404 protein-coding genes, 2 tRNA genes, 3 rRNA genes, 1 other RNA gene, 3 pseudogenes, 3 riboswitches and 1 other annotated feature (1 of these 417 only partly in view) are annotated in these 461,373 nt (G+C 33.4%); of the genes and pseudogenes, 74 read left to right on the forward strand and 339 right to left on the reverse strand.

Features of this window, described 5'->3' with window-relative positions; all coding sequences use genetic code 11:
* Positions 1 to 2: 2 nt before the first annotated feature.
* The 3 genes from MN187_RS05460 to MN187_RS05470 form a co-directional block, all read right to left on the reverse strand.
* Positions 3 to 446 carry a GatB/YqeY domain-containing protein gene (locus tag MN187_RS05460; protein ID WP_242093523.1) on the reverse strand — a complete coding sequence of 148 codons (444 nt, stop codon included), beginning with the start codon at positions 444 to 446 and terminating at the stop codon, positions 3 to 5.
* A 23-nt stretch (positions 447 to 469) separates the two neighbouring features.
* Positions 470 to 646 carry a 30S ribosomal protein S21 gene (rpsU, locus tag MN187_RS05465; RefSeq protein WP_071456767.1) on the reverse strand — a complete coding sequence of 59 codons (177 nt, stop codon included), beginning with the start codon at positions 644 to 646 and terminating at the stop codon, positions 470 to 472.
* Between the two features lie 116 nt (positions 647 to 762).
* Positions 763 to 1,158: a Fur family transcriptional regulator gene (locus tag MN187_RS05470; RefSeq protein ID WP_117973181.1), complete on the reverse strand. Its 396-nt coding sequence runs from the start codon at positions 1,156 to 1,158 to the stop codon at positions 763 to 765.
* 125 nt (positions 1,159 to 1,283) lie between these two features.
* On the opposite strand from MN187_RS05470, the gene MN187_RS05475 reads away from it, so the two are divergent.
* Both MN187_RS05475 and MN187_RS05480 read left to right on the forward strand, forming a co-directional pair.
* On the forward strand, positions 1,284 to 2,117 hold the full coding sequence (locus MN187_RS05475; RefSeq protein WP_242093525.1) for a pyruvate, water dikinase regulatory protein: 834 nt from the start codon (positions 1,284 to 1,286) through the stop codon (positions 2,115 to 2,117).
* Between the two features lie 693 nt (positions 2,118 to 2,810).
* Positions 2,811 to 2,960 carry a hypothetical protein gene (locus tag MN187_RS05480; protein ID WP_242093527.1) on the forward strand — a complete coding sequence of 50 codons (150 nt, stop codon included), beginning with the start codon at positions 2,811 to 2,813 and terminating at the stop codon, positions 2,958 to 2,960.
* A gap of 87 nt (positions 2,961 to 3,047) precedes the next feature.
* Here the strand turns inward: MN187_RS05480 and MN187_RS05485 are convergent, their stop codons facing one another.
* The 16 genes from MN187_RS05485 to MN187_RS05560 form a co-directional block, all read right to left on the reverse strand.
* Positions 3,048 to 3,920, reverse strand: coding sequence for an aldose 1-epimerase family protein (locus MN187_RS05485; protein ID WP_242093531.1), 873 nt, complete (start codon positions 3,918 to 3,920; stop codon positions 3,048 to 3,050).
* 10 nt (positions 3,921 to 3,930) lie between these two features.
* Complete coding sequence (codY, locus tag MN187_RS05490) at positions 3,931 to 4,725, reverse strand: GTP-sensing pleiotropic transcriptional regulator CodY (protein WP_117972815.1); 795 nt, start codon at positions 4,723 to 4,725, stop codon at positions 3,931 to 3,933.
* Between the two features lie 21 nt (positions 4,726 to 4,746).
* Entirely contained in the window at positions 4,747 to 6,144 is a 1,398-nt protein-coding gene (hslU, locus tag MN187_RS05495; protein ID WP_242093533.1) for an ATP-dependent protease ATPase subunit HslU, read from the reverse strand.
* 12 nt (positions 6,145 to 6,156) lie between these two features.
* Positions 6,157 to 6,705, reverse strand: a complete 549-nt coding sequence (gene hslV / locus MN187_RS05500; protein ID WP_117972817.1) for an ATP-dependent protease subunit HslV — start codon at positions 6,703 to 6,705, stop codon at positions 6,157 to 6,159.
* Between the two features lie 21 nt (positions 6,706 to 6,726).
* Positions 6,727 to 7,626, reverse strand: a complete 900-nt coding sequence (xerC, locus tag MN187_RS05505; protein ID WP_241699054.1) for a tyrosine recombinase XerC — start codon at positions 7,624 to 7,626, stop codon at positions 6,727 to 6,729.
* Positions 7,627 to 7,756: 130 nt separating this feature from the next.
* Positions 7,757 to 9,073 carry a methylenetetrahydrofolate--tRNA-(uracil(54)-C(5))-methyltransferase (FADH(2)-oxidizing) TrmFO gene (gene trmFO, locus MN187_RS05510; RefSeq protein ID WP_117972819.1) on the reverse strand — a complete coding sequence of 439 codons (1,317 nt, stop codon included), beginning with the start codon at positions 9,071 to 9,073 and terminating at the stop codon, positions 7,757 to 7,759.
* Positions 9,074 to 9,168: 95 nt separating this feature from the next.
* Positions 9,169 to 11,250, reverse strand: a complete 2,082-nt coding sequence (gene topA, locus MN187_RS05515) for a type I DNA topoisomerase (protein ID WP_117972820.1) — start codon at positions 11,248 to 11,250, stop codon at positions 9,169 to 9,171.
* 100 nt (positions 11,251 to 11,350) lie between these two features.
* Positions 11,351 to 12,208: a DNA-processing protein DprA gene (dprA, locus tag MN187_RS05520; RefSeq protein WP_242093535.1), complete on the reverse strand. Its 858-nt coding sequence runs from the start codon at positions 12,206 to 12,208 to the stop codon at positions 11,351 to 11,353.
* A 51-nt stretch (positions 12,209 to 12,259) separates the two neighbouring features.
* Positions 12,260 to 13,027, reverse strand: coding sequence for a ribonuclease HII (gene rnhB / locus MN187_RS05525; RefSeq protein WP_241699057.1), 768 nt, complete (start codon positions 13,025 to 13,027; stop codon positions 12,260 to 12,262).
* Complete coding sequence (gene ylqF, locus MN187_RS05530) at positions 13,020 to 13,871, reverse strand: ribosome biogenesis GTPase YlqF (RefSeq protein ID WP_242093538.1); 852 nt, start codon at positions 13,869 to 13,871, stop codon at positions 13,020 to 13,022. The genes rnhB and ylqF overlap by 8 nt, the downstream gene beginning before the upstream one ends.
* Positions 13,872 to 13,883: 12 nt before the next feature.
* On the reverse strand, positions 13,884 to 14,429 hold the full coding sequence (lepB, locus tag MN187_RS05535) for a signal peptidase I (RefSeq protein ID WP_242093540.1): 546 nt from the start codon (positions 14,427 to 14,429) through the stop codon (positions 13,884 to 13,886).
* A gap of 100 nt (positions 14,430 to 14,529) precedes the next feature.
* On the reverse strand, positions 14,530 to 15,963 hold the full coding sequence (locus tag MN187_RS05540; RefSeq protein ID WP_242093542.1) for a S41 family peptidase: 1,434 nt from the start codon (positions 15,961 to 15,963) through the stop codon (positions 14,530 to 14,532).
* Between the two features lie 18 nt (positions 15,964 to 15,981).
* Positions 15,982 to 16,197, reverse strand: coding sequence for a YozE family protein (locus MN187_RS05545; RefSeq protein ID WP_241699059.1), 216 nt, complete (start codon positions 16,195 to 16,197; stop codon positions 15,982 to 15,984).
* Positions 16,198 to 16,210: 13 nt separating this feature from the next.
* Positions 16,211 to 16,846 carry a YpmS family protein gene (locus MN187_RS05550; RefSeq protein WP_242093545.1) on the reverse strand — a complete coding sequence of 212 codons (636 nt, stop codon included), beginning with the start codon at positions 16,844 to 16,846 and terminating at the stop codon, positions 16,211 to 16,213.
* Positions 16,847 to 16,858: 12 nt separating this feature from the next.
* Positions 16,859 to 17,728 carry an SGNH/GDSL hydrolase family protein gene (locus MN187_RS05555; protein ID WP_242093547.1) on the reverse strand — a complete coding sequence of 290 codons (870 nt, stop codon included), beginning with the start codon at positions 17,726 to 17,728 and terminating at the stop codon, positions 16,859 to 16,861.
* Positions 17,729 to 17,782: 54 nt separating this feature from the next.
* Complete coding sequence (locus MN187_RS05560) at positions 17,783 to 18,625, reverse strand: DegV family protein (RefSeq protein WP_117972828.1); 843 nt, start codon at positions 18,623 to 18,625, stop codon at positions 17,783 to 17,785.
* 117 nt (positions 18,626 to 18,742) lie between these two features.
* Between MN187_RS05560 and trhA the strand changes: the two genes are divergently transcribed.
* Positions 18,743 to 19,387: a PAQR family membrane homeostasis protein TrhA gene (trhA, locus tag MN187_RS05565; RefSeq protein WP_117972829.1), complete on the forward strand. Its 645-nt coding sequence runs from the start codon at positions 18,743 to 18,745 to the stop codon at positions 19,385 to 19,387.
* 36 nt (positions 19,388 to 19,423) lie between these two features.
* Here the strand turns inward: trhA and ccpA are convergent, their stop codons facing one another.
* Together ccpA and trxB are read right to left on the reverse strand one after the other, a co-directional pair.
* Entirely contained in the window at positions 19,424 to 20,425 is a 1,002-nt protein-coding gene (ccpA, locus tag MN187_RS05570; RefSeq protein ID WP_117972830.1) for a catabolite control protein A, read from the reverse strand.
* Between the two features lie 237 nt (positions 20,426 to 20,662).
* Complete coding sequence (gene trxB / locus MN187_RS05575) at positions 20,663 to 21,580, reverse strand: thioredoxin-disulfide reductase (protein WP_117972831.1); 918 nt, start codon at positions 21,578 to 21,580, stop codon at positions 20,663 to 20,665.
* Positions 21,581 to 21,828: 248 nt separating this feature from the next.
* On the opposite strand from trxB, the gene MN187_RS05580 reads away from it, so the two are divergent.
* Positions 21,829 to 22,980 carry an FtsW/RodA/SpoVE family cell cycle protein gene (locus tag MN187_RS05580; RefSeq protein ID WP_117972832.1) on the forward strand — a complete coding sequence of 384 codons (1,152 nt, stop codon included), beginning with the start codon at positions 21,829 to 21,831 and terminating at the stop codon, positions 22,978 to 22,980.
* Positions 22,981 to 23,020: 40 nt separating this feature from the next.
* Here MN187_RS05580 and MN187_RS05585 read toward each other — a convergent pair whose 3' ends face one another.
* The 3 genes from MN187_RS05585 to MN187_RS05595 form a co-directional block, all read right to left on the reverse strand.
* Positions 23,021 to 23,383: a TIGR02328 family protein gene (locus tag MN187_RS05585; RefSeq protein WP_241699062.1), complete on the reverse strand. Its 363-nt coding sequence runs from the start codon at positions 23,381 to 23,383 to the stop codon at positions 23,021 to 23,023.
* Between the two features lie 77 nt (positions 23,384 to 23,460).
* Positions 23,461 to 24,516 (reverse strand): WxLIP family cell surface protein, encoded by a 1,056-nt coding sequence (locus MN187_RS05590; protein ID WP_241699063.1) that lies wholly within the window; start codon positions 24,514 to 24,516, stop codon positions 23,461 to 23,463.
* 75 nt (positions 24,517 to 24,591) lie between these two features.
* Entirely contained in the window at positions 24,592 to 26,919 is a 2,328-nt protein-coding gene (locus MN187_RS05595; protein ID WP_242093549.1) for a WxL domain-containing protein, read from the reverse strand.
* A gap of 320 nt (positions 26,920 to 27,239) precedes the next feature.
* Between MN187_RS05595 and MN187_RS05600 the strand changes: the two genes are divergently transcribed.
* A complete protein-coding gene (locus MN187_RS05600) occupies positions 27,240 to 27,800 on the forward strand; it encodes a GNAT family N-acetyltransferase (RefSeq protein WP_158559411.1) in 561 nt (186 codons plus the stop codon).
* Positions 27,801 to 27,838: 38 nt separating this feature from the next.
* Here MN187_RS05600 and MN187_RS05605 read toward each other — a convergent pair whose 3' ends face one another.
* From MN187_RS05605 to MN187_RS05640, 8 genes are all read right to left on the reverse strand, one after another.
* Positions 27,839 to 30,673, reverse strand: a complete 2,835-nt coding sequence (locus MN187_RS05605; protein WP_242093551.1) for an endo-beta-N-acetylglucosaminidase — start codon at positions 30,671 to 30,673, stop codon at positions 27,839 to 27,841.
* Positions 30,674 to 30,841: 168 nt separating this feature from the next.
* Positions 30,842 to 31,783, reverse strand: coding sequence for a 2-dehydropantoate 2-reductase (locus tag MN187_RS05610; RefSeq protein WP_241699067.1), 942 nt, complete (start codon positions 31,781 to 31,783; stop codon positions 30,842 to 30,844).
* Between the two features lie 410 nt (positions 31,784 to 32,193).
* Positions 32,194 to 33,243 (reverse strand): PTS sugar transporter subunit IIC, encoded by a 1,050-nt coding sequence (locus tag MN187_RS05615; RefSeq protein ID WP_241699068.1) that lies wholly within the window; start codon positions 33,241 to 33,243, stop codon positions 32,194 to 32,196.
* Between the two features lie 414 nt (positions 33,244 to 33,657).
* Positions 33,658 to 35,199, reverse strand: a complete 1,542-nt coding sequence (locus tag MN187_RS05620; RefSeq protein ID WP_241699069.1) for an ABC-F family ATP-binding cassette domain-containing protein — start codon at positions 35,197 to 35,199, stop codon at positions 33,658 to 33,660.
* 140 nt (positions 35,200 to 35,339) lie between these two features.
* Complete coding sequence (locus MN187_RS05625) at positions 35,340 to 35,984, reverse strand: trimeric intracellular cation channel family protein (protein WP_117972845.1); 645 nt, start codon at positions 35,982 to 35,984, stop codon at positions 35,340 to 35,342.
* Between the two features lie 119 nt (positions 35,985 to 36,103).
* Positions 36,104 to 36,394 carry a SemiSWEET family transporter gene (locus tag MN187_RS05630; RefSeq protein WP_117972846.1) on the reverse strand — a complete coding sequence of 97 codons (291 nt, stop codon included), beginning with the start codon at positions 36,392 to 36,394 and terminating at the stop codon, positions 36,104 to 36,106.
* A 118-nt stretch (positions 36,395 to 36,512) separates the two neighbouring features.
* Complete coding sequence (bglA, locus tag MN187_RS05635; protein WP_241699070.1) at positions 36,513 to 37,943, reverse strand: 6-phospho-beta-glucosidase BglA; 1,431 nt, start codon at positions 37,941 to 37,943, stop codon at positions 36,513 to 36,515.
* A gap of 11 nt (positions 37,944 to 37,954) precedes the next feature.
* Positions 37,955 to 39,823, reverse strand: a complete 1,869-nt coding sequence (locus MN187_RS05640) for a beta-glucoside-specific PTS transporter subunit IIABC (protein WP_242093553.1) — start codon at positions 39,821 to 39,823, stop codon at positions 37,955 to 37,957.
* Positions 39,824 to 39,966: 143 nt separating this feature from the next.
* On the opposite strand from MN187_RS05640, the gene MN187_RS05645 reads away from it, so the two are divergent.
* Positions 39,967 to 40,680 (forward strand): GntR family transcriptional regulator, encoded by a 714-nt coding sequence (locus MN187_RS05645; protein WP_241699072.1) that lies wholly within the window; start codon positions 39,967 to 39,969, stop codon positions 40,678 to 40,680.
* Positions 40,681 to 40,702: 22 nt separating this feature from the next.
* Here MN187_RS05645 and MN187_RS05650 read toward each other — a convergent pair whose 3' ends face one another.
* The 3 genes from MN187_RS05650 to MN187_RS05660 form a co-directional block, all read right to left on the reverse strand.
* A complete protein-coding gene (locus tag MN187_RS05650; protein ID WP_241699073.1) occupies positions 40,703 to 41,158 on the reverse strand; it encodes a YaiI/YqxD family protein in 456 nt (151 codons plus the stop codon).
* 22 nt (positions 41,159 to 41,180) lie between these two features.
* On the reverse strand, positions 41,181 to 41,645 hold the full coding sequence (locus MN187_RS05655) for a YehS family protein (protein WP_242093556.1): 465 nt from the start codon (positions 41,643 to 41,645) through the stop codon (positions 41,181 to 41,183).
* 79 nt (positions 41,646 to 41,724) lie between these two features.
* Positions 41,725 to 42,417: a putative ABC transporter permease gene (locus tag MN187_RS05660; RefSeq protein WP_117973187.1), complete on the reverse strand. Its 693-nt coding sequence runs from the start codon at positions 42,415 to 42,417 to the stop codon at positions 41,725 to 41,727.
* Positions 42,418 to 42,552: 135 nt separating this feature from the next.
* Between MN187_RS05660 and MN187_RS05665 the strand changes: the two genes are divergently transcribed.
* From MN187_RS05665 to MN187_RS05675, 3 genes are all read left to right on the forward strand, one after another.
* A complete protein-coding gene (locus MN187_RS05665; protein WP_117972850.1) occupies positions 42,553 to 42,921 on the forward strand; it encodes a YccF domain-containing protein in 369 nt (122 codons plus the stop codon).
* A gap of 292 nt (positions 42,922 to 43,213) precedes the next feature.
* Entirely contained in the window at positions 43,214 to 44,659 is a 1,446-nt protein-coding gene (locus MN187_RS05670; RefSeq protein ID WP_241699074.1) for an amino acid ABC transporter substrate-binding protein/permease, read from the forward strand.
* Positions 44,660 to 45,397 carry an amino acid ABC transporter ATP-binding protein gene (locus MN187_RS05675; RefSeq protein ID WP_117972852.1) on the forward strand — a complete coding sequence of 246 codons (738 nt, stop codon included), beginning with the start codon at positions 44,660 to 44,662 and terminating at the stop codon, positions 45,395 to 45,397.
* Positions 45,398 to 45,446: 49 nt separating this feature from the next.
* On the opposite strand, the gene MN187_RS05680 is transcribed toward MN187_RS05675, so the two are convergent.
* The 14 genes from MN187_RS05680 to MN187_RS05745 form a co-directional block, all read right to left on the reverse strand.
* Entirely contained in the window at positions 45,447 to 47,522 is a 2,076-nt protein-coding gene (locus tag MN187_RS05680; protein WP_117972853.1) for a DNA topoisomerase 3, read from the reverse strand.
* On the reverse strand, positions 47,443 to 47,829 hold the full coding sequence (locus MN187_RS05685) for a DUF1033 family protein (protein ID WP_117972854.1): 387 nt from the start codon (positions 47,827 to 47,829) through the stop codon (positions 47,443 to 47,445). The genes MN187_RS05680 and MN187_RS05685 overlap by 80 nt, the downstream gene beginning before the upstream one ends.
* Before the next feature lie 137 nt (positions 47,830 to 47,966).
* Entirely contained in the window at positions 47,967 to 50,609 is a 2,643-nt protein-coding gene (mgtA, locus tag MN187_RS05690; protein WP_117972855.1) for a magnesium-translocating P-type ATPase, read from the reverse strand.
* Between the two features lie 383 nt (positions 50,610 to 50,992).
* A riboswitch (M-box (ykoK) riboswitch) is annotated at positions 50,993 to 51,165 on the reverse strand.
* Positions 51,166 to 51,220: 55 nt separating this feature from the next.
* Positions 51,221 to 52,348 (reverse strand): tRNA 2-thiouridine(34) synthase MnmA, encoded by a 1,128-nt coding sequence (gene mnmA, locus MN187_RS05695; RefSeq protein WP_242093558.1) that lies wholly within the window; start codon positions 52,346 to 52,348, stop codon positions 51,221 to 51,223.
* A 153-nt stretch (positions 52,349 to 52,501) separates the two neighbouring features.
* Positions 52,502 to 52,843 carry a cysteine desulfurase gene (locus MN187_RS05700; RefSeq protein ID WP_117972856.1) on the reverse strand — a complete coding sequence of 114 codons (342 nt, stop codon included), beginning with the start codon at positions 52,841 to 52,843 and terminating at the stop codon, positions 52,502 to 52,504.
* Between the two features lie 59 nt (positions 52,844 to 52,902).
* Positions 52,903 to 54,051: a cysteine desulfurase family protein gene (locus MN187_RS05705; RefSeq protein WP_242093560.1), complete on the reverse strand. Its 1,149-nt coding sequence runs from the start codon at positions 54,049 to 54,051 to the stop codon at positions 52,903 to 52,905.
* 35 nt (positions 54,052 to 54,086) lie between these two features.
* Positions 54,087 to 55,619: a cardiolipin synthase gene (gene cls, locus MN187_RS05710; protein ID WP_242093562.1), complete on the reverse strand. Its 1,533-nt coding sequence runs from the start codon at positions 55,617 to 55,619 to the stop codon at positions 54,087 to 54,089.
* Positions 55,620 to 55,679: 60 nt separating this feature from the next.
* Positions 55,680 to 56,528, reverse strand: coding sequence for an aldo/keto reductase (locus MN187_RS05715; RefSeq protein ID WP_117972859.1), 849 nt, complete (start codon positions 56,526 to 56,528; stop codon positions 55,680 to 55,682).
* 33 nt (positions 56,529 to 56,561) lie between these two features.
* A complete protein-coding gene (locus MN187_RS05720; RefSeq protein WP_242093564.1) occupies positions 56,562 to 57,977 on the reverse strand; it encodes a DUF1958 domain-containing protein in 1,416 nt (471 codons plus the stop codon).
* Positions 57,978 to 58,096: 119 nt separating this feature from the next.
* Positions 58,097 to 60,523 (reverse strand): phenylalanine--tRNA ligase subunit beta, encoded by a 2,427-nt coding sequence (pheT, locus tag MN187_RS05725; RefSeq protein WP_242093566.1) that lies wholly within the window; start codon positions 60,521 to 60,523, stop codon positions 58,097 to 58,099.
* Positions 60,524 to 60,529: 6 nt separating this feature from the next.
* On the reverse strand, positions 60,530 to 61,576 hold the full coding sequence (gene pheS, locus MN187_RS05730; RefSeq protein ID WP_117972862.1) for a phenylalanine--tRNA ligase subunit alpha: 1,047 nt from the start codon (positions 61,574 to 61,576) through the stop codon (positions 60,530 to 60,532).
* Between the two features lie 302 nt (positions 61,577 to 61,878).
* Complete coding sequence (locus MN187_RS05735; RefSeq protein WP_117972863.1) at positions 61,879 to 62,205, reverse strand: winged helix-turn-helix transcriptional regulator; 327 nt, start codon at positions 62,203 to 62,205, stop codon at positions 61,879 to 61,881.
* An 85-nt stretch (positions 62,206 to 62,290) separates the two neighbouring features.
* On the reverse strand, positions 62,291 to 62,791 hold the full coding sequence (locus tag MN187_RS05740; RefSeq protein WP_117972864.1) for an HD domain-containing protein: 501 nt from the start codon (positions 62,789 to 62,791) through the stop codon (positions 62,291 to 62,293).
* A 116-nt stretch (positions 62,792 to 62,907) separates the two neighbouring features.
* Entirely contained in the window at positions 62,908 to 63,666 is a 759-nt protein-coding gene (locus MN187_RS05745; protein ID WP_117973189.1) for a TrmH family RNA methyltransferase, read from the reverse strand.
* Positions 63,667 to 63,781: 115 nt separating this feature from the next.
* Between MN187_RS05745 and MN187_RS05750 the strand changes: the two genes are divergently transcribed.
* From MN187_RS05750 to MN187_RS05760, 3 genes are all read left to right on the forward strand, one after another.
* Positions 63,782 to 64,057, forward strand: coding sequence for an acylphosphatase (locus MN187_RS05750; RefSeq protein WP_117972865.1), 276 nt, complete (start codon positions 63,782 to 63,784; stop codon positions 64,055 to 64,057).
* Positions 64,058 to 64,149: 92 nt separating this feature from the next.
* The gene (yidC, locus tag MN187_RS05755; protein ID WP_242093568.1) at positions 64,150 to 65,067 is read left to right on the forward strand and encodes a membrane protein insertase YidC; all 918 of its coding nucleotides are present in this window, start codon (positions 64,150 to 64,152) and stop codon (positions 65,065 to 65,067) included.
* Between the two features lie 180 nt (positions 65,068 to 65,247).
* Entirely contained in the window at positions 65,248 to 65,397 is a 150-nt protein-coding gene (locus MN187_RS05760; RefSeq protein ID WP_242093570.1) for a hypothetical protein, read from the forward strand.
* A 165-nt stretch (positions 65,398 to 65,562) separates the two neighbouring features.
* On the opposite strand, the gene MN187_RS05765 is transcribed toward MN187_RS05760, so the two are convergent.
* The 11 genes from MN187_RS05765 to MN187_RS05815 form a co-directional block, all read right to left on the reverse strand.
* Positions 65,563 to 65,781, reverse strand: a complete 219-nt coding sequence (locus MN187_RS05765) for a hypothetical protein (RefSeq protein ID WP_242093572.1) — start codon at positions 65,779 to 65,781, stop codon at positions 65,563 to 65,565.
* 394 nt (positions 65,782 to 66,175) lie between these two features.
* Complete coding sequence (locus MN187_RS05770) at positions 66,176 to 66,931, reverse strand: SAP domain-containing protein (protein ID WP_256463823.1); 756 nt, start codon at positions 66,929 to 66,931, stop codon at positions 66,176 to 66,178.
* Between the two features lie 577 nt (positions 66,932 to 67,508).
* Positions 67,509 to 67,875, reverse strand: a transfer-messenger RNA (tmRNA) gene (ssrA, locus tag MN187_RS05775).
* A 155-nt stretch (positions 67,876 to 68,030) separates the two neighbouring features.
* Positions 68,031 to 68,333 carry an ArsR/SmtB family transcription factor gene (locus MN187_RS05780; RefSeq protein WP_117972868.1) on the reverse strand — a complete coding sequence of 101 codons (303 nt, stop codon included), beginning with the start codon at positions 68,331 to 68,333 and terminating at the stop codon, positions 68,031 to 68,033.
* A gap of 15 nt (positions 68,334 to 68,348) precedes the next feature.
* Complete coding sequence (locus MN187_RS05785; RefSeq protein WP_242093577.1) at positions 68,349 to 70,067, reverse strand: phospho-sugar mutase; 1,719 nt, start codon at positions 70,065 to 70,067, stop codon at positions 68,349 to 68,351.
* 189 nt (positions 70,068 to 70,256) lie between these two features.
* Positions 70,257 to 71,315, reverse strand: a complete 1,059-nt coding sequence (locus MN187_RS05790) for a YdcF family protein (protein WP_233519179.1) — start codon at positions 71,313 to 71,315, stop codon at positions 70,257 to 70,259.
* A gap of 42 nt (positions 71,316 to 71,357) precedes the next feature.
* Entirely contained in the window at positions 71,358 to 72,761 is a 1,404-nt protein-coding gene (locus MN187_RS05795) for an ABC transporter ATP-binding protein (RefSeq protein WP_242093579.1), read from the reverse strand.
* Positions 72,758 to 73,462 (reverse strand): energy-coupling factor transporter transmembrane component T, encoded by a 705-nt coding sequence (locus MN187_RS05800; RefSeq protein ID WP_158559414.1) that lies wholly within the window; start codon positions 73,460 to 73,462, stop codon positions 72,758 to 72,760. Before MN187_RS05800 ends, MN187_RS05795 begins: the two co-directional genes overlap by 4 nt.
* Before the next feature lie 22 nt (positions 73,463 to 73,484).
* The gene (locus tag MN187_RS05805) at positions 73,485 to 74,063 is read right to left on the reverse strand and encodes an MptD family putative ECF transporter S component (protein WP_117972873.1); all 579 of its coding nucleotides are present in this window, start codon (positions 74,061 to 74,063) and stop codon (positions 73,485 to 73,487) included.
* Between the two features lie 285 nt (positions 74,064 to 74,348).
* Positions 74,349 to 74,789: a YtxH domain-containing protein gene (locus MN187_RS05810; RefSeq protein WP_117972874.1), complete on the reverse strand. Its 441-nt coding sequence runs from the start codon at positions 74,787 to 74,789 to the stop codon at positions 74,349 to 74,351.
* 22 nt (positions 74,790 to 74,811) lie between these two features.
* Entirely contained in the window at positions 74,812 to 75,240 is a 429-nt protein-coding gene (locus tag MN187_RS05815) for a DUF948 domain-containing protein (protein WP_117972875.1), read from the reverse strand.
* Between the two features lie 121 nt (positions 75,241 to 75,361).
* Here MN187_RS05815 and MN187_RS05820 point away from each other — a divergent pair, with 121 nt between their 5' ends.
* A complete protein-coding gene (locus MN187_RS05820; RefSeq protein ID WP_158559419.1) occupies positions 75,362 to 76,261 on the forward strand; it encodes a mechanosensitive ion channel family protein in 900 nt (299 codons plus the stop codon).
* 46 nt (positions 76,262 to 76,307) lie between these two features.
* On the opposite strand, the gene MN187_RS05825 is transcribed toward MN187_RS05820, so the two are convergent.
* The 9 genes from MN187_RS05825 to tsaB form a co-directional block, all read right to left on the reverse strand.
* Complete coding sequence (locus MN187_RS05825) at positions 76,308 to 77,441, reverse strand: N-acetyldiaminopimelate deacetylase (RefSeq protein WP_241699082.1); 1,134 nt, start codon at positions 77,439 to 77,441, stop codon at positions 76,308 to 76,310.
* A 15-nt stretch (positions 77,442 to 77,456) separates the two neighbouring features.
* On the reverse strand, positions 77,457 to 77,921 hold the full coding sequence (gene cbpB / locus MN187_RS05830; protein ID WP_117972878.1) for a cyclic-di-AMP-binding protein CbpB: 465 nt from the start codon (positions 77,919 to 77,921) through the stop codon (positions 77,457 to 77,459).
* A 27-nt stretch (positions 77,922 to 77,948) separates the two neighbouring features.
* A complete protein-coding gene (locus tag MN187_RS05835; protein WP_117972879.1) occupies positions 77,949 to 78,467 on the reverse strand; it encodes a metallophosphoesterase in 519 nt (172 codons plus the stop codon).
* Positions 78,464 to 79,825: a ribonuclease PH gene (rph, locus tag MN187_RS05840; RefSeq protein ID WP_117972880.1), complete on the reverse strand. Its 1,362-nt coding sequence runs from the start codon at positions 79,823 to 79,825 to the stop codon at positions 78,464 to 78,466. The genes MN187_RS05835 and rph overlap by 4 nt, the downstream gene beginning before the upstream one ends.
* Before the next feature lie 3 nt (positions 79,826 to 79,828).
* Positions 79,829 to 80,644 (reverse strand): glutamate racemase, encoded by an 816-nt coding sequence (gene racE, locus MN187_RS05845; RefSeq protein WP_117972881.1) that lies wholly within the window; start codon positions 80,642 to 80,644, stop codon positions 79,829 to 79,831.
* 151 nt (positions 80,645 to 80,795) lie between these two features.
* Entirely contained in the window at positions 80,796 to 81,812 is a 1,017-nt protein-coding gene (gene tsaD, locus MN187_RS05850; protein WP_117972882.1) for a tRNA (adenosine(37)-N6)-threonylcarbamoyltransferase complex transferase subunit TsaD, read from the reverse strand.
* A gap of 11 nt (positions 81,813 to 81,823) precedes the next feature.
* A complete protein-coding gene (rimI, locus tag MN187_RS05855) occupies positions 81,824 to 82,252 on the reverse strand; it encodes a ribosomal protein S18-alanine N-acetyltransferase (RefSeq protein WP_117972883.1) in 429 nt (142 codons plus the stop codon).
* A gap of 10 nt (positions 82,253 to 82,262) precedes the next feature.
* The gene (rimI, locus tag MN187_RS05860) at positions 82,263 to 82,721 is read right to left on the reverse strand and encodes a ribosomal protein S18-alanine N-acetyltransferase (protein WP_158559424.1); all 459 of its coding nucleotides are present in this window, start codon (positions 82,719 to 82,721) and stop codon (positions 82,263 to 82,265) included.
* Between the two features lie 18 nt (positions 82,722 to 82,739).
* A complete protein-coding gene (gene tsaB, locus MN187_RS05865) occupies positions 82,740 to 83,465 on the reverse strand; it encodes a tRNA (adenosine(37)-N6)-threonylcarbamoyltransferase complex dimerization subunit type 1 TsaB (protein WP_158559426.1) in 726 nt (241 codons plus the stop codon).
* Between the two features lie 312 nt (positions 83,466 to 83,777).
* On the opposite strand from tsaB, the gene MN187_RS05870 reads away from it, so the two are divergent.
* Positions 83,778 to 83,984: a hypothetical protein gene (locus MN187_RS05870; protein ID WP_117972886.1), complete on the forward strand. Its 207-nt coding sequence runs from the start codon at positions 83,778 to 83,780 to the stop codon at positions 83,982 to 83,984.
* A gap of 78 nt (positions 83,985 to 84,062) precedes the next feature.
* Here the strand turns inward: MN187_RS05870 and MN187_RS05875 are convergent, their stop codons facing one another.
* From MN187_RS05875 to MN187_RS05990, 24 genes are all read right to left on the reverse strand, one after another.
* On the reverse strand, positions 84,063 to 84,473 hold the full coding sequence (locus MN187_RS05875; protein ID WP_117972887.1) for an Ohr family peroxiredoxin: 411 nt from the start codon (positions 84,471 to 84,473) through the stop codon (positions 84,063 to 84,065).
* A 773-nt stretch (positions 84,474 to 85,246) separates the two neighbouring features.
* Positions 85,247 to 85,972, reverse strand: a complete 726-nt coding sequence (locus tag MN187_RS05880; RefSeq protein ID WP_117972888.1) for a CPBP family intramembrane glutamic endopeptidase — start codon at positions 85,970 to 85,972, stop codon at positions 85,247 to 85,249.
* On the reverse strand, positions 85,969 to 87,009 hold the full coding sequence (locus tag MN187_RS05885; RefSeq protein WP_117972889.1) for a hypothetical protein: 1,041 nt from the start codon (positions 87,007 to 87,009) through the stop codon (positions 85,969 to 85,971). Before MN187_RS05885 ends, MN187_RS05880 begins: the two co-directional genes overlap by 4 nt.
* Positions 87,010 to 87,116: 107 nt before the next feature.
* Complete coding sequence (gene nagB / locus MN187_RS05890; protein WP_117972890.1) at positions 87,117 to 87,818, reverse strand: glucosamine-6-phosphate deaminase; 702 nt, start codon at positions 87,816 to 87,818, stop codon at positions 87,117 to 87,119.
* Positions 87,819 to 88,208: 390 nt separating this feature from the next.
* Positions 88,209 to 88,409, reverse strand: a complete 201-nt coding sequence (locus MN187_RS05895) for a hypothetical protein (protein ID WP_117972891.1) — start codon at positions 88,407 to 88,409, stop codon at positions 88,209 to 88,211.
* A 184-nt stretch (positions 88,410 to 88,593) separates the two neighbouring features.
* Complete coding sequence (locus MN187_RS05900) at positions 88,594 to 90,531, reverse strand: cation:proton antiporter (RefSeq protein WP_242093581.1); 1,938 nt, start codon at positions 90,529 to 90,531, stop codon at positions 88,594 to 88,596.
* 522 nt (positions 90,532 to 91,053) lie between these two features.
* Positions 91,054 to 91,389: a metal-sulfur cluster assembly factor gene (locus tag MN187_RS05905; protein WP_117972907.1), complete on the reverse strand. Its 336-nt coding sequence runs from the start codon at positions 91,387 to 91,389 to the stop codon at positions 91,054 to 91,056.
* A gap of 84 nt (positions 91,390 to 91,473) precedes the next feature.
* Positions 91,474 to 92,262: an acetyl-CoA carboxylase carboxyl transferase subunit alpha gene (accA, locus tag MN187_RS05910; protein ID WP_117972908.1), complete on the reverse strand. Its 789-nt coding sequence runs from the start codon at positions 92,260 to 92,262 to the stop codon at positions 91,474 to 91,476.
* The gene (gene accD / locus MN187_RS05915; protein WP_117972909.1) at positions 92,255 to 93,121 is read right to left on the reverse strand and encodes an acetyl-CoA carboxylase, carboxyltransferase subunit beta; all 867 of its coding nucleotides are present in this window, start codon (positions 93,119 to 93,121) and stop codon (positions 92,255 to 92,257) included. Before accD ends, accA begins: the two co-directional genes overlap by 8 nt.
* A 20-nt stretch (positions 93,122 to 93,141) precedes the next feature.
* Complete coding sequence (locus MN187_RS05920; protein ID WP_242093583.1) at positions 93,142 to 94,503, reverse strand: acetyl-CoA carboxylase biotin carboxylase subunit; 1,362 nt, start codon at positions 94,501 to 94,503, stop codon at positions 93,142 to 93,144.
* A gap of 3 nt (positions 94,504 to 94,506) precedes the next feature.
* Positions 94,507 to 94,935 carry a 3-hydroxyacyl-ACP dehydratase FabZ gene (gene fabZ / locus MN187_RS05925; protein ID WP_117972911.1) on the reverse strand — a complete coding sequence of 143 codons (429 nt, stop codon included), beginning with the start codon at positions 94,933 to 94,935 and terminating at the stop codon, positions 94,507 to 94,509.
* Between the two features lie 12 nt (positions 94,936 to 94,947).
* Positions 94,948 to 95,418, reverse strand: a complete 471-nt coding sequence (accB, locus tag MN187_RS05930) for an acetyl-CoA carboxylase biotin carboxyl carrier protein (protein ID WP_242093585.1) — start codon at positions 95,416 to 95,418, stop codon at positions 94,948 to 94,950.
* A gap of 1 nt (position 95,419) precedes the next feature.
* Positions 95,420 to 96,658, reverse strand: a complete 1,239-nt coding sequence (gene fabF / locus MN187_RS05935; RefSeq protein WP_241699090.1) for a beta-ketoacyl-ACP synthase II — start codon at positions 96,656 to 96,658, stop codon at positions 95,420 to 95,422.
* Between the two features lie 10 nt (positions 96,659 to 96,668).
* The gene (gene fabG / locus MN187_RS05940; protein WP_241699091.1) at positions 96,669 to 97,403 is read right to left on the reverse strand and encodes a 3-oxoacyl-[acyl-carrier-protein] reductase; all 735 of its coding nucleotides are present in this window, start codon (positions 97,401 to 97,403) and stop codon (positions 96,669 to 96,671) included.
* Positions 97,404 to 98,348: an ACP S-malonyltransferase gene (gene fabD / locus MN187_RS05945; RefSeq protein ID WP_242093587.1), complete on the reverse strand. Its 945-nt coding sequence runs from the start codon at positions 98,346 to 98,348 to the stop codon at positions 97,404 to 97,406.
* A gap of 3 nt (positions 98,349 to 98,351) precedes the next feature.
* Positions 98,352 to 99,326 (reverse strand): enoyl-[acyl-carrier-protein] reductase FabK, encoded by a 975-nt coding sequence (gene fabK, locus MN187_RS05950; RefSeq protein WP_241699093.1) that lies wholly within the window; start codon positions 99,324 to 99,326, stop codon positions 98,352 to 98,354.
* 67 nt (positions 99,327 to 99,393) lie between these two features.
* A complete protein-coding gene (locus MN187_RS05955) occupies positions 99,394 to 99,639 on the reverse strand; it encodes an acyl carrier protein (RefSeq protein WP_117972917.1) in 246 nt (81 codons plus the stop codon).
* Positions 99,640 to 99,659: 20 nt separating this feature from the next.
* The gene (locus MN187_RS05960) at positions 99,660 to 100,628 is read right to left on the reverse strand and encodes a beta-ketoacyl-ACP synthase III (RefSeq protein ID WP_241699094.1); all 969 of its coding nucleotides are present in this window, start codon (positions 100,626 to 100,628) and stop codon (positions 99,660 to 99,662) included.
* An 18-nt stretch (positions 100,629 to 100,646) separates the two neighbouring features.
* Entirely contained in the window at positions 100,647 to 101,087 is a 441-nt protein-coding gene (gene fabT / locus MN187_RS05965; protein ID WP_117972919.1) for a fatty acid biosynthesis transcriptional regulator FabT, read from the reverse strand.
* A 221-nt stretch (positions 101,088 to 101,308) separates the two neighbouring features.
* The gene (locus tag MN187_RS05970; RefSeq protein ID WP_233519174.1) at positions 101,309 to 102,217 is read right to left on the reverse strand and encodes a YitT family protein; all 909 of its coding nucleotides are present in this window, start codon (positions 102,215 to 102,217) and stop codon (positions 101,309 to 101,311) included.
* Positions 102,218 to 102,246: 29 nt separating this feature from the next.
* Positions 102,247 to 102,993, reverse strand: coding sequence for an NADPH-dependent oxidoreductase (locus tag MN187_RS05975; RefSeq protein ID WP_117972920.1), 747 nt, complete (start codon positions 102,991 to 102,993; stop codon positions 102,247 to 102,249).
* 146 nt (positions 102,994 to 103,139) lie between these two features.
* Positions 103,140 to 105,590, reverse strand: a complete 2,451-nt coding sequence (locus MN187_RS05980; RefSeq protein ID WP_242093589.1) for a 5'-nucleotidase C-terminal domain-containing protein — start codon at positions 105,588 to 105,590, stop codon at positions 103,140 to 103,142.
* Positions 105,591 to 105,862: 272 nt separating this feature from the next.
* Positions 105,863 to 106,831 carry an asparaginase gene (locus MN187_RS05985; protein WP_117972922.1) on the reverse strand — a complete coding sequence of 323 codons (969 nt, stop codon included), beginning with the start codon at positions 106,829 to 106,831 and terminating at the stop codon, positions 105,863 to 105,865.
* An 80-nt stretch (positions 106,832 to 106,911) separates the two neighbouring features.
* Positions 106,912 to 108,075 (reverse strand): MFS transporter, encoded by a 1,164-nt coding sequence (locus tag MN187_RS05990; protein WP_158559432.1) that lies wholly within the window; start codon positions 108,073 to 108,075, stop codon positions 106,912 to 106,914.
* 190 nt (positions 108,076 to 108,265) lie between these two features.
* Between MN187_RS05990 and MN187_RS05995 the strand changes: the two genes are divergently transcribed.
* Positions 108,266 to 109,480, forward strand: coding sequence for an FtsW/RodA/SpoVE family cell cycle protein (locus MN187_RS05995; RefSeq protein WP_117972924.1), 1,215 nt, complete (start codon positions 108,266 to 108,268; stop codon positions 109,478 to 109,480).
* Between the two features lie 21 nt (positions 109,481 to 109,501).
* On the opposite strand, the gene MN187_RS06000 is transcribed toward MN187_RS05995, so the two are convergent.
* From MN187_RS06000 to MN187_RS06085, 18 genes are all read right to left on the reverse strand, one after another.
* Positions 109,502 to 110,947 (reverse strand): amidase family protein, encoded by a 1,446-nt coding sequence (locus MN187_RS06000; RefSeq protein WP_241699099.1) that lies wholly within the window; start codon positions 110,945 to 110,947, stop codon positions 109,502 to 109,504.
* 165 nt (positions 110,948 to 111,112) lie between these two features.
* Positions 111,113 to 112,546 carry a signal recognition particle protein gene (ffh, locus tag MN187_RS06005; RefSeq protein ID WP_117972928.1) on the reverse strand — a complete coding sequence of 478 codons (1,434 nt, stop codon included), beginning with the start codon at positions 112,544 to 112,546 and terminating at the stop codon, positions 111,113 to 111,115.
* Positions 112,547 to 112,558: 12 nt separating this feature from the next.
* Complete coding sequence (locus MN187_RS06010) at positions 112,559 to 112,900, reverse strand: putative DNA-binding protein (RefSeq protein WP_241699100.1); 342 nt, start codon at positions 112,898 to 112,900, stop codon at positions 112,559 to 112,561.
* A 151-nt stretch (positions 112,901 to 113,051) separates the two neighbouring features.
* Positions 113,052 to 113,984 carry a DNA-binding protein WhiA gene (gene whiA, locus MN187_RS06015; protein ID WP_117972930.1) on the reverse strand — a complete coding sequence of 311 codons (933 nt, stop codon included), beginning with the start codon at positions 113,982 to 113,984 and terminating at the stop codon, positions 113,052 to 113,054.
* An 18-nt stretch (positions 113,985 to 114,002) separates the two neighbouring features.
* A complete protein-coding gene (gene mgfK / locus MN187_RS06020) occupies positions 114,003 to 114,995 on the reverse strand; it encodes a gluconeogenesis morphogenetic factor MgfK (protein ID WP_241699101.1) in 993 nt (330 codons plus the stop codon).
* Positions 114,992 to 115,888: an RNase adapter RapZ gene (rapZ, locus tag MN187_RS06025; protein ID WP_117972932.1), complete on the reverse strand. Its 897-nt coding sequence runs from the start codon at positions 115,886 to 115,888 to the stop codon at positions 114,992 to 114,994. Before rapZ ends, mgfK begins: the two co-directional genes overlap by 4 nt.
* Before the next feature lie 114 nt (positions 115,889 to 116,002).
* Positions 116,003 to 116,890, reverse strand: a complete 888-nt coding sequence (ftsX, locus tag MN187_RS06030; RefSeq protein ID WP_117972933.1) for a permease-like cell division protein FtsX — start codon at positions 116,888 to 116,890, stop codon at positions 116,003 to 116,005.
* Positions 116,883 to 117,569: a cell division ATP-binding protein FtsE gene (gene ftsE, locus MN187_RS06035; protein WP_117972934.1), complete on the reverse strand. Its 687-nt coding sequence runs from the start codon at positions 117,567 to 117,569 to the stop codon at positions 116,883 to 116,885. Before ftsE ends, ftsX begins: the two co-directional genes overlap by 8 nt.
* A 133-nt stretch (positions 117,570 to 117,702) precedes the next feature.
* Positions 117,703 to 118,798 (reverse strand): peptide chain release factor 2 gene (gene prfB, locus MN187_RS06040; RefSeq protein WP_117972935.1). Its coding sequence is split into 2 segments (ribosomal slippage): positions 117,703 to 118,725 and positions 118,727 to 118,798, totalling 1,095 coding nucleotides; the frame shifts between segments, so codons are not numbered across the junction.
* 64 nt (positions 118,799 to 118,862) lie between these two features.
* Positions 118,863 to 121,391 carry a preprotein translocase subunit SecA gene (gene secA, locus MN187_RS06045; RefSeq protein WP_241699103.1) on the reverse strand — a complete coding sequence of 843 codons (2,529 nt, stop codon included), beginning with the start codon at positions 121,389 to 121,391 and terminating at the stop codon, positions 118,863 to 118,865.
* Between the two features lie 240 nt (positions 121,392 to 121,631).
* Positions 121,632 to 122,042, reverse strand: a complete 411-nt coding sequence (locus MN187_RS06050) for an ankyrin repeat domain-containing protein (protein ID WP_347247401.1) — start codon at positions 122,040 to 122,042, stop codon at positions 121,632 to 121,634.
* Between the two features lie 85 nt (positions 122,043 to 122,127).
* Complete coding sequence (citG, locus tag MN187_RS06055) at positions 122,128 to 123,528, reverse strand: triphosphoribosyl-dephospho-CoA synthase CitG (protein WP_242093591.1); 1,401 nt, start codon at positions 123,526 to 123,528, stop codon at positions 122,128 to 122,130.
* Positions 123,529 to 123,540: 12 nt separating this feature from the next.
* Positions 123,541 to 125,076, reverse strand: a complete 1,536-nt coding sequence (gene citF / locus MN187_RS06060; RefSeq protein ID WP_117972938.1) for a citrate lyase subunit alpha — start codon at positions 125,074 to 125,076, stop codon at positions 123,541 to 123,543.
* Positions 125,077 to 125,967, reverse strand: coding sequence for a citrate (pro-3S)-lyase subunit beta (citE, locus tag MN187_RS06065; protein ID WP_117972939.1), 891 nt, complete (start codon positions 125,965 to 125,967; stop codon positions 125,077 to 125,079). It abuts the gene before it with no gap.
* Positions 125,967 to 126,263: a citrate lyase acyl carrier protein gene (gene citD, locus MN187_RS06070; protein ID WP_117972940.1), complete on the reverse strand. Its 297-nt coding sequence runs from the start codon at positions 126,261 to 126,263 to the stop codon at positions 125,967 to 125,969. The genes citE and citD overlap by 1 nt, the downstream gene beginning before the upstream one ends.
* Before the next feature lie 17 nt (positions 126,264 to 126,280).
* Positions 126,281 to 127,321: a [citrate (pro-3S)-lyase] ligase gene (gene citC / locus MN187_RS06075; protein WP_117972941.1), complete on the reverse strand. Its 1,041-nt coding sequence runs from the start codon at positions 127,319 to 127,321 to the stop codon at positions 126,281 to 126,283.
* Positions 127,322 to 127,346: 25 nt separating this feature from the next.
* Complete coding sequence (locus MN187_RS06080; RefSeq protein WP_242093593.1) at positions 127,347 to 128,651, reverse strand: 2-hydroxycarboxylate transporter family protein; 1,305 nt, start codon at positions 128,649 to 128,651, stop codon at positions 127,347 to 127,349.
* Between the two features lie 20 nt (positions 128,652 to 128,671).
* Positions 128,672 to 129,808 (reverse strand): NAD(P)-dependent malic enzyme, encoded by a 1,137-nt coding sequence (locus MN187_RS06085; protein ID WP_117972943.1) that lies wholly within the window; start codon positions 129,806 to 129,808, stop codon positions 128,672 to 128,674.
* 212 nt (positions 129,809 to 130,020) lie between these two features.
* Between MN187_RS06085 and MN187_RS06090 the strand changes: the two genes are divergently transcribed.
* The gene (locus MN187_RS06090) at positions 130,021 to 130,962 is read left to right on the forward strand and encodes a sugar-binding domain-containing protein (RefSeq protein WP_117972944.1); all 942 of its coding nucleotides are present in this window, start codon (positions 130,021 to 130,023) and stop codon (positions 130,960 to 130,962) included.
* Positions 130,963 to 131,293: 331 nt separating this feature from the next.
* On the opposite strand, the gene MN187_RS06095 is transcribed toward MN187_RS06090, so the two are convergent.
* The 12 genes from MN187_RS06095 to rpoN all read right to left on the reverse strand — a co-directional run bounded on the left by MN187_RS06095 (position 131,294) and on the right by rpoN (position 143,396).
* Complete coding sequence (locus MN187_RS06095; protein ID WP_242093595.1) at positions 131,294 to 132,241, reverse strand: hypothetical protein; 948 nt, start codon at positions 132,239 to 132,241, stop codon at positions 131,294 to 131,296.
* 230 nt (positions 132,242 to 132,471) lie between these two features.
* Positions 132,472 to 133,131, reverse strand: a complete 660-nt coding sequence (locus MN187_RS06100) for an EcsC family protein (RefSeq protein WP_117972946.1) — start codon at positions 133,129 to 133,131, stop codon at positions 132,472 to 132,474.
* Between the two features lie 108 nt (positions 133,132 to 133,239).
* Positions 133,240 to 133,380 (reverse strand): type I restriction enzyme endonuclease domain-containing protein, encoded by a 141-nt coding sequence (locus tag MN187_RS06105; protein WP_242093597.1) that lies wholly within the window; start codon positions 133,378 to 133,380, stop codon positions 133,240 to 133,242.
* Between the two features lie 53 nt (positions 133,381 to 133,433).
* Positions 133,434 to 134,027 (reverse strand): hypothetical protein, encoded by a 594-nt coding sequence (locus MN187_RS06110; protein WP_242093599.1) that lies wholly within the window; start codon positions 134,025 to 134,027, stop codon positions 133,434 to 133,436.
* A 126-nt stretch (positions 134,028 to 134,153) separates the two neighbouring features.
* A complete protein-coding gene (locus tag MN187_RS06115) occupies positions 134,154 to 134,657 on the reverse strand; it encodes a PDDEXK-like family protein (RefSeq protein WP_242093601.1) in 504 nt (167 codons plus the stop codon).
* A 151-nt stretch (positions 134,658 to 134,808) separates the two neighbouring features.
* Positions 134,809 to 136,110, reverse strand: coding sequence for a surface-displayed alpha-enolase (gene eno, locus MN187_RS06120; RefSeq protein WP_125956685.1), 1,302 nt, complete (start codon positions 136,108 to 136,110; stop codon positions 134,809 to 134,811).
* A 103-nt stretch (positions 136,111 to 136,213) separates the two neighbouring features.
* Positions 136,214 to 137,740 carry a 2,3-bisphosphoglycerate-independent phosphoglycerate mutase gene (gpmI, locus tag MN187_RS06125; protein ID WP_241699137.1) on the reverse strand — a complete coding sequence of 509 codons (1,527 nt, stop codon included), beginning with the start codon at positions 137,738 to 137,740 and terminating at the stop codon, positions 136,214 to 136,216.
* A gap of 1 nt (position 137,741) precedes the next feature.
* On the reverse strand, positions 137,742 to 138,497 hold the full coding sequence (gene tpiA, locus MN187_RS06130; RefSeq protein WP_242093603.1) for a triose-phosphate isomerase: 756 nt from the start codon (positions 138,495 to 138,497) through the stop codon (positions 137,742 to 137,744).
* A gap of 21 nt (positions 138,498 to 138,518) precedes the next feature.
* A complete protein-coding gene (locus MN187_RS06135) occupies positions 138,519 to 139,706 on the reverse strand; it encodes a phosphoglycerate kinase (RefSeq protein WP_241699138.1) in 1,188 nt (395 codons plus the stop codon).
* An 89-nt stretch (positions 139,707 to 139,795) separates the two neighbouring features.
* Positions 139,796 to 140,800, reverse strand: coding sequence for a type I glyceraldehyde-3-phosphate dehydrogenase (gene gap, locus MN187_RS06140; protein WP_079348009.1), 1,005 nt, complete (start codon positions 140,798 to 140,800; stop codon positions 139,796 to 139,798).
* Between the two features lie 42 nt (positions 140,801 to 140,842).
* Entirely contained in the window at positions 140,843 to 141,880 is a 1,038-nt protein-coding gene (locus MN187_RS06145; protein ID WP_117972955.1) for a sugar-binding transcriptional regulator, read from the reverse strand.
* Positions 141,881 to 142,052: 172 nt separating this feature from the next.
* Positions 142,053 to 143,396, reverse strand: a complete 1,344-nt coding sequence (rpoN, locus tag MN187_RS06150) for an RNA polymerase factor sigma-54 (protein WP_242093605.1) — start codon at positions 143,394 to 143,396, stop codon at positions 142,053 to 142,055.
* A gap of 62 nt (positions 143,397 to 143,458) precedes the next feature.
* Between rpoN and MN187_RS06155 the strand changes: the two genes are divergently transcribed.
* The 3 genes from MN187_RS06155 to MN187_RS06165 all read left to right on the forward strand — a co-directional run bounded on the left by MN187_RS06155 (position 143,459) and on the right by MN187_RS06165 (position 144,828).
* Positions 143,459 to 143,530, forward strand: a tRNA-Arg gene (locus MN187_RS06155).
* Between the two features lie 180 nt (positions 143,531 to 143,710).
* Positions 143,711 to 144,304 (forward strand): ATP-dependent Clp endopeptidase proteolytic subunit ClpP, encoded by a 594-nt coding sequence (gene clpP, locus MN187_RS06160; protein ID WP_117972957.1) that lies wholly within the window; start codon positions 143,711 to 143,713, stop codon positions 144,302 to 144,304.
* Positions 144,305 to 144,321: 17 nt separating this feature from the next.
* Complete coding sequence (locus MN187_RS06165; RefSeq protein ID WP_117972958.1) at positions 144,322 to 144,828, forward strand: thioredoxin domain-containing protein; 507 nt, start codon at positions 144,322 to 144,324, stop codon at positions 144,826 to 144,828.
* Between the two features lie 74 nt (positions 144,829 to 144,902).
* Here MN187_RS06165 and MN187_RS06170 read toward each other — a convergent pair whose 3' ends face one another.
* From MN187_RS06170 to dnaX, 20 genes are all read right to left on the reverse strand, one after another.
* Entirely contained in the window at positions 144,903 to 146,423 is a 1,521-nt protein-coding gene (locus MN187_RS06170; protein WP_117972959.1) for a HAMP domain-containing sensor histidine kinase, read from the reverse strand.
* Positions 146,423 to 147,112 (reverse strand): response regulator transcription factor, encoded by a 690-nt coding sequence (locus MN187_RS06175; RefSeq protein ID WP_117972960.1) that lies wholly within the window; start codon positions 147,110 to 147,112, stop codon positions 146,423 to 146,425. Before MN187_RS06175 ends, MN187_RS06170 begins: the two co-directional genes overlap by 1 nt.
* 226 nt (positions 147,113 to 147,338) lie before the next feature.
* Positions 147,339 to 149,114 (reverse strand): ABC transporter ATP-binding protein, encoded by a 1,776-nt coding sequence (locus tag MN187_RS06180; RefSeq protein WP_305853356.1) that lies wholly within the window; start codon positions 149,112 to 149,114, stop codon positions 147,339 to 147,341.
* Complete coding sequence (locus MN187_RS06185; RefSeq protein WP_242093610.1) at positions 149,107 to 150,837, reverse strand: ABC transporter ATP-binding protein; 1,731 nt, start codon at positions 150,835 to 150,837, stop codon at positions 149,107 to 149,109. The genes MN187_RS06180 and MN187_RS06185 overlap by 8 nt, the downstream gene beginning before the upstream one ends.
* A 143-nt stretch (positions 150,838 to 150,980) precedes the next feature.
* Entirely contained in the window at positions 150,981 to 151,958 is a 978-nt protein-coding gene (gene guaC / locus MN187_RS06190) for a GMP reductase (RefSeq protein ID WP_242093612.1), read from the reverse strand.
* A gap of 622 nt (positions 151,959 to 152,580) precedes the next feature.
* On the reverse strand, positions 152,581 to 153,498 hold the full coding sequence (locus tag MN187_RS06195; protein WP_242093614.1) for an aldo/keto reductase: 918 nt from the start codon (positions 153,496 to 153,498) through the stop codon (positions 152,581 to 152,583).
* 12 nt (positions 153,499 to 153,510) lie between these two features.
* Positions 153,511 to 154,137 carry a GntR family transcriptional regulator gene (locus MN187_RS06200; RefSeq protein WP_158559434.1) on the reverse strand — a complete coding sequence of 209 codons (627 nt, stop codon included), beginning with the start codon at positions 154,135 to 154,137 and terminating at the stop codon, positions 153,511 to 153,513.
* On the reverse strand, positions 154,124 to 155,302 hold the full coding sequence (locus MN187_RS06205; RefSeq protein WP_117972967.1) for an ATP-grasp domain-containing protein: 1,179 nt from the start codon (positions 155,300 to 155,302) through the stop codon (positions 154,124 to 154,126). The genes MN187_RS06200 and MN187_RS06205 overlap by 14 nt, the downstream gene beginning before the upstream one ends.
* 186 nt (positions 155,303 to 155,488) lie before the next feature.
* Complete coding sequence (locus MN187_RS06210) at positions 155,489 to 156,061, reverse strand: xanthine phosphoribosyltransferase (RefSeq protein WP_242093616.1); 573 nt, start codon at positions 156,059 to 156,061, stop codon at positions 155,489 to 155,491.
* Positions 156,062 to 156,123: 62 nt separating this feature from the next.
* Positions 156,124 to 156,221, reverse strand: a riboswitch (purine riboswitch).
* Positions 156,206 to 157,870 carry a glucosaminidase domain-containing protein gene (locus tag MN187_RS06215; RefSeq protein ID WP_147590034.1) on the reverse strand — a complete coding sequence of 555 codons (1,665 nt, stop codon included), beginning with the start codon at positions 157,868 to 157,870 and terminating at the stop codon, positions 156,206 to 156,208. Its footprint overlaps the riboswitch before it by 16 nt.
* A gap of 18 nt (positions 157,871 to 157,888) precedes the next feature.
* Positions 157,889 to 159,748 (reverse strand): hypothetical protein, encoded by a 1,860-nt coding sequence (locus MN187_RS06220; protein WP_242093619.1) that lies wholly within the window; start codon positions 159,746 to 159,748, stop codon positions 157,889 to 157,891.
* A gap of 170 nt (positions 159,749 to 159,918) precedes the next feature.
* A complete protein-coding gene (gene rsmI / locus MN187_RS06225) occupies positions 159,919 to 160,785 on the reverse strand; it encodes a 16S rRNA (cytidine(1402)-2'-O)-methyltransferase (RefSeq protein WP_117972970.1) in 867 nt (288 codons plus the stop codon).
* A gap of 45 nt (positions 160,786 to 160,830) precedes the next feature.
* The gene (locus MN187_RS06230; RefSeq protein ID WP_117972971.1) at positions 160,831 to 161,163 is read right to left on the reverse strand and encodes an initiation-control protein YabA; all 333 of its coding nucleotides are present in this window, start codon (positions 161,161 to 161,163) and stop codon (positions 160,831 to 160,833) included.
* A gap of 12 nt (positions 161,164 to 161,175) precedes the next feature.
* Complete coding sequence (locus MN187_RS06235) at positions 161,176 to 161,994, reverse strand: PSP1 domain-containing protein (protein WP_117972972.1); 819 nt, start codon at positions 161,992 to 161,994, stop codon at positions 161,176 to 161,178.
* Positions 161,995 to 162,006: 12 nt separating this feature from the next.
* A complete protein-coding gene (locus MN187_RS06240; protein WP_158559435.1) occupies positions 162,007 to 162,927 on the reverse strand; it encodes a DNA polymerase III delta subunit-related protein in 921 nt (306 codons plus the stop codon).
* 26 nt (positions 162,928 to 162,953) lie between these two features.
* Positions 162,954 to 163,283 (reverse strand): cyclic di-AMP receptor DarA, encoded by a 330-nt coding sequence (darA, locus tag MN187_RS06245; protein WP_117972974.1) that lies wholly within the window; start codon positions 163,281 to 163,283, stop codon positions 162,954 to 162,956.
* 5 nt (positions 163,284 to 163,288) lie between these two features.
* Complete coding sequence (gene tmk / locus MN187_RS06250; protein WP_117972975.1) at positions 163,289 to 163,954, reverse strand: dTMP kinase; 666 nt, start codon at positions 163,952 to 163,954, stop codon at positions 163,289 to 163,291.
* Between the two features lie 17 nt (positions 163,955 to 163,971).
* Positions 163,972 to 164,568: a recombination mediator RecR gene (recR, locus tag MN187_RS06255; RefSeq protein ID WP_117972976.1), complete on the reverse strand. Its 597-nt coding sequence runs from the start codon at positions 164,566 to 164,568 to the stop codon at positions 163,972 to 163,974.
* A 60-nt stretch (positions 164,569 to 164,628) separates the two neighbouring features.
* Positions 164,629 to 164,943: a YbaB/EbfC family nucleoid-associated protein gene (locus tag MN187_RS06260; protein ID WP_241699143.1), complete on the reverse strand. Its 315-nt coding sequence runs from the start codon at positions 164,941 to 164,943 to the stop codon at positions 164,629 to 164,631.
* A 23-nt stretch (positions 164,944 to 164,966) separates the two neighbouring features.
* Positions 164,967 to 166,691: a DNA polymerase III subunit gamma/tau gene (gene dnaX / locus MN187_RS06265; protein ID WP_242093621.1), complete on the reverse strand. Its 1,725-nt coding sequence runs from the start codon at positions 166,689 to 166,691 to the stop codon at positions 164,967 to 164,969.
* A gap of 178 nt (positions 166,692 to 166,869) precedes the next feature.
* Between dnaX and MN187_RS06270 the strand changes: the two genes are divergently transcribed.
* The 4 genes from MN187_RS06270 (at position 166,870) to MN187_RS06285 (ending at position 170,824) form a co-directional block, all read left to right on the forward strand.
* Complete coding sequence (locus MN187_RS06270) at positions 166,870 to 168,090, forward strand: SPFH domain-containing protein (RefSeq protein WP_241699145.1); 1,221 nt, start codon at positions 166,870 to 166,872, stop codon at positions 168,088 to 168,090.
* Positions 168,091 to 168,111: 21 nt separating this feature from the next.
* The gene (locus MN187_RS06275; RefSeq protein ID WP_242093623.1) at positions 168,112 to 169,161 is read left to right on the forward strand and encodes a TFIIB-type zinc ribbon-containing protein; all 1,050 of its coding nucleotides are present in this window, start codon (positions 168,112 to 168,114) and stop codon (positions 169,159 to 169,161) included.
* A gap of 35 nt (positions 169,162 to 169,196) precedes the next feature.
* On the forward strand, positions 169,197 to 169,958 hold the full coding sequence (locus tag MN187_RS06280) for a TPM domain-containing protein (protein WP_158559436.1): 762 nt from the start codon (positions 169,197 to 169,199) through the stop codon (positions 169,956 to 169,958).
* A gap of 104 nt (positions 169,959 to 170,062) precedes the next feature.
* Positions 170,063 to 170,824, forward strand: a complete 762-nt coding sequence (locus MN187_RS06285; RefSeq protein ID WP_241699148.1) for an alpha/beta fold hydrolase — start codon at positions 170,063 to 170,065, stop codon at positions 170,822 to 170,824.
* Here the strand turns inward: MN187_RS06285 and MN187_RS06290 are convergent.
* The 26 genes from MN187_RS06290 to MN187_RS06415 form a co-directional block, all read right to left on the reverse strand.
* Positions 170,821 to 171,813: a nucleoid-associated protein gene (locus MN187_RS06290; protein WP_242093625.1), complete on the reverse strand. Its 993-nt coding sequence runs from the start codon at positions 171,811 to 171,813 to the stop codon at positions 170,821 to 170,823. The genes MN187_RS06285 and MN187_RS06290 overlap by 4 nt on opposite strands.
* Before the next feature lie 35 nt (positions 171,814 to 171,848).
* Positions 171,849 to 172,778, reverse strand: a complete 930-nt coding sequence (galU, locus tag MN187_RS06295) for a UTP--glucose-1-phosphate uridylyltransferase GalU (protein WP_242093627.1) — start codon at positions 172,776 to 172,778, stop codon at positions 171,849 to 171,851.
* Between the two features lie 16 nt (positions 172,779 to 172,794).
* Entirely contained in the window at positions 172,795 to 173,805 is a 1,011-nt protein-coding gene (locus MN187_RS06300; protein WP_242093629.1) for an NAD(P)H-dependent glycerol-3-phosphate dehydrogenase, read from the reverse strand.
* A 103-nt stretch (positions 173,806 to 173,908) separates the two neighbouring features.
* Positions 173,909 to 174,727, reverse strand: a complete 819-nt coding sequence (gene lgt / locus MN187_RS06305; protein WP_117972986.1) for a prolipoprotein diacylglyceryl transferase — start codon at positions 174,725 to 174,727, stop codon at positions 173,909 to 173,911.
* Positions 174,724 to 175,665 carry an HPr(Ser) kinase/phosphatase gene (gene hprK, locus MN187_RS06310; RefSeq protein ID WP_117972987.1) on the reverse strand — a complete coding sequence of 314 codons (942 nt, stop codon included), beginning with the start codon at positions 175,663 to 175,665 and terminating at the stop codon, positions 174,724 to 174,726. The genes lgt and hprK overlap by 4 nt, the downstream gene beginning before the upstream one ends.
* 80 nt (positions 175,666 to 175,745) lie before the next feature.
* Entirely contained in the window at positions 175,746 to 176,222 is a 477-nt protein-coding gene (locus MN187_RS06315; RefSeq protein ID WP_117972988.1) for a threonine/serine exporter family protein, read from the reverse strand.
* A gap of 11 nt (positions 176,223 to 176,233) precedes the next feature.
* On the reverse strand, positions 176,234 to 177,001 hold the full coding sequence (locus tag MN187_RS06320; RefSeq protein WP_242093631.1) for a threonine/serine exporter family protein: 768 nt from the start codon (positions 176,999 to 177,001) through the stop codon (positions 176,234 to 176,236).
* Positions 177,002 to 177,087: 86 nt separating this feature from the next.
* Entirely contained in the window at positions 177,088 to 178,470 is a 1,383-nt protein-coding gene (locus MN187_RS06325) for a M24 family metallopeptidase (protein WP_117972990.1), read from the reverse strand.
* 265 nt (positions 178,471 to 178,735) lie between these two features.
* Complete coding sequence (rplS, locus tag MN187_RS06330) at positions 178,736 to 179,083, reverse strand: 50S ribosomal protein L19 (RefSeq protein ID WP_117972991.1); 348 nt, start codon at positions 179,081 to 179,083, stop codon at positions 178,736 to 178,738.
* A gap of 118 nt (positions 179,084 to 179,201) precedes the next feature.
* Complete coding sequence (gene trmD / locus MN187_RS06335) at positions 179,202 to 179,942, reverse strand: tRNA (guanosine(37)-N1)-methyltransferase TrmD (protein WP_117972992.1); 741 nt, start codon at positions 179,940 to 179,942, stop codon at positions 179,202 to 179,204.
* Positions 179,932 to 180,462: a ribosome maturation factor RimM gene (gene rimM / locus MN187_RS06340; protein ID WP_117972993.1), complete on the reverse strand. Its 531-nt coding sequence runs from the start codon at positions 180,460 to 180,462 to the stop codon at positions 179,932 to 179,934. The genes trmD and rimM overlap by 11 nt, the downstream gene beginning before the upstream one ends.
* A 114-nt stretch (positions 180,463 to 180,576) precedes the next feature.
* A complete protein-coding gene (locus MN187_RS06345; protein ID WP_242093633.1) occupies positions 180,577 to 181,038 on the reverse strand; it encodes a hypothetical protein in 462 nt (153 codons plus the stop codon).
* Between the two features lie 95 nt (positions 181,039 to 181,133).
* Complete coding sequence (locus MN187_RS06350; RefSeq protein ID WP_242093634.1) at positions 181,134 to 183,470, reverse strand: HAD-IC family P-type ATPase; 2,337 nt, start codon at positions 183,468 to 183,470, stop codon at positions 181,134 to 181,136.
* A gap of 129 nt (positions 183,471 to 183,599) precedes the next feature.
* Positions 183,600 to 184,043: a hypothetical protein gene (locus tag MN187_RS06355; protein WP_117972996.1), complete on the reverse strand. Its 444-nt coding sequence runs from the start codon at positions 184,041 to 184,043 to the stop codon at positions 183,600 to 183,602.
* Between the two features lie 176 nt (positions 184,044 to 184,219).
* Entirely contained in the window at positions 184,220 to 186,892 is a 2,673-nt protein-coding gene (locus tag MN187_RS06360; RefSeq protein ID WP_117972997.1) for a cation-translocating P-type ATPase, read from the reverse strand.
* Between the two features lie 242 nt (positions 186,893 to 187,134).
* Positions 187,135 to 189,012: an LTA synthase family protein gene (locus tag MN187_RS06365; RefSeq protein WP_117972998.1), complete on the reverse strand. Its 1,878-nt coding sequence runs from the start codon at positions 189,010 to 189,012 to the stop codon at positions 187,135 to 187,137.
* Positions 189,000 to 189,833, reverse strand: a complete 834-nt coding sequence (gene nadE, locus MN187_RS06370; RefSeq protein ID WP_241699150.1) for an NAD(+) synthase — start codon at positions 189,831 to 189,833, stop codon at positions 189,000 to 189,002. Before nadE ends, MN187_RS06365 begins: the two co-directional genes overlap by 13 nt.
* A 60-nt stretch (positions 189,834 to 189,893) precedes the next feature.
* Positions 189,894 to 190,289 (reverse strand): NUDIX hydrolase, encoded by a 396-nt coding sequence (locus tag MN187_RS06375; protein WP_117973000.1) that lies wholly within the window; start codon positions 190,287 to 190,289, stop codon positions 189,894 to 189,896.
* A gap of 66 nt (positions 190,290 to 190,355) precedes the next feature.
* A complete protein-coding gene (locus MN187_RS06380) occupies positions 190,356 to 190,619 on the reverse strand; it encodes a type B 50S ribosomal protein L31 (protein WP_079347925.1) in 264 nt (87 codons plus the stop codon).
* A gap of 90 nt (positions 190,620 to 190,709) precedes the next feature.
* Complete coding sequence (gene rho, locus MN187_RS06385; RefSeq protein WP_242093635.1) at positions 190,710 to 191,981, reverse strand: transcription termination factor Rho; 1,272 nt, start codon at positions 191,979 to 191,981, stop codon at positions 190,710 to 190,712.
* Between the two features lies 1 nt (position 191,982).
* The gene (gene murA, locus MN187_RS06390; protein WP_117973002.1) at positions 191,983 to 193,260 is read right to left on the reverse strand and encodes a UDP-N-acetylglucosamine 1-carboxyvinyltransferase; all 1,278 of its coding nucleotides are present in this window, start codon (positions 193,258 to 193,260) and stop codon (positions 191,983 to 191,985) included.
* 190 nt (positions 193,261 to 193,450) lie between these two features.
* On the reverse strand, positions 193,451 to 194,317 hold the full coding sequence (locus MN187_RS06395; RefSeq protein WP_117973003.1) for a class II fructose-bisphosphate aldolase: 867 nt from the start codon (positions 194,315 to 194,317) through the stop codon (positions 193,451 to 193,453).
* A 146-nt stretch (positions 194,318 to 194,463) separates the two neighbouring features.
* A complete protein-coding gene (locus tag MN187_RS06400; RefSeq protein ID WP_241699151.1) occupies positions 194,464 to 195,942 on the reverse strand; it encodes an aldehyde dehydrogenase family protein in 1,479 nt (492 codons plus the stop codon).
* A 100-nt stretch (positions 195,943 to 196,042) separates the two neighbouring features.
* Positions 196,043 to 196,384, reverse strand: a complete 342-nt coding sequence (locus tag MN187_RS06405) for a DUF1622 domain-containing protein (protein WP_117973005.1) — start codon at positions 196,382 to 196,384, stop codon at positions 196,043 to 196,045.
* Between the two features lie 57 nt (positions 196,385 to 196,441).
* Complete coding sequence (rpoE, locus tag MN187_RS06410) at positions 196,442 to 197,047, reverse strand: DNA-directed RNA polymerase subunit delta (RefSeq protein ID WP_117973006.1); 606 nt, start codon at positions 197,045 to 197,047, stop codon at positions 196,442 to 196,444.
* Positions 197,048 to 197,122: 75 nt separating this feature from the next.
* Positions 197,123 to 197,569 carry a YwiB family protein gene (locus MN187_RS06415; RefSeq protein ID WP_242093636.1) on the reverse strand — a complete coding sequence of 149 codons (447 nt, stop codon included), beginning with the start codon at positions 197,567 to 197,569 and terminating at the stop codon, positions 197,123 to 197,125.
* A gap of 137 nt (positions 197,570 to 197,706) precedes the next feature.
* On the opposite strand from MN187_RS06415, the gene MN187_RS06420 reads away from it, so the two are divergent.
* Genes MN187_RS06420 through yidA form a run of 3 tightly spaced genes read left to right on the forward strand, consistent with a single transcriptional unit; the run spans position 197,707 to position 200,721 of the window.
* The gene (locus tag MN187_RS06420) at positions 197,707 to 198,561 is read left to right on the forward strand and encodes a lipoate--protein ligase family protein (RefSeq protein ID WP_242093637.1); all 855 of its coding nucleotides are present in this window, start codon (positions 197,707 to 197,709) and stop codon (positions 198,559 to 198,561) included.
* A complete protein-coding gene (locus MN187_RS06425) occupies positions 198,562 to 199,899 on the forward strand; it encodes an HD domain-containing protein (protein ID WP_117973009.1) in 1,338 nt (445 codons plus the stop codon).
* A 3-nt stretch (positions 199,900 to 199,902) separates the two neighbouring features.
* A complete protein-coding gene (gene yidA / locus MN187_RS06430) occupies positions 199,903 to 200,721 on the forward strand; it encodes a sugar-phosphatase (protein ID WP_242093638.1) in 819 nt (272 codons plus the stop codon).
* A gap of 45 nt (positions 200,722 to 200,766) precedes the next feature.
* On the opposite strand, the gene gnd is transcribed toward yidA, so the two are convergent.
* From gnd to rimP, 18 genes and pseudogenes are all read right to left on the reverse strand, one after another.
* Positions 200,767 to 202,194, reverse strand: coding sequence for an NADP-dependent phosphogluconate dehydrogenase (gnd, locus tag MN187_RS06435; protein ID WP_117973011.1), 1,428 nt, complete (start codon positions 202,192 to 202,194; stop codon positions 200,767 to 200,769).
* A 109-nt stretch (positions 202,195 to 202,303) separates the two neighbouring features.
* Entirely contained in the window at positions 202,304 to 203,203 is a 900-nt protein-coding gene (locus MN187_RS06440) for a DMT family transporter (protein ID WP_117973012.1), read from the reverse strand.
* Between the two features lie 88 nt (positions 203,204 to 203,291).
* On the reverse strand, positions 203,292 to 204,224 hold the full coding sequence (locus MN187_RS06445; RefSeq protein ID WP_242093639.1) for a metal ABC transporter substrate-binding protein: 933 nt from the start codon (positions 204,222 to 204,224) through the stop codon (positions 203,292 to 203,294).
* Between the two features lie 131 nt (positions 204,225 to 204,355).
* Entirely contained in the window at positions 204,356 to 205,519 is a 1,164-nt protein-coding gene (dnaJ, locus tag MN187_RS06450; protein ID WP_117973014.1) for a molecular chaperone DnaJ, read from the reverse strand.
* A 142-nt stretch (positions 205,520 to 205,661) separates the two neighbouring features.
* Positions 205,662 to 207,491, reverse strand: coding sequence for a molecular chaperone DnaK (dnaK, locus tag MN187_RS06455; protein ID WP_117973015.1), 1,830 nt, complete (start codon positions 207,489 to 207,491; stop codon positions 205,662 to 205,664).
* 47 nt (positions 207,492 to 207,538) lie between these two features.
* Positions 207,539 to 208,111 carry a nucleotide exchange factor GrpE gene (grpE, locus tag MN187_RS06460; protein ID WP_117973016.1) on the reverse strand — a complete coding sequence of 191 codons (573 nt, stop codon included), beginning with the start codon at positions 208,109 to 208,111 and terminating at the stop codon, positions 207,539 to 207,541.
* A 16-nt stretch (positions 208,112 to 208,127) separates the two neighbouring features.
* Entirely contained in the window at positions 208,128 to 209,174 is a 1,047-nt protein-coding gene (gene hrcA / locus MN187_RS06465) for a heat-inducible transcriptional repressor HrcA (RefSeq protein WP_117973017.1), read from the reverse strand.
* A 289-nt stretch (positions 209,175 to 209,463) separates the two neighbouring features.
* The gene (gene hemW, locus MN187_RS06470; protein ID WP_242093640.1) at positions 209,464 to 210,600 is read right to left on the reverse strand and encodes a radical SAM family heme chaperone HemW; all 1,137 of its coding nucleotides are present in this window, start codon (positions 210,598 to 210,600) and stop codon (positions 209,464 to 209,466) included.
* The gene (locus MN187_RS06475; RefSeq protein WP_117973019.1) at positions 210,597 to 211,550 is read right to left on the reverse strand and encodes a bifunctional riboflavin kinase/FAD synthetase; all 954 of its coding nucleotides are present in this window, start codon (positions 211,548 to 211,550) and stop codon (positions 210,597 to 210,599) included. The genes hemW and MN187_RS06475 overlap by 4 nt, the downstream gene beginning before the upstream one ends.
* Positions 211,551 to 211,563: 13 nt before the next feature.
* A complete protein-coding gene (gene truB, locus MN187_RS06480) occupies positions 211,564 to 212,481 on the reverse strand; it encodes a tRNA pseudouridine(55) synthase TruB (RefSeq protein ID WP_117973020.1) in 918 nt (305 codons plus the stop codon).
* 118 nt (positions 212,482 to 212,599) lie between these two features.
* On the reverse strand, positions 212,600 to 213,565 hold the full coding sequence (locus MN187_RS06485) for a Gfo/Idh/MocA family protein (protein ID WP_158559438.1): 966 nt from the start codon (positions 213,563 to 213,565) through the stop codon (positions 212,600 to 212,602).
* 125 nt (positions 213,566 to 213,690) lie between these two features.
* Positions 213,691 to 214,038, reverse strand: coding sequence for a 30S ribosome-binding factor RbfA (gene rbfA / locus MN187_RS06490; RefSeq protein WP_241699157.1), 348 nt, complete (start codon positions 214,036 to 214,038; stop codon positions 213,691 to 213,693).
* Positions 214,039 to 214,069: 31 nt separating this feature from the next.
* Positions 214,070 to 216,043, reverse strand: a pseudogene (gene infB / locus MN187_RS06495) (translation initiation factor IF-2); the annotation flags it as partial.
* 242 nt (positions 216,044 to 216,285) lie between these two features.
* Positions 216,286 to 216,394: pseudogene (locus MN187_RS10645) on the reverse strand (translation initiation factor IF-2 N-terminal domain-containing protein); the annotation flags it as partial.
* 12 nt (positions 216,395 to 216,406) lie between these two features.
* Complete coding sequence (locus MN187_RS06500; protein ID WP_071456580.1) at positions 216,407 to 216,712, reverse strand: L7Ae/L30e/S12e/Gadd45 family ribosomal protein; 306 nt, start codon at positions 216,710 to 216,712, stop codon at positions 216,407 to 216,409.
* Positions 216,702 to 217,001 (reverse strand): RNase P modulator RnpM, encoded by a 300-nt coding sequence (gene rnpM / locus MN187_RS06505; RefSeq protein ID WP_117973025.1) that lies wholly within the window; start codon positions 216,999 to 217,001, stop codon positions 216,702 to 216,704. The genes MN187_RS06500 and rnpM overlap by 11 nt, the downstream gene beginning before the upstream one ends.
* A 25-nt stretch (positions 217,002 to 217,026) precedes the next feature.
* On the reverse strand, positions 217,027 to 218,241 hold the full coding sequence (gene nusA, locus MN187_RS06510) for a transcription termination factor NusA (protein WP_117973026.1): 1,215 nt from the start codon (positions 218,239 to 218,241) through the stop codon (positions 217,027 to 217,029).
* 20 nt (positions 218,242 to 218,261) lie between these two features.
* Positions 218,262 to 218,735, reverse strand: coding sequence for a ribosome maturation factor RimP (gene rimP / locus MN187_RS06515; RefSeq protein ID WP_241699159.1), 474 nt, complete (start codon positions 218,733 to 218,735; stop codon positions 218,262 to 218,264).
* A gap of 241 nt (positions 218,736 to 218,976) precedes the next feature.
* Here rimP and MN187_RS06520 point away from each other — a divergent pair, with 241 nt between their 5' ends.
* Complete coding sequence (locus MN187_RS06520; protein ID WP_242093642.1) at positions 218,977 to 219,795, forward strand: metallophosphoesterase; 819 nt, start codon at positions 218,977 to 218,979, stop codon at positions 219,793 to 219,795.
* A 72-nt stretch (positions 219,796 to 219,867) separates the two neighbouring features.
* On the opposite strand, the gene MN187_RS06525 is transcribed toward MN187_RS06520, so the two are convergent.
* A complete protein-coding gene (locus tag MN187_RS06525) occupies positions 219,868 to 222,930 on the reverse strand; it encodes a type I restriction endonuclease subunit R (RefSeq protein WP_242093643.1) in 3,063 nt (1,020 codons plus the stop codon).
* Between the two features lie 28 nt (positions 222,931 to 222,958).
* On the opposite strand from MN187_RS06525, the pseudogene MN187_RS06530 reads away from it, so the two are divergent.
* Positions 222,959 to 223,492: pseudogene (locus MN187_RS06530) on the forward strand (restriction endonuclease subunit S); the annotation flags it as partial.
* Here MN187_RS06530 and MN187_RS06535 read toward each other — a convergent pair.
* The 13 genes from MN187_RS06535 to rpsB form a co-directional block, all read right to left on the reverse strand.
* The gene (locus MN187_RS06535; RefSeq protein ID WP_242093644.1) at positions 223,492 to 224,412 is read right to left on the reverse strand and encodes a site-specific integrase; all 921 of its coding nucleotides are present in this window, start codon (positions 224,410 to 224,412) and stop codon (positions 223,492 to 223,494) included. The pseudogene MN187_RS06530 and the gene MN187_RS06535 sit on opposite strands and share 1 nt — an antisense overlap.
* An 89-nt stretch (positions 224,413 to 224,501) precedes the next feature.
* Entirely contained in the window at positions 224,502 to 225,749 is a 1,248-nt protein-coding gene (locus MN187_RS06540) for a restriction endonuclease subunit S (protein WP_242093647.1), read from the reverse strand.
* Positions 225,739 to 227,352, reverse strand: a complete 1,614-nt coding sequence (locus MN187_RS06545) for a type I restriction-modification system subunit M (protein WP_242093649.1) — start codon at positions 227,350 to 227,352, stop codon at positions 225,739 to 225,741. Before MN187_RS06545 ends, MN187_RS06540 begins: the two co-directional genes overlap by 11 nt.
* A 91-nt stretch (positions 227,353 to 227,443) precedes the next feature.
* Positions 227,444 to 228,436, reverse strand: coding sequence for a UDP-glucose 4-epimerase GalE (gene galE, locus MN187_RS06550; RefSeq protein WP_242093651.1), 993 nt, complete (start codon positions 228,434 to 228,436; stop codon positions 227,444 to 227,446).
* A 20-nt stretch (positions 228,437 to 228,456) separates the two neighbouring features.
* The gene (locus tag MN187_RS06555; RefSeq protein ID WP_242093653.1) at positions 228,457 to 232,788 is read right to left on the reverse strand and encodes a PolC-type DNA polymerase III; all 4,332 of its coding nucleotides are present in this window, start codon (positions 232,786 to 232,788) and stop codon (positions 228,457 to 228,459) included.
* 78 nt (positions 232,789 to 232,866) lie between these two features.
* Positions 232,867 to 234,567: a proline--tRNA ligase gene (locus MN187_RS06560; RefSeq protein WP_117973035.1), complete on the reverse strand. Its 1,701-nt coding sequence runs from the start codon at positions 234,565 to 234,567 to the stop codon at positions 232,867 to 232,869.
* A gap of 24 nt (positions 234,568 to 234,591) precedes the next feature.
* Positions 234,592 to 235,872: an RIP metalloprotease RseP gene (gene rseP, locus MN187_RS06565; protein WP_117973036.1), complete on the reverse strand. Its 1,281-nt coding sequence runs from the start codon at positions 235,870 to 235,872 to the stop codon at positions 234,592 to 234,594.
* Positions 235,873 to 235,906: 34 nt separating this feature from the next.
* Entirely contained in the window at positions 235,907 to 236,695 is a 789-nt protein-coding gene (locus MN187_RS06570; protein ID WP_242093655.1) for a phosphatidate cytidylyltransferase, read from the reverse strand.
* Positions 236,692 to 237,495, reverse strand: coding sequence for an undecaprenyl pyrophosphate synthase (gene uppS / locus MN187_RS06575; protein ID WP_242093657.1), 804 nt, complete (start codon positions 237,493 to 237,495; stop codon positions 236,692 to 236,694). The genes MN187_RS06570 and uppS overlap by 4 nt, the downstream gene beginning before the upstream one ends.
* 158 nt (positions 237,496 to 237,653) lie before the next feature.
* Complete coding sequence (frr, locus tag MN187_RS06580) at positions 237,654 to 238,211, reverse strand: ribosome recycling factor (protein WP_117973039.1); 558 nt, start codon at positions 238,209 to 238,211, stop codon at positions 237,654 to 237,656.
* Between the two features lie 3 nt (positions 238,212 to 238,214).
* Entirely contained in the window at positions 238,215 to 238,937 is a 723-nt protein-coding gene (gene pyrH / locus MN187_RS06585; RefSeq protein WP_117973040.1) for a UMP kinase, read from the reverse strand.
* Between the two features lie 118 nt (positions 238,938 to 239,055).
* Positions 239,056 to 239,937: a translation elongation factor Ts gene (gene tsf / locus MN187_RS06590; RefSeq protein WP_117973041.1), complete on the reverse strand. Its 882-nt coding sequence runs from the start codon at positions 239,935 to 239,937 to the stop codon at positions 239,056 to 239,058.
* A 123-nt stretch (positions 239,938 to 240,060) separates the two neighbouring features.
* Positions 240,061 to 240,846 carry a 30S ribosomal protein S2 gene (gene rpsB, locus MN187_RS06595; RefSeq protein WP_117973042.1) on the reverse strand — a complete coding sequence of 262 codons (786 nt, stop codon included), beginning with the start codon at positions 240,844 to 240,846 and terminating at the stop codon, positions 240,061 to 240,063.
* A 275-nt stretch (positions 240,847 to 241,121) separates the two neighbouring features.
* Between rpsB and MN187_RS06600 the strand changes: the two genes are divergently transcribed.
* Complete coding sequence (locus MN187_RS06600) at positions 241,122 to 241,742, forward strand: histidine phosphatase family protein (protein ID WP_117973043.1); 621 nt, start codon at positions 241,122 to 241,124, stop codon at positions 241,740 to 241,742.
* Between the two features lie 74 nt (positions 241,743 to 241,816).
* On the forward strand, positions 241,817 to 242,386 hold the full coding sequence (locus MN187_RS06605) for a DUF308 domain-containing protein (RefSeq protein ID WP_117973044.1): 570 nt from the start codon (positions 241,817 to 241,819) through the stop codon (positions 242,384 to 242,386).
* Positions 242,387 to 242,390: 4 nt separating this feature from the next.
* Here MN187_RS06605 and MN187_RS06610 read toward each other — a convergent pair whose 3' ends face one another.
* Positions 242,391 to 243,725, reverse strand: a complete 1,335-nt coding sequence (locus tag MN187_RS06610; protein ID WP_147340778.1) for a hypothetical protein — start codon at positions 243,723 to 243,725, stop codon at positions 242,391 to 242,393.
* Between the two features lie 130 nt (positions 243,726 to 243,855).
* Here MN187_RS06610 and MN187_RS06615 point away from each other — a divergent pair, with 130 nt between their 5' ends.
* The 6 genes from MN187_RS06615 (at position 243,856) to rpsT (ending at position 249,345) form a co-directional block, all read left to right on the forward strand.
* The gene (locus MN187_RS06615; protein ID WP_117973046.1) at positions 243,856 to 244,485 is read left to right on the forward strand and encodes an MBL fold metallo-hydrolase; all 630 of its coding nucleotides are present in this window, start codon (positions 243,856 to 243,858) and stop codon (positions 244,483 to 244,485) included.
* A gap of 124 nt (positions 244,486 to 244,609) precedes the next feature.
* Positions 244,610 to 245,443: an undecaprenyl-diphosphate phosphatase gene (locus MN187_RS06620; protein ID WP_117973047.1), complete on the forward strand. Its 834-nt coding sequence runs from the start codon at positions 244,610 to 244,612 to the stop codon at positions 245,441 to 245,443.
* A 146-nt stretch (positions 245,444 to 245,589) separates the two neighbouring features.
* Entirely contained in the window at positions 245,590 to 247,503 is a 1,914-nt protein-coding gene (locus MN187_RS06625) for a heavy metal translocating P-type ATPase (protein WP_242093659.1), read from the forward strand.
* A gap of 90 nt (positions 247,504 to 247,593) precedes the next feature.
* Positions 247,594 to 248,136 (forward strand): DUF1836 domain-containing protein, encoded by a 543-nt coding sequence (locus tag MN187_RS06630; protein ID WP_117973049.1) that lies wholly within the window; start codon positions 247,594 to 247,596, stop codon positions 248,134 to 248,136.
* On the forward strand, positions 248,129 to 248,983 hold the full coding sequence (locus MN187_RS06635) for a DegV family protein (protein ID WP_117973050.1): 855 nt from the start codon (positions 248,129 to 248,131) through the stop codon (positions 248,981 to 248,983). The genes MN187_RS06630 and MN187_RS06635 overlap by 8 nt, the downstream gene beginning before the upstream one ends.
* A 107-nt stretch (positions 248,984 to 249,090) precedes the next feature.
* Positions 249,091 to 249,345 (forward strand): 30S ribosomal protein S20, encoded by a 255-nt coding sequence (rpsT, locus tag MN187_RS06640; protein ID WP_117973051.1) that lies wholly within the window; start codon positions 249,091 to 249,093, stop codon positions 249,343 to 249,345.
* Positions 249,346 to 249,396: 51 nt separating this feature from the next.
* Here rpsT and holA read toward each other — a convergent pair whose 3' ends face one another.
* The 14 genes from holA to MN187_RS06710 all read right to left on the reverse strand — a co-directional run bounded on the left by holA (position 249,397) and on the right by MN187_RS06710 (position 263,802).
* The gene (gene holA, locus MN187_RS06645) at positions 249,397 to 250,416 is read right to left on the reverse strand and encodes a DNA polymerase III subunit delta (protein ID WP_117973052.1); all 1,020 of its coding nucleotides are present in this window, start codon (positions 250,414 to 250,416) and stop codon (positions 249,397 to 249,399) included.
* Positions 250,417 to 250,465: 49 nt separating this feature from the next.
* Positions 250,466 to 252,610: a DNA internalization-related competence protein ComEC/Rec2 gene (locus MN187_RS06650; RefSeq protein WP_242093662.1), complete on the reverse strand. Its 2,145-nt coding sequence runs from the start codon at positions 252,608 to 252,610 to the stop codon at positions 250,466 to 250,468.
* A gap of 151 nt (positions 252,611 to 252,761) precedes the next feature.
* Positions 252,762 to 253,238: a ComE operon protein 2 gene (locus MN187_RS06655; protein ID WP_117973054.1), complete on the reverse strand. Its 477-nt coding sequence runs from the start codon at positions 253,236 to 253,238 to the stop codon at positions 252,762 to 252,764.
* 106 nt (positions 253,239 to 253,344) lie between these two features.
* Complete coding sequence (locus tag MN187_RS06660; protein WP_117973055.1) at positions 253,345 to 253,974, reverse strand: helix-hairpin-helix domain-containing protein; 630 nt, start codon at positions 253,972 to 253,974, stop codon at positions 253,345 to 253,347.
* Positions 253,975 to 254,022: 48 nt separating this feature from the next.
* Positions 254,023 to 255,048, reverse strand: coding sequence for a SepM family pheromone-processing serine protease (locus tag MN187_RS06665; RefSeq protein WP_117973056.1), 1,026 nt, complete (start codon positions 255,046 to 255,048; stop codon positions 254,023 to 254,025).
* 16 nt (positions 255,049 to 255,064) lie between these two features.
* A complete protein-coding gene (gene coaD / locus MN187_RS06670) occupies positions 255,065 to 255,553 on the reverse strand; it encodes a pantetheine-phosphate adenylyltransferase (RefSeq protein ID WP_117973057.1) in 489 nt (162 codons plus the stop codon).
* On the reverse strand, positions 255,546 to 256,112 hold the full coding sequence (rsmD, locus tag MN187_RS06675; RefSeq protein WP_117973058.1) for a 16S rRNA (guanine(966)-N(2))-methyltransferase RsmD: 567 nt from the start codon (positions 256,110 to 256,112) through the stop codon (positions 255,546 to 255,548). The genes coaD and rsmD overlap by 8 nt, the downstream gene beginning before the upstream one ends.
* A 67-nt stretch (positions 256,113 to 256,179) precedes the next feature.
* Positions 256,180 to 256,512, reverse strand: coding sequence for a YlbG family protein (locus MN187_RS06680; protein ID WP_117973059.1), 333 nt, complete (start codon positions 256,510 to 256,512; stop codon positions 256,180 to 256,182).
* The gene (locus MN187_RS06685) at positions 256,499 to 256,930 is read right to left on the reverse strand and encodes a YlbF/YmcA family competence regulator (RefSeq protein ID WP_117973060.1); all 432 of its coding nucleotides are present in this window, start codon (positions 256,928 to 256,930) and stop codon (positions 256,499 to 256,501) included. The genes MN187_RS06680 and MN187_RS06685 overlap by 14 nt, the downstream gene beginning before the upstream one ends.
* Positions 256,927 to 258,072 (reverse strand): CAP-associated domain-containing protein, encoded by a 1,146-nt coding sequence (locus MN187_RS06690; RefSeq protein ID WP_117973061.1) that lies wholly within the window; start codon positions 258,070 to 258,072, stop codon positions 256,927 to 256,929. The genes MN187_RS06685 and MN187_RS06690 overlap by 4 nt, the downstream gene beginning before the upstream one ends.
* 25 nt (positions 258,073 to 258,097) lie before the next feature.
* Positions 258,098 to 261,526 (reverse strand): pyruvate carboxylase, encoded by a 3,429-nt coding sequence (locus MN187_RS06695; protein WP_117973062.1) that lies wholly within the window; start codon positions 261,524 to 261,526, stop codon positions 258,098 to 258,100.
* A 23-nt stretch (positions 261,527 to 261,549) separates the two neighbouring features.
* Positions 261,550 to 262,749: an FtsW/RodA/SpoVE family cell cycle protein gene (locus MN187_RS06700; protein ID WP_117973063.1), complete on the reverse strand. Its 1,200-nt coding sequence runs from the start codon at positions 262,747 to 262,749 to the stop codon at positions 261,550 to 261,552.
* Positions 262,750 to 262,772: 23 nt separating this feature from the next.
* Positions 262,773 to 263,060, reverse strand: coding sequence for a DUF1507 family protein (locus MN187_RS06705; protein WP_125956165.1), 288 nt, complete (start codon positions 263,058 to 263,060; stop codon positions 262,773 to 262,775).
* A 130-nt stretch (positions 263,061 to 263,190) separates the two neighbouring features.
* Positions 263,191 to 263,802 carry a superoxide dismutase gene (locus MN187_RS06710; protein ID WP_241699175.1) on the reverse strand — a complete coding sequence of 204 codons (612 nt, stop codon included), beginning with the start codon at positions 263,800 to 263,802 and terminating at the stop codon, positions 263,191 to 263,193.
* Positions 263,803 to 263,974: 172 nt separating this feature from the next.
* Between MN187_RS06710 and MN187_RS06715 the strand changes: the two genes are divergently transcribed.
* Positions 263,975 to 264,772 carry a DUF1189 domain-containing protein gene (locus tag MN187_RS06715; protein ID WP_117973066.1) on the forward strand — a complete coding sequence of 266 codons (798 nt, stop codon included), beginning with the start codon at positions 263,975 to 263,977 and terminating at the stop codon, positions 264,770 to 264,772.
* A 98-nt stretch (positions 264,773 to 264,870) separates the two neighbouring features.
* Here MN187_RS06715 and relB read toward each other — a convergent pair whose 3' ends face one another.
* The 8 genes from relB to mltG all read right to left on the reverse strand — a co-directional run bounded on the left by relB (position 264,871) and on the right by mltG (position 270,761).
* Positions 264,871 to 265,095: a type II toxin-antitoxin system RelB family antitoxin gene (gene relB, locus MN187_RS06720; RefSeq protein WP_117973067.1), complete on the reverse strand. Its 225-nt coding sequence runs from the start codon at positions 265,093 to 265,095 to the stop codon at positions 264,871 to 264,873.
* 113 nt (positions 265,096 to 265,208) lie between these two features.
* Complete coding sequence (locus tag MN187_RS06725) at positions 265,209 to 265,496, reverse strand: HesB/YadR/YfhF family protein (RefSeq protein WP_117973068.1); 288 nt, start codon at positions 265,494 to 265,496, stop codon at positions 265,209 to 265,211.
* A 78-nt stretch (positions 265,497 to 265,574) separates the two neighbouring features.
* Positions 265,575 to 266,237 (reverse strand): potassium channel family protein, encoded by a 663-nt coding sequence (locus MN187_RS06730; RefSeq protein WP_117973069.1) that lies wholly within the window; start codon positions 266,235 to 266,237, stop codon positions 265,575 to 265,577.
* Positions 266,238 to 266,262: 25 nt separating this feature from the next.
* Positions 266,263 to 266,895 (reverse strand): response regulator transcription factor, encoded by a 633-nt coding sequence (locus MN187_RS06735; protein ID WP_117973070.1) that lies wholly within the window; start codon positions 266,893 to 266,895, stop codon positions 266,263 to 266,265.
* Positions 266,888 to 267,964 carry a sensor histidine kinase gene (locus tag MN187_RS06740; protein ID WP_117973071.1) on the reverse strand — a complete coding sequence of 359 codons (1,077 nt, stop codon included), beginning with the start codon at positions 267,962 to 267,964 and terminating at the stop codon, positions 266,888 to 266,890. The genes MN187_RS06735 and MN187_RS06740 overlap by 8 nt, the downstream gene beginning before the upstream one ends.
* The gene (liaF, locus tag MN187_RS06745; RefSeq protein ID WP_117973072.1) at positions 267,961 to 268,692 is read right to left on the reverse strand and encodes a cell wall-active antibiotics response protein LiaF; all 732 of its coding nucleotides are present in this window, start codon (positions 268,690 to 268,692) and stop codon (positions 267,961 to 267,963) included. The genes MN187_RS06740 and liaF overlap by 4 nt, the downstream gene beginning before the upstream one ends.
* 137 nt (positions 268,693 to 268,829) lie before the next feature.
* Positions 268,830 to 269,303, reverse strand: a complete 474-nt coding sequence (greA, locus tag MN187_RS06750; RefSeq protein ID WP_117973073.1) for a transcription elongation factor GreA — start codon at positions 269,301 to 269,303, stop codon at positions 268,830 to 268,832.
* A gap of 171 nt (positions 269,304 to 269,474) precedes the next feature.
* Positions 269,475 to 270,761, reverse strand: a complete 1,287-nt coding sequence (mltG, locus tag MN187_RS06755; protein ID WP_233519177.1) for an endolytic transglycosylase MltG — start codon at positions 270,759 to 270,761, stop codon at positions 269,475 to 269,477.
* Positions 270,762 to 270,931: 170 nt separating this feature from the next.
* Between mltG and MN187_RS06760 the strand changes: the two genes are divergently transcribed.
* Positions 270,932 to 271,264, forward strand: coding sequence for a zinc ribbon domain-containing protein YjdM (locus MN187_RS06760; RefSeq protein WP_117973074.1), 333 nt, complete (start codon positions 270,932 to 270,934; stop codon positions 271,262 to 271,264).
* A 44-nt stretch (positions 271,265 to 271,308) separates the two neighbouring features.
* On the opposite strand, the gene MN187_RS06765 is transcribed toward MN187_RS06760, so the two are convergent.
* A tRNA-Thr gene (locus tag MN187_RS06765) sits at positions 271,309 to 271,381 on the reverse strand.
* 171 nt (positions 271,382 to 271,552) lie between these two features.
* Here MN187_RS06765 and MN187_RS06770 point away from each other — a divergent pair.
* Positions 271,553 to 272,080, forward strand: coding sequence for a P-loop NTPase family protein (locus MN187_RS06770; protein WP_117973075.1), 528 nt, complete (start codon positions 271,553 to 271,555; stop codon positions 272,078 to 272,080).
* Positions 272,081 to 272,104: 24 nt separating this feature from the next.
* On the opposite strand, the gene MN187_RS06775 is transcribed toward MN187_RS06770, so the two are convergent.
* Entirely contained in the window at positions 272,105 to 272,617 is a 513-nt protein-coding gene (locus MN187_RS06775) for an adenine phosphoribosyltransferase (protein ID WP_117973076.1), read from the reverse strand.
* Positions 272,614 to 274,923 carry a single-stranded-DNA-specific exonuclease RecJ gene (recJ, locus tag MN187_RS06780; protein ID WP_147340779.1) on the reverse strand — a complete coding sequence of 770 codons (2,310 nt, stop codon included), beginning with the start codon at positions 274,921 to 274,923 and terminating at the stop codon, positions 272,614 to 272,616. Before recJ ends, MN187_RS06775 begins: the two co-directional genes overlap by 4 nt.
* A gap of 138 nt (positions 274,924 to 275,061) precedes the next feature.
* Here recJ and MN187_RS06785 point away from each other — a divergent pair, with 138 nt between their 5' ends.
* Positions 275,062 to 275,949, forward strand: a complete 888-nt coding sequence (locus tag MN187_RS06785) for a polysaccharide deacetylase family protein (RefSeq protein ID WP_117973077.1) — start codon at positions 275,062 to 275,064, stop codon at positions 275,947 to 275,949.
* Positions 275,950 to 276,089: 140 nt separating this feature from the next.
* Here MN187_RS06785 and MN187_RS06790 read toward each other — a convergent pair whose 3' ends face one another.
* The 14 genes from MN187_RS06790 to glsA form a co-directional block, all read right to left on the reverse strand.
* Positions 276,090 to 276,626 (reverse strand): biotin transporter BioY, encoded by a 537-nt coding sequence (locus tag MN187_RS06790; RefSeq protein ID WP_241699176.1) that lies wholly within the window; start codon positions 276,624 to 276,626, stop codon positions 276,090 to 276,092.
* A 76-nt stretch (positions 276,627 to 276,702) separates the two neighbouring features.
* Entirely contained in the window at positions 276,703 to 277,674 is a 972-nt protein-coding gene (locus tag MN187_RS06795; RefSeq protein WP_241699177.1) for a biotin--[acetyl-CoA-carboxylase] ligase, read from the reverse strand.
* A complete protein-coding gene (locus MN187_RS06800) occupies positions 277,671 to 279,629 on the reverse strand; it encodes an alpha/beta hydrolase family protein (RefSeq protein WP_241699178.1) in 1,959 nt (652 codons plus the stop codon). The genes MN187_RS06795 and MN187_RS06800 overlap by 4 nt, the downstream gene beginning before the upstream one ends.
* Positions 279,630 to 279,735: 106 nt before the next feature.
* Positions 279,736 to 280,446, reverse strand: coding sequence for an aspartate/glutamate racemase family protein (locus MN187_RS06805; RefSeq protein ID WP_117973081.1), 711 nt, complete (start codon positions 280,444 to 280,446; stop codon positions 279,736 to 279,738).
* 11 nt (positions 280,447 to 280,457) lie between these two features.
* Positions 280,458 to 281,699, reverse strand: coding sequence for a carboxylate--amine ligase (locus MN187_RS06810; protein ID WP_370448235.1), 1,242 nt, complete (start codon positions 281,697 to 281,699; stop codon positions 280,458 to 280,460).
* A gap of 20 nt (positions 281,700 to 281,719) precedes the next feature.
* Positions 281,720 to 283,561 (reverse strand): asparagine synthase (glutamine-hydrolyzing), encoded by a 1,842-nt coding sequence (gene asnB, locus MN187_RS06815; RefSeq protein WP_117973083.1) that lies wholly within the window; start codon positions 283,559 to 283,561, stop codon positions 281,720 to 281,722.
* A 209-nt stretch (positions 283,562 to 283,770) separates the two neighbouring features.
* The gene (locus tag MN187_RS06820; RefSeq protein ID WP_242093664.1) at positions 283,771 to 285,279 is read right to left on the reverse strand and encodes an AcpB/EbpR/MafR family transcriptional regulator; all 1,509 of its coding nucleotides are present in this window, start codon (positions 285,277 to 285,279) and stop codon (positions 283,771 to 283,773) included.
* Between the two features lie 51 nt (positions 285,280 to 285,330).
* Entirely contained in the window at positions 285,331 to 286,800 is a 1,470-nt protein-coding gene (locus MN187_RS06825) for a response regulator transcription factor (protein ID WP_242093666.1), read from the reverse strand.
* A complete protein-coding gene (locus tag MN187_RS06830) occupies positions 286,793 to 288,520 on the reverse strand; it encodes a sensor histidine kinase (RefSeq protein WP_117973086.1) in 1,728 nt (575 codons plus the stop codon). Before MN187_RS06830 ends, MN187_RS06825 begins: the two co-directional genes overlap by 8 nt.
* Positions 288,510 to 289,115, reverse strand: a complete 606-nt coding sequence (locus MN187_RS06835; RefSeq protein ID WP_117973087.1) for a YesL family protein — start codon at positions 289,113 to 289,115, stop codon at positions 288,510 to 288,512. Before MN187_RS06835 ends, MN187_RS06830 begins: the two co-directional genes overlap by 11 nt.
* A 107-nt stretch (positions 289,116 to 289,222) precedes the next feature.
* Positions 289,223 to 290,695, reverse strand: a complete 1,473-nt coding sequence (locus MN187_RS06840) for an ABC transporter substrate-binding protein (RefSeq protein ID WP_370448233.1) — start codon at positions 290,693 to 290,695, stop codon at positions 289,223 to 289,225.
* Between the two features lie 20 nt (positions 290,696 to 290,715).
* Entirely contained in the window at positions 290,716 to 291,642 is a 927-nt protein-coding gene (locus tag MN187_RS06845; RefSeq protein WP_117973088.1) for a carbohydrate ABC transporter permease, read from the reverse strand.
* A 15-nt stretch (positions 291,643 to 291,657) separates the two neighbouring features.
* Complete coding sequence (locus MN187_RS06850) at positions 291,658 to 292,599, reverse strand: ABC transporter permease (RefSeq protein WP_117973089.1); 942 nt, start codon at positions 292,597 to 292,599, stop codon at positions 291,658 to 291,660.
* Between the two features lie 165 nt (positions 292,600 to 292,764).
* Positions 292,765 to 293,691, reverse strand: coding sequence for a glutaminase A (gene glsA, locus MN187_RS06855; RefSeq protein ID WP_117973090.1), 927 nt, complete (start codon positions 293,689 to 293,691; stop codon positions 292,765 to 292,767).
* A gap of 222 nt (positions 293,692 to 293,913) precedes the next feature.
* On the opposite strand from glsA, the gene MN187_RS06860 reads away from it, so the two are divergent.
* Positions 293,914 to 295,359 carry an MDR family MFS transporter gene (locus MN187_RS06860; protein ID WP_371821056.1) on the forward strand — a complete coding sequence of 482 codons (1,446 nt, stop codon included), beginning with the start codon at positions 293,914 to 293,916 and terminating at the stop codon, positions 295,357 to 295,359.
* A gap of 288 nt (positions 295,360 to 295,647) precedes the next feature.
* On the opposite strand, the gene tkt is transcribed toward MN187_RS06860, so the two are convergent.
* On the reverse strand, positions 295,648 to 297,648 hold the full coding sequence (gene tkt, locus MN187_RS06865; protein WP_117973092.1) for a transketolase: 2,001 nt from the start codon (positions 297,646 to 297,648) through the stop codon (positions 295,648 to 295,650).
* 97 nt (positions 297,649 to 297,745) lie between these two features.
* Entirely contained in the window at positions 297,746 to 297,988 is a 243-nt protein-coding gene (locus tag MN187_RS06870) for a DUF896 family protein (RefSeq protein WP_117973093.1), read from the reverse strand.
* Between the two features lie 145 nt (positions 297,989 to 298,133).
* Here MN187_RS06870 and lexA point away from each other — a divergent pair, with 145 nt between their 5' ends.
* The 6 genes from lexA (at position 298,134) to MN187_RS06900 (ending at position 303,752) form a co-directional block, all read left to right on the forward strand.
* Positions 298,134 to 298,754, forward strand: coding sequence for a transcriptional repressor LexA (gene lexA / locus MN187_RS06875; RefSeq protein WP_117973094.1), 621 nt, complete (start codon positions 298,134 to 298,136; stop codon positions 298,752 to 298,754).
* Between the two features lie 111 nt (positions 298,755 to 298,865).
* Complete coding sequence (locus tag MN187_RS06880; protein WP_117973095.1) at positions 298,866 to 299,054, forward strand: hypothetical protein; 189 nt, start codon at positions 298,866 to 298,868, stop codon at positions 299,052 to 299,054.
* Positions 299,055 to 299,111: 57 nt separating this feature from the next.
* Positions 299,112 to 300,146 carry a M42 family metallopeptidase gene (locus MN187_RS06885; protein WP_117973096.1) on the forward strand — a complete coding sequence of 345 codons (1,035 nt, stop codon included), beginning with the start codon at positions 299,112 to 299,114 and terminating at the stop codon, positions 300,144 to 300,146.
* A gap of 359 nt (positions 300,147 to 300,505) precedes the next feature.
* Positions 300,506 to 301,126 carry a 50S ribosomal protein L25/general stress protein Ctc gene (locus tag MN187_RS06890; protein ID WP_117973097.1) on the forward strand — a complete coding sequence of 207 codons (621 nt, stop codon included), beginning with the start codon at positions 300,506 to 300,508 and terminating at the stop codon, positions 301,124 to 301,126.
* A 155-nt stretch (positions 301,127 to 301,281) separates the two neighbouring features.
* The gene (locus MN187_RS06895; protein WP_241699182.1) at positions 301,282 to 302,454 is read left to right on the forward strand and encodes a hydroxymethylglutaryl-CoA synthase; all 1,173 of its coding nucleotides are present in this window, start codon (positions 301,282 to 301,284) and stop codon (positions 302,452 to 302,454) included.
* 20 nt (positions 302,455 to 302,474) lie between these two features.
* Positions 302,475 to 303,752, forward strand: a complete 1,278-nt coding sequence (locus tag MN187_RS06900) for a hydroxymethylglutaryl-CoA reductase, degradative (RefSeq protein WP_117973099.1) — start codon at positions 302,475 to 302,477, stop codon at positions 303,750 to 303,752.
* A 37-nt stretch (positions 303,753 to 303,789) separates the two neighbouring features.
* Here the strand turns inward: MN187_RS06900 and MN187_RS06905 are convergent, their stop codons facing one another.
* The 4 genes from MN187_RS06905 to MN187_RS06920 all read right to left on the reverse strand — a co-directional run bounded on the left by MN187_RS06905 (position 303,790) and on the right by MN187_RS06920 (position 309,000).
* The gene (locus MN187_RS06905; protein WP_117973100.1) at positions 303,790 to 305,571 is read right to left on the reverse strand and encodes an oleate hydratase; all 1,782 of its coding nucleotides are present in this window, start codon (positions 305,569 to 305,571) and stop codon (positions 303,790 to 303,792) included.
* A gap of 130 nt (positions 305,572 to 305,701) precedes the next feature.
* On the reverse strand, positions 305,702 to 306,481 hold the full coding sequence (locus tag MN187_RS06910; protein ID WP_241699183.1) for a sulfite exporter TauE/SafE family protein: 780 nt from the start codon (positions 306,479 to 306,481) through the stop codon (positions 305,702 to 305,704).
* Between the two features lie 68 nt (positions 306,482 to 306,549).
* Positions 306,550 to 308,703, reverse strand: coding sequence for a HelD family protein (locus MN187_RS06915; RefSeq protein ID WP_242093670.1), 2,154 nt, complete (start codon positions 308,701 to 308,703; stop codon positions 306,550 to 306,552).
* A 153-nt stretch (positions 308,704 to 308,856) separates the two neighbouring features.
* Positions 308,857 to 309,000, reverse strand: a complete 144-nt coding sequence (locus MN187_RS06920; RefSeq protein WP_158559439.1) for a hypothetical protein — start codon at positions 308,998 to 309,000, stop codon at positions 308,857 to 308,859.
* Positions 309,001 to 309,614: 614 nt separating this feature from the next.
* On the opposite strand from MN187_RS06920, the gene MN187_RS06925 reads away from it, so the two are divergent.
* The 3 genes from MN187_RS06925 to MN187_RS06935 all read left to right on the forward strand — a co-directional run bounded on the left by MN187_RS06925 (position 309,615) and on the right by MN187_RS06935 (position 313,320).
* On the forward strand, positions 309,615 to 310,250 hold the full coding sequence (locus tag MN187_RS06925) for a GntR family transcriptional regulator (RefSeq protein ID WP_241699186.1): 636 nt from the start codon (positions 309,615 to 309,617) through the stop codon (positions 310,248 to 310,250).
* 138 nt (positions 310,251 to 310,388) lie between these two features.
* Positions 310,389 to 311,606, forward strand: coding sequence for a quaternary amine ABC transporter ATP-binding protein (locus tag MN187_RS06930; protein ID WP_117973104.1), 1,218 nt, complete (start codon positions 310,389 to 310,391; stop codon positions 311,604 to 311,606).
* Positions 311,599 to 313,320: an ABC transporter permease/substrate binding protein gene (locus MN187_RS06935; protein WP_242093672.1), complete on the forward strand. Its 1,722-nt coding sequence runs from the start codon at positions 311,599 to 311,601 to the stop codon at positions 313,318 to 313,320. The genes MN187_RS06930 and MN187_RS06935 overlap by 8 nt, the downstream gene beginning before the upstream one ends.
* Before the next feature lie 39 nt (positions 313,321 to 313,359).
* Here MN187_RS06935 and MN187_RS06940 read toward each other — a convergent pair whose 3' ends face one another.
* The 4 genes from MN187_RS06940 to ahpC form a co-directional block, all read right to left on the reverse strand.
* Positions 313,360 to 314,181, reverse strand: a complete 822-nt coding sequence (locus MN187_RS06940) for a DUF1129 domain-containing protein (RefSeq protein WP_117973106.1) — start codon at positions 314,179 to 314,181, stop codon at positions 313,360 to 313,362.
* A 4-nt stretch (positions 314,182 to 314,185) separates the two neighbouring features.
* On the reverse strand, positions 314,186 to 314,506 hold the full coding sequence (locus MN187_RS06945; protein WP_242093674.1) for a PadR family transcriptional regulator: 321 nt from the start codon (positions 314,504 to 314,506) through the stop codon (positions 314,186 to 314,188).
* 122 nt (positions 314,507 to 314,628) lie between these two features.
* A complete protein-coding gene (gene ahpF, locus MN187_RS06950; RefSeq protein WP_242093675.1) occupies positions 314,629 to 316,155 on the reverse strand; it encodes an alkyl hydroperoxide reductase subunit F in 1,527 nt (508 codons plus the stop codon).
* A 10-nt stretch (positions 316,156 to 316,165) separates the two neighbouring features.
* The gene (gene ahpC, locus MN187_RS06955; RefSeq protein WP_242093677.1) at positions 316,166 to 316,729 is read right to left on the reverse strand and encodes an alkyl hydroperoxide reductase subunit C; all 564 of its coding nucleotides are present in this window, start codon (positions 316,727 to 316,729) and stop codon (positions 316,166 to 316,168) included.
* Positions 316,730 to 316,989: 260 nt separating this feature from the next.
* On the opposite strand from ahpC, the gene MN187_RS06960 reads away from it, so the two are divergent.
* Together MN187_RS06960 and MN187_RS06965 are read left to right on the forward strand one after the other, a co-directional pair.
* Positions 316,990 to 317,571, forward strand: a complete 582-nt coding sequence (locus tag MN187_RS06960; RefSeq protein WP_242093679.1) for a beta-phosphoglucomutase — start codon at positions 316,990 to 316,992, stop codon at positions 317,569 to 317,571.
* Positions 317,568 to 318,557, forward strand: a complete 990-nt coding sequence (locus MN187_RS06965) for an aldose epimerase family protein (protein WP_242093681.1) — start codon at positions 317,568 to 317,570, stop codon at positions 318,555 to 318,557. The genes MN187_RS06960 and MN187_RS06965 overlap by 4 nt, the downstream gene beginning before the upstream one ends.
* A gap of 23 nt (positions 318,558 to 318,580) precedes the next feature.
* Here MN187_RS06965 and MN187_RS06970 read toward each other — a convergent pair whose 3' ends face one another.
* Positions 318,581 to 319,441 carry an ROK family protein gene (locus tag MN187_RS06970; RefSeq protein ID WP_242093683.1) on the reverse strand — a complete coding sequence of 287 codons (861 nt, stop codon included), beginning with the start codon at positions 319,439 to 319,441 and terminating at the stop codon, positions 318,581 to 318,583.
* A gap of 9 nt (positions 319,442 to 319,450) precedes the next feature.
* Entirely contained in the window at positions 319,451 to 320,824 is a 1,374-nt protein-coding gene (locus MN187_RS06975) for a glycoside hydrolase family 1 protein (protein ID WP_242093685.1), read from the reverse strand.
* A 349-nt stretch (positions 320,825 to 321,173) separates the two neighbouring features.
* Between MN187_RS06975 and MN187_RS06980 the strand changes: the two genes are divergently transcribed.
* On the forward strand, positions 321,174 to 322,508 hold the full coding sequence (locus MN187_RS06980; protein WP_242093687.1) for an FAD-dependent oxidoreductase: 1,335 nt from the start codon (positions 321,174 to 321,176) through the stop codon (positions 322,506 to 322,508).
* A 68-nt stretch (positions 322,509 to 322,576) separates the two neighbouring features.
* Here the strand turns inward: MN187_RS06980 and MN187_RS06985 are convergent, their stop codons facing one another.
* A complete protein-coding gene (locus tag MN187_RS06985) occupies positions 322,577 to 323,389 on the reverse strand; it encodes a hypothetical protein (protein ID WP_242093689.1) in 813 nt (270 codons plus the stop codon).
* Between the two features lie 498 nt (positions 323,390 to 323,887).
* Here MN187_RS06985 and apf point away from each other — a divergent pair, with 498 nt between their 5' ends.
* A complete protein-coding gene (apf, locus tag MN187_RS06990) occupies positions 323,888 to 324,454 on the forward strand; it encodes an aggregation-promoting factor (RefSeq protein ID WP_242093691.1) in 567 nt (188 codons plus the stop codon).
* Between the two features lie 81 nt (positions 324,455 to 324,535).
* Here apf and MN187_RS06995 read toward each other — a convergent pair whose 3' ends face one another.
* The 15 genes from MN187_RS06995 to MN187_RS07065 all read right to left on the reverse strand — a co-directional run bounded on the left by MN187_RS06995 (position 324,536) and on the right by MN187_RS07065 (position 341,820).
* Positions 324,536 to 326,998, reverse strand: a complete 2,463-nt coding sequence (locus MN187_RS06995) for a heavy metal translocating P-type ATPase (protein WP_117973116.1) — start codon at positions 326,996 to 326,998, stop codon at positions 324,536 to 324,538.
* 9 nt (positions 326,999 to 327,007) lie between these two features.
* Positions 327,008 to 327,448, reverse strand: coding sequence for a CopY/TcrY family copper transport repressor (locus MN187_RS07000; RefSeq protein WP_117973117.1), 441 nt, complete (start codon positions 327,446 to 327,448; stop codon positions 327,008 to 327,010).
* 96 nt (positions 327,449 to 327,544) lie between these two features.
* The gene (locus MN187_RS07005; RefSeq protein ID WP_117973118.1) at positions 327,545 to 329,323 is read right to left on the reverse strand and encodes a sensor histidine kinase; all 1,779 of its coding nucleotides are present in this window, start codon (positions 329,321 to 329,323) and stop codon (positions 327,545 to 327,547) included.
* Positions 329,320 to 330,030, reverse strand: coding sequence for a response regulator transcription factor (locus MN187_RS07010; RefSeq protein WP_117973119.1), 711 nt, complete (start codon positions 330,028 to 330,030; stop codon positions 329,320 to 329,322). The genes MN187_RS07005 and MN187_RS07010 overlap by 4 nt, the downstream gene beginning before the upstream one ends.
* A gap of 99 nt (positions 330,031 to 330,129) precedes the next feature.
* Complete coding sequence (locus tag MN187_RS07015) at positions 330,130 to 331,032, reverse strand: phosphate ABC transporter substrate-binding protein PstS family protein (protein WP_242093693.1); 903 nt, start codon at positions 331,030 to 331,032, stop codon at positions 330,130 to 330,132.
* 226 nt (positions 331,033 to 331,258) lie between these two features.
* A complete protein-coding gene (gene clpX, locus MN187_RS07020; RefSeq protein ID WP_117973121.1) occupies positions 331,259 to 332,512 on the reverse strand; it encodes an ATP-dependent Clp protease ATP-binding subunit ClpX in 1,254 nt (417 codons plus the stop codon).
* A gap of 147 nt (positions 332,513 to 332,659) precedes the next feature.
* Complete coding sequence (gene tig / locus MN187_RS07025; protein ID WP_117973122.1) at positions 332,660 to 333,943, reverse strand: trigger factor; 1,284 nt, start codon at positions 333,941 to 333,943, stop codon at positions 332,660 to 332,662.
* A gap of 108 nt (positions 333,944 to 334,051) precedes the next feature.
* Entirely contained in the window at positions 334,052 to 334,993 is a 942-nt protein-coding gene (locus tag MN187_RS07030) for a hypothetical protein (protein ID WP_117973123.1), read from the reverse strand.
* Between the two features lie 82 nt (positions 334,994 to 335,075).
* Positions 335,076 to 335,309 carry a YkuJ family protein gene (locus MN187_RS07035; RefSeq protein ID WP_117973124.1) on the reverse strand — a complete coding sequence of 78 codons (234 nt, stop codon included), beginning with the start codon at positions 335,307 to 335,309 and terminating at the stop codon, positions 335,076 to 335,078.
* Between the two features lie 89 nt (positions 335,310 to 335,398).
* On the reverse strand, positions 335,399 to 336,265 hold the full coding sequence (locus MN187_RS07040; protein WP_117973125.1) for an NAD(P)-dependent oxidoreductase: 867 nt from the start codon (positions 336,263 to 336,265) through the stop codon (positions 335,399 to 335,401).
* Between the two features lie 131 nt (positions 336,266 to 336,396).
* Positions 336,397 to 337,407: a lysylphosphatidylglycerol synthase transmembrane domain-containing protein gene (locus MN187_RS07045; protein WP_117973126.1), complete on the reverse strand. Its 1,011-nt coding sequence runs from the start codon at positions 337,405 to 337,407 to the stop codon at positions 336,397 to 336,399.
* Between the two features lie 18 nt (positions 337,408 to 337,425).
* Positions 337,426 to 338,631 (reverse strand): glycosyltransferase family 4 protein, encoded by a 1,206-nt coding sequence (locus MN187_RS07050; protein WP_241699191.1) that lies wholly within the window; start codon positions 338,629 to 338,631, stop codon positions 337,426 to 337,428.
* Positions 338,632 to 339,660 (reverse strand): glycosyltransferase family 4 protein, encoded by a 1,029-nt coding sequence (locus MN187_RS07055; RefSeq protein ID WP_117973128.1) that lies wholly within the window; start codon positions 339,658 to 339,660, stop codon positions 338,632 to 338,634.
* A gap of 172 nt (positions 339,661 to 339,832) precedes the next feature.
* Positions 339,833 to 341,554: a phosphoenolpyruvate--protein phosphotransferase gene (gene ptsP / locus MN187_RS07060; RefSeq protein ID WP_241699192.1), complete on the reverse strand. Its 1,722-nt coding sequence runs from the start codon at positions 341,552 to 341,554 to the stop codon at positions 339,833 to 339,835.
* Positions 341,554 to 341,820, reverse strand: a complete 267-nt coding sequence (locus MN187_RS07065) for a phosphocarrier protein HPr (RefSeq protein WP_071456474.1) — start codon at positions 341,818 to 341,820, stop codon at positions 341,554 to 341,556. The genes ptsP and MN187_RS07065 overlap by 1 nt, the downstream gene beginning before the upstream one ends.
* A gap of 428 nt (positions 341,821 to 342,248) precedes the next feature.
* Here MN187_RS07065 and MN187_RS07070 point away from each other — a divergent pair, with 428 nt between their 5' ends.
* On the forward strand, positions 342,249 to 344,411 hold the full coding sequence (locus tag MN187_RS07070; RefSeq protein WP_117973130.1) for an ATP-dependent Clp protease ATP-binding subunit: 2,163 nt from the start codon (positions 342,249 to 342,251) through the stop codon (positions 344,409 to 344,411).
* 117 nt (positions 344,412 to 344,528) lie between these two features.
* On the forward strand, positions 344,529 to 344,837 hold the full coding sequence (locus MN187_RS07075) for a DUF1827 family protein (protein ID WP_071456472.1): 309 nt from the start codon (positions 344,529 to 344,531) through the stop codon (positions 344,835 to 344,837).
* Between the two features lie 53 nt (positions 344,838 to 344,890).
* Here the strand turns inward: MN187_RS07075 and MN187_RS07080 are convergent, their stop codons facing one another.
* The 4 genes from MN187_RS07080 to MN187_RS07095 form a co-directional block, all read right to left on the reverse strand.
* Entirely contained in the window at positions 344,891 to 346,336 is a 1,446-nt protein-coding gene (locus MN187_RS07080) for a hypothetical protein (protein WP_241699193.1), read from the reverse strand.
* Positions 346,333 to 346,881, reverse strand: coding sequence for a sigma-70 family RNA polymerase sigma factor (locus tag MN187_RS07085; protein WP_117973132.1), 549 nt, complete (start codon positions 346,879 to 346,881; stop codon positions 346,333 to 346,335). The genes MN187_RS07080 and MN187_RS07085 overlap by 4 nt, the downstream gene beginning before the upstream one ends.
* Before the next feature lie 102 nt (positions 346,882 to 346,983).
* Positions 346,984 to 348,069, reverse strand: coding sequence for a non-hydrolyzing UDP-N-acetylglucosamine 2-epimerase (gene wecB / locus MN187_RS07090; RefSeq protein ID WP_117973197.1), 1,086 nt, complete (start codon positions 348,067 to 348,069; stop codon positions 346,984 to 346,986).
* 28 nt (positions 348,070 to 348,097) lie between these two features.
* On the reverse strand, positions 348,098 to 348,655 hold the full coding sequence (locus tag MN187_RS07095; protein WP_117973133.1) for a DUF3885 domain-containing protein: 558 nt from the start codon (positions 348,653 to 348,655) through the stop codon (positions 348,098 to 348,100).
* Between the two features lie 119 nt (positions 348,656 to 348,774).
* Positions 348,775 to 348,878: riboswitch (guanidine-I (ykkC/yxkD leader) on the forward strand.
* Positions 348,879 to 348,932: 54 nt separating this feature from the next.
* Here MN187_RS07095 and MN187_RS07100 point away from each other — a divergent pair.
* The 3 genes from MN187_RS07100 to MN187_RS07110 all read left to right on the forward strand — a co-directional run bounded on the left by MN187_RS07100 (position 348,933) and on the right by MN187_RS07110 (position 350,988).
* Positions 348,933 to 349,271, forward strand: coding sequence for a DMT family transporter (locus MN187_RS07100; protein WP_117973134.1), 339 nt, complete (start codon positions 348,933 to 348,935; stop codon positions 349,269 to 349,271).
* Position 349,272: 1 nt separating this feature from the next.
* Entirely contained in the window at positions 349,273 to 349,587 is a 315-nt protein-coding gene (locus tag MN187_RS07105; protein ID WP_242093695.1) for a DMT family transporter, read from the forward strand.
* Positions 349,588 to 349,944: 357 nt separating this feature from the next.
* Positions 349,945 to 350,988, forward strand: a complete 1,044-nt coding sequence (locus MN187_RS07110; RefSeq protein WP_242093697.1) for a YncE family protein — start codon at positions 349,945 to 349,947, stop codon at positions 350,986 to 350,988.
* 50 nt (positions 350,989 to 351,038) lie between these two features.
* Here the strand turns inward: MN187_RS07110 and MN187_RS07115 are convergent, their stop codons facing one another.
* The 7 genes from MN187_RS07115 to MN187_RS07145 all read right to left on the reverse strand — a co-directional run bounded on the left by MN187_RS07115 (position 351,039) and on the right by MN187_RS07145 (position 360,607).
* Complete coding sequence (locus MN187_RS07115) at positions 351,039 to 352,436, reverse strand: hypothetical protein (protein ID WP_242093699.1); 1,398 nt, start codon at positions 352,434 to 352,436, stop codon at positions 351,039 to 351,041.
* Positions 352,423 to 352,962, reverse strand: a complete 540-nt coding sequence (locus tag MN187_RS07120) for a sigma-70 family RNA polymerase sigma factor (protein WP_117973138.1) — start codon at positions 352,960 to 352,962, stop codon at positions 352,423 to 352,425. The genes MN187_RS07115 and MN187_RS07120 overlap by 14 nt, the downstream gene beginning before the upstream one ends.
* 124 nt (positions 352,963 to 353,086) lie before the next feature.
* Positions 353,087 to 354,664, reverse strand: a complete 1,578-nt coding sequence (locus MN187_RS07125) for a peptide chain release factor 3 (RefSeq protein WP_117973139.1) — start codon at positions 354,662 to 354,664, stop codon at positions 353,087 to 353,089.
* Between the two features lie 364 nt (positions 354,665 to 355,028).
* Entirely contained in the window at positions 355,029 to 356,459 is a 1,431-nt protein-coding gene (gene floT, locus MN187_RS07130; protein WP_117973140.1) for a flotillin lipid rafts scaffold protein FloT, read from the reverse strand.
* 19 nt (positions 356,460 to 356,478) lie between these two features.
* Entirely contained in the window at positions 356,479 to 356,997 is a 519-nt protein-coding gene (locus tag MN187_RS07135; protein WP_117973141.1) for an NfeD family membrane protein, read from the reverse strand.
* A gap of 141 nt (positions 356,998 to 357,138) precedes the next feature.
* The gene (locus MN187_RS07140) at positions 357,139 to 359,889 is read right to left on the reverse strand and encodes an ABC transporter permease (RefSeq protein WP_242093701.1); all 2,751 of its coding nucleotides are present in this window, start codon (positions 359,887 to 359,889) and stop codon (positions 357,139 to 357,141) included.
* Positions 359,890 to 359,905: 16 nt separating this feature from the next.
* The gene (locus MN187_RS07145; protein WP_117973143.1) at positions 359,906 to 360,607 is read right to left on the reverse strand and encodes an ABC transporter ATP-binding protein; all 702 of its coding nucleotides are present in this window, start codon (positions 360,605 to 360,607) and stop codon (positions 359,906 to 359,908) included.
* A 139-nt stretch (positions 360,608 to 360,746) separates the two neighbouring features.
* On the opposite strand from MN187_RS07145, the gene MN187_RS07150 reads away from it, so the two are divergent.
* Both MN187_RS07150 and MN187_RS07155 read left to right on the forward strand, forming a co-directional pair.
* On the forward strand, positions 360,747 to 361,421 hold the full coding sequence (locus MN187_RS07150) for a DNA/RNA non-specific endonuclease (protein WP_117973144.1): 675 nt from the start codon (positions 360,747 to 360,749) through the stop codon (positions 361,419 to 361,421).
* A gap of 14 nt (positions 361,422 to 361,435) precedes the next feature.
* Positions 361,436 to 361,816 (forward strand): hypothetical protein, encoded by a 381-nt coding sequence (locus MN187_RS07155; RefSeq protein WP_117973145.1) that lies wholly within the window; start codon positions 361,436 to 361,438, stop codon positions 361,814 to 361,816.
* 629 nt (positions 361,817 to 362,445) lie between these two features.
* Here MN187_RS07155 and MN187_RS07160 read toward each other — a convergent pair.
* Positions 362,446 to 363,537, reverse strand: coding sequence for a M24 family metallopeptidase (locus MN187_RS07160; protein WP_241699197.1), 1,092 nt, complete (start codon positions 363,535 to 363,537; stop codon positions 362,446 to 362,448).
* 62 nt (positions 363,538 to 363,599) lie between these two features.
* Entirely contained in the window at positions 363,600 to 364,751 is a 1,152-nt protein-coding gene (nagA, locus tag MN187_RS07165) for an N-acetylglucosamine-6-phosphate deacetylase (protein WP_241699198.1), read from the reverse strand.
* Between the two features lie 236 nt (positions 364,752 to 364,987).
* Between nagA and MN187_RS07170 the strand changes: the two genes are divergently transcribed.
* A complete protein-coding gene (locus MN187_RS07170) occupies positions 364,988 to 365,161 on the forward strand; it encodes a DUF2187 domain-containing protein (protein WP_117973148.1) in 174 nt (57 codons plus the stop codon).
* Between the two features lie 38 nt (positions 365,162 to 365,199).
* Here the strand turns inward: MN187_RS07170 and MN187_RS07175 are convergent, their stop codons facing one another.
* The 6 genes from MN187_RS07175 to MN187_RS07200 form a co-directional block, all read right to left on the reverse strand.
* A complete protein-coding gene (locus MN187_RS07175) occupies positions 365,200 to 366,417 on the reverse strand; it encodes a pyridoxal phosphate-dependent aminotransferase (RefSeq protein WP_117973149.1) in 1,218 nt (405 codons plus the stop codon).
* 90 nt (positions 366,418 to 366,507) lie between these two features.
* Positions 366,508 to 367,203, reverse strand: coding sequence for an ABC transporter permease (locus tag MN187_RS07180; RefSeq protein ID WP_117973150.1), 696 nt, complete (start codon positions 367,201 to 367,203; stop codon positions 366,508 to 366,510).
* Positions 367,203 to 368,132 carry an osmoprotectant ABC transporter substrate-binding protein gene (locus MN187_RS07185; protein ID WP_117973151.1) on the reverse strand — a complete coding sequence of 310 codons (930 nt, stop codon included), beginning with the start codon at positions 368,130 to 368,132 and terminating at the stop codon, positions 367,203 to 367,205. Before MN187_RS07185 ends, MN187_RS07180 begins: the two co-directional genes overlap by 1 nt.
* Positions 368,132 to 368,767, reverse strand: coding sequence for an ABC transporter permease (locus MN187_RS07190; RefSeq protein WP_117973152.1), 636 nt, complete (start codon positions 368,765 to 368,767; stop codon positions 368,132 to 368,134). The genes MN187_RS07185 and MN187_RS07190 overlap by 1 nt, the downstream gene beginning before the upstream one ends.
* A complete protein-coding gene (locus MN187_RS07195) occupies positions 368,767 to 369,933 on the reverse strand; it encodes a betaine/proline/choline family ABC transporter ATP-binding protein (protein WP_117973153.1) in 1,167 nt (388 codons plus the stop codon). The genes MN187_RS07190 and MN187_RS07195 overlap by 1 nt, the downstream gene beginning before the upstream one ends.
* Before the next feature lie 86 nt (positions 369,934 to 370,019).
* The gene (locus tag MN187_RS07200) at positions 370,020 to 370,751 is read right to left on the reverse strand and encodes an acyl-[acyl-carrier-protein] thioesterase (RefSeq protein WP_117973154.1); all 732 of its coding nucleotides are present in this window, start codon (positions 370,749 to 370,751) and stop codon (positions 370,020 to 370,022) included.
* Positions 370,752 to 370,934: 183 nt separating this feature from the next.
* On the opposite strand from MN187_RS07200, the gene zwf reads away from it, so the two are divergent.
* The gene (gene zwf, locus MN187_RS07205; RefSeq protein ID WP_117973155.1) at positions 370,935 to 372,446 is read left to right on the forward strand and encodes a glucose-6-phosphate dehydrogenase; all 1,512 of its coding nucleotides are present in this window, start codon (positions 370,935 to 370,937) and stop codon (positions 372,444 to 372,446) included.
* A 43-nt stretch (positions 372,447 to 372,489) separates the two neighbouring features.
* Here the strand turns inward: zwf and MN187_RS07210 are convergent, their stop codons facing one another.
* Positions 372,490 to 372,780 carry a hypothetical protein gene (locus MN187_RS07210; RefSeq protein ID WP_117973156.1) on the reverse strand — a complete coding sequence of 97 codons (291 nt, stop codon included), beginning with the start codon at positions 372,778 to 372,780 and terminating at the stop codon, positions 372,490 to 372,492.
* A 149-nt stretch (positions 372,781 to 372,929) separates the two neighbouring features.
* On the opposite strand from MN187_RS07210, the gene MN187_RS07215 reads away from it, so the two are divergent.
* On the forward strand, positions 372,930 to 373,784 hold the full coding sequence (locus MN187_RS07215; protein ID WP_117973157.1) for a LysR family transcriptional regulator: 855 nt from the start codon (positions 372,930 to 372,932) through the stop codon (positions 373,782 to 373,784).
* 258 nt (positions 373,785 to 374,042) lie between these two features.
* Here MN187_RS07215 and MN187_RS07220 read toward each other — a convergent pair whose 3' ends face one another.
* The 7 genes from MN187_RS07220 to MN187_RS07250 all read right to left on the reverse strand — a co-directional run bounded on the left by MN187_RS07220 (position 374,043) and on the right by MN187_RS07250 (position 384,881).
* Positions 374,043 to 375,206: an AI-2E family transporter gene (locus MN187_RS07220; RefSeq protein WP_233519178.1), complete on the reverse strand. Its 1,164-nt coding sequence runs from the start codon at positions 375,204 to 375,206 to the stop codon at positions 374,043 to 374,045.
* Positions 375,207 to 375,217: 11 nt separating this feature from the next.
* Positions 375,218 to 375,571 (reverse strand): PTS glucitol/sorbitol transporter subunit IIA, encoded by a 354-nt coding sequence (locus MN187_RS07225; RefSeq protein WP_117973158.1) that lies wholly within the window; start codon positions 375,569 to 375,571, stop codon positions 375,218 to 375,220.
* A 138-nt stretch (positions 375,572 to 375,709) separates the two neighbouring features.
* Positions 375,710 to 381,046: a S8 family serine peptidase gene (locus MN187_RS07230; RefSeq protein WP_242093703.1), complete on the reverse strand. Its 5,337-nt coding sequence runs from the start codon at positions 381,044 to 381,046 to the stop codon at positions 375,710 to 375,712.
* A gap of 192 nt (positions 381,047 to 381,238) precedes the next feature.
* Positions 381,239 to 382,441: an NADPH-dependent oxidoreductase gene (locus tag MN187_RS07235; RefSeq protein ID WP_117973160.1), complete on the reverse strand. Its 1,203-nt coding sequence runs from the start codon at positions 382,439 to 382,441 to the stop codon at positions 381,239 to 381,241.
* A 12-nt stretch (positions 382,442 to 382,453) separates the two neighbouring features.
* Entirely contained in the window at positions 382,454 to 383,062 is a 609-nt protein-coding gene (locus tag MN187_RS07240) for an NADPH-dependent FMN reductase (protein ID WP_117973161.1), read from the reverse strand.
* A 16-nt stretch (positions 383,063 to 383,078) separates the two neighbouring features.
* On the reverse strand, positions 383,079 to 384,008 hold the full coding sequence (locus MN187_RS07245) for an FAD:protein FMN transferase (RefSeq protein ID WP_071456437.1): 930 nt from the start codon (positions 384,006 to 384,008) through the stop codon (positions 383,079 to 383,081).
* 3 nt (positions 384,009 to 384,011) lie between these two features.
* Positions 384,012 to 384,881, reverse strand: coding sequence for a helix-turn-helix domain-containing protein (locus MN187_RS07250; RefSeq protein WP_117973162.1), 870 nt, complete (start codon positions 384,879 to 384,881; stop codon positions 384,012 to 384,014).
* Between the two features lie 227 nt (positions 384,882 to 385,108).
* Between MN187_RS07250 and MN187_RS07255 the strand changes: the two genes are divergently transcribed.
* Positions 385,109 to 385,498 (forward strand): tautomerase family protein, encoded by a 390-nt coding sequence (locus MN187_RS07255; RefSeq protein ID WP_117973163.1) that lies wholly within the window; start codon positions 385,109 to 385,111, stop codon positions 385,496 to 385,498.
* A 62-nt stretch (positions 385,499 to 385,560) separates the two neighbouring features.
* Here MN187_RS07255 and iolG read toward each other — a convergent pair whose 3' ends face one another.
* The 6 genes from iolG to MN187_RS07285 all read right to left on the reverse strand — a co-directional run bounded on the left by iolG (position 385,561) and on the right by MN187_RS07285 (position 392,889).
* Positions 385,561 to 386,580, reverse strand: coding sequence for an inositol 2-dehydrogenase (iolG, locus tag MN187_RS07260; protein WP_241699202.1), 1,020 nt, complete (start codon positions 386,578 to 386,580; stop codon positions 385,561 to 385,563).
* 149 nt (positions 386,581 to 386,729) lie between these two features.
* Positions 386,730 to 388,082 carry an APC family permease gene (locus MN187_RS07265; RefSeq protein ID WP_241699203.1) on the reverse strand — a complete coding sequence of 451 codons (1,353 nt, stop codon included), beginning with the start codon at positions 388,080 to 388,082 and terminating at the stop codon, positions 386,730 to 386,732.
* A 642-nt stretch (positions 388,083 to 388,724) separates the two neighbouring features.
* Positions 388,725 to 389,567 (reverse strand): amino acid ABC transporter substrate-binding protein, encoded by an 843-nt coding sequence (locus MN187_RS07270; protein WP_241699204.1) that lies wholly within the window; start codon positions 389,565 to 389,567, stop codon positions 388,725 to 388,727.
* A gap of 9 nt (positions 389,568 to 389,576) precedes the next feature.
* Positions 389,577 to 390,212 (reverse strand): amino acid ABC transporter ATP-binding protein, encoded by a 636-nt coding sequence (locus tag MN187_RS07275; protein ID WP_117973167.1) that lies wholly within the window; start codon positions 390,210 to 390,212, stop codon positions 389,577 to 389,579.
* A gap of 12 nt (positions 390,213 to 390,224) precedes the next feature.
* Complete coding sequence (locus tag MN187_RS07280; protein ID WP_117973168.1) at positions 390,225 to 390,866, reverse strand: amino acid ABC transporter permease; 642 nt, start codon at positions 390,864 to 390,866, stop codon at positions 390,225 to 390,227.
* Positions 390,867 to 391,245: 379 nt separating this feature from the next.
* Positions 391,246 to 391,476 (reverse strand) — a binding site (T-box leader).
* A gap of 354 nt (positions 391,477 to 391,830) precedes the next feature.
* Positions 391,831 to 392,889 (reverse strand): DNA/RNA non-specific endonuclease, encoded by a 1,059-nt coding sequence (locus tag MN187_RS07285; protein ID WP_242093706.1) that lies wholly within the window; start codon positions 392,887 to 392,889, stop codon positions 391,831 to 391,833.
* Between the two features lie 173 nt (positions 392,890 to 393,062).
* Here MN187_RS07285 and MN187_RS07290 point away from each other — a divergent pair, with 173 nt between their 5' ends.
* The 3 genes from MN187_RS07290 to MN187_RS07300 are packed head-to-tail and all read left to right on the forward strand — an operon-like array spanning position 393,063 to position 396,053.
* Positions 393,063 to 393,467 carry a DUF2177 family protein gene (locus tag MN187_RS07290; protein WP_242093708.1) on the forward strand — a complete coding sequence of 135 codons (405 nt, stop codon included), beginning with the start codon at positions 393,063 to 393,065 and terminating at the stop codon, positions 393,465 to 393,467.
* A gap of 6 nt (positions 393,468 to 393,473) precedes the next feature.
* Positions 393,474 to 395,276: a DegV family protein gene (locus tag MN187_RS07295; RefSeq protein ID WP_241699207.1), complete on the forward strand. Its 1,803-nt coding sequence runs from the start codon at positions 393,474 to 393,476 to the stop codon at positions 395,274 to 395,276.
* On the forward strand, positions 395,277 to 396,053 hold the full coding sequence (locus tag MN187_RS07300; protein WP_117973172.1) for a DUF1295 domain-containing protein: 777 nt from the start codon (positions 395,277 to 395,279) through the stop codon (positions 396,051 to 396,053). It begins immediately after the preceding gene.
* Between the two features lie 51 nt (positions 396,054 to 396,104).
* On the opposite strand, the gene MN187_RS07305 is transcribed toward MN187_RS07300, so the two are convergent.
* The 5 genes from MN187_RS07305 to MN187_RS07325 all read right to left on the reverse strand — a co-directional run bounded on the left by MN187_RS07305 (position 396,105) and on the right by MN187_RS07325 (position 405,120).
* Complete coding sequence (locus MN187_RS07305; protein ID WP_117973173.1) at positions 396,105 to 398,087, reverse strand: FtsX-like permease family protein; 1,983 nt, start codon at positions 398,085 to 398,087, stop codon at positions 396,105 to 396,107.
* 1 nt (position 398,088) lies between these two features.
* Complete coding sequence (locus tag MN187_RS07310; RefSeq protein WP_117973174.1) at positions 398,089 to 398,847, reverse strand: ABC transporter ATP-binding protein; 759 nt, start codon at positions 398,845 to 398,847, stop codon at positions 398,089 to 398,091.
* Positions 398,848 to 398,954: 107 nt separating this feature from the next.
* Entirely contained in the window at positions 398,955 to 399,950 is a 996-nt protein-coding gene (locus tag MN187_RS07315; protein WP_117973175.1) for a sensor histidine kinase, read from the reverse strand.
* A complete protein-coding gene (locus MN187_RS07320; protein ID WP_117973176.1) occupies positions 399,947 to 400,630 on the reverse strand; it encodes a response regulator transcription factor in 684 nt (227 codons plus the stop codon). The genes MN187_RS07315 and MN187_RS07320 overlap by 4 nt, the downstream gene beginning before the upstream one ends.
* Before the next feature lie 95 nt (positions 400,631 to 400,725).
* Positions 400,726 to 405,120 (reverse strand): MucBP domain-containing protein, encoded by a 4,395-nt coding sequence (locus MN187_RS07325; RefSeq protein WP_242093710.1) that lies wholly within the window; start codon positions 405,118 to 405,120, stop codon positions 400,726 to 400,728.
* 178 nt (positions 405,121 to 405,298) lie between these two features.
* Between MN187_RS07325 and MN187_RS07330 the strand changes: the two genes are divergently transcribed.
* The gene (locus tag MN187_RS07330) at positions 405,299 to 406,813 is read left to right on the forward strand and encodes a helix-turn-helix domain-containing protein (RefSeq protein WP_242093712.1); all 1,515 of its coding nucleotides are present in this window, start codon (positions 405,299 to 405,301) and stop codon (positions 406,811 to 406,813) included.
* Between the two features lie 13 nt (positions 406,814 to 406,826).
* Here MN187_RS07330 and nifJ read toward each other — a convergent pair whose 3' ends face one another.
* The 5 genes from nifJ to MN187_RS07355 form a co-directional block, all read right to left on the reverse strand.
* Positions 406,827 to 410,360, reverse strand: a complete 3,534-nt coding sequence (gene nifJ / locus MN187_RS07335; protein ID WP_242093714.1) for a pyruvate:ferredoxin (flavodoxin) oxidoreductase — start codon at positions 410,358 to 410,360, stop codon at positions 406,827 to 406,829.
* Between the two features lie 58 nt (positions 410,361 to 410,418).
* Positions 410,419 to 410,865: a flavodoxin gene (locus MN187_RS07340; RefSeq protein WP_117974216.1), complete on the reverse strand. Its 447-nt coding sequence runs from the start codon at positions 410,863 to 410,865 to the stop codon at positions 410,419 to 410,421.
* 184 nt (positions 410,866 to 411,049) lie between these two features.
* Positions 411,050 to 411,634, reverse strand: a complete 585-nt coding sequence (gene yihA, locus MN187_RS07345) for a ribosome biogenesis GTP-binding protein YihA/YsxC (protein WP_117974214.1) — start codon at positions 411,632 to 411,634, stop codon at positions 411,050 to 411,052.
* Between the two features lie 4 nt (positions 411,635 to 411,638).
* Entirely contained in the window at positions 411,639 to 412,355 is a 717-nt protein-coding gene (locus tag MN187_RS07350) for an HAD family hydrolase (RefSeq protein WP_117974212.1), read from the reverse strand.
* Positions 412,356 to 412,434: 79 nt separating this feature from the next.
* The gene (locus MN187_RS07355; protein WP_241699211.1) at positions 412,435 to 414,240 is read right to left on the reverse strand and encodes a glycerophosphoryl diester phosphodiesterase membrane domain-containing protein; all 1,806 of its coding nucleotides are present in this window, start codon (positions 414,238 to 414,240) and stop codon (positions 412,435 to 412,437) included.
* 231 nt (positions 414,241 to 414,471) lie between these two features.
* Here MN187_RS07355 and MN187_RS07360 point away from each other — a divergent pair, with 231 nt between their 5' ends.
* Positions 414,472 to 415,137, forward strand: a complete 666-nt coding sequence (locus tag MN187_RS07360; protein ID WP_117974208.1) for a carbonic anhydrase family protein — start codon at positions 414,472 to 414,474, stop codon at positions 415,135 to 415,137.
* Positions 415,138 to 415,161: 24 nt separating this feature from the next.
* Here the strand turns inward: MN187_RS07360 and MN187_RS07365 are convergent, their stop codons facing one another.
* From MN187_RS07365 to MN187_RS07425, 13 genes are all read right to left on the reverse strand, one after another.
* A complete protein-coding gene (locus tag MN187_RS07365) occupies positions 415,162 to 415,773 on the reverse strand; it encodes a lysozyme family protein (RefSeq protein WP_242093717.1) in 612 nt (203 codons plus the stop codon).
* A gap of 599 nt (positions 415,774 to 416,372) precedes the next feature.
* Positions 416,373 to 417,632 (reverse strand): D-alanyl-lipoteichoic acid biosynthesis protein DltD, encoded by a 1,260-nt coding sequence (gene dltD, locus MN187_RS07370; RefSeq protein WP_117974204.1) that lies wholly within the window; start codon positions 417,630 to 417,632, stop codon positions 416,373 to 416,375.
* The gene (gene dltC, locus MN187_RS07375) at positions 417,629 to 417,865 is read right to left on the reverse strand and encodes a D-alanine--poly(phosphoribitol) ligase subunit DltC (RefSeq protein WP_117974202.1); all 237 of its coding nucleotides are present in this window, start codon (positions 417,863 to 417,865) and stop codon (positions 417,629 to 417,631) included. The genes dltD and dltC overlap by 4 nt, the downstream gene beginning before the upstream one ends.
* A gap of 13 nt (positions 417,866 to 417,878) precedes the next feature.
* The gene (gene dltB, locus MN187_RS07380) at positions 417,879 to 419,102 is read right to left on the reverse strand and encodes a D-alanyl-lipoteichoic acid biosynthesis protein DltB (protein WP_117974200.1); all 1,224 of its coding nucleotides are present in this window, start codon (positions 419,100 to 419,102) and stop codon (positions 417,879 to 417,881) included.
* Complete coding sequence (gene dltA, locus MN187_RS07385) at positions 419,102 to 420,613, reverse strand: D-alanine--poly(phosphoribitol) ligase subunit DltA (RefSeq protein ID WP_242093719.1); 1,512 nt, start codon at positions 420,611 to 420,613, stop codon at positions 419,102 to 419,104. The genes dltB and dltA overlap by 1 nt, the downstream gene beginning before the upstream one ends.
* 17 nt (positions 420,614 to 420,630) lie before the next feature.
* Entirely contained in the window at positions 420,631 to 420,786 is a 156-nt protein-coding gene (locus MN187_RS07390) for a teichoic acid D-Ala incorporation-associated protein DltX (RefSeq protein WP_117974196.1), read from the reverse strand.
* 330 nt (positions 420,787 to 421,116) lie between these two features.
* Positions 421,117 to 421,232 (reverse strand): 5S ribosomal RNA (rrf, locus tag MN187_RS07395).
* Between the two features lie 79 nt (positions 421,233 to 421,311).
* A 23S ribosomal RNA gene (locus tag MN187_RS07400) occupies positions 421,312 to 424,223 on the reverse strand.
* Positions 424,224 to 424,448: 225 nt separating this feature from the next.
* A 16S ribosomal RNA gene (locus MN187_RS07405) occupies positions 424,449 to 426,006 on the reverse strand.
* Together the 16S, 23S and 5S rRNA genes form the textbook arrangement of a ribosomal RNA operon.
* A 377-nt stretch (positions 426,007 to 426,383) precedes the next feature.
* Positions 426,384 to 427,505 carry a DNA polymerase IV gene (gene dinB / locus MN187_RS07410; RefSeq protein WP_242093721.1) on the reverse strand — a complete coding sequence of 374 codons (1,122 nt, stop codon included), beginning with the start codon at positions 427,503 to 427,505 and terminating at the stop codon, positions 426,384 to 426,386.
* A 243-nt stretch (positions 427,506 to 427,748) separates the two neighbouring features.
* Positions 427,749 to 428,594, reverse strand: coding sequence for a DUF975 family protein (locus tag MN187_RS07415; RefSeq protein ID WP_117973200.1), 846 nt, complete (start codon positions 428,592 to 428,594; stop codon positions 427,749 to 427,751).
* A 66-nt stretch (positions 428,595 to 428,660) separates the two neighbouring features.
* A complete protein-coding gene (gene addA, locus MN187_RS07420; RefSeq protein ID WP_242093725.1) occupies positions 428,661 to 432,407 on the reverse strand; it encodes a helicase-exonuclease AddAB subunit AddA in 3,747 nt (1,248 codons plus the stop codon).
* On the reverse strand, positions 432,400 to 435,966 hold the full coding sequence (locus MN187_RS07425; RefSeq protein WP_241699398.1) for a PD-(D/E)XK nuclease family protein: 3,567 nt from the start codon (positions 435,964 to 435,966) through the stop codon (positions 432,400 to 432,402). Before MN187_RS07425 ends, addA begins: the two co-directional genes overlap by 8 nt.
* 187 nt (positions 435,967 to 436,153) lie before the next feature.
* On the opposite strand from MN187_RS07425, the gene MN187_RS07430 reads away from it, so the two are divergent.
* A complete protein-coding gene (locus MN187_RS07430; protein ID WP_371821057.1) occupies positions 436,154 to 437,449 on the forward strand; it encodes an APC family permease in 1,296 nt (431 codons plus the stop codon).
* Between the two features lie 122 nt (positions 437,450 to 437,571).
* The gene (locus MN187_RS07435) at positions 437,572 to 439,758 is read left to right on the forward strand and encodes a GH92 family glycosyl hydrolase (protein WP_242093729.1); all 2,187 of its coding nucleotides are present in this window, start codon (positions 437,572 to 437,574) and stop codon (positions 439,756 to 439,758) included.
* Between the two features lie 14 nt (positions 439,759 to 439,772).
* Here the strand turns inward: MN187_RS07435 and MN187_RS07440 are convergent, their stop codons facing one another.
* Positions 439,773 to 441,434 (reverse strand): protein O-GlcNAcase, encoded by a 1,662-nt coding sequence (locus tag MN187_RS07440; protein WP_241699401.1) that lies wholly within the window; start codon positions 441,432 to 441,434, stop codon positions 439,773 to 439,775.
* Between the two features lie 26 nt (positions 441,435 to 441,460).
* Positions 441,461 to 442,516 (reverse strand): GntR family transcriptional regulator, encoded by a 1,056-nt coding sequence (locus tag MN187_RS07445; RefSeq protein WP_241699402.1) that lies wholly within the window; start codon positions 442,514 to 442,516, stop codon positions 441,461 to 441,463.
* Between the two features lie 146 nt (positions 442,517 to 442,662).
* On the opposite strand from MN187_RS07445, the gene MN187_RS07450 reads away from it, so the two are divergent.
* Both MN187_RS07450 and MN187_RS07455 read left to right on the forward strand, forming a co-directional pair.
* Positions 442,663 to 443,964 (forward strand): glycoside hydrolase family 125 protein, encoded by a 1,302-nt coding sequence (locus MN187_RS07450; protein WP_117973207.1) that lies wholly within the window; start codon positions 442,663 to 442,665, stop codon positions 443,962 to 443,964.
* A gap of 17 nt (positions 443,965 to 443,981) precedes the next feature.
* Positions 443,982 to 446,678, forward strand: a complete 2,697-nt coding sequence (locus tag MN187_RS07455; RefSeq protein ID WP_242093731.1) for an alpha-mannosidase — start codon at positions 443,982 to 443,984, stop codon at positions 446,676 to 446,678.
* A gap of 46 nt (positions 446,679 to 446,724) precedes the next feature.
* Here MN187_RS07455 and efaA read toward each other — a convergent pair whose 3' ends face one another.
* The 12 genes from efaA to mgtA (MN187_RS07515) all read right to left on the reverse strand — a co-directional run.
* Positions 446,725 to 447,672 carry an Mn/Fe ABC transporter substrate-binding lipoprotein EfaA gene (efaA, locus tag MN187_RS07460; protein ID WP_304466100.1) on the reverse strand — a complete coding sequence of 316 codons (948 nt, stop codon included), beginning with the start codon at positions 447,670 to 447,672 and terminating at the stop codon, positions 446,725 to 446,727.
* Entirely contained in the window at positions 447,659 to 448,516 is an 858-nt protein-coding gene (locus MN187_RS07465; RefSeq protein ID WP_117973209.1) for a metal ABC transporter permease, read from the reverse strand. The genes efaA and MN187_RS07465 overlap by 14 nt, the downstream gene beginning before the upstream one ends.
* Positions 448,516 to 449,298, reverse strand: a complete 783-nt coding sequence (locus MN187_RS07470; RefSeq protein WP_233519182.1) for a metal ABC transporter ATP-binding protein — start codon at positions 449,296 to 449,298, stop codon at positions 448,516 to 448,518. Before MN187_RS07470 ends, MN187_RS07465 begins: the two co-directional genes overlap by 1 nt.
* 377 nt (positions 449,299 to 449,675) lie before the next feature.
* Positions 449,676 to 450,365 carry a CPBP family intramembrane glutamic endopeptidase gene (locus MN187_RS07475; protein ID WP_071457402.1) on the reverse strand — a complete coding sequence of 230 codons (690 nt, stop codon included), beginning with the start codon at positions 450,363 to 450,365 and terminating at the stop codon, positions 449,676 to 449,678.
* 85 nt (positions 450,366 to 450,450) lie between these two features.
* Positions 450,451 to 451,968, reverse strand: a complete 1,518-nt coding sequence (locus MN187_RS07480) for a DUF1846 domain-containing protein (protein ID WP_117973211.1) — start codon at positions 451,966 to 451,968, stop codon at positions 450,451 to 450,453.
* 276 nt (positions 451,969 to 452,244) lie between these two features.
* Positions 452,245 to 453,843 (reverse strand): CTP synthase, encoded by a 1,599-nt coding sequence (gene pyrG, locus MN187_RS07485; protein ID WP_117973212.1) that lies wholly within the window; start codon positions 453,841 to 453,843, stop codon positions 452,245 to 452,247.
* Positions 453,844 to 454,269: 426 nt separating this feature from the next.
* Complete coding sequence (locus MN187_RS07490) at positions 454,270 to 455,436, reverse strand: SulP family inorganic anion transporter (RefSeq protein WP_117973213.1); 1,167 nt, start codon at positions 455,434 to 455,436, stop codon at positions 454,270 to 454,272.
* A 135-nt stretch (positions 455,437 to 455,571) separates the two neighbouring features.
* The gene (gene lpdA, locus MN187_RS07495; protein ID WP_117973214.1) at positions 455,572 to 456,978 is read right to left on the reverse strand and encodes a dihydrolipoyl dehydrogenase; all 1,407 of its coding nucleotides are present in this window, start codon (positions 456,976 to 456,978) and stop codon (positions 455,572 to 455,574) included.
* Between the two features lie 12 nt (positions 456,979 to 456,990).
* Complete coding sequence (locus MN187_RS07500; protein WP_117973215.1) at positions 456,991 to 458,598, reverse strand: dihydrolipoyllysine-residue acetyltransferase; 1,608 nt, start codon at positions 458,596 to 458,598, stop codon at positions 456,991 to 456,993.
* Positions 458,599 to 458,646: 48 nt separating this feature from the next.
* Positions 458,647 to 459,624 carry an alpha-ketoacid dehydrogenase subunit beta gene (locus tag MN187_RS07505; protein ID WP_242093733.1) on the reverse strand — a complete coding sequence of 326 codons (978 nt, stop codon included), beginning with the start codon at positions 459,622 to 459,624 and terminating at the stop codon, positions 458,647 to 458,649.
* A 3-nt stretch (positions 459,625 to 459,627) separates the two neighbouring features.
* Positions 459,628 to 460,740: a pyruvate dehydrogenase (acetyl-transferring) E1 component subunit alpha gene (gene pdhA, locus MN187_RS07510; protein ID WP_117973217.1), complete on the reverse strand. Its 1,113-nt coding sequence runs from the start codon at positions 460,738 to 460,740 to the stop codon at positions 459,628 to 459,630.
* 439 nt (positions 460,741 to 461,179) lie between these two features.
* Positions 461,180 to 461,373: the 3' portion of a magnesium-translocating P-type ATPase gene (gene mgtA / locus MN187_RS07515; protein ID WP_233519183.1), read on the reverse strand. The gene runs 2,413 nt beyond the window's last position; only the last 194 of its 2,607 coding nucleotides appear in the window; its start codon lies off the right edge, out of view — the gene reads right to left on this strand; it ends in the stop codon at positions 461,180 to 461,182.

A 461,373-nucleotide genomic window follows, 5' to 3' on the forward strand; every position in this document is an offset into this window, starting at 1 on the left:
GACTACGCTAAACTTTCTTTTACTAAAGAGTTAACTTTCTGACCGTCAGCTCTCCCTTTAGTTTTAGGCATAACAGCAGCCATTACTTTTCCGAAATCACTCATTGATGATGCACCTGTTTCATCTATTGCCGATTGAACAATGTGTCGTAATTCATCTTCAGTTAATTGTTCAGGCATATAACGCTCAACGATTTTAATCTCACCAGAAACTTTTTCCGCTAAATCTTGACGATCAGCTTGGTTAAATTCCTGTAACGAATCTTTACGTTGTTTCATCTCTCTAGATAAGACAGTTAATTCTTCATCAGGTGATAATGATTCACCCTTTTTGATTTCCTCATTTTGAATAGAAGATTTCATCATCCGTAAAACAGATAATGTTTCTTTATCTTTTGCTTTCATCGCTACTTTGATATCATTGTTTAACCTATTCAGTAGAGTCATAATATCAGATCCATTCATTAAAACTAGTATTTTTTACGTTTTCTTGCAGCTTCAGACTTTTTCTTGCGTTTAACACTTGGTTTTTCGTAGTATTCACGCTTGCGGTACTCCTGTAAAGTACCAGTTTTTGAAACGGAACGTTTGAAGCGACGAAGAGCGTCATCTAATGATTCGTTTTTACGAACAACAGTTTTTGACATATAAATCCCTCCCTCCAAACTTTTTGGTAACCGTTTTTTATATAAAGTAATCTTAAACAAAAAACTGTTCACAATATATTATAGCTAATTGAGTTTTTCTCGTCAACTACCTATTGTTAATTTTTTAAACATTTCTCGCATTTTCCTAATATTTCAAAACGATGACCTTCAATTAAGCAACCTGGTAGCTGTTCTTGAAACATATCCATTGGACACATATGAATCTCTCGTGTTGCACCACAAGAGGTACAAATAAAATGATGATGATGGTGTTCCCCATGAACATCACAATGGAATCGATATCTTTTTTCACCTTGTAACTCTGTTTCCTCTAAAATATTTAATTCTGCAAAATCTCTTAAATTCCGATAAATCGTATCATAACTAACACCTTGATATTTATTGTTCATAAAGTGAAAGACATCTAACGCTGCAACATAACGATTTTCATTAATTAAAAAAGAAAGTATATCCGAACGTTTTTTTGTATATTTTAAGCCATTGTCTTTCATTGTCGCTATTGCATAATCTAATTCTTTTTCCAAAATCTCTCCCTCTCTTCATAATAATCATCGTTTATGTTATATTATATGCTATAATTTAAATAAAGTAAAAATATTAAGGATGTGAAACCTTTATGACTGACCAACGTATCAGTATTTTTATTATTTCTGATTCAGCCGGCGAAACAGCTTCTAAACTAGCCCAAGCTTCTATGGCACAATATGAAGATGCTCAAATAAAAATCCAAATTGTCAAAAGAGCTTTCATCTATCATGAAAATGAGCTAATACAAGCACTTGAAGAAGCAAAAGCAGTGAATGCTATTGTCTTACATACACTTGTTTCAAAAGATTTAGTTAACATAGCCAACAACTACGGAAAAGAGCATAATCTATTTACCGTAGATATATTATCTGGACTAGTTGATGAGCTATCCAATAGAACGGGATTAGAACCAAGTCGTTTGCCTGGTGCAATGCATTTTTTAAGTAAAAATTACTTCGAGCGAATTAGTGCGATGGAATTTGCCGTTAAATATGATGATGGTAAAAACCCTAAAGGTTTTTTAGAAGCTGATATTCTTCTCCTTGGTGTCTCACGTACGTCAAAAACGCCACTAAGTTTATTTTTAGCCAATAAAAATTTAAAAGTTGCCAACTTACCACTAATACCAGAAGCCCATATCCCACAACAACTTTGGGAAGTTGACCCGAAAAAAATTGTTGGTTTGACAAATAATCCAAAAGTATTAAATCGCATTCGCCGAGAACGAATGAAATCTTATGGCTTAAATCCAGATACTGCTTATTCTGATATTGATAAGATTAAACGTGAGTTAGAATTTGCCAATGATTTATATAAAACACTCGGATGCCTCGTTATCAATGTGGCACAACTTTCTATTGAGGAAACAGCTTCTATCATTTTAAGTGAATTAAATATTGAAGATACTAGTTATTTTGGATAACAAAACAGCTTTACCAAATAGAAATCCGTTAAAGCTACTCGTTTGAGTGGCTTTTTACATAAAACCCAGTATAATAGTAAAAAAGATAACATTTCCATTCTAAAAATGCCATTTTTGGGTACGATGAAAACGTTAAAAAAGGAGATGGCATAATGTAAAAAATATGGTTAATGATTATTCCAGCGTTATTAATTTTAAATAGCTGTAGCACGAAAGAAAAGCACCTAGTAAAAAAACATACAAATTACTACTCAACAAAGTATTACAAAAAACAATAACGAAATAGTCCAACGTGAATCAACACAAAAAGAAGCATCTGAAAAAGAAACCATTGATGATGAAAAAGCTAACGTAGCTAAAATAGAAGATACTATGCAAATCAATCCAAAAGGAATAAAATAATGTGGAAGCGTTCCTATCAACCAAAGAACACTGGATCTTTCAGGATTAACGCAGGATGAATAATATGTTATTATATGGGGAATTAATGATTATTATGGTAATTTATTAGAGAACGGCTCTCTTGACGAGGATAAAGTAAACGAATTAAGATATAAAGCCATGAAAAACTTATACAATAGTGTTTATGCAAAATTAGATATTCTTCCATATGAAGAAGTAACATTGAAAAATGCGAAATCTTATGCTCAGCAGGTGATAGATAAAAACTAGATATCCTTGAGGTTTTATCAATTGATCCTAATATTGATTCAAATGGTACTTTTTAAAGCACCTTATCAAACGAGTCCTGGTACTGATGGAAATGGTTATATCGTTATTACTAAAGATAAGATTGATAGAAGATATACTATTGTTGGTACACAATTATTAGAAGCAACATAACTTGAATAGAATAATATAAGTTTTTAACAATTAAAAACAAAGCAATCACATGTCTTCTTAGATATATGATCGCCTTGTTTTTTTATTTTATTGAATATTTATAGAATAACTTCTGCTAAAAATATCGCCTTTAGACAGTTTATTTATTCCTATTTTATCCTCTATTTTGCCGTTGCTAGAAGTATCATCAGCTATCCCACACCAAGGTTCAATACAAACAAACGGTGCTTCAACCGTATTAGGACTCCAAAAACCAACAAACGGAAACTCTTCATAACTCACTATCACACCATGTGAATGCTTATCAGATAGAATAGAAAAAGTATTTCTTCCCTTTGTTTCTAAAATTTGAGCATCTTCTTTAAATAACTCATGTTTCAATTGAATAGGTGTATTTGTTTGAGCTAATGTCTTACAAGACGTATCAATATATGATCCTTTTAATGGTATTTTTGTTCGAGATTTTAGTGGAGCAAACTGAAGATAATAATCGTTCATTTTTGTCCCTTTGATTAATGGAACATTAAAAGCAGGATGTCCACCAATCGAAAAATACATCTCGTCAGAAAGCGTTGAAACGTCATAACTTATAATCAGTTCATTTTTTGCTAATTTATAACCTATTAACAAACGAAACTCAAATGGGTATTTTTCTAATGTCTTCTGACTGCTTTTTAACTCCAAAATAGCAGAAGAATCATCCTTTTCAATTACATCAAACATCATATCTCTTGCAAATCCATGTTGAGTCATTTTATAGACTTTCCCCTTGTATAGGTACTTATCATTTTTCAATCTACCAACAAACGGAAATAAAATTGGTGCATGACGTCCCCAAAAATGTGAATCCGCTTGCCAAATATATTCAACACACGTTTCTTTTAAAATAAAACTGGATAGCTCAGCACCAAGTTCATTAATCGTTACTTTTGCTGTATCTGATTCTAAATTTAACGTCATGTCAAACCTCCTATACTACCGTTTCTTTATCAAGTAGATCTATTAATTGTTTGTTCGCAATTTTAATAAATGTCCCTTTCATCCCTAGAGACCTAGTTTCAATGACACCTGCTGATTCAAGTTTTCTTAAGGCATTGACAATAACTGAACGCGTAATTCCTATCCTATCAGCAATACTAGATGTTGTTAGAATCCCTTCTTCTCCATCTAGTTCTTCGAATATTGCTTTTATGGCTTTTAATTCACTAAAAGACAACGACTTCAGTGCCATTTGAACCATACTTGTTTCACGCATTTGTTTTTCTATATCGCCAGATTTTTGATAAAGTAGTTGCATACCAACAACCGTTGCACTATATTCTCCTAAGATAAAATCTTCTGTATTGAATTTTTTATTTACACGACCTAAAAGAATTGTACCAAGCCTAGCTCCTGCTCCAAATATTGGAACAAGAGTTGTGTAGGCGTTGGTTAATTCTTTCTTTAATTCAAAAGGAAAAATAGTTAATTCTTCATCAATTGGAATATTTTCAACTGTTTGTTGAATATCTTTTAATAAGGTAGTGTACGAATGAGGAAATTGATGTTTACTAATCATTTTATTAATTCGTTCATTATTAAAATCATGTACCACAGAATATCCTAATAATTCACCATCTTTTGACAAAATATAAGTATTACACTCCATAATATCCGATAATACTTGTGCCATTTGTAAATAAGGTAGTTCTTTTTCTTCTTGAATGGTATTTTCTTTTTGTAATAATTCATTAATCATACGTGTTTTTTGCAATAAATCATCCATACCACCACTCCTAAGCAGTTCTTATAAAATATAACGACTCAAATCTTCATCTTCAGATATTTCACCGAGTTTTTCATTAACATATTGTTCAGTGATGGTAATTTCACCCATTGACATATCAGAAGATTCAAATAATAAATCTTCTAATAATTTTTCTAAAATAGTATGCAAACGTCTGGCTCCAATATTATCTGTTTCACTATTTACGTTATATGCAATATGAGATAAACGTTCAATTGCTTCTTTAGTAAATGTCACATCAATATTTTCAGTTTTAAGTAAGGCGATATATTGTTTGATCAATGCGTTGTTTGGTTCAGTTAAGATGCGGACAAAATCTTCTGCTGTTAAATCATCTAGTTCCACACGAATTGGGAAGCGACCTTGTAATTCAGGTATCAAATCGCTTGGTTTACTTAGGTGAAACGCACCTGATGCGATAAATAAAATATGATCTGTTTCGATTGTACCATATTTCGTATTGACAATAGATCCTTCAACAATTGGTAAAATATCACGTTGAACCCCTTCTCGAGACACTTGACCATTACTTTCAGATTTAGAGGTAATTTTATCAAACTCATCAATGAAAATAATCCCGTTATTTTGCGCAAGTTTAATCGCTTCACTATGAATATCTGCACTATTAACAAGTTTTTCAGATTCTTCATTAATTAAAATTTCACGTGCTTCTTTTACAGTTACCGTACGTTTGATTTTTTTCTTAGGTGTTAATGAATTGAGGGCATCGCCTAAATCAATACCCATTTGTTCTAATCCATTGTTCATGGTTGGCGTTTGTTTTTTCTCTTCCGCTTCAATCGTGATTTCTCTATCTTCAAGTTGACCTTTTTCAAGTTGAGATTGAACTGTTTCACGGCTTACTCTGATAGAATCAGTCACTTCTTCTTTTTCTTCGTCATTGTTTTGTTGGAAACCATTCATCATTTGCATCATCATATCAAATTGGTTCGTTGATTGACGTTTTTCTTTTTTGATACCAGGTACTAATAATTTAACCAATCTATCTTCCGCAGCTTTTTTAGCTTGTGAATATACTTGGCTGTATTGATCTTTTTTCACAATTGCAATACTTGCTTCAACTAAATCACGAACCATTGACTCAACATCACGACCAACGTACCCAACTTCTGTAAATTTCGTTGCCTCAACTTTTACAAATGGTGCATTAACAATTTTAGCAAGTCGTCTTGCGATTTCTGTTTTACCTACACCAGTTGGTCCAATCATTAGCAAGTTTTTAGGCGTGATATCTTGTTGCATAACTTCGTCTAATTGCATACGGCGATAACGATTACGTAATGCCACCGCTACAGATTTTTTTGCTTTATTTTGTCCAATAATATATTGGTCTAATTCTTCTACAATTTGTCTTGGTGTTTTTGTTACTGTACTCATTAACGTCATCTCCTATATTTCTTCTACAATAATGTTGTGGTTTGTGTAAACACAAATATCTCCTGCGACATTTAAAGCTGCTTTAGCAATTTCTCCTGCTGTTAAATCATCGCGACCATCTCGTTTTAGCGCTCTAGCTGCTGCTAAAGCATAATTACCACCAGACCCAATCGCTAAAATACCATCATCTGGTGCAATGACTTCTCCAGTACCTGAAACAACTAGCATTTCTTTATCATTCATTACGATTAGCATCGCTTCTAATTTTTGCATCGCACGATCACTGCGCCACTGCATCGCAAGTTCCACAGCCGCACGCATTAAATTCCCTTTATATTGATTTAATTTTTCTTCAAATTTTCCTTCAAGGTTAAACGCATCTGCCACACTACCGGCAAATCCTACGACCACTTCATCGTTATAGATACGTCTAACTTTTCTGGCAGTCCCTTTCATCACGACTGATTCGCCCATTGTTACTTGGCCATCACCAGCCATTGCAAATTTTCCGTCTTTTTCTACTGCACAAATTGTTGTTGAATGAAATGTTGTATATCCCATAATTTTTTCTCCTATTCTAAATTAAGCTCTCGGATGAAAATTCCGATAATTCTTTTGTAACGCACTGGTCGTCACATGCGTATATATCTGTGTGGAGGATAAACTTGAATGACCCAATAACTCTTGGACCGTTCTCATATCAGCTCCATTATCTAATAAATGTGTGGCAAATGTATGCCTAAAAATGTGTGGATGAATGTTTGTTGTTAAACTACTTTTTTTAATTAGCTTATCCAATATATACTGCACACCTTTTGCCGTTAATACTTGCCCATGATGATTAATAAACAACTTTTCATGAGTACATTGATATTTAGTCATTAATTCTACCCGAGTTGTTGAGATGTAATCAATCAATGCATCCGTGCAAAATGACCCAAAAGGAACATATCGTTGTTTGCCACCTTTTCCATTGATTAATACAATTCCATTATCTATATCTAAATCATTTAATTCAATTGAAACACACTCTGACACACGAATCCCTGTAGCATATAATAATTCTAGTAACGCTCGGTTTCGTCTGTCTAATAGTGACTGACCTGATACCGAATCCAATAAAATAGCCATTTCCTTTTCATATAAAAAAATTGGTAATTTATTATTCTTTTTTTTCATTTGTATATAACTAAATGGATTATCTTTAATCCATTCATTTTTGATTAAAAATTGATAAAAAGAGCGAAGACTCGAAATTTTCCGACTAATCGTATTACGACTGTATTCTTTATCATGAAGATAAGCTAAATATACTCGAGCATCTTGAAATATTATATTTAAATAGTCAGAATTGCCTGTTTCTTCCAAAAATTCAAAAAAATGTGTGACATCATCCTCATAGGCGTATTTTGTTTGTAATGAATAATGTCGCTCATCTATCAAATATCTTAAAAATAACGCTAAGTGATCAATCGAAATCAACCCCTTTCATTACAAATTATAAAATTAATGTAACATACAAATTTTTTTTTTACCAATATATTTATATGTTTTAAGTAATTTATACAAATTTTTAAGCAAACCATAAAAAAATAGCATGTCAAATGACATACTATTTCTCAAATAAAGTTAACGACTCTTTTGTCGCTTCAAGTGCTCTATTAGCAATTTGTGTGTAACGTTCTTTTTTATCACGAATTCTCTCTGGTAACTCTGGGAATAAACCAAAGTTTACATTCATTGGTTGGAAATGTTTACCAGATGTATGTGTGATATAGTGTGCCATACCACCAATCGCTGTTTCTTGTGGTAGTACGATTGGTTCTTTACCTTGGGCAAGTCTTGCAGCATTTCGTCCTGCTAAGATACCACTTGCTGCACTTTCAACATAACCTTCTACACCAGTCATTTGACCAGCAAAGAATAACGTTGGTTTCTTACGTGATTGGTAAGTTGGATCAAGTAATTCAGGTGAATTCATAAACGTATTTCGATGCATCACACCGTATCTTACGATTTCTGCATGTTCTAATCCTGGAATCATTTGAATAATACGTTTTTGTTCACCCCATTTTAAGTGCGTTTGGAATCCAACAATATTATAAAGTGACGCTGCTGCGTTATCTTGTCGAAGTTGAACAACTGCATATGGACGTTTACCTGTTTTTGGATCTTCTAATCCAACTGGTTTCAACGGACCAAATGTCATTGTTTTTTCGCCACGATTTGCCATAACCTCAATTGGCATACATCCTTCAAAAAATTTTTCTTTTTCAAATGATTTTAAAGGCGCTACTTCTGCATTAACAAGCGCTTCTCTAAATGCATAGAACTCTTCTTTTGTCATAGGACAATTAAGATAAGCTGCTTCACCTTTATCATAACGAGATTTTAAATACACTTTATCCATATCAATAGATGATTTTTCTATGATTGGTGCTGCTGCATCATAAAAATATAATCCTTCTGACTCAGTAAACTCTTTGATACTTTCAGCTAAAGGCTCACTTGTTAAAGGACCAGTCGCAATCACTGTAATACCTTCAGTTGGAATTTCAGTAATTTCTTCATGATGAATAGTAATGTTTGGATGATTTGATACTTGTTTTGTTACTTCTTCAGAAAAACTTTCTCTATCAACAGCTAACGCACCACCAGCAGGAACTTGAGTTTTATCTGCAGCTGCAATAATAACTGAACCAAATTGTCTCATCTCTTCTTTTAATAAACCAGCAGCATTTGTAATACCATTTGCTCTTAAGGAGTTCGTACAAACTAATTCAGCAAATTGATCCGTGTGATGTGCTGGAGTTTTTTTTATTTTTCTCATTTCATATAAATCAACTTGAGCTCCTGACTCTGCTGCTTGCCATGCTGCTTCACTTCCAGCTAGTCCTGCCCCAATAACCGTTACTCTATTCTCTGTCATTTAGTTACCTCTTTCTCAGTAATTAAGTAAAGGACAAGAGTGAGTTCTCTTGCCCTCCTATGCATTATACACAATTTATAAAAAGAAACCTATCTTTATTTTTGCACGTCTTCTTGATAGTCACAGTTACTACAAATAATCTGCATACCACCACGAACTTTTTTCTGTACAAGATAGTGATTACACTTAGGACAGTCGCGTCCAATTGGTTTATCCCATGAGGTGAATTCACATTCAGGATATCGATCACATCCATAAAAAATACGATTTTTCTTCGTTTTCTTCTCGATGACATCACCTTTTTTACAGGTTGGACACGTTACACCGATTTTTTTCACAATCGCTTTTGTGTTTCGACAATCAGGGAAATTACTACAAGCATAAAATTTCCCATATTTACCTAATTTAATCACCATTGGCGAGCCACATACTTCACAATCAAATCCTGCTGGTTCATCTTTAATCTGAATTTTTTCCATTTTTTCTTCGGCTGTTGATAATTCTTTTGAAAATGGATGATAGAATCGACTAATAACATCTACCCACTGTTCTTGGTGCTCTGCGATAGCATCCAAATCTTTTTCCATCTCAGCAGTAAAGGTTGTATCAACAATTTGTGGGAAGTACTCACACATAATCGTATTCACAATTTCACCAAGTTCAGTCGGCTCAAAACGTCTAGCATTTAATTTAACGTAATAACGACGTTGAATCGTTTCAAGCGTTGGTGCGTATGTTGATGGACGTCCCACACCTTGCTCTTCCAATGTTTTAACCAGTGTTGCTTCACTGTATCGTGCTGGCGGTTGAGTAAAATGTTGTTTTGGTTCGATATCAACAGATTTAACAACGTCGCCTACCTCTAAATCAGGCAAGATATTATCTTTTTCTTCTTTCCCTTCATCTTTTCCCTCAACATAAACCTTCATAAATCCTGGGAATTTCACTTTAGAACCATTGGCTACAAAAATGACACCATTTTGCGTTAAATCAACACGCATCGTATCCATAACTGCTGGTGACATTAAACTTGCTACCATACGTGACCAGATTAATGAATACAATTTAAACTGGTCTTTATCCAAGTATTCTTTAATTGATTCAGGTGTACGCATCACACTTGATGGACGAATGGCTTCATGTGCGTCTTGCGCGCCTTCTGCTCTTTTCGCTGGCTTTTTCTTGGAATCAAAAAACTCTTGTCCATATGTCTCAACAATAAAATCATATGCTTCACTTTTAGCTGTATCCGACAGTCTTGTTGAGTCTGTTCTCATGTATGTTATTAAACCAACTGTCCCTTGACCTTTACCAAGTTTAATTCCCTCGTAAAGCTGTTGGGCTACCATCATGGTTTTTCTTGTTCTGAAATTTAGTTTACGAGCAGCTTCTTGTTGCAAACTACTTGTTGTAAATGGATTAGCAGGGTTTCTTTTACGTTCTTTTTTCGTCACTTTAACAACATCATAATCACGACCAGTTAATTTTTCCGTGATCTGTTTGACATCGTTCTCATTAGACAACTTCACCTTTTTCCCATCTACTCCATAAAAGTTAGCTGAGAATTTTGCCTTATTTTTTAAGAATGTTCCTAGAATACTCCAATACTCTTCTGGTTTAAATTGTCTAATCTCTTCTTCTCGGTCGATAATCATTTTTAATGCAACCGACTGAACACGACCAGCACTTAATCCTTTTTTAACTTTCTTCCATAATAAAGGACTAATTGAATACCCAACCAGTCTATCTAAAATACGTCTTGCTTGTTGTGCATCGACTAAATCAATATTTATTTTTCTAGGTTCTTTAAACGCCTGTTTTACCGCTTCTTTGGTAATCTCGTTAAACACCACTCGATTATTATCTTCTAAGTCTAGCTCTAATATATGAGCTAAATGCCACGCAATCGCTTCCCCTTCACGGTCCGGATCGGCTGCGAGATAAACTTTTTCAGCTTTTTTGGCGTGTTTTTTTAAATCCCTAATGACAGGGCCTTTTCCTCTAATATTTATATAGTGAGGCTCAAAATTATTTTCAATATCAATACCCATTTTACTTTTAGGCAAGTCTCTAATATGCCCAACGCTTGCTACGACTTTATAGTTTTTACCGAGATATTTCTCGATTGTTTTAGCTTTAGCAGGGGATTCCACAATCACTAAATATTTGTAACTCATGCCCCTCTTCCTCTCTTTTTTTACAATTTATACTTCTATATATACCACTTCGGCAATCGTTTATCATATTAGCTATTGATTTCGTATTTGTCAAGGTTTTCTATAATTCTTCTAAAATATCTGAACTTGATTGAACACAGTTTGCCCCATCTTTAATAAGTAACAAACAACCTTCTGATTCCTTTATCAATGGATTATTTGGAATAGCAAAAACACTTCTTCCTTCTTCTAATGCTAGTTGAGCTGTAATGAACGTACCACTTCTCTTTTTTGCCTCAACCACAAGTGTTCCCAATGAAAGACCTGCGATGATTCGATTTCGTTCTGGAAAGTGATAAGGAAGTGGTGATTCATTAGGCAAATACTCTGTTATCACCAATTGATTTTGATACATATACTCCTGCAAGCGCTGATTTTCTTTAGGGTACACTCGATTTAATCCAAAGCCCAATACCCCAATTGTATTTCCTTGTCTTCGAATGGCTAGTTTATGAGCGAATGTGTCATTTCCTTTCGCTAATCCACTCACAATTGTCAAACACTGCTCTATGAAATCCGGCATCATTTTTTCAATTAGTTCTTTTCCAAATTCTGTTTGCTCTCTAGATCCAATAATAGATAACATTGGTGTACTTAATAATTCTTTTCTACCTTTGTAAAACAAAGCAATGGGTGGATTATAAATTTGTGATAATAAATCAGGATAGTCTTTATCTAAAAAAGTAATCATGCCATATTGTTTTAGAAATAAAGAAAGGTCTTCCTCAGTTATTTTTTGACTGTCATTGAATGATTTCACAAAGATTGGTTGGTATTTTGGTGGGATATTGGCTAATTTGATCATGGTCTCAAAACAATAATCATGTGGGTTATCCAATAAATAAGTTAATATCTTTAGTCGTCCGATATTTCCAATTCCTTTTGTATGCTTTAAACGAAAAACAACTAATTGATGCATAAAAAAACTCCTTTGCGCTATTTTTAACAACATACGCAAAAGAGTGTTATTTTAGTTTATCATGCTTTTGATTGGTTCAAATGATTTTCGATGTATTTTAGTAATGCCTTGTTTGTTTAATTGGTCTAAATGCTCTTTCGTCCCATAACCAGCATTTTTTGCAAATCCGTAACCAGGATACTCTTTATCATAATCCATCATTAGATGATCTCTTGTTACTTTTGCTATAATACTTGCACTAGCAATGGAAATACTATTCGCATCTCCTTTAATAATACTCTCTTGCGGAATATCAAGTGGTAACGACATAGCATCTATCAACAAACAATCTGGCGAGACAGTCAATTGATTGACGGCTTCTATCATGGCTAATTTCGTTGCTTCATATATATTGACAGAATCAATGACCTCTTCATTCATGATTCCTATACCAATTGACACAGCTTGTTCTTGAATTTTATCAAAAAATTCTTCACGCTTTTTTAAAGATAACTGCTTAGAATCATTAATACCAATACCATCAAAATCATCCGGTAATACAACCGCCGCCGCAACTACTGGACCAGCTAAAGGACCACGTCCTACTTCATCAATTCCGACAATAACATTATGTCCTTGTACTCTTGCTTTTTTTTCATAACGAGTCATTGCAATAAAATGTTCTTTTAATGCTTGTTGCTTTTGTAACCTTTTTTTCGTTTGATCAATAATTTTTTGAACTCCTTTGCGCTCATCTTGTTGATATTGAGCAAATAAGTCATCCTTTTCATCGGTAACAAAAGAAAATTTTTCTTTAATGGATTGAATTGTCTCACTCATGAAGCATATCCTCAACTCTATCTAGTGTGTACTTACCCAAACGTCCATCTCGAATTTCTTGAACGATCATAACACTACCTCGCTCATAATCTTCTTGGAATCCTCTTTTTTTAGTAATTAACATTAATTTATCAACTTGATTTAATGTCATGTCTTCATCCGTTAATTTATATCGCTCTTGTAATTGTTCAGGATAAAATTCATTAAAAAATTCTAAGCCATATAATGCTAAATCGTCCATATGTAATAAAGCATCTTTGATGGCACCTGTTAAGGCTAATTTTTTTCCAATCTCTTTATCTTCAAATTTGGGCCACAAAATTCCTGGGGTATCTAACAACTCTAAATCTTTTCCAGTTTTTAACCATTGTTGTCCTTTAGTTACTCCAGGCATATTACCTGTTTTCGCCATATTTTTATTCGCTAAGCGATTTAATAGCGTTGACTTACCAACATTAGGAATCCCAATGCACATCGCGCGAACTGGTCTAGGTTTCATCCCGCGAGCTGCTTGTTTAGCAATTTTTTCTGCTAAAATTTCTTTAACTTTTGGTGTAATTTTATTGATTCCTTTTCCTTGATTCGCATTAATAGCTAAACAATGAATCCCATGAGAAGCAAAATAATCATGCCATCTTTGTGTTTCTTTTACATCCGCTAAATCTGATTTATTCAACAACATCAATCTTGGCTTTTGTTGGATTAACGAATCCAACATAGGATTTCGACTTGAAATAGGCAGCCTTGCATCGACTATCTCTAAAACAATATCCACTAATTTTAACTTTTCTGCAACCTCACGTCTTGCTTTTGCCATATGACCTGGAAACCATTGAATTGTCATACCATTACTCCTTTAGTCTTTAATTATTTTTATATCTTGAATTGGATAATACACTAATCTTGCCTTTCCTATGATTGAATAGGAAGAAATCGTTCCAAAAGAGCGACTATCTTTACTGACACGTCTGTTATCCCCCATAACAAAATACTGATCTTTAGGGATTGTTTTCGTACCGATTAAATCCTTTGAATCAAAATCTGATGTTAACACATATTCATTCTTTTTTTTCTTAATATCTTTTAAAAATGTTTCTTCCACTAATTTATTGTTAATGTATAAACTATCATTTTTATAGACAATGTGATCTCCTGGTAATCCAATAACACGTTTAACATAAGTATTACCATCCGGAGCATGAAACACAATGATATCAAAGCGATTGACTGTAGAAAAGTTTTCAACTACGACAAAATCATGCTCTTTCAACGTAGGAGACATAGAATTTCCTGTCACCTCTAATGGAACAAATATAAACGCTCGCATGATAAAAATAATCACCGTACATAGTACAAACATTTTAATCCAGTGCCACAGTATTTCAACAATCTTTTTCTCCATACGTCACCTACTCTCCAAATACCATGATATAAAAAAATCCTTTAAAATACCACATAAATTCGTTATCTTTCCTGTTTCCTTAAAAAAAGACTAGTTTTCACTAGTCTTTTTTTAACGTTTCAATCGCTTTTTCATATTGAACATCATGATTTTTCCAATACTCAACAATTTGTTTTTCTAACTCTTTAACAGTTTTTTCATCCGCTGTACCTGTTACTTCCAATTTGTTTTTTTCTTGGAAATTTTTTACAGCTTGTTCTGTTTTGTCATTATAAGTGTCGCTATCATCGACATCATAGCCTAATACTTTTAAATACTCATTAATTATTTTCACATTCTCATTGACTGCTCCTAGCTTATAAGTAAGAGTCGTGTCAATTAATTTATGTTGAATATAAGATGGTTTATCCACTTTTATCGTTGGTTCAACCCCTTTTTTATTAATCCATTTTCCACTTGGCGTTAACCATTTTTTGATAGTTAGTTTTATTTCTGCACCGTCATTCATTGGAATAACTGTTTGAACGGTTCCTTTACCAAATGTTTTCGTTCCAACCACATCAATGTTGGCTGAATCAATAAATGCTCCTGCTAATATTTCAGACGCACTGGCACTATTTTCATCCACTAATAAAACAGTTGGCTCAGTAATTTTGTCGCCACCATCAAGTTTTTTACTAGCTTTATGTTCTTCATCATCTTCTAATTTACTTTCAAATTTTACAATCGTTTGACCATCTTTTAAAAAGCGACTACTAATTTTTTCAACTTGATCTAGCATACCACCAGGGTTTCCACGAACATCAAGAACAAATGATTTAGCTCCTTCTTTTCGAAGTTTCGTTATCATTTTATTAAACTCTTCTGATGTAGTTGAACTAAAACTACTAATAGAAATATACCCAATATCTTTATTTTTTTCATCTATTTTTCCAGTAACAGATTCAACCGGAATAACATCTCTTGTAATAGTTACAGGAAACGTTTCCGCTCCACGTTTAATTTCTAATTTAACATCTGTTCCTTTTTCTCCACGAACCAATTTCACTACATCACTCAAGCTTTTCCCTTCAATACTTTTATCATCCACCTTTAAAATAGCATCACCTGTTTGAAGTTTAGCCTTTTCTGCTGGAGAATCTTTAATTGGAGGTTCTGCAACAGTGGGGAGATCATTGGTCATACTCATCACAGCTCCAATTCCTTCAAAATTTCCATTGATATCTTCTTCAAAACCTTTTGCTTCTTCAGCCGTAAAATACGTTGAATACGGATCATCAATCGCTGCTACCATGCCCTTCATAGCTCCTTCATAGAGCTTTTTAGAATCAACATCTTTTATGTAACCTTGTTGGATAAGAGTTGCCAAATCCGCAATATTATCCAAACCATCTTGTGTTGAAGCTGTTTGAACTCTGCCTTTAGATTCATAAATAAAAACAGTTCCCCCAATAGCCAAAATCGCGGTAATGACACTCGTTATAATATATTTGGTCAAAGAAACGGTTTTTTTATTAGTATTATTATCTTTCATATTATGCATACACTTCCTTTATCTAGACGCTTCTTGATACATCACCCATAATTCATCAAATACATCCATATTTGGAACATAGTAAGCATTGGTTTCTAAATAATCAGAAATAGTATGATAATCCGTTTCTTGTTTTGGAAACTGGATGTCATCAAAAATATCTTCTGCTAATTTTGAAATCGCATCTTGTTCTAATTTTCCTCTGTGTCCTTGAATGTAATGATAAAAACTCATAAATGAACTCCTTTTATTTCTTATTATCTGATAAATATAAGTTAAATCTTATTTGATCATTCACTAAATTAATTTGTTCTGCTTTTACACGCATTCCATTGGCTAATTTCATTTGTTTTAAATGAATTGTAATGTACTGTTCATCTGGATTAATTTCAATCCACTTAGGAAAATCAACCGAATGAGAAATATAGCTAATCATTGCAGGTATTGGAACACTTAATGTCCCAACAGTTAAATCCTTTGCCTTTAGTTGGACATCTCCATTAGCTAACACAAACGGCTCAAAATACAAATAGAAATGAGTATCATGTCCCAGTAATGAAAATGTCCCATCAATCAATGCATCTTTATCTAAATGGAATGTATAGTCAACACCTGAGCTATCAAATAAATCTTTAATATAATAATTAATGGCTCGACTAGCTTGATCTTTTGTCATGGAGACTTCCAAAATAGGATCTTTTAAATCAACAGTTGTCTCATTTTTAGAATCATATGTCATTCTTGGTGTACTAATACGATAACCCACTACAATCACTAATGATAAAAGAATTGCGATTAAAGTAATAAAAGCCACTTTCCAAGGATTTTTAAAAAACTGTTTAACGTCTCTTTTCTCTTGATTATTTTTTTCTGTATCACTCATTAAATTCATCTCCTACTTAAGCCATTTATCTTTTGTCGATGCCATTTTAAGTTCAAATGCATTAGCAATAATTTGATACCCTAAATTATTCGGATGAAAGGTATCTTCAGATGAAATCAGATCATTAATCGATGCACTATTACTAGATTTAATGGTTTCTTTTTCCTCATCTGTGTTCGCAATTTCTGGAATACCTTGGTAAATATCATCGTTAATTGGGACAAAATAGGCATTGGATTGTTTTTGAACAAATTCTTGTGAACTTTTATTCCAATAGTCTACTATTTCTTGTAATTCTGTAATATCAGAAAAATTTAAATAAAATGGATTATATATCCCTAACTGATAAATTGGAGCATCAGGATTTAATGCTCTTATTTCAGCATACAGCTTTTCCAATCTATCATAATATTTTTCTTTAGAACTATCCATTTTATTAACAGTCACTTTACTAAATAATTTTGGTTGAAGAGCTTGTAATAAATCATTTCCTCCAACTGTTAGTAGTATAGCATTGGCATTTTTCACAGACTTTTGCATATCTTCATTTTTCTTTAATCGCTTCAATATTTGATCACTTCGATCACCTGATTTACCAAAATTTTCAGCTTGAAATACATCAACTGGATATGTATCAGACAAATCTTTTTGTAATAATGGTAAGTACCCACCAGAATTGGTTGTGTCACCTACCCCTTCAGTCAGTGAATCACCAATAGCACTTAAACGAATCATTTCTATTTTATTTGTCGATGATTTTGTTTCGCCACTCAAATGAATATTATCAGCTTTTGGAATAAAGAATAGACCAATCATGCTACAAATAATAACTATTGCAGTAAAGAATAAAACATATTTCATGTGATATGTGATTTTTTTCATTAAAACCCCTCATTTAAAAAAGCAGACCGTTTAGATCTGCTATCTTTATTTTTTTTAATCTGTGTAAAACATTACGGCAAATGCCCCTTTTCCTGTATGTGTCGCTACAAGAGGAGTCGTGTGCACAATCGGTATGTTTAAATCAGGTAACGCCCCTTTTAAAATAGTTTTCATTTCTTCACAAATTTCGGCACCTGATGCTTCAGACATACCAAGGTAGCCTACTGATAAATGAGCAAGTTTCTTTTCTAACTCTTTAGCCCATTTAATAAATGTTTTATTTCCTCGACCTTTAGTAACCATCTCTAGTTCTCCATTTTTTAACTGCATTAATAACTTCATATTAAAAAAACCAGAAACTGCACCAACTAATTTACCGATTCGACCACCTTTAACAAGGTTTTCTAAAGTAGCAACTCCAATATAGAGTTGAGTATTATTTTTCACATGTTCAACAGCTGAAATAATCTCTTCTACCGTATATTTTTCTTCTTTAGCCATTTTGGCCGCCTGGTAGACTTGGAATCCTAGGCCCTGATCAATATAATCACTATCAATGACTGTCACATTTGATTTTGATAATTGAGCGGCTTGTCTAGCAGTATTAACAGTCCCGCTTAGTTTTTCTGTTAAATGGATTGAAATAATTTTACTACCATCTTCACCTAATTGGTCATATAGTTCTACAAATTCCCCAATGGGTGGTTGACTAGTTTTTGGTAATGTTTTTGAATTAGACATCATCGTCATAAACTCAAAAGGATCTAACTCATTTTGATTGGCATAAATGACACCATCAATCATTATGGATAAACTTATGGTGTGTATATCAATCTGTTTTAGTCTCTCTTCTGGAATAATACAAGATGAGTCTGTCACTATTTTAATTTTTGTCATCATCAAACCTCTTTCAAAACCAACAATATTCATGTACAATTAAATTAATCTTTCTGTTTATTTAGTATAACAGAAAAAAAAATATTTTTCACTAAAAAACGAAAGGACGTATACACCATGCACAATCCAACTTATTCAAAAAAATATCTTATTGTAAATGAAGTCTTTAATGCTGTTACTCATGGTATTGGAACGGGTTTAAGTATTGCCGGTCTGGTGTTACTTATTATTAAAGGGGCCCAATTACATTCGCCTATTCGTGTTGTTTCCTACTCAATATTTGGTGCATCAATGATTCTTTTGTTTTTATTTTCAACCCTATTTCATAGTTTAATTTTCACTAAAGCCAAAAAAGTATTCCAAGTATTTGATCACAGCTCTATTTACTTACTCATTGCAGGTAGCTACACACCATATAGTTTAATTACAATAGGTGGTAAATTAGGATGGACCATGTGTATCATTATTTGGCTATTGGCTATTTCTGGTATTGTATATAAATCAATTTTTCTTCAAAAAAGAGGAAAAGCGGATTATTTTCTCTATATATTGATGGGTTGGTTATGTGTCATTGCGATAAAGCCATTATACGAAGGGCTTGGTTTTAACGGTTTACTTTTATTAGTACTAGGTGGGGTATCTTATACAGCTGGAACTTTTTTCTATAGTAGACAACATTTAAAATATATGCATGTCATTTGGCACTTATTTGTATTAGCTGGGGCAGTCTTTATTTTCTTTTCAGTTTATCTTTATACATAAAAAAAAGTCATTGCTTGAATCAAGCAATGACTTTTTTTATTTTGTTGATTGTTTTTTTATCAATCCATAAGGTAAGACGATATCTTTTTCATCAATTTCTTCTTTATTCATTAGTTTAGTCAACAAACGCATTGATACAGCTCCAATATCATATAATGGTTGCGAAATACTTGTCACACTTGGGCGTGCAATGTCAGAAAATAATGAATTATTACTTGTAATAATTTCAAACTCTTCCGGTACTTTTACACCATTATCAGTTAGACTATTTAACAACCCAACGGCTAACTCATCATCTGCGACAACTGCTGCTGTGGCACCACTATTAATAACACGATCGTACAAAGCAAGACCAGCTTTGTAATTATATTCTGCTTCAAATACTAATCCTTCATTAAAATCTAGATTATTTTCTTTTAGAGCCTCTTTATAACCTTTCAAACGTTGAATACCATTTATAGGATCTAATAAAGAACCTGAAATAAATGCTACTTTTTTATTTCCTGATTTAATCAATTGGTTTGTCGCATCTTTTGTCGCTGCTTCATAATCAATGTTTACTGAACCCACTTGATTATCTGGATCGATTGATCCTGCTAACACAACAGGTGTTTTAGAACGAGAAAACTCCCCTCTAATTTGTTCAGTTAAATGATGTCCCATAAAGATGATACCATCTACTTGTTTGGCAAGTAATGTATTTAATACATTCACTTCTTTTACATCATTTCCATCAGAGTTTGCTAAGATGATATTATATTTATACATTGTTGCCACGTCATCAATTCCTCGAGCTAATGAGGCAAAATAAGCATTACTTACATCTGGAATAATCACTCCAACTGTTGTTGTTTTTTTACTTGCTAACCCTCTTGCCACTGCATTAGGACGATAATCCAATCTTTCGATTACCTCTAATACTTTTTTTCTAGTTGCAGGCTTTACGTTTGGGTTTCCATTAACAACACGTGATACAGTCGCCATAGAAACCGCTGCTTCTCTTGCAACATCATAAATTGTAATAGTCTGTTTTTCCATATTATGTTCTCCTTTAATTCATTGTACTGTCAACTGTAAGTCACACATAGATTATCAGAAAAGCATTGATTTTGCAAGCGTTTTATAGATGTTTTCATGAAAATGTGTGAAATTTACAAAAAAACTATAGGAATATAAACCATTATTTAAAGAAATAAATAACCTTTTAATGCAAAATAAATAAAGATAGTTTTTTGCACCAAAAGGTTTACCTATTATTTTTTAATATGTGTTCTATTAATCATCTAAGCTACTTAAATAATTATAAACTTCTTGTCCCGCGATACTACCGTCTCCAACAGCTGTCGCAATTTGTCTCAAAACAGTTTCTCTAACATCTCCAATTGCGTAAATACCTGGAATGTTAGTTGCCATATGATTGTCTGTTTCAATCCATCCATTAGCATTTGTAATACCTAAATCTTTAACAAAATCAGTCAACGGATCTAATCCAATATAAATAAATACACCATCCGCTAATAAGTCTTCTACTTCACCTGTTTTAGTATCCTCTAATTTAATTGATTGCACACTCATATCATTTCCGTTTATCTCAATTGGAACTTTATTCCACATAAATTCAATTTTTTCATTTTTAAATGCACGATCTTGTAATATTTTTTGCGCTCTTAATTCATCTCTTCTATGAACAATGGTTACTTTACTTGCAAACTGAGTTAAGTACATGCCTTCTTCAATCGCTGAGTCTCCTCCCCCAATCACAACTAAATGACGGTCTCTAAAGAATGCCCCATCACAAACTGCGCAATAAGATACACCACGTCCAGCGTACTCTTCTTCACCAGGGATATTGATTTTACGATGTTCACTTCCTGAAGCAATAATCACCGTTTTTCCTTCATACTCTTCATCATCACACACTACTTTTTTAATAGCACCATGGTCTTCAATACTAACAACATTTCCATAGACATGTTCTGCACCAAAGTTAGTAGAATTTTCATACATTTTAAGTGCTAAATCAGGACCGGAAATAAGATTAAATCCAGGATAATTTTCTACCTCATCTGTATTCATTAGCTGTCCGCCTGGTGCACCTCGTTCGATTACTAATACAGATAAGCCAGAACGAGAAGCATATAAAGCCGACGTCATTCCTCCAGGTCCTGCTCCTATAATAATTACATCATACATAATTAATACCCCCTATAGTTTTCTACTCATACTTTAACCTTTTCTATTTTTATTGTCTATTGATTCGTCTTAACACTTAACATAACAACACTAAACTTTCTAAATTTAAACATAAGTAGGAAAAAAGATTAAAAATTCATTTAATTTCATTATTACTATATACTATTATCAATAAAAGTGGTAGCTTATTACAAGTATGGACTTAAAATTTTTAATTAATATAACTAAATAAAGGATAAGATGACGGCATGAAACGACAAGAATATCAACAACAAAACAATTTTAACTACGCGTTATTATTGCCAATATTTTTAATGCTTATTTTAAGTATTTGGCTACAGTATTGGGTAGCGTATTATGACCAAAATAATCCCACTAAACAAGCATTAAAACAACTGGTGTTTGTTGGACTAGGAACCGTTTTAATGTTTGGGGTAAAATACATCAAACGTGATATCATTTGGAAAGCTGTCCCATGGTTTTATGTGTTCTCACTACTTCTTATGGGTTCCTTGTATTTCTTTTACGACCCTCACATGTATGATTTAACCAACACAAAACGTTGGCTAGACATTTTTGGCTTTCAATTCCAACCATCAGAAATCGCTAAAACAGCTTACATTCTCTTTATATCTAAAGAACTCGTAAAATACAATAAGAGAGTCCCTGAAAAGGATATTCGTACTGATTTGGATATGGTAAAAAAATTAGCCTTGTATTCTCTTCCATTATTCTTTTTAATGTTTGTGCAAAAGGATTTTGGAACAAGTTTAGTTTTCATTTGCGTTCTTGGCGCACTTATTGTGGCATCGGGTATTAACTGGCGAATTGTGGCTGTTCTGGGTGGTATTGCTGCTGTTTTAGGAGGAACACTCATTTTCTTGGTGTTTACTGATTTTGGTCAATCAATACTTTCCTCGCTACATTTTAAAGAATACCAATTAAACCGTATTAGAGCTTGGGTCAATCCTTTTGAGTATGCAACGTCTATTGCTTACCAGCAAGTACAAGGCCTCTTAGCTATTGGTTCTGGTGGATTATTTGGAACTGGAACAACCGGGGTACAAGTTTATGTGCCAGTTAGAGAGTCTGACATGATTTTCACTTTCGTGGGTGAAGCATATGGTTTTGCTGGCGCAACGGCTGTTATTTTACTTTATTTTTATCTGTTCTTCCAAATTTTCTATACTGGCATTAAAAGTAATTCTACCTTTAATATTTATATTTGTGTAGGAATTGTCTTTATGTTGGTTTTCCAAACATTCGAAAACATCGGAGCCTCAATAGGTTTGTTACCATTAACAGGTATTCCTCTTCCCTTCTTAAGTCAAGGAGGAACAGCCTTGGTCTCAACAATGTTAGCTCTTGGTTTAATTTTTGGAATGGATTCTAAAGCATAAAAAAACAATCAAATGCCGTCATGTGCATTTGATTGTTTTTTTATAAATAAATGTCTTTTTCAGCCAAATTATCTAAACATTCTTTTAAGTAGTCATCATGGTGCTCCGGATAAATTGGGGTTTCTATTGGAACTTCTGGTAACTTTGTATAAGCATCAATTGCTTTCCCTCTATACAAAGGATGTTTCCAAAGTGTATCAGGTTTATAACCTCTGTTTTCCATCTCGTTCATAATCAACCAATGGTATTGCACTAATTTATACGGGCTATGATCAAACACATAATTAACAGTTGAATGTGGTTTTCCCCACCCTTTACCTCTTAGCGCACAACACTCTCTATGCTGACCTAGTAGTTGTTGCCTTGGTAACTTAGGTATTAATACTTCATGCCATAATCTCATATTTACTCTCCTATCAGATTATTTTACTGTTGGTATCCTACCATAAAATAACTAAATTTCAAAAAAATTAGTCTAATTTACTTATTTCTTTTCTTTGCAAACAAAAAGTAACTAACAATCCCTAATACTAGAAGGACATTTAAACTAACTGCTAAAACTAACCATTTATTTAATCCAACCGTTTTATCTGTTACTAAATCATCTAATTCATTTAGTTCCTTAGCTTGTTTTTGATCAATGTTTATTGTATCTGTTAATACCCACTCTAATCGTTCCTGATCTTCTTTATTTAATTCTCCTGTCATCCCACTAACCACTGCTTTATAAAAATACTCTCCATCTTCTAATTTCTTACCATTTAAAAAAGTCGGAAACTCAAAAATTGAATTAGGTGCAATCTGCATTTGCTCTTTTTTGTATTCATAATAAGGCTCGTTACTTCCTTTTTTTGTTAACGTACTCTTAATCGTTACTTGATTTAAATAAGCTGAAGATAAGTTTCTAATAGGTGCCGATACGCTTGTTTTAGTATTCAGTTCCATCGCTTTAACTTTCCCTAACTTTAACTCAGGTTGTGTCTCAATACTGGCTGACTGTTGCATCAACAACGCTAGTACATAAGAAAACTTATTATTAACCGTTGTTTGACTAGATAATTGATTCGATTTAACATTCCCCTCTTCTTCAAAAGAGATACCACTAGCTATAACTCCTGGAATATCTTTATTTGGCATGCTCACTTTAACTGACACTATTTTTTCTTCTTTAGGGGATAAAGTAATTATTTTATCTACTGTTATTTGCTTTGATAAATTTATCGGTAACGTCTCGTCAACTTTATTTTTTGTTGGACTATAATCAATCACACCATTGATATTCGTCGTTGCACTCGCAACAGATGTTTTTAAGACCATTTCTTTTTCTGTATGATTTTTCAATTCAACGCTTAATTGTTGCTTATTTCCTGCTTTTAATTGAATATGAAAATACCCACTTTCTTTATCAATCTGATTAGATGGTAATACTGGTGCTACTGAAAATCCAACTTGATTGGCGTATGTTACAATTGAAAACGACATATTTATCAAAACAAATAATACCATTACATAACCAATTTTTCGTACATTTTTCATCTTCATTCTCCTTAATTAATAAACATAAAAATCGACAGACTAGTGTTTTTCTAGTCTATCGACTAACATTTGACCTTATGGTGTTGGAACCATTGATAATTTATAAGTAATATTTGATTGATAAACTGTTTCTTTTGGATTTGCCGTACTTGGAACAGTTAAAATAACAGATGATTGACTAGCATCATTTGCGTTTAATTGACCTATATTATTGTCTTTACTTTGACCATAAGACAATACCCACGTCCCCATTCCTTGACCTTTATTTGCTTTTAAAATAATTTGACTTTGTCCTGGAATTAATTCCATTCCTCCAGATAAAGTAGCATCAGTCGCTTTTAATGGATGCGCTAAATGTTGTGGCATTGTTTTCACATCATAACCATCTTGTAACATATTAGGTGAATTCAATTGACCATTCCCTAATGTTAATTTCGCTCCAGTCAATTCATCATTGGTTGATGATTTAAACTGATTATCTTGTACAATCTGTAATACCCATCCTGATTGTGTTCCGCGTTTATCTGTTACCTGAACATAATTACCACGTAAAGCATCCGTTTCTTTAAATCGTTGAGCAAATGCTCCATAGTTTTTCAACGTTGGCTCAATCGTTGGTTGTCCAAAAGAAAAACTTGACGCATAATCAACCGATAATAATCCACCAGTACCTGGTTTAGTTTCAGTCCCATCAGGATTAAGTGGTGTTTGTGGTTCATTTGGGTTTTCAGGGTCTACTGGTTTTACTGCATCATCTGATTTTTTAAACTGAATTTGCCCAATGACACTATAGTCTAATGTTTTATTCTCCTCTTCTGGTTGAGGTATCGGTGTTTCTGTTGCGCCATTTGAAATAGTGATGCCTTGTGTTAACACATTATTTTTGCCAAGTTTCACTCGGAAATTATACTCTCCTTCAAACTCAACTAAATACTCAACTTCTATACTTGCTGCACCTTTATCATCAGCAGATACAGAGAATTTTTCAGAATATCCTATTTTTTCGCTTAGTGCTTTATCAGCAACTTTTGTTTTCGCCACTTGATTTCCAAGTTCAAATCCATTTTGAGCAGTTGGGGTGTAGACGCCAAATTGATAATCAGATACGACTGAATTTGGTTTTAACCCTTCCATCTTAATAGTTGCTTTATTTATTTTATTTGCTACTGGCTTATCAGTAAAAACAACTGAAGTTGATGGTTGTGCTTGTGCTTTTTCAGCTGAACCAAAACTACCTGGTGCAAATGTTTTAGAATCAAACCATTTATAGTTAGCTTGTGGCGCTGCCCACGGCTCATCTTGAGGTTCAGTTGTCTTTTCTGGTACTTCATAATCATGAATTTTTGTAATACTTGATAGCACAGTACCACTTTCTGTAAATGTTTTATAGGTTTCTTTTTCTGATAACCAGTCAACTAATTGCATCAAAATCTTTTCATCATCAGCTTCTTTAAATCCATCATATGTTTTTTTAGATTTTCCATTTTCTTCTCTTAAATATTTTGGTGATGCATCTTCAACTAAAGATGTGTCACCTAAAAAGGCTGCTTTACCATGATCACGTTTACTAATGGCAACATAAGGTCCTTCTTCAATCCCACCACCATTATAAACTCCTTCATCAACAGCGTGACCCCATTTATTGGCACTTGTTAATCCTTTAGGTGGATAAATCAAACCCTTAGCACGAGTATTATCAGTGATTGCTAAAGTACTTCCAGCATGAAGCCCTATTTTTTTTACGCCTTCTGTAATACCAAATGCATCCTCAATAATCCATTCTTGTGTTTTATTATTAATATTATCAAGTGCATTGTATCTAAAACGAATACCAAATGTGTCACTTAGCCAATCACTACTTTTAACATCTTTCATAGCATCTGAGTTTTTTTCTTCAGTTGTCATGTCTTTTGTCATATCTTGATAAGCACCACGTCGATACCCATTAAACGCTTCGCTTGAATCAATACGGTTTTTATTGCGATCAGCGTTATAATGATCAGCTATATAAAAGACAGCTCCACCTTGGCTAACATAATCAGCTATAGCTTGTTGTTCACCAATTTTGTAAGGAATATTTGCTTCGGGTAAAACAAATACATCATACTCTTCTAAATCTGAGAGCGTAATGGGGGGTGTTTTCCTTAATTCTTTCACAAAATACCCTTTTTCCGATAAAGCGTTTGCAAAATCTGAAAATGCTCCATCTATAACCCAGTCAGCAGCTCCTGCTGTTTGGCCATGTGTGTTATCAAATAATACTTTTTTATTATTATTCGTCACACTTGAAGCGTTAATTTCTGGCGCTTTATCCAGTGCTGTTTCAGCTCCAACTGAAACAGAAAATAGCATTGTGCTCGCCAACACTACCAACAAACGCGAGGTGAACCTAGACTTTCTCATTTTTTTCTCTCCTTTTCTTCATCAGTTATTTTACTGATTAATTAAAGTATAGATTTGAATTGTAAAGTTTATGTAAAAAAAACGTAAACTTTAACAAATAACTCATTTATACCTTAAAAGGTTCGGTTATAAAACGAACATTCTGAATTGATAGCGCTATATACATAATAGTTATTCTATTATTAAAGTATATGTTACTTATATCAGTAAAAAACCTTTAAAAATAACTAATGCTTTTTTATTTAACGTGCTATAAAAATAATATTCATTGTTTTTTATTTTTATGATATACTTTAAAGAAATGTTAGGACGTGATGTGTTTGCTATATTTTAAATTACCTGTCAATTCGACGATTGCTTTAGTTAAACCTGAATGCCATATGGCTGAAGAATTTTTTCTTCTTGTTAGAAAAAATAAAGAACATTTAGAAACATTTCTCGATTTTGTTGCTTTCACTAATGTCGTAAAAGATAGTGAACATTTCATCGCTCGCTCAATTAAGCAAGAAGCTGAACAAAAAGAGGTTGTTTTATTTATTTTGGATAATACAAAAATTATTGGATGTATTGACCTCCACAATATCAATACAACTCATAAAAAGGCTGAAATTGGCTACTGGCTGGATTATGATTACAATGGGAAAAATATCATGACAGAATGTGTCAAATGTCTAACTGACATTGCTTTTAATAACTTAAAATTAAATAAATTGGTTATAGTTGCTGAAGATACTAACATAGCAAGTAACCAAGTAGCTAAAAAATCAGGTTTTCATTTTGATGGAGTGGATAGAGAAGATATTTATAGGCAACATCATTTCGTCAATTTAAACCGATATAGTTTACTAAAATCTGAATATCAAAAAGCAAAAAAAGATTAACCCTTTCATTAAAGGTTAATCTTTTTTTGTGTTTACTCTTACATACCCAAAATATCAATACCATAAATTCTGGCAGCTGAATCGGCACCTTGACTTGGTTTATCAAGTGTAATTCGAACATACTGTGCTTTAACTGGTGCAAAGGTATCTGTTGTTTCAGCAGCAGCATTACTAATAACACGCTTAACTTGTTTGAACTCTTTTCCATCTTCACTCACTTCGATTTTATAAGCTTTTGAGTTCATATCTGGACTTTCTCCACCTGCTTCTGCATGGAACATGTTTACTTGGCTTACTGTTTTAACAGCACCTAAATCAATTGTAATATCATGTGGTGCTGAGCCAACTGCACACCATTTTGTCTCTAAATTACCGTCTAAAACAAATTGTGGGGCTTCACCATCATTGATAAATGATGATGCTTCAACTTGACTGTCTTTTGTCGATAACTTTTCAAGTTCATCTTTGATTTCTTCGCTCACAACAATGAATTTTTCTTGTTCCATCACTGACTCACCAGATTTATTTTTAGCTGTTAATTTAACTTTATAACTTCCTTCTTTCTCAAAGGTTACAACTGGATTTTCTTTAGTACTAGATTTTATGTCACCACCCTCAAATTCCCAAATAAGTTCATCAGCATTATCTGTTGATTGATTAGTAAATGTTACTTCTTTACCTGGTGCAATTAATGTTTGTGATGCTGTAAAGTCGGCTTTTGGCAAACTATTATCAGGCCATTCCAAAACGATTGTTTCTGTCTGTTTTCCTCTTTTACCAAATACATCAACTGGCACAACTTCAAGGGTTGTCTTATTCGATTCTCCTACTCTTTCTAATGCATTGATATAGTGAGTAGTTGATAGTGTTGCACCAATAAAGGAGCGAGACTTATCATCGTTCACTTGATAAATATCATAGTGACTTAGACCATCTGTTTTATCTGATTCCCACGTTAAGCGCACACCAGCAAAATTGCTTTCTTCTTCATCAAATATGGCGTCTTCTATTGTTAACTTTTTAACATCCATCACTGATTTTTCTTCTTTTGGTAACATAGCCAATTCACCCAACTTAAACTCATAATCAGGTGCATCTGATGTTGTTTTCCACTCATAAGAGATATCAGTAATCGTTTTTCCAACTAGTTTATCTGTGTCATAAGTCACTCGTGTCCAATCTTCCTTAATTGCTCCATTTGGACTAAGAACTTGTTTTTTACCATTTTTTAATGTTGCAACCAGATTTAATTCTGTTTCTTCATTGGCTTTAGCCGTTGTAGATATCTTCGTATTTTTATCTATGGTCATATCTGTTCGATATAAATGAATCGTATTGGTGGCATTTTTCTTCATGTTTCCACGATATTTTAGTGAATTCCCTCCGTTATAAGCATCGGCATAGTCAATCGACATGCTCCCTTCATTTCCTTTGCCATGATCAATTTCCCAACGATATGTTGGCATGATATCTTGTAAACTTCGATTGTTCCAATTTCTACTAGAGACTTTTTCCCCATCAATGAAATAATTATAACCATTTCCTAGATTAAAATTCGTTTTAAATGGCACACTAGTAATCGCTGTTTGCTCGATAGAAAATGTCGAAATACCAGGCCATTCGCCCTCTTTTGGTAATACGGCTTGTCTTGGATCTGATTGGGAATTTACCCAAAAAATATTCTCTTTCATTTGGAAATCATCAGGGTTATCTGTTGAAGCGTACGTCCAACTTGGAACATAAAGACCTAACGATGTATAAGGTTTCCCTTTTTCATTCATAAATAAATCCCACTTAACAGGTGTTGAGTAACCATTTTCCTGAACATCAATCCCTGCATAAAGTGAATAAGGATCAATCCCTTCTTTTTGTGCTTTAATATTCGATTCTTTTAATAAATCATCTTTGGCAAATTTTTCCGTATTCCACCAGAAATTTAAAAACATGGAATCAGATAACGGATTCATCTGACTATCAACAAGATACGATTTATTTTCATCTGTTAACGCATTTTGCCAATCCATTTTTCCTTTAGATGTCATCGAATCATACCACATAATATCTAATGTTTCTGGTGCTGTTTCTTTAAATTCTTTGATTAACTCCATCATTAAAGTAGCATGTTCTTTTGTTAAACCATCTTCTGTCGTCTTCTCTGTTTCTTTTCCATCTTTTACATCATCAAAACTAGTCACAAGATTATCTGTTTCTTGATTGATAAACCAGCCATCAAATCCATACGTTTCTGCAACCTCAATCATTTTATCAACTGCAGGAAAATGACCTTTATTATCTTTTTGTAAAAATTCATCTAGCCATTCAATTTTTCCTCCATGCTCTGTTTGTGGGAAAAAGATTGTTCCTAAAACCGGCACGCCATTTTTATGAGAGGCATCAATCACATCTGGACTAGGTGGAACAATAATTCCTTCTCCTGCAGAACCACCCCAATAAACCAACTGATCAATGTATTGCCAATAAGAAAAAACATTGGCATCAAATGTATTAATACCAAACGGGGCGTTACCACTTGTACTGCTATTCATAATCGATAAAGCAACCACTTTCGTTTGTTTATCCTGAATATCATTAGATGGTGTTAATTCTTTTTTATCTACTCGTTTTGCTAACGGAATATTACTGACATTATATTTTGCATCTGAATCTTTAGTAACATCCCACGCTAAAAAATCTTCCGGGAACCAATAAGAAGATTCTGGTTGATTATCCATCCCACGATCTATTTTGCTTGATGGTGTTTCTGAATAGACAAAGTCATTGGCTGATTTACTATTAGAACATCCTGAAACCACTAAACCTGTCGACATTAACATAATAATCATTGATGAGTGTGTCATTCTTTTTTTATGCATTATTTTTCCCCCGAATATTATAATTTTATTCCACTAATATAATAACGCTTACATAAAGAAGTTTTAATGAACAAACTAAATATTTGATTCAACAAACTATATAATATTCAACAAAAAAACACAGTTTAAATTTTATATGTTCACATAAAATTCAAACTGTGATGTTTTTTATTTTGCTCCAACAATTTCTTCTTTGGAATGAATTAATAAAGTTAAAAATTCACAATAAGGTGTTTCTATACCATATTCTTTTCCTTTACGAACAATTGCACCATTGATGTAATCAATTTCTGTTAAACGATTATTAATAACTAAATCTTGATACATTGAAGGATGGTGTAAACCAATTGTCTCTCTATTAAAACAACCATTAATTTGTTCAATAACAGCTTCTTCATCTAAAAAAACATTTTCAACACGAGCAACCGCTAAAAATTCAGAAACAATTTTTTTAATGATTGTATTAGCACTTGATGTATCACCAAAATCTGCCATATTAGAATCTAAAATAGTACAAAGCCCATTCATCGTACCATTTACACATGCTTTTCGATAAATTGACGTTAAAATATCTTGAGATACTCTAGCATTTAGATCTGCATTCGTTAACACGTCAGCTACTTTTTGTGCCACATCTTCTTTACCTTCACCCAAATTTTGTAGATCAATACTTCCGTTACCAAATAAAGTCACTTTACCTGGTCCTTCCATACCAGCTGTCCACATTGTATTTCCAAGCAAAATATTGTCATAATCTACATATTTTTTAATCACATCTTCATGCCCAATACCATTTAACAGGCATAACACGATGGTATCTTTACCTAACATATTATCAAGTGATTGAAGCATGTTATCTAGTTGCATTGCTTTAGTAAATAAAATAACTAAATCAGCTGAAAATTCAACCTCTGACAAGTCATTTTGATTATAAGCTGGGATAAATTCTGTTATTTCTTCTCCATTAAAATTGGCTTTTAATCCATTTTGGTTAATCTCGTCAATGTGTTGTTGCCAACCATCAACTAAAATAACATTTTCTCCTGCTTGTTTTAACATAATACCAAAACGGCTACCCATTGCTCCTGCACCTGCTATTACTATATTCATTTAAACTTCCTCCAACTAAGTATTTACCATTTTTTATAGTACTATTAATATAGAACGTTTACAATATCATCTTTTTGTCTTATGTTTTAAATATTACTTGATAAGACATCCTTTTATCACAATTTTGTAAACAAATCCATATAATATATTGAGTTATCTCCTAATACATTACTGTTAAACCTTTAAAAAGAGCCTACTTTATCCTTATCAACTAACTACATAATGATGCCATCTATATATTAGAAAAAATCATTTTTTTTTAAATATAAACTAGACTTTTTTACATGATGATTGTTTGCAAGTGTTAATCCATAATCTATAAAAAAACGATTCTATCTAATCATTTCTAGTTGAACTTATTGTAATAAAAGTTTTAATACCCCTTAATCCTTCCAAACTATTAAAGGAAACTAACCTTGATAAGCGAACACTATTTTACTGTCATAAAGTTTTAATACTTTTTCAAAAATGAATTTTGACAGAAGTCCTGCTGCAATTGGAACAACAAACCAACATATGATTAATAGAATAATATTTAATCCTGAATCAAGTGAAGCAAGTGGTCCAACTAACCCAACAAGCCCAAAACCAGCTGATTGAGGTATTCCAGAAATATTTAGCAAAGCCACTGGAATAGCAGAAATAATTGCTGTAAATAACACCGGTACTAAAATAATTGGATATTTAAATAAGTTAGGCATCATCATTTTCATCCCACCTAATGCAATGGCTAAAGTTACACCCGATTCATTAGTTTTCCATGAATTAATAACTAATACAATCGTTGTCGCTGCTATTCCCATAGCAGCTGCACCAGCCGATACACCATTTAACCCGATAGCAAGTCCAATCCCTACTGTTGTAATTGGAGAAATAATCAGTGTGGCAAAAGAACAGGCAATTAAAATACTCATCACAATTGGTTGGAAATCAGTAAAATTATTAATTAATTTTCCAATAGCAACTGTAATTTGTGTTACAAATGGATAAGCTATCATACCGATTAAACCGGCACCTACACCTATAACAATTGGCATGGCAATAATTTCAACTGAACCAAATTTACTTCCAATGTATAACATCATCAATACAGCGACCGATGCAGTAATCATAATATTAATAATATCTCCAGTACCTGCACCTACATAAGAGTTGATATCTGTATTAAATTTAATAACACCTGATCCCGCAAAAGCAGCACCTCCAGCAATCATCATTTTTGTTGGAGTTAAACCAAATTGATGAGCAATTAACGCTCCTATGATTAATGGGGTTGCTAATTGAAAAATTAATCCAGCATGAATAATCATTTGTATAATGTCATATTGTGAGAAATATTTTAAAATTGCTCCTAATACCGCGTTTGGAATCAAGGCAATAATTGTACCTTGAGCTGTACCAGCTAAAACCTTATTAAGAAACAGGCGTGGGGTTAATTTTGTTTCTTCTGTTTTTGTCATATCAAAAACTCCTATTAATATTATTTTTATAGTTTGGGAAAAATTTCACTTACTTAAATAAATAATGAGACCTCCTGATTATCTCAAGAAATCTATCTTTATCCATAACGTTTGGTAGGTTAAACTAAACCCAATAACTATTTGATTCAGATGAAAAATTTATTTTAACATCTTTTAAACAAGCCCTAATTTGTTAACCATCCAGAATTCTGTAATCAATTGATAGACATAAGTTTATCATATTCGTAGTTTGAAATCTACTATCTTTTTTATACAATATATTTTGTTTATTAGATATTTTTTGATATTATTGTATCTTTTATTCTTAACTTATATTGACTATTTTAGTTTTCTGCTAAACCGTTTGCTTTTTTGAAAACAAAAAAAGACCTCGATTTCTCGAGGTCTTACGTTTTACATCATTTTTCCTAACGCAACATCATAAACTTGATCTACTAAGTCTTCCAAAAAGTCCATTTCGTGAGAAACAAGTAACACAGTTCCTTCAAATTGATTCAGTGTTTCTTTTAATGCATCTTTGCTTTGTTGATCCAAATGGTTTGTTGGTTCATCAAGTACTAATAAGTTACTCTTAATTAAAGTCAAATGACACAATTTCACTTTACACTGCTCTCCCCCACTAAGTTGGGATAACGGTTTACTCATGTTATCATCATTAATGCCACTTTTAGAAAGAACTCTACGCACTTCTTTATTAGATAGTTTTGGATGAACAACTTGTAACCAATCAATTGCTGACTGGTTTGGGTGTTCCCAATTTAAATCTTGTGAAAAGTAATTAATCTTCACGTCACGACTAATTTCAATCGTTCCCGATAGCTTATCTATCTCACCGATTAACGTTTTTAATAAGGTTGATTTACCAATCCCATTAAATCCTTTAATCGCAATTTTCTCACCCTTATGAAGTCTGAAATTAATGTCTTCTAATAAAGGAAACTCATATCCTACTGATAAATCATTTGTTTCAAGAACTAAATGACTATGACTCATTTCATACGGAAATTCAAATTTACCTGGTTTACCACTTGGTGGCGCAGCTAGTCTATCAATTTTATTTAATTGTTTCTCACGACTTTTGGCCATATTCGAACGACTTCCGGCTTTGTACTTTCTTACATAAGCTTCCAATTTATCAATTTCTTTTTGTTGTTTTTCATAATCTCTTTGATGTTGTTCTGCTTTTGCTTGTTTTTGTTTCATTGCAGCTTCTAGATTACCATTGTATTTCGTCAACGTATGGTAATCAATATCACAAATACATGTCGTTACTTTGTTTAAAAAGTCTCTATCATGAGAAATTACGATATAGGTACTATCTAATTGATTTAAATAATCTGATAGCCAGTCAATATGTGAAACATCTAGGTAGTTTGTCGGCTCATCTAGTAAAAAGACGTCTGCTTTTTCTAGTAATAATTTTGCCAAACTAACTTTCGAACGTTGTCCACCACTTAACTTAGCCACTTCTTTATCTAAACCAATTGCAGTCAATCCTAGTCCATTTGCAACTTGTTCGATTTGTGTTTCTATTGAATAAAAGTCACTGGCTTCAAGTTTTTCTTGTTTTTTCCCAATTGTTTCAAGCAACTCATCATCATACGTTGTGGCATATTCTTCATACATCTCTTGGATGTCATCACTCATTTTATATAAATGACTAAATGCTTGCTTTAAATAATCAAACATTGTGTCACCTTCACTATAGGTTAATTGTTGCTCCAAATAAGAAATCGTGATGTTATTTTGCCAAACAATTCGACCTTCATCAGGCATAATCTCACCCTGAATCATTTTTAATAAAGTTGATTTTCCTGCCCCATTTTTTCCTGTTAAACCAAGATGTTCACCCTTATTTAAACGAAGTGATCCATTTTCATAAAGCATCTTATCTGGTAATTCATACTTTAAGTCATCAATCTCTAAAATACTCACTTTTGACTCTCCTTTTTACTAAAATCATCATAAAAAAAGAAAACAATTGAAAAATCAATCAATTGTTTTCAACTTAACACTTAATGATTCTATATAACGTCTTTAGTCTATATTATCTGTAAAATATATCACGCAACGTTTTATAAGTCAATTTTTAGAGTTGGGTGGCTATTGTCATCATCATGTTTATTAAATTTAGACTTCGGTAAATTCCAATCATATGTTAACCCAACAACTCTTAGTAACACTGTTACCACAATGATAAAAAGATATACTAATGAGTGCGTTGGACGATAAACATAAAGAGCGATTGCTATTAAAATCGACCAGCTACCATATATTTCAGCACATAAGACACTTGGTTTTTTTCCGGCAAGAAGATCTCGTATTAATCCTCCTCCTGTACCTGTCAATAACGCCGCCATAATAACAGGACCTATATGACCATTAATTCCTAATCCATACAAAGCCCCTTGAATACTAAATGCCGCTAGCCCGATTGCATCAGAAATAAGTTCTAACATTTTCATTGATGATAGCCTTTTCGGAAATAAATAAACAATGCCAATTGTTGCAAATGACACATAAAACAGTGTTGTCTGACTCCAAAAAATATCCATTGATAATCCTAAAATCAAATTTCTTAAAGCACCGCCACCAAATGCCGTGACAAATCCTAATACTGCAATCCCTAATAAATCATATTTTTCTTCTATGGCAACAAGTGCTCCAGAAAACGAAAAAGCAATCGTCCCAATGATACTTGTAATCTCTAAAATATCCATTGATCCAACCCCCTGAAACAATATAATACTACTTAAGTCATAAACTCTTCCATATTATAACTATTTCAAGGCAAATTTACGTCAATTTTCAAATTTTTTGGTTTAATAATCGTTTTTTACTACAAAGCAGTTAAAAAAGTAATTATCCCAAAAATGACTCCCGGAAAATTTGCTAGTACAATCGGCCAATCTCGTGGCATTTTTTTAAATCCGTACATCACCCAAAGTGAGCAGTTAATTGCTGCAACTAAGGGTTGAACAGGACTACCTTTATCTCCAGCTAAATTATTACTTATTTGTGGAATGTACGATACATACATTAGAATTGCTGTAATGGTTGCAATCCAACTGATATACTTAATAAATGTGGTTTCAGACTGATTTGTTTTGGCAGATTTATTGTCTCCCATGTTTTTTCCTCCTATACGAAGCTCTTCTTATATAGTAGGATAACACACTTTAAAAAATAGGTTAATTAATAGCTATTAAAAAAACTATTAGCCAGTACAGACTAATAGTTTTATATATTTAAAGCTCTTCTCCATTTGTTTCAATCACTTTTTTATACCAATCAAACGAATCTTTTTTATAACGATTCATCGAACCATTTCCTTCATTATCACGGTCAACATAAATCATTCCGTAGCGTTTTTTCATCTCACCAGTTGTGAAGGATACTAAATCAATAATCCCCCAAGGTGTATAACCCATGATTGCTACGCCATCATAATCAATCGCTGTTTTAATAGCTTCAATATGTTTCACTAAGTAATCAATTCTATTTTGATCGTGAACTTCATTTGTTTCAGTTAGTTCATCAATTGCGCCAAACCCATTCTCTACGATAAATAATGGGATTTGGTAGCGATCATACAAGCGATTCAATCCATAACGCAAGCCTTCAGGATCAATTGCCCATCCCCAATCACTTGTTTCGATATATGGATTTTCTACACTATTTGGTAATCCACCATTCACCACATTACCTAAGTTATCGTTATTCACATCAGCTTTAACAACTGTTGACATATAATAACTTAAACCAACATAATCAACTGTTCCCTTAGCTAATATTTCTAAATCTTCTGGGCGAATATCCAGATTATATCCTTCACGTTCAAATTCTTTCATGGCATAACTTGGATAGTAGCCACGTACATGAACATCAGCAAAAAAGAATCGTTGACGCATCGCTTCTTCAGCTGCCATAATATCAGCTGGATTACATGAATAGGGATAAATTGGAACATGAGAGACCATGCAACCTATTTCAAAATTAGGATTTATTTTTTTACCAGCAATAACTGCTTTAGCACTAGCAACTAATTCGTTATGAGCAACTTGATACATGACTTCTTTCGCATTTTCTCCTTCTTCAACCGTTACACCAGAGTTCGTCCATAAAAAGATAGGGTTATTAGTATCCATTTGGTTATTGATTTCATTAAAAGTCATCCAGTATTTTACTTTATTCTTATAACGCTCAAAACATGTAATCGCAAATTTTTCAAAAAAGTCGATCACTTTACGATTTCTAAACCCGCCATACTCTTTAGCCAAATGCAACGGCATTTCAAAATGAGATAATGTAATAACTGGCTCGATACCATTTTTTAATAACTCGTCAAATAAATCATCATAAAATTGTAACCCAGCTTCATTTGGTGTATCTTCATCTCCATTTGGAAAGATACGTGACCACGCAATGGATGTTCTTAAACACTTTAATCCCATTTCAGCAAACAATGCTACGTCTTCTTTATACCTATTGTAAAAATCAATTGCTTCATGGTTTGGATAGAATTTATCTACCTCAATTGTTTCTGTAATTTCTCTTGGTACACCATGTGCGCCTGCTGTCATAACATCAATAACACTTGGACCTTTTCCATCTTGATTCCATCCGCCTTCGAATTGATGAGCAGCTAATGCGCCACCCCATAAAAAGTTTTTATCCATTTTTATCACCTCTAATTAAATTTTAAAAGACTATCGTTTACATTGACTATATTATTTTCCTCTGTTTGAATAGATTTAAATTCAAAAGAATTCGTAATAATAACTGGCGTAATTAATGAATAACCCGCTTCTTCGATTTCTTCTGCATTAAATTCTAATAACAGGTCACCTTTTTTAACAGATTGACCTTGAACAACATGACATTTAAATGGTTTTCCTTCCAATTTAACTGTATCCAATCCAACATGAACCAATAATTCGATTCCAGTATCGCTCGTTAAACCAATGGCATGTTTTGAATCAATTACCATCGTTACAACACCATCAAATGGGGCATAAACTTTATTATCAGTTGGCTTAACGGCAACTCCAGACCCCATCGCACCGCTAGCAAATACTTCGTCTGGTACATCAGTTAAAGCCATGACTTCTCCAATAATTGGTGTTGGCATATCATAATTAACTATTGACTCTTTTCTCACTTTTCCTTCAATGTCTTCGCTTAACTCTTTATCTGTTTCATTTGTTTCACCAAACCCGAAAATCATTACTAATGCAGCTGAACCAACAAGTGCAATCAGACATCCAATGACGATTCCGATGAATGAAGTTGGAAACTCACTATTAATTCCATTAACAACTGTTAATAAACTTGGTAACCCAGCGTAAGCAAAATAGTATGGATTGAAGAAACTAGCAACTATCGCACCGATTGCTCCAGATATACAGCCAAAAATAAATGGTTTTTTAAATCGAAGTGTTACCCCGTAAATAGCTGGCTCTGTTATACCAAACAAACCAGTAATAAAGGCTGATAACGACACCCCTTTAAGTTCTTTGTTTCTAGTTTTCAAGAACACTCCTAAAACTGCTCCTACTTGTGCTACCACTGCAATGGTTTGAAATGCTTGGAATGAATCTCTTCCATACATATCAAAGTTCGCCATAACAACAGGAGTAATTCCCCAATGAACCCCAAAAATAACAACTATTTGCCAGAATCCACCAATTAATGCACCTGCTAGAGGTGGTGCAACTTGTACTAGACTGTTATAACCATTTGCGATACCGTTTGCAAGGAAAGCTGATGCCGGACCAAATACTAAAATAGTCACAGGAACCATGATAACCATACAAATCAATGGAGTAAGTAATGGCTTAACCACTCCAGGCAATCTTTTTTCTACAAATTTTTCTAAATAAGACAACAACCAAACCATAATAAGTGGCGGTAAAACTGATGATGTATAGACTGTTTCACTTAATGGAATGTTAAAAAATGTTAAATGCTTTCCTGAAGCAATTTCTGATGCCATTGTTGTCCAATCAGGTGACACAAGTGCCATTGATATCGCGACAGCAATATATGTATTTACTTTAAAATGCTTGGATGCCGTAATTGCGATAAAAATAGGCAAGAATGTAAACGGTGCCCAAGAAATGAAACTAAAAACACGATAAGTATCAGTTGATGCAAAGGCCGGGTAAGCTAAATTAATTAAGATAAGTGCTCCTTGCAAAATACCTGCGGCTGCAAGAATATAAACAAATGGTGCAAATACAGCAGACATTGTAGCAATAATACGATTTAGAATACTTCCTTTTGGTTCTTCCTCAGTTGTATCAACATTTACTAATTCAGTAAACGCATCATACACTTCCCCTACGTGTGGACCAATCACTATTTGAAATTGTCCATTATTTATGACGACAGATATAACACCAGGTAGTGTTGAAATTTTTTCTTTTGCATCAGTTGGAATATCTTTTAACACCAATCTTAATCTTGTTGCACAACGTGTAGCATTTGAAATATTATCTTTACCAAGTATTTCAACAATATCTTGTGCCAACTTTGAATAGTCTCTCACTTTACTCATGATTCGCCTTCCTCTCTAAATTTTATATACAAATAATAATTGTGCATGCACAATTTGTCAATACCTATCTTTTTTATTTTTTTGTGATAAAATAAAGAAAACTATCGTAACAAAACTTTAGGGATATAAATGAGGGAATTATTATGATGTTAAAATACGAAAAAATTGCATTATTAATTGAGGAATCAATTGTTGAAAATAACTTAAACCATGGTAGTAGGTTACCAAACTTTAAAGAATTGATAGAGACTTATCACGTCAGTAAAAGTACTATTGTTAAAGCATTGGATTTATTAGAAAAACGAGGAATTATCTACCAAATACAAGGTAGTGGTGTATTTGTTAGGAGAAAAAAAAGAAAAGGTTATATTAATTTCAGTGAAAATCAAGGATTTACAGCTGATTTAGGTGAATTTGATATTACGTCTAAAGTATTAGAACTTAGTGAATTAATTCCACCATTAGAAGTTAGGGAGCATTTAAGTTTAGATGATAAAGAGAATGTCTATTATGTTAAAAGAATACGATATATTAATTCTCAAGTTCTCTGTATAGAAGAATCCTATTACAATAAAGCGATCATCCCTTACTTAAATGTTGAAATAGCAGAGCATTCTATTTTTGATTACTGTAAAACAGCTTTGAAATTGAATATTAGCTTCTCTGATAAATATATCCATGTCATAAAATTAAATAAAGATGAAAGTGACTTATTAGAATTAAATGAGGGGGATCCAGGATTATTAATTGATGAGTTATTTTACTTATCATCTGGAGAGGCTTTTGATTTTTCTAAAACAATCTACCATTATGTTAATTCTCAATTCTTTTTACAAAGTACAAAAATATATTCATAAAATAAAAAATAACCTTAACTTTTTAGCCAAGGTTATTTTTTATCTTAATAATATCCAATATTTTCCCAATAAATATCTCTTTATCTTTTTGGGTAAATGCTTTAGGACCTTTTGTTTTCTTTCCTGCCTTACGCATTTGACTACCTATAAAACGTTGATTAAGTAACGTATCAATCGTGCGTGTTGTATACTCTTGTCCGCTATGATGAAATACTCGCACTGGTTTTGTTAGTAAAAGAGAAGCCAAACCATAATCTTGAGTAATAATAATATCATGATCCTCTACTTCTTTTACGATACGATAATCAGCACTGTCACTTCCTTTATCTACGTAAATAAACTCAATAAAGTCTGGATAAATTTTATTTGTGTAGTGATCAATACTTGTCACGATAACAACAGGAATTTGATACGTTTCTCCTAATTGGATCACTTCATTTTTTACCGGAGACCCATCCCCATCAATGACAAAACGCATAAGTCACCTCCTAAAATAATCATTATCTATAATCAGTCATTAAGCCTTTTAAAAAATGTCTTGTGTAGTTGTCTCCACATACTTTGTAATTTCGATGTCCTTCTTTTCTTAAAAAAGCACTTAATTCACTTTTAGAAACACTTGCCCCTGCCTCATCTAAATAATGAAGCATATCATCAGTTGTAAGAGATAATGCAATTTTTATTTTCTTTAAAAAAACATTATTTGCGTTTCCTTCATGCAATTCATAGACTACCTGGTCATCATCTTTTTTCCCACGCTGTGAAATAATCATGCCATTTAAAAATCTCTCAAACATTTCATCTTCTAACATATTTTCATACAAGTCGTCATCAATTTTATTTAACATTGATAAATACTCTTCTTTTGTAACAGTCACGCCACCTAAAGAAAAAAGCTCGACCATATCATTATCTTTAATATCAAGTGCGTATCTTAAACGCGTTAACCGATCATTGTTATTCATACCATACCTCTTTTTATGTAATAGAACCATTATAACATAGCCAATTCATTTATGAGCAGCAAAAAAAATAGGCCTAACCCTATTTTTTTAATTTTAAATTCGGATAGTTTTTAAGCAAACGATTTAGATTGTGATGTTTTAATTTTAGTGGTTTATTTTTCAAGTCTTGTAAAACTTTCAATCTATTATGGTCTGATTCTTTATTTTCAAATAAGTGTTTTAAACGATATTCTTTAATACCAGCATTTTCCTTATCACTCGTATCAATTGATGAAGCAACTTCTTTTTTGGTAGTCGCTGTAAAAATTAATGTTGAGATAACATCTACCGTAAATAAAACAAATAAAATAATGGGACCAATATTGTTAGTGGCATTTATAAAGTTTGTAATGCCATCTTGTATGACTGGATTAATCACTTTAATTAGGAATAAACATCCCACTCCCCAGAACATTGAGACTGGGACAGCTACTCGTCCTTCAATATTAAAGGGAACATTTTTATAATCCCACAATGACATATTAAATAATTTTTCTAGTAACCAACTTGTTATAAATTCAATAATAGTCACAATCACAACAGAATTAAAATAAAGATTTAAAAGTGTACCTGATTTGTCTGGGACAAGTAATAAAACAGCTGTCACACCAAACCCATAAACAGGACAATATGGGCCTAATAAGAAGCCTCGATATACAAAATGTCGCGCTTTTAACGAACAATAAACACTTTCCCACAGCCATCCTACAATGGAATAGGTTATAAATGTCATAAAGATATTTTCCACTATCATCTCCCCTTTTTGTATACATTATATGTCTATGTTATAATCAATTAACTACATTCTACCATGATGATAGAATAAATGCTTTTATTAATAGAATTTAACATAGAAAGAAGACTTATTATGACATTTTTTGGGAATATTATTTGGTTTATTTTTGGAGGATTTATTGGGGGCTTTTCATGGCTTTTAACCGGTTGTATTTGGTGTATAACCATTATTGGCATCCCTATCGGCCTCCAATGTTTTAAAATAGCTGGACTTTCCTTTTGGCCTTTTGATAAGAAAGTTATCTATATAGGCAGTGGTCTATCCATTGTTGTCGATATCTTTTGGTTACTTATTTCCGGAGTTCCTTTAGCTATGATGCATGCTATAAGTGGCATTCTTCTCTGCATTACTATTATCGGAATTCCTTTTGGTAAACAATCATTTAAATTAGCCAGACTAGCCTTGATGCCTTTTGGTGCACAAGTTGTTTATAAAAGATAACAACTATCTGCTATAACATTTACTCTTAATGATTACTTCTATGAACAACATACCTGCTACATGCAATCCTTGAAGTTGGATTTGCTAAACTACATTAGTTTAGTCGGCTATTAAAATGCCATGAGAATTTAAGTCCAACTGAAAACAAAGAATGATAGTTAAAAAACTAAACCGTTTTTTAATATTTTTGGTAAAAAGCACAAGCTTTATGTTAGATTATCTTACATAAAGCTTGTGTTTTTCTATTTTTTTAAACTATAATGAAAAAAACAGAAAAAAAAGGAGAACCTTCATGAAAAATAAATATTCTTTATTTTCATTCATTGCTTTATTAACTTCAATAATTATCCTAGCTTTCGGAGTTAACGTAAAAGCAGAAGAAAAAACTTATACAATTGGGACTGACTTAACGTTTGCTCCTTTTGAGTATCAAAACTCTAGTGGAACTTACATAGGAATTGATGTTGATTTAATAAATGCTATCGCAAAAGATCAAGGATTTAAAGTAGATTTAAAACCTCTAGGATTTGATAGTGCGGTACAAGCTGTTCAATCGAAACAAGTCGATGGTATGGTAGCTGGTATGAGTATCACAGACGAGAGAAAAAAATCATTTGATTTCTCAGATCCTTATTTTGACAGTGGCATTTCAATGGCTGTTAAAAAAGGAAATACCTCTATCAAACGTTATGATGATTTAAAAGGAAAGACGGTCGCTGCAAAAGTGGGTACTGAAAGTGCTGCTTTCTTAGAAAAAAACCAAAAAAAATATGGCTACACGATTAAAAATTTTGATGATGCTACCGGACTTTATAAATCACTAGAAAACGGTGAAACAGTCGCAATTTTTGATGATTATCCTGTTCTTGGATATGCCATTACAAATGGGCAAGCATTAGAATTAGTTGGCGAAAAAGAAACAGGTAGTGCTTATGGATTCGCTGTTAAAAAAGGACAAAATCAAGAATTATTAGAAAAATTCAATACAGGTTTAAAAAATCTAAAAACGTCTGGTGAGTACGATAAAATTATCAACAAATACATTTCATCAGGTAAAGATACAAGTACTGAAGAAACTGCAGTAGATGAAACAAGTTTTGCTGGCATGATTAAAAATAACTGGAAAAGCTTATTAAACGGATTATGGATGACCATTAAATTAACTTTAATCTCATTTATTTTAGCTTTAATTATTGGGATTATTATTGGATTATTTAGTGTCTCTCCTTCTAAAGCACTCCGAATCATTGCAACAATCTACGTGGATATTATTCGTGGTATCCCATTGATGGTACTAGCTTTCTTTATTTACTTTGGTATGCCAGGTATACTAGGTTTTAATATTCCTGTCTTTTTAGCTGGTATCATTACCTTAACTCTTAACTCCAGTGCTTATCTATCTGAAATTGTCCGAGGAGGTATTAATGCCGTACCTGTCGGTCAAATGGAAGCCTCTCGAAGTCTAGGGCTTTCTTACCACCGTGCAATGCAAAAAATTATCCTACCACAAGCAATTAAAATTATGATTCCATCATTTGTTAATCAATTTGTTATTTCTTTAAAAGATACCACAATTTTATCTGCCATTGGATTAATCGAATTATTACAAGCTGGAAAGATTATCGTAGCAAGGAATTTACAAAGTACAATGGTTTACTTTACTATCGCATTGATTTATTTGATTTTGATTACAGCATTAACAAAATTAGCAAAAGTTTTAGAAAAGAAGGTGAACTAATTGGCTGAAAAAATATTAGTTGAGCATTTAGTAAAAAAATATGATGAACACACTGTATTAAACGATATTAATGTTTCTATCAAAAAAGGCGATGTGGTCTGTATCATTGGCCCATCAGGTTCTGGGAAAAGCACATTTCTTCGTTGCTTAAATCAATTAGAAGAAATTACGAGTGGAAATATTATTGTTGACGGTACAAATCTAACGGATAAAAATACTAATATCAATAAAGTCCGTCAACATATTGGGATGGTTTTCCAACACTTTAATCTTTTTCCTCATTTAACTATTTTAGAAAATATAACATTAGCTCCTGTTGACCTAGGTAAATTATCTAAAGCTGAAGCAAATGAAAAAGCAATTAGTTTACTTGAATCAGTTGGCTTAGCTGATAAAAAAGATAGCTACCCAGATTCTTTATCAGGAGGACAAAAACAGCGTGTCGCCATTGCCAGAGCATTAGCCATGAATCCAGATATTATGCTCTTTGATGAGCCAACCTCAGCACTTGACCCTGAAATGGTAGGAGATGTGCTAAATGTTATGAAAGATTTAGCTGAGCAAGGTATGACAATGGTAATTGTCACTCATGAGATGGGATTTGCTAAAGAAGTGGCAAATCGTGTGATGTTTATTGATGGGGGTAATTTCTTAGAGGATGGTTCACCTGAACAAGTCTTTGAAAATCCTCAACATGACCGTACAAAAGACTTCTTAAATAAAGTATTAAACATATAATAAAAAGGAATGACAGTAAGGTGATAAACCTTGTGTCATTCCTTTTTTATTAGTCTTCTTTCATTGCTGCTTTTAAAGCTGCCGCAAGTGGGCTTTCCATCTCTTCTGCTTGATTATATTTTTTAATCAATTTTCGCTCTTCATGTTTCGAGATTTTTTTCTTACCTTTTGAGCCACTTTGCATTTTTTCTGTGTATTGACAGCCACCGCACTTGAAATATGAACCATTTTTATTTTCTAATATCATCATTTTCTTTTTACATTGCGGGCAACGCTTATTGGATACTTTTGGATCTTTACGTCGTTTGTAATGACAAGTCTCACTGCTACATACATAGATTTTGCCATCTCTTGTATTCTTTTCTTTTAATTGGCTACCACAATCAGGACAAGTTTTATTGGTTAATGAATGATCGACATACTTTTCTTCACTCATTTTAATTTCTTTAACTAAACGAGTGGTTTCTTTTTCAATGTCTTTAATAAAAGATTGATGTTTTAATTGGCCATTCGCTATTTTTTCTAAAGATAGTTCCCATTTTTGTGTTAACTCTGGCGTTACAAGGGATGGATTAACCAACTGTAATAATTGTTTTCCTTTTGCTGTGACGACTAAGCGATGAGTTTGGCGTTCAATTAAATCTGAACTAATTAATTTTTCAATAATTTCGGCACGTGTTGCAGGTGTTCCTAAATTATGTTTTTCCATCTTTCCAAGCAACGTTCCCTCTGATAATGGGTTTGGTGGAGTTGTCAGTTGTTTATTAATCTTATAAACAGCTTTGATTGCCGTTCCTTTTTTAAAGACAACCGATTGTTTGGTTGTTTGTTCAACTTGTTTCCACCCCGTTTCAAGAACACGTTGTTGTTTAAAAACAAAGATTGATTGGTCTACTTTAGCTGTAATCGTTTCAATTGATACTTTATATGGCGGTAAAAATAAGCCTAAGAAACGGTCCACAATCATGCGATAGATTTTCATTTCATCATTATCTAATTTTTCAAGTCGAGCTGATTGTTCAGTTGGAATCAAACCATGATGATCGGTCACTTTTGCATTTTGGAATACGTTTTGCTGTTTTACTACTGCTCCATCTTTAACCAAACGTTTTACTAGTTCTGGTGACATTTGTGTCACTGCAATCAAACGTTCTTTCATCGTTGATTTCATATCAGTCGTTAAATGTTTTGAATCTGTTCTTGGATAAGTAACCACTTTATGAGTTTCATAAAGTCGTTGAATAATCGATAACGTTTTTTTAGCAGAATATTGGTAACGTTGATTTGCTTCACGCTGAATTTCTGTTAAATCATAAGGAAGTGGTGCATACTCTGTTTTTTCATTCACTTGAATCTCTTCAACCATTAACGATTTTCCATCAAATGATGCGACTAAATCTTCTAATGCTTGTCTCTCTTTATACTGTCTAGGATTTTTTAATTGCAAATGTCCTACCACACCATCATATTCAGCATCTAGCGTAAAATAGGTTTCCGGTCTAAATTTCTCAATGACTTCTTCTTGTTGTCTAACCATCGCAAGAGTCGGTGTTTGAACACGTCCTGCTGATAAACTATCTTTGTATTTTACAGTTAACGCTCGTGTCACATTTAACCCAACCAACCAATCAGCCTCGGCACGAGCCACAGCTGAGTAGTATAAATTGTCATACTCTTTACTCGGTCTTAATTGTTTAAATCCTTGTTTAATGGCTTTATCTGTTTGAGAAGAAATCCATAAACGCTTCACTGGCTTTTTGAACTTGACATATTGTAAAATCCAGCGTGCAACTAGCTCTCCTTCTCGTCCTGCATCAGTTGCGATAATGGCTTCAGATACATCTTTGCGATTAGCTAATTGACTAATAGCTTTTAATTGCGGACGTGTTTTAGGTAGTGGTTTTATCCCTACTCGTTCAGGAATCATTGGTAAGGTATTCATGTTCCACTCTGCCCAGTCTTTGTTATAATCTTCAGGCATTTTTAAGCCAAGTAAATGACCTAAAGCCCAAGTTACGATATATCTATCTCCCTCGATATAATTTTTAGTTTTCTTGGTTGCCCCTAGCACTTTGGCTAAATCTCTGGCAACACTTGGTTTTTCTGCTATTACCAGTTGCTTCATCTGAGTCATTATCTCCTAAATCTAATTTTTTGTACTCACTTACCAGCATTAATCCTCTGTATGCTTGTAAATCTTCATCACAGTCTTCACAATATACGTATTCTTCATCGTTCCAAAAAGCGACTAAATAAGGATCTTTGCATTTTACTTCTTCGTAGTCTTGTTTTAATTGATCATATTGTTTCATAAATGCTTTTTCCGCATCATGAAATTTATCAAAAGCCTCTTCTGATTTTATATTTTTTTCCCATTCTTCAAAAAACCACCAAGGTTCATCTTCACTATAAGTCTGAATAACTTGATACATCTACCTGTCCACCCTTCTTTTACACTTTACTTATAGACTATGTGAAAATGTCCAAATTGACAAATCTTACGACTTATCTATTTTATCGTGTTAAAAAAAAAGAAACAAGTTATCACTCGTTTCTTTTTAAATTTCTATTATAATAACTCACCAAAACGGTTTACATAGATTTTTTTAACAATCATTACAAGCATTAGATAAGCAACGATAGTCAGTGCTAAATAAATCCAGTATTGCCCTGGTAATGGCATTAATCCTAAATCTTGACCAAACGCTGTAAATGGTAAGAATGAACCAATTGCAATACCAATAGACGTAATCGTTGTTAAAATAAATGATGCTCTACTTTGAATAAATGGTAATTTTGGTGTTCTTAATGTATGAATAACTAATGTTTGAGACCATAATGATTCAACAAACCAACCGGCATGGAATACAGCAATAAACAATGCTTGTTGTTCAGCTCCTAATGTGTGATATGACCCACCAACCACTGCTGGACAAATGACAAAATACATTAAAGCATACGTTGTAATATCAAACACTGAACTTGTAGGTCCAAGCCACTTCATAAATGACCCAATACGGCTTGCATCCCATTTTTTGGGTTCTTCTAAATAATCTGCATCCATATTATCCCATGGAATTGACATACAAGAAATATCGTAAATTAAATTCAAGAATAACAATTGAATTGGCAACATTGGTAAAAACGGTAAGAAGATACTTGCCACAACAACTGAGAACATATTTCCGAAGTTTGAGCTTGCTGTCATTTTGACATATTTCATAATGTTACCAAACGTTGTACGTCCTGCTAAAATACCTCGTTCTAACACCATTAAGTCTTTTTCTAATAGAATAACATCCGCACTTTCTTTAGCAATATCAACCGCTGTATCTACTGAAATACCCACATCAGCTTCTTTCATAGCAGGTGCATCATTAATACCATCACCCATGAAGCCAACAGTGTGACCTGCATCTCGTAATACTTTTACTAAGCGTGTTTTTTGAGACGGTGTTAATTTAACAAAAATATTGTATTTTTCTGCAATAACTTTTAATTCAACATCATTCATACGAGAAATTTCAGACCCTGTAATTAACTCTTCATCTTCTAATCCGACTTGTTTACACACAGATTTAGTGACTAAAGCATTGTCCCCTGTTAATACTTTAACACCAACACCATGCTCTTTTAATGCTTTTAAAGCGTCTTTCGTTGTTTCTTTTGGTGGATCGAGGAATGCTAAATAGCCAATTAATACCATGTCGCTTTCGTCCTTAACAGAAAACTCACCCACCACACTTGGATTTGTTTTTTGAGCAACCGCAATCACACGTAATCCATCTTCATTTAGTTCATCCACTGTTTTTAAAATAGTTGATTTAATGTCTTCTGTTAAGGGAACCACACTGCCGCGGTAGTCAACATAGCTTGATACGTCAAGCATCTCTTCAACAGCACCTTTAGTAATCATTTGAGTTTTTCCAAACGCATCTTCAATCACAACGCTCATGCGACGACGTTGGAAATCAAATGGAATTTCATCGACTTTTTTATACGCATTGACATTCATGTTTAACTCTTCTTCAGCTGATTCTATAATGGCTTTATCCATTAAGTTTTTTAATCCTGTTTGATAATAACTGTTAAAGAATGCATGTCTTAATACTCTGTCGTCTTCTTTTCCATCAACGTCTAGGTGATACTCTAAAATGATTTTGTCTTGTGTCAAAGTTCCCGTTTTATCTGTACACAATACATCAATTGCCCCAAAGTTTTGAATAGAGTTTAAATTTTTAATGATAGTGCCTTTTTTCGCCATTGTTGACGCACCTTTTACAAGGTTCGTTGTCACAATCATTGGTAACATTTCAGGTGTTAATCCTACTGCAACTGATAAACCAAATAGGAATGCTTCTAACCAATCGCCTTTTGTCAAACCATTAATTAAAAATACTGTTGGAGCCATCACCATCATAAAACGAATTAATAACCAGGATGTCTTTGAAATGCCAACATCAAAACTAGTAATCGTATGTTTTTCGGAAACATCTTTGGCAATTTGACCAAACAGTGTACCATTTCCAACTGCTATGACTAATCCAATGGCACTACCACTCACAACATTACTACCCATAAAGGCAATGTTCTCGTAATCTGTTTCTGTGTCTTTGTTTCTCATAGTAAATGTGTCTTTTTTCTCAACAGGATAACTTTCACCAGTCATAGCAGCTTGTGAGACGAACAAGTCTTTTGTACGAATCAATCTAACGTCTGCTGGTAACATATCTCCAGCTGATAATTTAATAATGTCGCCACACACAATTTCTTCGATAGGTAGTTCAACTTCTTCACCTTTTCTTAAGACAGTTGCTGTCACTTTTACCATATTACTAAGCTTTTCAGCTGCATTATTTGATTTGACTGATTGAATAAGTGTCATAGTTCCACTTAAAACAACCATTGCCACAATGATTAAGACTCCTGTTAAATCTCTTTCATCTGTTGGAACAATCACATAATCTGTAATAAACGAAATAATAGCTAATGCTAATAGTACTGTCGTAAACGGTGTAAAATATGCTTTTAATACTTCTACAATAAATGGTGTTTTCTTTTTATGTGAAATAACATTTTCACCATATTCACCCCTTAATACTTCTGCTTCGTTATTATTTATTCCACTAAGGCTTGTTTTAAATGTTGAAAATAATTTATCAACGCTTGTTTGTGCAAAAAATTTGTAGTTTGCTGCTTCTTTTTTTTCCATTGTAGTAACCTTCTTTCTCACCAATTGTATCCATAAGAAACACCCGACCATAAAAAAGAGTATGCCACTCAAATTTGTATGTATCATGTGTATTCCTCCTTATTATTGGGTCCTTTTGAGAAGTGGTTACAAGCTATCAACTTATCTCTCTGAGGTAGAAACAGATAGACAATAATAAACTTTTTTTATTTCCCACTCTTCATGACCCTTATAACTTCGACCGTGACTACTATCTTCCATGTGTTTCCATCTCCTTTGTTTGCTATTTTTATAAGAATAATAGTTTTAAAAAACAATTACCCCTCCTTTGATTGATTAGAAAACGCAAAAAAACCTTCCGTCCAAAAACTCGACGAAAGGCGTAAAGACACATTAAATAAATTTGTGAGATCCAATCGTTGAGTTTTAGCACTATACAACGTAAAAGTTACCAAGAACTTTAGCTACGTTAAAGAAAACCTTATATCGATCATCTCTGTTATACCCATTGGCGTCTCTCGACATTTTTGGGCAGTAGCCTATGTTTGTATAGGAGCCTCACCTAACTAATCTATTTTTCTTACACACAGAACTATATCGTATTAAAAACATTCTGTCAACACCTTTTTTAATTAAATGTACTGACGTTGTTTATCTTCATAAAATGCCGCATCGATTAATCCGCCACCTAAACATTCCATGCCGTCATAAAAAACAACGGCTTGCCCTGGGGTAATTGCTCTCACTGGTTCATCAAAATAAACAGTTGCTTGTGTTTGATCCTCTGATAATACCACACGGACACCAATATCTTGTTGTCTATATCTAAATTTAGCTGTACAGGTAAACTCTGTTGGTTTTGGTGTATCAATAGTGAAATGAACGTCACTTGCTTCCAGGTGTGTTGAATACAAGTTTTCATGATGAAATCCTTGTCCTACATATAAGGTATTTGTTGATAAGTCTTTTCCCACAACAAACCACGGTTCGCTTGATTCACCTTGACCACCACCGATTCCTAATCCTTGTCTTTGACCAATGGTATAATACATTAAACCAGCATGATCGCCTTTAATATCACCATCTAACGTGATCATTTTTCCAGGTTGCGCTGGTAAATATTTTCCAAGAAATTCTTTAAAATTCTTTTCACCAATAAAACAAACACCTGTTGAATCCTTCTTTTTAGCAGTTGCCAGTCCAGCTTTTTCGGCAATCTCACGAACTTCTTTTTTCTCCATATGTCCAAGTGGAAACATTGTTTTAGATAATTGTTCTTGAGAAAGTTGACTTAAAAAGTACGTTTGATCTTTATTTTGGTCTACCCCACGTAACATGTGAGATGTTCCGTCTTCATCGCGAACCACTTGGGCATAATGACCTGTCGCCACGTAATCAGCACCAAGTTGCATGGCATAATCTAGAAAGGCTTTAAATTTAATTTCTTTGTTACACATGACATCAGGATTTGGTGTTCTTCCACGTTTATATTCAGCTAAAAAGTATTCAAATACACGGTCCCAATATTCTTTTTCAAAATTCACAGAATAATACGGGATACCTATTTGATTCGCTACTTTCGCCACATCTTTATAATCCTCTGTTGCGGTACAGATACCATTTTCATCCGTATCGTCCCAGTTTTTCATAAAGACTCCAACTACATCATAGCCTTGTTCTTTTAGTATTAGGGCAGTTACAGATGAATCCACGCCACCGCTCATACCGACTACTACTTTAATTTGACTGTTATCTGTCAAACTCATCACCATCATTTCTTTTTATAGATTCTGAAAATCTACTACGATTTGAAGGTCGTATTTTTTCAGTTATTATATTATAGCGTTTTTGCTTAATAAAATCATCTCTTTGACACAAAAAAAGAACTGTCACATGACAGTTCTTTTATCATTTTATGCTTTTTCAAGGCAATCAAAAGACATTAAATCTTCCATAATGTAGTAAAATTGCTCTTGTTTATCTTTTTGATCATCCGATTTAAAAATATTAATCGTTTTTAATCCATTAGCAGTTGTTAAAGACATTTTTAAAGTCTTTAAGTCTTTTGCTACAGTAATTTTTAATTTTGGACTTTGTTTAGCTTGTGGTGAAATATCTAATGGTCTCACCAATTGTAAATTTCCTGAAGGTGTTGCTTGGAAACCATAATCTTTAAACGTATAGGCTCTTGCCTTTGGATTTATTTTGTAGAACTGTGGGCACCCTTCTACTGTTGCCTTTTCTAAAAATGACATAATAACCCTCCTAATAAAATTGATACTTTCATTATAATGACTCTGTCTACAAATACCAACTAATTTTTCAACATTGATTGAATCGTCGATACTAAGGTTTGTGCAAATTCAATAATTTGCTCTTCTGTCACCCCATAGCCAAAACTCATTCTGACTGATTCTTTAGCTGCATTACTGTCTTTTGAATAAATGGCTTGAATAATGCGTGACGGTTTTACGTCTCCTGCACTACATGCAGATCCAATTGATATGGCAAAACCAGCTAAGTCTAAACGAGATAACAAAATGTTATTAGGAACATTTTTAAACCAAATGTTTAAAATATGAGGTAATTTATTTTCTGTGTCTCCATTTATCTGATACTCTATATGTTGCTCATCTAATGCCTCTAAAATAAGACGTTCGAATTGTTTATAATGTTCTTTATTTTCAGCTTTTTTCTCTGCTGTAAGAAGTGATACAGCCGTTTTTAGTCCCACTATTCCAGCAAGATTTTCGGTTCCTGCTCGTCTTTTTTCTTCTTGGTCACCACCCTGTATTAAAACAGGCGTTGGTTGACCTGAACGAATATAAGTAAACCCAACCCCTTTAGGTCCATTAATTTTATGAGCAGAAATGGTCAGATAATCAACTAACAACTCATTCACATCTATTATTTCACTACCAAATGCTTGTACTGCATCTGTATGGAATAAAACATTTTCTTCATGAAGTAACTGACCAATTTCTTTAATTGGATTTAACGTTCCAATTTCATTGTTTCCATACATTATTGATACTAATATGGTGTCAGGAGTTAACGCTTCTTTAATTTGTTCTATTGTAACCTTACCAGTGTTGTCTACTGGTAAAAAAGTCACATCAAATCCTTGCTCCATTAATTTTTTTAGTGGGTTCATTACTGCTGAATGCTCAACATTAGTGGTAATGATATGATTCCCTTGATGTTTCATTTGTCTAGCAATATCCAACAACACTGTATTATCACCTTCAGAACCACCACCATTAAAGACGATTTCGCGTGACTGTGCACCAATCGAAGAAGCAACGACATCTCTTGCCATATCTAATTCAAACTCAGCTTGGCGACCAAATTGGTGCACACTAGATGGATTACCAAATGTTGATGACATAATTCGTGTCATTTCTTCAATCACTTCAGGAACCATCGGAGTCGTTGCGGCATGATCTAAATAAACTGCTTGCATATTTTTCACTCTCTCATTTTTCTATCTTTTTGTTATTACAATAACGGGGCAAAAACCGATAAACACGCCTGTAAAACTTTTTTAGGGAATGACACGTTTTTTGCTTCTTCTAATGTAATTAATTGACTTAATTTTTCTGTTTCTAAGTGATCTTGTAGGACATCGTCTACTCCTTTCGTTTTATACATCCACACACCACATTCAAAATGTAAAAATAAACTACGATAATCTAAATTGACTGTGCCGACAGTTGCATACTCTCCATCCACCACACAGGTTTTAGAATGGATAAAACCTGGTGTATATTCATATATTTCTACTCCTGCTTCAATTAGTTGAGCATAGTTTGATTTGGTCACAGCATGGACATACCACTTATCAGGAATATGTGGGGTAATAATCCTCACATCGACACCACCTTTTGCGGCATTACACAGAGCTTCCATCAATAAATTATCAATGACCAAATAAGGAGTAGTAAAATAGACATAATCCGTCGCACGATTGATTAGATTTAAATAGACATTCATTCCAACTGTTTCTCTATCAAATGGAGAATCCACATAAGGTTGATAATATCCTTTTGTTTCCGGTAGTTCATTGGCCTCATAGATTGGAATAAATTCTTCTACTCTACTTTCAGTTGAATTTACAAAATCCCACATAGATAAAAATAACAAAGAAAATCCCCATGCTGCCTCTCCGACAAGTTTGATTGAATTATCTTTCCAATGACCAAAACGCTCAATCGCATTAATGTATTCATCAGCTAAGTTAATCCCACCTGTATAAGCGATTTTTCCATCAATGACAGTTATTTTCCTATGATTACGATTATTGAAAATTGGAGATAATACAGGAATAAATGGATTAAAAACACAACACTTTATGCCTTCTTTTCTTAACTTTTTATCATATCCATGAGGTAATGTAAACAAACATCCAAAATCATCATAAATAAATCGAACATCTACACCTTCTCTTGCTTTTTTTATCATAATATCAAGAATAGTTTGCCACATTTCACCATCATTAACGATAAAAAATTCCATAAAAATGTATTTTTCAGCTTTTTTTAAATCCTCAATCATGGCTTCAAAAGCTTGTTCACCCAATGGATAATATTCACTGGTTGTATGTGTAAACAAAGAAGATTCTCCATATTTACTTAAATAATTAGACTGTATTATAGCATTTTGATTCCCATCTGTTATTTTTGCTTTTGGCACTGTTCGCTCATTGGCAAGTTGTTCTCTTTCTTGAATGACTTCCATTTTCGTTTTTTCTTTTTTACTAAAGCGAACACGTCCAAATACTAAATAAATAACTGTCCCAAAAACAGGAATTAACATAATTGGAATAATCCAAGCAATTTTGTAAGCTGGATTACTTCGACTATTAATAATTTTTATCACAACAAAACTGGAAATTAATAAATAGAACGTATAAAAATAAACAAAATAATTTTGAAATCTAAACACAATCGCAAATAACACACCTAATTGAAGAAGGATTAATAACACAATAATAACAGCTCTGTTTGAGATAACTTTTAATAACTTTTCCATCAATTTCTCCCAATCTACTCATCTTTTTAATGAAGAAAAAGGCTCTTAATAAAGAGCCTTTTAGAAGGTAACTTCATCCGGATTTCTTGCCTGACCAGCTTTTCCTTGTAAAGCATCAATGAGTCCCATCTCAAATTCAGATAGTTCAAAATCAAACAACTCAATATTTTCTTTAATTCGACTAGGAGTGACAGACTTAGGAAGTGGCACAAATCCCTTTTGAAGAGACCAACGTAATACAACTTGTGCTACAGTCTTACCATGCGCTTTAGCGATTTCTTCTAATTCATCTAATTTAAAAATATCACCTGTCCCTAGTGGACTATATGCCTCTAGTAAAATCCCCTTATTTTTACAATAACTAACAATTTCTTGTTGTTGATCACTAGGATTTAAATAAATTTGATTCACCACTGGTTGAAAAGAAGCTATCTCTTCTAACGCCTTCAAATGATGTATCATAAAATTGGAAACGCCGATACTTTTTACTTTTCCAGAGTTGAGAGCTTCTTCCATTGCTTTCCAAGCACCAGCATTCGCTTCTTGCCAATGGTCCCGATAATCAACTGGATTTGGCCAATGAATTAAATATAAATCTAAATAATCAAGACCTAATCTCTCTAAGGACTCATCGATAGCCAGTTTTGCTTTATCGTATGAATGATCTTTGTTCCATAACTTTGTGGTAATAAATAATCTTTCACGTGGAATACCACTTTCTTTAATTGCTTCGCCTACACTTTCTTCGTTACCATAAATCATTGCTGTGTCAATATGACGATAACCCGCTTCTAGTGCAGATTTTACTGCTTGTTTTGCTATTTCACCACTTTCAGCTTGCCACGTACCAAATCCCACTACTGGAATTCTGTTACCATCCTTTAGAGTATAGTAAGTCTGTTCTGTCATCATTACATCCTCCCTTATTTTTTTCAACGAAAATTACCTTCGAGAATAGCGTTTCATTCTCTCTTTAATCCTTTTTCGTCGGTTTCTTTTAATAATATACCATATTATTAAAAATAGTAAAAAAATTAAACTAATAAATCCAATAACTATTTCTTTCCAAAATCGTTTTGCTATCTGCAACCATTCAGATTGCGTTGTTGGGATACTTAATGCTATTGATTCAACAGGTGTATTTTTTAATGCTTTTTTAACAGAATGTTCTTCTTCTTTTTCTTTATAGGACACTTCCACTACTGGAATAGTCGCTGAAATTTTTTCTATCCCATTAACAACAAGTACATTGCCATCATCTAAACTCAATGTATAAGATTCATCTTTTTTCACTGTGTCATATAGCGACTTATCTGTCATAATAACTTTACCATCTATTTCATGTTCACCAGACTCTAAAATAGTTTTGTATTCATAATGACTGAAGCCGTAATTTAACATTGCATTGGCAAAGGGATGGCGTTTGTATTCTCCCGTTTGATCTGCCCAATCTCCCACACCTAACACAATCGCGATAAGACGTAAATCCCCTTTTTGGGCTGTCATATCTATATTAAATCCACCCGAAGGACTCGAACCTGTCTTTAACCCATCTACCCCTTCATAAGAATATTCTAATCCTGGTAGCGAATAATTATACGTGTCAAATGTTTCTTCAAATGGTGTTCCAAGCATTGATGTCACTTTTGGTGAGTTAGTGATAGTTAAAATATCAGGATATTTGGATAGTAAAAAATAAGTAAATGTTGCTAAATCTCTTGCTGTTGTTGTATTAGATGCCTCCACTTCTAAGGTTGATGTATCTACCCATTCTGCTGCATACATCCCTTGAAACGCACTAATTTCTGCCCCTGTTATATTAACTATTTTAGTATTTGTCATACCTAACTCTTTTGCTGTATCATTCATTTTTTGTAACATTAATACCGCATTTGGTTCAACTAAATCAGCTAACATGACCGTCGCGACGTTTGAAGAGGGTACAACTGCCATTTTTAGCAATTCTCTTACTGGATAGGAAGCTCCTAACTGAATCTTATTATTACTTAATTGATAAATTTGAGAAATTGCCACATAGCGCTCGTTGGCTTCAATTGTTGTATCTAGTGTGAGTTGTCCTTCTTCAATTGCTTGATAAACTAAATAAACAACCATCAGCTTCATGATACTTGCTGGATTATGTGGCGTATCAGGATTTTCTCCCCACAAGAATTGTCCTGTATTTGCATCTATCAAAACAGCACCTTTTGGTTTATCTGCTTCATTGACAGTAAAACCCGATTCATTAATTAAATCCATCATGCTTGGCATCTCTTCTGCTGAAACCTGTGTTACAAATAGAAAACTAAAAAAGATCATTCCCACAAATAATCTTTTTAAACACTTTTTTAATACCATCCCAATCTCCTTTAATATATTATCCCATTTATAATACCAAACTTTTATTTGTTTTTCTGTCCTTTTAAATAAAAAAACAATTAGCACATGATTATTATCACATACTAATTGTTTTTATATTATCTGAATTCAATGTTTAACTCATTAACTAACGCTTTTTCTATCTTCTTCATAACAGAAACCACTTCGTCTTCAACTAAAGTTGAGTCGTCATTTTGGAATACAAGAGAGTAAGCAAGAGATTTTTTCCCTTTACCCAATTTTTCTCCTTTGAATAAATCAAACAGATGAATAGATCTTAAGTTTTTACCACCATTTGCTTCAATAACGTCCACAATTTGTTGATATGTCACTGCTTCGTCCACTAACAAGGCGATATCACGTTTAATTGATGGGTATTTACCAACTTCTTTATAAACATTATCTTCTGGAACAAATTCAAATAATTTATCTAAGTCAATTTCAACAACATATGTTTCTTTTAAATCCATATCTTTAGAAAGTTTAGGATGGATTTGTCCAACAAATCCAACGCGAGTTTCACCTACTAAAATATCTGCTGTGCGTCCTGGATGCATCTCTTTTAGTGTTTGATTTGGTTGATAAACCACTTCATTTTCAAGTCCTAAGAAGCTAATTAATGATTCAACAATACCTTTCATTGTATAAAAATCAACTACTTCTTGTGATTCTTTCCAGTCTTTTTTACGAGAAACACCTGTCATCGCCATACCTAAATGAGTTGTTTCTTTAGGTAAATCTGATTTATCATACCAATTAAAGACATGACCTATTTCGTAAAATGCTACACCATTTGCTTTTCTCGCGACATTATAAGAAACATCTTTAAGTAAGCCATTAATTAAACTTTGACGTAAGACTGAATGTTCTTCACTCATTGGAAAATCAAGTTCAACAATGTCTTCTGAATTTTTCGTATCTAGTTTAAATTGAACAGCTGATTCAGGGGACATTAACGCATAGCTAATCGCTTCAGTTAATCCTTTTCCTTCTAATAATGATCTAATATGACGAGTCATTTGTTGTTTAAATGATAATTTACCTGGTAATGAGGCACCACTTGGCAAAGTAGATGGTAAGTTGTCATAGCCGTAAATACGAGCAACTTCTTCAATCAAATCAGCTGGAATCTTAATGTCCCAACGTCTTAATGGGATTGTGACATCAAATGTTTCAGCACTTAATGACACATCAAATCCTAATTGTAAGAAGATTTTTTCTACATCCATTGCTGATAACTCAGTTCCTAATGAACGATTGATTTTCTCTAAGGTGATGGAGATAGTTGGTTCTGTTGGAACACTTGATTCAACAAGAGCTTCACCTGTCACAATCGTACCACCACCAAGTTCAGCGATTAAGTTGGCAGAAAATTCACTAGCTTGACGAATCACAGACCAATTAATTCCACGTTCAAAGCGACGGCTCGATTCACTTGATAAAGCTAGTCTTCTTGCTGTACGACGAACGCGAGTTGGGTTGAAAACAGCTGTTTCTAATGCAATCGTTGTGGTATTATTTGTGATTTCAGTATTTTCTCCACCCATTACACCAGCTAAAGCGATGGCTTTTTTACCATTTGTAATCACTAAATCTTCAGTAGTTAATTCTCTTTCAACTCCGTCTAAGGTTGTCAACTCTTCCTTGTCTGTTGCACGGCGAACGTAGATTTCTTTTGAATCAAGTTTATCATAATCAAACGCATGTTGTGGTTGACCAAATAATAATAAGGTATAGTTTGTTACGTCGACAATATTATTAATCGGGCGAATGCCTTCATTCATCAAACGAGTTTGTAACCACATTGGGCTTTCTTTAATTGTGACATCTTTAATGATTTTCATACCATAAGATGGCACATCTTCTTCATCTTCCAATCTGATTGATACATAACTTTCAACTGGTTCATCTGGATTTTCATTGATTGTCACCGTTGGTAACGTGATATCTTTGTCATAAATCGCGGCTACTTCATAAGCCACCCCTAGCATGCTTAAAGCATCGGCTCTGTTTGGTGTGACAGATAATTCAATAATCGCATCATCCATTTCCAAATATGGGAATACTGGTTGACCTGGTACTGCATCTTCTGGTAAGAAATAAATCCCTTCAGCGTATTCTTTTGGCACCACACTGTCTGAATAACCTAATTCTTGTAATGAACAAATCATACCTAATGACACTTCACCACGCATTTTACCTTTTTTAATTTTGACATTTCCAGTAATACGTGAATTTGGTAAAGCCACAATCACTTTTTTGCCTGCCGTGATATTTGGCGCACCACAAACAATTTGATACAACTCTTCTTCGCCAACATCTACTTGGCAAATTGATAGGTGATCACTATCTGGATGAGGAACACATTCTTTAACGTCTCCAACAACAATTTTTTTCAGTCCTTCTTCAGGGATCGTCACATCTTCTACTTCAATACCTGAACGAGACATTTTATCTGCTAATTGATTTACATCAATATCTTTTACATCAACTAATTCTTGTAACCATTTATATGATACTAGCATTTATCTCTACCCCTTTACCTTAAATTGTTCTAAGAATCTGACGTCATTTTGATAGAAATAACGGATATCATTGACACCATATTTCAACATTGCGACTCTATCAGGTCCTAATCCAAAAGCAAATCCACTGTATTCACTTGAATCAATGCCTGACATTTCAAGAACGCTTGGATGCACAATGCCTGCTCCAAGAATTTCAATCCAACCAGTGTGTTTACATACGTTACAGCCTTTACCACCACATTTGAAACAGCTAATATCCACCTCAACTGATGGCTCTGTAAATGGGAAGTAACTTGGTCTTAGACGGATATGACGATCTTCCCCGAATAATTTTTTAAGTAACACTTCAAGCGTTCCTTTTAAGTCTGCCATTGTGATATGTTTATCAACAACTAATCCTTCAATTTGATGGAATTGATGACTGTGAGTGGCATCATCACTATCACGTCGGTAAACTTTCCCTGGACTAATCATACGAAGTGGTGCTTTTGAAAAATCATGTTTTTCCATCGTACGTGCTTGAATAGGCGAGGTATGCGTACGTAATAACATATCATCTGTAATATAAAATGAATCTTGCATATCACGAGCTGGGTGATCTTTAGGTAAGTTCATTCTCTCAAAGTTGTAGTAATCTTTTTCAACTTCGTAGCCTTCAATAATTTCATAACCTAGACCTAAAAAAACATCTTCAATTTCTTGCATCACTTGCGTTAAGATATGTGGTGTACCAGTACTTGATACTTTACCCGGTAAAGTCACATCAATCGTTTCATTTAATAACGCCTGATTAAGTGCTTCTTCTTCAAGTTCTTGTTTTTTCTCATCTATTTGTGTGGATAATACATCTCTAATTTCATTAGCCAAACTTCCGACAACTGGTCGCTCTTCATTTGATAAATCTTTCATTCCACGAAGTATTTCTGTCATACTTCCTTTTTTTCCCATTACCTCAACCCGTATGTTATTTAAATGGTCTAATGTTTCCACTTGCGCAATCTTTTCAATAAAATCTTTACGTAGTGATTCCAATCTTTCTTTGATTTCCATTTGTTTCATCCTTTCTTAATCCAACAAAAAAGACACCATTCCTTTATGAAAAGGAACGATGTCTCGTGGTACCATCCAATTTTTATGCTAAAAGCATCTTTATTTGTTAACGATGATAATAATCACCGGTTTGATAACCAAACAACTAAGGAAGTGAACTTCGTCTAGATTTTTCACAGTTTGCTTTCAGTCTTTGACAAACCTCCCTGAGCGAGAAAAATACTAAATTACTCGTTTCCGTAAACGTTTTTTACTATATGTCTAAAGTGTACAAGAAATAAAATGGTCCGTCAAGATGATTCTTACATCCATTTTTCTCCCCAGCTTTGAACTTCATTCATAACAGAACGTAACGCTTCTCCTTTTTCAGTTAAAGAATAATCAATGCGTTTTTTCTCTATAGGGTGTTCATCTCGTGTTATAATTCCCTTTTCTTCCAATTCTTTCAATCGCTCAACCAACACTCGGTCACTAACATCTGGTATTTTATTAGCTAACTCAACAAATCGCTGTGTGCCATCCTCTAGTAATACATCAATAATCAAACCATTCCATTTTTTACCTAACATATCAAATGTTTTTTCAAATTTTGGACAAAGTTCAAATTGTCTTTTCTCACAAGAATTCATAAACTGCCTCCTCACCATCAACTATCAATTTTTATACGATATCTTCTAGTATAAAACAATAAGCTGACAAATACTATCTGTCAGCTTACAAATGTACCACTTTAGAATACTCAGCGGCTTTTAATTTTACTTTTTTAAACAATGGTTTAATAACTTCTTCACAGGCACAATATTTATCAACCAGTGTGACAATATAGCTTTCTTTATATTTAGGTGGTGCAATTGTCGCACCAAACATATGCTTAATAATGATATCTTCTTCTAATGGTGAGATATCTGTTAATTTTTTGGCATTTTCTAAAGCAATACGCGGATGAACATAAGCATGTGTGCCTTCGCCCATTTTTTGTTCACGCCAATCATAGAAAAATAAATCATGAAGTAAGCCTGCTCGAGCAGTCGCCCTAACATTTCCACCCCATTTTTTTGCGAGTTTGTAACTCTTATAAGATACTTGAATCGAATGTTCTAAACGGTTTGAGTAATGATGTTGTGTGTATTTTTTTAAACTTTGAACGTCATCTGTATAAATTAAATCTTCAACAAGTTCTAAGTAAGCAGTATCTTCTTGCCAATTTAACGACATTTACTATCACTTTCTTTCTTAAACAATAACTTTATCAATCGTTTCATGATAACAATATATCAGTTATTTTTTAAAAAACATATCAAAAAACATGACTTTAATAAATTTATAATAATTTAAAAGTGAAACATAACAATCCCAGCAGCAACTGCGACATTTAACGACTCTGCTTGGCCTTTCATTGGAATGTACACTTTTTTATCAACTTGTGATAAGACTTCCTGTGACACGCCTTGGCCTTCATTCCCCATAATAATAGCAATTGATTCTGTTAGCTTTAATTCTTTAAAAGACATCGCAGTATCATCTAATGCTGTTGCAACTGTTAAAATATGTCGCATTTTTGCCTGTACTATCCATTTATCTAACGCAACATTAGTCACAATAGATACATGAAATTGACTGCCTTGTAATGCTCGTTGCACTTTTGATTGATAGACATCTACGCATCCTTCACTTAATATAACTTGATCAAAACCAGCTGCATCTGCTGTTCGGATCATCGTTCCCACATTTCCAGGATCTTGCACATGATCTAAAACTAAGATTTTTTCCCCAAATCCTGTTAATTCTTCTGACTTTTTCATAATCGCGATAATTTCTTGTGGTGTTGGTAATTCAGATAGTTGCTTTAATATCCCATCAGTTACAACAACCAATTGTTCCTCTGATACCTTTGATAGAATAGACTTATATTTTAATAATCCATCATCAGTTGTAATCACGCAATCAATCAACCCATTATTTTCTAAAGCTTCCTGAACAGAATGCTCTCCTTCTAAAATATATTGATTGGTTATATCACGATACTTCTTTTTATGTAATTTCTTGGTTTCTTTTACCCATTGATTGGTCAAAGATTCGATTCGCTTCATATCTATATTCATTCCTCTCAATTCTGGATTCATTATATCAGATTTTTTATTTGTTTAACCCCTTTATCATTAAAAATTGTATAATAGAATAAAAAAACACAAAGGAAGTGATTAAATGAAAATTTCTATGATCGTTCATGGTCGAGTTCAAGGTGTCGCGTTTCGTTATATGACAAAGATAGTCGCTGATGAGTTAGGGGTTTATGGAATTGTCCGTAATTTAGATGACGGTGGTGTTTACATCGAGGCGAACGGAGATAAATTAGCTGTTCAACAATTTATTGAAGAAGTAAAAAAATCACCTGCTCCGATGGGAAACGTAACAAACTACTCGATTGATTTTGAGCCAAGTTTTAAAGAGCATCATCAATTTAACGTTGTTTATTCTTAAATTATTTCTATAAAATAATTGAATTATAGCGAAAAATTCGATATAGTAATGCTTGTGTAGATTTATGAAGATTATAGTAAAGGAAGAAATAAATGAAAAATTTAAAACGTTGGATGATTGGTTCTGGACTGTTTGGATTATTAATCTTTTTATCCGGATGTGTAAAGACCGACTCAACAGGTGCTCCTACAGGCGAGGGATTCGTCTATAATGTATTAGTAAAACCCATGAGTCATTTGATTACCTTCTTTGCAGAGAATTGGGGATTAGGATTTGGTTGGTCAATTATCTTATTAACGATGATCGTTCGATTAATCATTTTACCACTTGGTTTAAGCCAAATGAAAAAATCAATGATTCAACAAGAAAAAATGGCAGCGATCAAACCGCATATGGATGTTATTAATGAACGTATGAAAACTGCCACATCACCAGAAGAAAAAATGGCAGCACAACAAGAACTACAACAATTTTATAAAGATAATGATATCAATATTATGGGAGGAATTGGGTGTCTACCCTTATTGATACAAATGCCAATTTTTACAGCACTATTCTTTGCTGCAAAAGTGACCCCTGGTATTTCTGAATCTGTGTTCTTTGGAATAAATTTAGGGAAACCTAGTTTAATTTTAGTGGCATTAGCTGGTATTAGTTACTTTTTACAAAGTTACATCAGTATGATTGGGATGAGTGATGAACAGAGAAAACAAATGCGAATGATGACGTATCTGTCTCCTCTTATGATTATTTTCTTCTCATTCAAAGCTCCTGCTGGTGTGACATTGTATTGGGTTATTGGTGGTATCTTTAGTTGCATCCAATCATTGATTACTAACCTATATCATAAACCAAAAGTAAAAAAAGAAATTGCTGAACATTTTGAAAAAAATCCAGTGAAAGTGGTTAAATCAGCTGTTAAGCCAACACCAAAAAAACAGAATACACCGAAAAATAAGATTACTACAAATAACAGTGGACGTAATCAAGGCAAACAAAATAAAAAATAAGACTAGAACTGATGAAAACTTCCTGTTTTTCATCAGTTTTTTTATACGTTACTCTATTAATGATCTTTTTCTTTAAATTATTAGTTGCAATGATACTTTTTAAATGATATACTTATAAATGGAATTTCGTTATGAACGTTTTAGTTGCCTTTCGTTACGATTAAGAAAGGAGAATGCTATATGACATTCAATAACACTACAATAGAGTACCGTGTAACTTTAGACACTGAGTTAAACTTATTTATCGTTTTTCTAAAAGATGATGAAACTAAAATGGCTACTGGTACTACTATTCAAAACGCAGTACATGAATTACAAAAAATTGCATAAGGAGTAACGACCTAATGGATGACACCAGTTCGTACTGAAGAGCATTTACCTTTTAATAACTATTAATGGTAAATGCTTATTTTATTGCATAAAAAGAGAGACAAATTTTATTTTCTCTATAAAAAAGAAAAAATAAAAACCACTATTCTAAGTGGTTTAACTAACTTAACTTCGACTATACCTATTCTTGTACACATAGGTTTCATCATCTACTGTCATCCCGTCCTCTTCTAGCGTTTTAATCAGAACGAGATGAGTATCCTCAAACCTATCCCTCACAACAACGGTATTTTTTAAAATCAATTCTACTTCACCAATAACATGTTTCTCGTGAACGGTAGGGTAATCAATAATCGAACCTATAGAAATTAATCCTTTAGACAAATTAAATCAATCCCTTCTTCTTTTATTATAGCACACTTTTAAAAAAGGAGTTTTTTATAAAAAAAGAAACCAAAAATAAGACTGCTAAACTCTGACATATCATTGATACATCAAGGTTTAAACAGTCTTATCTTATTATTGGAATGGAGGCGATGGAGTAACTATCCCTAAACCTCTAATTGATATTGATAGTTTTTATTATTATATATTTAAAATATTACACTTTTTTAAATGATTATTAAACATTATAAAATACTAACCGTATTCTATTAGCCTTCATTAACACAAAAAAATTAATATCATATAATGAAAAACAAACTAATATCTATCAAAAATCAAGATAGAACATCATTTAATATTATTCTTTTTACATTGTAAAACCTTTATGAATAATTTATCCTCCAATAGTAGTATATTTTTTGGGTAATTTTTCTATTAGCTTATCTATTTTATTTTGGAATTGTTTCATAGTCCCATACATTAAAATATTATAAAGAGACGTAAATTCTTTCTTGTCTTTATATAATCTTATTTTACTAACATTAGCTATGTAAAAATCGTAAGTTTCCGATAACTCTAATTCTAATTCTTTATTGGTCAGTTGAAGTTTTCTTTGAACATCAATAATTGAAGCTTTTATATAAGAAGTATCGATATTATATTTATGAATATTTATATAATCAGGATCAGAATTTCCCACTCCAGTTAATTCTAAAACTAAAGAAGCTAGTAAGCAATGTAAAGACTGATGTAGATTGTTTTGTGATTCATATATATCGGATTGATAGAGAAGATTACTACAGGCCGCACCATAATTTAACTCTATTAAATTTCCTCTAAAAGTTTTTTCTGAAACAAATATTGCGATTTCCTCATTAGCTTTTCCAGAATTCAGATAAGGTAATACTGTTAGAGGAGTAACTGTAAAATCTTTAGATCCATTTTTGTGTGTCCAAATAATTAGGTCGTATTTATCTACTATTCTTTGCCCTTTTTTAGTTAAATGCCATGATGGAGATAATCGATGAGCATACTCACTTTCAGATATATTATCTATAATTCTTTGTATAAGTTCACTCTTGTTACCAGACATTTTTAAATTATTTAGCTTTAAAATATTTTTTAAATCTATAACTTTTAGAGATATCAAAGATTCAGATGGAGTAGCTGTTCGAATAAAATTATGATGTTTTAATTTAGTAATCGATGTATTTGTATTTATATTATATGTTGCTGCAAAATATTGAGGTGGAAGACTACTTTGTTTTTTATTAGATAGCCACTCAATTAATAAAATTTCTCCAACTTTTAACCCATCTAATAAAAGTGAATCAGGATAATAATTATTTTGATTTATATAATTACTTTCTATATAGGAAGATATATTGTTAATATTTTCCTGTTTATTTTGAGTTTGTGATTCCTTTTTTTTAGAATTTTTTGTATTTCTTTTTTTAGGATTTATATTTTTTTCTTGATTCTAAAAAAGTAAATAAGAAAACTAATAATCATTATGAGTACAGAAATATGGGGTAAAGCTATAGCTAAAATAATCAATAAGATAATAACTACCCAAGTCATAAAATCGCTCCTTTTTAAATAAGAATATCAAAAAAGACACTAGCTTTATAGTGTCTTTTATAAGATTATTTTTAATAAATTCATTATTTCCTTTTTTTACATCATTAGTTTGTTTCATCATTTGAAACAAACTGATCTTACTATCAGAATGGAGGCGGCGGGAGTCGAACCCGCGTCCAAACATATTGCCACTTAAACATCTACGCTCATAGTTATCCTATTTGAGTTTCACTCAAGTCTCTGCCGAATAACAGGCCGTGACTTTCGCTAGTCTGGTAATCTCTTCTAAATTTTACAGACGGAAAAATTTAGCGTATCCCACTCAATTTGAGACCCTTACTTGAGCACATGGGCGATGCCAAGAGGATCTTTACCCGCTGTTTTTAGGCAGCTAAGGCAAAAGTATTGTTTTCGTTTTTAGCAGTTATATTTAACTGTAACGTTTTAACGTAGACGTAACCTACGAAGCGCAATTCAAGCTCAAACTATGCCTGTCGAATCCGTAACGCCCCCTTATTTATTAACTAAGCTAGTATAACATAACTTTACACTGTTTTCAATTATCCAACAACTAAAATTGAATCACTGTATTGAACAAAGAAACACAATGCTAATTGCTACACATAAAAACTAAGCCTTAAAGCAATCGACCTTTAAGACTTATGAATTTAGTCATGATTTATGTGGTTCATATGGTCAAATGTTTGTGATAAGATACTTTTCACGTGCTTATCATCCAAACAATACACCACACTTTTTCCCTCTTTACGTGATTTCACCAAATGATTTTCTCGTAACAATTTTAATTGATGAGAAACAGCAGATTGCTCCATATCTAAAAATTCAGTAATACTACTAACATTCATTTCTTTTTCAGATAGTGCTACAAGAATTTTTAAACGAGTAGAATCTCCGATTGTTTTAAAAAAACGACTTGTTTGTTGAATCGTTTGAGGATTTAATTCTTTCATATCGATAACTCCCCCTTAATCACGATATTTTGCTAGCTCTTCACCAAATCTATCCATTTTATTGTCAACAGCTTCTTGCGTTTCATCGACAGCACCAATATAAAACTTAATTTTTGGTTCCGTTCCAGAAGGTCTAATCGCAATCCAGCTACCATCTTCTAAAAAGAATTTTAGAACATTAGCATTTGGCAAATCTAGCAATTCTATTTTACCATCAGAAAGCATTCTTTTACCAACAGAATAATCTTCCGTGAAGTTTACTTTAATCCCACCAAATGAGGTTGGTAAGTTATTTCGAATGTCTTGCATCAAGCGAGTAATTTCTTTTAATCCTTCCATCCCTGATTTTGTTACTGAAATGGTTTTTTCTTTAAAATAACCAAATTCTTTGTAGATTTCTAATAAAGCATCATATAATGTTTGATTTTTTTCCATGTAGTAAGTCGCCATCTCTGCTAATAAAACCAATGCTTGAATCGCATCTTTATCACGGACAAATGGTTTGACTAAATAACCATAACTTTCTTCAAAACCAAACAGAAATTCATTTGATTGTGTTCTTTGGGCTTCTTTAATTTGTTCCGCAATAAATTTAAAACCAGTCAAAACATTTTTCATTTCAACGTCATATTTTTCACAAATACGTGTTGGTAATTCGCTCGAAACAATTGATTTTAAGACTAGACCGTTCTCAGGTAATTCTTGTTTCTCGTTTTTTTTAGTTAAAATATAATGAACCATTAAACTGGCTAATTGATTTCCAGTCAACACACGATACTCGCCATTTGGCAGTTTTACTGCTGCTCCCAATCGATCCGCATCTGGATCAGTGGCCACTAATAAGTCAGCTGATAATTCTTCACCCAAACGAATAGCATATTCAAAAGCAGATAATTCTTCTGGGTTAGGAGATGTTACAGTAGTAAAATTTGGATCCGCAATCGCTTGCTCTTCTACTAATGAAACATTTGTAAAGCCAATTTGTGATAAGGCACGCTCACCTAGCATTTTGCCTGTCCCATGAAGTGGAGTAAAGACCATATTTAATTTTGAACCGCTTCTATTAATTAATTCATCATCAATGGTAACAGTTAATATGTCTTTCAAATAACTATCGTCTACTTCTTTACCAATTATAGTGATAAAATCGTTTGACTGGCTATCATCAATGATTTCTATTTCAAGTGGATTTGCCACACTACGAACAAATTCAGTCACCTTATCGGCATCTTGTGGTGGCATTTGAGCCCCGTCTTCACCATACACTTTAAATCCATTATAATTGGCAGGATTATGACTGGCAGTAATCATAATTCCAGCTACACAGCCAAAATAACGTACAGCAAATGATAACTCAGGCGTCGGTCTTAAACTCTCAAATACATATGATTTGATGCCGTGACTAGCTAAAGTCTTAGCTGATTCCATCGCAAATTCAGGAGATTGATGTCTTGAATCATACGCAATCGCAACACCTCTTTTTTTTGCGTCTTCACCTAATGTACTAATAAATAATGCTAAACCGTTTGCTGCTTGTCGAACGGTATAAATGTTCATACGATTAATACCAACACCTAATATTCCTCGCATACCAGCTGTACCAAACTCTAGAGGAGCATAAAATGCCTCCTGTAATTCGTTTTCATTTTTCTCTAATTGATTTAAATTATCTTTTAAAGTTGTCTCTAACTCTCTAAATTGTTTCCATGTTGAATATGTTTCTTTCCAATCCATCATGTCACCTCATCATTATTTTCGTATTGTTATTATAGCACTATGTCCCTTGATTTACTAAAGATAAAAAGTCATCTCTTGCAATTTTTTATTTCAATACTCTTCTCTTTAATCAATTAGATGAAAAAGGGTCATCCTTTAGGAGTGATCTTAATACACTGTTCCTAAAAGTGACCTTAATTCAATAGATTAATTCGCTATAAAATATATTATTAACTGTAATAAAAAAATAACAAAGAAAAATCCTATGAAAAGTAGATGTTTTCGTTTTGTCATCACTAAATACCCTACATATTCACGAATAAATGCAGCCGGTAAATAATACAGTTTTGTCTTAGAACCTACACCTCTAGCCTGTACGCCCAAACGTGCTGCTATTTTTCCAGCACGCAATAAATGATAATTATTGGTTGCAATCACAACCTGTTTATCTTTAAAGTCACTAATGCCATCTCTTACCCCAGCAAGTTTTTCAGAGAACTTAATATTTTCCTGCGTATTTGTTGACTGTTCTTCCAAATAAACTGTTTTTACAATGACTGGTAATGAATCCAAATAGTCTTTCATCGCTTGTGCTTCTGATATTTTTTCATCTGAACCTTTACCCCCAGACAAAATAATCGTTGGTTCATGTCCATATTTTCTTTTTTGTCTAACATACAGCGCTATTCCCCGATCAATTCGACTAGCTAATAAAGGGGTCACACGCTCACCATCAATTAATCCAGCACCTAAAATAATGATATAATCTACTTTTTTGGTAATGGGAAAATAATTATATAAAATGGCTGTTGTCCCATACATAATAAACAAAAAAATAAGATAGGATAATGTTACAGTTAAAAAACCTAATAATGTTGTTATAAAAATGTTCCCTGAATAAAACGTAACAAATAATATTAATATCTGAACACCTAATAAACCTAAGGCAACAATCAAAGGGACCAAATTACTAAATGAGCGTCCCTCTCTTTTTAATAAAACTTTTTCGTTCCAAAATAATCCAACAATACTAGAACTTAATCCTAACACACTTAAAAATAAAATAACTAAGATAGCCGGAATTAAAAAGACAAGTGCAATATTTTCATTAACTTTATCCAATAATAGAATAAACGATAGATAGAGCATTCCTGAAGAGATTAAAAAGAAAAAGCCATTCCATAAACTAGTTGGTCTAAAATAATTCCAATATAAAAAACAGACTAGTGGAACTCCAACACAAATGACATAAAAAAATACGGTCATATTTAACAAGATAGACACTCCTTTCCACCATAAAATGGTAAATTAACTCACTATTTTACCATCTTTCATTTGTAAAATATGTGACGCTGTTTTGGTTAAAAATTCATTATCATGACTGATGACTAAAACAAATAAGCCATATGACTGAACTTTTTTCAATAATTGGCTAACAGAAACCATGTGACGATAGTCTAAGCCGCTTGTTGGCTCATCTAATATAATCCATTCTTTACCAGATAAAATAGCACTGGCTATAGCTACACGTTGTTTTTCACCACCAGACAAGTTTTGAGGGTGTAACTGTAATAAAGACCCTAAACTTAATTCCTCAACAACTTCATCAAACAACTCTTTTCTCTTCGATTGCACTAATAATTCTTTTTCTACAGTTTCAAAAAATAATTGCAAATTCACATCTTGCATAACAAGAAAACTACGATTAAGGCGTTCTTTAGCAGATAATGGTACACCATCAATTAAAAACTTGGATCTTTGACAATTATCAGATAACAATCCTGTTAACATTTGAACAAAAGTTGTTTTTCCAGAACCATTCTGACCGATTAATCCCGTGATATGTGACGTATCAAGCGATAAGTCGTCTATGCTAAGGATAGTATTTGAATGCTTATAATGAAAATTAAGATTCATTATATGAAGTTTAGAAGAATGAATTACTTCTTTAGAACAGTTATTTATTAATAATTCACTTGGCTCATTTAACGTACGCAAACCCATCTCTTTCTGAATAGTTGGAAAGAGTGAATAGAAGTCTTCAGAAGGTAAATTATAGCAAACCTTTCCCTTATTTAACACAATATATCTATCTGCTAAATGTGTTAAATAAAACAGACGATGTTCTGCAATAATTAATGTACAACCTTGTTGCTTTAAAATTGATAAATAAGATGATAGTTGTTTGATTGTTGAATAATCAAGATTGCTAGACGGTTCATCAAATAAAAACAAACGATGTGGTAGCATACAAGCTGATGCAAAGGCTATCCGCTGCTTTTGTCCGCCTGAGAGTTCCGTTACTTTTTTTCCTATCAACTCTCTCAAATTGAACAATTCTATAATGTCATCTATACGAGTCTCAATCTGATTAGCAGGTACTCCATAATTCTCCATTGAAAAAGCCAATTCACTAAATACAGAAGTAGTGAAAAACTGCGTTTTAGGGTTTTGAAATACTACCCCTATATCTTTTACATAGTGATTAAAATCTAATGGTGGTAAACTTGTTTCTAATACAGTTGCATCACCGGTTACTTCACCTTCGTACAATTCGGGGATTAAACCATTTAGTAGACTAATAAGCGAGCTTTTCCCACTGCCACTTTCTCCAGTTAATACAACTACTTCACCAGTAGTGATTGATAACTGAATGTCTTTTAACACAGTTTTATCATCTCTTAAGAGGTTAACATGGTCAAAATGAATCATAATATAACACCTCCCTCAATTAATAACAATACCAATAAACTTGCCAGTAGTAAATAGTCTTGAACCTTTAATCTAATCGAGATAACACTCGTATGCTGGCCTTCATATCCCAAACCACGCACAAGTGCTGTAGCAGATAATTCTTGAGCTGTATAATCAACTTGCTTTAAAATTGGAACTAAAAAATATTCCATTGTTTGAATAGGATGTTTAACCACTTGAGAAAAAGATAAATAAATCCCTCTAAATTTCATAGCCTGTCTAATTGATTTAAAATCATGACGTAGTGTCGGAAAAAAACGACAAATGACAATAAAAGGAATAATTAAAAAGTTCGGCATATGCCATTTTTTCATAGCAGCTACCCACTCACCTACAGAGGTATTTTGTGTTGCAAACATTCCTGCGGCAACTGGTGGAAGCAAACTTTTATAGACAACTAAAATAAATGAGATTATAGCGGATAATACTCCTGTAATCTCATGAAAGAACTGTGTTGTGAGAAAAACTAATGCAATATAACTCATAAATATGACCATCGCTTTTTTTATCGAACCACTCAAACACAATAAACAGGTCATAAATACCATAAAAATAAGTTCCATTGATGGATTGGCTCGTGACATTAAGATTAAACTGGCAAAAATAACGGTCACTAATTTACTTCTTGGATCAAATATAATATATCTATTATTTTTCAAAACCAATCCACCTCTAACTTATTTATTTTGCAAAATGTTTATTATAAATAATCTGCCCAATTTTAAGTCCCACAAAACTTGTAATCACGACTAATATCATTGATACAAAAAAACTAGCAGTACTAACTCCCTCAAAAACGCTATTAACATAAGTCATATCTTTTCCTTTAGCTAATAAAGAATCTATATAAGCATCTCTCATAAACCAAAGTGGTAAAATAGGACCAGTCAAACCAAAACTAAAAATAGTATAACTCAACATTATTTTGGGTTTATCTGCTATTTTTGTTTTAGTTTGAACAAAGTCAGCTAACAAAGGAAATAAAAAACTAGGTAAGAACGCTAACGGAAAGTATCCAAAAGCAAAAAAGAAAACAGCCATAACAGACCCAACAATAGTAATTGCACCAAATTTTGGTATTTTATTTACCACAATAAGGTATATTGTGCCAGAAATAAGTGCTGACATGCTCGGAACAAGCAAACTATGAAAAACCGGCACGGTAAAACGCATCAACATCGTGGCAATAAATACTGTAAAAAAATAGACTGTTGCATACACACCTATAGAAATCAAATCTTGAACTTTTAACTTTTTCATAACATAAAAACTCCCTAAAAATTTTTTTAACTTAGTCATTATAACATAGTTAAAAATTATGAGACATTTTTTCACTAAAAAATTCACAGAGCTTTTCTTAAAATAACAAACTATTCCAATCTTTACATGAGATGATTATCATATAATTTATCATTCTTTAAATTAATAATAATCTGTAATTCTTCCATATAATGCTCATATTTTAATAACAAGCCACTAACTTTTTTAATATATAAAACGAAACAAAAAAGCAACGACGAAAGGTTATCATCGTTGCTTTGGCTACTATTTTTGTCTATCATCAATTGCTTCAGTTACATCATATGCAATATCATCAGCACTTAACACAATATCATCTTCTATAATAGGGTTTACAGTGGACTTTAGTTTATCAGAATTAGTTTGAAAACCTTCACTCAACGTTTGTGTTTGATTTTTAAAATTATCTAATAACTCAGAAGAATCATCTTTCAATTGGGAAATCTGTTCTCCTACCCAAGGGTATTCAGCAGTTTTTTCTTTTGCTAACTCTCCTAATTCAACCCCTTTTTCTTGAGCTAAATCAACTAATTCACTTGCTTTACCATCAGATAAGTCATCTAATTGTTCTATTAAATCTTTTCTCAATTTTTTTCCACTGGTTGGTGCTAATAAAAGAGCTGCTGTTGCTGCTGCTACTCCTCCAATAACTGCACCTGCTAAAAAGCCACTTGATTTTTTGGACATGCTATTTCCTCCTAATATTATTCTATTTATTTTTCTTAAACAAGTGAGAAGCTGTTTGTGCTGCCTTTCCCACAACTGTTGCAGTAGCTGCTGTCTTACTTGCTTCCCCTACTTTTGATAATATTGTTTTGCTTGAACTGTTTAATTCTGATACGCTTTCACTTAAATCAGCTACTGCATGAAATAGTGGATCAATTGTTTCTACTTTTTGCGTCACATCAGATAGTAAATCATTTCCAATGACTAATAAATCCTCACTTTGTTTTAACAGTATATCAACATCTTGTGTTAAAACTGTGACAGTTTTGTCCGCCTCATCTAAAATTCCATTAACTTTTTCCATTGATTTGGTTATATTTTTATTTAATTGCAATAAAAAAATGACTAGCACTACTACTAATACTGCAAACGCTACAGCTGCTATTATAGCGGCTACTTCGGTCCCTGTCATATAAAACATCTCCTACCTCTCTTGTAAATTACTAACAATAGAATACCATTATCTACTTGATTTCACAACAATTTATACATTATTATAGTAAGTAATGCTTGATATGAAAGGAGTGTTTATTTTGCAAGAAACAACAACAAGTTCTCAGACACCAGAAGTACTAAATGAGGCTGCAAAAAATGTGAGAGGGATCAATCATTTTTTGAATCAACTTGACTGGAATAAAATAATTGCTTCGGTTATTAATAAGGCTATCTTAATTTTAATCGTTTTACTATTACTGACGATTATTCGTAAAATCTTATTTAAAGTGATTGATAAATCATTTAAGAATAACAATAAAAAGAAAGATAATTTTAGCGAAAATAGAATGCATACGTTAAGAACCTTATCCCGCAATGCAGTACAGTATAGTTTATTTTTCATAGGTATCTATTCATTCTTGACCATTATAGGTGTCCCTGTTGGATCATTAATAGCTGGGGCTGGAATTGCCGGTATCGCTATTGGTCTTGGAGCACAAGGGTTTATTAATGATGTATTAACAGGATTTTTTATTATTTATGAACGTCAATTAGATGTAGGTGATCATGTTGTAATTGATGATATTGAAGGAATTGTCAATGATATTGGACTACGCACTACTCGTATTAAAAGTTTTAATGGGACAATGAACTATATACCTAATCGCCAAATCCTTATTGTTAGTAACTTATCTAGAGGCAATCAATTAGTTGTAGTAGATATCAGAGTTAACCCAACCGATGATATTGATCAAATAATGGCTATTATGAAATCAATTAATGAAGAACAAATTATTAATTTAACCGATATCCGTTCTGAGCCTAACCTTGTTGGATTAGTTGATTTAGGTAATGGTTATTTCGCTATTCGTTCAACTGTTTATGCTATTAGTGGGTCTCAATTTGGAGTCAAAACACAAATGATGACGGCTTACATTGAAGCTTTAACAAAAGCAGGCATAAAACTTCCTTCTACACCGCTTAACCTTAAACTATAACATAGTGATAGAGTCTTCTACTATTAGGTAGGAGACTCTACCATTATTAATCTTGCGATATAAAATAATCAGTCATCAGTGTTACGCCCTTTATTAAAGCAGACTCATGAGGATTAAATGATGGATGGTGTAGTCCATATTGGCTGTCCACTCCAAGCCAAAACATTGTCCCTGGTATTTGCTTTAATAAATAACCAAAATCTTCAGCCGTCATCAATGGAGTGGCTGCTTCAAATAGAATATTTTGTTGTTCATTAAAAAAATCAATTAATTTTTTTGTCGTAAAGTAATTGTTTACAACTGGAACATATCCAAGCTGATCAAAATTAATATCGACTTTACACTGATAGGAAATCTCAATACCTTTTGCAATATCTTTTACACGCTGAACAACTAAATCAGTCATCTCATGTGTCAATGTTCGAATCGTTCCAGTTAAATCAGCTGACCCAGGTAAAACATTGCTCGCAACACCAGCATTGAGTTGCCCAAAGGTAATAACAGCTGATTCCATTGGATTAACATTTCGACTCACAATAGTTTGAATTTGTTGAACAAACGATGACACTGCAACAATCATATCATTTCCTTCATGAGGTAATGCTGCGTGGCTTTCTTTTCCGTAAAAACGAGCACTAAACCCACAATCTCCAGCAAACAATGTTCCCACACACGTTGAAACACTTCCTACTGGTAATGTTGGGCTCACGTGTAATCCATAGATTTCATCAATCATTGCTACATCTAAAAAATGATTATCTGTATATATTTTAGCACCACTTTTATTTTCTTCAGCTGGTTGAAAAAAGAAAACCACATCATTATTTAATTGGGCATTCACCACATTTTTTAATAATCCTAAGGCAATGGTCATATGGAAATCATGACCGCATGCATGCATAACGCCTTCATGTGTTGATTGAAATGCTAAATCAGTGTTTTCTAATATTGGTAATGCATCCATATCTGTACGCCAAGCAATCGTCTTTGATGGGTTTCTCCCCTTAACAATCACTATAATAGCAGTATCTTGTACTTTAATAATCAATCTATCTTGAGGTAATGCATAGATGTTTTCTAGTAAATAGGTCGAAGTTTTTTCTTCTTCCAGGCCAATTTCTGGTATTTGATGTAACTTTCTTCTAATTCGAATCAACTCATCTTCTGAAATACGTTCCATATATGTCCCCCTTACTTATTTCATCATCACGTTATATTCCGTTTCTAATTCATGTGCCAAATGATTAACAGCTTTTAATATTTCTTTTCTCGTAATGATCCCCATAAATTGATTGTCTTTATTCACAACAGGAATAAAATTATTATTAACTAATAAATGAAGTGTTTTTTCTAAATCTATCGGTAATTGTGCAGGTGAAACATTGGTATCCATTACATCAGATACTTTTTTACCAGACAAATTTTGTGGTTCAAAATCTTCTATCCCAAACATTTGATCAACTACTTGGGACAAAGAAACCAAACCTACTAATTGTTCTTCTTTATTTAAAACTGGTACTCGAGAATACCCTATTTTCGTTAAAACAAGTAGAGCATGTTCAAGTGAATTTATTTCATTTAATGTCGCCACATTTTCTGCGGATATTAAAAAATCTGCTTCATTTTCTAACAATAATTTTTTTACGGTCGATCCAATCATATCATTTCCTCCATACACCTTAAATCACTAATCCATTAAAAAGAAATGGGTTAATTCTTTTTGTAATTCATGTCTTTCATTATAATATTCAACTAAATATCCATCTGATTGATGTGTAATGATAGCATATGTCTTTAAATAGCTATACTTACCCCGTGGTTGAGAAATACTACCTGGGTTTAATAACAAAATATCATCGACCATGTCCACAAATAACTGATGTGTATGTCCATATAATACGATGTTTGCCTGTACTTCTTCAGCCTGATAGAGTAATTTATCAAATGTCATATTCACGTTAAATAAGTGCCCATGTGTTAATAAAACTTTATCCTCTGATGTCTCTATAACTTCAACAGTATCGTATTCCTGATAATAGTCACAATTTCCACGCACAACATGAAACGTTGACCAAATATCGTCCTTAGGAGATAATTCCGAGTCCCCACAATGAAAAAAATAATCCACATCATTTAACCATTTTGCTTTTATATCTTCTAAATAAGATACCACACCATGATTATCACTCACAATTAAATATTTCATTTACTTTTCTCTCCTAACCAAGTATCTATTTTTTTATCCAATTCATGTAAAGCCTTTGCTCGATGACTAATCTTGTTTTTTTCATCTGCCGTCATTTCTGCTAAGGTTTTATCTGTTTCTGGAATAATAAATAATGGATCATAACCAAACCCATTATTTCCACGTGGAATACGCCCAATCATACCTGATAATTCGCCTGATACCACCAAACTTTCTTTTCCTGGTTCAGCAAGTACTAGCGTACAATGAAACTGTGCTGTACGTTCATTCATTGGTATATCAGTTAATTCATGTAATAACTTAGCATTATTCGCTGCATCACTTTTTCTCTCCCCTGCATATCTTGCTGAATAAACGCCTGGTTGTCCACCCAACGCATCTACTTTTAAACCAGAATCATCTGCTAAAACCAAGCAATGTAACTCTTTAGCAATCCCTTCTGCTTTTAGTCGAGCATTTTCTTCAAATGTTTTTCCTGTTTCTTCAATATCTGCCATTTCTGGATAATCAAGTAATGTTTTAATCTCGTATCCTCTTGATTTAAATAAGTCAACAAACTCTTTTGCTTTTCCTTCATTTCTTGTCGCAATTAATAAATGATTGTTCAAAACAGGTGCTTCTTGTTTTTTCGCAACATTTCTTAACGCTAACGCATTTTTTTGCAAGCGAATAAGTTCTGTCACGCTTTTTTCAGCATAATCTAATAATTGATTCAACTCTCCTCTTGTAAAGGTTGCCTCTTCACCTGTCCCTTGAATCTCAATTAATTCTAATTTTTCTGTCATCACAACATTACAATCAACTTGAGCTGCTGAATCTTCTTCGTAATCTAAATCTGTGATTACTTCTCCGTAGTGATTTAACCCCACACTAATCGCAGCCAAGTAAGATGTAATTGGATTTTCTGTTAATTCTCCGCTTTCTACTAAAGTGTCTACTGCCATTTTTAAGGCTAAAAATGCACCCGTAATACTAGCTGTTCTAGTACCTCCATCTGCTTGAATCACATCGCAATCAATTACAATCGAGCGTTCACCTAATTTTTTCAAATCAATCACCGAACGTAGTGATCGACCAATCAATCGTTGTATTTCCATTGTACGACCTGTTAGTTTACCCTTGCTACTTTCCCGTCTATTTCGAGTATGCGTTGCTCGTGGTAACATACTATATTCGGCCGTTACCCATCCTGTTCCTGTCTCTCTTAAAAATGGAGGAACAGAGTTTTCTATCGTTGCATTAACAATAACCTTTGTATTTCCAAAACTAACTAAAACTGACCCTTCAGGATAATCTAAATAGTCTAATACAAAAGATACTTTTCTCATTTCATTATTTTTTCGTTTATCATGTCTCATTTTCTAATCTCCCATACGTGTAATATCTACATGTTCTACTATTATGTTTTCTAATGACAACCAATCAGAACTGATTTTTTCAAAGTTTCGAACCGATCCTGTTGTGTAAAATTGGTGATCTTTTAATGTTGTATCTGGTAGGGCTGCTATTTCATAATAATCAAGTAACACACTCACTTCAGTAATTGTTTCAGCTCCTGAATCAATTAATTTAACCTTTTTTCCCATGACATCTTTAATAAATGGTTTTAATAATGGGTAATGAGTACATCCCATTACTAACGTATCGATGTCTGATGTCTTAAAATACTCCAACGTTTCAGCTACAACTTTTTTAGCGATAGTTGATTGATACTCATGACTTTCTACAATAGGAACAAATTTTGGGCAAGCAAGCCCTAATACATTAACATTTAATGACTTACGTTTTATTTCTTTGGTATATTCTTCACTATTTATCGTTCCAACCGTTCCGATGACACCAATACGTCCATTATGCGTTTCTCGTAAAGCAGCTCGAGATCCTGGGACTATTACCCCTACAACAGGAATATCTAATGACTCTTTAATTTCTTCCAAAGCGACAGCAGTTGCAGTATTACATGCAATCACAATCATTTTGACATTCTTTTTTAATAAAAAGTGAACCATATCCCATGTGAATTCCTTAATTTGTTCAACTGGACGTGGTCCATATGGACATCTAGCAGTATCTCCAATGTAATACAGTGTCTCATTTGGTAGTTGTTTTAATGCTTCTCTTACAACTGTTAATCCTCCTACACCAGAATCCAAAAAACCGATTGGCTGATTGTTCATGACGTCTACCTCATTCTTTATATAATTCATCCAACCTCTATTTTCTCTTTATTTCATTGATAATTCAAGTTAAAGCGTTAAATTTTAATGCTTTATTATATCTTGTCTTATTAACGCAAAAGAGTAACAGTTTCCTGTTACTCTTAACAAATTATAGTGTTAAACTTGGTTTAGCATTTAAATGCCAATCAGAAACATGCTGTTTTTGATACTCCACAAATCCAGCTGCTCCAATCATTGCTGCGTTGTCTCCACATAAACTAATTGGTGGCACAACTAGTGTCACATTTGGTAATTCTTTTGCTAATTCAATTTTCAAGGTATCTCTAAGCCCCTTGTTAGCAGCGACACCACCTGCGACAATTAATTGCTTCACATCATACACTTTACAAGCTCTTATAGTTTTATCGACTAAAACATCAATCACACTTTGCTGAAAACTTGCTGCTAAATCAACATCACAAAGTACTTCGTCACGTTGTTTGGCATTGTGCACCAGGTTAATCACTGAACTTTTTAGTCCACTAAAACTAAAATCAAAATTATCTTCTTTTATCATGCCTCTTGGGAAATGATAATTATCCTGACCTTTGTGAGCTAGTTCGTCAATTTCTTTTCCACTAGGATAGGTTAATCCTAATACTCTACCTACTTTATCATAAGCTTCTCCTGCTGCATCATCTCGTGTTTCACCAATGACTTCAAATTCACCATGTTCAGTCATATACACAAGTTCAGTGTGTCCACCACTTACAAGTAATGCCATTAAAGGAAATGTCATCTCTTCCACAAAGCGAGCTGCATAGATGTGACCAGCCATATGATTAACGGGAATAAGTGGTAAATCATTTGCCCATGCAAATGATTTTGCTGCAGTAATCCCAATCAATAAAGACCCTACTAATCCAGGTCCATAAGTTACTGCAACAGCCGACAAATCAGAAACTGTGATATTAGCTTCATCTATAGCTAATGACATACACTGTATAATTTGTTCTACATGATGACGACTAGCGACTTCTGGAACCACTCCACCAAATCGCTTGTGGCTATTTATTTGAGATGCAACAATATTAGATAAAATATCATTGCCATTTTTAACAACAGCAACGCTTGTTTCATCACAACTACTTTCTATTGCAATAATATATATTTCTTTTTTTTCCATTTTTTCACTTCCTAAATCTCTAACTGCATTATTTTCGCATCATCACTTGGGTGTTTGTAATAATTTTTTCGTATTCCTAACTCTTTAAAACCGTGTTTATCATAAAAAGAAATTGCTTCTATATTTTTGACTCTCACTTCTAAAAATAAGTGTGACACTTTTTTCTGTTTTAATCGTTGACACATATCTTTCAACAATTGTGTTGCAATTCCTCGATGTTTATAACTAGGGATAACACCTATCAATAATAATTCAGCTTCATCCAATACTCTTTGACAAATGATGTACCCTATCATTTCATCATCTTCACAATGGTAAATGATTTCAGTATTTGCTTGCATAAGTTGTGATTCAAACTGTGATTCAGTCCATGGGCTGCCATGTTCAAAAATAGTATCACTTACTTTTTTTAACTGCCTAGCCAAATTTTTATTATTCATAACTCACGTCCTAAAGTCTTAAAGACATTTCAATTGCATCTTCATTCGAAGAAATATAATAATTTTCTTTCACACCAATTTGTTTAAATCCAAATACTCGATATACTGAAATGGCTTGATGGTTAGATGCTCTTACTTCTAAACTCATGGTTAAACAATTCATTTTAACTGCTTCTTTTCTTAATTGATGAAGAATCTGCGTTCCAATACCTTGTAATTGGTAATTTTTCAATACAGCAATATTCGTAACATGAGCATCATCACACTCTATCCGAATACCACCAAATCCGACTAATTCATGATTTAATTGTGCTTTGATGTACCGACCATACTTTTTTTTACTTAGTTCCATCCACAAAATAGCCGTACTCCAAGGAGACTCACCATCGTAAACATTTTTTAATAATTGATGAAACGCCATAATGTCAGTTATTTTGGCTATTTGAAATTCCAAATCCGCTTCAATCATAACATCACCCCTCATTGATTAACTTAAACGTTCAACGTAAGACTGTGTTTCAACTTCCCCATACTGTTTTTTTAACCATTCTTCTTCTGCTTCAACTTTTTTCAAATAAGTTGGAACAAAGACATCGATATCTGTTATTTCTTCCATAAGATATTCTAATTCCAACATAACAGCTGGATTAGAAGGTTGAATGATTAACTCGATTTCTGCTTCAAGGGAAAATGTTTCAAATAAACTTTGTAATTTACCAAAATCTTCTCCGATAAAAACAATCGATTCTCCATAACTTAGTAAGATTTTAGTCCACTCTTCAAATGATATATATTGATCTTCAATAACATTCATTAATTTAGAGCCGTCATATTTATAAGCACCTGTATATAAAAAGCCTCGCCTAGCATCCATAAATGGCACAATTAATTTAGTTGTTTGTTGAATATTTTTTGCTAAACAAGCAAGTGAAGATATAGCATATAAAGAGGCATCCAAGCTCCAACTTAATGTTTTAGCTGTTGTCACACCAATTCTTAACCCCGTATAGGAACCTGGCCCTTTTGCCACAATTATTTTAGTGATATCTGTCGGTGCTAACCGACTTTCACGAACACAAAAATCAATCGCTGGCATCAATGTTTCACTATGATTTTTACTTGCTTGACTGTAATAAGACGAGATGAGATTCTGTTCTTCTCCAAGTACGACACCTAGCGCTTTATTTGATGTATCAATACCTAGTACTGTCATAATTATACCAATCCTTTTTCTATTTTTCTGTTTCATTGTAGCATAAAAGACTACCTTCTTGTGTTATTTAGAAATAAAAAAGAAAAAGAGTCTTCTTACTTGTTTTGATAATAAGAAGATTAGATAAGGATTCAACTAACCAAAGCAGTCAAAATGATATGTATCGATTCATTCATATAACTATTAAACTTCCAGTATGATTGATATCTTTTAGGCAACATGATAATACATGTTTTTACATTATAGTTTGGCTTCATAAAAGTTAAATCATTACCTTTAAAATATACAATAAAAATAGAATAGGAGTACTTTATGTTAAATTACTATAAACAATTGGCCAAGAACCATCCATATTGGCATGTCATTTTTATTTTAAGTATCGCTAGTCTAGTTGGAATACTAATTGAGTATTTAATTAATAAAAATTTTATTGGTTCAGGTATATATGCTAGTGTTCTTTTAGGAATAATTGAAATAGCCAGAGTTAAAAAAAAAAGCATCATCACAATTGGTAATTAAACTCTCTCAACATAAAAAAAACCCCTCGATATTAAAAATAATCGAGGGGTTAACACTATATGAAATAACGTCATAATATTACTCTGCAAGTAATGTAATATCAACATTTCCTTTAATTGCCTTTGTATAAGGACAAATGGTTTCAGTTTCCTTTAGATATTTCATTGTATCATCTTTAGATAAACCGTCTATTTTACCAATTAAAGTGACTTCAAGATGTAAACTGTGTTCATCAGGTAAATCACCAAGTAACGTAACTTCTGCTCTAATTTCACGATGATGATCAGCTAACCCATCACGCTTCAAAGGAAATTCTAATGCACCATTAAAACAAGCAGAGATACCTGCTGCAAATAATTCTTCTGGATTAGTATAACCTTCCTTTTTTTGTCCGCTAGTTTTTAAATCTAAAAATCCAGTTATAGATTTACTTTCTCCTTCACGGCCTCCACTATTTACTACAGTTGAAATTGACATTTTTTTTGACATACCTATTCCTCCTATCTATTAATCAATTTTACAAAAAAGTTGTATTATTTTCAAATAATCGAACTGAACTATAGGATAATAATCATCACTATAAATATTGAGATTTACAAACTGATACCTTTTAATTTAATACAATACTATATAACTATATAAAATTTAACTCATTTATACTGTCTATCTCCGTTTATTATCTCTTTTAATTTTATGATTATTATTTTAAAATAAGAATAAAGAAATATTAAAAAACTAACAATTTGAATAACTAATATCACCCCCAAATAATCAGTTGTTTACTATCTGCTCCTAATAAGTTTTGCCACATTATAGTAATAGAAAATAACAAAATACCTACTAAAAGAATATAAAAAGAATGTTTATATTTTTTCATATAATTCTCCTTTTCTAATTGTAATAATATAATGTTTAAATATAACTATATTAATATCGAACATCAATATATTTGGTAACCAATAAAAATAGAAAAATTAAATAAAAGATATGTATAAAGTCATTAATAACTATAAATTACTACTAAATAAAAATAGTATATATGAATGTAAAATAAAATATGCTGAAAAAATAAAAATTATTATAATTTAAATAGAGCTCTTTTTAACATACATATTAATTAATATAAACTAAAATTAGACTATAAATTACCAATAAAGTATCGGAAATTTATAGTCTAAACTTGTTTTTTATTATTATCCCATTTTTCAGAACAATATTGTACCTAATTATATTATCAAGCTTTCTCTTTAATTTAACCTATTTTAAATGGATAAGCCAAATAAGTAAGACAGTAATAGAACAATAGCTCCCATAATATTATTCATAAAGTGTACTAACATAGAATCAATAATTCGACCACGTGAACTATATGCCCAATACATCAAAGCACCTAAAGAGGCATACATCCCGAAAGAAATAATATTTGAAGATAAATGAACGCTGGAGAACACTAGAGAGGTCACAATCATTGGAACCCAGACAGGCATTTTTGGAAACAGTAATGTCGTTGGTAACCCACGAAAAATTAGTTCTTCTAGAATAGGAGCTTTAATAGCTATGGTAATAGTCATAATCAACACATAATAAATCGATTCATCTTGAGAAAATAATGCCGCAATCGCTTCATCATTAGCACTTGAACCAGTTCCATAAAATTGTTGCATTAAACCAGTTCCAACAATAGCTATCACACGTCCTAATAAAAAGATTTTAAACGCACGCCATATGTCTTTTCCTGTAACACTTGTATCAATATCATGTGATTTTTTTTTATAGTATCTCCAAATAAACCATATCACACCAACCAATACAATTAACCAACACATAAACAAAATAAAACTCACACCATTTTGTTTTTTATTAAAAATAGGTTGAAACAGGGTTAACAATACTGAAGGAAACTCACTCACTATCAACATACCTAAAATAATAAAAATACCAATAATAAATAATGCGATTTTTTTACCTATAGAAACTTCTTCTTTCAATACTTAACCTCCAATTCATTGCTTAATATTTCCATTGTACATAACCAATTATCTCGTGATTTTTCAAAAATTTCTTCATTTAATGTAATAATAAATTGGTAGCCTGTATCTATTTTTAATAAATCATAAGTAAAATCTGTACTAAATAATCCTTTTTTTAAAGAAACTGTTAGAGAAAAAATATAACTAAAAATCAGCCATAAATCCTTAGCTTTCTTTACTTGAATAACCAACTCATTATTTTTTAGACTGTTATAAGATAGCAAAGAATCTTTAAAAAATGGCAGAGTTTGATGACAAGTCATTTTTCTATTTTTTTGAGGTCTTCTTCCAATCAAATAACTATGTCCTTTAAATGAATTTTCACTACAATACTGTAATTCATATTGTGGATATAAATCAACGATTCCTGTCATTCTATCCAACAAATAACTATTCATTAATAAATATGTGTGAGCCTCTGTAAAAAATATTCCTTCTTCGATTTCTTTTTTTGTTGGGTTTAATTGATATCCCCAACTGTCATTAGCTAAATTTAACCGAATAAATCGTCTAGTCTTTTTTAAATAATCTGAGTGATGAACAAATACTCCTTCATTACAAAAACAGATGGGACAAATTCCTTCTTCCTCATTATCATAATCTTCATGTGTTTCACCTGTTAGATAACCATTCACTTGATTCAACCAATAAAAATAATTTGTTGCCTCAACTGCAGAGGTTTCAAATTTTTTAGCAAACATAGCATTCACGACAGATGGTGGTGGTGTTAAAATATCCATCAAACTTTGTGATAAAAACTCAATATCTTTATCAGTTTGATAACAATCTGGCTTATTTTTCTTAGCAATTTTTACTAGAGAGTGACACAATTCCTCTGTTGAAAGATTAGAAATTTGATTTCTGGTATCGACTATTTCTCCACACCCAATCATTTCAGCTATCTTATTTTGAAGATAAACTCGATCTAGTCGCATCCAGCCACCGGATTCAATCGCTAAACTAACAAAATCATAAACTACCTGAGAGTCTTTCATAATGATTCTCCTTTATTAAATTGACTAACCAATATTATAAACTATTTTTACAAAAAAAACCTGTTTTTTCAAAGAATTTCCTCTTTAAAAACAACAGATTTTTCTCATTATAATTTACTAGCCGCTTCTTCATCTACAATAATAGTCACATCAGGATGAACTTGTAAAGCACTTGCAGGGACTAATTCAGATACAGGTCCTTTAACCGTTTCATAAATAGCTTGAGCTTTTTTTGGTCCATAAGCTAATAAAATAATTTTATCTGCCATCATAATAGACCCAATTCCCATTGAATACGCTTTTGTTGGAACTTCTGAAATATCAGAAAAATTTCGACTATTTGCTTCAATCGTTGATTCCGTTAGATTAACTTCACTTGTTTTACCATCAAAAGAAGATCCTGGCTCATTAAATCCAATATGTCCATTTTCGCCAATTCCTAAAATTTGAATATCAATTGGATGTGCTTCTAAAATTTCATCATAGCGTTTGCATTCTTCCTTCGCATTTTTTGCCATGCCGTTTGGTAAAAATGTTTCTTTAAATGGTTTTTCATTAAATAAATGTTCTTTCATAAAATAATGATAGCTTTGTGGATTGTCTGCTTTAAGTCCGACATATTCATCCAAGTTAACAGACGTCATATTGCTAAAATCAACATCACTTTCTATCATTTCTTTATATAATGCCTCAGGAGTACTTCCAGTTGCTAAACCTAGCGTTTTAATTCCATTAGCCATTCCATCTTTAATCATATCAAAAGCAACTATTGCACCTTCAAATTGGTCTTTTACTTTAATGATTTTCATAATAAATCCCTCCATCATTGGTATAGTCCAATTATACTCTTATCTGTTTCTTTTTTCAAGAAAGAGTTTTTTTTCCATGATTTAACTAGCTATTGCCCACTAAAGATATACCACCAGCAATCATTTTTTAAGACGCTATTTTTCTTTAAATACTAAATATTAAATGAATATTGTTCATTTATACATACAATAAGTCACAAAGTAAAATAATCAAACAGTCACATTAGACTTTAATCCTTGAAAAATTATCCGAGTTCATCAATTTTTTTTATCTTCTAATCAAATAGTAGTACATATTATTTGATACACCCAATACAACTCGATACTATAATATAAATTAAATGTAAAAAAACATCACCTTACTTTTTAAAAAGTAAGATAATGCCTCTTTTAATAACTATAATGATTCTCACCATCAGCATATTTCATAGCTTGTTTTTGAACTAGCTCAATATATATATCTTCTGCTTCTTCAATACTTGTACAATTAATCGTAATTTTCTTCCCATTTTTTTCCAATCGATCCTGAACTAATTTTAGTGCCACATTTTGATTTAATTTTTTGGATGTTTCTTGATAATCTTTTTTCATTATTTATCAGCCTTTCTTTTATTAATCACGGACAATTAATTATGTATCAAATATATTTTAACTCTTAACTACTGAACAGTTATAATAAAACTATAAAATATTAACGATTAATAAATGAAGAATTAAAAACAATAAAAAAAACAAAATGCTTAATATTAACATTCTGTTTTTTATTTCTATAATTCTAAGCAATAAATTGAATACTACTTTCAATCGCCGATAAATTTTCACGATAAATGGTTAGCTCTTGACGATTCATTTTCCCTTTTTCAAATTCTTTCTGAATGTAATCTCGTTCTAATTGTATCGCGTAATCTAACCACTCATCCAGTGTATCTTCACTCATATCAATGACTGTTTGATCTCTATCCTCGTATCGCGTCAAATAAAAATCGATTAGTTCAGGTGGAAATTCAGTTGTATCTAATTGATTAAGCATTCTTATCACATAATTTCGATTACTTTCTTTTAATTTAATTTTTAACTCTTTTTTTCTATCAAAACTAGTTAAGCGAGTTCCTAAGAATTTCAAATGTGTTCCTATAATATTTTTGTAAAACGAATTTTTACTATACTCAGGTTTATGAGTTAATCGAAATAGGCGTCTATCTAATACTTCTAACCGTCTAAAAACCATTTGTAAACTGACTTCACCAGACTCAACTAATTCTAATGTATCTTTTAATTGCCAAACTAAAACCAATTCCATCAACTCTTTATTTTTTTCACTAAACTCATCATGATTCACTAATGATACAATTCTCTCGTTGTACAGTTGAATCACTTTACGAATCGCTGAAGTATTTTGTTCGGTTTGTTTACGTTTGAGCTGTTCAGTAACGCGACGTAATATTTGAACTTCTATTTCTGTATTGGTTTCAATAGATTCTTCTTTTTTATCTGCTAATAATGGCATAGCAAAATTGGCTAGAAGCAGTGTCACAATAATGACTCCTGCTGCTATACTAATCAATAGTTCACGCTCAATAAATATGTCACCCGTGCTTAATACTGTTGGTAAACTAAGGGCACTGACTAACGTAATTGTCCCACGAACACCTGAGACTGTATAAAGTAATGATTTTTTTATATCGTGTTTTCCTTTAAATCCATCAAAGTTATTACAAACAAGAACACATAAAAAACGAATCCCTAATAATACAGTTGTAACGATTAAAACATAACCTAAAATGGTCCAGTTGTTAATTTGATTGGTTTTCCAAACATAATGAGCTAAATCGGGAAGTTGTGTCCCTAATAACACGAAAACCAAGCCATTTAAGCTAAAACTATAAATAGACCACGTACTTTTTGACAAAATATTAAGTTGAGCCACTTCAGGATTTATTTTTTTGTAATTCCATGAGTAAATTAGCCCCGCACTTACGACCGCTAAAATACCATTCACACCAAGTGTCTCTGCCATTAAAAAAACTATAAATGGTAAAAGCAGTTCAAATAAAATGTATGATACATTATTTTCAATACCAAGTGATTTCATCCAGCGTATAAACCATAAACCTAATAACCCTGATACCACACCAATCAAAACACCACCTAGAGAAATCAAAACGAAACTCACTTCAGCATCAACTAATGAAAATACACCTGTTAAAAGTGCAGCTGAGGCAAATTGAAATGACACAAGACCAGACGCATCATTAATCAAAGACTCCCCTTCTAGTGTATGCAACATTCTATGTGGAATTTTTACTTTTTCTGCTAAAGCACCAACTGCTACCGCGTCTGTAGGGGCTAATGCTGCTGATAAAGCAAAACATGCTGCCCATGGAGCTAGTGGAACAAGTAAGTGGATCACATATCCTAAAATACCTACCGTAATAAATACCAACAAAATAGATAAAGTCAATACTGCTTTTTTTTCTTTCCATAAAGCTTTTTTGTCAACCATCTGACCTTCATTAAATAATAAAGGGGCTAAAAAAACTAACATAAATAATTCCGATTCAAGTTCAAACGAATGAACAAATGATAGTAGAGCTATTCCAAATCCTAACACAACTTGTATTAGGGGGGTCGCAATATTAGGGAAAAATCGACTCATGATATTCGAAATCAATACCATTGATAACATCACTAAAATACCCTCGAATAATTGCATATAACACCTCGCTAATTTTATTCAATTTTAAACATAGTTTTATAGTATGTTTATTATTTGAATATGTCAATTATCTGAAAAAAATTTTAAATATTTAAGGTAATTTTTAATAGAATCATCCATTTTTATATCGTGCCTTATTAAAATATTTTTTTAAATAAACAGTCCTTTTTATAGATATAGAATGCCTATATCAGGTTAATTAAGTTGATATCCTTTAATTTGTTACTAACTACCAATAGTTTTTATAAACACTAAAAAAACAGCAACAACAATCTGCCGATTCCATTTTTCATAGATACTAAAACAATACAATGTCTGAAACATACAAAAAGACCTCCTCACCTTTTAAGTTTAAAAGGCAAGAAAGTCTAGTTGCTCAACAAGTGAGGTATCCATTCCAAATATAAAGATCGGTGGAACGTTTTACTTATTGTCTGTATTTATATAAATTTACTGTTTAAACCCTGTTAAACCCTGTTAAACCCTGTTAAACCCTGTCAAATCCTTGCTATATCAGTCTTATCTTATTCCCAAAGAAATTCTAGCATATCTGCTCATACGATCAGTCGTCCACGCCGGATACCAAACTAGTTTCACTTCTAATTTTTTAATTTCATCTATATCACTTAACGCTTCGTGAATTTGTTCCGTAATAACATCCGCCAGTGGACACCCCATAGTAGTTAAAGTCATTTTAATCTCACAATAACCGTCTTCTTCCAAATTTACTTCATAAAGTAATCCTAAATTAACAATATCTATCCCAAGCTCTGGGTCAATAACTGTCTCAAGAGCAGCAATAATATCTTCTTGTATCGCACTTAATTCTTCATCTGTCCATTTTGACTCACTCATCTTCGTCTTACCCCCTAAATATAAACTCACTTTTATATTAACCGAGAAACGAATGTTTGTAAATGACTTAGATTAATGCCTTTATTAAAATTTTCTAAATCGTTCATAACGTTGATCTTGTAGCTCTGAAGTGGAACATGTTTTATAATAATCAAGTTGCTTTAAGATTTTTTGCTTCAATTGTCCTATTAGTTGAGACTTCGACAACTCACCGATGTCATCTGTTTCTCTTATTATTTTATCAATCACTCCTAATTTCTTTAAATCAGGAGCAGTTAATTTCATTATTTCAGCAGCTTCTGAAGCGCGACTGCTATCTTTCCAAAGGATTGACGCAAATCCTTCAGGTGATAAAATCGAATAAATGCTATTTTCCAACATCCATACATCATTTGCTACAGCTAATGCTAATGCACCACCACTACCTCCTTCGCCTGTTAAAATTGACAGGATAGGCACTTTGAGTTGACTCATTTCATATAAATTTTTGGCAATAGCTTCTCCTTCACCTCTTTCTTCTGCTTCAATTCCACAAAAAGCTCCAGGTGTATTGACTAATGTAATAATAGGACGCTTAAATTTTTCTGCTTGTTTCATTAATCTAAGTGCTTTTCGATACCCTTCAGGTGTTGGTGAGCCAAATTTTGTTTGGACATTTTCCTCTAATGTTTGACCTTTTTGGATTCCGATAACTGTCACAGGTATTTTTTCAATGAGTCCTATACCACCTATAATCGCTTTATCATCGCCATAGTATCGATCTCCGTGACATTCGATAAATCCATCAACTAATCCACCAATTAACTCTCTTGTCGTTATTCTCTGGTTGTCTCGTGCTAATTGAACAATGTCATTAGCTGTTTTTTTAGTCACACACTTCACCACCTTGATGCAAATGTAATAGCTGCGATAAAACAGATTTTATATGTTGTCGTTTCACAATTTTATCGACAAAACCATGTTCTAATAAAAATTCAGCTCGTTGAAAATCATCTGGTAACGTCTGACGAATGGTTTGCTCAATGACACGTCGTCCGGCAAAGCCAATCAATGCTTGCGGCTCTGCTAAAATAATATCTCCTTGCATAGCAAAACTTGCTGTCACACCACCTGTTGTGGGATCTGTGAGAACTGTCATATAAAGTAATCCTTCTTCACTATGCCGTTTGACAGCACCAGATATTTTAGCCATCTGCATGAGAGAAATGATTCCTTCTTGCATGCGTGCACCACCAGACGCTGTAAAGATGATAACGGGTTGTTTATCTTTTGTTGCTTTTTCAAATAAGCGAGTGATTTTTTCTCCAACAATATGGCTCATGCTCCCCATTATAAATCGACTATCCATGACACCAATCATCACTTTTTGTTGATTAATTTGTCCTATTCCTGTCACAACAGCTTCATCTAATCCGGTTTTTTCTTTCGCTTGCTTTAGCTTTTCTTCATAACCAGGAAAGTCAATCTGATTTTTAAAAGGTAAATTTGTATCCATCTCTTCAAATGTTCCCTCATCTAAAATCATATTTAATCGACTATAAACATCTAATCTAAAGCAATAGCCACAATGATGACATGTTCGTTCTTGACCTAATTCTTTTTGATGAAGTGCTTTGGCGCAACTTGGGCATTTTTCCCATATACCATCAGGGACATGAGGTTTGTCACTCGATTTAGTTTCTTTTTTTACAGGAGTGATTCGTATATAATCTCTTTTTTTAAATAATCCCATACTTATCCTCCTTTTGCATGTTACTCACTAGACCAATTTGGCAAAAAAGTCGTTTGTAAAAATGAGGTATCATACTCGCCTTTTACAACAGACGGATGGGTCAATAAATCAATTTGAAACAGCTGATTTGTTGTCACACCTTCTACCACCAATTCTAATAAAGCTCGATTCATTTTGAGTATGGCTTCCTCACGAGTCTTTCCATGTACAATAATTTTCGCAATCATAGAGTCGTAAAATGGTGGAATTGTATAACCTTGATACATCGCACTGTCCACTCTTAAACCTAAACATCCAGAAGGTAAAAATAACGTTGAAACAGTACCAGGCGATGGCGCAAAATTAAATGCTGGATTTTCCGCATTTAGGCGACACTCAATGGCATGACCTGTCAACTGAATATCTTTCTGTTTTAGTAGTAAAGGTTGATTCGCTGCAATTTTTAATTGCCATTTAACAATATCTACTCCTGTAATCATTTCTGTCACAGGGTGTTCTACTTGAATTCGTGTGTTCATTTCCATAAAATAAAACTCATTGTATTCGTCTACTAAAAATTCAATCGTTCCAGCATTTTGATAGTTCACAGCTTTCGCCGCTTTTATCGCTGTTTCACCAATTGCTTGTCTCAATTGATCTGTTAAGGAATGGGCAGGGGCTTCTTCTAAGACTTTTTGATTATTTCTTTGAAGCGAACAATCTCGCTCTCCTAAATGAATCACATGTCCGAAATGATCACCCAATATTTGAACCTCAATGTGTTTTGCTGGATAAATAATTTTTTCAATATACATGTCGCCATTACCAAAAGCTGCTAGGGCTTCTTTTTGGGCAGATGAAAAATGAGTCGCTAACTCCTCTTCACTCATCACTTTACGAATCCCTTTTCCACCACCGCCTGCTGCGGCTTTTAGCATCAGAGGGTAACCAATTTTTTTGGCGATTTTTTTTGCTTCCTCTATTGAGTCTATCACACCATTACTACCGGGTATGACAGGGACTTGTGCTTCAATCATCAGTCTTCTTGCGTTCACTTTATTTCCCATCTCATCAATTGTCTTCGCCTTTGGACCGATAAAAGTAATTTGACATTCTTCGCACATCTCTGCAAATAGGCTATTCTCTGCCAAAAAACCAAATCCAGGATGAATGGCTTGAGCACCTGTTATAACGGCAGCACTTAAAATATTATGCATATTAAGATAAGAATCTGTTGCTTTAGCTGGACCAATGCAAATGGCTTCATCAGCCAACGCCACATGAAGAGCCTCTTTATCCACTTCAGAATAAATAGCAACTGTTTTTATTTCAAGTTCTTGACAAGCACGAATAATACGAACGGCAATTTCTCCACGGTTTGCTATTAGTACTTTTTCAAACATGGTTTAAGCTCCTATAATAAAGGTCATCAATGCTTGACACACCACTTTATCTTCCACTTTTGCCGTTGCTTTTCCTATGCCAATGTTCCCTTTTTGCTTAATGATTTCCATTTCCATGATTAATACATCACCTGGTACAACTTTTTGACGGAATTTTACTTTGTCTATTCCTCCTAAATACCCAGTTTTCCCTTGAAATTCTTCACTTTTTAATAAAGGAATGGATCCAGTTTGTGCTAGTGCTTCTAAAATCAATACGCCAGGCATTACTGGCTCACCAGGAAAATGTCCAGGGAAAAAATGTTCATTGTAGGTCACATTTTTTACTGCTTTGACGTATTTTCCAGGTTCTAGTTCTAATACTCTATCAACCATCATGATTGGGTAACGATTTGGAATAATTTCCATAATTTCTTGTACATTTAATTGCATGTGTTCTTCCTCCTAAGAAATTCTAAATAATGGTTGACCAAATTCAACAATTTGCTCATTCTCCACAAATATTTCTGATATAGTTCCTGATGTATCACTCACGACATCATTCATAATCTTCATGGCTTCAATAATACATAGCGTGTCGCCAACAGATACACTGTCTCCGACTGATACAAAAGATGGTTTTCCAGGTTCACTTGACGTGTAAATGACTCCAACAATTGGCGAGGTGATAATTTTTCCATCTAATGGTTCACTTACTTTATCAATTTGGGGTTCGTTAGCTGAGACTGATTTTGTTTCTTCCATGATATGGCTGACGTCTGCTTTTGATACTTTGGGTAATGTTTGAGGTTCGTTAGGATGATTGATTTCATTTTTACTCAAATAGAGAGATAATCCTTCTATAGTGACATTCATTTCACGAATGCCACTCTGTTCAAATTGACTCACTAATTCTTTAACCGATTCAATACTCACGTTACTCACCTCGCCATTTTTTCATCGCGATAACAGCATTATGCCCACCAAAACCTAGTGAGTTACTTAATGTGTAATTAACAGGTATGTTTCGTTTTTCGTTTGGTACATAGTCTAAATCACACGCTTCATCTGCTTCTTGTAATCCAATAGTTGGTGGGATAGTGTCACTCATTAACGCACCTAAGCAAGCTAACGCTTCAACCGCTCCAGCTGCACCTAATAAATGTCCCACCATACTTTTTGTACTTGATACAGGTGTGGTATAAGCAGATTCTTTCATAGCATATTTTATCGCCATGGTTTCTGCTCCGTCATTTGTTGGTGTACTTGTTCCATGAGCGTTGATGTAACTCACGTCTTCTGGTGTAATACCTGCCTCTTCCATAGCTAACATCATGCATTTCCCAGCTCCAGACCCATCACTACTTGGACTGGTGATATGATTGGCATCACAATTTGATCCATACCCAACTATTTCACCGTATATTTTAGCGCCTCGTTTTTTCGCATGGTCTAATTCTTCCAATACTAAAACAGCACTGCCTTCTCCCATGACAAATCCATTTCTTTCTTTATCAAATGGAATTGATGCTCTTTCTGGGTTATCTGAGTTTGATAAAGCAGTCAATGCCGCAAAACCAGAGATACCTATCTCACAAATGGTTGCCTCTGCTCCTCCAGCTAAAATAACATCAGAATAACCATGTTTGATATTTCTAAATGCCTCACCAATCGCATTTGTTGAAGAAGCACACGCTGTGACGATTGACGTACAAATACCCTTTGCTCCCACTTTTATGGCAATATTTCCTGCTGCCATATTGCTAATTGCCATCGGAACAAATAATGGTGCCACTCGCTTTGGTCCTTTTGTATGCATTCGAATGACTTGATCTTCGATCGTTTTCATCCCACCAATTCCTGAGCTGACGATGACACCAAATCGATCTGCATTAATCTTATCAACATCAATCTTACTATCAGCAACTGCTTGCTTAGCTGCTGAAATACCATAAACAGAAAACATATCCATTCTCTTTGTTTCTTTTTTTTCCATATAAAGAGTTGGATCAAACTCTTTTACTTCGGCTGCAACATGAATACCTGTTTCTGAAGCATCAAATTTCGTAATAGGCGCTATCCCATTTTTTCCGGCTTGACAATTTGTCAAAAATTCTTGTGCGGTGTTTCCAATCGGTGTCACAGCACCAATTCCTGTCACGACTACTCGTTTCATGAGATTCCTCCTAACCATTCATTACCATACCGCCATCAACATTAATCACTTGACCAGTGATGTATGATTGGCTTGCTAAAAATAGAGCGGTGTCTGCAATATCATCTGTTTTACCTAATCTTTTTAATGGAATATGAGATAACGTTGTTTCTTTTATTTTGTCAGACAAGCTATCTGTCATATCTGTTTCGATAAAACCTGGAGCAATGGCATTACACGTGATACCACGAGCTGACAATTCTTTGGCTGTTGATTTTGTTAACCCAATAATGCCTGCTTTACTCGCTGCATAATTTGCTTGTCCAGCGTTACCTATTTCCCCAATGACACTCGACATATTAATAATGGTTCCGAAACGTTGCTTTAACATTAATTTTGACACATGATGAATCGTATTGAATGTTCCTTTTAAGTTAACAGAAATCACTTCATCAAACATCTCTTCTGTCATTCTCATTAATAAAGTGTCTCTTGTTATTCCGGCATTATTAATTAAAACATCCACACGTCCAAACCGACTATGTGCCTCATCAATTAATTTTTTAGCCTCGTCAAATTCTTGTACATCTCCAATCACAACATGTGTTTCCACTTGATAAGATTCGATTTTTCCAATCAGCTCTTGAGGTATTTCTTTTCTTGCATTTAATACAATATTGGCACCTTCTTTTGCAAAACGAATCGCTAGTTGCCTTCCGATCCCTCGTGAACTTCCTGTAATCACAACTGTTTTTCCTTTAAACATCTAGTACCCCCATTTCATCAACTTTTTACCTAGTTGATTCAGTGTTTTTATATTTTCAACATTTTGTACGTTTATCGTACTCTCACTTGCTCGAATAAAATGACTAAGTGTTTTACCTGGTCCTAACTCGATTAAGTTTTCAACTGATTCTTGTTTAAATGTATGAGCGGTTTCTTCCCAATAAACAGGTGTCATCATTTGTTGTTTCAAGTTTTCTTTGATATCAATTGTATTAGATAATACCTTTCCTGTGACATTTGTGATTAAAGGAATACTAGAAGCGGAAAAATTGATCCGTTGCAACGTTTCAAAAAATATCTCTGCTGCCTGTGCCATTAATGGAGTGTGAAACGGACCACTCACATTAAGACGAACAACCTTTTTAGCGCCAGATTCACTTAATTGCTTTTCTGCCTCTGTTACAGCTAACGTATCTCCTGCAATCACAATCTGTTGTGGCATATTATAATTCACAGGTAACACTATGTGGTTTAATTGCGTAATCGACTGACAAATCGTTTCAACTGTTTCTCTATCTAATCCAATCACTGCACTCATGGCTCCTTGACCTTCTTTTACAGCTGATGCCATCAAATCACCTCGTTTGAAAACTAACGCCACCGCATCAGAAAAAGAAAGTGAATGATTTTCTACCAAAGCACTATACTCACCTAAACTAAGACCTGCTACCATAGAAGCTACTATGCCAAATTCTTGTTTAACAACAGCTGACGTGGCACAACTCATCGTTACAATGGCTGGTTGTGTATATTTTGTCATATGTAGCTGATTGTTTTCTTCAAACAATAACTGAGCCATATCAAAGGATAAGACATCACTAGCACACTCAACATGCTCCTTAAATATCGGAAATTCATCATATAATTCTTTTCCCATACCAATATATTGACTACCTTGACCGCTAAACATAAATCCGATTGTCATAAATTACTCCTTATCTAGTATCCATTCAGTGTAACGATTTTTCAAAACATCCTGTGTTTCAGCTATAAGTTCTTGAATAATTTCCTCACACGTTTGATCATCCGTTTTGATCATACCAGCAATTTGTCCTGCCATCATAGAACTATTTTTTATATCCCCATCAATGACTGCTCGTTTTAAAGCTCCCTTACCTAGATCTTCCAATCGATCAAAATCAGGTTGTTCTTTACCACCTTCAACACGTTCTGCTTTTTCAAATGTTTGAGTCAATTTATTTCGAAGGCCTCTAACTGGATGACCAGTTAGCATTCCTGTCACAACGGTATCTATATCTTTTGCTTTAACTACTTTTGTTTTAAAATTATTATGAGCAATAGATTCTTTTGATACTAAAAATCTAGTTCCAAGTTGAACAGCTTGTGCGCCAAGCATTAATGCTGCTGCAACACCTCGTCCATCCCCAATTCCCCCTGCAGCGATAACAGGGATACTAACTGCATCAGCTACTTGCGGAACGAGCGTCATGGTAGTAGATTTTCCAATATGTCCGCCACCTTCCATTCCTTCAACCACAACCGCATCTGCGCCTTCTTTTTCCATGCGTTTGGCTTGTGCCACTGACGCAACAACTGGTATCACGATAATGCCTGCTTCTTTAAAACGTTTCATGTATTTACCTGGTGAACCTGCACCTGTTGTAATCACTTTTACTCGCTCTTCAATCACTAAGTCAACGATGTCTTCAACAAATGGGGACATTAACATGATATTGACCCCAAATGTTTTATCAGTTAGCGTTCTTGCCGCTTGAATTTTTTCTTGAATCACCTCTTTTGGTGCATGACCTGATGCAATCAGTCCTAAACCTCCTGCATTTGACACTGCACTGGCTAACGTTTCTTCCGCCACCCAAGCCATTGCACCTTGAATGACGGGATATTCTATATTTAAAAGTTGACAAATTGTCGATTGTTTCATCGATTCACCTCATTTTTGGTTTTAAAAAAATAGCTATCGGTCAATAACAACCAATGCTATTTATATCTTATTTATTTGCAGCAATTTGTTTGTCAACGAAATTAACTAAATCTTGAACTGTTGTTAATCCTTCATCTGTTTCAATCTTGACATCATATTCTTCAAATGCGTCTTCAATATCATTTAGAATTTGGAATAAATCTAAACTATCTGCATCTAATTCTTCTCTAAAGTTTGTTGTTAATTGTACTTCTTCTTCCTCTTTCCCTAATTGATCCACAATGATTTCCTGAATTTTCTCAAATGTTGTCATAGTTGTTTCCTCCAATAAATTTATAATTTAATTAATAGACTACCCCAAGTAAGACCTGCACCATATCCTGTTAATAGGCACAATGAGTTACCAGATAGTGTCACTATTTTTTTATTCACCACATCATCCAATAAAATAGGGATAGATGCAGCTGACGTGTTACCAAATTGTGCCACGTTAGTTAAAAATTTTTCCTTCTTGATTCCCGTTTTTTTCGAAAGAGCTAAAAGAATACGATAATTGGCTTGATGAGCTAATACAAAATCAATTTCGTTAGATGTCGTATTGTTAGTTTCTAAAATCTGCACCATATTTTTCGAGACATCCCTTAATGCAAAATCAAAAATTTGTTTCCCATTCATTGTCAAATAAGGCTGTCCAGTTACATCACTAAAACGATTTTGTCTTATATGACTATGGCCATATAAAGCACTTGATCTCCTACCGTCTGCTTGGATCAATTCTCCTATAAAACTAGGTGTATCAGAAGTTTTTTCTATTAAAACACCACCTGATCCATCGCCAAACAATACAGCTGTTTGCCTATCTGACCAATCAACTAGCCGACTCATCACATCTGTCCCTATCACAAGAGCACGTTGTATATGTTCTCCTGACAAATAGTTCTTTACCACTGATAAGGCATAAATAAATCCAGAGCAAGCAGCATTAATATCAAAACAAATCGATCGGTGAGCCCCAATACTCTCTTGTACTAAACACGCAACAGACGGTGTTGACATATCAGCTGACATTGTCGCAACGATAATTAAATCAATTGAGTTAGCATCAATATCTTTTACTAATTGTTTTGCTACCTCAATACTTAATGAAGTTGTCGTTTCTTCTACAGCAATACGTCTCTCTTTAATTCCTGTTCGTTGCTCAATCCACTCATCGCTAGTATCTAAAAATATTTCTAGCTCTTTATTCGTGACGTTCTTTTTCGGTAATGCTTTCGCTGTTTTAGTTATCTTAGGATATAGCATCACTTACTCCCTACTTACTTAATAATATTTTTTTAAAAAATGATGCAAGCTACTAAGGCCTTTAACCAATGCTTTTTTTTCTTCCTCAGACATATCCTCTAGCACTGCTTCAACCATTTTTTTATGGAAATGCTGATGGACGCGATAAAATAATCGACCTCTATTTGTTAATTTTAATCGAACAATACGGCGATCACTTTCACTTCTCACACGATCAACATAACCTTTTTTCACCAAATTATTGATTGCAACAGTCAATGTTCCGACGGTTATTGACAATTCTTTTGCTACTTCACCTGTTGTTTTGTTTCCACCCATACCAATGGCTTCTATGGTATGCATTTCTTTAATTGATAAATCAGAAAAATCACTCTTTTTTAGTTCAGTTTCTTCAATGGTTAAAATGTCATTAAATACTTTAACTAATTGTGAATTGACAATCGTAATTTTCTCATCCATATACTTGCCTCTTCCTTTAATTGTTTGATAATCAAAGTATATGGGTAAAAAAAAGAAAAAGCAATGTGAAATAGTTTGATAATCAAATGATTTGATAATCAAAGTATATGGAATGGTTTTATAAAATGCAAGCTTTTTTTTATAAAATTTTTATTTTGGCATTTAATCATTACGTTAAACATTGATATAATAAGGTTTTTAAATATAAAAAAAAGAGAGGTTTATAACCCCTCCACTCTTGATGCTCTAATTTTCTTTTGATCATCTTCGCTCCAAAATTGGCCAACAACTGTTTGAGTTGGAATAATATTAATAAAGGCTTTATCATCTGCATTATAGACGGCCTGTTCTAAATCATATAATTCATAGCGAGTCACAACCATCATAATAACTGAAACATCTTTACGTGAAAATACTCCAGTTCCTGGTAACAAAGTCATCCCACGTACAATTGATTGTTGAACAGAAAAAATAACTTCTTCCGTTCTATTTGTCATAATAAAAGCGGTCACTTTTTGATGACTTGTGTGTATTTTATCTACCACTTGAGTTGTACAAAAAATTGAAATAATAGTATATAACGCTGATTCCCAACTGAATAAGAAACCAGCAGCTGCAATGATAAATAGATTGATAATAAACATCAGTGATCCCACTGTTCTACCGGTTGTCTTTGATAAAACTAAAGAGACAATATCCATCCCACCAGTACTAAATCCATATTTCATCGTAAGTCCAACAGCTAACCCAGACAATACCCCACCAATGATTGCATTCATTAAGGGATTATCTGTCACTTGTACAACAGGAATAACGATGGTCATCACAGATACTGACAAGACAGTTAATAAACTTAGAATGGTAGCCGAACGACCTAATTTTATCCAACCTAAAATAGCAATCGGGATATTTAATATAAAAATCCAAATCCCTGTCCCAATATTTATATTAAATGCCTTAGCTAAAACACCAGAAATTAATTGCGATATCCCGTTTACCCCGACTGAAAAAACATCAGCGGGAATCAAAAACATATTTAAGCCAACAGCTATGGCTAAACCAGCAATAATAATAATTAGCCCTTGCTTAATTGCTTCATTTTTACGATATGCCTCGGTGATATTTCCCAAATCAACTGCCTCCCTTTATTCATCATAAATTAGTCAATCATAAATCCTTGTTTTTCAATATCTGATTTTATTCTCAATCGTTTTTCAGGTTTTCGATTCATCCCTTGTGTAATTTGATGAGTAAATGAGTCAATTCTCTTATTAGCATCTCGCAAATCATAATAATCAGTTACGATATTATCGTATTTTTTTAATTTACCAATATAGTTATCAAACGTTTGATAATTTTCTTCAAAAAACATCATTTCTTTTGGTAAACGTGGTTTCAATTGTGGCTCTTGATCTTTATAACCTATAGCTAACCCCAGAACGGCAAAGGTTAATTCTGGTAATTCCAATAATTCTTTTACTGCCTCATTATCATTTAAAATACTTCCTAAAAAAACAGTACCAAGATCTAAACTTTCAGCAGCTAAATTTACATTTTGCGCAGCTAAAACAGCATCGGTCATTGCAACCATATAACGATCCATATTATGTAGAACAGAGGTCTCTTGATTATTTTCTGTCGCAATTTGTTTATTTCGATATTGATCAGCCACAAAAATAAACACATGACTTGCTTCAGCCACATAAGGTTGATTGCAAATGTTAGCCAACTTTTGTTTCTTTTCTTTTGATGTTAAACACACTATACTATACGACTGCATAAAATTACTTGTTGCGGTATGTCTGGCAACATCAACCAATGTATCAACAATATCTTGTGATAATGTTTTATCCTTAAATTTTCTAATACTCTTATGACGTAATTGTAAATGAATTACTTCATTCATCATTAAAACTCCCTTTCTAGAAAAATTTCATATAACTAATCGTAGTATAACATTGGTTGGTTTAAAAATCATGATGAACAAGTTAGAATTCATAAAATAAAAGCAAGAGATAGTTGGTCCCTTGCTTTTATTAATCATTCATTTATTTAAGATGCTTTATTTTTAAAAACATAAGTAGCTGAAGCCACTGCCGTTAGAATCAGACCAATACTAACAAAATTAAATACTTTTTCACCTGTTTTTGGTAAACTATTTGTTGTTGTTGGTTTATTTTTAGTCGTATTATTAGCAGTTGCTTTAGCTAAATTCTTTATAGCTTTTGTAAGAGCTTCTTCAACTTCTTTTACAGTATCTACCGTTACATCTATCTCTTTTGATTGGGCATCTGTTAATACCTTATTTGCCTCTGTTAGAGCGTTAGTTAATACGTGCCAAGTATTAACTGTATAATCCACTTCTTTTAAACGATCTGTTTCTTTTACTAAAGCTTTTAATGTTTTTATTGATACCAATGCTTCTTTTTGTTTTACTAAGGCACTATTGATTTCTTTTGCTTTTGATTCGTCTTTATCTGTTAATACTTTTTCTGCTTTGACTAACTCTTCACTAAAAGCTATCCAACTCTTTACTGTATAATCAGATTCCGATAATTTTTTACTCTCAGTTATCGTTTTCTCAAGTTCTTCTAAAGGCGTCGCTATAATATCTTCACTAGTTTCACTTGGTATAATACGTGAATAAGGGATTGCTTTTTCATAATCCATAATAGCATATTTTGCAGAACGAATTGGGAGTATTTTTTCACTCTTATCTACACTAATGTCACTTAAAAAATCAGTAAATACTTGATCTAATGATGGTCCTTCTTCACGAGAGCCACCTAACATAGTATAACCATCGCCACCTGCTGCTAAGAAATCATTAGTGGCTAATTTATACATTTTAGATTCATCTAAACGTTCAAATTCTCCTGTTGCTTTATTTTTAATTTTAATTGACCAAACACGTTGTCCAGCTTGATTATCTTCAGGTTTATTACCTGCTCCTTGTTTCGTTGAATCATAATGAATTTTTACAGAGTCTGATACTTGTAAGAATCCACCATTGCGTCCTAAGATAGGCTGTTTTGTTGTTTCATCTATCATAACCTGACCTGTTGATTTATCTTTTTGAACCTCAGAACGTAGGGAATACTCAAACATCTCTTTGATTTCTTTACCTGTCACATCAATTTGAGAAATAGTATTGCCAAAAGGTAGAACTGCTAAAATATCCCCTTTTGTCACTTTTCCTTTATTAATGTTGGTACGAATTCCTCCACCATTAATTACAGCCAAGTCTGTTTGTCCATTTTTAAATCCAGTTTGTCCATAATCATATAGTGAGTCAGCGATAATATTTCCTAAGTTTGTTTCTCTTGTCCGAACATTATCCCCTTGACCTTCAAATTGAACAGGATTATTTTCTAGAACAACTTGATTCATTTCGTCATCAAATTTCTGTTTTGTTTCATCAATTATTTTCTTTATCGTTTCATCTTCTTTAATGTCTTTAAACTCTGATGCTGGTATTAATTCTGCTTTAAAAGTTGGATTTTCACCATTATAACTGATATTAATTAACCCAACGTTATTTAAATAATTTCCAGTTTGTGCTAGTAATACATTCCCATAGGTTTGGCCAGTAGGAAGAGCTGTATGAGAATGACCGTCTAATACCACTATTTTTTCTTTATGATATGTCTCAGATAAATTTTTTGCTAATGTATCACCACGCCACTCTACCGGAGTTGTTTGATCTACTCCAAGATGACTCAAAAAGACAAACACATCTGCCTTACCTTTCAATTGCTCCATCATTTTTTTAGCTACAGGGATTGGATCAGCAAATGTCACATTTTTAACATTATCTGGATGTGTTTTAAACGCTGTCTCTGGTGTTGATAACCCTATCACTGCAAATTTTTTCCCGTCTTTTTCAATCATCTGATAGGGCTTAAATGACTCTTTACCATTTTTTTCAACATTAGCAGATACCATAGGTAAAATCTGTTGATATGCCATGGCTTGATCATAACCAAAATCAAATTCATGATTTCCAACTGCAACAGCATCATAAGGAATATGGCTCATAGCACGTGCCATGTCCATCCCTTTACCAAAATTTGAAATGGCTAATCCTTGCATAGCATCTCCACTATCAAGCATTAATGTTGGATTTTTGCTATCTTTAAATGTTTTTAGCTTAGCTAAACCAATCACTTTTCCATCTTCATACTGCATACGTCCATGCATATCATTTGTATGCATAATACTAAAATTAAAATCTGTTGGTTTATTTTTCTTTTCTTGGCTACTTTCTGAATTGGTTACTGATTCATCAGTAGACAATTCGCTATCATCTGTTTGTTTTTCTTCTTTTGTAGATGTACTTGTTTCTTTTTGATTATTTTCTTGTATTTCTACATTTTCTGTTGTAGTTGTCGTCGTTTCTTGTGTTTCTTCAGCAAACACTGGTATTGCTGGAAAAAGAATACCAAAAACTAACATAAAGCATAACAAACTAATAAATTTTACCGAAACCTTTCCTTTTTCCAATGCCATCTCCTCCATTATAATTAATTCATTTTTACACACTTTATTATAACAAAATTCACAAAATAAGCTATGTTTAATCCAACTATTGAGTTAGTAGTTCATTAATTAATAAATGGACAAATTAAATAATGTTCCATCAAACAAGACAAACAACAAATACATATTCGTTTATAAAACCTAGATAACGCTAGTTATAATAATAATTAAATTGATACCTATCAAATAAAAAAACAGATAGCCAATTCTATCTGTTTTTTATCTTGTCTATTTAATTAAATTTCAGTCATATAATGTCTAAGTTCTTCTTTATTGAGTTTAGCATTTAATGCAACTAATAGACGCAATCGTGCTTTAGGACCAGTAATACCTCTAACAAACATCACGCCCATATTTTTTAATTCTACTCCTCCACCAACATAACTATATATATCTTCTGCTATGCCATTGGCACATCTTGAAACTAGAGCTATAGGAATATTCTTTTGTAAAACTTTTTCCAAACTCGGCAGTACAGCTGGAGGTAAATTTCCAGCACCAAGAGCTTCTATCACAATCCCATCGATGCTTCGTTCTGTTAATAGATCAAATAATGTTCCATCCATACCAGCATAAGCCTTAATAATAGGAATAGTTCCTTCCACTGTTGTAATTGGATAAACTTCTTCTTCGATAACATCCTTTAAAAAAATAGGTTTGTTTTTGGATAAAATACCGATTGGACCAAAAGTTGGAGCACGAAAGGTATCGACACTTGTTGTATGGGTTTTTGTGACAAATCGTGCCTCATGTATTTCATCATTCATCACAACCAACACACCTTTATCACGAGCTGATTCATGGGCAGCTGTAATAATTGCCTGCCTAAAGTTATACAACCCATCTGATCCTATTTCATTACTACTTCTCATTGCTCCTGTTAATACCATTGCTAAATTATTTTTCAATGTCAATTCCAAAAAATAGGCTGTTTCTTCTAACGTATCGGTTCCATGAGTTATCACAACACCCACAAAATTTTCTGATTGGGCTTTTACGATACGCTCTTTTAATAATAACATCTCTTTAGGGGTGATATGTGGTGAGGGTAAATTGAATACCTCTTCAACAACTAAGTCTATGTCTTTTGGTAATGGTAAAAATTTATCACCTAGTGGATGTTTATTGGATAAGCTAACCCCTACACCATCTTCTTGCGTCATGGAAATCGTTCCGCCTGTGTGTAAAACGAGTACTCTTTTCATTTCTTTCACCTCATCATTTTATAAAACCATTATAGACTTATCTTTATCATAAAACGCTAAAGGGGAATAAATTCTCATTTTTAATTCATGAATTTCTCAATTTTATCATGGTTTAGTCGAATCACTAATAGTACTATTAGATAAAATACCACAAAACATAGGAAAGGAAATTTTAAATCTGTTGTATGAAATAGTCCATTTAATAGACTCATCATAACTGGAGATAACAAAACACCTAAATTACAACCAATAAAAATAACCGATGTCGACTGATTAATATCTACGCCTTTAGCAATTTGTTCGATATGGTTAAAAATATAAGGTAAAATCCATGCCACCGGAACGCTTGAAATAAATAATCCGATAAGTAGTAAGATAAACGAATAATCAGATAAATAGACAAATAAATTAAATAAAATATTAATACCTAACGCAACATAAATGACTTTAAAATGAAATAATCGAATAACTCTTTCAAAAAGAAATCCCGCAATAATCCCTAATGCCGGCATAATAGATAGAAATAAACTAGTATTAATCGTCTCACCTTTTAACTCAATTGCTAATGATGGAAATCTGACAGCTACAGCAATTGAATTCATCACCAAACTTGAAGCAAAAATAGCTGTAAAAACAAGTGGCTTGCTTAATGAAAAAGGATTTTTTTTTCTATCTGTTTGTATCTCAACTTCTGGAACATAGTGGTAAAAAAATAACGCGATTGGCAAACTTAAAAAATAGATAAGATAAGCATTGGTCCAATTTATGGTAATAAGTAATCCCGCAACAAACGTTAAAACCATTTGACCAAGCCCTTCGATCGCGTTTCTAATCCCCAACAATTCAGAACGTTTTCTTCCACTATATAATCCATTTATAAAACTGACGGACAACGCATTATACATACCAAATCCAGCTCCTAATAATAGCCGTCCAAGAAATATCATCAGATAATTATTTGAGATAAACTTTGGTAATACTCCGCCTAGACAAACCAGTAGTAATCCAATCACCACTGTTTTTTTCATTCCTATTTTTTTTGAGATACTAGAAGATAATAGAATAAATATTATCACTGTAATACTCGGAATGGTACTAAGTAACTCTGCTTTAACTTGCGTTAATTCAAGCGATTTTTTTATAAATGGTAACGTACCATTTATCGACACCCCACTTGTCAAAATAAATGAAATCGATAAAATTGCCATGGCAGTAAAAGAATTCATTTCAACCTTTTTTTTCATCATACACTCTCCTTAGCTATCAACTCCACTATAATACCATTATTCTAATACTTCAGATAGGGATACTTTAAATTCTTCCTATTCCTTATAAAATTATTATTTTTTGTTAAATCATCTTTTTTTAGCCTTATTTTTTGTTATACTAGTCTAGTATATATAAAAATGTATTCGTAATAAAGGGGATTTCTCCATGAGAAAAAAATTACAATTTATAGATTTTAAAATTTTGATTCCATATATTGTACTAAATATTATTGGTATCATCATGATTTTTAGTGCTAGCTCTTATAAACTCAACCAGCAAGGAAAAAGTATTTTTTCTATTGCAACCAAGCAAGGGATTTTCTTTGTGATTTCGCTAATTTTAATTGCTGTTATTTATAAAACAAAATTAAAGGTTTATCAAACAGATCTTTTTCAAAAAATTATGCTTGGTCTTACATATATTTTACTCGTTGCCACCAGTGTCTTGGGTCTTGGAAAGACAATAAGTGGGGCACAAAGGTGGATTTCTATTGGTAGTTTTAGTTTTCAACCATCAGAATTTGTTATGATTTCAACTATTCTCTATTGTGCGTTTATTTTTTCAAAACGACAGGAAACCATCAATCAAGATTTTTTCAAATCTGTTATGGTCCCGACTGCCATCGTTGGTGGGATGATTTTATTAGTGTTAATTCAACCAAATGTTGGCGGTGCAGCCATTATTTTCTTCTTATTTTCTGTATTAATTCTCTCAAGTGGGATTCCTGCGGGGTATACCTTTCTAAGTTTTGGCGGGCTTGTCGTGTTTATTGGACTAGTTTGGCAAATTGTTATGTTCAATGGGGGGATGCTAATACCTGAGCGTTTTTCCCATGTATATAAACGCTTTTCTGTAATGAGTAATCCGTTCGAGGATAAGTTAAACAATGGTTTCCAATTAGTAAACTCATATTTTGCGATTTACAATGGTGGGTGGTTTGGTAAAGGGTTAGGAAAAAGTATTCAGAAAAAAGGGTTCTTACCAGTTGCTGAAACGGACTTTATTTTTTCTATCACCATGGAAGAACTCGGATTAATCGCCAGTATTATTATTTTAATGATTCTTTTCTATCTAATTCTAAGAATTTTATCCATTGGGATTCGTTCAACTAATGCCTTTAACTCTTTGGCTTGTATTGGAATTAGCACAGCAATTTTACTTCAATCATTTGTTAATCTAGGTGGGATTTTAAGTATTATGCCAATGACTGGTGTGCCATTTCCTTTCATGAGTTACGGAGGATCTAACTTAATGACATTATCCATATTAGTTGGTATTGCTCTTAATATTAGCGCCGATGAAAAACGTCATCAACTATATGAAGGACACGCTTTAGAAATACAACCTTACAAACAAATAAACATGACTAATGAGGTTTAATTCCCTCTTAGTCATGTTTATTTAATGATTATAATACATTGGCAAAACGAATTGCTGATGGTATTCGAATAATTCTGCCACATCAAGGAGTAGTTTATCGTTTCCTTTAGCAGCCATAAATTGAACGCCAATTGGTAACCCATTTTCTGCTACATAGATTGGTAAATTAATCGCAGGTTGACCTGTTAAATTAGCTAACTGCGTGTAGGGTGTCATGTGCAAGCTTTTTTCAAACATCGCATACACTAATTCTGCTAATTCATTTTTAGTCAATTCATGTGCCATCCTCATTGATTGTCGAATTTGATTACTTTGTAAATCTTCTATTATTTTAGGAGCTGTTGTTGTAGCAGATGGTGATAAAAACAAATCATATTCCTCAAATAATTCTTCCATAACTTGTGTAGCTTTATCCCATGCGTAAAAACTTTGAACATAATCTGAGGCAGATAATGTTTCGCCATACTGATATAACGTCCATGTCATTTGTTCCATATCTTCAATAGATAATTCTCGTTGCAAATGTGTTTTGAATGAAGTCATCATGGCAGATGTTTCTCCGCCATTCATTGTATAATAACTTCGAATTAACTCATCTCCATTAACCGGATAGGGAATTTCAACCACATCATGTCCTTCACTCACTAAAAATTTAATAGCTTTCTCAACTGATTGTTTGGCTGCATGTGAGACCTTATTGCCAACTGGTGAGTCATTGCAAACAGCTATTTTTAGTGTTTTTTTCTGTTTATAAAAATTTTGTGGGACTAAAAATGGTGAAATTTGTTGTGTCGGTTTTAATATCTCTAGCATCGCTCTTGCATCTCTGACTGAAACGCCCAACACAAAATTAACAGAAGCACCTTGCCAAGCACGCCACTCATCAGGTCCTGTCACTATATTCCCCCGACTTGGTTTTAGTCCTAATAATCCAGAAAAACTCGCTGGAATTCTAATAGAACCACCACCATCACTTGCGCCTGCTAATGGGATAACACCTGAAGCTATGGCTGAAGCAGCACCACCACTACTACCCCCTGCATGATAATCTTTATTCCAAGCATTTTTTGTTACGCCATAGATTAAAGGATCTGTCACATTTTTAAATCCAAATTCTGGTGCATTGGTTTTACCAAATGGAATGAATCCAGCTTCTTCTATCTGTTTCACGTAATTATCCGTTGATGACGATTGATTACCAGTCATTAACTTAGCTCCAGCAGTATTAAGCCATCCTTTTTTTTGTTGACCAATATTTTTTAATGGAAAAGGTACCCCATAAAATGGGCTTTCTTGATTAGACGTTTTTAAAGACTGTAATAGTTGATGATAGCTTTCTTCATCGAATCCAACGAAACAATTTAATTCACTATGTTTGATAACTTTACTATATGTTTCATTTAATAATTCTTCTACTGATATGTGTTTTTGTTTAATTTCATTTGCCCAAAAGGTCGCATCTTTCATCCGATAAAACTCCTTTTATTTAATAAGATACATAAAGTCTAACTATCTTGTGGCGTTTTTACTATAAAATAAGGTTAAATTATGTTAATTAAACGATTTAATCAATAATAAGAATAAAAAAAAGACAACATTGTTTTATAAAAAAAGGAGGCTCATAGCCTCCTCTTATTTTTTCTTTTTCTTTTTGTTTTTATTTTTCATTTTCTTTTTATTTTTCTTAATCATTCTATTCATAGCCATCTTACCTAATTTACCTTGTACACCACTACCCATCATATTTTCAAGTCCAGCTGGCATGTTTCCTTTAGACATTTGTTGCATCATTTTACGAGATTCATTGAATTGTTTAATCATACGGTTGACTTCAACAACTGAATTACCTGAACCTGCTGCAATACGCCTTCTACGACTTGGATTTAACAATTCTGGATTTTCTCGTTCCTCAGGTGTCATTGAGAAGACAATCGCTTTTTTACGAGCCACATCTTTTGGATCAACTTGTAATTGGTCAAGACCAGGCATGTTATTCATTCCTGGAATCATCTTGATCAAATCTTCTAATGGCCCCATGCCCATTACTTGATCAAGTTGTTCGATAAAATCATTAAAATCAAAATTATTTTCACGCATTTTTTGCGCTAATTCTTCTGCTTTTTCTTCGTCATATTCTTTTTGTGCTTTTTCAATTAAGGTTAACATGTCTCCCATACCAAGAATCCGACTAGACATTCTATCAGGATGGAATACTTCAATATCAGTTAATTTTTCACCAGTACCAATGAATTTGATTGGTTTTCCAGTAATCGCACGAATAGAAAGGGCTGCCCCACCACGAGTATCACCATCAAGTTTTGTTAACACAACCCCTGTCACATCTAGTTGTTCATCAAAACTTTGAGCTACTGTTACCGCATCTTGACCTGTCATCGCATCAACTGTTAGTAGAATATCATTAGGTTGAGCAAAATCTTTAATACGTTTTAACTCATCCATTAAAGTTTCGTCAATATGCAAACGACCTGCCGTATCAATAAACACATAATCATTTTTATTTGCTTTAGCTTGTTCTAACCCCTGGCGAACAATTTCAACTGGATCAACATCTGTTCCCATATCAAAAACTGGAATATCTAGTTGTTGACCAATGACTTTTAATTGATCCACCGCAGCAGGACGATACACGTCGGCTGCAATCAATAATGGTCTAGCTTTCTCATTTTGTTTTAAAAAGTTAGATATCTTACCTGTAAAGGTTGTTTTACCAGCCCCTTGTAAACCGACCATCATGACAATTGTCGGTATCTTAGGTGATTTATTTAACCCAACTGCCTCAGAACCTAATACTTTAGTTAGTTCCTCATCCACTACTTTAACAATTTGTTGGGTTGGATTTAACGATTCCAGAATTTCAACACCGACTGCGCGTTCTCCAACACTTTTGACAAAGCCACGAACGACTTGTAAGTTAACGTCGGCTTCAAGTAAGGCTAGACGAATCTCACGCATCATGTCCTTTACGTCTTCTTCTTTTACCGTCCCTTTTTTCTTTAATTTACTCATCGCTACTTGTAAGCGATCTGTTAAACTTTCAAAAGCCATATTTTTAAACCCCTACTCTTCTTCTATTTCTTGAATTTTATCTAATAAATCATAAATCATTTCTGTTTTTGGATAAGATTCTTTTAGCAATGATTTGATTTCATCAATCATCTCTTGTCGTACCACATAATTTGAATACAAATGTAGTTTTTTTTCATAAGTTTCTAGTAATTTTTCAGTACGTTTTATATTATCATACACAGCTTGACGACTCACATCATATTCCTCAGCTATTTCACCTAAAGAAAAGTCATCTGCATAATAAAGTTCAATATAATTCATTTGTTTTTCTGTTAAAAGAGTTGAATAAAATTCAAATAAAGCATTCATTCGATTTGTTTTTTCAATTTCCATTTTTTCCCTCCTTTAACTTAACTATCTTGGTTATAATTACTTTCACATTATATCATACTTGTATCAAGATATTTAGAGGAAAAATACATAAAAACCTTACCAGCTAAACAAACAACTCTTTTTAACAGATAAGGTAAATAGTTAACATTTTTTACTTTATTTGAGCTAAATTATTAGCAAATTCATTAATTTTTCGGATGCGATGATTAATACCTGATTTTGTTATTGGACCAGAAGGGATCATTTCCCCTAGCTCTTTTAAACTAATTTCTGGATTTTCCAGACGTATTTCTGCGACTTCCCTCAATTTTTCAGGTAATTGCTCCAATCCAACGGTTGCTTTGATTAAACGGATATTCTCAATTTGACGTTTTGCAGCATCTGCCGTTTTATTCATATTGGCATTTTCACAATTCATTAGTCGGTTAACTGAATTACGTAAATCTCGTACAATTCGAACATCTTCAAATTTTAACATAGCATTTGTCGCCCCAACTAACACTAAAAAATCGGCAATTTCTTCTGCACCTTTGAGATAAGTGATAAATCCTGTACGCCTTTCAACCACTCGTCCGTTTAATCCATAAAATTTTAACATGTCACATAGATCAACGCACTGATCTTCATACATTGAATAAATTTCTAAGTGATAACGACTTGTCTCAGGATTATTAACTGAACCACCTGCTAGAAATGCCCCTCGTAAATAAGAACGCATTTTTTGTTCGTTCCCCATGATACTATCTGAAACATGGGGATTAAACATCGCACCATCCATGATTTCTAAATCATTTAATATTTCTTTTGTTCCTTGTTTCAAACGAACGATATAAACATTATTTTTTTTTAATTTCATTTTTCGTCGCACTAACAACTCACTATTTACTTCATAATGATCTTTTAATAGTGTATAGATACGTCTAGCTATTGCAGCATTCTCAGTTTGAACATTTAATACAAATTGTCTATTAGCTAATGTTACAGACCCGTTCATTCGAATTAAAGCTGCCAATTCAGCCTTTGCATGTTCTTTATGAACTTCCAAAGTAGTCAGTTCTTTTTTAACATCCGATGCAAAAGACACTCTAAGCACCCCATTCTTTTAATATTTTACTCCAAAAACCAAACGAAACAGCTCTTCAACTACTTTGGTTCGATCATGGAAAACTCCACCATTTTTTAACTCTAAAAAGTCGGTCGATATCACACGACATCCTTCATCACGTAAGCCTTGAAAATCGTGTTTAACTTGTAATAAATACTCATCATAAACAGCTGGATCAATGTAATTTTCAGGTACTGACTCTGTATTGACCAATACGGTATCAATAAATTGTTTACCTAAATGATGATGCAATACCCGTACATGATCGGCATCAGAAAAATACTCAGTCTCGCCTTTTTGTGTCATAATGTTACAAATATATACTACTTCAGCCTCTGATTTACAAACCGCTTCACCTAGCTCTTTAATCATCAAATTAGGTAAAATACTAGTAAATAAACTACCAGGTCCTAACACAATCATATCTGCATCGCGAATACTTGAAATAACCTTTCTAGCAGGCTTGACTGGTGTGCCATCTATTGAGTTAGTGACATAAACGTAATCAATTTTCTTTCGTTCTTTGGCAATAGTACTTTCACCTGTTGCCTCTGTTCCATCAACAAATTTAGCATGTAATGTCATGGATTGCTCGCTTGCTGGATAAATATGTCCATCCACATGCATAAACTTACTTAATAACTGGATTGCTTCATAAGTACTATTTTTCATTTCAGACATTGCTGCAATAATCAAATTACCAATCGTATGATTAGCTAAGAAGTTATCTTCTTTTTTAAAACGATATTGAAAAATATCTTCATACATTTGTGGCATATCAGATAACGCCACTAAAACATTTCTTAAATCTCCTGGAGGACTCATATTAATACTCTGACGAAGAAGCCCACTACTCCCACCATCATCTGCTACTGTTACAATCGCTGTAATATCAGCACTTTGATCTCTCAAACCATGTAATATGACTGGTAAGCCTGTTCCGCCACCAATCACAACAATTTTAGGCTTCCTTATACGATATGTTTTCATGAACGATTAACTGATTCCTTACGTTTCATCATATCTCTGTGGGTAATATTTGTTTTATAGTCTTCAGAGATTTTTTTTCCTAATCTCTCAGTCAATGCTACTGAACGATGTTGTCCTCCAGTACAACCAATCGCGATAGTCAAACTCATTTTTCCTTCTTTTATATAGCCTGGTAAAATATCTAAAATCAACTCTTCATATTTCTGATAGAACGATTCCGTCATTTCAGAGTTCATAACATAATCATATACTGGCTTGTCTTTTCCATTTAATGGACGCAATTCATCAATATAATGTGGATTAGGTAAAAACCTTACATCCATCACAATATCTGCATCAATTGGTAATCCATATTTAAAACCAAAAGAAACCATTTCGACACGGAAAGTATCTGTATCATGATTTTTAAAATTTTCCATGATTTGTTCTCTTAATTCCCTAGGAGCTAGTTCAGTTGTATCAATCACTAACTGTGCCTCTCCTTTTAATTCTTCAAGCAAAGCTCTTTCTTTCTTAATTCCCTCTGTAACTAGTCCATCCATGGCAAGTGGATGAGCTCGCCTTGTCTCTTTATAACGTGAAACCAATTCTTGATCCGAGGCATCTAAAAACATGACAGTGGTATCCACTAATTTAGTATTTTCTATTTCAATTAGCATACTTTGAATTTCTTCAAAAAATGCACGTGATCTTAAGTCAATAACTAATGCAATTTTAGTGATTTTACCTGACTCTTTAATTAGTTCCCAAAACTTTGGGATTAATGTTGGTGGTAAATTATCAATACAAAAATATCCCATATCTTCAAAACTTTGTACTGCAACTGTCTTACCAGCACCACTCATTCCAGTAATGACGACTAATTGTAAACTATCAATCTGATTTTCAGTCATTTACATCACTCCTTCTCCATACTCTCTGCTCTCAATTATAACATACCTGGTGTATCATCTGTGAAAAAATAGATAAAAAAAAATAAGACAACTGTCTTATTTCTTTTTTATACATTATATTTTTAAGAATCGCCTCATAGACATCACAGAACCTATTGAACCAATCACAACACCTACGACGATGAGTAATGTATTTAATTGCCACATTAAATTACCTGGAGCAATCAAATCATAAGATGCATTAGCAATCATACTCTTTGTAAAAATAACATATACTCTCGGATAAGCAAACGTTACAAGCAAAACAGGTATCACAGATCCCAGTAGACCAATAAATGCTCCTTCTAAGAAGAATGGTCCTTTAATAAAACCATTTTTAGCTCCTACAAGACGCATAATTTGAATCTCACGTTTTCTTGAAATAATCGTGATACGAATTGTGTTAGAAATTAAAAATACTGCTACTCCTAGTAAGAAGACGGCTGCAATGGTCCCCCATAATCTTACATCTTTAGAAATCTTGAATAACTTATCGGAATTTCGTCCACCGTAATCAGCCTTTTGCACACTTGGTAAGTTAGATGCTGCCTTTTGTATATCTGGTATATCCTCTGCGTTAGAAGCTGTTAAAACATAAACATCATACAATGGATTCTCATCTTCACCGAAAAGTTTCCATGTATCCCCCAACTTATCTACTAACTTTTTGTATTCGTTTTGTTTACTAGAAAAAGTAACGTCTTTGACCCCATCAATATCTTTTAACTTTTCACCTAATTCTTTTACTTCCTTTTCAGGTGTTCCAATATCAATGAAAACGGAAACATCCACATTATCTTTTATATCATCTGCAATTTTTGCAACATTTAAAATAACACCTAGAAAAATTCCAACAAGCGTTAATGTCACGGTTACAGCACTAATAGATGCTAAAGTCATCCATCCATTTCTTTTTAAATTCTTCAATGCACTACCTATATGTCTAAAAAAATTACTAATCATCGTAGCCATAATCCCCCTCGTCTTGGTCTCTTGTGATACGGCCATTTTCAATAGCTAATACGCGATGACGAATTTTATTTACAATTGTGCTATTATGTGTGGCCATAACAACCGTTGTTCCTTGATTATTAATTCGCTCTAATAGCTCCATAATTTCCCATGAATTTTCTGGGTCTAAATTTCCTGTTGGTTCATCTGCGATAAGTACTTTTGGTGTGTTCACGATGGCTCTTGCAATTGCCACACGTTGTTGTTCCCCACCTGATAATTCATCAGGAAAAACACGAACTTTATGTTTTAACCCAACTAAATCAAGTACTTCTAGTACACGACGTTTGATTTCACGTGGTTTTTTTCCGATTACTTGCATGGCATAGGCAACATTTTCATACACTGTTTTATGTGCCAAAAGCTTGTAGTCTTGAAATACAATACCTATTTCACGACGTAAATAAGGAACATTACGATTTTTTATCGTTAATAAATCATATCCACAAACATTTAATGTTCCTTTAGTTGCGGCTTCTTCACGGTACATTAATTTGATGAAAGTTGATTTACCTGCCCCACTTGGGCCAACGACATAAACAAACTCACCTTGATTAATTGTAATGGATAAATTACGAATCGCTGTTGTCCCATTGGAGTATTTCTTTGTTACTTTCTTCATCTCTATCATAAGTTTATCTCTCCAACTTGTTATTGTTATTTTGACTAATATATAATAATCAATCCGAATACAGTATAACATGTCTTCTTTAGGATTTGATTACAAATATATATCAATTACTTATTAACTGTCAAATAAAGTATTACAACTTCCATCTTAAATAAGCGTCAATAAAACCATCTAAGTCTCCATCCATTACTGGTTGAGTATTTCCCACTTCGTAATTTGTTCGATGGTCTTTAACCATCGAGTACGGATGAAACACATAAGATCGTATTTGTGAACCCCAGCCTATTTCTAACTGCTCACCTTTAATCGCAGCTGCTTCTTGTTCTTGTTTTTCAATTTCTAATTGATATAACTTTGCTTTTAACATGCTCATCGCTTGCTCTCTATTTTTTAATTGAGAACGCTGAGCCTGACTAGATACCACAAATCCTGTTGGGATATGGGTGATTCTGACAGCTGAGTCTGTTTTATTAATATGCTGACCACCAGCTCCACTAGCACGGAATGTGTCAACTTTAATATCATCTGGTTTGACTTCAATATTAATATCATTTGTTAACTCTGGCATCACATCAACTGAACAAAAGGATGTATGACGTCTCGAGTTGGAATCAAATGGCGAAATACGAACCAATCGATGAACGCCTTTTTCAGACTTCAAATAACCATAGGCATTGTATCCTTTGATTAAAAGTGTGACACTTTTAATCCCTGCTTCATCTCCAGCTTGATAATCAACTGTTTCAACTTGAAATCCCTTTGATTCGGCCCATCTAGTATACATTCTAAGAAGCATACTTCCCCAATCTTGTGACTCTGTTCCACCTGCTCCAGGATGAAGTTCTAAAACTGCATTATTTTGATCATACTCACCATTAAGTAGTTGAGCTAATTCATACTCTTCTACAATTTGAATCGTTTTTACTAACTTTTCTTCTAATTCTTTTTGTGACTCTTCATCACCTTCTTCAGCCATTTCCAGTAAGATTTCTAATTCCTCATAAGCTTCCTCAGTTTTTTTAAAAGTATCATATTGCGATTTTAATTGATTCACTTTATCAATCACTATCTGAGCAGCTTCATTATCATCCCAAAAGCCAGGCGTAGCCATTTCGTATTCACCTTCAGCAATTTGTTCTTCTAGCGACTCTAAGTCAAAGAGACCCCCTAAAATTTGTTATTTTTGTTTCGATTTTACCTAATTCATTTTTTATATCGCTAATTTCCATTAATTATCTCCCTTTCTTTAAATAAGGGAAGCGACTCAGTTAAACTAAGTCGCTTCTTGATTTATTATGATGGTTTACCATGACAATTTTTATATTTCTTGCCACTGCCACATGGACATAAATCATTGCGTCCGATTTTTTCGTCAACACGAATCGGTTGTTTTTTCTCATCATTAGATACTTGTCCTTGCTCTAAAGTTGGCTTAACAGCATCACCTTGAGCCACTTGCTCACGTTGAACGTTTTGTCTGATTTCAGATTTCATGAATAAGCGAGTGACTTCATATTCGATCGCACCAACCATATTATTAAACATATCATATCCTTCAGTTTGATAATCAACCAATGGATTATTTTGTCCATAAGCACGTAATCCAATAGATTCTCTTAATTGATCCATCGCATCAATATGGTCTGTCCATTTTGTATCGACTACTCTTAAGATAACCACTTTTTGGAATTCTAATAACTGTTCTTCACTACTTAAAATTTCTGCTTTTTCATTATAGATAGCTTTTGCTTTGTCATAAATGAATGTTTTCATTTCCTCAGGTGTTTTACCTTCAAAATCAGATAAACTAATGGCATCTTCATGCGTAATAGCTGAACCAACAAAGTCTACTAATCCTTCAAGGTTCCAATCTTTTTTCTCACCTTGAGTATGTCCATCAACATAGCGATCCACAGTTCTCTCAACCATTCCTAATAAAACAGGCTCTAAATCAATATCTGACATGATTACTTCACGACGTTGTTTATAGATAACTTCACGTTGTTCACGCATCACATCATCATATTGTAAGACATTTTTACGTGTATCATAGTTATTTCCTTCGACACGTTTTTGGGCCGATTCAACTTGTCTAGATAACATTTTACTTTGAATGACAGCATCTTCTTCTTCTAACTTCATTCGATCTAAGAACATTTTGATTCTTTCAGAACCAAAACGTTTCATTAAATCATCCTCAAGAGATAGATAGAATTGTGACATACCTGGATCTCCTTGACGACCCGCACGTCCACGTAACTGATTATCAATACGGCGAGACTCATGACGTTCAGTCCCGATAACAGCTAATCCACCGACTTCACGTACACCAGCGCCTAAACGAATATCTGTACCACGACCAGCCATATTTGTTGCAATCGTCACAGCACCTTTTTGTCCAGCATTCATGATAATTTCTGCTTCTTTAAAGTGATTTTTCGCATTTAAAATTTGATGCGGTACTTTTGCCTTATTCAGTAAATCAGATAATAACTCTGAGGTTTCAACGGCAACTGTCCCCACTAATACTGGTTGGCCCTTTTCATGACGCTCTTTAATATCTTTCACTACTGCATGGAACTTACTTGATAGTGTTGGGTATAATAAATCCGCACGATCATCACGAATGATTGGTTTGTTTGTCGGAATTTGAATAACTTGCATGTTATAAATTTCTCTAAACTCTTCTTCTTCTGTTTTCGCTGTACCAGTCATACCAGATAATTTTTTATACATACGGAAATAGTTCTGGAATGTAATATTTGCCATTGTTTTTGTTTCATCTTCAATGTCTACGCCTTCTTTGGCTTCAATCGCTTGATGAAGACCATCTGAATAACGTCGACCATCCATGATACGACCAGTAAATTGATCAACGATTAATACTTTACCTTCTTGAACGACATAGTCAATATCACGTAACATAATATAGTTAGCACGTAATGATTGATCCACATAATGTGTTAAAGACGTATTTTCAATATCATAAAGGTTGTCAACATCAAAATATTTTTCAGCTTTCGTAATACCTTGTTCAGTCAAGCTAATTGTCTTTGACTGAACATCAATTTTATAATCTTCTTCTTCCGTTAATGTTTTGATAAAATTATCAACTCTTGTATAGTAAGCAGTTGATTTTTCAGCTTGACCAGAAATAATCAATGGTGTTCTAGCTTCATCGATTAAAATTGAATCGACCTCATCCACTACAGCAAAATTTAATGGACGTTGAACCATTTGTTCTTTATAGACAACCATGTTATCTCTTAAATAATCAAATCCTAATTCATTATTTGTTGAATAAGTAATATCACATGAGTAAGCTAAACGTTTTTCATCCGAAGATTTTGAATTAATATTTAATCCAACTGTTAGACCCAAAAAGTTATATAACTCACCCATCTCACTTGCATCACGCGTTGATAAGTACTCATTGACGGTTACAACGTGTACCCCTTCACCTGATAACGCATTTAGATAAACCGGCATAGTAGCAGTCAAGGTTTTACCTTCACCAGTTTTCATCTCTGGAATGCCACCTTCATGTAGTACGATTCCACCCATCATTTGCACTTTATATGGAAATAATCCCAGAACGCGTTTAGCTGCTTCTCTCACAACTGCAAATGCTTCAAAAAGTAAATCATCTAATGTTTCACCTTTAGCATAACGTGCTTTAAATTCCTCAGTTTTTTGTTTTAATTCTTCATCTGATAACTCTGACATTTGTGGTGCTAGTTTATCAATTTTATCAGCCATATGCCCTAAGCGTTTTAAATCTTTTTTATCATTTTCGATTAATTGTTTTAAAAAATTAGCCATGAAATTTTTCCTACCCTCTCATCCTTATTATCCTAGAAGTATTGATATCTTACATCATAAGGTCATCTTATACATTCTATCATTTGTTTATGAAAAATAAAACTCTTTAAGAAAAAAAAGGGACGATTAAGGGATATTTCCTATTAGAGATTCTAACTCTAGTACAAAAAGGATGTGAAAAGTTAAGTTTTACCTAACTGTCACGCCTCTTATGTTAATCCCCCATATAATTGGTAGTTACTACGCTGATTGCTTAGCATAATCTTCAGCTGTACGACCTGAATAATCCCTTAGAGATTTAGTCACTCCAACTTTTAGTAATTCAGCCGCAATATCTTGATAAACTTTTGAACCATCTCTTAAAGCAACAGCTTCTATTAAGGCAGTATAGCCAGAATTATTTTGATGATTAATCTCTACCTTTCCATCTTCAATTAATAATTTAACAGTTTCTAAATGCCCTTTTTCAGCAGCTGGATAACAGCATTTCCGCCAAATCGGATTATAACTCTCTTGATTTAGAGTACTATTTTCTAAAATATACGCTAAAATCTCTGTTTTACCTTGAATGTTATCTTGTTTATTAACATCCGCTTCTACATCAACTAACAGTTTTGCTATTTCAACTTGATGATGATGTGTTGCTGTAATTAAGTGTCTTAACCACGTTAAGCCTTATCATCATAATTAATGTCATCTGAAAATAAAAAAGACTACCTATTTTATAGGTAGTCTTTTAAGGTAATTGTTCGATAAAATAAAGACATAACGTCATAATTAATAAATCAGCCGTTCCACCAATGCTTAAATTTCTTTCTTTATACTCACAAATCATATCAAGATATAATTGTCTCCCTAGATTTGACTTTACTCCACCAGCAGCTAGAATATCCGTTGCGCTTTGTCTTGCTTCATCCAATATTTCTACAGTACCTGCCCGTTTTATAAGATTAGTATCTTTAGAATGTTTTAATAAAAACAATAACGTATCAATCATTCGATCATTAATATCGCCCGTTGTTTGATTAACCAAATATGGTAGTGAGTGATTAAATACGATTGAATAACCGCTGCTTGCTTCTCCACGAATGCCTGAAATACCGTAATCTAAAAATAATTTTTCTCCAATTGTCAAATCTTTCGGGTCTTTATTTTCCAATCCATCAAAATCAGCCATCAAATACCTTAACATCTCTTTTATGATTTCTTGAATATCAATTAAATCTAAATTACCAGATTGAGCAAAGGAATATCCTAAAGCAGTTATTAATACACCTAAAGAAAAAATGGCACCTTTATGCGTATTTACTTGTTGAGTCGCTTCATTCATAGACTTTTCTGCTTCTATCCCGATTGGACGTATTTTATTAAATAAACCACTTAATGGTTGATCTTTAGAATAATAAAATCCTTCTTCAAAAAAAGAATCAAAAAATGGAGTTAATACACAACTACTATTTATAAAAGTATAAATAGTCATGTCTTCATGAGCCCCAGAATCAATCGCATCTACCAAGCCAGGCTTCGGGGTACACGTCACTTCATATAATAATGCTTTTTGGGCACATTGAGATACTGCTTTTTTAGTATTAGAAAGATAATAATCAGTGTATAGCGTCACTAACTCACGTTGAATTTCTTTTAGAGTATGTTGTTTACTTCTAGCACAAACCTTAGCTTCATTTTGACAAACAAAACACTTTCTGGGGGAGAGGCTTAATGATTGTCTAGAAATATCCTGAATGTTGCTACCAACTGTAACATAAACATCCAAATCAATCATAGAGCTTAACGAAAAATTATTTTCTAACTTAATACATAATTTTTTTGCATCAATGCCACTCATTTCGATAACAAAGTACCCTTCTGGCCCGGTTGGTAAATCACGATAGGTTTCCGCAAGTAACGTTACACTACTTGCTAATAAATAGTGTTGAAGCATATTACTCGCGGAGTGAAATACCTTATTAATAGCATCATTGGATTTAATTGGTCCGGGTATGTTCATCTTTAAAGAAATTAATGTACTTTTAGGGTGACGCGCTAATAATTTTTGTTGTAAAGCTACACGTTTTTCTCGATTATCTAACGCATCTATTAAAAATATTTCTTGTCCTTTTTCAAATACATTTTTCATTAAGAGTCACACCTATTCTTTTATTTGTTTTACAACATCAATTAGTGTTCCATCACGATATTCAACTAGTGCTACAACACGATCAGTAAATTCTAAATTTTCAGGAATGCCGACAATTTTTTCAGCACGTTGTTGTAATTCTTCAATTGTAAAGACTGGAACTTTAGAATTGGCAAAAATTTCTTTTAAATCTTCACGTTTAGGATTAATAGCAATCCCTACCTCAGTAACTAAAATATCAATGCTATCTCCTGGGGTAATCACCGTTGTTACATCGTTTACAACGGTTGGTATTCTGCCACGAACAAGTGGTGCTGTAATAATTGTTAATTTAGCGTTAGCCGCATCTTGATGACCACCAATTGCTCCTCTTAACACACCATCAGAGCCTGTCATAACATTTACGTTAAACTTTGTATCAATTTCTAGTGCAGATAAAATCACAATATCTAATTGATTGACTACCGCACCTTTATTAAAGGGATCAGCATAAAATGATGCATCAATTTCTTGTTGATTTTCATACTCTGCCATCCCTAAAGCAGCACCTTTATCAAAATCTTGTACATCCAACACTTTTTCAATAAATCCTTCACTTAATAAGTCAACTGTTGGTTTAGTGATACCACCTAAAGCAAAAGAAGCTTTTATATTTTCTTTTTCCATACTTTCTTTTAAGTAACGACTAACAGCTAAAGCCGCACCACCAGTACCTGTTTGGAAAGAAAAGCCATTTTTAAAATAAGGTGATTGTGTAATCACATCATTAGTGAGTTGAGCAATTTTTAATTCCTTAGGATCTTTAGTGAAACGTGTCGCACCGGCCCCAATTTTTTCAGGATTACCAATTTCATCAACCTCCACCACATAGTCAACTTGTGTTTGTGGAATACTGATTGGTGTACATGGATATGGCACTAATGTATCCGTAATCAAGACCACGTTATCCGCATATTTTGCATCGACCATCGCATAACCTAGAGAACCAAAGACTGCTTTTCCATGAATCGCGTTTGCATTTCCGTATTCATCTGCATTTGGTACACCTAAAAAGGCGACATCTATTTTTATTTCACCTTGTTCGACTGCTCTTGCACGACCACCATGTGAACGTAAGATAACTGGATTATCCAATCCACCATGAGAAATAAACTCTCCTAACGATCCACGCATACCACTAGAAGTGATATGTGTAATAACACCTGATTTTATACACTCAACAACCATGTCATTCATTACATTAGTTAAAGAACTAGGCGCTAGAGTTAAGTCTTTAAATCCCATTTCTTTAATAACGGACATCACTTGATTGAAGACGTAATCACCTTCTCTAAAATGATGATGAAATGAAATAGTCATGCCATTTTCTAATCCAACTTTTTCAATGACGTCTTTAATACTATGAACTAATTTTGTATCTTTTTGAGAAACCACTTTGACAGTTGGGGCTTTATAATCAATGTTTTGATGATCAATTACGGTTGTTTCAAAAACAGAATAATCTGTTAAAAATTCATCTGGTATGTCACGGTTCACTTTGTTTTTCATTTAAAACTCTCCTTCATCCAAAAGTCCTGATGCTTTTGCTAGCATAATGACACGTTCAGCACGTTCAACAATTGGTTTATCAATCATTTTACCGTTTAACGAGATAACACCAGACCCTTTTTTCTTCGCTTCTTCAATCGCATAAACCACGTCTTTAGCATGTTTAATTTCTTTTTCAGTCGGTTGATACACACTGTTTACAATAGGAATTTGTCTTGGGTTAATAACTGATTTGCCATCAAAGCCTAATTGATGAATCAATCTCACTTCATTTAATAACCCTTCTTCATTATTAACATCAGAGTACACAGTATCAAACGCGGCAATGCCAGCCGCTCTTGCTGCATGTAAAATCATACTACGAGCAAAAAATAACTCTTTTCCATCTGGATAACGTCTGGTTTTCATATTTGTCACATAATCTTCTGCCCCAATTGCGATACCAATTAGACGATTGCTTGCAACAGCAATAGCCGGTGCATTCAATACCCCTTTAGCTCCTTCAATTGCTGCCATCATTTTAGTTGTTCCCACTGGAATGCCAAAAAAGTTTTCTGCTTCTTCAATGACGTTTTCTACTTCAACAATATCTTCTACGGTTTCTGTTTTAGGAAGTCTAATAACATCTACTCCAGCTTTCACTACAGCAAAAATATCTGCTCGACCAAATTCTGAATGTAAATCATTGATACGAACTACTAATTCAGTATCACCATAATCGACTGTTTGTAACGCTTCAAACACAAGTAATCTTGCAACATCCTTTTCTGTCATAGATACAGCATCTTCTAAGTCAAACATAATCGAATCGGCTCCATAAATCCCGGCATCTTTAATCATGCTAGGATTATTTCCTGGCACAAACATCATTGTTCTTCTTAATCTTTCCATTAGATTAGCGCCTCCCAATTTAGCTCATGATCTTTTTCAATAGCACGTTGAATGGCTGCTTCTGTGCGTGCTTTAATAGTACAATCCAACGCTCCTTTATCAACTGCTTTAACTGTCGCATTTTTTATACCATATTTGTCAAATGTTTCTAAAATAACAGTTTTAATTTGTTTACCAAATTGTTCAATAACTTGACTTTCTAAATCAAGTTCAATGCCATTTTCACCAGTTGATACCATAATTTGAATATCACTAGATTCAAGTGTTCCAGCAATTGCTGTTTTTTTAATATCCATAATTCTCTTCCTTTTCTTTAATTATTATCCAACCGTTTCTGTAATTCGGTTAAATGTTCGCTAATAAAACGATATGTTGTTATGGGGACCAGTTGTCTAATTAACTCTAAGTCTCCAAATCGAATACACTCTCTAACTTTTGTTGCCGAGATAACTTGATGATGATCAATCGCTTTTCTTGGAATAATCTCTACTTCTATTTCTGGTGGCAAATAAGTTAGTAACGCGTTATTATAGCGCTTAGTTATATCAGATAATGGCTCTTCTCCTAAAAATCGTTTGGTAATATGTAAAGTTTTCGCGATATATTCCTTAAACAATAAGGCATCTAACTGTGTTTGATAAGAAATTACCTCTTCTTGATTTTTTAAAAAATAAGAAGGAAAAGTAGCTAAACTAACCATATATTCTCCGCCTTGACATACAATAACGCGTTTCAAGTGTTCAACCCCCTGACACACCAACTGATATCTTTCTTCTGATGTAAACAGCGACTGATTTGCACTTACGACAAAAACATAAACATAGTCACTCTTCTTCAGTGCTTCTTCTACCAGATAAAGATGTCCCTTAGTAAATGGATTGGCATTCATCACTATTGCTGAAATCGTATAATCGCCCTTTACCAAAGGTAGTTGTGATAAAAAGATATTAATCGATTGATCTCCTTTTTCTAAGAAAACTCCATATTCAGTCGTCATGATGTTAGAAAAACCTAAATATTGAAAAGATTTAGCATAATCTAATTTTGTAAAAACCAATACATGAAACACCCCTTGACTAGCTAATACGTTAATAGCATGAGAAACCAACATATTAAACAACTTTCCATTTTCACGATACCTTTCATCAATGACTAAATATTTCAATACATTTGATGCAATAGAAATTGTCGCAATTAATCCTTGATTATCATAAATTCCAAAAGTCTGATCAAGAAGTAAAACATCTTTATCTGTAATAGAAAAGATATCATGGTGATATAACAGACTTTCCCACTGTTGACGTGTCTTTTTATCTTTTAAAAATAGAGTCGTAATTTTTAATGCATCACTCATGATAATCTCTCCTTATACTAACTATCTAAACGAATAAACTCATTAAAAATATGGCGACTGTTACCATCATAGCCCCACCTAAACGTACTGAAACTTGAGCAAATGGCATCAATTCCATACGATCACCCGCTGCTAAAATAGCTAAAGCTCCTGTACCACCTTGTCCACTACAACAAGAAACAGCAATGGCTGTATCAACAGGATACATACCTAACGCTTTTCCAACAAAGTAAGCAGTTAATACGATTGAAAGAACTGTGGCAAAAATGGTAATTAACATAGGAACATGTGTAAAGACTTTAACTAAAGAACCCCAAGGAGTCATTGCAACCCCAACACCAAATAGTAGTGGAGGAGTAATGCCTTTAACAGTAAGAGAGTAAAGTGAATGCCCACCATTTTCAATATCCTTTGGAATCCATCCTAACATTTTAGCAACCATAACAGCGACTAATAATACAATTGGAGCAGGTAAATGAATCACATGATTAACCCAAACACCTAATAGATATAATGTAATAGCAAGAACACCTGTGACTAACATTTTTTCAATATCAACGTCGACTTTTCCACCTTTTAAGTTATCTAAGTGTTCATCATCACCATCAATCAATTGTCCATTACCAGTTAATTCTGGACGTTTTTCACCAAGTTTTTTTAATAATCCAGCAAAAATAACCGCCACTAAACTACCTAACATGACACATGGTAAAATTGAAGCAAAAATATCTGCTTGTTGTGTTGCAATAAGTCCTGCGTATCCAATTGATAAAGGTAATGCTCCCTCACCAACTCCACCAGCCATGATTGGTGCTACTACAAAGAAAAATGCTTCAAACGCTGATAAACCTAGTAACATACCAACTCCTGTTCCAACCAATGCACCAACAATATCACAAATAATCAAGATTAAAATAATTCTAGAACTAGCCTTTAATAATGTCTTACGATTCATTGAACAAATACTACCGACGATTAATAAAGCGATAAAGAAAGATAAAAAGTTATTATTTTTCATAAATGCTGTTACTGTTTCGACAGAAGATTCAGGAAGCCAAGATTTATATACTAAAAAGGATGGCAAGAACGTTACAACTAATACTTTCCCCCCTAATGAGTTTAAAATAGGGATATGCTTTCCAACTTCTTCTAAGATAAAAGAAAATAATGTCATCACACCAATGGCACCCATCATGTCATTTGGCATAATTTTATTCACTGTTAGTAATAAATAAACGACAACTAAAATAAGGTAGATTGGTAATGGGATAAATCCAATTTTTAATTTTGTCACTTTTTCAAAAAAAGGTTGTTGTTGTTTTTCTTCCATTTTTTATTCCTCTTCTCTTTTTAATTAAAAAAATTAACGACAGCTCGTTTAATGGCTGGAACAACTCTTGTTTCAAATACATTTGGAATAAAATAATCCTCAGTTGGATTTTCTACTAAATCAGCTAATGTCTTAGCAACGTGTAATTGTAACTGTTCGTCAACAGATTTAGCTTTCGCTTCTAAAAGTCCTGCAAATAACCCAGGAAAGGCTAATACATTATTCACTTGATTAGGGTAGTCTGAACTTCCAGTCGCAACTAGTTTCGCTCCTCCTTCCTTGGCTTCTTCAGGAGTCACCTCTGGAACAGGGTTAGCTAATGCAAAAATAATCGGATTATCATTCATCGTACGAATCATCTCTTTTGTTAAGAGGTTCCCCGTTGATAACCCAATAAACACATCTTGATCTACAATTGCCTCTGATAAATCACCAGATTCTCTTTTGTTAAATAATGATAATAAGTGCTTCTGATAAGGGTTCAATTGAGCTGATGATTTTGTTAAGATGCCTTCTTTATCCACTAATGTCACATGAGTCACGCCAGCTGCTGCAAGTAACTTAGCTGTTGCAACACCTGATGCCCCAACACCATTTAACACAATCTTTAAATCAGATAATTTTCGGTGACTGGCTTTTGCCGCGTTAATCAGTCCAGCTAATACAACAATGGCTGTTCCTTCTTGATCATCATGATAGACAGGTATATCTAATAGCTCCTTTAACTTGTCTTCTATTTCAAAACATCTTGGAGCTTGAATATCTTCTAAATGTATTCCCGCAAAACTATGAGACATATTTTTAATTGTTTCAACAAATACATCAATTTCTACCTGATCAATTGCCATTGGAATAGCATCAACATTAGCAAACGTTTTATATAAAAGAGATTTACCTTCAACAATGGGCAATCCAGCTTGTGGCCCAACATTTCCAAGACCTAATACAGCAGAACCATCAGAAATGACTGCAACTAACTTTCCACTGATTGTGTATTCTCTAGCCAATTCATTGTGTTTTTCAATGAGTTTACTCAGTTCAGCCACACCTGGCGTATAAGCCTTAGCTAAATCTATGCCGTTTTTTACAGGTAATTCTGATTGTACACTTAAAACACCAATATGTTCATGATGCAATTCTAGAATTTCATTATTCAAAATTCTCAGCTCCTTTTTATATTTTTATAAACACATTATACATTTTATTTTAAAAATTGTAAATAATTATTATAGTTTTTAAAAAATGTAAATAGTTTTGTTTGTTTTTTTAATATTTTCAAAAAAAATAGTCATATACTTTCATTTTTCAGAAAGAATACACTTGAAAAATTTGGTATAATAAAAGAAATAATAAGTCAAGGAGCTTTACTATGGAAAAAAATGATATCAATCAACTCATGATTAATTTAGCAAAAGACTACTATATTGAAGATATTCCCATCACAACTCTGACCAATAAATATGAATTAAGTCGATACAAAATATTAAAATATCTAAATGATGCCAAAGAGCAAGGAATCATTACCATCAACATACAAGCTCCTTATGAGCGAAATTATGAACTAGAGAGATTATTAGGTTCTATGTTTGATACTTCTTTTTTTATCCTCAAAGAAAGTGAAGATCTGACAAACTCCAATTACTATTTTTGGAAATTTTCAGCTGAAATTATCGAAGATTACATCGTCCAAGCAAATGTTGTCTCTCTATCCTGGGGTGATTCCATCTATCAAATTATTGAACAATTTAAACCCGCTATTACCGAAAATTTAGTTTTCACACAATTTGTTGGTGAGATAGGAAAATACCATTCTTTAGCAGGCTCTATGAGATTAGTTCAAAAAGCTGCTTCAAAATTTGAAGCAAATTACTTAACACTCACAGCCCCGCTTTATATCATTAATAACCAAGCAAGAGAACTTCTTGCACTGGAACCTTTACTGCAAAAAACGTTAGTTACGGCAGAAAAATCCGATGTCATTTTAACTGCTGTCGCAACACCTGCTTCTATCACGAGTGTTGATTCATGGAACCAAAATAAACATTTACTTTTTGGTGACTCTTTTAATCAAACATGTGGATTCGCTTATGGTAGACCTTTTGACGGGTACGGAAATATTCTAAATTTAGAAAATGATAAAACATTTGGTCTGTCACTTGAACAAATATTCAAAATACCAAAAAGAGTCTGTGTTAACAATAATAGGTTTAAAACTGGTGCTCTAATTGGCGCATTAAGAGGAAACTTCTTTACCCATATGTTTCTAAATGAGAAAAGTGCGCTTAGTATCCTTGACCAATTAGAACAATAACTACTATGTATTGTGCTATTAATTTTCTTTTGTTGTAAAAAACTTAATTAAAATTCATAAAATATTAAATAATTATTTAATATTTATATTATAACACTTAAATAGATATTTTGTATTTAAAAGTGTTTTTAATTTATAAAAATCTTTCTTTTTAATCTAAATATTATAATAAAGAAATTTATTACGGACAAAAAGCAACAGTTTTTTATAATGACTATAAAAAACTGTTGCTTTTAATATTTATTGATCTATCCATTTTATATACTAAAAAGTTTTAAATTAATTATTGCCATACCTAAAAACTAAAACTTAGCCTTTGTCTGCTAAACATTTATCTTATAAATTCATCACTCACCACACGCCACTCATCTTCCGAGTACGGTGAGCCTTGTTGCAATTTACCATCTTTCGTCACACGGAAAACAGAAGATAATGTTTTATAGGTATGTGCTGGATTCCAAGTATAAAGAGATACTCGAATCATCCCTTCATTATCCGTTTCTGACTGAAGTCCAATATCTTCAAAATTTATTGGCTCAGTAGCTGATGAAGAAAGATAATCTTTCACCCAAGTCTCTGCTTCACTAGTTGTTATTTGTTGAGTTTGCTTAGATATTTTGGGCTTTACTTCAACATTAGTTGTGTCCATATATTTATCTGATATCACTTCCCAACCAGTGACATCACCTTTTCCTAAATAATAACCAGATATTTCTAGTTGTCCATTTTCGTTAACCCTAAACACGCAGTACTTATCCACTTGCTTATTTTCTGGTGGCAACACATCAATGTACACTAGCCGATCCTTTTCATCACTACGTATGGTTAAACGATAATCTTGTAAGTCAGGAAAATTTTCGAAACGTTTTTCCCATACAGCACTTACCCACCGTTTCATCTGATCCATTGTTAAATTCGTTTCATCAAGCATACTCGATTCCGTTGTTGTTTCTATTTTTGTTGAGTCTACTTCTGATGTACTTTGAGACGTTTGTATAGCTGCTACATTAGATGATGGCATTGTTTTTTTAGATTCATTTTTTTTAATACCAATTATCATACCTACAATCATAATTACTAGCAATCCACCAATGAATAATAATCTTTTTTTCCTTTTCTCTGCTTTTTCTAAATCAATAAGCATCTCTTGTAATACTGATTTTATCGTTTCATCCGTTGTATTTGCTATTTCAAATTGAATCATATATTTTTTATTTTTATTATTCTGTTGACTTAACTCTTCCAACAAATGATTTAAGTGCTCTTTACTGTTTACCATGTCATCCTCCAAAACTAAATAATCCTATAAAAAGTATAACATAAAGACAAATTATGTTATTCAAATAATTGTAAAAGTGTTTATTATTTAGTTATTTATTATTAATAAAAGTAAGAGGAAATAATATTCTTATAAAACATAAAAAAGATGATGCAATTAAAAGATTACTCCTAATCGCATGATCTAACAATAAACATCACTATAACCTATTTAAAATAGATTCCTAAAGGTTACTTTTCAAATCCAGATAAATCAATGATATTATCTCCTATAAATACTTTCTTTGCTCGATTAGCAATAGCCTTGGTTGTGACATAATCGATGGTACCACCAACTCCTGCTCCTACTACTGGAACTGCCTTAGTTAAGTTAATAGTTCCTTTTGTTCCGGCTTTTGTAATAAACCGATAGCCTATTTTCTGGTTAATCGCTGTTAATGTTTTCCCTGGTATTTTGTTAATCACATTAAGACTAACTTTATTTGCTACTTGAACGCTACCTTGTTTTAATACATCTGTCATAGCTTTTTTTACCATACAACCATAAACGAATGTCTGAACCTCATCATCATTTAAGTCATATCCTCTTATAATCGCAATTGCTGCAACCATTCGCATTTGAACATACAATACTGACGTAATATTCGCTGGAAGTGTCACTGGCATAGTAATGAACCCACCAAAGCTTGTAACAAATCCATTAAAGGTATTTTTGCTCAATTGATTTTGTATTAATTTATCGATTGCTTTGTCTGTATAGCCATACTTTTTTGTGTAATCTCTAGCTAACTCTTCCACTGGTTTTGAAACTTTTGGGACACCATTCAAGCATTTAGTGTATAAACTATCTAAAATTTGTACTCCTTTATTGGCTTCTTCATTCTTTTCCATGACACACTTCCTTTTCCTATCAGCTCAACCCACTTGCCATTAATTCTGCTTGTTCAACAATTCGTTCAACAGCCATTTTTTGTAAATCGGGTGAATAGCCATATTTTTTTATAACCGTCTGACAGCTAATCGCATCTTTTCACGTGTACTATCTTTGACATTCCAATCAACACTCATATTTTCTTTAATCGTCTTAGTCAATTCATGTGCAATCGCTTTTAACTCATCATCACCAAGTACTTCTTTCAATATCCCCAATATATTTTATTATAAAAAAGATAGATTTTACCACCTCATCCTTCCTAACTATTTTTTAATTCAATATATCTAGATACATCTTTATATATATCATCTAATACCTTACTAATACTTACCTTTAAATCTTTAATTAGGTTATCTCTATTTTCTTCCTCGATAGTTAAATCCTCAATAAATTTTTTACTAACCAATTTTATTTTCCAATTACCAATACTCTTCCATCGCCAATTTGGTTTTAAATTTTCGATTCCTTGTTTTTTAAAAAAATCTTCTAATTCTTTTCTTCTCTCTAAATCTACATCTCCTGTAAAAGCTAATTTAATCTTACCTGATGATTGTTCACTTTTATTATTAATCTCAAATGCGTAAGGTTTATGACAACCCCATCCTCCCGGTTGATCTTCTGGTAATTTAGGAAAAACGTTAGTTAGTTCTTCTAATTCAAAACGAATCAGAGTTTTTCCAGAGAAAGGTGGGTCAAATAATACTTTTCCTTCTTTAGCAAGCTCAGTCAAAGCCTCAACATATAGTTCATTCATTATCGTTAAATTATCAGGTCTATTTTCAAAAATTAAATCTAACGCCTCTTTATGTTCCGAATAAATCCTCTGACAAATTTTTTGTAATTCTTCGTCCATTAATATATCTCTCCTCAACATATCGATATAATCATTGATTATGATATCAACTTTTGATTCGCTTCGTTTTAAAAATTGTCTTCTTTCTAAAATTCTCAATACATCTAAATAAGAAACAATCTTCCATTAATCATTAGATGGTTCAATGCCCTTTGGAGTCAAAAATACAAATATATTCTTATAATCAGGATAGTTTTTCTCTACATAATTTTGATACTTTTTTAATTGGTTTGTTGATTCTGAAGCATCTATTTTATTTTCAATACACACTACTAATTTATTGCTATCTGATACTAACAAAAGGTCAATATTTCCCTTCTCTCTATATATTAACGTATCATTATAATTAGATAATGCCACATCAAAATAAGAAACATCCGTATTCTTTGTCATCCCACTAGTTAAAGATGTTTTCAAAAAATCTTTTATAAAATCGTCAGCATATCCGTGATTTTCTTTTGGATTAAATAAAAAGGATAAAAAATTACTATGTCGTATTTCATTTCTAGATAATTTCAATATACTAAAAATATTAGTGAGATTAATCCACTTATATAATTCATCTTCAATAAAGTCGAGGTCTTCAACTAATGATTGTAACTTTATTTTCATATGACTATGATTTTCCAATTTTTTATCTCCTTTATGATAAGCATATTTAAAACTGTTCCTTTTATTATATATAACTAGTTACACAAAAAAACACCCTCCAGTTTCCTAGAGGGTGCTCTACGTCCGAACAGTTTTAATTCCATTAGAATAAGCTATATTTAATCGTTAATTATTTGTTTTTTAAGTTGTAGAAAGATTTCAAACCTTTGTATTCAGCAACTTCGCCTAATTGGTCTTCAATACGTAATAATTGGTTGTATTTAGCAATACGGTCAGTACGAGAAAGAGAACCAGTTTTGATTTGTCCAGCGTTTGTTGCAACTGCGATGTCAGCAATTGTTGAATCTTCAGTTTCACCAGAACGGTGAGATACAACAGCTGTAAATCCAGCTTCTTTAGCCATTTCGATAGCATCAAATGTTTCTGTTAATGTACCAATTTGGTTAACTTTGATTAAGATTGAGTTACTTACGCCCATTTCAATACCACGAGAAAGGATTTCAGTGTTTGTAACGAATAAATCGTCACCAACTAATTGAACTTTTTCGCCTAAGCGTTCAGTCAATAGTTTCCAACCATCCCAATCGTTTTCATCCATACCATCTTCAATAGTAATGATTGGGTATTTGTTAACTAATTCTTCTAAGTAATCTACTTGTTCAGCAGCAGTACGTTTTGCAGCACCTTCGCCTTCAAATTTAGTATAGTCATATACGCCATTTTCGTAGAATTCTGATGAAGCACAGTCAAATCCAATCATGATGTCTTTTCCTGGTACAAATCCTGCAGCTTTGATTGCTTCTAAGATTGTTTCAACACCGTCTTCAGTTCCTTCAAAACGAGGTGCAAATCCACCTTCATCACCAACAGAAGTTTCTAATCCACGAGATTTTAAGATTTTAGCTAATGCGTGGAATACTTCAGCACCCCAACGTAAAGCTTCTTTAAATGTAGGAGCTCCTACAGGGACAATCATAAATTCTTGGAATGCGATTGGTGCATCAGAGTGAGAACCACCATTAATGATGTTCATCATTGGAGTAGGTAATACTTTAGTATTAAATCCTCCTAAGTAATGGTATAAAGGTACTTCTAAGTAATCAGCTGCAGCGCGAGCACATGCAATTGACACACCTAAAATAGCGTTAGCTCCTAATTTACCTTTGTTTGGAGTTCCATCTAATTCGATCATACGACGGTCAATAGCCATTTGGTCTCTTACGTCATATCCAATTAATTCTTCTGCGATGATGTTATTTACGTTATCAACAGCTTTTAAAACACCTTTACCTAAATAACGAGATTTATCTCCATCACGTAATTCAACAGCTTCGTGTTCACCAGTTGATGCACCAGAAGGCACCATACCGCGACCAAAAGCACCACTTTCTGTGTAAACTTCTACTTCAATAGTTGGGTTACCACGTGAATCTAAGACTTCGCGAGCATAAATATCTGTAATAATTGACATTAACATTTCTCTCCTTTAGGAATATCGTTTTTATAGCTACGGAAGGAATCTTCCATAAACATTGTACCATTTTCACGACTACTTTCAAATAAAAGCACGTGAATTATTTAATTAATGACTCACCTGTCATCTCTTCAGGTTTTTCAATACCTAATAAGTCTAACATTGTAGGAGCCACATCTGCCAAGCGGCCACCATCTCTAAGAGTTACGCCAGCTTTTGTCACAATGACAGGAACTGGAACAGTTGTATGAGCTGTATGTGGGTTTCCTTCTGGTGTTGTCATTGTTTCTGAGTTACCATGGTCAGCAAAAATGATTGCTGCGCCACCTTTAGCGATAATCGCATCTACTACTTTACCTAAACATTCATCCACAGCTTCAATTGCTTTGATTGCTGCTTCTAAAATACCTGAATGACCTACCATATCAGGGTTAGCAAAGTTTAAGATAATCGCATCATGTTTGTCTGCTTTAATATCTGCAAGTAATGCATCTGTGACTTCATAAGCACTCATTTCAGGTTTCAAGTCATATGTTTCAACTTTAGGTGAGTTGATTAAAATACGACTTTCACCTGGAAATTCTTCGTTACGTCCACCATTCATGAAGAATGTTACATGAGGGTATTTTTCAGTTTCAGCAATTCTTAATTGTTTTAAGCCTGCATCTGATAATACTTCCCCTATCACATTTTTCATTTCAATTGGTGGAAATGCTACTTCTGCTACAATGCTTGGATTATATAAAGTCATTGTCACAAATTTAACATTTTCAGGATGATTTTTACGTTCAAAGTGTTTCCACTCTTTATCAGTGAAAGCATTTGATAATTGAATCGCACGATCTGGTCTAAAGTTAAAGAAAATAACAGAGTCATTGTCTTTTACTTGTCCGACTGGTTTGCCGTTTTCTTCAATCACAACTGGCACTAAGAACTCATCATTTACTTTATTGTCATAAGATTCTTGGATAGCTTGTAATGGATCAGTCGCTTTCACGCCGATACCATCAACAATTGCTTCATAAGCTTTTGCTACACGTTCCCAACGTTTATCTCTATCCATTGCATAGAAACGTCCAGAAACTGTCGCAACTTTTCCGTAATCTAATTCTTTCATCACTTTAAGCAATTCTTCCATATAGCCATAAGCTGAAGTTGGTGCTACGTCACGACCATCTAAGAAAGCATGTACGTAAGTTTCTTTTACGCCGCTATCTTTTGCCATTTTTAAAAGGGCATATAAATGGTTTTGATGACTATGAACCCCACCATCAGATAATAGACCAAATAAATGAAGCGCAGAATCATTGTCTAACGCATGTTGAATCCCGTTATTTAGGGCAACATTTGTTTGAAACTCTTTGTCTTCGATTGCTTTGTCGATACGAGTTAAACTTTGATAAACTATACGGCCCGCACCAATATTAGTGTGTCCAACTTCAGAGTTTCCCATTTGACCATCAGGTAATCCTACATCTAAACCAGATGCTTTTAATGTGTTGTGAGGATAGTTATTCCAATAACGATCAAAGTTAGGTGTGTTCGCTTGTGCAACAGCATTACCTGTAACTTCATCACGTTTACCATAACCATCTAATATAATAATTGCTACTGGTGCTTTTTCCATATTAGTTTAATGCCTCCAATAATGCTAAGAATGAATCAGGTTGTAAGCTTGCGCCACCTACAAGTGCGCCGTCAACATTTTCTTTAGCCATGTATTCAGCGATATTTTCAGGTTTAACTGATCCACCATATTGAATACGAACTTTTCCAGCTACGTCATCGGAATAAAGATCTGCCACTGTTTGACGAACAACGCCACAGATATCATCAGCGATTGTTGCATCAGCAGATTTACCAGTTCCAATAGCCCAGATTGGTTCATAAGCAATAACTAAGTTAGATACTTGGTCCGCTGTTAACCCTTCTAATGCTGCTGTAATTTGTCCTTTAATCCATTCAGCAGTTTTACCTGCTTCATAAGTTTCTAAAGATTCACCACAACATACGATTGGCGTCATGTTGTGTGCGATGATTGCTTTTGCTTTTTTATTGATATCTTCGTCTGTTTCGTGGAAATACTCACGACGTTCAGAGTGACCAATAATCACATAGTCAATACCTAAATCTTCTAGAGCTGCTGGAGATGTTTCACCAGTAAATGCTCCATTGTCTTCAAAGTAACAGTTTTGTGCAGCAATTTTTAAATCAGTTCCTTTAGCAATATCAACTAAATCTGTTAAAAATAAAGTTGGTGCGCCAATAACTGAATCCACCACATCGTTACTAGGGATTTTATTTTTTACTGCTTCAGCGAACTCACGAGCTTCTGAAACAGTTTTATTCATTTTCCAGTTTCCTGCAATAATTGGTTTACGCATGTTCTCGACTCCTTATTAGTCTTATTTATCTGAAATAGATTCTACACCTGGTAATTTTTTACCTTCAAGGTATTCAAGTGATGCTCCACCACCTGTTGAGATATGTGTAAATTTATCAGCAAAACCTAATTGGATTGCAGCAGCTGCTGAATCTCCACCACCAATAATAGTAGTAGCATCTTTTAAGTTTGCGATAGCTTCACAGACACCAATTGTCCCTTTAGCAAATGTAGGTAATTCAAAGACTCCCATTGGACCATTCCATACAACTGTTTTAGCACCTTGTAATTCTTTAGTGAATAATTTAATTGTTTTTGGACCAATATCTAATCCTTCTAAGTTATCTGGAATATTATTTTCATGAATTTCAGTTGGCGCATCATTATCGAAGTCTGCTGCACAAACAGTATCCACTGGTAAAATAATTTTTCCAGCTGCTTTTTCAAGTAATTCTTTAGCTAAATCAACTTTATCTGGTTCACAAATTGATTTACCGATATTTTTGCCTTGAGCTTTGTAGAATGTATAAGTCATCCCACCACCAATTAAAATTTTATCAGCTTTCTCAATTAAATTTTCGATAACACCAATTTTATCAGACACTTTTGCTCCACCTAAAATAGCCACAAATGGACGTTTAGGTTCATCAACAGCGCCACCGATAAATTTGATTTCTTTTTCCATTAAGTAACCTGCAGCTGAAGGTAAGTTAGATGCAATACCAACATTTGAAGCATGAGCTCTATGAGCTGTACCAAATGCATCATTTACATAAACATCACCTAAAGAAGCCCAATATTTACCTAATTCTGGATCATTTTTGCTTTCTTTTTTACCATCAATATCTTCAAAGCGAGTGTTTTCAACAACCAACACATCTCCATCTTTCATTTCACTGATAGCTTTTTCAAGTTCAGCTCCACGTGTTTGGGGAACGAAAGAAACTGGTTTGTCTAGTAATTCTGATAGGCGAGCAGCAACTGGTTGTAATGATTTACCTTCTTTATCCTCTTCAGTTTTTACACGACCTAAATGAGAGAAAAGAATTGCTTTTCCACCATGTTCAATAACATAATTAATTGTTGGTAAAGCAGCAATTATACGGTTATCATTTGTAATTTCTCCATCTTTAATAGGGACATTAAAATCAACACGTATTAAGACTTTTTTACCATTTAATTCTAAATCTTCAACTGTTCTTTTTGCCATGCTTGTTGACGCCTCCTTATGAATTAACAAAAAAAGCGAGAAAGCGCGATAGCTTCCCCGCTTCGATAATCTTGATAGGGTGTATTAAATTAAGCTAATGATGCAAAGTATTGTAAAGTACGAACTAATTGAGCAGTGTATGACATTTCGTTATCATACCAAGAAACAGTTTTAACTAATTGTTTGTCGCCAACTGTCATTACTTTAGTTTGAGTTGCATCAAATAATGATCCGTAAGTCATACCAACGATATCAGAAGATACGATTGGGTCGATTGTATAACCGTAAGATTCGTTAGCAGCTTTTTCCATTGCTTCGTTAACTTCTTCAACAGTAACTTGTTTGTCTAAAACTGTTACTAATTCAGTTAAAGAACCAGTTGCAACAGGAACACGTTGAGCAGCTCCGTCTAATTTTCCATTTAATTCTGGAATAACTAAACCAATTGCTTTAGCAGCACCAGTTGTATTAGGTACGATGTTTTCAGCAGCTGCACGGGCACGACGGAAATCACCTTTTGGATGTGGTCCATCTAATGTCATTTGGTCACCAGTGTATGCGTGAATTGTTGTCATTAATCCTTCAACAATACCAAAGTTTTTATTTAAAGCGTCTGCCATTGGAGCAAGACAGTTTGTTGTACATGAAGCTCCAGAAATAACTGTTTCTTTACCAGTTAAGATTTCATGGTTAGTGTTATAAACGATTGTTGGAACGTCATTTCCACCAGGAGCAGAGATAACAACACGTTTAGCACCAGCTTGTAAATGTAATTCTGCTTTTTCTTTAGATGTAAAGAATCCAGTACATTCTAAAACGATGTCTACGCCTAATTCTCCCCATGGTAATTCAGCTGGGTTAGCGTTAGCAGTTACTTTAACTTCTTTTCCGTTTACTTTGAAAAATCCATCATGAACTTCAACGTCACCATTGAAACGTCCTTGAGTTGTATCATATTTTAATAAATGAGCTAACATTTGTGCATCTGTTAAGTCGTTGATTGCTACAACTTCTAATCCTTCAACTTCTTGAATACGGCGGAATGCTAAGCGTCCGATACGTCCAAAACCATTAATACCTACTTTAACTGTCATGTGAGATTTCCTCCTTTAGAAAATCGAAAAAATTTATTTATTTTAAAGAGTCTCCTCTTTTAAAATCTGTTTTGCTGCTCCCTCATCTGTGAGTAACCACGTCTGCTTAGGGGCATTTTTGATGTATGCCTCTATTGCCTTAGCTTTTGTTTTACCACCTGCTACAGCAATAACATACGGTATTTTTTGAAGATCTTTCATTTGAAGACCGATTCGAGGTATTTTATAGACGACCTCTCCGTCTTTATCAAAGAAATACCCGAATGACTCAGCAACAGCTCCATTGTTAGAAAGCATTGCTAAATCACTTGCACTCATATTACGACGTTTTGCCATATGCAGTGCTCGTCCAATACTGTGAATCACAACATTTGATCTAGATATCAACTCTAATACTCGTTGGACGGTAGGCTCGTGAAGTAATAACTCATATGTTTCCGAACTAACTTGCTCTGGAACATACAATACTTTAAACTCACCACCAGTTTGTTCTGCCATTGTGGCACTTATTGAATTAGCTTGAGTTTGAATGGTTTCACCAATTCCTCCTCTTGCTGGAACAAAAATATTATGTCTTTCTGGTGTCTCTAATTTGTACATGCATCGACTAACTGTTGCCATTGTTGTCCCACCCATAACGGCAATAATATTTTCACCATCAGGTAAACGTGTTGAAAGAATATCAGAGATAACCTCGCCAAACTTTTCTAACACTTTGCTTTCAGCATCACTATCGCCAGGCGTAATCAAACACCTCTCAATACCAAGCTTACTTGCTAATTTTTTTTCAAGGACGCGATTGCCCGTTTGCTCTGCCATGACTATTTCTAAATCACTATAAAGACTTAATCCTTTTTCACTAAGCGACATTCCAATTTTAGACACATCAATCAAATTCAATTGTTTTAATACTTCTGTTTCACTTCGAAGTATTCGTTCAGTTAAATTTACCTTTTCAGATAATTTTCTACGTCCAACTGGTTGATTCCAATAAATGTTTCGCATAATACGAAATCGTTGTTCAATCACTTGAATCATGTCAGGAGCAATCTGTTCAATAATATCAAAATCATTGCTCATAGATAATACTCCTCAACTCAAGGGACAATTTCAGTCCAACATAGACTTTTTTTGACCCACGTATTGTATTTTGATAGGGTTGAGTCAAAATAACTTTTATTTTGTCCAACCCTTACACGCTTATAATAACAAGTCTTGGTGAATAATACAAGTCTGATACTCAAACTTTCTCTTAATTATCAAATCTTTTTCGCATAGAAGATGACTGAATTCCTAATTCCTCACGGTATTTAGCGACTGTTCTTCGAGAAATTTGAATATTTTTTTCTTTTAATAAATCAACAATTTTTTGATCAGATAATGGTTTGGCTTTATTTTCTTCTTTAATAATTATTTCAATTAACTGTTTAACATTATTTGTACCAATCACTTCGTTTGAATTTTTTTGTTCTAATCCTGTTGAAAAAAAACTTCTTAGTTCAAATACACCAAAATCTGTTGTTAAATATTTTCCATTAACAGCTCGACTAATAGTTGATTCATGAAGCGATAGTTCCTCTGCCACACTTTTCAACTTCATGGGAGTAAGTGGGTGGTCAGATTCTATAAAGAACGCTGATTGTTTTTTAACAATTTCTTCTCCTACTCGTAAAATTGTATTTCCACGTTGCTCCAATGATTTTTTTAACCATTCAAATTCACTTTTTTTATCATTTAAATATTTTTTGACTTCGTCTCCACCTTGATGAGACATTTTTTCAAAATACGTTGTTTGAAAGCTAATATTTGGCTTTCCTACTTTAGTAGATACAATAGAAATGGAATTATCTGTTCTATCTACTTTGACTTCTAAATCTGGGTAAATAATATTATCTTCGTCTGAATGAAACAGTGATCCTGGATTTGGATGTAATTTTTGAATATAGTCAAAAATTTCTTGAATCGCCACTAATGAAATCCCTAACTTTTTTTCAATCTTTTGCCATTTTCTATTGGCTAATTCATCAAAATATTCTTCCAATACTAAGTAAGCTTGGTTAGGAGCATTGTCATCTCTTTCTATTTGTAACATAAGACATTCTTGTAGATTTCTAGCACCAACACCAGCGGGTTCAAGCATCTGAATAAGTGTCAATGCATCTAGCACTTCTATATAAGTCACTTGCTTTAACTTCATCGCTTCCTCTATTGAAATTGTTAAATACCCATTTGTATCAATAAACTCAACAAGAAATAAACTAAGACTTCTCAACGCTGTATCTCGATAATTCAAATGGATTTGTTCAATCAAATAATGGAACAATGATTGGGTCGTTTCTGGAATCTGATTTATCCAATCCGTTTTTCTATCACTTTTTGACACATCATAATCTTTAGGCACTAAGTATTGATCATCCATCTCGAAAACGGATACATCAATCAGCGGATTCTCTAACATTTTGTCATTTAAAAAAGAAAGTAAGTCTTCTGTACCATACTGCAGTATCTTAATGGATTGTTGTAATTGTTGGGTCATGGCTAATTTTTGAGTCTGAACTTGGCTTTGACCCTGTCTAACATGTTGCGACATTTTCATCAGCTTTTCCTCCTTTTCATCTTGCTATTTATGTTTTTTTTGGTAAACTAATAAAAGTAGATGCGCCCTTAGTGTAGTGGATATCACGCAAGATTCCGGTTCTTGAGACGGGGGTTCGATTCCCTTAGGGCGTGTTACTTTCTTTTTAAAAGAAGTATATCATATTTTATCATACTATTTTGAAGGACGTAGGTCCTTTTTATTTACTTTTTATTCTTTTGACCTTTTTTGACTAAAATGACGCTAAATTCTAGGTAGAATAAAAAGAATATGTTAAAATATGGCTAGTAGCGTTACTATTAGGAGGAATTTATATGAATTTAATACCAACAGTTATCGAACAATCTGCTAGAGGAGAACGTGCCTATGATATTTATTCACGTTTACTTAAAGATCGTATCATTATGTTAAGTGGCCCTATTGACGATAACGTTGCAAATAGTGTCATTGCACAATTATTATTTTTAGATGCCCAAGATCCTGAAAAAGATATTTATCTTTACATCAACTCGCCAGGTGGAAGTGTTTCAGCAGGTCTTGCCATTTATGACACAATGAATTTCGTTAAGTCTGATATTCAAACTATCGTATTAGGTATGGCTGCATCAATGGGAAGTTTCTTATTATCATCTGGAACAAAAGGAAAACGATTTGCTTTACCAAATGCTGAAATTATGATTCATCAGCCGCTTGGAGGAGCACAAGGTCAAGCAACAGAAATTGAAATTGCAGCTCGCCATATTCTGAATACAAGAGAAAGATTAAATAAAATTTTAGCTGAAAATACTGGTCAACCAATTGAAATTATCGAACAAGATACTGATCGAGATAATTTCATGTCAGCTGAAGATGCTAAAAAATATGGCCTCATTGATGAAGTAATGGTAAACAGTGCCGCTTTAAAATAAGGAGATGAATCCTACCTATGACACAAATCGACACATCAAAAGTCACCACTACAAACGGAATAAAGATTGGGCAAAAGGAAGCACCATATACATTAATTGAATTTGTTAATCTTCGTTGTCCATACTGCCGTCAATGGTGGAATGAAAAGTTAGACTTAATAACAGATGAGGTATCTAAACATAATCTTCATTATGTCATCAAACTTTTTAATAAAACATCGCCTAGTCTAATACTGGGTAATGTTATGCATCAGTACGTCCCAATGGATGAACGAGCTCTTGAGATTATTACAAAGATATATGATACTCAAAATGAGTGGGGTCGTTTATATTCTGCTGAAGAGGTAACTCATTTTGCTGAAGAAACTTTAGGACTTGTAAAGCAATCAAATGATGTAGTGTTAGATAGTATTGTAAAAGAAGCAGAACAAGCCTCTATTCGTTTTGTTCCTACTTTAATTATGGGCGATATTGATTTTGACCAAAAGATTTCAAATGATGATTTTTTAGCGTTATTCAATTAAAAAAACGTATCAAGTACGAGTCATCTAACTCTACGCTTGATACGTTTTTTTATTCTATTATATTTTTGATTCAATTAATTAGTCGTTTCTTCTGTCACATAAGGAATAGACACATAAAAAGCTGTTCCTAAATCTACATGGCTTTTTACATTTATCGTACCATGATAATTTTCGATTAATTGTTGTGCAATAGACAGCCCTAATCCATTACCACCAGTATGACGAGCTCTTGCTTTATCTACCCGGTAAAATCGATTAAATACTTTTTCAATCTCCTCTTCTGAAATACCTTCACCAAAATCCTGAATCATCACATCAACCGATTGATAAGACTTCGATGCTGAAATAATCACTTCTTTTCTATCTCTAGAATACTTTACGGCATTGTCCATTAAAATAATTAAAATTTGTTCAAAGTGATTACGATACATTTTAATTTCAACCGAGTGATCTAAATCATCGTCATCTAAATTAAATACAAAATCTGGATATAACATTTGAAAGTTACTAACTGTTGTTTGAATGGTTTCTTTTGCCATACATGTTTCATTTTTATAATGAAAGTCCGATTGTTCTGCACGAGATAAATCAAGCATCTCTTGAACCAAGCTTTTCATACGTGTGATTTCTTGCAACGAGGCACTTAAAGATTCTTCTAACACTTCTGGATCATCTTTTCCCCAACGATTCAATAAATTCATATGCCCTTCAATGACCGCAACAGGCGTTCTCAGCTCATGCGATACATCTTCAACAAACTGTTGCTGTTGGGTAATAAAACGCTCCATACGCTCAATCATGTCGTTAAATGCCATAGCTAAATCATAAATCTCATCATTTGATTTAGGAACAGGCATTCTAAGACCTGTTTTATGAGCTGTTTCAATATTATTTAATGTTTTTACCATTTTTCTTAAAGGACTTGTAAAGTAAGTTGATAAGAGAAAACTCACAATGACACTAACAAGTAATCCACATATACCTATCATAATTAAATTCTGTAATAGTTCTTTTCTAAACTTATAATAAAATCCTAAGTCATAAAAACCTTGTGCGTAACCAATCAGCTTACCAGTTTGATCAGAATGAACTGGTTTTAATAGAACTAATCCAGTCACATACTCATAAGTTTTTATAACCGTTTCTGATTGTGATTCTTTATCAAATGGAACAAAGCGATTTTTTGTTTCAAAAACCAAATCACCCTCAACGTTGTATACTTTTAAATCCATTTCAGGTCTAGATAGTTCTGACATAAAACTATTTAAATTCATCATACTGGATTCTAGTGTATTAACACCATAGTAACTATCTCCCACATATTCGCCAGTTGATTCTTTTAAATAAAAAACAGAGCTATTAAAACTTAGCGATTCTACTCCTCTTGATAAACGAGTGGTAACTTCAGATAACGTTCGATTAAACGTCACCTCTTCTTGTTCGACCATTAATCGTGTACTAATTTGATAAGAGATAATGGCAAAAAGCGTAAACAAAATAGAGATGACCAACGATGTTAGTATCGTCCATTTTAATGTGATAGATTTCCAAGAAAATTTTTGAGGCCAATTCATCTTACTTTTAAATTGATTCATCACGATCTCATTACATACCCAGTTCCACGAACCGTTTGGATATAACTATCTTCTCCTGGAACATCAATTTTATTACGTAAATAACGAATATACACATCAACAACATTTGTTTCAACTTCTATTTCATAGCCCCATACTTTATTTAATAGTACATCTCTAGAAAGCACGACATTAACATTTTCCATCAAAATAAGTAATAACTCATATTCACGTTTAGTTAACTCAATAATTTCATCACCACGGCGAACTACGCGATTTTCCTTTTCAATGGTTAAATTCCGATAAGATAAAGTCGTTTGTTTCGCGACATTTTTATCTCCCTCAATATCAATTCGGCGAAGTAATGCACGTAATCGTGCGAGCAGTTCTTCAATAGCAAACGGTTTTACAATATAATCATCTGCTCCATGGTCTAAACCAGACACACGATCAATCACTGAATCTCTTGCTGTCATCATAATAATAGGCGTATTTTTTACTTGACGAATACGACGACACACCTCTAAACCATTTAATTCAGGTAACATTAAATCAAGTAGAATCGCATCCCACTCTTGTGATAATGCTGCTTCTAAACCAGTACGACCATTATAATGGACCTCTGTCTCATATTTTTCATGCTTTAACTCTAACTCTACAAAACGAGCCAAGTTTTTTTCATCTTCAATAATTAATATTTTATTTGACATAAATACACATGCCTTTCTCATTAAACTAATAGATTTCTTCACAGTCTTAATTATTATAACGATATTTTAATTAAAAATCTATTATAATTATTTCAAAAATTTACTTAAAGTCTTATCTTTACAGGATAGACGGGTCTTATTATAATTTAATTTAACAAAATTAATATGTTAATTGAACTAGAAATCAAATAAAAAAGAGGATTGTCATAGACAACCTCTTTGTTTTTCACTCGAAAACAAATTGATTTTGATATAATTCTGCATAAAATCCTTTTTGAGCTATTAAAGAATCATGTGTACCCGATTCAATGATTTCTCCTTGATTTAATACCACGATAAAATCTGCATCAAGAATTGTCTTTAAGCGATGAGCAATGACAAAACTTGTTCTACCACTAATAATTGTTTCCATTGCTTGTTGAATACGACTTTCTGTCACAGTATCAACATTACTTGTTGCCTCATCTAATATTAATAAATCTGGATTGGTAATAATTGTTCTAGCAATACTGATTAATTGCTTCTGACCAACACTGAAAATACTATTTTCATCACTAACAATTGTATTATATCCATCTTCAAGTGATACAATGAAATCATGAATATTCGCTTGCTTAGCAGCTGAAACAACTTCTTCATCTGTCGCATCTGGCTTTCCAAAAACAATATTTTCACGAATTGTTCCAGAAAAAAGAATAGAATCCTGTAATACAATCCCAATATGAGAACGCAAACTATCTAACGTCACAGCTCTAATATCTCTACCATCAATCGTGATATTACCTGAATTGACATCATAAAATCGATTTAATAAATTCATGACAGTTGTTTTACCAGAACCTGTTGGGCCAACTAAAGCGACCATTTGTCCTTTTTTGGCTTCAATCGAAATATCTTTTAATATAGGTCGATCCTCTTCATAAGAAAAATCAACATGAGACAGCGTGACATTCTTCTCTAATCCTGTTAATTTTTCTACATTTTTATCATCTGGTTCATCTGGTTGAGCAAAGACTTGATTCAATCGTTTCGCTCCTGTAAAAGCTAATTGTAGCATACTAAATTGAGATGATATTTGTGTTAGTGGCATATAAAATTGTTGTGAATACTGGATGAATGTGACAATCAAACCCAAACCTGCTGCTTTTTCAATACTCCCACTATTCACTAACCATCCACCGGCAAAAATAACAATCGCAGTGTTTAATAAAGAAATACCTTGCATCGTTGGAAACAGTAACCCTGAATAAACTTGACCTTTAAAGGTTGCTTCCTTCACTTCATTATTCACTTTTTCAAATCCTTCAATGGTTTCTTCTTCTAGTCCGTTTGTGATAATCACTTTTTGACCAGAAATTTTTTCGTCAATGTAGCCATTCAAACGCCCGATACTTTCTTGTTGAATTCCAACTTTTTTCTCGGCTTGTTTAATAATAACCATCGCAAAAATAATGGCAATAGGAGACATGGCTAGTGTAACCCATGACATTGTCACATTTTCACGAAACATCATAAATGTCACACCAATTAGCATGGATACATTGGTTAATACTTGAATCAACGCTTGGTTCATTGTGTTTGAAATATTATCCAAATCACTCGTAAAACGACTCAATATATCCCCATGCTGATGTGTATCAAAAAAACGAATAGTCATCGTTTGTAGTTTTCTAAATAAGCCAATTCTCATTTTATTTGTAGACTGTCCAGTTACTCGTGACATTAAAATGTTTTGGATAAACATGGAAATAGCATTTAATACATACAATCCAACCAATAACTTGATCACACTAGTAAAAGGTGATTTATCAGCATACCCAACAGATAGGTACGCTCCAGCATACTTGGCTAATTCTTCAATTGCTTTACCGGTATACTGTGGTGCTTTTACTTGCAAGTAAGTCGAGAAAATGATGGCGACAATAATAATAAAAAATTTCACTTTATACACTTTTAGATAATTCCAAAAGAAACTCAATACACTTGGTTTTTCTTTAGTCAATTTCCTCGACCTCCTTTGATTTTTGTGTCTCATAAATTTCTTGGTACACATCACTGGTTTTTAATAACTCTTGATGCGTTCCTTTGGCAACTAGTTTTCCTTCATCTAGCACTAAAATAGTATCAGCTTGCACAACAGATGAAATCTTTTGAGCAATGATAAAAACGGTTGTATCGTTTAACTCATTAGCTAACGCTTCTTTTACGAGTTTTTCACTTTTAGCATCTAGTGCACTGGTGCTGTCGTCTAAAATCAAGACTTTAGGATCACCAATTACTCCTCTAGAAATTGACAAACGTTGTTTCTGACCACCTGAAAAATTTGAGCCTCGTTCTTCCACGCGACTATCAAATCCATCCATTTGTCGTTCAATAAATTCATACGCTTGAGCGATTGACGAAGCACGGTATAACTCTTTTTCATCAGCATTCTTTGCCCCGTGACGAATATTATCTCCTATTGTTCCAGAAAATAAAATAGCACGTTGCAACACAATTGCGATGGATTTTCTTAACTCTTCTTTACTAACGTCTTTAAGATTTGCCCCACCAACATCAATGACACCGTTTGTTGGATCATACATTCTGGCAATCAGTTGTGCGAGTGTTGATTTTCCAGAACCTGTTGCGCCAACAATCCCAACTGACATGCCATTATCCACATGAAACGATACATTTTTTAACGTAGGTGAATCGTCTCCTGCATAAGTAAAGCTTACATCATCAAAAACAACTGACCCTGATTGAATGGGCGTTGATTCATTTTCAGGTAAGTAAGTCAAAGTTGGTTTTGTTTCCAATATGTCGTTTAATCGTTTAATGGATACCATCCCACGACTTGCCATCATCAACATCATTCCACCTATAATGATACTCATCATGATTTGCATTAAATAATTCATAAAGGATACCACGGCACTAATTGCTTCAATATCTGTTTTGGCAATAGTCGCTGTAAAATAAATCGACATAACAATAGCCAAATTTGAAATTAACATAAAACTTGGAATCATAATAGAAAATAAATTTCCAACAGATATCGTGTGTTTGGTTAATTTTTCTGATACAGCTGAAAATTTGCTAATTTGATTTTTTTCTTGTACAAAAGATTTCACTACTCTCATACCTGCTAAGTTTTCCTTAGCTATCCCATTACTTTTTTCAAGATAATGTTGAATTTTAGCAAAATGTCTCCCCATCATACTAAACACAATCATCACTGTTAGCACCACTAACACAACTAATAGTATAATAATCCACCATAATTTTGGTAAAGTCATCATAGCTAAAATAAAACTTCCTATAAACATAATAGGAATTCTAAAGATGCTTTGAAACATCATCATAACGACATTTTGAATTTGGGTAATGTCATTGGTTAAACGAATAACCAAATTACTCGTAGAAAATGTTTCAATATTTTCAAATGAGAACTCTTGTACTTTTTTAAACCCATCTGAACGAATATCAGATGCAACTTCTTGAGAGAGTCTTGCTGAAAAAATCGTATTAAGTATCCCGGCAACTAGACCAAGTAGCGCGACAATAATCAACATTGTTCCAACTTTTTTTAACTCCCCTTGATCTTCAGTCATAATTGAATTCATTATTTTCTGTAATAATTTTGGTTGCCACAATTGCGATGCCACCATGATTACAGTCATAAATAAAGACAATCCGACAAGAGATTTATTTTGTTTTAATTTCGTTATTAAAATCCCCATATTGTCCCTCCTCTTTACTTTCAGAACTTATCATACATCAATAAAAAGATGACAGCTACTATTATGTTTTATTTACTGCCATAAAATAAAAACTACCAAGCCAATTCATTTATGCTTAGTAGTTTTTCTATTTAATAAATAGTTTAGAATATATCACCGTTAAAAATAGAATTCTTAACAATCACATAATCTACTTTGCGAATGGCTTCAACATCTTTTCCACCAGCATAAGAAATAGACGATTGCAAATCTTGCTGCATTTCGTTTAATGTATCTTCTAATTTTCCCTTAAATGGTGTCCAGATTTTTTTGCCTTCAACATTTTTATGTTCACCTTTTTGAAATTCAGAAGCACTTCCGAAATATTCTTTATACAATACGCCATCTTCTTCTTTCATCTCACCCGGTGACTCTTCATGTCCAGCAAATAATGAACCTATCATAACCATAGTTGCTCCAAAGCGAATAGACTTCGCAATATCACCATGTGTTCTAATACCACCATCTGCGATCAATGGTTTTCTAGCAGCTTTACTGCATCGTCTTAATGCTGAAAGTTGCCAACCACCAGTACCAAATCCTGTTTTTAATTTAGTAATACACACTTTGCCAGGTCCAATCCCAACTTTTGTGGCATCAGCTCCAGCATTTTCTAATTCTCTCACTGCTTCAGGCGTTCCAACATTTCCCGCAATGACAAATGTTTCTGGTAATTGTTTCTTTAAGTGTTTAATCATATTAATTACTGAATCAGAATGACCATGCGCAATGTCAATGGTAACATATTCAGGGACTACATTTTCTTCTTTTAATTCATTAACAAAATCATACTCAGCTGCTTTAACCCCTACACTAATTGAGGCAAATAAGTCTTTATCATGCATATCTTTAATAAATTGTTTTCTCGCTTGTTCATTGAAACGATGCATAATATAGAAATATCCATTTGAAGCTAAATATTCAGCAATTGACTCATCAATAATAGTCTGCATATTAGCTGGTACAACTGGCATTTTAAATTGTTTTCCACCCAGAGTGACTGTCGTGTCACATTCCGAACGACTGTTAACAATACACTTGTTTGGCACTAATTGAACGTCTTCATAATCAAAAATCTTCATTTCCATCCTCCTAGAGAGTCAAAATGTGATATTTGGAATAAAAAGACGAATAATTATTTAAAAATAATAATATATCGTTTCTTATTCCTTTGATAATCTACACCATATTTTAAAAAAAAGCAAGAACTTTCATTAAAGTTCTTGCTTTTTATAATATTATTGTTCGTCTTTTATAAATATTACAAATTTTGAGTCTTCATAAATCGAAGCGACATCAAAATCAAAATACCTGTCACTATAACTATAATTAAGTTATTCATGATCAAAACCCCTGTTATAGAAAAATTTTAATACTAATAGGATAAATGACAGCATACTAGAAACAGCAGATTGTATCATTACTAATCCTATGAACAGAAAAAAGTCAAACTATTCTCTTTTAACATGATTGTTGCTGTTGCTATAATGACCAAACTATTAATATAAGAAATAAAACTAGAAATAAACACTCTCCAAAAGAAGAACCAGCCATATTAATTCCTTGATTAATCCCTGTTATGAGTGATTGAATATCGACTACTTGTAATAATTTAAATAAAATTAACGAAAACGAGATGAATATCAACACCAACGTTAACAATACATTCCATAAAAAAATGGCTCCAATTTTTGCAAAAAACTACTATAATAATTCAAAGCCTGATGCTTGATATAATTCATACCATTCTTGACGTGTTAATTCAACACCAGTTGATTGCGATATTTCCTTAATTCTTTCTGGATTCATACTACCAACGATTGTTTGAATATTAGCTGGGTGTCGATTAATCCATGAAGTGGCAATCACAGTTGGTGTCACTTGATAGCGATTAGCAATATTTTGTAAACAGTTATTTAACTCTTTAAAGTCTGGATGATTAATAAATACTCCTTCGAAGTAACCAAACTGATAAGGAGACCAAGCTTGTACAGTTAGTTGTTTTAGTCTCATATAATCTAATACTGAGCCATCACGATTAATGCCTGTTTCATTTTCCATATTAACATTCATATTGGTTGACACCATCCCAGCATGTTGTAAACCAAATTGTAATTGATTAACTATCAATTTATCCGATAATGATTGTTGTAACAATTCTACCGTGCTTGGTGCAAAGTTGCTCACCCCAAAGAAACGGACTTTACCCGATTTTTTTAATTCATAAAAAGCTTCAGAAATCTCATCAGGTTCCATCAACGCATCTGGACGATGTAGTGCTAATACGTCAAGGTAATCTGTCTGTAAACGTTGCAAACTTCCTTCAACTGATGAGATAATGTGCTCTTTTGAAAAATCATAGTACCCTTTTCTAATACCGCATTTTGATTGAAGATAAAATTGGTCTCTTGATACATTTAAGCCCTTGATGACTTCACCAAAAAGACGTTCAGACTCTCCATCACCGTAAATATCTGCATGATCAAAAAAGTTTATTCCAACTTCCATTGATGCTGTTACCACTTCTTTTGCTTTTTCGGTTGATAAACCTGCCATTCTCATACATCCTAGTGCAAGTTGGGACGCCTCGATTGATGACGTTCCAATTTGAATTTTTTTCATAATACAACCTCCTTATATTTGTTGATCGATTAGCTCTAAATTCAAACGATTGATATAAACACGAATTTCTTTTCTAGCTACTTCATAATTTTTTTCTAATAATAACCTTGATAATTTTTTACTTAATTTATGTGTTTCATCATACAAAAAATTAATGGAAACATTGGGAAATTCGACTAATTTTATAGAAGTTATCTGTGTTAAAATAGTCGATTTCATTAACTCATTATTTAAGGGTGATAAAAATTGTTGCCAAAATAAATCATAATAATATTCTTTATTTGATGATGGTTTATTTAATTCTTCCATAGATAAAAATGACTGATCATCGATTAAATATTCTTTAATTTGTAACTGAAACAGATAATGGGAACAAAGCAACTCAATCAATTGGGTTCGTTCCGTAAATTCTTTATTGCTTATTCTTTCTTTTTTTACTATGACACCCCGATTGGCTTCTTTTTTTAAATAGTTTTCATCAATTAATTGATCAATTGCCGATCGAATCGGCGTTCGACTAACTTTTAAATCATTGGCTAAATCTTGCTCAATAATATGATATCCATTCAACCACGTATCAGTTTCAATTTGCTTTTTGACATAATCATAAACTAATTTTTGCGTTTTACCTTTTTTCACTCTGACCATCCTGAATCTCAACAGAATCACTTATCAATCCTGCATATTTTATTTCTTGTAAACTTTCTTGCTTATTAATTGGAAAAACTTGAGCAAAGCCTTCTTGTTGAGTATGTCTAAAACCATCATTAAGAAAAAATTGCCATTTATTTTTCTTTTCCATTAAATTATAGAGCGCTTCTTTTTCTCCCTTATATAACGGTAATAAATAGGTTGGCGCTAATTGCCTCACAGCAGGCAGAGAAAAATTACAAATACTTTTTATATGTAAATCAAATACAGATAAGCTACATGAATGAATCGTCAAAATATCATGTTCTCTTGGAAACGTATAGATATTATTAACATATAAATTGTCTTCATTCGTTAAAAAATAAGACACTTTAACCGTGCCAGATACGCCTAATTCAGAAGCAATTACTTTAGTAATTAATTCCATTTGGTTTACTGTATCCTTCTTTAAATCTTCCCATTCTTCAAACGATTCAATATAAGGTAATTCACCAATGTTTGTCGCTTCTATCCTAATAGGAGGAAATATAGTGTAATATCCCTCGTCATTTAGGCATAGCGTAATTTCCCATTCACTTTGCTTTTCAATATAGGATTCCACAACACAGAGACCCTGTTGAATCAAAGGTACGGTTTGATTAATTTCAAAAGCACTATGAATAATCAAATTATTATCCCAACCATATAATTGACGATTTTCTTGTTTAATAATACAAGGGTACCCTATCCTTTCTGCTGCATCATAAACATCAGAGACGACAACAGCCGATTCATATGGTGTTATATTAATTGAATGACTATCTAAAAATTGCTTTTGTAAATAACGATTTTTAACAATAGAATGAGCATACATATTTTGAGAAAAAAAAGTTTTTTCTGCTAAATATTTATAAGTATTTTTATCTAATGTTTCTGTAATAACCGTTACGACATCAGATACTTCAGCTAATTTCAATAAACTAACTTCATCGTTTATATTACAAACGAAATGTATGTCGGCTGTTTTTCCTGCTATACAATTTTGAGACTCTGATAAAACAGCTACTTTATACCTCATTTTTTTAGCAGACAATACTAATTGATAGGATACAATGCCTCCGCCAATTATACCTATTGTGCTACCAGGTAAAATTCTTTCCGACAAATCTTTCACTACCTTCGCCTTTTCTTTTAAAACACTTTAATAGTATCAATCTATCGGGTATGTGTAAAGGTTAAAACACGAAAAAAAGCAAGGATAGATTGTCATCTATCACTTGCTCTTCCTATTTTATTGACACTCTAATTATTGACTTAAAAACAACTTTTTTTACCTATATCAAATTATACAGTATCTCGATTAATCAATAAACTCGATTTCGTTATTTTTTAGAGAAATCACACGAGCTAATGAATCTACAGTGTAGCCTTGCTCTTCTAATAATTGTCTACCATCTTGAAAAGATTTTTCAATGACAATCGATACAGCTTCAATAGTCGCCCCAGCTTGTTTACATAACTCAATTAATCCTAATGCTGCCTGTCCATTAGCTAGAAAGTCATCAACAACTAATACATTGTCACCTTCTTCAAGATATTTATTAGAAATGGCAATGGTATTTGTCACCTGTTTGGTAAATGAATACACTTCAGATGTTAAAAGCTCATTATTCATTGTTAAACTTTTTTGTTTTCTAGCAAACACAACTGGAAGTCCCATATGTAATCCAATAAATACTGCCGGAGCAATACCTGATGACTCAATGGTTACAATTTTTGTTACACCTTTATCTTTGTAAGTTTGTGCCACATGTTGACCAATTTTATTCATTAAATTTGGATCAATTTGATGAGTTAAAAAGCTATCAACTTTCAAAATATTTTCATCCAAAACTCTACCTTGTTTAACAATTGTTTGTTTTAATAATTCCAATTTTTCTCCTCCAATGATATATAAGATAAAAAACCCCTTTTACATAAGTAAATAAGGGGTTTTTTGTCCTTTTATTTACTCATAGACTGATATTTTCGGTATCAGGTAGAAACGACTTACCATATTAAAGTCATATATAAGTGATTATTTTGTTGTTGTTAGTGATGATAATTTTGTTGGGGCAAAACTTTCTGCTAACTGAGTAACCATATTGATACCTAGTTCATTGACAACATCGACAGACTTAGTTGATTTTTTTTCTTTTTTATCACTATTTTTAGCTACTTTATCATATTGTTTTAAATTATATGTATCAATTAAACCATTTAAACGTTTATGATAACGTCTATCTTCTTTATTTTGTGCAGTTAGGTAAGCTGTTACTTTTCTAGGTGTATCTTTTTTAGAACGCGTCATTTCTTGATAACTCGTTTTATCTTTCTTCAGCTCTGCAACATAATCATCAATAGCCTCATTGTTATCTGAATACACTTTATATTCTTTTAAATCAAGCGTTGTTTTTTTTGTTTCAATATCTGTTTTTAATGTTTCAACTTTAACAGTCTGATTATTAGAATGACCAGTCACTTGATAAATATTATGTTTTTCCATCAATTCATTGTTTCCTGAATTACTTTTAATAATTGCTTCAGCAATTAAAACAGAAGCATATAAATCATTTTTATCTGCTACATCTTCAATTTTAGGAGCAATCTCTTTAATAAAATTTTCTGTTTCTTTTGTTTTATCAATAGTCTCTTTTTTAGCTTTTTTTGAATCATATTGTGTTAAATCATATGCCTCAATTAATCCATTTAATTTTTCATGATATCTCGAATCAGTTGCATATCTTCCAGTTAAATATTTTGTTGCTTCTTGATAGTTAGATGTATTAGATTTCCAAGCTCCTTGATAAAAAGTCGAACGGCCAGATATTCCACCAGACATCAGCATAGCGTAATCTTCCAATGATTCTTTATAACTTGGGTATTTTCTAAATTTAGCATTAATAGTATATAAACCGCCGTCACTATTTTCTTCTAGTGTAGCCATCTCAACAGACTCATTTTTATAAGAGCCTTTAATACCAAATAAATTATGATTTGGAGTCCTAGATAAACTACTATTGCCAGAACCACTTTCGAGTATTGCTTGTGCTATCATAATAGACGCATAAAGATTATTTTTTTGACCAATTTCTCTTGCATCTTCACCTATTTCTTCGATAAACTCCGCAGTTGTTTGGTTTCGTGAATAATTAATAAGTGACTTTTCATTTTTTACATTACTTGCATTGGAAGGTGAGGCGCTACTAGAAATTGCGCTATTTGACGAGCTTGGTTTAGACATTGATGTATTAGAATTTTTATCTGGTCTAGTACTACTATCCTCGTTTCTACTAGAAGAAGCGTCTGTTGTCGAGCTTGATGAGCTCGAGGAACTTGTTTCATTAGTCGATGGTTTTGTCGGTTCTGTTGAACTACTTGTTGATGAATTACTACTACTTTCCTGTGTACTACTTGAACTAGAAGTTTCTTCAGATGACGTACTCGAAGAAGAGTCAGCTGTTGAACCAGATGACTCTTCTATAGTATCTTCAGAATTGCTACTTTCTTTTACATTACTCTTTAGAATATTCTCATTAACATTTAGACTATATAAAGGTTTAGGGGATGAGGATATTTTATCTGATTCTGCAATAGATACGACCTCTAAGATAGGCAAACAAACTGACATAACAGACATACTAACGCCTATAATGGTATTGGCAATAAGTTTTTTAGACAAATTTTTCTTTTCTTTCCTCATTATATTCCCCTCCCCCTATTAAATACGGTCAATATCTCCAATTTTTTCTAATTTTCTTAATAATTCTGAAAAGACGCTTTCAGATTCATATTTAATAGATTCTAACTTACGATAATAATTACGAGCCTCTTGACTAATGGTACTTAATTCAGACTCGGCATCAACTATTCTACGTTTTGCTTCCTGATTAGCTGTTTCAACGATTTCTCTTGCTTTTGATTGAGCTTCTATCATAACTTGAGCTATATCAGATTGATTCATACCAATTTGTTGTTGTGATTTAGCACGTCTTAATTGTTCTTTTGTTTGTCTTAATTCTTCTTGTAACACTTCAATTTCTGGTGAAGACTCAGAGCGTAATTTTTGTACTTCTTCTTCAAGTTCTTGTGCGCGACTTCGCTCACCGCTTAAGTCAGTTAAACTAGCTGTTAAACGTTCTTGCTGTGTTTTCATACCATTAATTTCTTGTTCAAGCTCATCAATAATACGTTGATTTTCACGTAATTCAGCTAACTCTTTTTCTAATTTTTCAGTTTTGCTTAATTGATTTTCAAGATTTTCAGTCATTGTTGTTAACTCCTGTTCCATTTTCTCACGTTTTTCATTAGCTTCTTTAGCCAATATTTTTTCTTCTTCATATTGATTAGTCAGAATATTTTCTAATTCTTTTGATTGTTGGAGTTCATCTTGCAATTCAGTTAATACTCGCTGAATATCTTTTAATTCTAGCAATTCAACCGTTGTTTTATTTAACTCTTCTTCAACCTCTTTTAGACTTGATATTAACTGATTATTTTCTTCAGATAATTCATTAATTTGTTTTTGATGTTCGATTATTTGATTTGCTTTATCTTGTAATTCTTTTTCTAAGTTTTCCACAACTTCTTTATTTACAAAAGAACCCTCTTGGCTCTTAGCTTTTGTTAATTCAGTTTGTAATGATGAAATCGTTTCGTCCATAGTATTAATTTTATTTTTCAATTCCTGAACTTCATCGTCTTTTTCATTTGATTCATTTGCTAATCTTAATACATCTTCTTCTTTTATTTCTAAAAGTGTTGTCATTTCCTCTAATGCTGATTCTTTATTAGATAAGGCTAGCGTCAATTCCTCAATTTTAGTATTTTTAGTCTCAATTTCTTGTGATGCTTGCACCAATTCTTGATCTAATGACGTCATATTACTTGCAAACTGAGTGATTTGATCATCTTTAGTTTGCCTATCAGACTGTAATGATAAGAATTGCTCTTTTAGATTATCTAATTCTAGCGTTAATTGTGTTTTTTCACCGACTAAATTATTATTTTCTTCTTTTATTTTACTGTAATCAGATAAATCACTTTCCAATTGTTGCTGTTCGTTTAATTTTGTCTCTAATTCAACAATTTGGCTTCCTAACAAGTCATTGTATTCTTTTACTTTTTCAGCTTCTTCCAATTCTTGTTCATACGTGTCTTTTTCAAGTAATAGTTGATCTATTTGAGCTTTTAATTGGTCATTTTCATTCTCTAACGCAACCAAATCAACCTGATTAGATGATATACTAGTATTATTATCTGAAATACTAGTATTTTCGCTTTCTACAACTTCTGTTGGTACTGAAAAGTTTTCTTCTTCAAAAGCAGAATTAGTGTAAAACTGATTAGATTCACTATATAAATCATCTATATTATCTGAATTACTATCCTCTAAAACAGGAATACTAGGCTTAACACCCTCATTATCGTCTTCATAGTAATAATAATAGTAATAATCATCATCGTCTTCACTGTCATAAAACAACTCTTCTGTTGTTTGCGGCAAATTTTCTGACTCATAATCTTCTTCATAATCTTTTTCTGGATTATCGTTTTGTCTTCTTAGCCATTTACTAAACAACCAACTTTCACCTCACTATATTTCCCTATCTAATCGTCACAATGTTCTATAAGTAAGCAAAAAGGTAATTATAGAAATTGTACATATACAATGAAATTATATCACACAGTCATTATTATGCAAGATTTTTCGGGGTATGTCTTTTCATGTTAATTCTTTATAAATCTATGTCATTGATGATACTCTTTGTACACTTCTTGTTTTTTTAACCCTCTTATTTTAGCGACTTCTTTAATTGCTTCCTTTACTGTCATGTCTTCTTGTTCAGAGACTAAATTAACATGTTCGGCAATAGACATATCACTATCATAAGATATCGTTTCTTCTTCAACGACATTTTCTATTAGCAAGCAACACTCACCTTTTATAGGATGGTTCGATAGATAATTAATAACTTCTTGAACACTTCCTCTGATATATTCTTCATGTAATTTAGTCAGTTCTCGGCAAAGAACAACTTGTGTTTCTTCTGAAAACACTTGTTCCATTGTTGCCAGTGTTTTTTCTACTCTATAAGGCGATTCATAAAAAATGATAGTCGCATTAACCCCTTTTAATTTTGTTAATTCAGCCACCTGTTCTTTCTTTTTTCGTGGTAAAAAACCATGAAAATAAAACGGTTGTGGGGATAGTCCACTAGCAATAAGAGCGGTCATCCCTGCTGTCGCTCCTGGTATAGATACAACTGATATACCTTCTTTAATACACGCCACAACCAAATCATGTCCTGGATCACTAATAGAAGGCATACCTGCATCACTTACTTGTGCGATATCTTGTCCTTCTTGCAATAACTTGATTAATGTTGGAATTTTATCATGTGAGTTATGCTCATGTAGACTAATTTGCTTTGTTTTTATATCAAAATGATTTAATAATTTTTGAGTGTTTCTTGTATCTTCACTTGCAATGAAAGATACTTCCTGCAACAGCCTTACAGCACGAAACGTCATATCCTCTAAATTACCAATTGGAGTCGGAACTAGATAGAGCTTTCCTTTATCATCTTGTATGGCAAAACTTTTTTGACAATTCATCTTTTCCCTCCTTAAAAAAGCTGGTGGGAGAAACTCCCATCCAGCTTATTTACCATAAATCATACTAGAACAAAAGACACATTCTTCTTGATTTTCACGTCTCGAACCATAAAAATCTTTACAAACATGGAATCCTTGCTCATATAGTTTTTCTAAATTTAATCTTGATTTTGATAATTCCTGTCTTCCGTCGTCTACTATTTCTTGTTTTTCTAATTTATCCAACTTATCATGGAGATGCTGATTTTCTAATTTTAAGTTTAAGTTTTCTTCTACTAAATTATCAACAATCGGTTTCATCTCTTTGACTTGAAATAACATGGTTTCTAATTGACGTTCAACATTGACCAACTCATCATATAATTTCATTTTATCCATGCTATTCTTCCTTTAACCATTTTCTTTTCCACCATTTATCAACTCATCATACTGATATTCAACTGGGGTTTCCCTTGAAACTAATTTTACCTTAATCACTTCATTTAAAAGATTTAATCCAATTACTTTTCCTATACCATCTGGCGTTTGAACTTTCTCACCAAAATCTGGCATCATTTTACGAAGTCTTTCATATTCATCATTTTCGTAGTTCAAACAACACATCAATCGACCACACAATCCAGAAATTTTGGTTGGATTTAATGATAAATTTTGGTCTTTTGCCATTTTAATAGAAACAGGAACAAAATCGCCCAAAAACGTGCTACAACACAAAGGTCTACCACATGGACCAATACCGCCTAATTTTTTTGCCTCATCCCGAACACCAATTTGTTTTAATTCAATTCGTGTTTTAAAAATCGAGGCTAAATCTCGTACCAGCTCGCGAAAATCAATACGCCCATCAGCTGTAAAACTAAACATCATTTTACTTCTATCTAGTGTGTACTCAACATCAACTAATTTCATCTCTAACTGATGTTCACGTATTTTTTTATTAGCCACATCAAAAGCATTTAATGCATCTATTTTATTTTCTTTAACTTGTTCCAATTGCGTCTCATCAGCTAGTTGAATTATCATATTTAAATCGTCAGGTAAATCTTTTTTGGCGACTTGTTTATTAGGTAAAGCAACTTCTGCCACATTTTTTACTTTTTGTGACTCCACTACAACTTTTTGCTTATATGAATACTGTTCACCTTTTTGAGGTAAATAGTAATAAATACGTCCAGATGATTTAAATCTTACACCAACTACTTCTATCACAGTGTATTCCTCCTAATGAGATGTCATAATTCTCAAAGCTAGTTGTTCACATGTATTTTGAAAACTAACATTTGATGCTAGTTTTTGTTTTGCTTGTGTAGCATTCATAATCATTCTAACATAGTCGATACTATTAGAAAACTGTGTATTAATTTGTTTACGCATCTTTATCTTCATCATCGCAACTAACATATCTAATAATTGTCGTTGCTGCATTTTATCTTGTGCTTGTTTTATCAAATATTGTTGAACAAAAAGAAAGGCTCTTGCATCATTTTTTTCAAAATAATCCAACCACTTAGACAATAAATCCCTTGTACTGTTAAACCACTCATCGTTTGCTAATTCAATTGCTTCTTGCATTGAATTAGTCAATTCAACTAACAAATCAACATGAGCTAGTGGCTGATCTAATGTTAATATTTCTTGTTTTAAACGATCTTTTGCCAACTGCTTTAACAGAATTAATTGACATCTTGATTGGATAGTTGGTAATAGTGACATAGCGTTATTCGTCAAGAAAAAAATAGATATTTCTCCATCTGGCTCTTCAATAAACTTTAATAGACTATTAGCAGATTGCACAGTCATTTTTTCAGATTCCAAAACCAATAAGACTTTCCTTCTTGATTCTACCCCACTACTTGTAAAAAATGATTTTATTTGCCTAATTTGATCTACTTTGATTGTCTGTCCATCCGGCTCTATTTTGGCAATATCTGCATGTTCATCCTGCTCGATACGTAAACAAGAACGACACTTTCCACAAGGTATACCATTACTGTCAAGAGACTCACAAAATAACCCCTGACAAAGAAACAAAGCGAAATCTTTTTCTTCTTTAACATCACTACCTTGAATAATATAAGCGTGACTCATTTTTTTATCTTTAAAAACCTGACTAAATTTTTGATATAGTATAGGTTGTGTCATTAATATTTTTTCTTTTATGGCACTCATTAAAAATGATAGAACCCTTCTACTGGTAGAACAAATACAGTGGCTCCCCCAACTTGTATTTCAATAGGATGAGTGGAATGAGCATCCATCGCGATATCTAAAGAAATAGGAGGGGTTATATATTGCTCTCTAGAATGACACACTGATTTAATAATCGATAGGACTTCTTCAACACGTTCATCCTCAATCCCAACAATAAATGTAGTATTTCCGGATTTTAAAAAGCCCCCTGTTGTAGATAATTTTGTTGCACGTATATTTTCTTTATTAAAATGGTTTTGTAAACGTGAGCTATCCTTATCTTGAATAATTGCTAATAATAATTTCATTGTTATCACCCTTTACTTGATTTAATAAACATACTTGAAAAAGTTTCTTTAATTAAATTATAACAAGTATCTACAACGTTTTCTATTGATTGACTTGCATCAATCTTTTTTATTCTATTTGGTTCTAATTCCAGTAAAGTTAAATAGGCTAATCGAACTTGTTCGTGAAAATCCAATGATTCTTTATCTAAGCGGTCCAACTCAGCTTCACTACGTCCCTTGTTGATACGACTTAACCCAACTGATGCTTCAACATCTAGATATAGTGTCAAATCAGGGTAGTTTCCTTCAATAGCAAAGTCATTAATCTGACGAACCTCTTCAACTCCGATACCCCTTGCTGCGCCTTGATAAGCGATAGAACTGTCGATAAATCGATCACAAACAACCAAATGATTTGTTTCTAAAGCTGGTAAAATTTTTTCAACTAAATGTTGTCTTCTAGCGGCTGCATATAATAATGCTTCTGTTCGCTCGTCCATCATTGTATGAGTTGGATTTAAAATAACCTCACGGATTTTTTCAGAAATCGGGATGCCTCCTGGTTCTCTTGTTGTCACTATGTCAACATTTAACTCATGAGACATTTTTTTTATTAATTCTTCTATAACTGTTGATTTTCCAGCACCATCTGGGCCTTCTATCGTAATAAATACTCCATTTCGTGACATTTATTCATTATCCTCCATTACAATTCCGTTCGTCCTTCAACTGCTTTTAACAATGTAATCTCATCTGCATATTCTATATCACTACCAACAGATAATCCATGTGCCAAGCGTGTCACTTTTATTCCTGAAGGCTTAATTAAACGAGACAAATACATAGCCGTTGCTTCACCATCGGTTGTGGCATTCGTTGCAATAATGACTTCTTTTACTTCATTGTTATGTAATCTTTTAATTAAGCTAGCAATGTTTAAATCATCTGGTCCAGTCCCATCCATAGGAGAAAGGACACCATGTAGTACATGATATAGTCCTTTATACTCTCTTACCTTTTCTAAAGACATAACATCTTTGGTTTCTTCTACTACTAAAATCGTTGATTGGTCACGATTTGGATTACGACAAATATCACATGATTTTTCTTCTGTGATATTTCCACATATCTCACAAAAATGCAAATCACGCTTCACACTGATTAATGATTTGGCAAAATCTGTCACATCTTCTTCTTTCATATTGAGTGTGTAAAATGCCAAACGAGTTGCCGTTTTGGCACCGATACCTGGTAATTTCATATAACTATCAATTAATTTTGCAATAGGGGTTGGATACTGCATGCAAAACCCTCCTTTTTCTGTCAAAAAACAGGAAGTCTCCCTCCTGTTTTTCCTTACTTATTATAATCCTGGGATAGCTTTTGCGTATTTACCCATTACTCGTTCCGTTTCAACGTCTATTTTTTCAATGACTTTATTCGTTGCATCAAGTACTAAGTCTTGCACCATATCAGGATCTTCTGGATCTAACACATCTGGGTTAATCTCAATACTGGTCACTTTCTTTTCGCCGGTCATCGTAATTTTTACTAGGCCATTCCCTGCTTCAGCTTCAAAGACTTGTGCATCTAATGTTTCTTTAGCTGCTGCCATCTCTTTTTGCATTTTTTGAACCTGTTTCATCATTCCTTGCATATTTCCCATTCCACGCATCATCATTATCGTCTCCATTTCTATTTTTAATCTTCTATTATTTGAATATATTGTTCTCCAAACATTTTTTTTGCTTCACTGATTAGCACATCTTCCTCAACTTGCTCTACCTTATCCTCACCAGCTTCATATGTCCTATCAGTTTGCAAGATAAACTGTTGTCTTAATTCTTGCCAACTATCTTTTGGTATACTAATCAAACTAGGTGTATACTCAATCAATCGATTTAAACCATTATACACTGCTTGCTGAAGTTCTTCATCATTACTTGCCTTTTGGCACAAAATATCATAATCAAACGCTATGACTAATCCTGTTTCACTCGCTGCTACCGGTTCACATGCTTTTAACATAGCTCGCTGTGTAACAGATAACAATTGAAGTAAATCAACCCAAACGTCTCTGACGTTTACCAGGTGTTCTTTTGTTGCATTTTCTAACACTTGGTAGACTCGTTCAGTTGGTACTTTATAAAGAGGCTGTTTTGCTTTAGATGAACTACTTTTAACTTTTTTTTCTTGTTGAATACTTCCTTTTTCTTGTAATAGCTCCAATTTTTTCTCTAATTGTTGAATTTTTTTGATAAGCTCTTGATAATTTTCGACTTCTATATCAGGCGAAGTAACTGACTGAGTAGACAAATCATCCACCTGTTTTTTTGGTCTTACTGCCATTATTTCTGATAGTTTAATGGTTAATACTTCTAAATAAATGGATGGTTGTGACGTAAACTTCATGTTTTTTTGCATCTCATTCAACTCTTCAATCCATTGATACAACACACGACTATCAATCGCTTCACTCAACGACTTAAATGACTCACTAATAGAAGGCAATTGATTTTCCACTACTCGTGGTGCTTGTTGATACATTAAGATATCTCGGCAATGAATCAACAAATTTTCAACAATCCGGTTACTTTCTTTGCCTTCATTTAGCATGCTATCAACTAACTCTAATGATTTTTGAGTATCAGAGTGAAAACAAGCGAAAAAATAATCATCCATCATTTGACTTGTTAAGCTTCCTGTTACCTCTAAAGCATCTGCCATACTCAATGTTCCATCACTAAATGAAATCAACTGATCTAAAATACTTAACGCATCTCGCATGCCACCTTCTGCAGAGCGAGCGACAATTTTCAACACTTGATCATCAAACGAAATATTTTTTTCTTGCAAAATATAAGCTAAGCGTTGCTCGATATCTCGTGTATTAATCCGTTTAAAATCAAATCGTTGCGTCCTTGAAATAATTGTAGCCGGTATTTTATGCGGTTCAGTTGTTGCTAAAATAAAAATAACATGTTCAGGTGGTTCTTCAAGTGTTTTTAATAAGGCGTTAAATGCTCCTGTTGATAACATATGTACCTCATCAATAATATACACTTTATACGGCACTTGTGTTGGTGCATACTTTACTTTATCTCGTATATCACGAATTTCTTCGACACCATTATTACTTGCAGCATCTATTTCTAATACATCGTTAATTCGACCTTCTGTAATTCCTTTACAATTATCACACTCATTACAAGGTTCACCATTCGTCGAATGTTCACAGTTTATAGCTTTTGCAAAAATTTTAGCGGCACTGGTTTTCCCTGTTCCTCTAGGGCCAGTAAAGAGATAAGCATGTGATACTTTTTGTTGCATAATGGCATGTTTTAACGTTTGTGTGATGATGCCTTGACCAACTAAATCATCGAAAGTTTGTGGTCGCCACTCACGATACAATGCTTGATATGCCACATCAACACTCCTCTCTATTTTCAATCTTCTCTATTATATGTTAAAAGTTCAAAAATTTCTAGCCATGACTCACACAATCAGCTACTATTATAAATCATTCTTTCGCCCGATTGTCGCATATTTTTATCTATGGTAAACTTATCTAAATCGGGTTACAAAAATGAAAGTAGGGATAATAATGGGATTAATAAAAGCTGCAATTAACTCTGTTGGCGGTGGATTAGCCGACCAATGGTTAGAAGTCATTGAACCATATAATTTAAGTGATGACACTGTCATGACAACTGGGGTACCAGTCAGAAAAGATAATAAACGTCAAGGAAATAAAAAAGGTACCGAAGGATTTATTACAGATGGTTCCGTTGTTTATGTTTACCCAAATACTATGATGTTACTAGTTGATGGGGGTAAGATTATCGACTTCACAGCTGAAGAAGGCTATTACACTGTCAACAACGCTAGTGCACCATCTATGTTTACAGGAAACCTAAAAGGAGCCATTGAAGAATCATTTAATCGATTTAAATTTGGTGGTCTACCGCCACAAACACAACAAGTTATTTACATTAATCTACAAGAAATTAAGGGGATTAAGTTTGGTACACCAAGTCCGTTAAATTATTTTGATAATTTCTATAATGCTGAGTTATTTTTACGTGCTCATGGAACCTATTCTGTCAAAGTCGTTGATCCAATTCTATTTTATAAAAATGTCTTACCAAAAAATAAAAACCATGTCACCATCTCAGAAATCAATGACCAATTTTTATCTGAATTTTTATCTGCCTTCCAAACATCCATTAATCAAATGTCTATGATGGGTGAACGGATTTCATACGTTCCATCTAAAGGTATGGAATTAAGTAAATTTATGTCCTCTGCTCTAGATGAAGAATGGACAAATCTTCGCGGAATGGAAATTGTTAGTGTTGGGGTTGCAAGTATTTCTTATACGGATGACTCTCAAGAATTAATTAACATGAGAAATAAAGGTGCCATGCTGTCTGATGCATCAATTCGCGAAGGATTTGTGCAAGGATCCGTTGCACAAGGACTACAGGATGCTGGTAGTAATTCTAATGGTAGCGTTAATGGCTTTATGGGTGTCGGCATGGGAATGAATACGACAGGTGACTATTTAAGCCAAAGCTCTAGAGGAAATCAAGAACAAATACAACAACAAAACAAACAAATACCGGGTGATACTTGGATTTGCCCAAATGACCAGACAGAAAACACTGGCAAATTCTGTTCAGAATGTGGACAATCAAAACCTGCACCACAAACGTCTGGTATTCAAATGAAATGTGCTAACTGTCAAAATGTTGTCACCATCACTAATCAAATGCCAAAATTCTGTCCAGAGTGTGGGGCTCCTTTTCAAGGATTGCCTTTATAAATTTAGAAATGAGGTGATCCAATGTCAGATGTGGTTTCACATAAATGCCCAAATTGCGATGGGCCCTTACTCTTTGACCCTAGCAATCAAACCTTTCATTGTGAATATTGTTTAAGTGTTTTTAATGAAGGGGATTTAGATTCAACAGAACTAAAAGAAGCTGCTGAAAATCTTGACCAAACGAGCCAAGAGAAGTTCAATCTTTATGATTGTCCGTCTTGCGGAGCTGAAATCGTGACCGATGATACGACTGCCGCGACATTTTGCTATTACTGTCATAATCCTGTTGTGTTAAAAGACCGTGTTTCTGGTGAATTTTTACCTAATAATATTTTACCTTTTAAAATTGCCAAAGATGATGCAAAAGAACAATTTTTATCTTGGGCAAAATCCAAAAAATTTATACCAAAAGACTTTTTTGATGAATCCCAAATAGAAAAAATTACCGGCATTTATTTCCCTTATTGGAAAACCGATGCAACCACAAAAGGGCGCGTTGATGCAACAGGAACTAAAATTACTGTCTGGCGCGTTGGCGATACCGAGTACACTCGAACAAGAAAATATAAACTAACGCGTGGAGGAACCATTCATTTTAGAGATTTAATTAAAAATGCCCTTCAAAAAAATACCAAACAACTCATGATTGAATCGGTTCAGCCCTTTCCATTAAATGATGTCACAAATTTTGACTCTAAATATTTATCTGGCTTTCAAGCAGAAAAACGAGATATTGAATTTTCTTCATTAGAACCCTCTCTCATTGGAGAACTTTCTCACTATACTCAGACTATTTTAGAACATGACATGCAAGGATTTACAACTCTATCGACCAATCATCACGAAAGTCACGTATTAAGTCAATCGAATAAATATTTGTTATTACCTGTTTGGGTTGTAACCTATCAGTCTGAGACAAGTGATGAACCATTTTATTATGCGATGAACGGTGTCACTGGAAAAACAAGTGGGAAGTTGCCAATTAATAAACCAAAATTAATCGGGACTTCTGTTGCATTAGGTATTTTAGTGACCACGCTTATCCTAGTTGGGGGGTATTTGCTATTTTAAAAAAATATCACTCACTCATTTTTTTCACTATTATCTTGTTATTTAGTCTATTTAGCTTTTCTATTTGTACAGTAGCAGAAACATCAGAACGAGTATTTGATCAAGCTAATTTATTATCAACTGACGAAAAAAATTCCCTTGAACAAGCTATCAATGAATTCAAAGAAAAAAATCATCAAGATTTTGTTTTTGTCTCAACAGAAAATACTGATGGAAAAACACCGGAAGCATATGCTGATGATTTCTATGATAATAATGATTTTGGACTCGGTGATGATAAAAGTGGCATGCTATTTTTAATTGATATGGAACATCGAAAATTTCATATTTCGACAACAGGAAATATGATAGATATTTTAAATGACAATCGTATCGATCAAATTATAAATAGTAGCACTGAAGATATGAAAGATGATCGCTTTTATGATGCCATTAAATATGTCTTAACTGCTTCAGAAAATTATATTAAAGATGGTCCAGCTGCTAATACACATCGTGTTGCACGAGATAATTCAAAAGCATTCTCAATACTGACAATCATCATTGCCAGTATAGCAGGTATTGGGTCAACTATTGGTTTTTATGTGTATATCTCTAGAAATTATTTGTTAAAAAAAGCGACTTATCATTACCCCTATTATGAAATGAGTTCACTTGATTTAACAGAATCTCATACATCAAAAATATTTGATATTACGACAACTAGACATATTCCAAAACCACCTCCAAGTAATGGGTCCAGTACTCATACCGGAAGTAGCGGAACAAGCCACGGCGGTGGTGGTGGAAGCTTCTAAAAAATTGCTGTAGACAATTTGTTTTTTGTCTATAGCATTTTTTTGAGTTGTAATGATTGCTTTATTTTCAAACAATCGATACCCTTAACTAAAGGAGGAAACTTATGAAATGCTTAATTAAAGAAAGAATGATTCAACATATTCCTGTTTTAGAAGTTGTTCCTGAAACTCATCAATATGATCCACTTCCATGTGTTGTTTTTTATCATGGCTGGCAAACATCAAAAGAATTGGCCTTGACACCTGCTAGAAAAGTAGCTCAGTTAAATCACCGTGTGATTGTTCCGGATGCCATGTTTCATGGAACGAGACGCGTTGAAAATCGATCTGTCATTCCTTCTTTTGCTTTTTGGTCTAGTATCCAACATAACCTTATTGAATTTAATTTAATCAAAGAATATCTTTACAACAAAAAATTTGTTTTAGACAATCAAATTGCTGTTGGTGGCTTTTCAATGGGGGGAATGACGAGTGCCGGACTTCTAACAAAACATCCTGATATTACAGCTGCTGCTATCTTAATGGGTACTCCCAATTATCAAGGTTTTATTGATCGTCTGATTTATTATAGTAAAGAAAAACAACTCACGTTACCTATTGATTTAGAAGATAGTCTCTCTTGGACATCATCCTACGACCTCAATAAACAACCCGAAAAAATAAACAGTCGACCAATCTATTTTTGGCATGGAACAAAAGACGCCAAAATTCCGTATTCTGCTAGCCACGATTTTTATAACTTATACAAACATGAAACTTTTGGTAAACATATGAGATTTGAGACTGGAATAGATGAACCCCATATCTTAACCATCCCTACGATGGAGAACATGGCGAATTTCTTAACGAATCAGTTTCATCATTAGAATTTACTGGTAATCTCCTCAATATTTTTTATCATGACAGAGATGGTTCCATCAGGATTGTTGATGAACTCAACCATATTCGCATCATTAAACACATCGCTTGGAATAGATAGTTCAATTCCATTAGCTAGTTTAAATTTTTGTTTACTGTATTTTTTTTCGTATTTCACAATATTTTCTGGAATATCCTCAGTAAATTTTGTTTTTTCAATTATTTCTCGGTATTCTTCTTTTGCTGAAATATTATCTTTAAATACAACATCAGCTACTTTTTGTGTGTCAATAATACCATCTGATTCAATGCTTTCAAAAATTGCTTGTTGTGCTTGACTCATACTCACGTACTCTTCTTCATTATAGCGTTTAGCAACTTGTTTCACTGCTTTTTTCACAATATTTAACTTTTCACTAACTGTCGGTAGTGGATCAAGTTGCAGCAAACGTTCTGTAAAATAGTAACGCTTTTCCCCTTCAAACATATAACGTTTTTCTATAACTTTAGTAGATAAATCTGCTAAATTAATCATAAAACATTCATCAATTTTTTGTGTGACAGCAGGAAAAACAGTTCGATTTAAAATAATGCTATTTTGCATCACATCATCCACATACGTCACATGATGTGTAAATTGAGGTTTATAATTAAATTTAATCACGACCAAATAATGATCTTCTTCTAAATCTTTAGTCTCTAGAAACAAGACATCCCCACTAGGTGCATCCTCACTAATAGCTAATACATCAAACATCTTTTGAGAAATATCTTGTGTTGCTTTTATAAAATCAGTTTCTATTTCTTGCACAAAAGGAACAATAGCATTATCTCCTGATAGAATGCCATGCTTATACTCTCCTTTATCCAATCGATTTAACACTGTTTCCATATATTGACTCACATAAAAATCACGTAAATCAAGTTCTGCTTGTGAACAAATTAATTGTCCAGAATCTTTATCAATAATGTGTAAAATCGCTTTTATTATTTCCATAGTATTCTCCTTTAAACAAGAAAAAGAGAAGGGAATTATTCCTTCTCAATTTTTTTGCTCTCAGTTTTTTTTGTTGTTATACCTTTTTCTTTTTTGATGTCTTCACTCAAATCTAAAATAAGTTGAGCTAAATCATCTTTGATTTGAGGGTGCTTCAAACCATACTCAATACTTGTTTTCATGTAACCAAATTTATCTCCAACATCATAACGAGTTCCTTTAAAATTATGAGCAAAAACACGTTGTGTTTTATTTAATGTATCAATCGCATCTGTTAATTGAATTTCACCACCAGCACCTGGTTTTTGTTGCTCTAACACATGAAAAATTTCTGGTGTTAACAGATAACGTCCAATGATAGCCATATTACTTGGTGCTTTGTCAACAGGTGGCTTTTCGACAAAGTTTTTTACATTAAATAAGTTTTTTTCTACTTCACCACCAGGATTAATAATACCATATTTAGATACATCGTCTTTAGGTACTTCCATAACTGCAATAGTAGAAGCATGTGTCTCATCATAATCATTGATTAATTGTTTGGTTAATGGGATATTATCTTCCATGATATCATCCCCCAGCATTACAACAAATGGCTCATTGCCAACAAATGATTTTGCCTGTAATACTGCATGACCCAAACCAAGTGGGTGTGATTGCCGAATAAAGTGTAAATTTAATCCAGTTGTCTCTTCAACCAATTCAAGTAATTCTAACTTACCTTTTTCTTTCAAGTTAGTTTCAAGCTCTAAATTAGAATCAAAATGATCTTCAATCGGACGTTTTGCTTTTCCTGTAATAATTAAAATATCTTCAATTCCTGAAGCAAGAGCTTCTTCAACAATAAATTGAATAGTAGGTTTATCAACAATTGGTAACATTTCCTTAGCCATCGCTTTGGTTGCAGGTAAAAAACGCGTTCCTAATCCAGCTGCTGGAATAACAGCTTTCTTCACTTTAGACATATGTATTATTCTCCTTTTATAATTCCTGCTCAGATTTATGTTCTCTAAGCATTATATTTTTTACTGTTGTTGGAACGTCAGTATGGTTATAAATAACGTCATAAATAGCTTCTGTAATAGGCATTTCTATATGTCTTTCTTGAGCTAATTGATAAGCTGCTTTAGTTGTATAAACACCCTCAACAATCATGCCCATATTATTTAGTACATCATCTAATGAATTACCTTTTCCAAGTAAATACCCAGCTCTAAAATTACGTGAGTGTTCACTCGCACATGTTACTGCTAAATCCCCTACGCCACTTAATCCAATAAATGTCAAAGGATCAGCACCCATTGCAACACCTAAACGGCTAATTTCAGCTAATCCACGAGTCATAATCGCTGCTCTAGCATTATCTCCATAACCTAATCCATGTAAAGCTCCAGAACCAAGTGCGATAATATTTTTTAAAGCCGCACCCATTTCTACTCCAACGACATCACTATTAGTATATACTCTAAAATAGTCATTTGAAAATAAACGTTGAACGTACTCAGCAGCATGCATTGAATGTGATGCTGCTGTAATGGTTGTCACGTCTTTGACTGCTACTTCTTCTGCATGGCTAGGACCAGATAATACAACAATCGCTTGTCTATGATTTGGAGAAATTTCCTCTTCAAGTATTTCTGTGATACGCTTATGACTATCCTGTTCTAACCCTTTACTTGCATGAATAATAACCGGTTGATTGTTACATACTTGGTTAAATTGATGTGATACATCACGCATAGCCTTTGTTGGTACAACAAATAACACAGCATCTGCATCTTTCACACATTCCTTTAAATCTGATGTTCCTTTTAACTTACTGGGTAACGTAATTTCTTTCAAATAATGAGCATTAGTATGATGAGTGTTTATTTCATTAATTTGAGTTTCTTTATGTCCCCAAATAATCACATCATGCCCATTTTCAACGAGTACCATCGCTAAAGCAGTACCCCAAGATCCTGCCCCTAAAACAGCAATTTTTTGTTTCATCGAATTAAATTTCTCCTTTTAAAAAAACATTAGTATCTTTATTTTATCATAGGTTACTAAAAGAAGTAAGATGCGAGACGTTTTCCGCCACACATCTTACTTCTTATTTAAGACTATATGATCGATTATAATATGGCAAATTCTTATTTTTACGTCGAATGACAATTAAGATAAGCGCACCAATGAATAATAAAGCTGAAAGAATTTGTGATATTCTTAAACCACCGAAAAACATTAAACTATCTGTTCTCATTCCCTCGATAAAAAAGCGTCCAAATGAATACCATAAAATATACGTCAAGGCAACTTCTCCTCGTTTAAAAAATTGATTTTTTCTTCTTAATAAAATAATCACGATAAATCCAATCAAATTCCACGTGCTTTCATATAAAAAAGTTGGTTGTCTGTATGCACCATCAATGTACATATTCTCAATAATAAAATTAGGCAAATGTAACTTCATTAAAAAAACTTTGGTTGTTATTTCTCCAAATGCTTCATGATTCATAAAATTTCCCCATCGACCAATAGCTTGTGCTAATAAAACGCTCGGAGCTGCGACATCTAAAAACGTCCAAGTATTAATGAAGTGATGACGTGTATAAAGATATAATACTAAGCCACCCGCTATTAATCCACCATAAATAGCAAGTCCACCATTTCGAATAGCAAATATTTCAATTGGATGTTGCGCATAATATTGCCACTCAAATATAACATAGTACAATCTAGCCCCAACAATCGAAATTGGAAGAGCCCAGAGCATCATATCCACGACATCATCTTCTTTAAGTCCTACTCGAACAGCTTCTTTGGTAGCAAGCCATGAAACTAATACAATACCAGACACAATAATAATTGCATACCATTGAATCGCTATACCGAAAATATGAAAAGCTGTCGGATTAATTGTTGCTATCATTTATCAAACTCCTTGCCATTATCTGAATTTTCAGCAATCAATTCTGCTAAATTATTTTCAAATTTTTTCGTTGCATCATATCCCATTGTTTTTGCTCTAAAATTCATTGCTGCAACTTCAATAATTGCCGCAACATTTCGACCAGTAGAAACTGGAATACTAATTTTAGGTACGGGAACATGTGCTAAATCAATTGACTCAGTACCTGAACCTAATCTATCAAATGTATTATCAACACTCCAATCTCTAAGGTGTACAACAAGAGAGATATGAGCATGATTTCTAACGGCACTGGCCCCAAACAAGTTCATTACATCAATAATACCCACTCCACGAATTTCCATCAAATGTTCTAAAATTTTAGGAGATTCTCCAATAACAGTTCGTTCATCTTGACGGTAAATATCCACACGATCATCTGCAATTAAACGATGCCCTTTTTTAATTAATTCTAGACCTGTTTCACTTTTACCAATACCACTGCTACCTTGAATTAATACACCTAAACCATATACTTCTACTAATACACCATGAATAGAAACCCGTTCGGCTAGTTGACTTTCCAAAAAGTTTGAAATCATACCAGATAAACGAGAAGTAGAAATAGTAGATTGTATAATCGGTATTGCTTGTTTGTTTGCCGCCTTAACCAATTCTTGTGGCACGGATAATCCTCTAGCTACAACAAAACAAGGGGTATCATCATTACATAATTTTTTAAAAATAATTGTTTTTTCAGCTACTGTCATCTTTTCAATAAACGTAATTTCTTTCATACCTAATAATTGTATTCTATCATATGGGTAATAATTAAAATAACCAGTCAATTCCAATCCTGGTCGTGAAATTTCGCTGGAAGAAACAGTGCGATTTAAAAAATCATCACCTGAATATACATCCAGATGTAGTTGATTAACAATATCTTTGATTTGAACCATTTTTTCACTTCCTTACTTTAAGTACTCATCTTGTCTATTTTAACACTTAATTTGCTAAGTGACTATCTTTTGATACCGTTTTACTTTTCACTCGATTTATTTTTTTTGATTATAAATGATTCTTCTTCAATTTTTATTTTAGCTGCCAATAAAATTTTAGATACTGCTTCATTAATAATAAAACCAATGGCTATTGCCCCGCCTACTAAACACGCTTGAAAGCCATAATGGAGAGCGACTTCATAATGTTTTTCTGTCAAATTATTAAAGGTCTTAAATAACAGTCCACCTGGTACAATCGGCATAATTCCTGGCATATTAAATACTAGACTGGATACATTTTTCCACTTACTTAGTATGTGAGAAAAAAATACTAAAGCAAGCAATGCTATTAAAGAAGACAAGGCTTCACTAAAAGACAATTTTGTACATACATAATATACAAACCATGTAAACATCCCTGATAACCCACATAGCAAAGTATAATTTTTCTCAATGTTATAAAGAACAGCAATGGCACAACCAGCAATAAAACTAAAAAATAATTTTATAATCATCGAATCACCCCTTATAAAGCACTAGAAAAAATGATAGCAACGGGTAGTCCTAGCATTAAGGCTGTACTAAAAGCATCCATCGATTGAATCATTCCCGTCAAATAATTACCGTCCATCATTGCCCTAATAGCATTAACAAATGTCGTACCAGGTAACAATGGCATAATGCAACTAAATAAAATAGAGTATGGTTCACTCACCACATGTACTTTAACTAGACATACAATAAAAAAGCAAATAATAGTTGAATAAGACAGAATAGAAAAGATATTTATTTTTGTTGTTTCTTTTATTTTTAAATACGACCAATATCCAATAATTCCTAGAAAAAACGTTGTAAAAAAACTCCAGTTTAAGCCGTTCATAATGACATTCATCCCACCACAGACAAGCGCTGCACTAATAATTCGTGTTTTTTCAGGAAAAGAATAGTTTTTTTGATTAATGACTCTTAACTCATTTAAAAAGCTCTGAGTATCCATTTTATTAGCTAAAAAGTCATCTAATACTCGTTCAACTCGCAGTATTTTTTCAAAATTATATCCCGATTTTTCTACGGGAATCATTTTAACCGTATTATCATGTCTATTTATAATGACAAAGCTCGTTTCTGCATTAAAGGTTGATAACTCATTATTTTCTATATTTAAATGACTAATAATCTTATGTATATTGGCATTAATCATATCACTTGTCGCATTACTTTCTTGTAAAATCTTTCCATATAACAAACATACTTGTACAATATCATCAAAATTAGGTTGAGAATCCATCTTCATTTCCTTCTTTCCTAAAATGTATCCCATTTACTATAACGAAAAAAAATTCCTATTATACAGACATAATAGGAATAAAACATGATTTTTTATTTAATTCGTTTTAATGCGTGATGTTTAGCCAAAAAGAAAGGACGATAATAGGCCACAGTATCTGTCATAGGTAAGACATCTTCACTTAATTTTATATTCAGTTGATTTTCAATAAATTTTCTACGAATCATAAATGTTTCATACAAATCAACATAATGTTTTTTTATATCGCGTTGTAAGGTGCTATCTGCTAAAACAATACCACTTTCACAACTTGTTCCTGCATAACCTGCCATCGAGGGTATAATGTCTGTTTGAAACATCATCCCACTTTTTAATACGATATCAGATGTTGGATAGATTGGTGAAGATAACCATTCTTCATCAGCAAATAAATGTCCAGGATTTAAATGCCATCCATACGTTTTTTGTGGCAAAATGTCTTCTATGATACTGTACATCTCATGCCCAGTCATACCAATTTTTATTGTTTCAAGCCATGTGGCAATAGCATTGAAATACGGTTTTGCTAAGACATCTAAATAATCTTCTACTCCTGTTGGTAACTGTTTAGCGGTCGAAACAGCATAGCCTGCACGAGAAGTGAGTCCGCCTTTATATCCTACAGTCATAGATACTGGATCTCCCAAAGTCACTTTTTTATTAGTTGGGTACATATTGGCTTTTTCAAAACGTTCACCGGTTGCAGCAATTGTTACCACACTTCTTGGTTGTCCAAGCTCTTGCATCACGTCCCCAATCTCCATTTCTGAGATACCAACATCAAATGTTTGCAAACCCTTTGACATGCTTTGGCTAGATAGCTGAGCCCAAAATTCATAGTGAGCAATCTCATTACTGTTATTTGTAACTCTTGCTCCATTGTCACTACTAATAAATAATCCCGTTTGATTGGATAGATTTTTTTCATCTACTACTTCTTTTAATCCTTGTATTAAAAAGTTAGGTAAATCAAATAGTTTGTTATTATCACAATAGTGACTAGTGAATAACTTCCAACCTACTACACCAACTTGCATGTTATTTGACAATCCAGCTTCTTTAAAATAATTTGTAATTGGATTGTCATTATCCATTGGTTGATTTGCTAAAGATAAATGAGGCATGTGAATACCCTTAGCTTTAATACGTGATTTAGAAACTTTATTTAAGTTTTCATTTCCTAGTATTAAATAGGCCTCTTTTGTTTTATGTAACACTAACATACCTTCTTCAAAACGTGTCACAAATCCTGTCAAATATTCAAAATTTCCACCATGTTCCAAGTCACAATAAACAACAATAGCATCTAAGTTTTTATCTGACATTCTTTTAATTACTTTATCCAAGCGTTCTCCTATCGTATCATCTGTTAACGGTACAGGTTGAAGCTCTCTATCAACTACTAATTCCTCTACTATATCTAAATCTATATTCATCAATACAATAAACCTCCTATTTTTATTTATCTATTCAATATCATAACATAAGTTAATGACTACTATACATTATAGGATAATGATAGATTAACAAAATTTAGCGATTTATTTATGACAATATCTTGATTTTAAACGTTACAACCAATGCTCATTGAGCTACTATTAGGTTTATTAATTGATAAACTTACTTTCATATCTCTACTTGAATTCAAACAAAAAAAGAACCCTATATTCATAGAGTTCTTTTTTAGTTAATAATGACTCATTAACGACGAATTTCTTTAATTCTTGCTGCTTTACCATGTAATGAACGGATGTAATAAAGTTTCGCACGACGAACTTTACCATAACGAATTACTTCGATTTGAGCAACACGTGGTGTATGAATTGGGAAAGTACGTTCCACACCAACACCATTAGAAATTTTACGTACAGTGTAAGTTTCGCTAATTCCAGCTCCACGGCGTTTGATTACAACACCTTCAAATAACTGGATACGTTCACGAGTACCCTCAACAACTTTAGCATGTACACGTACAGTGTCACCAGGTCTAAAAGCTGGGATATCAGAGCGCAATTGTTCTTTTGTAATTTCTTCTATTAATGGATTCATGTCCACATTCTCCTTATTCTAAACATTCATATGAGTCTTACACAGCGGAATGTTGTGATAGATGAGCCATTTGACTCACTAAATAATAATAGCATAATTACTCTTTTCAGTAAAGAGGCTAAATACTTTTTTCTTCCTTTTTCACTTCTTCTAGTAATCTTTCCATCTCTTTTGTTAACTCAATCGATTCTAACATATCAGGTCGTCTTAAGTAGGTTCTTCTAAGCGATTCTTTTAACTGCCATTCTTCAATTAATTTATGATTTCCATTGGTTAATACGTGAGGAACTTCCATTCCTTCATAATTAGCCGGACGTGTGTATTGTGGATGCTCCAAAAGACCTGTTGAATGAGAATCGGTTTTGGCTGACTGATCATTACCCAAAACTTCTGGTAATAACCTCACTGTTGCATCAATCATCACCATTGCGCCAAGCTCTCCACCTGTTAACACATAATCACCAAGTGACACTTCATCGGTTACTAAAGAACGAATTCTTTCATCATAGCCTTCATAATGACCACAAATAAAAACCAAGTGTTCCTCTTTAGAAAATTCTTCCGCCATCTCTTGATTAAATCGTTTGCCTGCTGGATCAAGTAAAATCACACGAGGTTTAGTTTTTGCGTCTTCTTCAATGAAAGTAAGTGCATCATGGATAGGTTGAACTTTCAACAACATTCCTGCTCCCCCACCATACGGGTAATCATCTACTTGTTGGTGTTTATTTGTCGAAAACTCTCTAAAGTTTCTTACATGAACATCCAGCAACTCTTTAGTGATGGCTTTTCCTAAAATAGATTCAGTTAGCGGACCTTCAAACATTTTTGGAAAAAGAGTTAAAACATCAATTCTCATCGTCAATCAACCCTTCTGGAATATCAACAGTCACTTTCTTCGCATCCACATTTACATTTAAAATAACTGATTCAATATAGGGTAACAAGATATCCTTTTTCCCATGTTCTTTATGTTTGACTACCCACACATCATTGGCTCCTGGAGATAATATTTCTTTTATGGTTCCTAATAGTTCTCCTGTTTCATCTACTACTTCACACCCAATAATTTCATGATAATAAAAAGCATTTTCCTCTAATTGACCGATTTCGTCTTTTTTAACTTTTAAAATGCCGTTACGATACTTCTCAACGTCATTAATATTCGGATGACCCTCAAAACTAACAATATCAAAATTTTTATGTTTTCTGTGAGATTTTATCATTAACTCAACCATGTCTTTTCCATCTTGAAATAGGTACAATATATTCCCTTTTTTATAGCGTTTTTCTGGAAAATCTGTTTGAGAAATTACTCTGACTTCCCCTTTAATTCCTTGTGTATTAACAATTTTTCCAACATTTAAATACTCTGTCACCTTTATTCCCTCATTTCACATATTCATTTTATTATTGTAACATTTTGCTTAAGCCAAAGCGAAACATTTTAAAAAGCATTGGCTAAAAAACTAACCAATGCTCTCTAATCATTTCTATTTATCTAACACTTTGATTGATTCAATCGAATCTCCAGGCACTTGTGGTGGTATTGAAAAAGTTAGAGCTGGTGTTGGGGTCAAAGTGAACTCGATTATTGCCCCATATCTCACTTTATCTTTGTTTTTAGTTTTATCATATAGTTTTTTATCCACATTTAACACTACGCCATTAGAATCAAGAACATCATGAATAGCGTCAGGGTCACATACTATATCAACCGACTCAAATGATAAAATAACCGTATCTTTTTCAATAATCGGATCCATTGTTAACCTTCCTTCAAAGATGGGACGGCTTTTTTGGTTAGATTCCCTAACAGCTGAAGTTGATGAAGAAATTTCACCAGTTCTTTTAGTAGTTTGTCCTGCACTTGCTGTAGTATTCACTCCAGATGAGCAACCAGAGATAACAAATACACTACTAATCAACATACTACTTAAGATTATTTTTTTCATTTTACCCCCCATAACAAACTGATGTCTACAACACAATTTTATATTACATAGTAAATATATCTTTTTTAGTAATAAAGTGTGAAATTTGTGTTAATTTACTTTTTTAATAACTTATGAATGACTTTTCGAATAAGATAAAAAATCGGTACTGACACGCTCATTAATGGTAAATACACAAAAGCTAACTGACTGTTATATATGCTTACCAGTGAGAAAATGTTATCAAAAAATGTAAAAATGAATAAAAACAATACGATTAAAACACTTAAAAGTTCTATAATCTTTTTCGTCAAAGGCTTAGCTATTTCCCTAAGAACAATGAAACCAATAAATCCTGTCAATAAGACTGTTACGGTTGATTTTTGTTCATAAGACCACCCTAATATATTTCCTAACACCTCAATCAATAAAGTCATAATGACGACTGTTAACCCACTAGCTAGTGGTGGTTCAAATACATTTTTCAAAAAAGTTCCCTTGATCGGCTGCGTATTTGGTCTAAGTGCTAAAAAGAAAGAGGGTATTCCCACTGTTAAAGCATTAATTGGACTTAATTGAATAGGTTGAAAAGGATATGCTGAACTGACAAAAATATAAATTGCTGCTAAAAACAATGAATAAACTGTTTTAGTCAAGTACAGAGAAGACACTCGTTGAATATTGTTAATAACTTGTCTTCCCTCTAATACAACATCTATCATGGAATCAAAATTAGAATCTAATAAAACGAAATCAGCAATCCCCTTTGCAGCGTCACTCCCATTTGCCATAACGATGCTACAATCAGCTTGTTTTAACGCTAAAATATCATTCACTCCGTCTCCTGTCATCCCGACAACATGATTTTCTTCCTGAAGTGCTATGACTAGCTTTTTCTTTTGTTCTGGTGAAACTCGCCCAAAAATACGGTGTGTCTTCACAATTTCCGGAATTTTCTCATCTGGTACTTTACTCATATCAATTGATTCTTCATCATGCGATACGCCAGATCGTTTAGCTATCTGTGAGACCGTTTCTGGATGGTCTCCAGATATAATACATATATCCACTTTCTCCTGCTTAAAATAATCAAGCGTCTGAGGTGCTTCTGGTCTAATTTCATCTTCAAGGTAAATAAATCCTAATAATTCTAATTGATCTGGTAATACCTGGGATATCTCAATATCATTACTTTTAGCCACCGCAATAATTCGTAATCCTTTTTCAAAAGCCAATCCCATTTTTTTAGTTTGATCTTCAGAAAAGTCTTCAAATAAATACTCAGGGGCTCCCATAAAATACGTACCGTTTTCTTGAAATGTAATAGCACTCCATTTTCTCGCTGAAGAGAAAGGTATCTGTTTGACCGGCTTAAGTAAATTTTCGTCGCTTTGATTAAAATAGTTCATTAAAGCTAGTCCAGTCGCATTATCTTCATTCAACCCTTTAATCATTGAACCAACTAAAATAGAAAAGGTTTCATCTGTCAAATGAGTTGTGTCCACTGTATCATATTCTACAACTTTTAGTTGTCCGCTTGTTAACGTTCCTGTTTTATCTAAACAAAGAACGTCTACTCTAGCCAATGTTTCTATAGCACCCATTGTTTGTACCAACACTTGCCTACGACTTAATTTGATAACACCAACAGCTAGTGCAACAGTTGTTAATAAAATAAGGCCTTCTGGAATCATCCCCATAATGGCTGCTGTACTGCCTAAAATCGCTTCATTCAACTGAGTTCCACTTGTTAAACTGGTTATCATTAAAATAGCACCGATTGGTATGATTACCATGGTAAGCAAACGGATTAGACGATTCATCAACAGAATTAATTCACTATAAATGCCTTTAGTTTGCTTGGCTTCCATACTAAGTTTGTAGTTATAACTATCTTCTCCAACGTGCGTTGCTTGCATCACCCCACTACCACTGACAATATAACTTCCTGAATAAACAGAAGACCCAATAGTTTTTATGATAGGATCAGATTCACCAGTTAATTGAGACTCATCACATTCCATTCCTTCAGTATCTAAAATAGTTCCATCTACAACAATTTGCTGTCCACGTTTAACTATGATTAAATCATCTTTGACAACCTCATTTTGTGGAATATCAAATATTTGATGATTTCTTATTACCATTACTTTTGATTCACTAAGTAAGCTTAACCGATCAATATTATTTTTCGCTTTGATTTCTTGATAAACGCCAACTAAAGTATTGGATACAATCACACCCAAAAACAGTAAATTTTTATAACTTCCAGTATAGATAATAAAACCAGCTATGACTAAATTAATAAAATTAAATAATGTAAAACTATTCTCAAATAGAATCTGTTTAAATGAACGTGTTGTCTTAGGGATTGCTTGATTTACTTCTCCTCTAGCTATTCTATTTAACACTTCTTCATCTGTCAGTCCTGGATAGGATTTTCTTTTTGACATATCATCCCACTCCTAACACTTGTTATACAATAAGAATACCATTTATTAAAAAAACTGTCTGCTTGAGACACTAAATTTTTCACTATTTAGATATAGTTAAAAAAGAGACGATCTCTCATCTCTTTTTAACTACTTATTCAAAATAATTTGAGTAATACGTTGAATACAGAATGAAATACCATCAGTTGCTGCATCTTGTTTAAGCTCTGACACATCAAATACTTCACTATCAACTCTAGCATTTTCAGCATCAATCGAATCAATCATTTCTTGACAGCCTTCAACATATTCTTTAAATGCTTTTTCCAATTTTTTATGAATTCCTAAAACTCTAACAGGTGCTTTTAGGTGGCTCAAAGTGTTTTCCATTACCCTATATTCTTCTGTGCCTTCAGAAAAACGGCTCTTAATATCTGTTAATTGTTCAACCGTCAAATCTGATAAATTTCCCTCATCAATTGCCGTACGAATAATTTCATATGACGGATTCATTTTTTCTCCCACTTTTTCAGATTCAGTCACAATGGCATTAATTACTTGTAAATATTGCCCTATATTTGGTTTCTTCAACATAATTCCCCTCTTTCAACCATTCTTATTTATTTTACCTTTTTTAAATAAATGTTAAAGGATCAGTTACAATAACTCTACTAGACATTGCAACACATTAATTCAATATTATATAGATACCTTTAGTTTGTCAATAAAAACAAAAAACTATCCAAAAGAGATTGGATAGTTTTAATGTCCTATTTATAAATTGTTTTTCTTTGAACCCATTTGACACATTCTACAATTGGTAGAATAGCAAATGATCCAATAAATACAGCTAACCATTGATGTCCATCTAAATGAGCCACTTTAAACAAATCATTAAATCCAGGTATCACAATTGTAGATGCTAGTAAAACAAATGAAAGTAAAATCGCGTAATTGAAGATTTTATTTCTAAATGCTCCTACTTTAAAGATTGATTCATGAACAGATTTTACGTTAAAGGCATGGATTAATTGAATTAATCCCAGTGTAGCATAAGACATCGTTAACGCATCTGCATGGATAGCATCATAACTTGAGTGAACCGGGTTATTAATGGCATACATGTACACACCAAGTGTCAATCCTGCTTCTAAAATCCCCTGATAAATAATACTACTCATAACACCACCTGAAAAGAAGTCTGAATCTCGACCACGTGGTTTGTGTTTCATAATACCTTTTTCAGCAGGTTCCAATCCTAATGCAATCGCTGGGAATGTATCAGTTACTACGTTTATCCATAATAAGTGGACTGGTAATAATGTATCCCAACCGAGCATTGTCGCAATAAATAAAGTTAAAACTTCCCCTAAGTTTGCAGCAAGTAAGTATTGAACTGTTTTTTGAATGTTTGAAAATACTTTACGTCCTTCTTCAACGGCAACGATAATAGTGGAGAAGTTATCATCAGCTAAGACCATATCACTTGCACCTTTAGATACTTCCGTACCAGTAATACCCATACCTATACCAATATCAGCAGTTTTAAGAGCTGGTGCATCGTTTACTCCGTCTCCAGTCATCGCCACTACTTTTCCATCTTTTTGCCATGCTTTAACAATACGTACTTTATGTTCAGGTGACACTCTAGCGTAAACGGAATATTGTTCAATAGAATTAGCTAGTTGCTCATCTGACATATTATTCAATTCGCCACCAGTAATAACAGCATCATGTTGACCTTCTTTTAAAATACCGAGACGCACAGCGATTGCTTCAGCAGTGTCTTTATGGTCACCAGTAATCATAATTGGACGAATACCAGCTTCTTTGGCAACACGTACAGCTTCAGCTGCTTCTTTACGTTCTGGGTCAATCATCCCGACTAAACCTGAGAAGATTAAATCTGTCTCAACAGTTTCACTTGTTAATTCACTTGGAATCTCATCTACAATTTTATAAGCCATAGCAAGTACACGTAATGCCTGCGTCGCTAATTGTTTATTAGTCTTTAAAATCAAATCTTCTTCTGATTTATCCATTGGTTTAATGTCGCCATTGACGTCATAGTTTGTACAACGTTTCAATAATTCATCAGGCGCACCCTTTACAGCTACAAAGAAACGACCGTCAGGTAATTTATGGAATGTCGACATTAATTTTCTATCAGAATCAAATGGTACTTCGGCTAAACGTGGTTCGTCTTTTAATTTTGATGCAATATCATAACCACGGTCTTCACCATATTTAATTAAAGCAGTTTCTGTTGGGTCACCAATTAATGTGCCATCGTCAGAAATTTTTGTATCATTACAAAATGTCATGATTTTTAATGTGGTATTGTCTAAGGGGATATCTTTTGAATCACGTATTGATTTATTATTTGTAAAGACTTCCTCAACTGTCATTTGGTTTAACGTCAATGTACCAGTTTTATCTGAACAGATAATATCAGTACTACCTAATGTTTCAACAGCTGGTAATTTTCTAACTAACGCATTACGTTTAGCCATTTTTTGTGTTCCTAAAGCTAAAATAATCGTTACAATCGCTGGTAATCCTTCTGGAATCGCAGCAACGGCTAATGATACAGATGTTAATAACATTTCCATCCAATCATGGCCACCACGTAACATCCCAACACCAAACATCACAATACAGATAAAAATAATAGCAATTGATAATACTTTACCTAATTTATTTAGGTTTTCTTTCAATGGTGTATTCGTTTCGTCAGCTTGAGCTAACATGTTAGCAATTTTACCAACTTCGGTGTTCATACCTGTACCAGTTACCACACCAACTCCACGACCATATGTCACATTACTATTCATATAAGCCATATTGATTCGATCACCAATACCAATATCTTCTTTTTCTAACACAACTGCTTCTTTTTCAACGGGGACAGACTCACCAGTTAAGGCTGCTTCTTCAATTTTTAACGACGCTGTTTCAATCAAACGCATATCAGCTGGAATCACATCACCTGCTTCAAGTAACACAATATCACCAGGCACTAAATCTGTACTTTTCACTGTTTTAGTTGTATTATCACGACGTACATTAGCATTTGGTGTGGACATATCTTTCAATGCTTCAATTGCTTCTTCTGCTTTTGACTCTTGGAAAACACCAAATATCGCCATGATGAAAACTACAACAATAATCATAACCGCTTCAACTTGATCCCCCATGAAAAATGAAAGAACAGCTGCTGCTAATAAAATAATAATCATAAAATCTTTGAACTGGTCTAAAAATTTACTAAATAAACTTTTTTTCTTTCCCTCATCCAATTGATTATGACCATACTCCTTAAGGCGTTTTTCCACCTCCGTAGCACTCAACCCATTAGGAGTTGATTGCAATTTTTCTAACACTTGTTTCTCATCTTCAACATAAAATGCATCGTTCAACTGCTTCTTTTTTTGCTCTGACATCTCTTTTCCTCCTTTTATTTGTCGCTATACATAAGTCAAATAAAAAAAGACCTATGTATGCTTAACTACATACATAAGTCTCACTATTTAAGGTAACACCAGAAATGCGTCGTGATTTCGATTGGTGGCATTACCGCAGTATGTAGAACTGCCAGTTACTCCCTTATGAATAATTCCACTTGATTATATCATGAAAATTTTTAACTTACAATTAATTCACTATTTTCTTAAAAAATTCATGATTATGATTCGACATTAAACATTTGTTGACCATATTTTTCACCAGAAACCAAATCATAAACCATTAACTGATAGTCCTCATAGAGCTCTCTTTCTTCTTTAGTAAAAGATACTTCTTTTTCCCATTTTCCATTTACATAATACATTTGTTTTTCAAATGCCGGAAGAATTTTTTGTAACTCCAATAACATGGCATTGAATCCTGTCTGCTCAACAGATGAAAAATCGGTAATCAAGCTAGAAAAATAAAATGGGCTCATCACTTCTTGGTGATGAATCGTTTTATTTAAAGTATCATAAATTAAATACTCTGTTAAATGTGTTGTAAATGGATTATTTTTTTCTACAATATTGTCTGGGTAAATTGACGGTAAATGATCCCCCCAGAAAACCACAATTGTCTGTCTATCTAATTTATTAATGTCCTCAATAAATTGTTTCAATGCGTTTGATGTGTATGAAATATCTAACGCATAATTATCAATTGAGGCGCTAGATGCTAAGTTCGTTAATGTATAAGGTGAATCCGTGTATTTATTATTATATGGCATATGCGTTTGCATTGTCACAAGATGGACAAAAGACGCTTTATCAGATTTCTCCATTACATCTAGCACTTCACTAAACGCTGAGGCATCTGAAATATAACCATTATTTGACAACCTTTCCTTATGAGTCATGGTATTTTCATCTAAAAACCGATTAAATCCAAGAACATTGTAAACATCTTTGCGTTTATACATGGATGTATTGTAAGGATGGATAGCTACTGTTTGATAATCCTGTTGTTTTAAACTCGAGACAATCGATGGAAATTCCGTTTTCTTAGGTAACATCATAGTATATGGTGTCGTCATTTGAGGGTTAAGTAATCCCATTGAAATTCCTGTCAATGCTTCAAATTCGATATTTGCTGTCCCACCACCATAGTTTTGCGACAACATCTCGCCAGAATAAACAGACTGTCGTGCCACACTCCTAAAATCAGTAATAGGACTTTTATTTAATTTAATGCCATCTAACTTTTCAGGATCAGAAAAACTTTCAGACATAATAAATACCACATTAGGTTTTTCCTTGTTTTTCTTTTTAGCGTTATTCTCTTTTGCTTTTGTATCATATTTTTTGACGATTTTGTCGATTGTTTCTTTCGAATAATTTTTTGGTTTATCCATGGCTTCAACTTTTAAATTATATAAAAAGCCACCCATAAAACCTGTATTATAGTAGTTCATTTTTTGACTATATGGAATCCATAGCGCAGTTTTATTGTACTCTTTTCGTAATAGATTGTTTGGTTGGTTAAATAAACTGGCATAAAATAGCCCTGCGATTGAGACAACAAAACATACTAAACGAATGACTTGTTGACGTTTACTTAAACGAATTGAGCGATATAAGGCGTAGACTAGTCCTGCTAATGCTAAAAATATCAGCACTAACGTTAAAATAAAATACGTATTTCCAATGATATCTTTCATCATCGTAAACTCAAAAATCATTTTTAAATCATCTGGGTAGATAGGTTCCATCCTCAATGCCATTTTCTGACTGTTAGCAATACCAAGTAACCCAATACTCGTGATATAAATGATATTTCCCATTAAAAATGACCCACTCAGACTAATAAGAAACATATCTAAAAATAGTAATACAAGCGTTCCTAGTAAAAATTTCTCAACATGCCACTCCAACGCAAACTTCCACGCAAGCGAGAAGCTCCAAGTATTTTGACTTAATTGTAAATAGAAATTACTTAAGTAAACAATGATTAAAGTTAGTAAGATTTTGGTAATTGGACTAGTAAAAATCCTTCTTAGCCATGATTTTTTTTGGGTTTGCTCTACTCGTCTTTGAACCCTTGATTCTATTTTACCCAAAACGTGTCTCCTAACGTAATCGGTAAATGACGTTTATGTTCTGACTTTTGATACCATCTCTCAATTGTTTCTCTATCTTTATCACTAACTTCTTTACCTTCTAAGTAATCATCAATTGCCTCATAAGTCACACCTAAAGCATCTTCATCGGCTATCATTGGTCTATTTTCTTCTAAATCAGCTGTTGGAATTTTCTCATACAATGATTTATCAGCACCCAGTTCTTTTAGCAAGGCTTTTCCTTGTCTTTTGTTTAATCCAAATAAAGGTAAAATATCTGCTGCGCCATCACCAAATTTGGTAAAAAAACCTGTTAGATTTTCAGCGGCATGATCTGTCCCAATTACCGCGCCACTTCTTTGACCGGCCACCGCATATTGCGATACCATTCTTTGACGAGCTTTAATATTTCCTTTATTAAAATCACTCACCACGATATTTGAACCTTCATTTAATTCTTTCACTAAAGCATCCACGCTAGATTTTATATTTATAACTAATGACTCATCTGGTTGAATAAAATGTAATGACTTTTGTGCGTCATCTTCATCTTTTTGCACGCCATAAGGCAAACGAACGGCAATAAATTTATAATCAGTATCACCAGTTTCTTCACGTAATTCACTGATTGCTAGTTGTGCTAGTTTACCTGCTAAAGTAGAGTCTTGTCCGCCGCTAATACCTAAAACATACGTTTTTAAAAATGGGTGCGCTAACATGTAGTCTTTTAAAAAGGCGACACGTATGGCAATTTCTTCCTTAGCTTTTATATATGGCTTAACTTGTAAATTCCTTATAATCAATTGTTGTAACTCTGTCATATCCATCTCTCCTTACATTTAACCCCTATTTTACCATAAAAAAAAATAAATGACATACTATCATTTGTTTACTTTAGTAAATTTTGATAAAAAATTACTAGAAACGTTTTGTCTTAATTTTTCGATAGGTAACCAAAATATAATTTGACTTTGGGTCAATTTGGGTAATACTTCCTGTTCACTTATCTCAGCACGATATAAAAATACTGTTTCGGTTCGTTCAACATGTTGATGAGTTGTTTGCTCAATAATATCGACATATTCAATTGTTTCAAATGATAAACCTAATATATCTTTACCATATCTTTCAATTGCTTCAAGTGTTGTTTCTGCAAATTCAGGTTGGACTTCAAGAAGATGTTTATCACCATCTTTATTAGTGGTAACCAAACAATGATCATTATGTTCAATCCATATTACTATTTTAAACGGTTGATTATTTGTTGAACAATTCATTTCACCAATCCTTTCAATAAAAAAAGACTCCTGATAAAATACCAGAAATCTTTTCGACACTGAAGACTATTCTGCAGCGTTTTCGTCTTTGAGACCATATTTTTTGTTGAAACGATCCACACGTCCGTCTGCTTGTGTAAATTTTTGACGTCCAGTATAGAATGGATGTGAATCTGAAGTGATTTCCACACGAATAACTGGATATGTGTTACCATCTTCCCATTCAATTGTTTCTTCAGATGTTTTAGTTGATCCAGATAAGAATTTGAACCCTGTTTGTGAGTCCATAAATACTACTGGATGATATTCTGGATGAATTCCTTGTTTCATATTTCTCTCTCCTTTGCCCTGATTCATGTGCTGAAACAGAGTTATTATTACAACGATACTATATTAACATGTTCAATGATTTTTAGCAATTCATTTTTTTAAAAAAGAAACGTCTTTAAATGTATCAAAAAAGGTTTCATTATTTTTTGTTTTCTTTAAAAAAGTTAATAATTGATGTGTTGAATTAATCGAGTCACCTTTCATATGACGGCGTAATTTCCATATTTCTTCCAAGTGTTCTGGAGACATAAGCAATTCTTCACGTCTCGTTCCTGATCGTTTAATATCGATTGCCGGAAACACACGGCGTTCTGATAATTCTCTTGATAGATGAAGTTCCATATTACCTGTTCCTTTGAACTCTTCATAAATCACATCATCCATTCGACTTCCTGTATCAACTAAAGCAGTCGCCAGAATAGTTAAGCTTCCGCCTTCTTCAATATTTCGTGCAGCTCCAAAGAAACGTTTTGGTTTATAAAAGGCTGCAGGGTCAATCCCTCCACTAAGTGTTCGTCCGCTTGGTGGAATAACTAAGTTGTATGCTCTGGCCAAACGAGTGATACTGTCCATTAAAATCACCACATCACGTTTATCTTCCACTAAACGTAACGCTCTTTCTAACACAAGTTCAACGACACGAGTATGATTTTCAGGCATCTGGTCAAAGGTAGAGGATACTACTTCACCATCAACACTTCTTTCAATATCAGTTACTTCTTCCGGACGTTCATCAATTAATAAGACAATTAACTCCACATCTGGATAATTTTTTGAAATGCCATTAGCAATCTCTTTTATGACACTCGTTTTACCAGCTTTTGGTGGTGCGACAATTAGACCACGTTGACCAAAACCAACTGGTGCAAATAAATCAATCATTCGTGTTGATAAATCTGTTTTTGTTGTTTCTAATACTAATTTTGTATCAGGATAAAGCGCCGTAAGTGCTGGAAAATGCGGACGTTGTTTGGCATCTTCTGGATTTTTTCCATTAACCGTTTCAACATGCATCAATCCATAATAACGCTCGCTCTCTTTTGGCGGTCTTGCTTTTCCTGATACTTTATCCCCGTTTCGTAATCCAAATCGTCTAATTTGTGATGAGGAAATATAGATATCTTCTTTACTGGGTGTATAATTAATAGGTCGTAAAAAGCCATATCCATCATTTGATATAATATCTAATACACCTTCCACCATAAAAAAGCCTTGTTTTTCTGCTTGTGCACGAATGACAGCCAATGATAATTCTTTTTTATTCATTTGACTATAATAAGGTATCTTAAAATCTTTTGCATAAGCATATATTTCTTTTAGGGTTTTATGTTCTAATTCACCCATTGTTAAATAATCACCCATATTATCCCTCTTTATCCGTGCCTTCTTCCATATGAATATCAGCACCTAGATTTGTTAATTTATCAATGATATTATCGTACCCACGTAAAATATTATCCACATTAGAAATGCGAGTTGTTCCACTTGCCATGATACCAGCAGTTACCAAACAAGCACCTGCACGTAAATCACTCGCCGTAACATCTTCTCCTACAAGTTCTAAATCATCTTGACCATTTAATACAATCATTTTCCCTTCAATACTTGCGTTTGCTCCCATGCGAACTAATTCTGGAATATGATTGACTCGCTGCTCATATATTGTATCTGTCACAATACTTTTTCCATTGGCTTTTAATAATAGTGGGGTAATAGGCTGTTGTAAATCTGTTGCAAATCCTGGATAAGGAACCGTTGTAACGTTGATTGGTTTTAGGTTTTTAGCTGGATGTACTTCAATACTATCTTCTCGAATAGTCATTGGCACACCCATTTCTTCTAATTTTGAGATAAAACTTTCTAAATGCTCATAAATAACATTTTGGACTATAACACCATCACCATGAGCAGCTGCCATTGATAAATAAGTCCCTGCTTCGATACGATCTGGGATGATTGAATGACGACATCCTTTTAATTCTGTCACGCCATCAATCCGAAGTTCATTCGTACCAGCGCCACGAATTTTAGCTCCCATGTTATTTAATAATGTTGCGACATCAATAATTTCAGGCTCTCTTGCGGCATTTTCAATCACTGTTCGACCTTTTGCTTTTACCGCCGCTAACATGACATTAATCGTTGCACCAATTGACACCATATCCATATAAATACGTGTGCCTTCTAACCCATTTGGTGATTTTAAGTAAGTTGCTCCATGTTCAGTTGTTACTTCAGCTCCAAGTGATTCAAACCCTTTGATATGTAAATCGATAGGTCTTGGTCCTAAATAACAGCCACCTGGAAGACCAACAACACCTTCACCAAATTTACCTAGTAACGCTCCCATAAAATAATATGAGGCACGTAAACTATTAATTTTTCCACTTGGCATTGGTATGGATACCATGTTGGTTGGATCAATTATCATAGTATGATTATCAAAAGTTACTTTCACACCCATAATTTCTAAAATTTCTTTTAAAGAGTGCACATCTTTAATATCAGGTACTCCTTCTAAAATAACAGGAGTATCAGCTAAAATAGCAGCAGGAATTAAAGCAACAGCACTATTTTTAGCACCACTAATTGTGACAGTGCCTTTTAATTTTTTTCCACCATTTATAATTAATTTTTTCATTTTGTCTTAATGACCTCACTTTAGTCTTTAAAAAAGCCGCTTAAAATAAGCAGCCAAATAAGTTTCGTTATGCATAATATAGTTGTATTCTATCACACAATATAAATGAAAAAAAGCACTTGGTAAATTTATACGTAAAAAAAGAGCGACTGACAAAGTCAGACACTCTTTTTTCATTCAAGCTTTAAAATTATGCTTTACCGTTTGATCCAAACCATTGGATACGTTCTTTAACTAACTCAGTTACTGCGGTAGTACCTGGAGCTAATAATTTACGAGGGTCAAATCCTTTACCTTCTAAGTCTTTGCCTTCTTCAATGTATTTACGTGTTGCAGCTGCAAATACTTCTTGACATTCAGTATTAACGTTAATTTTTGATACGCCTAAAGAGATTGCTTTTTGGATTTGATCTAATGGAATACCAGAACCACCATGTAATACCATTGGTTTACCATCGATTACTTCAGCAATTTCAGCTAAACGATCAAAGCTCAAACCAGCCCAGTTTTCAGGGTAAGAACCATGAATATTACCAATACCTGCAGCTAAGAAATCAATTCCTGTTTCAGACATTGCTTTACATTCAGCTGGATCTGCTAATTCACCAGAACCGATAATGCCGTCTTCTTCTCCACCAATTGATCCAACTTCACACTCTACAGAAACACCTTTAGCGTGAGCTTTAGCAACAACATCTTTTGCTTTTTCTAAATTTTCTTCAAATGGTAAGTGAGAACCATCAAACATTACAGATGTGTAACCAATTTCGATACATTTTAATGCATCTTCGTATTCACCATGGTCTAAGTGTAATGCTACTGGAACTGTAATTCCCATTGAGTCAATTAAGTCGTTAACTAAATCATAACATACTTGGTAACCACCCATATATTTTGCAGCACCCATAGAAGTTTGAATCATTACTGGAGAATTAGATTCTTGAGCCCCTTGTAGGATAGCTTTAGTCCATTCTAAATTGTTTGTGTTGAATGCACCAACTGCATATTTGCCCTCTTTAGCTTTTTTTAACATTTCTGTTGCTGATACTAATGCCATAATTAAATTCCTCCTATTATGTTATCACTCTATTTGGTATAGGTGATACTTAACTAACACCATCATTTTAACACTCTTTAGTTATTTTTGCTAGTCAAATCACAATCTTTGATGCTATTTTCAGAAAATTTTATTACAGTCCTTTTTTAATAAAGATTGAATCCTGTTTCCTTTGTATCGATGTAAATATTTTTAAATTGACTATAAGCATCAAGGATAGCTTTATGCGTCTCACGTCCAATACCAGATTTTTTGTATCCACCAAAAGGTGCTCCGGCGGGAATTTGATTATATGTATTAACCCATACACGTCCGGTTTCAATTCCTCGACTCACTTTAAGAGCTGTGTTGATGTTTTTAGTCCAAACACCCCCACCTAAACCATATTCAGAATCGTTTGCCATTTTTATCACTTCATCAATTGTTTTAAATTTAATCACTACTGCAACTGGACCAAAGATTTCTTCTTGAGCCACTTCCATATCATTAGTCACATCAGTTAAAAGTGTCGGTGCCACGTAACATCCTTTTCCTAAGTCTCCATCAAGGCGTTTTCCACCTGTTAAAATCGTTGCACCTTCTTTACGCCCTACTTCAACTGCTTCTAAAATTTTATTTACTTGTCCCTCATTCACTTGGGCACCCATTTGGACATTTTCATCCAACGCATCCCCAACGACTACGGCTTCAAATTTTTCTTTTAATTCTGCTACGAATTTATCGTAGATTCCTTCTTGCACGAAAATCCTTGATCCTGCACAGCATACTTGTCCTTGATTAAACAAAATACCAAGTTGTGCTCCCTCAACTGCTTTTTCAAATGGCATATCATCAAAGAAGATATTCGCTGATTTTCCACCCAATTCAAGGGTTGCAGGAATTAATTTATCCGCTGCAGCTTGAGCAACTTTATAACCAACTTCAGTTGATCCGGTAAAGGCTAGTTTATTAAATCCATCATGTTTTAACATATAATCGCCTGATTTAGATCCTTTACCTGTAATTAAATTTAACACACCCTTTGGTAACATTGGACCAATCAACCTAACTAATTCTAATAAGCTTAAAGAAGTGGAAGATGATGGATGAATGACGATAGTATTTCCAGCAGCTAGAGCTGGAGCTAATTTCCACGCTGCCATCAAAATGGGAAAATTCCATGGAATAATTTGTCCAACCACCCCGATTGGTTCTCTTAAGATAAGTGTTAAAGTATCTTTATCTAACGCTTGCGCTGAGCCTTCCTCGCTACGAATGACACCTGCAAAATATCTAAAATGATCGGCACTAAGTGGTACATCCACCGATTTGGTCTCACGAATTGGTTTTCCATTATCAATAGATTCTATATAGGCTAAATGTTCCATATTTTCATCAATAACATCTGCAATTTTTAATAATAAATTACTTCTATCCACAAGTGACCAATCACGCCATTCAGGTAATGCTTGTTGTGCGGCATCAACGGCAGCATCAACGTCGGCATCAACGGCATCAACAAATGAGCCAATTTTTTCTCCATTTACAGGCGAAAAAGTATCTAACATCTCTCCCTTAGCGCCTTTTGTCCACTCTCCATTAATAAATAAATTATATTCTTTGTATATATCTTTAAAAGCTGTCATAACAATTCTCCTTTGATATTTTTTTATTTCGGTATAGTTAAAATTGTATCTGCTTTCATTTTAAAATTCAAGCGTTATGCTTATAAAAAAAAGAGTATCTCTACTCTTCCTCATTATGTGTTTGTTCAATTTCTTTTCCTAAAAAATAAGAGATAGCAGTTCTGATCACGACAATTCCACCTAAGATAACAATATCTTGTGTTGATGGGTTTAAAATAGTTTCAATAATATCTGACGCAATAAGCACTTCTAAACTTAGTAATATATAAGATCCTAAATATAATTTAATTTTATTATTTCTGAAAGATATTTCTTCCCTTGTGCCGCTTCCAAATTCATTTTTAGTAAAATCGATGACGGCTTTTGCCACACCCACTAAGAGAATAATCACTGAAAAAGCATTTAATACAAAAATTATTTTATCTACTACCTCACTAATCATTGCTATCCCTCCTATTCTATAATAAACAAAAAAGAGCATCAAATGACACTCTTTTTATTATAATTCTTCGTCTTCTTCATCATCATTTTCGTATAAATCATCTTCTTCAACGATGGTTAGATCTTCTTCTACACCTTCTGGCACGTCATCATCAACGTCATTGTCAGCACCGATTTCTGATAAATCAGTTGTGTATTCTTTGATTTCTTTTGTTTCATCTTCTTCATCTTCATACAACTCATCATCATCTTCATCATGATCGACTAAGTCCAAATCTTCTGGATCATCATCATTGTAATCAATGGCATCGTCATCCATTGCGATAAAAGCATTTACTTTTTTACGTTTTTTACGACGTGGTGTTTCTTCTTCGTCTTCATCCACACCAGAAACTTCTTCATCAATTGAATCGATTGGATACCAGCTACGCAGGCCCCAACGATTATCTCCTAAAGAAATAAAACTTCCGTCAATATTTAAGTCTGTATAAAATTGTGGCAAGATGTCACGAATTTCACTATCTGCTTTTTCTAAGTAGTTTTGGATTTCATTTACTAAATCACTAAAATCAATAATGTCTCCACGTTGATTTAAAATTGCATGTGCAACTTCAATCATCGACAATTCATTTTTATTTACGCCTTCAAAAGCTTTAATTTCCAACTGACACACGTCCTTTCACAGTCTACTCTCTATCATACAATAACTAGCGTTTCTTTGCAATTTAAAATTTTTATTTCATCTATTCTCCCCACTAAAATTAATCATCAAATGGTATGTCCCTAACTTTTCTTCTCCAGCAAATAAATCATAATCAATTGTTAAATCACCTGATTGTGGATTATCTTTTAGACTAATATGTAAATGATTAGTCATGGTTGAAATACTCATCATGCCATAAGGAGTAGCATATGTTGTTTCCCGCTTTTCCTCATAGGAAAAATTTAATTTCATTTTAACATCACCTGAGCGAATCAATGTTACCGTTTCATCTGGTAAAATTTTTATTGTAACAGGAACAGGTTTATCAATTCCTTCCAGTAATTCTTCGTATCTTAAATAGATGACATCATTAATTACTACCATATTACCTTTGACTTCTACTAAAAATTCTTTCAATTCTTGCTCTTTTGTAACCTCAGTTTTCACCAAAATATTAATTGGTGTTTTTTCTCTTTTTGACACCCATTCCACCTCTTTACTTTTTTATATATTTTGGTCTTTTTTAAAAGGTTTGTCAAACCTTTATCATTGTTCTTAAATCCTTTCCGTTTCACAAAAGAATCGGTATAATAAGGAAAGTATAAAAAGGAGTTGTATATATGTCGTTAAAACAAGCAATTGTTCTGTTTGAACAACATCATCTAACAAATGAAAATAAATATGATCCATTTATCGTAACAGATATTTTGGCTGATTACTCAGGTAAACATGGGATCCCTATCATTCATTTTTGGACGATGACAAATCAACTAATATTAGGAATGCAAGATACTCGTGTCACAGACTTAAGTGATGCCATCTCTTCGGTTAGATCCCATCACTATCATCCTGTTGTACGAAATTCTGGCGGTTTAGCTGTAGTAGCGGATGATGGGATTTTAAACTTTTCAATGATTTTACCACAAGAATTTACTAATCAAACCAGTATTAATCATGGATATGACACAATGAAAGCCATCATTTCAAATGCTTTATCTTCATTCAATGTTACTATAGACTCTTTCGAGGTAGTAAATTCCTACTGTCCTGGTGAATACGATTTAAGTATTAATGAAAAAAAATTTGCCGGTATTGCCCAACGTCGAATAAAAAAAGGCTTAAGCATTATGATTTATATCAGCGTTAATGGTAACCAAGAAAAAAGAGGAAACCTAGTCCAACAATTTTATCAAGCGGGTTTAAAAGACAAATTTGGAAAAGAAACTTTTCCTCCAGTTGATCCAAACTCTATGCGAAATTTATCGGACTTACTACAACAAAAACTGAACGTTGAACAAATGCAAATGCTCATTATTGAAGCCATTAGTCAAAACTGGACAATTGACGATACTGCTCAAGTCAAATTTAACCATTTTTTAACTTCTGATGAATTTAAAGAAAGTTATGACAAGGGCTACCAAAGAATGGAACAGCGAAATGAGAGGATTAATACTATTTTAAAGGAGGTGGATTAATTGATTGAAAAAGTATTTAGAGATCCTATACACCACGATATTAAAGTGGAACACCCAATTATTTTAGAATTAATTAATGCCAAAGAATTCCAACGCCTAAGACGAATCAAGCAACTTGGAACAACATCTCTAACCTTTCACACATCAGAGCATTCTCGTTTTGGTCACTCTTTAGGGGTCTACGAAATTACTCGCCGCATTTGCAACTATTTTAAACGAAATTATGATGTGAAAGAGTACGGGGAGTATGGATGGGATGATTCAGAACGACTTGTTACACTATGTGCGGCATTATTACATGATTTAGGTCACGGACCTTTTTCACATACATTTGAAGCGATTTTTAAAACAAATCATGAACAAGTAACCGTTGATATCATTACCTCAAAAAAAACTGAGATCAATCGTATTTTACGACAAGTGTCAGAAGAATTTCCTGACAAAGTAGCGAGTGTGATTGCTAAAACCTATCCAAATAAACAAGTCGTTCAACTGATTTCTAGTCAAATCGATGCAGATAGGATGGATTATTTATTACGAGACGCCTATTTTACTGGAACAGAATATGGTACATTTGATTTAACACGTATTTTACGCGTCATCAGACCTCATAAAAGTGGGATTGTTTTTAAAATAAGTGGCATGCATGCTGTTGAAGATTACATTGTTAGCCGCTATCAGATGTACATGCAAATTTATTTTCATCCTGTCTCTCGAGGAATGGAAATGGTATTAGATCGTTTATTACAACGAGCTCAAGATTTATACCATGATAATAAATCATATTTTAATAAAACGTCGCCTCTTTTAGTTCCTTTCCTTGCACATGATTTTGATTTAAACGATTATCTTGTGTTAGATGATGGTGTATTAACTACGGCATTTCATTTATGGAGCCATTCAGATGATGCTATTTTAAATGATTTATCTAAACGATTTTTAAATCGTGTTCCATTTAAATCAGCAGCCTTTTCAACTGAGAACTTTATCATGTTACCAGATTTGCAAGATTTAGTTGAAAAAGTTGGTTTTAATCATACCTATTATACTGCCATTAATTCCAGTTTTGATTTACCTTATGATTTTTATAAACCAGAAAAATCACAAAATAAAACACAAATTGAGCTTATATATCCGGATGGTGAACTGATTGAACTATCTAGTGCTAGTGAGTTAGTTAGAGCAATTGCAGGAGAAACTAAAGGAGATCAACGCTTTTATTTCCCTGATGAAATGCTTGCATCCTCTACATTAGACAATTATACTTTATTTGAAGACTCTATTAACACTTTTAACAACTCCATAAAAAATGGAGAAATAATTAAAAAGGACGTGTAATATTTGGGAATTAAAATGGTCACGATTGATATTGACGGCACTTTAGTCAATTCAGAAAGAAAATTAACACCAAAAGTGAAGGAAACAATTAAAAAAGCTTCTGATAGTGGGATTGATATTGTTTTAACAACAGGAAGACCAACTATTGGCGTAATTGATTTAGTAAAAGAACTTGAATTAGAAAATGACCACAGTTTTATTATTACATATAATGGTGGCATGATTCAAAATGCTGGAACAAAAGAAATTATTTTACGTCATTCACTGTCATTAGATGACTATCAAGATGTCGAACTATTATCACGTAAACTAGGCGTTCATTTCCATGTACAAGATGCTGATACAATGTATACAGCTAATCCTGATATTAGTCCCTATACCATTAACGAAGCAGTAATCACAGGTATTCCACTACAATATAAACCGGTAAATGACATGACAAAAGATATCAAACTTGTAAAAGCAATGATGATTGATCATGAAGATATTCTTGATGCAGCAATTAAAAAAATTCCACAAGAATTTCATGAACGCTTTGCCATCGTTAAAAGTGCTCCTTACTATCTAGAGATACTAGATCCTAAAGCAACTAAAGGAGAATCAGTCAAAGAACTGGCTGAGCATCTAAACATTAAACAAGAAGAAGTCATGGCAATTGGTGACAATGAAAATGACTTATCTATGATTGAATATGCAGGTATTGGGGTTGCGATGGGAAATGCTGTAGACAGTGTAAAAAGCATTGCAAACAAAATAACTAAAACAAATGATGAAGATGGTGTAGCATATGCCATTAACGAATGGGTGCTTAACAATAACTAAAAAAATCCAGTTACTAGTTTTCTAGTAACTGGATTTTTCATTTACTTATTTGTTTTCTTCCCCATACCAATCATAATGGAACACGCCATCACGATCTTTACGTTCGTAAGTATGAGCACCAAAGTAATCTCTTTGTGCTTGAATGATGTTAGCAGGTAAATCTTTTGTACGATAAGAATCGTAGTAAGAAATAGCTGATGAGAATGTGGGAACAGGTACACCTGTTTCAACAGCTAAGGCAACAACATCACGAACTGATTGTTGGTATTTTGTTGTGATATCTAAGAAATAATCATCTAAAATAAGATTTTTAATTTCTGGATTTCGTTCATAGGCATCCGTAATTTTTTGTAAGAATTGGGCACGAATAATGCATCCTGCTCTAAAGATTTTCGCTATATTACCATAATTTAGATCCCAACCATATTCTTCACTAGCCATACGCATTTGAGCAAATCCTTGTGCGTAACTCATGATTTTACTAAAGTATAATGCTTGACGAATTTTTTCTACAAATTCTTTTTTATCTCCAGTAAATTCTTTCACTGGTGGTACAGGAATAATCTCACTTGCCGCTACACGCTCAGTTTTTAATGCTGAGATATATCGAGCAAAAACAGATTCTGTAATAAGCGGTAGTGGTGTTCCTAAATCAAGTGCGTTTTGACTTGTCCATTTACCAGTTCCTTTATTACCAGCAGCATCTAAGATAACATCAACAATTGGTTTACCGGTTCCTAAATCATCTTTACGCGTTAAAATATCTGACGTGATTTCGATTAAGTAGCTGTCCAACTCACCTGTATTCCATTCTTTAAAAATGTCAGCAACTTCTTCAACTGATAAACCTAAAACGCGAGTTAAGATGTCATATGATTCAGCAATTAATTGCATGTCTCCATACTCGATTCCATTATGTACCATTTTTACATAGTGACCTGCACCATTTGGTCCAATATACGTCACACATGGCACACCATCTTCTGCTTTTGCTGCAATTTGTTCAAAGATTGGGGCTACTAATTCATACGCTTCTTTTTGTCCACCTGGCATCATAGAAGGCCCTTTTAACGCCCCCTCTTCTCCACCAGATACACCAGTACCGATAAAGTTAATACCAGAAGTTGCTAACGCTTCATTACGACGGATAGTATCTTTGAAGTAAGTATTCCCACCATCGATTAACACATCCCCTTCATCTAAAAATGGTAGTAAACTTTCGATTGTTAAATCAGTCGCTTTACCTGCTTTTACCATTAATAAAATTCGTCTTGGTGTTTCAAGAGAATTAACAAACTCTTCGATAGAATAAGTTGCAACTAAATTTTTATCAGGATACTCTTTGATTACTTCCTCTGTTTTTGATGATGTACGGTTAAAAATAGAAACAGTGTATCCTCTACTTTCTATATTTAACGCTAAGTTTTTACCCATGACTGCCATACCGACAACACCAATTTGTTGTTTAGACATACATCTTCCTCCAATTCTTTTTTCAAAAAATGATACTTTTTTATCTATATTATATCTTGCTAATAATTATAGCTTATTTTACCTAAAATATAAATAGACATGACTTTTCTTATGAGATATCACATCTAGACAAAAGAAAAACAGCAAAAATAATCAATAACATACTGACTATCTCGATAGGTTTTAAAACCAATCCTAAAAATAAAACTGAAAATAAAGCTGAACTTAGTGGTTCAAATGATGTTAATAAACTCGAAAACTGTGGTGGTATATATTCTGTACTTTTAAGTAAACAGATATATGAAAAAACGGTACCAATAATCACTATAACTAAAATCCCTAGTAACACACCAGGTGTAAAAGTAGGTACATCTTGCCAAATCGGTTGATAAACCTGAAAAGACACCCCACCTATTAGCATACCCCATCCTATAATAAGTGTTGTTCCATATTTTGCCATAAGTTTTCTTGGTTGAATAATATAAAAAGCACCTAAAAATGCTGATAATAATCCCCAAAACAACCCATTCGGTGACATAGCTAATTCATTTAGGTTTCCTTTAGTTACTAATAAAAAAGTCCCCAATAATGATAGCACAATACTGACCACACTTGATTTATTTGGTAGCTCTTTCTTTTCGATAATAAAATAAACGACTAATAATATTGGTGATAGATATTGTAATATCGTTGCAGTCGCTGCATTACTAACTTGAATAGCTTTGAAAAAAGAATACTGTAACCCAAGTACTCCCAGTACACTAAAAATAATTAATTGAATTAATTCAGTTTTATTTTTTAGAGGAGATAAGCTATCTTTATTCCCTTTTCCCATTTGATACATTAAAATTAAAAAACCTGCCACAATCATTTTAACGGCTACAAGCCAACTAGCTGATACGTGTTTTGTTGTCATCAAATATTCAGCCACTACTCCAGATGCTCCCCAAAAAACTCCACCTAAAATAGCTAAAATCATACCCTTTAATTTACTACTTCTTTTTTCCATTTTTTCACCTCCCCCTTATCGCTTTATTCTACAGCTTTAAGGCCTATAAAAACAATAAAAACCTAGAAATATTCTAGGTTTCCATCGTTTATTTTATGGTTAATTTTAAGTGTTCTAAATTCGTATACATAACAGACAGATAATCTTCTCCCCCATCCATCTCTTTTTTAGTCAAACTCTCTAACGGATTAAGTTCTGAAAGTGTCGCCCCAGTTGCGCTAGTAATGGTTTCGGCTACTTTTGATGACGCGCTACTTTCTGTATAAATCACTTTAATATTATCTTTTTTGACTAAGTCTTCAATATTTTTTAATTCTTTAGGTGTAGGTTCTTGATCAGGAGAAATGCCAGAAATTGCCACCTGTTTTAATCCATATTGTTTAGCTAAATATGAAAAGGCAGTGTGTTGTGTGACAAATGTTTTTTGAGTGGCATCTTTTGTTGCATCCACGTAAGCTTCATTTAATTTATTTAGTTTCTGTGTAAAGTCAGTTGAATTCTTTTCATAGATATCTTTATTTGGTGTATCAACTTCAACTAAGCCTTTTGTAATCGTCTCTACTTCTTTTTTAGCCAAAACAGGATCTAACCACACATGCGGATCTAATTGATGATCATGTGAGGCTTCTCCTTCATGCTCATGTTCTTCAGTTGCTTCCATCAAGTCAATACCTTGGCTTGCTTCAATCACTTTCACTTTTTTCGTATCAATAGATGCAAGGACATCTCTTACCCATGTTTCCATCTCGTTTGAATTATAAATAAATACATCAGCATTTTGAATTTTTGCCAAATCTTTTGCACTGGGCTCATAATCATGCGGTTCTACACCAGCTTCTGTTAAAACCGTCACCTCTGCTTTGTCTCCCGTAACTTTTTTCGCAAAATCATACATGGGATAAAAAGAGGTTACCACTTGTAGTTTATCTGCTTCTTTTTTATCTTCTTTTACCGTATTACCACATGCAACAAGTAAACTAGTCAAAGCGACACCTAAAATAATTTTCGTTATGCGTTTCATGGTATATCCTCACTTTCGCTCAAATCGTAAACATTACTATCTAATAATATATATTACATGTTTTTTATAGTTATTTCAAGTAAAAATAAAAAAAGTAAAACAAATAAACTGTTTTACTTTTTTCGTCTTACTTATTTTTTCTTTTTCTTATGACCTGAAGAAAAGGCATCTTTCATTTTATCAAAAAAACCTTCTTCTTGTTCAACTACTGCTTTTTCACCATTTAATTCAGCAAATTGACGTAGAAGTTTCTTTTGCTCTTCATTCATTTTAGTTGGTGTATCAACATGAACCGTTACTTGTTGATCGCCATTTCCATTACTACGTAATCTTGGTGCACCTTTTCCTTTAAGTCTAAAGGTTGTACCTGTTTGGGTCCCTGCTGGTATTCTTAACTTCACTCGTCCATGAACAGTTGGGACTTCAATCTCGTCTCCTAGCGCTGCTTGAACAAATGTAATATGGTGATCATAATAGATTTCAGAACCATCTCTTTCAAAGATTGGGCTTTCTTCCACACTAAAGACTACATATAAATCACCATAAGGTCCACCATTATAACCTGCTTCCCCTTGTCCAGATAAACGCATTTGTTGTCCATCTTCAACACCAGCTGGAACAGTCACTTTAACAGAATGAGACTTAATCATACGTCCAGCACCATGACATGTTTCACATTTTTCTTTAATGATTTTACCTGTCCCTTGACACTCATCACATGATTGTTGACTCATCATACGTCCAAGTGGCGTTTGTCTTTCAACATTAATAACACCTGAACCATGACATTTAGGACAGTTTTCTGGATGAGTTCCTGGTTTTGCTCCAGTTCCATGACATGTCGCACATTCGTCTTCACGATTATAACGAATATTTTTTTCTAACCCGAAGATTGCTTCATTAAACGTTAAATCTAATGTATACTGCAAATCAGAACCTTGTCTTGGCGCATTAGGATTACTAGAACGTCCTCCACCGCCAAAGAATGATTCAAAAATATCTTCAAACCCTCCGAAACTACCACCAAAATCTTGGAAACCACCACCGCCAAAACCACCAGCACCAAAGTTTGGATCAGTACTTGCATGGCCATATTGGTCATAAGCTGCACGTTTTTGTGCATCACTTAATACTTCAAATGCTTCAGATACTTCTTTAAACTTCTCTTCTGCATCGGGTTCTTTATTTATGTCTGGATGATATTTTTTGGATAGTTTACGATAGGCTTTTTTTATTTCATCATCTGTTGCTGTTTTAGATACTCCTAAAACCTCATAATAATCTCTTTTGGCCATATATAACTAACCCCCCATTTTTCTAAAACGTCTAAATTCGTTTAAATCATACCACAAATCAGTCAATTTTAGAATGCTTTATCGTAATAATCAAGAGAAAAAGCCAAAAGCACAATGCTTTGGCTTTTTTCTTGACTCATCATTATTTTTCGTCGTCGTTGATTTCTTCAAAGTCTGCATCAACAACATCATCCGCGCCACTTTGTGCTGCTTCTGGATTTTCTTGTGCTTGTTGTGCTGCCGCTTGCTCATATAATTTAACAGTTAAAGCTTGGACAATTTCATTTAATGCATCGCGTTTAGCTTTCATGTCTTCAATGTTATTAGCTTCTACAGCTGCTTTTAATTCATCACGAGCATCTTCCGCTTTTTTCACTTCGTCCGCATCAACTTTTCCTTCTAACTCGCCTAAAGTTTTGTCAACTGAGAATAATAACGCATCGATGTCGTTACGTAAATCAACTTCTTCTTTACGTTCTTTATCTGCTTCAGCATTTGCTTCAGCATCTTTCACCATACGTTCAATTTCTTCATCTGTTAGACCTGAAGATGATTTGATTGTAATAGTTTGTTCTTTTTGAGTACCTAAGTCTTTTGCACTTACGTTAACAATACCATTTTTATCGATATCAAATGATACTTCGATTTGTGGCACACCACGTGGAGCTGCAGGAATATCTGTTAATTGGAATCTTCCTAATGTTTTGTTGTCAGCTGCCATTGGACGTTCACCTTGTAAAACATGGATATCAACGGCTGGTTGGTTGTCTGCTGCTGTAGAGAAGACTTGTGATTTACTTGTTGGGATTGTTGTGTTACGGTCGATTAATTTAGTAAACACGCCACCCATTGTTTCAATACCTAATGATAACGGTGTAACATCAAGTAAGACAACATCTTTAACATCACCAGTGATTACTCCACCTTGGATAGCAGCACCCATTGCGACTACTTCATCAGGGTTAACTGATTTGTTAGGTTCTTTTTTAGTTTCTTTTCTTACAGCTTCAACTACTGCAGGAATACGAGTAGATCCACCAACTAAGATAACTTCATCAATTTCTGAAGTTGAAATACCAGCATCTTTAATTGCTTGACGAACTGGAATTTTAGTTCTTTCAACTAAATCAGATGTTAATTCATCAAATTTCGCACGAGTTAAGTTTAACTCTAAGTGAAGAGGTCCAGCTTCTCCAGCAGTGATGAATGGTAAGCTAATTTGAGTGCTTGTTACACCTGATAAATCTTTTTTCGCTTTTTCAGCAGCATCTTTCAAACGTTGTACTGCCATTTTATCTTTAGACAAATCAATGCCATTTTCTTTTTTGAATTCTTCTACTAAGTAGTCGATGATTTTTTCGTCAAAGTCATCCCCACCTAAGTTGTTGTCACCTGCAGTTGATAATACATCAAATACGCCATCACCTAGTTCAAGGATAGACACGTCAAATGTACCACCACCTAAGTCAAATACTAATACTTTTTCATCACGGTCAGTTTTATCTAAACCATAAGCTAAAGCTGCTGCAGTTGGTTCGTTAACAATACGTTCAACTTCTAAACCAGCGATTTTACCAGCATCTTTTGTTGCTTGACGTTGAGCATCGTTGAAGTAAGCTGGAACAGTAATAACTGCTTTATCAACTTTTTCGCCTAAGTAATCTTCAGCAAATCCTTTGATGTATTGTAAAATCATCGCTGAAACTTCTTGTGGAGTATATGATTTTCCTTCAACTTCTACTTTATATCCAGGTTCACCCATATGACGTTTAATAGAAGAAATTGTATTTGGGTTTGTTACTGCTTGACGTTTTGCTACTTCACCAACTTGGATTTCACCATTTTTAAACGATACAACAGATGGTGTTGTACGGTTACCTTCTGGATTAGTAATAATTTTTGCTTCTCCGCCTTCTAATACAGCTACTGCAGAGTTTGTTGTTCCTAAGTCAATACCAATTATTTTACTCATATTAAAAATCTCCTTTATCTAATTATTTTATTTAAATATCATTTATATTATTGTGTCACGATAACCATTGATGGTCTTAAAATACGATCATGCAATATATAACCTTTTTGTAACACTTGAACAATCACATCTGATTCTTGACCATCTTCAGCGGGAACTGTTTGGACGGCTTGATGTAAATTTGGATCAAATTTTTCACCTTCAGCTTTTATCTCTTCGATACCAGATTCTTTAAAAGCATGTAACATACTTTCTCTCACCATCTCAATTCCTTTTTTCATCGCCTCACCATGCTCATCGCTCACTTCAATTGCTAACGCACGATCTAAGTTATCCAAAGCTGGTAATAACTCTTTTGCTAATTCTTGTGCCCGATATCTAGAAGCTTCCTCACGCTCTTTTTTATGTCGATTGCGCATATTCGCAATTTCTGCTTGAGCTCTTAGGAATTGATCTTCCATCTTATCTAAATCTTCCTGTAATGTTTGTTCTAACGATTCTTCCGTTTCGTTTTCTTCTACCACTTCTTCGGTCTCAACAGCCTCATTTGTTTCAGCTATCGACTCTTCGTCTTTTTTTTCTTCCTCGTTAACTTTATCAACTGATTCGTCTTTCTTCACTTTAGTCAGTCTCCTTTCACTCTCCACTATTTTCCAAATGTCGATAATATGTTTCTAGATGTCTAGATAGCTCATCCGTCAAAACATCCATAACTCCTAACAGTTTCGAATAAGACATGTTAGCAGGTCCTAAAACAGCTACTAATCCTTTGCCTCGTTGAAAAACATCGTACGATCCAGTTACTAAACTCATGTTTTGTAACAATTCATTGTTTAGTTCATCTCCAATTTTAATATCAATTTTTTCATCTTTATCCGATATAAGAAGCTCAGTCAATTTATCTGTATCACTAATTAAGGAATACACTGACTGAAACTCATTTGGGTTTGTAATAGCAGCAGAATTTAATAAATTCATCCCTCCACCCACATAAATTTGTTCATCAAAAGCTTGATTAAACACATCTTCGAATAAGAATAAAATATTACTTGAATTATTAAAATAACGTTGGAGAACTAATGGAATCTCCGTTCGAAGCTTATGGTAAACTGTCAAAAGTGTTTCTCCCAACAATCGATCATTGATGATTCGAATCATTTTTTCGATATCTTCAGTTGACACTGAACTTGGAATTGAGAACACTTGACTTTCAACATATCCTTGATCAATCACAATAATCGCCATTAATTGGCGAGTATTCAACGGAACAATTTGAAACCCAGTTAATCGACGTTCTTTTACCTCTGGCCCTAACGAAAAGGCTGTATAACTTGTTAAATCGGATAAAATATTAGCAGACCACTCAATGATTTCATTTGTGGCGTTAAACTTGCGATTAAACAATCGTTTGATACGTTGAACATCGGTAGAACTAATCTTACTAGGATCCATTAAATGATCCACATAATAACGATATCCTTTCATTGAAGGAATTCTACCGGAAGACGTGTGCATTTTTTGAATAAGACCAAAATCTTCCAATTTCGACAGCTCATTTCGAATGGTTGCTGAACTAACTGTAATCCCGTTATTCATCAAGGTCTTCGATCCAACAGGTTGTCCTGTTTCAGTATAGAGCTGAACTAATAATTGTAAGATGTGTTCTTGTCTCATACTCAACATGCGAATCACCTTCCTTATTAGCACTCATTCACACTAAGTGCTAACTACATTATTAATATAACAAGGATTAATTTTTTTGTCAACTAAAAGCCTCTCCTTTTTAGCACTCTTTGTTATAGAGTGCTAAATCTAACGATACCATATTAATAAAGCTTAATAAACAAAGGATTCATCTATATTATGACAAATCTATAAATGAGTAATCACAAGAATATGTCAATTTATTTTGTCAAAAAAACGAGAATAACAAAAAAACAGCCTAATTTTTTCTCTTTAGACTGTTTCATACTTATTTTTCTAATAAAAATTTCTCAAAAACATCATTTCCTAAAATTAATCCTTTATCCGTTAACGAAATAAAGCCATCTCTTATTTGAATCATTTCTTCCTCTATTAAACGCTCAGCGACACTTCCATAAATAGATTCAAATGTTTGACCAAATTTTTGTTCAAAATTAGGTAGAGAAACACCTTGTTTTTTACGTAATCCTAAAAACATTTCCTCTTCCATTTGATGCTTAATCGTTAAATTTTCTGTTGTAATAGTAGGTAAGTTATTTTGTCTTAAGGGTTCTAAGTAATGTTGGATAGGTCCATGATTTTTATAACGAATATTGCCTAAATAACCACTTGCTCCTGCGCCCAATCCATAATAATGATCATTATTCCAGTAAACCAAGTTATGTTTGCTCTCTTTTCCTACTTCAGCAAAATTACTCACTTCATACTGATGTTTTCCAGCTAACGTCATGCGTTCGATAGCTCGCTCAAACATATCTCCCTCAACATCAATCCCTGGTAAATGCAATCTGCCTTGCCTTGCCCAATTATAAAACATGGTTTTATTTTCTAAAATCAATGAATACATAGAATAATGAGGTAAATCTAGTGCCAAAGCTTTATCCAGCGTGTCTTCAAAACTTTCCATTGTTTGATTTGGTAAAGCATAAATTAAATCAATACTAACATTGGAAAAATCAGCACGTTCTAAAAGAGACATCGTATCAAATACATCTTGTGCTGAATGTTTTCGACCAATTTTTTTTAATAACCTATTATCAAACGTTTGAACTCCCATAGACAATCGATTGACCCCATGTGTTTGAAGAACTTTTATTTTATCCATTGTCAAATCACCTGGATTAGCCTCTACAGTAAATTCATCACTTGGGTTAAACGGTAATAATTCTTTTATACCACTTAATAGACGGTCGAGCTGTTTAGCAGATAAAGACGTTGGTGTACCACCACCAATATAAATGGTTTCAGTTGTATCTGATGGATAAGCTTCTTTTGTTAACTTGATTTCTTTCAACAAAGCCTCAATGTATTCATCAACAGGTTGTCCTTCAATAAATACTTTATTGAAGTCACAATAAAAACAGATATGTTCACAAAAAGGAATATGTATATAGGCTGACGTCATATTAGTCCTCCTCTTGCATCAAAATAATCCCTTGTATTTTGTTCATCTTGTTTTAATTGGGCAATTAGTCCATCCACATTATCAAATTTTTGCTCTCCACGTAAAAAGTGTAGCCATTCAACACTCACTTGTTCACCGTAAATATCATCTGAAAAATCTAGAATATTGACTTCGATGGTCATTGGACGATTGCTCTCAAATGTGATATTGTATCCTATTTGCGCCATACCCATATACCATTTATTTGCTACTTTTATCTTCACAACATATACCCCACCAGTAGGTAATAACGAATATGTTGGCACTTTAATATTAGCAGTTGGATACCCTAATAATCGACCGCGTTTATCTCCGTGTACTACAATACCCGTTGTTTCATAAGCATAGCCCAATAATTTGTTCGCTGCATACATATCACCTATCTTCATGCATTCACGAATAGCTGTTGAACTAACTTTTTCGTCATGTTCACTTAATTTTTCAACTTCAACTACTTCAAATCGACCTTTTGCATAGGTAGGTAAGATACTCATATTGGCAATATCTTTCTTTCCATAGGTATAATCAAATCCTGCTACAACAACTTTAGCATGCAATCCTACCATGTATTCATCGACGAAATCTTGTGGCGAAAGACTGGCAAAAGAAGACGTAAACTCAATGATATATAAATAATCGACACCCAATTGCCTCATTTTTTCTTCTTTCTGCTCAATTGTTGTAATGTATTTCATTTTCTTATAGTTTACTTTTTGGAAAACAACTGCAGGATGATGATTAAATGTCATCACAGCCAATTTTAATCCTTTTTCATTTGCTATAGTCTTAGCTGTTCGGATTACTTCTTGATGGCCTCTATGAACGCCGTCAAAAAAACCTAAAGCTAACACGACATCATCCTTAGGTAAGTCACATGGATCATACGGATGATGAATATTAATAATTTGCATAACATATACTCCTTTAATCGTTTCGAATCACTTTAACTGGCTTAAATAAGCCAGGTTTACTTGGGTGTTTACCATATAAACTAACAAGTTGTTGATTGTAGAATAATGCAATCAACGGTGTGTCATCATATCCCTCAAAAAAAGAATCTGGCATCACTAATCCATTTCTGATTAATTGATACTCATCTGGTGTTAATCGTTTTTTAGGAAACGTCTCGACAGCTCTCTCAAGCGGATAGAATATTTCTGATGATTGATTATCTTCAACAAGTTCTCTTACTCTTTCTAACGTAATGGCTTCTTTCACGTCAAACCCTCCACTTGATAACCTCGTCAAATCTGACATATGTGCCTCATAACCTAATTTTTTTCCTGTATCCACAGCAAGTGTTCTAACATACGTTCCTTTTGCACAATCCACTTCAAATTTCCAAGACTGTGTCTGTGTTTCTTCTGAAAAGATTGGTTGACTGATGCGTTTATAACGATGAATAACTGTTTGTCTAACTGGACGATCAACTGATTCGCCTTTTCTCGCATAATCATATAATCGTCGACCATTCACTTTAACAGCAGAATACATAGGAGGAATTTGTTGAATATCACCTGTGAAAGATAACATAGCTTCATCAATTTCTTTTTCTGTTAAAGGCTTGGTAATAGGACTTTTTGCCACAATTTCCCCACTTGCATCTTCTGTTTCTGTTGAAAATCCAAGGGTTATTTCCCCAACATATAGTTTATTGGATTCTTGCAAATACTCAACAACTTTTGTTGCTTTACCGACACAAATAGGCAATATGCCATCAACATCTGGGTCAAGTGTGCCACTATGTCCAACTTTTTTTGTTTTTAAGATTTTTCTTAACTGGAAAACACAATCATGACTTGTCATGCCACGTGGTTTCCATAGAGGGATAATTCCTTCCATTTGTCTTCTCCTACTCTTTTCATCATTTCCTCAATATTATAGCATACTTAAAGACCTAATTAGGATAAAAGCGATTGTAAACATAAAAAAAGGAGGCCGCCCTCCTTTTAGGTGTCTATTATAATTTCCATCCCCACTCATGTCTCATGGCGTCCATCAACTCAATCACTCGTTGACTGACTTCTCGACAATCAGGAACATGCTCTAAGTCTTTTTCACTAGCCAAATGATTTAACATATCCATCTCATAGGTAAATACATCTTTTCCATCGCCTGCTTCAATGACTTGTGTTGTTCCATCATTATAAAAGATATTGGCTGTTGTCGCTCTTGGAAAATCATTAATCATTAAATAGCCTTCATCACCTGTGACTAAAATTTGTTTTGGTAATCTTCCTCTAAACGATAACATCACACTAGCTAGTTCGTTATTTTTTGTTTTTAATGTAGTCACTGATTTTTCATCAACGCCACTTGGTGCCATGACAACCTCAGAAGAAACTAACTCAATGTCTGTCCCTAATAAATAAACAGCTGCTGATAAGGCATATGGTCCAATATCAAATAATGCCCCACCGCCTTTTTCTAATGAGAAAAATCGATTATTTACATCATATTCTTTACAACTACCAAATGTGATATTCGCCCCACTAATTTTACCTAACACATTTTGTTCTAATAAATGGCTCACTTCATGATACATTGGCATGAAGAATAATGTTACAGCTTCCAGTATAACCACGTGATACTTTTTCGCTAATTCAAATAACTCACGTGCTTGGTCAGCATTTAATACCATCACTTTTTCACATAATACATGTTTACCCTTTTCGATTGCTTTTTTAGCATAGTCATAATGCGTTTGATTTGGTGTTGCAATATAGACACACTCAAGGGTATCATCATTTAAAAACTCATCATAATCTGTGTAGCCATTATGTAATTGATGGGCTTCTTTAAACGTTTCAAGAGATCTTGGGTTACGATTATACACTGAATGGACCGTGTATTTTGACGTATCTACTTGCGTTACAAATTCTGTTGCAATCACACCTGTCCCAACTATTCCGATATTTTTTACCAATCGAATCGCCTCCTAATTAATCTAACCTTAGTGTATCATACTTCATTATTATGCGTTAATCATTCCTATTTTATGAAAAATTAAAAAGACCAGAAGAAATAAATTTTCCTCTAGTCTTTTTTAAATTAATCTTTATGCAATCCTCTTAATAGTTCATCAATATGATTTCCATATTCGACTGACTCATCTCTTGCAAAGGTAATTTCAGGTGTTTTATAGATACTTAATCTATGACCTAATTCACGACGAACTAATCCTGTCGCTTTATCCAATCCTTCTTGCGCTTTTTGCTTATCAGACGCTTTATCACTCAACAAGCTATAAAAAATAGTTGCTTCTTGTAAATCACCAGTTACTTTTACGTCAGTGATACTTACATCTTGTACACGTGGATCACGCACTTTTTTATGTAAAATATCATTCACTTCTTTTAATATTTCTTGAGCGACACGACGATCTCGGTAATTTGCCATATGCTTATCCTCCTCATATAAATGAGCTGAATTATTTTTTCACTTCTTCCATGATGAACCCTTCAATGACATCATCAACTTTTACGTCATTGTAATTTTCAAGAGTGGCACCACATTCAAATCCCATTTTTACCTCTTTTGCATCATCTTTAAATCGTTTCAAACTAGCTAGGTTACCTTCATGGATAACAATACCATCACGAATTAAACGAATACCACAATCACGACGAATGAAGCCTTCTGTTACGTAACATCCTGCAATTGTCCCAACTTTAGACACATTGTAAGTTTCACGAACTTGCATTTGTCCTGTAATTTTTTCAACAAATTCAGGATCAAGCATTCCTTTCATCGCTGTTTCAATTTCTTCGATAACTTTATAGATGATTCTGTGTAAACGAATATCGACTTGTTCTTGTTCTGCTTGTGTACGAGCTTGTGCTGTTGGACGAACATTAAAACCGACGATAATCGCATTACTTGCAGAAGCTAATGTAATATCACTTTCATTAATTGCCCCAACTGCTGAATGGACAATTTTCACACGAACGCCTTCAACATCAATTTTGGTTAAACTAGCAGCTAATGCTTCAGCTGACCCTTGAACGTCCGCTTTGATAATAACGTTAACTTCTTTCATTTCGCCATCTTTCAGACTTTCGAATAAGTTATCTAATGTCACACGTTGACTCACTTGACGTTGTTCTAATAAAGCACGTTTTGCTCTTTCTTCTCCAGCTGCACGAGCTGTTTTTTCGTCTTCGAAGGTTACAAATCTGTCACCAGCTTGTGGTACATCATTTAACCCGGTAATTTCAACTGGTGTTGCTGGTCCAGCTGTTTTATCACGACGACCAATATCGTTTGTCATCACACGCACACGTCCGTGGGTGTTACCAACAACGATTGGGTCTTGAACATGTAGTGTTCCTTGTTGTACTAATAAGGTTACAACAGGTCCTTTACTTTTATCTAAGCGTGCTTCAATAACTGTACCGATTGCACGTTGTGTTGGGTCAGCTTTTAAGTCTTCCACTTCAGAAACAAGTAAAATCATTTCTAATAATTCTTCAATATTATCCCCAAATTTGGCAGAGATTGGAACAAAAATGGTGTCTCCACCCCATGATTCTGGAATCAAGCCATATTCACTTAATTCTTGCATCACGCGATCTGGATTGGCACTTGGTTTATCAATTTTATTGACCGCCACAATAATTGGGACTTCTGCTGCTTTAGCATGGTTAATGGCTTCAACTGTTTGAGGCATGACACCATCATCTGCTGCTACAACCAAAATGGTAATATCTGTGATACTTGCTCCACGAGCACGCATACTAGTAAACGCCGCATGTCCTGGTGTATCTAAGAATGTAATTGGTTTGCCATCAATATCAATTTGGTAGGCACCAATATGTTGTGTAATCCCGCCTGCTTCACCAGATGTTACTTTTGCATTTCTTAATGTATCTAATAAGGTTGTTTTACCATGGTCAACGTGTCCCATAACAGTCACAACAGGAGGACGACTGACTAATTTATCAGGATCAACAACATCTGCTTCAAAGAATTTGTCAATATCAGCCACATCTTCTTGAACTTTTTCTTCCGCTTCAATACCATAATCTGCCGCCAATAATTCAATTGTATCTTTATCTAATGCTTGATTTTGGTTAACCATCACACCTAATAGGAATAATTTTTTAATAATTTCTGCTGGTTCACGGTAAATTTTCTTAGCAATATCTGCTACATTCATGCCTTCAGTGTAAACTAACACTTCTGGTAATTCTTTAAATTTACGTGGTGGTACAGCTGGCTTATTAGATGTTTGCTGTTTGCCTTTTTTATTGTTACGTCGCTTATTATTTTTGTTATAGCGATTGTTTTGGTTTCCTTGATAAGGTCGGTTACCATTGTTATTACGGTTTCCACCTTTATTTTGGTTATTGTTATTACCTGTTGAATTATTGCTTCTATTTGCTTGATTAGATGTATTTCCAGCTGGTTTTTTTGTTCCATTTGCTGAAGATTTTTGGTGATTATTTTGTTTATTCGTTGGTTGTTGTTTGTTTTGATTCTGATTATTCACTCGATTACCCTTACTGTTATCATTATTTTCTAACTTTTTATTAGAATGATTATTTTTTTTAGCTGGTACTTGACCAGTTTTTTTATTATCTTGTCCCTTAGCTTTTGAAGGTGCTAATAGGTGTTTGACTTTGTCAATATCTGAGTCATTTAATGTACTCATATGATTTTTCACATCAACACCTGCGGACTGAGCTTTTTCTACGATATCTTTACTTGGAACATTTAGTTCTTTTGCTAATTCATATACGCGTTTTTTACTCATTCTCTCACCATCCTATTCTGTCATTAGTTCACACATCTTTCGAGAAAATCCGGTGTCACATACCCCGACAATCATACGATTTTTACCAATAGCAGAACTCAGTTCGGCTGAGGTGCATGGCGAAATCAATTTTGTATGATAACTATGACACTTGTCTCTCATTTTTTTTTCGGTATTTTCACTTGCGTCACTTGCTAAAATCACCAAATTTACAGTATTTTTTCTCACTGACTGTAAGGTTGTTTCTTCACCAGTCACAAGTTTACCGGCTTTCATTGCTAAACCTAGGAGATTAAGAAATCGTTGTTTATTTTCCATTTCCGAATAATTCTCTCCTTGCTTTTTGATGTGACACATAGTCTAGCAACTCTTGATAGAAGTCATCTGTTAATGTATCGTTTAATACTCTGTCTAAAATTTTTTGATCCCAACTTTTTTGGACGACATCTGGTTCCATAGATAGATAAGCTCCACGACCTGGCATTTTTCCAGTTGGATCAATCGAAATCTCGCCTTCTTTAGAACGAACAATACGAATCATTTCTTTTTTGGGTTTCATTTCATTTGATACAACACATTTACGCATTGGAATTTTTCTTTGTTTCATCTATTTCGCCTCCCAAAAAGTGGTATTATTCTTCATCTTCTTCAACAGTTACGACAATGTCTTCTGTAGCGTTCTCTGTTGATTCTTCTGATGTAGTTTCTTCTGATATTTCTTCCACAGCTTCATCTAATACATCTTCAACGACTAATTCTTCATTTGCTTCAAGTACTTCTTCAAGTAACTCTTCTTCATTTTCTGCAGCTATTTTTTCCCATTCGGATTCAGGTTTAATATCAATTTTATAGCCAGTTAATTTAGCCGCTAATCTCGCATTTTGTCCACGTTTCCCAATAGCTAATGATAATTGGAAATCTGGCACAACGACTGTACAAGCACGTTGGTTTGGCTCAAAAATAACATCTAATACTTGTGCTGGATTTAGTGCATTTGAGATAAAGACAGCAGGGTCTTCATTCCACTCCACGATATCCATGTTTTCGCCTTTTAATTCATTAACAATGGCTTGAACACGTTGTCCTTTTGGTCCGACACACGTTCCAACTGGATCAATGTCTTTATTAGCAGCTGTCACTGCGACTTTTGCTCTGTCTCCTGCTTCTCTTGCAATACTAATAATCTCTACTTCTCCATCATACACTTCTGGTATCTCTTGTTCAAATAATCGTTTTAATAAATCTGGATGGCTACGACTAACGTAAACTTGTGGACCTTTTGATGTATTTTCTACTTTTGAAATATAAACCTTGATGCGATCGTGTGGTTGATAAACTTCATTTGGGATTTGATCTTGTTTAGATAATACGGCTTCAATTTTACCTAAATTGACATAAATATAGCGATTATCTTGACGTTCCACAATTCCTTGCATAATTTCATTTTCGTAAGCACTAAATTCATTATAAATAATTGAGCGTTCTGCTTCACGTACACGTTGTAAGATAACTTGTTTAGCTGTTTGTGCTGCAATACGGCCAAAGTCTTTTGGGGTTACCTCAAAACGAATCATATCACCAATTTCATAAGCACCATTAATTTTTAACGCTTCTTTCAAGCTAACTTCTAATTGAGAATCCATGACTTCTTCTGTTACTTCTTTAACAGAAAAAATATGCACATCCCCCTTTTTCTCATCAAACTCAACATCTACATTTTGTGCTTGTCCATAGTGACGTTTATACGCTGAAACCATTGCTGCTTCTAGTGCTTCAATGACGATACTTTTTGAAATACCTTTTTCGCGTTCAAGAGCATCTAGTGCTCCTAACATTTCCTTGTTCATGTATTTCCTTAACCTCCATTTTAAAATTGAATAGCCAATCTTGCTTTGGCAATATTTTTTCTATCAAATGTCATTTCTTTTTCTTGCGTTTTAATTTTTACTAATAGGGTGAGCGTCTCTGGGGTTACTTCTTTTAAGAAACCTTGATACTGCTTTTCTCCTTCAACAGCTTGATAAAAAGAGATATTTACATACTCTCCAATAGCATTAACATAATCTTCTTCTTTTTTCAAAGGTCTTTCTGCCCCTGGTGAAGACACCTCTAAGAAATAGGCTTGTGGAATCGGATCTGGATCGATTGTGTCAAGTTTTTCACCTAACGCCTCACTGACTAGTGCACATTCGTTGATATCAATACCGCCATCTTTATCAATAAATACTCTTAGGAACCAATTTTTCCCTTCTTTAACATACTCAATATCTACTAAGTCAAATTGATAGTCTTCCAAGATCGGAGTAACTAAGTCAGTGACTATTTCGACTACATTTGCCAATATTTTCGCCTCCCTATACATTTTCGAGAAATTCATCAAAAAGAGTGAGCGTCAACACGCTCACTCTTTCCACTCATATCACACAATTTCATATTAGCATATTTTTCATAACTATTCAATGTTACTAACTTTTTTTTGAAAATACGGTTAAGATTTTTCTAAGATTTTTATTTTTAATTCTTTATTAAAAAATTTTTGTTAATTTAACTAAAGATATTGATTATTTCAAAGGAGTACTAACATGACTAGAACGAAAAAAATTATTACTGGATTACTAATTGGACTGCCTCTCTTTATCATGGCAGAAGGCATTCGTGAAAACAGACAACTTGATGTTGAATCAATTTTCATCACAAGTAATCGGGTTAATGATAATCCTGTAAAAATTGCGCACTTATCCGACTTACAGTTTCCAAGATTAAGAGTTAGTCAAACACAATTATTAAACGAATTAGAAAAAGAACAACCTGATGTCGTGTTTTTAACTGGTGACACGATTGATCGCACTGAGTCTGTAGAAACAACCGAATTTTTTGATTTTTTAACTACATTAACCTCGCGCTACCAAACTTATGTTATCAATGGTAACCACGAAGAAACAAACCCAGATTATGCTTTATGGAGACAAAAAATCAAAGCCAGTGATGCGGTTTATTTAGAAAATGATGTCACTAATTTAGTCATCAACAATAATGCCTTTAACCTTGTTGGATTAAGTAATCGACACACTTCACTTTCAAGTAAAGATATGGCGAAAATGAATACTAATCAAGAGACGTTAGTTTTAGCGCATCATCCTGAACTATTTGATGAATACATTAACTCTTTTAATAGCCCTCTTGCTATTTTTAGCGGTCATGCTCATGGTGGACAATGGCGTTTACCTAAAACAGATGGTCTTTTATCACCTGATCAAGGGGTGTTACCAAAACTAACAAATGGCTTATACATTAAGAATGACTCAAATCTTATTGTCAGTCGTGGCCTAGCTAACAGCAAATTCCCAATTAGACTAAATAACTATCCACACCTCATTTTTACCACTATTAAACAGGCATAGAAAAAGCGTTGGCACATCATGTACCAACGCTTTTTTCTTAATATAATGTACCATAAAACACATCTCTTCTTTTTAATCACGTTCAAGAGGCAATAATTCTTCCTCCATAACTTGTACTAACTCTTTTTTAAAACTTTTCCAGTACCTTAACTTGCTGACAGGGTTATCGTTAGATTCTTTATACTGCTCATAATTTGATGAATCTCTTAACTCCTGTTCGCCAACTTGTTTTTCTTTTTTAGGATTATAGTTGTTAACGACATATCGCAAATCACCTTCATTAACTGACCATTTTTCAGCAAGCTGAGAGGTTTCATTTAGCTTTTTATCTTGTATTAAACGATTTAATAAGATAGATATATCTTTATCACGATAATGTTCAGGATTTTGACGAATATCTTCCCATAACGTTTTGATTAACGCTGACAGTTTTTGATTAGATTGAGACAATTCTTCCAAATACTTATCAATTTCTTTGGCTGATTTGTCATCTTGTCTCCCTATCAGCTCATACTCATCATCTCCTACCGGAACATATCGTTGAATCAACATCAAAATATAATCATAATTAATATTTTCTGTTTTAACTGACTCTAACTCATAAAAAATATCAATATCAATTTTTCCCCCTGGCTTATCCGAAAATTCTTTCATTTTTTCTAACACATTGTTATATTTACCAGTGTACTCTTCAAATTCTTTTTCCGTAATAGGAAATAAACTGCCCATTTGTTCTTCAGAAAATTCTGTATAGACTTGCGATGAAGCATAGTATTTATCCACTTGTTGAAACGACCTAGCGAATTTTTTTAATTGGACTATACTCGATGAATCAATATCAATTGCATGTGGATTTGGTTCTACCAATTTCAACTCCTCAATTGCCTCAATAAATCGATCTCTCGTTTCTTCCCACGTTGGAGCTAACACCTCATTTTCTCCACCATTTGAATATAAAATCAACGCATTGGTCACCGCTGCTTCAAAGGTTGCTGGATCTTGAAATGTCACAATTTGACCATAACGTTTGTATTTGTCAAATAAACGATTTGTCCGTGAGAATGCTTGAATTAAATTATGTTCTTTCATCGGTGGTCTATCAATAAACAACGTCGATAAACAAGGTGCGTCAAATCCTGTTAGCAACCTATCTACCACAATCACTAAATCAAGCTGTTCGCTTCGTGCTTTATACTGCTCTTTTTTTCGTGCCAATCGGTCATTAACATTTCGATTATATGCACGCATTGTTTCGAGCGTATAGTGTGTGCCATACTCTTCATTATAATCTTCCAATGCTTCTTTCATCTTCTCTTGATTACTTGAAGAAGATGTCTCATTTTCAGAAATAGAATATGTTATAGCCACCTTAGGAAAGTCTGGTAATACTTTTTTAGTTGCCTCTGATACACTCACACTAGATTTTCCAGCCTTTACTTTTTTTATCAAATCATAATATTTTTGTGCCTGTGAGATAGACGTCGTTGTCAAAATAGCATCATATGTCTGACCTGCCCCCAAGTTAAACCCTAATTTTTTGCGAGATTTATTGATAATGGAGTCTATCACTTCTAACATATGTGCCTCATCTAAATACACTTCATTTGGAACGTAATATTCTTTTTCCATCAAACTCATCTCATAGACAGCCAACTCAGATTTTTTATCTGAACTTTCCACAATATCATCCAGCTGTTCTTCTGAAAAAGTGGTCTTGTACTCCACTTGGAATCCTAAAACTGCTTTGTCATGTATTGCTTCTTTTACAGTGTATTTATGTAAACACTCACCGTATTGTTGTTTTGTTGTTCTAGGGAGATTGCCTTGTACCTTTTTTGCATTTTCAACAAAAATAGGAGTACCTGTAAAGCCATACCAAAGAGATTCGATAAAAAAGGTTTCTAATTCTCTTTTTTTCTCTGGACTAACAGCTCGGTGACATTCATCGACAACAAGCGCCAGCTTAAGACGACGTAATGTTTGATATTTTTTATTTTCTGGATTTTCTTCAACTCGATGCATGACATGATTTAATTTTTGTATCGTCGTCACTACCACCGAGCGTTCATCAGATAATAGTTTTGTAATTAACTCAGATACATTGTTAGTCTCATCAATATCTATCACATCATTTTCAGCATATGACGTAAATGACGTGGTTGTTTGTTGGTCCAAATCCACTCTATCCACAATAAATATGGTTTTATCAATAGATGAAATTTGTAATAAATTTCTAGCTACTTTATATGACGTCAAGGTTTTTCCAGAACCTGTTGTATGCCAAACGTAACCTGACTTAGATTCTTTAGACGCTTGTTTAACTGCTTCAATCGCATGAATTTGATACGGACGAAGTAAAATCAATGCTTTTTTATCATTATCAATCACGCTATATTGTGTCACCATTTTATGTGCCATTGGAATCGACAACACATGTTTGGCAAAATCCACATAATTATCCACTGCTTTGTTGTCTTCATCCACCCATTTTGTTAAAAATTGGGCATTAAGTTTAGTATCTTGTGCTGAAGCAATGTAACGTGTATCTGATCCATTTGTGACCACAAACATCTGAACACTAGAAAAAATACCAGTAAATTTGCCTTCTTTCAAATATTTTGAAATTTGACGAAACGCATCCATATAAGCATTATTCTTATTTTTTAATTCAATATGAATCATGGGTAACCCATTAATCAATAACGTGACATCAAATCGTCGATCATTGTCCATGTATTCTTTTTTAGTTGAGACATATTGATTGATGACCTCATAAGATGATATGCCACCTGCGACATCCTCACGATTCAACACACGTAGCCTAATAGTTCCTAACTTAGCATCTTCACGCTGCACCTGAACCTTTGCGACACCATTTTCACCTGACAACCACTTAGCAGCTTCATAAAAATTTGGAAAACTTAACTGATTTTTTATTTGGCGAAATTCTTGTTCTGTTAAAAGTGTTTCACCTAGTACATCTAAATTATTCATTTCTAATTTATCTTTAAAATTATCCCATAAATCATCTTCTGTTTTTAAATCTGGTCGATAAGTCCATTGTGATTCACCGGAAATTAACTGTTCGATTAATTGTTTTTCTAAATCTAACTCTGAAGTAAACTTACCCAACATTTTTTCCCACTTTCTCTCTTTTTACGTAATTTTATTATACATCATTTTCCCTCTTTCTACACACGCTTGGGAACAGCGTAAAGCAAAAGATATATTTAAACCTCTTGTAGAAAAGAATAGAAAAGAATTACCAGTCTTATCTGTTACACAAGATATGGGTGTAGTTTATAGGGAAGATGTTGGCATAGATATAAAATACGATTTGAATACTTTAAATAATTATAAAGTTGTTAAGCCTAATGATTTTATAATTAGCTTAAGATCTTTTCAAGGAGGCTTTGAGCTATCAGATAAACTAGGTATTGTTAGCCCAGCATATACAATTTTTAATGCGTTAGAAGAAAGGAATAATTATTCGCTATTTTGGAAAGTTTTCTTTAAGAGATTTATTTTTATTGAATCTTTAAAAACTGTTACGTTTGGAATTAGAGATGGTAAGTCAATCAGTTTTACTGAATTTGGAGATTTAAAATTAGCTTTTGCTAATTTAGAAGAACAAACCAAAATAGGTAACTTCTTCAAACAACTAGACGATACTATCGCACTTCATCAGCGTAAGGTTTAAAAGTTGGATAAATACCTCATAATTTTATCGTTATCTTGATTTTCTAATTCTTGAATGATATGTAAATAAATTTGTTGAGTTGTTGTCATGTTAGCATGACCTAAACGTCTTGCTACACTCGCAATAGAAACACCTGCAAATAACAATAACGACGCGTGTGTATGCCTTAACCCATGGATAGAGATTACAGGAACATCTGCTTTTTCACATAGTCTTTTTAAACGATGATTAACTGTGGAATTAAAAACACGTCCATTAATAAAAATTGGTTGATGACTAGGCATCCCTTCAACCATCTGAGCAAATTGCATGGTTGTTTTCCAATCTAATTGGATATGACGTTTTGAGGAATGATTTTTTGTTTCTTGAAAGTGTCCATTAGCTTCCTTATAATTCCAAGTTTTAGAAATAGAGAGTGTTTGATAAGCGAAGTTAAAATCACTAGGAGTAACAGCTAATGCTTCTGAAAATCGTAATCCAGTTTTAGCGATTAATAATATTAACCAATCATGATTAAAAACTGTTGGTAAAAATAATTCATCCAATAATTTCTGTAAATCAAACTGACTAATGTATTTTGTTTTCTTCTTTCTGGGAATCTTACCTTTTATGACCACTTTACGAGTTGGATTAGTTGGAATGAGATTTTCGTCCATTGCATCTAGCAACGCCCCTTTTAACTGATGATGAAAATCCATTGTAGTCTGTTTCTCATGTGTTTCAGCATAGTTATTTAAAATCCGCTGATACTCCCTCCTATCAATATTTTTTAACAAAACATCAGGTGCTAATTCTTTTAACCTAGTATAAGACATTTGATACTTTGATAAAGTCACTTCTCTTACTGCCCCAACTTTGTATAAATCTATCCACTCTAAGAAATATTCATGAAACAACAACTCTTTTCTATTACTCATTCTCTTTCCTCCTTAAATAGTTATAAAAAAGCAAAAGTAGACATACGACAAATTTAAAAATTTGTCGTATGTCTACTTTTAACTATTTATTAAACAAACATTTTTTGTAGGAATGCTTTTTTCATTTCTTGTAATTTTTCTAACTCACACTGATGAAGTGCGATAGTGTCGTCTAGTTGCTTGAAGAAGTTTCCGATTTGGGATTGTTCTTCCATATTTTTGGGAAAGGATACGATTGTTTTTTGTAGGTTTCCTTTACTAATTGAGGATACTTTAGACCCTTGCATCAATCTTAAAAGCTGTCTATGATAAACATCAGAGTTAATATAATATCCTAAAAAGAATTCTGCCTTTTTTTCTTTTGATCTTGCAACAATAGTATGCAATCCTGCAACAAGATTTTCATCAGTAATACCACTAACTTCTACAGCTTTTCCTACAGTTTCATCTTCAGCTGCATCTGCAAAAATTAAGTCACCATTTTTTAGTAAATTGGAGTTATATTTTTCTAATTTACCATCAGTAATATATGGGATTTCATCTATCTTAATATTTAGAATAGTAGAATATTTGATTAATATATCACCATAGTGGACACTTTTAACATCACCCTCATCATAGTTTAACAATGCTCTAGACAGTGAGTTTGTGGATACAGGAAAATTAAAACAATCACTAAACTTACGCTGTTCCCAAGCGTCAGTAAAACCTTTAAAACGAATTTCAGGCACTACTTCATCTTTTTTAGGGAACATTTTTTGTAAAAAGCCTTTTTTCTGTTCTTTCAATAAATCTAACTCACGCTGATGAAGTGCGATAGTATCATCTAGTTGTTTGAAGAAGCTACCGATTTTTGTTTGTTCGTCAATACTTTTAGGATATTGGAATACTCTTTGCTCCATGCCACCTTTAGTAACATGAACCATCGTAGTCCCATTAGTTGTTAGTTTTATTCGTTCTTTATCAGTCAATAACCAAGTATACAAATATAATTTATCAATTTCATTTGAAAGAAATTGTAATTTCCAAATATGATAATGATATATTACTCGTTCTTCATTCCAAATTTCTGGTCCAAAGTTTGTTGCCCACAAATATAGCAAATCTCCTTTATCTGCATATTTATTATTATCCAGTTCTAAATCGGAATAATACCACCTATCATTAGTATTAAAATTTCCAACTCGTAATACTCTATATTTTCCGGTATCAAGAAGTTCTTTTTGTTTATAAGCTCTACCATTCAAAAAATTAATAACTTCTCCTAACTTACGCTGTTCCCAAGCGTCAGTAAAATCTTTAAAACGAATCACTGGTGCAAGATGATTAGTTGTCATGGTTATCACCACCACGTGTCAATATGGATTTAAAGGCATCTAATTCATCTTTTGCATCATCAGTGGTCGCAACTAAATCATCTAAAAACGTTGTAAGTACTTGATGAGCTTCTATAATATCTTTTTGAACAGTGGTCAATTCAGTCGCGACATGTTTTAGTAAGATAGGTTCTTCTTCTTCAAACGTATCAACATAGCGTGGAATATTTAAGTTAAAATCATTTTCTGTAATCTCATCAAACGTGGCAAGCTGTGCGTATTTATCCACGTTTTCACGTGCCAAATAAGTTTGAAGAATTTTATCTATGGCATCATTGGTTAACACGTTTTGATTTTTTCCTTTTTCAAAATCTTTTGATGCATCAATAAAGAAGACATCACGATTTTTACGATTTTTCTTCAATACAATAACAGTCGTTGGAATGCTTGTATTAAAGAAAATGTTTGCCGGTAACCCAATCACTGTGTCTATTGCACCATGTTCTAATAAGATTTTACGGATTTTTCCTTCTGCTGCACCACGAAATAGCACACCATGAGGTAACACAATCGCCATCACGCCTGTGTCTTTCAAATGATAATAACCATGTAATAAAAAGGCAAAATCTGCTTTTGATTTAGGAGCTAGTACACCATAGGGAGCAAATCTTGGATCATCTAAAAAGCCTTTATCTGCTGTCCATTTAGCACTGTACGGTGGATTCATTAGTACGGCATCAAAGTTCGTTGGCTCTTCTGTCGGCCAATCCGCATCCAATGTGTCACTATTATGTAAATGCTGATTTGCCACGTCAACACCATGTAAAATCATATTCATACGAGCTAAATTATAGGTGGAGGTTTTTAATTCCTGTCCAAAATAATTGATCGTACCAGGTTCATTCGAAAATTTTTGAACATTTAATAATAAAGAACCTGATCCCATCGCTGCGTCATACACGCTAAATCCTCGTTTATCCTCTTTACCACTTAAGACAATTTGAGTCATTAAGGTAGAAACAGCTTGTGGTGTATAAAACTCCCCAGCTTTTTTTCCTGAATCAGAAGCAAACTGACCAATTAAATACTCATACGCATCTCCAAGCGCATCTCCTTCGTGGGCAATATCTAATGAATCAAGCTCCACCATCACTTCAGAAATGGTTTTATTTTGTTTTTGTGGTGTAGTTCCCAAACGTTTTGAATACAAGTCAATATCTTCAAACAAGTTAACAAACAACTCACTACTTTGCTCGATATTTCTAAACCCTTGAGCCAAATCTTCTAATTGAAATTGTCCCGTATGGATTTTATCCACTAAAGAAGTAAACGTTAAACCTGGTTCTAAGGCATAGGAATACATGTATTTCAATTCAGAAATCAAATCATCTCTTAACTCATCATCTTTAAATGCTTCTTCGTAAATTGCTTGAGCTTCTTTTAGACTGTGAGCAGGTTGTTCCAACAAATCAGCGGCACTATACAACATTCTATCTGATAAATATTTATAAAAAACCAAGCCTAATAAATAGTCCTTATAATCTGCCGCATCCATTTTAGAACGTAGAATATCCGCACTATTCCATAAAGCTTGGTATAACGTTTTTGATTCTTGCTTACTCATTGTGTGTCTCCTTATAAGTTCATCTTTTTTCCTTATTATAGCATAGAAAAAAGCCAAGAACGATGACCGTCCTTGGCTTAACATTTACTCGCTATTTTTCGTATCCATGTGGGTGACTTTGATGCCATTGCCACGCACTGGAAATAATCGTTTCCACATCAGTGTATTGAGGATTCCACCCTAAAATAGTTTTCGCTTTTTCATTTGAAGCCACTAACATTGACGGGTCTCCTGCACGTCTTGGTGCAATCTCAGAAGGAATAGCTTTTCCAGTTACTTTGATGGCTTCAGTCAGCAATTCTTTTACTGAAAACCCATTGCTACTACCAAGATTAATAATTTGGCTTTCATCATGTGTGGATAAATAGTTTAAGGCTAATATATGCGCGTCAACTAAATCTACGACATGCACATAATCACGAATGCATGTGCCATCTGGTGTTGGATAATCATCACCAAAAATCATTAATTTTTCACGTTGATTTAGTGCCACTTGTAAAATGATTGGGAGTAAATGCGTTTCAGGGGTGTGATCTTCACCGATTGACGCATCAAGCATCGCACCTGCCACATTGAAATAACGCAATGATACATATTTAATACCATATGCCTTATCACACCATTTCATCATTTTTTCCATCATCAATTTACTTTCGCCGTAAGGATTTGTTGGATTCGTTGGCGTGTCTTCCGTAATAGGCGTTACATCAGGTTCACCGTAAGTCGCAGCGGTTGAAGAAAAGACAATTTCTTTCACGTCAAATTCATTCATCACCTCAAGTAAGGTTTGCATGCCGTAAACATTATTATTAAAATATTTTAGTGGGTTTTCAACTGATTCGCCAACAAGTGAACTTGCAGCAAAATGAACGACTTGCGAAATATCTTCTTTCTCAAAAACACCTGTTAAAAAATCTTTATCACGAATATCTCCTTCATAAAACGTGGCACGTTCGTCCACTGCTTCTTTATGTCCAGTCAATAAATTATCCACCACAACCACTTCTTTGCCACTATCCAATAACCGTTTTACTGCATGAGAGCCAATGTAACCTGCTCCACCTAAAACTAACACTTTTGACATTTTCATCCTCCTGCTATTTTTTATAACATATCAAACAAGGACAATTGATTTTCATCTGGTAAGTCTTTTAACACACCATTGTCTGTCATGTATTCGATCAATGTTTTAGATACCTTTCCTCTATTAGATAAATCTTCCTTAGATAAAAAGTCTTGTTCTTCACGAGCGGCCACAATTTGTTTTGCTACGTTTAATCCTAAACTTGGAACAGAACGAAATGGCGCAATCAATGTGTCACCATCAATTACAAAGTTTTCTGCATCTGATTTATACAAATCAATCATTTGGAATTTAAAGCCACGCTCTAACATTTCGTTAGCAATCTCCAACACGGTTAATAAGTTTTTCTCTTTAGTTGAGGCATCCATTCCCTTATCAGTGATTTCTTTCATGCGTGCTTTGACCGCGTCTTTTCCTTTTGACATTGCCACAATATCAAAGTCATTAGCACGAACTGAGAAATACGCTGCATAATAAAAAATGGGATGATGCACTTTAAAGTAAGCCACACGTAGCGCCATCAACACATATGCTGCGGCATGGGCTTTAGGGAACATATACTTGATTTTCAAACACGATTCAATGTACCACTCTGGCACATTATTCGCACGCATCTCTACTTGCCATTCATCTGGTATTCCTTTTCCTTTACGGACACTTTCCATTATCTTAAACGCTAAGCCATCTTCTAACCCAGCATGCATTAGATACACCATGATATCATCACGACACCCAATCACATCAGCCAGTGTGGTCGTTCCTTGGCGAATTAATTCTTCCGCATTACCTAACCAAACGTCTGTACCATGTGAGAGGCCAGATATTTGTAGTAACTCGGCAAAAGTAGTTGGTTTTGTTTGTTCTAACATACCACGAACAAATTTTGTCCCAAACTCAGGAATACCAAGTGTACCTGTTTTAGAATAAATTTGATCAGGCTCTACACCTAAAACTTGTGGTCCAGAGAAAATCTTCATGACTTCTGGATCATCAGCCGGAATGGTTTTTGGATCAATTCCAGATAAATCCTGCAACATACGAATCACTGTTGGATCATCGTGTCCAAGTATATCAAGTTTTAACACATTATCATGAATCGAATGGAAATCAAAGTGAGTCGTACGCCACTCAGAATCTTGGTCATCAGCTGGGTATTGGATTGGGGTAAAGTCATACACATCCATATAATCAGGAATCACAATAATTCCCCCTGGATGCTGTCCAGTGGTTCGTTTCACACCTGTTGATCCTTTTGCTAGACGGTCAATTTCAGCGCCACGAAAACTCAAATCATTGTCTCGTTCGTAGCCTTTTACAAACCCATAAGCCGTTTTATCAGCTACTGTACCGATTGTTCCGGCACGGAAAACATAATCTTCCCCAAACAACACTTTCGTATAATTATGTGCTTCTGGTTGGTATGTCCCTGAGAAGTTCAAATCAATATCGGGTACTTTATCACCGTGGAATCCTAAGAACGTCTCAAATGGAATATCGTGTCCGTCTTTTGACAGTTTAGCCCCACATTTAGGACAGTCTTTTTCTGGTAAGTCAAAACCTGAACCATAACTACCATCTTCAAAAAACTCTGAATACTGACATTCAGGACACAAATAATGTGGTGGAAGTGGATTTACTTCTGTAATACCTGTCATGGTTGCGACAAAACTTGACCCAACTGATCCACGAGACCCAACTAAGTAACCATCTTCTAAACTCTTATGAACCAGCTTTTGAGAGATTAAATAAATAACGGAGAACCCATTCCCGTTTATACTTTTTAGCTCTTTTTCAATTCGTTTCTCAACGATTTCTGGCAACTCCTCACCGTAAAGTCGATGTGCTTCATCATAACTTAATTTCGTAATCTCATCTTCTGACCCTTCAATTTTTGGGGTATATAACTCTTGTTTGACAGGTACAACGTCTTCACACATATCCATAATTTTTCGTGTGTTGTCTACCACAATTTCTTTGGCTTTTTCTTCACCTAAAAAACTAAACGCATCCAACATTTCATTCGTTGTTAAAAAGTGTACGTCCGGTAATTCATAGCGATTTAGAGGATTCGCTCCTCCCATCGAATTAATTAAAATTTTACGATAAATAGCGTCTTCTTTATTTAAATAGTGAACATTTCCTGTTGCCACCACTATCTTACCTAAATCGTCCCCAATCGACACCAGATTAGTCATGATGTCTTCTAAGTCCTCATCATTTTTAACGAGTTCTGCTTCAATCAATGGAGCATAAACTTGTTTTGGCATGACTTCGATATAGTCATAAAATTTTGCACGCTTTTTGGCTTCTTCGACACCTTTTTGCATCATCGCTTCAAAAATTTCACCATTACTACATGCTGAACCCACTAACAATCCTTCTCGAAATTCAGATAACTTCGAGCGTGGAATACGTGGTACACGATAAAAATAATTAACATTTGACATCGAGATTAACTTAAATAAATTTTTCAACCCTACCTGTGTTTGGGCGAGAATCGTTGCATGGAATGGACGTGCTCGCTTATACGCATCTCCCTCACCAATATGTTGATTAAACTCATCATGATAATACACACCAAATTCTTCTTGTGCTTTTTTGACAAATATCCAACACAAATGACCGGTTGCTTCCGAGTCATAAATCGCACGGTGATGTTGCTCCAAGTTGATGTTATATTTTTTGGTCAAACGGTTTAAACGATGTGACTTTAATTCAGGATGAAGTAGTCGTGATAGTTCCAGGGTATCAATGACTGGATTAGGAGCTTCTGGCATATCGTATTTTTCATAACTAGTATTCAAGAATCCCATATCAAAACTAGCATTGTGGGCAACTAAAATACTATCACGGCAGAACTCTTCAAATAGCGTTAAGACTTCTTTTTCAGATTTTGACCCCTTTACCATATCATCTGTAATTCCCGTCAGATGAATGGTTGTTTGAGATAATGGATGACCTGGATCGATAAATTGTTCAAAGGTATCAATAATGTTTCCCTTATGCATTTTCACAGCAGCTAACTCGATAATCGTGTCATAAACCGCTGATAGTCCCGTTGTTTCCACGTCAAAGACAACATAAGTCGCATCTGTTAAACTAATATGTTTTGGATTATACGCAATCGGGACACCATCATCGACGATGTTTGCTTCCACACCAAACAACACTTTTACACCATGTTTTTTCCCAGCAAAATAAGCATCTGGATACGCTTGTGCGCCACTATGGTCGGTAATCGCAATTCCTGGCATCCCCCATTTTCCAGCTTGAGCCACTAAATCTGTGGCACTATTGGTCGCATCCATGGTACTCATATTTGTATGAAGATGAAGCTCAACACGTTTTTCCTCTTCAGGGGCTGTATCTTTTCTTAATTCTTTTTTTACCTCAACTAAGTCTTGACAATTCATCACTAAATCACGCATAAACGTGTCTTCCTGGATACTACCTCGTGCTCTTAACCAACTTCCGGTTTTAATTGCTTCAAATAAAGCGACGTCTTTTTCATTATTAGAAAATTTCTTCACAGCAAATGACGATGAATAATCTGTGATTTTGACAATTAATAACTTTCTGCCTGAACGTAATTCTCTAATTTCTTTATCAAACACAAACCCTTCGATAGTCACACGACGTTCTTCTTCAATGATGTCTTCCATACGTGTGATCACCTCATTACTTGGAATCGTTCTTCCAAGTTGAATTGGGCCTTCATGTTCAAGCGTTTCTTGTTTTTTCTTTTGTTGTTGATTTTTTTCAATGGCTGCAGCTGTTTGTTTCATTAATTCTTCTGCTTGCTCTTGTTGCCGTTGTTCAAACGCCTTTTGAATATCTGACTCTTTTGTGTCATCAATTCGAACAACAAATTTAAACTCAGGAAATCCGTAGCGTTTATATAGCTCACTAAGGCGTCCTAAATGTTTTTGACTTAAATATTTTTCGACCCCTTCATTTTCAACCAATAAAATAACCTGCTGGTCTTCAACAAATGGTGGTGTTTGCAACAATGAATTTTTCACAACATTTGTCATCTCTTCATTGGCCTTTAATACGTGATACCAATAATCTGCTAATAAATCATCATTTAAGTCTTTATTTTGGCTCGATACAACCAATGAAGTACGCGCAATATCATTAAAAGCAGTCTCTAAATGAGTAGATAACAACTGATAATGTGACATTGGTAAAATATGATGAAACCCTAAATTAAACTCCCATAGTCGACTTTTTTTATGTACAGTGACTTTTTTCACTTCACCTGTTTCTAAAAGAGGATAGTTGGATAATTGGTCATCTAAAGCAATTTGTTTTATTAATTGAGCATATAATTCTACTGGTGATAAGCTCATGGTCATCCCTACTTTCCTTTTTACATTATACATGAAAAAGGTTCTTAGTAAATAAGACTAAGAACCTTAAAGGTATTGTTACTTATTCAAGATATTTAACGTTGCATACAACTCATCACGACGAATTTCTAACTCATCTTGTGTTTTCTTGATTTTCACTTCAATAATTTCTTCTTCTGCTTTTTTACCAACAGTGATTCTAAATGGGGCACCAACTAAGTCAGCATCTTTAAATTTCACTCCTGGACGTTCTTTTCTATCATCTAGTAACACATCTAAACCATAGCTTTCTAATTCTTTTTCAATATCTAAAGCCAAGTTCCATTGGTGCTCATCTTTTGGATTAATTGGAATGATATGCACATCAAATGGCGCAATTTCAGCTGGCCAGTTGATGCCGTCCTCGTCAGACATTTGTTCGGTAATAGCTGAAAGTAAACGACTCACACCAATACCATAACACCCCATTTGAACGGGAATAGCTTTTCCATTCTCATCTAACACTTCTGCTTTCATTTTTTCAGAATAAAATGTTCCAAGTTTAAAGATATGTCCTAATTCAATACCTCGTGTAAATTGTAATTTTCCACGACCATCAGGAGAAATTTCGCCTTCTTTGACTAATCGTAAATCTAAATATTCTTTTGGTTCAAAGTCACGGCCTGGATTCACATTTTTGATATGATACCCTGTTTTATTTGCCCCAACTACTGTATTAGATAAATCTTGTACATATAAATCAGCTAGTAATTCAACCGTATCAGGTAATCCTACAGGACCTAAAGAACCAAATTCTACTCCTAAGACTTCTTTTACCTCATCATCTGTTGCTGGTTCTAAATTAACAGCGTTTAAATAATTTTTTAATTTTACGTCATTTAATTCATGATCACCACGAAGTAAAATCATCACAGGGTTTCCATCAGCCATATAAAACAAAGATTTCACTGTTTTATCTTCTGAAATAGATAGAAAGTCAGATAATTCTGAAATTGTTCCAACATCTGGGGTTTCAATTTTTTCCATTTCAAGTGGTGTTTCATGAGATTTTTTAGAGGCATAAAAACTAGTCGCCATCTCTAAATTAGCTGCATAATCACTTTCATTTGAATAAACAATCGTATCTTCACCAATCTCAGCAATGGCCATAAATTCTTTTGAATCATTACTTCCCATTGCACCGCCATCACCAATAATAATACGGTAGTTTAAGCCACAACGGTCAAATATTTTTTTATAGGCTTCTTCAAAGTCATTAAAGCCTTCATCTAAACTCTCTGTTGAGGCATGGAAAGAATACGCATCTTTCATAATAAATTCGCGTCCACGTAGTAGACCAAAACGTGGACGTTTTTCCCCACGGTATTTTGATTGAATTTGGTATAGATAAAGTGGTAATTTTTTATAAGAATTCACATCTTTACGAATTAAATCTGTAAATGTTTCTTCATGTGTTGGTCCTAAAAGATACTCTTTATCACCATCTGCAGTAAACGTCATCAAGGCATCGCCATATGTTGCATAACGACCACTTTCTCGCCATAAATCAGCTGGTATAACGGCTGGTAAAAGCATCTCATTAGCATTAATTTTAGCAAATTCTTCTCGCATGATGTTTTCAATTTTTTGAATCACTTTATAAGCAAGTGGTAAATAAATATAATAACCACTTGACACCTGTCTAATGTATCCACCACGAAGTAACACTTTATGACTCATTGCCTCGGCTTCACTTGGTACCTCACGCAAAGTTGGCATAAAAAATTTTGATTGTTTCATTATTATTAAACTCCCCTAATCATATTATTGAATAAAAAATCGTTGAATATCATTCCAAGTAACAGCAACCATTAATACAACTAGAATCACCACTCCAGCCATAGTAATCATCACTTCTTTTTCTTGACTTAATGGTTTACCGCGAACACCTTCATATAAATTCAGCATTAACTTTCCACCATCAAGACCTGGTAATGGAATTAGGTTCATAATTCCTAAATTGACTGATAACATCGCGGTAAAGGATAAGATAGCGATGATGCCACTTTTTGACACAGATTCAGATAGTTTAAAAATCATGACAGGACCACCTAATTTATTAATACTAAATCCAGTAATCAAATCACCCAATGCTTTAAAAATAGTTAATGAATTAGCAATCATTTGTGTCACTCCATATTGGATCTTACCAAAAAATGATAATGGCATGAACTTATTGCTCATCTGAATCCCAATCATTCCAACACTAGGATTTTGTTCACTTTTTTCTGGTACGACTTCAACCGTTCTTTTTTCATTTTTATCATTTTCTAAAACTAAAGACACTTTTTTTCCAGCATTAGAAGAAATTTCTGCTGAAATATCCGTAAATTTTGGTGTGTCATTACTATTTACTTGAATAATTTTATCACCCGGTTTAATGCCTGCTTTATCCGCTACACTATTTTGGATAACTCCACCAATCGCATTTGATGGATCTTCAACATATTTTCCACCTTGCATAAAAGCTACAAGGATAAACAGAACTGCAGCTAAGATGAAATTATTCATGGGTCCTGCAAAATTTGTCATCATTCGACGACCTAAAGAAGCTGATTGAAATTGAACATCACGTGGTGCAATTTGTGTTTCAATACCATCTTCTTCAATAATCGTTGCGTCATGAGATACTGGAAAAATCTTTTCTTCAGATTCATCCCCATTTTCATATCCTTTAATAAATAATTTATCTTCTAAATCATATGCAATCAATTCAATTGGTATACTATTAGGTAATTGTACTTTTTTTGTTGGGTTGATTTTCGTTACAATACCATTTTCATCTATAACAAGTGACAAGTGCATTCCAGGAGATAGTTCTCCCTCCTCTTCACCTTCACCCGCCATTCGAACATACCCACCAATTGGTAGTAAACGGATAGTATACGTTGTTCCGTTATGACGATGATAAAATAATTTTGGTCCCATGCCAATTGAAAACTCACGAACCAATATGCCGCCACGTTTAGCAAAAATAAAATGACCAAACTCGTGAACTAGAACAATCAAACCAAACACAAAAATAAATGTTAAAAATGTTTTCATCAGAACATCCCTTCTACTTATTGTATCAATCTATTTAAAACAATCCGACTAAATGCATCAATGGAAAGACAAATAATAAGCTATCAAACCGATCTAATATGCCACCATGTCCTGGTAAAATATTTCCAGAGTCTTTCACACCATAGTAACGTTTATAAGCTGATTCAACCAAATCACCCAATTGTCCGACAACTGAAAAAATGATAGCTAGTAATAACATCACAAACACATTATAAGTTAATGGCCATATTAAAGTAAAAACAAGTGACACAACCACTGCACATAACATACCACCAAGAGAGCCTTCAACGGTTTTATTTGGGGAAATATCTGGTGCTAATTTTCTTTTACCATATTTTCTACCAATCATGTAAGCCCCAATATCTGTAGACCAAACAATAAATAATGCATACATCAAGACATGTAATCCCGTTTCTCTAGCAGAAATAAAGTTTTGAAAACCAGTCCCCACATATAAACTCACTAATACTGGAAAACCAATAGTATCAAAAGTTAACGCATTTTTAAGAAAAACAGGTAGAACTAATAATGCCATCACGACTAAATAAAACAAGGTGTTACCATTCACTGTTTTAGGTAAAAAATCATACCACGTTGAGCGTGGTAAAATCAACACAACGGAACCAACTATTGCTAAAATCCCCTCTGGTGTTTTAATGTCTAACCCTTTCATCCTAAATAACTCATAAACCGCAATCCCACCTAACATAGCCATCACGACTTGCAGTGGCATTTGTCCAATAACTATTAGTGGAATAAATAAAATTAATGCAACAACTGCTGTAATCACTCTTTGTCTCATTTACTTGCCTCTCCTTCTATTTTCAATCCCCCAAAACGACGTTGACGTTTTTGGTAAGACCCAATGGCCTCTTCTAAGTGGACCAAACTAAACTCTGGCCAATAGGTCTCTGTAAAATATAATTCACTATAAGCAATTTGCCATAATAAAAAATTACTGATTCTCTCTTCCCCACTTGTTCGAATCAATAAATCTGGGTCTTGTAACTCGTTTCCCAAACTTGCTGTCATTAAATAATTAGAAAACATATCCTCATCAACTTCTTCTGTGAAGTTTCCTTGTTTTACTTCATTTAACAAGTCGTTTACTGCTGTTAAGATTTCTGCCCGACTACCATAGTTTAACGCAAAGTTTAATATCATGCCTGTGTTATTTTTTGTTTCCTTAATAGCATTTTCTACTGCTTTTTGCGTGTGTTTTGGTAAATGTTCTGTAAAGCCCATCACATTGACCTTGACATTTTCTTTAATCAACTCTGGTACAAAGACATCAAAGAAATCAACTGGTAATTTCATTAAAAAATCGACTTCATTTGATGGACGCTTCCAATTTTCCGTCGAGAAAGCGTATAATGTTAATACTTTAACTCCTAATTTGCTTGCATAAGTCGTTATTTTTTTAACATTATTCATCCCTTCCTTATGTCCAGCAATACGTGGAAGACGTCTTTTTTGCGCCCACCGTCCATTACCGTCCATTATAATTGCTATATGCTTGGGAATATCTCCATCTTTGGAAAAGTTTATCGTTTTTTCTTCTCCTAATTTTTTCTTCGTTTGCTTTGTAAATATATTAAACATAAAAAAGCCCCCTCAAAAGACTTGAGCATAAACATGCACTCACCTTATTGTAGCAAATGGGACTAGAAAAACCTATAAAAAAAAGGATAATCCTACTTTTTTTAAAAGAAATTATAAAAAAACAAGCCACGAATCTCTTCGTGGCTTTATTTTATTCGTTAAACATCTAAAATTTCTTTTTCTTTTTCACTAACAATGGCTTCAATATTTTTTGCACTAGCATCAGTCAATGATTGAACATCTTTTTCAAATCCACGTAACTCATCTTCAGAAATTTCTTTGTTTTTTTCTAATTTTTTCAATTCATCAATCGCATCACGACGGATATTACGAATAGCAATCTTAGCATTTTCACCTTGTTTGCCCACTTCTTTCGCAATATCTTTACGACGTTCTTCTGTTAATTGAGGGATAACCAAACGAATAACTGTTCCATCATTAGTTGGTGAAATACCAATATCACTTGCTAGAATAGCTTTTTCAATGTTTTCCATTGCAGATTTATCGAAAGGCGTAATCATTAATACACGCGCTTCTGGAATGGTAATAGAAGACAACTGATTTAGTGGTGTTGGTACTCCGTAGTAGTCTACTGTAATACGTTCTAACAAACTAGCGTTAGCACGACCTGCTCTAATTTGCCCTAATTCACGACGTAAACTTTCCTCAGATTTTTTCATCTTTTCTTTTGCATCATTTAAAATAGTTTGACTCATAATTTATTTCCCCCTTACAGTTGTTCCGATTTGTTCACCTAAACAAACTCGTTTAATATTTCCTGGTTCATTCATATTGAAAACTACTAAAGGTATATCATTATCCATACTTAAACTACTTGCTGTTGAATCCATTACTGATAAGCCTTTTGAAATAACTTCCATATGAGTTAATTCTTCAAATTTTGTGGCATTCATATCTAACTTAGGATCTGCAGAGTATACTCCATCCACGTTATTTTTAGCCATTAAAATAACATCTGCACCAATTTCAACTGCTCTAAGTGCTGCTGTAGTATCTGTAGTGAAATATGGATTACCGGTTCCACCAGCAAAAATAACAACACGGCGTTTTTCTAAATGACGAATAGCACGACGTCTGATATACGGCTCAGCAATTTGTCTCATTTCAATTGATGTTTGGACGCGGGTTGGTACACCCAAGTTTTCAAGTGTATCTTGTAGTGCTAGTCCATTCATTACAGTAGCAAGCATTCCCATGTAATCTGCTTGAGAACGTTCCATTCCCATTTCAGCACCAATATTACCGCGCCAAATATTTCCACCACCAACAACTATAGCCACTTCTATTCCAAGATCGTGAATTTCTTTAATTTCTTTCACTAAGCCATTGACAACACTTGGATTAATGCCAAATCCTTTTTCTCCAGCTAATGCTTCGCCACTAACTTTTAATAATACTCTACGATATGTGGGTTCTACCATTTTTATGCCTCCGCTTTTATCCTTTAGTCTTACTATACAAACCACTTTATACAGTAATTTTTTCAAAAAAAAGGAGCGCATATATCATAACAACAATAAATGCGTTCCCGATGATTAACTATTTACCCATTTGACTTGCAACTTCATCAGCAAAGTTTTCTTCACGTTTTTCCATACCTTCTCCAACTTCAAAACGTACGAATTCTTTCACTGTTCCACCTTTAGATGCAACAAATTTTTCAACAGTCATATCTGGATCTTTAACGAATGGTTGGTCTACTAAACAAATTTCAGCTAAGAATTTATTCATACGACCAATAACCATTTTTTCAACGATTTTTTCTGGTTTACCTTCATTTAAAGCTTGCTCTGTTAATACTTTTTTCTCATGATCTAGTTCATCTTGAGATACTTGGTCTTGAGATACGTAACGAGGATTAATAGCTGCAACATGCATTGCAACATCTTTCGCTACGACTTCATCTGTTGTTCCATTAATAACTGTTAATACGGCAATACGTCCACCCATGTGTAAGTATCCACCAAATGCAGCGTTATCGTCTTTTTCTAAGATTTCAAAACGACGGAAGCTGATTTTTTCTCCAATAACTTGAGTTGCTTCAATCACGTCAGACTCAATTGTACCTGTTTCTGTTTTAATTTTTAAAGCTTCTTCCATGTTAGCTGGTTTGTTTTCAGCAACTAATTTAGCAATATTTTTTACTAAGTCTTGGAATTTTTCGTTTTTAGCAACGAAATCTGTTTCAGAGTTAACTTCAACGATAGCAGCTGTATTTCCATTAACGTATACATTTGCTAAACCTTCAGCAGCGATACGATCATTTTTCTTACCAGCTTTTGCCATTCCTTTTTCTCTTAACAAATCGATTGCTTCTTCCATTTTACCTTCAACTTCAACTAACGCACGTTTAGCGTCCATCATACCGACACCAGTACGTTCGCGTAATTCTTTTACCATAGAAGCACTAATTTTACCCATTTATTGTTTCCTCCCAAGTGTTTGTGTATTATTTTAATGAAAAAGCCATCTAAGACAATTGACAAAACCATTGGCTACTTTGTTCACCTTTGCCAGCAGCCCTAGACAGCTTTAATTTATTTATTATTCAGCGTTACTTCCTTCAACCACTTCAACGATTTCTTCGATTGATGGAGCTTCCTCAGAAACAACTTCTTCTGTAAAGACTTCTTCTACAATTTCATCTTCGCCTTGGCGACCTTCGATGAATGCATCAGCCATTTTTCCAGAAATTAATTTAACCGCACGAATTGCATCATCGTTTGATGGGATAACAACATCGATCTCATCTGGATCACAGTTAGTATCAACCATAGCAACGATTGGAATATTTAATTTATGAGCTTCTTGAACGGCAATACGTTCTTTACGTGGGTCAACGATAAACATAACATCAGGAATTCTTGGCATATCAGCGATACCACCTAAGAATTTTTCTAATCTTTCACGTTCTTTCATTAAACCAGCAACTTCTTTTTTAGGTAAGACTTCAAAAACACCGTCTTCTTCCATAGTTGTGATTTGTTTCAAACGTGCAATACGTTTTTGGATTGTATCCCAGTTAGTCAATGTTCCACCTAACCAACGATGGTTAACGTAGAATTGACCTGAACGAATTGCTTCGTCTTTAATCGCTTCTTGAGCTTGTTTTTTAGTTCCTACAAATAAAGCAATTCCGCCTTCTTCAGCGATGTTTCTCATATAGTTATAAGCATCATCTACTAAGCGAACTGTTTTTTGTAAATCAATGATATAAATACCATTTCTTTCTGTGAAGATATATTTCTTCATTTTTGGGTTCCAGCGACGAGTTTGGTGCCCAAAATGTACACCAGCTTCAAGTAACTGTTTCATGCTAATTACTGCCATTTTTTGTTTCCTCCAATGTGGTTTTTATTTTCCCTCTTAACAGCCTCACTTTTCTTGTGGACTTAAAGTATTTAAGCACCTCACAAAAAATCAGCTGAAAATGTGGATTTGATCCTACCTTACAGTAGCACCTTTGTTAGTATATAACAGCCATATAAGAAAATCAAACATTTTTCACTAATTTTTTATATCAGAGACTTTTTATTTTTCTTTTTTACTATACTCTACTTTTCTTGTATACTTAAATTACTATTATATAGGAGGCAATTTACTACATGACAACTTTTTACTGCATGAGACATGGGAAAACTGAATTTAATCAAGCAGGTATTTTTCAAGGGGGGCTGGTTGATTCACCACTGCTTGATGAAGGGATTGAAACAGCCAAAAAAGCTGGAAACTATTTGCAAGATGTGTCTTTTGATCGTGTGATTATCTCTCCTCAAAAACGTGCACAAGATACCGCGAGAGCCTTTTTATCTACTCACTCCTCTAATCCAATAAAAGAAACGGTTGAAGATATACGGGAAATGAAATTTGGTACTTGGGATGGTACCCTTGAAAAAAGCTATGAAGGTCAGACTCAATTTGAGCATTTAAAATATCGCCCTCATCTTTATGATCCAAGTGAATTTGGTGGAGAAGATTTTGAGACACTATTAAATCGAACAAAATCTGTTTTTAAAGAATATGCTACTAAATATCCCAATGACACTATTTTAGTTGTTTCTCATGGATTAACACTTCAAACATTACTTAAGCATTTTCAAGGGTTACCCATTAGTGACATTAGAAACGGTGAACTTTTAGGAAATACAAGTATTTCTATTATTGAAGCAAAAAATGCTGAAGAATTTTCCGTGACACGCTATAATGATTTAACTCATACTCTTTAATCTTTTTATCTACTCAGCTCCTTTATTTCATGTTAAAATGAAAAAGTTCGATTAAATTAAGGAGTGTTATAAAAATGAAGCAATTTAGCAACACACTTTTAAAGTATGCAAAGAAAATAGAGTGGCATTCATTTTTAATGGGTGGATTGATGATGATTTTTGGATTTATTATGGTTTTCCATCTTGATTCACAAATCAAACAGTTTAGTATTATCATGGGACTTGTCGCTATTTTAAAAGGTTTTTTAAACTTCAATTATTATTCGACAAACATTCGATTGGAGCCAAAAGAAACATGGCATATTATTTATCTCATCTCAGGAATTGTCAGTGTCATTGTTGGTCTTTCTATTATCTTTAATTTTTCAGCAACAAATAATGCACTTTGTGTCATTTGTGGTCTTTGGTTTATTTGGGATTATATCCCACAAATTATTTTGAGTGAATTGGAATTTATCAATGAATCACAACTTCTTATCACTTTCAGGATCATACAAGGGATCTCCGTCTTATGCGGTGTTATATTAATATTCCAATCGTTTATTCCATTCATTAATCCTTTAATGTTTGCCATCGTCTATTATTTTCTCTCTGGGGGAATTCTTCTTTGGGAAAATTATCAAATTATAAAAAAAAGAAGCTAATCTTTTATTTTGAAAAGACAGCTTCTTTTTTTTGTCTATTTTTCAATATTATCAAAATAATGGCAAAACAGCCTAATAAGGCATATTTACTCATATCTAATACTGATATAGCATTTGTATCAATTTGTTTAAAAGTATAGCTTCGAAGAATATTATCTAACGATACATTATGTGCATACTTTGTTACGATAAATAACGTTGACATCATAAGTAATTGATGTAAAATGCTCCCAATATTTCCTAAGCGATATTTGGCAATTAACCGAAAATCTCTTGGCAAAACTGGATAATGATAAACCGCTTGATTTAATTGCTGATTATAAATAGAGGTAATCACACTTAAAGTAAACACTCCTACATAAAATAATTCGTGCGTTATCAATAATAAAAAGCCGAACATCAAGCCATAAAAAATAATTTTCTCTTTATTCTGTATTTTTTTTGCCATCATTGGAGAGATAATAATGGAAGTTAAATACAAACTATATATTATCATTAATGAAGATTTTCCATGATTAATCATTTGATACAATGTGCAAAACACTAAAATAAAATTAGTCAACATACCTTTATATAACATCATAGCACTTTCTAGCGGTCTAAATTGACGTTGACGCGTAATTTTTTTATAGTAAATAAAGTAAATAACCAACAGTATAGCCATTATAATCATCAGTGTTAATAAAAAATGACTCACACCTAATTTTTTATCCCCTTTTATGATAAACACACTAAAAAATCCAACAAAAAATAAAACAAGTGTTTCAATAGTTGAATAATTTGGATAAGGAATCGTTTCATCTATTGTATAGGTTGGATAAGTTGATAAAACACTAGCTAACAACAATAAATTTAATCCTAAAAATAAAAAGGTTCCTACTATTGATGCATCAATCAACTTAAACAATATAGTTGAAAAAATAATGGCAAAACCTAATGAATATAATTGGTTGCTTTCTTTATTATTAAAATCATTCAGTGTTCTCTCATGAAACATAACTGTCATATAGCTTGGAAACATTAAACCTGAACAAATACCCAATAACCCTCCAGCAATCCAACCAAACGCAATCGATTGATTCAGCAATAACCCAAACCCACAACCTAAAATACCTAGTCCAATTGCTACAAATAATAAGCGTCGCATAGGCAATGTTTTTAAACGAATTAAAAACAAAATAGTTGATTTAAAGCAATAAAAGAATAGTAAGGGTAATAAATAACGAAATTCATGATTATTTTGTAAAAAAATATGGACCAAAATAAATATTGGAAATAAGTTCATTCCGTTAACCAATACAAAAGGAATAAACTGTAATGATTCAAACTTCTTTTTCACGGTCTCCACCACAGCACCTCTCTTTCCCTACTTAGTTTACAATATTTTTTTCTTCTTAACAAAATTCTTTATACTTTAGAAATATCCTTTTTTTCGTTATAATACATTTATACTCAAAGGAGGAATTCAAGTGCTAACAATTAAACAAATTCCAACAGGTGCAATCCAAGAAAATTGCTACTTAATTTATAATAATCAATCATTACTGATAGTCGATCCAGGTGACGAGGCAAAAAAAATCGAATCTGCCATAGATGAACTCAATGTAAAACCTGAAGCTATTCTTATTACACATGCTCACTATGATCACATTGGTGCGGTAGATGAAATCAGAGATAGATACAATATTCCTGTATATATTAGTCCAATTGAACAATCATGGCTGACTGATCCACAATTAAACTTATCAGGTCTAGCTCGTCATGATGATATGGCTGATGTAACTGCTAGAGAAGCTGAATTTGAATTTAAAAACTATGATACATACACTATTGGTGACATGACATTTAAAGTCGTTCCAACACCTGGACACTCACCAGGTAGTGTTAGCTTTATTTTTGATGATTTTGTTGTTTGTGGTGATGCTCTATTTAGAGGTAGTGTCGGACGAACTGACTTACCTTTTGGCGATTCACAAACCTTGCTTTCTGGTATAAAAGCTGAATTATTTACTCTGCCAGATGAATTCAAAGCCTATTCAGGTCATGGCCCCGTAACAAGTATTGGTCGTGAAAAACGCGAAAATCCATTTTTTAATTAAAGAGCTTTTAACTCCTTAGATAATTAAATTTTTCTAAGGGGTTTTTTTTCGAAAAAAGATTTGGTTTTAAAAAAAGATAATGTATACTTAATTGTGATAAAAAGGAAAAAGGAGACTATTAAGAATGGATTTTTATAATATATTAAAAGTGATCTTTTTAGGGATTGTTGAGGGGATTACAGAATGGCTGCCAATCAGTAGCACTGGTCATTTGATTTTAGTAGACCAATTTTTAAAGCTTGATGCTTCAAATGACTTTAAAGAAATGTTTAATGTCGTCATTCAACTAGGAGCAATTCTCGCCGTAGTGGTTCTTTATTTCAATAAATTAAACCCATTTGCTAGAAATAAATCTGATATTGAAAAAAAAGATACTTGGTCTTTATGGTTCAAAGTAGTGGTTGCATGTATTCCAGCAGGTGTCTTAGGAATTTTGTTTGATGATTTTTTAGAGGAACATTTTCATAAGTTTGTCCCTGTTGCGATGATGTTAATTCTTTATGGTGTACTATTTATTATTGTTGAAAATAGAAATAAAACCATTAAACCAACCACAACAACGCTTAATCAACTAACTTATAAAACTGCCTTCATTATTGGTTTATTCCAAGTGCTGTCATTAATACCTGGAACATCTCGTTCAGGTGCTACTATTATTGGGGCAATAATTATTGGCTGTTCACGTTATGTAGCAGCAGAATTTACTTTCTTTTTAGGAATTCCTGTCATGTTTGGAGCTAGTGGGGTTAAGATTTTGAAGTTCTTATTAAAAGGAAATTCGTTTGGTTCTCCTGAAATCATCTTATTATCAATTGGCACAATTGTTTCATTTGTCGTTTCAATATTAGCGATCAAGTTCTTGATGGGTTACATCAAAAAACATGATTTCAAAGTTTTTGGTTGGTATCGAATTATTTTGGGAACCATCATTCTCATTTACTGGTTAACAACATTATAATCAATAAAAACCGTTTAAGAAGCGATTCATCGCTTCTTTTTTTTATAATCATTCTCATTGATAACGACTATCAATCCCATCTAGATTATAACTATTCTAATCTAGATTTTTTTGTGTTACACTTAGTTCATAAGGAGGTAATACAAATGACTTATATTAAAGAAAACAAACAAATGCTTGCCACAATCGTCTGTGGTACCCTTATGTTATTAGGTTTTATTGTAGACAAAAATCACATGAATTTTGCTCCTATTATTTATATTATCGGAATGATTATCGGTGGATTTTCACAGACAAAAGAAGGAATCGAGGACACAATTGAGAATAAACATTTAAGTGTCGATTTATTAATGGCTCTAGCTGCTATTGGTGCCTGCACAATTCAATTTTATTTTGAAGGAATTATGTTAACATTTATTTTTTCATTAAGTGGTTCATTAGAAGAATACACAACAAGTAAAAGTAAAAAAGAAATTGAAAACCTAATGGCTATTCAGCCGGAAAATGCCTTTTTATTATTAGCTGATAATACAACAAAAGAAGTTCCTGTTGCAGAGCTAAAAATTGGTGATACATTGCTTGTTCCTAAAGGATCAAGTGTCCCAATTGATGGAGAATTATTAAGTGATCACTCTTCCGTTGATGAAGCCGCCATTACAGGCGAATCTATTCCAGTCGAAAAATTACATCATGATGCTTTATTTGCTGGGACAATTAATGTAGGAAATGCTATCTCGATGATAGTAACCAAAGAAGCTAAAGATACCTTGTTTAGTAAAATCATTCAATTAGTTGATGAGGCACAAAACACGCCTTCAAAAACAGCGAGTTTCTTAGATCGATTTGAAAATACCTATGTTAAAGTTGTATTGGTTATTGTCCCACTAATGATTTTCCTTCCTTATTTCGTTTTAGGTTGGACTTGGAATGAGAGTTTCTATCGTGGGATGGTTCTATTAGTTGTCGCCTCTCCTTGCGCTCTTGTTGCCTCAGCTACACCTGCTACTCTAGCTGCTATTTCTAACGGGGCAAAAAATGGCGTTCTTTTTAAAGGTGGCGTCTTTTTAGAATCACTCTCTGATTTAAAAGCTATTACCTTTGATAAAACAGGAACTCTTACAAAAGGAATTCCTGTTGTAACAGATGAAATATTTATTGAAACCCAATGCGATAAAGCCATTTCAGCTTTAGTGACCATTGAAAAAAATTCTACTCATCCTTTAGCCAATGCTATTGTGAGATTCTATCAAGATTCAAAAGTATCTATTAACGATACACTTATTGTAGAAGAAATTACAGGATCAGGTATGCAAGCAACTGAAGAAGACACTTTATGGAAAGTTGGAAACAGTGATTTTGTGACAAATAAACACCTTGATAATAAAACGCTGGAAAAAACATTGCAATTACAGCAAGAAGGAAAGACAGTCATTTATCTATCTAAAAATAATCAAGTAGTGGCGTTCTTTGGATTACTTGACGTACCAAAACCTGAAGCGATTGAATGTGTTAACTATTTTAAAAAAGTTGGTATTACAACTACTATGTTAACAGGTGATCATCACCAAACAGCCAATGCTGTCGCTCAAATAGTTGGCGTGGATCATGTAATAGCTGACTGTCTACCCGAAGATAAAACGATTTTTATTAAAGAACAAAAAGATAAAGTTGGAACCAACGCTATGATTGGTGATGGAATAAATGATGCTCCAGCATTGGCAAATGCAACGATTGGTGTTGCTATGGGGCAAGGAACTGACATTGCTATTGATGTTGCTGATATTGTATTAATGCAAAATGATTTAAATAAATTGGCGATGAGTCACGAAATGTCTCTAAAACTAAAAAAAATTGTGACTGAAAATATCATCTTTTCTATTTCTATGATTGTTTTATTGATTATCTCAAATTTCTTACAAGTCATTAACCTTCCATTAGGTGTTATTGGACATGAAGGGAGTACCATTTTAGTCATATTAAATGGTTTGAGACTGTTAAAACCAATCAAAAAAGAAAAAAAAACTTTCTATACTCAACCCAAAACAAAGACAGCTAACTAAAATCTTGGACAAATTGTCCAAGATTTTTTCATTGTCATTTAGAAAACTTTATGATATAGTTTTAAAAACTAGATAAAGGAGTTTTTAATATTGATTAATTCTATTACGGATGATTTAACAGATTTTTCTCTACCTGTATGGGATGAATTACCAGATATTGATGTTTATATGGACCAATTAGTTACTATTATTGATCGATATTTACAACCTTTATCTGAAAATGGCATACCTTTTAAGCCATTAACCCCCTCAATGGTAAATAATTACGTTAAATTAAAGTTAATCCCTAAACCAATCAAAAAAAGATATAGTCGAAAACATATTGCAAGGATTATTGTAATTACTATTTTAAAACAAGTATTTGATATTCCTTCTATTCAACAAAGCATTGATTTACAAACTGAAAATACTAATTCAAAAGATGCTTACAATTTATTTTGTCAGTATCTTCATGAATCACTTCATGCTTTTTCAACACAGGGAGAAACAATTGTATTTAATAATCCCGAAACAGATATCGCCCCTATACGTTGGGCATGTATTACAATTGTGAGTAAATTATTTACAGAATGCGCCCTCACATCTACGCTAAATATGATAAACAATAAGGAGATGGTATCACAACATGACTGAAAAAATGGCATTATTTGTTGATTCCGGAATGGACTTACCACCAGAAATCGCAGCACTAGATGGTGTATTTATTGTTCCTTTAAGTATTAATTATTCAAATGGGAGCTTCTTGGATAAAATCGATATCACAGCCGCTGAAATTTATGACCGATTAGATCAAGAAATCCCCACAACGTCTCTTCCCTCACTTGAAATTATTGAAAATACTATTCAGCAAATAAAAAATGAAGGATACACACACATATTAGCTGTATCTATTTCTAGTGGCTTAAGTGGGACTCACAATGCATTAAGATTATTATTAAATGGTCATGAAGATATCACCTCTCACATTATTGATACGAAAAGTATTGGTATTGGTGGTGGGATACAAGCTGCTTACTTAAAAGAATTAATTGACAAACACTATTCATTTGATTCTCTTGTTGAAATTGGAGAATTGTTACCTAAAAAAGGTCGGATCTTTTTTAGTATTCCGACTCTTGAATATTTAAAAAAAGGTGGAAGAATTGGTTTAGTTACTTCTATTTTAGGGACAGCTTTAAACCTTAACCCAGTGATTTCATGTAATGATGAAGGGATTTACTATACGGTGACAAAAGCTCGTGGTAGAAAAAAAAGTTTACAAAAAATGATTGACCAATTAGTCGCTTTTGGTGAAAATAGTACAGACTACCGCATAGGCATTGCATATGGAACCTGTCAAGAGGAAGCTGAACTTGTCAAAAAAACAATTGAGGAAAAATTACCACATGCTACAGTTATTTATTTTAATGACGTCAGTCCTGTATTAGGGGTTCACACTGGTCCAGACGTCATTGGTGTCACTATTTTAGATTTAAATTAAGAAACATTGCAATTAATTTATTGCAAACTGATTATGGTTTCTGTATAATGAGAATGTTGATTACATATGATTTATCAATGTAAACTCTATGTCGGAGGTGAAAATAAATGCCAAATATCGAATCTGCTATCAAACGTGCTCGCACTAGCAAGATTGCAAACGAGTCTAACTCTGCAAAATTAAGCAAAATGCGTACTGCTATGAAGAAATTTGAAAAAGCTGTAGAAGAAAATGCTGATAATCAACAAGAATTATTAGTTGCTGCTACACGCGAAATTGATATGGTTAGTGCAAAAGGATTAATCCATCAAAACAAAGCAAACCGTGAAAAATCACGTTTAGCTAAAAAAATCGCAAAATAAAAAAACTTGATTGACTGAATCTTTTGATTTCTAGTCATCAAGTTTTTTCTTTTATTTAAATTGTTTCATTAAAAAGAGTTCAAACAACAAATTAGCATCCATATAACCTGATTTCATCTTATAATCATTTTCGACTAAATAATCAAAAATAGCACCTAGTGTTTTTAAATCAAATTTTTTTGCTTCTTGTAGTGATAGTTTTATTCTATAGGGATGGATTTTCAACACATCAATCATATTACTTTGTTGATAATGCCTTTCTGCCATTATTTTCACTTGTAACAACAAACGAAACTGACTAATTAAAATAGCGTTAATTTTAATAGGGTCTTCTCCTTGTAGTAATAATTCATTATATAAAGCCAATGATTGCTCTTTTTGATTAGCTAAAATATACTTCAGTAAGTCAAAAATACTATGTTCTAGTGACCTTGGGATGAGTTGTTTAACCATCTCTTTGGTTATTTTTTTTGATTCAGTTGCTACCAAAAACAATTTATCTAATTCATTCATCATTTGGCTAAGATTAGCATTCGTCAAATAAATAAATTCTTCAAACGCCTCTTTGCTTATCTCGTAGCCTTCATTTTTTATCGTATCTGAAACATATTGTTGTGCCAAACGATTCGTCATATCCGAAACATCAATCAGTGTTGCTTCTTTTTTTAATTTTTTTACTATTTTCTTACGTTCGTCTAACTTATCATAAGGTGCTAAAAACACTAATATCGTTGATGGGGAAGGCTCATCAAGATAGTCTAATAATGTATTTAAATTATGTTCAACATCTGTCTTTTTCTTTTCACCTGTCAAAAAGTATGGTTCTTGAATGAAGATAATCTTTCTTTCTCCAAAAAAAGGAATCGTTTGTGCTTCTATCATAACGTTATCTAACAAGTCTTGCTTCATATCAAAAGTCATCAAGTTAAAAGATTGCTCTTCTTCTTCCATGCCAGATGCGATTAATTGTTGTTTAAATTGATTAGTAAGATACCGCTCTTTTCCCAATAGGACATAAACAGAATCAAATTTTTTTTCTTTAATTTTTGCGATTTCTTTTTGAAAACTCACTTATTACGACACATCCTTCTTGTCTTCTCTTCACTATTCTAACAGATTTTTATTTTATTGACTTCATTTTCAACATCTCTTTTTTAAAAGGTAACCATTTTTGATAAATCATCCCATCTTCATCTGTCCTAAAAATAGTAATATGATGATTGGTTAAGGTATCCAGTGTTTCTGGTGAAGGATGTTTAAATCGATTATTTTCTCCGACAAGTATTATAGCTTGGTTGGGATCTACTTTTTCTATGAAGTCATGATAACTAGATGTTTTACTACCATGATGCCCAACTTTAATACAGTCTGCCTTTAGGTCATCTTGTTTGTATTGATCCATTAAACGCAATTCTCCTTCTTTTTCTAAGTCACCCATTAATAAAAATGCTTTTTGATGAATCGTAACCTTTAATACAAGCGAATCATTATTTTGACCATCGCCTACACCTAAAGGAGATAATACATCAAATTGTAAATTAGATAGCGTTAATTGATTTTTCTGAGTTACTGGATGAACAGATGATACATTCATTTTCTCTAATTTTCGTTGGAAATTCTCTTGTTCATATGCCCCTGGTGTGGTAATAATCTGTTTAATCGTTACCTCTTCACTTAATCGGTCCATATCACCAAAATGATCTTCATGAGCATGTGTAATAAAAAGAGCATCTAGTTTTGATATCCCCTTACTTTTTAAAAATGGCAGTAAAGTGTAATCAGCATTTCGCTTACTGTTTATTTTTTGCTTCCAAGCCTCTTGCTCAAAAGATAAACTTCCGCCTGTATCAATTAAATAATTCCCTTGATAAAATGGAAGCTGAATAAAAATCGCATCTCCTTGTCCTACATCAACAAAAGCAATTATACCAAAAGGATTGATGTATTTAATACTCAGTATCATAAACGGACTTAGCAAAATAAAGGATACCTGTTTTGCTGATATTTTTTTTACTTTCTCCCAGTAAATTAAACAACCAAATTGGCCAATAATGATAAGAATAAGTAATACTTTAGAAAATGTTCCAGTTGTGACTTGAAACATCGTCCACTTTTGACACCATATAGCAAATAAATGAATCATTCTCACAATACTTTCTATCGAAATGATAATAAAGTTGGGTAAGAATGCTAACATTATGAAACTAATGACTAATAGTGGTAGTAATACTTGGAATAAAATAGGTGTGAATAATAAACTAAATAAACCAGATAAAATATTGAACTCAAAAAAGTAATAGCAAATTAATGGAAGAGAAAAAAACGTTAACAATAATTGAAAAAATATTGTCTGTTGATATTTTTTATAGATGGATATAATTGGTTGGATAAATATAATTAAAAAACTTAAATAATAGCTAAGTACTCCCCCAATAGTCAGTAAAACGGTTGGAAATAAAAACGTATGGATAAATAATGTCACACTCCAACAATCCAGTGAACTCAAATACCACTGATAATGAGTTGAACTCTTTTTTATAATATGTTGCAAACTTGCTCGAATCACTCCAACACTATAACCTGAGAGACCAACGAATAGCAATAAAAATAAACATTCTATGATTGACGTGGCTTCTTTTGTAATGCCTGCTCTTAGTAATACTGATCGTATCATCATCACTAAAAAAGTAACATGTAGACCAGACAAAGCAAATAAGTGCGACAAACTTAATTTATTCCATACCTCTCTATTTTCTCCGTCATTGATTCCTAATAGTAAACTAGTCATGTAAAACGACGTATAAGGTAAAAAAGTTTGATTAATTGACTGATAAGAAGATGCTCGAAAACTTGATATCAACTCAATTGGATGAATAATAGATAGTGATTTTTCTTTAACTTCCACAATATCTTTTAGCTGATAAATTCCAACGACTTGTTGAGAAAATAAATAGTTGCTATAATCAAAACCATTTAAATTGCGTTTTGATTGTGCTGAAACTTTTTCTTGACTGCTCGTTATAACCAATGGGTGATTAACTGATAACAAAGCCTCTTTTTCTTCTTTAGAAGTCAGTTTATATCGTAAAAAATAGCGACGATGATTCTTCTTCGCTTTAGCTTTAACAAAATCACCGTCTACTTGTAATGTGTCAGGCAGTACTGTCCATGTTTCTTTATCTTCATTAATAAATACATCGTGTCTATAAGGGACTGTTAGAAAAAAATAACCATTTGATAAAATAAAGCAAACAATACTCAGCATGAATAGCCTAGAATTGTTTAAACGCCATACATGAACCGTACAAAATAATACTAAAAAAAGCCCTATCCACGATTGATTTAATAAACATAATAGCCATATCACAAATATCATCAAAGGATAAAAAAAATACCCCTTTACAGAGGTATTTTCTTTAATCATTGTCTTCACCAAAAGCAAGTGTGTCAAAATATTCTTGAGATAACGTGACTTTATCAATTGTTGCGCCCGCTTGTTTAATCAATTTCATTGCATAATCATCATTTCGATAATCTTTCAAATAGTGAATCATTTTAATCCCCGCTTGTAAAATCATTTTAGTGCATTGTAAACAGGGAAAGTGTGTCACATAAATTTCTGCCCCATCTGTTTCAACGCCAAATTTTGCGCATTGTAAAATAGCATTCATCTCTGCATGGATGGTTCGTACACAATGTCCATCAACAAGGTAACATCCTTCATCTATGCAATGAACATCTCCCGTTACAGATCCATTATATCCTCCAGCTATTATTCGTCTATCTCGGACAATTGTTGCTCCAACTGATAATCTTGTACATGTGCTACGTAAAGATAACAATAGACTTTGAGCCATAAAGTATTGATCCCAAGGAATTCTTTCTCTTCTCATCTTTAAACCTCTTTTTCTTTAACTTAAGTTTATTGTAATTGATTTTTAATGTTTTAACTAGTTATTTTATTTATTCAACTATAACATCTTCCACTTTTCTATTCTTCTACACTATGATGGATGATTTTAAACTTTCAAAAGTTTTTTCACCAATACCATCAACATTTGTTAAATCTTCTATTGTTTTAAATAACCCTTTTTCTTCACGGTATTTAATAATACTTTCTGCTTTTTTCTCACCAATACCATTTAATGTTTTTAACTCATCTATGGTTGCTGTATTAAGATTAATTAAATCTGACTTACTTGAGTCTTGCTTGTCTTTTCCATTACTTTGTAGCATTGGTATGTCATCTAGTACTTCGCCCTCTTTTGGGATGTAAATAACCATTTGATCACTTACACGCTCAGATAGATTCACCCGTTTATCATCAGCATTAGATAAAAATCCGCCTGCTAATTCCACGACATTCAATACTCTCATATTACCAGTTACTTGATAAATACCTGGATTGATAACCGCACCCTTAATATCTACATACATCTCATCAGTTGATATAACATTTTTTTCAATATTTTCTCTTAGTGTACTATTCGTTGTGATAGTGGTGGACTCCTCAACTATTATCTTATTTGCAGAAAACATTCTTATCAGCACAAAAGCACTCACTATAATCATACTTACAACGCCAAGTACAAGCCATTTTTTATCTTCTAATTTTTTAAAACGATTCATCTTACCTCTCCTTTCATTAATAGATACGAAAAAACACACGTCTTATTCCTAAGGCGTGTGTTTTTCTAAGTAATTTATCGCATCTTGAATCGTTTTAACAGGTACCACTTTTAGTGAAAGATGATTTTTATCCGCTGATTCCTTGGCTAATTCATAATTCGTTTTTCCTTCTGTTTCATTATTCGGGGCGAAAAATATCGTTGCTCCAGCTTTTTCAGCTGCCACTACCTTTTTCTCGATTCCGCCAATATCTCCTACTTTTCCTTTATCGTTAATCGTTCCTGTCCCTGCAATATTTCGTCCTTGTTTTAAATCTTTCTGACTTAACATGCTATAAAGTTCCAAACTAAACATTAATCCCGCTGAAGGACCACTTACACCTTGTGTATTAAATTGAATGTCTTTCTTAGTATCAATAGATGTTTGATCCACAACAGTCACACCAATTCCCGGTCGATTTAATTTTGGTAACTTAATAATTTTTCCATCAGCCACTTCTTCGTGCCCATTTCGCTCATAACCAATAGAAAGAGATTCATCAATTGGCATCTTTTGTAAAGTTTGAATAAAATCATTCGATTGTAGCATTGTCTTTCCATTTAATTTTTGAATTAAATCACCCACTTCTAATTTTTTATAAAAACTAGAATAGTCTGCAACAGATAATACATAAATCCCTTTATATACACGCCTATAAGGAATATCAGCTAATTCCAATGCAATCTGGATGGCTTCATTTTTTGAGTCTTCCATATTATATTCTTGAATACGTTCATACTCAGCTGAATTGGAGTCACCTAATATGTCTTGTTGGGGAATTAGCTCTGCATTACGATCCAATTTACTTAATAAAACCGTTAAAACATTGGCTTTTTGGACTTGAACTGTCGTCATCATAAACGAGCCTTCTTGCGTATCCTTTTTACCATCTACAGTAATAATTTGATTTAATTTATCAGCACTACCTGGCGATTCAATATAATAGGGTAATGGAAAAATTAAAACAAATAAAATCACTAAAACACCTAACACTTTTAGATAAAATGATTTCTTTTTAAAAAGCTCCTTGTTCATGACTATAACCTTCTTATTATTTAAATTTTAATTTGAGTGCGTCATTGACCTTTTCTGGAACAAAATCGGTGATATTTCCTTGAAATTTAGCAATTTCTTTCACCATACTAGAACTGATATGATTATATTCTTCATCAGAAATCAAAAAAATGGTTTCAATGTGAGAAGAAAGATGTTTATTTAAAACGGCAATACTTTTTTCATATTCATAATCTAATTGATTACGAATACCACGTACTAAATAATCTGCCCCTAACTCCTCAGCAATTCGAATAGTTAAGTCATTATCACATAATCTAACTGAAACATTTTCTAACTCTTTTACTTCTTCAGCAATAAAGTTTTGCCTTTCAATTGGAGTAAATAACGTTTTTTTGGTCGTATTAGTAAAGACTCCTACCACTACTTCATCAAATAATCTACTGGCTTTTTTAATAGTATTTAAATGCCCATTGGTTACTGGATCAAAACTCCCCGGAAAAAGAGCAATTCTTTTTTTAATCATCTTTTCCCTCCTTCAACTGATAAATTCTGACTTTTGTCACACCATATTGCTGTTCTCGTTGTAAGACTAATTGACCAATTATATCTGGTAATATAACATGTTTATCCATCTCACAAATGATTTTTGCCTGTTTTTTTAATAAATTTAATGATTGTAAATCCATCATATTTTTTTCTAACTCTTCTTTAGCATAAGGTGGATCTAAAAATACATAGTCACACAGCACGCCTTGTTTAGATAAAAAATGAAGTGCTTTAGATGCATCTAATTTTTTTACAATAAAAGAATCTGGTTGTTTTGTCATTGCTACGTTCTCTTCTATAACTTTTACAGCGGGGAAAAAAATATCAAAACAATACGCTTTGTCCATACCGCGTGAAACACTTTCTACTGCTAGGTTACCACTGCCACTATATAAATCCAAACACACACCACCATCAAAATAAGGTCCAATCATGTTGAAAATTGATCCTTTTATTTTATCAGATGTGGGCCTAGTATTATCCCCTTTTAATGATTGTAATTTTCTTCCCTTAAATTCACCTGCAATCACTCGCATGATATTTCTTCCTCTCTATATAAAACTGGCGATAAAAAAAGTATTTGTCTTATGTCAGACAAATACTTTAATCATCAAATTCTGCTAAGCGAATTTCTGTTTTTTGCTCTTCAAAATCTAACGGTTCATCATGACAATCTTGATTTCCTAATCTATTAGTAAAATTCATATTAATATCTGGTCTAAAAGACTTGTCTACACTTCTAACAAAAAACTGTTTATTTAATTTTTCAATTGTTTCTTCAACAGACTCTTCATCTACATATAAAACCACATATTTCATTTTTTTTGATACATAATAAACATAGCCAAATCGTTTTAGATTTCTTAATTGTTTTAAACTATACACCCAAACGATTAAACCACGTCTTGGCATTAATTCCAATTCATTTGTTAACATGACATGTCCCTCCACATCCTTTTTTAGCAAATTCAAAAAAGGGATTTCCTGCATCAACTTTTATCGTATCAGATATGGTTTGAGCAATATCTAGACTAATATAGTCTAACACATTTTGAACAGTTGTTTCACTTATTTTAAACGTTGCAACTAATTCATTCGTATCTAGTGCCCGTTTGGATTTTCTTAGTGCACGTCTTGTTTCCTTAAAATCAGGGGCATACTTCCCATAAGGTTCTATTTTTTCAAACGCTTCTTTTTTAGTTAAAAAATCTGACACTAAATCAGATACCTCGCTACTTTTATCAATCGCTTGATAGGCATGGAGATAATCTATCACAGTTTGACTATTTAATACATCTTTAGCTAACTGATTAACTTTATCTTCTAAATCAAATAATTCATCATTATAAATCATTTTTTATCACTACTTTCAGTGGTTAGTGAAGTATTTACTGCCTTTTGATTAAATAAGACCAATACTTGATTTTTATTAAAGGCAATTCCTATATACTCATCCTTCGCATCATTAATTTCTTGTTGGTCAAATCGATTAACAAACCAGTTTGACACAATAAATGGCACATCACCCATACTTTGGACGAATAAACCATGTGTTCCTTTGTCAATAGGCTTTCCTAGTTTTAATAGACGTTCTAACTCTTCATCAACTAAAATAAAACTATCACTGGGATTACTTGAATCCACTTTTTCTTGCCATTGGTCTAATCTTTCTTCTTTTTTTATAACTAGTTTGGGATCTGCATTAAACTCTTCTAGAGCTTTTTTGCTTTCTAAAGCTAATTCAGCATCTAACTTATAAGGTTTACGATTGACCCTTTCACGCATAATATTTAAAATCGTAAACATTTGTTCTGTATTTGCTTGATTAAATTGATTCCACTGCTCATCTGTTAACTCAACTGGTTGAAGAAAGACTTCTTCGTTTAATTGATAGGGAATCATTTCCACCAAAGTGCTCTTACTAACATAGCGAACTCCTAATAGTTTTCCTGTATCATAATTAAAATGTAATAAAGCAAACGTCCCGTTATCAAAAGCTATGAGTGGTCGATAATTCATATCGTCTTCTGTGAGCTCTATTTCATATTTTTTATCACGATAGTCAAACTCGAAATTAGGATAAATTGTTGTGATTTCTGATATATCACCTAATGTCATATCCATACTAAAAGGAGAAACGTCAACTTTTGTCCCTAAAACAAACACACTTGATACTTTATCATCTGTCAACTCAACTTGATAATAATCGGTGTTCTTATCTCCATAAACCAACCATTTTTTATCAATACCCACAACCCATTCATTTTTAGGATTAGGCATTTTTTCTTTTAGTTGCTTTTCTGATAACCCGATAATTGTTGCTAATCCCGTAGCATTTAGTTCATTTTGTTGATTAGATTTTGTTTGAGGTTTTACCTCATTAACAACCAATTCCTCTACTGAATTTGGAGATCTTTGTGACAAGACGACTGGTTTCATATAAAAAAATGCCAGCACTATTAAAAACACTAAAATAAATTCTCCTATACGTCGCATCTTGTCACCTCTCCTAAAAGTATTATTAAATCGTTAATTCAACTAATAAATCACCTGCTTGAATGGCTTCCTCATCTGACACCAGGACACGTTTTACAATCCCATTGCGTTTTGCATAAATAGTTGTTTCCATCTTCATAGCTTCAGTAATCATAATAGGATCACCTTTTTGCAAAGAATCTCCTGGTGTTACTAATACCTTTAAGACAGAACCTGGCATTGTTGCGGCAACGTGTGCACCATTTGTTGGCTCAGCCTTTTCTTTTGCCATAACAGTTGATTTGATATTACTATCTTTAATCACAATTTCACGGCGTTGACCATTTAAATTAAAGAATAAGACGCGATTTCCTTCAAGGTTAGGCTCACCGATTTCATCTAATGTGATAATCAATGTTTTTCCTTTTTCAATACGCACTTCAACTGTTTCTCCCACACGCATTCCTTGGAAGAAAGTTGGTGTATCAAGTAATTCCACATCACCATAAGTATTATACATTGTCATATAATCTAGAAATACTTGTGGGTACATGATATAGCTGATTACTTCTTTATCTGTCGGTTCACGGTCAATTTTAGTTGCTAATTCTGTTTTTACTTTATCAAAATCAACGGGTTCTGCTAAACTACCAGGACGAACTTCGATTGACGGACGACCATTTAAAATGGTTTCTTTTAACTTTTTAGGGAAACCGCCAGTTGGTTGACCCAAATCACCTTGGAAGAAACTAATCACTGACTCTGGGAAGTTTAACTCACTACCTCTTTCTTCCACATCTTCTTCAGTCAAATTATTTTGAACCATAAATAGTGCCATATCTCCCACTACTTTTGAAGATGGGGTTACTTTAACAATATCGCCAAATAAATAGTTCACACGTTCATACATTTTTTTGATGTCTTCCCAACGATCACCAAGCCCAACTGCTTTGGCTTGTTGTTGTAAGTTAGAATATTGTCCACCTGGCATTTCATGTTGGTAAACTTCTGTTTGAGGCGCATTAATACCATTGCCAAATGGGGCATAGAAAGCTCGCACATCTTCCCAGTAGTGATTAATTTTTTGAACAGATTCAATATTAATATCTAAATCACGGTCACCATTTTCTAACGCATAATATAAACTACTCATACTTGGTTGACTTGTTGAACCACTCATAGCACTCATCGCCACATCAACAATATCAACGCCTGCTTTAGCGGCTGCAGAATAAGTAATGATTCCATTACCTGCTGTATCATGTGTATGTAAATGAATTGGCACATCAACGGTTGCTTTTAATTCAGAAATCAAATGATACGCCGCTTGCGGTTGTAATAAACCAGCCATGTCTTTAATCGCAATAATATGAGCTCCCATATTTTCTAAATCACGTGCCATTTGTTTGTAATAAGCCATATTGTATTTTGGACGACGAGGATCTAATACATCTCCAGTATAACAAATAGTCGCTTCAGCAATTTTATCGGCATCTCTTACATACTGAATACTTTTTTCCATCTGTGGCAACCAGTTTAGACTATCAAAGATACGGAATACATCAATGCCTTCTCTAGCTGCAACCGTAATAAATTCTTCAATCACATTGTCTGGATAATTTTGATAACCCACAGCATTTGATCCTCTAAATAACATTTGGAACAAAGTATTTGGCATTAACTTACGTAATTTCTTCAATCTCACCCAAGGGTCTTCATTTAAGAAGCGATACGCTACGTCAAACGTTGCCCCACCCCACATTTCAAGTGAAAATAATTCTGGTATAAGTTCACCTGTTTCTTTTGCAATTCGTTTTAAATCATTTGTTCTGACACGTGTTGCAAGTAAACTCTGATGAGCATCTCTAAAAGTGGTGTCTGTCACTAAAACAGACGACTGATTTTTTACCCAATCGACGACAGCATCAGGTCCTTTGGCATCTAAAATCATTTTTGGTGTTTCAATTCGTTTATCTGTTGTTGTAATAATTTCAGGAATTCTAGGAGAAGAATGGTATTTTTTCTCATGTTTTCCAATTCCAGGGAAACCATTGACTGTGACTTCTCCAATATATTTCATTGTTTTATTTCCACGGTCACGCATTTTAGGGAAATTAAATAATTCGTCTGTTGTATCAATAAACGTTGTCGTTGCTTCTCCGCTCGTAAAAACTTCGTGAGATAGTACATTATAAAGAAACGGAATATTGGTTTTAACACCACGAATTCTAAATTCTTTTAGTGCACGTAACATTTTTTGGACAGTTTGCTCAAATGTAATACCATGTGTACAGACTTTAACTAATAATGAATCAAAAAATGGCGTTACCATTGCTCCTGCAAAAGCATTCCCTACGTCTAAACGAATACCATAACCACCTGGGGAACGGTATGTATCAATTTTACCAATATCAGGTAAAAAGTTATTCAATGGGTCTTCTGTTGTAATTCGACATTGAATCGCATATCCGTGAATATGAATATCTTTTTGCTCTGGTAATCCAATTTCTTTATGTAAATCTTTTCCCATCGCAATTTGTAATTGACTAGTCACAATATCAACATCAGTAATTAATTCTGTTATCGTATGTTCTACTTGGACACGTGGGTTCACTTCAATAAAATAGAAGCTATCTTTATCAACTAAAAATTCTACTGTCCCAGCATTAATATAACCAACGTGTGACATTAATTTTACTGCTGATTGACAAATTTCTTCACGTTTTTCATCCGACATAGACACACAAGGTGCAACTTCAACTACTTTTTGATGACGTCGTTGAACAGAGCAGTCACGTTCAAAAAGATGGATAACATTGCCATGTTCATCCCCTAAAATCTGTACTTCAATATGTTTTGGATTCACAATGTATTTTTCAACATAAATTTCATCACTACCAAATGCAGCTTTAGCTTCACTTTTAGCCCGTTCATACCCATCGCGTGCCTCTTCATTATTATGAGCCACACGCATACCACGTCCACCTCCACCTAAAGCGGCTTTAATCATAATTGGGTATCCGAATTCTTCCCCAAATGCGACAACATCATCCACTCCGCTGACAGGGCCATCTGTTCCTGGAATAGAAGAAATCCCTGCTTCTTGAGCTGCTAATTTTGCTTTAATTTTATCTCCAAAAATATCTAAGTGATGTAAACTTGGTCCAATAAATTTGATTCCTTCTTCGTCACAACGTCTAGCAAAATGAATATTTTCAGATAGAAAGCCATATCCCGGATGGATGGCGTCTGCTCCACATTTTTTTGCGATACGAATGATATCTTCTATATCTAAATAAGCATCAATTGGTTTTTTTCCTTTTCCAACTAAGTAAGCCTCATCTGCTTTAAAACGATGAATCGAACGATCATCTTCAGTTGCATATACTGCTACTGTTTTTAAATTTAACTCAGTACACGCTCGAAAAACTCTGATAGCTATTTCCCCGCGGTTAGCTACTAATACTTTCTTCATATTTATATCCCCCACATTTTTTATTAATCATTTAACATTAATAGCAAACGAGTCTCTTCATACTCGTTGCTTTCATATTTTTTACGTTTTTCATCTGCACTAATATTTAATGCAAAACCAACACCAATGGATAAAGTAACTAAACTCGATCCTCCTTGGCTTAAAAAAGGAAACGTCACCCCCGTTAACGGAATCAACCCAGTGACACCTCCCAAATTAACAAATATTTGTATTAGTATCATGCCTGCAACGCCTATACACATTAACGAATTAAAACTATCCGTTGAACGAATGCCAATAGCAAATATCCTTAAAATCAAAAAGAATAATAACACCAATAACATCAACGACAAAATTAACCCTAATTCTTCAACTACAATTGAAAACATAAAATCTGTCTGAGCATTCGTTAAAAAACCTTTTTTTTGAATACTCTTACCAAGACCTAAACCAAACCAACCACCATTATTCAGAGCAAAATATGAATTAATCATCTGATGTCCATCTCCTAATGGATCTTCAAATGGATTAGTAAATGTTTTAAATCGTTTATATACGTACATCATACGTTTTGGAAATAATGCCCCTCCAAATAACGCTATAAATTGAATTAAAAAAGTAGATACAACTACCCCTCCACCAATCGCTACTAGACTATATAAATACGGTATCCCGCTAGCTAAAACCATAATTAATGTAATCAAAATTAAAATAGCTGCTCCTCCAGTATCTGGTTGAATTAATACTAGAAAAATTAATAAACCAATTAACATCATAGGTTTTAGTAAAGCATCTTTAAAATGAGATAAAATTGTATCTTGTCTACGCGACAAAATATAAGCTAAATACCATATGACAATAATTTTTAAAAATTCAACAGGTTGTAATGTGATAGCACCAATCTTCAACCAGCCATCAGCGCCTCCTCCTTTAACACCTAAACTAGTGAATTTCGTCAAAATAAGTAAAGCTCCTATTGTGATAATGGCAGTCATAATAAACTGTTTATTCTGAAATACTTGTGTTTTCATTTTATAAATAAAGAAAATAGCAATTAATCCCACTATAAAAAATCCACCTTGTTTAATTGCTTCTAAAGCTAAACCTTGTGAATTAACAGAGCTTGCACTATATACCATTAATATTCCAACAACTGATAATATCAAATAAGGAACTAAAATGAGATAGTCTAGAAAAAATTTTTTATTTATTTTTTTATGCACCGATTAAACAACCCCCAAATCCTTTAACTCTCTGACTCTTTTACTTCTTGATATACCGTGTTATAGACTCTATTTAACTCTTTTTCTAATTCGATAACCATATCAAGCCCTTCTTGTCTGTCAATTAAACCAATGGATTGAGCGAATTCTACCTGTTTTGAAAAACCAAACATTTGTGTATCAACGACTTCTTCAAAGGCTTTACACTGGGCAATACATTGATGATTTCTTTGATTCGTTAGCAAGTGTTTAATTTTATCAGCTTCATGTTTTAATGCACTTAATACCGATTCTTTAGATAGTTCTAACATACGGACTTGCCCTCCCTTTTATTTTCGTTCATTATACCATATTCTTTTCCTTCATATGTTTAACTTTTACAGGATACATGCAAATTTTCACAAAAAAAAAGGGAAAGCGTTTTGCTCCCCCCTAAACTAATTATTTTTGAACTGCTTTATAACGGTTGTTTACTTCATCCCAGTTAATCACATTGAAAAATGCTTTCACATAGTCAGGTCTAACATTGCTATATTTTTTATAGTAAGCATGTTCCCAAACATCTATCCCTAATAAAGGAGTCTTTCCTTCAGTTAATGGAGAATCTTGGTTTGGAGTTGACATAATTTCTAATTTCCCATTGTTATCAACTAACCAAGCCCAACCTGAACCAAAACGACCAGTGGCAGCTGCTAAAAATTGATCTTTAAAGTTATCATAGCTACCAAATGCACTTTCGATTGCACCTTTAATTGCTCCAGTAGGTTCTCCACCACCATTAGGTCCCATAATTTCCCAGAAGAATGCATGATTTGCGTGTCCGCCACCATTGTTTCTAACAGCCATACGGATATCTTCAGGGACATCGTTTAAATTAGTAATTAATTCTTCAATTGATTGCTCACCCAATTCTGGATGTTTTTCAATTGCTGCATTTAAATTAGTCACATATGTATTGTGATGTTTGTCATGATGTAATGTCATTGTTAATTCATCAATATGTGGTTCTAACGCATCATATGCATATGGTAAGTCTGGTAAAGTATAAGTCATAATAATAAAGCCCCCTAAATTTTTTGATAATTATGAACAATTTCAATATACCATTGAAACAATAGAAAAAGCAAAAAATAAAACCGAAAACTCATAATTTTTGCTTTCTTGTATTCAGTAGATAAAAGCGTTACAATGAATAGTAATTAATTTATATTGCAAAGGAGTAATTATGCGAACATTTGACTTAATTAAGGCTAGTTTTAAACAACCTACTTTGTTATTAGAAGGTCGAAATAAAAAAGGATTTCACGTTTTTTTATATCTATTATTACTAGCTATTGTACTGTCACTTCCTGTTATTTACCAGGCAAGCTTAATCACAAAGACTATTCAAGATGATGGAGAAAAAATCATTCAAAAACTACCTGATTTTTCTATTGAAGATAACACATTAGTGACAAAAGAAAAAACAGATGGCTTTATCTACCAAACAGACTCTATTATTTTCACATTTGATCCCACAGATAAGCGAACAAAAAAAGAAATTGAATCAGATGCAACCGGAAACGTACTCGTTGTTGGATTATTAAAAAAAGAAGTTATCATGATTTTACCTAGAGTCAGTACAACAACAGATATTATGGATAATAACGTTCTTAGTATTCCATATTCAATGTATCAAGCAAATGGATTAAACAAACAAATACTAGAGCAACTTTTTACTAGTAATAGTAGTCAATCAATGTGGTTTAGTGTTATTTTCCTAGTAACTTGGTTTATGGTGTTTTTTAATCTGTTTGTCGATATCGTAATTCTTTCCTTTTTTGCCAATTTATTTACTAAATTTAGGCTGATTGGATTTAGATATAAGGATGTTTTCAAAATCATTGTATATGCTGCCACCTTACCGAGTGTTTTAACAGCTGTTCTTCAGTTCATTTGGCCAAGTGTTTCATTTGGTTCCGTTGGTGTGGCACTAACTTTACTAATCTATTTCAATGCTTTACCAAAACGAATAAAAAAATAGAAAGATGATTGTCTAATCTTTCTATTTATGACATTTAGCCATCAGAAGATTGATGGCTTTTTCTTTTATTTTTATAATAGATGACACGCTTTGTTCTATCAATCAAAACCTAATTCTTTTTTTACTTCATCAAATGTATAGCTAACAGAATGGTTACGATATTCTTCCATTGCTTTATTGTACATTTGACAGTCTAATTCATCTTCTATCTTCTCTAAAACTGATTCTTTAAATAAATCTTCTATATTAATGTCATGACGTATTGAAAATGAACGAATAAGCTGAGCTTCTTCTTTTGATACGTTAATAAAAAAACCAGGCATCTTTTACTCTCCTTTTGATTAACAAAGTGATATAACACATTATGTCTATAATAAAAAAGAGAGAAATAAACTTTCACTCTCTTTTAGAACAATATTGTTCCTAAATGTTTTATCTAGGCATATGTAAAGTTAGGCTCATTTAGTGTATTATCCATACCCACAGTCAGTGTATAATCAGTGAAAAACCAATCATCTGCTTGTTCTACAAAATAAGTGATACCATCAATTACCGTCGTTATTAATGGATTTTCTGGCTCAACTAATTGAATACCAGTTGAAAATCCAACATGAACATTGGTGCTACCACCATATTTACCAAAAAGGCGGACAAAATCCCCGGATTCGATTCCTAGTTCTTCTACAAACCATTTGTGTGCATCATCAGTTACTATAAGTTTCATTTTATCTTCCCCTAACTATTCGGATGTCGCACTTATTGTAACATAAACATTGAGAACCTTTTAACTTCATGCTTATCTCTATTTCATTTTTGCGTCTAGATAGTCGACATCATCATTATGCCCAACGACAAGTAAAACATCTCCTTCTAAAATAACTTGTTCAGCAGGAGGTGAAACAATCAAATCATTTTTTCCCCGACGAATTGCTACAATAGTGACATTGTAATGCTTTCTGAAATTAATTTTTTCGATTGTTTTATTAAAGAATTGTTTATAATTAACACGAATTTCAGCTAAAGAATAGTCATCGGATAACTCGATGAAATCAATCATATTATTTGACGTTAATTTATGCCCCAATCGGAAACCCATATCTCGTTCGGGATGAACAACTAAGTCTGCCCCAACTTTTTCTAATACTCGTCCATGATACTCATTTTGAGCTTTAGCAGTAATATGTGGGACACCCATTTCTTTTGCCATCAATGTCACTAAGATACTTGCTTGAATATCTTCCCCAATTGTCACAATCACATGGTCAAAATTTCTCAAACCTAATGAACGTAACGTTGCTTCATCTTGAGCATTAGCCAAAACGGTATGAGTGGCAATATTCATGTATTCGTTAACACGATCTTCGCAATTATCAATTGCTAATACTTCTTGGTTTGATTCTACTAATTCTCTACACACACTACCACCAAAACGCCCTAATCCGATAACTGCAAATGTTTTTCTCATGTGTTTTGTCTCCTTAATGACTTAATTATTTTACAATGCCATGTTTAAACGCATAAATAGCTGCCTGTGTTCTATCATCTACATCTAGTTTTGATAAGATATTCGATACATGTGTTTTCACTGTCTTTAATGTGATAAATAACTCATCTGCTATTTCTTGGTTACTTTTCCCTTCAGAGATTAATAGTAATATTTCTTTCTCCCTATTAGTTAAATCCTCATGTAAAACATGAGCTTTTGGTTTAGATAACCGCTCCATCATTTTACTAGTTACTTCAGGTTCTAGTACTTTTTCACCGTTATGCGCTGATCTAATGGCATTGGCTATATCTTTAGCTGAAGATGTTTTTAATAAATAACCAGCAGCACCTGCTTCAATCGCTGGATAAACCTTCTCATCATCAATGAAGCTCGTCACAATAATCACTTTTGCTTCTGGCCACTCTGATAAAATTTTTTTTGTAGCTTCAATCCCATCCATTACTTCCATCACTAAATCCATTAAAATTACATCTGGCCTTTTTTCTAATGCTTTTTCATAACCTATCAAACCATTCTCAGCTTCTCCTACCACCTCAATATCTGATTGAATGGATAAATAAGATGACACACCTAAACGAACCATCTCATGATCATCTACTAACAGAACTCTAATCATCACGTTCCTCCTTTAGAATCGGGACTTTAATTTCAATACTTGTTCCTTGTCCTTTAAAACTAACTATCCGACACATCCCTCCCATTCCTTGAACGCGCTCACGAATATTTCGTAAACCATAGCTGCCTACTTTTTCTTTTTTCACATCAAATCCAACGCCATCATCTACCAACCGCAATAAAACCGTTTGATCAATTTTTTTCAAGTAAACCTCTAATAAATTAGCTTTAGCATGACGCAAGGTGTTGGATAAAAGCTCTTGTGTGATTCTAAATAAATTATCTTCTATTGAACTAGGTAAGAATACATTTTCTATTTGCCACTTTAGCTCTATATTAATCTTTGTTTGTAATTCTTTCAATAACATTTCGATTCCTTGTTGCAATGTTTTCTCTTCTAAATTAATTGGCCTTAAATGTAATAATAGCGCGCGCATTTCTGATTGAGATGTATTAATAATTGAAGCAACAACTTGTAATTGAGATTCAACAATGTCTGGAATATCCATTTCTTCAACCACTTCATTTAAAGTTGACAACATCATCGTTGCTGCAAATAACTGTTGACTAACAGAATCATGCAATTCTCTTGCAATTCGTTGTCTTTCAGATTTAATAATATCTTCTTTCGACTCACCATTTACCTGTTTAGGAATGGCACTCATCTCTTGTAGTTCTTTTGACATAGATAACATTTTTGAACGGATATTTTGAACATCTTGCTCCAATTCATCAATCAAACTATCTTCTTGATATTGTTTCCCCTTATTTGAAAAAATACTATGATCATAATTACCAACACTTAAAAAGTGTAATTGTTCCTCAATTTTACCATATGTATGTCGATTAAATAAATATAAAATTGAGAATACAATCCCGCTAACTGCAATGGCTATCAATACAATATATACAATAATAGGCACTTTAAATAGACGAGTCGTGATTAATTCAAGCATCCATTTACGTTGATTATTCGCATAAAAATATGTGTAAAGCGTCACTATTAATACAATGAACGTTAATAAAAACGAATAAAAAAAGATAAGAGGACGACTCTTTTTAGACATCATACACGAATCACCTCTAAATCTCCAAATAGTGTATTGGTAATTATCTTTAAACGTCGTGTAGACTCATCATAGTCTTCACTATATAACTTGAGGGATTCATTATTTAAATGATAGACTTCTTGATCAAAATGAACTGCCCCACGCATACTTGAATGTTCTAACATCACACCTATCCCAGTTGGAACTAAAATACGAGTACGACCAAAACCTTTTCTGATAATAACTACATTGTCTTCTTTAGGTAATAATGTATTTCCCAAATCAATAATCGTATCCCCAATAACGACTGAAAAATTAATATCATCCCACTCATAAGCATCATTTCCAAGACGTTGACTACCAATCCAAGGTCGTTTAAATCGTTTACCTGATCTAACATTATGACTAGTTGTTTGAATCATTTTAATTTGCTTTTTCTTCCAAGGAGCAAAATTAAATAATCTAACTTCTGATATCTCTCCCATTATAAGACCAAAATAAATAATAGCCAATGCTAGAGCTAACCAAATAGCTGGACTACTAAGTAAGGACAACACGATAATAATAATAGAAGCTATCAGTTGAAATTGATTAAAAGAGGTTTTTCTATTTTTCTTTACTACATAAAATAAATTAATTAACGCAAATGTTAAAAAAATAATAGCTGGAACGTTTCCAAGCATCTGATAAAAAGCCCATAATAATAATAATGACTCAATCACAATAAATACTCTCCATGAGCTACGCACAATAAATCGGCTCCTTTTATTTTTCTTTTCATTTATTATAACGTTTCTTAAATAGATCACACAACTTCAAAAGATTGAATCTTCCATCAGACTTAAGTCTTAAATTCAAAAGAAAAAGTTATGCTATAGCATAACTTTTAAGAAATTTTTTGTATTTTAACATCCATGCTTCCACCTGGTGTTTCAATTTTAACAATATCATTTAACTTATGCCCTAATAACGCTTTAGCAATTGGAGAGTCATTTGAAATTTTCCCTTCAAATGGATCTGCTTCTGCACTACCAACAATTGTGTATTCTTCTTCTTCACCATCAGGTAATTCAACAAACGTTATAGTTCTACCCAAAGATACCGTATCTTTATCAGCACTGTTGCTATCAATAATTTGTGCAAAGCGAATCATGTTTTCCAACGTTGTAATACGACCTTCTACAAAGGCTTGTTCATCTTTAGCTGATTCATATTCAGAGTTTTCAGATAAATCACCAAAACTTCTTGCAATCTTGATGCGTTCAACAATCTCTTTACGTTTGACTGTTTTTAGCATTTCTAATTCTTCTTCTAATTTTAATTTACCTTCTAAAGTCACAGGATAGACTTTTTCCATAATACTCTCACTTCTCCTTAACTAATTTATATTAGCTTATTTTCTAATAAAGGAATAGCTTTCCTGATAAATTCGTATCAGAAAAGCTTACCCTATTTAATATACAAAACACAATACCACGTTGTTTGAAAAATGTAAACTCTTTATTTTATGAAACGTTTAATATCATAAAAATTAATTATTTTTGTCATCAATATACTCTTTTTTATTCGCTAAATGTTCATCATATGTTTTAGCGTAGTACACTTTACCCGTTGATACATCAGCTAAGAAATATAGAGCATCCGTTGCTTCTGGATTTAGAACAGATTCAATAGCTTGTTGACTAGGGTTATTAAATGGCCCTGGTCCAGTCCCTTTATTAGTATACAAGTTATATGGTGAATCAACTTGTGTATCTTTTTCAGATAGATGAACTTTATGCTCATCCATCGCATAAAGAATCGATATATCAGATTGAATCGGCATATCGATTGCCAATCGATTTAAAAAGACTTGAGCAATTTTACGTCGGTCATCAGGCGTTACACCTTCTTTTTCAACTAAAGAAGCAAGTGTTAATACTTCTTGTACTGTCATTTTTTTCTCTTTAATTTGGTCATAATATGGAGCTAATACTTGATTCGTTTTATCAACCATTTGCGTTATCATATCTTTAATTGGGACATCTTTATAGTAGTAATAGGTGGCAGGATATAGATACCCTTCCAAACGATACCTGACATCTTTAGCTTCTTTTGCACTAGTTAGGAGATCAGGGTATTTTTTGACTAATTCATTAAAGAAATCCTCATCTTTCATGACATTTAGGAAATCATCTTTAGGCAATTTCGTTTCTTTACTAAATAATTCAGCAATTTGATCAACAGAATATCCTTCAGGAACTGTGATTTTAGCATCTGCTAACGATACTGGCTCATCCGTTCCACCTTCTTCTAGACTATTGGTAATTGCTTCTAATGTCATACTTGGAGACATTTGATAATAACCTGCTTGGAAGTTTGCTTTATTATTCATCTTGACATAATATGAGAAAACCAAACCACTTTTAATGATTTTATTTTTTTCTAATATTTGACCAATTTGCTTGCTACTACTCCCTTGAGGAATCTCCACTTGGACTAATTTTTGATTACTACTATCTAACGGCTTTAGGCTAGATGTAAAATATTGATACGCATAAAATCCAGCAATAGATAATGTCAAAATAAGAACGGCTACAATAATTAGTACAATTTTTTTTACCATGTTATTTTCTTTTTTACGTCCCTTATAGCTTTGTTCTTGCCTTCTACTAGAACTTCTTTCTCTACTACGTTTATAGGTATCATTTGTTGTATGATTGGTTGGTTCTTCTTTTTCTGCATCCTCTGACTGCATTGAGTCAAGAACATAATCCTTCAACTCTTTTCCCGTCTTATGTTCATCTTCACGATTAAAGTCATCATTTTTATCAGTCAAAAAAGGGGCCTCCTTTTATTTAAATTTGCTTCTATCATTATACATGATTATAATAAAAATCCAAATACCTTATTATATTTAAACATGAATCTTTAACTTTTTAAATGCAACTTTCTTTTTTATAACAAATAAGATACAATAAAATAAATGGTCGAAAGGAGGGTAAGACAGTGGAAACATTACCAAATTGCCCAGAATGCCAATCAACTTACACATACGAGGATGGACTAATGTATGTATGTCCTGAATGTGCACATGAATGGTCTAAAGAAGAAGAAAAAATAACAGAGATTGTAAAAAAAGATGCGTTTGGAAATCCGTTAGTAGATGGTGACTCAGTCACAGTTATCAAAGACTTAAAAGTAAAAGGCGCTAGTCAACCAATCAAACAAGGAACTAAAGTTAAAAATATTCGCTTAGTAGAAGGCGATCATGACATTGACTGTAAAGTTGATGGATTTGGACCAATGAAATTAAAATCTGAATTTGTTAAAAAACTATAAAAAATATCACTAGGAAATCATCCTAGTGATATTTCTTCTTTGTAAGCCACCTGTCGGACTTGAACCGACGACCCCCACCTTACCATGGTGGTGCTCTACCAGCTGAGCTAAGGCGGCAATTAAATTACACTCCATATCATACCCATGATACTAAAAATTGTCAACAAACAATTTAATAATATCACCACTTCTTTTATCATTAATTTTTTTATTAGTGTATTTTATTGAAAAAGACCAGCATTTATTGTACGATATGTACAGAAAGATTGACTGGAGAATCAAATTAGAATGAAAATACGAATTATTGGGTATGCAGGTAGCGGTAAAACATCTTTAGCTATTAAGCTTCAAGAAAAGTATCACATACAAGGAATCTCTTTAGATGACTACTTAAAAATAAAAGATAAAAACAAGCGTTACCATCAACTTAATACCCATCTTTCTGAACTACCTAATTGGATTGTAGAAGGCGTTCAAGTTAGTCACTGGACAGACAAAGCGACAAAAGAAGCAGATTTAATTATCATTCTTGATTATCCTATCTATCTGACACAGTATCGTGTTACCAAGAGAGCTTTTACTCAATGTTTTACTAAAAATAAAACATTTACTCAACGAAAAAAAACCATTAAACGTATGTTCAAACTTTATAAATGGAACAACCGTTTCAAAAAACGTCTACCAGATATTAAAAAAAATTTAACTACTGACCACGGTAAATTGTTAATTTTAGAGTCCCCTGAAGATATAAAACGCGTTCACAGAGAATTACGACAATATTTTTACTCTACAAACAAAAAAAACGATAAGAAATAGCTTCCTTATCGTTTTTTTCTATATCTAGAAATCCATTAATGCTAGAATATCATAATCTTCAATTTTTTTTCTACCATTTAACTCATTTAATTCCACTAAGAAAGCACATCCAACTACTTCCCCACCTAATTGCTCCACTAATTCAATTGTGGCTGCAATTGTACCGCCTGTTGCCAATAAATCATCACAAATAATCACTTTTTGACCGGGTTTAATCGCATCTTTATGAAGTGTTAATGTTGCTTCACCATATTCTAAACCATAGTCTACTTCAATCGTTTCACGAGGTAATTTTCCTTTTTTACGAGCTGGTGCAAACCCTATACCTAGTTCATAAGCAACTGGACAACCAATAATAAAACCACGAGCTTCTGGTCCAACAACCATTTCAGCTCCACGTTCTTTAGCATATGTTACAATTTGGTTTGTGGCTTCTTGATAGGCTGCTCCGTCTCCCATTAACGGCGAAATATCTCTAAAGACAACACCTTCTTGAGGGTAATTAGGGATACTAGCAATATAATCTTTTAAATTCATCTGTCTTCCTCCTGTTGCGATATCCAATGACGAATATCTGCTACATTACTATATAAAAATAGTTTTTCCATGTCAATTTTATGTAGGTAGGCTTGATAAACGTCACTTTCTTCTAAAGCTTTAGCACTAGGATTGGCAACTTTACTCATCAAACCATCTTCTATTGTAACAAATCCTAAATCAAAAAACACTTTTATGATAAAAATTAAATGATTTTTAGATATTTGTAGATAATTGGATAGCTCTATTAATTTATAACGCACATCTAGACTTTCTTGCGTTTGAACCAATTTAAACACTTTACTAAACTGTTCTCGTGTTGGAACGCCTGATAAATAATGTTCTGTCGAGACGTTTATCCACAAGTACAAACGATGAATATCACACAATGACACTAAAGATGAAACTACTTCTAAATCATAAGGGCAATCAACAAACACCATCTCTTTAAATTGTTTTAAAATCTCAATATCTTTTTTAGTTTTAACATGATACAAACGGTCTGTCGGTATATTATCTACGGGCGTTTCATCATTAAAAATGACATAAGCAGGATTAATTGATAGCTGATCAAAATCATTGGTTTTGCCACCACGCATATCAAAAATTTGAATGCCAGATACCTGATAATCTTCCATCATTAATTGAGCTTTCCTAAACCCATTCCACTCATTAATGGATAACTTTCCTACTACATCAACCGATTCCCCTGTCACTAGTTCATCTATTGCATCCCCTTTTCCAAATGCAATACAATCAATTTGACTAGTAGTCTGAACTAATTGTCCCTTTAGATGATTGTTATCTGTCCCAATTTTTTTCATTCCATTCACTTGATTTTTTTCAAATAAAAAATGTGGTGATGGGTTACCTGTTCCAAAAGGAGATAACTGAGTTAATTCCTCAATTAGTTCAACTGAAATATCTGAGAGTTCAAGTCTCGCATCAATTGTTAAAATTTCTTTGGTTTCATCCGTTATTAAAGGAGACACAATCTTAATCAAATCATTCTTAATTTCATCTAATTTACCCGACTCAAATGATAGCCCTGCTGCCATATGATGTCCACCAAAAGACACAAATTGCTCTTTTATTTGTGATAAAACTTGAAATAAATCAATGTTAGCAATACTTCTTCCAGATCCTTTTAATAATTGTGTATCATTGTTTTTCGTTAAAACAATGGTTGGTCGTTGTGTTTGTCTGACAATGTGGCTTGCAACAATACCTAATACCCCTTCATGCCACTCTTCTTTATACAAAACATAGATAGGCAACTCTCCCATAGCATCAACCATTTCTAAAGCATCTTTTGTAATATCTTTAACTAAAGCTTGACGTTCAGCATTGGTTTCTTGAATATCTGTTGCAATACTCATTGCCTCTTCATCATCAAATGTTGTCATTAACTCTACAGCTGGCATAGCACTTTTTAATCGTCCCATTGCATTTAATCTAGGGGCAATGCCAAATCCAATCGCTTCTTCATTTGCATTGGCTAAATCTAAGTTCCCAATTTCTGCTAAAGCATGCAAGCCAACTCGCTCAGTTTGTTTTAATATTTTCAATCCGGAACTAACTAATATTCTATTTTCTCCAGTTAAAGAAACTAAATCAGCTACTGTTCCAATTGCCACTAAATCTAAGCTTTCCATAGGAATTTCACCTAAAAGGGCAGTGGCAACTTTAAATGCTACACCAACTCCTGCTAAATCTTTAAATGGATACTCTCCCAACGGATGTCTTGGGTGAATAATTGCATACGCTTCAGGTAATTCAGCTGGCAACTCATGATGATCTGTGACAATCACATCTACTCCTTGCTCTTTTGCAAACATTAACGCTTCATGACCACTCACACCATTATCGACTGTCACAATTAAATTAATTCCTTGATTAATATAATATTGATAGACTTCTATATTAGGTCCATACCCATCAACAAATCGATCTGGTAAATAATACTCTACTTCTCCACCAATCAATTCAATTGCTTCTTTTAACACAGTTGTGCTGGTAATACCATCTGCATCATAATCACCATATATTAAGATTTTTTCGCCTTGTTCGATAGCTTGTTGAATACGACTAACGGCTTTGTCCATATCGTATAACAAAAAAGGGTCATGTGTAGCTGCTAATGTAGGGGTCAAAAAAGATTGTGCTTCTTCTAAAGTTGATACACCACGTTTTACTAATAATTCACTCATAATTGGAGAAAATTTATTTTCTTTAAACACTTCAATAAGTTGTTGTTGTTCTTCAGATAATGATTGCTCTTCCCATTTAAATTGAGATTGTTTCACCCAAACACTTCCATTCTATTTTATCTATTAATTCTGCTTAACTCACCTTAAACAGTTTAACATAGCTCAATTCTTTCAACAAATACTTGCCAATCTAAAGAGTGCTTTGATACTATAGACAAGACAAGGAGGCAACAAATGAAGAAAAAAATACTATGGTTTTTAGTTATCCTATTATCTGTTGAACTTATTATTTTGGGTGTAAAATTATTTCAACCACATAATCAACTAAAGACTGCTAAAACAACCGCATCATCTAGTTTAGTTGATGTAGCAAACCAAGAAACAACTCAGACATCTGAAAAGAAAAAACATTCTGGTGACATTGATACGTCTAATTGGATAACCAGCGATACAACTATTTCTTTTCCAATTTTAATGTATCATAGTTTAACTAAAAGTGATGATGGTAACACCTTGAAACTCCCACCTGAAGAATTTAAACAACATATGGAATGGTTGAAAGAACATGATTATTATACGTTAACTCCTGAAGAGGCCTACGTTGTATTAACAGAAAATAAAAAACCAAAAGAAAATATCGTTTGGGTTACTTTAGATGACGGTTACTTAAATAATTTTACTGAAGGCTTTCCAATATTAGAAGATTTAAAAATGAATGCGACTATTAATTACATTACCTCAAAACTAGATAATCAATATTATTTTCATGAAGACGATATGAAAAAAATGATTGACAGTGGCTTTATTTCAATCGAAAGTCATACTGTAAGCCATTTGGATTTAAACACATTAAGTGATGAACAAATTCATACAGAGCTAGCAGATTCTAAAACTTGGATGGATACTACTCTAAATCAGAATACATCAGTCGTTTGTTATCCAGCTGGTCGATATGATGAACGAGTTGAAAAAGAAGCAGAAAATGTGGGGTATAAATTAGCACTGACTACCGAACCTGGATATGCTAGTAAGAATGATGGCTTATTTGCTTTAAAACGTGTTAGAATTTCTCCCGGATATGACAAAGAAGCCTTTGGAAACTACCTACTATCAGCTCAATAACACAAAAAAGACTGACTAGAAAATGATTTTTTAAATAAAAACACTCAACTAACAAAATAAAAAACCCATGAAATCAACGTTGGAATTAACGGATTTCATGGTTTTTTTTCTATTTTAAGGCTTTCTAGTCAACTTTTTTTCTATACTAATACTTTATTTTTTACTAACGGTCTTAATTTTTGTGATACCAATCCAATGACAATAACTTTTATAATTGTTGTTGGAATAAATGGTAACACTGTTGCTGCAAAAGCCACAGATAAGCTACTTCCCGTTACAAGATGAAACACAATAAAGCCTACTAAAAAATTAATCATCGCTCCTAAAAATAATCCTATATATAGGAACACAATATTCTCACGTTCTGCAAACCAACCTGCAATATATGCCATAATGGGAAAACTTAAAATAAAACCTCCTGTTGGACCAAATACAATAGCAGCTCCTCCAGAAAATCCTGCAAAAACAGGCAAACCAATTAATCCTAACAAAACATATAATATTGTGGACATAGTGCCTGATCTTTTTCCAAGTAATACGCCTGCCAATGGAATAATAAATGTTTGTAACGTCATTGGGACACCATATGGCATTGGAATACTAATTTGTGATAAGACAACTATCACAGCAGTAAATAAAGCAATTTTTGTTAAATCAAATGTTTTAAATTTTGTCATTATTTCTCCCCTTTTCATTTTTTATTATAACAAAAAGAAAAGGTTAGTCAACTAAAAAAATAAAAAAAGGTGACTATTATAGTTTTAACGACACTTCACCAAATCTCAACTCTCTTGTTTCCCCATTAGACAATTTAATCATCAAAGAGCCATTATCTTTAATATCTTCCACTTGAGCAACATAAGAATCTGCTCCTGACACAATGGAAACCAGTTGACCAACTACGATAGATTTTTCACGATACTGTTGCATCATACTTTTTTGCATCATGTTAGAAGCTTGTAAGAAAAATTGATTGATAACGTTAGCAGCAATTTTATTTCTTATCGTATTTTTATTGTTAAACAATGCTGTTGCAACAGATTGAACGTTTTTTGAAAATAGCTCAGATTTAGTTGATACATTAATACCAATACCGACTACAATCCAATCTAAACGTCCAGTTTCTAAATTACTAACCGCCTCTGTTAAGATACCACATACTTTTTTTCCATTTAAAAACAAATCATTAACCCATTTTATACCTATTATTTCACCGGATAATTGTTCTAACACTTCTGAGACAACAACCGCTGAATAGGCTGTCATAAGAGATGGATCAATTTGCGGCATCTCTTCAGGTCTTAGTATGATACTCATATAAATACCTGAATCTTTTGGCGATTCAAATGTTTTCCCATATCTTCCACGCCCCTTTGTTTGTTCGTTTGCAATAATCACTGTCCCATTTGCAGCTCCTGACACAGCTAACTCTTTTGCTAAATTATTGGTTGAATCAATCGACTCATAAACTTGAATTAAACTTGAATCAATCGACTTATCCAAAAATGGTAACATTCCCTGCAGAGACAACTTATCACTTGTTTCTTCTAGTGAATACCCTTTACTTTTTACGGCTTTAATTGGATAGCCTTCTGTTTCTAATTGTTTAACCGCCTTCCAAACAGCATTTCTTGAAACACCTAATGTTTCAGCTAGTTTTTCACCGGAGAAAAACTCTCCCCGATGATTTTCTAACATTGCTAATGTTTTGTCTTTTACACTCATTTTATTGTCTCTCCATTGTTTAAATGCTTATCAAACCATGATGAAATATCTGTCAGACGAGCTAAACGTAAATGAGGTAATCCTCCTCTTGATAAGCCATGACTCGATTTCGGATACACAACCATTTCAGTAGGCACGTTAAAGCGTTTCATCGCTGTATACATCTGCTCACCTTGCTCTTTTGGACAACGTAAATCGTCTTCTCCATGTAAAACAAGTAAAGGTGTTTGCCCATGTTCTACGTAAGCTAATGGTGATAACTTCCACATATCTGAAATATTTGGTAAATCAGTTAATAACTGATATTTTACGAAGAATGCCCCAATATCACTTGTCCCATAAAAACTAATCCAGTTAGAAATAGAACGTTGTGTCACTGCCGCTTGAAATCGTTTAGAATGGCCAACAATCCAGTTTGTCATAAAGCCTCCATAACTTCCACCAGCAACCACTAATTTTTTCTCATCAATTTCAGGATGTTCTGTTAACACAGCATCTAACCCTACCATCAAATCCGTATAGTCTTTATTGCCATAATCTCCTAATATCGCACTAACAAATTCCTGGCCGTAACCTTGTCCACCTCTTGGATTTAACATAATCACGCCATAACCATTTGCCGCATGGTATTGCATTTCATGGAAGAACGTTTCACCATAACATACTTGAGGCCCACCATGAATATATAGAACGGCTGGATGCTGTTTTTCACTTAATACAGGTGGCACATACCATCCCTGAACGGATACATCCTCCTCAGATTCGTACCAAAACTCTTGTGGTGTTGATAATATCATATCTTTTAAAATTAACTCATTTGGATTGTATACTGTTTTTAATGTGACATCTTCTAAAGATAAAGTCGCTAAAACTGATGGCTCTATTAATGTTGAATACGTCACAATCAGTTCACTACCTGTTAAATACGCATCTGTTAGATGATTTTTTTCATCATATATTTTTTTTAAATTACCATCAAAATCACCCTTGTATAACACAATTTTACCATGATGAGTCACGGGGAAAATAAAAGTATCAGAAGTTAAAAAGTCAATATCGACTCCTCTTACTTGTTGTTGGAAATCTCCAACAATAGCGTCACCTACTTCTTCATCTAAGCTTTCAGTTAAACAGGTTAAGAAACCACTTTTCATGTCATAGTGATACAATTTATTTTGGGTAACAAAACCATATTCAAAGGTATTTCCAACTAATAATAAATCTTCTTCAGTAGGATTCATTTTACCATAATAAAAACTTCCTTTAGGCAATGACTCTGTTAAATTCATCAGAGATTTTGTTGATAAATCATATTTATACAATGTACTACCATAATCCCACTCATCTTGTGGTTCTTTATCTCGTCCAAGTAACACATAGCTTTCATCTTTAGAAACATAGGTTAAATTGATTTCATCAGTAGTTTCAAATAGGATGCTTTCTTCTTTCGTTGCTAGCATTATCTTACTTAATTGATACGTCGCGTTCAAGTCTAATAATCCAGCTCCATCTAGTTTATAAATCAATTTATTCCATCTTTTTGGTTGCTCTAAAATCTTTTCTTCTTTCTTTTCATCAGTTGATTTCGTTTGGACAAAATAAATCGCACTACTTGATTCATTCCAAATGTAATCCGAAAAAGAATCTTTTTGCATCAAACTATAGGCACTACCTCCATCTAGTGATTGGATTTTTAAATGAAGTTTTTTGCCAACTTTACTCACATAGCTTAGCCATTTTTTATTTGGTGATATTTTCAACTGACTAATTGAAGTCTCCTCACCACTCCATAATCGACGCTCTTTTGTCTGTTTATCTACACTATAAATACGAGATTCGTATTGATTACTCTCTTTATTAATCGAATGCTCCATAAAAAAGATGATATTTCCCACTGAAATAGGTTGGGATAAACTATTTAGTTCAAATAAACTTTCTTTCGTTATTGTTTTCATAGACTCATTCCTTTCTTTATTAGTCTCATTGTAAATCAACCCTTAAAAATATACTAGTTTTACACAAAAAAAGATGACATCATCCGCAGACAAGGTCATCTTTTTATTATTTTCTATTTTGTAAAGCTAGTGCCACTGTTTCTTCTGCTAAGACATTTTGTGGATCAATGACATGCTCATTCATCTGATTTTCAGCGTCTTCCATCATAGATAATTCTGTACAACCTAACACTATGACATCACAGTTTAGTTCATTAAACATATCATCAAGTATTTCATGATATAAGTCATGATCTAATTGATCTAAGTGTTTAATTTTATCAAAAATTAACGTACTCACTTTATCTTGGATATCTTTTGTTGGATGAACGACGTTGAAACCAGCTTCTTCAATAAAAGGATCATAAATCTTATTTTTTATCGTTCCTTCTGTCCCAATAATCCCGACACGTGCATTTTTTGCATACGCATCACTGACTCTTGAAATAGCCAATTTTGGCATATGAAGAAGTGGTTTGTCTGTTGCTTTTTCTAACTCATCAAAAAAATAATGCGCTGTATTACAGGTTAAAACAAAGAAATCTGGCGATAACTTATCATATGTTTTAATCACATCAAGTAAGTATGGTAATGGATTTTCATTATTTTCTTTATCCATTATATAAGAACTTCTATCAGGAATAGTGGCATAATTAACTAAAACATAATTTAAATAATCTTGGTCTTTTTCGGCTGGTGTTTTATCATTCACCATCTTGACATATAATTCTGTTGCTTTAGTTCCCATACCTCCAATGACGGTAAAGAAATGTTCCATATCATCCCACCTTACTTACCATATTTTTTAAACGCTTTTCGATAATACCTAAACATACGCTGAAGCAATAAATAACGACCTAAACTACGATCTCCATCATAATAGAAAGTATAACCATAGCGTTTATCGGCTATCATCTCTCTAGCAATATCTTTATATTGTGTTTCAGGAACATATTTATCAAAAATATCGATTGGTACATTTAGCCATAGTTGCCCCTTATCATCTGGGATGTTGGCATAAACTGTATCACTATCTTTTAAATCATCATAAATATAATCTCTCACAACCCACTCAGCTAAGTTTAATCCATTAAGCGTTACAAAGAAACTACTTCTTCCTTGTCTTAAATTAATTTCAAAGAATTTAAAGGTATTGTCTTTAATGTCATATTTCAAATCAAAGTTTGCAAAACCTGTGTATTTAATATCTTCTAAAAAGTCTTTTACTTGTTTATAAATCGCTTCATTATAATCAGGCATAATAGCTAAGTAATTGCCAATACCAAGTGGTGTCGGGTCTTCAAGTAATGGATGACCTAAACACATCATTTTTACTTGATGATTTTTGTCAACATAACAATTTAACACACGCATTGGACTTTCATTGCCCTCCACAAATTCTTGTAAGATTAAATTGTCTTTGTATCCAGCTCCATAGATGCCATGAATAACACGATTATATTCTGTCATATTGTCAATAATATAAACTTTTTCCTTAATCGGATCGGTAAAATCATTCCATGACACACTGTTTGCTGGTTTTAACGCAATCGGAAAATCAAAAGGCTGTGTAGCTTCAGAATTTTCCACCATACGACGAGTGATAATTTTCGTTTTTGGATAAGGTAAATCATACTTTTCGCAAATATCATAAAAATCTTGCTTATTAACTAATTGTTTTTCTAACTCTTTATTGATGTATGGGCAAACAAACGTTTCAGATAATTCCTCTAAATGTTTTGAGATAAGTTCTGTATACCAATCTCCCATTCCCATCAAAATAACTGGCACATCAGAATCTTTATACTCTTTTGCGACTTCTCTCATGGTTTCGATAAACGTTGGATCTGTATCAAAACTTGGTACAACTTCGATAGCTAATATTTTCGTATGTTTTGTTGGTGCAATAGAGGCGCTGGCGATTGTCCGGACTGGTTTATTTGTAATGTCATAAAATGAGCGGGCCATCCCATACAGATTCAAATCTCCCCCTAACAACACTGGGATAAAATCTTGTTTTTGAGTCAATATAATCGGTTCCCTTCTTCTAATTAATTTTCAATAAAATAAACTCGGTACCAAACAATAAATGTGTAAATAGTAAATATTTTTTGCATATTTGCTATTCCTTGTTTTTGTTCTTCTAATAAACGATTTAAGTAATCGACATTAAAGAATTCTTTTGCAATATCAGAATTAAATGCGTCTTTTAACATCTCTTGGTATTTATCTTCTTTTAACCATGAAGCAAGTGGTGACGGGAATCCTAATTTTTCACGATTTACAATGCGATCGGGTAATTTAGCTTCAGAAGCTTCACGCCAAGCAATTTTTGTCACACCGTTTTTCATGTCAACACGCGTATCAGTTGGCATACGCTTTGCAATTTCAGCCACTTCTTTATCCACTAAAGGTGTTCTAACCTCTAATGAATTAGCCATACTCATACGGTCTGCTTTATGTAAAATATCATAAGCTAACCATCCATGAATATCAAAATGTTGCATTTTAGTGACATCATCTTTGCTTTTTGCTTCATCAAATAAATCTTTTACATATAACGATGAAGATTTGTTAAAACGCGTATCTTTTAGCAAGTCATTTCTTTCTGCTTCGTTAAACACATAATTCACACGATAATAACGTTCACTGATATCTTGTGCCCCACGAATTAAGAAACGGCGACCATGAAAATGTGGCAAACGTTTCGCTGTTTGAGCGAACAATTGACGCATATTTCGTGTCGTAAACTTTTCATATTTTTTAAATGTTCCTGCTTCTAAATAGGTATTATAGCCACCGAAAAATTCATCGGCTCCTTCTCCAGACAAAGCCACTTTTACATGCTTACTTGTTTCTTTTGATAAGAAATACAATTGAATCGCAGAAGGGTTAGATAAAGGCTCATCCATGTGATACATTGCCTTAGGAATAATACCAAAGAAATCTTCATCATTAATCATGATAGCTGTATTTTTTTGGTCAATTTCTTTTGCAAATTCTTGTGCCCATTCTAATTCACTGATGTTTTTATCGTCAAATCCTAATGAAAATGATTGGATATCTCTATCTTGTGATGCTTCATTTAAAATGTAGCTTGAATCAATCCCACTTGATAAGAAACTTCCCACTTCAACGTCTGCAATCATGTGTTTTTTCACTGATTCGTCTACTGTATCGATAATGTCACGTTTTGCTTCATCCATGGTCATTTTTTGTTCTTCTTCAAATGTGAAGTGATAGTATTCATTCACTTCTAAATCGTTATTTTTAAATTTGAAATAATGACCTGGATTAACTTTATAAACATTTTTGAATAATGTTTCGTCACTTGGAATGTATTCAAAACTTAGATGAATTGGTAATAATTCCTCATTTAATTCTTTAACGAATGATGGGTGATCTAAAAAGGCTTTTATTTCTGATCCCCACATAAAGGTATCCTCATTTTTAAAGTAGTAAAGAGGTTTAATACCAAAGTGATCACGTGCTCCAAAGACTTCACCGTTTTCAGAATCATAAATAACAAACGCGTACATTCCACGAATACGGTCTAATAATCCCTCTTGCCAAGCATCATAGCCATGAATCAATACTTCAGAATCCACTTCTGTTTTAAATTCGTAACCTAATTCTTGTAATTCTTCTCTTAATTCTACGTAATTATATATTTCACCATTAAACGTTAATACTTTTGTATTGGTTTGGTTAGTCATTGGTTGTTGTCCATGATTTAAATCAATAATTGATAGGCGTCTAAATCCCATTGAGATAACGTCATCTTGGTAAAATCCTTCATCATCTGGTCCTCTATGTACAATACGATCCGCCATTTTTTTGATGACTGTTGGATCAATACCTGGTTGGTTCATATATCCGACAAATCCACACATGTTTTCGTCCTCCAATTTTTATAAATAAAACTTTTAATCACAAGTAACTCATGATTCTTCAACTATCAAGTATACTTCAAATTACCTGTAAATTAAAGTATATAATAGATAGTTTCAAATTAAAATAAGATAACCCTACAAATCTCTTAATATTTTATTAAGAATACAACAACAAAGCGATAAAAAAGGCTTTAAGAAACGTATATTTCTTAAAGCCGAATCATGTCACTTTTCTCTTGTACCAAAAGTTGTAATTTTTTTCCAATGTCTATTAAATCACGTTCTTTAATTGGATAATCAAATAATTGGACATGTGGAGAATAGCGATTCATTTCTTCTAAGGTATTTGGAATATTAGTTAAAACCAAATCTATTCGTTTTGTTTCATTAAGTGTCTTGAATACTATATGATAATCATACTTATAACGATGCATAATTCTTTCTTCTATATCTCGTATTACAAAATAGGGTAAATCTGTATCGAGATAAATTGTAATTTCTGCTTCATAATATGTTAATGGCTTAACTGATGAAAAAAGTAAAATATATTTTTGTAACAAAAAGTCTTTCATCAGAAATAAATCATTTCCTGTGTCTTTATATAACTGATGAATCATCTCTAACATCTTACGTTTTAAAACTGGATACCGATCATTTATTTCATTAATAACATAATGACCATCCACGTCAACATGAACTCGTTTAAATAACCGTGAAAACATGTGTGCACAAAAACTGGTAATAAAAAAACGATCTAGTAAATCAGTTGGTATCTTACTAAACGTTTTTTGAAACAATTCCATAAATTGTTGTGTAGCCAAATAAACGTCTGATTGTTGACGTTTATGATAAGACAATATTTCCTCTTTAAAAATGGAAGACTCGTAAAATTTGGTTTTAATTTGTGAGACAACAGCATAAAAATAAACTTCTGACTCAGAATAAATATTAAATTCTTGCATTAAATTTTTCAAAAAGGATAATTTTTCAAGTAAAACATCCATATTAACATAATTTCGCCAATCTTCTTCCATCTCTATAAAATGTTTTTTTCTAAGACGAATTAAATTTGTTGATAGCACGTAAGCTAATTGTTTTCTCTGAATAACAGAAAAAGTTAAGTGATTCGTTTCAGAAAACAAATCAACCGTTTGATACATAATATGCTCATTAATTGTTTCAAATGGCCACTTCATTCCTTTATATAATGTCCACATCATAATATAAATAATTAATCTGATTTGTTTTTCATTGCCAATAATAGCGTATGTTTGTCTAGACAGAGTCAAGTCATACAATTCAAACAAAACTTTAATTTTTTTAAGCGATGATTTAACAGAATTAACGCTAATATAATGGTCTACTACGTATTGATCAATTATTACACCATCTTCTACAATAAGGTGCTTTAAAAGTTGAATGGTCTCGTCCTGCTCAAAAATATAATTCTTTAATTCAATATATCCAGACTCACTCTCTAGATAAATGCCACGATATTTTTCAAAATAAATCATGACATTTTTTGTTGAGTAATCATTAAATGCTACCGTCAATTCACGTATTTGGTGTATATACCTTTGAGCTGTTCTTTCAGTAACATTGATATGTAATCCAATCTCTTTTGTTGTATACCATCGTTTATTTTCAGAAATCAGTTCCAATATAGTTAATAATTGTTGGTTTGTCGAATTTAGTAATCGAAACATTTGCTTTTCCATCAGCTCACCACTTTTCGTGTACTATTTTCTTAATTCTACTTTTATTATGTGTTATTTTTTATATTTTTCTCTAAATTCTTTTGGCGTCATACCATTTAATTTACGAAACATTTTTAAAAAATACGTCATATTATTATACCCAATTTCAAAGGATATCTCATTAATTGTTAAATCAGTATGCAATAACATATCCTGAGCTTTTTCAATACGTAATTGGTTTAACACCTGAGCAAAACTACGTCCGGTTTCTTTTTTAACAAGTTGGCCCAAATAAACTGAATTAACATGAAGTTCTTCAGATAGTCGCTTCAGAGTCAAATCCTTCTTGTACTCTTTATCGATAATATCCATACTCTTTTGAACTAGTTCTGAGTAACGTTGCATATTCTCATCCATACTTTCAGTTAGTTCAAGTAAATAAATCAGCCAATCTTCTAACTCTTTAATATTATGAGATTGCTTTATTTTTTCTAATGTTTCATTATAAATCGCTACACTTAATGAAGGGAAGCGGCGATAAATATCCGTAAATAATAAAAACGTGACATGACGGACGTTATCAGGTAGAAAAGCAAGTTGTCGCATTTGAGAGAATATCCCTTTTAATTTGGTAATCGTCTCATTCATGTCACCAACCATTAATGCTTTATTAAAAGACATAAACTCGAATGTCTCATCATCAAGTAGATTCAACACGTTTGTTGATGAGTTACTCAAAATTTGTTTATTATCATAAAACACAGAAAAAGTCATCATAGCTAACGCCTGTTCATAACTTTCATAAACATTTTCCCACTCCTGTACCAATTCACCCACACTTAATTGATAATCTTCTTCTATTGTCTGATCCATCTGTAATAAAAAAGTTGATAATCCCTTTTTAGAGCCATGATACACAATAATCGTATAAAACGTGTCTTCGTTTTCTTGAATTACACATAATTTTTGTCCCATCGCCAAACTATATTGCCTTATAGTATCCGTATAAACGTCATTGGCACAGATAATAACAGCATACTCATCAAGTTTCTCTACATCAAAATGCTGAATAAAATTATGGTATTCTGATTCATTTAACTCATCATTTAACCATCTAATTAATAGCATTTCGTTATATAAACGTTCTTTTTGTTTTTCTTGTCTATCATGATTTAACTCTTCTTTTATCATCATTACTTTTTCAGTTAGTTCATTTTTGTCCACCGGCTTTAACAAATAGCCTTTAATGCCAAGCTCGAGTCCTTGCTTTACATACATAAATTCTTGATAGCCAGATAAAATCAGTATTTCTGGGGTCATGCCTGTTTCTTTCATGTAACGGATCAAATCAATCCCTGACTTTTCAGGCATATTAACATCTGTAATCACTAAATCAACAGAATGATTCTCCAGATAACAAATCGCATCCTCTGTTCTACGACAAGTAGAAACCACTTCAAATCCTAAGTCATTCCATGGGATGATTTTTTTTAACCCCTCTAAAATCATGTACTCATCATCAACTAACAAAACGCTATACATCCACACTCACATCCTTCGGTTGATAAATAATGATTTGTATTTTAGTTCCCACACCAATTTGTGATTCAATTACTAATTCAACGCCATTTGAAAAGTAGTTTTGCATACGCTGATACACATTCTCCAGTCCAATTGATCCAGATAATAATGTATCACTACCTTCTAGTTTTTCTGTGACTTCTTTTAATTTTTCTGTTGTGATCCCTTTTCCATTATCTTCCACTAAAATTTCAACATAAGAGTCATGTGTCGTTGCTTTGACACTAATAGCATTATCAATACGCGAGTGATCCATTCCATGAATAAAATAATTTTCAATCAAGGGTTGAATCATAAATTTTGGAATCGTAAAATTTTTGAGTGATTCATCAATAATAAAATGATACGCAATACTGTCTGGAAACCGCATTTGGTACAAGTACACGTATTTTTCACAAAAACTTAATTCTGATTCTAAATCAATGGTTTTAGCTTGATCGATATTATTTCGTAACAACGATGAAAAAGCAAAAACAACATCCGCCAACTCCATTTGATCCTTGCTAATTGCATACATGCGAATATATTCTAATGTATTATACATAAAATGAGGATTAATTTGTGACTGTAACGCGCGTAAATGAGCATCACGCTGTTTAACCTCTAAAACATACACATCTTGAATATATTGATTTAAACTCACAATCATATCATTCACCGCATCTGATAAATCACATAATTCCATTTTCATATCTGTTGTATCAATTTGTGCCGATAAATTTCCTTGACTGACTTCTTTAGTAACTGATACAATACTGTTTACTTTTTTAGCATAGTTACTAAAGACCCTTTTTAAACTGACTAATAAAAAAGCAATGACAAATAATCCCACTCCCCATACAGGAATTAGCGAGTGTAATATATCTTTCGTCACGTTTGATTTATCTAAAATAGTTAACACAGTCAAGCCCTTAACTACCTCATCATTAAAGACTGCTTCTTTTTGTAATGTTGTTCTATCCAGGTCACCTGTTTTTTGAAAATTTTCTACTATCTGATTAATTTTTTTATCATTCAGTGATGTTCCATGTTCATACACCACTTGATGCCCAGTATCAAATACAAATGTCTTAACAGCATAATCATTGGCTAAGTCTTTTGATAAAAACATGTCATCAAACGTCACATAAATATGCCCCACCATCTCACGTGTATTTGGTATAGGAATTGGTCGTGATAAAGTGAAGTCCTTTGATATTACCGGTTTCCCTTGTAAAAACACACCATTTGTTTTTCTAGTATCAGCATGTAAATAATCCTCTCTTCCATCCCACACGATGTCGATTGTTTGAATTGATGGAAAACTATAAAACAAATTATTTAACACATTTGGGAAAAAATCATTATTATTCGTTTCACGCCAGTTATCCAATGAATATTCTACGTATTCACTAATGGGTAACGTCATAAATTGATTTAAATTATCAAATTGATTTGGTGTTAACGCAATATCCCATAAAATCCCAGACAACGTTGCATCTTTCACTTGAATAGATGCTGTTAATTCTCTAGAGACTGTATCTAATACTTTTTTGGAATCATCCCTAGTAAAATTAACCGTTAAAATCGTATAACCTATTAAAATAATCCCAATTGACCCTACTAATAGCAAACTATAAATTGTCATTAATTGATTCATTAAAATATTTTTTGAAAATAAACGATGTAATTTAGCTTTCATTTCCCACTAACCTTTTTTCAACAAACTCTCGGTTATGTTTTGTTGCAATATTATTCCATGCTGTCCACAGTGCAAATGTAGCAAAAAGCAATAAACCTTTCATCCCCCAACTAAATCCTAAAATAATAGCAATCCCAATTAATAATTTTAAAAAAGAAGAAAAACTTAAAAAGACACTAATACACGATAATTTAATTAACTGTAATATCGGTAACTCATACTCTGATTCATACACTAATACATATTGATAAGACACGAAAATGAGTAAGCTCATGGTTAATAATAAAAAGTCGATGATTAGCCATAACAACCCCTTAAGCTGGACAGATAGGTATAAATTATAAAATAAAATAGCTAAACAGCCATTGTATAACCAAAATAATTGATTACTCCGAACAAAATGACCTTTAAATGATTCCCACGCTTTATGAAACGTTATTTCTTTGTAATCAAATTCAGATTCAACAAATAAATCATTCATCATTTGAAGTGCTGGACCTACACCAAACACAACTAGTCCACATAAACTAAATAGAACAAATAATAAATTTAATTTAACTATTAACCATACACCTTTAAATCCTTTGTCAATCATCACTTTCACCTCTTCTATTTTTTTATATCATACCATTATTTAATACCTATTCAATGATAATAATGTGAAAAGACTGAAACACTTTTGCTCGTTTCAGTCTTTCTCTATTATTTACTTGTCTTTAAAAAGTCATCCAATTGAGATTGCATTTCTTTTTGTACTTTATCCCATCCTGCCGTTTCCAAATCCTTATTTAATTTCGGTAATGTTTCTTTTGGATCAACTGTTCCGGTATTTAGACTTGCTTTATAACGATTCATGACGTTTGCAATGTTAGTAATTTCAGTTTTTACAGGAGCTGTATTAAAGTTAAATCCTAAGATTGGTGACACTTCTGCATTTTTGATGCTTTCATCACGTTCTTTAATTTTTTCTTCTGGTAATGTATCTTGTGTGTATAAAATCATGTTGTTCCCTGTATTCCAAGCGGCCATATGCATATTTGGTTTATAACCGTCTAATAATTTAATACGATTGTCACCAACTTTTTCCCACGCTTTGCCTTCAACACCCCAAACTAATCCATTTAATAAAGTTGGATCACTGTTTAATAATCCTAAAAATTCGACTGATTTTTCTTTATTTTTAGAAACGTTTGATACAGCAAAGTTTGCCATTTGAGCTTGTGCTGTTGTTTTTAATGGCTTAGTAATTGCTTTTGACACTAATGGATGACCAGCAGCATTACTTAAAATTGTATCACCATAATCCATTGGTCCTTGTGTTTCTTCACGCATAAACCAAGTATTACCTTCTAAAGGATAACCCGTTGTGTTTGTTGATGCATCTGTTGGAATCAATTTGTCTTCATACCATTTATGCATTAATTCTAAGTTAGACACAAAGTCTGGATCGTCATATTGATTAATAATTTTGATACCATCTTTACTATCATTTTTCACAGCAAATGGGTATTCTTTTCCTAATGGGTAATCATAATCTCCTGATAATTGGAATGATTGTCCAATAGCAAATGGCGCTATACTAGGTTCTTTCTCATGAAATTCTTTTAATACTTTTTCAGCATCTGCATATGATTTAATATCATCAATGTTTAAATTGTATTTATCTAAATACTCTTTATTAAATGTTAGAACTTGTTGACCATACACATTCCCATTCACTGGAAAAGCATATAATTTTCCATCAATTGTGTTTCCTTTAATATAAGCTTCATCCAGTTGCTCATAAGCATCTTTAGCATATTTAGGAGCTAATTCAGTTAAATCAGCATAAGCACCTTTTTGCGCATTTGCCACATAATTTGAAGCAAAAGAGATGTCATAGTTTTCGCCTGAAGCAATGATGGTACTCATTTTCTTGTCCCAATCACCCCAACCAATATATTGTAAATCAACTTTTACATTAATGGCTTCTTCAATTTGCTTATTAGCAATTGACATCAACTCATCATAATTTTCTGGTTTATCGCCAATTTGATACATCAATAAAGTGGTGACATCACCATCTTTTCCGCTACTTTTTTTATCATCTGCTTTTTTATCTCCACCACAAGCTGTTAACGCAAGGGTTGCCACAATCGCAGTCGACGCAAATAAAAATTTCTTTACATGTTTCACTAATAATTCCTCCTAAATAGTTATTCTTTTACTCCACCAATTGTTAATCCGCCAACAAAATATTTTTGGAAAAACGGGTAGGTTATTGCTATAGGTAATGTTGAAATCACGACAATCGCCATACGAGCTGACTCGCTTGGTAAGGCTGCTAGACCTCCTGATACTTGAGCACTCATTCCTGCATTTTGTGCTAGATAGTCTAAGTTATTTTGAATCTTCATTAATAAATACTGTAATGGAATTAAGTTGTCATTTTGTATATAAAGTAACGCATTAAACCAGTCATTCCAATACCCAAGGGCTGCAAATAAACTAATCGTTGCAATACCTGGTACTGCAAGTGGTAATACAATACGAACAAAAATCTTTAATTCACTCGCGCCATCAATTCTAGCTGATTCGATAATACTATCTGGAACATTTTTTCTAAAGAAAGTCCGCATAACCAAAATATTAAATGGTCCAAGGGCTAACGGTAAAATCAATGCCCATATCGTATCTTTTAATTGAAGTAAGTTACTCATCACTAAGTAATTTGCCACCATACCAGGTACAAATAACATCGTAATTAAAGCAAACAGTGTAAAAAATCGTTTAAATGGAAAATTATTTCTAGAAATCGCATAAGCGTATAAACTAGTTATGGTAGCATTTACAATTGTTCCCACAACTGTGACGAAAATAGTCACTCCAAATGAGCGTACAATTTTAGCTGACATGTTTCCAGAAAAAATATATTTGTATGCTTCAAATGACCACTCTTTTGGGAAAAAGCTATATCCATTTGCTGTTAATGCCGATTCACCTGTCAGTGAAATAATAATGACAAAAATAAATGGGATTAAACAAGAAATAGCAAATAACGCGATTAAGATACTGAAAAACAAATCCACTTTTGGACTAAAAGCACGTATTTCAACCTTCTTAACTTTCTTTTTTTCTCTCAATATTACTCACCTCCATTAGAATAATGCTGCATCTGGATCTAATTTTCTAACAATTGCATTAGTCCCTAATAATAAGATACTTCCTACAACTGATTGATATAAACTTGCCGCAGCTGACATCCCAATGTCCCCTGTTGCCGTCATACCATTGTAAATATAAGTATCCAGCACAGATGTCACTTGATACAATGCACCAGAATTCATTGGAACAGAATAGAACATTCCAAAGTCTGCTCTAAAGATACCTCCAATGTTTAAAATTAATAACACACTCATCATTGGGATAATTTGTGGAATGGTCACATTTTTGATTTGTTGCCACTTGCTTGCACCGTCCACCATTGCTGCTTCATAATATGTTGGATCAATCCCCATAACTGATGCATAGTAGATAATACTGTTGTATCCCAGACTCTTCCATACATTTAAGATAACAAAAATTAATGGCCACCATTTTGGATCAGCATACCAATTAATTGATGTTTTTCCATTTGATAATAACAAATGATTAATGATACCTTTATCTGGACTTAAGAATGCGTATACAAAATAGGAAATAACTACCCAAGACAAGAAATACGGCAGTAAAGACATCGTATGATAAACTTTTACTGCTCGTTTATTTCTCAACTCACTCATGATAATGGCAAACGCTATAGCAAAAAACAAATTAAATGCTAAAAATACAATATTATAAACCAATGTATTTCTAGTAATTAACCACGCATCACTTGAGGCAAATAAAAATTTGAAATTTTCAAACCCAACCCAAGGACTCTGTTTTAAACTAGCAAAAAAACCATCTGGAGATATTCTAAAATCTTTAAAGGCAACCACATTAGCCATTACTGGAATATAGAAGAAAAAAATAAACCAAATCATGCCTGGTAAAGCCATCAAAATTAAGGCCTTATATCGAACAATGTCAGACCATGTTTTTTTTAATTTATTGCCCATTTGTTTCCCTCCCTCATAACTTATAGATACAGTATAATACTGAGGTCTCATTTTTTTAAGAAACAAATTATAGTTTTATCTAAACAAATTATAGTTTTGTCTCATAAAAACATTTTCAAATTAATTTTTTAACCACTTTGGATACATTAATATGATTTTAGTTTCTTAATCAAAGATATTTATATGTAATTTAGTTACTACGTCTTTTAATAATCTCACCCCTGCCAAACTATTTCCTGACTTATCTAGTGGCGGACTGAATACTCCAATCCCAAATTGATTGGGCGAGACACCCATCAATCCCCCACCAACACCACTCTTACCTGGTATACCAACATGTGCAGAAAACTCACCCGACTCATCATACAATCCAGCAGTTGTCATAACAGATTTAACCAGTGTGGCAGATTCCTCTGAGATAAGTCGCTTATTATCCCATGGTTTAATTCCTTTATTGGCTAAAACACTTGCCATCATGGCGATATTTTCAGTAGTTACATTCAAAGAACACTGCTTAAAATAAACTTCCAATACGCCTTCAACCTCTTTTGAGAGCATATTATTCCCTTTTAAATAATAAGCTAGTGAACGATTAATATCTCCAGTTTTTGCCTCTGACTGATAGATTTCCTCATTTAAAGAAATGGTATTATCATGACAGATTTCTTTAATAAAGCTTAGCAATCTACTATAACAGTCATCAGGAGAACTTCCCTGAATTAACGATGTTGTTTCAATAGCCCCTATATTAACAAAAGGATTAAGTGGGTGTTTATCGTGATTTATTTCCATATTAAGAGGTGAATTAAAAGAAAAACCAGTGGCTTCAGTGTTTATATGGTTTAATACATTAGACAAACCATTGTCCTCAATGGCTAACAATAATGCTGGCACTTTTGAGATACTCTCAATAGCAAATTTAACAGAAGAATCACCTACTGATAACATATCCCTTGTTTTTATATTATACAAAGTTATCCCTAGCTGGTTGGGATTCACTTTTGCTAGAGCTGGGATATAATGAGCGTTTTGACCTTCACTACAATATGATTTATTTTTTATCACCAATTGTTCTAATTCCTTTTGATTCATTATCCATCATCTACTTTCATCCAATTTTGTCATAATATCAGTTTGCCTCACACAAAAGAAAAAATAATGTTATTTTTACAAATCTTCTTAGTTTTTTATCCTACGGCAACTGGTCAACATGACAAAATAAGATATTCTACGAAAAATGACAATAAATCATAAACATTTTCATTAGTTTTTCAAAAAAGTAGCGTAATATCACATTATATGATTTAAGGAGGGATTTTTACGGAACAACCAATTGTCAAACTCAAACATCGTAATATATTAGTCATTACAATTATTATTGGAAGTTTTGGCACTGTTTTAAACCAAATGCTTCTAACAACTGCTTATCCTGATTTAATGCGCCAATTTTCTGTCTCAACCTCAACGATTCAATGGCTGACAACCGGATTTTTATTAGTCAATGGTATAATGATTCCAGTTAGTGCTTATTTTATGAATAATGTTCCCACTAAAAAATTATACATTGGGGCGATTACTCTTTTTTTAATAGGAACCATTATTTGCTTTGTCTCAACTTCTTTTAACCTCTTATTATTTGGTCGAATCATTCAAGCTATGGGAGTTGGTATCTCACTTCCTCTTTTACAAACCATTATGTTAAGCATCTATCCTGAAAATGAGCGTGGTAAAGCACTAGGTATTGCAGGGATTGTTATCGGTCTTGCTCCAGCTATTGGTCCAACGCTTTCTGGTTGGGTTATCGATACTTTCAACTGGCGTTACTTATTTGGCTTACTTATCCCCATCATTCTTTTTGTTATCGTTCTATCTATTATTTTTATGCAGAATGTGCTTCCCTTGCATCCTTCAAAAATAGATATTCCTTCACCTATCCTATCCACTCTTGGTTTTGGTAGTTTACTTTATGGGTTTTCTCTTGTCGGAGATCATGGCTGGACAGATCCTCTTGTTCTTTTATTACTTATTTTAGGGACTGCCCTTGTGGTGATTTTCTGCAAAAGACAACTTAAAATCAGTAACCCTTTTTTGCGTATGGAGGTCTTTAAATCAAAATTATTTATTAATACAACCATTTTAAGTGGTATTGTGAATATGGCTATGGTTGGTGCTGAAATGGTACTCCCTCTCTATATCCAAAATGTTCGCGGGTATAATCCATTTCATTCTGGATTAGTGTTATTTCCAGGTGCTTTAATCTTAGGCATTATGATGCCCATTACTGGTAAATTATTTGATAAGTATGGAGAAAAATATTTATCAATTATTGGAATGAGTTTACTAACAATTGGGACTGCTTGTTTATGTACACTAAATGAAAAAACACCTATGCATTTTATCACCATTATTTACGGCGTCAGAATGCTAGGTGTCAGTATGGTTATGATGCCAATAACCACAGCTGGTATGAATTCACTACCTGATACTCTCATTAGTCATGGTTCCGCTGCAAATAATACAGCAAAACAATTATTCAGCTCTATTGGGACAGCCATCTTAATTAGTTTCCTATCTCAAGCAACCCTAAAAGATATGCCGCATAAATCACTTCTGTTAAGTTCTCCTATTACTTACAAATCAGATGTGTTATCTGCTACTTTACATGGTTACAATATTGCCTTTATCGTCGCAACACTATTTTGTGCAATGGGTCTAGCGCAAGCCATTTTTATGGGCATGAACAAATCTTTGAATAAATAAAATAAAAATCTATGTCAACAAAGTAACATTGACATAGATTTTTATAAATAATGATTAGTTTCATAGTTCTAAAACGTGTATGCATTGAAAGGAACCTTAGTATGTTTTTTGGAAGCATTCAAAACAATATAGCGAGTTAAAATAAGGCTTAGTCCTTAATCAACTTTTGTGGCGCTTTTTTTATTTTTACTATTATACAACACTATCTATTCACACCACTAACTAATTATAAATTATATCATAATAAACAAAAAAACCCGAAAGTTTAAAAACTACCGGGTTTTTTTATTATAAAGAATTAAATGTTTTTACAACATTTTCTACTGTAAATCCGTATTCTTCAATCACTTTATTGCCAGGTGCACTGGCACCAAATCGATCAATGCCCATCGTTTTTCCAGACAAGCCAACATAACGTTCCCAACCAAATGTTGCACCCATTTCGATTGATACACGCTTGCTCACTGATGAAGGTAACACACTTTCTTTATAAGCTGTATCTTGTGCGTCAAATAAAGTAGTCGATGGCATTGAAACGACTGACACATCCACGCCTTCTTTTTCATACAACGCTTTTTGAGCATCCATTGCCAATTTAACTTCTGATCCAGTCGCGATTAAGATTCCGTCTGGTGTGTCACGTTTTGATGGAGATAATACGTATGCTCCACGTCCCACGCCTTCATAGGCTTTTTCTTTTGTTCCTTCAAGAACAGGTAAGTTTTGTCTTGATAAAGCTAAAACAGTTGGTGTCTCCGTTGACGTTGCGGCCAATTTCCATGCAGCTGATACTTCATTGCCATCAGCTGGACGAATTAAGTTTACATTTGGTATCCCACGTAAGCTTGATAACTGTTCGATTGGCTCATGCGTTGGACCATCTTCACCAACCGCAATCGAATCATGTGTTAACACAAATGTGACAGGGGCTTTTTGAATCGCTGATAAACGTAACGCTGGACGTAGGTAATCAACGAATACAAAGAATGTTCCACCATAGACACGTGTTCCACCATGCAAAGCAATCCCATTCATTGCTGCTGCCATACCAAATTCACGAACCCCAAACCAAATATTACGGCCTTCATATTGTCCTGGTTCAAAATCTTTTTCAGCTGCCACCATGGTATTATTTGATGATGATAAATCGGCAGATCCTCCCCAGAATGATGGGATTTCTTTAGATAAGACTTGAATGGCTTCTTTACTTGTCACACGACTTGCCGCACTTTCACCAAGTTCATATGTTGGTAAAACAGATTCCAAATCAACTGTCACGTCACCTTTGAAGGCTTCTTCAAATTGTTTCGCTAGTTCTGGATAAGCAGCTTTATAATCAGCAAATTGTTTTTGCCACTCTGCTTCTGCTTTTTCACCTTTTTCTACCATATCAGCGTGGAAACGTGTTGCGACTTCTTCTGGTACAGTAAATGCTGGGTAATCCCAACCGTAAGATTTTTTAGCAAACGCCACACCTTCAGCTCCAAGTGGTGCACCATGAACTTTGTTTGTCCCTTCGTTTTCAGCACCAAACCCAATCACTGTTTTGACTTCAATCATGGTTGGTTTTGTAGTTTCTTTTTGTGCGGATTCAATAGCATTCGCAATTTCTTCTAAATCATTGCCATCTTTGACTAAAATGTGTTGCCATCCTGATGATTCAACACGACCTTTAACGTCTTCCGTAAATGACTTATCTAATGGTCCGTCTAATGAAATACCATTTGAATCATATAACACAATTAATTTACCAAGTTTTAAATGACCAGCTAAACTGATTGCTTCTTGAGAAATACCTTCCATTAAATCACCATCACCACATAAAGCATACGTGTAATGGTCAACGATATTAAATTGATCTTTGTTATATGTTGCAGCGAGGTGCGCTTCTGCCATCGCAAATCCAACACTCATCGCAATTCCTTGACCTAATGGACCAGTTGTTGCTTCTACCCCATCTGTATGATGAACTTCAGGATGTCCTGGTGTCAAACTATCCCATTGACGGAATTTTTTTAATTCCTCCATTGGTAAGTTATAACCTGACAAATGAAGTAAACTATAAAGCATTGCAGAACCATGTCCTGCCGATAACACAAAACGATCACGGTCTACCCATTGTCTTGATGTTTTAGGATTGACCTTTAAAAATTTTGTCCAAAGAGTATAAGCCATTGGAGCTGCCCCCATGGGTAATCCTGGATGTCCTGAATTTGCTTGTTGAACCATGTCTAAACTAAGGGTACGAATTGCATTCACACCTAGTTGATCAATTTGATCAAATAACATATAACGCCCTCCTATTTAGGTTTTTTTTACCTTTATTGTATTTTACATCTAATAATATTATTTTACAAGCGTTTTTATAGAAATAACACATGCAATTTTATCGATCATGTAATCCTTTTTCTTTTTGGATTTGTTTTAATTTCTCAGGAGTAACATCTGTCCCCTCTTCATCGACTACTTTCATTCCCTCAATGTGATTTCTCATACCTTTTCTAAAACTATGTAAATATTCTTCCCTCAATAATTGTTGTTCTTTTTTTTCAACGTCAGTTAGTCCCTCAGTTGTTTTTGCTTTCTTTGCTAGCTCATTAATTCTTGCTAATTTTTTTTCACTTAACATAAGTCACGACCTCCTTAAAGTACTACCTAAATAGTAGCTTAAAAAAGATAAAAAAACAATTATATATCGTTCAAACGTACGAACATGCGTTTGATTTTAAGAAAAAATTATGTTACACTCAAAAAAAAGGAAATGAGGTATCATCATGTCAACTAAACGTTCTTCTAGGCAATTAGACGTTTTAAAATATATTCATGAACAAGTTGAAAAAAAAGGGTATCCTCCAACTGTAAGAGAAATTGGAACAGCTGTTAACCTTTCATCAACGTCTACTGTTCATGGTCACTTATCACGTTTGGAAAAAAAAGGATTGATTACTCGTGATCCAACTAAGCCCAGAGCAATCGAATTAACAAATGAAGGGTTAAAAATGATTGGCGTTAACTCTCCTTTTATTCCAATGCTTGGTGTTGTAACTGCAGGTGAGCCAATCTTAGCTGTTGAAGAAGCATCAGATTTTTTCCCATTACCTCCTGACTTAAAATATGAACAAAACAGTTTATTCATGTTAACCATTCGTGGAGATAGTATGATAAATGCTGGGATATTTGATGGTGATCATGTCATTGTAAGAAAACAGTCATCTGCTATTAATGGTGAAATTGTTATTGCTATGACAGATGAAAATGAAGCAACATGTAAAAGGTTTTTTAAAGAAAAAAATCATATTAGATTACAACCGGAAAATGATACATTAGAACCAATTATCTTAAACAGTGTCGCTATTTTAGGTAAAGTGGTTGGACTTTATAGAAATCATATTTAATAAAGCATAACACTATGCTTTATTTTTTTCTTTACAAAGGGAACGGATGTTTGTATAATATATTCAAAGATAAGAACATATGTTCTATCAAATAGTTTAAGGAGTGGTTTTATGTTTGCTATCAGAAGATATGCTCTAATTTTAATTGTCTTAATTATTGGTGTTATTTTAGGTAATATGGGATTAGATGTTGCATTAATTATATTGACCCCACTTGTATTATTATGGTTAATGCTTTGGGATGAAAAAAGTTATCGTCGCTCTCAACAAAAACATAACCATCTATCCTATAAAAAATAAGCATTGCTTTTTATGAATGATTCATCTACCCTTAATTAAAAAGAAAGGATGAGTCATTTGTATAAAGATACTATTGAATTAACAAAGGAATTAACCAATATTCCTTCTCCAACGGGAGATACTAAAAAAATTATTGCATTTATTAGTAACCTATTAAATAAATCTGGTTATAAGCCTTGTATTAATAATAAAGGAAGTTTAATAATCACTGTTCCTGGAACAAATCAAGAGAAACAACGATTTATTACTGCTCATATTGACACGTTAGGTGCTATGGTTCGTGCCGTTAAACCAGATGGTAGGTTAAAATTGGACTTAATTGGTGGGTTTCATTTCAATTCAATTGAAGGTGAATACTGCACAATTCATACTCAAAATAACGGAGACTACACAGGTACGATTTTAATGCATCAAACTAGTGTTCACGTTTATAAAGATGCTGGAACAGCTAAACGCGACCAACAAAATATGGAAGTTAGAATTGATGAAAAAGTATTTTCAAAAGATGAAACAGAACAACTTGGTATTCAAGTAGGAGATTTTATTAGTTTTGATCCAAGAACAATTATTACACCATCAGGATATATAAAATCTCGTCATCTAGATGATAAAGTTAGCGCAGCTATTCTAATAAATTTTTTAATCAATCTAAAAGAAACCAAACAAACCTTGCCATACACAACCCATTTCTTCTTTTCAAATAACGAAGAAATCGGTTATGGTGGAAATTCAAATATTGATTCTCAAGTTGTTGAATATGTTGCAGTTGATATGGGAGCTATGGGAGATGATCAACAAACAGATGAACACACCGTATCTATCTGTGTCAAAGATGCTAGTGGTCCTTATCATGTAGACCTTCGAAATCATTTCGTGTCACTGTGCAAGGAGAAAAAAATTCCTTACCAATTAGATATTTATCCTTATTATGGTAGTGATGCATCTGCTGCAATGAAAGCTGGAGCAGATGTTAAACACGGGCTAATTGGAGCAGGTATAGAGTCAAGTCATGCTTATGAAAGAACCCATAAAGATTCTATTGACGCTACTGAACAATTAGTAAGAGAATATTTATTTAGTTCTTTATCATAACAAAAAAACAAACTCATGGAGTTTGTTTTTTTGTTTAAAACTATATCACTTGACCTTTTCTTCTTTTCGTCGTATGGTTAGTTCATAAGCTTATATTATAGTGTGGTTTAAAACCATGATGAGCAGGCAATATATGGATTGCTTAAGTCCTTAGTCACCATATTTAACTTATTAATTAGTATTTAATTATTAAGATTGCCTCAAAAGGTATAATATAATCTTATTGTTCGTTATTGATAAATTTAACACACTTATCAATATCACCTAGATTAATCGATTAGCTCATCACAACGATTACGTCTACATGAACTAAATAACGAACTAATTAAGATGTTATATTCTAAAGGAGGAAATTATTTATGTCAGTAGTGTTAAAAGTAGAAGAAAGAGCAACTAGACCAAGATCTATCCGCAGAAAACTTAGAGAAGAAGGACGTGTACCTGGAGCTGTAAATGGTAACGGTATACAAAATCTATCAATTTCTGTTGATGCCCGTCAACTTGAAAAAGATATTCGTGAAAATGGATTAAATGCTGTTTATGTATTAGAGTTAGACGGTAAAAAAATTAGTACATTATTACATACTTATGAATTAGATACATTCACTAAATCATGGATTCACGTAGAATTCTTAGCAGTAGATATGTCTCAAGAAACTGAAGTAGAAGCTGAATTATCACTTGTTGGAACTTCTAAAGGAGTTAAATCTGGTGGTATTCTAGAACAAAACTTATATAGTGTTATTGTATCAGCTACTCCAGATAAATTACCAGAACGTGTTGAAGTAAACATTGAAGATTTAGAAATTGGAGATTCTTTAGTAGTTGCTGATATTCCTAAACATGATGAGTTTACAATCATTACAGATGCAGAAGAACAAATTTGTGCTGTAGTTGAAATGGCTGCTCCTGTTGAAGATGAAGCTAACGATATCGTTGCAGAACCTGAGTTAGTTAATGCTAAACCTGAAGAAGCTTAATTAAAAAATATACTAAACAGAACTCTTTTTAAGAGTTCTGTTTTTTTATACTTTAAGAGATTACTAAAATCACTGAAGAAGTTCCACTCTTTATCTCTTTCTATGATAGAATACTTATAAATGACTCTTATTCTAAAAGAAAGTAGGTTAAATGTATGGTTGGTATAGATAAAATAAATTTTTACACCCCAAACACATATATTAAATTAGAAGAACTAGCAAATTATCGTGGGGTAGATCCTGATAAATTTACTATAGGCATTGGACAATCAAAAATGTCTGTTCCTCCTATAAGTCAAGATACAGTCAGCATGGCTGCAAATGCCGCCTATCCTCTACTTACAAAAAATGATTTAAATAACATAGATTTAATCGTTGTTGGAACTGAAACAGGTGTCGATGCATCAAAATCAGTTGCTTCATTTATTCATCAACTACTAGACATCCATCCTTTTGCAAAATCAGTTGATTTAAAACAGGCATGCTATGGTGCGACAGCCGGTTTAATGATGGCTGTTGACTTTGTTAAACTGCATCCAGATAAAAAAGCATTAGTAATTGGATCAGATATTTCACGATATGGACTAAATAGTTCTGGCGAAGTCACACAAGGAGCTGGTGCTATTGCAATGATTATCAGCTCTTCACCTAGTATTTTAGAAATTGAGGAAGTATCCGTTTCTATGACAAAAAGTATTTTTGATTTTTGGCGACCAAATTATTCTAAAACAGCCATTGTCGATGGCAAATTCTCAAATGAAGCGTATATTTCTTTTTTCAGTGAGTTATGGGTAGAATATTCTAAACGGACTAATCTATCACTAGAAGATTTTTCTGCTTTTTGTTTCCATTTACCTTATACCAAAATGGGGAAAAAAGCTTTACTACCAGTTTTGGAGAAAGAGGCACCAAAAAACAAAGACTTATTACTAGAAAACTACCAATATAGTACAAACTACTCTCGTGATATCGGAAATATTTACACTGGTTCATTGTATTTAAGTTTTATGTCCTTGATTGAACATGCGTCATCTTCTCTTACCGCAACTGATCGCATTGGTTTCTTTAGTTACGGTAGCGGTGCTGTAGCAGAAATATTTACCGGAAAATTAGTTGATGGTTTTAAAGATTCTTTATTAGCAGCTGAACATGAAAAACTATTAACCAATAGAATGGATTTATCTATCGAAGACTATACGACGATGTTTACCAAAGAATTAAGCATCGATTCAGATGGTAATCATTTGTTTAATCAAGATAAAACAGACAATGGCATCTTTTTCTTTAAAGGTACTGATAATCATCAACGTCTGTACGGTAAAAACTAAATTTCAAGGAGAGTATTTTAGTGACGAATTTATTTAATAAGTTTTATAAGAAAACACGAGATGAAAGACTCTCTATCTTACTTAGTGAGCATTATCTAGACGACAAAGACTATTGCTTGTTTAAAAACAATTCACCTTTAGATAATGACGTGGCTAATTCTCTGATTGAAAATCAATTAACTCAATTTCCACTTCCTTTAGGTGTTGCACTGAATTTTCTGATTGATGGTGAAGAAAAAATCATTCCAATGGTTGTTGAAGAGCCTTCTGTTATAGCTGCTTGTAGCAATGCTGCTAAATTAGCTAGACCCAATGGTTTTAAAACATCTATCGAAACTTATTTGAAACGCGGGCAAATTATCTTAACAGGCGTAACGAATCCAAATGACGCTAAAAAGCTAATTTTGTCACAGGTTGATATAATTAAAGAAGTCGCAGATAACGCTCACCCATCAATCGTAAAACGTGGTGGCGGGTTAAAAGAGATTACTTGCGACATTTTTGAATCTGAAAACGGTGATGATACATTTTTAACTGTGTATTTATTAGTAGATGTCCAAAAAGCTATGGGAGCGAATATTATTAATACGATTCTTGAAGGGGTCACCCCACTTATTGTTGATTTAGTCGGTGGTGAAGCACTGATGTCTATTTTGAGTAACTATAACACCGAATCCCTTGTCACTTCGACTTGCTCGATTCCTTTTGATAAACTTGGAAATCAATCAACTAGTGGGAAAAACATTGCTCAAAGAATTGAAAAAGCCACTCAATATGCCAACCTCGATACATATCGTGCTGTCACTCATAATAAAGGCATCATGAATGGTATTGATTCTGTTGTTATTGCAACAGGAAACGATCCGCGAGCTGTCTCGGCTGCTGCTCATGCATATGCTAGCAAGAACGGTACGTATCAAAGTATGACAGAATGGCACGTGCAAGATGAGTACTTAGTTGGGAAACTGACTTTACCGATGTCAATTGGTAGCGTGGGAGGAGCTATTTCGGTTCTTCCTATGGCACAAGCAAATTTAAATATGATGTCTATATCAACGTCTGAAGAACTTGCTAGAATAATTGTTTCAGTAGGTCTTGCTCAAAACCTTGCCGCACTAAAAGCACTGGTTAGTGATGGTATTCAAAAAGGGCATATGAAATTACATGCAAGCTCTTTAGCTATACAAGTTGGCGCCACTGGGGATGAAATAGAACAAGTCACAGAAAAACTAAGACAGTCTCCCCATATGAATACCCAAACAGCCACAGATATTTTAAACCAATTAAGACAAAAATAAAAAGCAACTCCAGTTTCATTTGAAGTTGCTTTTTCAATTATAATAAATGATTATCTTTTAATAACTCTTCAACAAATGTGCCTTGAATTTTTTTCAGTTCATGTTTTTCAACCTTACTCATTAACCAAGGTACTTTTATTTCAGGGAGAGTTTTCTTATCTGTTAAATAATAAGTTGCACGAAGTAATGTTCGAATATCAAATGCTGATGCGAATACTTCAGGTACGCCTCTATCAACGTCCATTAATTCATACACAGCTTCCATCGCTGTTCTAACAGAATACTCTGTTGTAAACACTGTGTCTCGTTTCGTTTCAGCAAAATTTCCAATGAATGCTAGATTTTTAGAACCATTTGGGACAACTAATGGTCTATCACCATTTGCTCTTGGCATAAAGTAAGACGTAATAAATGGCATATAAGTTGGGATAACATTAACAGAATTTTTAGCTAAATCATCAATCTTATCAACGGGTACCCCGATATGATACAACCATTCTTTCGCTATTTCTTCACCAGTACATGAGGTAATTGGTTTCTTCACATAATTTCCATCTTTGTTTGAACACAATGCGTAAAACCAGATAACTAATTCATCTTTAGGTTGTTTTTTAAAGTGCGGTTGACGATTAATAGTGTAACTTTGACGCCAATTTGAATCTTCAGAATAGACAATCCCACCTGTCACAACACGACCTGAATAAGGATCTCTTTTACTGATATTTTCAAGATATGGTGCTATTTTTTTATCTAATGTTGTAATTGTAGCTGATATAACCCAGCTTTCACTTGGTAAGTTTTCACAGAATTTTTCTGGGTGACCAAATTCATCACATTGTTCAGCTAATTTTTTCCATAGATTCCAACTACCACCAAGATCTTCTGTACTTGGAATTGGCGCTGGTGTTGTTTGTGTACCATAAGTTGAACTTTCAGTGATTGAACCATTTGTTACAAACACTAAATCGTCTTCTTTTAACTCGATTGTTTGTTCTTTACCGTCTACTATTAATTCTAATTTTTCAGCTATTTTTTGATTGTTAGAACAATTCACGATGATATTATCAACTTTTGTATTGTATTGAACTGTCACACCTTGCTCAGTTAAATAGTCAACTAATGGCATCACCAGAGATTCATACTGATTGTATTTTGTGAATTTCAATGCACTAAAATCTGCTAATCCATCAATATGATGCACAAAACGCATTAAGTAGCGACGCATTTCCATTGCTGAATGCCAGTTTTCAAAGGCAAACATTGTACACCAATATTTCCAAAAATTAGAGTCAAAAAATTCTTGTGAAAAGACTTCATCAATTCTTTTATCTTGTAAGTCATCTTCTTTAGTTAAACACAATGAGATAATTTCTTTTAATCCCTTTTCAGTCAATGTAAATTTTCCATCCGTATCTGATTGAATACCTTGACTATGAATCAAGCGACATTCGGATGAGTTGGGGTCTTCTTTATTTAACCAATAAAATTCATCTAATACTGAGGCATTTTCTACCTCTAACGATGGAACTGAACGATATAAATCCCATAAACATTCAAAGTGATTTTCCATCTCACGACCACCACGTATAACAAAACCATAGTGATCTTTATCAATGCCATCAAGAGATCCACCTGGAAGTGGTAACTCTTCTAAAATCGTAATTTTATTACCTGGTAATTGAGCATCTCTGATTAAAAAAGCTGCTGCAGATAATGAGGCTAATCCTGAGCCTACTAAATAAACAGCTGAAATTTTATCTGTTCTTTCTGGTTTCTTTGGTCGAGCAAATGCTTCATAATTTCCATTACTTGTATACATTATCATAACCTCCAGTATTTGTTTCTACTCTTACTAAAGACTATTCTAACGCACACAATCTAAAAAAACATTTTATTTAACGCGTTTAAAATGACAAAAGAGACCATTTGTTCCTCAAAAGTTAAAATTCTTATAAGAATAATTTGTACGCATTATAAAAATTGACAAAAAGAACTCCAATTATCACAAATTGATAAATTGTCGTCACTTTTTCTGACGATACTATTTTACTTAAATAGGCTCCTAAAAAGCCACCAATAATACCAGCTGGAATGATATATATAAGTAAACTTAAATCAAATTGAGAAAATCCGGTACTTACTGAAATCGTGATAACCTTTGATAATTGTGAAAAAAGAATCGTAATAATAGAATATACTGTGGCATCTTTAATGGGTACTTGAAACAGCATCATCAATAGAGCCACATTTAAAGGTCCTCCCCCTATTCCTAGAAAACTAGCAATCGCTCCTAAAAATAACCCACATCCTAGAATAGAAATCGTACTGTTTAACTGGTACCCTCTCCAGTGCTTTTTACTATATGCATATGAAAAGAGTAACGTTGCAACAATCAAGACGATTTGAACCAATGAGACGATCTTTTCAGAAGGCATGATACCAACTAATTTGTCCAATCCAAGACTGCCAAATATACCACCTAAGACAGAACCAAAAGATAGCCATAATGCAAATGACCAATTTATTTTAATCCCATTTTGTGCTTGCCTGATTGTTGAGACGATCGACATACTTAAAACAGCTACAGTTGAGTAAAATGAAATACTTAATACGTCATGAAATCCTAATGTATCAAATAATGGTTTGATGATCACTCCTCCACCCATACCTGATACGGCACCTATACTATTTGCAAAAATAATAATGAAAAAATAAACCCAACCAACCATGTTTTCCCTCCTAAAAAAGACTACTTACCTCCTAGTTTATCGGGTGATAAGTAGTCTGTCTATTAATATTAAAATAAATAAGATAGAAGTGGCGAGATGTTTTTATCGTACGCAATATACAGTCGATTCATAGCACGAGAAAAGGCTGTATATAGTATTTTTTGATCTCTAATGTCATGGTAATGCTCACTTGACGCACCCCAGAGTAGCACATTATCAAATTCAAGACCTTTAGCTAAGTTAATACTTGTCACCTGCACATTCAATGACTCGTCAAACCAACGTTCAAGTAATTCTTTTTCGTCCTCTGTTTTAACAATAATGGTTAATGTTTCGCCGTTCAATTCTGTTAAAATATCCGTTACGATTGTGTTGATATCAGATAACTCGTTATACTGAATCAGCACAGGTTCGTCTCCTTGTGGTCTGATTGGCACAATTGTTGCATTTTTTGATAAAGATAATTCATTAAATGCTTTCGTAATAGCCCCTGTCGAACGATAACTCGTCAATAGTTGATAGGTCGTTAATTCTTTACCATCAGAGGTAAACAATGCTTCAATTGCTTTAAATGGTGTGTTTGTATTAAAAATAGCCTGATTCTCATCCCCCACCATAGTAAAATCACTTTTTGGAAACAACAACAGTAAGAATTGTAACTGTGCTGGAGTGTAGTCTTGTACTTCATCCACTAAGACAAATCGCATATTTGGCATAGTAAGTCGTTCTACGTAATAATGTGTAATCGTCAATATTGCAATAGCTTCATCTAACGTAATAGGAGCCATTTGTCTTTGATATGTGACACCCGAAAATCCTTTAAATAATTCATTAAATAAAATCTCCTGATTTAGCCAACGATAACGATTGATTTGCTGTGTTACTTTTTTATATTTCTTTCTTAAAAGTTGTTCAGCATAACGTGTTAAGCTTTTTTCAGAATCATCTTGGATTAAATGCCCAAAGTATTTTTCTTGTTGCTCTTCTGTTAAAGATGTGACTTGGTCATGGATTTTTTTAGTTCTAGATTGTTTGATTAAACGTTGATTCCAACTACTTAACAAGCGTTGTTTTACTCCTTGTACTCGGTCAACATGCGGACTATTGTTTGGTGTTTCATCAAATAATTGTTTGATATGTTCCTTTGAAATAATCGTTTTATCACGTAGTGTAATATCATCAAACAATTTACTACTATCAAACTCTCGATAAACATTATCTTTTATGTAATGAATAAACTGACCATCTCTTAAGTACTCTGTTTCTTTTGACACGCTCTCTTTAGAAATTCGTTTGAAATAATTTTCTTCTGACTCAATATGTCGACGCATATAACTTTGAGCAAATTGTAACAATGTCATGTTGCGTGGATTTTTTTCTCCTAATGATGGCAATACGTCTGACACATATTGAATAAACGCTTTGTTTGGAGACAGTATCAACACATCATCAGAGGTAATGTCATCTTGCATATTATATAGTAAGTACGCGATTCGTTGCATAATAGCTGATGTTTTCCCACTACCTGCCACTCCATTGACTAACATATAAGGCGTACTTGTGTCACGAATAATCACATTTTGTTCTTTTTGAATTGTCGCTGTGATGTCCCGCATTTTTTTGGTATCATCTTTTGCTAAAGCATCGAGCAATACATCATCTTGAATCGACACCATCGTATCGAAATAAGTAATCAGCTTGTCTTTTTCAATGACAAATTGACGTCGTTCTTCAATGGATGTTTCAATGGCATTTCCTCTCACGTTATATAATGAAGGGCCTATTTCATTATTATAGAATAATTCAGCTATTGGAGAGCGCCAATCATAAATCAAGTTATCATTATTAGCATCTGAAAAACCATGCATCCCAATATAAAAAGACTCTGGCTCTTCTTCATCTAAAAAATCGACTTTAATTTTTCCAAAATATGGATTTTCTAATAATCGATTAACTTTATCTAAAGTGACTTCACCATTTCTAATTTTGATATTATACTGATCAATTTCACGATTTTTCATTTCTATTTGCGAAAAACTATCTAACTTATCAGATATGCCATCTACATTTAGTTTAATGTCTTCTGTAATTTTGCTCATCATCGTTTGACCAGATTGCTTTGTTTCATTTAACCACTCACTAAGTGTTTTCTGTGTTTTCTGCAACTGATGATACGTTGATTTCAAATAATCTTCTTCTTGTTGTCGAATTTTTTCAGACAATGATGTTCATTCCTTTCAACATGGAACTGCATTATTAAAGAATAATCATATCATCATTTTTTTTCTAAGACAAGATAAGAACACTCGTTTAGCGAAATAATCTAAAAGACTGCGGTAAATACTTAAAAAGTATCCCCGCGGTTTACCCTATTTTTATTTATACATATGTAATGGATAAGTAGTAAATTCTACTTCGTTTAATTTTTCTGCTGTGATAAATCCTGCTGGTGCTTGTAATAATGATGGAGTGCGATTCACAACAGTCGCACATGTATGAGCCAAGGATACATGAAACATTGGCGTTAAATCTTAACGCATTAAAAGAACAACAAAAAAATTCAGCAACAAATCAATATCACTGAAATATTTTTAAATAATAACATGATTTACCAAAAAAATAGAGAAATTCAATCTTTTGAATACCAATCATTCCCAACTCGTTACCTATATACGTACACAATTGATGTCAATATCTATGATTTATCGAGCATGTAATATGAAAGATATCTGAGACAGTTCAGTCATGTTGAGTCTATCATCAAACAGATTGATTTACTTCAAGATACTCTTTACTCCAATAATTTTTTCGTTTTTTGTTCGGCTGATTTGAACCATTTATCAAATGTTGTGACTTTAAAATCTAGCGAATTTGTAATTGATTACTATCAGTCTTTCGTTAAAGAAAAAAAGATGTTTCATAGCCTTTAAAGACAAAGTGACTACCTCACACAGACGAATTAATGGTGACTATTTATGTGAAGTTATCAGAAAAATGTCACATACTTCAAAACTAGAGAGAAATATGTTTATTAGAATCCAAATACCAGTTAGTCAATAAAAAACCTTTTTGCATTTTAGTTCTTTTTTTAGTACGATAGCGATAATAAGTAACGTAGAAAGGGTCGAGCAACATGGTCAAACATAAAAAAATTATATTACCTAAGTATCAACAAGTGGCAATTGAAATTGCTGAACGAATTGATACGAATTACTATAAAGTTGGTGACAAAATTCATGCCAGATCAACTTTAGCTAATACTTTTAGTGTATCACCCGAAACAGCCAGAAAAGCTGTCAATATTTTAGTTGATGTTGGTATTATGGAAGTCAAACATGGCAGTGGTGTCATTGTAGCATCAAAAGAAAAAGCAACTTCTTTTTTATCACAATATAAAGATGTCCAAAATATTGAAGAAATCAAACAAGACTTACTAATGAATATTCAACAACAAAAAAAGGAATTGGATGACTTAACTGATTTAGCGAATTTACTTGTTTCTCAAACAAAAAAAATCAATCATGCCAATCCACTTCTTCCATCTGAGCTACTTTTAACAAACGAAGCAAAGTATCTCAATCAAACCATCAAAGACTTAAATATATGGCAAGAAACATCCGCAACAGTTGTCGCTATATTACATGACCAACAGCTTCTCGTATCACCTGGTCCTTACGCAAAAATAACTGCTGGTGACATTTTATATTTCATTGGAGATGAATTTTCAAAACAACGTCTCTCAAATTTTTTTTATCCATCTGAATCCTAGTTATATCAAGCCTTATTATCATTTTATTTTCAGAAAATATGATAATAAGGCTTTTTTATCTTTGACAAAGTGACCATTTCGTTATAACATAGTGTGGTCACTTCGAGTAAAAAAGAAATTATATAAAGGAGTTTTGTAATGACTAAAGTAAAGGTTGAAAATTTGACCAAAATTTTTGGTAAAAAACAACAACAACAGGTTGCTTTACAAATGGTAAAAGAAAAAAAATCCAAAACAGACATTGTCAAAGAAACTGGGGCAACTGTTGGTGTATATGATGTTAATTTCGACGTCAAAGAAGGCGAAATTTTCGTTATCATGGGGCTTTCTGGTAGTGGTAAGTCAACATTAATTCGGCTAATTAATCGAATTATTGAGCCAACTTCTGGTGATATTTATATTGACGGACAAGATATTGCCAAACTTGATAAAGATGAATTAAGAGAAGTAAGACGTCATAAAATGAGTATGGTATTCCAAAATTTCGGCTTATTTCCACATCGTACAATTTTAGAAAATACAGAATATGGTTTAGAAGTTCGTGGTGTTGAAAAAGAAGAACGACAACAACGTGCCGAAAAAGCATTAGAAAATTCTGGTTTACTTACTTTTAAAGATCAATACCCTGATCAATTATCAGGTGGGATGCAACAACGTGTAGGATTAGCACGTGCCTTAGCAAATGATCCAGAAATCTTATTAATGGACGAAGCCTTTTCAGCTCTTGATCCATTAATTCGTCGTGAAATGCAAGATGAGTTAATTGAATTGCAAGATAAAGTGAAAAAAACCATCATCTTTATCACCCATGATTTAAATGAAGCTTTAAGAATTGGTGATAGAATTGCTTTAATGAAAGATGGTCAAATTATGCAAATTGGTACTGGTGAAGAAATCCTAACAAATCCAGCCAATGATTACGTCCGTGAATTCGTTGAAGATGTTGACCGTTCAAAAGTCTTAACGGCACAAAATATCATGGTGCCTGCAATAACAACTAATCTTGATATTGATGGACCAAACGTTGCCCTACAACGTATGAGAAGTGAAGAAGTTAGTATGTTAGTTGCTATAAATAAAAAACGTGAATTACTAGGTACTATTACAGCAGATGCTGCTGCAGAAGCTAGAAAAAACAAACAAACACTACATGATGTCTTAGATAAAAATATTATTACAGTGGAAAAAGATATGCTAATTAGTGATATTTTCCCTCTCATCTATGATTCTCCAACACCACTAGCTGTTGTTGACAATGAAGATAACGATCGCTTGTTAGGTGTTGTGATTCGAGGAAGCGTGATTGAAGCACTAGCTGAAACAACTGATGAAAATGAGGTGATGGATAATGAATAGTATACTAATGAATGCTTTACCAGTTGCAGACTGGGTAGAAAATATCACAGATTGGTTTACAAATACCTTTTCAGGATTATTTGCTTTGATTGAAACTTTAGGGAAACAAATAATGGGGGGCATGACAAATTTATTAATGGCCATTCCACCACTGATTTTTATTATTTTAATGACTGCTCTAGCTTTCTATATTTCAGATAAGAAAAAAGGGCTAACTGTTTTTACAGTCCTTGGTCTATTGTTTATTTTAAACCAAGGTCTCTGGGCTGATTTAATGAATACAGTGACACTAGTTTTAATTTCAAGTGTTCTCTCTATTATTATTGGTGTGCCGCTTGGAATTTTAATGGCTAAAAGTGATAAAGCTCAAGCTATTTTAACTCCTATCTTAGATTTTATGCAGACAATGCCTGGTTTTGTTTACTTAATTCCAGCTGTTGCATTCTTTGGTATTGGGATGGTTCCAGGGGTTTTTGCGTCCGTTATTTTCGCATTACCACCTACTGTTCGTTTTACCAATTTAGGAATTCGCCAAGTCCCAGAAGAATTAGTTGAAGCGGCCGATTCATTTGGTAGTACAGGAAAGCAAAAATTATTTAAATTGGAATTACCTTTAGCAAAAAGTACTATCTTAGCTGGTATTAACCAAACAACAATGCTTGCCCTATCAATGGTAGTTATTGCATCAATGATTGGTGCTCCTGGTTTAGGTCGAGGTGTATTATCAGCCCTACAACGTGCACAAGTTGGTAATGGGTTTGTTAATGGATTAGCTTTAGTTATTTTAGCGATTATCATTGATCGATTCACACAGTATGTCAATAAACCACGTGCTAAAAAAACAAAAGCTACAAATCCTAAGCAGAAAAAAGTAACAATTATTGCAGCTGTTGCAGTTTTAGTTGCTGCCATTGGGTCATCTATGTTCCTAGCTTCAAATAAATCAAGTGATAAAAAAATTAACTTGGCTTATGTTGAATGGGATTCAGAAGTTGCTTCAACACATGTCTTAGCCGAAGTATTAAAACGTCAAGGGTTTGATGTTGAAACAACACCACTAGATAATGCTATTATGTGGGAATCTGTTGCAACAGGAAAAGCTGATGCTAGTGTGTCTGCTTGGTTGCCAAGTACTCACAAAGCTCAAGCTGATCAATATAAAGACAAAATTGATATTCTTGGTCCAAACTTAGAAGGAGCAAAAGTTGGTTTAGTTGTTCCTAGTTATATGGATGTTTCTTCTATTGAAGATTTATCAAACCAAGCTAATAAAACTATTACGGGTATTGAACCTGGCGCTGGAGTCGTAACAGCTGCTAATAATACAATTAAAGCTTATCCAAACTTAAATGATTGGAAAGTTGAAACATCTTCTTCTGGAGCAATGGTTGTTGCTCTTGATAAAGCGATAAAAAATAAAGAACCAATTATTATTACAGGTTGGACTCCTCATTGGATGTTTAGTAAATATGATTTAAAATATTTAGAAGATCCTAAAGAAGCGATGGGCGCTCCTGAACAAATTAACACATTTACTCGTTTAGGGTTGAAAGATGATTCGCCAGAAGCTTATAAAATCCTAAAAAACTTCAACTGGACAACCGAAGATATGGGAACAGTCATGTTAGCTATTAATGAAGGAGAAAGTCCTGAAGTAGCTGCAAAAGAATGGGTCGACAACAACCAAGATAAAGTTGAAAGTTGGTTAAAATAGAACCAAAAAAAGAAACTCGTAAATTTACGAGTTTCTTTTTTATTTGTCTTCTTCTAAAATAGATTTTTGAGAAAATCTTGCAGTTAAAAAACTACCTAATAATATCACTATGATACTTCCTATCATGACAGGCTCTGATTCAAACCATTTTTGTGTCTGTGGCAATCTACTTATTGTAGTAAAAAAAGTAATTCCCCAACCAAAGACTAGGTAACTATAATAGGGTTTATTTTTTCTTCTGATAATAACATACGAAACAACTATCATTGCAATAACTATAACAAAAATTGACAGGTATAAAGGAAGCGGAATAGATAAAAACCTATTTCCTATCATAACCGAACCAATGTAGCCCACTGTTAACAATCCGCCAATAACGAAAGCACCTATATATTCTAGAATTTTTGATTGCTTACTGACTTTAAACGTCATTTTTTCTAAATATTTAAACACACTAAATACTAACAACATGCTAAGTACTCCATTTAATAAAATGGTCAAAATATTTATTGAAGGATTTCTTTGTGTGAGTGTACTAAATAAAGAAAATCCTGAGCTAATTCCAAACACCATATAAAATATGGATAATTTTTTTCTTAAAGGAACTTGTGGCATCTCTTTGAACAACTCATCTAAATAACTTTTCGGTTCTTTACCGAAATAATCTTCAGCTGAAATACCTGATTCTTGTGCATCAAGTAAATCATATAAGATATTTAATAATGCCGTTTCAATAATCTCATCATCGCCAAACAATCCTTTAAATCGTGTATATAGTAATATTTTCTCATAATATTTTTTATTCTCTGGTGTTAATTTATCTCTTAACTCATTATTTTTTTCAATCATTTCCTCTATCATTACCTTATCCCCTTTTTAATATGACATTCACAATGTCACTGAGTTTTTCCCATTGATCATCAAACTCTTCCAAACGGTCTATTCCCTCTTCTGTGAGCGAGTAATACTTACGATTTGGGCCATCTGGCGAGGCTCTTAGTTCACCAGAAATCATATGTTGCTTTTCCAATTTTTGTAATAAAGGATACACTGTCCCCGCACTTAAATCGGCGAACCCAAACTGAATTAATTTTTGAACTAATTCATAACCATATGTTGTCTCATCTTTTAAGATAGATAGTACACACCCTTCAAGAATCCCTTTTAATAATTGAGTTTGTTTCATGTTCTCCTCCACTACTATGTCATACCAACTACTGAATACAATATATCACAATACAACTACTATGTAAAACATAATAGCGTGCAAAAAAAAACTGACCCCATAATCGGAATCAGTTTTTTTAGTTATTGACGAATTAAATAATCAAACGCACCTAAAGCAGCTGTTGCACCACTTCCCATAGAGATAATAATTTGTTTGTACGCACTATTTGTACAATCTCCTGCAGCAAAAATGCCTGGAACATTAGTCATACCATGGCTATCAACTAAGATTTCACCACGATCTGTTGTATCAATTGTGTCTGGCAACCATTCTGTATTGGGTACTAACCCAATCAAAATGAACACACCACTGACATTTAATTCATGTTGGTCTTTCGTATTAACATCTTCATAAACTAATTTTTCAACACTATCACTACCCTCAATTGATTTAGTTGCCGCATTCGTTATTACCGTAACATTGGATAATGAATATAACTTATCTTGTAACACTTTATCGGCTTTTAATTCAGGTAAAAATTCTAGTACATAAACATGTTTTCCCATACCAGCTAAATCAATAGCAGCCTCAATACCAGAATTTCCTCCACCAATAACTGCAATGTCTTTTCCAGCAAAAAGCGGTCCATCACAATGAGGGCAATAGGCAATCCCTTTATTTTTAAATTCTTTTTCACCAGGTACGTTGATGTTTCGCCATCTAGCACCAGTTGAGATAACCAATGATTTTGTTTTTATCACTGCGCCACTTTTCAGAGACACTTCGACAAACTCATTTTTTTGAATATCAGTTGCTCGTTGATTTTTCATAATATCAACATTGTATTGGTTCACATGCTCTTCTATCTGATTCATCAGCTGCGGACCTTCTATATAAGGAGTTCCGATGACATTTTCAATGCCTAGCGTATCCATCACTTGTCCACCAAATGTATCAACTACCATTCCAGTACGGATTCCTTTTCTTGCGGCATAAATGGCGGCAGCTCCACCAGCAGGTCCTCCACCAATCACAAGCACATCATATGGATTTTCTTGATCGATATCACTGATATCAACACTACCAAGAATTTTTTCTAAAATAGTACTTAATTCCATACGTCCACTTGAGAATTCTTCACCATTTAGAAAAACGGTAGGCACAGCCATGACTTTTTTTTCATCAACTTCGTCTTGATACATACCGCCTTCAATCATCGTGTGAGAAATGTTTGGATTAACAATACTCATGATATTTAGTGCTTGAACGACATCTGGACAATTATGGCAAGTTAGGCTCACAAACGTTTCAAATGATAATGGTTGATCTATTTTTTTGATGGTTTTAATGACAGATTCTTCTACTTTAGGTGCTCGCCCACTAACTTGTAATAAAGCCAATATAAAAGAAGGAAATTCATGTCCTAAAGGTAGTCCTGCAAACGTCACACCACTTGTTTGACCGGGTTGGTTGACTTCAAAACTTGGTGTTCTGTTCAGACTACTCTCTACAAGAGTTAGACGTGACGATAATTCACAAACACTAGTCAAAAATTCTCGTACTTTATTAGATGGCTCACTCTCATCTAAACTAGCTTTAAACTCAATATCTGATTCAAGTAATTCTAAATACTGTTTTAATTGTGCTTTTGTTTCATTATCTAACATGTTTTTCTCCTTATATTTTTCCAACTAAATCAAAACTTGGTTTTAATGTTTCACCATTTTCTTTCCATTTAGCAGGACAAACTTCCCCTGGATTTTCACGTACATATTGTGCTGCACGAATTTTATCAACTAAAACACTTGCTTCACGTCCAATACCATCAGCATTGATTTCAATGGTTTGAACCACACCATCAGGATCAATAATAAATGTACCACGTTGTGCGGCCCCTGCTGCTTCATCTAGTACATCAAATTGACGTGAAATAACATGTGAGGGGTCTCCTATCATAATATATTCAATTTTACCAATCGCATCAGATGTATCATGCCATGCTTTGTGCGTAAAGTGTGTGTCTGTTGAACAAGAATAAACCTCTACCCCTAAACTTTTTAACGTTGCGTATTGGTCTTGTAAATCTTCAAGTTCTGTAGGACAAACAAATGTGAAATCAGCTGGATAAAAACACAGAATACTCCATTGTCCTTTAAAATCCTCATTAGAAACAGAAACAAATTCTCCTTTATGGTAAGCTTGTGCTTTAAACTCTTCAACTTCTTTTCCAATTAATGACATAATCATAACCCTCCATTTAATTTTTGATTCTAGATTAACTAAAATCTTATTTATAATGATTATAATCTAAGGGTATATACAAGTCAAATATAACCTAAAATAACTGACTTTAAATATAAAATAATATATATAACACATAAAACATAATTATAGTTAATCTAATTAGGCTTTACTATCCAAGTGACAATTGCCTTTTTTTTCGTTAAAATGACTATTATAATAGTAATTTTTATAACTATATGATAAAGAGGTGCTAACAAGTGTTTTCTACTGTCACACTCGCATTGGATGGTATCATCACAGATACAACACATATGCACTATGAAAGCTTTTTATACGATTTTAATTTTTTTAATATTTTTTTGCCAGATAATCTATCTTATGAGGAACAAATTATTTTTAGAAAAAATGATTGGTTACACTCTCTTTTATCTTTAAATACAGACCAAAAAGAGGACATTATTAAAAAGAAAAATGACTATTACTCAACTTATTTAACTAAACTTAATTTTGAAGACCTTTATCCAGGAATTGACAATTTGTTTAGTGAGATGGAACATTTATCGATTAAAATAAATTGTTATTCAGACAATCCTCTTGCAAAAAACGTTTTAAAACAATTGGGTTTAAATTATGAAACCAACATTCTTACTTTAGATGATTTAAGCAATCAATCTAGTGATATCATGATAGTCGATCATAAAACTGAGTTAAACCATAACCCTTCTCTGCTACTTTTTTTAACACAAGATTACTCTAATAACAAAAGAGTACACTGTATTCAAAATACAGAAGAGATTACAATGGCTTATTTAAAAAAAATTTGGGAGGAACAACGATGAATTATACTATTAAACATGATAAAGCGACGAATATTCATTATGTCACAGTATCCGTAAAAGATCATACTGTAACGTTTGTTGACTTTGGAGCTCGAATTCAAGAATGGATTATTCCTGATAAACAAGGGAAAAAAGAAAATATCCTACTTTCTCCAGATACACCACAAGAAATACTAACTGACACAGCTCAATTTGGAGCACTTGTAGGACCTGTTGCCGGACGAATCAAAAATGGTATATGGAACCATAAACAGTTTGAAAAAAATAATGGAAATCATCATTTACACGGTGGGAGTAATGGTTGGTGGCATCAATTTTGGTTGTTTGATGTTGAAGTAGTAGAAGAGTCAATCACTGTTCATTTTATGTTAAAGGATACCTTAACTGACTATCCTGGACCAATTTATGTCAAAAATTCTTACAAAGTAACAAGTGATTCGATTGAAATGACAACAAGTGTTCATTCAGATAGTCATACTATTATTAATCCAACAAATCATATTTACTTTAATTTAAACGGTCAAGCAAAAAAAGATATTACAAACCATATGCTACAAATCCACTCAGATAAATACTTAGAAACTGACCATGAAAGTATCCCGACGGGAAAACTACTAGAGGTTGATAACAGTGGTTATGATTTTAGAAAACCACGCTTGTTAAGTCACGCTTTGAAAGAACTCTCACATGGTCTTGATGATGCCTTTTTATTACAAGATAATCAACCACAAATTATATTAAGTGAACCAAGTAACGGAAGAAACATTAGCATCTCCTCTGATCGTCAAGCAGTTGTTATTTTTTCCACAACAGGTTTTGAAATGAATCAATCTGTTTCTGGCAAAAAAATGTGTTCTGAATTAGGGATTGCCATTGAAACACAGGAGCTTCCAGATATCGTTAATCACCCAAACTTAGGAAACATTGATTTAGAAAAGCAACAAATTAAAACATGGAAAACAACATACGCGTTTTCTGTTATATAAAAAAACCACTTTATGTGGTTTTTTTATATAGTGTTTAGATAATTTGTCGCAGCGCCAATTAAATTGGCGTCATTTCTAAATTGACAAGCTGCTATTTGCGGCATAATATTTGGTAAATGAACACTTGCTAGCTTATGATACAACCGTTTTTCAAGTTCATCAATCATTTCTTTACGTTCTGAAATACCACCGCCTATAATAATCATTTCTGGATCAATTGCAACCTGTAAATCATAAAGTATTTGTGCAATATTTTCATACATAGTGTCTAATAATGCTAAGACTAATGAGTCTTTCTTCTTTGCTAATTCAAATAATTGTTTTCCATCCACTTTTTCACCAGTTTTTTTATAGTAAGCTTCTGCTACTCGGACTATTGTGCCTGTTTCACTTAATATCTGATTAGTATGATTTTTCATCAATCCGAATTCTCCACCAAATAAATGGGTTCCTTTATACAACGAGCCATTGATAAATATAGCTCCACCTACGCCTGTTCCCAAAACAACAAATAAAGCATTCTCTATATTTTTTCCTACACCTAAACTCATTTCTGCGATGCCTGCACAATTTGCATCGTTTTCAATTCTAACAGGTAGACGAAATGCCTTCTCAAAAATATCAAAAATAGAACAATTATGTAGGTATTTCACTGCACTAATCCCTTCAATCTTTCTTGTACTGGCATTGACAGCACCGGGTGCACTAATAGCAATTCCTTCTATATCAACAGGATAGTGATTTATTACTTTTTTCATATCCATTACTAAATCATCCAATGTTTTAGATGTTATAAATTTAGATTGGTAAGATAATTGATTATTTTCCCATAATCCACATTTTACAGCAGTGCCTCCTATATCAAATACAGCTAAATTTGTCATGTCATCACCTCAAAATCCATTACTTTTTGATAATTCTTTAAACCATAACCCACTTTTCTTCAATGAACGTTTATAATAATTTTCTAAATCAATACGATAAAAACCATAACGATTTTTATAACCATTTAGCCATGACCAACAATCTACAAATGTCCATGTATGGTAACCAAAACAATTGCTACCTTCTTCAATTCCTCGATGTAGGTATTCTAAATGCTCTTTCATAAACTCAATTCGATAATCATCTATTATCATACCAGATTCATCCATGAAACGCTCTTCATCTGCGACTCCCATTCCATTTTCTGATACATACCACGGAATATTACCATAATCGTTTTTCATCATTATAGCCACATCATACATCGCTTCTGGATAAATTTCCCATCCACGATAAGGGTTAACCCTCTTATCAGGCCAATCGTATGGCTCATAAAAATCCGTTGGGAAAATCGCTGGGTGTCGAATTTCTCTAGGGGCTTGAACCCTCATTGGTTGATAATAATTTATCCCGATAAAATCAACAAGGTTAAGAGAAATCATTTTTTTATCATCTGATAAACTATCAGGAGTTAAATCATTTTCTAATAATAAGTCACTTAATTCAGCCGGAATAGTTCCTAATACACATGGATCTAAAAAACTTTTTATTATTAATAAATCTGCTTTTCTTTTTGCTTCTTGATCTTGTTTTCTATCACTTTTAGCATATGTAGGGGTCACGTTTAATATAATACCAATTCTGCCATCATTTCGATTATCTCGAAATGCTTTAACTGCATAAACATGTGCCATCAGTGTATGAAAGCCAACCTGAATCGCTTTTTTAAAATCAACAATAGCTGGGTAGTGATAACCATATAAATACCCACATTCAATATGAACGAGTGGTTCATTGAATGTTACCCAATCACTCACCAAGTCACCAAATAACTCAAAAGCTGTTTTAGCATAAAAATGAAATGCTTCGACTGATTCCCTTGTCTCCCAACCCCCTTTTTCCATTAGCCACCAAGGCATATCAAAATGAAACAAATTAACGATTGGATGAATCCCTTCATCTAACATCGTTTGAAAGTAATCTCGATAAAACTCCACAGCTTCTTGATTAATCTTTTTCCCATCCGGTAACAATCTTGCCCATGATATAGAGGTACGATAAGAATTTAATCCAATCTCTTTCATTCGTTTAATATCATTAATGTATTCCTCATACACATTAGACGTGTTTTCTGGTCCCTCATTTGCATGAAATTTCTCAGGATTTAACTCAAACCATTTATCCCACGTTGTCGCACTTTTTCCATTACCTAATGAATGCCCTTCTGTTTGAGGTGCTGATGCTGCTGACCCCCATAAAAAATTAGCTGGAAATGTTAACATGATACCCACTCCTTATCTCATTATCTTTACTATCCATTATAAAATAAGATATATCTTTTATAAAGAAAAACATCAAAAAAAATATTTGGTATATCATATAACATTGTGAATTTTTTATAAAAAAAGAGAATAGACATCTTTTTTGATACCTGTTCATTCATGTTACATAACTAACTCTATATAACACAAAACACTTGATATTTAATGAGCATAAATTTTATTAATACCCCTTTTTATACTTTGTCATTCACAAGCATAATGTTATACATTGATTTTACTTTCTGTTATATTTTGAACATATCACATATCGATATATTTGTGATAAAAAATACATGTAAGGGTGGATACAATGAAAGTTGTTGTTATAGGATGTACTCATGCAGGGACATCTGCGGTAAAAAGTATTTTAAAAGAATCACCAGAAGCTGAAGTGATTGTCTATGAAAGAAACGATAATGTGTCGTTCCTATCATGTGGAATCGCGCTCTACGTTGGTGGCGTTGTCAAAAACGCGCAAGACTTATTCTACTCAAATCCTGAGGAGCTAGCTTCTCTAGGTGCTACAGTAAACATGGAGCATAATGTGACATCCATCGATACTGAACTTAAACAAGTGACAGCTGTCAACTTGAAAACAAATGAAACAAGCATTACGTCATATGATAAATTAGTGATGACAACAGGATCATGGCCTATTGTTCCTCCTATTCCAGGAATTGAAGCCAATAACATTTTATTATGTAAAAATTATAATCAAGCAAATAAAATCATCGACTCTGCTAAAGATGCCAAAAGAATCGTTGTGGTTGGTGGTGGATATATTGGGATTGAGTTAGTTGAAGCGTTTGTCGAGTCAGGTAAAAACGTAACCTTAATCGATGGTCTTGACCGTATATTAAATAAATATTTAGACAAACCATTTACAGATAAACTAGAACAAGAGTTATTGAACCAAGGAGTCACACTAGCTTTAGGAGAAAATGTGGCACACTTTGAATCCGATGAGCACTCTAATGTGAAAAAAGTACATACGGCTTCTAAATCATTTGAAGCTGACATGGTGATTCTGTGTGTTGGATTTAAACCTTCGACAGAATTATTAGGTGACAAAGTGGATAAATTACCTAATGGTGCGATTAAAGTGAATGAGTATATGCAAACAAGTCAACCTGATATTTTTGCTGCAGGCGATAGTGCAATTGTTCACTATAACCCAACACAATCAGATAACTATATTCCTTTAGCAACAAACGCCGTTAGACAAGGCTTATTAGTTGGAAAAAATATTAAAAAACCAACTCTAGCTTATCGTGGGACTCAAGGAACGTCTGGATTATACTTATTTGGTTGGAAAATAGGATCAACCGGTTTAACCATAGAAAATGCATTAGCTCAAGGAATTAATGCTGATATGGCATATTTAGAAGATAACTACCGTCCAGAATTTATGCCTACAACGGAAAAAGTTATGATGCAATTGGTTTTTGACAAGGATACAAAACGCATATTAGGCGGTCAATTAATGTCGAAATATGATATCACTCAGTCAGCAAATACATTGTCTTTAGCCATTCAAAATAAAATGACTGTTGAAGATTTAGCTCTATCCGACTTCTTCTTCCAACCTCATTTTGATCGTCCGTGGAACTATTTAAATTTATTAGCACAAGCAGCAATGGATTAAATCTTCTACTATTATATATCAAATAAAACTAACCCTTAAGTCATCTCGTATGAGTTAAGGGTTAGTTTTTACACTTCTTCAGAAAAAGAAATACGATCGTGAACTTTCATAAAGTTAGGTCTAGAAAAATGTAGTCCATCATATACAGCTATTTTTTCACTTGCCTCTAACATTAAAATTGAAATTTCTCTTGTAAAGTTTTCTAATTCTTCGATGTCAAATGGTGTATAAGATAGTAGAAACTCTTTTTCTAAATGTGATAAATGAGATTTATCTCCTTCATACTGTCTCCAATCATCTGATTCATTCGGTTTTGCTCCTTTTGATAAATACCACATTGAAACTAAATGTTGTTTAATTGATAATATGATTGATTCAATATGATTTCTTTCATTTCGTCTCCATGCACGATATAAATTAAAATAATCAGCATAATATTGATTTAAGACAACATCAAATACTTCTTGTGTCACAACATAATTCATTGATTGAGATAAACGATGTAAATCAGTTAACGTGCCATCATCTTTTATAATTTCAATGTATTTATATTCAATACTTGGCTCTAACATTTCTAAAGTATAAACCATTAAATCTAACTTGATAAATGTTGCATAATGAATAATCGAATGATTATAATCAAATAATTCAACAAATAAAAAATCACCAATCGCACTAATAATCTCACGTTGTTTTTCTTCTAGTAATATTCCAGGTTTTAAAATAATTCGGGCATTAATATCTGAATAATAATCTTCTGTTTTATCTCCTATTGACCCACTGTAGTAAGCACCAATAATATCACTGTCTTCTTTTACTAATCTAGCAAATCTATTTTGTAATTTATCACGTTCTACTGGTAAATTAGAATCCACTAACATAATAAACAATCCTCCTTAAATATCTATTACTTACAGTATATTCAAAAAAAACCGGTTTTACAAAAGATTTTGTAGAAAAAAAAAATTTTTTCCTATTTTTTTATTTTTTCGACGGTTTTTTAAAAAGTCAGTAATGTAACATCTTTTTTTTCATTAGTAATATATGTAATATAATTCTTTTTATTAATTAATCTAATAATAAAATATATTTCATAAACTACACACATATATTATGCTTATAAATATGATTATCTTTATTTTATAAAACTTTTAATAACCAATTAGTTAAATACATCTGTTGAACTCATGACTAATTTATTTAACTAATAACGAACATCAAAATATTTCTATGTATCAACTTTTGTAATATTTCGCTTTATTTTGTTACCAAATTAAACACATTCTTTCACCTAAGAAATATTATTCGATGGTAAAGTATATCTTGTCGTTGGATAACAACAAAATAAAAACAAACATTTAAAGGAGATTTTTAATTTTATGAAATCACTAAAAACAATTATATTTGGTAGTACCTTTGCTTTAGGCTTATTATTCAGTACAACAGTACTCGCAGATTCTGTATACACAGTAAAACCGGGAGACACACTTTCATCAATTTCGACTGAATTCTTTGGTTCAAACAATAATATTGACCAAATTGCTAAAGATAATAATATCAGTAACATTAACTTGATTCACCCAGGTCAAGAGTTAACAATTAAAACAGATGGGAAAGCAACAGTTGCTCCTGCTGAAACAACTAAAGAAACAAGCCAACCAGCACAAGAACAACAAGAAGTTCAACAAGAGGTTCAACAACAAGCATCTACATCTACTTCTGCTACAACATCTAGCGCAAAAGAATGGATCGCTCAAAAAGAATCTGGTGGAGACTATAACGCAACAAATGGTTACCATATTGGACGATATCAATTAGACCCAAGTTACTTAAACGGTGACTACTCTCCAGCAAATCAAGAAAAAGTAGCAGATGAATATGTTGCTGGCCGTTATGGCTCATGGGAAAATGCTCAAGCATTTTGGATGAACAATGGTTGGTACTAAGAAATAGCCTCTAGCATCATACTAAAATAAAGAGTAAAAAAGCAGGAACGCAAAGTTATTGTAACTTTGCGTTCCTGCTTTTTATTTTTGCTTAGGTTTAAATCGTTTTAAACGTAGAGCATTTAATAATACGGATACAGAACTAAAACTCATGGCTGCTCCAGCAATCATCGGATTAAGTAATGGACCACCAAAAATATATAAAATTCCCATAGCTACTGGAATACCTAATATATTATAGCCAAATGCCCAAAATAGATTTTCTTTAATATTTCTCATGGTTGCATCAGATAATTCTATCGCTGTTACAACAGTTTTTAAATCTTCATTCATTAAAACAATATCTGCTGATTCAATGGCAACGTCCGTTCCATTACCAATGGCTAACCCTATATCAGCTTGTGCTAAAGCAGGTGCATCATTAATACCATCACCTACCATTCCAACTTGTTTTCCTTTTTTTTGTAGATTTTCAACTTGTTGTGCTTTATCTTCAGGTAATACTTCACTAATGACTGTATCAATCCCCACTTGTTTTGCTATCGCATGAGCTGTCAATTCATTATCCCCTGTTAGCATGACGACTTGTTTTCCCAAATGTTTTAATGTACTCACAGCCTTAATGCTGCTTTCTTTTATTGGATCCGCTACAGCAATAATCCCAATAATATGTTGCTCACTCGCTACATACATAGGGGTCTTGCCTTGTGTCGCTAACTCATGAACAATATCTTGTTTTTCGTCTAATGAAATGGATTGTGCTAACATCAGTCGTTTGTTTCCAATATAATAAATCTGATTATTAACACTTACCTTTATTCCCTTACCTGGTACTGCTGAAAAATCATCAATTTTTATAAACTCTAAATGTTGTTCTTTGGCTTTTTCAACAATTGCTACTCCCAAAGGATGCTCTGAATGAGTTTCTGCTGAAGCTGCAAGTATTAGTAATTCCTCTTGACTCAATTGATTAAATACTAACACATCTGTCACAATTGGTTTCCCTTGCGTGATGGTTCCTGTCTTATCAAACACAATCGTATCAAGCTTATGGGCTATTTCTAATGCCTCACCACTTTTAATGAGGATACCATTTTCAGCTCCCTTACCTGTTCCTACCATTATAGCTGTTGGCGTTGCTAAACCAAGTGCACATGGACACGCAATAACTAAAACGGAAATCATAATGGTTAAAGCAAATACCCAGGATTCTTGTCCTAAAAAATACCACAACAAACCTGAAATAATAGCTAGTCCAATGACAATCGGAACAAAGACGCCTGAAACTTTATCAGCTAACTGTGCGATAGGCGCTTTAGATCCTTGTGCTTCTTCAACCAGTTTAATTATCTGCGATAATGTTGTATCTTTTCCTACTTTGGTTGCCTTAAATTTAAAACTTCCCGTCTTATTTATACTAGCACTCACCACATTGTCCCCAGATTTTTTTTCTACAGGGATACTTTCTCCAGTAATCATTGATTCATCAACTGAACTGTTACCAGAAATAATCACTCCATCGACTGGGATTTTTTCACCAGGTCTAACCATTACGATATCATCTAAGACAACTTCTTCAACTGGTATGGTTTGCTCTACCTCATTACGAATGACGGATGCCGTTTTTGGTGCAAGGTTAATTAAGGTTTTAATCGCTTCTGATGTTTTTCCTTTTGATACTGCTTCAAAATATTTTCCTAATGTAATCAATGTTAAAATAGTCGCAGCTGATTCATAATAAAGATTCATAGCAAAACTTATGTCTCCCATAAACACTTGAATGGTTCCATATAAACTATAAATTGTTGCCGCACTCGTTCCTAATGCCACTAACGAATCCATATTAGGATGTCTTTTGACAAGTGATTTAAATCCGACTGTAAAAAATGGCCATCCTATTGCTATCACTGGGATAGTCAATATAAATTGAATAAGAGCAAAAAGTTGTGGAGAATGCACTGGATTAATGACTGAGGGCAAAGGTAAGCCTATCATATGCCCCATTGATAGATACAATAACGGAATCGTAAAAATAGCGGAAGAAACAAATCGATTCCACATAACTTCGATATGTTTTTCTTTATTCTCTTCCTTCGTCATTTTTTCTTCGGTATTTATCTGTTTGTCAATCGCTTTATATCCAGCAGCCTCTACTGATTGAATAATAGCTGATTTCGTCAAAACATCGGGATTATATGATACACTCATCTCTTCTGTCGCCAAATTAACAGATACTTCTTTAACACCATCTAATTTCCCGACAACTTTTTCAATTGTACTAGAACAGGAGGCGCAACTCATTCCTTCTACATCAAATTGATTTGTGATAAGTTGTTCTCTAACCTCATATCCAGCATCTCTCACCGCTTTTGCAATATCTGCTTCAGTCAATTTAGTTGTATCATACGTCACATCTAATTTTTCTGTCGCTAAATTAACACTTGCTTTTTCAACCCCACTTAACTTTGATACAACCTTTTCAACCGTACTAGAACAAGAAGCACAACTCATTCCTTCTACTGGTAAAATCACTCTTTTTTCCATATTTCCACCTCACTTATGACAATTACATTGACCGATAGCACAGTTACAATCAACTGTTTTCGGAGCTTTTACCTTTTTTTCTTTTAATAAATAGATTAACTGATCGATATCATTTTGAGAAAATTCTTCTTTTTCAATCACTTGATACAAAGCTTGTCCCTTCTTTTTTTGACAAATTTTATTTAAGTCATCTAATAATATATAATTTACAGCAAATTCTTCATCCACAAGTGCTTGATAGATAAACTGTTTTCCTTGCTTTTCAGTTGATAAAAAATGCTTATCAACTAATCTAGCGAGTAACGTCTTAACTGTTGACATGCTCCAATCCATTTTATCACCCAGTATTTCCAACACTTGCCGACTTGTTACAATATCATTTGCCCAAATAACTTTCATTATCTCCCACTCTGCTTGCGTAATAGAAAAAGACTTCTTTTTTTGAATCATTCAGTCACACCTCTTCATTCATTGATAAATTTACTATAACTTAATCGTCTACATTTGTCAACGATAGAGTTTAAAAAAAGAATAGCTCGCGATTAGCTACTCTTTTAATTGTTTATTCTCATAGTTTGAAGACAGAATATCTAAATTTATTTTAACAATAACAGTGGTTCCTTCTTCTAATTCACTTACTAATTTAACCCGTCCACCAAGTATTTCGGCATAATGTTTAACAAGTGACAAACCTAACCCAGAGCCTCCATTATTTCTCTGTCTTGAATGACTCACACGATAAAACCTTTCAAATATCCATTTTTGATCTTCTTCAGAAATACCAATACCAGTGTCTTCAACTTTTAACGTTAATTCATTATTTTGTTGTGTTAAATAAACAAATATTTTGCCATGCTCTTCAGAGTATTCAATAGCATTTTCTAACAAATTTTTAACAATAATTTGAAATGAATCATTAGGAATAACTAAATCTTCTCCTACTGCACTTTCAAAAATAACAGATATATCTTTGTCAAAAGCTTTATATCGATAACGATCAATTTCATCCTCTATAACTAACTTAGGATGGACAACAAAAGAATCCATCATATAAATATCTTTTTCCGTTTTTAGTAACATTAAGATTGTTTGAATTAAACTCATCAACCGTTGTGCTTCACGTTCAATAATCGTTAAAAATTCTTTACTAGCTTCTGGATCGTCTTTTGCTCCTGCTAATAAAGTTTCAGAAAAACCAATAATGGATGTCGTTGGTGTTTTTAACTCATGTGATATATTACTAATAAAATCCTCATGTACTCTCTCAATCTGTCGGACTTCCGTAACATCATAAATAATCCCAACATATTCATGATTGTCTATTGATAATTGTCGAATAACAATTTTTAAATCTTGCGTTCTTGGTTTTTCTATACGAATTTCCCCTTGAACTGCTTCTTTTGTCTTAACAGCCTGGTTAATTAATTCAGTCAATCTAGGCTCTGTAAACCATTCATCATATGGAGAAATCGTCCATGTTTTCTGGAACATTTCTTCTATTGTTTGATTGGCTAATGTTATCTCCAATCGATCATTCAAAATAAAAATACCGATATCTAAGTTCTCAAATAAAAAATGCAATGTCTCTTCATTTTTTAACTGCTTATAATACAGTAAATTTGTTTCTTCCATTAACTCATACACCGTTTGATAGAGTTCATGCCATTCCTTAGGGGCATCTATAACCTTTTGTTTTTTCTCAGGATTTTGAATTGCTTGTCTTAAAATTGGTAGCATAAATTGAATTGGTTTTTTTGACTGACGATGGATGTAATATCCCATAATGAGGATTGCGACAAATAATAACACCATGATTGTAATCACAATTCGCTGAAAGTTCTCAACATATTGTGAAATGCCTTGATACGTTTCTGATAGACGAATAACCCCTATTAACTGATTATCTTGGTACACTGATTTTGCAACATAGATTAGCTTTTCATCAACTGTATTACTTTCTCTAATAGCCACTCCTTCTGATCGACCTTCTTGCAACACTTCTTTAATTTCAGGACGATTTTTTCTTGATTCTTTAACTAAATTATTACTAGATGAATCATATAAGATATCCCCAGATTTATCTAATATAGTTAAACGTTCATGTTTTCCTACACTTTTATCAAGTTTTTCCTTATCTAAAATAAATTCTTTATCTTGCAAAATAAATGGAACCAATCTATCAATTTCTTCAGATAATTGTTTTGTTTGTTGATTGATAACATCTTTTTTAAAAAAATAGGTGGTATAATAACCACCTATGAGCACAAATATTATTATTATTAAAATAACCCAAGCTGGATTCACTATTTTTTGTAACTGTTTCATGCATATGGCTCCTGAAATTTATAACCAAATCCTCTGACTGTTTTTATATATCCAGGATTTTTGGCATCGTCTTCTATTTTTTCTCTTAAATGACTAACATGAATATCAACTGTTCGAGATAAATGATACATATCGTCTTTCCAAATTGATAACATTAATTCATCACGTCCGATGATACGATTTTGTCGTTCCATAAAATAAATAAGTAGTTCAAACTCTTTTTTCGTCAGAGAGATGTCCATCCCCCTTTTCAATACTTTATAATCATTTGGATAGGCTATAATATCACCTACATTTAAATGATTACTTCCAACATCACTTTCAGTTTCATCAGTTGTTTGATGATCTAAGCGCCTTTCCACTGCTCTAAGTCTAGCAATAAGCTCTCTTGGACTAAATGGTTTTGTCACATAATCATCTGCTCCTATCTCCAGACCAACAATTTTATCAATTGTTTCATCTTTTGCTGTTAACATAATAATTGGTGTACTAATTTTTTCTTTACGCAATGTTTTCGTGACATCAAATCCATTAATTTTAGGTAACATTAAGTCCAAAATAATGAAACTGTATTGATTAGACATAGCACAATCAACAGCAGCTTCACCATCATGTACAACATCAACTTCAAAGTTTTCTTTTTCTAGGTTATATTTTAAGAGTGTTGTAATAGATGGCTCATCATCAACTACTAAAATTCGCTTCATAATAGCTAAACGTCCCTTCCCTATCCTGTTTAGTTTGTTCCATTATACCACAGTTAATATAAATAGATGAACACAGGATAATAATGAGCGTGGAGTCAATTATTTAATAGTTCCGTTTAACTCACGTTCAACCTTCATATCAGAAATAGCAATATAGCCTAACTCGTTCACTACATTTTTTTGTACATCATCAGATTTCATGTAATCAAGGAATGCTGTCACATCAGAACTTGCATCTTTTTTTGTATACATATGCTCATATGCCCAAATTTTCCAAGAATTATCTAATACATTTTTATCTTTTGGTTCCACATTATCAATAGAAAGACCAATAATACTATCATCAATATAAGAAAAGGCTAAGTAACTAATAGCTCCGGGCGTTTCAGAAACGATTTTTCGAACAGTACCAGATGAATCTTGTTCCTGTCCTTTAGCCGCTTCTGCGCCACCGATTCCCCATTTTTCAAAAGTTGCACGAGTTCCGCTTCCTGATACACGATTAATTAATTCAATTTTCTGATCTTTTCCACCTACTTCTTTCCAGTTGGTTACTTTACCAGTGAAAATATCTTTTAACTGCTCAGAAGTAAGGTTTTTAACACCTACTTCTTTATTAACAACAGGAGCCACACCTACAACTGCTACTTTATGGTCTTCAATCTTCGACGCATCAATTCCATCTTTTTCTTCGGCGTAAACATCTGAGTTTCCAATATCAACAGCACCTGTTGATACTTGCGTTAACCCTGTTCCACTACCACCACCTTGAACTGTAATAGTATAGTTTGGATTATCAGTCATATAAATTTCTGCTACTTTCTCTACTAATGGCTGTAATGCTGTTGATCCAACAGATGTAATATCTACTTTTTCAGTAGATTTTGCTTTTTCAGAACCACTTGTCCCACTATTGCTACTTTCAGTTGACCCATTACCTTTACAGCCTACTAATGTAAATAATACGCCTACTGTAATGACAGATAATAATTTCTTTTTCATTTTTCAAAACTCCTTAAAAGTTATTTGTTTGATTTATTTATTACACACAGAGTGTATCAAGTTTGTGTAAAATTTATAGTCTTATAAATGTAAAATGAACGTAAATTATCCAAATGTAAGATTATATTGGTTCATTTTTCAAAACAATGAAAACTTTATAACAGTTATGCGTCAATTGAAACAAATATATCAAAAAAAGAGAGCAGATTTCTCTACTCTCTTTTACCTATTTAATCGTTTTTAATTTTAATTCTGGTTCACCATCACCTTCAACAGCTTCTTTAGTAATAATAACTTTTTCTACATCTTCTCGGGTTGGAATTTCATACATAATGCCCATCATCACGTGTTCAATGATTGAACGAAGACCACGAGCACCTGTATCGCGTTCAATTGCTTGATTAGCAATAGCATCTAATGCTCCGGGTGTGAATTCAAGCTCCACATTATCTAGAGATAAGAGTTTCTTATACTGTTTCACTAATGCATTTTTAGGTTCAGTTAAAATTCTTACCAAATCTTCTCGGGTTAATTTTTCAAGAGATGCTGTCACTGGTAATCGTCCAATAAACTCTGGAATCAATCCGAATTTTAATAAATCTTCCGGAATAATCTGTGCCATAATACTTTTTTCTTCGTCACGTTTATTTTTATTTGTTGAACCAAATCCGATTACTTTTTCACCTAGACGTTCTTTTACGATTGTTTCAATACCGTCAAACGCTCCGCCTACGATGAATAGAATTTCAGATGTATCAATCTGAATCAATTCTTGTTGTGGGTGTTTACGTCCTCCTTGAGGTGGCACACTGGCTACCGTTCCTTCTAATATTTTAAGTAAAGCTTGCTGTACCCCTTCACCCGACACATCACGTGTAATAGATACATTTTCACTTTTTCTAGCAATTTTATCAATCTCATCAATATAGATAATCCCACGCTGCGCTTTTTCAACATTAAAGTCAGCTGCTTGTAATAGTTTTAAAAGAATATTTTCAACATCTTCCCCAACATATCCAGCTTCAGTTAGACTTGTTGCATCAGCAATAGCAAATGGAACATTTAATGTTCTAGCAAGAGTTTGGGCTAAAAATGTTTTCCCAGATCCTGTTGGTCCAATCAAACAAATATTACTTTTTTGAAGTTCTACTTCATCAACTTCTTCATTTTCTTCGTTGATTGCCATTTGTTGCACTCGCTTATAATGGTTATATACTGCAACAGATAAGACGATTTTGGCTCTTTCTTGTCCTATAACATATTCATTTAACACATCTAAAATTTCTTTTGGCTTTAATACATTAATTAAATCAGATACCATTTCATCTTGCATCTCTTCATCAATGATTTCTTTACATAAATCGATACATTCGTTACATATATATACTCCAGGTCCTGCGACTAATTTTTTCACTTCATCTTGTGACTTTCCACAAAATGAACAGCGAACTTCATTATTTTCACCTGTATTGTCGTACATGTTTTCCCTCCTAATTGAAAAAAGACCTATACGGCCTAATTCACCAAAAGTCTAATCATCTTGTTTATAATAACATACTATACTAGACAATGCATTAAAAAAGAAAACAAAAGACAAGGCTCTATTACCTTGTCTTTCTAGTCTTTCTTATGCTTCTTCTTTAACTGTTTTAACGATAGCATCAACTGCTCGTTTCATTTTGATATCATGAGCTAACATATCATCAGATAAAGCGTTTCTTACAGCTGAAGCTTCCATGTTGTATTGAGATGCTAAATCATCAATTTCAGCTTGAATGTCTTCATCAGTTACTTCAAAGTTTTCAGCCTCAACGATTGCTTCAATCACTAAGTTTGTTTTAACACGTGATTCAGCTTCACCTTCAAATTGTTTATGTAAATCTTCCTCAGTTGTTCCACTGATTTGATAGTATAATTCAGGTGAGATCCCTTGGTTTTGCATGTTTGATAAGAATTCATTCATACCACGGTGAACTTCATCGTGAACCATTACTTCTGGTAATTCAACGATTTCAGCATTTTCAACTGCTTGAGAAATAGCTGTTTCCTCAATCGCTGCTTCAGCTGCTGCCTCTTTAGAAGCTACTAATTCAGCTTTGATTTTTTCTTTTAATTCTGCTAATGTTTCAACTTCTTCATCCACATCTTTAGCAAACTCATCATCTAATTCAGGTAATTCTTTTGCTTTTACTTCATGAACAGTTACTTTGAAAACTGCTTCTTGACCAGCTAAATCTTCAGCTTGGTATTCTTCTGGGAAAGTGACTTTAACTTCCACGTCATCTCCAGCTTTAGTTCCAACTAATTGTTCTTCAAAGCCTGGGATGAATGAGTTAGAACCTAATTCTAATGAATAGTTCTCACCTTTTCCACCTTCAAAGGCCACATCATCTTTGAAACCTTCAAAGTCAATAACAACTGTGTCACCATTTTCAGCTGCTGATTCTTTAATCACTAATTCTGCTTGTGATTGTTGTTTTTGAGCTAAGTTTTCTTCAACTTCTTCATCAGTGACTGAGCGGTCTTGCTTAGGAACTGTTAAGTTTTTGTAATCTCCTAATTTAACTTCAGGTTTTACAACAACTTCAGCTGTGATAACCCATGGTTGACCTTTTTCCATTGATTCAACATTGATTTTTGGTTGAGCAACTGGCTCAATTCCCGCTTCTTCAATTGCTGCTTCATACAGTTCAGGCAAAACAACGTTTAAAGCATCTTCATATAATGCTTCTTCACCATACATTTGGTTAAACATTTGGCGAGGTACTTTCCCTTTACGGAATCCTGGCACGTTTAAATCTTTCTTCACGCGATCAAATGCAGCTTTTAATCCTTTTTCAATATGTTCTGTAGAAACTTCAAACGTTAAAACACCATCGTTTGTTCCTTTTTTTTCCCATTTCGTAGACATATAATGTACCTCCAAGTTATCTATTCATTAATAGTTTTTATACTATTTCATACCATACAATATTACACTAAAGACCTTTAATTGTAAACATTTTTCACTAACAACTCACTATTTTGTCATCGTATTCATCATAATACGATCGAGTAATTGAATTTGTTGATTGATTTTGTTAACTTCCTGATTGTCAATTATATCAAACCCAAAATAAGTTAGATAGGCTTTATTCCAACTTTTCACGTCAGTTACTATATCATCAATATAAGGATACATCATACCTAAATGCGTCTTAACAATATTTAAAACTAGAGTCTCTTGACTGGGTTGATTATTTTCCATGTATTCTGACAAATCCTTATATAAAGAATTATTTTTGACACTAGGCATTAGTCGATTCATTTCATTAAGTTTAGCATGATGATGTAGTTGACCAAATACATCTAAAATACTAACTGTTCCTTCATATTTTAATTGCACCAATTCATCAATGATTTGAGAACGTATAAGTGGGGAAATATTTTTACTAATCAAAAATATTTCAGATGATAACTTAAAAAAATCCAACTTAGTTAAATAATTCATTTCTTGTAGTAATGCCTTTTGCTTTATAAAAGAAACTTTTTCTATTGACTTTATTCTTAATAATCTATTCGTATAATCCGTTTTATCAACCAGCGTCCAATATTTTTGAGTTTGATTCAATGTCTGTTTGAATTCCTCACTTAAATGAGATGCTCTATCAAACGTCAATAGCCATTTTTCTAAAACCAGAAACTGCTTCCTTTTTAATAAAATATCAAAATAAAGTGGCTGTAATTCCGACTGTTCTCGGTAGTCATCTTCATATTCTTTCATATATATATAGGCCGTTTCTAACCGACCAACATTGATTAATGCTTTAACTAACAAATAATTTACTTCTAAAGACTGACTAGTTTCATAACTATCGTTAAAATATTGTATGGCTTTTAAATCATCACCCTGTTCACTACTTTTTTTTCCTAGATAAAGCAATCTATTTTCATTAGCTGGAAATTCTAACATCTCTCCCATCATCTTTCCTCCATCACATTCTTATCATTCTACTGACACTATAAAAAAAAAGCGTCACACATCAGTGCGCACTTTTTAATCGTTAGTCTTGTAACAATTCAAAAATTTCTAAAGTGACTAAATCAATGTCATCAAATTGATAGACTTCTTGAGAACCTGTTTCCGTTAATTCAAACATCTCATTGTTCCCATCAAACGTCACGATGCATCGCTCTTGTCCTTCTCTTTCAAATCGACGAACTTGTACTTCATTGTCGCTAGATTCCACCATTGCATTCAATCGTTTAATAATTGCTGCTAACTGTGAACTTTTCATAGAGCTAGCCTCCTTCGCATTTCTTCTGTTATATTGTAACAGAAACACTCCTAACATGCATTGAAAAACTGTGTCTTTTTTTAACTTTTTTAAATATCCCACCAAAGTTTAATCAAAGCTTGCGTTCCATCGTCTTCAAACCCTTTGTCTACTAGTGATTGATAGAGATGTCTTGCTTCTTTAGTGGCAGGTAAGTCAATGGACATTTTCTCAGCTTCTTCTAATGCAATGGTTAAATCCTTTAAAAAATGTTTAACAAAAAAGCCAGGCGTAAAATCCTCCTTCAAAATTCTTGGAGCATAATTGGTGAGTGACCAATTTGCTGCACTTCCTCCACCGACTGTATCAAGAACTTTTTCTAAGTCTAAATCTGCTGATTTAGCATAAACAAGTAACTCAGTCATTCCTGTCATAGTGCCTGCAATCATGATTTGATTAGCCATCTTAGTATGTTGCCCACTACCAGCTTTTCCTTGTAGATTCACTTTACTACTAAAAACATTTAAAATTGGTTCCACTTTATCAAAAATGGCATCATCACCACCTACCATCGTAGTTAGCGTACCATTTTTAGCTCCTAAATCACCACCAGATACTGGAGCATCAAGACTATATGCTCCTTTTTCTCTAGCTGTTTGTGAAATTTTTTTTGCTAGTGACGGCGTACTTGTTGTCATATCAATGAGTATTTTTCCTATTACGTCTGCAGAAAATATACCATTTTCTCCATAATATATTTCTTCAACATCTTTTGGATAACCAACCATTGAAAAAATAATATCACTTTTATTAGTCACATCTTTTGGTGTACCTTGCCAAATAGCTCCCTCTTTGACTAATTCATCTGTCTTAGACTTCGTACGATTATACACATTTACTGTATAACCAGATGTTAATAAATGTTTTACTATTGATGCACCCATCACACCTGTTCCTATAAATCCTATTTTTTCCATGCCAATTCACCTCATATAAATAAGTTTGATACTCTTATTATAGAAAAAGGAAACAATTAAATAAAGTCACAGCACTTCTAAATATGTATAAATAAAAAAACATTCAAGTCAGAAACTTAAATGTCCTAATATTATTGAGTTCTTTTTTGTTGAAAAGTCAATGCAACAAGACCTAAAATAATACCTAAATAATAGGTCACTCCGCGCCATAAAAAAATAGCTAAAACTAATTTACTTTGTGATAAAGTGAACGTTCCAAATAATAAACTAAAACTGTACTCTGCACCACCAGTTCCACCAGGAATAGGAAATAGTGAAGTAATCATTGTAATAAACGCATGTAAAACAACAATATGAAAAATGCTAATATTATGAATACCTAACCCATGTAAAACAAAATAAGGGATAATATAATAAGCTACCAATTGAAGAACAGTTAGCGCACTTACTTTAATCATTAAAATGGGCTGATCTCTCATATAGTTACTTTCTGCATAAAAAGTATCCATTTTTTCAATCGTTCGTTGGTATAACTGATTAACTTTTTCATCTTTCTTAAATACATAAATCCCCTTAAATACAATATTTACTAACTTTCTTGTAAAACTATACCAATACATTATCATCAATAACGCAATAACAATGACAAAATGAATAATAAAACTGAGCAGTATTAATAGTTTTAATTTAGATAAATTATTTGATAAATAACCATATCCACCTACCAAACACATTAAAAAATTAATCACAATCCACACTTGATACACAACAAATTTCATCAAACTTACAGATGTTGCTACTCCAGTGTCAACATCTGACTTAGATAATGCAATAATTTGTGCTGGTTGCCCACCTGTTGAAAATGGTGTGATAGCATTAAATAAGTGTTCAATCAACGGTATTCGATAGCTTGATGTAAATCTAAAGGTAGGATTGCTTCGTTTTAACAGTACTTGAACAATTTTTGCTTCAATTCCCCAATATATTAAGATACAAGCAACTGCTGCAGCTATCCACCACCAATTTATTGTGGAAAACTCTGTAGCCATATCTTGCAAACTGACCTTTTTCATTTCAGTACCAATCACTATCAACCCTAATAAAACAGCTAAAACTAGATACCATTTATTTTTTTTGGTCATAGAGCTCCTCCTAACGCACTACTTTCTAAATAACTTTAATGAGTATAAATTGCTATCATCTTCATACTCCTGATGATTTTCTTCAAAATAGACAAGAGCTTTTTGATAAAATTCTTCTACTCGTTTACCAAATGCTTCACTTGAAATATCATATAATTTATTTTCTAAAATAGATTGTTTTATTGAAATATCCTTTTTAATATAATCTATTAACGTCTGTGAAAACTCTTCATTTTCATCATATGTTACACCTAAACTCTCATCATCAAATAAGTTATCCAAATAGTCATTTCCTTTTGCAACAACCTTTGTTTTTGCCGCCATTGCTTCTGTATAAGTTAATCCTTGTGTTTCAGAATCCGATGCACTAACAAAATAGTCTGCTGCTTGATAAAAAGGAGCTATATCTTTATTAGGTATTTCACCAGTAAAAATCACTTGCTCCAACAACCCTAATTCATCTACCTGTTTTTCTAATTTAGCCTTAAACGGACCATCACCAACTATCAATAATTTAACATTTGGAATTTCTTTCACTACTTTAGGCATACCTTTGAGCAAAGTTTGAATATTCTTTTCGTAAGATATCCGACTCACAGATAACAATAGACATGCATCATTATCAATTTTATAAGTCTCTCGTATACTCTCAATGAGCTTTTCTTCAACAGGTTTAAATTGCGATACATCAATTCCTGTAGGGATAACAGACATTGGTCGCTCAATCCCATACTCTTTTAATTTATTAACAACTCTTTGACTTGGGCAAATAATACCAGACATATGATTAGTATATAATTTAGATAATTGCTTAACATGAACTGGTTTTAACACTTTTCCCTTAGCAATATAATGTAGATAATCTTCATACATCGTGTGATAAGTATGAACGACTGGAACATCTAGTGCTTTTGCTGTTTGTTTCCCTAAAATACCTACACCAAATTCTGTATGTGTGTGAACAATATCTAAATCTATTTCTTTTGCAACATGATACGCATACAACATTCCCCTAATAACGACGCGTCTATCTTTAAAAGAAATAAACGGAATACTAGGCATACGTATAATGCGTGGTTCTACTTCTTTTGCGTCAGGATCTGTTGTGGTGAAAATATACACGTCATGTCCCAATTTTTCAAGTTCTTGCTTCAGTATTTTAATAGATGTTGATACACCACTAACTTGAGGGAAATATGTATCTGTAAAAAAACCTATTTTCACTTAGTTCTCCTCCTTAGCACTTCTTTTATAATAGTCATACCATATTTTAGCAACATTTTCTTCACTATAATATAAAGCTGATTTTTTCGATTTCTCCTTATATTCCTCTAATATCTCAGGATTATCTTTGATTTTTTTAATTGTTTCATTCATATCATAAATATTTGTCGTTGATATATACTGTTCATCAATGATGGCATGATATAAATCTAAATCCCTTAACATAACAGGTGTACCACAATTAAATGCTTCTAGAATGCTCATAGGAAATAATTCATTATATGATGGCAATAAAAATACATCTGCCAAGTTATACAATTTCATAATTTCTTCTCTGTCTACAATTCCAGTAAATAATAAATTTTCAGGTGGATTGTCATATATTTTTTTATAACGATCATATCCATCTGTCATTTTTCCAAATGAAAATCCTCCTGCCCAAATAAATTGAACGTCTGGATTATCAATAGCTAACTGAACAAAATCATCAATGCCTTTTCTCTGTTGAATTTGTCCAGTCCCTAAAATAACTAGTTTTTCTTCTGAAATATGGTAATTTTTTCGCCAATTATTTTTTTCATCCATCGTCGCTTCGTAAAACTTTTTATTTGATACAAAATTTGGAATATAGGTAATTCTCTTTTCTTTTAATCCTGCATCCACTAATTTGGGAATAAAGGTTGGATTAACAACCACTAATTGATCCATTCTCCCATAAAAACGTATAAGGTACCAATCAAATACTTTTTTAAATGGTGAAAAAAGCGTCAAACTCCCCTCAAGCGTTTCAGGTAAAAAGTGAACATATCCTATCGTTGTTCCTCTTTTCTTTTTAAAAAAAGTCGAAATAAAAAACTGTGGGTCCACAGTATGATAATGTGAAATATCTGATTGCTTAAATTTATTAATTGAAATATCAAATTCAGTTGAAAAATGTTTATTGAGCATATTAATTAATTCTATATAGGCACTTCCAACCCCTTGGCCTTTCACTTTATCAGCTGATGAAAACATATTTATCCTTAACAAAAAATCCACTCCTACTATCTACTATAATACGTAAAGTCATTTCACAATACATCATACTACAGTCGCATTTTTAATGCGAAATGTGTACACTAGTATATATCTTAACACGTTATAATAAAAAAAAACCATAATTTACTGTATAAAAACAGTAAATTATGGTTTTCAATATTAATTATTTAGTATATTCTTCAACTAAAGCAACAACTTCTTCAGCTGTATCACAATCGGTAATTGCTTTCTCAGCTAATTCAGCCATTTTTTTAGAATCAAGACGACTCATTAAGCTACGAGTACGTAAAATACTTGTTGCACTCATAGAAAACTCATCTAATCCTAAACCAACTAGTAATGGAACAGCTGTTTGATCGCCGGCCATTTCCCCACACATACCAGCCCATTTTCCTTCAGCATGAGCTGAATCAATAACGTTTTTAATTAAACGTAAAATTGCAGGATTATAAGGTTGATATAAGTAAGAAACACGTTCGTTCATACGGTCTGCTGCCATTGTATATTGAATTAAATCATTTGTTCCAATGCTAAAGAAATCAACTTCTTTAGCGAAACGGTCAGCAATTACTGCCGCAGCTGGAATTTCAATCATAATACCTACTTGGATATCATCAGAAACATCCACACCTTCAGCAACTAATTTAGCTTTTTCCTCTTCAAGCAATGCTTTAGCTTCTCTAAATTCAGCTAAAGTAGCAATCATTGGGAACATAATACGTAAATTTCCATAAACAGATGCACGTAACAATGCACGTAGTTGAGTACGGAACATTTGATCTTCTGCTAAACAAATACGGATAGCACGGTATCCTAGGAATGGGTTCATCTCTTCAGGGAATTTCAAGTAAGGTAGTTCTTTATCCCCACCAATATCCATCGTACGAACCACAACTGGTTTACCTTCCATACCCTCCAAGACAGCTTTATACGCTTCAAATTGTTCGTCTTCAGTTGGAAAATCAGGAGAGTCCATGTACAAGAATTCAGTACGGTATAAACCAACTGCTTCTCCACCATGACCTAACACACCATCTAGATCTTTTGGTGTTCCAATATTTCCAGCTAATTCAAAATGTTTACCATCTGCTGTCACTGTTTTAGCGTATTTTAATTTGTCCCATTCAGCTTTCAATTCATTAAATGCTTTTTCTTTTGCTTTAAAATCAGTAACTTGTTCATCAGTAGGATTGACAATAACATCACCTTCACTACCATCAACAGATAAGATATCACCTTCAACAACATACTCAGTAATGTCTTTTGTTCCAACAACTGCTGGAATTTCTAAAGAACGAGCCATGATAGCAGAGTGAGATGTACGTCCGCCAATATTAGTTACAAAAGCACGAACAAAATTACGATCTAATTGTGCTGTATCACTTGGAGTTAAATCTTCAGCAACAATAATGACTTCTTCGTCAATCATTGTTAAATCAGGTAATTTAACACCTAACAAGTGACTCATAACACGTTTTGTTACGTCACGAATATCAGCAGCTCTTTCTTGCATGTAAGGGTTATCTTCCATAGCCTCAAACATTCCAATAAACATGTCTGTAACTTCTTTTAATGCTGATTCAGCATTAACTTTGTTATCTTTGATATTTCCTTCAATTGCACTGATTAATTCAGGGTCAGATAAAACCATTAAGTGAGCATCAAAAACTTGTGCTTCTTCTTCACCTAAAGTTTTCACCGCTTTGTCTCTGATTGCTTGCAAATCTTTAGTTGATTGACTAAGAGCATCTGAAAGACGCGCTGCTTCGGCTTCAACGTTTTCAACTGAACGTTTTTCAAATGATAAATCCGGCTCAACTAAAAGATATGCTTTAGCAACTGCGATACCATCACTAACCGCAATACCTTTCAACTGTTTAGTCATTATTCAGATAGTCCTTCTTTTTTCATTGTTTCTTCGATCGCTGCGATTGCATCTGCTTCGTCAGCACCTTCAGCTGTAATTGTCACATCAGCACCTTGTCCAACACCTAATGACATAACACCCATGATTGATTTTAAGTTTACAGATTTACCTTTGTATTCTAAATTTACATCTGAGCTAAATTTACTAGCTGTTTGTACCAATAAAGTTGCTGGTCTAGCATGAATACCTGTATCTGCTACTACGTGAAATTCTTTTTTTTCCATAATTATCTTCTCCTTTGTCATGTGAAAAATTTTTATGATGGATTATTTAATTGAATAATAACTCAAAAAATAACCCTTTCAATGATAAAGAATACCATGTTTTTCTATTACTTACAACTTTTTTCCCATGTTCCATAAAGAACTTTAAAAACCTTTTATAAACTTTTCAGTTCCATTTCAGAAAATATCGCGAGTTTATTTGAGAAATAATTTGATATAGAGGCTATTTTGTCCACTTACTCTTTATTTTAAATTTTTTTATAAAAAAACGTTTTTTATAAAAATAAACATCACGATTTTTTTCAGTTTTTATCTAAAAAATTTAAGCATAATTTTTGCTTCTTATATTCAAAAATTATATAATAAACATAAGGTCAAAACAGGTCAAACTGTTTTGGTGAATCATTTGATTAGAGGAGGATTTGCCTATGATATGTAAAAACTGTAAAAAAAATGATGCAACCATTCACTTACACGCATCAGTTAATGGAGAGAAACAACAAATAGATTTATGTCAACAATGTTATCGTGATTTAAAATCTCAAGAAGATCAAATGAATCGAGAAAAATTTGCTCAAGACCCTTATGGTTTTGGTCAATTAAATGATTTTTTCAAACAGTTGGCCCAACAATCAATGAAACAACCACAACAACCAACTATTCAAGCTCAACAAGGCGGTGGTGGTGGAAATTCTTCTATCCTGGTAGAATACGGGGAAAACCTAACACAACTTGCTCGTGATGGAAAAATTGATCCTGTTATTGGTCGCGATGCTGAAATAAAACGTGTGATAGAAATATTAAATAGACGAACTAAAAACAATCCAGTACTTATTGGTGAACCTGGTGTTGGTAAAACCGCGGTCGTTGAAGGGTTAGCGTTAAGTATTATTAATGGTGATGTCCCACAAAAACTAGAAAATAAAGAAGTCATTCGTCTTGATGTCGTGTCACTTGTTCAAGGAACAGGTGTTAGAGGCCAGTTTGAAGAACGGATGAAACAACTGATTACTGAACTAAAAGAACAAAAGAATGTCATTTTATTTATTGATGAAATCCATGAAATCGTTGGAGCAGGATCAGTTAGTGATGGTTCAATGGACGCTGGAAATATCTTAAAACCTGCTTTAGCTAGAGGTGAATTACAATTAGTTGGCGCAACAACATTCAATGAATATCGAATCATCGAAAAAGATGCAGCACTTGAACGACGTTTACAACCTGTAAAAGTGGATGAACCTACTATTGAAGAAACCATTCATATTTTAAAAGGGATCCAAGAAAAATATGAAAATTACCATCATGTGAAATACACAGATGAAGCCATCGAGGGGGCTGTACACTTGTCTAGTCGTTTTATACAAGACAGACATTTACCTGATAAAGCTATCGACTTACTAGATGAAACAGGTTCTAAGAAAAATTTAACTATTCCTTCTATTGATCCCAAAATTTTAAATTCTAGAATTGCACGGGCTGAAGCTAATAAACAAATTGCTTCAGAAGAAGAAGATTTTGAAAAAGCGGCTTATTACCGTGATCAAATCAAAAAATTGGAAGACTTGAAAATTCATCAAGTATCTGAAGACAGTATGCCTACTGTGACAATAAATGATATGGAAGAAACCGTGGAAACCATGACAGGAATTCCGGTTGGTAAATTAAAAGAAACAGAGCAACAACAAATGAAACATTTAGCAAGTGATTTGAAAAAACATGTCATTGGGCAAGATGATGCCATTGATAAAGTATCACGTGCCATTAGACGAAATCGAATTGGTTTAGGAAATAAAAATCGTCCAATTGGCTCATTTCTTTTTGTTGGACCGACTGGTGTTGGTAAAACTGAACTAGCAAAACAACTAGCGACAGAGTTATTTGGGCATGAATCTAACATGGTTCGTTTTGATATGAGTGAATACATGGAAAAACATAGCGTGTCTAAATTAATTGGCTCACCACCTGGCTATGTTGGGTACAACGAAGCAGGTCAATTAACTGAAAGAGTGAGAAGAAATCCGTATAGTTTAATTCTATTAGATGAAGTCGAAAAAGCTCATCCAGATGTTTTACATCTATTCCTTCAAATTCTTGAAGATGGACGATTGACAGATGCGAAAGGAAGAACTGTCAGTTTTAAAGATACTTTGATAATCATGACAAGCAATGCTGGAACACAACATGTTGAAGCAAGTGTTGGATTTGGTGCTATCAAAGAAGGGACGACTCAATCAGTTCTAAATCAATTAACCCATTACTTTAAGCCAGAATTTCTAAACCGATTTGATGGAATTATCGAATTTAAACCATTGAGTAAAGAAAATCTGTTGTCTATTGTGTCATTAATGCTTGATGAGATAAACATAAAATTACAAGAACAAGGTATTCATATTGATACGACTGAAGAAACAAAAGAAAAATTAGTTGAACTTGGTTATGATCAGGCTATGGGTGCAAGACCTCTTAGACGTACCATTCAAGAATATATTGAAGATGGGATTGCTGATTGTTATTTAGATAACCCTTCTGCAAAAAGATTATCTGCTGATTTAGTAGATGATACTATTACAATAACTGAACAAATGAATTAATACATATTTTAAGGAGAAAATTCTTCCTATTATATGGGAAGGTTTTCTCCTTAATTTTTAATCATTGTGGTATAATTAGTCTATAGAAAAGGATACAACTAAATTGGGGTGATATTAATGAAATTGATTGACGTTACAAATAGTTATGCTACTTTGGTTTCTAAACAATTGGAAAACACAGATGCTAGATTTGTCAGTGTCTATTCATTAGGTAAAACATTAGTGATTCACAGTACAGCAGACACTCATATCGATGTTGTTTTAGTGAATAAGACACGTGATATTAAAGATTTAGAACTAAATGCTGTATTAGAAGAACTATTACATACCACAGTGGATAATCCAGAGTTAGAAATCATTCGAACACACGGTGTTATAGAAGTTGAAATTCCTGTCAAACCGAAAAAAACAAAAAAAATTAGTTAAATAAAACCATTCCTATGCTTTAATTGTCGTTTGCACAGGAATGGTTTTATTTTTTATTCTACTTTGAGTGTTTGTCCATTAATGATAACAGAGTCAATGTCACTTAATTCAGTGTAATCATATATCAAGGATACATGGCTTTCTCCGTTTTCAGTGTATATATTACCGTCACCATCTTTTGTTAAATCAATTATCTCCCCATCTTTTTTAACTAGTTTTACATCTAAATTCAATTCCTTCATTTTTTCTGGAGAAGAATCTTTTACATCAAAACTTAAAGATAAACCGGATAGATTTATATTAGATAATGCTAAGTTTTCTTTTTTAAGTATGATATCTTTTAATGCTTTTCTTTCTATTTCTTTTGGTTCTTTTAATTTTATTGCCCAATTACCCAAAACAACCGTTTGAGTTTTTGCAGATTCTACTTTTAAATCATAATTTTGTAACTCTGATTCTTTGATATCAAAAACAAATTCCTCATAATCACTTTTTCCTGTTTCGTTTTTATGTGTTTCATTATTATAAGCTGAATAAGAAGCAATGTATGGCCATAACTTATTACCATTTCTTTCTGTTTTTTTTTCACTAGAATTTTTAGGTTGAAAGTCTAAGTTTAAGAAATTGTACCCTTTTATATTGGGCCATTTCACCAAAATATGTAATAAGCCGTCTTTATAAGCCATATTTTCAATAAAATAATCTTCATCAGGAATTAATGGAATCGATAATCGTTTGTTCGGTAAGTATTCACTATACAACGCCTCATAGTTGACATTCAATTTCTCTAGAATTGAATCCTCAACACTTCCACCTCCTACTCCACTTTTTCCATCATATTTTTTCCATTTAACATTTGTCGCCAAATCTTTTTTCCAATCAACTGATACAATATTTTCCATTTCTTTGGTATGAGAACCAAAACCTGTTAGTATAAACCCAGTATCTTTATGTTCTTCCCATGCTACTGAACTGACTAATAACGTCGCTGTCTTTGTTTTTTTATCATAGTTAATCACTTGCGTGTTCCCACCATTTAACATGGACCAATCCTCAATAATGGTATCTTCAGACAATCTATCCCCAGTTAAATCTTGTAACTCCATTAAAACATAGGTAGTATTACCATCTTTGAATGTATTTTTAGCCGTTAGTTTTAATCCTCGATCTTCTACTGAATAATCAAGTTTTTCTGCATCTACTAATATCTTATCTGCTTCTGTACCAAAAGCTTTGGTATAAGTTACTTTTATCGTATCTAACTGCGTATACCCAACCATCAAACTAAGCACTGCCACTGCCCCAAGAATAGCCGCCCATTTTTTCTTTTTAGGTTTTAGTGGTTTGACTTTCTCTGCTTCTTTATTGATATCTTCAAATACTGATTGTTTTATTTTTTCTTTTGACTCATTAGGCATCTCTTGATTCATTTGCGCCAACAATTCATCTAATTGCTCATCTGTTAATTCTTCAAATGGTTCTTTTTGATATTTATTCATCCCAATTCTCCTCCTAATTCTTTAAACTGTTTTTGTAATTGTTTCTTACCTTGATACAATTTATTATCAATTAATTTTGAGTCATAACCTGTCTTTTCTTGAATGTCTTTTGGTTTCATTTCATAGAAATAACGTTTAATAATAATTTCTCTCATGGGTTCTTCAAGTGTCATAACCGCTTGATAAAAAGCTTGCCAATCCATGTTATTTTCTTCTTTTGTCAATGTCGCTGTGATACTATCATCGAGCTCTACAGTCACATCTTTGGCTACTTGTTTAAGCTTATTTAATGCCATACTTCGCGTCATCATGCATAGATACGTTTTTAGTGTGCCTTTGCTTGGATCAAACCCCTTTGGATTTTTCCATAGTCTAATAAACACATCACTGACTAACTCATCAATATCTTGAATCTCCATGCCTTGCTGATGATTTAAATATTTTGAACCAACTGCCCACAATAGCTTCGTGTATGTATCCATCAATTGACTCAATGCTTCTTCATCTTTATTAAGCAAGCTAGTCAAGTACTCTTCATCTGTCATATTATCCCTCCTCTATGATTCTCACTTACAGTACAATGATTTTTTCGAAATTCCTTAAATGCATAAAAAAAGTTCTAGAGAAATCTCTAAAACTTTTATTTGTTATAGTTTCTTCTTTAAAATAGTCGCAATTTGTTGTGAAGCTGTCCCATCACCATAGGGATTACTAGCAGTCGACATCTCAAGATACGTCGCTTCATTTGTTAGTAAGTTGTCTAGTGCTTCATAAATGATGTCTTCTTTTGTTCCAACTAGTTTTAATGTCCCTGCTTTTATTCCCTCAGGTCTTTCTGTTGTGTCACGCATGACTAACACAGGTTTACCAAGCGAAGGGGCTTCTTCTTGTATTCCACCACTATCGGTTATAATCAAATAACTTTTAGCAAGTAAGTTATGGAAATCTATCACATCCATTGGTGGAATTAATTTAACTCGATTCGTCTGACCGAATACTTCTTTGGCAAGTGTCTGAATGGAAGGATTCATATGAATCGGGTACACTACTTTAACGTCTTCATGTGTATCTACCACTCGTTTGACAGCTTGAAACATTTCTTTCATCGGTTTTCCTTGGTTTTCTCGTCTATGAGCTGTTAATACAATTAGTCGGCTATCTCCTACCCACTCTAATATCTCACTAGTGTATTCATTTTTAACCGTTGTTTTTAGCGCATCAATCGCTGTATTGCCTGTGACAAATACTGTGTCTTCTTTTTTTCCTTCATTAAGCAAGGTTTCTTTTGCTTGATTAGTTGGCGCAAAATCAAGTGATGACATCAAACTAATTGACTGCCTGTTAAATTCTTCAGGAAATGGTGACGAAATATTATGCGTACGCAGGCCTGCTTCAACATGCCCTACTGGTATTTGAAGATAAAACGCAGCTAAAGCTGATGCATAAGACGTACTCGTATCACCATGAACCAGTACCATATCAGGTGTTTCTTTTATTAAAATAGGTTTGATTTTTTCTAAAATATTTGTCGTGACATCAAATAGATCTTGTTGTGATTTCATAATATCCAAGTCATATTTGGGTACTACATGAAACACACTCAATACTTGATCCAGCATTTCCCTATGTTGTCCTGTCACACAGACGACCGTTTCAAATTCATCCTGTTTTTCTAATTCGTTAACAAGTGGGCACATCTTTATGGCTTCTGGGCGTGTCCCAAATACTAACATTATTTTTTTCTTCAAAAGTGTCACCTCATTATTTAATTAGTTGCTTTATTTTCATTTTGTCGTCACTATAAATGATATATCCCCTATCATCATATATATGTATCATCGTATCAGTTGTCGGGCTAATGATATATATGTCAGGTGTTTTAAAAGAATTCTTTGTCTTAAACTGCGGTTGTCTATCTGGAAAATCTTGATTAATCAGACTAAGTATCAACTGCTTCCACTTTATATTGGAGTAAGTTGTTTCAATTTGCAATCGCAGATAAGTATCTATATCATCATTAAGATAATCAAATGTTTGTTCAGATAAGGTGATTTCTCTTATATTTTTCACTATTTTATGGAGAATTTTATCTGTTTTATTTTTGTTATGTAGCGGATATTTATTTATTAAAAGAATTACCTTATCATCTTTAAAAAATAAATCAGTTAAGATACTTTTTAATGTTGTATATGTAAGAAAAAACATCTCCTCATTATATGAGCTATCCTCTAAAAATTGATACATATTAGGATGCAAATCCACTGCTTCTTGATAAGAAAATAATATCTCTAGCCGATCAGTTTGTAAAAAATCTTTCATACTCTCATACCTTTTTAATCCATATTACCATGAATGAAGAAAACAAACGATACATTCTATTACTTTAACCTGAGTTGACGAGTGATTCATAGTTTGATAAAATGACAACCAATTACATACACTAAGTTTTCTAGGGTTCCGTAATATCGCTGTATTAGTCTGGTCCAAGAGAAAACTCATAGAGAATTTATCTATGTCACGGAAGGACAAAAGCCTGGGAGATACTGTTTTTTTACAGTGTCTTTCAGGCTTTTTTATTTTAAAAGGAGGAATATCAATGAACAAAGAATGGACGAAAGTTATCTTAGCAGCAATACTAGAAGTTTTTTGGGTGATTGGTTTGACGCACTCAAACAACTTATTCCAATGGACACTCACTATTTTTCTTATTGTTGCCAGTAATTACTTAATGGTTTCAGCCACAAGTAAGCTACCAACTGGAACGGTCTATGCTGTATTTGTAGGTCTTGGTACAGTTGGAATTGTGCTATCAGATGCCTTATTTTTTGGTGCGACACTTACTTTATTAAAACTGATACTCATTTTATTACTTATTAGTGGTGTTATTGGTTTAAAACTATTAACACCAGAAAACAATACAAAGGAGAAAAAATAACATGGACTGGATTATTTTGATTGTAGCAGGTTTATTTGAAATGTTTGGGGTCACAATGATCAATCGTTTGTCTGTACAGCGCATATTCTCTACTGGATTACTTATTATTTTAGGATTTGGTGTGAGTTTAATATTACTTAGTATCGCATTGAAGACGATTCCTATGGGTACTGGATACGCCATTTGGACTGGTATTGGTGTTGTTGGTGGGTCGGTGATTGGTATGCTGTTTTTTGGCGAATCAAAAGATTGGAAACGTCTATTGTGTATCTTTATTATTCTATTATCAGCAATCGGATTAAAATTGATTGGATAAGATAAATAAAATACGATCGAAAAATGATGGATCGACCATTTTTCAATCGTACAATTTATTGCCTTAGATAAGGTTTTAACCGCTATGAGTATCTGCCAAACACAAGTCGATAATAGAAAATAATACGCCCTTTAGCACTTAAATAATGGATGGTTAATGTATTATGATTGTGATTCATGAACAAGATGTTGCAGAAACATGCGATGCTATCTACGAATTTAAAAATAAATAATTTGGATTAGTAAAATAAAAGGATTGATAATCAATTCAGTCCTTTTTATTTATCTATAAAATACATTGTGTTTCAAATACCTATCCATTATGCTAAGGATATCATATAAAAAAGGACGATATTTAATGAACAAACTATCCTTAACTATCCTAACGATTTCATTATTTTTTATTAGTGCTTGCCAATCTTCTAAAGAATCAGAACAAAAAGGTGTCGCTAGACAAGCCGAAGAGCTAAAAGAAAACTATACCGATTTTTATAACTTAAGTTATTTCCCTAATATACCAAATGGTGATACCTATCCAGTACCTGGACTCAAGGAAACGATTGTTCCATTACTTGATAAACCTGGTAAAAAAAGTGTCAGTCAATCTATGGATCCACAAGGTGTAACGATTGCAGAGGATTATTTATTAATTTCATCTTATAGTCATGATGATACTCACCACTCTGTTGTCTATGTCCTAGATAAAAACACTCACAAATACATTAAAACCATTATTTTAAAAGGACATCCTCATGTAGGAGGTATTACCTATGATCCTATTGCAAAAAATATTTGGGTATGTTCTTCAACAGATTCTAATAAAGCTGAACTCGTGGCTTTTTCAATGGATAAATTAAAAGCATACAACATGGAAGAACATTATGAACCCATTGTCTATGACCAAGAAATCACATTAGATGGTATTAAACGGTCATCTTACGTCACTTATCATGATAAAGCCCTTTATGTTGGTTATTTCTCAATTGATCATAAAGCCATTTTAGAAAAATATTTATTTAATGGAAAAGGTGTATTTGATACAACATTAAAAGGAAAAAAAGAACTGGTAGATGATGATACAACTCTTTCTCCTGAAGAAAAATTACATGTTGGAACACAAATTCAGGGTATTACTTTTTATAAAAATTATATGCTTTTATCACGTTCTTACGGGGATAAAAACTCGAAAATACTTGTCTACGAATTAGATGACAATGATTTATTCCTTGAAAAAGATGCCATAAAAATGATATTAGCACCACCCTACTTAGAACAAATTTCCGTATCAGGTAACAAACTCTACACTATTTTTGAATCTGGTACGCAACGTTTCAGAGATAAAAAAGGGTTGACTGTTGTGAATTATGTCGTGCCATTGGATATGGAGAAAATATTAGAATGAATAGTATAGTCTCCTCAAAGAATCCAAAATCGTTTGAGGAGACTTTTTATTTATTGTCTAATATCTATCCATTCTAATCCCTTTGCGTTTAATTTTTCAATATCACCATAATACAAAACTGGTAAAAACATCTTACTAATTTGTGTATCATCAACAAAATAACCAAATTTTATTTCCCTTTTTTCTCCAGGTTTAATATCTGGCATTTTATAAAAACTTTTTCCTTCACCATGGCTATCTAAATAATCTACTTCTCCAGAATACGGAGTAAAATCAACTTCTTCTTTAGTAGCACTCAACCCTTTTTTACTATCTTCTAAAAGATAAAGTCTATTTTGAAAATATAAGTCTTTAATGGTTTTTTTACTTTTATTTTCTATCGTAGCTGTCAAATAAACAAATTTAGTTTTTACTTTTCTTTCTCCTACTACTTCATCAAGTGTTTGTATACCATCTCCTTTTTTGATTATTTTTTGATTAAATGGTAATAATTCACCATCATTTGCTATTAACTGTTTGTCTTTAAGCTGTTCATATGAATTACTATTAAAATTATTTTTATCTAATAATTTTATATTATCCATAACGGTGGCACTTTTAACGGTAAATAAAACCTCTTGCATGTCATAAACTTTAGTATTTACTGCATCACCTATCTTATGGATATTAGAACTATTTTTAGATAAATAGTAATTTTTTTCTGGTTGTTTACCTTTGAATAAGTCTTTACTTAAAATACCATAATGAGTAGCATCCTTTTCATTGGTTTCTTCTAAAGATACTTTTTCTAACATTTTTTTCCATTCTGATTCCTTAACATCATTTGAAATATAGGCTTGTAAAACATAACCTTCCTTCTCAAAAAATAGATAAACAATCTTATCAAATTGAATATCTCCGGAATTCATCATATTTTTTTTAATGACAATACTAGGATGATTATTAAGTGTTAATTCTTCATAGTCTTTTGTGTAAAGTTCTTTAAAGTCTTCTTTTCCAGATAATTGCCATAAAACGAAACTTATTCCTCCACTGTTCATGTTGTTCTTATAACTAAACTTATTAGAGTCGTTATCTTCTACCATATCTCTTGGAATATAGTCGAATTTCAATTTATAAAAATGATCATGATTATATTTTTTTCTATCTGATAAAGAAATATTTAATTCATAATTATTTTTATTTACTATCCATTGATAAATTTCTTTTGAGGCATAAATAGTCGTTGGAATCAAAACTATTGATATAATGGCTATCATCAACACACGTTTTAATCCAAATTTGGTTTTTGATTTTTTTGTTGACACCTTTTTTAAAAAATTTTGTTTATTTAATTGATAGGTTGAAGAAAAATGATGTATCTCTTGTTCTTTATCAAACTCTTCTTCAGCTAATCTATTTGCTATTTCTTCTATTGTTTTCCTTTCAAATTTTTCATTCTTTCCCATATTTCTTCCCTCCAATCACATTTTTCACCATACTTATAGCTCTCTCAAATTGTTTTCGTATAGTTGCTTCTTTTGAATCCATTATTTTTGCTATCTCTTTATTTGATAATCCATAGTAAACTCTATACAAAAAGACATGAAGATATGGTTCTTTTAATTGCTTACTAATATCTAATATTTCCTGTTCAGATATCATTTTATCCACATAATCATTCACATTATTATCTTCTTCATGTTTATCCTTTTTAGTTTTATAATTTTCAAGATATTTTATCTGAGTATTGTTTTTACGATACAAATCAATCGATTTATTCTTTGTTATTTTGATAATAAATTTTTTTAAATGTAGATCATCAAATTTTTTTATACTTTCCAAATCTGAATATAATTGTTCAAAAACTTCTTGAGTAATATCTTCTGCTTGCTCTTTATTATTCAATACTGATAAAGCTTGATAAAATATTTTCTGTTCATAAATCTCATATAAATATTCAAAAAATTCTTTATCTGATTTGTGATTTTTCATGATAAACTCCTCTCATAGCTACCTTCATAATATATAACGTTTCAAGAAACTAATATGTGACACTTTTTAACATACAAAAAGAGATTTTTCCTAAATTACAGGAAAAATCTCTAATAAATCATTTTTACAACAATGTTTTCAATTCTACTTCTGGATACTTATCTGCAAACCAACGCATCGCGAATTGGTTTTCAAATAAGAATAATGGTTGGTCAAATCGATCTTTTGCTAAGATATTTCGACTTGAACTCATTTTTTCATCTAACTGAGATGGGTCAATCCAACGAGCAATTTTTGTTCCCATTGGTTCCATGATTAACTCAGTATTGTACTCATTCAACATACGATGTTTGAATACCTCAAACTGCAACTGTCCAACAGCTCCAATAATATAATCCTCAGTTAAATAAGTTTTATATAATTGAATAGCTCCTTCTTGTACTAGTTGATAAAGTCCTTTGTGGAACGATTTTTGTTTCATCACGTTTTTCGCCGTAACTTTCATAAATAACTCTGGCGTAAATTGTGGTAAATCTTCAAATTCAATCTTATCTTTACCAGTGAACAAAGTGTCCCCAATTTGATAGGTTCCTGTATCATATAGCCCGATAATATCACCAGCCACTGCTTCTTCTACGATTTCACGAGAATCAGCCATAAACTGGGTTGAGTTATTTAATTTTATTTTTTTCGATTCACGAGCTAACTTAACTTCCATGCCTTTTTCAAAACTTCCTGAACAGATACGAACAAATGCAATTCTATCTCTATGAGCTGGGTTCATATTTGCTTGAATTTTAAAGACAAATCCAGAAAAGTCTTTGTCATAAGGACTAACTTCGCCACCATCTTTTGTTTCATGCTCACTCGGTTTTGGTGCAAATTGTAAAAATGTTTCTAAAAATGTTTCCACACCAAAGTTTGTCAAAGCAGAACCAAAGAATACTGGGGTTAATTCACCTTTAGCAATTTTTTCTTCTGAAAATTCATTTCCAGCTTCAAGTAACAACTCAACTTCTTCCATTACTTGTGAAAAAATAGATTGTTGTTTTAATGGGTGATCCATTTCTAATTCTCTTTCGTCATTTAGAGGTAAAAACCTTTCACCATCAAATCGATCAGGACGATGAATTTCGATACGATTATTGTAAATATCATATAACCCTTCAAATCCTTTTCCCATACCGATTGGCCAGTTCATTGGATAAGAATCAATTTCTAACACTTCTTCTAATTCTTCTAGTAAATCAAGTGGCTCACGACCATCTCTATCTAGTTTGTTAATGAATGTAAAAATAGGAATACCACGCATACGACATACTTGGAAAAGTTTTTTCGTTTGTGCTTCAATCCCTTTAGCACTATCAATGACCATGACAGCACTATCGACTGCCATCAATGTACGATAAGTATCTTCCGAGAAATCCTCATGTCCTGGTGTATCTAAAATATTCACGCGTTTGCCTTGAAAATCAAATTGCATCACGGAACTTGTTACCGAAATCCCACGTTGTTTTTCAATATCCATCCAGTCTGATTTTGCATAGTTTCCCGTTTTTTTACCTTTTACAGTTCCCGCATTTCTAATTGCACCACCAAACAATAGTAACTGTTCCGTAATTGTTGTTTTACCAGCATCCGGATGCGAAATAATAGCAAATGTTCTTCTTCTATCGACTTCTTTTTGTTGATCAAATCCCATATATAGACTCCTCTTAATTTTCTATGTATTTATATTACTAATTTAGTAGAAATTCACGCTCTAGTATAACATAAAATCTCAAACAATAGATTTTATTTCATAAAATTTTAAAAAGGCAAAAGAAAATACCCTTGTCTCAGAGCGAAGACAAACTAATTACTCATTAAGCGTATCGGGTTATCTTTTTTATATTAAGACATGCAACAGTTATCCAATTTTTCATGTGCATTTTTCTTTATCTATTCCAACATTAACAGTCACGCCTTTTCTCTATTTTACCAAAAAAAGACAAAGCATCGAAATTTATCAATACTTTGTCTACCGTCAGAATGCCCTTAGTAAAATACCTACAGGTGTTCTTTCTTTATTCACTTTTTTTTGCAACAAATGATTCTAACATATCCTTAACATTTAACCCTGTTGTTTCTTTTAGTGTTTCTTGAGTAGAAGCTAAAAGGTTCGTAGCATAATTTGTGACACGATTCGCTCCACTATTGTCTCCACCTTGACCAGTATCTACAACAGAAATTTTCTCGATATTTCCTAATGGTTGTGCTGCTTGTTTCACTAATTCAGGTAAGATTTCAATAATCATACTCATAACAGCCGCTTCCCCGTATTGTTTAAAGGCTTCGGCAATTTGTTCTTTCGCTTTGGCTTCGGCTTCACCAATCGCTAGAATAGCATCCGCTTCAGCTTGCCCTTCCATTCTAAGTTGAGTAGCATTTGCTTTAGCCATTGCTTCCACTTTAAATTGTTGTGCTTCGGCTTCAGCTACTTCAGTTGCTTTTTCTGCTAAGGCTTCTTGTTCTTTAGCATAACGATCCGCGTCGGCTTTTTTCTTCACTTCTGAGTCGTATTGTCGTTCACGACGTTGAATTTCTTTTTCTTCTAATTCAATTTGTTTTTGACGCTCAATAACTTTAACTTCCATCTCTTGTTCGATAACGTGTTGTTGTGCTTTGGCACTTTCTAAATTATACGCTTGATCGGCTTTGGCTTTAGCAATATCTTGTTCTTGCTTATAAGCAGCTAATTTTAATTCTTTTTCTTTCGTTGCTTCAGCAATTTCTGTCTGACGTTGTAATTCTGCTTCTTGAGATTCTTTTTCCGCTTGTGCTTTTTTAATACGTGTTTCTTTGCTTGCTTCAGCTTCAGCAATTTCAGCATCACGTTTTACTTGAGCAATACGAGGTTTTCCTAATGAATCAAGGTAACCATTTTTATCTCGTACTTCTTTAATAGTAAACGACACAATCACAAGTCCCATTTTAGCTAAATCTACACTGGCTACTTCTTGCACACTTTGAGAGAACTTATCTCGGTTTTGATAAATTTCTTCTACTGTCATTGAACCTAATATCGAACGTAAATGTCCTTCTAACACTTCTCTGGCTTCATTTTCTAATTCTTCACGTGTTTTTCCTAAAAATTGTTCCGCTGCAGTTGCGATTTCTTCAACTGATGAGCCAATTTTAATAATGGATGTCCCATCAGCCATAACTGGTACACCTTGTTCAGTATAAACATCTGGTGTTGATACATCTAATTTACTTGATAAAAGACTTAAACGATTGCTTCTTTGGAAAACTGGTAAAACAAATGCTCCACCACCACGTACAATTTTGACACGATTTCCTTCATTGTCAGCATGGACATTTTTATTTCCTAAATAGCTCCCACTAATAATCAATGCCTCATCTGGTTTAGCTGTTTGATATTTTGAAACAAATACAATCAATAGCATGATTAGTATAAACACCACAAGCCCAATCGCAATAATCCCTAAATTCATTTACATTTCTCCTTTTATTTTAAAAATTTTCAACATATGGCACCACATAGCATACTCTTTCCCTAATTTCGATAATAAGAACTTCTTCACCCTTATTAATTGGTGTTTCCTGTTCCTTATAAAATGCCGCAGGACGACTCATCGTACCTGTAACATTGCTAATGGTAATCTCTCCCATTCCCTTAACAGGTATTGGCGTAATGACAGTTGCCACTCTTCCTTCTAATGTTTTTTCTGACACAGATAGGGTTGATTCAGAATTTTTTAGAGGAATTAATATGTAAAAGTTTAATAAAAATACAATAACTGATGATAGTAGAATGGCGATAATTAATACCCAGCCACTACCTAATGATGATAGCGTTTCCCCTAGATAGCCAAAAAGCGAAACAAATGCAATCCAAGGTACAATTAATACTGGATCAATTGGCCCATCAAACTGTAAGATGTCACCAACTAAAAATAAAACAACAGATAAAATAGTACAAAATATTAAAATATAAAAGTACACTTGTTCAATTGATTGTATTCCAAACATCTCTCCCACTCTCCTTCCCACCTTATTATTATTAGTTTACCAATATTTCAATCAAAACAACAGAAAAATCGTATATTTTCCAACCGATATTCGAAAATGGTATAAAAAAGACAAAGGACTTTCCTCCTTTGTCTAAAAAGATTATTCAGTTGATTTTAGTGCTTCAATCATATCCACATGTTTTAATTTTCGATGCATAATTAACATGACAATAAATGAAAATAGAATCGTTAGTAATGCTGAATACACATAACTAATTGGATGAACGGTTGTTGGAAACATCATCATATCAATTTCTGCTGTTTTAAGAACATAACCATGTAAAAGGACCCCTAATACAAATCCTAGTAAAATCCCTAAAACGGTTAAGATATTATTTTCTCTATACACATACATGGTCACTTCTCTATCGTAAAATCCTAATACTTTAATAGTAGATAATTCACGTATACGTTCAGATATATTAATATTGGTTAGATTATACAACACGACAAACGCAAGTAACGCTGCTGAAATAATTAATACCCATACTACGATATTTAAACTAGACATCGTATCATCCATCGTTTTACCTATTTGACTGGTAAAGGAGACATTTGCAGCATAATTACTTTTCATTAATTTATCAGCTAAATTATCTTCTTGTTTGTCACTTAATGACTTATCAAATTTCAGCAATTCCACATTATATTCAGGCTTTTTATTAAACGTTTTTTCAAAATAACTTGGTGTCATGTACACAAAATGCATGGCATAGTTTTCAACAACCTCTTGAACTTTTACCGTCATATCTTTATTGTCTGTATCTCTGATAGTTAATTCATCTCCAGATTTTACATCAAAGAAGTTTGCTAACTTTTCATTGATAATGACTCCATCATTAGATAACGTGTATGTGTCACCAGATTTTCGGTTATTGAATGTAATAAATTCTGCTAACCTCTTCTCTTGCTGCGGAACATCCACTGTCACTTCTCGACTTATGTATCCTTTTTTGACAACGGTCATATTGTGTTGAGATAGAGTCAAACTTGTTTTAATCTGACTATCATCTGCTTTTATTTTCTCATAATTTTCTTTTTCTTGAGTCGTACTATCTTCATTAATGGTTACTGTCGCATCATAATGCCATATTTTATTAAACTGAAGATTAACAATATCACCGATTGAATCTTTCAATCCAAATCCAGTTAAAATCATTGCTGTACAGCCTGCTATCCCTAAGACTGTCATCAACATACGTTGTTTATAACGAAATAGATTTCTAGCTGTTACTTTTTGATTAAAACTAAATTTAGACCATAACCAAGATATTCTTTCTAATAAAATACGTTTACCTGGTTTAGGTGCTTTGGGTCTCATCAATGTAGCTGGAGTACTCAATAAATCAACTCTTAATACAAGAAGTGATGCTAATAACGTACAAAGTAAAGCTACTATAATTGATTGAATGGTGTAACTTGGATAATGAGTAATAATCACAGATGGCAAATTATACATACTACCATATGCATCAAAAATGACAGTTGGAAATAAATAATAACCTATTGCCAGTCCAATTAAACTTCCAATAATACTGGCTGTTGTAGAGTAAACAATATATTTTTGTGAAATTTCCCAATTTGTATAACCTAAGGCTTTTAGTGTTCCTATCTCTCCACGCTTTTCATCCACCATACGTGTCATAGTTGTTAAAGAAATAAGAGCAGCTATCATAAAGAAAAATACTGGAAATACTGTGGCGATGGAAGAAATCCGATCAGCATTATCTTGAAATTCTGCATAAGAAGGATTATCTTCTCTTGAAAAATAATGATAAGTTGGTGCTTTTAAGTCATCAATGGTTTGTTGATTTTTTGCTAATTCTTCTTTTGACTCTACTAATTTTTGTTCTTCTTGTTCTATTTTTTTCTTTTCTTCATTTAATGTATTACTAGCTTCTTCTAGTGTTTTTTCCTGTACTTCATCTACAGGTAATCCTTGCTGTTTTGCTGTTTCGATTAACTGTTTATTATCATTTAATTCTTTTTCTTTTTCAGCTAATTGTTTTTTTCCATTTGTTAATTGTGTCTCGCCATCAGTTATCTGTGTTTTAGCTTTAGCTAATGACTCATTTGCTTCTTTTTTCATTGCTTCTAGTTGTTCTGATGGGCGATTTTTCAAAGTATTTTTTAAATTTTTGACATCTGTATCATAGTAGTTATTATAAGCTTTACTATAACTTGCTGTCTTTTCAGTATTAACATATTTAATATACGCTTCTGTGTAAACGGGTAACGTAAATACCTCTTCTTTTATATAACCAAAATAATCAATGGTTCCTTTACCAACTGTTGTATAGCCTCTGGAAACTTTATCTATATACATAGGACTATTCACAAATCCAACAACTTTATAACTAGTTTGTGAGACACTTTTGCTATCATCTAACTGAATTGTTAACGTATCACCGATTTTATAAAATTGATTGTCTTGTACTTGAGTATCAAGTGCCATTTCATTATCTTTTTCTGGTAATTTTCCTTTTACAAGGACTGGTTTGTTAAGTTCATTTTTTCTAGATTCATAGGACATTAATTTTAAGACATGATTATTTTCTTTTGTAAGAACATCTAAACTATATGACGGTTCAACTGTTTGGACAGTCTTGTCTTCCTTGATTAATTCAATGTCTTTGTCTTCTAATCCTGTTGTTGACACAAGTTTTGTATCCATTAATTTATAGTCTTTATAATAATTATCTGCTGTATTTAACATGTCAGGGCCTGTTGCTTTAATACCTGCGTAAAATCCAACACCTAACATAATAATTAATAGGATTGAGATAAATCTCGCCTTAGATTGATACATTTCTCGAAAAGTAGATGTCCATAATGCTTTTTTCTTTTTCATTTAGCTGAACCTCCCTTTACCATTCTAACTCGCTGGCTTTTACTGGATGGTCATTTTTTTCAATACTTCTTACTTTTGCATCATTGATTCTAATAACGCGATCGGCCATTTTTGCAATTTCTGAATTGTGTGTAATCACAATCACAGTTGTACCATATTTTCGGCAAGTTTCTTCCAAAATAGCCAATATATGCTTACCTGTTTCAAAATCCAAAGCTCCAGTAGGTTCATCACATAACAATAATTTAGGATTTTTAGCTAGTGCTCTAGCAATGGCTACACGTTGCTGTTCACCTCCAGATAATTGAGCAGGAAAATTATCTTTACGATGATCCAATTGAACCATCTCAATCACACTATCGACATCTAATGCCTTTGGTGAGACTTGTGATGCTAACTCAACATTTTCTTTAGCCGTTAAGTTAGGTACCAAATTATAAAATTGAAAAACAAATCCTACATCTACACGACGATACTTTGTCAATTCCTTTGCATTGAATGTTGCAATATCTGTTTCATCCACAATAACTTGACCTTCATTACAACTATCCATACCACCTAAAATATTTAAAACAGTTGATTTTCCTGCGCCACTTGGTCCTAGTATTACAACAAACTCACCTTTCTCAATTGAAAAATTAATATCATTATTCGCAACAATGATACTATCTCCCATTTTATAACGTTTATACACATTCTTTAATTCCACATAACTCATCTAATCCCTCCTTTTTTCTCACTTATTATTGTAACAAAAGATGGATTATTTAAACATTCATAACATAAAAAAACAGAACGCTTTTTCTTTTTATGGTAATATCATATAATGACAAGCAACTACAAAAAAGGAGTACAACATGACTAAGAAAAACAAGAATAAAAAATCATCACCTATTCAATATATCATTGGGTTAGTGATTTGTATTATATTGGTAGTAGCAGGTGTAAAATCACCTGAAACATTAATGGCGTTTTTACCATTTGAGCAAAATCATTCTGTCACAAAAAATGAACACACTAATAGCTCAATTCAAAAGGATAATCCAGGTCCAGTTGAACATGGTAAAGCAAAGTTTACAGCAGAAGAATTGAGAAATAGTTCAAAAGGATGGATAGAATATGGCAAATTAGATAAACTTGGTAGACCAACTACTGCCAATGCCCTTATTAAACCCAATATGGTCAATACAGGCACATCTGCTAACCAAAGTATTCGTCCTCCTGGTTTTATTTCTGGTTTAGAACCTCATAACCATTCGCGTGGCCATTTGATTGGAAGACAACTTGGCGGAACGGGCGACAAGTTAGAAAACTTGGTCACGCTATATCAAAATCCAGTTAACACTCCCTTCATGACAAAATATGAAAATATGGTTCGAAAAGCTGCTGATGATGGGGAAACAATTCGATATCGAGTGAAGCCGGTGTATAATGGAAAAGAACCTATGCCTATTGCAGTCGATATAGAAGGTAAAGGTTTAAGTAAACAATCAAACATTGATTTTTATGTCACAATTGAAAACAAACAATAATGGAGTTGAGGTTAATGGAGACGTTTAAACAACTAGCACTAATGACAACAAATACTTCACCTGCACATTTTTTAACTCTCATTAAAGAAAAAAATCTGCAAGAGATGACAGACTATTTTATTTTTAACAATGACAAAAATAGCCAACAATTTTATCAAGCATTGGACTTTTTAGCAGATGATGGGATTTGGACAAAAGAAGACTTAACAGACTACACCTTTATTGCACAAACCATTGACAATGATTATATTGTCGCAACAGATGAACAAACACTAGTTATCCCTTATTCTTGCTATCAATCTGATAGTGAATCATTTGATGTATCTGTCTTCACCTTTTTTTCACTTGTTGAGGATAATGAACTACACTCAAAAATCATCGCCAAAATAGACTAGAGGATAGGTTCCTGCTAGTCTATTTTTTACATTAAAAATACTATATGTTAACAATATCACTCTATACTTTCATTTACTAAATTTTCCGTTTACAGTGACATACTCAACAAAATAAATCATAACATAAATTAAAGTAAAAAAAGACAGTCGTTTAATTGATGTGTTTTTAAATCTTTTAATAACCCCAAACCAAAAAGTGAATGACCAAAAACCAACAATACAATGATACTAATATGATGGTATTGTAAATACCCCATATAAATCATGAAATGCTAAACACTATTAAGAAACAAAAAAATTTTTATTAAAAATGATATAACGCGTTTCAATTGAGGTATGCTATTATATATTTTTTGCTTTTTTTCCACCCTGTTCTCCCTGATACAATCCTTTTATGACTATATACTTATCCTTCATAACAATCTTACTTAAAGTTTTTCAAAAAAACGATACTCACTTTTTTATATTATATTAAATAAACGGAAAAATAATGACATTAGAAAAACTAATGAAACTAATAACATGTTTATGTCTTAAAAAATGTATCGTTATCTAATCAATTCACCTAATCATCATAATAAAAACTATGAACTGAAGCTTATTCCTCCAATTCATAGTTTTAATCACATTTAATCTATTACAATTAATTCTTTTGGATACTCATTTAAAATCTGACAGCCATCTTTTGTTACGACAACTAAATCTTCAATTCGAACACCAACTTCTCCAGAAATATAAATACCGGGTTCAATTGAGAAAATCATTCCTTCTTCAACTATATCTGTATTACTTGCTGATACATCTCCAGCCTCATGTACCTCTGTGCCGATAAAATGTCCTGTCCTATGAGTAAAGTACTCTCCATATCCTTTTGAGTCAATATAATCTCTTGCCGCTGCGTCAATATCACATAAACGAACGCCAGGTTTAACTGTTTCAATTGCTCGCTTATTTGCTTCGAGTACCGTTTCGTATACATCACGGCTTTTATCAGATACCTCTTTATAAAAAACAGTTCGCGTCATATCAGAACAATACCCATTTTTCACACCACCGATATCTAAAATAATACTATCACCAGGTTTTACCTTTGAATCGTCATTCATATGATGCGGATCAGCTCCATTAGCACCATAAGCGACAATTGGTTCGAATGAGAAGCCATCATTACCTAATTTATGATAAATTTTTTCTAATCGTTCCGTCATGTTTAATTCAGTTAATTCTTCTGGGATTAAACCGATTAATTGATTCATCGCCAAATCATTATCATGAGAGGCTTCTAACATTTTTTCTATTTCTTCTTCAGTTTTAACTGCTCTCACTTTATCAATGACATTGGAACTTAACGTATATTGACTAATAGGTGCATCTAATTCTTTCATAATATCTAATAAAAAATGGGCTGCCCAATTTTTTTCAACTGCTATTGGTTTGTTACGATCTAGTTCTTTAGCTAATGTTAAAACACCCATTCCTTTATCAGTATCATCAACAAAAATAATTGGCATTCCTAATGATTCTTCAGAAACAGGAAACAATCGATTTATCACAGCTACGTGGTGGCCATCTTCTTTAATAATTAAAGCAACTAAACGTTCTCCCGGATCAATGGATTGTCCTGTCAAGTAGGCAATTGATGCCTGATCCGATACGATTAATTGAGGTAACTGTTGTCGTTTCATCTCTTGTAATACACGGTTCATTCGTTCTTTATTCATTAAACTTCGTCTCCTTTTTCTTGAATAAAAAAACGGTAGAAAACTCTACCGTTTCACTTATTTTATTGTACTTCATAACGGCATTCACCGTCTAGGTAAGTTGCTTCTAAATTTAATGATTTGTCTAGAACAATAAAGTCAGCCGCACGACCTGGCTTAATCATGCCACATACGTCATCTATTTTACAACTAATGGCGGGAACATAACTTGCCATCATAATGGCTTCAGCAGGTGTCGCAATCCCCCACTCTACCACGTTTTTAACAGCTTCTTTTAATTTCAAAATACTACCGGCTAGATTTCCCTCTTGCATTCTGGCAGTGCCATCTTTAACCGTTACTTTAAATTCACCCAACATATATTCTCCATCAGGCATCCCCCCAGCCATCATACAATCAGTAATTAGTGCCACATGATCTCGACCAGTTGAATCCATTAAAATTTCAGCAGCTGTAGGATGAACATGATGACCATCACAAATTAATTCTGAAAAAACATGTTCCAAACTAAGTGCTGCTCCTACCATTCCTGGCTCTCGGTGATTTAAACCACGCATCCCATTATAAGTATGAACAAAGACACTTGCACCTGACTCAACTACTTCTTTCGCTTGAGCAAGTGTGGCATTACTGTGACCAAGAGACACAACAACTCCTTCATTTGTCACTTGTTGAACAAATTCTTTTACGCCTTCTCTTTCAGGAGCCAATGCTATTTTTTTAATCATGCCACCAGAAGCGTCTTGCCATTCATGAAATACTTCAATACTTGGGTCTGAAAAGTAACCAGGATTTTGAGCTCCTTTATGTTCTTCCGTGAAAAACGGACCTTCAAAATAAATCCCTTGGATTTTAGCTCCATTGACTTGATTTTTTACTTTACCAATTGTTGTCGCCACTTCTTTCAGTCTCTTGTGATCAGACGTCAATGTTGTGGGTAAAAAAGAAGTCACTCCACATGATAAAAGGGCTTCTGACATGACTTTTAATCCGTCAGCATCGTTATCCATGACATCATGGTTCTTAAAACCATGAATATGAGTATCTACCAGTCCTGGTGCTACCCATTTGCCAGATAAATCAATTAATTCATCATACTCATTAGGTATCTCATGTGTAACGTTTCCAAAAATATCGTCATTTATTTCCAAATAGCCCGGTCCAACTTCTCCACTTGCCAAAAAAAATTTATCAGCGTAAATTACTTTTTTCATTGCTAACACTTCTTTCTTTTCTTGTATATCTTAAAATTATCATTATTTAATTCATTAGTCAATAATTGGTCTAGATATTTCATAAACGCTTCGTTTGTTAATGTACTGTATATTTTTTTATGAATAATAGAAGAAAAATAAAAGGGTTTTTATTCCACATTTAGAAAGTTTAATGTTATAATACAGAAATATTATTACTATGCTTTTTATTTTTGGATGATATGGGAGAGATTAGTATGGATACTAAAGAAAAAGTGTTCTTTAAATGGCAAGGTGGACGCTATGAAGGCATCATTGAAAAAGAATATGAGAATTCTGTTTTAATTGAAGTCAATAATCCCGATGATGAATTAAAAGATAAATATTTAAGTCGAATCGTCGTGAGTAAAAAAGAGATTAAAAAGAAATAATGATTAAAAAAGTAGTTAGCCTGTTAGGCTAGCTACTTTTATTTCTGTCTATATGTAGATAAAAATGTTTCTAAACTTAATGTGGCTTTTTTTAGTTCTTCCATTTCCGGTAAATAAACAATTCTAAAATGATCTGGAGTAGACATATTAAATCCTTTTCCATGAACCAATAAAATTTGGTGTTCATGTAAAAAATCTAACACAAATTTTTCATCATCTCGGATATTAAATTTCTCTATATCTAGTTTTGGAAAAATGTAAAAGGCTGCTTGTGGTTTTTTCACTGTTACACCAGGAATCGCATTTAAAGCATTGGTTATGTATTCACGTTGCTCATAAATTCGTCCACCTGGTAAGAGTAATTCATCCACACTTTGATGCCCACCTAAAGCTGTTTGGATAATTTGCTGCGACAATACGTTTGAACATAATCGCATAGAAGCTAACATATTAATTCCTTCAATGTAACCTTTAACGTGTTTCTTTTCTCCACTAATAACCATCCAACCGCAACGAAATCCTGCTACACGATGAGATTTGGATAACCCATTAAACGTTACCACGCATAAATCAGGGGCTAAACTAGCAATTGATACATGTTCCAAACCATCCATTACTAATCGATCATAAATTTCATCTGAATAAATAATTAATTCATGTTCTCTCGCCAATTTTACAATTTCTAATAATAACTCTTTTGAATAAAGAGCTCCAGTTGGATTATTAGGATTAATCAACACAATCCCTTTCGTTTTTGGTGTGATTTTACTTTTGATATCCTCAATATCAGGATACCAATCAGCTTGTTCATCACATACATAATGAACCGCACGACCACCTGATAGTGTAATCGCTGCTGTCCATAAAGGATAATCTGGCATAGGAACAAGTACTTCATCATCATTATCAATTAGTGCCTGCATAGATAATGTAATTAATTCGCTAACACCATTTCCAGTATAGATGTCATTAATCGTAACATTTGGCATTTTCTTTAATTGGCAGTATTGCTGAATCGCTTTTCGCGCCGAAAAAATTCCTTTTGAATCTGAATAACCTTCAGATTCTCTAGCATTCGTTATTAAATCATGAATAATTTCATCAGGGGCTTTAAAGCCAAACGCAGCAGGGTTTCCAGTATTTAATTTTAATACATCAACCCCTCTAGCTGTCATTCTATCTGCCTCTTCTAATACAGGACCTCTTACATCATAGCTAACATAATCTAATTTGGATGATTTTTTAAATTGTCTCACTAACTTTCCCCCTAATAAAAAACTCGCTTCATTTTTTTCTAAATTACACCTATAAACAATGAAAGACAAGTTAATTTTTCTTTAAATTATTTATGGTGTGTCTTTTCCTTCTACTGCCGTTGACGCACCAACTAGTTTTCCAGCTGGATCCAGTCGTTTTTCCACCAATCCTAGTACCCAATCTGTTACAATCGCCATCAGTGCAGTGGGTAATGCTCCAACTAAAATAATAGCCGTTCCATCAGTCGCGTTTGTTCCACGGATAATAATATCTCCTAACCCACCAGCTCCAACAAATGATCCAATTGCTGTAATGCCTATTGCTACGACAAGGGCATTTCTAATTCCTGCCATCAGAACAGAAATAGACAATGGCAATTCAATCATCCATAAACGTTGGAAAGACGTCATTCCCATTCCTTTTCCTGCATCAAGTATGTCTTTATCGACTTGTGTCATACCTGTATAAGTATTAGAAATAATTGGTAAGAGAGAATATAAAAATACCGTAATAATAACCGTATTCACCCCTAAACCAAAGGCAAGCATTAATAGAGATACCATTGCCAGCGATGGAACAGTTTGAATAACATTGGCAGCTCCAATCACCCAATCTACTAAATGCTTCTTTTTTGCAATAAAAATTCCAATAGGAATTCCCACAATAGCTGCAAAAAATACCCCGTAGATTGAAATAAGAAAATGTCTAACAAATTGGGAGAGGACATAGCCACTATTGTTTTGTAAATAATAAAAGAACTGTTGCATTATATTCATATCTTGCATTATTTTTCCCCCTCAAAAAAGTTATTTTCTCTTAAGAATTTTTTGGCGACTGTTTCGGGTTCTAATAGATTATTATCTGCTTCGTAATTAAGTCGTTGCATGGTTTTTGTATCTATTTTCCCAGACAATTTAAGTAATGCTTCTTTTAATTTTAGATTTTTATTCATCACATCATTATCAATCACAATACTACCATCATAAGGTGGGAAAAATCTCAAATCATCTTCTAACACAACTAAATCATAACTTGCAATACGTCCATCTGTTGAATACCCTAAAACAACATCCATTTTTCCAGCAGCAACCGCATCATATACAAGACCTATTTGCATAGGATAAACCTTTTTAAAATCGACGTCATATGTGTCTGAGAATGCTTGATACCCATCTCCATCACGTTTCATCCAAGATGTATCAACACCAGCTGTTAGTTGATCGGCAACATTTTTCAAATCACTAATTTTTTTCAAATTATATTTTTCAGCTGTTTCCTTTGATACCATAAAAGCATAAGTATTAGCGAATCCATAAGAAGGTAACCATGTTTGATGATATCGCTTGTTAAATTCTTCTGAAACAATATCAAACGCTTTTTCTGGATCTTTTTCAGCAGGTAAATTTAGTGTCCCACTTAAGTCCGTCCCTGTATAACGACCAGCAGAAATATCAATATCTCCATTAACCATTGCATTGTGTGCTACTGTACTTGTTCCCAAATTATTGATAAGAACGACTTTATCATCTGTATAATGTTCAATCATCCCTTTAACTAAATTGGCTAATATCTGATTTTCCGTTGTGGCCAAAGATCCGACACGAATGGTTTGAGTATCTCCTTTTCCACCACCTAATCCAGGTAATTCGCAACCTGTTAAAAAGAGAAGCCCTATCATTAAAATGAATAATAATTTGTTTTGTTTTGTTCTCATTAACTATTAGCCTCCTTCATTTTAGGAGATAGTCTTTTTTCTAATAGTCCTAACAAAAAATCACTTATTAAAGCTAGTAGCACCACTGGAATAGTTCCTCCAATAATTAATTCTGGTTTGTATAGGTTCAATCCACTAAAAATTAAATCACCTAAACCACCACCACCAATATACGAGGCTAAAGTTGCCCAAGCAATAACGTAAACCGTTCCTAAACGAATACCACGCATAATTGTAGGCAAGGCAAGTGGAACTTCTACCAAACGAATTTGTTCATAGTCGGTCATCCCCATTCCTTTAGCTGCATCTACCATATTAGGATCTACTCCTTTAATACCCAAATATGTATTTCTTAAAATAGGTAGAAGCGAATAGATGAACAACGCGACAACTGCGGTCATTTTCCCGACCCCAAAAAAAGGTATAAACATTGTTAATAAAGCTAAAGAAGGAATAGTTTGTAATACACTAGCAAGTCCAATGATAATGTTTGCTAATTTATTTGTGCGAGTCAATGCAATACCTAAAGGTACCGCTACAATCACACCAAGTAGTAAAGCGATGACTGAAATATATATATGTTCAAATGTTTTGACAACTAATTCATTTCCATTTTCCAATAAGAAGGTATTCATTATATTTCCTCCTTCTCTACTGGTGTTTCATCTTCAGATGATGAATCCTCTTCTCCCCAAATCGTATCATAAACCATGTCTACAAGAGATGAACGAGTTAAAATTCCGACTAGTTTTTTATTGTCATCAACTACTGGCACATATTTCAAACCACGTTTTAAGATACGTTGAATGGCATCTCTTAAAAGGGCTGTTTGTTTTATATAGAATACATCAATTTCCATGATGTCCCCAACACTTGTCGAGTACCCACGCTTATCATTAATAGACTCAACATCAATAAAGCCTTTTAAGACATTATTTCCATCGACAACAAGTAACGTATCCACTCGTTTTTCACGCATTAAACGAATCGCTTGAGACAATGATTTTTCTGGTGTAATCGAAATAGCACGTTTCATCATGACTTCACCTACTGTAATAAAATCTTGCTGACTATGCATCAAACGTTCTTCTCCGATTAATTCGCGGACAAAATCATTCGCTGGATTACGTAAAATATTTTCAGGCGTGTCACATTGAACCACTTTTCCATGACTCATGACTACAATTTTCGTTGCTAATTTTAGTGCTTCATCCATATCATGTGTAACAAATACAATCGTTTTCCCCATTTTTTCTTGCAATTCTTTAACAAAATCTTGTAATGAATCGCGAGTAATAGGATCTAATGCTCCAAAAGGCTCATCCATCAAAATAATATTTTGATCAGCAGCCAACGCACGAATCACACCGATACGTTGTTGTTGTCCACCAGATAATTCATTTGGATAGCGATCAAGCATTTCTTTAGGAAGCTCAACTAGCTTAATCAATCTTTCTGCTATTTCATTGCGTTCTTCTTCAGGCCATTTTAGTAATTTCGGTACCAATGTAATATTTTCTCGAATTGTCATATGAGGTAATAAACCAATATTTTGGATGACATATCCAATACTACGTCTTAAATCAACAGGATTTTCTTTTGTGATATCTTTTCCATCAATTAAAATCTTTCCTGATGTTGGTTCAATCATACGATTAACCATACGCATTGCAGTTGTTTTACCGCTACCACTTGTTCCGATAAAACAAATAAATTCACCATCCCCAAATGATAAATTTATGTCAGATACTGCCTTTTTATTTCCTTTATAAATTTTCGATACATTTTGAAATTCAATCAAAATTTTGCAACTCCTTTTTATTTAGTTTATTTAAGTGTGAACGATTTTAACTCAATATGCAAATTTCATTTATCCTGATCATAAAACTATCGTATTTCCCACTTTATCAAACCATCTGCACATATATCTGTACCAGATTTTATTTGATGAAGTGTTTTATTATCATCTATTTCCTCAATATAGCTATCCACTGTTTCCCCATAGCGAATTTCTTTATTAAATTTAATGATCACTCGACTTGGAACATGACTAATCAAAAAATCATAAGACATACTATCCATCATCCAAGCAGGATAGGTGGCATTATTAACATGATGATTATCATCAATGTCCCAAAAACTCACACCAAACGAGCGATTGATCGATTCTGATTGTAATGTTGGAATTTTTTCTCCACGTTTTATTCGTTTTGTTTTCTCAGATTGAAAAGGTAAAATAACTTCATCTGGAACGGCATGAACTTTTCTGGTGGTATTATCCATTAGTGCGAAGGTTGACTCCATAAAAGCCAATTCATTGTTTTTTTTATCATGTAACCAAAATTTTCGATAACAAAAATATTTATTATAACTTTCAGCTTGAGTCGTTATAAAAACATCATCTCCAGAAACTGGTAAAGAATGTATGGTTAAATCATGTTCAGTAATAATCCAATTGATATTAAAACTTTGAAGTAACGTCTCATTAACACCTAAAGAATCACTTTGATTAGCAGAAGTTCGTATCATCATCTTTATCAGTGTTGGAACTTTTAATAACCCTTCAGCATCACAATCATAATAAGGAATTGTGTACTTTTCAGTAAACGTATTTGTCATATTATCAACCTCTCATATGTTTTTAATCAATTATATCATAAAAATAGTGTTTATCTTATCATGGCGATTAAGTAAAAAAGATTCTCATAAAACTCTAATTTATTGATTTGTCCGTCTTTTACAAGTAAAATAAGACCAATAATAAGATTATTTAGATATATTGTTAGGAAAGTAGGAAATAAGATGACACAAGACAACAAAGCATTATTTATCATCTTTGGGGGAACTGGAGATTTAGCTAAAAGAAAACTTTATCCGTCTCTTTTTCGTTTATTCCGTAAAGGAGCTATCAACAAACATTTTGCTGTTATAGGAACAGCTCGTCGTGAATGGACAAATGAACACTTCAGAGAAGTCATAACAGACAGTATTCAAGAATTAAACCCTACCCCAAAAGAGCTTGATTCTTTCACATCACATTTTTATTATCAAGCACATAATGTTACCAATACACAAGAGTACGTTACTCTTGAAAAACTTGCTAGTGAACTAGATAATACTTACCAATTGAATGGTAATCGTGTATTTTACCTAGCTATGGCACCAAGTTTCTTTGGAACAATTGCTCAACACATTAAATCTGAGCATATTTTAAGTGAGAATGGTTTCAACCGCTTAATTATCGAAAAACCATTTGGAACAGATTATCAAACAGCAAAAGAATTAAATGATTCTATTTCTGCCGCATTTACTGAAGATCAGATTTTCCGTATTGATCATTACTTAGGAAAAGAGATGGTTCAAAATATTTCTGCCATTCGTTTTGGAAATAATATTTTTGAATCGTTATGGAATCACTACTATATTGATAATGTTCAAATCACGTTGGCAGAATCTTTAGGTGTAGAAGAGCGCGGAGGGTATTATGATAAGAGTGGTGCATTAAAGGATATGGTACAAAATCATATTCTACAAATAGTCGCACTTTTAGCTATGGAACCACCAACCATCTTTTCTGATCATGCCATTCGAACTGAAAAGATTAGTGCATTAGAATCTATTCGTATCTACAACGAAAAAGAAGTCAAAGAAAATGTTGTACGAGGACAATATTCTAAAGGTCATCTTGGTAGTAATCAATTCCCAGGGTATCATGAAGAAAAAGATGTCGACCCTACCTCTTCAACTGAAACATTTGTGGCCGGAAAATTAATGATTGATACGTTTCGTTGGGCAGGTGTTCCTTTTTATATTCGTACTGGGAAACGTCTGACTGAAAAAGGAACACGTATTAATATTGTCTTTAAAACAACACCAATTAACGTATTCCGTTCAGCAGATCAAACAGAAGATATTCCTGAAAATATCTTAACCATTTATATCCAACCTACTGAAGGATTTTCTTTAACGTTAAATGGCAAAGAAATCGGATCAGGCTTTGCAATGGATCCTGTTAAACTAAATTATCGTCACTCAAGTGAAACATTAGAAAACAGTCCTGAAGCATATGAAAAATTACTTTTAGACTGTCTAAAAGGAGATGCCACTAACTTCACTCATTGGGATGAAGTAGCTGCATCATGGAAAATTGTTGACGTTATTAAACATGTATGGGACAAGGATACTTCCAACATTCCAACGTATCCTGCTAGGACGATGGGACCTAAAGAAGCCTTCGACTTACTTGAAAACGATGGACGTTCATGGGTTTGGGAACCTGATCAGTGGTATAGAGAAAAAGAATTATTAAAATAAAAAAGGTGAACTTGATTACATCATCAAGTTCACCTTTTTTATTTTAACCAAAGTAATCCTTCATAAAAGAAGCCGTTTCTGAATCTAAACCAAGTTCCAAAAAATTTTCATCGATTGGTTGAATTCTGTTTAGATTGTAGCCATCATATTTGTCAATTTCGTGTAGTATATGTCTAATATCATATAATACTTCTTTTTCAAAAAACCATTCCTTTAACCTTGTTTGTGTCAATTTTCCTTCTTGTTTTATATCATCTAAATGCTTATCCATTTTTTCTATACTCTTTACAATATTATGAATAATTTTTTCTTCTTTTTTTTCTTTTATTTCCATTTTAAACACTCCATTATTATTTATTCATTGTACAATGACAAAGAAATTTATTTTCTATTTAATTTAGTAATGACGTTTATCTCTTTTTTTGATATCATTAGAATAATCTCATTTTTTAATTATTTTATAATCAGAAAGGAGGAAATCACATGGACATAAGACAGCTAACTTATTTTGTTGCAATTGCCGAAGCAAATACGATTTCCGACGCTGCTAAAAAATTAAATATTGCTCAATCAGCATTAAGTCAAATGCTAAAACAATTAGAAACTGAATTAGGGACCATTTTAGTTGAACGTCACAAAAAACAACATCATCTTACCCCTAGTGGTCGTATTATGTATAACGAGGCGTTATCTATTATTGCGCAAATCAACTTAGCGAAACAACGTATTCACGATAGTACAGTAGGAACTCTAGGCTCCCTTAACATCGGAGTGGATTCACTCTTATCCACAGTATTATATACAAATATTAAAGACTATGTAAAAAAATATCCTGATATTAAACTCAATTTTTTTCAAAATGATCAATTCACATTAAAAGAAAGGCTAGATGAAAGACAAATTGATGTAGCTTTGACTCACTACACTCTTGATCAAAAAGAATATACTATAGCTCACAAAGAAACGGTTCCTGTTTACCTCGTTTACTCTGAAAACTATGACAAACATTGGACAATGAATGAAATTCTTAATCAATCAAAAGATATCATTTTACCATTGCATAAAGAAGAAGAACTTTATAGGGATCTTGTTATTTGGTTAAATCTTACTACTAATAGTAAAAAACAAATAACAAGCTGTACAGATGTTAAATTACTTTTACAACTTATAAAGACTAAACAATGTATCAGTTTTGTTCCAGAATTTTTACTTAGTGAATTGCCCAAAAGTATTCATGTCCATAAACTTACCCATCCAAAGTTACATTATTCTTATAAATGGATTTATCTAAAACATCGATATTTTCCACACATTATGACCGAATTTTTATCATTTTAATTATATTTAATCATTTAAAAAATACTTTTTGATTAGTGTAACAACAAATTAAAATTAAAAAAACAACTCATATAAATTTGATGAATGACATATTACGTTTAAAAATTCTTTAAAATATTTCTTAGCTAAGAGCACTCTTATTAAATCATTTATTTATGACTCTTTTTGTAACTAAATGTGAAAAATGCTATCATAAATATTAAAATCTCTTTAACAATAGAAAAAAGCCACCAATATCATTAATTGGTGACTTTTTTATTACACTAACGTTGTATCCTCTTTTTCTTCTTCGTATAATCCTGACACTTCCTTGTACCAAGTAAATAAATGTATTACGATAACTTTAATGGCCGCATATCCAGGAATCCCTAAGATAACGCCCAGTACACCAAATAGTTTACCAGCTGATAATAATACAAAAATAATGGTAATAGGATGAATATCTAATTGACTACCTAAAACAAGTGGCGATACGACTCTACCTTCAATGGTTTGTTCCAAAACAAAAACAATAATCACAGCTATTAACATCTTAGGACCATTTACCAACGCTAAAACAATTGCTGGGATAGTTGCTAAAGCTGAACCAATATAAGGAATGAGATTTAGTACACCAGCCAAGATACCTAACGTCACACTGTATTCCAATCCTATTACACTAAAACCAATCATAAACATAACAGCTACTGCAAAGGCAACTGTCACTTGACCTCTAACATAAGAAGATAATTGCTTATTGATATCTTCCAACACTTTCAGCGTTGGTTTTCTCATTTTAGTAGGTATTACGGGGGTAATATATGGTACAAGTTGTTTTCCATCTTTTAATAAATAAAATAAAATAAATGGAACAGTAATTGTAGTAACAACAACATTCGCAACAGCTCCCACAATATTACCTAGACTATTAAATGTTGTTTTTGAAACAGAACTAGCTAAACTACTAATGGATGTGATTAATTCATTAAAATATTTTTCAAATGGTTCACTAAACTCACTTAAAGCTGGGAGAGCCAAAAATTCTGTCGTCTTTTGTTCAATAATATCCCAATAATGAGGCCATTCTGTGACAAAACTTTTGGTCTGATATTCAATTTTAGGAATCAAGATGACAATTCCCCAAATAATTAAACCTAGAATGGTAATAAAAAGAGCACTTATCGTATACACACGCTTAATACCACGTCTCTCAAAAAAATTTACGACTGGATTTAATAAATAATATAATAATCCAGATATAATGATTGGCACACCAACAATACCTAAAAATTGTGCAACTGGTGTAAATAAGTGTGATACTTGTGTAAACACTAATAATATTAATAATACGAGCAATATAACCATTAACCCAGTAATAAGTTTATTATTTAAAAATAAACGATAAAATAAAGATTTGGTATTTCCTTCTTTTTTTACTTTCAACTACTTTCCCCCTAACGATATGTAATAATAGTCCCTTCATTAATGACAGGGAATGTATATGGTTCTAAATAGATAGCGTTAGATAATTCGTCCATTCCTTCTGGACTTTTAAACATTAATGACACATGGCCCATAGAGTCTAATTGTCTATTAGCTATAGGACCAATTTTTACAACATGGTACTCTTGATCATCAAAAGAAATAGTCCCACCAACTTCAATGTTAAACGGTTCATCTGTTTCAATTGTTTGAATAACAGAAAATTTTTCTAATTCATTTGTTACTTTTTCTCCAAATAAAATAATCATTTCATCTTTTGCATCCATTGAATGCTCGCCAATTTGTTTGACAACTGCTTTTATCATAAAGACATCTTCCCCACTTTTATAGTATTTATGATATAACTATACCACAATAATAAATAAGACTCTCATTTTATGCTAGATTATTTGAAAAGTATTAAAAAAGAAGAAGGGCTTCCCATCCTTCTTCTTTTTCATGTATTAACTATTTTTTTTATTTCTTTTATGTTTACCAAACCAACTAATAGAAAGTAATGACAACATTAACAATCCTAAAATAAATACTTTTTTATTCTCTACTTCTCCAGTTTTAGGTAACGCTTTGGTTATTTTAGAGCCTTGTTGCGTATGTTGTGTTGATGATTGATTTGATGTAGCGCTATATTTATTTATATTTCCATCAATAAATCCAATAGGTGCTTGCGATATCACGCTATTTTCGGATTTTTTATCTTCTTTATCTTTTTCTGAGTTATCTTTGTTTTTTTCAAAAGGTGGATTTCCCTCTTTTGATTTATCATCAGAGTCTGTTCCTTTTTTATCGTTATCCTTCGTTAATTCATCTTCTTTTTTAGTTGGTAAATCTGTTTGTGTACCACTGTCAGTCGTTTCAACAGATGATGGTTTTACCATAATATTTTCAGAAAATACTGGACTTTCATTAGATGCTGTATCAACCGTTTTCACTTGTAGCACACTATTTTTTGTTACAACAAAAGCATCTTTATAATCTTCCCATGTTTTCCCTTCGTCCAAACTATACTTAATACTTGTATGCTCATCCTTTGCCGTCATACCTAAAGTAACTGTTACTTGCTTTTCTTTTCCTCCATATGAGCTTAATGAGACCGTTGGAAGAGCTTTAACTTCAGAACGAATAGTTTGAATTGCTGTATGAGTCACTGGAGATTCATTGCCATATTTGTCACTGTATTTAAAGAAATAATCACCATTTTCACTGACCGTTATCGTATCTGGCACAAGTGTCCAAGTGTTTTGATCAGTTGAATAATATAACTCTGGTGCACTGAATTTCCCTGCGTGTTTAATGACAGACTCTTTATTTTTTGGTGTTAGAACAATTGGTTTATTGGTTAATGAGGTTTCATTGGACGTAATCTCTGGCGCACTAATAGCCTCATCTTTATGATGATGAATATCAAAATCTAACTGTTGTTTATTCCCAACCAAATCTGTTAGCGTTGCTGTCATTTTTGATGTTTCTTCAGGTAATATTTTTACTTTATACGCTACATCAACAGCAGGTCGATTAGCAAAAAATGCTTCATTAAACACATCATAATCTGAATCAGTGTGAACGTGATTATGATTGATACTTAAGTTATACCCGGCTAAGTTATCTGTAATCGTTGCTTTTACTACATATGGATTATGATTAGTAAAGCCTACAAGTTTTCCTGACTCATCTTGTTCTACATTGTCTAACGTTAATGTTGGTAATTTGTCATCTACCCAAATCGTATAGCCATAATTAACAACAGGTCGACCATTATTTAAATCATCATCTTGTGCATAAGCAGTTAATCGATAAGAACCTGTTGAAATATTTTTCATTTGGTAGCTAAACGCTAATGTCGCTGGATCATAATCAACTTTCTCTCCATTTAATGTAAACTGTTTAACTGGATAAGCTAATTTACCTGTTATGGTTAATACTTTATTTTCCTTGTCATAGCCAGGACTCTCTGTATTAATAATAGATAAACTTGATTCGATATTATCAAATTTAATGAAAGTATCATCTAATTTTGTCGTGCCAGATGAGTGAATAACAACTTGTTGAACGGATTCATTACCAGCATCGTCAGCCGCAATAACAAAGTATAAATTATCCCCGTAAACAAGCGATAAATCATATGAAAATGCCCCATTATCTAATGTCAGTGGCGTTGAAACATCTTCTTTTGGATCATATATGACAGCTTCTTTTGCATCTGTTATCTGTCCAGTTACTGTATAATTATTTTTTGTTGTATTAATGACACCATCTGTCAAGTCCTGCACTTGAATAATTGGTGCTTCGATATCTACTTTTACAGATAATGTTCCTAAAGGTTCATTTCCTTCTTTGTCTAAAGTAAAATTAAAATCCGTCTTGTCTTTAGTAATTGGAACCTTCACTTCAAATAATCCTTTATTTGATGTTTTAACCTCTATACCATCCACATAAAGTAACGTATCTTTTGCATAACTTCCTATTAAAGTAAACGTGCTGTCCTCTTTGTTATACCCTGCTGTATTTTGGCTAATGGTTTGATTTGGAGACACGTTGTACATTAATAAATTATCTTGGTTCCCTTGTTCTTCGATTGTTGAAGAAAATTCAACGTTACCTGCATGATCACTCAATGCAAGAATGATTTGATTTTTCCCTGGTGAAAAGACACTTGAAATTTTTTGAACCGTTTCATATTTTCCTGCATTTTCCTCACCTTGTGGTATCTGTCTAAGTGCTACTTTGTAATTCTTGCCATTGACGCTTAATGCTACAACGTCTTGCTTAATCCCCGATAACTTATCACTTGCATCTACTAATAGTTTCCCAGACTTTGTTACCTCAACTTTTTCTATCTTAGGTTTTGTATTATCGACTGTGACTGGGATATACGTTACTTGATCGGAATTATCACTTTGTGATGATACCGTAACTTTATATTGGTAACGACCATCTGGAACTAATACTTCTTTTCCTGATTTTTTATCGTATTGAGTTCCTGACCATTTTGCTTGAGATACGACATGAGTTGTCCATTTTCCAGAACTTGTATTGTAAAAATCTTTTCGTCCGTTTTTAGCAATATATAACTCTTTTATCGTCTCCCCTTTATCATCTACAATATCATAAGTCGCTTTAGCAAAATTACGATTGAAAAATAAATAAGGAATACTATAATCTTGAATGTTATCTTTATTTTGAGGAGAGATGGCCATCGCATCAGGAGAAACAACTGATTGACCTTGATCATCTTTAAGCATTCCTAAAATAAAGTTATTATTACTTGCTAAAAAACCTGACGCCGTAGGAGCACTATGTCCATCTTGGTAAATTAATGGATCAATTGTGTTTCCAGTTGAATATTTACCAAAAAATCCCATATAAGGTATCACAAGATTTGGCGTATCCACGCCATCAAAACCAATAAATCCTTCAACAAATTGTTGCTCTTCAAAAGAGTAAGGCAAACTTAACTGGAATACTACTTCTTTACTTTCTCCAGCTGCAAGTTTAATGGTTTGATTCTCTGTTGACAGAGATGCTTTTTCAATCTTCGTATCGTAGATTTCTTTATTAGCGTCTGTTGCTTGAGTGTATACCCCACCAAAATCATTAACAGTAAACTCTTTTTCTTTTTCTCCATGATTGGTTAATGTGACATTGATAGTTGTCGAGCGACCAATTTCTTTTAAGGCAATGGTTGAATCTTTAGTTGGTGTGTAATGAAGACTTACTTCATTTTCAATAGCTGAAGCCACGTTTATTTCACCAGCACCTTGACGTCTAGGTGAAATAATTTCCTTCGTATGTGACACATCAAGCAGTGGCACAGAGGTACTGATAGCTGAGTCTTTTGCAAATTTTACTAATTCTTTTCCACTTAAATTTAATTTTTTCTCTTTAATTGCTTGTAAAATCAATGCCTGTGACCCTGCAACAAATGGTGATGCCATACTCGTCCCACTCATTGTTTGATATTTATTACCATTAGCTAATGAGTAGATATTTCCACCAGGTGCTGAAATTTCTGGTTTAAAATTCAATTCAGGTGTTGGTCCCCATGAGCTAAAATCAGACATTTTACCATACATTTTGTTATCAACTTCTGCCTTCCCAAGCGTAAAAGCAACAGGCTTTTTATCTTTAGCGATTTGAAGCAATACTTCTCCATCTACATCAGACAGACCAATCGTTGGATATTCAGTATCTTCTAGAGACATTTGAACGACACCATCTGTATTATTATAGATAAAAGCAGCAACAGCTCCATTTTCTTTAGCTAATCTTGCTTTATTGGTAAAAGAAATTTCCCCACGTTTAATTAAAGCGATATTTCCTTTAAGTGCTTTCTTAATATCGTCTGTGTAGTCTTCTTTTCGTCCAAGACCTACGTCAACTAATTGACGCTCACTATTTAATACATCATAATTTGTTTCTACTTTACTAAAAATAGTGGTAGATCCATCTGTTAGTTCAGGTACTGAATTGAAAACAGCATGTCCTAATTTATCCTGTAGCGTTTCCATTGTCACAATCGAATTTTCAGATGAAGCAACTGTTAAGGCCTCTGTCGTTACACCAGGACTTCCAACAGTACTCATATCTGAAGTATCAAGTAAATTTTTTGGTGTATCATGCATGTCATTTGTTCCACTAACACTGTTATTCCCGGCAGAAATAACTGAAATAACCCCCGCATCACTCGCTCGTTTAATCGCTTGATTTTGTGGATCTTCTGGATCAGTGTTAGCACTAACAGAACCCAAACTCATGTTAATAACGTCTGCTCCTAATTTGACAGAATCCTCAATCGCAGCAATGACATCATCACTATAACACCCACGAATGTTTTTATTATTTGAAAAAACTTTCATTGCAAGTAATTGTGCTTCTGGAGCCACTCCTTGTACATCACCATTTGATGCTGCAATTCCTGCAACGTGTTGTCCATGCATCCCAGCATCACCCACATCGACGATATCATCACTACCATCTGCGTAGTTATAACCAAATGGGACTTTTTCACTAAAATAAGAACCCTTATCCATTTTGTTAATACTATCCTTTGTTAACACGCCACTCTCTGGATTAGATAAAAACAAATCTTTATGACTCGGATCAATTCCACTATCAATGATTGAAATGACCATTCCCTCACCATGAAGTTTTCTTTCTTCCCAAACCTTTTGAACCTCAGCAATAGCATTCGCATGCGTATCTGTTGGATAAAAAACTTGTGCTGGTGTGACTGAAATGACACCTTGTAACGCTTCAATTTTTTCAATATCGCCTACTTTGACATCAATTGAAAAACCATTTAATAAATAACCAAATGATCGTTTAGCTTGTGAGCCGGATATTTTTTCAATTTTAGTTTTTAAAGACGATTGTTTTTTTACTACTTTTTCTGTCGCTTTTTCAATTGATTGAACAGAAGACTTAGAGCCTGTTGGTAAATCAACATGATCAATAGCCACTTCTTTATCAAGTTGAATTAGTACTCTAATACGCTGACTATTATCAACTTTTGTTTCTGATGATTTTTCCTGTATTAACCCATCTTTTTTTAATTGTTCGTTGACTCTAGCGTAAAAGTCTTTAGAATACGCTTTATTTGCAGAAGCATTTTCCTCCAATAAATACTTCTTCAAACTCTCTTCTATCTGCTTTTTCCCTGTTTGCTTGTCGCTAGTTTTCTCATTTTCTTGTGCCAATACAATTGTTGCATCTAAAATTGGCGTGGACAACAATAATAAGCTACTCATAAGTACTGCAGATTTTTTAACAACCGACTTTTTCATTTACCTACCCCTTTGATTATTTAATAACAACAATAAGATTAAAATATTGTTTATTATTTATTAAGTTTTTCTCATTATGATAAACTTTTTTCTCATTTTCAATAGGATAAACTAATTTATACTAGTAACTTTACTATTTGCGAACAAAAAAAAGACCAAGATAGGACATCTTAGTCTTTTACTGTCTAGTTATTATTCTGTTTTTGACGCACTTGAAACTGCATCCGCATCAGATGAACCAGTATGTTTGGAAGATTCTGAAGCTCCACTGACTGTATCTGTTCCTGGTGTTAAAGTTTGACCTGTTTGTTTTAAATACCAATCAACAATTGGTTTAAAATCTAATATGTATTCGTTTATGCCAGCATAATTTCCTTCATCATCATGAATTGCTTGATAATTATGTACAACAAATTTATCTGGTCCATGTGTTGGAACATGTACTCTTACGCAATCTTGAGCTCCAGATCGTAACTGCTGAACAACCCAATTCACACCGTTTAATGCTTTTTCTGGATGACAATAGGCTAGAGGGTTCCCTACTTGACTTGGATGACGTGAGGCTAACATATCTTTATCTTCTTTTGTGTAATTATAATATAAAAATTGATTATTATTATCTGCATAGGTTAATTCCATAGGCATTGAGGCAAAGAAATGATTTAACTGATTAACCGTTAATATACCACGATTTAATTTGACATAAGTATCACCTTCTACTGCTTGAACTTTTTCTGATGCTTGTTCAACCCAGTCATCAGCTCCCTTGTCAACTCCATCAATTGTGGTATCGATTGACCCTTCGCAATATAAATCTTCTTTTTCCAGTTCAGGCTTTTTCGTTCCTTCTAACTCAGATATTACTTCAACATATCGTAAAAATTTATCTAATACATTACTTAAAAACTCAACAGTTTTAGCGTCTTTTAGGTCATTATTGTCATCAAAAGCTTCGCGTACTTTTCCAAGTAAAAATTCATTTCCTGGCATGACTAAAGCATGAACACCTGGTGCATCAAGTATTTGTCGTAAATGTAATTGAGCTCGTGAAGAACCTTGGTCATAGTATGAAGCACCAATAATCATTACTGGTTTGTTTTCTAGTGGATGTATTTTAAATGATAACCACTCTAATACACTCTTTAAACTGGCTGGTATTGTATGGTTATGTTCAGGTGTTGCAATAATAACCCCATCTGCATTTAAAATCTTACGGTTTATTGACTGAATCACTGGCGTATTTGTTTGATCATTACTTTGATTAAACAATGGAACATCTTTAATTTCGATTAATTCTAAATCAAATTTATCAGAAAAGTGTTTTTTTATGTATTGTAACAACGTACGATTATATGATTTATCAGCATTTGATCCTACAATTCCTACTAGTTTCATTTGACTTCCTCCTTAAATATTTTCCCATGAAAAGTTTTCTGCTTCTTTTTTATTTTGTTTGTGAGCACTCATTAATTGATTGGTCATATAGACAAAATGCTTAAAGTCTAAAAATAGACTATGTAATTTTTGAATTTGATCCTCATCTACTAATTTTCCACTTTCATCGAAAGCTTGAAGTGAGTGACTTAATAGAAATTCCGAACTCGGCATTGTTCTAGCCTTTAACTCAGGTGAATCAAGCATTTGTTTTAAATGACTTTGTGCTCTTGATGAACCTAACGTACCATATGAAGCTCCTGTAATCATAACTGGTTTATCCACAAATGGGTAAATATTGTAAGATAACCAATTCAATGCATTCATTAATGCTGCAGGAACGGCATGATTATATTCCGGTGTACTGATAATGACACCGTCTGCCTCTTCTATTTTTTGCGCTACTTCTTTTACAATACTTGGTAAATTTCCATCGTCAGGTTTATTGAACATAGGGAACTCTTTGATTTCGATTATTTCAATATCTGCCTCGTTTTTAAAGTAATCTCTAATAAAGTACAATAATTTTCGATTTGTTGACTGATCAGAATTTGTCCCTACTATCGCTATATACTTATCCATAAAAATCTTCCTCTCTTTACATTAGTTTTGTTTTAATCATCTCTGAAGTAAATACTTTATTTGTTTTATCTATAACAACACACTCAATAGCATCAAGTTGATTCACAGTACTAATAATATCTTTAGTATTTTTACCAAATAGACGTGTTGTCCATATTTCTCCATCAACTGATCGTTTAGAAATAATCGTCAAACTAGCGACATCTGTTTCGATTGGATATCCTGTCTTTGGATTAATTATGTGATGATAGATTGTTTTTCCAACTGTTAGCGTTCTTTCGTAAATACCAGACGTCACAATCGATTCATTTTTAGCTTGAATAGTTACTAAACAATGAGAGCGTGGTTCTGTTGGATGTTGGATTCCTACTCTAAAATAACCATCTGGATGATGACTTTCTCCATAGACCACCACATTACCACCAAGATTTAAAATAGCCGACGTTATATCTTGTTGTTTATAATACTCAACTACTTTATCAGCAATGAATCCTTTTGCTAATGCACCTAGATCAATCTCCATTTGTTTATCCTCTAAATAAATACTATGTGTATTAGGACTTAAAATAATTTTTTCTGGATTGGTTTTTCTTAATAGACTTTCAATGACTTCTTTTGATGGAACTAACGCTCCTTCAAACCCAATTTTCCACTCTTTTATTAAAGGGCCAATCGCTATATTTAAAAAACTATCATCCTGAATACTATGATACTTGCCTAGGGAAATAAGATTGTATAGCTCAGGAGAAACCATGGTATCTGTTTTTCCAGCATTAAAGTTTATTTTCATTAATTCTGAAGTATCGTCATTAGCACTAAACATTTTTTCATAATACTCTAGCATTCTAACTGTCTTCTCAACTACTTCTTCCGCTTTATTTCCTACTACAGTAATATCTATTACTGTTCCCATCAAATGTAATTGTTTGACCACTTTATTTTGCATGGCCTACAATCCTTTCTTAACAGCAATTTCTAATTGCTTTAACTCTTTTAACTTAATCTCATTACGATTAATTTTGGCATAAGCTCTCGCATCGTAAATTAATTCTAAAATGTCATTTTTATCTTTCTTTTCTTCTATTGCATTTTGCGCAAGCTGTGCCGCAGCACGAGCTAAATAATACGTCACGTGATTATCTGAGCATATTTTTATCGCATAATTTAATAAAACATTACTAGCCTCGAGCTCATGAATGCTAGCATAAAACTCACCACATTGATAGACAATATTTAATACTCGCCAAGTATCTTCTACTTTTTTTATAGGATAACGATAGATTTTTTCCAACACTTTATTAAAATAAAACTCTGCTTTTTCCACATCATTCTCTCTGGCAAATACCATCCCAATTCCAGTGTAAGCCAGTAGATGATAGATATCTTCAGTTTCTCCATTGTCTAATAAAATTTGATCAAAATTAAACAAAATATCGGTAATTTTAGCATGTTGAAAAACCATTAAAAAACCTGTCAAATAATGATACCTCAACAAAATATCATTGTCTTCGATTTTGCAAATATCAATTGTTTCCATTAAATTCTTTGCTTTTTGATATTCGCTGGTTATTAATAAAAATTCTGCTTGATTTAATATTTCAATTACATCAGTGTATCGAATTCCAACTTTAGGAAACAACTCACTCAAAGGTAAATCCAATCTTTCACACAGTTTAATTAGTATCTTTAAATTTGGAACTTGAGAGTTATTTTCAAACCGACTTAACGTTGCTTGCGTGCAAATATTTTCTGCTAAGTCATTTTGCGAAAACCCTTTTTGTCTCCTTGCTTCTATAAAACGTTCAATATTCACTATCATCACTTACTTTCGATCTATTGTTTAACTTTTCACATTCTATGGAAAAATCATACTACTTTTATACATTTATGTCAAATCATAATATATATTTTTTTATATCTAACCATATATTTTTAAGTATAAAAGAAATATTTTTGATTAACTTTTACTAAACTAGTGCATTTAATTTGATTATGTTGGTTAAATTTGAGATACTTTAATCACTAAGTTATGGGAGGAATTTTTTAATGCCATTAATGAAAATTGATATGATAAAAGGACGACAACAAGAAGAAATAGAAGAAATTCTAAAAATTTCCTATAGAGTGATGTTAGAAGCCTTTGATGCACCTGTGGGCGATAGATACCAAATAGTCAACCAACACGAACCATATGAAATGCAAATATTAGATACTGGTTTAGGATTTGAACGAACAAAAGATGTGCTTCTATTTAGTCTTATTACTCGCCCCAGAACAACTGAACAAAAAAAACAATTTTACCACAATTTAGTGGCTGCTTTAAATGATGAATTAGGCATTCGAAAAGAAGACGTTATGATTAACTTAGTTGTTAATGATGATGAAGATTGGAGCTTTGCATTTGGTAAAGCGCAGTTTTTAACAGGAGAATTGTAAATGAGATATCACAAAACAATGCCCTTGAAACACTATGTTTCAAGGGCGTTGTTCTGTTGTATTTATATTGTAACTAGTTGATTTTTTTCGTATGATTCTTTACAAGCAAGTGCTACTTTTGTCGATTCTAATCCGTCAATTGCATTAATACTAGGCTGTCTATCAGTTAGAATACACTCAATAAACTCATTTGCTTCATTAATAAAGGCTTGAGAAAAACGTTCTGGGAAATTTTGTGAGGTTGGCCGAACAACGCCATGTTCATTCATAATAGTGACTAGATTTTTTTCTGGTACTTGTGCTATACGCAGCATGCCTTTTGTTCCAATTAATTCTGTTTCAACATGATACCCATGATGACAATTTCTACCAGCTACTAATATTCCCATAGTATTATCAGCTAACTGGAGCATGGCGGCTCCTGTTTCAAGTTCTCCCACTTCATCAAGTTCTTTATAAGCAGCATTTTTCCCTATTGCCCAAACTTTACTTACTTCTTGACCTGTAAACCAACGAACTAAATCAATATCATGAATTGACATATCAGCAAACAAACCACCACTATTACTTGCTCCAGCAAATTTAACAAAACTTTCTAAACCTTCACTTGGATCAATTCCATAACAACGAATTAATGTTACGTCACCCAGTTCACCATTATCAACAAGTTCTTTCGCATACATATAATCCGTATCAAAGCGTCGCATAAATCCAAGCATAAATTTTTGGTTTGGGTATTGATTAATAACTTGAATCGTTTCATTAATTTCTTCAATATTAAGTCCGATTGGTTTTTCAGAAAAAACATGTTTTCCATGTTTTAATCCAAGTTGTATTTGAGAACAATGTAATCCTGATGGTGACACAATAAAAATCGCATCAAGTTGTTCATCTTTAACCATCTCTTCATAATCAGTATAGGTAACTTGTACACCTAAGTTATTTTTAGCATACTCTAGCTCTTCTGAAACGGGACTACATGCAGCATACAATGTGGCATTAGCTACTTTATCGTTTAAATTGTGAGCGTGAACCTTACCTAATCTCCCTAATCCAACGATACCTACTTTTATTGTTTCCATCTATCAGACCTCCTATTTTTATGAAACCGTTACCTAAAAATAGTTTATCATAAAATAATCAAGTTATCCATAACATATCCAGATAGATATTAAAAAAAATAAATCCCCACTATAAGTTACTCTTATTAATCAAAAAACTAGAAAGCCTCTCACTTTCTAGTTTTTTTTCTATTCGCATATAAATAAAATGGAATACCTAAAGCTGTTAGTCCTAAACCTGTGACGACAAGAGATAATTGATTAATCAACGTCATGGATAGAATAAATACTCCCCCAATGATGGAAATAATGGGGATAAATGGATATAACGGAACTTTATATGGCCTTGGTAAATCAGGTTCTTTCTTACGAAGTTTTATCACAGCACAAAAAACCAATGTGTAAAAAATCCAAATAACAAATACTAACATATCCGTTAAAATATCAAATCCACCTAATAACATCATGACAACTGCTACTGCTAACTCAAAAAGTCCTGCAATAAAAGGCACTTTATTACGATTTAATTTTGCTAATTGATTTGAGTATGGTAATTGTTTATCTAATCCCATAGTATAAGGGATTCTCATACCAGTCATTGTATAGCCATTAATTGCACCGTATACAGAAATTAGAATTCCGATTGTAACAATTTTCCCACCAAAGTCTCCAAATATTTGTTTTGATACATCCATCGCAGCATTTTCATTCCCTGCTAATGATTCGATGGGTAAACTTTTTAAATAAACAAAGTTAACTAATAAATAAATCACCATAACACCAAACAATCCACCGGCTATTGATCTTGGTAAATCTCGCTCAGGATTTTTTAACTCCCCTGATATATTTCCCACATGAATCCAACCATCATATGCAAACATAGTAGCAAGAAGCCCTGCTCCTAACGCTGGGAAAAATCCAGATGTTTGTGCCCCTGCGGTTACTGGAAATAAACTGACGCTTACGTCACCTTGTCTCAGTAATCCAAAAATCACAATTAAGGCAAGTGGTATTAACTTACAAACCAATGTAATCGATTGAAATATTCCACTAGCTCTGGCTCCTAAAAAATTAATCAACATAATGGAACCACCAACTAAAATAGCTATTGGTACAATCACTGAGTGGGATAAACCAAATAAGTTTTTAAACTGGGTACCGAATATAATAGAAAGAGCTGCGACGTTGGCTGGAAAATAAATAATGATTAATGCCCATCCTAATAAAAAGCTCCATAACTTACCATACGCCCGTTCAATATATCTCACCATTCCACCTGTTTCTGGGATAGCAGCCGATAGTTCTGCTGCTGTTAATCCTGCACAGATACTAATCACACCGCCTAAAAACCATGACATTAGCGTTAGACTAGCTGATCCAGTTGATTGCGTCACACTAGCTGCTTTGAAAAACACTCCTCCACCTATAACAGTCCCCATAACGGTAGATAAAGCAGGAAAGAACGTCATCGTTCGATTTAACTGATTGCTATCTTCAACTATAATTTCCTCTTGATTTGACATACTTCTCTCCTTTTAAGTTAATTCATCTATAGTAACTGTTCATTATGAATTAACGAATGATAAATTTAAAACATAGCACATTTTATCATACTTATGGGAAAGCAAACAACTTTACATGTTAATTTACTTACTATTTTCAGAAAAAACCTTATATTATAAAATCCAATCATATGGCGTTTGTTGATAAATACCATTGATTCAATTTTGAAAGAACACACTTGCTTCTAAACGCCATATTTGCTTAAATCTTTTATCATAAAAATAAGCATACTTTTCAAGAAACTCAGTGTTTAATCCTTTTTATTTATCACGTAAATATTCGTCACATCATGTATTGACATCATCTTCCAAGTGCCAAAAAATAAAGATATTTCTATTATCTTCTGATACTAATATCAATACTCCTAATTATGATTAGATGAATCATCAGATACAATCATCATTGATGTTAAATTAGACACCGAATTAATCGGAGTTCCTTATTCAAAAAGAAGGGTTTTATAAAGCCTATCACATGAATAAAGAACAATGGATTAGCATTGACTTATCCTCTCTGCATGATACAACGAAACTCTTCTCATTAATCAATACAAGTTATCTGACCATTAAACAAGCAAAAAGAGCCCGATTATAGGCTCTTTTTTATTGAATCGCTTGGTCATTTCCAAACCATTTTTCACTAATTTTCTTCATTTTTCCATCATCTTTTAATTTTTTAAAAGCTTCATCAATTTTTATTTTTAACTCTTTATCACTTTTACGAATACCTACAGCAAAATCTGCACTTTCAAATGGTGTTTCAACAATGGCGTAGTCATTTGGATTTTTTTGTTGCGCTATATAATAATTAGCATACACATTATCTACAATTAATCCATCAATTCGTTTGGCTTTTAAATCAATAAACGCTTCATTAAAAGTATCAAACAAAACTGGCTCATTATCGGCGATCACATCTGTAAATACTTCAGGATTTTTATCAATCATATCTTGTCCTGTTGACGCATTTTGAGCTCCTAAGATTTTGCCTTTCATGTCTTTATATGATGTTATACCATTATCTTTCATCACGACTAATTCTTGACGACTAGTAATATAAGGATCACTAAAGGCGACTTTTTCCTTTCTTTCATCCGTAATATTATACCCATTCCAAATTAAATCAATTGTCCCATTGTTTAATTCATTTTCTTTCATTGACCAATCTATTGATTGAAATTCAGGATCAATTCCATATTCTGCAAATACTGCTTTAGCCAAATCAATATCAAATCCCACAATATTATCTGATTCATCTCGAAATCCCATTGGCACAAACGTATCATCCAACCCTATCACAACTTTTTTGTTTTTTTCTATCTCGCTCCATTTATCTTTATTAGTCCTGCTAGAGTCATTACTGCTTTTTTTACTTCCACAAGCTGATACAGCTAATAACATAATTCCTAACACCACGATTAATATATGTCTTTTTTTCATTGTCATCCCATCCTTTTATTTTATTGGTTCTACTCTAATAGTGTTATCGGCAATACGTTCTGCAAAAGTTGGATCATGTGTGACCACAATTTGTGTCACATCTGGCGATTTTAAATTTAAAATGACTTCTGCTACATCACCACTAAGACCTGGATCTAAAGCACTTGTTGGCTCATCATAACATAATACACGTGGCTTCATAGCTAATGCACGTGCAATTGCCACACGTTGTTTTTGTCCACCAGATAATTCAAAAGGATAAGCTTTTTCTTTATCCTCTAATCCTAAAGTTATTAATAATGTTCTAGCGGTTTTTTCAGCCTCTTCTTTGGATTGTTTTAAGACCATTGTCGGTGCTAATACAATATTTTCTAATACATTTAAATGAGGAAACAACTGAAAATCTTGAAATACCACACCAATTTTTCCATTAATAGCTTGATGAGATTTCTTTGTTAAATCTTCCTCATCAAGTAGTAGTGTGCCACCATCGAATGTTTCTAACCCACTAATACATCTCAATAAAGTGGTTTTTCCTCCACCTGAAGGGCCGAGGATAACAGTAATTTCTCCCATTGGAAACGTGTAAGATACCTCATCTAAAATTTTCTTTTCTCCGAAACTTTTGGATACATTTTTTATCTCAAGCATTCTCATCACTCCTTATTTATAATAGCTAAATCGTTTTTCAAGGTATTTCATTAAACCAGTTAAAACGGCGGTGAAAAAGAGATAAATCACCCCAACCATAACGAGTGGTACAAGTGTTACATCACGATTTGTCGCGATTTTACCTGCTCGTAACAAGTCACCTAATCCCAACACATACATCAGCGAAGTGTCTTTTACTAAGTTAATCACCTCGTTCCCAATGGATGGTAAAATAATTTTTATCACTTGTGGCAAAACGATTTTATATGCTGTTTGAAACGGTGTTAAACCAAGCACTTGTGCACTCTCAATTTGACCTTTTGGTATAGCCTGTAACCCTCCTCTAAATATCTCAGCGAAGTAAGCTCCATAATTTAGAATAAAGGCAATCATCACAGCATCATATCGTTCAAAGACAATACCTATTGCTGGTAAACCAAAAAAGATAAAGATAAGTTGTAATAATAGCGGTGTCCCTCGCATTAACCAAATATAAAGATTTAATATAAAGGTCAATGGTTTAAATGTCACACGTAAACCAAACGCAACGAGTACTCCTAGTGGGATAGATCCTAATAGTGTAAAGAAAAAAACTTTTAACGTCATACCTGCCCCATCAATAAGTGATGGTAAAATTTTCATTATGTATTCCATGGTAAATCCCTCCATTTTCAATTATTAAACAAGATAATTTTTTATTTACCTATCGTTTATTTTTAATTGTTGGTACAAAAAATCCCCTTGGTATAACCCAAGAGGACGATAAACCGTGATTCCACCTCAATTTATTGCTATTTCACAATAACAATCTCATGATGTTTAAACTAATATTTTAAACACTCATCCTTAACGCGGATAAAACGTTATTCCCTACTTTGTTGTTCAGAAATACATCTTTCTAGTTGTGTTCATGTAAAAGCATGTTGATTTTTCTCTCAGCCTATTGAAAAATTCTCTGTCAAAATGGACTTAATACACTACTTGTCTAGTCATTGATTGTTTGGTATAAAAAAAGTCCCTTGGCTTATAAAAGCCAAAGGACGAAAATTCGCGGTTCCACCTTTATTTGTTATTGTTTCACAACAATAACCTCATGAAGTTTATAACTTCGAGCTCATAACGTTTCTCAAACGAACTTTTCTACTAACAATTTCAAAAAGTTAACTCCCAGATGTGATTCACTTAACACGTCTACCTTTTTCCACCAACCAAAGGCTCTCTATAAAACGTCATTTAAGTTACTTTCTCTGTTCATGGTTTTTAACAACTTTATCATCAGGCTTTAATCTTGTCAACAAAATTAATTTAATCGTAATAACTTCTTCTTTTCTACAACTATCATTAATTAAATTTTCGATAATGAATGTAAATATAAGTAAATGAATGAATTATCATAGTCATATTTTTTTAATTTCTTATATTGATAATCAACTAATATCTTACCATGTAACCAACGTGTTTTTTTCGTGATAAAAAACTTAACTCGTCAGCTAATTCAACAATTAGTTTAGAAAAATATTCCAATGTTTTGTTATATCTTTAGATTTTATTTCTAAAAAGTCATCCCTAAATACAAAAAAAGAAACTGACAAAAAAGTCGTTTCTTTTTTATTTTAACTTAATAACAAATGTTACATGGTTCTAACCCTTTCTTTTTGGCTTCACCCAATGTAGAAGGAGTGAAATTACCGCGCCCATGAGCATGAGTATGATATTTTTTTCCAGTAGGTGTAACAAATACTTGATTCATATCATCAGATGAATCATTATCATTAGCCAATGATTCATGATTCGTGATATTGTGTTCTTCTTGTGATGGTTCATTTTCTTGAGCTCTCTCTCCTATTGAACTGCTACCATCTGCATAATTCAAGTCAATCCCATCCTGAATATTAAAGATGTAAACATTAAATTTTATGGTATCATTTCCAATAGATTGTGCTTCCATTTGAACGCCACGCGCCAGTAACTCTTCCCCTCTAAAAACTGGTGTCACACGATATCTTACATAATTATCTGAATTTTGTTCAAGATAATGTTTAACATCCATCTCATGACGTAACATCTCTGGACTGTTTAATTGTCTTGTTCCTGTAATTAAATTTTTCCAATTCGCATTTTCACCAGCTAATGCCCAACCAATTAAGTGTGATCGATTAAATAAATACCCACCTTCAATCTTTTTATTTTTCCAACCTGTTGGTGTAACAGACGAAATACTTTCTCTTTTTCCAGTTGGCATTAATGATTGATTTAGCATAGCATTTGCACTTGTTGCTCTATTTAACCCATCTAAATCACCATAAATTTCCCAAGCGCCATTACTCAAAGATAGCTCTTCATCGCTAAAACTTGGTACATCATCATTAACCTTTATCGTTTGAGTTCCTTCGTATTCTAAGTTTGCCAAATCACTAACTTGATTTTTTAATTGTGAGGCTTGCTCTTCTTTTTTCTTCTTTTCTATTTCATCCTGTTTTGCTTTTTCTTCTGCTTCTCTTTTAGCTAATTCTTCTTTTTCTTTACTTGATGTATCTACTGTACTTTCTTTTATAACACTTGATGAAACTGATGTATCACTTGTTTCCACTGTTTTATCAGCAACACATCCTCCAAAAGTTATTAACCCTGTCAATAACAGAGCAGATAACGCCCACTTTTTCATTTTCTTCTTCATCTTTTCCTCCTATATTTTCATTCCTATCAACTATCTTATAATAAACTATACACTTTTAGTTAATAGTGGTAAAAATACTTTTTTAAAGTATATTTTTTGTTAATCAAGGTAAATCCTTTTAATAAAAATTTTTTTCATGATACTATTTATTTAATCAGAATGGAGGAGTAATTATGAATCAGTTTTTAAAATTGTTTGGTATAAGTGCTGTTATCTTTTTAATGTTTGATCTATTTTGGCTATTAGTTGTATCAAAAAATTTGTACCAAACTTTCATAGGAGAGTTACTCGGTGATGTAAAGGTAACTCCCGCTATTATTTTTTATTTTGTCTACCTTGTTGGGGTTGTATTTTTTGTCCTAATCCCTGGTATTGACAAACAAAGTATTTTCTACACCATTTCTTCTGGGGCTCTATTTGGTTTTATTTGTTATAGTACCTATGATTTAACCAATTTAGCCACTATTAAAAATTGGTCAGTAACGATGACAATTATTGACTTAGTATGGGGAACATCCGTCACTGCTATTACATCAGCAATTGTTTATTTTATTAATTTTAATTTTTTGAAGGGGTAATTTAATTTGGAAGAAGTTGATATTAAAAAGTTAGCTAACAGTATCAAATCAGGTGCTAACTTAGTTATAAAGAATAAAAATGAATTAAATCGTATTAATGTCTTTCCTGTTGCAGATGGTGATACTGGTAGTAATTTGGCCTTTCTTATGCAATCAATTATGGATAATCTTGTTAGTTATCACGACACGGTACATTCTCTATTAACTAACGTAGCATCAGCCGCTTTACTTGGAGCTCGTGGTAACTCTGGAATGATTTTAGGACAGTATTTAAATGCCTTAGCAGAAGATTATGCTCAAAGTGATTTATCAACAGAACAACTCGTTTTTTCTTTTAAAACAGCTCTTGTTAAAGTATATGATTCGTTGCTAGATCCAAAAGAAGGAACCATACTAACAGTTATCTCCTCTTGGTCTGAAAAACTTGTTGATACTTATAAAAAAACACAATCATTAGAAGAATCTTTATCACAAGCACAGATGATAGCAGAAAAAGCCGTTTTAGAGACACAATTTCAAATGACAATTTTTAAAGAAAATAAGTTGGTGGATGCTGGAGCAAAAGGTTTTTATTATTTTATTACTGGTTTGACTGAAGCCTTCTCTCAAAATTTACCACAAGAGTTGATAGAAGAAACCATCCCTTCTTCTATAACTAACTATCCATCTAACTTGATATCATCTGATCATATCATATCTGAAAAGCCTTCTTATCGATACTGCTCGGAGTTTATTATGACTCAACCAAGTATTTCCGATAAAAAATTGAAAGGTAAACTATTAAATAAAGGGGATTCTGTTATTGTTATTGGAAATAAACAACAGTTAAAAGTTCATATACATACTAATAACCCTAAAGACGTTCTATCATTATTAAACCACTACGGTCGTATATCTTATCAAAAAATAGATGATATGCTTCTTCAATATGAAGTTAATACCAAACCTGTATCATCTATCGCTATTGTGACAGACTCTATTGCTGATATACCAAGTGACTTACTATTGAAACACCAAATACATGTCATTCCAATGCCTGTTCAAAGCGAGTCTAATAATTATCTCGATAAATTAAGTATTGATTCACAGCTTATTTTTGAAAAGGGTATAAATACGAGTCAATGCAGTACATCGCAACCTACTATTCAATCAATTGATAACCTCCTATCTTTTTTACAAGGGAAATATGACCATGTGATTGTTATTACAGTCTCTTCAAAACTCAGTGGTACTTATCAACTAGTCAACCAAAGAATACAAACTAAAAAATTGGCATCTCAATGGATAACAGTTATTGATTCAAAAGCTAACTCTGTAGCGCAAGGTCTATTAGTTATGAAAGCAGCAGAATTAGTAGAAAAATCCTTGAGCTTTAATGACATTATAACTAATCTAAAAGATACCATTCATCGGTTATTTATCTATGTAGCTGTCGCTGATTTATCGCCGATGTTACAGTCTGGTCGAATTCCTTTATCTCTTGGAAAAATGGCTCAAAATTGCCACATCTTGCCAATTGTTAGTCTGGATTCATTTGGCGAAGGAAAACTAATGACTCTTTCATTTAGTCAAAAACAAAGTATTAAAAAAATAGCAAACAAAATAAAAAAACTATTTCGACATCATCAAATTGATCGTTTAGCTATCGCATATGTTTACTCGGAAAATCAAGTTGAATTACTAAAATATTATTTAAAAGATTATACTGATAAAATTGACTATTCAGTAGCCAGTTCAACATCTATTGCTATCAGCGCCGGAAAAAATAGTATCGCCATTGCAGGTATTTTAAAAAAAGGAGAAAGTTAAATGTATCTTACAATTATTCTAGCATTATTTGCTTATTTTATTATCTGGTTCATTATATCAACTATTAAATCCAACTATTCCTTAGTTGATATTGCTTGGGGGGGAGGATTTGTTGTGGTAGCTTGGGTAGGCTTTTTAATGGCCTCCCCGCATACCATTCAACAGATACTTGTTCTACTCTTTGTTACACTTTGGGGAGGTCGTCTTGCTTGGCATTTAGGGTTACGTAATTGGAATGCTCCTGAAGATTATCGATACGTTAAAATCAAACAACGTTGGGGAAATCAATTTGTTCACTTAAAAGCATTTATCAATGTTTTTCTTCTTCAAGGCCTCTTATTGTTTATTGTTGCACTACCTGTTACACATACTTTTACCAATCAACAAGTATATAATACTTTACGTTGGTGGCAAATACTTGGTGTATTCATTTGGATTATTGGATTTTTATTTGAAGTCATTGGAGATTATCAATTGACTAAATTTAAAGAAAATCCTAGTAATAAAGGAAAATTATTAACAACTGGACTTTGGTCTATTACTAGACACCCAAATTATTTTGGAGAAGTCACAAGTTGGTGGGGGATTTTTCTTTTATCTTTATCACATTGGACTAATCTTTGGATTATCATTGGTCCTATTACTATTACCTTTTTAATATTATTTGTGTCAGGTGTTCCCTTACTAGAAAATAAATATAAAACTAGAAAAGATTTTCAATCTTATGCACAACATACTTCAAAATTCTTTCCTTTTATTGGAAAAAAGGGATTATAAACTAACATATTAAAACAGCGACACAGTTTGATTCTGCGTCGCTGTTTTTTCTTATACTACTTTTCTCTCAACTAATCGATAATACACTTTAGATGTTTGAGCATACATCACAAGGTAAATTAGTAAAAAGATTACTACCATAATGATACAAATTATCATAAATAATACTTTATTACTCAATCCAAATAACATCAGTAAATTACTCATCAAAGGAAACGCAAAAGCTAAGTGAAGTGTCGCGAGGATAATCGGGAAAAAGAATACCATAATGATTTGCCCTCTAATACTTTGTTTCACTTCTTGATGACTCATACCAACCTTTTGCATAATATCATAGCGATGTTCATCCTGCATACCTTCTGATATTTGTTTGTAGTAGATGATTAACCCTGTGGCTAAAGTGAAACTAAGTCCTAAAATCATACCTAAAAATAAGAAACCACCTGTGAAAGCTTGTAATTCTTCTCTGTCAATCGCAGCTGAAGAGAAACTGTCAGTTAGTCCCATCTCTTTCAATTTGCTTTTCATCTCTTTAGCATAAGCTAACTGCTTATCACTTTCCCCAGTAAAATTAGCGTATACTGTCGGACTGATTTCCAAATAATTTGTATAGTCATTTGGTGCCAAAGCCTTTATTGTGTCTTCCATCACTTTTTGATTTGCCACAACAACAAACAACATATTTGAAATACCACTTACTCTTGGAATAAATGTAATGTTATCAATAATTTGTTTAACCTTAAATTCTTTGTTACCAAACGACGCTGACTTTCCATCGAATTTACCATTCATACTATAAAAAGCAATCTCATTGTCTGATAGTTTGAAATTCGTTTTTTCCAAACGATTGTACTCATCTTGTGTCATAAAGTTTAAAGACTCTGATTTGCTAAAGTCGTTTAGATTTTTAGCTTCTTTAGATAATAACTGATAATCATTATTGTCTTTTATTACCATTAATCCATCAGATAAATCTGCATGATCAACTTCTTTTAATGTAACATCATATTTCTTAGCCTCTGACTTAAATAATGATTCCACTTCTTTTACTTTGTCTTGTGGCACAATCAGACTCATATCATATGGATTACGATTTTTTATGACATTATCCATTCCAAAAAATAGACTACCTGTTGTGCTAAGTGTTACTAGTACCATCGTACTTAAGATACTGATACTTGCTAACCCAACCGCATTTTGCTTCATTCGATACATCATGTTTGAAATCGCAATAAAATGTGTTGGTTGATAATAATATTTTTTACGCCGTTTTAACCCCTTTAAAATCATGATACTACTTGTCATAAATAAAGCATACGTTCCAAAAATCACGAGTAAAATCGCAATAAAAAATAAGCTAATTGCTTTTAACGGTGACTCGATAGTGATTGACATATAGTACCCTGCACCAATACAAACAATGCCTGATATACCTGATAACCATTTTATTTTTGGTTCTTTTTCTCCTATTTGAGTGCCTTTTAATAATTCTAAAGGATTGACTAGTTTTAACTGAATCATATTAATCACATAAAGTAATAAAAAGATACCGATGAAAAACAGAATGACATAACCTAAGCTCATGACATTTAAACTATAGGTAAAACCTTCACCAAATCCTGTCATTTTTTTCAAAATTAAAAAAGATAGTTTTGAAAAAATAATCCCAGTGACTATTCCCATCACTATAGAAAATAAAGAGACTACAATAGACTCGATAAATAAAATCTTGCCAAGTTCACGTTTTCCCATCCCTAATATATTGTATAACCCTAGTTCTTTTTTTCTTTGTTTGAGCAAAAAACTATTGGTGTACAATGAAAAAATAGTTGTAAAGATTAAGATGACGATTGAACCAAATCCAAACAATAATTTTGCTGAATCTGCTCCTGGTAAAGAATTCATTCCATCATTTTTTAATAAAATTTGCATAATTACATTGACGTTGACCAAAAAAATCATCGATAAGATAAATGGTGCATACGCTCGCTTATTTTTCTTTAAATTTGTTAAGGCTAATTTTAAATAAAACATCTTACGCCTCCCCTGTTAACAAAACTGTCATCGTTTCAGAGATTTGATTTAAAAAATCATCGTTGTTTTGTGAGCCACGGTATATTTGATTAAACACTTGACCATCTTTGATAAACAATACTCGGTTCGCATGACTTGCGGCTACCACACTGTGTGTCACCATAACGATCGTTTGGCCTTGTTTATTAACTTCCTGGAATAACGATAATAATTGAGTTGATGTTTTTGAATCAAGGGCTCCGGTCGGCTCATCCGCCAGTAAAATATCTGGTTGTGTAATCAACGCTCTTGCGGCAGCCACACGTTGTTGTTGTCCACCAGATAATTCATAAGGATATTTTTCCAACAATTTATTCAACCCAAGTTGTGGTGCTAGTTTATCTAATCTAGACATCATCTCTTTAAGGGGTGTTTTAGCTAAAACTAATGGCAATAAAATATTGTCCTGAACCGAAAAAGTATCTAACAAATTAAACTGTTGGAATACAAATCCCAAGTGTTCTCGCCTAAAAGTAGCTGCTTCTTTTTCTTTAATGTCATTCATGTTTTTACCATTTAGTAAAATATCACCTGAAGTTGGTCTGTCTAATGTTGCTAATAAATTTAGTAAAGTACTTTTACCTGAACCGGATTCTCCCATTATGGCAACATACTCACCAGCTTCCACTGAAAAGTTGATTTGTTTTAAAGCCTCGACTTTTGCTCCTCCTAAGCGTGTATGATATGTTTTTTTGACATTATTGACTTCTAAAATTTTCATCTATGTTCTCCTTTTTTCTTGGTTACTTGATAAATCTATCATACAAAACATCGTCATACATGCACACTTACAGATAAAAAACCAAACTTACAACTTAGTAAGTTTGGCTAATCATACATGTTTTCAAACTGTGAAAAAGTCATACCGACCACGGTTCCTTTTCCTATTTCTGATGATATTTCTAAGGTTATCCCTAGGTGATTTGCGATATTTTGACTCATATGAAGTCCTAACCCTGTTGCTTTTTGGTGTCCTCGGCCATTAAATCCTGTATAACCTGATTCAAATATTCGTGGTAAATCTTGCGATAAAATGCCAATGCCACTGTCCGTGATAGTCAGTGTGTCATTTGTCATGTCAATTTTTATTCCACCGATTTTCGTGTATTTGATACTGTTAAAGATTAATTGCTCTAAAATAAACAACAACCACTTTTCATCTGTGATAATCTCTTTTTCAAATGGAAACAACTCAACACTCAAATCTTTTTGTATAAAGAACATGCGGTATTTTTTGATTACTTTTTTGACGACACTTGAGAGTTCTACTTTTTTTAGAACTAAATCATCTTCTAAATTCGTCATTTTTAAATAATGAAGCATCATAGACAAGTATCCATCAATCGTTGAAATTTCATTTTTTATTTTGGTCGTTGACTCTGGTTCTGTTTCGACCAAAACTTGTAAAGCCGCTAGAGGTGTCTTTATCTGGTGACTCCAAATAGCATAATAATCCAATAGTAATTGCTGTTCTTTGACTAATTGATGCTCTAAGTGTTGATTCTTGGTACTTACTTTTTTCAGCAATGCTTGATAATCTTGGTTAAGCATATCGTTACCTATATCAAGTTGTTGATATAGGACGTTATCGACTGATTCTTGTTCGATGATGTCTTGCAACATATTATGTTCTTTATACATTTTTCTCATATCAACTAATGTCCAAATCACTAAAATGAAGAACACGAACAATAACCCATCCATAAAAGGAGTTAATGATAAGTCATATAAAAAGAATGTCGCCAAAAACATGCCACTCATCATAATAAACAATGCATAAATGACCCATTTTTCCTTAATATAATGTTTCAAAAACTGCATCATCTATCTAACCCATCTAACAAGTAGCCTTTTCCTTTTACTGTTTGAATATGGTCATCAAGTTGAATCACGGATAATTTCTTTCTTAGACGGGTCATATTAACTGAGAGTGTGTTGCTACCTATAAAGTCATCACCCTCCCAAAGTTTTTCCATAATCATCTCTTTAGTCACAACTTGATTTTTATATTGAAATAATAAAGATAAAATTTTACACTCTGTCGGCGATATATCAACCACCTCATCCTTATATTTTACTCGATTATCTTGAAACAATAATTGATACGCACCATTTTGATAAGACGTCACAATTCCAAATTGATAACTTCTTCTAAGCAATGCTTGAATTTTTGCGACTAAAACAGAAAAATCGAATGGTTTTGAAATAAAATCGTCGGCTCCCATATTCATTGCCATGACCATATTCATATTATCACTGGCTGATGAGAGAAATATAATCGGAATTTCTGAAATCTGTCGTATTTGTTCACACCAATAAAAGCCATTGTAATATGGCAATGAAATATCCATTAGCACCATATCTGGTTGACAATCTGACATTTCATCTAACACACGTTCAAAATTGTCTACACTAAAACACTCATACCCCCACTGAGATAGATGTGTCTTTAAACCTTGACTAATAATCGGATCATCTTCTACAATAAATATTTTGTGATTCATATTGAAACTCCTTTTTAGGATAAAAAAATCCACCTATACTATGTCTATACATAATATAAATGGATTTCACTTGTTTTTCTATGGTTTTATAGCATTTATTTTTTTCTTCTTAAAATTAACATTCCAAAAGAACCAATTACTGATATTAATCCCATTAGTAGATACTTTATTTTTTCTATATCACCTGTCTTAGGTAATGTTTTCGTTAGTTCATTTTTTGAAACGACATTATTATTCTTCTTTTCATATTTTATTACATCTTGTGATATCAGCTTACTTGATGGTTTTTCTATCGTATTCGTTTCATTAGAATTACCCTCTTTAGTAATAATTTGTTTAATTAGCTTGTACACATAGATCACTTCTTGTGTGCCTTCTTTAAATTCACCAGTGGCGTTAGTTGGGGTGGTCACCAACTCATAACCTGGGATCTCTTTTGATTCAGTCTCGTATTTTTTACCCACTTCATCGGTTTTTGTTTCAGGTTTTGCGACTGCTTTACCACTTTCGTCCACATGTTTCACCACAACGGTGCCTTCCACAATAGACGGTACTTCTTCTTTGGGTTTGTACACATAGATCACTTCTTGTGTGCCTTCTTTAAATTCACCAGTGGCGTTAGTTGGGGTAATCACCAACTCATAACCTGGGATCTCTTTTGATTCAGTCTCGTATTTTTTACCCACTTCATCGGTTTTTGTTTCAGGTTTTGCGACTGCTTTACCACTTTCGTCCACATGTTTCACCACAACGGTGCCTTCCACAATAGACGGTACATCTGCCTTTGGCTTGTACACATAGATCACTTCTTGTGTGCCTTCTTTAAATTCACCAGTGGCGTTAGTTGGGGTGGTCACCAACTCATAACCTGGGATCTCTTTTGATTCAGTCTCGTATTTTTTACCCACTTCATCGGTTTTTGTTTCAGGTTTTGCGACTGCTTTGCCACTTTCGTCCACATGTTTCACAATCACTGTGCCTTCCACAATAGAGGGTACTTCTTCTTTGGGTTTGTACACATAGATCACTTCTTGCGTACCTTCTTTAAATTCACCAGTGGCGTTAGTTGGGGTAATCACCAACTCATAACCTGGGATCTCTTTTGATTCAGTCTCGTATTTTTTACCCACTTCATCGGTTTTTGTTTCAGGTTTTGCGACTGCTTTACCACTTTCGTCCACATGTTTCACCACAACGGTGCCTTCCACAATAGACGGTACTTCTTCTTTGGGTTTGTACACATAGATCACTTCTTGTGTGCCTTCTTTAAATTCACCAGTGGCGTTAGTTGGGGTAATCACCAACTCATAACCTGGGATCTCTTTTGATTCAGTCTCGTATTTTTTACCCACTTCATCGGTTTTTGTTTCAGGTTTTGCGACTGCTTTGCCACTTTCGTCCACATGTTTCACCACAACGGTGCCTTCCACAATAGACGGTACTTCTTCTTTGGGTTTGTACACATAGATCACTTCTTGTGTGCCTTCTTTAAATTCACCAGTGGCGTTAGTTGGGGTAATCACCAACTCATAACCTGGGATCTCTTTTGATTCAGTCTCGTATTTTTTACCCACTTCATCGGTTTTTGTTTCAGGTTTTGCGACTGCTTTACCACTTTCGTCCACATGTTTCACCACAACGGTGCCTTCCACAATAGACGGTACATCTGCCTTTGGCTTGTACACATAGATCACTTCTTGCGTACCTTCTTTAAATTCACCAGTGGCGTTAGTTGGGGTAATCACCAACTCATAACCTGGGATCTCTTTTGATTCAGTCTCGTATTTTTTACCCACTTCATCGGTTTTTGTTTCAGGTTTTGCGACTGCTTTACCACTTTCGTCCACATGTTTCACCACAACGGTGCCTTCCACAATAGACGGTACATCTGCCTTTGGCTTGTACACATAGATCACTTCTTGTGTGCCTTCTTTAAATTCACCAGTGGCGTTAGTTGGGGTGGTCACCAACTCATAACCTGGGATCTCTTTTGATTCAGTCTCGTATTTTTTACCCACTTCATCGGTTTTTGTTTCAGGTTTTGCGACTGCTTTGCCACTTTCGTCCACATGTTTCACCACAACGGTGCCTTCCACAATAGACGGTACTTCTTCTTTGGGTTTGTACACATAGATCACTTCTTGTGTGCCTTCTTTAAATTCACCAGTGGCGTTAGTTGGGGTAATCACCAACTCATAACCTGGGATCTCTTTTGATTCAGTCTCGTATTTTTTACCCACTTCATCGGTTTTTGTGTCAGGTTTTGCGACTGCTTTACCACTTTCGTCCACATGTTTCACCACAACGGTGCCTTCCACAATAGACGGTACATCTGCCTTTGGCTTGTACACATAGATCACTTCTTGCGTACCTTCTTTAAATTCACCAGTGGCGTTAGTTGGGGTAATCACCAACTCATAACCTGGGATCTCTTTTGATTCAGTCTCGTATTTTTTACCCACTTCATCGGTTTTTGTTTCAGGTTTTGCGACTGCTTTACCACTTTCGTCCACATGTTTCACCACAACGGTGCCTTCCACAATAGACGGTACATCTGCCTTTGGCTTGTACACATAGATCACTTCTTGTGTGCCTTCTTTAAATTCACCAGTGGCGTTAGTTGGGGTGGTCACCAACTCATAACCTGGGATCTCTTTTGATTCAGTCTCGTATTTTTTACCCACTTCATCGGTTTTTGTTTCAGGTTTTGCGACTGCTTTGCCACTTTCGTCCACATGTTTCACCACAACGGTGCCTTCCACAATAGACGGTACTTCTTCTTTGGGTTTGTACACATAGATCACTTCTTGTGTGCCTTCTTTAAATTCACCAGTGGCGTTAGTTGGGGTAATCACCAACTCATAACCTGGGATCTCTTTTGATTCAGTCTCGTATTTTTTACCCACTTCATCGGTTTTTGTTTCAGGTTTTGCGACTGCTTTACCACTTTCGTCCACATGTTTCACCACAACGGTGCCTTCCACAATAGACGGTACATCTGCCTTTGGCTTGTACACATAGATCACTTCTTGTGTGCCTTCTTTAAATTCACCAGTGGCGTTAGTTGGGGTGGTCACCAACTCATAACCTGGGATCTCTTTTGATTCAGTCTCGTATTTTTTACCCACTTCATCGTTTTTTGTTTCAGGTTCCACCAATTCTTTGCCTGATTCATCTACGTGTTTCACTACGACATTTCCCTCAGAAATTTCCTTGTATATATGATATGAAACAGTTAATTCTTCATAGTCAACTCCTGATGATGTCCATTGTATCTGTTTATCATCATAATTAACTAACACATTATCCTTATCTGATTTAATCGTCTCTGGCATTAATGTATATCCTTGTTCGATGTCATCATGAATTTCATAAGTATATTTTTTAATGGTATTATCCAACTCTTTAAAAGATTGGCTTAATAAATTGACATTGCTTGCAGAAAAATAATGATTAGAATCTTGTGCCATATTCTTAAATAATGATTCTACTTCACCATTTTTATTAATAATCTTTGAGTAAGAATCGCTTTTCGAGTTATCTAAATAAATGGTATACACTTCATAACCTTGTTTTTTTATATCTGTTGCTTTTTTCGTGATCATGTCTGTTAAATCATAAAACTCTTGTATATGATTTTCATAACGTCTTCCTTCAAAATCTTTATTAACTCTATCTGAAGGGTTATCAAAATTTACATTTTTGTATCCCAATGGAAACTTATTATCTAATTCATTTAATTCTTTTTCCTTTTGTAAATATAAATCTGACTCAATATCTCCCTTTTCATAGAATTCATCAATCTCTTTTCTTAACTCGATTGCTTTATTTCCGGGATAATTCACTTGGGGATTTATATATTGCTCAGCACCTCTCAAAGCATTTTTAGTAATAACATAATCTCTCTTGGGTCCAATATTAGGATGCCCATCAGAAAAAACGATTAATACCTTTCTCGCATCTTTTCGACTTGTAGCATTCATTTTGTTTAATGAATGGTTAAGCCCATCAAGTAAAGGTGTTAATCCTCCTGATTTTAATCCATCAATTTTTTGGTTTAGTTCATCAAAATTATTATCATAATCACTAATAGTATCTGTTATAACTTCATATAACATCGTATTATTTACTGTATCATAACCAGGTCCTCTAAATACCGATAATCCTACTCTATCTGTCTTTTTATTTCTCGTGTTAATAAAGTCTTTTAAAACAGCTTTTGTTGTTTCCAAACTACCAGTATCACGCATAGAGCCTGAACCATCGATTAAAATTTCATAATCAATTGGTGTTGGTTCTACAAATTCCTGGCTTTTTTTTGCTTTTAACGTTATTTTCTTTTCCTTATACCATTTTGTTTCTTTGACAACCTCTTCTTGCTTATCATAAGCATCATTAATCGGCTTTTTCTCAGCTAAAACGCTTAATCCACTAAAATAAGGTAACACCATAACTGCCATTAAAAAATGGCTTATTTTCTTTATTTTCATACCTTTATTTCCCTTCCAAACTTATTTCAATTTAAAGAATAACAAATTATTTTTCATTTTTTTCTCATTATTTTTTTTAAAATAAAATTTTTTTGAGAAAAATATAATAACAGGTCTTCTCTTTTTTAAACAAATTAGAATATAATAGATTATAGCTATTTAGGGAAGGGGCGCATTTATGCTGTTAGATAATCATATTGAAAACAGAGTAAAAGATGAGATTTTAATATTTAAAATTTTATTTAATAAGAAATACAATCATATGAATGATTTAATTGAAGTCACTCAATTCTCAAAAGTAAAAATATTAAATACTATAAAAGAACTGGAGCGACTTCTAGATACATACATTTCCATTAATGAAATAAAACCCAATGTTTACTCACTAACTTCATTATGCGATTTATCTTGCCGACAGATACAACATATTATTTATCAACAATCTAATGTTTTACTTGCTTTAAAATTTTTAATTACAAATACTGACCAAACGTTAAATGACTTTATTGATTCCATCTATATTTCAAAAGCAAATGCCTATAGAGTCATTAATTCTTGTAAATCCTTTTTACACTATATTGGACTGGAAACCCATAACTATAAAATAAAAGGTGACGAATACAGAATACGTTATCTTATTTCAACATTAGCTTTTAACTATGGGATACATTGTTACGAGATCACTCCCAAAGATACTTATAAAATACGTCAATTTATTTGCGAGACTAATTCTTCCATTTCTTTCGATTTTCTTGAACATTCACAAGAAGAATATGGTTTTTTCGAACATCTAATTATGCTTTCATGGATTCGATATAACCCTGATTATTCGTTACCTGATAATGAAGAATTTGAAGAATTAAAAACTATTTTTATTTATAAAATGTTACCATCATATCTCGACCAATTATTTGGAGCAAATAACTGGTCAAAGTCTGATTATGATTATATTTTTTTAGTCTACTGTTCCACCAAAAACCCACTTTTTTCAAATCAATGGTCTGAACAAGATAAAATACAAGTTAAAGAAATAGTCTATCGTCAAGATAGGGTTAACTATTTAGTTAATTTAATTGAACACTATTTTGGCTCTGATATTGTCAAATTACCAGATTTTAGAACAGGTGTTTTTTATTTATATAAACGCTATTTATTTAATTTACATCACCTAATAAAAATAAATAATTATGATTGCAATGTTCTAAAGTCTGACCTGGACAAAGAAATATACAATCGATTAGTTCAAGTTAAAATAAACTGTGAAAAGAAACTTAATATTATAGAAGCTGTTTCCTATAGTGAACTAAATTACTTCACTATGTTGTTAACGAATTTACTACGTTTTCTCACACCTACCTTGACGCTAACCATCGTCAGCGAGTCAATTGCTGATCATAAGTTAATGAAACATTTGCTCTATAATAACCTCTCTTTCAATAAATTTATGATAAAAGAATTCCTATTAGGTTCAGAGCCAATCAGTACGCTTAAAAACCACGAAAATAATATCTTAGTGTTTACAAAATCATTCAATTTTCATGAAGAATTAAAAAAAGAAAATGTGATGATACTTCCACTAAATTGTATTGATACTTCATTTTCTTCGTTAACTTCTTTACTAAAAGAAAAAGAAGCTGATAATATTTTTAATTTGATTAACAAAAAAGAAGCTGACAAATCCAATTTTGATTAGTCAGCTTCTTTTTCTATTTCCCAGATAATCTCTTATAAGTTTGTGCCTTTTCAATCGCATCATCTGCTGATTTTTCAAGTAATGTTGCTACTTCTGCTTCATCTTCTAATACATTTTCCAATGCAGAAAAACGAGTTTGATAGTTAAAGAATTCTGTTAGATTATCAAAATTAGCTTTTTTATAATCTATTTTTAGTGGCTCTTTTCCTTTATCCACTAGCTCAGGATTATAACGATAAAGCGGCCAGTAACCTGACTCGACAGCTCGTTTAGTTACTTCAACGGCATGGCTCATTCCACCTTGAATCCCATGATTGATACAAGGAACATATCCAATAATAAGGGATGGACCTGGATAACTTTCTGCTTCAGCAATTGCTTTGATTGCTTGGGTAGGGTTGGCATTAATCGCAATTTGTGCGACATACACCCCACCATATGTCATGGCAATTAATCCTAAATCTTTTTTAGGTGTTCTCTTACCTTCGGATGAGAATTTTGCAATTGCACCAGTTGGCGTTGCTTTTGATGTTTGACCTCCAGTATTAGAGTACACTTCATTGTCCATGATAAAGATATTCACGTCTTCACCACTAGCTAAACAGTGATCAATCCCACCAAAGCCAATATCATAAGCCCAACCATCACCACCAATAATCCATTGGCTAGGTTTGACAAACAAATCTCTTTTACGATAGATATCTTCGAGTAATTCATTGCCATCCATTTCTTCTAATAAAGCTGCTTCTAGTTTTGTTGACCTCTGTCTTGATCCTTTTCCTTCGTCCTTGTGTTCAATCCAATCAACCATCAACTCTCTTAATGAGTCGGTTCCAACTTGCTGTTCAATCGCTTCTTCTAGTAAATGTTGTACGCCATCTCGTTGTGTTTTATTAGCAAGGTACATCCCCAAACCAAACTCAGCATTGTCCTCGAATAACGAATTGCTCCAAGCAGGACCTTGTCCTTCTGCATTGGTTGTATAAGGAGTTGATGGTGCTGATGCACCCCAAATAGAAGAACAACCTGTCGCATTAGCCATCAACATACGATCACCATAAAGTTGCGTTAATAGCTTGATATAAGTTGTTTCACCACAACCAGAACACGCACCTGAAAATTCCATTAAAGGTTGCTCAAATTGAGACCCTTTTATTGATTCTTTTTTCTTCACAGGATTTGCTTTTTGTTTTAGCGTCATAGCAAATGCCCAGTTGATTGCTTCTTCTTTTTGCTCATCATAAGGTTTCATGACTAACGCTTTTTCTTTTGCTGGACACACATCCACACACAATCCACAACCTGTACAATCTTCCAATGACACTTGAATACGATATTTCAAGCCATCTGCACCTTTCATTTCACGTACAATAAATCCTTCAGGTGCTTCTGCCATCTCCTCATCGTCCGCTAAAAATGGACGAATCGCGGCATGTGGACAGATAAACGCACACTCATTACACATCGTACATGCTTCAGGTATCCATTCTGGAACTTCTAACGCAATGCCGCGTTTTTCAAAAGCGGCCGTTCCCATTGGTACACTACCATCTGTCATATTATTATCAATAAGTGTTTTAACACTCAATGAATCACCTTGTTGTGCATTAACAGGTTCTAATATTTCTCTGACATATTTTGGTTTTGTCATATCAACTATTGCTTTGTCTATTTCAATATCTAACCAATTACTAGGTATATCTACTTTTACCAAATCGGAGAGTGTCAAATCTATAGCTGCATGATTTTTATCCACAATTGCTTGCGATTTTTTACCATAACTTGCGACGACTTCTTCTTTTAAATATTTAATGTATTCATCTTTTGGCATAAGTTGATTCAACTCAAAAAACGCTGTCGACATGACTTGATTAATACGTCGACCCAAACCAACTTCTTGTGCTATGGACATCGCATCAATGATATAAAAGTTTGCTTCTTTTTTAGCTAATTCTTTTTTCAAACGTTTTGGCAATAAACGTAACACTCGATCTTTATCCCACGTCGTATTTAAAAGGAATATCCCACCTTTTTTAAGTCCACGCAACAAATCGTATTGATGAATGTATGACCCATTATGACAGCCAATAAAGTCTGCTGTTTCAATTAAATAAGGGGAATTGATTGGTTCTTTTCCAAAACGTAAATAAGAGGTCGTTAACCCACCAGATTTTTTTGAATCATAAGAAAAATACCCTTGTGCATATAGGTCAGTGTGATTTCCAATGATTTTAATGGCTTGTTTATTAGCACCAACTGTTCCGTCAGATCCAAATCCCCAAAATTTTGCTTGGTAAGTATCTTTTGGTGTTAAATCAAGCAATGGTCCCACTGGTAATGACAAATGTGTGACATCATCATTGATACCAACAGTAAAACGATACAATAATTTATCCACCGGTCCACTTAAATGATCAAAAATCGCTTTAATTTGGTTCGGTGGCACATCCTTAGAACCTAATCCATATCGTCCACCAATGACAATTGGTCGATTTTTATGACGATACATCGCACTTTGAATATCTAGTAAAAGTGGCTCGCCATCAGCCCCTGGTTCTTTTGTTCTATCTAAAACAGCAATTCGTTCTACTGTATCTGGAATATTTTTTAAAATATTTTCAGTCGGAAATGGGCGATACAAATGTATATTTAAATGCCCTACTTTACGACCTTGATTATTTAGATAATCAACTGTTTGTCTAACAGTTGGTGCGACTGACCCCATTGAAATGATAATTTCTGTTGCTTCTTCATGACCATAATAAGTACTCAAATCATAATTCGTGCCACGAATTGCATTAATGTCGTTCATGTATTTTTGAACAATTTCTGGTACACGTTCATAATATTGATTAATTGTTTCTCTCTGTTGAAAGTGTATATCAGGATTTTGTGCTGTACCTGAAACACTTGGATGATTTGGATTCATTGCACGTTTTCTAAAAGCATCTAGTGCTTCCTGATTCACCAAATTTCCTAACACGTCATATGGAATCACATCAATTTTTTGAATTTCATGACTTGTTCTAAACCCATCAAAGAAATTCATAAATGGTAAACTTGCTTCGATGGAAGCTAAGTGAGCTACCGCAGATAAATCCATCACTTCTTGAACAGAGCTCTCAGCTAACATACAGAAACCAGTTTGTCTGGCTGCCATGACATCTCCATGATCCCCAAAAATACTTAACGCGTTCGTTGTAACTGCTCGAGAGGCCACATGAAACACTGTCGGCAACAACTCGCCAGCTATTTTATACATATTAGGTATCATTAACAATAATCCTTGAGATGCTGTATACGTTGAGGTTAATGTGCCAGCTTTTAGCGATCCATGTACCGCTCCTGCTGCTCCAGCTTCTGATTGCATGTTTACTACTTTAACTGGTTTACCAAAAATATTTTTACGATGTTTCACTGACCAATTTTCTACCACTTCTGCCATTGTAGAACTTGGTGTTATCGGATAAACTGCCACTAATTCAGTAAATGCATAAGATACATAAGCCGCAGCTGTGTTGCCATCCATGGTAATTTTTTCTGTCATTGTCGTTACATCCTTTTCTATGCTAAAAATAAAAGCAAGGTGTGACCCTTGCTCCTGACTACTCCACTTTACTAACTAATTGGTCAACAAATGCTTGAAGACGTTCTGTATCTTCTCCGTCTGCTTCATTTTCAATCTCAACCATCTCAGCACCTTCTGTGGCACCAGTCTTTTTAAATTGTTCCACAAAATCTCGTGCTGACTGGCAGAAATATTCCCCGTATTCTGTATCACCTGATCCAACAACGCCGAATAATTTGTCTTCTAAATCTTCCTCTTCTAAATCAGCAAAGAAGTCTTCTATCTCAAATGGTAATTCACCATCTCCATATGTATAAGTGGCTACAATACAAATATCTGCATCTTCAAAAAAGTCTGGATCAACATCTGTACACTCTTCACGTTCCACTTCTAAACCTGCATCTATAAACTGATCTTCTATAATTTCAGAAATACCTTCTGTATTTCCTGTCATACTTGCATATACGATTTTTACTAAAGCCATTATTCTCCCTCACTTAACATTATCTTAATTATTTCACAAACCTTGTCTCCTAAATTTTACCATAGATAAGACATTTTATGAATATTCTAAACCTAAAATTAATGAAAATACTTAGCAATTTGTTACTTTTTTCATAAAAAAATGAAGCATGTCGAGCATACTTCATTTTGACTACTTATTTTATTTAATCCATATAACTTTCAATGGCTTTCCACGCTTTATCTTTTCCTTCTTTTGTTTCAGAAGAAAAGATAATAAAGTCATCTAATGGATCAAAATTCAATTTTTTCTTAATCATTGATTCATGCTTGTTCCATTTTCCACGAGGAATTTTATCGCATTTTGTTGCAACAACAATGACTGGTATATTGTAATACTTCAAGAATTCATACATTTGAATATCTTCAGTCGAAGGAGCATGGCGCATATCAACAAGTGACACAACAGCTTTTAATTGCTCTCTTTCAGTCAGATACGTTTCAATCATTTGTCCCCATTTTGCACGCTCAGTTTTAGATACTTTGGCATAACCATATCCTGGTACGTCAACAAAATGTAAACTATCTTCAATAATGTAAAAATTTAGGGTTTGTGTTTTTCCAGGTTTCCCTGATGTCCTGGCTAAATTTTTACGATTAACTAGTGTATTAATAAAGGATGACTTTCCAACATTCGAACGTCCTGCTAATGCTATTTCTGGTAAATTTGTTTTAGGGTATTGCTCTGGTTGTACCGCACTAATCACGATATCTGCATGATTTACATTCATGTGTTTACTCCTCTTGTAATAAGCCTAACACTGTTTCCACAATGTTGTCATAAGATGATAACGCCACATCTGGTTTTATCATTTCTTGTGTTAGTCTTTTATTATTTTTGTTTAACCAAACGATTTGCCATCCAGCCTTTTTAGCCCCGATGACATCATTTTCATATGAATCTCCAACATATAAAAACTGACTATTATCAGGATAAATGGTTTCGACTACTTTAAATGCCGATACATCTGGTTTACTATAGCCAATACTTTCTGAAATATGATGGGTGTCTTCACTAATCCATTTCGACACTCCTAATTGCTCGATTTTTAACTGTTGATGTTCTGTCGGTCCGTTAGTCAAAAGTCCTGTTAGCACTTTTTTTTCATCTAAGATAGTAAGTAATCGTACCATCTCTGGATGAAGAACAAGTTGATTTTGTTCATAGAAATAACAATCTTGAAACGCCTGACACACTCCTTTAGATTCCTCTATCCCTAAATCATTTAATGCCGCTTGAATACGATAGACCCGCATATCTTTTAGCGACAATGCGCCTGATACTGTATCAGGAAAAGCTAAATCACTATGATAACGAAATAATTGGTATAACGTTCGTAAAGAAATCTCACTTAGCCACTTTTTTTCACCAAAATTCTTAATCATAGCCAATTCAAACGGACTAAATTGGTCATATAACGTATCATCCACATCAAACACCACAACAGTCATTCATTCCATCTCCAATCAATTCTCACTTCATTATATAAAAAAAATGGCTGTTATGCCATTTTTATTTGAAACAAATGAGTTAACCAATTCCTACCAAGAAATATAATAACTTATCAGCATAAGTCGTTTCTTTAATATCCCTTGAAAGCACAGTATTTAATAACGTCATATTATCAGTAATTACTCCATCTACTCCATAAAAAATCATACGATTAATGGTATCTGTATCGTTTAATGTCCACACATAAACTTTCTTCTCTTGATTATGCATAGACTGAACCAAGTTTTTTGTAAGTGTTGTGTATTCAACCGAATAAAAATCCATCTTTCCTTCAGGAGGGCCAGCTAATGTGAAAGGCATAATATATCCCACATATAAATCGGGTTTTTTTTCTTTTAATTCTTTTACCACATCAAAAGACAATGACTGAATTTCATGCCCTTCTTCTTTTATCGTATCGTAATATTTTTTTATAAACCGCTCGACCATATCAGGGCTATCTTGTTTTGTTGCTTTGATTTCAATCAATAATTTTTGGTTTAGCTCCTTAGCTCGTTTTAAATAGTCATCAAAAGATACCAAATGTGCTTGTTTGCCATTTTCTTTGGCTGTCATATGTTGTAATTCTTCTCGTGTAAATTCATTTGGACGACCTTTTTGTTTAACTAACTGATTTAGTTTAAAATCATGCATCACAATAAATTCCTTATCTTTTGTCTCTTGCACATCCATTTCAACAAAATTAGGCCGTGTTTTCTTACTTGTCATCTCCAATGCCTCTATTGAGTTTTGTACATGGTTCCCATTATCAACTCCTCGATGTGAGATTGTTAACGGTCGATGAATACTTGGCTGGGTTAAAAATAAATAATTGTATGATAAGACACTGATGATTAACCAGATTCCACCAAGTGTAACGATTATTTTTTGTGGCCAGGTTACTTGTTTAAACGTTGTTTTATTAATCAATGGAAACATATCATTGGTATTTGGTAGATAACCTGATTTATCTAAATATGAAATCGTAATAAAGAAAATTCCAATCGTCGTTAAAACTAAATTAAATACCCAATTAAATTGAAGGAGTGTTAATAATACAATTGCCACATAAAAACTAGATGATTGATAATAAGTATCTACCACCTCTTGTATTCCTATTAGCAATCCATTGACCACCACAGCTATTATGGCGATTGTACCCATTACCGAAATAAATTGAATGATAATCGTTTTTAAATGTTTTTTGGTTAAATACCAACTTGTTTGGCTAGCCTTTTTAAAAGTGTAGTCCTTAAAAATCATTAACGGTAATGTAAACATCAAACGAATGGCTATTGCTATTAAACTTACATAAGCTAAAATAAATAGTATAATAAAAATAACACGATTCTCAAAAATAAAATCAACAATAAAAATTGGTATTTTAAATTTTGATAATAGGTCCGAATTAAATCTTATTGCTCCTATTGAGCCTAATAAAATAAAATAACACAAAAAAAATAAAAAATTACTAATTTTTAATTTTTTCATCTGGAAAATAGTTTCCTTAGCTAATTGCCTCAAAGATATTGCTACTTTATGTTTTACAAAGTACATCGTCAGTAGTAAAAACGTATACTCAAAATATATTGTAAACACTAATAAAAATAACATCATAATCATTAAAAAAAGCACAATTGGATGATGAAAAAGAATTAATCCCACAGTATCATAAGACAAATAAGGGATATCTCCCATTTTTAAAATAAAACGAGTTAATGTAACCATAAAAGGTGCCATGATAAATAATATGATAACGTTGGCCAATATAACACTTTTAGATGAACTTACCCCATCTTTTATGAATTCAAGTGACCTTTTTATACTATTCTTCACTTTGTACATTATATCACCTCACTCTTAATATTATATACTAAAACATGTCATAAAGGGGATAAATAATTTATTTATTCTGTGTCATTTTTGTTATATCACCTTCTTGTTCATTTATATATCATTAAATAATAAACATTCTTTACAATACTATTTTTCAAGACGTCTGACTTGGCGAAAAGAATTCATTTCAGATAAAATTTTGATAACAATAAAGTTGAATGATTGAAAAGGAGTTTTTGAATGAAACATTTTAATGCACCAATACTTGACTGGAACTACGTTAATCAACATGACTGGTGTTGTGAACACTCAATGTCGCAATCACCTATTGATATAGATACAAGTACCTTGGAACCAATGATGGATATGGGGAAGTTACAACTAACCTATTCTCGTACAGTGGATGCTATTTTTGATACTGGCTCAGCTATTCAAGGATTAGCTACAGGAACAGCTAATATTAACAATCGTTTTTTCAACCTACAACAATTCCATTTTCATACTCATAGCGAACATAAAATTGATGGTAAACTATCTGATGCTGAACTTCATTTTGTTCATGAGGCACAAAATGGTCGTTTAGCTGTTTTAGGTGTATTCTTAATTGAAGGTGCTCATAATGAGACACTTCAAACATTACTAGATGCTGTGAACACAAATAAATCCATTCACAATGTGTATCTGTATGACTTATTACCTAAAATTTCTGATTATTATCACTATCTAGGCTCTTTAACAACACCTCCACTTACTGAAAATGTCGAATGGTATCTCTTTAGAGAAACTGTGGAAATTTCTGCCAAACAAATTCAAACTTTAAAACATTTCCATGCTAATAATGCTCGTCATACCCAACCATTAAATGGACGAAAAGTCTTATTTAAATCATTCAATAAAAACTCCTAATGGCTAGATACCATTAGGAGTTTTCTATGATAATATGTTAATAATCTTCATATTTCGTTTAACAAGTTCCGCATAAAAGAAATTCCCACCATTTTGATATAATTTACCACCATTATGAAATAATGCAATCGGTTCATAATAATGATATGTTGCACCTGTTGCATTTCCTAACATAGGTGCTAACACCTCTTTAGAATAAGTTTGAGCTAATTCTAAAGAATTTTTCTCACCATGAGTGACTACATAATCCACATAGCTTGTACCAAAATTATACGCTTGAACTCCTGTCCAAATATCACACCCATTATCAAGTGCATACTTGATTGCCTCTGCTAAATGTGTCACACCACTTGTGATACTCTCTTTTTCTGTTGTTATTTTATTTTGTTCACCATACTTACTTTCACTACTCTGCATAACGTCTACACTGTTGCCTTTTGTTTCCGTAAATATAATGGCTAATACAAGGTCTTCATATTGATCCATATTTTCTTCTTCTAGAACAGTCTTCACTAAAGGTTCCCATTTTAATGTTTGGGTAACATGTTTTTTTAACTGCCAAACATACCAACTACATGCAATCAAAAATACTAATGTCAAAAATAAAATACACCGTTTTATTATTTTTTTACTCACTCATGCATTGCTCCTTATAATCAAGGTAGCATTATTTTGTCATATTATGTTTTAATAATCAAGTCATAGTTAAACTGTTTAGTCTTATTTTAACAATTACATAATATCATTTAATAACAATAATTTATTTTATTGAAATATCTCATCTGTATCAGGCTCATATGTAAATCTTGTGCTATTTTTTCGGTAAAACTAATACTCTTGTACTTAGTTTAGGTGCTTTTTCTATATCATGGGTAATCATAAAAATACTTTGATGTTTTTCTTTCCACAGACATCGCAATAAGCCTTGCCTATTTCATCTTGTAATCGCATCTAATACAACTAAAGGGTTCATTTAACATCGCTCTAGCGCTATATAAACATTGTTTCATGCCGCCAGATAGTTCATAGTTTCTAATCCTATCAATCCAACCTGAGTAATCAATGTAGTGACTTTTTGTTTTATTTCCTCAGCTGACAATTTTTGCTATTCAGACCCATAAGCTATACTTTGTTCCACTGAAATTCAAGGATACTCCCACATCCACGCGATTCTTTTTAGACTCTCTAAAAATACAAAAAACTCCACTTACTGTTTAGGTAAATGGAGTGTTTGTTTATTTATATTGTTCTGTCTGCCATTCTTTACTAAAGAATAATTCTGGATTCATTTTATAATCAGGCTTTTTATTAGACTTCAGAAACTCTTGTAAATGAGTATCCATTTCTAACCATCCACGCCAACCAATGTGAATCGTGTCTTCCATGAAGAATTTTTCACCACGTTTATCAGTAAAATCGACAACATTATTAAAGCCTTGTGACGTTAATTGATAATTAATTTTTTTAGAAAAATCATCTAACATCTCAGTTGATAAGCCTGTATAATCAGACCACAACTTATTCACCGGTGGAATAACAAACATGGCATCAATATTATTTTTATCAAGCAATTCTAAGAAAGCCTCAAAATCTGCATATTCTGGTGAAGAGATATAGTTAAATTTCTTTTGAGAATCCTTTAACCTCCCTTTCATCGGCATAATTCTATTTGAGTAAAATCCATTTGAAATTTCAAATGGGTTATTATTCGTTTTCTCTTGTCCAATTTTATAAGCTAATGCATCAAGCTCATTAAAATTATATTGATTTGGTAAATATGTTGCTTGTTTATCAATTCGTTTATTCTTAGAAACAATTCCAATTTGACCAAATAGTAAATCTTCATTTCGAAGTCGTTTATATTTATAATAAGCTTTTCTTCTATCAGCTTTTGATAGTTCTTCGCCATTTTTTAATTTTAACAACATTTTCTTTAACTGAGTATCAGATTTTACACTTTCAAATTCAAGTAACCGACCAGCAATATATTGATCAGTTTGATCAGTTTCATCTAAATCTACTAACCATTCATACGTTTCAATCGGTGAATAAAAAAGTGAGTACATGGGATCTGATACACCTTTTTTAACAAACCATTGTGGAGAAATAATAAATACAACTTTTTTATTTTCTAATGGTTTTTTAACAGAATTTAACATAAAAAAGTGCGTTAAAGATTGCGTTCCTGGCGCTCCTAAGAGGAACGGTTCATAAGATCTATCATATTTTTTTGCCATTACAGATGGATGAAAAGGATTCACACGACTTAATTCAGATGAACCAAAGAATGGTAAATACTTTCCAGATTCCATTGCTTCTCTTTTTATTTCAGATCCTTTTAATACATTAACAGACATAGACGATGCAGCTTCATGTACTTTCTTTTCTGAAGGTTCCTTAATAAATTCTAGTGGCGAATACAATAAAACTACTATGAACAAAGCTGCTAAAGCGAATGGTCCAACAGCGAAAAATATTTTTTTCTTTAGTGTCATGATTGTAAAGCTTCAACCTGTGCAATAATTTGTTCAGGAGTCGCCCACTCGCTTCTTTCATATTCTGAAACAGGAACAGTTATACCTAATTGACCATCAATTTCTACTAACAATTGAACAGTAGCCATTGAATCTAAAATACCTTCTTCATATAAATCAACAGTCATTTGATCTGAAAAATCACTTCCTGTTAAATCTTCTAAAATACTTAAAACTGTCTCTTTTACGTTCATTTTTACCCATCTCCTATACTAAAATAAAGTGCTTAATTAATGTATCTAAAAATCCTGAGAATATCAAGAAACTAAAACATACTGCATTAAATGTAATAAAAATTGCTAAAGCATGAGTCCAACGATTACTTGGCAATGTGTCTTTATGTTTCTTTTTATATCTCAACCAAGCATCATTAATACAAATTAATAAAGCATGGTAAATACCATATACAATATAATACCAGGTTAATCCATGCCATAACCCCATTAACAGGAACAGGCCGAAATACCCAACGTTTGAAGCCACAACACGACTCTTAAATATTTTTTTCTTTAATAACGTAAACATCAATCTCATGTAAACATAATCTCTAAACCAAAATGATAAAGTGATGTGCCATCTATTCCAAAATTCTTTGATGTTGGGACTAATAAATGGTTTATTAAAGTTCATGGGTGTTTCATAACCAAGTAAATAACTTGTCCCTACTGCAAACAAACTATAACCAGCAAAATCAAAAAATAAATAAAAACTATACACATACATATACCCAATTGTTCCAAGAACAGGAGCCGTTCCACCTAGTGCAACTCCTTGAACAGTTGGTAATAATTGACTACCTAAAACATATCCTATAATAAATTTATATAATAAACCTAAGAATATATAATGAATGCCTTTTTGTAACAACTCTACATATTTTTCTTTATCTGGCGGATTTAAATAATCTTTTAAAAATCGACGATAACGATCAATTGGACCAGATGAAATAGTTGGAAAGAAAATTAAAAATTGAATATAATATTTAATATTAAATTCCTTTAATATCCCGTCACGTATTTCCATCACGACTTGAACAGATTTAAAGGTTAAATAAGAATAACCTAGAAAAGCTAAAATCGACTGAGAACCAAAAAATGGTGAAAGCTTAATGATAATCATAGGCAATAGATTTAGCAAAACTGCTAAGTAAAAAATACTACTTTTATTATCTTTTTGTCTGTATTTAAAGTATATAGCCGTTAATAGTGTTTGCCAAATCATGTAGGCAATTAAAGCCAATCCCTGTTTTGAATTTGGGCCACCAAAACTAATCCATAAAAAGAAAATAGTTAAAAAATTTTGATACCACATCATTCTTTTACCATTTAAGGATAAAAGAATCGATGGAATAAATAATACACCTAATATAATAAAATAAAAAGGTTTTTCATAAGGAGTCAAGTATGGGATCAACTGTGCTAGCTGACTCATTAACTATTCACCTCATTTATTAACTTTTTACGATCTATTTTTCCGTTTTGTGTCATTGGAAGACTTTCAACAAAGACAAAACGATGTGGCACCATATAATCCATTACTGTTTTATTTAAGTCCTCTTTTAATTTTTGAATCAAGCTTTTTTCATCTGCTTTTTCAACAGGTGTTTCCAACACCACATAAGCTAATAATTGTTGTACCTTACCAGACTTATTATATTTTGGAACAGAACATGCCGAACGAATTTCTGGCAGAGTGATTAAATGGTGATCAATATCACCTAATTCCATCCTATAACCATTTAACTTAATTTGAAAATCCATTCTTCCTTTATAAAATAACAAATCGTCTTTGATTAAACCTGCATCTCCGGTTCGATAGGAAGGTACCCCTTCAAATTCAAAGAACACCTCTTTTGTTTTTTCAGAATTATTAAAATAACCTATAGATACACTTGGACCAGAAATAACAATTTCACCAATTTCACCACTAGGTAATTTTTCACCCTGATCATTCAAAATATGAATTGTTGTATCACTTTTAACTTTTCCAAGTGGTACTCGTTCATAGTTATCTAAAACATCTTGCGTGATGATAATATTAGTAATAGCAACAGTTGTTTCTGTTGGACCATATGTATTATAAATTTTAGCATTAGGGAAACGGTCTAACAATTTTTGAGCAGTATTTTTTGGTAATTCTTCGCCACAAAATTCAAAATTTTCTAATGTTGGTAAATGTTCAGAATCAAATTCTGGATTCAATAATACCATTTCAATTAATGAAGGAGTTGATACCCAGACATTCAAGGCCATTTCTGGAATTGATTTGAATAATAATGGAAAATTCTCAATCATCGTTTTCGGCATTGGAATAAGAGTTCCAGCTGATAATAAAGCAGGATACAAATCCATTACTGATAAATCAAATGAAAATGGTGCTTGACATAAAAAACGTTGATTTTTTTTCAAACAAAAATCACTCAACATCCAATTGGTAAAACTAATTAAATTATTATAAGTGATTTGCACCCCTTTTGGCTTTCCAGTTGTTCCAGATGTAAAAATAATATAATACACATCATTTTCACACACCACTTGTTTTGCTAAATATTCTTTTTCATCATTCATCAAAGAAATAACTGTTTGTCTATCATAAACTTCTTTTGTATCTAATGGCCAATCAGACAAAGATAAAACACAAGAAGCATTTGCTTCTTCAACAATCATCGATACTCGTTCTTTAGGTGTGTGATCATCAACAGGCACGTATGAATGACCCGATTTAGTACAAGCTAAAAAAGAAATAACCATTAAAGCCTCTTGCCCACCGTAGACAATAATAGGCGTTTTCACTGGGTACCTTTCTTCTAAAAATCCAGCGAGAGAATCTGATAATTTATCTAACTCTTTATAAGTGTATCGACGATTATTTTCTTCAAAAAAGATGGTTTCTTCACTATTTAATGAAATATCTTTAATTTTTTCTAAAATTTTATTTAACATTATTTACTAGCTCCTTTTTAAAATTGATTATATATGAAAGAGCCCCCACCAACATGGCTATATTGATACAAATAAATTAATACAAGTATTATGGCTGCATAAAAAAGTGTTTTTCCAACAAAACTCATCCATCTTTTTGTATTTTCTGGCACTTCAATTTTTTTTAATTCCATACATAGCACTCCTTTACTTTCAACTCATTTTACAATCATTTAAGTTAAATTATATCAAGCATATGATTGAATTTATAATAGGTCTTGAGACCTATTTTTTATAAATCTTTGACTAGTTTAGTGTAAATACTATTGTCAACAATAATAGTCAAATATTAAAAAACCTCATATATGAGTTTATCATATTTCTACTATATTTTATAATATTTTGTGTGATTTCATTCTTTATTCTCACTTTATTATTATTAACATGTCTATTATAACAAAAAAAGGAGATAACATAATTAAATGTACCCCCCTCTCTCGTTAATATTTAAATTAATACAAAAAGCACGGCAACGTCCTACTCTCACAAAGGGAAACCCTTCACTACCCTCGGCGCTAAGAAGCTTAACTTCTGTGTTCGGCATGGTTACAGGTGTATCCTTCTTGCCATCGTCACCGCACTTATATGCTTTTTATTGAGTGATGATTCACTCAAAACTGGATGTTAAGTTAGTATCAATATAATTGTCCACCGCTATCTTGGTTAAGTCCTCGACCGATTAGTACTAGTCCGCTCCATACATCACTGTACTTCCACTTCTAGCCTATCTACCTGATCATCTTTCAGGGGTCTTACTTCCTTAAAGGAATGGGAAATCTCATCTTGAGGGGGGCTTCACGCTTAGATGCTTTCAGCGTTTATCCCGTCCATACATAGCTACCCAGCAATGCCCTTGGCAGAACAACTGGTACACCAGAGGTATGTCCATCCCGGTCCTCTCGTACTAAGGACAGCTCCTCTCAAATTTCCAACGCCCGCGACGGATAGGGACCGAACTGTCTCACGACGTTCTGAACCCAGCTCGCGTGCCGCTTTAATGGGCGAACAGCCCAACCCTTGGGACCGACTACAGCCCCAGGATGCGACGAGCCGACATCGAGGTGCCAAACCTCCCCGTCGATGTGAACTCTTGGGGGAGATAAGCCTGTTATCCCCAGGGTAGCTTTTATCCGTTGAGCGATGGCCCTTCCATGCGGAACCACCGGATCACTAAGCCCGACTTTCGTCCCTGCTCGAGTTGTAACTCTCGCAGTCAAGCTCCCTTCTGCCTTTGCACTCTACGAATGATTTCCAACCATTCTGAGGGAACCTTTGGGCGCCTCCGTTACCTTTTGGGAGGCGACCGCCCCAGTCAAACTGTCCATCTGACACTGTCTCCCACCACGATAAGTGGTGCGGGTTAGAATGGTCATAACACAAGGGTAGTATCCCACCAGCGCCTCCATCGAAACTAGCGTTCCGATTTCTACGGCTCCTACCTATCCTGTACATGTGTTACAAACATTCAATATCAAACTACAGTAAAGCTCCATGGGGTCTTTCCGTCCTGTCGCGGGTAACCTGCATCTTCACAGGTACTAAAATTTCACCGAGTCTCTCGTTGAGACAGTGCCCAAATCGTTACGCCTTTCGTGCGGGTCGGAACTTACCCGACAAGGAATTTCGCTACCTTAGGACCGTTATAGTTACGGCCGCCGTTTACTGGGGCTTCAATTTTGAGCTTCGCTATTGCTAACCCATCCTCTTAACCTTCCAGCACCGGGCAGGCGTCAGCCCCTATACGTCATCTTTCGATTTTGCAGAGACCTGTGTTTTTGATAAACAGTCGCTTGGGCCTATTCACTGCGGCTGAACTTGCGTTCAGCACCCCTTCTCCCGAAGTTACGGGGTCATTTTGCCGAGTTCCTTAACGAGAGTTCTCTCGCTCACCTTAGGATTCTCTCCTCGACTACCTGTGTCGGTTTGCGGTACGGGTCATTTGTTTCTAACTAGAAGCTTTTCTTGACAGTGTGACATTGAGACTTCGGTACTCTATTTCCCTACTCATCACAACTTGTTCTTAAAGATAAAAGCATTTGACTCTTATCAAAACTTGTTGCTTGAACGTGCACTTCCAGTCGCACGATCTCATAGCCTCCTGTGTCCCTCCATTGTTCAAACAAAACAAACGAGTACAGGAATCTCAACCTGTTGTCCATCGCCTACGCCTATCGGCCTCAGCTTAGGTCCCGACTAACCCTGGGAGGACGAGCCTTCCCCAGGAAACCTTAGTCATTCGGTGGACAGGATTCTCACCTGTCTTTCGCTACTCATACCGGCATTCTCACTTCTAAGCGCTCCACCAGTCCTTACGATCCAGCTTCAACGCCCTTAGAACGCTCTCCTACCATAGAACCAAAGGTTCTATCCACAGCTTCGGTAACATGTTTAGCCCCGGTACATTTTCGGCGCAAGGGCACTCGACTAGTGAGCTATTACGCACTCTTTAAATGGTGGCTGCTTCTGAGCCAACATCCTAGTTGTTTGTGCACCCTCACATCCTTTTCCACTTAACATGTATTTTGGGACCTTAGCTGGTGGTCTGGGCTGTTTCCCTTTCGACAATGGATCTTATCACTCACTGTCTGACTCCCGGATATAAATGAATGGCATTCGGAGTTTATCTGAATTCGGTAACCCAAGACGGGCCCCTAGTCCAAACAGTGCTCTACCTCCATCATTCTCAAATCCGAGGCTAGCCCTAAAGCTATTTCGGAGAGAACCAGCTATCTCCAAGTTCGTTTGGAATTTCTCCGCTACCCACACCTCATCCCCGCACTTTTCAACGTACGTGGGTTCGGTCCTCCAGTGCGTTTTACCACACCTTCAACCTGGACATGGGTAGGTCACATGGTTTCGGGTCTACGACAACATACTCATTCGCCCTATTCAGACTCGCTTTCGCTACGGCTCCGCTTCTTCAGCTTAACCTCGCATGCTATCGTAACTCGCCGGTTCATTCTGCAAAAGGCACGCTATCACCCATTAACGGGCTCTAACTTCTTGTAAGCACACGGTTTCAGGTTCTATTTCACTCCCCTTCCGGGGTGCTTTTCACCTTTCCCTCACGGTACTGGTTCACTATCGGTCACTAGAGAGTATTTAGCCTTGGGAGATGGTCCTCCCGGATTCCGACGGAATTTCTCGTGTTCCGCCGTACTCAGGATACTCATAGGTGTGTTGTCAATTTCATCTACGGGGCTTTTACCCGCTATGGCTGACCTTTCCAGATCGATTCGACTATCCACAACAGCTACCACAATTGAGTCCTACAACCCCAATAAGCAAGCTTATTGGTTTGGGCTGTTTCCGTTTCGCTCGCCGCTACTAAGGAAATCGATTTTTCTTTCTCTTCCTACAGGTACTTAGATGTTTCAGTTCTCTGCGTCTACCTTCTAATAGCTATGTATTCACTACTAGATAATATCCTATAAAAGATACTGGGTTCCCCCATTCGGAAATCTCCGGATCATAGCTTACTTACAGCTCCCCGAAGCATATCGGTGTTAGTCCCGTCCTTCATCGGCTTCTAGTGCCAAGGCATCCACCGTGTGCCCTTATTCACTTAACCTTTTCTAACCTTACGGTTAGCTTTTTTTCATTAACTATTAACTAGCGATAGATAATAGTTAATACATTTCACAGTTCTTTAAAAGAAACTGTTCAACGCGGTGTTCTCGGTTTATGTTGATGTCTAACTTCAACTATCCAGTTTTCAATGAACAATCTGTTTGAGAGTAGACCTCTCAAAACTGAACAAAGTAAAACGTAATGTGTTTTCCGTAATTATCCTTAGAAAGGAGGTGATCCAGCCGCACCTTCCGATACGGCTACCTTGTTACGACTTCACCCCAATCATCTATCCCACCTTAGGCGGCTGGCTCCAAAAGGTTACCTCACCGACTTTGGGTGTTACAAACTCTCGTGGTGTGACGGGCGGTGTGTACAAGGCCCGGGAACGTATTCACCGTGGCATGCTGATCCACGATTACTAGCGATTCCGGCTTCATGTAGGCGAGTTGCAGCCTACAATCCGAACTGAGAACAGCTTTAAGAGATTAGCTAAACCTCGCGGTCTCGCAACTCATTGTACTGTCCATTGTAGCACGTGTGTAGCCCAGGTCATAAGGGGCATGATGATTTGACGTCATCCCCACCTTCCTCCGGTTTGTCACCGGCAGTCTCGCTAGAGTGCCCAACTAAATGATGGCAACTAACAATAAGGGTTGCGCTCGTTGCGGGACTTAACCCAACATCTCACGACACGAGCTGACGACAACCATGCACCACCTGTCACTTTGTCCCCGAAGGGAAAGCTCTATCTCTAGAGTGGTCAAAGGATGTCAAGACCTGGTAAGGTTCTTCGCGTTGCTTCGAATTAAACCACATGCTCCACCGCTTGTGCGGGCCCCCGTCAATTCCTTTGAGTTTCAGCCTTGCGGCCGTACTCCCCAGGCGGAGTGCTTAATGCGTTAACTGCAGCACTGAAGGGCGGAAACCCTCCAACACTTAGCACTCATCGTTTACGGCGTGGACTACCAGGGTATCTAATCCTGTTTGCTCCCCACGCTTTCGAGCCTCAGCGTCAGTTACAGACCAGAGAGTCGCCTTCGCCACTGGTGTTCCTCCATATATCTACGCATTTCACCGCTACACATGGAATTCCACTCTCCTCTTCTGCACTCAAGTCCTCCAGTTTCCAATGACCTTCCTCGGTTGAGCCGAGGGCTTTCACATCAGACTTAAAAGACCGCCTGCGCTCGCTTTACGCCCAATAAATCCGGACAACGCTTGCCACCTACGTATTACCGCGGCTGCTGGCACGTAGTTAGCCGTGGCTTTCTGGTTAGATACCGTCAAGGTGATAACAGTTACTCTATCACTTGTTCTTCTCTAACAACAGAGTTTTACGATCCGAAAACCTTCTTCACTCACGCGGCGTTGCTCGGTCAGACTTTCGTCCATTGCCGAAGATTCCCTACTGCTGCCTCCCGTAGGAGTCTGGGCCGTGTCTCAGTCCCAGTGTGGCCGATCACCCTCTCAGGTCGGCTATGCATCATGGTCTTGGTAGGCCGTTACCCCACCAACTAACTAATGCACCGCGGGCCCATCCACCAGTGACACCGAAGCGTCTTTCATACTTTCGCCATGCGGCAAAAGCAATTATGCGGTATTAGCACCTGTTTCCAAGTGTTATCCCCCTCTGGTGGGCAGGTTGCCCACGTGTTACTCACCCGTCCGCCACTCACTTCTTTTCGGTGGAGCAAGCTCCGGTGAAAAGAAGTGCGTTCGACTTGCATGTATTAGGCACGCCGCCAGCGTTCGTCCTGAGCCAGGATCAAACTCTCAATAAAAAGTTGATAACATCTTGCGATGTTTAGCTCATTTGTTTTAAAACTTGCTAGCGAATTGTATTCACTAAATATGGTTTGTTTCTACATAGTAGAAACGCCCTACACATTTGGTTCGTCTTACTTTGTTCAGTTTTCAAAGGTCTAAACTTTGTTGTCGTAACAACTTTTATATCATAACAAGTTTATAATAACTTGTCAACAGTTTTTTGAATTTTTTAAATTTTCTGAAAATTCGTTCGCTAGAATAAAAATCCTATTAGCTAAATGTTAAAAGTTGTACTTTTTAAAAGCTGTGTCTCAAGGACATTTACTAATATAACAATTATGTCACAATTCGTCAACAGTTTTTTTTATTTTTTTCAATATTACTTATTTATTTATCCTTTTTTAATGAATAAAGGTAATTCTATTACTTCATAAACAGACTTTTCTAAAGATGTGATTGTTACTCCTACTAGTCTAATACCACTATTTATCCAATTTAATTCTTCCCACAATTGATTAACATAAAAATAAATTTCTTCCGTTTGACAAATATATTTATTTAATGTCATCCTTCTTGTAACTGTTTCATAAGAATTAGTTCTTACCTTTAGAACGATTGTTTTTCCTTTTAATTCATTTTTCAATAGTTTTTGACTAACTTCTTCTGACAATTCTCTTAAATGATTTAGTACATCCAATTCTTGGATAAGTATTTTTCCAAAAGTTCTTTCTCTACCTATTGATTTTCTCTCTCGATTATTTTCTACTGGATCATTATGGATTCCTCTAACTTTACGATATAAGCTATATCCTTTTTTACCAAACCAATCGATTAACGTCAATTCGGGTATGTCATATAAATCTTTTCCTGTGTATATGCCCATTTCATGCATGAATGGAATTGTCTTCTTTCCAATACCATAAAATTTTTCAATTGGTAACTCAAACAAAAACTTTTGTGCCTCTTTCGGTAGTATAACGGTTAATCCTTTAGGTTTATCGTAATCTGACGCAATTTTAGCTAAAAATTTATTATAGCTGACTCCTGCAGAACTAGTTAGTTCGACTTTCTCATAAATTTTAGATTGAATAAGTCGGGCTATTTTTATTGCACTTTTAATATCTTGTTTATTAAGCGTTACGTCAAGGTAAGCCTCATCAAGAGAAAGAGGTTCAACTACATCAGTGTACTCTCTAAAAACTTCATGAATTTGTTTAGAAACTTCAGCATAATATTCCCGATTTCCTGAAACAAACACGGCATGTGGACATAGTTCATATGCTTTTTTTGCGCTCATAGCTGAATGAATACCGTATTTTCTTGCTTCATAATTCGCTGTAGTGACAACTCCGCGTCCATTTGTATCATTAGGGTGTTTGGCAATGACTAACGGCTTACCTTTTAGACTAGGATTATCTCTTTCTTCTATAGAAGCATAAAAAGCATCCATATCAATATGAATAATTTTCCGAGATAAATCATTGATTAACGGAAACCTTAACCCATTTGACATAAACTAACCTCCAAAAAAAGAATATACGTTCGTATCAATTATACCACGAAGACACAAAAAAACCACCAAAGCCGTCGCTCTAGTGGAAATGAAGGTTGTAAATGATTCTATTTTACTTATAAATAGAATTCAAAAACCAATTCGGGATAATTGGTATGCCATTCATCATACGACTTATGCATTAAATTCATCTGACTTTAAGGTATCAATATAATAAAAAAAGAATGAGAATCATCTCATTCTTTAAAAACTTGTCCAAATTTCATCTTCTTCCATTACTTCTTCTTCTAAAAATTTTCCTTTAGATAAATCATCATAGAACGCTGCTTTCGTCGCATTAATATATGGATTAATCCATAATAATCCTATTCCCATTGTTAGCATTCCCACAAAATACCACCCAATAAAACTAATATCTAACCAAAATAATCGACCTTTATGCCCATCCATTAATTCACGACTTTCAGTTATAAAACTTGTAGCGCCCATACTCCTTGTATCACGAGATGAAGATAAATCTTTATAAATAAAGTTTGCTTGTGAATAAGAATATCCTTTTACAATACCTGGAATAATAAATAATAAAGTCCACAAGTATTGGAAAACATATGTCAAAATATTAATCAATAATACTGGAACAAAATCATTTCCATTAAATAATCTAAACGATTCTTTAAACGACATATCTTGTGATTTTCCACGCCTTATGACATCTAAAAAAGTAAATGAAATACCAATTGTTAAAAATGTTATAACAAAACTAAATATAGGTCCTGCTAATGGAGCAGATCCTACTGAAGCAATTGCCGCTACTACGTCTGAAGCAGGTGATTCATCATCGAAGTCTTCCTCCCATGTATATTCATGTTGAATACTATCATAGTCGTCTCCCGCTATTTTTGAATAATTTGATTGATCACTTGCCGTCGTGACAATAAATAATCCAAACACCACTATTATTATAGTAAGAAAAAACATTGAAATCATTTGAATGATTGATGGTACCAAATTCAACATTACTGCTTCTTTCCATCGTCCTCTGAGTGATTCTTTTGCTTGCATTTTAAGTTCTTTAGAGGATTTATACATACATATCACATCCCTCTCCTTTTATTGACACTTATTTTATCATTTTTTTTTTCAAATGAATAACATTTATATCATATCAATAATGTCTCCACTATTTAATAGAATCAATTTAGAAGATGTCACGTTTCTTTGATAAATTTCTTCTAACGCTAATTGATAAAGTGTTAATTGACCAACATAACGTTGTTTTAATTTTTCTAATTCTTCAATACTAGCATCTTTAGGCACATAATCTGTTTTAAAATCATATAAAATAAGCTCTGAGTCTGTTAAGACAAATCCATCAATAATCCCATGAATCAATACAGTATCCTCTTCTTTAGTCACATAATCTTGATACAGCTCTTTAGCTGGTAATAGTAAGGAAAAGGGTTGTTCTCTTCTAGTAAATTCATGGTGTGCTAATAGATATTCGCCAAATGTTGTATCAAAAAACGACTTTATTCTATTGATAGGTAATATAGCTGCTAATTTTTCTGTAAAAACACCATTTTGTATCATTGTCTCTATTTGTGCCTCTATATCTTGTTCTGTTGGCTTTTTATCAAGAGGTAGCAATTGCATCAATAAATGTACTGCTGAACCAATATCTGTCGATTTAATTTGGATATCACCTTCCATAAATTTAGGCTTAGCACTATCACTCAATACTTCCCTATGTGCTTTTATTTGTTTCTCTTTTGAGAAATTAAGTGTTGGTACATCCTTCATATCAGGTTCTTCAAATAATCGTTTAACCTCAGAAACAGACTGATAACTTGCCGTCATAGTGGCATCTTTTTCAGGATAAGAAAAATTTAAGCGATCTACTACTTCTTTTAGTAATTTAACATTTGGTTTCACATCAGATATTTTTAACCCTTCTTCTTGCCCTCCTTGAACCATATGTCTAGCTAGAATATCCTTTTCTTGATAAAAATGAATTGAAAACTGACCTGGATGTTTCTTTAGTCCTGGTAAAACAGCCACATCACTCGTTGGAAAATAAGTTTCAAAGTCTGGATGCCTTACTAAAGACATGCCTATCCAGTCCATCAAACTTGATGTTGACTGTCTACTTGCGGTCGGTAACACTATATGCTCAGTACTGGTTGAAGTTGCCCATTTCTTATAAGCATCATCTTTACTTTTATAGGAACCGACTAAGTAGAGCTTTTCTTCTGCACGAGTTAGCGCCACATATAATTTACGCATCTCTTCAGCCAAAAGTTTTTGTTTTTTATATTCTCTAATCACATTGAAAGGAAAAGTATCATATTCTAATCGTTTTTCAATGTCTTTGTATTTGATTCCCATACCAAGTTCTTCATCGAAAACAAATTTTCGTTGTCTAACATCCATAAGATTGAATTGTTTTGACATATCTAATAAAAATACAACAGGAAATTCTAAGCCTTTACTAGCATGAATGGTCATCACTCTAACCGCATCTGCTTCTTCATTAATGTTAGAGGCTTCCGCTAAATCTTTATTTTTTTGCTGCATTTTTTCGATAAACCGAATAAATTGAAATAGCCCCTTAAAACTCATCTCTTCATAACTCGATGCACGATGATACAACGCATGAAGATTTGCTTTTCGTTGCAGACCAGATGGAAGTCCTGCTACATAATCAATTAAGTCGGTATCTTTATATATTTGCCAAATCAATTCAACTAATCGTTTTCTTCTAGCCAACTCACGCCAATAATTAAACTGTTGATTAAACGTCTCGATAATTTGATATAACTGACTGGATTTATCCCCGTCTATTAAAAATTTCTGCAAGGCGTCATAATAATAGCCTGTCATGTCATAGCTTTTTAATAGAACCATATCATTTTCACCAATCCCAACAATCGGCGAGCGTAAAATAGCCGCTAACGGAATATCTTGATAAGGGTTGTCGATTAGTTGTAGTAAAGAAATCATGATTCTAATCTCAGTTGCTTGAAAATAATTTTGTGTATCATTCACCATTAAAGGGATATCATACTCTTTAAAAATATCTAAGATATCTAAGTTATTTTTTTTCGTTGGTGTTAACAATACAATATCTTTATAGGTGATTGAACGCATTTTTTCTTCTTTTTTATCAAACAACTCAAATTTCTTATCAATTAATTCTCGAATTTTTAACGCAACAAGTCGTAACTCACCTTCTGTTTTTCCATCTAGTCTAAATTCTAATGACTCCTGATTTTTTTCTTCTGATGTGGTTTGATAAATTAATAACTCTGTATCATAATCCTTACTTTCAGGAAATGACTTATTTCCAACAATTAATTCAGCACTCGTATCATAATCTAATTGCCCTAATTCTTTATCCATTAATTGTGTAAAGACAAGGTTCGTAAAATCTAAGACATTACTTCTTGAACGAAAATTTTCTGCTAGGATAATGCGACGACCATCTTCTTCTGTCGCAAATTGTTCATATTTTTCAATAAACAAAGTAGGATCAGCTAAACGGAACCCATAAATTGATTGTTTAACGTCCCCTACCATAAATAGATTACCATTATGTTTTTCAGGACGACGTAGCCAATACAAAATCGTTTCTTGTAGTCTATTAATATCTTGATACTCGTCTACCAAAATTTCATTGAATTTATGACGATAATAGGTAGAGGCTTCAGATTCTACCCATTGATCTTCAACTTGTTTTCTTAAAATTGCCAACGTCAAATGTTCTAAATCGTTAAAATCAAGTACATGACGAGATTCTTTTTCTTTAGAAAATCGGTTAATAAATCGCTTGGTCACACTAATTAGCTCTTCAACCACTGACTGTGATTTTTCTAATATCTCTAACATCTCTTCAGGACTTTGTTTGAAATACTGACTTCTTAACTTTCCAATACTTTCTTTTACACCATCTCGTACCAATTTTATTTCCTGGTATTCTTCTTGAACTTCTTCTGATGCTGTTTTTTTAGACGGCGCTTTAATACGCTTAAATGGTGTGCTTATCAAATAATCATAAAAGTCATCAAGTCTATCTTCGGTAATTAAAAATAATAATGTATCAATTAATTGTTTATCGTCACTGACTGTTTCTAGTGTTTTCTTTAGTTCTTCATCACTTTGACAACGATTCACTAACTCATCTATCGTTACTTGAGCTAACAGTAATTGATTTAATACATCTGGTTTCATGTATTGTTGATAGAGTGGCGAGTTGACTAAGCTGTCTGTTATTTGATAATTTTCAAGCAAACTATCTAACCAATTTTCCGGTTCAGAATTCGCTTGAGCAAATAAGTGTATCGAAAAAATGAGTTCCATCAACCCATTATCATTACGGTCGTTAGAAAAATTTTCAGTTAATTGATAAAACGCTTCTCTTTCTTCACCATATAGTTCTTCTCTTAGCTCATCCCAGACATCTTCCTTTAATAGTAAATTTTCTGTTTCATCAGTCAATAAACGAAAAACAGGATCGATATGAATAAGATAATAGTATCTTTGAATGACACGTAAACAAAAAGCATGAAGTGTGCTGATGGTAGCTGTTGGAAGTAGTCCCAGTTGTTTTACCAAATGCTCTTTTTGTGCGGTATCAACTTCTTCTGTAATAGCTGTTTGAATGGCTACTTTAATTCGTTGTTTCATCTCTTTTGCAGCGGCTTCTGTATAAGTCACAATCAATAATTCATCGACATTAACGCCCGACTTAATTTTTTGAATCACTCGCTCAACTAATACCGTTGTTTTACCAGAACCAGCAGAGGCAGAAATCAATAAATTATCCCCAGAGTCATACACTGCTTGCCATTGTTTATCTGTAAAATGGCTATTTTCTGGTTTTACTGGAATATCTATGTTACTCATTTGTCTCCTCCTTTGATTCAGGTTGCAGTTTTTCCATAATCGTTTCTTTTTTCAAGGACTCAATTCGGTGATAATTATTTTCTGGTAACATCACGTCAAATTGACATACACTTTTATATGGACAAAAACCACAAGCTAATCGTTTTTGTTCTTTATAGACTGGATTTAACTCCGTGCTACCTTCATAAATTTTTTCTCCAGCTTGTTTGAAATTATCACGATTATGAGCAACTAAATGAGATAATTCATCTGATGTGATAAATCGTGATGATTTCATTTTTCCACTTTTTAACTGCTCGTATGGGTAAACTAGCGATTTTACCTGAGGGTCAATAGTTTTATCTAATTTTTCTAAAATCACATCATCTTCTACTAACAACCCATCATATTGATACTCTTTTAGTAGTTGTTCATCTAGCGTATCTAATGAGAATTTTTCGTTAACATTGATAACTGGATTTTTAATATGCATGTATAGTGCTCCAGCTGGTTTAGCTGTTTTTCCAACTAACTCTACTGCATTACTTAAGGCAACATCTAAGTACGTAATCATTTGCATGGCTAATCCATAATAAGCATCAACAAAATCAAAATTATGCTTACTCGATTTGTAGTCAATCACGCTTAAATACACATCATCTTCAATAACTAATTTATCCAAGCGATCAATTTTACCTCGTACTTTTACTTTTTTATTATTGTTTAAAACAATTTCTAAACTATTTAATCCAGCTTGTTTTAACGACTCACCAAACAAGACTTCTGTTTGGATAGGGGTCATATTACTTCGTTTAGCTTGATTTTTTAGCGATAAGCACACTCTTTGAATGGTTTTTTCTAACTGATACGACACATATTTCATTCGATTGGTTGTGGACAAAATAGTAAATCGTTTATCTCCTAGTATTTCCTGTAACACCGTTTGAGCAAGTTTCTTCACTTCATCATCTGAAATCTCTGTTAGTTGGATTTTCTGTTTAATTAGTTCCTTAAAGAATAAATCCAAGGCGTCATGATAAAATTCTCCTGCTGCTGCGGGGGATAACTCAAACTGCTCTCTTTCTTGAATACCAAGTCCATAACGTAAAAAGTACTTATACTGACATTGATAGAAATTTTCAATTTTTGAAACAGACGCATAAATTGTTTCGCCATATAATGTATCAACGGATTGATTGTTTAAGGTTTCGGGAATATTTTTATGCGATAAACTCATAAACAAACGATTTGTTTCAACAGGTAATTGTTTACGAACACGTTTTTCTAGTTGTAAAAATAGCCAAGGAACACTTTCTTTCTTTTCGTCATACTCTCTATAAGTACTCACCAAATCACTGAGTAATAGTTTGTCTGTCGAAATTGAATTTAATACCTGTTCATCTGCTGTTAAAATGGCGTCATGATGAATAATAGGAATAGCAAAATATCGACTTAACTGTTCAATGTATGGTGATAGTTTAACATCTTTGACTTGGTCACGATTTTTAGGTGCACTAAGAATAATTTTGTCTGTGGCTGACAGTAACGCCAAATAAAAGATAAATGGTTCATTAGCCATTGATTCAGTTAAACTATTATTTAAAAAACTGTCTGATCTTAATAATTGAGAAAACACATCTCGTTCTTCATTACTTAATAGTGTTTTATTATCAATTTTTTTAGGTAACACTTGATCTGTTGCCCCAAAAATAAACGTCACACGATATTTTTTTGCTCGAACCCTGTCTAATGATGTTACCACTACTTCATCAATTGAAGCCGGGACTTTACTATAGCTAACGCCTTCTAAACCACTAAGTAAAATGTCCTTAAAAATCTCAAATTCAAAAGTATCATCACCTAATACATCATAATATTCATCTAATAAATCCATCAATGCTCGCCATGTTTGCTCATGATTTTTTGCTTCAGTTAAATGTCCCCTTTCAATTTCTTGTTGTTGCATTGCTTGAAGCTGTTTATCGACACCAATTTCTAGTAAAAATTGATAGAACGTTACAATAGCTTCTTTATTAGTAGTAGATTGTTTTAATTTCTCAAAGAACTTAGGTAAATGGGTCGCAATCAATCGTCTGATATCATTAGATTGTTCTTGAATAACTTGTTGATTATCCAAAGTATCATCATCTGTATTATATTGATAGGCCACATACACCCAATCTTCTTTTTTAATCCAGTCACTTCCACTATATCCATAAGCAAGCACCACATTTTCTGTATAGTCTGTTGCTTGTCTAAATACACTCATTTTTTCAGACCACGTTTCCAAATCGTCTGTCAAATTAGTATCTGGAAAGCATAATTCTGTCCTTAAAAAGCGCATCACATCTCGGTATTGATAAAATGATTCATCTATTTTAAATAATGAGCGCAACCATTCGACTAAAGGGTGATTTGCCATATCTTCTTCTTCATTAATATAATAAGGTATCGCCATATCATCAAACACTGCCATAATTTCTGAAGCATATGTTTCAATATCTCGACTAATTAAGGCAATCTCTTCATAACGATAACCTTCTGTTGCTACTAATTCTCTAATTTTTGTCCCAATAGCTTTTACTTCTTGATACGTATCTGTACAAGTCCAAAGTGATAACACATTCAAAACGGTCGATTTTTCTACCTTATTTGGCACTAACTCTTGTAAATTTTGCCACCCATGTGCTAATTCACTCATTGATGTCTGACTTTTTGAGTGACATTTAATATCAAATAATACTTTCACTTGATTGTCTCTAGCGACATCATATAATTCTTGATACATTTTTGACGTATTAAAAAACAATTGATAACTATCTAAAGAAGTTTCTTTTGGTGCCTCATCAAGAACTAAATTTATTTTTATTTCACCAGACACTTTCATTAGTACTTCTATTAGTTGTTTTTCTACTGCTGTAAAATTAGTAAATCCTGACACAATAAATTGAACATGAGATAAATCTTTCTCACTCAAATACTCAGCTAATTCTGTTAATAATTCTTTATCAGCAATATGATGAGTGATTAACATCTCTTGATACGTTTGATAAATTAACTGTATATCGATTAATTTTGTGACATAATCTTCTTGACTGGTCTTTTCAGTTGTTGCAATATCTTCCACAACTTCTTGTAAATCAGATGGCGAAACATTTCCTTGTTGTAACTCATCAAATAAATCAAGCAATTGTTGGATAAAACCTGGTCTATCGACTTCACGCTTAAATAACACCAAGTTATCTTTACAACTTATTAAACTTTTTCTTATCAGCATAAACTTTCCAGAATCACTTAGTCTCGTTGCTTGATAACTTTTAGTTTGTTGCATGTAATACCAAGCCAATCTAGAAAAACTAAAGACTTGTAATCTCATACTTGCCATATACTTCTGTTTGCTAAATTTAGGTAACGTATGCATTTTTTTCAATACATTTATTTCCGTTTCAAATTTAACGTGATTAGGCACAAGATAAAACACCTCATGATGCATCGACTTTTCTAACCAGTCTATCGACATACCTAATAAATCTTCTAACACTTCTTTGTCTGCTGTATTTAATATAAATTGAAGACTCAAACATACCACCTCAATCCCTTTATTTATCTTCCTTATTTTAACATATCTCACACATCAAAACTCTCTCATGACTTTTTTAAATTTCATAAAATTTTCATTCACTTTTTTGCTATTTATGATATATTGCTAATATTGAAATGGAGGTTTTATTATCGACGAGAAAAAACAATATGGTCTTGGCACAGCAATTGCCATGATTATTGGTATTTGTGTAGGATCTGGAATATTTTTCAAAGTTGGAAATATTTTAGCTTTTACTGGTGGAAACATATTTTTAGGTGTATTGGTATTTATTATTGGAGCTCTTTGTATTATTTTTGGAAGTTTATCACTCACAAATCTAGCACAGCGTACTACTAAAAATGGTGGAATGGTTGCCTATTTTGAAGAATTTTTTTCAGAGTCTACAGCAAGTGCCTTTGGTTGGTATCAGACATTTTTATATTTTCCTACCATTGGTGTCGTGGTATCATGGGCAGCTGGAACTTACACTACTATGCTACTAAATTTACCTCAAACGATGACTTATCAAATGGGAATTGGTTTTGGATATATGTTATTTTTTTATTGCTTGAATATCTTATCAAGTCAATTTGCTGGGTGGTTTCAAATTATTTCCACAATTACTAAACTAATTCCTTTACTTGGTATTGGGCTTATCGCATTGTTTTGGTCAAAAGAAACACCTGTCGTTCCACCAACTGTTCCATTAGTTGAACCAACAAATGTTGGTCTTGGATGGTTAGCAGCACTTGCTCCTATGGCTTTTTCCTATGATGGATGGCCTATTGCTTTATCCATCTCACATGAAGTCAAAGGTGGTAGTCAAACGATGAAAAAAGCCTTATGTTTTGGTCCGATTATCGTTCTAGTTGTCTATCTATCCTATTTTCTAGGTCTCACACATATTCTAGGTCCCGAATATATCTTATCTATGGGTGAAGGGGCTGTTATGAAAATTGGTGACATGCTATTTGGCAATATTGGTCAAAAAATTATTTTATTATTCATCCTTGTAGCATTATTTGGGGTAATAAATGGGGTTACTTTGGGACATATCCGCATGCCATATGCTTTAGCAACAAAAAATATGTTACCAAATAGTCAAAAAATAGTAGATAATTATCATCAAAAAAAATTAGGTAGTCAGTCTGCTATTATTGCCTTATTGACTTCTTGCGGTTGGTTTATTATTCACTACATCACACAATACTTCCAGTTAATGGGATTGGGTGACATTGGTGAAATTGCGATTGTGTTTGGTTATTTGTGGTACATCGCACTTTATTTTAAAGTCATTAAACTTTATTTAGACAAAGACATTAAAGAAACCTTTACGGGACTTATTTCACCTATTTTAGCAATCCTTGGGGGATTAATTATTTTATTTGGTGGATTTTATAATAATCCAGTCTTTGAATTTTTATTTTGTTTATTTGGTTATATCATCTTTAGAAAAAATCAATCCAACAATATGATATAACAGTAAAAAAGAAACGATTTTTTTCGTTTCTTTTTTTATACCCTCTTTTTATTTCTCAATCAAAATGTTATGATATATCATATAAAAATAAAATAAAAATGATATATCAAAGGAGAGTTTAAATGTTACTTTCAAACATCGATACACGTCACGGGACAGCTAATCAACATAGCTACTCTAATGGGAATACCTTACCTTATACCGGTGTGCCATTTGCAATGAATTACTTCTGCCCGCAAACCGCACATCAAAATGGGAGTTGGTGGTTTCATCCAAGAGATCATACTTTCCAAGGCATTCGTTTAACCCATCAACCAAGTCCGTGGATGGGGGACTTTTCTCATTTATTACTTTTACCTGTATCAGGAGCTATAAATTCCACTGATTTATTTTTTAACCAAGGATCTTATCGACCTGAAGAAGCAACTTTTCAACCACATTATCTATCGATTTATTCTGAAAGGCATCGTATCTTAACAGAATTGACAGCGCATACTTATGGTGCACATATAAGATTTACCTTTAACCGAAAAGATATGACGGCCGGAATGCTTTTTACCGCTCCTGGTATTAAATCACTCACCATTAAAAACAATCATTTAACTGGCTATATTTCTAATATAGCTGGTTGTGAAGATAAAAAGTTAAAAATGTATATCGACCTTTCTTTTTCTACAAACATTGAGTCTTTAAAATACCATGAACATAATCACATGATTGATTTAGGAACTCACTACAAAGGAGAAGAAGAAACACTTTATCTGTCATTTGACAAATTAGCTTCTGATGGAGTGCTTGATGTACAACTTGCGACATCATTTATTAGTCAAGAACAAGCGACACTCAATCTAGAACGCGAATTACCTCATACTTTTGAGGAACATAAAAATCTAGCTGCAGATAAATGGCTAAATTATCTCAATCGAATTGAAGTGAGCGACAAAAGTAAGGATAAAATTTCACTATTTTATCAAATGATGTACCGTTGTTTTTTATTCCCACAAACGTGGTACGAATTAGACAAAGACAACCAACCAATTCACTATGACACGTTAAGTAAAACCATTAAATCAGGTTATTATTATACTAATAATGGTTTTTGGGATACTTGTCGTTCGCTTTTCCCTCTGTATTCACTTATCGCAACAGAAGAATATGAAAAAATGTTGGCAGGTTTCTATAACGCGTACAAAAATAGTGGCTATTTACCCAAATGGCTCTCTCCTGATGAAAGAGGTTTAATGCCTGGCACATTGATTGATGCTGTCATCGCTGACGCTGCAGTAAAACATATTGCCACAGACAAGATGCCTGATTTCCTTGAAGCCATGTTAAAAAGTGCCACAACCGTTAGTGGAAAGGATAATTATGGTCGATCTGGTACACTTGACTATCTAACTTATGGCTATGTACCAAATCACTATCACGAAAGCGTCAACCACACTCAAGATTATGCTTATAGTGATTTTTGTATTTCACAAGTGGCTGAGTTGTTAGATGATAAAGACTTGGCAAAAAAATATGCTAAACAATCACTTAATTATCGAAACTTAATTGACTTTGACTATGGTATCTTACGTTCAAAAGATAAAGATGGACAACCAAGAACACCTTTTAATCCTTACGCTTGGGGACGTGATTATGCTGAAGGAAGTGCTTATCAAAATAGTTTTGCTGCATATCATGACTTTGGTGGATTGATTCAATCACTTGGTGGAAAAGATCGATTTAAAGAAATCATCACGGATTTGTGCAATACTTACCCTATTTTTGATGTTGATGGCTACGGGTTTGAAATTCATGAAATGAGTGAGATGGCAGCCATTGATTTTGGACAAATTGCCATTTCTAACCAACCTAGTTTCCATCTGCCATTTTTATTTAACTATATTGCAGAACTACCAACTACCCAACACATTGTAAAAGAATTACTATCAAAAGCCTTTAAATTAGGATTTGATGGCTATCCAGGAGATGAAGATAACGGTAGCATGAGTGCTTGGTTTGTCTTGAACAGTTTAGGGTTTTATCCTGTGACTCCAGGTAGTGGTGAATATGTCATAGGTATTCCTATTGTTGATAAAGCGGTGATTCATTTATCAAATGGCAATGACTTAACCATTCAGACAAACAATAATGTCCCACAATATCACTATTCAAAAAATATCTTGAGAAATAATCAGCCTTACAACCACCTCTTCTTTACACATAATGATTTAATGACAGGTGGAAACATAGAGTTTGACTTATGCTTAGTTCCACCAGTTAAACACTACACAGAAACTGATTTACCTTTCTCATTAACATAAAAAATCTAGCGGAACTATTCTCCGCTAGATTTTTTTAGATAGGTTTCATAATAAATAATAGGTATCTGACTTCCCACACGATGTTTTTTAGTCATTAACTCCTGATACAGAGTATGTGCTTTTTTATTATTTTTTGATATCATTGCTTGCCATAACTGGTCTTCTAACATCACTCTTTCAAACCAAGGCTTAATCTCTATCAAAAAGTTAGGATTGTTCATTTTTTTCAGTGTTTCAACCGCTTGACTTAATTCTTTCAAAATATCTGTCAAGGCATCAATATCTTGTTGCTTTACTAACTGCTGCCACTCTACTGGTATGCTTGGTTCAAGATGTCTGTTGGTAAAATGTTTTGATAAAATATCTAATGCTCGACCATTCTCTTTTGTTTGACCATACTCCTGTAATACTTGATGCCACATCGCTAAATCATTTGCTCGATCTGTTTGCCACATATATTTTGCACTATGTCCAACTGTTATTTTAGATAGTTCCCACTGGGCCATTGGATTGAGTACAATTCCTAATACATTATACTGATTATCTGATAACTGTTTACTTCGATTGCTATACTGACTTAAAAAAATTAATTCATTATCTTGTTCAAAATCATTAACTGGTACATTATCCCAAATAATCATCTGACGTTGATAAATATCAGACATTTTTTTTATATCTTCAGTCGTAATATGTCGAGATAGTGTTGTCGGTCCTGTCCAAAATAGTGGAATATCTTGATGTAACAATCTTGTCAATTCTTCTAAATAAGGGGAATCATAGTGATTATCATATTCTGTTGGACACGCAGCAAATTTAACATAAGGGATCTCTTCTACTAAATAATCATAAACAACGTTCATCAAATACGCATGCGCTTGAGCACTTGTTTTAAATTTTTTCTTCACATCATCACTTAATTCATAAGCAATATCATCCATTAATAACCCAAAATGTGTCACACCTAATTGCACCATTTGTTTCAATTTATGTTTTAACACGGATAAATCTGTGTTATCTAAATAATTCAAGTCATTTCCTGGGCTTATCATATACCAAAAGTCAATGCGATTAGCTGTTGATAGATTTAATAACTCTCTAAACTCATCTAGTTTCTCTTTGGAATATAACTCTCGCCAAAGTTTTCGTTGATACTCATCATCTTTTGGGGCATACATATAAGTGTTCATTCTCTTTGAAGATAAAAAAGTAAGACAATCTTTTCTCATCTCATGTGACCACGGAATACCATAAAACCCTTCGATTACTCCCCTCACTTCAAATGACGGAGTATGTGTCACTTTTACTATCGGTAGAAATAATTGACTTTTATTTTTAACAATCAATCTTTGTAATAATTCGATAGCAAAACGGCAACCGTTCATCGTGCGACTGTCAATCAAAATTGTCTTATCTTCCGTGATAGATAACATAAAGCCATCATTTGATAAGTTTCTGTTAAATCGATGCTTTACTTGAAATTCTCCGTGTTCTTTCTCCCATAAAATAAATGGATGAGCTAAATTGAACTGGTCAAAACAATTGTCTAAACTTTCAAATCGAAAAAACGTTCCTGAAAAAGTCATTGATATATTTTTATCTTCTACTACATGATATTGTTTTGTAAACACCACATCATCATATTCAGCTAATACTTTCAACGTTTGGTCTATCATCATATGGTCATCTCTTTTCTACTATTCTTTTATGTACTTTGTCTTGGAATAATGGAAACAGGAATCACATTAACTAATGAGTCAACTGGCTCTCCGTTTAACTGTTTTAATAACAGCTCTCCAGCGACTTCCCCCATACGATAGAAATCTTGTGCAATAGTTGTCAAAGGTGGATCAACTAATTGTGTGGCTTGAATATTATCAAACCCAATAATACCAATTTCATCTCCAATATCCATGCCTTGTTGTTTTAAATACGTCATTAATCTAATAGCAACAATATCATTTTCACAGACTAAACCAACAGATTCTTTTTTGTTATAACAAATAACGTCATAGACTGACTTAAAGAACTGGTCCATAGTTTGTAAAGGGGTTTTCACAATATGTTGAGGTATTAAAGAGGCCTCATAAACTGCTGATAAATAGCCCATGTAACGATCACGAACAGATGAACTTTCTGTTAGACCCGTCCCACTAACAAAAATAACCTCATCATAGCCTTTACTGATTAACTCTTTTGTTGCAAGAGAGCCACCAGATTCATTATCTGCCACAACGCAAGGGTAATGAATTTTTTCGATTTGTTTATCTAATAAAACAACTGGTAGCTGTTGCATCTGACATTGGTATAAAAAATCAATGCTTTCTTGCATATTAATTGGGTAATAAACCACTCCCGCATAGTCACTTGATAAATACAGAGCATCCTCAGTCTGTAACCAATCATGAGATTGCATGTGTAAACGATAATCTGATGCGTTAAGTGAGGCAAGTATTCCTTCTGCATAATTTCCTAACCCCTCGTTTTGAGCAAACGGCATAACAAACAGTAAGGTATTATTTTTTTCTTGCTGTGCTACTTCTTGACGTTTTTTGACAAAACTTCCTTTTCCTCGTACTCGATAAATTAGTCCTTCTGTTTCAAGTTCCATTAGTGCTCGCTTAGACGTAATCCGACTAACATCATATTTTTCAGATAATTCTAATTCTGTTGGTACTTGCGTTTCTTCTTGGTACACGCCAGTTAGTATATCTTTTTTTAATTCTTGATATATTTTTTTATATAATGGCTGCTTTGGCATCTCTTCCCCACTCCTGACTCCTTATTTTCATTGTACATCATACCATATATATCAAAATAAAAAATATGATGAAGCACTAGACACTTATAATGATATATCATATAATAAGAATTGTAAATAAAAGATATATCATTAGGAGGGCTATTATGGCTTATACTGAAATACCACAATCTATTCAACACTTTATGGAACAAATGACACAAAAATGCCACGAAGCAAATCAACCTAGATGGGCAGAAAACTTCAATGCTGGATTTGCTAACACATTGTTAACGACTGTTCGTCGCTATGATGATGGAACTACGTTTCTTTTAACAGGTGATATTCCTGCTATGTGGTTAAGAGACTCAACAGCTCAATTTCGTCCCTACCTAGTCATTGCTAAAGAAGATGACGACATTCGTTCGCTTATTACTGGTCTAGTTAAACGACAATTTAAATACATTAACATGGATCCTTATGCCAATGCTTTTAATGAAACCCCTAACAATAAAGGACATCAAACCGATCATACTGAGATGACTCCTTGGATTTGGGAGAGAAAATATGAAATTGATTCATTATGTTATCCTGTCCAATTAGCTTATCTTTTATATAAACAAACAGGCGAAACCTCTCAGTTTAATGAAGAATTCCATGAAGGCGTAAAAAAAATACTATCCGTATGGGAAACAGAACAACATCATGACCAATCTCCTTATTGTTTTGAAAGAGACACAACACGATTGGAGGATACGTTAACTCATGACGGAAAAGGCACACCTGTTGACTATACTGGGATGACATGGTCTGGTTTTAGACCAAGCGATGATGCGTGTCAATATGGTTATCTTGTCCCATCAAATATGTTTGCTGTGGTGGTTTTAGGCTATATTGTTGAACTCTATTCAACTTTATTTACAGACAATGCTGTACTAGAACAAGCAAATAAACTAAAAAAAGAAATCGATGATGGGATTAAAGAGCATGCTATTGTAGAAAATAATGATGGCGAGAATATCTTTGCTTATGAAGTAGACGGAAAAGGACATTATTCTATTATGGATGATTCCAATGTGCCGAGTTTAATGGCCGCTCCTTACCTTGGCTATCTAGATAAAAACGATCCACTCTATCTTTCAACTAGAAAAACGTTACTAAGTAAAGAAAATCCTTATTTTTATGAGGGTGAATTTGCTAAAGGGATTGGCAGTTCGCACACACCAGAAAACTATGTTTGGCCGATTGCTTTAGCTATAGAAGGTCTAACAACAGATGATAAACAAGAAAAAGAACGGATTTTAAATTTACTCGTTGATTGCGATGGTGGCACACACTTGATGCACGAAGGATTTGACGTTAATAATCCAAATCACTTTACCCGAGAATGGTTTTCTTGGGCGAATATGATGTTTTGCGAACTCGTTATGGATTACTTTGATATCACCATTGAGGCACATTACAACTAAACAAGGGAGATTCTGACATGAAAAATAAAAAAGTGTATATCATATCTCATAGTCATTGGGATAGAGAATGGTACTTACCTTACGAGCAACATCATATGAGACTGATTCGTTTGATGGATGATTTATTAGAAATTTTTGAAACCAATCCAGATTTCAATAGTTTTCACTTGGATGGCCAAACGATTATTTTAGATGACTACCTACAAGTACGTCCTGAAAAAAAAGAAGCGGTAGAACGTGCCATTAAAAACGGAAAATTACGGATTGGTCCATTTTATATTTTACAAGACGATTTTCTTATTAGCAGTGAAGCCAATACACGTAATACGCTGATTGGTCTAGAAGAAAGTAAAAAATGGGGAAAGCCTGTCATGTTGGGTTACTTCCCTGATACCTTTGGAAACATGGGACAAACACCTCAAATGATGAAAGAAGCAGGGATTAAAGCGGCTGCCTTTGGACGTGGTGTCAAGCCAACTGGATTCAACAACGCTGTGATCAATGACGAAAAATACGCATCTCAATTTTCTGAAATGTGGTGGGAAGGACCTGATAGCACTAAAATATTTGGCTTATTATTTGCCAACTGGTACAGTAACGGCAATGAAATTCCAACAACGAAAAAAGAAGCAATTGAATTTTGGGAGAAAAAATTGGCAGACGCTAATCAATATGCTTCAACGGATCATCTTTTAATGATGAATGGTGTGGATCATCAACCCGTTCAAAAAGATGTGACACAAGCCATCGCTTTAGCTAACGAAATCTATCCAGATATTGAGTTTATTCATAGTAATTTTGATGATTATTTAACTGCTGTCATGTCTGATTTACCTGACAACTTGAGTACCGTGACTGGGGAATTAACGTCTCAAGAAACGGATGGTTGGTACACGTTAGCTAATACAGCTTCTGCTAGAATTTATATCAAACAAAAAAATACTGAAGTCCAACGACAATTAGAAAATATCACAGAACCATTGGCAACTATGGCCTATGACATGACAAAATCTTATCCACACGATGAGCTTCGTTATGCTTGGAAAACCTTAATGCAAAATCACCCACACGATAGTATTTGTGGATGCAGTGTGGATGAGGTTCATCGTGAAATGATGTCACGTTTTGATAAGGCTCTAGAAGTTGGTAAATACTTAGCAGATGAGGCTACTTTGGCTTTAACAAGCAATATTGACACAAGTAACTTACCAACAAATAGTAAACCGTTTGTTGTTTTTAATACAGCTGGTGTCGAAAAAAATGAAGTTATTGAAACAACGATTGAATGGATGCGTCGCCCATTTTCTCAAGGGAAGCCGAATGAGTTATATGATGAATTAAAACAAATCGCCGATACATTAAATGAATTTCATGTAGTAGATAGTGATGGAACTATTATTCCAAGTGAATTAGTGACTGTGGATGTCTCTTTTGATTACGATTTACCAACTGATCGTTTTAGAATTCCTTATATGGCAATATTTGTAACAATCAGATTATCTCTTGCGTCATTCAATGAAATGAGTTGGCAGTCATTTGCCTTAGTCGAAGGGGCATCCCAAGCTAAGGATAAGACTTTGTTTGATAAAAACACTCAAACGATTGAAAATGATTATATTAAAGTGGCTATACAAAATAATGGACTGATTGATATAACCAATAAAGAAACCAACATCACTTACCCAAGTGGATTAATATTTGAAAATGTAGGAGATGTTGGAAATGAATATATTTTTAAACAGCCAGAAAATGATACTCCTTTATATGCACATGATTTTCCTACAACAATTAACGTCGTAACAGATACACCATTAGTATGTGAAGTGTTGATTGAACAGCAAATGATGATTCCACTTTCAGCGGAAGACTTATTACAAGAGGAAATGAAAGCTGTCATTGAAATGCGGGATAGACAAGCACAACGCAGCAAAGATTTAGGCACACTTACTCTTAAAACAACTTTAAGGGTAGAAAAGAATAATCGTCAAATTAAATGTCACACTGAATTTGATAATCAAATGCGAGACCATCGCTTACGCGTTCTTTTCCCGACTGATTTAACCACAGAAACTCATGTTGCCGAAAGTATTTTTGAAGTAGTTGAAAGACCAAATACTGTACAAAATAAACATTGGGAGAACCCAACAAATCCACAACATCAACACTCGTTTGTAGCGTTAAGAGATGAAAAAAATGGTATCACCATATCAAATTACGGTTTAAATGAGTATGAAATTCTAACTAACAATACTATTGCTGTGACATTGCTACGTGCTGTTGGTGAATTAGGGGATTGGGGATATTTCCCAACGCCAGAAGCTCAGTGTCTTGGCAAACAATCGGTTGATTTTGCCATAGAAGTCACAACTGAAAACACATTATTTGATTCTTACAAACGTGCTCAAAGTTTGCAAATCCCAACAACAGTCAAACAAACAATACATCACACAGGCGTGTTAGCTCCTAATTATCAATTCTTATCCATTGATGGTAAACAGTTTGCATTGACTGCTCTTAAAAGACAAGAGTTTGGAGAAGATATTATTACAAGAGGATTTAACTTATCCAATCAAACCTCTTCTACTCTTAATCTAGAAATAAATGAGTACACACCATTTGAAGCCAATATGATTGAAGAATTTAAAGAAAATACGTCGGTCTCTACTATTATGGAACCTGCGAAAATCCAAACATTACGTTGGAAAAAGAAATAAAAAATAACACTCTATTTAGTCAGATGATTAAATAGAGTGTTATTCGTTATTTCATTAATCCTTCATGAATGGTATCTAAATTCCATTTCAACATATCATAATAAGTGTCTCCTGTTTCACCTTTTTTTGCTAGTGAATCAGTAAATATCGTATCATAAATTGGAATACCTGTTTCTCGTGAGACAGTCTCCATACTGCGAGCATCCACACTTTGTTCAACAAATAGATTGGGCACTTTTGTTTGTTTAATCTTATCAATGATTTGACTCATCTGATCAGGTGTCCCTTGGTTTTCTGTGTTGATTTCCCAAATATACGCTGCATTCACCCCGTAAGCTTTAGAAAAATATTTAAATGCGCCCTCACTGGTTACAAGTAGATTTTTATCTTTTGGAATATCGGCAAATCGACTGGTATTTTCATTATGTAAGGCTTCTAGTTTTTCTGTATAAGCTTTGGCATTTTTTTCATAATCTTCTTTATGTTTCGCATCTTTCTCAACTAAAACATCCTTGATATTATTCACATAAGTGATACCATTTTTTAATGATAGCCAAGCATGAGGGTCTTGCTCACTTTCTTGCCCCTCACTCGTTAGATACATTGGCTCAACATTTTTACTGACAACAAAATAATCTTCATTTTCTTTTTTCTTACTTGTTTGCATTAATTTTAAGAACCAGCCATTGCCACCTGTTTCAAGATTCAACCCATTATAGAAAATCACATCCGCATCGGTTGATTTTGAGATATCCTCAGGAAGTGGCTCATATTCATGTGGGTCTGTACCCCTAGAAACAATACTGTGAACATCAACATGTTCCCCACCCACATTTTCAACCATATCTGCAATAATCGAATTCGTTGCTACTACTTTAAACTTATCATTCGCTGAATTTTTCTCTGTAGATGATTCTCCCGTTGAGCATCCAGCTAAAAAGAATACCATTAACCCTGCTATAAGACTTGATAAAATAAGACTAGACTTCTTCAATGACAACTTCCTCTTTTCTTTTAAAAATAAATCCTTGTTTTGGGGAAAATATAAACGCCATGATAAAAAATACAACAGTGGTCAGAACAATAGTGGCTCCTGAAGCTAAGTTATAGGAATAGCTAAAGAATAAGCCAATCACGGCACTAATGGCACCTAAACTACTAGCAAGCACAATCATCGTTGATAGCTTATCCGTTAACAGATAAGCTGTTGCAGCAGGTGTCACAAGCATAGCAACCACCAAAATAGTTCCTACTGTTTGTAGGGATGATACTGCAACAAGCGTTAAGAAAAACATTAACGCATAATGAATGACTTGAACTTTTAATCCATAGGCTTGTGCCATGACAGGATCAAATGAGCTGACTAATAATTCTTTATAAAATAAAACCACAAATAAAATGACCGCAACTGCAACAGCTAATGTTGTGTACATATCACTTGGTCTAACTGCTAAAACATTTCCAAATAAAATATGATATAAATCGGTCGAGCTTTCGGCAAATGAGATTAAAATAATCCCTAAAGCAAAAAATGAACTAAAGACAATCCCGATAGCTGTATCGTTTTTTAATTTACTTTTTTGTGTCACAAAACCAATCAATCCTGCTGCCATTATTCCAAAAATTGATGCTCCTATCATGTAGCTACCACCAAGCATATAAGACACCGCAACTCCAGGTAATACTGCATGAGAAATCGCATCTCCCATCAGAGACATTCCTCTTAAAATAATAAAGCTCCCAATCACACCTGATACAACACCTACGATGACAGACGTGATTAAGGCGTTTTGTAGAAAATCATATTTTACTAAACCTTCAATAAAATGTTGTATCATTAGTCATTCACTCCTTTAATTACAATTTCACCCATTGTTTCCCCGTAAGCTTGTTGGATTGTTGAGGTCGTAAATGTTTTTGATACTGGACCACTGGCGATTAACTTTTTATTTAAAATAATTAAGTTGTCAAAGTACTCTTTGGTTTTATGTAAATCATGATGAACAATCACAATTGTTTTTCCTTCATCTCTCAACTCTTGTAATAGTTCAACAATTAATTTTTCACTCACCATGTCAATCCCTACAAATGGTTCGTCTAAAAAGATAATATCTGCATCTTGTGTTAAAGCTCTTGCAATAAATACGCGTTGTAATTGTCCACCTGATAGATTTCCTATTTGTCGTTTAGCAAAGTTATCCATTTTTACTTTTTCAAGCGATTCTTTTACTTTTTGTCGATCCTCTTTTTTAGGTCGACGAAATAATCCTAAATTAGGATATGTGCCTAACAGGACCGTTTCATCAACTTTTATTGGAAAAGTTAAATCTATGACACTTCGTTGTTCAACGTAAGCCACTTTCTTTCTGATTAAATCAATGGACTGACCACCTATCGTGACACGACCACTGTCTGTTTTAATCAGTCCAATAATACTTTTTAAAAAAGTCGACTTACCTGCACCATTAGGTCCGATAATCCCTGTGATTTTTCCAGGCTCAATGGATAAACTGATATCTTCTAAAGCTACTTTAGCTTGATATGATACTGATATATGTTGTACATCTATTGGTTCATGAGTTAAATACTCATAAGACATTGTTAATGCTTCTTCTTGCATTTCTTTCACCTTTTCTGTTTTTTTGGATTAGTTTAAATATTTTTTAGGCTAACCTAAACTAAAAACTATTATAACAAATGAGAATCATTTTCACAACTCTATTGTTTATAAAAATACATAAAAAAATAGGCGACTATAACATACAGTCGCCTCAATAGATGTTTATTTAATTAAAAGAACCGCTTATATAAAAGAAATATATGCCTATCATAATAAAAATAATACTTATTATATATTGTTTAACCATGCTTGTATCTCTAAATAATAATAACCTAGTTTTAACCCACGATTGAGCTAATATACCAAAAATAATACCGATTGTAATCGCAATAAAACCTATTAGATGGTACGTCTCTTCCATTATGCTTACACCTTTCTTAACTAATTAACTTAACAATCACTAAAAATAAACTAGATAAAATAGCTGTACTATTAAACAATAAATGGGCAATAACTGGTACCCAAATATTTTTTGATAGCAAATACATTAAACCAAATACCAAACCAGCGAAAGCATACGGCATACTAGCTATAAAACTGCCACCAAAATTATAGTAATGAGAAAAACCAAATAATATACTAGATAAAATTAACATGATAGATACTAACATCTTATTAGATTTGTATACATACATACCTTCATAGCGATAAGTTATTTCTTCAACAAAGGCTACAATTAAATCAACTATACCAGCTAATACAGAAAACAAAAGTCCTAATGCTGTATTAATATCATAAGCATAACTATACACCGGATTTTTTGGAATAAATTGATTAAAAAACGGTCTAGTGATTTGAATAATAAATGAAACTAAAATTAATGTGATCACAACGTATAATATATGGCGCCATTTCATCTTTTTAAAGTCTTTCCATTGATGTGATAACATTTCTTTTTTTGTGTTGATATCTCTTAAAAATAAACCAATAAACCAAAATACTGAAATAAAAAAATAGATATAACCATTTGTCCCTGCTATCGTTCTTGACAAGGTTAATATTAACAATGTTCCTATAAAAATAATGATGACTGATATAAAAGATTTTCTCATACTACTGTCTTTCATTGTTCATTTCTCCCTTCAAAAAACAACAAGTAAACCTAACTTACATAGTGTATCTAGGTTTGCTTATTATTTCAAGTATTTACTTTTAGATATAGAAAAGATTTTCTGATGAAAAGACTGGGTCACTGGTCACATTTATGCCCAATTTTTTAAGAACCTGTTCATCATCTTTGTTCAGCATAACGGTTGAGTGTGCTTCAACTCCGTCAAGATTAGCCAATTGTTCATAAGCTAGTTGAGCTGTTGGGTTCGTTACAGCGCTTATTGATAACGCAATTAGGACTTCATTGGCGTTTAAAGCAGTCATTTTATTGCCTAATTCGTCCACTTTCATTTTTTGAATGGTTTCTAAAATAACAGGAGACAATAATAAAATGTCATCTGAAATATTAGCTAAACGTTTAATTGAGTTTAAAATAGCAGCAGCTGAGGCATCCATCAAATCTGATGTACGTCCTGTTACAATTTCTCCAGTTGATAATTCAAACGCCATAACTGACATTGGGTTAACAGCCTCTTCACCTTCAGTCATTTCTTTCAACTTGTCAGCATACTCTCTTGCAGGAAGTACTGGACGACGATCTTCTTTTTTAAGTTCCATCTCTTCCATAATAAGTTGAATACGATTAACCACGTCCTCGTCAACCATTCCACGTTTATAAAAACACTCTGTATCAAAGCAACGACGAATAATTTCTTCTTTTGAAGCTTCTTTAACCACATCATCATCGATTATACCAAAGCCAACTCGGTTTACACCCATATCTGTCGGCGATTTAAAGACTGACTCTTGGTTAGTGATTCGTTCAATAATTCGCTTAATAACTGGGAATGTTTCGATATCACGATTATAGTTAACTGCAACCTCACCATAGGCTTCAAAATGGAATGAATCAATCATGTTCACGTCTTTCAAATCCACAGTTGCCGCTTCATAGGCGATATTTAACGGGTGTTTTAATGGGATATTCCAAACTGGAAATGTTTCAAATTTTGAGTACCCTGCCACTCGTCCTAAACGATTTTCATGATAAATTTGGCTTAAACTTGTTGCCAATTTTCCACTACCAGCTCCTGGAGCCGTGATAACGACAATTGGTTTTGTTGTTGGTATATATGGGTTTTTTCCAAAGCCTTCATCACTGACTATTTGGTCAATGTTATATGGGTAACCGTCAATTGCTTCATGCGTATAAACTTTAATATTTCGTTTTTCTAATTTGTTAATAAAGATTTTCGTTGAAGGTTGGCCACTGTAACGTGTGATTAACACACTGTTAACAGATAAGCCATACTCATTAAACTCATCAATTGATTTTAAGATATCCATGTCATACGTGATGTTGTAATCACCGCGAATTTTATTGCGCTCAATATCTCCAGCATACACACAAATAATGACTTCTGCTTTATCTTTTAATTTTTGTAGTATTTTGATTTTTGAGTCTTCATCAAAACCTGGCAACACACGTTTTGCATGTTTATCGCCGATTAATTTACCACCAAACTCTAAATATAATTTATCATAATTATTTACACGTTCTAAAATAAATTTTGATTGCTCTTCAATGTATTTCTGAGAATCAAATCCTAGCTTTTTCATGGTTTTCCTCCTTAAAAGTTAGGATAAGTGGTAACATTACAACCAACAATGATTAACACTTAACTTAACTTTTTCTCTCATTTTTGTAACATATCTTGTGTCGTTTATCTGGATCATAAAAAATAATAAATTTTTACTCTTCTTTAGTACAATGTTAATCCTACTGCCCATTTAATAATTTATCCCTAAACTAATCATTACTATAATACATACATTATCATACTCATTTTTTATAATCTAAATATATCATGATAATATGTATTTTTTATTAACGTTCTAGTTATTTAAGCTAGCTCTAATAAATCCATTAAATAACGGATGACTTCTATTTGGACGTGATTTGAATTCGGGATGAAATTGACTTGCAACAAAGAAATCATTTGCTGGAATTTCAACTATTTCAACTAAACGATTGTCTGGTGAAACACCTGAAAAGACCATTCCCGCTTGTTCAAATGACTCACGAAATGCGTTATTAAATTCATAACGGTGGCGATGACGTTCACTGATTAACTCTTCACCATTATATAAGTTACGTGTTTTAGTGTCTGGTTTCAACTCACATGGATAAGCTCCTAGACGTAACGTTCCTCCCATATCTTCTACACTTTCTTGATCTAACATTAAATCAATGATGTTATAAGGCGTTTCTGGTGCAGTTTCTTTTGAATCTGCTCCTTCAAGCATCAAGACGTTTCTTGCAAATTCAACACAGGCCATTTGCATACCCAAACAAATACCTAAGAAGGGAATATTATGTTCTCTGGCGTAGCGGATCGCTTCGATTTTCCCTTCAATTCCTCGGTCGCCAAATCCACCTGGCACAAGAACACCGTCTACTGTTGATAAATAATCAGAGACATTTTCTTTTGTGACATTTTCTGATTGAATCCACTCAATTTCGATGTTTGTATCATGTTCATATCCAGCATGTTTTAATGCTTCCACAACTGATAAATAAGCATCAGGTAACTCAACATATTTCCCAACTAATGCAATACGTGTTTTGTATTTTAAGTTTAGCACGTGTTTTGCCATTTCTTGCCACTCTGCCATATCTGCTTTAGGCGCTTCAATCCCTAAATGATCACACACAATATCATCCAATCCTTGTGCTTCTAAATTTAATGGAATATCGTACAATGTTTTCACATCTCTTGATTCAATAACTGCTTCTTCAGGCACATCGCAAAATTGTGCTAACTTTTGTTTCATTTCTTGTGGCACTTCTTCTTCTGTTCTAACAACTAAAATATCTGGTTGAATCCCAAGACTACGTAATTCTTTCACACTATGTTGTGTCGGTTTGGTTTTCATTTCCCCTGCTGCTCTTAAATAAGGAATCAATGTTGTGTGGATATATAATACATTATCTTTACCAACATCTGCTTTCATCTGTCTTAGTGCTTCTAAAAATGGTAAAGACTCAATATCGCCAACTGTTCCACCGACTTCAGTGATAATCACATCTGCTTCATTTGTATCAGCTGCTGCCATCATTTTTTCTTTGATTTCATTGGTAATATGTGGGATTACTTGGACTGTCGCACCAAGATATTCTCCTTTTCTTTCTTTTCTGATTACCTCAGAATAAACTTTTCCTGTGGTCACATTTGAGTGTTGATTTAAATTAATATCTATAAATCGCTCATAATGACCTAAATCTAAATCTGTTTCTGCCCCATCTTCAGTGACGAATACCTCACCATGTTGGTAAGGACTCATTGTTCCAGGATCAATGTTAATATAGGGATCAAATTTTTGAATAGTTACATTCAATCCACGATTTTTTAATAATCGACCTAACGATGCTGCTACAATCCCTTTTCCAATTGAAGATACCACTCCACCTGTTACAAAAATGTACTTTGTCATAACATTCGCCTCTTTTCATATATTTCTTGGGGAAGATACTTTTATAAAAAACAAAGAAAAGCCCCCTATTCGTATGAATAAGGGAGCTTTCATTTAAGTCTATCTGCCTCTATTTTTCAAGAGTGCCCAAAAAGTATGATACAAGGGTTTTGATGTTTCGTCAAGAATTTAATTATGACATTCATATAATTTTCATATCTTCCCTAACTTTTTCATAACCATCACTATCTAAATTAATCTCTTCTTTCTATCAACTGGTGTTGTTCTATTTCTAATATATTAATTATAGTATGATAATCACAAACACAACGGGTTTCACATAATCCTCTTGCAAAATCAATGGATAATAACCAAACAAACTCTTTAGTTTTTTTACTTTTTCTCTCTGTGATATAAAAATTATGATGAGTTCTCATTGCCTTTTTACTATTTTTTATTTAATTTTGTCAATAATATAAGTAATCCATTTAATACGACACCACACAAAATCCCAATTGCTAAGTTTCCTGTGTAAACAATAACAACGACAGTGACTAACATCGCAGTACTTTCAATCATTTCCCATGATTTTACTAACTGTAAACTTTTCCAATCAAATGTATCCCCTGCAACTGTTATCATAATTCCAATCAAAGCTGCCGTTGGAATCACCATCATGAGTGAGTTTAAAACAAAAATGAACAGTAATAACGTCGTACCTGATACAAATGTTGACAAACGTGTCCGTCCACCTGATTTAACATTTATGACAGCTTGCCCTATCATCGCACATCCAGCTTGGCCACCAAATAATCCCGTAATAAAATTAGCCAGTCCTTGTGCTTTCACTTCACGTTTACTATCACTAGTTGAGTTTGTCATCTCATCTACTATAGGAACTGTTAATAGTGTTTCCATTAGTCCGATAAACGTTAATGAAATGGCTGTTGGTAAGATTATCCACAGTGTTTCTAAACTCATTGGTACAAGTGGTAAGCCAAATGATACATCAAGTGAGGACATATCTCCTAAATCACCAACAGTAAAGAAACTACCTTTAAAAACAAATGATAAGATAGTCATGACCGTAATAATAATAAGTGCTGGTGGCACAACTTTAATCACTTTGGGTAGTAAATATATGGCTAATATACTAACAATAACCATGACATAGCCAATCACATTTTGTTCAGGTAATTGTTGAACTTGTGCTAAAAAAATTGAAATCGCTAATCCATTAACAAAACCTATCATGACACTTTTAGGTATGTGTTTCATGATTTTATGAATATTCAAATAACCTAAAATAAATTGAAATATACCTGTTAATATGGTAGCAGCAATCATATAGTTTAGCCCATGCGACTGTACTAATCCTGCAATTACTAAAGCCATCGATCCGGCTGCAGCAGATACCATAGCAGGTCTACCACCAGTTAACGTAATGACTAATAAGGTAATAGCTGAAGCAAATAATGCCGACATTGGATGAACTCCTGCGATAATGGCAAACCCTATTACTTCAGGTAAAATTGCGACCGATGACACTAATCCAGCAAAAATATTTTCACGTGGGTTCCCTACCCACTCATTCTTTTTTATACTAAGTAACACCTTTTTCCCTCCCTTAATTCTTTTCCAAGAAAATTATCATAACATATACTTTTGAATAATACACGTTTAAAAAATAAAAAAGCACCTCTGAAAAGAGATGCTTTATACGTCCGAACAAACAATGCTTATTTAAAATTACATGTGAATTGGCATACCTAATGCTAACTCAGCTGTATCCATAACAGCTTCAGATAATGATGGATGTGAATGGATAGTTAAAGCGATATCTTCAGCATTCATTCCAGCTTCAACAGCTAAACCAATTTCTGCAATAATATCACTAGCACTAATACCAGCAACTTGTCCACCAACAATCACGTTGTCTTCTTTAGTTGTAACTAAACGTACAAATCCTTCAGTTTGGTTTAATGATAAAGCACGACCATTTCCACCTAATGAGAATTTAGATGCTTTCACGTTTAATCCAGCTTCTTTTGCTTCTTTTTCTGTCATACCAACAGTTGCCAATTCAGGATCTGTAAAGGCTACAGCTGGCATTGCACGATAATCAACTGCTACTGGTTCACCAGCAATGGCTTCTGCAGCAATTTTAGCTTCATAACTTGCTTTGTGAGCAAGTGCAGCTCCAGGAACGATGTCACCAATGGCAAAAATACTTTTCACGTTAGTGCGTCCTTGGTTATCAACTTTTACTAATCCACGATCAGTCATCTCAACGCCTAAGATTTCTAAACCTAAATCATCAGTGTTTGGACGACGACCTACAGTTACCATAACGTAATCTGCTTCAACTTTTTCTTCTTTACCGTCAACTTCATAAGTTACAGTCACGCTATCGCCATTGTCAACAGCTTCTTTAGCCATTGCTTTTGTGACAACTTTGATACCTTTGTTGTCAAATTCTTTTTCAACAAGTTTAACCATATCTTTTTCAAATGTTGGTAAAATTTGTGGTGAACCTTCTAAAATTGTTACTTCAGCACCTAGGTTAGCATATGCTCCACCTAATTCAGCACCGATAACGCCACCACCGACGATCACTAATTTTTTAGGCACTTCAGTTAAGCTTAATCCACCAGTTGAATCAATAACACGTCCGCCAAATTTAAATCCTTTAATTTCGATTGGACGACTACCAGTTGCAACAATAGCATGATTAAATGAATAAGTTTGCGCATGGTCACCATCGATAACACGTAACGTATTTTCATCAACGAAGAATGCTTCCCCACGGATAATTTCAACTTTATTTTTCTTAAGTAAGAATTCAACCCCACCAGTTAATTTTGAAACTACTTGGTTGTTTTTCCATTCTTGAGTTTTAGAAAAATCAAGTGACACATTATCAGCAGTTACACCAAAAATAGCTGAATGCATTGCTTCTTGATATTTATGTCCTGCACTAATTAGTGCTTTTGATGGAATACATCCGACGTTTAAACAAACGCCGCCAATGTATTCTTTTTCAATAATGGCTACTTTTTGACCCATTTGTGCTGCACGAATTGCGGCAACATATCCACCAGGTCCTGCACCAATTACTACTGTATCTAATTCTAATGCGAAATCTCCTACAACCATTAACTATTCACCTTATCCTTCCATTAATAATAATTCTGGATCAGCTAATAAACGTTTAATATTGTTCATTGCTTTTTGTGCTGTTGCTCCATCAACGATACGGTGGTCAAAGCTTAATGATAATTTCATCATTCTTCCAACAACAATTTCTCCATCTGCATTCACAACAGGCTGTTGTGTAATAGTCCCAACACCTAAGATAGCAACTTCTGGGTAGTTAATAACCGGTGTAAACCAGCCACCACCAACAGAACCAATATTACTAATTGTTACAGTACCATCACGCATATCAGCTGCAGTTAATTTACCTTCAGTAGCTAAAGCTGCTTTTTCGTTAATTTCATCTGCAATATCAAACATGCTCTTAGTGTTTGCTTGTTTAACGTTAGGTACATATAAACCATGATCAGTATCAGTTGCGATACCAATGTTATAGTAATGTTTGTAAACAATTTCGTTTGTTGCATCATCAATTGATGCATTTAATGTTGGGAATTTTTGCATAGTTGCAGTTAATGCTTTAACAACATATGGCAAGAAAGTTAATTTAGTATTTCTTGCTGCTGCAACATCTTTAAATTTCTTACGGTGATCCCATAATTTAGATACTTCAACATCATCATGTAATGTTACATGAGGAGCTGTATGTTTGCTGTTTACCATTGCTTTAGCAATTGCTTTACGTGTTGGAGTCATTTTTTCACGAACTTCAACTTCAGGCATACCAACAAATGGTGCTGCTGGTTTAGCAGTTTCTTTAGCTGGTGCAACAGCAACTTTTTCTTCAGATACAGCAACTTTTTCAGTTGATTGAGCTGCTGGTGCTGAACCAAAGTTATCAATATCAGATTTAACCACACGTCCACCTTTACCTGTTGGTGTTACTAACGTAATATCAACACCTTTAGCACGAGCATATTGACGTACTGATGGCATTGCTAATACACGAGCACTTGGTTTACCAGTTGGCTCACTTGGTGCTGCTGGTGTACTTGCAGTTGGAGCTGCAGCTGCTGGCGTTTCAGTAGCTGATGCACTTGTTGCAGGAGCATCGTTATGTCCTGGTGCATCAATTTCTACTAATACATCACCAACGTTTGCTACTGTTCCTTCTGGTACTAATACGTTAACGACTTTACCTGTTACAGGAGAAGGAATTTCTTCTACTGATTTATCATTTTGTACTTCTAACAATGTATCGTCTTCGTTGATTGTATCTCCAGCAGAAACAAACCATTTTACGATTTCACCTTCAGCAATACCTTCACCGATATCTGGTAATTTAAATTGGAACACGCCACCTGTGTTAGCTGCAGGAGCACTTGCTGCTGGTGCAGCTACTTCTTCAGCAGGAGCTACTGTTTCTTCTTCGTCTTCATGTCCTGGTGCGTCGATTTCAACTAACACGTCACCAACGTTTGCTACTGTTCCTTCTGATACAAGAACTTTTAATACTTTACCTGTTACAGGAGAAGGAATTTCTTCTACTGATTTATCATTTTGTACTTCTAATAACGTATCATCTTCGTTGATTGTGTCGCCTTCTTTAACAAACAATTTAACGATTTCGCCTTCTGCGATACCTTCACCAATGTCTGGTAATTTAAATTTAAAAGCCATCTGTTATTTTCTCTCCTTCTGTTGTGCATTCAGTTAATTTCAATTAAATTAGAATGAATGAATTTCTCTTACTTTTGCTTCGATATCTGATGCATTTGGTAACCATGCACCTTCTGCTTGACCAAATGGATATACTGTATCAGGTGCTGAAACACGTCCGATTGGTGCTTCTAAAGAAAGAACCGCTCTTTCTGAAATTTCTGAAACAACTTGAGCGCCAACTCCGGCTTGTCTTTGTGCTTCTTGAACGACTACAACACGTCCTATTTTTTCAACAGAGGCAATAATTGTATCCACATCCAATGGAGCAACTGTTCTTAAGTCAATGATTTCAACAGAGATGCCATCTTTTTCTAAAGCTTCTGCTGCTTTGATTGCTTCACGAACCATTGCTCCGTAAGTAATAACTGAAACATCTGTTCCTTCTCGTGTTACAGCTGCTTTATCTAAAGGAACGGTATAAGCTTCTTCTGGAACTTCTTCACGGAATGAACGGTATAATTTCATGTGTTCTAAGAAAACAACTGGATCGTTGTCACGAATAGCTGAAATTAATAATCCTTTTGCATCATATGGATTACTTGGAATAACCACACGTACACCTGGTGATTGAGCGATTAACCCTTCTAAGTTATCCGCATGCATTTCAGGTGTATGAACACCACCACCAAATGGGGCGCGGATTGTAACTGGAATATTACGAGTACCACTCATACGGTAACGAGTACGAGCCATTTGCCCGATAATTTCATCCATTACTTCAAATACGAAACCAAAGAATTGGATTTCTGCAACTGGACGGAAGTTTTCTAAAGCTAAACCGAATGCTAAACCACCGATACCTGACTCAGCTAATGGTGTATCGAATACACGATCCACACCAAATTTTTCTTGTAATCCTTCAGTGGCACGGAACACCCCACCGTTATTACCAACATCTTCACCAAATACTAATACATCTGGATTTGCTTCAAGTTCTATTGCTAAAGCATCTGTAATTGCTTGAATCATTGTTTTTTGTGCCATGATTTAGTTCGACTCCTTTGCTTCAAATGTGTCAATTTGTTCTTGGATTAATTTAGGTGTTACTTCAAACATGTTTTTCAAGAAATCTGAAACTTTTTGTTTTGGTGCTGCATCAGCTGCTTTGATAGCTGTTTTGATTTCTTCTTTAGTTTGTTCAATAACTTGTTCTTCTTTTTCTTCAGACCATAAACCTTTTTCTGTTAAGTAAATTCTGAAACGAGTTAATGGATCTTTTGCATGCCACTCATCTTCAACTTCTTGAGTACGGTATCTTGTTGGATCGTCCCCTGATAATGTGTGTGGTCCATAACGGAATGTTAATGTTTCAATTAAAACTGGTCCGTTTCCTGCTGCTGCCCATTCACGAGCTGCTTTAGTTACTTTATATACTGCTAATGCGTCCATACCATCTACTTGAATACTTGGAATACCAGCTGCGATACCTTTTTGAGCTAATGTATTAGCGGCTGTTTGTAATTCACGTGGAGTTGAGATGGCATAACCATTGTTTTGAATAAAGAATACAGCGTTTGCTTTGTAAGCTCCTGCAAAGTTGATTCCTTCATAGAAATCACCTTGTGAAGAACCGCCATCACCTGTATAAGTAAATGCAACGTTTGGTTTGTTGCGTTTTTTAAGACCTAAAGCTACGCCAGCTGCTTGCACATATTGTGCTCCGATAATGATTTGTGGTGGTAAAGCTTGTAAACTCTCAGCATATTCACTACCTGCTGCATGCCCTCTTGACCATAAAAATGCATCTCTAAGTGGTAAACCATGTTGAATTAATTGTGGAACATCACGATATCCTGGTAATAACACATCTTCTTTATCCATAGCAAATTGACTTGCTAATTGACTTGCTTCTTGGCCAGCTGTTGGTGCGTAGAATCCTAAACGTCCTTGACGGTTTAATGCAGTTGAACGTTGGTCTAAAACTCTTGCCCATACCATTCTTGTCATTAATTCTACTAATTCTTCATCTGATAAATCAGGTAATAAATCTTTATTAACAACCTTACCATCTTTATCTAACACTTGAATCGTTGGAAAATCTGCGTTAATGTCTTCCATCAATGCTGCAAAATCAAGTGGGTTTACTTTTTTCTTAGCCATATTGTTACACATTCCTCTCTTTTTTACGTAATCATATTGGTTTCTCAAACAGGAAAAAAAACTGTATTACTTTTTTTCAATTTGACAAATTCAATTTAACATGACTTTATTCACATTGCAAGCAATCCGCTCGATTTTTTTATCTTAAAAACCTTATTGAATAACGTTGTGAAAACATAGTGAAAAATATCACTTTACAAGTTTTTTTATCTATCAAATTTAATTTCTATGTAAAAAAAACAAAAACTGTATCAGTTGAAACAAAAATCTGTTATATATAAAATTCTTTAAAAACGCTATCTTACATGGTTCCAGACTAACTCACTCTCTTATCTCAACAAATTTACCCTATTTACTAAAAAAAGAACCCTTTATCTCAAAGAGTTCTTTTAATTCAAAACATTATTGTTTTTTTACGAAGAAAGTGATTAAATTCACGTTATATCCATTTATGATATTTTTTTATATAAAGTTTTTTAATTAACTGTTGCAATACTAAATAAGAAAAGCTGATAACAATCAACCAAATCCAATACTCCCTTGGTAATTCGCCAAAATCAAATGCTTGTCTTAATGGTTCAAATAAAATAATACACAGCCCTGACCCGGTAGCTAACGCACTCATCATTAACA

The organism is Vagococcus sp. CY52-2 (genome assembly GCF_022655055.1).
Classification (GTDB): Bacteria; Bacillota; Bacilli; order Lactobacillales; family Vagococcaceae; genus Vagococcus.

What these genes read in the sequence shown, in the direction of transcription:
- ftsX (WP_117972933.1), bottom strand. Translation starts at nt 116,890, where the DNA reads ATGATTAGTAATTTTTTTAGACATATAGGTAGTGCATTGAAGAATTTA.
- MN187_RS06880 (WP_117973095.1), top strand. Translation starts at nt 298,866, where the DNA reads ATGTTTGCTATCAGAAGATATGCTCTAATTTTAATTGTCTTAATTATT.
- MN187_RS05750 (WP_117972865.1), top strand. Translation starts at nt 63,782, where the DNA reads ATGAAAATTTCTATGATCGTTCATGGTCGAGTTCAAGGTGTCGCGTTT.
- MN187_RS06600 (WP_117973043.1), top strand. Translation starts at nt 241,122, where the DNA reads ATGACAACTTTTTACTGCATGAGACATGGGAAAACTGAATTTAATCAA.
- MN187_RS06525 (WP_242093643.1), bottom strand. Translation starts at nt 222,930, where the DNA reads ATGTTGGGTAAGTTTACTTCAGAGTTAGATTTAGAAAAACAATTAATC.
- MN187_RS06375 (WP_117973000.1), bottom strand. Translation starts at nt 190,289, where the DNA reads ATGAATTGTTCAACAAATAATCAACCGTTTAAAATAGTAATATGGATT.
- MN187_RS07415 (WP_117973200.1), bottom strand. Translation starts at nt 428,594, where the DNA reads ATGTATAAATCCTCTAAAGAACTTAAAATGCAAGCAAAAGAATCACTC.
- MN187_RS05615 (WP_241699068.1), bottom strand. Translation starts at nt 33,243, where the DNA reads ATGACAAAAACAGAAGAAACAAAATTAACCCCACGCCTGTTTCTTAAT.
- floT (WP_117973140.1), bottom strand. Translation starts at nt 356,459, where the DNA reads ATGAATTTAGGGATTATTGCGATTGGGCTTGTGGTGTTTATACTAATC.
- citG (WP_242093591.1), bottom strand. Translation starts at nt 123,528, where the DNA reads ATGAAAAATGTATTTGAAAAAGGACAAGAAATATTTTTAATAGATGCG.
- MN187_RS06080 (WP_242093593.1), bottom strand. Translation starts at nt 128,651, where the DNA reads ATGGAAGAAAAACAACAACAACCTTTTTTTGAAAAAGTGACAAAATTA.
- topA (WP_117972820.1), bottom strand. Translation starts at nt 11,250, where the DNA reads ATGAGTTACAAATATTTAGTGATTGTGGAATCCCCTGCTAAAGCTAAA.
- nusA (WP_117973026.1), bottom strand. Translation starts at nt 218,241, where the DNA reads ATGAACAAGGAAATGTTAGGAGCACTAGATGCTCTTGAACGCGAAAAA.
- yidC (WP_242093568.1), top strand. Translation starts at nt 64,150, where the DNA reads ATGAAAAATTTAAAACGTTGGATGATTGGTTCTGGACTGTTTGGATTA.
- MN187_RS05610 (WP_241699067.1), bottom strand. Translation starts at nt 31,783, where the DNA reads ATGAATATAGTAATAGCAGGTGCAGGAGCAATGGGTAGCCGTTTTGGT.
- MN187_RS05560 (WP_117972828.1), bottom strand. Translation starts at nt 18,625, where the DNA reads ATGACAAAAATTAAAATAGTGACAGACTCATCTTGTATTATTCCAGAA.
- MN187_RS06655 (WP_117973054.1), bottom strand. Translation starts at nt 253,238, where the DNA reads ATGAGAAGAGAAAGAATTCCTTGGGATCAATACTTTATGGCTCAAAGT.
- MN187_RS06260 (WP_241699143.1), bottom strand. Translation starts at nt 164,943, where the DNA reads ATGATGCGTGGAATGGGAAATATGCAAGGAATGATGAAACAGGTTCAA.
- MN187_RS06905 (WP_117973100.1), bottom strand. Translation starts at nt 305,571, where the DNA reads ATGTATACAAGTAATGGAAATTATGAAGCATTTGCTCGACCAAAGAAA.
- MN187_RS06805 (WP_117973081.1), bottom strand. Translation starts at nt 280,446, where the DNA reads ATGGAACATTTCTTTACCGTCATTGGAGGTATGGGAACTAAAGCAACA.
- mgfK (WP_241699101.1), bottom strand. Translation starts at nt 114,995, where the DNA reads ATGAAAACATATCGTATAAGGAAGCCTAAAATTGTTGTGATTGGTGGC.
- ccpA (WP_117972830.1), bottom strand. Translation starts at nt 20,425, where the DNA reads ATGGAAAAACAGACTATTACAATTTATGATGTTGCAAGAGAAGCAGCG.
- MN187_RS07030 (WP_117973123.1), bottom strand. Translation starts at nt 334,993, where the DNA reads ATGGGAGAGATGTTAGAATTTCCAGCTAATGAAAATAGATTGCTTTAT.
- tpiA (WP_242093603.1), bottom strand. Translation starts at nt 138,497, where the DNA reads ATGCGTAAACCAATTATTGCAGGAAACTGGAAAATGAATAAAACTGTT.
- MN187_RS07360 (WP_117974208.1), top strand. Translation starts at nt 414,472, where the DNA reads ATGAAACATTTTAATGCACCAATACTTGACTGGAACTACGTTAATCAA.
- MN187_RS06945 (WP_242093674.1), bottom strand. Translation starts at nt 314,506, where the DNA reads ATGAAACAAACTCAATTATTAAAAGGGATTCTTGAAGGGTGTGTACTA.
- rplS (WP_117972991.1), bottom strand. Translation starts at nt 179,083, where the DNA reads ATGAATCCATTAATAGAAGAAATTACAAAAGAACAATTGCGCTCTGAT.
- MN187_RS07160 (WP_241699197.1), bottom strand. Translation starts at nt 363,537, where the DNA reads ATGAATAAAGAACGAATGAACCGTGTATTACAAGAGATGAAACGACAA.
- MN187_RS07500 (WP_117973215.1), bottom strand. Translation starts at nt 458,598, where the DNA reads ATGGCTTTTAAATTTAAATTACCAGACATTGGTGAAGGTATCGCAGAA.
- clpX (WP_117973121.1), bottom strand. Translation starts at nt 332,512, where the DNA reads ATGTACGACAATACAGGTGAAAATAATGAAGTTCGCTGTTCATTTTGT.
- MN187_RS07265 (WP_241699203.1), bottom strand. Translation starts at nt 388,082, where the DNA reads ATGTCAAATCAAGAGGAAATTATAGTTGAAGATAGCAATCAGTTAAAT.
- rho (WP_242093635.1), bottom strand. Translation starts at nt 191,981, where the DNA reads ATGGGTGATTATTTAACAATGGGTGAATTAGAACATAAAACCCTAAAA.
- MN187_RS07235 (WP_117973160.1), bottom strand. Translation starts at nt 382,441, where the DNA reads ATGAAACTAGTAGGAATTGTAGGATCAAATGCTGATAAATCATATAAT.
- pheS (WP_117972862.1), bottom strand. Translation starts at nt 61,576, where the DNA reads ATGGAAATCAAAGAAAGATTGGAATCACTACGTAAAGATTTTATTGAA.
- asnB (WP_117973083.1), bottom strand. Translation starts at nt 283,561, where the DNA reads ATGTGTGGATTTGTCGGATATATGAACCAACCAGGTATTGATCCAACA.
- ahpC (WP_242093677.1), bottom strand. Translation starts at nt 316,729, where the DNA reads ATGTCATTAATTGGAAAAGAAGTTGAAGAGTTTAAAGCACAAGCTTAC.
- MN187_RS05875 (WP_117972887.1), bottom strand. Translation starts at nt 84,473, where the DNA reads ATGTCAAAAAAAATGTCAATTTCAACTGTAGTAAATAGTGGAGGCCGT.
- MN187_RS07390 (WP_117974196.1), bottom strand. Translation starts at nt 420,786, where the DNA reads ATGGAATTAAAAAAAATTGAAGTGCCAGAAAATACAAAAAGATGGATG.
- rsmI (WP_117972970.1), bottom strand. Translation starts at nt 160,785, where the DNA reads ATGAATTGTCAAAAAAGTTTTGCCATACAAGATGATAAAGGAAAGCTC.
- galU (WP_242093627.1), bottom strand. Translation starts at nt 172,778, where the DNA reads ATGTCTAAAGTGAAGAAAGCTGTTATTCCAGCAGCTGGATTAGGAACG.
- MN187_RS05745 (WP_117973189.1), bottom strand. Translation starts at nt 63,666, where the DNA reads ATGAAGCGAATCGAATCTTTGACCAATCAATGGGTAAAAGAAACCAAG.
- MN187_RS06935 (WP_242093672.1), top strand. Translation starts at nt 311,599, where the DNA reads ATGAATAGTATACTAATGAATGCTTTACCAGTTGCAGACTGGGTAGAA.
- rapZ (WP_117972932.1), bottom strand. Translation starts at nt 115,888, where the DNA reads ATGACTGAAAATCAGATTGATAGTTTACAATTAGTCGTCATTACTGGA.
- MN187_RS06175 (WP_117972960.1), bottom strand. Translation starts at nt 147,112, where the DNA reads ATGTCAAATAAAATATTAATTATTGAAGATGAAAAAAACTTGGCTCGT.
- MN187_RS05990 (WP_158559432.1), bottom strand. Translation starts at nt 108,075, where the DNA reads ATGAAAAAAAAGGTTGAAATGAATTCTTTTACTGCCATGGCAATTTTA.
- MN187_RS06775 (WP_117973076.1), bottom strand. Translation starts at nt 272,617, where the DNA reads ATGAATTTAAAAGATTATATTGCTAGTATCCCTAATTACCCTCAAGAA.
- rimI (WP_117972883.1), bottom strand. Translation starts at nt 82,252, where the DNA reads ATGAATAATAAAAATTTGGCTAGGCAGTTAAAAAAAGTAAGTGATACT.
- glsA (WP_117973090.1), bottom strand. Translation starts at nt 293,691, where the DNA reads ATGAATCAAAAGGAATTAGAACAATTGGTGATAAAAAATAAATCATAT.
- fabF (WP_241699090.1), bottom strand. Translation starts at nt 96,658, where the DNA reads ATGAAACGAGTAGTCGTGACAGGAATTGGTGCTGTGACACCGATTGGA.
- MN187_RS05540 (WP_242093542.1), bottom strand. Translation starts at nt 15,963, where the DNA reads ATGAAAGATAATAATACTAATAAAAAAACCGTTTCTTTGACCAAATAT.
- MN187_RS07310 (WP_117973174.1), bottom strand. Translation starts at nt 398,847, where the DNA reads ATGAAAATTTTAGAAGTCAATAATGTCAAAAAAACATATCATACACGC.
- MN187_RS05595 (WP_242093549.1), bottom strand. Translation starts at nt 26,919, where the DNA reads ATGAGAAAGTCTAGGTTCACCTCGCGTTTGTTGGTAGTGTTGGCGAGC.
- MN187_RS05660 (WP_117973187.1), bottom strand. Translation starts at nt 42,417, where the DNA reads ATGACATTTATAACCTATTCCATTGTAGGATGGCTGTGGGAAAGTGTT.
- MN187_RS06165 (WP_117972958.1), top strand. Translation starts at nt 144,322, where the DNA reads ATGACACAAATCGACACATCAAAAGTCACCACTACAAACGGAATAAAG.
- MN187_RS07075 (WP_071456472.1), top strand. Translation starts at nt 344,529, where the DNA reads ATGAAATTGATTGACGTTACAAATAGTTATGCTACTTTGGTTTCTAAA.
- citE (WP_117972939.1), bottom strand. Translation starts at nt 125,967, where the DNA reads ATGGAAAGATTAAGAAGAACAATGATGTTTGTGCCAGGAAATAATCCT.
- hrcA (WP_117973017.1), bottom strand. Translation starts at nt 209,174, where the DNA reads ATGTTGAGTATGAGACAAGAACACATCTTACAATTATTAGTTCAGCTC.
- cbpB (WP_117972878.1), bottom strand. Translation starts at nt 77,921, where the DNA reads ATGATTGGATCGACCGTAAAAAAATTATTGTTAGAAAATGAAGCAGAT.
- MN187_RS06445 (WP_242093639.1), bottom strand. Translation starts at nt 204,224, where the DNA reads ATGAAACGCATAACGAAAATTATTTTAGGTGTCGCTTTGACTAGTTTA.
- MN187_RS07315 (WP_117973175.1), bottom strand. Translation starts at nt 399,950, where the DNA reads ATGATGCAGTTTTTGAAACATTATATTAAGGAAAAATGGGTCATTTAT.
- MN187_RS05810 (WP_117972874.1), bottom strand. Translation starts at nt 74,789, where the DNA reads ATGTCCAAAAAATCAAGTGGCTTTTTAGCAGGTGCAGTTATTGGAGGA.
- MN187_RS06695 (WP_117973062.1), bottom strand. Translation starts at nt 261,526, where the DNA reads ATGAAGAAAGTATTAGTAGCTAACCGCGGGGAAATAGCTATCAGAGTT.
- MN187_RS07085 (WP_117973132.1), bottom strand. Translation starts at nt 346,881, where the DNA reads ATGACAGATGAAGAGTACTTGACTAGCTTGCTTAATAAAGATGAAGAA.
- MN187_RS06995 (WP_117973116.1), bottom strand. Translation starts at nt 326,998, where the DNA reads ATGGAAAAAAGAGTGATTTTACCAGTAGAAGGAATGAGTTGTGCTTCT.
- lexA (WP_117973094.1), top strand. Translation starts at nt 298,134, where the DNA reads ATGTCAACTAAACGTTCTTCTAGGCAATTAGACGTTTTAAAATATATT.
- MN187_RS06195 (WP_242093614.1), bottom strand. Translation starts at nt 153,498, where the DNA reads ATGAAAAAAATTCAAATTGGAACGTCATCAATCGAGGCGTCCCAACTT.
- nagB (WP_117972890.1), bottom strand. Translation starts at nt 87,818, where the DNA reads ATGAAAATCATTAAAGTAAAAGACCAATTTGAAGGTGCAATAGTTGCT.
- MN187_RS06170 (WP_117972959.1), bottom strand. Translation starts at nt 146,423, where the DNA reads ATGAATCAATTTAAAAGTAAGATGAATTGGCCTCAAAAATTTTCTTGG.
- MN187_RS06785 (WP_117973077.1), top strand. Translation starts at nt 275,062, where the DNA reads ATGAAGAAAAAAATACTATGGTTTTTAGTTATCCTATTATCTGTTGAA.
- uppS (WP_242093657.1), bottom strand. Translation starts at nt 237,495, where the DNA reads ATGTTTAATATATTTACAAAGCAAACGAAGAAAAAATTAGGAGAAGAA.
- MN187_RS06870 (WP_117973093.1), bottom strand. Translation starts at nt 297,988, where the DNA reads ATGTTAAGTGAAAAAAAATTAGCAAGAATTAATGAGCTAGCAAAGAAA.
- MN187_RS05670 (WP_241699074.1), top strand. Translation starts at nt 43,214, where the DNA reads ATGAAAAATAAATATTCTTTATTTTCATTCATTGCTTTATTAACTTCA.
- MN187_RS07155 (WP_117973145.1), top strand. Translation starts at nt 361,436, where the DNA reads ATGGAGACGTTTAAACAACTAGCACTAATGACAACAAATACTTCACCT.
- MN187_RS06400 (WP_241699151.1), bottom strand. Translation starts at nt 195,942, where the DNA reads ATGACAGCTTTTAAAGATATATACAAAGAATATAATTTATTTATTAAT.
- MN187_RS06215 (WP_147590034.1), bottom strand. Translation starts at nt 157,870, where the DNA reads ATGAGGAAAGAAAAGAAAAATTTGTCTAAAAAACTTATTGCCAATACC.
- wecB (WP_117973197.1), bottom strand. Translation starts at nt 348,069, where the DNA reads ATGTTAGTATTTGGGACACGCCCAGAAGCCATAAAGATGTGCCCACTT.
- yihA (WP_117974214.1), bottom strand. Translation starts at nt 411,634, where the DNA reads ATGAATGTAAATCATGCAGATATCGTGATTAGTGCGGTACAACCAGAG.
- codY (WP_117972815.1), bottom strand. Translation starts at nt 4,725, where the DNA reads ATGGATGATTTATTGCAAAAAACACGTATGATTAATGAATTATTACAA.
- nifJ (WP_242093714.1), bottom strand. Translation starts at nt 410,360, where the DNA reads ATGACAGAAAAAATTACCATGGATGGCAACACAGCTGCGGCTTATGTA.
- lepB (WP_242093540.1), bottom strand. Translation starts at nt 14,429, where the DNA reads ATGGAGAAAAAGATTGTTGAAATACTGTGGCACTGGATTAAAATGTTT.
- ptsP (WP_241699192.1), bottom strand. Translation starts at nt 341,554, where the DNA reads ATGACTAAACAGTTGAAAGGTATTGCGGTTAGTGATGGTATCGCAGTT.
- nadE (WP_241699150.1), bottom strand. Translation starts at nt 189,833, where the DNA reads ATGACAGAGTTACAACAATTGATTATAAGGAATTTACAAGTTAAGCCA.
- MN187_RS07355 (WP_241699211.1), bottom strand. Translation starts at nt 414,240, where the DNA reads ATGTACAAAGTGAAGAATAGTATAAAAAGGTCACTTGAATTCATAAAA.
- MN187_RS06895 (WP_241699182.1), top strand. Translation starts at nt 301,282, where the DNA reads ATGGTTGGTATAGATAAAATAAATTTTTACACCCCAAACACATATATT.
- ffh (WP_117972928.1), bottom strand. Translation starts at nt 112,546, where the DNA reads ATGGCTTTTGAAAGTTTAACAGATCGCTTACAAGTAGCGATGAGTAAA.
- tsaD (WP_117972882.1), bottom strand. Translation starts at nt 81,812, where the DNA reads ATGGAAAAAAAAGAAATATATATTATTGCAATAGAAAGTAGTTGTGAT.
- MN187_RS06275 (WP_242093623.1), top strand. Translation starts at nt 168,112, where the DNA reads ATGTCAGATGTGGTTTCACATAAATGCCCAAATTGCGATGGGCCCTTA.
- relB (WP_117973067.1), bottom strand. Translation starts at nt 265,095, where the DNA reads ATGCCTGGTTTTTTTATTAACGTATCAAAAGAAGAAGCTCAGCTTATT.
- apf (WP_242093691.1), top strand. Translation starts at nt 323,888, where the DNA reads ATGAAATCACTAAAAACAATTATATTTGGTAGTACCTTTGCTTTAGGC.
- MN187_RS07110 (WP_242093697.1), top strand. Translation starts at nt 349,945, where the DNA reads ATGAACAAACTATCCTTAACTATCCTAACGATTTCATTATTTTTTATT.
- MN187_RS05780 (WP_117972868.1), bottom strand. Translation starts at nt 68,333, where the DNA reads ATGAAAGAATTAAATCCTCAAACGATTCAACAAACAAGTCGTTTTTTT.
- MN187_RS05475 (WP_242093525.1), top strand. Translation starts at nt 1,284, where the DNA reads ATGACTGACCAACGTATCAGTATTTTTATTATTTCTGATTCAGCCGGC.
- MN187_RS05665 (WP_117972850.1), top strand. Translation starts at nt 42,553, where the DNA reads ATGACATTTTTTGGGAATATTATTTGGTTTATTTTTGGAGGATTTATT.
- MN187_RS06830 (WP_117973086.1), bottom strand. Translation starts at nt 288,520, where the DNA reads ATGAAAGCTAAATTACATCGTTTATTTTCAAAAAATATTTTAATGAAT.
- MN187_RS07475 (WP_071457402.1), bottom strand. Translation starts at nt 450,365, where the DNA reads ATGAAAGACAGTAGTATGAGAAAATCTTTTATATCAGTCATCATTATT.
- tig (WP_117973122.1), bottom strand. Translation starts at nt 333,943, where the DNA reads ATGTCTACGAAATGGGAAAAAAAAGGAACAAACGATGGTGTTTTAACG.
- MN187_RS06740 (WP_117973071.1), bottom strand. Translation starts at nt 267,964, where the DNA reads ATGATGTCTAAAAAGAGTCGTCCTCTTATCTTTTTTTATTCGTTTTTA.
- MN187_RS05545 (WP_241699059.1), bottom strand. Translation starts at nt 16,197, where the DNA reads ATGAGTTTTTATCATTACATTCAAGGACACAGAGGAAAATTAGAACAA.
- MN187_RS06965 (WP_242093681.1), top strand. Translation starts at nt 317,568, where the DNA reads ATGAATTATACTATTAAACATGATAAAGCGACGAATATTCATTATGTC.
- MN187_RS05975 (WP_117972920.1), bottom strand. Translation starts at nt 102,993, where the DNA reads ATGAATGAAGTAATTCATTTACAATTACGTCATAAGAGTATTAGAAAA.
- MN187_RS07470 (WP_233519182.1), bottom strand. Translation starts at nt 449,298, where the DNA reads ATGCAAGAAGAAGCATTAACAATGTCTTATGAGTATTTAACTCATGAA.
- MN187_RS05625 (WP_117972845.1), bottom strand. Translation starts at nt 35,984, where the DNA reads ATGGATATTTTAGAGATTACAAGTATCATTGGGACGATTGCTTTTTCG.
- MN187_RS05920 (WP_242093583.1), bottom strand. Translation starts at nt 94,503, where the DNA reads ATGTTTGAAAAAGTACTAATAGCAAACCGTGGAGAAATTGCCGTTCGT.
- MN187_RS07270 (WP_241699204.1), bottom strand. Translation starts at nt 389,567, where the DNA reads ATGACAATGAAAAAAAGACATATATTAATCGTGGTGTTAGGAATTATG.
- tmk (WP_117972975.1), bottom strand. Translation starts at nt 163,954, where the DNA reads ATGTCACGAAATGGAGTATTTATTACGATAGAAGGCCCAGATGGTGCT.
- MN187_RS06300 (WP_242093629.1), bottom strand. Translation starts at nt 173,805, where the DNA reads ATGAAACAAAAAATTGCTGTTTTAGGGGCAGGATCTTGGGGTACTGCT.
- MN187_RS05585 (WP_241699062.1), bottom strand. Translation starts at nt 23,383, where the DNA reads ATGAGATTATGGCATGAAGTATTAATACCTAAGTTACCAAGGCAACAA.
- MN187_RS07330 (WP_242093712.1), top strand. Translation starts at nt 405,299, where the DNA reads ATGCTGTTAGATAATCATATTGAAAACAGAGTAAAAGATGAGATTTTA.
- MN187_RS07040 (WP_117973125.1), bottom strand. Translation starts at nt 336,265, where the DNA reads ATGGAAAAAATAGGATTTATAGGAACAGGTGTGATGGGTGCATCAATA.
- MN187_RS05835 (WP_117972879.1), bottom strand. Translation starts at nt 78,467, where the DNA reads ATGAAATATTTAATTGTGAGTGATAATCATGGTGTGGTATCTTATTTA.
- MN187_RS05460 (WP_242093523.1), bottom strand. Translation starts at nt 446, where the DNA reads ATGACTCTACTGAATAGGTTAAACAATGATATCAAAGTAGCGATGAAA.
- MN187_RS05700 (WP_117972856.1), bottom strand. Translation starts at nt 52,843, where the DNA reads ATGTCATTTTTAGAAAAGGCAACAGTAGAAGGGTGCCCACAGTTCTAC.
- MN187_RS06665 (WP_117973056.1), bottom strand. Translation starts at nt 255,048, where the DNA reads ATGAACAAGGAGCTTTTTAAAAAGAAATCATTTTATCTAAAAGTGTTA.
- MN187_RS05685 (WP_117972854.1), bottom strand. Translation starts at nt 47,829, where the DNA reads ATGTATCAAGTTATTCAGACTTATAGTGAAGATGAACCTTGGTGGTTT.
- MN187_RS06605 (WP_117973044.1), top strand. Translation starts at nt 241,817, where the DNA reads ATGAAGCAATTTAGCAACACACTTTTAAAGTATGCAAAGAAAATAGAG.
- tsf (WP_117973041.1), bottom strand. Translation starts at nt 239,937, where the DNA reads ATGGGTAAAATTAGTGCTTCTATGGTAAAAGAATTACGCGAACGTACT.
- citC (WP_117972941.1), bottom strand. Translation starts at nt 127,321, where the DNA reads ATGAGTGATGCATTAAAAATTACGACTCTATTTTTAAAAGATAAAAAG.
- MN187_RS06680 (WP_117973059.1), bottom strand. Translation starts at nt 256,512, where the DNA reads ATGTTAACAAATGAATTGGAATTAATGCCAAGACGTGGTTTAATCGTT.
- MN187_RS06850 (WP_117973089.1), bottom strand. Translation starts at nt 292,599, where the DNA reads ATGGGCAATAAATTAAAAAAAACATGGTCTGACATTGTTCGATATAAG.
- dltA (WP_242093719.1), bottom strand. Translation starts at nt 420,613, where the DNA reads ATGTTAAATAAAATTTTAGAAAAAATTAAAGATATTTCATTAAATAGT.
- iolG (WP_241699202.1), bottom strand. Translation starts at nt 386,580, where the DNA reads ATGGAAACAATAAAAGTAGGTATCGTTGGATTAGGGAGATTAGGTAAG.
- MN187_RS06800 (WP_241699178.1), bottom strand. Translation starts at nt 279,629, where the DNA reads ATGAAAACAATAACGAAAGAAAGTTTATTTGAACTAAATAGTTTATCC.
- MN187_RS07140 (WP_242093701.1), bottom strand. Translation starts at nt 359,889, where the DNA reads ATGAAAAAGAAAAAAGCATTATGGACATCTACTTTTCGAGAAATGTAT.
- MN187_RS05650 (WP_241699073.1), bottom strand. Translation starts at nt 41,158, where the DNA reads ATGCGTTTTGTCATTGATGGGGATGGGTCTCCGGTAAAAAATGAAGTG.
- MN187_RS06715 (WP_117973066.1), top strand. Translation starts at nt 263,975, where the DNA reads ATGCGAACATTTGACTTAATTAAGGCTAGTTTTAAACAACCTACTTTG.
- dprA (WP_242093535.1), bottom strand. Translation starts at nt 12,208, where the DNA reads ATGCATCAATTAGTTGTTTTTCGTTTAAAGCATACAAAAGGAATTGGA.
- MN187_RS07320 (WP_117973176.1), bottom strand. Translation starts at nt 400,630, where the DNA reads ATGAATCACAAAATATTTATTGTAGAAGATGATCCGATTATTAGTCAA.
- dltD (WP_117974204.1), bottom strand. Translation starts at nt 417,632, where the DNA reads ATGACACTAAAGAAAAAAATATTTTTCGCTGTTGGACCATTCGCTTTA.
- fabK (WP_241699093.1), bottom strand. Translation starts at nt 99,326, where the DNA reads ATGAAACAATCGACAATTTGTCAACTTTTAAATATAGAATATCCCGTC.
- MN187_RS05485 (WP_242093531.1), bottom strand. Translation starts at nt 3,920, where the DNA reads ATGACGTTAAATTTAGAATCAGATACAGCAAAAGTAACGATTAATGAA.
- MN187_RS06315 (WP_117972988.1), bottom strand. Translation starts at nt 176,222, where the DNA reads ATGATTATAAAATTATTTTTTAGTTTTATTGCTGGTTGTGCCATTGCT.
- MN187_RS07070 (WP_117973130.1), top strand. Translation starts at nt 342,249, where the DNA reads ATGATATGTAAAAACTGTAAAAAAAATGATGCAACCATTCACTTACAC.
- gnd (WP_117973011.1), bottom strand. Translation starts at nt 202,194, where the DNA reads ATGTCTAAACAACAAATTGGTGTTGTCGGTATGGCAGTCATGGGTAAA.
- MN187_RS05815 (WP_117972875.1), bottom strand. Translation starts at nt 75,240, where the DNA reads ATGACAGGGACCGAAGTAGCCGCTATAATAGCAGCTGTAGCGTTTGCA.
- MN187_RS07450 (WP_117973207.1), top strand. Translation starts at nt 442,663, where the DNA reads ATGGCTTATACTGAAATACCACAATCTATTCAACACTTTATGGAACAA.
- MN187_RS07200 (WP_117973154.1), bottom strand. Translation starts at nt 370,751, where the DNA reads ATGACAAATACGTTTACTGAAAAGTACACAATTCCTTATTATGATTGT.
- MN187_RS05825 (WP_241699082.1), bottom strand. Translation starts at nt 77,441, where the DNA reads ATGGAACGTATTTCAGAAGATGAGTTGATTCGAATTAGAAGAAAGTTA.
- tsaB (WP_158559426.1), bottom strand. Translation starts at nt 83,465, where the DNA reads ATGACAGTACTAGGTATTGATACATCAAATAAAGCGCTAGGTGTCGTA.
- MN187_RS06940 (WP_117973106.1), bottom strand. Translation starts at nt 314,181, where the DNA reads ATGATAGAGGAAATGATTGAAAAAAATAATGAGTTAAGAGATAAATTA.
- MN187_RS05960 (WP_241699094.1), bottom strand. Translation starts at nt 100,628, where the DNA reads ATGCTATATCCTAAGATAACTAAAACAGCGAAAGCATTACCGAAAAAG.
- ylqF (WP_242093538.1), bottom strand. Translation starts at nt 13,871, where the DNA reads ATGACAATTCAATGGTTTCCAGGTCATATGGCAAAAGCAAGACGTGAG.
- MN187_RS06790 (WP_241699176.1), bottom strand. Translation starts at nt 276,626, where the DNA reads ATGACAAAATTTAAAACATTTGATTTAACAAAAATTGCTTTATTTACT.
- MN187_RS05605 (WP_242093551.1), bottom strand. Translation starts at nt 30,673, where the DNA reads ATGCATAAAAAAAGAATGACACACTCATCAATGATTATTATGTTAATG.
- rnhB (WP_241699057.1), bottom strand. Translation starts at nt 13,027, where the DNA reads ATGAGTGAGACAATTCAATCCATTAAAGAAAAATTTTCTTTTGTTACC.
- MN187_RS05785 (WP_242093577.1), bottom strand. Translation starts at nt 70,067, where the DNA reads ATGGATTGGAAAGAAACATATTCAACATGGAAACAATTTAGAGAGTTA.
- MN187_RS05470 (WP_117973181.1), bottom strand. Translation starts at nt 1,158, where the DNA reads ATGAAAGACAATGGCTTAAAATATACAAAAAAACGTTCGGATATACTT.
- darA (WP_117972974.1), bottom strand. Translation starts at nt 163,283, where the DNA reads ATGAAATTATTATTAGCAATTATTCAAGATAAGGATAGCTCACGTTTA.
- pdhA (WP_117973217.1), bottom strand. Translation starts at nt 460,740, where the DNA reads ATGGCTAAGAAAAAAGTAAACCCACTTGATTTTGCAGCATTGATGGAA.
- MN187_RS06985 (WP_242093689.1), bottom strand. Translation starts at nt 323,389, where the DNA reads ATGTTAGTGGATTCTAATTTACCAGTAGAACGTGATAAATTACAAAAT.
- fabT (WP_117972919.1), bottom strand. Translation starts at nt 101,087, where the DNA reads ATGGATGAGAAAATTACGATTGTCAATTCACAATTAGTTAAAGTATTT.
- MN187_RS07275 (WP_117973167.1), bottom strand. Translation starts at nt 390,212, where the DNA reads ATGCTTGAGATAAAAAATGTATCCAAAAGTTTCGGAGAAAAGAAAATT.
- rbfA (WP_241699157.1), bottom strand. Translation starts at nt 214,038, where the DNA reads ATGGCAAATTACCGAGATCGTCGTGTCGCTCAAGAAATATTAAAAGAA.
- rpsU (WP_071456767.1), bottom strand. Translation starts at nt 646, where the DNA reads ATGTCAAAAACTGTTGTTCGTAAAAACGAATCATTAGATGACGCTCTT.
- rpsB (WP_117973042.1), bottom strand. Translation starts at nt 240,846, where the DNA reads ATGGCAGTAATTAGCATGAAACAGTTACTTGAAGCTGGTGTACATTTT.
- MN187_RS06360 (WP_117972997.1), bottom strand. Translation starts at nt 186,892, where the DNA reads ATGTCAGAGCAAAAAAAGAAGCAGTTGAACGATGCATTTTATGTTGAA.
- MN187_RS05720 (WP_242093564.1), bottom strand. Translation starts at nt 57,977, where the DNA reads ATGGTATTAAAAAAGTGTTTAAAAAGATTATTTGTGGGAATGATCTTT.
- MN187_RS06835 (WP_117973087.1), bottom strand. Translation starts at nt 289,115, where the DNA reads ATGATTGACAAAGGATTTAAAGGTGTATGGTTAATAGTTAAATTAAAT.
- MN187_RS05905 (WP_117972907.1), bottom strand. Translation starts at nt 91,389, where the DNA reads ATGAGTGAGTCAAAATGGACAGATGAAGAATTAAGTGCGATACAAGAA.
- MN187_RS06725 (WP_117973068.1), bottom strand. Translation starts at nt 265,496, where the DNA reads ATGAAACTTATAGTAACTGATGATGCACACAAATGGTTTGTAGAAGAA.
- gap (WP_079348009.1), bottom strand. Translation starts at nt 140,800, where the DNA reads ATGACAGTTAAAGTAGGTATTAATGGTTTTGGACGTATCGGACGCTTA.
- trhA (WP_117972829.1), top strand. Translation starts at nt 18,743, where the DNA reads ATGCACAATCCAACTTATTCAAAAAAATATCTTATTGTAAATGAAGTC.
- hslV (WP_117972817.1), bottom strand. Translation starts at nt 6,705, where the DNA reads ATGGGATATACAACATTTCATTCAACAACAATTTGTGCAGTAGAAAAA.
- MN187_RS07120 (WP_117973138.1), bottom strand. Translation starts at nt 352,962, where the DNA reads ATGAAAAATCACAAATCAGATAAAGAATTTTTTGAATATTTATATGAG.
- fabD (WP_242093587.1), bottom strand. Translation starts at nt 98,348, where the DNA reads ATGACAATCGGATTTATGTTTAGCGGTCAAGGTAGTCAATATATTGGT.
- bglA (WP_241699070.1), bottom strand. Translation starts at nt 37,943, where the DNA reads ATGGATAAAAACTTTTTATGGGGTGGCGCATTAGCTGCTCATCAATTC.
- MN187_RS07480 (WP_117973211.1), bottom strand. Translation starts at nt 451,968, where the DNA reads ATGAAAAAGCTAGGATTTGATTCTCAGAAATACATTGAAGAGCAATCA.
- MN187_RS07325 (WP_242093710.1), bottom strand. Translation starts at nt 405,120, where the DNA reads ATGAAAATAAAGAAAATAAGCCATTTTTTAATGGCAGTTATGGTGTTA.
- MN187_RS07180 (WP_117973150.1), bottom strand. Translation starts at nt 367,203, where the DNA reads ATGCAAGATATGAATATAATGCAACAGTTCTTTTATTATTTACAAAAC.
- MN187_RS07280 (WP_117973168.1), bottom strand. Translation starts at nt 390,866, where the DNA reads ATGGAATACATAATGAAAATTTTACCATCACTTATTGATGGGGCAGGT.
- MN187_RS06095 (WP_242093595.1), bottom strand. Translation starts at nt 132,241, where the DNA reads ATGGTAAACAGTAAAGAGCACTTAAATCATTTGTTGGAAGAGTTAAGT.
- MN187_RS06825 (WP_242093666.1), bottom strand. Translation starts at nt 286,800, where the DNA reads ATGTATAGCGTTTTGTTAGTTGATGATGAGTACATGATTTTAGAGGGG.
- coaD (WP_117973057.1), bottom strand. Translation starts at nt 255,553, where the DNA reads ATGATTAAAAAAAGAATTGCTCTTTTTCCGGGGAGTTTTGATCCAGTA.
- MN187_RS06795 (WP_241699177.1), bottom strand. Translation starts at nt 277,674, where the DNA reads ATGAGTGTAAAAGACAAAACATTAGCAATGTTAGAAAATCATCGGGGA.
- MN187_RS06540 (WP_242093647.1), bottom strand. Translation starts at nt 225,749, where the DNA reads ATGACAACTAATCATCTTGCACCAGTGATTCGTTTTAAAGATTTTACT.
- MN187_RS07285 (WP_242093706.1), bottom strand. Translation starts at nt 392,889, where the DNA reads ATGAAGAAGAAAATGAAAAAGTGGGCGTTATCTGCTCTGTTATTGACA.
- MN187_RS05740 (WP_117972864.1), bottom strand. Translation starts at nt 62,791, where the DNA reads ATGTCGTTAAATTGGCAAGAAGATACTGCTTACTTAGAACTTGTTGAA.
- MN187_RS07100 (WP_117973134.1), top strand. Translation starts at nt 348,933, where the DNA reads ATGAACAAAGAATGGACGAAAGTTATCTTAGCAGCAATACTAGAAGTT.
- galE (WP_242093651.1), bottom strand. Translation starts at nt 228,436, where the DNA reads ATGTCAAAAGTGTTAGTTTTAGGTGGAGCAGGTTACATTGGCTCTCAT.
- fabG (WP_241699091.1), bottom strand. Translation starts at nt 97,403, where the DNA reads ATGTTTAAAGGAAAAACAGTTGTGATTACAGGAAGTTCACGAGGGATC.
- MN187_RS05655 (WP_242093556.1), bottom strand. Translation starts at nt 41,645, where the DNA reads ATGAATAACAATGATCGGTTAACGCGTTTAAGATACGCACTTGATATT.
- MN187_RS06820 (WP_242093664.1), bottom strand. Translation starts at nt 285,279, where the DNA reads ATGGAAAAGCAAATGTTTCGATTACTAAATTCGACAAACCAACAATTA.
- MN187_RS06970 (WP_242093683.1), bottom strand. Translation starts at nt 319,441, where the DNA reads ATGACAAATTTAGCTGTATTTGATATAGGAGGCACTGCTGTAAAATGT.
- MN187_RS07010 (WP_117973119.1), bottom strand. Translation starts at nt 330,030, where the DNA reads ATGAAGCGAATTTTAGTAGTTGATGATGAGCCATCTATTACAACACTC.
- MN187_RS06520 (WP_242093642.1), top strand. Translation starts at nt 218,977, where the DNA reads ATGACTAGAACGAAAAAAATTATTACTGGATTACTAATTGGACTGCCT.
- MN187_RS07095 (WP_117973133.1), bottom strand. Translation starts at nt 348,655, where the DNA reads ATGAAAGATTTTTTACAAACTGATCGGCTAGAGATATTATTTTCTTAT.
- MN187_RS07005 (WP_117973118.1), bottom strand. Translation starts at nt 329,323, where the DNA reads ATGAAACAGTTACAAAAAATAGTGAATCCAGCTTGGGTTATTTTAATA.
- MN187_RS05705 (WP_242093560.1), bottom strand. Translation starts at nt 54,051, where the DNA reads ATGCAAGCAGTTTATTTAGATCATGCCGCAACGACTCCGATGGTTCCT.
- MN187_RS06230 (WP_117972971.1), bottom strand. Translation starts at nt 161,163, where the DNA reads ATGGATAAAATGAAATTATATGATGAGTTGGTCAATGTTGAACGTCAA.
- MN187_RS05630 (WP_117972846.1), bottom strand. Translation starts at nt 36,394, where the DNA reads ATGGGAGACAATAAATCTGCCAAAACAAATCAGTCTGAAACCACATTT.
- MN187_RS07305 (WP_117973173.1), bottom strand. Translation starts at nt 398,087, where the DNA reads ATGTTTTATTTAAAATTAGCCTTAACAAATTTAAAGAAAAATAAGCGA.
- cls (WP_242093562.1), bottom strand. Translation starts at nt 55,619, where the DNA reads ATGGAAAAGTTATTAAAAGTTATCTCAAACAGAGCTGTTATTATTGTG.
- MN187_RS06705 (WP_125956165.1), bottom strand. Translation starts at nt 263,060, where the DNA reads ATGTTAGAACTATCTAAAGAATCGGTATTAAGTGCATTAAAACATGAA.
- rimI (WP_158559424.1), bottom strand. Translation starts at nt 82,721, where the DNA reads ATGATTGAAGCGGATTTGGAATTTCAAATAGCCAAAATAACTGACATT.
- MN187_RS06290 (WP_242093625.1), bottom strand. Translation starts at nt 171,813, where the DNA reads ATGGAAATAATAAAAGCGATTTTACACATTATTGATAAAGATTCTGGA.
- fabZ (WP_117972911.1), bottom strand. Translation starts at nt 94,935, where the DNA reads ATGCAATTAAATGTACAAGAAATTATGGAAATTATTCCAAATCGTTAC.
- MN187_RS06685 (WP_117973060.1), bottom strand. Translation starts at nt 256,930, where the DNA reads ATGATTTATAATGATGAATTATTTGATTTAGAAGATAAAGTTAATCAG.
- MN187_RS07255 (WP_117973163.1), top strand. Translation starts at nt 385,109, where the DNA reads ATGCCATTAATGAAAATTGATATGATAAAAGGACGACAACAAGAAGAA.
- MN187_RS05900 (WP_242093581.1), bottom strand. Translation starts at nt 90,531, where the DNA reads ATGCAATTATTCGAGGGTATTTTAGTGATGTTATCAATGGTATTGATT.
- MN187_RS06355 (WP_117972996.1), bottom strand. Translation starts at nt 184,043, where the DNA reads ATGTTGAAGAAACCAAATATAGGGCAATATTTACAAGTAATTAATGCC.
- MN187_RS07445 (WP_241699402.1), bottom strand. Translation starts at nt 442,516, where the DNA reads ATGCCAAAGCAGCCATTATATAAAAAAATATATCAAGAATTAAAAAAA.
- MN187_RS06380 (WP_079347925.1), bottom strand. Translation starts at nt 190,619, where the DNA reads ATGAAACAAGGAATTCATCCAGAATATCATCCAGTAGTATTTATGGAC.
- recR (WP_117972976.1), bottom strand. Translation starts at nt 164,568, where the DNA reads ATGCAGTATCCAACCCCTATTGCAAAATTAATTGATAGTTATATGAAA.
- clpP (WP_117972957.1), top strand. Translation starts at nt 143,711, where the DNA reads ATGAATTTAATACCAACAGTTATCGAACAATCTGCTAGAGGAGAACGT.
- MN187_RS07215 (WP_117973157.1), top strand. Translation starts at nt 372,930, where the DNA reads ATGGACATAAGACAGCTAACTTATTTTGTTGCAATTGCCGAAGCAAAT.
- tkt (WP_117973092.1), bottom strand. Translation starts at nt 297,648, where the DNA reads ATGTTATTTGATCAAATTGATCAACTAGGTGTGAATGCAATTCGTACC.
- dltB (WP_117974200.1), bottom strand. Translation starts at nt 419,102, where the DNA reads ATGAGTCAGCTAGCACAGTTGATCCCATACTTGACTCCTTATGAAAAA.
- frr (WP_117973039.1), bottom strand. Translation starts at nt 238,211, where the DNA reads ATGAGTCAAACTATTTTAAATGATGCAAAAGAAAAGATGAAAAAATCT.
- lpdA (WP_117973214.1), bottom strand. Translation starts at nt 456,978, where the DNA reads ATGGTTGTAGGAGATTTCGCATTAGAATTAGATACAGTAGTAATTGGT.
- MN187_RS06090 (WP_117972944.1), top strand. Translation starts at nt 130,021, where the DNA reads ATGGAAAAAAATGATATCAATCAACTCATGATTAATTTAGCAAAAGAC.
- MN187_RS06660 (WP_117973055.1), bottom strand. Translation starts at nt 253,974, where the DNA reads ATGAATCGTTTTAAAAAATTAGAAGATAAAAAATGGCTTGTACTTGGC.
- rnpM (WP_117973025.1), bottom strand. Translation starts at nt 217,001, where the DNA reads ATGAAACAAAGAAAAATTCCAATGCGTAAATGTGTTGTATCAAATGAA.
- MN187_RS07065 (WP_071456474.1), bottom strand. Translation starts at nt 341,820, where the DNA reads ATGGAAAAAAAAGAATTTCACGTAGTAGCAGATACAGGTATTCATGCT.
- hslU (WP_242093533.1), bottom strand. Translation starts at nt 6,144, where the DNA reads ATGAGTACAGTAACAAAAACACCAAGACAAATTGTAGAAGAATTAGAC.
- MN187_RS05795 (WP_242093579.1), bottom strand. Translation starts at nt 72,761, where the DNA reads ATGATTCATTTTGACCATGTTAACCTCTTAAGAGATGATAAAACTGTG.
- MN187_RS07125 (WP_117973139.1), bottom strand. Translation starts at nt 354,664, where the DNA reads ATGGGATTTGATCAACAAAAAGAAGTCGATAGAAGAAGAACATTTGCT.
- MN187_RS06100 (WP_117972946.1), bottom strand. Translation starts at nt 133,131, where the DNA reads ATGGAAAAGAATGAAGAAGCCAATAAAGGAGTACAAATTTTAGATAGT.
- MN187_RS06920 (WP_158559439.1), bottom strand. Translation starts at nt 309,000, where the DNA reads ATGTTTCATGTATCCTTGGCTCATACATGTGCGACTGTTGTGAATCGC.
- MN187_RS05555 (WP_242093547.1), bottom strand. Translation starts at nt 17,728, where the DNA reads ATGAAAAAAATCACATATCACATGAAATATGTTTTATTCTTTACTGCA.
- MN187_RS06010 (WP_241699100.1), bottom strand. Translation starts at nt 112,900, where the DNA reads ATGGAAATTGAAAAAACAAATCGAATGAATGCTTTATTTGAATTTTAT.
- addA (WP_242093725.1), bottom strand. Translation starts at nt 432,407, where the DNA reads ATGAGTAACATAGATATTCCAGTAAAACCAGAAAATAGCCATTTTACA.
- MN187_RS07105 (WP_242093695.1), top strand. Translation starts at nt 349,273, where the DNA reads ATGGACTGGATTATTTTGATTGTAGCAGGTTTATTTGAAATGTTTGGG.
- MN187_RS06240 (WP_158559435.1), bottom strand. Translation starts at nt 162,927, where the DNA reads ATGACACAACCTATACTATATCAAAAATTTAGTCAGGTTTTTAAAGAT.
- MN187_RS06930 (WP_117973104.1), top strand. Translation starts at nt 310,389, where the DNA reads ATGACTAAAGTAAAGGTTGAAAATTTGACCAAAATTTTTGGTAAAAAA.
- mgtA (WP_117972855.1), bottom strand. Translation starts at nt 50,609, where the DNA reads ATGGAAAAAAAAGAAGCAGCAAACTACAAATTTTTTGCACAAACAAGC.
- MN187_RS06270 (WP_241699145.1), top strand. Translation starts at nt 166,870, where the DNA reads ATGGGATTAATAAAAGCTGCAATTAACTCTGTTGGCGGTGGATTAGCC.
- pheT (WP_242093566.1), bottom strand. Translation starts at nt 60,523, where the DNA reads ATGCTAGTATCATATAAATGGTTACAAGAATTAGTTGATGTAAAAGAT.
- MN187_RS06560 (WP_117973035.1), bottom strand. Translation starts at nt 234,567, where the DNA reads ATGAAACAATCAAAATTTTTTATGCCAACTTTGCGTGAGGTACCAAGT.
- MN187_RS05645 (WP_241699072.1), top strand. Translation starts at nt 39,967, where the DNA reads ATGATGTTAAAATACGAAAAAATTGCATTATTAATTGAGGAATCAATT.
- MN187_RS06910 (WP_241699183.1), bottom strand. Translation starts at nt 306,481, where the DNA reads ATGGTTGGTTGGGTTTATTTTTTCATTATTATTTTTGCAAATAGTATA.
- MN187_RS05715 (WP_117972859.1), bottom strand. Translation starts at nt 56,528, where the DNA reads ATGACAGAACAGACTTACTATACTCTAAAGGATGGTAACAGAATTCCA.
- MN187_RS07245 (WP_071456437.1), bottom strand. Translation starts at nt 384,008, where the DNA reads ATGCAAAATAAAGTGGTCAAACAATTACATTTGATGGGAACAGTAATA.
- accD (WP_117972909.1), bottom strand. Translation starts at nt 93,121, where the DNA reads ATGGGATTATTTAAAAAAAGAGATTATATACGAATCACTCCTGTAAAA.
- MN187_RS06345 (WP_242093633.1), bottom strand. Translation starts at nt 181,038, where the DNA reads ATGAAAAAAATAATCTTAAGTAGTATGTTGATTAGTAGTGTATTTGTT.
- MN187_RS06145 (WP_117972955.1), bottom strand. Translation starts at nt 141,880, where the DNA reads ATGAGCAATGATTTTGATATTATTGAACAGATTGCTCCTGACATGATT.
- MN187_RS06890 (WP_117973097.1), top strand. Translation starts at nt 300,506, where the DNA reads ATGTCAGTAGTGTTAAAAGTAGAAGAAAGAGCAACTAGACCAAGATCT.
- dltC (WP_117974202.1), bottom strand. Translation starts at nt 417,865, where the DNA reads ATGAACGTAAAAGAGACAGTTTTAAGTATTTTAGAAGATTTAACAGGA.
- MN187_RS06735 (WP_117973070.1), bottom strand. Translation starts at nt 266,895, where the DNA reads ATGATTAGAGTTCTGTTAGTAGATGATCATGAGATGGTTCGTTTAGGT.
- MN187_RS07435 (WP_242093729.1), top strand. Translation starts at nt 437,572, where the DNA reads ATGTTACTTTCAAACATCGATACACGTCACGGGACAGCTAATCAACAT.
- MN187_RS07440 (WP_241699401.1), bottom strand. Translation starts at nt 441,434, where the DNA reads ATGATGATAGACCAAACGTTGAAAGTATTAGCTGAATATGATGATGTG.
- zwf (WP_117973155.1), top strand. Translation starts at nt 370,935, where the DNA reads ATGACACAAGACAACAAAGCATTATTTATCATCTTTGGGGGAACTGGA.
- MN187_RS07210 (WP_117973156.1), bottom strand. Translation starts at nt 372,780, where the DNA reads ATGGAAATAAAAGAAAAAAAAGAAGAAAAAATTATTCATAATATTGTA.
- citD (WP_117972940.1), bottom strand. Translation starts at nt 126,263, where the DNA reads ATGGATATTAAAAAAACAGCAATTGCTGGAACACTTGAATCTAGTGAT.
- MN187_RS06535 (WP_242093644.1), bottom strand. Translation starts at nt 224,412, where the DNA reads ATGAGTAATAGAAAAGAGTTGTTGTTTCATGAATATTTCTTAGAGTGG.
- MN187_RS05985 (WP_117972922.1), bottom strand. Translation starts at nt 106,831, where the DNA reads ATGAAAAGAGTACTCGTTTTACACACAGGCGGAACGATTTCCATGACG.
- lgt (WP_117972986.1), bottom strand. Translation starts at nt 174,727, where the DNA reads ATGATAGCAACAATTAATCCGACAGCTTTTCATATTTTCGGTATAGCG.
- truB (WP_117973020.1), bottom strand. Translation starts at nt 212,481, where the DNA reads ATGGAAGGAATTATCCCTCTATGGAAACCACGTGGCATGACAAGTCAT.
- MN187_RS07170 (WP_117973148.1), top strand. Translation starts at nt 364,988, where the DNA reads ATGGATACTAAAGAAAAAGTGTTCTTTAAATGGCAAGGTGGACGCTAT.
- MN187_RS07250 (WP_117973162.1), bottom strand. Translation starts at nt 384,881, where the DNA reads ATGATAGTGAATATTGAACGTTTTATAGAAGCAAGGAGACAAAAAGGG.
- MN187_RS07000 (WP_117973117.1), bottom strand. Translation starts at nt 327,448, where the DNA reads ATGATTCAAAAAAAGAAGTCTTTTTCTATTACGCAAGCAGAGTGGGAG.
- hprK (WP_117972987.1), bottom strand. Translation starts at nt 175,665, where the DNA reads ATGGTTCAAATCAAAGATATTGTTAATCAACTACATCTGGATGTATAT.
- MN187_RS07045 (WP_117973126.1), bottom strand. Translation starts at nt 337,407, where the DNA reads ATGACCAAAAAAAATAAATGGTATCTAGTTTTAGCTGTTTTATTAGGG.
- MN187_RS07290 (WP_242093708.1), top strand. Translation starts at nt 393,063, where the DNA reads ATGAATCAGTTTTTAAAATTGTTTGGTATAAGTGCTGTTATCTTTTTA.
- MN187_RS05790 (WP_233519179.1), bottom strand. Translation starts at nt 71,315, where the DNA reads ATGACCGTATTTTTTTATGTCATTTGTGTTGGAGTTCCACTAGTCTGT.
- MN187_RS07145 (WP_117973143.1), bottom strand. Translation starts at nt 360,607, where the DNA reads ATGAGTTATGTGGAATTAAAGAATGTGTATAAACGTTATAAAATGGGA.
- nagA (WP_241699198.1), bottom strand. Translation starts at nt 364,751, where the DNA reads ATGAAAAAAGTAATTTACGCTGATAAATTTTTTTTGGCAAGTGGAGAA.
- dnaK (WP_117973015.1), bottom strand. Translation starts at nt 207,491, where the DNA reads ATGAGTAAAATAATTGGTATTGACTTAGGAACAACAAACTCTGCAGTA.
- MN187_RS05870 (WP_117972886.1), top strand. Translation starts at nt 83,778, where the DNA reads ATGTTAAATTACTATAAACAATTGGCCAAGAACCATCCATATTGGCAT.
- guaC (WP_242093612.1), bottom strand. Translation starts at nt 151,958, where the DNA reads ATGAAGATTTTTGATTATGAAGACGTTCAATTAGTGCCAAACAAGTGT.
- MN187_RS06325 (WP_117972990.1), bottom strand. Translation starts at nt 178,470, where the DNA reads ATGAATATAGATTTAGATATAGTAGAGGAATTAGTAGTTGATAGAGAG.
- MN187_RS07035 (WP_117973124.1), bottom strand. Translation starts at nt 335,309, where the DNA reads ATGAAAAGTTCACAGTTAGCAGCAATTATTAAACGATTGAATGCAATG.
- MN187_RS07080 (WP_241699193.1), bottom strand. Translation starts at nt 346,336, where the DNA reads ATGAATAAATATCAAAAAGAACCATTTGAAGAATTAACAGATGAGCAA.
- MN187_RS05805 (WP_117972873.1), bottom strand. Translation starts at nt 74,063, where the DNA reads ATGAAAAAGTTAAAAGTTCAAGATTTGATTTCTATAGGTGTGTATGCA.
- rsmD (WP_117973058.1), bottom strand. Translation starts at nt 256,112, where the DNA reads ATGCGAGTGATTGCAGGTGAATTTAAGGGAAGAAAATTACAATCATTA.
- MN187_RS06545 (WP_242093649.1), bottom strand. Translation starts at nt 227,352, where the DNA reads ATGAGTAAGCAAGAATCAAAAACGTTATACCAAGCTTTATGGAATAGT.
- MN187_RS05580 (WP_117972832.1), top strand. Translation starts at nt 21,829, where the DNA reads ATGAAACGACAAGAATATCAACAACAAAACAATTTTAACTACGCGTTA.
- MN187_RS06555 (WP_242093653.1), bottom strand. Translation starts at nt 232,788, where the DNA reads ATGAGCTTATCACCAGTAGAATTATATGCTCAATTAATAAAACAAATT.
- MN187_RS07240 (WP_117973161.1), bottom strand. Translation starts at nt 383,062, where the DNA reads ATGGATAAGTATATAGCGATAGTAGGGACAAATTCTGATCAGTCAACA.
- secA (WP_241699103.1), bottom strand. Translation starts at nt 121,391, where the DNA reads ATGGCTAATTTTTTAAAACAATTAATCGAAAATGATAAAAAAGATTTA.
- MN187_RS06625 (WP_242093659.1), top strand. Translation starts at nt 245,590, where the DNA reads ATGACTTATATTAAAGAAAACAAACAAATGCTTGCCACAATCGTCTGT.
- MN187_RS06320 (WP_242093631.1), bottom strand. Translation starts at nt 177,001, where the DNA reads ATGAAGATGGATTCTCAACCTAATTTTGATGATATTGTACAAGTATGT.
- MN187_RS06975 (WP_242093685.1), bottom strand. Translation starts at nt 320,824, where the DNA reads ATGTTAACATTTCCAGCTAATTTTTTATGGGGGTCAGCAGCATCAGCA.
- trmD (WP_117972992.1), bottom strand. Translation starts at nt 179,942, where the DNA reads ATGAGAATTGATGTTTTAACTCTTTTTCCAAAAATGTTTGAAGGTCCG.
- ahpF (WP_242093675.1), bottom strand. Translation starts at nt 316,155, where the DNA reads ATGTTAGATAATGAAACAAAAGCACAATTAAAACAGTATTTAGAATTA.
- MN187_RS05885 (WP_117972889.1), bottom strand. Translation starts at nt 87,009, where the DNA reads ATGAAAGACTCTCAGGTAGTTTATGATTTTGTTAGTTTAGCGATTGAA.
- MN187_RS06650 (WP_242093662.1), bottom strand. Translation starts at nt 252,610, where the DNA reads ATGCTGAGTATTGTTTGCTTTATTTTATCAAATGGTTATTTTTTTCTA.
- MN187_RS07350 (WP_117974212.1), bottom strand. Translation starts at nt 412,355, where the DNA reads ATGACTGTTGTGGTGTTTGATGTGGATGATACGTTATATGACCAATTT.
- MN187_RS06710 (WP_241699175.1), bottom strand. Translation starts at nt 263,802, where the DNA reads ATGACTTATACTTTACCAGACTTACCATATGCATATGATGCGTTAGAA.
- MN187_RS07150 (WP_117973144.1), top strand. Translation starts at nt 360,747, where the DNA reads ATGACTAAGAAAAACAAGAATAAAAAATCATCACCTATTCAATATATC.
- rpoN (WP_242093605.1), bottom strand. Translation starts at nt 143,396, where the DNA reads ATGAAAATGTCGCAACATGTTAGACAGGGTCAAAGCCAAGTTCAGACT.
- MN187_RS06620 (WP_117973047.1), top strand. Translation starts at nt 244,610, where the DNA reads ATGGATTTTTATAATATATTAAAAGTGATCTTTTTAGGGATTGTTGAG.
- MN187_RS06635 (WP_117973050.1), top strand. Translation starts at nt 248,129, where the DNA reads ATGACTGAAAAAATGGCATTATTTGTTGATTCCGGAATGGACTTACCA.
- MN187_RS06405 (WP_117973005.1), bottom strand. Translation starts at nt 196,384, where the DNA reads ATGATTAGTGAGGTAGTAGATAAAATAATTTTTGTATTAAATGCTTTT.
- MN187_RS05995 (WP_117972924.1), top strand. Translation starts at nt 108,266, where the DNA reads ATGAGAAAAAAATTACAATTTATAGATTTTAAAATTTTGATTCCATAT.
- MN187_RS06440 (WP_117973012.1), bottom strand. Translation starts at nt 203,203, where the DNA reads ATGGAAAAAAGAAGTAGTAAATTAAAGGGTATGATTTTAGCTATTTTA.
- MN187_RS05735 (WP_117972863.1), bottom strand. Translation starts at nt 62,205, where the DNA reads ATGAATTCTTGTGAGAAAAGACAATTTGAACTTTGTCCAAAATTTGAA.
- MN187_RS06395 (WP_117973003.1), bottom strand. Translation starts at nt 194,317, where the DNA reads ATGGCATTAGTATCAGCAACAGAAATGTTAAAAAAAGCTAAAGAGGGC.
- rph (WP_117972880.1), bottom strand. Translation starts at nt 79,825, where the DNA reads ATGAGACATGATAAACGAAAAAATAATGAAATGAGAAAAGTATCTTTT.
- MN187_RS06925 (WP_241699186.1), top strand. Translation starts at nt 309,615, where the DNA reads ATGGTCAAACATAAAAAAATTATATTACCTAAGTATCAACAAGTGGCA.
- gpmI (WP_241699137.1), bottom strand. Translation starts at nt 137,740, where the DNA reads ATGGAAAAAGCACCAGTAGCAATTATTATATTAGATGGTTATGGTAAA.
- MN187_RS07465 (WP_117973209.1), bottom strand. Translation starts at nt 448,516, where the DNA reads ATGATACAACATTTTATTGAAGGTTTAGTAAAATATGATTTTCTACAA.
- trmFO (WP_117972819.1), bottom strand. Translation starts at nt 9,073, where the DNA reads ATGACAGAGAATAGAGTAACGGTTATTGGGGCAGGACTAGCTGGAAGT.
- MN187_RS05955 (WP_117972917.1), bottom strand. Translation starts at nt 99,639, where the DNA reads ATGACAACATTTGAGAAAATTCAGGAAATCATTGTGGATCAATTAGGG.
- MN187_RS06570 (WP_242093655.1), bottom strand. Translation starts at nt 236,695, where the DNA reads ATGAGACAAAGAGTGATTACAGCAGTTGTTGCATTAATTTTATTTATT.
- MN187_RS07340 (WP_117974216.1), bottom strand. Translation starts at nt 410,865, where the DNA reads ATGGCTTTAGTAAAAATCGTATATGCAAGTATGACAGGAAATACAGAA.
- MN187_RS05680 (WP_117972853.1), bottom strand. Translation starts at nt 47,522, where the DNA reads ATGAAGCAACTGGTAATAGCAGAAAAACCAAGTGTTGCCAGAGATTTA.
- MN187_RS06690 (WP_117973061.1), bottom strand. Translation starts at nt 258,072, where the DNA reads ATGCGACGTATAGGAGAATTTATTTTAGTGTTTTTAATAGTGCTGGCA.
- rseP (WP_117973036.1), bottom strand. Translation starts at nt 235,872, where the DNA reads ATGAAAACATTTTTAACATTTATTTTTGTGTTTGGTTTGATTGTTCTA.
- ftsE (WP_117972934.1), bottom strand. Translation starts at nt 117,569, where the DNA reads ATGATAGAGATGAAGAAAGTAACAAAGAAATACTCCAATGGGACAACA.
- pyrG (WP_117973212.1), bottom strand. Translation starts at nt 453,843, where the DNA reads ATGACAAAGTACATTTTTGTAACAGGTGGAGTGGTATCTTCAATTGGA.
- trxB (WP_117972831.1), bottom strand. Translation starts at nt 21,580, where the DNA reads ATGTATGATGTAATTATTATAGGAGCAGGACCTGGAGGAATGACGTCG.
- MN187_RS07135 (WP_117973141.1), bottom strand. Translation starts at nt 356,997, where the DNA reads ATGTTTGGAATACAATCAATTGAACAAGTGTACTTTTATATTTTAATA.
- MN187_RS06420 (WP_242093637.1), top strand. Translation starts at nt 197,707, where the DNA reads ATGTCGTTAAAACAAGCAATTGTTCTGTTTGAACAACATCATCTAACA.
- rpsT (WP_117973051.1), top strand. Translation starts at nt 249,091, where the DNA reads ATGCCAAATATCGAATCTGCTATCAAACGTGCTCGCACTAGCAAGATT.
- MN187_RS06285 (WP_241699148.1), top strand. Translation starts at nt 170,063, where the DNA reads ATGAAATGCTTAATTAAAGAAAGAATGATTCAACATATTCCTGTTTTA.
- MN187_RS07455 (WP_242093731.1), top strand. Translation starts at nt 443,982, where the DNA reads ATGAAAAATAAAAAAGTGTATATCATATCTCATAGTCATTGGGATAGA.
- racE (WP_117972881.1), bottom strand. Translation starts at nt 80,644, where the DNA reads ATGAACAATCAGCCAATCGGTTTTTTGGATTCTGGTGTAGGAGGATTA.
- MN187_RS06350 (WP_242093634.1), bottom strand. Translation starts at nt 183,470, where the DNA reads ATGTCAAAAAGAAAATCCTATCCAGGACTGACAGATGAAGAAGTGTTA.
- MN187_RS07300 (WP_117973172.1), top strand. Translation starts at nt 395,277, where the DNA reads ATGTATCTTACAATTATTCTAGCATTATTTGCTTATTTTATTATCTGG.
- MN187_RS05640 (WP_242093553.1), bottom strand. Translation starts at nt 39,823, where the DNA reads ATGAGTAAAGTGAGAGACTATTCAAAGTTGGCACAAGATATTGTTGAA.
- MN187_RS07505 (WP_242093733.1), bottom strand. Translation starts at nt 459,624, where the DNA reads ATGGCACAAAAAACAATGATTCAAGCAATTACAGATGCTTTAGCAATA.
- MN187_RS06980 (WP_242093687.1), top strand. Translation starts at nt 321,174, where the DNA reads ATGAAAGTTGTTGTTATAGGATGTACTCATGCAGGGACATCTGCGGTA.
- MN187_RS06000 (WP_241699099.1), bottom strand. Translation starts at nt 110,947, where the DNA reads ATGAAAGATGCGACCTTTTGGGCAAATGAAATTAAACAAAAACACATA.
- MN187_RS05550 (WP_242093545.1), bottom strand. Translation starts at nt 16,846, where the DNA reads ATGAGTGATACAGAAAAAAATAATCAAGAGAAAAGAGACGTTAAACAG.
- MN187_RS06475 (WP_117973019.1), bottom strand. Translation starts at nt 211,550, where the DNA reads ATGCAAATTATTAATATTCATCATCCGTATGATCCATGTGACTTACCT.
- pyrH (WP_117973040.1), bottom strand. Translation starts at nt 238,937, where the DNA reads ATGGTAGAACCCACATATCGTAGAGTATTATTAAAAGTTAGTGGCGAA.
- dnaJ (WP_117973014.1), bottom strand. Translation starts at nt 205,519, where the DNA reads ATGGCCAAAAGAGATTATTATGAGGTTTTAGGAGTATCTAAAACAGCA.
- MN187_RS05590 (WP_241699063.1), bottom strand. Translation starts at nt 24,516, where the DNA reads ATGAAAAATGTACGAAAAATTGGTTATGTAATGGTATTATTTGTTTTG.
- citF (WP_117972938.1), bottom strand. Translation starts at nt 125,076, where the DNA reads ATGAAAAACAAAGTGAACCGTGACATACCAGATGAATTTTTAACAGAT.
- hemW (WP_242093640.1), bottom strand. Translation starts at nt 210,600, where the DNA reads ATGACGTCAGCCTATATACATATTCCTTTTTGTGAACATATCTGTTTT.
- MN187_RS07190 (WP_117973152.1), bottom strand. Translation starts at nt 368,767, where the DNA reads ATGAATACCTTCTTATTGGAAAATGGAAATGAATTAGTTGTCAAAACA.
- MN187_RS06185 (WP_242093610.1), bottom strand. Translation starts at nt 150,837, where the DNA reads ATGGGGATTTTAATAACGAAATTAAAACAAAATAAATCTCTTGTCGGA.
- MN187_RS06135 (WP_241699138.1), bottom strand. Translation starts at nt 139,706, where the DNA reads ATGGCAAAAAGAACAGTTGAAGATTTAGAATTAAATGGTAAAAAAGTC.
- MN187_RS06770 (WP_117973075.1), top strand. Translation starts at nt 271,553, where the DNA reads ATGAAAATACGAATTATTGGGTATGCAGGTAGCGGTAAAACATCTTTA.
- MN187_RS05760 (WP_242093570.1), top strand. Translation starts at nt 65,248, where the DNA reads ATGACATTCAATAACACTACAATAGAGTACCGTGTAACTTTAGACACT.
- murA (WP_117973002.1), bottom strand. Translation starts at nt 193,260, where the DNA reads ATGAAAAAATTAATTATAAATGGTGGAAAAAAATTAAAAGGCACTGTC.
- MN187_RS06110 (WP_242093599.1), bottom strand. Translation starts at nt 134,027, where the DNA reads ATGGACGAAGAATTACAAAAAATTTGTCAGAGGATTTATTCGGAACAT.
- MN187_RS05895 (WP_117972891.1), bottom strand. Translation starts at nt 88,409, where the DNA reads ATGAAAAAAGATTATCAAGAAACATCCAAAAAATTAAATCAAAATGTG.
- MN187_RS07115 (WP_242093699.1), bottom strand. Translation starts at nt 352,436, where the DNA reads ATGGGAAAGAATGAAAAATTTGAAAGGAAAACAATAGAAGAAATAGCA.
- MN187_RS07225 (WP_117973158.1), bottom strand. Translation starts at nt 375,571, where the DNA reads ATGATAAAAGCAGTTGTCAAACAAATTGGCGAGCATTCAATGGATGCA.
- MN187_RS06730 (WP_117973069.1), bottom strand. Translation starts at nt 266,237, where the DNA reads ATGAGAAAAACATTTGCAGTTATCGGATTAGGGCGTTTTGGTGGTAGT.
- dinB (WP_242093721.1), bottom strand. Translation starts at nt 427,505, where the DNA reads ATGTCAAATGGGTTAAGGTTTCCGTTAATCAATGATTTATCTCGGAAA.
- MN187_RS07185 (WP_117973151.1), bottom strand. Translation starts at nt 368,132, where the DNA reads ATGAGAACAAAACAAAACAAATTATTATTCATTTTAATGATAGGGCTT.
- MN187_RS06500 (WP_071456580.1), bottom strand. Translation starts at nt 216,712, where the DNA reads ATGGAAAATAAACAACGATTTCTTAATCTCCTAGGTTTAGCAATGAAA.
- MN187_RS07230 (WP_242093703.1), bottom strand. Translation starts at nt 381,046, where the DNA reads ATGAAAAAGTCGGTTGTTAAAAAATCTGCAGTACTTATGAGTAGCTTA.
- MN187_RS07015 (WP_242093693.1), bottom strand. Translation starts at nt 331,032, where the DNA reads ATGAAAAAGAAATTATTATCTGTCATTACAGTAGGCGTATTATTTACA.
- eno (WP_125956685.1), bottom strand. Translation starts at nt 136,110, where the DNA reads ATGTCAATTATTACAGATATTTATGCTCGCGAAGTCTTAGATTCACGT.